This window comes from Methylomonas sp. ZR1, from assembly GCF_013141865.1.
Classification (GTDB): domain Bacteria; phylum Pseudomonadota; class Gammaproteobacteria; order Methylococcales; family Methylomonadaceae; genus Methylomonas.
This window is the reverse complement of the sequence record NZ_RCST01000001.1, coordinates 3,165,269-3,626,641: the sequence shown is the minus strand read 5'-3', so window position 1 is coordinate 3,626,641 and position 461,373 is coordinate 3,165,269. Positions and strand designations below refer to the sequence as shown.

The window sequence follows — 461,373 nt, the reverse complement described above, 5'->3', positions numbered from 1 at the left end:
ACTCTTGCGGCGGAAGCCGAACGTGAACGCGAGCAGGATCATCACGACCGCGATCACGACTAAAGCCAAGTTGCCGGGGGGTATTTGCCGCCCGGCAATTTCTCTGGTTAAGCCATTTAACTTCAAGCAAAATAAGGACTTTATTCATGTTGAAACCCACGTTATTGACTATGGCCATGCTGGCTGCAATCGGTACGCAAAACACTGCCCAGGCACTGCCGCACAGCGAACATCACGAACATGCTAGTGCCGGCCCGCTGGTTATTGGCCATCGCGGTGCGTCCGGCTATCGCCCGGAACATACATTGGCCGGCTACCAATTAGCTATCGAATTGGGTGCCGATTTCATCGAGCCCGATTTAGTGCTGACCAAAGACGGTCAGATGATCGCCCGTCACGAACCCATCATAGGCGGCACTACCGATGTAGCCAGCCACCCGGAATTTGCGGATCGCAAAACCACCCGGATGTTAGATGGCGTAGCGGTGACTGATTGGTTTGCCAGCGACTTTACTTTGAAAGAAATCAAAACCCTGCGCGCCATCCAAACCCGCGGCCGGGATAATTCTTATGACGGCGAGTTTGAAATCCCAACCTTGAACGAAGTGATTGCGCTGGCCAAGCAGCAAAGCGAAAAAACCGGCCGCCGCATTGGCATCTATCCTGAAATCAAGCATTCCACTTATCACGCCGAACTGAAGAACGCTAAGGGTAAGCCGTTATTTGGTAAGAATTTTTTCGAAGATAAACTGCTGAAAAAACTGCATAAGGCATACGGCAATAGCGCTTGCGCACCGGTGTTCATCCAGTCGTTTGAAGTCAGCAATCTGCAATATTTGAGCCGTAAGACCGACATCAAATTGGTGCAGCTGATCGATGCGGACGACGTCAACGCCGACGGCTCAATATCGCTGGTCACACCTTACAAGCAGCCTTATGACTTTGTAATAAAAGGCGATCAACGTACTTTCGCCGATTTGCTGAGCAGCGACGGCCTGGATTTTGTTAAATCCTATGCCGATGCTGTCGGTCCCTGGAAACCGTATCTGGTAAAAACCGTAGCCGTCGATTTTGACCGCAATGGCGACGGCAAAATAAACATTAACGACCGAATTGTCGAAGGCAGCACCGGCGTAGTGGAAATGGCCCACGACAAAGGCTTGCTGGTGCACACCTGGACGTTCCGCAACGACGCTAGCGGCTACGGTTTCGCCGATCCGCAACAGGAAATGACCTATTACTATGATTTAGGTGTGGATGGCTTGTTTACCGACTTTGCCGACACCGGAGTTGCGGCCCGTGATGCCTCGGTGCACGGGGATGGCACGCAGGCTGGAGAATGTTGCGGATTGGAGTGGAGTCACCTAGGGCGTCATCGTTAGCGCTAGTCGATGATTGTTATTATGTTCTGCAAGCTCCATGGCTTGCGGAGCATCGCCTTGGTGTTAGGCGAACAAGCGCCGGAACGAGTTGTACTTTAATTATTGATACGTCAGCGGCGAGCTTGTTCCGGTGGATGGTGGTAGTCATTAGTTGGCCTAGCGTGCCGTGCCCGGGCATAACCTCTTCCCCGAAAGGTTAACTACGCATGGCAAAGCGTATATGATTTGGATAGCTGGCAAGTTTGTCGGTGTCACGTGATGCCGGCTTGGAGTGGCTAAAATTCTTGACCAGCACGCAACGAATTTGGCTTTGTTTGGGTTGATTCATCGAATCCACCCAGAGAAGGCCAATGTCCAGCACCCATCATGCTACGACTGTGGTATTTTAGCCGCCCTCTATTTCGTCGCGGTTCGGCGGCTTTCAACACAGGATTACTCGCAAAACCATGGGTGTACAGGAAAACTTCGAACAACTCCCGCTAAAAGAATTCACCGAAAAAGCTTATCTGGATTATTCCATGTATGTAATTTTGGATCGGGCTTTACCGCACATCGGTGACGGTCTAAAGCCAGTACAGCGCCGTATTGTGTACGCGATGTCCGAGTTGGGCCTAACGGCGTTGGCCAAATACAAAAAATCGGCCCGTACCGTCGGTGACGTGCTGGGTAAATACCATCCGCATGGCGATTCGGCTTGTTACGAAGCCATGGTGTTGATGGCTCAGGACTTTTCTTACCGCTATCCTTTGATTGACGGCCAGGGCAACTGGGGTTCGCCGGATGATCCAAAATCTTTTGCCGCCATGCGGTACACCGAGTCACGGCTGACCGCTTACGCGCAAACCTTGCTTAGCGAATTGGGGCAGGGCACGGTAGATTGGACCGACAATTTCGACGGCACCTTAAAAGAGCCCAGCCTCATGCCGGCCCGCTTGCCGAATGTGCTGCTGAACGGCACGATGGGTATCGCCGTGGGGATGGCAACCGATATTCCGCCGCACAATCTTCGCGAAGTCGCCAATGCTTGTCTGCAATTACTGGACGATCCGGAAACGCCACTCGAAAACTTGCTGACGCATATCAAAGGACCGGATTATCCAACGGATGCCGAGATTGTGACGGCTAGCGCCGATATTCAAAAAATGTATGCGACCGGCAACGGTTCGATAAAAATGCGTGCCAAATACGAGCTGGAAGACGGCAATATCGTCATCACGGCTTTGCCGCATCAAGTCTCCGGCGCTAAGTTGCTGGAGCAGATTGCCGCGCAAATGCTGGCGAAAAAGTTACCAATGATCGAGGATTTGCGCGACGAATCCGATCATGAAAATCCGACACGGTTGTTAGTTATTCCCAAGACCAAGCGTATTGATGTCGATGCGGTGATGTCGCATTTATTCGCCACGACTGACCTGGAAAAAAATTATCGGGTCAATATGAATATGATCGGCTTGAACGGTAAGCCGCAGGTCAAAAATCTACGAATGATTTTGTCTGAATGGATCAGCTTTAGAACCGAAACTGTGCGTCGTCGTCTGCAATATCGTTTGGATAAAGTGCTGGCGCGTTTGCATATTCTGGAAGGTTTGCTAATTGCCTATCTGAATATCGACGAAGTGATTGCGATTATTAGAAGCGAAGATCATCCTAAGCCGGTTCTGATGGCGCGGTTTGGCCTCAGCGATCTGCAAGCGGAAGCGATCCTTGAGCTGAAATTGCGGCACTTGGCCAAGCTCGAGGAAATGAAGATTCGCGGTGAACAGGACGAACTTGAGCAGGAGAGACAGGCCTTGGAAAAAACCTTGGGCTCTGAACGCTTGTTGAATCGACTGATCCGCAGGGAAATCGAACGCGATGCGGAAAAATACGGCGATGATCGGCGTTCGCCCATCGTTGCGCGGGATGCGGCTCAGGCCCTGGATACCACTGAGCTGATTGCGAATGAACCGGTGACGATTATCTTGTCGCAAAAAGGTTGGATCAGGGCGGCCAAAGGCTATGATATAGAAGTCGAAAGTTTGAGCTATCGCGCCGGCGATGCGTATTTATCGTCAGCGAAAGGCCGGACCACTCAATCGGCGTATGTATTGGACTCCACCGGCCGAGTCTATACCATTACGACTCATGATTTGCCCTCTGCACGGAGTCAGGGTGAACCGCTGACCGGTCGGCTTAATCCGCCGCCAGGTAGTTTGTTTACCGATGTATTTACTGGGCAACCCGAAGATTGGTTATTGATTGCCAGTAATGCCGGTTACGGTTTTCGAGTGCAGTTAAAAGAGCTGCAAAGTAAAAATAAAGCTGGGAAGGCGTTGTTGAGCTTGCCAACTGGCGCCAAAGTTTTAACGCCGGCGCCGATTCCAACTGGTCACGACTTGCTGGCGGTTGCGACCTTCCAGGGTAGATTGTTGATATTTCCAGCGTTGGATCTGCCCGAGTTGGCGAAAGGCAAGGGTAATAAACTAATTCAGATTCCTGGCGGGGACTTGGTTTCCGGTAAGGATGCTGTGGTAGCGGTAACGGCGTTGTCGGCGAGCAGCGAATTGAAAATCGTCTCCGGCAAGCGGCATGTCACCCTGAAAGCCATGGATATTGCCCAATACACTGGCAATCGTGCGAATCGTGGCACAGCATTGCCGCGTGGTTTCCAAAAAGTGGATGGGTTGGAGTGTATTGTTGCTTAATACTTTGCGGTGCTGGACATATTATTGGGAGTTTAAAAGCTTTTTTTGGGATTTTTTGTGCCAACTATTTGAGGCTCAAAATCGGTTTATCAGATCAGTTTGAAAAAATCTGTTGACGTAAGCAATCAATGTCTTTATCATAGTCATCTTTCTGGAGCGCTTCTGCTCTTCGGGATAATAAGAAGGTCAATTCGGGGTATAGCGCAGTCTGGTAGCGCGTCTGCTTTGGGAGCAGAATGTCGGGAGTTCGAATCTCTCTACCCCGACCAAGATTTGCGCTTGTAGCTCAGCTGGATAGAGCATCGGCCTTCTAAGCCGAGGGTCGCAGGTTCGAGTCCTGCCAAGCGTGCCATCGCAAAAAATCATCATTATGGTGAGCGTAGCTCAGTTGGTAGAGTCCCGGATTGTGATTCCGGTTGTCGTGGGTTCGAGCCCCATCGTTCACCCCAATAAATTCAATAACTTATCATTCAAAGGCGGTTGCTATGAGTGATAAAGTGTCAAAAGAAAGTCATCATTTACAATGATTGCTCTCTATTTCTGTGTCGCGTGCTTCGGTGTCTAATGAAAAAGGACAACAAATGAGGACGGCTATTTCATGTGCTTATTAAGCGCGGTTGGAATTTTATGCTTTTAGGCGTTGGATGGCGCGGTTTCGAGTTGGCTACTGTTTTGCTGCATAAGTCTATTGATGAATATTTCCCGTTGAAGTCGTCTGGTTCTTAGTTTGAAATTAGCCTTCTTTTTCCGGGTTTTGAATTGGCGGGCGGCCAGTTCGAGCTAGACAAAGCCGAAGCTTGTTCTGTGGTCGAAAACTCCCAAGGGTAATACGCGCGCCGTTGACAGTCTCTGCGCAACATTACCCGGCATGCCATCAGTTCCGCCTCAGGAAAAAATACGCTGTTTGCGCTGGGGGCGGTGTTTAGTGCGGTGCTGGCGACCGGTAAGGCGCTGAAGGTTTTTGCAGTATATTTAAGGGTTTGCCTCTCTGTAAAAATCCCCGGCCTTCTAAAGGCGCGCGAATATCTGTAGGGATAGGGGGGCGGCCTCAGTAAGTGGTAGTGCAGGGGCTGTGCCGAGCACGATTGCCAACGAAACGGTCAGCAAGTGGCTCTGCGCCAATGCCGGGTTGGTGGAGGTTTTGGTGCGCGGCAGCAAGGTGGAAAGTCCAGCGTTCCGAATAGAAATAGTCGCCGAAGACTTTCGGCACCTCCCGCCCCGCCAATAACACCGATATGCTCAGCTATACCCAGACGATGTAAGCCGACGTCAGTCGTTGCGCAGAGGTGGGGCGGAGCGGGCCTACAGTGTCGTATTTAAGCTATGGCACGGAGCTGGGCGCTAGGCTTCGATCTTGCCGTCCGCCATCTTTGCCGTGCCGTCGATCAAACCGGCCCAGCTCTTCATGTTGGTGGCTGGCTGTCAGTATTGCCTTGCGCCTGTGCGGGGCGCGAGTCAGCGCCAGGCCCTGCGGCTCCCCGTCGGAAGGCTTGATGCCTCGTTCGCCAATGGAGGTATTCAGGTCAAGCGATAGCTTTTCGATAAGTCAGGACGAGGCGGATCGCTCGAGTATGCTCCAGATTTCATCGTCGGTCAGTGCAGTGTTGCTCTAGAGCAGATTGTCGCGGAAGGTGCTGGCCTGAATCAGTATTTCCTCTGGAATATAAGCAATGCTTTTTCGCCATCCCGGAAGTGCAGTCAGTGCGCCTAGTCAATCCAAATGGTGCTGCTATTCGGTGCTATCAGCCTGATGAGTGAGTTGATCCGGGTGGTTTTGCCGGTGCCGGAAACGCAGGTGATGGTTGTGGTCTATTTGGCAGGTATTGCCAAGTGCTTGGCCGTCAACGCGAAGTGCGACTGGGGGTGACTGAAAGTAGGATAATCAGGTCTTGTGGCTGTGCAGGCTCGTCGCGGGGAGGCGGAAAGTCTGGGTTTGCCATGCAATCGCCAATAGGTTATGCCGGGCCGAAAACGCTGGAAGCATGTGCGGCAATTGCTGTCGAGCGTCGGCGATTTCGGAAGAGTCGGGTAGCTTAGGGGGTATACGTCAATCATTACCAGCAAATGATCGGCGACGTGTAATTGCAGCGAGTGACTTTCCCGGTCTCGGAACGGCATGGGTCTGCACCGCGATCAGCCAACAAAAAACACTAGAGCGGTTTCGAAATCCCAGTTTGGCGTCAGGCTGGAAAGGAGGTTGTGAGTCGCTGTAAAATGCCTTCCGCGTCAAACACGCCCGATAAGGGGAGTGGTGGCAACGCAGCTTGCAATTCCGAGCCTGCCGACATAATGCTGAGCAATACAATGTGCCGGATTGTCGGCGGATCGAACGTAATAACTCTCGTGGATAGGCGAGAAAATGCCAGTTGTCCTGGTTGGGGGCTTGATTGTTCGATGCCATTGTCGGGCATGATGGTACGCTACGCCAATCGCTTACGTCATTCTGAAGCTAGGCACGATTTGCGTGCTATGCTCGATCTCGCGAGCACGAGGGCGTTTGGTTTTGGGGGTGTTGCGTCAGCAGGCTGTTTTCACTAGTGAGATCCTCAGGTTATTGATAGCCTGAGTAAGGCCTCGAACAATTCCGTTAGAATGGATTTTGATACGGTCATTTTTTCTGTTTTAATCGCCAGAAGCCTTCGAACTTAAAACTGTCTCTTGCCGGGGTGTAGGTGGAAGCGGGCGAGATTGAGTTCATATGGTCTAGGCTCGTTGTACAAATATGCTTGGTTAATTTTGACGATTCAAGGCTGATCGATCATGGTTGTATCTAGTGAAGTAAGTCATGGCTCTTATTAAATTGGTTGGCAACGTAGATTGCTTTTTTACAAAAAACATTTTAAGCTCTTAATAATGTGTGGAATAAATAAAATATTAAGAGATAAAGTATTTTGTATTTATTAGGCTTGGCTCATGGGGATTTTCTGGTCAAATACGTAACTTTTATCTTCATGATAATCGCCTTTTCAGCAGGCGGTTGAAATTATTTTCGACGTTGAGTATCCATAAGTATGGTTACTACAAAACATTGTCGACAAGTTATTGATTTTTTGTTGTCGATGAGTAAACTTTAATGATTAGGCTGTGTTTTGAGGGTGATTTTCTGACTGAATTGTGTTTTTAACGGGGTCTTAAATCAACTGGTGTCAGAAGCTAGTCAATGATGCTATTATTGGCTTGACGTCGATCCGAATAATTAAATAGATTGAGTTATCAACTTTAAAGAGAAGTGGGTGGATGTGCCGTAATACATAACATTACGACCGCTTCGGCAGGTAGTGGAAGGGTGTTTTATCGTGTACAAGTCGGTCTTTTCTGAAAAGGCTTTTTTACAACGTTTAACAATTGATGCCGTAGAAATTGAAGCGCAATTACATAAGCAGAATTGCTTTAGATTATGTTTTTTCGGTTACCTAAATGAGTCGCAACAGACCTTAGTCTCACATAATAATTAAATACTAGATGGATGTATTGTTCATAAACCCCGATTCGTCTACTAAGGCTTATCAGGATCTCGCTAAAACCTATTCAGCTATCGAGCCCCCTACATGGGCACTTTTACTGGCGGAGTCATGCCGAAGCAAGGGATTTGATGTAGCCTTAATGGATTGCGACGCTGAGCGTTTGACGCTTGAACAATCGGTTCAGCGCATTGATGAGCTCAACCCCCGTTTGGTAGTGTTTGTTGTTTACGGGCAAAACCCCAATTCCGGAACAACCAGTATGATCGGCGCATTGGCCTTGGCTAGCGCGTTTAAGGATGCTGCTGGTAATCAAACGCCGATTGCCTTTGTTGGGTCGCATACGAGCGCTTTGCCTCTAGACGTTCTGGCTCATGAGTGCGTCGATATTGTGTTGCTCAACGAAGGTGTTTACGCATTGCACAACCTGTTGAAAGGCAATCTCAAGAGCGACTTGGCGCATGTCAAGGGCATCGGCTATAAACAAAGCTCTTCGGCTTTGCCCGTGCTCAACCCACCTCAGTCCGTGGTGCCGCAGGAACGAATGGACGAAGACCTGCCGGGTTATGCCTGGGATTTGCTGCCTTACCGCGAAAAACCACTCGATCTTTATCGGGCGCATTTCTGGCATGCAGAGTTCAGCCACGACAAACGCACACCGTTCGCGGCTATTTACACCTCGCTAGGTTGCAATTTCGGTTGCGATTTCTGCATGATCAACATTGTCAATCGGTCCGATAACGGCGCCGGCATTGATGCCTCGCACTCCCGCGGCATGCGTTTCTGGTCGCCAGCCTGGGTAATTCGCGAAATGGAAAAACTGGCGACGCTTGGCGTTCGCACACTACGCATCAGCGACGAAATGTTCTTCCTCAATCGTAAGTACTACGAGCCGATACTGCAAAACGTGGTCGATAGAGGTTTCGACTTTAACATGTGGACTTATTCCCGCGTCGATACCGTCAGGCGCGATGCGCTCGATTTATTTAAACGCGCCGGCGTAAATTGGCTGGCATTGGGCATCGAGGCGGGTAATCAAATGGTGCGCCAAGAAGTTTCCAAGGGGTCGTTCAAGGAAGTCAATATCCGTGACGTGTGCGACACGATTGGCGATGCCGGCATCAGCATTATCAGCAACTATATCTTCGGCTTCCCGGATGATACGCTGGAAACGATGCAGCAAACGCTCGATCTTGCCATCGAGCTCAATACCGAGATGGCCAACATGTATCCTTGTCAGGCCTTGCCGGGCAGTCCTATGTACCATATTGCCAAACGCAACGGCTGGAAACTGCCCGAGACTTACGAAGGCTTTGCCTTCCTGTCGTATGAATGCGAACCGTTGCCGACTAAGTATTTGCGTTCGGAGGATGTGTTGCGTTTCCGTGATCAGGCATGGCAAACCTACTTTTCAAATCCCGCCTATCTCGGGCTTGCCGAGCGCCGTTTTGGCGTGCAGGAGCGCAAGAATATCGAGGACATGGCGAGCATCCGCCTTAAGCGAAAATTGTTGGGAGATTGAGCACTTGATTATCACCAGAACCCCGTTCAGGATTTCGTTTTTTGGGGGGGGCACCGATTACCCGGGTTGGTATCGCGAGCATGGCGGCGCCGTGCTGTCGACCTCCATCGATAAATATTGCTACATCAGTTGCCGTCGCCTGCCGCCGTTTTTCGACCATAAACACCGCATCGTCTATTCCTTGATCGAAAACGTCAAACATAACGACGAAATTCAACATCCCGCGGTGCGCGCGGTGCTTAACTGGGCAAATGTTGCAGAAGGCCTGGAAATTCATCACGATGGCGACCTGCCTGCTCGTTCCGGTTTGGGTTCCAGTTCGTCGTTTACCGTGGGCTTATTGAACGCCTTGCAAGCCTTGCAAGGGCGAATGACCAACAAGGATGAATTGGCTAGCGATGCGATTCACATCGAACAAAACTTGATTGGTGAGAATGTCGGCTCCCAGGATCAAGTGTCCGCCGCCTTCGGTGGCTTCAACCGGATTGAGTTTCATACCAATGATACCTTCGACGTTGCACCGTTGATTCTGCCGCAACAGCGCCAACAAGAGCTCCGTCAACATTTGATGCTGTGCTTTACCGGCTTCTCGCGTATCGCCTCCGAAGTCGCGAAGTCGAAAATCGACAATTTGAAAAATCGCGAAAAAGAGCTGAAGTTGATGCGGGCAATGGTTGACGAGGCTATTGCATTGCTGCAGGACGGCCGCGAACCCATCGAATCCTTTGGTAAGCTGTTGGATGCCAGTTGGCATTACAAACGTAGCTTGTCCGAGCGGGTGTCCACCCCAGAGATCGACGAAATATACAATGCGGCCATGGACGCTGGCGCCATCGGCGGCAAAATTTTGGGCGCGGGGGGCGGTGGTTTCTTATTGTTGTTTGCTAAACCGGAGAAACAGGCCGTGATTCGCGAACGGCTCAACAACTTGATTCACGTGCCGTTCAATTTCGAAGACTCCGGCAGCCGAGTGGTTCTCTACCAACCCAACGGACTTTAATTGTGATGCACCAGTTTTTATGTCTTGGCCTTTATGCCGGGGTGGCCAACGGTTCGCCCCGTTCTCGAACCAACGCCGAAACGGAGGCGCTGCTTTGAATTCCGAACCCCTTGATTTACGCGCCAAGGCCCATTGGGTCTGGAGAGAGACGCTAGCGATTCACCGTCGCGCGCCCGAGACTCGGTTGGCTTCGTCGCTATCAGCCGTTGAAATTTTCGTCGCCTTGTATTACGGAGGCGTCTTGCGTTTCGATGCCTCTCAGCCATTGGCGGCGCATCGTGACCGTTGCGTGATCAGTAAGGGCCACGGTTCAATTTGCATGTATCCGATTTTGGCCGATCTCGGTTTTTTTTCGAAAGATGAATTGTTGCGAGTTTGCCATAGCGGCGGTTTTTTGGGCGGTATTCCCGATCCGGTGATTCCCGGTTATGAGACCGTCAACGGTTCGCTCGGTCATGGTCTGGGCGTAGCCACCGGTATGGCTCTGGGCTTGAAGCGGCTCGACAGTGATCGACAAGTGTTCGTTGTGTCGGGCGACGGTGAATTGCACGAAGGCGCCAATTGGGAGGCAGCGATGTTTGCCTCTCAGCACAGGCTCGACAATCTGAATCTCGTCATCGACGACAACGGTATCAGCATGCTCGGCTATACCGATGACATCGTCAGCCACCATTCGCTAAGCGAGCGCTTAACCGCGTTTGGCTGGGATTGCCGCCGAGTCGATGGTCACGATGTGTTGGCTGTGCAGGCTGGCTTGTTGGAGATGAAGGCGACGACGGCTGGTAAACCGAAAGCACTGATCGCCAAAACCTTGAAAGGTCGCGGTGTGCCGGGTTTGGAGAATGCGCCTTTGTCCCACATTCTTAATCCCAAGCCGGAATTAATTGACAGTCTACTGGAGCAATTGCCATGACGACCAAGCCGCTACCGATGCGCGACGTTCTGCTTGATCGGATTTGGCAAGCGATGGGGCAGGATGCAAAAATATTTTTCGTCAGTGCGGATTTTGGTTCGCCGATACTGGATAAAATACGCGCCGATTTCCCCTCCCGGTTTGTCAACGTCGGCATCGCCGAGCAAAATTTGATCAACGTGTCTGCTGGTCTGGCGCTCGAAGGGTTTACCGTGTTTGCTTACGCGATCGCGCCGTTCATAACCATGCGCTGTTACGAACAGATTCGTGTCAGCTTGGCATTGCTGTCGGAGGTGCGGCCGATTAACGTTAATTTGATCGGCGTCGGCGCCGGGTATAGTTACGTGGTTTCCGGGCCGACGCACCAGTGCTACGAAGACTTGACCCTTATGCGCGCGATGCCGAATTTTCAGGTGTTTTCCCCCGCCGACCATGTAACCGCTGGAGCATTGTTCGAGCGCTGCGTATCGGCTACAGGCCCCAAATATTTGCGCTTTGACGCTCAGGTATTGCCGGTAATCTACGAACAAACGGCACCTGATTTGCGATTGGGTTTTCACGTTCACCGTCGAGGGCGGCGCATATGTTTGCTGGCGACCGGCTACATGTTACATACCGCGCTGAAGGTGGCGGCTCAGCAAGACCCCGAGCACGATGTCGGTGTCATCGATTTGGTGGACATTGCGCGTTTCGATGAGGATAGCTTAGCTGACGAACTCGCTGGCTATCAAGGCTTGGTCAGTTTGGAAGAAGGCTTCAGTGGCCGCGGTGGGGTTGATGCCATGCTATTCGATTTTCTGGCTCGACGGAACCTGCCTTTGACGCTGCTCAATCTGGGGGTCAATGGCGGCTACCGTTTTGAGCTGGGTACACGGGCCGAATTGCACGAACAAGTCGGCATAGGGCCGGAAGCCGTGCAACGGCGCGTTGCGGCCTTCATTCAATCACTTTCTCACTAACCGGGTATTCGACAACATGAAATTCCCCCTGATGCGTAACAACATTCTGCGCGAAGATCTCGACGCAGTGATCGAACATCTCAAACAAGACGATCCGATTTTGACTCATGGTGTGAACGTGCGCGCGTTCGAGGCCGAGTGGTCGGAGTGGCTGGGCGTGAAATACAGTGTTTTCCTGAATTCCGGTGCATCGGCCAACCTGCTGACCATGGCGGTGTTGAAAATACGCCACCCCGAAGGCGGCGAAGTCATCGTGCCGCCGCTGGCCTGGGTATCCGATGTCGCATCGGTGTTGCAGAACGGCTTTACCCCGATATTTGCCGACATCAATCCGGCGACGCTGGCGATGGATACGCAACAAATTCTGAGTAAGATTACCGATAAAACCCGCGCCGTATTTCTGACTCACGTCCAAGGTTTCGATGGCCTGACCGACGAACTGGTCGCGGAACTCGAACGCCGCCACATTCCGTTGATCGAAGATGTCTGCGAATCGCACGGAGCCCGGCATAACGGTAAATTGCTGGGTAGTATCGGCTGGATTTCCAATTTTTCCTATTACTACGCCCACCACATGAGCACCATTGAGGGCGGCATGGTTTGCACCAACGACCCCGAGGTCTACCAGCAAGTGCGCATGTTGCGTTCGCACGGCATGGTGCGCGAGGCGACCGACAATGATTTGAAGGCACGCTACATCGACGAAAATCCGCAGCTCAACCCGGATTTTATTTTTGCCTATCCGGCCTATAACACCCGTAATACCGAAATCGGCGGCATAATGGGCCGTAGCCAACTCAAACGCCTCGATATGATCGTACAACGGCGTACCGAAAATTTGCTGCGCTTTCTCGATAAAATTGATGCGTCCAAATACCGCACCGATTTCAAACTTGAGGGGTCGAGCAATTACGCTTTTAATCTGATCCTCAAAGAGGCCGACGATAATTTGGTTCAACGAGTGATGAAAAAAATGCGCGAATCCGGCATCGAATTCCGCCGAGGTAGCGCCGGCGGCGGCAACCAGATCCGTCAGCCGTATTTGCGCGGCATCGTGCCGGAAGGCCATCATCTGGAATATCCGAATACCGAACACGTTCATTTTTACGGTTTTTACATCGGCAATTTCCCCGACTTGAGCTCTGCCGAAGTCGACGAACTGTGCGCGTTGCTCAACGCGGTTTGACGGCGACATCGTGACCACGGCAATTGTTCTGGCAGGCGGCTTGGGCACTCGTTTGCGTGACGCGGTACCCGATTTGCCGAAACCGATGGCCCCAATTAATGGTCGGCCGTTTCTCGAATTTTTATTCGAGTATTGGCGTACCCAGGGTGTGGAGCGTTTCATTCTATCGGTTGGCTACCGTTCGGATGCAATCACTGATTACTTCGGTGAGAATTACCGTGGTGCGATGATCGAATACGTGCTCGAACAAACTCCTCTGGGTACCGGTGGGGGGGTGCTGTTAGCCGCACGCAACATCCCGGCCCGCGAACGTTTTCTGTTGCTCAACGGCGATACTTTCTTCGCTGTGGATTTGGAGCAGTTAATGTGTTTCGCACAACGTAACGACGCGGATTGCTGTTTTTCGTTGTTTCGTTCCAACGAAGAAGGCCGCTATATGGCGCTGGAAGTAGCGGACGACGGGCGCATCGAGTCCTTGCAGTCAGGTAAGGGCGGCATCGGCAGTTTGGCCAACGGCGGCGTGTATTGCCTGCGCCGTAGCGCATTGTTGGAAGAACAATTTACGCCAAACGCCAAATGGTCTCTCGAAGACGATATTTTTCCGGCGGCTTTGACGGCCGGTCGGCGTTTAACCGGTATAGAGTTTCCGGGCACTTTCATCGACATTGGCATTCCAGACGATTACGCACGCGCCGCGCAAGTGTTGAACCAGGAGGCAGCGTGGATATAGTTTCGCGCATCAGGATCAATGTTCAAGCCTCGATTGATGCCAAGATCAGTCTATTGGCGGATACCGAGGCTTTAACCGAATTCGGCGCAGCGGTGGAAGCCGTCATTGCCTGTTATCGCAACGGTGGCCGCATTTATATCGCCGGTAACGGCGGCTCGGCGGCCGATGCTCAGCATTTGGCGGCGGAGTTTGTCAGTAAACTAGCGCGGGAACGTGACGCTTTGCCCGCAGAAGCCCTGACTGTCGATAGTTCCATCCTGACCGCAATCGGCAACGACTACGGATTTGAACACGTATTTTCCAGGCAGCTGGCCGGTAAAGCCTGCGGCAACGACATCTTTTTAGGCATCAGCACGTCGGGCCAGTCGCCGAACATCTTGCAAGCGCTGGCGCAATGCCGCGCTATGTCGATACCCAGCATCGTATTTTGCGGCCGCGATGGCGGCAAAGCGCGCGAACTTGCGATGTATGCAGTAGTCGTTCCGGGAACTGCGACCAGCACTATTCAGGAATTACACATAGTCCTGGCGCATACGCTGTGCGAGTGCGTCGAAGCGGCAATCTTTGGCGAATGAATTTTTTCGAACCGAAAGGAGAGTTATGAGTTACAACATTTTAGTGACCGGCGGTGCCGGCTATCTGGGTTCTACCATGGTACCCGACTTGCTGGCGGCGGGACATAAAGTTACGGTGCTCGACAACTTCATGTTCAAGCAAAGCAGTTTGAACCACGTCTGCCACCACCCGAATTTCTCGGTCGTAAAGGGTGACATCCGCTTGGAAAAAAATGTCGCACCATTGCTTAAAAATGCCGATATTGTGATTCCGTTGGCTGCGCTGGTGGGGGCGCCGCTGTGCAATCTGGATCCAATCGGCGCAACCACTACCAACCACGACGCGATAACGCTGATGCTGAAGTTGTTGGCCAAGGATCAAATCGTGTTGATGCCGACCACGAACAGCGCTTACGGCACCGGCGATGAAAACAACTTTTGTACCGAGGAGTCACCGTTGCGTCCGATTTCGCAATATGCAATCGAAAAGGTCAAAATCGAACAGGAATTGATGCAGCGCGAAAACGCAATCAGCTTCCGTTTGGCGACCGTATTTGGCATGTCGCCAAGGATGCGCGTTGATTTGCTGGTTAACGACTTTACCTATCGCGCTGTCAACGACCGTTTTGTCGTGCTGTTCGAAGGTTATTTCAAACGCAATTACGTACACGTGCGTGACGTTTCAAGGGCTTTCCAGCATGCGATTGCCAATTATGACGCGATGAAGGGCCAGATTTACAATGTGGGGCTCTCCGAAGCCAATGTGTCTAAAAAGGAATTGTGCGAAACAATCAAAAAACAGATACCCGACTTCGTGTTTATCGACGCACCGGTCGGTAAAGATCCCGATCAGCGCAACTACATCGTCTCCAATGCAAAAATTGAGGCAACCGGCTATAAAACTTCTGTCAGCCTTGATGCTGGTATTGCTGAATTGATCAAAGGTTTCACGATGATCAAGAACTCGATGTACGGCAACGTTTGATCTAACACCAAACTAAACCTCAGCGCCGGCATGCAACACGAAAATAACGTAAAGGACGAAAACTTTCGGATCGAACTTTTGGGGCGGCAAGAGGTATTCGAAAATACGTTATTTCGGGTTTATGCCGATCACGTCGTCGATTCTCACGGCAACGAAGTGCCGCGCTATCTGAGCGTCGTACCTCGCTGCTTAGTCGAGGGCTCTGTCGCTGGCGTTGCTGTACTTCCGGTTGCAAGGCACTGTATTGGCTTGATCCGAGTGTTAAGACATCCCTTGCAGCGCTGGTCTTGGGAAGTGGTCAAGGGGCATGGGGAGCCCGGCGAAAGCCCCGCCGCCTCAGCGGAACGCGAGCTGATGGAAGAGACGGGGTTGGTGCTATTGGACGGTGGTTTGAGCGATATGGGGGCGCTGTCGCCGGAAGCAGGCGTTATCCAGGCTCGCTCTCGGCTGTTTGCCGCTTCGGTCGATGCCGGTGCAACCGCCAAGTTCGAACCGGAGTTCGGTCACGGCGAGCTTCAATTTTTCGACCGATCTAAGGTATTACAAATGATTGCCGAGGGTGAAATCGAAGACGCCAGTTCGTTGGTGCTGGTTTACAAATGGTTGATGACGCATGATTTCAATGTTTGAAGACATTTTTGATTTGTTGCTCCGCTACGGCTTTTTAAATGTGCTATCAGCTAGTTTGAGTTCAATTCGCCGCCCAAACTAATTTGCCCGGTAATCTAATCTCCGCCTTGATTCCATGTTGGATATTGTCAGTAATATTATGAAGTATCGTTCACTAATTGGCGCACTTGCCTTGCGTGATTTGCAAAGCAGATACGTTGGGACTATGGGTGGGGCATTATGGTCTATCATCCAGCCAGCCTCTACGGTGGCGGTGTTTTATTTTGTGTTCTCGGTAGGTTTTAAAGCGGCCGCGCCCGCCGGTTCGCCTTTCATTATGTGGTTTATCACCGGACTGATGGTTTGGTTTTATTTCAATGAAACTTTGATCACCATTACCGGATCGGTGACCGGTAACGCTCATCTGATTAAGAAAACCGTTTTTCCGACCGAAATACTCCCCTTCGTATTCATCACGGCAGGTATTGTGCCGCATATGATCTTCATGATCTTTGTGATAGGAATGCAAGTTTGGTATGACATTGCATTTTCGCCGGTGCGTTTGTTGGTGGTCTATTTCATGCTGTGCAACGCCACATTGCTACTCGGTCTGGGTTGGTTGTTTTCCGCGCTACAAGTGTTTTACCGGGACATAGCGCAAGCCCTATCCGTGATATTGAATGTTCTGTTTTGGTTAACGCCGATTGTGTGGTCAATGGAACTGCTGCCGGAAAATTATCGCCATTTATTATCTTATAATCCAATTTACTATATTGTTGAAGGGTATCGTGGCTTACTTATATTTCCGGAGCCGAAATTACCAAATTTAGCTGAGACTGCTTTTTTTTGGATTGTGACAATTTCGATTCTATTTTTCGGTGCTTATATTTTTCGGCGGCTTAAGCCTGAGTTTGCCGATATGCTTTGAAAATAATGGAGCATAATGTGATTAATAAGCGTTATTTAACTGAAATGGAGGGGGCTTAATGGAGTCGTTGCCCGCAATATCAGTTTGCAACGTTAGTAAGAAATTCAGATTGTTTTCTTCTCCGAAGCAACGGTTAATTGAGGCTATTCATCCATTCCGTAAGCAGTACCACAAAGAGTTTTGGGCGCTGAGGAATATTAGTTTCGATGTGCATCGCGGGGAAATCTTCGGTATTTTGGGGCGTAACGGTTCAGGCAAGTCGACGTTATTGCAAATCATCTGCGCAGTGATGCAGGCTACCGGAGGAGAGGTTAAGTCGAGCGGCAGAATTTCCGCATTACTGGAGTTGGGAGCTGGTTTCAATCCCGAATTCACCGGGCGTGAAAATGTCATTTTAAATGGTGCCATTCAAGGTTTTTCGAAACAGGAAATGCAAGAGCGTATCGACGATATCGAAGCATTTGCCGACATCGGCGAATTCTTTGATCAGCCGGTTAAGCTTTATTCTTCTGGAATGTTTGTCCGGGTTGCATTTGCGGCCGCGATTCATATAGACCCCGAAATCCTTGTCGTCGACGAGGCGCTGAGCGTTGGTGATTCCAAATTCCAACACCGTTGTTTCCAACGCATCCGAAACTTCATGGAGCAAGGCAAGACTATTTTGGTTGTCTCGCACAGTACGGACACCCTGTTAAGGATTTGCAACCGTGGCGTCGTTTTGGATCGGGGAGAGTTGGTACACATCGGCCCGATCGCTGGTGCTGTCAATCACTACCAAAAGTTGTTGTTCGGAGAGGCTCAAAACATATCGAAGAACAACGGTAAGCGAAAGAAGGAAATGGTCAAGGGAATGTCGGAGATGCCCAAAAAGGAAAGGGCGGACAAAACCGATAAAATCCCCTTAAAACCTACCTATAACCGCCACGAAACCCGAATGGGCTCGGGTAAGGCCCGGATTGTCGATTTCGATCTGGTGGTCGATGGTGAATTGAATCCTCCCGAGATTGCCTCGCATGCCAATTGCGAGTTGATTGTCAAATTAGTCGGCAACGAGTTCGTGCAACTCTCGGTTGGTTTTGCCATCGTCTCGCTAGAAGGCACTTATGTTTTTGGCACTAACCTGGCAATGATGGGACATCCTCCCGCTCAAATCGAAGCTGACGGCTATGCGGTGTTAAGATTCCATTGGCAAGCGCATCTTACCGGGGGCGAATATTTTCTCAATCTCGGTTGTAACGAATTTGTCGATGGGCAAGATAGTTTTGTCGATGTGCGACGCTCGGTGGCACGATTGAAATTTTCGGATACACCGCAGTCGGTCGGTTTTGTTGACCTTCAGGTCGTACCTGAATTAGTGGCTGTAGAGATTCCGGATGAGCAGGTAGTTTAATGACAGCTCCACGACCGTTGGTGGTAGGTTATCCCCGTAGCGGTTTCTCTTTACTCATCAGTGTGATTGCTGAACTTGTCGGTCCGGCACGGGATAGACGTACGCTTAGCATCAAAGCGCTGTGCGACACTGCCGGATTCCAGATTTTCCGGCGAATAGAAGATGTGTTCATGCGCCGCGGTCTGTCGCACGATCTCATTTACAATTACAACTTTCGACAATTGGCCGGAGGACCTAAATGGTTGGCCGGTTCCGAGTTTCGCGATGCTCGATTTCGAAAATATATCGGCCTGCGTGGTGGCGGGGATTTCACACTAATTACTTCTCATCCCCGAGAGATTCTCAATTATTACGAGGTTGTCCATTCGCATGTTGGGCCGGCGACTTGGTTGAGCGCGCTTGATGTCCCGAAGGGCTTGCGTTTTGCATCAATGCGTCATCCCGCGGGAACGCTAACATCTGCCTGTTTTTCGATCAATGCGCTGGCCAGTGAATATATCCAACGTTTTGTTCCCTGTCAGGAGGATAACGACTTTCTAAGACAACGCCTTGCTCTTTACAAGCTTAGCGATCTTAACTTTTTCGAAGCGCTACTGCCGCCTTTTAAGGCTTACCTTGAAGAATTCACTCAGCAAGATCACCACTACTATTTGATGCGCTGGGAAGACTTGATTGATAGTCCGGTCAAGACCATTCTCGGTATTGCGGATGAATTGGGTTGCGGCACAAGCGTACCTCAGGCGCAAGCCTTATGGGCAAAACTCGACCACGTGAATCTAACCGGCGCCCACAAGCACAATCTACGTCGGGGGCATGGCATCGTTGAGGGTTGGAAGGACTGGATAACCAATACCCATCTCGATATTTTGCGCGACCACGGGATCGAAACGTATGCGGTTCGCTACGGTTACGGCCCCATGTCGCCTTTAGACGAAAGTACGTATACGCCATTTCAGCAAATGCTCGAAGACTATATTCGACGGGGCGAGGTATTTCGTGATTACGGTGACGAAGATTTGTTTGGATTTGCTTTCAACAAGTCCAATATCGATTTTTCTCGTTTTGGTTTTCGCCAATATCCTTGGCGAACCCATACGGCCATTGAGCGGTCCTCGTGCCGCGACGAAAGCTTGGTCATGGAAGTGTCGGATGTGGCGGAGGAGGCGTGCGGCATTTTCAATGAAGCAGCCTCAATCTGGATCGACGCGGTGCATAATGACGATTTAGATTCGGCCATGATAGATTCGATAACGCCAGTCGTATCAAGACTTTACGATAATGATGCGGAGCTGGCCTCGTTTGTATCCGCTATGACCGCTGCGGTCAATGCTGGCCAGTGCTCCTACGCCGGTAAGAAGGAGAAATACTCTGAGCCTCTGTTGCTGGATAGCGTGGGAACGACAAATATCGTACTTTTTCAAGGCAAGTATTATGCGGTTCCACAGGCGTTGGGGCCTGTCGATTTTAGCCTGCCGAACCTCTCCGGCATTGCTTTTACGGGAATTGCAGATTCTTTTTCCGAACTCATTTTGATGGTGAATAAATGAAAGGAAACAGCAGCGAACTTAGATTTCTCGAGCCGACTGCGCGAGCCTTTGCAGAAGCCTTTCGCGACAATCCGCCATTAAACGGGCCTGTTTATCTTGTGGGTCACGGCGAGCTTGCGGATACCATCGTGCGGGATGCTGCTAACGAAGGCGTATCGGTTATTGCGCACGCGGATATTCCGCCAATGGAAGTTTTAAAACAAGCTCGCGTGTTGTTGTTTACGGAAACTCGCGGCGAGCAACTTGGGGATCTGTTGTTGGCATGTTTGGATCTGCAACAGGTACGGATTTTTGCGCCGAAAAGTGATTGGCACATGAGTCGCAAACCCTTGTTTATAGTTTCTATCCCCAAAGCCGGAACGCATTTGGCCTACGAGTTTGCTCGAGCGTTGGGATATGCTGCTGGTATTCAAATACCTGATTTTCCCAAGCCAGGCACTTGGTATTGTATCGAATACAGTAACTCACATACGGTTGCTCGCGATTTCTTTATCGACTCGGTGCGCCGAGCGCCATTTGGCAATCGGCACCATCCGGTTACTCAATCCCCTGTGCTCTTTGTTTACCGGCACCCGTTGGATATTCTGGTCTCTGAGGCGCATTACTACCATCGCGAAGGTAAAACGGTTTTCGCAGGCTATTTTTCCGGTGAGGATTTTGAACATCGGGTGCGCCAATTGGTAGACGACGAATGGTTGTTGGGTTCCTTACGGCAGCGTGTGGGAGGTTTTTTGCCATGGCTGAATTTTCCGAATGTCATCCCGGTCGCTTTCGAGGAACTGGTGGGGGGAGCCGGCGGCGGTTCGGCACGCGCTCAACTTAAATCGATTTGGGCCATACAATTAAAACTTCAGGCGGACGGTATTACCAAAGACATTGCTGCTCAGGTCTTCAATCAGAATTCGGCGACCTTTCGTGAAGGTCGTATAGGTGGCTATCTTTCGCAATTGCCTTCAAATCTGATCGACGAATTGGCCGATCGATGCGCTGATGTTCTTTCCGGCTTCGGCTACACGGTAAGGGGTGATTCGTTGATTCCTAGCCGGGTGGCTGAATTTCAGTCGCGTCCGTTGCGGTATTCGGCCAAAGACTTCAACGAGATGCCTTTGACCGTGGAACAAGACTTCATGGGCTGCAATCTTGTCCGCTATGCCCGCCGTTTTTATGCCGTCCCCCTTTCGGCGGGTGTTATTGCTCTGGATGAATGCGCGCCCCAGCAGCTTGCGCGCTTGCCTTCGGCAACGACGCTTGCCGAATTAAAGTCCGTATTGTTGATTGGCCGTAAGGCTTATGATCTGCAATTGGCGCAGCTTAACCATACGGGGCTTGAGTTGCATTCCAACACGGCGAACAACGTTTCCCTGGCCTACTGGATGGAATCCGAAGAGCCTTGTCTCTTTGATGCTTACAAAGGCTTCAATTTGGTGGCCTGGAAGGGACGTTATTTCGCTTTGCGTCAGTCTGTTGGCACGATCAATTTAGCGCAAAATTTACAGACTTTGCTGACCCTTTACACGCCGGACGCTATTCTAATGGCAAGGGATGTCGACACTCTGATGGATGATATAGATGGTATCTCGACGGCGGTTCGCCTGACGAATAATGTCAACGGAAATATTGCCGGTTTGCAAGCTCAGCTCGACGACTGTGCGCGTTCGATTCAAACGCAATCGGAACAGTTACAGTTACAGAATGTTTATGATATGGCCCGTTTATACGGGGAAAAAATCGAAGGTTCTCTACAGGCTTTGAGTCTGCAGATTGAAGACTCCGTGGTCAAAGGTTTGCAACATACGCTAACTAGCATCATTCAACAGCATGTTTATGATATGTCCCGTTTATACGGAGAAAAAATCGAAGGTTCTCTACAGGGATTGAGCCTGCAAATTGAGGACTCTGTGGTCAAAAGTTTGCAGAATACGTTAACTAGCATTATTCAACAGCACGCAGGCTTGCAAGGTGAAGTACACAAACAAGAAGAACGAATTATGGACTTGAATAATAAGCTCAACATTCGTAATGCGAGTTTCCTATCGCGTCTGTTTCGGAGAAAACCTTGATGAGCGAACAGATGCTGAATGTCGCAATTCCCTGGAGCCTGACACACTATATTCCGCTGAATGGCTTTCATCCCCTCTACCGGGCGTTGTTCGAAGAGAAGCCCGACTGGTTGAATATCGCGGCATGGGATAACATCGAGTTATCGCAATCTTTGCGCGGCGACGAGGCGTTCAGAGAATCCTTACTCGCCGAAGTTGCGAAAGAGGCCGTCAAGTTGGAAAACGTTTCCTTATCGCCTATCGAGAAGGATTACTTTGCACATTATTGGTCTGCCAATCAGGGATTAACCCGTTTATTGCCCGGTGAGATTGAAGTTCATCACACTGCACCGTTTCCGAGTCTGTGTCGCCCTTTTGTATTTCACTGCGAATCGTTCGCGCCGGTTTTTTTTCCATTCGCGCATCAAGGAACCGGTAGCATGGAATCGCAAGAACAGGTACGAGCGCATTACAAGCAAATATTCGAAAATCCGCTGTGTCTTGGAGTTTTTTCCCATTTACCTGAGACGATCACGGATTTGAGCCGTTTTTTTGCGTCGCCTATCATCGATGCCAAGCTTCATTTGTCGCGCATTGGTTTAATGGAGGGGGCGGAAGAAAATAAACAATTATCCAAAGGTCCTCTATCGTCAACCAGATTCCTGTTTGTCAATTCGGCCAATCAGAATCCCGCAAATTTTTTCTTGCGCGGCGGGCATATTGTCTTGCGTTTTTGGCAAGCCTTTTGTCGCGATCCGGAGAATAAACGATTGTTTATGCGTTGCGGACGCCCCTCGGATGCAATGTTGCGACAATATGGTGTTGATTTAGATTGGTTGGGCTGTCACGAAGGTCATAGCATTATATGGATTGAGGATTATCTGACAGCGCATGAACTGGAGAAGCTAATGTGCGCCGCGCATTTTCTGCTGCTTCCGAGCGCTTCCTTGCATTCGGTTTCGATCATGCAGGCTATGGACGCGGGCGCTGTGCCGGTTGTCTCCGATACCATTGGGACCAGCCTCTATGTCGTGGATGGGAAGGATGGAATAATCTTATCCGGAGTATATGCCAACAATTGGCGACGAGATCCTGAATGCGGAGTAATGATTGATCAATATGCTCGAAATCCAGATTTGGAAGACGCCCTTGTTGAACAACTCTTAAGGCGCATAACGGAACTGTTCCAAAATCCAAAAAAATACGCAGAATTGTCTGCCAACGTGTGCAGAAAAGCTCGTATGGAGTTTTCAGGGCGCCTATTCAGCGAAGCCTTTTGGTCTGACGTATATGGTTTATATCAGGATTTTCTTAAAGATAATCTTGTGTCGAATGGGGCAACAGATTTATCGCCAGCGAAGCATCATCTTTTAATTGACGACAGCGATTGGGGCAGGGTTTTCACGAGTCCGCCGCAACCGGTAGCCAGATTGCATACCGGTCAAGGATGCGTCACCGAAATGGGAGGGTGTTTTATTGCCTCTCCTGGCGATCAAGCGGTGGGGTTGCATGACTGGTCTCCAATCACTGAGTATGTCGAGCCGTCATTGCCCATCCCTCTCGCGTTTTCAACGGAAATAAAAGGGCTAGGCGGATGTTATCTCAGAGTCCCAATCACGGAGGCCGAGCGCCGCAATACAAAACGGTTTATTGAAGTCGTAGCCAACAAATTAATGCCTTTTCCCCTTGTTTACGCGCTCTCATCCAAATTTCTTAAGTTGTTAAGGCGTTTATATCGAGCATGGAGGCAATTCTTTGGCGAAATAGTTGCGGAGCAAAAAATAGCCCAGCCGGAAGCCAATATTGAACTTGTTGCACAAGATATGCATGGGCTGAATATTATACGTTGCAATCATCAGTTTTATGCCATCTCCAAGAATGGAGGAGAATTCAACAAGCAGCGCGCAGATGCTGGAGATTACGAAGTTTGCATTAAAGGAACAAGTCTTAAGGACATTCTGCGTAAAGTTGAAGAGTTATCGACTGTATCGCAAGAAAGCATTGAGTTAGTTGAAGAGGGGGTTTGCGGCTTCAATTTGATCCGTGTTGGAAATTCTTTTTTTGCAATCATGCAAGCCGAAGGGGCATTTGATATGAATCGTGTAAATACAAACGGCTATAGCCAGCTCTATACCGGCGACTCGCTTGAGGATGTAAGAATGGCTGTAGAGCGCAGTTTGTCATGACCGGGCATTCCAAGAGTCGGTCGATTCACCTTTGGTTATATAACCATCCTTTACAAGGCGTAACTGATCAGATCGAGTTCTTTTTTCTGATAATGCAGCAACATGGTTATTCCGTGACTATGGGGCGCACGCCAAAGGATAGTGCGCTAAATGTAGTCATCGAGAATTTTTCGGAAATGACCAGCAGGACACTCATTGATTATTGCGAACGCACTGGCAAGCGAGTGGCGGTTATTATGACCGAGCACCTTGATCTGGTTGGAAACGAATTGTTCATCCATGGCGACCGATTATGGAGCAATAATGACTACATGCATCCTGCAACTCAGGTGGCGAGAATCAAGAATCTCATGGATTGCGTACCTTATTTTCGGGCTATTTTTGTGTTGGGGGACCTGCCTGAGTTAGTAGGGTCTGAGAGAATGTTTCCCGGCCTTACAGTCAGAACGCTTCCGTTTCCCGAATTAGTGCGTGTTGAATTGACGGGTCAAAACCCGACGCATGAAGTCGTTTTTTCCGGCGCACTTACTGCGTTTCGGGATCAAACGCTACGGGCGATTGCCGAACGTTTTGTGTTAGCGCAAACCTCGAACTTTTTACCGAGAAAGGGGCGTGACCGACTTAATGAATCCGCGCGCATCGTGTTGAATATTCCCCAGCGACCCAATTGGCGTTGGCTTTCATTGATGCGTATCATTGCCGCGTTGCGTTGCGGCCGAGCAACGGTTTCGATTGGAACGCAAGACCGATCCTGCATTGCTGAATGCTGTATTCAATTGCATGAAACTGGCTGGGAAGATGAATTAAGGCGGGTGGTGAATAATTGGCCCCAGGCCTATGAAGATTGTTTGACGCAATATGAAGGCATGCGGCAATCTTTTCTCGCAAAGCATCGGTTTCCACATGATTTGTTAGAGTATTGGAGTTTATTGGAGCGCTTGGACACCTGATTAATGGGCATGAACTATTTATACAAAAGATAAATATTGATGGATTATAAGATGGCGCATCAGCTTCCTAAAAAGTGATATTTTTCTTGCCGGCAGAAGTTTCAAGGGAATTCTGAAATAACTAAAGTCTCGTGGTGCTATTTATTCCGTTAAGGAACCTCTGATTAATTGCACACCAGGGATATAATTTGGCATTCACCTGGTTTTCGCGACGACGCGCATGGACCCTTAACGATAACTCAGTTTTGCCGATGCCGAATACGCTAACAGAGGCAAAGTCACCCGGCACGAGAAGTTTCTCGGTTAGCTCGAAGCTTTATTGCCGTGGGCCGTCATGCCAGCGAAGATCGAACCGCATTACGCTTCAGGTAAAGGACGTGGGCGCAAACCGTTTCCGTTGAATGCCATGTTGCATGTTCACGTCGCACAGATTCTCTATAACTACTCCGATCCGGCATACCCATAGGGAACAAGTGGAAGAGGCGCTGTATGAGATTGAATCGCTGCGGCGTTTTTGCGGTATCTGCCTGGAAGCCGTGCTGGATGAAAGCACGATTTTGCAGTTCCGGCACCGACCTCGACTAGAAATCAGGACAAAGCGCACGATCCCGAGATGCATGCCTGCAAGAAAGGCATTCAATGGTTAAATTCCACATTGTTGTCGATAGCGAAACCGGCTTGGTGCATACCTTCAAAGTCACCTCGGGCAACGTCAGCGACATCGCGGAAGCAGCCTCGTTGTTGCACGGCGAGGAACAGTTTGTCCACGGCGATGCGGGTTATCAGGCCCGTTGGCCTTTCTGGTAGCGATTGCCAATGTCCTGCGCGGGGATGCCTACTAACGTCGTAGCCTGATTGCGTCTGCAATTGCCAAATAAGGCGCATTGCGAGCACAAAACGGACTGTTTTAGATCAATCATCAGTCAGTTTTTGAGTTTTGACCGGCTATTGAAACTGATGTATTTCAAAACAGCTATTATTCAGAGGTTCCATAACGAAAATGCAGAAGTGTGGAGCGTTAAAAAATTAAAACGCTAACATTGGTTCGGTATTTAAAGTTAGAAATTATTTTTAATTGCGGCAATGTTGATTTTTTGACTTTGCGAGGGCTTAAATTTGAATAGTTCGCTTTTGCACACTGCGGGCACGCAATATAGCACTTATTACAAAGAAATTGATGGTATCCGTGCCATCGCAGTCATATTAGTTGTTTTATTTCATCTTGAGATCGCTGGCTTTAAGGGCGGTTTTGTCGGTGTTGATATATTTTTTGTAATAAGTGGCTACCTAATAACCGGATTGTTGTTGGATGAGTTGTATCAGTCCCGTGTAAAAAATATTGACTATGGGTTGTTTTTGATTAGACGAGCTAAACGCATATTTCCGGCGTTGGCGTTTACTCTTTTTTTATCATTTTTTATAGCGGAGATATCGTTTAGACCGGACGATTTTGAACATCTTGGCGGTTCTATTTTTTATGCTTTGGTCGGATTGTCAAATATATTATTTTGGAGTCAATCTGGCTATTTCGACAAAGTGGCTTATCTAAAGCCCGCGTTGCATACTTGGTCTCTTAGCGTCGAGCTACAGTTTTACTTGATTTGGCCGATAATTGTTTTATTTTTGTTTCGCAGAGTCCCAAGAGCGCATTTAACTCAAGCATTTTTTTTGATTTCCGCTTTCAGTGTTTTATTAAATATCGCTTATGTCAATAATCTTTTTGAAATTCAAAATAAACTCGGATTATATTTGTCCGTATCGTTTTCCAACGTTGAATCCTCGGCATTTTTTCTTATGCCATTTCGTATATTTGAATTTTCACTAGGAGCTGCTTTATTGGGTGTTGAACACAGTCAAAATCGTTCTGATTGGGTAAAAGAGGCTGCTGTATTTATTGGATTTTTAACAATTATGTATGCGGCTACGCAGCATAAAGATGAGCATGCTTATACTTGCACTTTTGCGCTACTCCCGTGTTTTGGCGCCGCATTAATAATATATGGCGCAAAAACATCTAGACTTTTCGGTGCGCTTTTGAGGCATTCGTTAGTTTCTGGCTTGGGTCTAATCAGTTATTCAGTATACCTTATTCACTGGCCGACGATTGTATTTTATAAATATATAAAACCGGAGTCATGGAGCTTGCTTGATAAGGTCGCTGTATTGATTTTATCGATAGCTATCGCCGCTTTACTATACAAATTTATTGAAGCGCCTTTTAGAAGGATCGATTTTCAAAGCACTTCCTCCGGGCGACGTAAATTCTGGTCTGCTGTTTCATTGTCTTTAGTAATTGTTGGAGCTCCAGCATTGCATGTTTACTCTCATGATGGTTGGCGATGGCGTTTCCCTAAAAATGTCTCGTACTTATTATCAGGAACAAAAGATTCGTTAAGTACCTTGAAACCTCGGGCGCCAGGTTGCTCGTTCACAAATTTTAAAAACTTTGATCAAGCAGAATGTATTCAGCCTGTTAATGGTAAGGTCAATATATTGCTGATGGGAGATTCTGTGGCAAGTTATAGTTGGATGGGGTTGAATGAGAATTTGCCTAGAGAGCGATTTAATCTTCTTCAAGCAACACCGTCAAATTGTAGGCCTGGTGTTAATTGGGGAATGGATTACTGTCTTCAATCTAATCAATTTATGTTTGACTTTATTGAAAAAAACGCTATCGATTTGACGATATTTGCGTCGCTTGGCCCGGATTATAATAATTTCCGGGAAACTATTAGATACATGAAGGCAATTGGTAAGCCAGTTTTAGTGGTTGGGCAGCCATTTATATTTAAAGAGAAGCTAATTGATATAGTTGCTCGAGAGGCAAGTGAGAAATCCACCGAGTATGAGATTCAGTCTATTGCGCGAGACGGATTACTTTCTAATACTGTCGATTTGCGCCGGGCAATTCAGAAAATTGCAAATGAAGAAAATGTTGACTACTTCGACATTCAAGAACAGTTATGTGATGTTGTCGATGATTTATCTACTTGCAGCTTTATTATCGGAAATAGCTTGATTACAGCTGACAATAATCATTTAACGCCAGCTGCGTCAACTAAAATCTTTAAAAAGCTTGGAGGGATCATTCGTGCAAAATACCAAAATTTGAATGTGTTTTGAGTTTGACTGTAATAGAACGCTCATATGGTAATGAATTGAGTATGAATTCATTTAAGCCGCTAGTTTTAGGCGCTCCGCGTAGCGGTTTTGCCTTGCTTGCTAGCGTCGTTATTCATTTCTGCCGCTACTTGATTGCTATGCCTGCCAGCGCCAAAGAAGCGGGTGTGGACTTCGGTTATCCAGGCGTCGAGGTACCCGGGGTCGCGATTTACAAAGCCCGGCAAAAACGCGGCGTGGATACCCGACGACTCAAAGGTGCCCTGAAACGCCGCAACGCCATCGAACCGATCATCGGCCACCTACAGAACGACGGACTAATGGGGCGCAACTACCTGAAAGGCGAAATGGGCGATGCGTTGCGTGCCATCCTGTGCGGTGCAGGCCACAACATCCGTTTGATCCTCAGGCGGTTGAGGATTTTTTGGCGTCATTTTGGGCAGTCGCTGTTTCGGCTAAGGGGCACATTTTCATCAGAGCAATTTTTATCGTTCGTGTGAGGGCGGTCCTCCCTGAAAAATTTTGGCTTTTTCAGGGAGGGCTATTTAATTCGTAACATTGAATTCACTGTATATTAATCAATGGCTTACACATCGATTTTTCTTGATAAACTGCATTAATCAGAGGTTCCCTAGAGTGGCTATTAATATTCCGGTTAGTTATTGCTGGGCTTTTATGATGTAAGTCGATATTATATTGAGTTATAGATTTAAAAATAATTTGACGGCGTGTTGTTGCTTGATTTTTATTAAAGGCTAAGAAAAGAACAGCAAGCTGCATTTATAATGCGGCTGTTTATTTGAAGAATAAAATGGATAATTCGAAATTAAAATTTATAACAACGCTTTTTATTCCTGTAAAAAATGAAATAGATGCATTGAAAGTTATAATGCCGCGGATAGACAAAAGTTGGTGTGACGAGATATTGATTCTTGATGGTAGTTCTGATGATGGCTCAAAAGAATATCTTATTTCTAAAGGATATAATGTGGTTCGCCAAAAATCAAAAGGAGTTAAAGCGGCTTTTTGGGAAGCGTTTGAATTGGCTAGAGGTGATGTCATTATTCCGTTTTCGCCGGACGGTAACTCGATTCCAGAAGATATTCCAAGGCTAATTGAAAAGATAAACGCCGGTTATGATATAGTTGTAGCATCGAGATACAAAGGTGATGCAATTTCGGAAGATGATGATTTCGTATCGGGAATTGCTAATAAGTTTTTTACCGGTCTTATTAATATACTTTTCTCAACAAAATACACAGATGGGCTCGTGATGTATAAAGCATTCAAAAAGTCTCATCTATACACATTGGAAATAGATAAATTCAAGAGTGATTTTTCGGAAATAATGTTATTAACCCGTGGTGCTAGGTACGGCTTGAAGATAACGGAAATTTCTTCTTCTGAGCCCCCTAGAATAGGCGTGCAAGGAAGTCGGGCCCATCCTGGGGTGCTAGGAAAATATAAGAGCGCTCTTGTTTTATTAAAATCCATATTGCGAGATGCATTGTTTTATCATCCTAGTCTGAATAGATAACAAAACATACCGTAAAGAAACAGGTTGTATTATTCTAAGGAGCCTCTGATTAATTCAGTTTTTCAATAAAAATCAATGCGCAAGCCATTGGATTTAATTGGTACGGAAATTCATGTTAACGAATTAATCAGAGGCTCCCTAATGCAACAGGCTAACGAGTAAAATTCATCCGGTTTTGCATCTTTAGTTCATACATGATTTGAGTGTCGTATTCAATTTTCTTGTTTCTGGCGTACTTTTTTATATTGCCTGTCAGGGAAATCAAATAATAAAAAGGAAAAAGTTTGACGATCATCGCTTTGGTTGTCGTCATGCCGCGGGATTGGGGTGTTGATCAGTATCGATTCGTGGCATTTGGGTGAGGCGTCGAGCAATGGGATGGCGTTGTTCGCCAGTTTATCGGCCACTTTTACCAGCGTTTAAATGCCGTATCGGTCAGTGCCGCTAGTAGTTAAAATCTATGAGAAAATCCACTTATAAACGATCAGGTTACGTGCTTGAAAACTCGCGCCAAGAAGAGAATGCAGAAAAACCAACTGAACGCGGATTTGGAATAACTTTTTCTGTCGTATTTTTAATGATTGCCTTTATAAGGCTATATCGAGTCCGTGACTTTTATGATTATTGGTGGCTGACGGGGCTATCCCTTGCCGCCATTTTTCTGTTCCTGGCTTATTTTTGGATGGCGCCACTACGTCCTCTTAATAATCTTTGGTACCGTCTGGGTCTCATTTTATCTTATTTAATTAATCCCGTCATAATGGGAGCCGTTTTCTTATTGACTATTCTGCCTGTTGGGCTATTAATGCGCCTCCTCAAAAGAGATTTACTCAAGCTGAGATTTGATCGCAAAGCGCCAACATATTGGCAAAATCGACCGCTTATTGTGGTTAAACAACAAAATATGAACAATCAATTCTAATGTGGAATTAGTAATGCTGAATATCTTACGAGAACTTTGGGTCTTCCTCTCCATGCGAAAGAAATATTGGCTATTACCGATCATATTCGTACTAGCCTTGGTCGGCGGTCTGGTCGTTTTAAGCCAAGGCTCCGCGATCGCGCCATTTATCTACGCCATATTTTGAAGTTTGCCGAAGAAAGCGTGAATATATTAGGTATCTCGGCGTTTTATCACGATAGCGCGGCCTGTGTGATTGTAGACGGTCGGATAATCGCCGCGGCGCAAGAAGAGCGGTTTACCCGCAAAAAACATGATGCAGCTTTTCCTAAAAATGCAATTGAATATTGCCTGAACGCGGCTGGTAAAAATCTGGATCAAATTGAGTATGTTGTATTTTACGACAAGCCTTTTTTAAAATTCGAACGACTTCTTGAAACCTATATTGCTTTTGCTCCACGTGGTTTTCAATCATTTTTAACGGCAATGCCGATTTGGCTCAAAGAAAAGCTGTTTCAAAAGCTATTACTGCGGGATGAGTTGAAAAACCTGGGTGCGGATTCGAATATAGAAAGTCGTTTGCTATTCGCCGAACATCACCAAAGTCACGCGGCCTCCGCTTTTTTTGCCTCACCATACGAGGAAGCCGTTGTATTAACTATGGATGGCGTCGGCGAATGGACAACGACTTCAGTAGCAATCGGATGCGGCAACCGTTTGGAGGCAGTGAAGGAAATTCATTTCCCTCATTCGATTGGTCTTTTATATTCGGCATTTACCTATTATCTTGGCTTTAAAGTCAACTCTGGCGAATACAAGGTAATGGGACTGGCGCCCTACGGCGAAACAAAATATGTCGACGTTATCCTGAGTAAGCTCCTTGATCTAAAAGCCGATGGGAGTTTTCGGCTGGATATGCAATATTTTGATTATTGCACTGGCCTCAAGATGACTAACAAAAAGTTCGACGCGCTTTTTGGTGATCCGCCGCGAAAGCCCGAGCAGCCTTTGACCCAGAAGCACATGGATATTGCCGCATCTATTCAATGGGTTACGGAAGAAATAGTGCTTCGCTTGACGCGAGCCCTATTCAATGAAACCGGCCGTAAAAATCTTTGCCTTGCCGGCGGCGTCGCACTTAATTGTGTGGCTAACGGCAGAATCTTGCGCGATGGTAAATTCGAAAACATTTGGATTCAACCGGCCGCGGGTGACGCCGGAGGTGCGGTTGGCGCCGCTTTGGCCGCTTATTACACGCATTGCGACAAACCGCGCCGGACAAATGGAAAAGATGCAATGTCCGGCACGTACCTTGGGCCGAGTTACAATGATAGTGAGATTGAACAACAGCTCTCCAGCGCAGGCGCGCGCTTCGAAAGGCTAAGCGACGCCGATTTGATTACGGCCACCGTAGATGCGTTGGTAGCGGGAAAAGCCGTTGGATGGTTTCAGGGGTGCATGGAATTTGGCCCTCGAGCGCTGGGAGCTCGCTCCATCCTTGGCGATCCGCGTAATCCGGCGATGCAGAAAACATTAAACCTAAAAGTAAAGTATCGCGAAAGCTTTCGTCCTTTTGCGCCGGCTATATTGCGTGAGGATATGGCTGAGTGGTTTGAACTCGATTGCGACAGCCCATATATGCTTTTCGTCGCCAATGTAGCCAAAGACAAGCGAACGGAAGTAACGGAACAGGAGTCGGCGCTGTTCGGGATCGATAAACTTAATATACCGCGCTCCGAAATACCCGCAGTGACCCATGTAGACTATTCAGCAAGAATCCAATCCGTGGATCGCGAAACCAATCCGAGGTTTCATGAACTCCTCTCCGCATTCAAAGCCCGCACTGGATGCCCTGTACTCATTAACACCAGCTTCAACATTCGAGGGGAACCCATCGTTTGCAGCCCGGAGGATGCGTTTCGTTGTTTCATGGGCTCCGAGATCGAATTACTGGTCATTGAGAACTACATTCTCTACAAAGAAAAACAGGATAACCGTCTGAAAACAAATTACAGCACCACTCTTGAGCCGGATTAACCACGGCTTGATTATTAGAAAACCAACGCATTACTTGAATAGCAACTGATTTTTGAATTAAAAACTGCCAATGAAAACAAGTCTTTCCTCCCTGTCTTGTTTGAGAAATAGATTTTCCCAATACACACCAGTTGGCCAGCCGCCAAAAATAACGACGGCACTCCAAAGTCAAGTGATTGGAATTTCATAGATCAAACTTTCGCTAAGGTTGCCATGCCACAAACTAATAAAAAATTCCTATCGATAATTTTGCTCTGCCTGTCGTCGGCAATCGCTCTCGGTCTCGCAGAAGGTCTCCTGCGCATAAAAAACAGTTCAATGACCAACTACGATATCGAGATGTGGCGCTACGGCAAGGAACTAAAAACCCGCCGCCCTGAGCCTATGCTTGACTTCGATCATGTCAGGTCAAAATCGGCGATATTGCAGAATGTCGAAATTCGCCTCAACGAGCATGGGTTGCGCGGTGCCCCGCTTTCTGCTTTGCCGCCTGGCGGACGAAGAATTCTCTTTCTCGGTGCCTCCATCACATTTGGCTGGGGAGTTTCTGAACAGGACACCCTTGAAGCCAGACTTGAGACGGCGTTAAGCGCTATCGACAAACAGCCCGTACAGGTGCTTAACGCCGGCGTCGGCAACTACAACACAGAGCGCTACGTTTCCCGTTTTTTTGATGAGCTTACCGGCCTGCATCCGACCGATATCGTCGTGCATTATTGTCTGCGCGACGCTGAAGACCTGCCTGCTGGCGGAGATAATTTGTTGTTACGTCACAGTCAACTGGCGGTGATCTTATGGGGCGTCTATCACCGGTTCTTCGATAAGAACGGAGAACAATCAATGGTGCAGTACTATCGCGACGTCTATCAGCCAGAAGCGCCCGGCATGCTCAAAATGAAAGAAAAGCTCAGACAACTTTCGGAGTATGCCAAAGCGAATAATATTCGGATATATCTGGCTATGACGCCAGCCACATTCAATTTAGTTGACTATAAATTCGATTTTGCCCATGACATTATGAAACAGGTAGCCGCCGAGTACGGCTACATTTATTGCGACCAACTGCCCACAATGAAAGGTTTGCCTCCGAAAGACATTTGGGCAATGCCGACCGATCCGCACCCCAATGCACTAGGCCACCGGCTGATGGCCGAGGCAATCCTGCCAACGCTTTCGCAATCAGGCAGCTCCTCAGTGAACAAGTAAACAGGATGGGGAATGCTATTTAGTTCACCGATATTTTTTGTATTTTTTTCCGTTTACTTCCTGCTCCACTTCATCATTCCCAAGCAATTTAGAATTTACCTGATCATTCTTGGCAGTACGATTTTTTATGGATGGTGGCGAATCGAATACATATGGCTGCCTTACTTATTGACGGCAATCGCCTACCTCGGCGTCATTTGGATGAATGGCGCGGTCAATCCAGTCGCACGCAAACGCCGGGCGGTTGCGTGCGTCATCGGTTTATTTTTGCCGCTGGTTTTCTACAAGTACACGGATTTTTTCTTTAGGGAACTGATCGGACCGTTCGTTGGTATGCAAGACAATTTGCTCAATCTGCCGCTGCCGCTTGGTTTGTCTTTCGTCACCTTTACCCTCACGGCCTATGTCATCGATATCTACAAAGGCAAGTTTCCGGCAACGTCATCCGCATCGGCAGTGCTCGCCTATGTCTTATTCTTTCCGCATCTGATTGCCGGACCGATTCTTCGGCCCTACGAACTGCTGCCGCAACTCGAACGTCAGCGCATGGCGACCCTACGCCGGTTTGCCGTGCCGCTGGCGATTTTTTCGCTTGGTTTGGTCAAAAAGCTGGTATTTGCGGATCAGGTCGGTTTTGCGGTTAATGATGTTTATAACCAAAACGGGACGCTTGGGGCTCTGGACGCGCTGTTGGTGATTTACGGATTCTCGGTTCAAATTTATTGCGACTTCAGCGGATATACCGACATGGCGATTGGACTTGCGCTCGCCATCGGAATCCGTCTACCTAATAACTTCCGTCGGCCTTACGCCGCGCGTTCGCTTAGCGACTTATGGGGCCGGTGGCATATTACGCTGTCATTTTGGTTTCGTGACTATCTTTTCCAGCCGCTCGGCGGCTACCGGTACGGACGGTTCAAGGCTGTCCGAAATATATTGATCACCATGCTGTTAAGCGGTTTATGGCATGGTGCGAATTGGACCTTTTTGATTTGGGGCTTGCTGCACGGCATCGGTATATCGGTTAATTATTTGTTGCGGCCCGCCTTACGCAGATTGCCATCCGGCAAAATGCCCGATTGGATTGGGGTGTTGCTGACATTTCATTTTTTCGCTTTTGCAGCGGTCTTCTTTCGTAGCCCGACTATTGCAAAAGCGCTAGACATCTGGGCGGCCCCCTTTATCGGTGGTTGGGGCGGGATTGATTCGTTCGCCAACAATAATGTTTTTCCGTTGTTGTTGATCTTGGTGTTCTTCGCGCTACACCGGTTTGACGACATCAGGCGGATCAAAATTGCGGTTCATTACGCTCAGCCTGAATTTATATGGATTGCGCTGGCTTTCTGTTGGCTTGTGGCGATCACAATAAGTCAAGGAAATACTGCGGCTTTTATCTATTTCGATTTCTGACGAATTGCACGAAACAAGGCTTACCCATAAGCCGCCTACGACCCAAAACCGGGTATTAAGCACAGAGACTGGAAACTTCGAATCAACCGATAAGTTTGAGGATGTTGCTTATAGGTATGATTGGAGTCAAGCCCTTTAAAGAACAATAACAAACCTTACAAGAGGACGTGTTGATGGCGGTGAAATTCGACAGAATATCCAATTTGATCATTGTCCTTGTGACTCTTATAGTTACGAGTTATTTAATAGAAATATGTAGTCAGCTCATCATAAAAAAACTACCGGCATATGATTCCCGGTGGGTTTTCAGGGCAAAAAAACCACCGGCATATTCTGATTCGCCTTACTTTAGCGCGGAATTCATGCGTGAATCCTCTAACGGAGAAAAAGGAAAATTTGATGATAAAGTCCGTAGATTAGTAAATTTTGAAGGTAAGTATATCAATGTGATTGACGGGCATCGCCGGACGGCGTTTGTCCCGGAAGACGCGAAAAATACTGTATACATTTATGGCGCGTCCACAATATATTCTCAGGAAGTACCGGACGAATACACTATCCCGAGCATAGTGCAGCGCAAGATCAACGAAATTACGACTCAATATAAAGTCGTGAATTACGGTGTCTCATCCATGAACTCCGAGCAGCAACTTTTTTTCTTACACGAAACAACGCTAAAAGAAGGTGATATTGTAATATTTTTCGATGGTGGCTGCGATATTATATATAAAGTATACAGCGATTATAAATATGGTCTCAATATAAACACTCTACGGAATTCAGAAAAACCGGGTGTCCTTGAATCACGAATATTGCCGGTTTTAGAGAAATTAAAATTAATACACTTTGCCGAACTTCTCAAATATATCAAACAGCAGTCGCCCCCTCTACATACGCGCAATGCCGAAGAGGTAAACGCAAGGGCGATTAAGGCGAGCGAGAATTTTGCCAATAATATTCGCTTAGCGCATCAATACAGCAAAGCGTCTGGCGCTGATTTTTATCATTTTCTTCAACCGTCCATCTTTTCTCTTAAATCTCGCACTAAACACGAGCAATTTCTTATTGATAACTTCTTGTTGACCCCTCCAGGAATGGAGTTTGTATATACGCACAGCATTGACAAGTTTGCTAACCAGAGTGACGCATTGAATGCCGATGGAATTATATCGGTAGATTTGAGAAGTGTTCTTGATAATAGACAAGGTGAGGTATTTCTGGATTTCGCCCATACGACCGAACGCGCAAATGAAATTATTGCTACAGCTATTTTTTCAATGGTCAGGTGGAAACGGTAGTAAGGCATGACTGAAACTGCTCCTAAATATGTTACAGGCAACTACTTCCCTTCTGACCTAGTCATCATTCTGAGTCTGCATGCCTGTCTATTCTGGACTCTTGCAGCAGCCAATCTGCCATTGGCCCACGACACGATGATTAACTTCCAGATGTTTGGCACGGTCTATCGCGAATTTTTACTCTCGGATGAGTTTCCACTTTGGTTACCATTTACCAGTCAGGGTGTCACGGCGGATTTTGCCTATGCATTCACGTTCACGCCGGCCTTTTATGCTGCCGTTTTTTTGGGAAAACTCTTTTCCGTCACTGACACGCTATTACTGTTTCGGTTCGGACTTTATCTCGAAGAAACTTTGCTGATCTATGGCCTCTACCAGCTGTCCTCACTTTTCCATAGGCACCGCATCAGCCCTATCATCATTGGCATCACTGGTGTGCTGTCAGTTTCTTGGGGGACGCAGATTCATTGGAACTTCCACCTGATTTATCTGTATCCATTGTTGTTGTATCACACCGCCCGGTATCTACGTGGTGAAGGCTTGGAACATTTAGCGTTCGCGCTGATTGTGATGACTCTAGGCGGGCTTTTTTATACGCAGATATTCATTGCGGCCACGCTGGGCGCATTCGTCTGTATCTGGCTGCTTCTATTCCGGCCTCAAATGCCGTCACTTCTACGCTTCGCGATTCCGAATCCAGGAGGGCGGGTAATCGTCTGCGTAGCGCTGGTCATCGCTTTTATGAACGTTCAATTTGCCCGGCATGTAATCGACGGCATGCAAAGCTTCACTTCCCTGCGGCAGGCCAACGGGTCTGTCGGGCTGGATATCTTCTTGACTTATGGGGGATATGTATCACCCGTGAAATTTATGGAGTTCATCTATGCGGCACCGGTTCGTTTTGCTTTTGTTGCCTACAGCGGTCTCTTCACCATACTGTTCGTGACGTTTGCCCTGATACACGCAAGGACAAAGGCCTTTGGGGTGTTCGTGCTTTTAGTGGGGTTGGTGCTGCTATTTTCTCTGGGGGCTTCTGGGGGGGTGGCGGAAATTGCCTATAGGTTTTTCCCCACGATGGATAAATTTCGCCACATCGGATTTGTCACGCCGGTCGCGAAGATTCTGCTTATCGTTGCTTCGGGATTTGGTATTGATCATTATCTGGAAAATAGGTCCGCACGTGGCCGTAACACATTGTTCCTTACCTCGCTCACTATTGCATTGGGTGCGGTTTTTGTCATGGTCGATGCTGAGCATGGATGGCAGTATGCCTACGCGAGCGATTCCAGCCTGGATATACCTTTCGCCTTTCATTATTGGCAGTGGGCTATCGTTGTATTATTTGTCCTGGCATTTGGGCTTGGGACTAAGCGCGTTACGCGCGATATACTGGGCCCCGGTCTTCTGGTTTGCGTTTTGCTGGAAATGATGAGTTATAAGTTCATGCTGGAGTGGCGCGCCCCGGCCATGGCGCCAAATTGGTTCAGGCATTGGCAGTCTCTCCGTCACGCCTACGATGTGCGTCCCTTGCTTTATAGCTCGATGCGCCGAAGAGAAATCGAGCAGGACATCATTCATCAGTTATCCCTGATGGAGGTATGGGGGGCTCGCAACAGCTTGGGATACGGAAGCTTGTCGCTCGATCTGTGTTTTCCGGTTCACCGCGTGGATATGATAAGTACGCCATTTGATTCGCTTATTCGGACACGTCTTGCCGTAACGGACGGGCAGTCTCCGCAGGAATATTTCACACTTGGAAGCGTCGTTAACGATACTGCGCTAATGGCTGCAATTGGCTGTGAAACGCCAAAACTCTATTTAGCTCGTACGCCGGTTCTCACAGATAACGACGCCCAGGTGAGACATATCATCAATACTGCGGCGACTCTGTACGAAACGCCGGTCGTCCGGACTAGTCATCCAGGTTGGTCCGACGCGATGCCAACTTCATCATCGGCCATTTCTGCGGACGTAATTACAATTCGCCGTTTCAGTGCCAACCAACTGATAGCCAATACTGAGATACCTGTTGGTTCAAACAGATTCCTGATTTATTTGGATAGCCTGCATCCAGGCTGGCAAGCCCAGATCGATGGTCATCCCGCGCCAATTCTTCCGGCCAATATTGCCTTTAAGGCCTTAGAATTGACTCCCGGGTACCATGAGGTGACATTCCGCTTTACCGGAGGCTCCCGATGGACCGCTGCGACGATTTGGATCAATTATCTTTTAACGATTGTTCTACTCTTGACGATTGTAGGCGTCTACGGGAGGTATATGTTGTCAAGGATATCCTCGCTTTTCTTGCGGCCTGATTCAGTTTGTAGCCAAAATCCCGAAGATGCCTCGAAAAAGCCTTCGCAATAAGAGTATCGAAACGGTCGAAACCGATTGCAATCCAACAGGTTGCGCTCCATCAACGGCTTCGCAAAGGCAGGTAGAGTTTTTACAATCTCTCGGTTTTTGATTTGTCCATATTTGACGTTGGGGGATCGATCTGGTTGTTTTTATTGAGTATTGGCTATAAAAAGTGCGATCTGTCTTCAAGTCTGATTCCAGTTACAATTTGAAATTCCAACTCGTGTTGTCTAACTAAGGCTGTTATGATTCAGTTCATGTTGCCGAAGGGCAAATTTTTTTGGTGCCAATATTGTTGCGTGCTAAAACTACCTTAGTTTATGGAAAAACGGAATATCAAATCTCTAATTCGAGAGAGGGGAATATCTGATCGTCAACTTTAAATTTTGTTTAATGGCTTATTCAAGATCGGCTGGATTTCTTGGAAGTTTAGATGGTATCGAGGCGTTATGAAAAATGCGCTCATTTCCCTCCTATTACCTAGCCGCGGCCGCTTGCAACGCGCCAACGACTTTTTACAAAGCGTTCTCGAGAATAGCGAGTATCCGGAATATGTGGAAGTTATTGTTTACCTGGACGAGGATGATTTTGCTAGCCACTCGATGGAATGCCCCGGGTTAACCATTAAACGTATTATAGGACCTCGGGCAACCATGGGCGCCTACAATACCGCCTGTTATGAAATGGCGCGTGGAGATATTGTCGTTCTTGCCAACGACGATATGATTATTCGCACTCGTGGTTGGGACAGCATAATACGCCAATTACATGACAGTATTCCGGATCGTATCTATCTGGCCTATGGAAACGATTTATTTAAGAAAGGAAATCTTTGCACATTCCCTATCCTTTCCCGAAAAACTTGCGAGATTTTAAGAGAGCCTTTTCCAATGATTTATAAAGGTGCCTTCATCGATTATCACCTTATGGACATTTTTAAGCGTTTGGAGAAACTGGGCCTTAAACGTATTCGCTATTTACCTGAGCTTATATTCGAGCATATGCATTATCGGGCAGGAAAGGCGCCCATGGATGATACCTACCGGCAGCGAGGAAGGTTTGCAGATGATGGCGATTTCTTGTCGCTAATCACCATGCGGGCAAATGGTGCCAGGGCATTATCTGAAGTGAGTCAGAAGGAAACGGTGCCGGCCGCTTTGGATGATTGTGTTCCGAGTTCAGTGCCTCATGGAATGCTGGGTGTCGCAAGCTATATCACACGTTTTATTTTTTTGGATAAAGGTTTGCCGTTGCGCTGGCGCTTATCGTTATGGATATGGTTTTTGGGCAGGCAACTGGCCGCTCACGGTTTGCTGAAACCGTTTGTTTGACGGGTTAGTCGTTCTATGACGAAAACTTACGCAAAACCTGCATTGTTCCTGGATCGCGACGGCGTTATCAACGTCGAAAAGAATTACGTCCACCGTATCGAAGATTTTGAATTTGTTGACGGCATTTTCGACCTATGCCGTCTGGCAACCCGCTTGGGCTTGGTGTTGGTGGTGGTGACCAATCAGGCCGGCATCGGACGGGGCTTTTATACGGAAGCGCAATTTCACGCGCTTACGGCCTGGATGAGTGAGCGCTTCGCGGCGGAAGGTGCGCCGTTGGCAGCGGTGTATTTTTGTCCGTTTCATCCCGAGCACGGTGTTGGCGACTACAAACGTGAGTCTTTCGAACGCAAACCCAATCCGGGGATGATGTTGCGGGCTCGCGACGAACTTGGTTTGGATCTGTCCCGTTCCCTGCTTTTGGGCGACAAACATTCCGATATCGTTGCCGCAAAAGCGGCGGGGGTTGGCGTGACGCTGTTGCTGGGAGAGGATGCCAACGACGCCCGACCGACTGTGGCTATATATTCGCTTGCCGAGGCTTGCTCAGTTCTCGATCAGCATTATTTGAAGGGGCAACATGACGACGTTTTCTGATTTTTGCATTATCGGCGGGGGTATCGTCGGTTTCGCAACTGCACTGACGCTGCAGGAACGCCATCCCGACGCTCGCATTGTGTTGTTGGAAAAAGAGGAGATGCCCGGTCGACATCAGACCGGTCACAACAGCGGCGTCATACATGCAGGTATTTATTATGAGCCGGGGAGCCTGAAGGCGCGTCTGTGTAGGGAGGGGTTGGTGGCGACCAAGGATTTTTGCCGCACGCATGGGATTCCCTACGACGAATGCGGCAAGCTTATCGTAGCGACTGACAGCGTGGAGCACGAACGGATCAATACACTGTATGACCGCGCGATTGCTAACGGATTGCAATTAGAACGCCTCGACGGAGCTGAGCTTGCACGCAGTGAGCCAAATATTCGTGGGATTGCTGCCTTGTATAGCCGGGAAACGGCGATTGTCGATTACGGCTTGGTATGCCGTAAAATGGCCGAACAAGTGGTGCAAGGCGGTGTGGTGGTGCGTTACGGTTTGCAGGTGGATCGTATTGAGGAGAGTACCCACTACGTTGAGGTCGGGGGCGGCGGAGAGCTCTTTCGCGCAGGCCAATTGATCGTCTGCGGCGGTTTGCAAGCCGACCGGTTGGCCCGCTTGGCAGGCCTGGATGTTGATTTTCGTATCGTGCCCTTTCGCGGCGAATATTTTCAATTGCCTCAAGCCAAAAACGCGGTCGTCAACCACCTCATTTATCCGGCGCCCGACCCGGCGCTGCCGTTCCTGGGGATTCACTTGACCCGTATGATAGACGGGAGCGTGACTGTGGGGCCAAACGCGGTGATTGGTTTCGCCCGCGAAGGCTATCCCAAGTTATCGTTTTCCCGGCGAGATTGCGCAGATTTTTTAGGATTTCCTGGGTTCTGGAAATTGATTTATCGCTACCGCCACCACGCGCGGCAAGAGTTGGTGACGTCGTTGAGCAAACGGGCTTACCTTCGGAAATGCCGCAAATATTGCCCGTCGTTAAGCGTTGAAGATTTATTGCCGTTCCGGGCGGGTATCCGTGCTCAGGTTGTTACCAATGAAGGCCAGGCCGTCCACGATTTTCTGTTTAAGCAGACCGAGCGCATGCTGCACGTCTGCAATGCACCTTCGCCGGCCGCGACTTCAGCACTTCCCATCGGCAGAATGATTGCGGAACGTTGCCAAGCCATTTAGCGGGCCTTGAATAAATGGGTCTTCATCGGCGCGGGCTGCCAATTTGCGGATTATGGTTTTATCATCCGATTTCGATTAGTTGCTTTTTGTAAAGCAACTCCCGGCGTAATAACGCCGCTTTGCGTTCCAAACCCCAGCGATAACCCGATAATTTTCCGTCAATCCTTAATACCCGGTGGCATGGTATGGCTATGGCCAAAGGATTGGCGGGGCAAGCGCTTGCCACCGCACGCGCCGAATTCGGCGAACCTATGCGCCGAGCAATCTCGCTGTAACTAGCGGTGGCACCGACAGGGATTTCCCGTAATGCCTGCCAAACGCGCTGTTGGAACGGCGTTCCGCCTGTATCCAATGTCAGCGCCAGTCCTTGCTCCGGTATGTCGATAAATTGTCGCAATGCGGCGAAAATGCGTTCGAATTCGAGTGAGCCGTCTATAAACTCCGCTTCAGGATATTTATCCTGGAAGGCTGTGGTTAAATCCTCCGGAGCATCGCCCAAGGCTATTGCGCAAACGCCGGTTGGTTTAACCGCCACTAGCAGCCAGCCCAACGGACACATCCCGGTTGCAAATCGAATTTGGTTGCCGGGTTCACCGTTATGGTTCGGAGAAATAGTATTGTTCATATTTAGTCCCAATTTATGCTGGCCTACGGCAACAGTGTTTGGCAAAATTTGCTGTTAGCATGTTACTTAACAAAATAATGAAAAAATTACTGAATCAAAGCTTTTTAACCAACTTTATCTCCCTGCTGATTATCGCTGTCGGCTATGTCAGCCCGTTTTATCCGGAAACGCTGAAAGCAATTGGTTTTTTTGCATTTTCCGGGGCAATTACCAATTGGTTGGCTATTCATATGCTGTTCGAAAAGGTGCCGTTTTTGTATGGCTCGGGGATTATCCCGGCGCGTTTCGAAGAGTTTAAAGCATCGATCAAGGCCTTGATGATGCAGCAATTTTTCACGGTGGAAAATATCGAACAGTTCATCGAAACGGAAGAGCAGCAGGGCGGCAAGGTGTTGAATTTGCAACCTTTGCTAAATGCTGTCGATTACGACAAGGTTTACGAAGGCTTGGTATCTTCCATTATGGCTTCTTCGTTTGGTGGCATGTTGTTGATGATGGGCGGCGAAGAGGCGTTATTGCCGCTAAAACAACCTTTTACCGAAAAAATGCAGCATACCCTCTCGGAAATGGTGGAGTCAGAACGGTTTAAACACGCTTTACAGCAAGGATTGAATGCGCACAAGATTGGCGAGGATTTGACCGGCAAAATCGAAATGGTGATCGACAGGCGTTTGAGCGAATTAACGCCGCAATTGGTCAAGGAAATGGTGCAATCCATCATCAAGCAACATTTGGGTTGGCTGGTGGTGTGGGGCGGCGTATTCGGTGGGATATTGGGCGCAATCTTCGGTTTTGCTTGAGCGCAGTGACGATGACGACCATCGAACTGGCTTACGATAGTTTCGGCGAACCCGGCGACACGCCATTACTGATTGTGCATGGTTTTCTGGCCGCCTCGCGTAACTGGCGTTCGGTGGCCAAACGCCTAGCGGAGCAGCGGCATGTTTATGTGTTGGATATGCGCAACCACGGCAGTTCGCCGCATGCCGAGGTGCTGGATTATCCCAGTATGGCCGCCGACTTGTTGGCTTTTATGGATAGCCATGAGATTCCCTGTGCTCATTTACTCGGGCATAGCATGGGGGGCAAGGCGGTGATGTGGTTTGCCTTGCATCATCCGCAACGAGTCGCTGGTTTAATCGTTGCGGACATCGCTCCGGTCAGTTATCAGCATAGCTTCGACGATCTGGTCGACGCTCTGAGCCGTTTGCCAGTCAATAGCATCGGCAACCGAAAGCAGGCCGAAGAGGCGCTAGCCGAGGCGGTTCCGGATCTGGCCTACCGGCAGTTTTTGCTGCAAAATCTGCTGCTGAAAGACGGCAATTACTACTGGCGGATCAATCTGGATATTATTCAAAAAAATGCCCATCACATTGTCGGCTTTCCGGAAGTCGGCGAACGCCGGTTCGTCCGGTCGGTGTTATTCATCGGTGGCGGCAATTCCAAATATCTGGATGAAGAAGCGATTTATGCAGTGTTTCCGCAAGCAAAGATCGCGAAAATTCCAGATACCGGCCATTGGTTATACGTTGAGGCGCCGGATGCGTTTTGTCGCTTGGTGGAGGATTGGTTGCTGGCCGCTTAGCGCTTAAGTGCTTGATCTAGGCTGGTTTAGAACCTTGGTACACTGGCGATAAATCGCAAGGACGATAAGCTTGCTACCGCAATTTAGCTAGTTCAGTGCGGAGCGGTAACAGATGACAGATAGTTCATATCAACACATTCAAGGTATCAAACGAGGCAAACTTGCGGTGCCGCTTGAGGATTTGTTGCTCACACAGGCCGAACACGGGCTCAGCGATTATTTGTCGCTTTCGCTAAGCCATTGCGGTGAATTAACCAAAGTTAGTATCACTACGACCGATGTCGAGCCGCTAACCTACTCCGCTTTTATTCGAGCCTCTGCGCCACTGGATTTTGCTGCGGTAGTGTTTGTGGCGCAGCCGGTTAAGCTGGGTGAGCTGAGCGATCATCGAACGTTGCCTGATAAAAGAAAAGCTTGTGTTAGAATCGCGCGGCTTGCACCGTTTTGGCGAGTGTTGCGGCAAAAGGGATCGCAACGCCGGCGCTGAGACGCGGCGATAGCTGATGGTTGGTACGCCGAGCCATCACACTTTTTCTTAACTTTTTATTTGAAACGCCCATGAACAAACCCAAAAAAGTTGCAATCCTCACGGCCGGCGGTTTGGCGCCTTGCCTGAACTCCGCTATCGGCAGCCTGATTGAACGCTACACAGAAATTGATCCTAGCATCGAAATTATTTGCTACCGTGGCGGCTACAAAGGTCTGCTGCTGGGTGACTCCTATGTTGTGACCGATGAAGTCCGCAAAAAAGCCGGCTTGCTGCAACGTTTCGGCGGTTCAGTGATCGGCAACAGCCGCGTCAAGCTGACCAATATCAAAGACTGCGTGAAACGCGGTTTGGTGAAAGAAGGCGAAGACCCGCAAAAAGTCGCTGCCGACCAGTTAATTAAAGACGGCGTCGATATTCTGCACACTATCGGCGGTGACGATACCAATACTGCGGCGGCCGATTTGGCCGCATTTCTGGCGAAAAACAACTACGGTCTGACCGTGATCGGTTTGCCAAAAACCGTCGATAACGACGTATTCCCGATCAAACAATCCCTGGGTGCCTGGACTGCCGCCGAACAAGGCGCACGTTACTTCATGAACGTGGTGGCCGAGAACAATTCCAACCCACGCATGCTGATCGTCCACGAAGTCATGGGCCGTAACTGTGGTTGGTTGACCGCTGCGACTGCACAGGAATACCGTAAATTGTTGGACCGCGCCGAGTGGTTGCCCGAGTTGGGCTTGAGCCGCGAGTCGTATGAAGTACACGCGGTTTTCGTTCCCGAGATGGCGATTGATTTAGAAGCTGAAGCGACTCGGTTGCGTGCGGTGATGGACAAAGTCGATTGCGTGAATATCTTCGTGTCCGAAGGCGCCGGTGTGGAAGCTATCGTTGCCGAACTGCAAGCTAAAGGCCAAGAAGTGCCGCGTGATGCGTTCGGCCACATCAAGCTGGATGCAGTCAATCCGGGCAAATGGTTTGGCGAGCAATTCGCGCAAATGATCGGGGCGGAAAAAACCCTGGTGCAGAAATCCGGTTATTTCGCCCGCGCTGCTGCTGCTAATGTTGATGATATGCGTCTGATCAAATCTTGCGCTGACCTGGCCGTGGAATGTGCCTTCCGCCGCGAATCCGGCGTGATGGGCCACGACGAAGATAACGGCAACATATTGCGCGCTATCGAGTTTCCACGCATCAAAGGCGGCAAGCCGTTCAATATCGATACCGACTGGTTCACCCAAACGCTGGCGGAAATTGGTCAGAAAAAGGGCGGCAAAGTCGAAGTCAGCCATTAATAAAGTTTTGGCTTGATCATAGGGGCGGATTTATCCGCCCTTTTTTATTTACTGGAAGCGAATAAATTCGCCTCCACCGCCAAGTTTCACAAGCCCAATTCGCTTAAGCCGGCATGATCGTCGGGTCGCCGGCCCAGCGGCCAATGGAATAAACGATCATCGGCCTTAATCAGCAAATCGTTGATGCTGGCAAAGCGACGCTGCATTAATCCGTATTCGTTAAACTCCCAATTTTCGTTGCCGTAGCTGCGAAACCAGTTGCCGGCATCGTCATGCCACTCGTAAGCGAAGCGCACCGCGATACGGTTGTCGGCAAAAGCCCATAATTCTTTGATTAGTCGATAATCCAATTCCTTGGCCCATTTGCGCTGTAAAAACTCACGAATTTGCCCGCGACCTACCGGAAACTCGGCGCGATTGCGCCAGCGGCTGTCTTCGGTATACACCTGCACGACGCGATCCGGATCGCGGCTATTCCAGGCATCTTCTGCCATGCGGACTTTTTGCGTGGCAGTGTCGGCGGTAAAGGGCGGTAAAGGCGGTTTGCTGTCCATCGTTAAGCTCCTGACTAGGGTGAGAAAGTAAGTAGACAGGTTTGTCTACTTGTGGCGATGGTAGCAATTGTAGACAGACTTGTCTACAATCGAAACATGATCTCTGATTCCACCACCATTCTGTCGGACCGCCCGCCTCGCGAGCGGATATTACTGGCCGCGCATGATTTGTTTTATCGCGACGGCATCCGCGCCACCGGCATCGACAAAGTAATTGCCGAGTCCGGAGTGACGAAGGTGACGTTTTACCGGTATTTTCCCAGTAAGAATGATTTGATCCGGGCGTTTTTGGATTACCGGCACGACCTGTGGATGGCCTGGTTTAACGATGCCTTACAGCGTCACGGCGGGCAAGCGGGTGCGGGATTGATGCCGCTGGTGGCGACTATGGCAGAATGGTTTCGCAAGCCTATTTATCGCGGCTGCGCGTTTATCAATACCGTCGCCGAATTGGGCGGCGTGTTGCCCGATGTGCTGGAAATTTGCTACCAGCATAAACAAGATATGGTGCGGGTAATTGCCGAACTGTTGCCGGATGGCCCAAACCGGCAGCAGCTGGCGAATGCGGCTGCGGTGGCGATAGACGGCGCGATTGTTAAAGCGCAGCTGGAAGCGCCAGAGGTCGCGGAAAAGCAGTCCCTAAAAAGCTTGGAGACGCTATTAGTTGCACTGAATGCCTTCGCGCAATCAACGCCGGCGGTTAAAGCGCCGGACGACTAGTTTTTCCAGGCCTATCGCTACGTAAATAACCGAGCTAACCCCCAAAATCAACAGCCACTCCTCCCGACCGATTGCCTCGCTGCCGAATAAGGCCTGCATCGTTGGCCAATAGGTAAACAGCAGTTGCAGCAAAATCATGCTGACGACACCAAAAATCAGCCATAAATTGGAAAAAACGCCGACTCGGAACATCGAGTAATTTAGCGAGCGACAGTTGAATAGGTAAAACAATTCGCCAAACACAAACACATTGACGGCGACTGTGCGGGCCTTAGCTAGGGTTGCGTTTTGCGATAGTTCCCATTCAAACAAGCCGAATGCGCCGGCCAGCAACAACAGGCCGACCAGACAGATACGAAACATTAGACGTTTGGTCAGGATAGCTTGCTTGGGATTGCGTGGCTTATGGAGCATCAGACCCGGTTCCTTGGGTTCGAAAGCCAACATTAAACCCAGCAGTACTGCGGTGGTCATATTGATCCAGAGAATTTGCAGGGGTGTAATCGGCAACGCCACATTGGCGAACACCGCGGCGGTAATCACCAGGCCCTCACCGAGATTGGTCGGTAAGGTCCAGGCGATGAATTTCACCAGATTGTCGAACACGCCGCGGCCTTCTTCGACGGCGGCTTCGATGGTGGCGAAATGATCGTCAGTCAGCACCATGGCCGCCGCTTCTTTGGCGACTTCGGTGCCGCCCATGCCCATCGCCACGCCGATGTTGGCTTGCCGTAGTGCCGGGGCATCGTTGACGCCGTCGCCGGTCATGGCTACCACGTGACCGTTGGCCTGCAAGGCTTGCACCAATTGCAACTTTTGCTCCGGCGCGATGCGGGCAAAGACATCGCAGTCTTTGACGTGTTTGCGATAGTCGGCTTCGCTGTAGTGTTGCAAGTCGGCGCCGCTGATCACACGTTCGGTATGGCGCATGTTGAGCTGCTTAGCGATGGCCAGCGCGGTGACGGGATGGTCGCCAGTGATCATCTTCACCGAGATGCCGGCCTTATAACAGGCGGCAATGGCCCGGGCAGCTTCGGGGCGCGGTGGATCGATCATGGCTTGCAAGCCCAAAAAGGTCAGGCCACCACCCACTTCGCGATGTTCAACCGCATCGTCATCATGCTCAGCGCGCGCAAAAGCCAGGACTCTCAAGCCTTGTGCGGCAAACGCTTCAGCTTGCTGGTTCAGGCAGTCTCTATCCAGTGGTACGAGTTGCATGTCGGCGGCAAAGGCTTTGTCGCAGCGCTGTAGCAGGCTTTCCAGCGAGCCTTTTAAATAAATATGCCGGGCGTCTTCGGCCAGGTTGTGATGCAGAGTGGCCATGAATTGGTACGCGGATTCGAACGGAATGGCGTCCAGGCGCGGATGGTCGCCGCTGACGCTGGCTTGATGCAGACCGGCTTTGTGGGCGGCTACCAGCAAGGCGGCCTCGGTAGGGTCGCCTTCGATACGCCAGTTGTCGGTGTCGGCGATTAATCGGGCGTCGTTGCACAGCAGGCCGGCTTTTAAACATTCCAATAGTGCTGGTTTAAGGGACGGGTCGACCGCTTGGTTATGGCTGGTAAATTCACCGTCCGGCGTGTAGCCGCTGCCGCTGACCTCGAATATTTCACCGCCTGCCTGCACGAATTGCACGGTCATTTGGTTTTGCGTCAAGGTGCCGGTTTTGTCGGAGCAAATCACCGTGGTGCTGCCCAGGGTTTCCACCGCCGGCAGTTTGCGGATGATGGCGTTGCGTTTGGCCATACGCGAGACGCCGATAGCCAGCGTAATCGTCAGCGCCGCGGGCAGACCTTCCGGGATGGCGCCGACAGCCAACGCCACGGAGGCCATGAACATGTCCAACATGGTTTCGCCGCGCCAGACGCCGACCGCAAAGGTAATGGCCGCGCAGCCGACGATCACCCAGAGCAACAATTGACTGAATTGGCTCATTTTTAGCGTTAGCGGCGTTTCCAGCGGTTCGGCGCTGCCGATCAGCTTGTTGATGCGGCCAATCTCGGTGTTATCGCCGGTACTGACTACCACGGCCAGTGCACTGCCGTAACTGACCAGCGTCGAGGAATACGCCATATTGGCGCGATCAGCCAATAAGGTGGCCGAGGGTAGAGTCTGTGCCTGCTTTTCCACCGGTACCGATTCGCCGGTTAGCGCGGATTCGTCGATTTTCAGTTCGCGGCTTTGCAAGAGGCGCAGATCGGCAGGCACCTTGTCGCCGGATTGCAGGAATACCAAATCGCCGGGAACTAACTCGGCAGCAGCAATACTTCGGCGCTGGCCGTCACGCAGGACGTTGCTGCTGATATTCAAGGTCTGAGCCAGGGCGTTAATGGCTTTCAGCGCGTTCGCTTCCTGAACGAAGCCGATCACCGCATTGATAATGACCACACCGAAGATGACGCTACTGTCGGTCCATTCCTCTAAAAAAGCGGTGGTGGCCGCGGAAAACAGCAGGATGTAGATCAAGGGCTGATGAAATTGCGCCAATAGCAAAAGCAAAGGGCCTTTGCCGCGGCGAGCGGTCAGGCGGTTGGCGCCGCTAGTCGCTCGGCGTTTTTGCGCTTCCTCGCTGCTCAGGCCTTGACCCAGCTCTACGCCGAAATGCGTTAATACGGTTTCCGGCGTTTGGCTGTGCCAGTTGGCTTTAGGGTAATGGTCCATATGCTCAGATTGATAGTTGAAAATGGCGTTGGCGTAGTTGCCCCAAGGCTAAATTAGCCTGAGGTTAAAACCATAAGTTGACAAAGAATACTTTGTGCTTGTTCCCTAAAAGGGATGGGGTTATAGTCCATTCCCGAGGTCTATGGCCTCATTCTAAATTAAAATAAAAACAAATAGTTGGAGGTATATATGGGCGGAGTTATCGAATTAGTGGTGTTGATGTTGATTATTGCCATCTTCGCTTTCGCACCGTTGGGGTATTTCATTTACATGTACACCATGAAGAATGGCGAACCGTTCGGCGACATCGAGCCGCACGGCGATAGCGATTCGGCGCTATTGAGAAATGTCAGCAAAGCCATTCTGATGGTTAAAGGCAAACTGGGAAAAAATTAATTACGTCTTATTTGCCAGCAATAGAAAGCCGGGATTAGCCCGGCTTTTTTGTGCGGATTAGCTTATTTCGCGCCGCAGCTCGGGCAGTGTGGGTTTTTCTTCAAGCGCATGCTGTGCCATTCCATACTCAGGCCGTCCAGCAACAGCAAGCGGCCTGTTAATGTGCTGCCGGTGTTGACTATCAGCTTTATCGTTTCCAAGGCCTGTATGCTGCCGACGATGCCGGTGATCGGCGCAATCACGCCATTGTGGGCGCAATTTTGCAATTCCTCGCCATCGCTTTGATAAAGACAGTTATAGCACGGGCTATCGTTTAACCCAGGGGTAAATACGCTGACTTGACCCTCAAAGCGGATCGCCGCGCCGGATACCAATGGGGTTTTTTTCTCGACGCAAGCCTTATTGATGGCAAAGCGGGTGGTGAAGTTATCGCTGCAGTCCAGCACCACATCGGCCTCCGTCACTTCTTTAAGTAATTGCTCGTCAGCCAGGCGTTGCTTGTGAGCAAACACTTTTACGCCCGGATTAATTTTTTCCAAAGTCTGTTGGGTTGAAATAACTTTATCCAACCCTATATCGCTGGTGTAGTGAGCAATCTGGCGTTGCAAATTGGTCAAATCGACTTGGTCGTCGTCGTAGACGGTGATCTGGCCGACACCGGCCGCAGCCAGGTACATTGAGGCAGGCGAGCCCAAACCGCCGGCACCGACGATTAATACTTTGGCATCGAGCAATTTTTGCTGACCGGCAATATCGATTTGCGGCAGCATGATTTGCCGGCTGTAACGGAGTAATTGTTCGTCGTTCATAGTGTGTATGGCTTGGGTAAGGCGCAGATGATGCCAAAGAGCTTGACAGAGTGCAAAAGCCGGATATTATTAGCACTCGTTGCTAGAGAGTGCTAATAAAACTGAGGCCGCTTAAAAGCTCGCTTCCTCCGTAAGGGGTAGCTGTTTTTTAAATTGCTTTACACAGTTTTTAACCTTTAACTTTATCTACATTAAGGAGACATTGATGAAAATTCGTCCGTTACATGACCGTATCGTCGTAAAACGTGTTGAGGAAGAAACCAAAACCGCAGGCGGCATCGTGTTGCCGGGTTCAGCTGCTGAAAAACCTAGCGAAGGCGAAGTGTTGGCAGTAGGTTCAGGTAAACCGTTAGACAACGGCCAAGTACGTGCCCTGGAAGTTAAAGTTGGCGACCGCGTGTTGTTCGGCAAATATTCCGGCACCGAAGTTAAAGTCGATGGCGAGCAATACATCGTCATGCGCGAAGAAGACATCATGGGTGTTTTGGGTTAAGCCCAATTCGTTCGACACACTCTTTTTCAATTTAACCAATATCTCAGGAATAAGAAATGGCAGCAAAAGACGTAAAATTTGGTGGCGACGCGCGTGCACTGATGGTGGCAGGCGTTAACGTTCTGGCAAATGCAGTAAAAGTGACTTTGGGTCCTAAAGGCCGCAACGCTGTATTGGATAAAAGCTTCGGCGCACCAACCATCACCAAAGACGGTGTATCGGTCGCGAAAGAAATCGAATTGAAAGACAAATTCGAAAACATGGGCGCGCAAATGGTCAAAGAAGTGGCTTCAAAAACTTCTGACGTAGCCGGCGACGGTACTACGACTGCGACCGTTCTGGCGCAAGCCATCGTTAACGAAGGTTTGAAATCAGTCGCAGCGGGCATGAACCCAATGGACCTGAAACGCGGCATTGATTTGGCAGTCACCACAGCGGTTGCGGCGATCGAAAAAGCGGCTACGCCTTGCAGCGACAGCAAAGCGATCGCGCAAGTAGGTACCATCTCGGCTAACTCCGACGAATCAGTCGGTGCGATCATTGCTGAAGCGATGGAAAAAGTCGGTAAAGAAGGCGTCATCACCGTTGAAGAAGGCACCGGCCTGAACAACGAGCTGGACGTTGTAGAAGGTATGCAGTTCGACCGCGGCTACTTGTCTCCATACTTCATCAACAAACAAGAAAGCATGAGCGTCGAATTGGACGATCCTTTCGTGCTGTTGTACGACAAAAAAATCTCCAACATTCGCGAAATGTTGCCAATTTTGGAAGGCGTGGCTAAATCCGGCCGCTCTTTATTGATCATCGCGGAAGACGTAGAAGGCGAAGCCTTGGCAACGCTGGTTGTCAACAACATGCGCGGCATCGTTAAAGTGGCTGCGGTTAAAGCACCTGGTTTCGGCGATCGTCGTAAAGCCATGCTGGAAGACATCGCAGTTCTGACCGGCGGCGTGGTGATTTCTGAAGAAGTAGGTCTGTCTTTGGAAAAAGCCGACATCAGCCAATTGGGTACTGCAAAGCGCGTCCAAATCAACAAAGAAAACACCACCATCATCGACGGTGCTGGCGACGAAACCCAAATCAAAGGCCGCGTCGCACAAATCCGCGCTCAAGCTGATGATGCGACTTCCGATTACGACCGTGAGAAATTGCAAGAGCGTCTGGCCAAACTGGCTGGCGGTGTCGCGGTGATCAAAGTCGGCGCTGCGACCGAAGTGGAAATGAAAGAGAAGAAAGCTCGCGTTGAAGACGCGCTGCATTCAACTCGCGCCGCGGTTGAAGAAGGCGTAGTTGCCGGCGGTGGTACAGCTCTGATCCGCGCATTGTCTGCTCTGGACGGCCTGAAAGGCATCAACCACGACCAAGACGTAGGTATCAGCATCCTGCGTCGTGCGATGGAAGAGCCTTTGCGTCAAATCGTCAGCAACGCCGGAGACGAAGCGTCTGTGGTGCTGAACGAAGTTAAAAAAGGCACCGGTAACTTCGGTTACAACGCTGCTACCGGCGAATACGGCGACATGATCGCCATGGGTATTTTGGACCCTGCGAAAGTAACCCGTTCTGCCTTGCAAAACGCCGCATCGGTTGCTGGCTTGATGATCACCACCGAGGTGATGATTGCTGATGCACCATCCGACAGCAAAGCCCCTGCAATGCCTGATATGGGCGGCATGGGTGGTATGGGCGGCATGATGTAATCGCCTTCGGCCTCGGCCTGAAAACCCCGGTTGCCGCAAGGTGCCGGGGTTTTTTATTGCCTGGCGCTTTGGGTGTGGAACGGTTTACGATGGTTTGCCTCACTATAGATTGATTTTTGCCGCGAAACATTCGATAACGGCATCAGCAAATTATTCACAGCTCGAAGCTATTAACCATGACCAACGATTTTTCGATTCTGATTGCCGACGATAATGAAATCAATCTGTGGTTGTTGCGCGAACAGTTGGAATACTGGACGACCAATATCACCTCGGCAAAAGACGGGCGGGAGGCCTGGCAATTGTTGCAAGAACGCCGCTACGACTTCATCTTCCTGGATGTGAACATGCCGTTTTTGAGTGGTTTCGATGTCGCCGCCAATTTGCGCGGCACCGAAAACTACAATCGGCAAACGCCGGCAGTCGCCGTCACGGCTCACGCGCAAAATCAGCAGCAGGAACGGGCAATCGCCGCCGGGTTCAACGAATGTTTGGTCAAGCCGGTTCGCCTTTACCAGTTGGAGCAATTGCTGGTGCGTTGGCGGCAACATGAGCCGGTGAACGCCGAGTATTATGCAGTGCAACTTTTGCGCAAAGCCCAGCATAACCGGCAGTTGAGCCAAGTCTTGATGGGCAAATTATTTGAGCAGTTGCCGGGATTAATACTCGACATCGAGCGGGCCTTGGACAATGGATTGCTGCAACAGGCGTGGGATTTGAACCATAAACTGCATGGCACCTTTTGTTTTTACGATTTTGCCGATTGTCTGGCGGTCGTCGAGAACTTGCAAAAAGCGTTGGCACAAGCCGACGCAGAGTTGGCGCAACAGCGCTTTAATACAATGAAAATTAAGCTGATTCGGCTGTTGGATAACCAGGATCAAGTTCTGAAGTGTCTCGGTGACGATGACGCCATATTATGACCAAGGTGACACTCGCGTGGCTCTAATTTGGCCGCTTTTATCGGCTGCGGCGCTTTGGCGTTCGACGCGCCCGCGCAAATGATGCAAACTGCACCCTATATTGCAAAGTAAAGACAAGGTGGCTTTTATGAATACAGACCCCTGCACTTACGTCATTTTTGGTGCTACCGGCAATTTGGCGCGCTTGAAGCTCATGCCCGGCTTCTATCATCTGGAATTGGAAAAAAAACTGCCGGAAGGCACACGCATCCTGGCCGTGGGTCGCCGTCCCTGGGATAGAGCAACCTGGCTGGCGGAAGTGAAGGCCTTGCTACTTGAACAGGCCAATACGCCGCTGGACGAGGCCGTATTCAACCGGTTTAGCGAACGGCTGGATTATCATCGCGGCGATCTCGACCAGCCGGAATGCTATAAATCCCTGGCGGAAACGCTAAACACTCAGCCGCAATTTTCCCGCAATATGGCCTTCTATCTGGCCATCGGTCCCAGCGATTTCGGCAATGTCATCGAGTCCTTGAGCCAGGTGGAGTTGCTGAACGAAGAATACGGTTGGCGGCGAGTAGTGATCGAAAAGCCGTTTGGTTACGATCTGGAAAGCGCGCAGGCCTTGCAAAAACGCCTGAGCCGGTACTTGAGCGAAGACCAGATTTACCGGATCGACCATTACCTGGGCAAGGGCATGGTGCAGAACGTATTGGTGTTTCGTTTCGCCAATGTCATGCTGGAACCCTTGTGGAATCGCAATTACATCGACCATGTGCAGATCACCCACTCCGAAGAGCTGGGCATTGGCAGCCGCGGTGAGTATTACGATAGCGCCGGGGCGATGCGCGACATGTTGCAAAGCCACCTGTTACAGCTGTTAACCTTGGTGGCGATGGAGCCGCCGGTGTCCATGGACGCCGAATCGCTGCGCGACGAAAAAGTTAAAGTGCTGAAGTCCATTCGGCCGATCCCGAAATCGGCCGTACACGCGCATGCCTTTCGTGGCCAATATGCCCGAGGCAATATCGACGGTCATAAGGTGGTTGGCTACCTGGAGGAAGCCAATATTCCCGCTGACAGCAGTACCGAAACCTACGCGGCAATGAAATTGTTGATCGACAACTGGCGCTGGCGCGGCGTGCCATTTTATCTGCGCACCGGCAAGCGCATGGCCAAGGGCCAATCCTCGATTTCGATCTGCTTTCGCCATCCGCCGTTTCAGTTTTTCCGGGATACCCATGTGCAGTGCATGACGCCGAACTGGATATTGCTGGGGATTCAACCCGAAGAATGCATCCGCATCGAAATGACCGTCAAGGAGCCGGGCCTGGAAATGCGTACCCGTACTACCAGCCTGGACGCCAGCTTCCGCAATCCCGACGAACGCCGCGTGGATGCTTACGAAGATTTGTTATTGGATGTGATGAAAGGCGACCGTTCGCTATTTTTGCGTTTCGACGAAGTGGAATACGCCTGGCGCATCGTTGACCCGATTTTGCAAAATTGGGTCACCGAGCGGGACTACATTGCCACCTATCCGGCTGGCTCCTGGGGACCGGAAGAAAGCCGCCGCTTGTTCGAGAAGGAAGACCAGTACTGGCGCAGTTCCTTGATGCCGGAGTGTCAGCCGTAACAAAGGCTGCTGCGGTTTCTGTTAACCATTCTTACCATGATGCGGTAGCGCCCGGTTTCTTCCGCCTAGCGGATTATTCCTCGACCCTTAATTGCCGTTTGCCCTGTCGAAGGGCAAACCAGCTTGAGCTTCGACACGCTAGACTCGAACGGAATATCAAAGCTAAATAGGGCCGGGTTGATAAGCGTTTCGAGCCAACGAAAAATAAAAACTGCGTGAAATGCCGAGCGAGTGTGGCATTTCACGCGGTTTTATGAATACCGCCAAGCCTCAGATTTTTTCGAATCCGAAAAAAATCCATTATTATCAGTCACTTAAGTCTATGAATCCAGTCATGGCGTAAACTTTGCTGCGTCAAATGCCACGATTAACTCCAGCATGGCCTGGCTTCGCGCATGGCATTTTCAGACCACGATATTTACCGAATTTTTTTAAGTACCCGCCCGCAAATCCAGCGTTTTTTGCAGCAGCGCATTCGGTGCGACGACACTGCGGCTGATCTGATTCAAGACATTTTTTTGAGATTGACGCTGCTGAAGCCACCTCCCGCCAGTGAGATCGAAGTCCAGGCCTGGCTGTTTAAAGTGGCATCCAATCTATCTCTCGATCATCTGCGCACGCAAAAACGCCGTTGTGAATTGCTTGATCAATATCTGGGCGACGAAACCGACATCGACGCTTCGGCAGCGCCGGAACGAACGGCGGAAGCGCAAGATCAATTGCGGCACATTCAGCTGGCACTGGCCGATTTGCCTGATCAATGCGCCGAGATTTTATACTTAAGCCGTATCGAGGGCTTAAGCCATATTGAGATTGCCAAGCAACTGAAAATCTCGACCAGTTGGGTGGAAAAACAGCTGGCAAAAGCGTTGCTGCACTGCCGGCAGGCTGTTGATAGCCAATGCGCTTAGTGTGGATTTAAGCGCCGTGGATCGTTATAGTAAATATCCCGCTCCAAACAACACCGTAATGAACGAAACTTCTTCAACTCGCCGAGAAGCCCTGCAGCAACAAGCCGTTGCCTGGCATGTGCGCCTAAAGTCCGGTGCTGCCGATGACACGGTATTGGCTGAGTTCGAAAACTGGCGGTCGCAAACTCCCGAACACGAGCAAGCCTATCGTGATGTCGAGACCCTTTGGCAACAGCTACCGCAGCCGCTGCTCGCCGATCGGCAACGCCGCCGCGCGCTGGCGACAAGGCAGCGGCGAGGGCGCAGTCTAAAGCGCGGATTGGGCTTGGCTGCGGCCGCTTCGCTGCTGCTGAGCGTGATGAGTGGTTTTTATCCGGATTACTTGCGACATCCGCTGGCAGACTACCGTACCCGGATCGGCGAGCGGACCTCAATTACGCTGGCCGATGGTAGCATCGCCCATCTGAATACCGATACCGCTATCGATGTGTCAATCAATGCTAATGAGCGGCGCATTGAATTGCTGCGCGGCGAGGCTGAATTTGACGTGGCGCATGACGAGCACAAGCCGTTTCGGGTCGTATCCGGTGCTACGTCCACAGAAGCGTTGGGCACCCGCTTCATCGTCCGTTACGACGGCCAAGCCGGCGCGGTTACGCTATTGCAAGGCAAAGTGCGCAGCAGTCGGCCGTCCGCGCACGGCGCGCAAGCCGATAGCGCCACACTGCAACCCGGCCAACAACTCACCTTCAATGCCGAGATGCTGGGCGTGCCGCAAGCAGTCGAATTAAGCAACGCCGACGCCTGGCGCCGTGGCCGCTTGTTGATGAATTTCGTACCGTTAAAACAGGTTATCGCCGAAATCAACCGCTACCGGCGCAGCCAAATCCGTTTATTGGACGACAGGCTGGCGGAGCGGGAAGTCAACATCGCCGTCGACATCCAGCAAATCGATGCCTGGCTGGAAGCCCTGCAACAGACCTTGCCGGTTAAAGTCATCCATGCCGGGCCGCTGGTGTTTTTGCAGTCCTGATGGCCCGCTTTGCTGCCTGCGACAATTTGCCACACATCCTTTAGTACGGCTCAGCCAGCCGCCAATCGTTCTCAGCTAAAACCCACTCAAACTGAGGACACATCATGAGAAAAACCGGAAACCCAAGCCGGACGCGAACAGCCCAAACTAAAGGCTCATCGATCATCGGCGCATTGCCGCTTTGTCTGGGCTTGATAAGCGCTGCGACGCTGCCGACGGCTCAGGCCGAAAGCCCCAGCGCCACTAGCGAAAGTCGCACCTACAACATCGCTGCGCAGCCTTTGTATTCCGCACTCAGTGCGCTGGCCGAACAGTCCGGCGTGCAGTTTGTTTACAACTCGGAGTTGGTCAAGGGTATCGACTCGCAAGGCGTCAGCGGACAGTATTCGCTGGAAGGCGCGTTGAAACGCTTACTGTCCGGGTCTGGGATTAGTTATCGATTCAGTAGCGGTAACACCGTCACGCTGCAAAATACGGCCGAGTTGGAGCCGCAATCGGCTGCAACGATGCCGGCTGTGACGGTCGTTGGCAAAACCGATCTAAACTCCGATGATCCCTACAACTTGAGTTATACCCGCACCAACACGGCGCTGGCGACCAAAACCGACACACCCATCATGGAGACGCCTGCCTCCATTCAAGTCGTCAATAAGGCGGTGCTGCACGACCAACAATCCTACCGCTTACAGGATGCGATCAAGAACGTCAGCGGTGTGCAGTCCTATCACTCTTACGGCGGCGACCACGAACAATTCGTGATGCGCGGTTTTCTGCAAAGCACCGTCAACTATCGCAACGGCATCCGCATACCGTTCACCAAATTCGATCTGGCCAACGTCGAGCGCGTGGAAGTGATTAAAGGCGCATCGGCCATGCTGTTCGGCTTTGGCGATCCCGGCGGCTTGATCAGTACCGTGACCAAACAGCCCAGCTCGACGCCTTACTATTCGCTGGAACAACGCTTCGGCTCCTACGATTTCTACCGTACCGAAGCCAGCGCCACCGGACCGGTCAGCAAGGAAGCCGGCCTGAATTACCGGTTTGACATGTCGTACCTGGATACCGGTTCGTTCCGCCAAAACATGGGTAACGACCGGATCTTTTTCGCGCCCACCCTGAGTTGGGAGGCCACGGAAGATACCAAATTCACCTTGTCTTACGAGTATTTCGACGAGAACAACGCCTACGACTACGGCGTTCCGGCAGTCGGCAACCAATTGGCCAGAATTCCCATTTCCAGAACCTTCGTCGGCCGTTCGGATTTAAGAAATTCCACGACCAACAATTTGGTCGATTTCAGAATCGACCACCGCGTCAACGACAGGATTAAACTAAACGCCGGCGTGGTGTCGTCGCAGTATCAAAAGTATTGGCAGGGTTTCTATACCGGCCGTGTCAACGAAACCGCCGGCAACGCCTTCGGCAACGTGTCGCGCAATTACTGGTTTAGCCCGGAAAACGCTGAGTCACTGACCGCTTGGGTGAATGGCACGTTCGACTTCGAAACCTACGGCATCAAGCATAAACTGTTGCTCGGCGGCGAGTACTACAACAGTCAATTGAAATACGAGGTTGCCAGCGGCAGCGTGGATACGATCAACATCTTCAATCCGAATATTGCAGCCGTTTCCGATGCTCAGGTAAGCCGAATCCGGGGTGCGTCATACAACGACGTCATCGCTACCGAGAATACCTCCAAGGCCATCTACTTTCAGGATCAAATGACGCTCTGGGATAAGCTGCACATCATGGGCGGCTTTCGCTACGACTGGGTGGATAGGATGCAAGACCTGAGCTGGTGGGCGCCGGACGGCAAGGATGCTCGCAACGACGATGTGGTCAGCCCCAGGGTCGGCATCGTTTACCAGCCGGTCAACTGGCTGTCGTTGTTCGGCAGTTTCACCGAGTCGTTCGGTCCGGCCAACGATTACGACAACGGCGGCGCCAAGTTGTACGATCTATTCGATGCCACCCAGTTCGAGGGCGGGGTAAAAACCCAGTTTTTCGACGGCAAGTTCAACGCCAGCGTGGCTTACTTCGACCTGGAAAGAACCCAATTTTTCCAAGATCCCAACAGCGATGTGATCTATGCGCAAGTGCCGGTTAAGGGCAGCAGTAAAGGCGTCGAACTGGACGTACAAGGTCAGCTGTACGAGGGCTTGAGTGTCATCGGCACCTACGCTTACACCAACGCCAAGGTCATTGACGACACGGGGACACCAGCCAACATCGGCAACCGTATGCCTTTTGCGCCCAACCATCAAGGCAGCGCTTGGTTGAAGTATGACTTCGACGGCGACATGCTGAAAGGCTTTAGTGTCGGTGCCGGGGTCTACGTTTCCGGACGCCGTTACGGCGATGCCGCGAACAGCTATTTCGACCGGTCCTATGCTCGGCTGGATTTGATGGCGGCCTACAAGCGCAAACTGGGCGGCATGAATTTGACCACCCAAGTCAACATCAATAACGTCAACGATGCCGAGTATTATGTGCTGCGCTCACGGCGGACCAATCTGCCCGCCGAGCCGTTGGCGGTCATGGGCTCAATCAAGCTGGAGTATTAGACCGTTCTATGGGTCACGTTGGGGTGAGGTAACGAACCCCAACATTTTTGGCCTCTAAATTACCGGTATCGTTGATGTTCTGTTGCCGATAGCTGGAGGATGGTTTTGAGGTTGTTGTGTTGGGGTTCCTTTAATCACCCCAACCTACGCTGGCCTGGCAAAATGGGACTGGGATTTTCCGGGGCCTAAACGTCTTATTCAGGCATCGACGTTTTTTGTTTTCGCACCGTTTACCCGATCTTTTCGCTATCGCTATGACTGCCATCTCCCAACAACCGCGCTCGACCATTCCGGCGACTCCGCAAAACTCGGCCTTGTCCCGCCTGAAAACCCGCCGTAAACGCTGGCTGGACGTGCACTTGTGGCTGGGTTTGAGCTTGGGATTTTTGCTGTCGATTTACGGCATCACCGGCAGTTTTCTGGTGTTCTACGCCGAGATCGACGAATGGCTGCATCCCGACTTGCTGACGGTTGAACGTCCGCTGGACGGTCAATACAGGCCGCTGGCCGAAATCTTCGCCGCCGGTAAAACCGTCATGCCGCCGACGGCGAAACACGTGTTTTCAGTGTATCCGCGCAATGCGGAGGCCGCTTTCAAACTGCGTTACCAATTTCCAACCACCGATACCGAAAACGAGCGCTGGATCGTCGGCGTTAATCCCTATACCGCCCACGTCACCGGAAAAATGTTGCTGACCCGCTCCGGCGATTGGTTGCCGGCAACCTTCATCGATTGCGTGTTCGAGTTGCACTACGCCTTGTTGATTCCGTCCGAGGACATCAGCGCCGTCATCGTCGGTGTCTCGGCGGCGCTGCTGATTATCTCGACGCTGACCGGCCTGATCGTCTGGTGGCCGTTGACCGGACATTGGCGCAACGCATTAACCTTCAAGGCCAAGGCCGGCAAAGTACGCTTCAATTACGACCTGCATAAAACCAGCGGCTTTTACACTTTGTTGGTGATGCTGCCGGTACTGTTTTCGGGGATTTACATGGTGCTGCCGCACAACGTGGTGCCGGTGCTGGAACTGTTCTCACCGGTGACTTACCGCTACTGGTTTCAATCCCAACCGCCTTATCCAAATGCTCCGGCCATCGGTATGGATCAGGCGGTGGCGATTGCCTTTAAGCAGTATCCGCAAGGCCGGCCGCATTGGATTTACGGCGCCAGCGAACCCACTAAAACCTATACGGTGTGCCAGGACGGTGTCGATGCGCCGGACAGTATTTTGCAACGCCGTTGCACAGTGATCGACCGCTACACCGGCAAGATTCTGGATCTGGACGACCCCAGCCTGCCGACCGCCACAGCCGGCGAAATCTTTACTCATTGGCAGTGGCCGCTGCATTCCGGCCAGGCCTTCGGTATGACTGGGCGGATTTTGGTGTTTATCACCGGTCTGGCTTGTCCGGTGTTGTTTGTCACCGGCGTGATCCGCTGGCGGCAAAAAGCCGCAACCCGGCGCAAACGGAAGGGCTGAAACTGATCGGTGATCAGGTACTGCAACGATTGGGCAATAGGCAAAACTTCTGCCATTGTATTGCTGACAATGTTTTCCGAATGTTGCAATCTTGTCGCATCACTGTCTCAAAACAATACATACAAACTGTGACACATCCCTGAAAGTCCTTGTGTTTCCAGGCTTGCGGGCATTGCGTTCCATGGCATTGATATTGCTGCGGGTCAATTGAAAACCATTGGGATTTTCAAGAGGGCGTCAGGTGTGTGCCAAAGCCTGTCGCCGATTTTTTGGCAATGTCATTAAGGTGATGAGATGAGTGAAGTGATATGGGTCGGTTTGATTATGTTGATTGTGGCGGCCTGCGCATTCGCGCCCTTGGGTTGCATGCTGTCGGCTTATGCAAAGTCCGTTAAATCCAGCGGCGCTAGTAAAGCAGCAGGCGATGTCAGTGGTTCAGCGCCGGGACTGCCCGAGGATTCGGTCCTCAAGCGGCATTTTTTGACGCAATTGCAAAGCGAGATTGAGGCAACCTTGTTTCCGCGGCCAACCGATTCGATGCTGCAACGGCATTACGATGCCTTGGTGGCGGCCAAGCTGGAAAACCGTTTGCAGATTATTGGAAAGTAAGCCCTGGTTGTTAAGGTCGCTTTGATGTTCCTGAGGGTACTGAGTCTGTCGAAGGGCGAACCAGCCTGGGCTTCGACAAGCTCAGTCCAAACGATCATTAGGGCTTGATTGAGAATCAGGCCAGGCGCTGACCAAGCAGCGCCTATTTTGCCGATACCCGTCATACCAGCAGTTTTTCTAAAAGCCAATGCGTATTTTGCTGGCGTTCTACCCGTCCGATTAGCGAAAATAGACGGCAGATGTGTCGCCTAGTAGCGATTTTCCCGTCACTCAGACCAAGCCTGCATGCTAAACGCCGCCGATCTCGATACCTTGTTTTTGACTTTTCGCGTGGCCAGTCTGGCCACCCTGCTGTTGTTATTGCTGGGCACACCGCTGGCGTGGAAGTTGGCGCGCAGCCGTTCGCGCTGGAAAGGCGTCATCAATAGCGTGGTGGCATTGCCGCTGGTATTGCCGCCGACGGTATTGGGTTTTTACTTATTGGTGTTGATGGGGCCGGCCGGGCTGGTGGGAAAATTTACCCAATGGCTGGGTATCGGCACTTTACCGTTCAGCTTTGGTGGTTTGGTGGTGGCGTCGGTGTTGTATTCGTTGCCGTTTGTGGTGCAGCCTTTGCAGAACGCCTTCGTGGCAATGGGCGATGCGCCATTGGAAGCCGCCGCAACTTTGGGAGCCGGGCCGCTGGATCGATTTTTCAGCGTGGCGCTGCCTTTGGCGAAACCGGGGTTTTTAACCGCCGGGGTGCTGGGTTTTACCCATACCGTCGGCGAATTCGGCGTGGTATTGATGGTGGGCGGTAATATTCCCGACAAAACCCGCGTGGTATCCGTGCAAATTTACAATCATGTCGAAGCCTTGGAATACGGCCAGGCACATTGGCTGGCCGGCGGCTTGCTGATCTTTTCTTTCTTGGTGTTACTGCTGCTGTACAGCAGCCAACAAACCCAAACGCTGACGCAATCCTTGAAATGACTATGTCCCCAGCGCCCAGCATTCAGGCGCGCCTGCGCTTGGCGTACGACCAATTTGCTTTGGATGTCGATTTAAACCTGCCCGCCAGCGGCGTGACGGTGCTGTTCGGGCATTCCGGTTCCGGCAAGACCACATTGTTGCGGTGCATCGCCGGCTTGGAACGGCCGACGCAGGGCTTTTTGAAAATCGGCGCAACGCTTTGGCAAGACAGTGAACACGATTTTTTCCTGCCTACGCATCGGCGTAATTTGGCCTATGTGTTTCAAGAAGCCAATCTGTTTCCGCATCTTTCGGTGCGCGGCAATCTGGATTATGCCGTGCGGCGTTTGCGAACTAAAGATAGGCTGTTTTCCCTGGAGCAAGCGATTGAATTACTGGCGATAGGACCGTTGCTGGAGCGTTTGCCGGACCGCTTATCCGGCGGCGAACGGCAACGGGTAGCGATAGCCAGGGCCTTGGCCGCCAGTCCGGATGTGTTGTTGATGGATGAGCCACTGGCCGCGCTGGATGAGCAACGCAAGCAGGACATCCTGCCTTACCTGACCGGCTTGCATCAGAATCTGCAAATCCCGATTCTGTATGTCACCCACTCCTTGCAAGAGGTGAATCAACTCGCAGACCATCTATTGGTGATGGCTTCCGGTAAAGCCTTAGCCTGCGGGCCGCTGGCGGAAACCCTGACTCGGCTGGATGGGCCCATGGCCTTGGACCGGCAAGCGGCCAGCGTCTGGCAGGGCAAGTTGATCAGCCACGAAGCCGAGTATCATCTCAGCCATGCCGAATTCGCCGGCGGCAGTCTGAGTTTGCCGTATTTGGATATGCCGGTCGGCAGCCCGGTCCGGATCAGAATTTACGCCCGCGACGTCAGTATTACCCTGCAACCGCCGGAAGCCTCCAGCATCCTGAATATTCTGCCGGCCAGGGTGCTGGCGCTCAGCGAAATGGGGCAAGGCCAAACCGTCGTGCAGCTGGCGGTCGGCGACGAGGTTTTATTGGCGCATATCACCCAAAAATCGGCGATGTTATTAGATGTGCAGCCAGGTATGGCCGTCTACGTACAAATCAAGGGTACTTCCATAGTCCGGTAAGGATTACCACTCACTTTTACGGGTCGGCTGCAAATTGCGCTGCCTTAGCGCCGAGCCGATTACTTGTCGCTGGTGCGCAATTCTGCCGCATGAAATGTGATAGCCCTCAAAAAACGCAATGAATTTGTCGATGTTGGCGCGTTGCGGACGCCTTATCGGCATTTAGCGACTATCTTGATAAACGGTTTGCCGGAGAAGGTATCGCTGGATGGATAGCCGACGGCCCTCCGCGTCAAAATAGTTGTCACCTCAAAATAATAAAAAAAATGAAATCAACGATATGGCTGACTGGCCGGTATCAAACACAAGCGACGAATCGATTAAACCTGTTCCTGTTCGGTGTGGCGCTTAACGTCAATATCTTCGGTAGCGCGGTGGCCGATAACGCGCCGGATATCGAAGCTTTTTCCATCAACGAACTGATGCAAATGGAAGTGTCCTCGGCGTCCAGAAAGTCGCAGACCGTATCCGATACCGCGGCCGCGGCGTTCGTGATCAGTCAGGAAGATATTCGCCGTTCCGGTGCCACCAGTATCCCCGATGCACTGCGCCTGGCGCCCGGTCTTGAGGTAGCGCAAATCAACGCCAGTGTCTGGGCAGTTACCGCGCGCGGCTTCAATGGCCGTTACGCCAATAAATTGCTGGTACTGATGGACGGCCGCAGTGTTTATACTCCCTTATTTTCCGGGGTATTTTGGGATTTGCAGGATACCTTGATGGAAGACATCGAGCGTATCGAGGTGATACGCGGGCCGGGCGCGGTGATGTGGGGCGCGAACGCGGTAAACGGTGTCATCAATATCATTACCAAGAAAGCCAAGGACACCCAAGGCAATCTGTTGGTGGCCGGCGGCGGCAACCAGGAGCGCGGCTTCGCCGGTTACCGCCACGGTGGTCGTACTGGCGACGACGGCAGTTACCGGGTGTATGCCAAAACCTTCGAGCGCGATACTTTTGTTAATGCGGCCGGAGAAAGGCTGCACGACGACTGGCGCTCGGTGCAGGGCGGTTTTCGTATCGATGACCGGATCTCCAACGACAGCCGTTACACAGTACAAGGCGACGTTTACCGCAAGACCATAGGCAACACCGTGGTGCCGCAAACGGTTCTGCCGCCGTTCAACCGCGAATTCAATTTCGACGACCATGCCGACGGCGCTAACCTGCTGGCGCGTTGGGAAGGTAATTTCAGCGACGGTTCTGAATTCATGCTGCAAGGCTATTACGACCGGGTCGCTTTCAGTGCCGCAGCGTTGTCCGACAGTCAGGACATGGTGGACATCGATTTTCAGCATCGCCTGCATCCCAATGCCGACCACGATTTGATGTGGGGCGCCAGTTACCGATTCATTCACAGTACCACGGTCAACACTTCGGCTATCGCCTTCACACCCAACAGCTTGGGTTACCACAACGGCAGTGTGTTCGTACAAGACGACATCACGTTGATCGACAACACCTTGCGCCTGACGCTGGGTACCAAGTTGGAAGAAAGCCATTTCGGTAACACGCAAGTGCAGCCCAACGCCCGTTTAATGTGGACGCCGGACCAAGTGCATTCGGTATGGGCTTCGGTTTCCAGGGCGTCGCGCACCCCGGCGCGCGGCGAAGCGCAGGCCAATGTGGGGCTGGGTGGGGTCCCTACCGGTTTGCCGGCGCCTTTTGATCAGATCCAGGTCATCGCGCAGCCCGACCCCAAGCTACGCGCAGAAAAAATCTTTGCCGCCGAAATCGGTTACCGCACCCAGTGGACCGAAAAATTCTCCACCGACATTACCGCCTTCAGCAATCATTATTCCGACTTGGTGATGTTCCGCCGCGGCGAGTTGGTGGGGCTGACCCAGTCTTTGATTTGGAGTAACGCCCAGCAAGACTTCACCACACGCGGCATCGAGATTGCCAGCGAATGGCATGTGTTGGATTGGATGCGCTTCAGCGGCAATTACAGCCACCTGAAAATGGAAATCCCCCAGGACCCGCTCAATCCGGATATCGCCGGTCTGAGTCCTCGCCATCGCGGCTCTTTGCGCTGGCAGATGGATTTGCCGGAAAAAATCAAGTTGGACTTTACCCTAAGGCATGTCGGCCGCTTGCATTCCAACAGCCAGGCCGTACCGGCCTATACCACCTTCGACGCCAGACTGGCTTACGAACCCTATAACGGCGTGGAGTTTGCCGTTATCGCCCAAAACCTGTTCTCGCCCAGCCATCCGGAATATAAAGACTCATCCGCACTGTCCTTGCCGAGTAGCGCGGTGGAAGTCCCGCGCTCGATCTACGGCAAACTCAGCTGGCGCTTTTGATTTTTCAACCCGTAAAGAGTATCGACCATGCGTAAGCTCTGGAAAAAATTGCCCTGGATTATTGCCGGGATTGTGTTGATTGTCGGCCTCTTGAAGCCGCCTTTATTGCCTTGGCTGTTGTTAGTATTAACCGTGCTCGCGTGTTTGTTCCTGCCGCGCCGCGGGCTGATCGGCCCGGTCGAATTACCGGCCGACGATGCGTTTTTACCCAGCGAACAAGTGCAGTGGTGGTATTGGACCGGGCATTTATTCACCGACGACGGCCGCCGCTTCGGCTTTGAAATCGTGTTTTTCTCGTTCGACAGTTTGGTGATTTTTCGCGATCAGCTGGTGCAGGCGGCGGTGACCGATGTGAATGGTCAACGTTTCTCGTTTGAAGAGTTCGTCGAATTCCATTTGCCCAAGCGTATTCCCAACGGCTTTAACCTGACTTCCGGCACCGACAATAAAGTGACGGCGGTTGGCGGCGACGGCCATGACCGATTGCACGCGCAAGTCGGCGACTATGTGCTGGATCTGGAATTGAAAGCCACGCAGGCTCCGGCTTTGCATTACGGCGGCGATCCCCATCCTTACCGTTTCGGCGGCTACACTTATTATTACTCGCGGCCGAAAATGGCGACTACCGGCACTATCAGTATCGGCGGCCAGACTTTTCAAGTCACCGGCAACAGCTGGTTCGACAGACAATACGGCGAACTCTATCAAGCCATTCTGCAGGGTTGGCAATGGTTTGCGATCGAACTGGATGACAACCGGCAAATCATGTTGTTCGACTTCAAGGGCAGCGACACGTCGGTCGAAAAATCCGGCTCGATTACCGATGCCCAAGGGCAAACCGTCACGCTGGCGGCACACGAATTTGCGGTTACCGTGCTGGGCGAATGGGTCAGTCCGAATACCGGCTGTACCTATCCTTCCGGTTGGGAAGTCGAGGTGCGCGGCGAAAAATTTACCGTGCAACCCTTGGTGCTGGACCAGGAATTACACGCGCAGCATACTTTTTGGGTGGGGCCTACATACTGGGAAGGTGCGTGCAGCGTAGCCGGTGCCGCCGCCGGAAATGCCTACGTAGAATTGAACGGTTTTTGCCGTTGCCCCGGCAGAGGCGGTTAAACTATTAAATCATTCGACATCAAGCGTAGAAACGCTAGCCGGTCCCCGACAGGACTACTGGGGTTTGCGTTTCTACTTTCACAAACTTGATTGCCGGCTTCCGCCAAACCACATCGTCGTAAAGCTACCCGGACGGTTCTTAACCAAAGCCCGATGCAAAAAGGATCTCGCATACATTCCGAAATGGCCGGACAGAAACGTTTAGCTGACGCGATGGGCGTGATGCGGGGTATTGTCAAAAACTATCTGCGCCCGCGTTTTTTCGCGCCGCAATCCAGACGCTATCTGGCGCGCCAATGGGTTTTCGCCTGTCTTTGCCTAGTGGTGCCAGGCTGGCAGGTATTGCCGGCCGCCAGCCTGTCGGAGGCGCAGATCAAAGCCGCCTATCTCTACAATTTTGCCAAATTCGTGGAATGGCCCGCCGACGTATTGCCGCCTGGTGCGGACATTTTGTTGTGTGCGGTCGGCAATAGTGTGCTGGACAGCGAGTTGCAAGCCCTGGACGGGCGCAAGGCCGGCGAACGCATTTTGCGGTTTGTCCAACATAACAATACCGATCCCGACTTGACTACTTGCCATCTGTTGTTTCTCGGCAGCTCCGAGAAATCTCACTTTGTGGTGACCTTAAAAGCACTAGGCGATGCGCCGGTGCTGACCCTATCCGACATCGACGACTTTGCCGAAAAAGGCGGCGGTATCAGCTTGCTGTTTCGCGAAAACAAGGTGGTATTTGAAGTGAATCTGGAACCGATTCGTAACGCCCGGCTGCATTTGCCCGGCCAACTGTTGAATATTGCCGCCATTGTTTACGGGAGATAGTGTGATGCGTGTGTTGCCCAATTTTGCCGACTGGTCTCTACGGCGCAAACTGGTGTCCATCATCATGTTCAGTTGTGCGGTATGCCTGTTCGTCAGTCTATCGGTGATGGTGGTTAGCTCGGTGGTGAGCCGCTATCGCAGCGTATTGCACGAATTGTCCAGTTTGGCGGACGTGTTGGCCGAAAACGGCCAAGCCGCGTTGGTGTTTGCCGATAAATCCGAAGCCAGCCGTTTGCTGGAGTCGTTGAAAGACCGGCCGGAGCTGTATGCGGCCTGGATGGTGTCTGTCGATGGCAGCGTACTCGCTTCATGGAGCCGGGGAACGGCGAATATTGATGTACCCAGTGACTTTCGCCGGCCGTTCCGTGAACTGCGCACCAACTTCTGGAGCCGGCGCGCCGAGCTATTCACGCCGGTGATCAAAAATACCGAGTTGGTCGGTTATGTGTTGTTGCAAGCCGATTTCACCGCGCAATGGAACGATCAACTGGTCGATTTGGGCAAGAGTTTGGGGGCGGCGGGGCTGGCGCTGATATTGGTTTATCTGTTGGCAATCCGCTTGCAGCGCATCATTTCCAGACCGATAGAGGAGTTGGCGACGGCCGCGCGGCTTATCGCCGAGGATAAAAATTACACTTTGCGGGTGGCGCAGCGCGACCGAGACGAGATTGGCGATTTGGTGCAGGCGTTTAATGCCATGTTGGGCGAGATCCAATTGCGCGATGAAACCCTTACCGGGCATCGGGACCGCCTGGAAGCCGAAGTGGCGCAGCGTACCGAAGAATTATTGCAAGCCAAAGACGAAGCGGAAGCCGCCTCGCGCTCCAAAGGTATGTTCCTGGCAAATATGAGTCATGAAATCCGTACACCGATGAACGCGATCATCGGCTTGTCGGATTTGGCCTTGAACAGCGATCTGTCGCCCAAGCTGCGCGATTATCTGCGGAAAATTCACACCTCATCGCTGGCCTTGCTGGGGATTACCAACGACATTCTCGATTATTCCAAGGTCGAAGCCGGCCGCATGGAATTGCAGGCCGAAGCGTTTAGTTTGGAGGATGTGCTGGAGAATGTGCTGAATCTGTTCATCGTCCGCGCCGAGGAAAAAGGCCTGGAACTGGTGCTGGAACTGGATTCCGCTTTGCCGCCGCGCTTGATTGGCGATGCGTTGCGCTTGGGGCAGATATTGAACAATCTGGTGGGCAATGCGGTGAAATTTACCGAGGCCGGGGAAATTCATATCAAAGTTTCCCAGTTGGCAAAAACCCACGGCTACTCCACTTTGAGTTTTTCGGTACGTGATACCGGTATCGGCATGTCTGCGGAGCAGCTCGAGCATTTGTTTCATGCCTTTACCCAGGCCGACGGTTCGATTACCCGCCGCTTCGGCGGCACCGGGCTGGGATTGACCATCAGCAAGCGGTTGGTGGAAATGATGGGCGGTAATTTAGCCGTGCAGAGCCAGCTTGGCGAAGGCAGTCTATTCGAGTTTACGCTGCTGCTGCCGTTTCCGTCCGAGCAGAAAGCCCGACAAATTCCCGGCCATCTGCAAAGCATGCGGGTGTTGATCGTCGACGATTTGGACATTTCCCGGCAGATGTTGCGCGATATTTTGCTGGCCTGGGGCTTTCAGGTCGAGGAAGCGGCATCCGGCGCACAAGCCTTGGAAGCGCTGCGCGCGGCCAACGACGCTGATCGGGACTTCGAATTGGTGTTGCTGGATTGGAAAATGCCCGGTCTGGATGGTGTGCAGGTCACCCGGGAGATTCGGGAGATGGTGCGCCGCACCGAAATCCGCAGCGCCCCGGTGGTGATTATGGTGACTGCCTTCAGTCGTGAGAAATTATTGAGTGCGGCCGGCGATGCGGTACCCGATGATATTTTGGTCAAGCCGGTGATGCCATCCACCTTGCTGGAAGCCTTGACGCGCTTGCAGGGCGGCAACCCCGAGCAGGGCAATGAAAAAAGCCGGCCGCTGCTGGCGGGTATGGCCGCTTCGATACGCGGGGCGCGCATTTTGTTGGTGGAAGACAACGAGGTCAACCAAATGGTAGCCAGGGAATATCTGGAAAGCTCCGGCTTGCGCGTCACCGTGGTTAACAACGGCCGGGAAGGGGTGGAGGCGGTCAGGAAAAATCGTTACGACGCGGTGCTGATGGACTTACAAATGCCGGAGATGAGCGGTATCGAAGCGACCCGGCTGATCCGCCAGGATGCGCGCTTTGCCGATTTGCCCATCATTGCCATGACGGCAGCGGTGCAGGAGCGTGAGCGCAACGATTGTTACGCCGCCGGCATGAACGATCATATCGGCAAGCCGGTGTTGCCGCAGACTTTGATGGCGGCCCTGTTGCGCTGGATAAAGCCGTCCGAACGAAGTGTGGCGGTCGAGCCGGTGCTGCCGAAACCGGAGTCTATAGTCTCCGGCTTATCGAGGGAGCTGCCTGGATTCGATATGGGGTATATTCGGATTATGATTGGCGAGGACAGCCATAAATTGCAACTTTTGTTCGAGTGCTTTCGAGATAAATTTGCCGATACCATGCAACGCCTCAGAGCGTTGCATGGCGCCGGAAAAACCGAGCAGGCGGTTGATTTGCTGCACAATTTGAAGGGCGCAGCCGGCGTGCTTGGCGCTGTAGAACTGAGCCGGGCCGCGGCGAATCTGGAGGAAGCTTTGCATGTCGGTATGCCGTTTGACGCTTGCCTCCCCGCTTGCGAGGCCAGTCTGACGGCCACCCTGAACACGATTGCCGATTTCACCGCTATGGGCGCCGTTGCCGAGCTACAGAATCAAGCCGCCGATTGGTCGGCGGCAGACGAGTTGGCCGGCCAGTTGCGCGACTTGTTGGAAGGTAGCGATTTTGTCCCCAATGACTTGATCGAGCAATTGAAGGCCGCGCTACCTTGTCCGGAAACCCGGCTACTGATAAAAAAAATAGAAAAACAGGTTGGCAATATCGATTACGGTCAGGCTAGAGTGACCTTGGCGGAGTTGTTGGCCTTGATAGCGTCACAGCGACAAAACGGAGGATAGTCATGACTACCGAGATCTCCAAGCCCTTGATTTTGATCGTAGATGATACGCCGACCAACATTCAGGTGTTGGCGGAAAATTTGATCGACGAGTATCGCATCAAGGTGGCAGTCAGCGGCGAGGCGGCGCTGGAGGCCATCGACCGGCAAGGACCGCCCGATCTGATCCTGTTGGATGTAATGATACCGGGCATGGACGGTTATGAAGTCTGCCGGCGTCTGAAAAGCGACCCGCAAACTGCGGCAATCCCGGTGATATTTGTGACGGCTATGAACGCGGCGACCAACGAAGAATACGGGCTGAATTTGGGGGCGATGGACTACATTACCAAGCCGTTTTATTTGCCGGTGGTTAAGGCGCGGATCCGCAATCATATCCGCCTGAAACGGATGACGGACATGTTGGAAGCGATGGCCTGGATGGATGGCCTCACCGGTATACCCAATCGGCGGCGCTTCGATCAGGTCTTGGAAAACGAATGGAAGCGCGCGCAGCGCAATCAGTTGCCCTTGGCTTTAGTGATGGTGGATGTCGATTATTTTAAAGCCTATAACGATTGCCACGGCCACGGCGCGGGCGACATTTGTCTGCGGCAGGTGGCCACCATATTGGCGGCTTCGGTGAGTCGCTCCGGCGATTTGGTGGCGCGTTACGGCGGGGAGGAGTTTGTGATGCTGATGCCGGAAACCGACATTGAAGGCGCGCAGCGCGTATCCGAATTGCTGTGCCGACGTGTTGAAGCGCAGCACATTTCACATACCCGCTCCAGCGTTTCGCCTTGGGTGACGATTAGCGCCGGTTTTGCGGTGGTGGTGCCGGCGCTGCAACAATTGCCGTCCGAATTACTGGACGAGGCTGATCGGCAGTTGTATTTGGCTAAAGAAAACGGTCGAAACGGCGCCCGCGGAAGCTATTCGACCGTTTAGTCCGGCCGCGTGTCCTCACCGGCCGAGCTGCGGGATTTTTTAAGCAGCCACAGCCGAAGCTTGCACCGATTGCAGGAAGTCCTGGCAGTCGGCGTTAATCAGTTCAAAGCCCATTTTCGCACTAAAGCGTTTTTCCTTGTCGGTAGGGTTTTTTCTTAAAAACCAGCCTCTATGTTCGTCGGCGCCATAGGTGATGTCGCTCATCACCATCCGCTCGGAATCGCGATTGAGTGGCAAACCCAACAACAGGTATTTTTTGCCTTTGCGGTACTCCTTTAAAAAGTCCGGAATCGCGAAACCGCCCATCAGCTCAGTGATGTAATCCACATAGTCGGCATCGGAGGCGATGTAATTGGCTTCGGGTTTTGGCGTGCCCATCGGTTTAAACAAAATCGGCAGATTTCTATCGACTTGTTCCTGCGGAATCTCAAAATATTGGCTGCCGTCGTAATGATAAATTTTGAAGCGAAAGGCGGTAGCGACGATGCGGGCTACGCCGACAATCAAGGTGTGTTCTTCGTCGGCATAACTGTCTTGCAATTGGGTATCCCGATTAATGTCGATCACATACTTGGGCCGCCATTCTTTCAGCCAGTCGTGCATTGATGCGCGGGTGTATTGAATTTGTCCGTAGGTTTTGTCAAGAAACTGCGATACATAGTTGCGGCCGCGCTTCAGTTCCTGGTTCATTGCTGCGCGCGGAAACTCGTACATCAGTTTCGGCGCCATCGGTTTACCGCCGTTCATCGCCAAAATCAGGCTGTCGCTGTCGGCGGGCATCGGCTCTTGCGTCAGTTTGCTTTTGGCGTCGAACACCGCTCCCGGCCCCAGATAGGGAATGACTTGGTTATCGTACAAACCGCTTAGAATTTCGGAAAATACCGTATTTGACATGGTTGGCCCCAGCTAAATGAAAAGTAATGCTTAGCCGAAGCAAAATTCAATCCACTTTAGCAGGATGGGCCACCAAGCCCCAATGAACCTGAGATGTGGCCCGAGTGGTCAGTCGGAGATTAAGGTAACAACCGTACGAATTGGCGGTGATTTGTCGTAAGCCCGACAATTGCCACTGTTACCGGGGTAGTGCGTTAATGCCAGCCGCCATACTGAGTGGTAGGATCGCCGCGAAAACCGGCTGTGGTTTTGTTGGCATCCGGCACATGGGCGGTACTTTCCGCGGCTTGCACCATATTGTTATGGGTATAACCGCCCATGGCCTTGGCGTGTTTGGCAATGGCTGTGGTCGTGGGGTTGATGTCGTATTTGCTGGCGTCGGGATGGATCACCACGCTGATTAATTGCGCGTCTTTCGGCGCGTTGGGGGCGGGCGTGTAACTGAGAACGACCGGAAGCTCGGTGCCGGCGGGTACTTGAATTTCATAGCGCTGGCTATTGTTGAGCTCGGTACTGGCAAGCGTTTTTCCGGTTTCGGACAGTAAGCAGACGGTGCCGGTTTTGAGCGGTCCGGCGTTGTCGCTGACTGCACCGAGCAATGATGTGGTTCGCAGGGTTTGTTTGACCGCGGCTTTGCCTGAAGTGCTTGATTTTGCTTGGTCCTGGCCGCAACCGGACATTATCGGCAGGCTGAGGCAGGCGATCAGGGTAAGTGTGAATGTGGTCGGGTTTTTCATCGGTATCTCCGTCGGCGTTAGTTAAAGATACCCGCTAAACCGGCCACCGACAAGTGGGCTTTACGCGCCATCAATCGACATTGGGCGCTTATATAGCAGTTGAATAAAGCCGCTAAGGCCGTTATAGTTGCCCCACTTTTATACTTGTAAATCAATGCTATGCCATCATTCGACATCGTTTCAGAACTCGACAGCCACGAAGTAACCAACGCACTGGACCAAGCCAATAAAGAAGTCTCCACCCGGTTTGATTTTAAAGGCTCCAATGCCTGTTTCGAGCAGCAGGAAGACAGCATCCTGATGAAAGCCGAATCGACCTTTCAACTGCAACAAATGTTGCCGATTTTGTATGCCAAAATGGGTAAACGCGGCATCGATATTTCCAGTTTGGAAAGCGGCAAGATTCAGGATACCGGCAAAACCGCTCAGCAATCCATCACCTTGAAGCAGGGTGTGGGTAGCGATCTGGCGAAAAAAATCGTCAAGCTGATCAAGGATAAAAAGCTCAAAGTGCAGGCCGCGATCAATGGCGATAAGGTGCGCGTGACCGGTAAAAAGCGCGACGATTTGCAGGAAGTCATTCAAATGTTGCGCACGGAAGATTTGGAGCAGCCTTTGCAATTCAATAACTTTCGGGATTAGTCCTCACCATTACGCCGACGAGCTTATTCGGCGTTGCAGCTATGGTCTCGCGGGTGTGGATTCCTCAGGGAGTTTTCAGTTAAATTCTCTCGGTTGGCACAAGGCGTCCGGTAAGCTAATGATGTTGGTTGACGGACGCTGAGCAACATAAATTTGGTCGGGACTTGGTTAAAGCTATCGGGGGAGAGCGATATGAAAACGGTAATGATTGGTCAAAAAGTACCGCCCCTATCGGTTTCCGACTGGGTGCAGGGACAGTCTGTCAATTTCGAACAATTGCTTGGACAAGTCGTGTTGGTGGCGGTGTTTCAAGTCAACTGCCCAGGCTGTTTCTTGTCATGTCTGCCGCAGGTGTTGGCGTTAAAACAACGTTATGCCGAGCGCGGTTTGACCGTACTGGGGCTGGCCACCGCCTTTGAAGACTTCGATAAAAATAATCTGCAAAATCTAAAGCGTTTGGTTGAGACCGGTGAGGTGATCGGCGAAACCTTGAGGGTTTTAACGGAGCGAGGACTGCTACAGGACGGCAAGTTGCCGTATCGTATTGATTTTCCGGTAGCCATGGATAGATTGACCAAGCGCGAATTCGGCAGTATCGAAAGCGAAATTGACGCTTTTATCAGCCAACGCTTGAGCGATTTGGAACAAGACATCGGCTTACGCCAACCGCATGTGCGAGCGCAGGTAAAACAATATTTACAAACCCTGGATTATCATGCCGAAACCTTCGAGTTTTTCCAGTTACAGGGTACCCCATCTTATATTCTGGTTGATAGAGCAGGCTTGCTGGTCCAATGCAGGTTTGGCGCGTATCCCGATCTGGAAACCGATATTCTCAAGCTGTTGTAGTTCCCGTTCCGGCTTCGTAGGACCGTGCTAGCGGCGAATGCCGCACCCGCTTTCGCAAGGGGCTTTAGACGAAGCAGTTACAAGGCTGGCGACTGCTTGTGACGAAATCTTAAGGCGACATCCGTGTCTATTGTTAACGTTTTTTTAGCTGGCCCGACACGCCGTTTTAGGCAGCGTTAAGCCGGGGTGTAGCAATACCGTATTAAGCGATTGTTTTGCGACGCAAACCCATCAGGCCAGCCAATGCCGAGCCAAATAACCAAACCGCACCGGGAACAGGCACTGCGGTAGTTCCGCCTTCAATAAACGGTGTAAATACCAGACTTTGTGATGACTGTTTTTTCTCGATCAATGCAGAATCACCCACATTGAAAGCTTCGGCGGTCAAGTCGTTTTGAATCCTGACACGCACATCCGCGTTACCCCATGCGACAGGCGTATCCAGTGTTGCGGCAGCCGACCAAGTGCTTAGCGGGCAGCCGGACGATGTGGCGCATGAGTCTGTCAACGGACCGGCGGAAAAGTTGGTCGCGATATGATCCACGCCATTCCACAGATTGGTTAAACGCAATTGACCGGAAGCATCGACCGAAGGTGCCAGGGTGACGCTACCGGAGCGATTGACCAGGCGGTAATCACCGTTTTCCACCAGGCTTACGCTGCTTAAACTTAGATCCGCATCGGGTCTAATATCGAACTGCACATTGCTGTTGGCGAAGACCGTGCCCTGAGTACCGGTTGCTTGGGCTTTAAAATTTAACGGCGAGAATAAAACGCTCTTGCCGTCGCCCGATAAAGTCGGCGCGCCAAACAAGCCCAGATTCGTATCGTCATAGATGGCAGTAAAGCCGTTGCCGTCCAACGAAATTAATGCCGCCGAGGCATGCCCGCTTAACATTGAAATAACCCCGGCGCTTGCCAGGAACAAAGTCTTGATTTTCATAGGATCTCTAAATAATTCATGAATAGACAAGGTAACGAGCCGCCACAATAGCTTTACCTATCGGCTTATCGAAGCGGGTTAAAGTTTGCTGGCCGCATTATGTTTGGGGTTTGTCTAATGCGTTGCCGCGTCCATTGCCAGCTACCTGCTACCCGTCTTTGGTCGAGATAAGCTCGAATAAAAACAAAGTTATAGGCTTCTTCCTGTGAGTTCTGTCTCAGCGACCTGGCAGAGTTCCGGTCGGTGCGCAATCGTACGAATTGTCTAAGTCAAAACAGTTACCGGTCCGTGAAGGTTTGAAGAAATGTATTACAAAGGTATTCTGCCCATTGATGGATGGCGGTACTGAAAGCCTGAGGCTGGCCTTTGTTTCACTGATACAAAACCGCTTCAGCGACGGAACATAATGCCAACCTATACCTAACAATTCAGGTCATGGTATGGTTGCGCGACCTTTTTATCCTTGTCGCTTTTTCAGGAAACGCCCATGACCGAACCCTTGCTGATTGCCAAATCCCAGACTGCCGAACTTTGTCTGCTACCGAGCATGGCTAACCGCCACGGCTTGATCGCCGGCGCGACCGGCACCGGCAAAACCATCACCCTGCAAACCCTGGCCGAGGCGTTTTCGCAAATCGGCGTGCCGGTATTCATGGCGGATGTGAAGGGCGATTTATCCGGCATCAGCAGGACGGGGGGCGGCAATGCCAAAGTCGAGGCGCGGCTGGCCGAGCTGGGGTTAGCCGCTGACTATGCGGCGATGCCGACGCTGTTCTGGGACGTGTTGGGAAAAAAAGGCCATCCCTTGCGCTCGACGGTGTCGGAAATGGGACCGCTGTTGCTGGCGCGGATGCTGGATTTGAACGAGGTGCAAAGCGGCGTCCTCACCGCAGCCTTTAAAATTGCCGACGACAACGGTTGGCTGCTGCTGGATTTGAAAGACCTGCGGGCTTTGCTGCAATACGCCTCCGAGAATGCCTCCGAGTTGTCCGGCGAATACGGCAGTATCTCGGCGGCCAGCGTCGGCGCCATTCAGCGCGGCTTATTGCAACTGGAACACGAAGGCGGCGAGGATCTGTTTGGCGAGCCTGCGTTGGATTTTAACGACTTTCTGCAAACCGACGGCGGCCGGGGCGTGATCAATATTCTGGCGGCTGACACGCTCTATAACTCGCCGCGCGTCTACGCCACCTTGCTGTTGTGGTTGTTGTCCGAGTTATTCGAGAATCTGCCGGAAGCCGGCGATCTGGACAAGCCTAAATTGGTATTTTTCTTCGACGAAGCGCATTTGCTGTTCAACGACGCCCCGGCCGCGTTGCTGCAAAAAATCGAACAAGTGGTGCGTTTGATTCGTTCCAAGGGCGTGGGCGTGTATTTTGTCAGTCAAAACCCGCTGGATATTCCGGACGTGATTCTCGGTCAACTTGGCAACCGTGTGCAACACGCCTTGCGGGCGTTTACCCCGCGCGATCAAAAAGCCGTGAAAGCGGCGGCGGAAACCTTTAGAGCCAATCCGGACGTGGATGTCGAAACGGCTATCACCGAACTGGGTGTGGGCGAAGCCTTGGTATCCTTTCTGGATGAAAAAGGTACGCCTTTGCCGGTGCAGCGGGCGATGATCAAGCCGCCAAGCTCCCATGTCGGTGCGGTCAGCGAGGCCGAGCGGCAGGAATCGATCAATACTTCCGTCATCGCCGGCCATTACGAAAAACAGGTAGATCGCGAATCGGCCTACGAAATTCTGAAAGGCCGCGCGGAAAAAGTCGCGCCGCCCGAATCTGCCAGCGACAGCGGCGATTCCGGATCCGGTTTCAATTGGGGTGAAGTTTTATTGGGCGGCGTCGGTGCCGCCACCAAATCCCGGCGCGGCCGCAGCAGCGGGCAAAGCGTACTCGAAGCCGCCGCGAAAAGTGCCGCCCGCAGTATCGGTCAGGAAGTGGGTAAGCAAATCATTCGCGGCGTGTTGGGATCGTTATTGGGTGGTCGGCGCTAAGGCCCAAAACATTGCTGACATAACGCTGTCAGGAGGGCTGTTTTAGGATGACGGCTCTTTTAACCACAACGAGGACAACATCATGATCAACAACGTCGCAACCTGGTTTGAATTACCCGTCGTCGATATGCCGCGCGCGCAGGGTTTTTACCGCAGCATTTTGAATGCGTCTTTCAAGGAAGAAGAAATGAGCGGCTATGAAATGGCGATTTTCGACGCTGAAGAAGGCGCGGTTAGCGGTATGTTGATATTGGGTGAACACTATCAACCCAGCGCAACCGGCGCGGTGGTGTATTTCAACGGCGGTGCCGATTTGAACGAGCCGTTGGCCAAGGTGGAAGCAAACGGCGGCAGCGTGTTGATGCCGAAAACCCCCATCCACGACGGCGAATGTGGTTACTTTGCGATGCTACTCGACAGCGAAGGTAACCGGGTTGGCCTGTATTCCCAAGCTTAACGGCAATTAAAACAGCGGGCAGTCTCAATCCTAACTGCCCGTTCTGCCAATGCGCCGCGCTGATCGTCTATTTCAAATCGTCCAAATCCTGCGTAACCGAAGGCTGGTTACCGCCAAGGCGCTCGCCGAACGTCTGGAAGTATCCGAGCGCACCATCTATCGAGACATCCAGGTGTTAAGCCTGTCCGGCATTCCTATCGAAGGCGAGGCCGGCGTCGGCTATATGCTGCGTCATAGTCTGGATATACCGCCCATTATGTTCAGTGCCGCCGAACTGGAAGCCTTGGTTATCGGCGCACGGATGGTGAAAACCTGGGCCGGCAAGGAGCTGGGGCATTCCGCGCAGTCGGTGCTGGACAAGGTAACGGCAGTGGTGCCGGCCGAATTGCGCGAGCAACTGGAGCGCAGCAAATTATTCGCGCTACGTTTTTCGCCGCGCGAAGATTTGGATGTGACCATGGATATTTGCCGCAAGGCGCTGGACGGTAAGCGCTTGCTGTGCATGGATTACCGCCGTGCCGACGGCACATTCAGCCAGCGGCGTATCAGGCCGCTGGGCCTGTATTTTTGGGGCAACGTCTGGACCTTGGTGGGTTGGTGCGAACTGCGCGGCGACTTTCGTAATTTTCGGCTGGACCGTATCTCGCGGGCGCTGGTGCTGGACGAAGTGTTTACCGACGACGCCGGGCAAACCTTACAGGATTTTATTCGGCGGATGCAGTGTGTGCCACAGTGATGTTACTGGTCAGCATTACATGAGCAGTTGATGTTAATAACAGATTTTCTGCAGTTAAATCGATAAATGGCTATATTATTTAGCGAATAATGCTGTCTAATTGCGAGATTTCTGCATGTTAATTGAATTTTCCGTCAGTAACTTTCGATCCTTCCGTGAGAAGCAGACCTTTTCGATGGTTGCTGCGCCTAGATTGCGGAAACGTGAGAATCTGATCAAACCGGTAGTCAAAGGTGAGAAACTGCCGGACTTATTGAAGGTGGCGGCTATTTATGGACCCAATGCTTCAGGGAAAAGTAACTTAATTAAGGCGCTAGATCTTGTTCGTGATGTTTCTTCTCGCCAGCCAACTGCTCATCCGATGCCTCTTCCTGTTGTTCCTTTTCGGTTTGATCCCGCATTAATCGATAAACCAACAAAAATTGATTTGCACTTTATTTGTTTTGAGCGGCGCTATCAATTTGAGTTGGCATTAACTCAACAGCGCATTGTTGAAGAACGCCTGATTATGTTTCCCGAAGGCAAAGAAACCCTTTTATACGAAAGAAAGCATGAAGCTGGGGGTGATATTTATCGATTCGGCGCGGCGTTAGAAGGTGGAACGGATTTGCATGAGCTATGGAGGAAAGCTACTGGCCCCCAGACATTGTTTATTTCCCAAGCCGTTGCCAATAGTAGCGAAGAATTAAAGCAACTTAGAATGCCATTTTTATGGTTTCAGGGGGGATTGGCAGTCTTCTTTACCCACAGTTCAACGGCTTTGGCCCAAATTACACAACAACGAGCCGAAACAGATAGTGAATTCGCAACAGCTCTATCTTCATTTCTGCGAGAAGTCGATGTTCCAATCACGGCTATTCGTTTTGATGGGTTTGAATCGGATGTCGCTAATTTTCCGCGTACTTTGTTAAACCCACCGCAGGATGGAAACCAAACAAAAACGATATTAACTCACCGAACGGCATTAGGCGATGCTGAATTTGATTTTGAGGAAGAGTCCGACGGGACAAAAAATTTGATAGGTTTCTGGACGCCGTGGCAATTTCTCACCCGCTTTTCGAAACAGGGATTAGCGTTAATTGTTGATGAGCTTGATACGAGTTTGCACCCTGAGATTGTCGCATCTCTGGTAACGAGACATCTGCATGCCGAATCTCCAGGGCAACTGATATTTACCACTCATGACACTCACGTGATGGATGCCAAATTACTTCGTCGCGACCAATTCTGGCTAACCGAGCGAGATGCCAACGGCGCAACCCAACTCCGATCCATCCACGATTTTGAGGGTAGGGAAGGCGAGGATCTGGAAAAGCGCTATTACGAAGGCCGCTACCGTGCTCTGCCGATAATTCGCCGAAGTTAAAATGTCTCGTAACGCCGCGTCTTTTAATCGGAGCAAGCCGCGTTTCAAACCGCAACCGACTGTCTTGGTGATTTGCGAAGACAGCAAATCGGGCAAGTGCTATTTGGAAGATGCCAGTGGGTATTTTCGGGTAAAGGTACAAGTCGAAATCTGCCATTGCGGTAAAACCGACCCCTTGAGCATTGTCAATGAAGCGATTGGCAGAAAAGGCAAGTTCGACCGGGTGTTTTGCGTGATAGACCGCGATACCCACGCCAACTTCGAAAAAGCGTTGGACGCAGCGAAAAGCCAGGCAAAGATCGAGGCGATTGTTTCCTATCCCTGTTTTGAGTTTTGGTTGTTGCTGCATTTTGGATACAGCCGAAAGCCGCATTCGCCTGACTCTTTGCTCAAGGACTTGCGCGCTTGTCCCGATTTCTTGGATTATGACAAAGGCAGTGATCGAAATATTTTCCGGAGCCTGGAAAGCCGGCTTCCTGAAGCCAGACACTTCGCGCCAAAAGCCTTAACCGAGGCACTCGATAGTGGCGAAATGAATCCGAGCACTCGCCTGCATGAATTGCTGGCGTATTTCGAAGAATTATCTCAACCACAAAAAATTCGTTAAATTCAACTTATCTCAATATCCCATGACAACAATCAACATCCAACAAATGATGGCCGACAGCGGCGTGGCGTTCGGCACCAGTGGCGCGCGCGGTCTGGTTAGTCAGATGACCGGCGAAGTCTGCGCCGCTTATACACTGGCGTTTATCCAAGCTTTAAATTTGGCGCGGCCCGGCCAGAAAATTGCGTTGGGCATGGATCTCAGGCCATCCAGTCCGGACATCGCCCAGGCTTGCGTGGCCGGCATTCGCCAGGCGGGTTGCGAAGTGGAATTTTGCGGGGTGTTGCCGACGCCTGCGCTGGCCTTGTATGCGTTGGCGAACGGGCTGCCGGCGATCATGGTCACCGGTAGTCATATTCCGTTTGATCGTAATGGCATCAAGTTTTATCGGGCCGATGGCGAGATCAGCAAAGCCGACGAAGCGGCGATGACCGGTGCGACGGTGGATGTGCAAAACGTTTCCGCCGAATTGCCGGCCGTGAATCCAGCCGCGTTGACGCAATTTCAGCAACGTTACACTCGCTTGTTTGGAAAGGATTTGTTAAACGGCTGGCGAGTTGGCGTTTACGAGCATTCCAGCGCGGCTCGCGACCTGTTGAAGGAGATCTTGGCCGAATTGGGCGCCGAAGTCGTCGGATTGGAACGCACCGATACCTTCGTACCTATCGACACCGAAGCCGTCGGCGAGGCGGATCGGCAACGCGGCCGCAACTGGGCCGCCGAATACAAATTGGATGCTTTGATCTCCACCGACGGCGACGGCGACCGTCCCTTGATCGGCGACGAGACCGGCGAATGGCTGCGCGGCGACATTGTCGGTTTGCTGTGCGCCAAGTTTCTGGGCGCCGACACGGTGGTGACGCCGGTGAGCTGTAATACCGCCATCGAAGCGTCCGGTTGGTTCAAGCAGGTAATCCGCACCCGGATCGGTTCGCCTTATGTGATTGCCGGCATGGAAGAGGTGCAAAGCGGTGGCGTGGCAGGCTTCGAGGCCAACGGTGGCTTCCTGGCCGGTAAAGGCTTGTCCGTGAATGGTAAAGCCCTGGCGCCACTGCCGACTCGCGATTCGCTGCTGCCGGCGCTGGCTTTGTTAGCCATGGCGCGTTCCCAAGGTTTGAAACTGTCGGCGCTGTTGCAAGGCTTACCGCAACGCTACACCGCCAGTGACCGCATCCAGGCGTTTCCGGTCGCCAATAGTCGGGCCTTGCTGGACCGATTGCAAGCCGATGAGACCGCTTATCGCGGGCTATGGGGCGACACGCTTGGGGCTCCGGTTAATCGCGATACGACGGACGGCCTGCGCTTGACCTTCGCCAACGGCGAGATCGTGCATCTGCGTCCCTCCGGCAATGCGCCGGAATTGCGTTGCTACGCCGAGGCCGACGCTATGGCGCGCGCGGAAGAGTTGGTGGCTTCGACGTTAAAACGGATTGCCGGCTAGCGGTTAATCCGCCGTTAAGTTTCCTTGTAGTATTGTCTAATCTCGATAACAACGAAGTACGAGGGTAACACCATGCAACATAAAGCGATTTTATTCAGTTCTTTAGTCTTGGTTTCCGGCGCCGCGTTTGCGCAGTCGGCGGTATTGGAAGGCGTGGCCAAACAAGCGGCGAAAGATACCGCGACAGCCGTTGCCCCAGGCGCTGTGCAGCGTGCGGAGCAGGCCGACGAAGCATTGCAGCGTGCCCAGGAAGTCAAGCAAGGCGCGGAAAATGCACCGGGCCAGTTGAAAAGCCAGGCCCAAGAAGCCGTTAAAGACGCTGCCCAACAAAAACTGGAACAAGCTGTGCCGTCCGAGGTTAAGCAAGGCGCCGAAACCCTGAAGGCTGGTAAGGAAACGGCAAAACAGTTGAAAGGTAAGGTCGACGCGGCGCCCAAATCAACCGGCGAAGCGGTCAAAGCCGCGAAAGGCAAAGCCAAACAAAAAGCCGCGGCAAAAGCGCTGGATTTGTTGAACTAATCGACAGCAAAACGGGCGGCGGCTATTCGCCGCCCGTTCTAAATATCGCCAAGACCAGAGCTTGGCGAATACATCACTAGCGAATCACTTCCCGATTTTTCAACGCAACGTAGATGTCATCGACGCTGTATTGATCGCAATCGAAACTTAGATCGGCCACAGCCGGTTTTTCGTCCAGGCACAGGCATAATAAACCAGCGTTTTTGATCGCGGTAGCCAGCGCATCGTTCGCTTGTTCCAATACCGTGGTGGCGTGGCCGGTATCAAACAGTTTGCGTTCCAGCTGATAAGCTGCTTGTTGGGCATTGGCGCCGCTCAAGGCGATGATGCTGGCGGTTTGGCTGAAGCGTATCGCCCGCTCTGCCGCGGACACCGGCGACCAGTCTTCCGCGCTGGCGTCGCCGGTGATCATGCCGGCGCCGACCGTGACGTTGGTCAAGCGGTCTATGACGATGAAGGAGCCGGTAGTTTTGTTGCGTTTATACGGATCGAACACCACTGGCGCATTGACCGCAACGGTGCAGGAGCCGATTTCGTTGAGTTTCAACTCCATGGCATCGTGGTGTTCCAGCGTGTTAACGTCGATACGGTGGTGAATCATCGACACCGAGCCGGACACACTGCGCGTTGCCAGTTTGATGACGTACTGCCGGCCGGGTACCATGGCTTGCTCGGTCATCCAGACGATAGTGGCTTTGAATTTGTCGGCGATGCTGGGCGCGGCTTGTTGCTGGCCCAGGATGATGTCGCCGCGGCTAACGTCTATTTCATCTTCAAGTGTCAACGTGACCGCCATGGCCGCAAACGCTTCGTCCAACTCGCCATCGAAGGTGACGATGGATTTGATCTTGCTGGTTTTGCCGGACGGCAGCGCAGTAATGGCATCGCCTTTATGAAATACGCCGGATGCGACGGTGCCGCAAAAGCCGCGGAAATCCAGGTTGGGGCGGTTGACGTATTGCACCGGGAAACGGGCGTCGGCGAAGTTGTGGTCGCTGGCGATTTCTATGCTATTCAGCAACTCCATCATCGGCATGCCGGTGAACCAGGGCATGTTGGCGCTGGGGTTGACTACGTTATCGCCGTCCAATGCAGACATCGGAATGAAATGCACGTCGTGTAGATCCAGTGATTTGATGAACGCCAGATAATCGTCCTGAATCTTGCGGAAGGTTTCTTCGCTGTAACCGACCAGGTCCATCTTGTTGATAGCGACGATAATATGTTTCAAACCCAGTAAGGAGGCGATGAAGCTATGGCGCTTGGTTTGGGTTTGCACGCCGTAGCGGGCGTCGATCAAAATCACCGCCAAATCGCAAGTCGAAGCGCCGGTGGCCATGTTGCGGGTGTATTGCTCGTGGCCCGGGGTGTCGGCGATGATGAATTTGCGCGTCGAAGTGGAGAAATAACGATAGGCCACGTCGATGGTGATGCCTTGCTCGCGCTCGGCTTGCAAGCCGTCGACCAGCAAGGCCAAGTCAATCTTGCCGGCGCCGGTGGTGCCGGACTTGACGCTGTCGGCCTGCACGGCGGCCAACTGGTCTTCGTAAATCATTTTCGAGTCGTGCAACAAGCGGCCGATCAAGGTGCTTTTGCCGTCGTCGACGTTACCGCAGGTTAAAAACCGCAGTAATTCCTTGCGTTCGTGTTGCGCCAGATAGGCGTTGATGTCGGTGCTGATGAGGTCGGATTGGTGGGACATGGGGTTCCTAAATGCCTTATTTGTAATAAAAGGTGCCGCGCTGTTAAAGCGCTTACTTGCAATGTTGTTTTAATAATTCGGCTAGTTCGTCACGACTCAATTGCCGGGTTGCTACACTGATCACCCACTCGTAGAGCTGGGGATTGTCCATGGCCGGCTGCTTGCGATTGGCCGTCAGAAAAACCAGCATACAGGCCGCAGCGACTCGCTTGTTACCGTCCAGAAACGGATGGTTATTGGCCAGCGAATAGCAGTATTGAGCGGCGGTTTGAAAAATGTCGCCGCTGTAGTGCCAGGTTTGCCGGGCTGCGCCTAGCGCCGATTCCAGCAAGGCTTCATCTCTGATGCCCAGTGTGCCGCCGAAGTGTTCTATCTGTTGCCGATGTATCGTCAATGCCAAGGTTTTCGAGATAAAAAACAGTTCGGGCATTTTACTGCGCTAATTTGGCAAAGGCATCGGCATATTGATCCATCATTTGTTGATGAATCTTTAAGGCCTCTTCATCATTAATTACTGTATCGGGTAACGATTGCTGTTGTTTTTGTTCCAAAAACAAGACGAAATCCAATACCTCGGCTTGCAGACGGGGCTCCAGTCTCACAAGGTGTTCTTGTATTTCTTCATGTAATTGCATGAGTCACCTGTAAAAAGACTTATCGACACCACTGCTTTTCGCAGGGAACACCGTCATTGTTGCCATCCATTTTGGTGTCAGGGCAGTTATTGATGAAGTATGTCGCCTCTTCGCACGATCTCATTTGCGAACAATAGACGCGCCCATCGCAAACGAAGTTTTGGGCATTGCGTTCTGCGGAGCCGGCTGCTGGATTGTTAGGCTCTGGTTTCGGGGCACTTTCGGAAAGGCCTTTAACTTTGTCGGTTAGTTTTGAGGAAAGCGGCTGTTCTGCTTTCATTTCCGCAAGCGGTTTTAAATCCGGTGTCTTGCGATCCGCTTTGTGATCGCAAGCGGTATCGGAATAGACTACATGACCTTTAGCATCGGTACATTTATAAACACCGGCCAAGCTTTCCGCGGAGTTAAACAGGATAAACAAGCACAAGAATTTCTTCACTATTCGTGTTTCCTCATTCGCTAACCGTGCCAGCGTTTAGAAGTAACCTTCACGTTTCTTCTGTTCCATAGATCCAGCCTGGTCATGGTCGATCAAGCGCCCTTGGCGCTCGGAGGTAGTAGTCAACAACATTTCCTGGATGATTTCCGGCAAGGTGGTGGCGGTGGATTCAACCGCGCCGGTCAAGGGGTAGCAACCCAAGGTGCGGAAACGCACCATTTTCATTTCGACTTTGTCGTTGGGGCCAATCGGCATTCTGTCGTCGTCGACCATAATCAGCATGCCGTCTTTTTCGACCACTGGCCGTTCTTTGGCAAAATACAGCGGCACGATGGGGATGTTTTCCAAGTGAATGTATTGCCAGATGTCCAGCTCGGTCCAGTTGGATAGCGGGAACACGCGGATGGACTCGCCTTTATCGACTTTGCCGTTATAAATGTTCCAGAGTTCCGGGCGTTGGTTTTTCGGGTCCCAACGGTGGTTTTTATCGCGGAATGAATAGACACGTTCCTTGGCCCGGGATTTTTCCTCGTCGCGGCGCGCACCGCCGAAGGCCGCGTCGAACTGGTATTTGTTCAAGGCTTGTTTCAGCGCATCGGTTTTCATCACGTCGGTATGTTTTTTACTGCCGTGCGTGAACGGGCCTATGCCCTGGGCGACGCCTTCTTCGTTGATATGCACGATTAAATCCCAACCCAGATCTTTCGCCATGTTGTTACGAAACTCGATCATTTCCCGGAATTTCCAGGTGGTATCGACATGCAATAAGGGGAAGGGCGGTTTGCCGGGGAAGAATGCCTTGCGGGTCAGATGCAGCATGACCGCGGAGTCCTTGCCGATGGAATACAGCATGACCGGCTTTTCAAATTCCGCCGCCACTTCGCGAATGATATGGATGCTTTCTGCTTCGAGCTGTTTCAGATGGGTTAATTTATAATCGGTCATCAATTATCCGGGGCGCACGGCCATGTTTGCTGTGGAGTGTAAGCCCGCTATTTTAAAGGCAAACCCCCATCGACGCTATCGGCAAAGCTTATGAGACAGATACACGGACTGGAAAAACTGGCCGGGCAGCAGTCCGGTCGGCTCAATGCGCCAAAACTGGCCGACCTATTACTGATGGATTTGCGCCAGTGCCTTTGCAGTATTTACGGCACTATCGGCGATGACGACAAGGTGTTGTTGGCGGAGCTGGCGCTGTTGCCGGAAAGCCTTGAATACGAAATGTTCGATCAGCGCATTGATTTCATCGTCGCCGGGCCGATACTGCGCAACGACTGCGTACCGTTAATTTATCGCCTGCAGGGCGAGCAGTTTGCGCTCAGCGGCCGCTGCTCGATGATCGCTCGGGTGTGCGGTGTGGATTTGTATCTACAGCGCAGTTATACCGGCGTGATTGGCGATGTCGCCAGGCAAAAGTTCTCCATATCGTTACCGCCGCTACTGAAAATGCGGTAGTGCTTCCCCTTGGGCGTTGACTGCTGCGATAGCACATCCGAAAACCCTTATAGCCGGCTATTCGCCCAGCGCACGATGTCCGGTGCGCTCAAGGCGCCGGACTGTCTGGCCAACTCTTGGCCGCTCTTAAATAAAATCAGCGTCGGAATGCTGCGAATATTGTGTCGGGCGCTGAGCTGTTGCTCGGCTTCGGTGTCGACTTTGCCCAAACGCACGCGCGGTTCCAACGCTTGCGCTGCTTGGGCAAAAGCCGGCGCCATCATTTTGCAGGGGCCGCACCAATCCGCCCAGAAATCCACCAGCAGCGGAATGTCGTTTCGCACTAAATGAGTTTCAAAACTTTTCGCAGTCAGCGCCAACGGATGGCTGCTGAATAAGGCTTGATGGCATTGCCCGCATTTTGGATTTTGCGACAAACGGGTGGCCGGTAAGCGGTTGACAGCCAGGCAATCTGGGCAGACTAAATGTAGGGATTCACTCATATGGTGTTCTCGAAATATAGGTTTCGGCGAATCTATTCGCCCCTAAAAATTAACCAACTATCGCCACAAACCGCCGATGCGCCAACGAACTGGCCGAACAACCACCCGGTTACCGAAACTCGGAGCGATGAACGGTTCGTGCCAAAGCGTTTGCGGCCGGCTGGGGCTTAAGGCTTGCAGGCGGCGTACCCGTTCAGCGGTGGGCGGATGAGTGCGCAGCCAAGAAGGCTCCGGATTGCCCCAGCCCGGTAGCAGTATCGACTTCCAGCCGCCACTGACTCGTTCGATATGCGCCAAGGCTGTCGCCAAACCCAAGGGGTCGCCGGTCAGCGCCGCCGCATTCAGGTCGGCATCGTATTCGCGGATGCGTGATAAGCCCAGCTGCATCAATAAGGCCACATGCGGCGAAAACAACAGCAGCAACAAACCCGGCCAATTGATTTGAAAACTGATCTCACCGAACAGCAGCAAAGGGATGGACAGCAACAAAAACAACTGTCCGGTGGCGGCGAATAAAGCGGTAATCCGGCTAATCGCATCGGCCAAGCCCATCACCCGCAAATCGTTATTGGCAATATGCGCCATTTCGTGCGCCAACACGCCGGCCAGTTCCCGCGAGTTAAGTTGTTTGAATAAACCGTCGGTCAACGCAATGGCCGATTGTTGGCGGCTGCCGACCGCAAAGGCATTGATAAGCGGGCTGGGAATGTAATACGGCGCCGGAACGCTCGGCAGTTCGGCGCGTTCGGTCAGTACCTGCAGCATTTGCCACAGCGCCGGCGCTTCTTGCGGATGGATAGGCCTCGCCCGGTAAAGACTTAGCGTCAAGCGCCAGGCTGCCGCCGGTTCGAAGATCAGCGCAATCGCGCCGGTCGCCAACGCAATCCAGATACCTTCTTCGCCGAACAACAGGCTGCCGGCCAAGGTGCAGATTACCAGTAGCGCCAACATTAAAAGTAATGTCTGCAGGCGGTTGAGCCAACTGTGGCGATGCCATTCGATAGTTTGCATGGTTACTCCAGGCCTGCCCGGCGTAATCGGCGGCGTAAGTCGTCAATTTCTTCTTGCATGTCCGCGACCAGTGCCGCTAGCTCAGGCAAGGCTTCGAAATTGCGTTCCAGGCTAACGATACGCCGCACCCGCACCAAGTGGGCGCTGGAAAAACGCCATTCGCTTTGCTGTTGCGGCAGCGGATTGAGCCAGCCTTCTTCTATATGCCGGGTAATCCATTCCGGTTCTACTGCGCAGATGGCCGCCAGTTGCTGCAAAGTCAGGCCGCTGTCTTCCAGAACGGCGTCGATCAAGTTCTCGGCTGATGACATGCTTTAGCTCCTGTGGTTTGTGCGCGGGTCGAAAGCCAGTTCGCGCGCCATGGTTTCGTAAAGTGCTTTAGCTTTGGCCGTGTTGGCCGGCGGCAATACCACCTGAATATCCAACAGCAAATCGCCGGGTGTCGTGCTGGGTATGCCCTTGCCGCGCAGCCGCAGTTGCTGGCCGCTTTGCGTGCCTTCCGGGATACGCACTTTCAGGCCGGTATCGAATAAATTCACTGGCACCATCGCGCCAAGCGCCGCTTCCCAAGGTGTGACCGGCAAGCTCATATGCAGATTGCTGCCGTCCACCCGTAAACGCGGATGCGGATTGAAATGCACCTCCAGCAGTAAGTCGCCAGATTTGCCGTTGCCCATGCCCGGCGCGCCCTGGCCGGCTAAGCGGATAATCTGTCCCTCGTACACGCCCTTGGGGATTTTCACATTCAAGGTGCGGGTGTCCAACACTACATGGCCGCCGGCATCCATGCGCGGCACGCGCAAGCTGATTTGCCGGGCCGCGCCGTTAAAAGCGTCGGCTATATCCAGCAGCACTTTGGCGTGGTGATCTTCGCCTTGGGCATGAAAGCCGGCTTGGCCCTCAAAGGGTCCGCCGCGAGCTCGGCCGGCGCCCATCTTGCCGAATAATTCGCTGAAAAAGTCGCCGAAATCGGCAGTGTCGGTGCTGGAAAACTCGAAGCCGGCATCCCAATTGGGCGGGGGATGGAACTCCTGGCCGGGCCGATAACCGCGTCCGAGTTGGTCGTAAGCTGCGCGTTTTTCCGTATCAGAGAGCACCGCGTAGGCTTCGTTGATCTCTTTCATGTGCGACTCGGCATCCGCTTCCTTGGAAATGTCCGGATGATATTTGCGCGCCAGTTTGCGGTAGGCTTTTTTGATGTCCGCAAGCACCGCGTCGCGATTGACGCCGAGAATTTGATAATAGTCTTTGTATTGCACGTCATGCCTCCTGTGACCGACGTTGACCAAGCTAAATCTAACTGCCGCCCGGCTCTAATTTACCGCAGACATACTGTTCTGGCGGAACTTGTCGAAGCCCACGGTGGGCTGCCTTCCGACGAACTCTAGGCGAACGCTGCTTAAGGCCCGAGTTGATAACGGTTTTATAGCGGATTGCCTGGAGTGCGACAATCTTAAATAAAACCCGTCAAGTGAATATGCCTGAAAAATGGTGGTGCGCTCTTGCAAAAACAAGAGGCTTTGCCCTGCGGTTATTTTTTGGAATAACTTGAAATCGTTGATTTCAAACCCATCTTAATGACAATTATTTTATCGATTTGATAAGATATAACTTCTTGGGGGTGACATGGCTTCGACGTGGGTAGCAAAACCTCAGGTGCATGCCGAGCACAGTACAGCTCGTAAAACCTACTGAAAACAAGTATTCGCAAACGACGAAAACTACTCAGTGGCCTTAGCAGCTTAAAACCTGCACCACTTCTCTGACCAGATGTACTTATGCGTCTGGAGTCTCCTTCGGGGGGCGCTCAGGGATCATATTACATAAGATCGCGCCAGGGCTTAGTTCGGAGCCTAAAGCGCTAAATCCAATCGAAATCGCTGTTGATCCTCTTGGCCCGACGGGTAGTCAACAGTTAAATCAAAAGCGCGGGATAAGCATGTAGAGCTTGTGGCGGAGTGCTTGCGGACGGGGGTTCAATTCCCCCCACCTCCACCAAGAAAATCACGGTTTCCGGGGCCTAGCGTCCTTTTAGCTACCCTGGAAACCCTCTGAAATACCCATTAAAAGGACGTATTTGGGGTAGAAAAGGACGCATAAAAGGACGCATTTTTCTTACGTCCCTTTAAACAGATCGACACCTTTTTCACCGGCATCCGGATGAGTTCCCTCGATATACTTCGCATAAGCCTTTTCCGTTTGAGTGATCGTTGAGTGACCTAAGTGATGCGACAGCCATCTTAAAGACTCGCCGGCCGACAACATTCTTGATGCAAATGTGTGTCTGGTTTGATAGGGGCGCCGGTATCTCACCTCCGCATCTCGGCAGATTAAAATAAAGGCTCGTCTGATTGGTTGGTCACCTTTCCACGGACGATCATCATATGGGTTGAGAAATATGATGCCTTTTGGCCCAGAGAGCTTTCTTTGTTCCACCAACGCATCGTGAGCTGGCCCGAGTAGACGAACGATCCTTTTTCCGGAGTAGGTCTTGGTTGTTTCAGCGATGGTGGCTTTTTGAGTCTTGGCGCGCTTGATATGAATTCTCATACCCTTGAAATCAATATCCTCCCAAGTAAGTGCTACCATCTCTGACGTTCTCATCCCGGTCCAAAATGCAAACTGAATAAAGTTGTGAATATGGCCGCTACAGTTCGCTAGAATCAAACTCTCTTCTTCTACGGTAAAGGGGTCTAATTCTTTATCCTCACTTGGAGCCTCTGTTCGCTTGAATTTAAAATTAGCCAGAGGATTAATTGGGATTAAATCCAATTCGCAAGCAGATTGAAGTGCCGACCTGAGCGGCGAGATGATATTGGAGATGGTTTTGTTGCTGGCTTTTTTTGATTTACACCAATCGCGCACATGCTCTTTGCGAAGATCTGCCAATTTAATATGGCCGAACGCGGCAGTTAATTGTTTGGTGTATTTAACGTAGCTGTCGAAACTGGATGATTTTAAATGTGCCTCTTTTTCATCGAGACAGGTTTTTAACCACTGGTCTACCGTTAGATCGGATGAGGTTTCTATTTTTTGAAATTGCTTACTGCCGGGGAAGGTTACTGCGTAATCAAATGTGCCAGCGGCAATGGCGTGAGTAATCGCTACTCGGTGAAGCTCGGCCTTTTTTAACGCTACATCAATTGGAGTGGTGCTGGGGTTGAATCTGATTCTCTCCCGACACCTTTCGCCTCTGTAGAGGAATTCGATTTGAATGCTGGTGTTCGAGACTTGCCGGACACCATTACCTTCTCTACCCATAAGTTGTAACCGATAACACTAATTAATACACGACCATCGGGCGCCTTTACCCACAGCGAGCCCTCAAGCCAATCGCCGCGATCTATTTTATTGCGAATGGCTTTTGGAGTATAACCCGATTCATGAGCAAACCGCTCGATGGTCTTATATTGAAGCATTATGCAATCAGCGCCAGATATTCGTCTTCAGTTAATATCGTGGTGCCGAATTTGCCGGCCGCCTGTGTTTTATTCGCGCCGACGTTCGCACCCACCACCAAGTAATCGGTTTTAGCCGACACCGAGCTGCCGACTTTTGCGCCCAATGCCTTTGCTTGTTTCTCCATATCCTCGCGTTTGCTGCGCTGCATTGAGCCGGTGAACACAATAGTCTTGCTGGAAATAGCCGAATTACCGACGCTGGCCGCGCCTGTTGTCCGTTTGAGATTAAAGCGGGGCATGAGTGCAGTAACCTGTGACTTAACCTTAGCGAGCGAATTTACGAGACTCTTGGCGGTTTTCTCAGCAAAGCCATCGATCTGCACGATGTCATCCACCGTGAGGCCGAACACATCTTCAATCCGGTGATGCTTGAGTAGCTTTTCACAGCCACCTTTGCCGACGTTCGGGATTGAGAATGCGGCAAGGAATCGCCAGTCTTCGATCTGAACTCTTTCGCTATTCGTCAGTGCGTCACATAAATTGGAGGCGATACCTGCGCTAATACCGCATGCCTCAAAGTCGCGATGATCCATTCCGTAAATTCCCGACATTGGCCCATAGCCGACAACACCGCCATATCTTCCTCTTGGCCAATGGCTCTAACACCAACATAGATGTTTTTCGAGTTTTCGATAGAGTCATTGGTGCGGTGGTCAGGAGCCATCAAATCAAGATAGTCGACCACCAATAAATCAAAACGAATACCGTTGGTGTTACCGGTTGCGACAAAGCGGAAGTTGGGGTGAGGGCGAATGACGCGATTAGCGGCGTCTGCCTCTTTAATAACCAGTGACTTACCTTCCAGCACAGACTGATAGACCGCAAGCACACTTGGCATGCCGAAGTCGTATTCGTCGGCCATATAAATGTGACCTTCTTTCATCGCTACTGCTAACGGCCCCAGTTCAAATACTGTCGCGCCGTCACGCACCGTCCATTGACCCACGATGTGAGACTCTTCGGTGCCGATGGTATGCTGAACCCGAATAAGCGGGCGATTGGTTCTCGCGCAAACCTGCTCAAATAAGGATGACTTACCGGTGCCGGCGTGACCCCACAGCAGAATAGGGCGGTTGATGGCGAAACCCAGCAGGATGTTTTTCAGGATGTCGATGTCAAAAACGAAGTTTTCATCAATATCAGGAATCATGATTTCGTCACTGCCTTTTGACCGGGCGAAGACGGTGATCATAATGGGGTCGCCATTACCATTTAGCGCCGCTTTGGTGCTACCCAACTTAAATACGCTGCTGAGCGACTGCTGAGTTTCCAATCCGGAGTTGGCGGTCATCGGAATGACATTGGCCGAATTGATGTGGCCAATCTTGCTTTTCTCTTCGCGGTTTTGACGAACCTTCGCCTCCATCGCCTCACTCAGCAAAGGTGAGTCGGGGAAGTCTTCCTTGTATTGGTCGACCGTGTAATCTGGGTGCTCATCGCGAATATGAATTTGGACAGAGTGAATCAGCGCACCGCAGATTTGGCATGCGATTTTCTTATTGGCAACAGGTTGTTCTTTTTCGGCAGTTTGGGTCATATTAATCCTCTTAAGATCGTTGAATGGGTTTGCTCTGAATCTCTAAAAACATATGATACAAGAGATTCAGAGGGTATTATAGTCACCACTTAGTTACTTTGCACCCGCCAATAACATTTGCTTTAACTGCCTCGCGACGACGGTTGGTAATTGGCTGATGTCCTCTACAAGAATAAACTTGCTATAGAAGGACTCAACCGCTTTACTGTTGATGCCGATTCCCACAACATTAATACCTGAAGCCTCAATCTGCCTCACAGTCTCTCTGAGATGGTGATTTAGATCGGCATTACCGTAAGAGGCGGGCATGCCGTCGGATAACACGATCATAATCTTGCCTTTACCCTTTTGAGCCATTAATCGCTTTGCCGCGATCATGACCGACTCGCCATCAAGATTGTCGCCCATTTCGCCGTTGTCGCCGGCAACCGAGGCTAAGCGCTTCTTCACGGTCATTGTCATCTTCTCACCAAAGCGCTTGAATATAGGCATGACAATTTTGCGATACCTGGCGTATCTTACGCCCAGATTGCGCTCATCCTCTCGCATCTTTTCATAAACGCCATACGGCGATTCTGCGGTAGTGAAGCCAATAACCTCGTTATTTATGCCGAGCCTCTCCAACACTGTTGAAAGAGTGAATGCCGCTGTTGCTGCCAAAGCGATCTTGCCGTGACTCATTGAGCCACTACAGTCAATCACTAATTCCACATCCACATCTTTAGTGGTGTTGATTTGCTTGCGGCGAAACACTCTATCATCGCCAAACTTCAAGCGGGATAGGGCGGCCGCGTGTAATTTACCACTACGGAATCCGCCAGTATGTGTGGATGCTGATTTAGCGCAAACCGCGCGCTCGATGTCCTTTTCAATCGGCGCCATCATGTGCTGAACGGCATCCTCAAAGGTCGAGACTTCTCTGTCGTTCGCCAATCGCCCAAAATCAATATCCTCATACGGCCCAATTTTATCAAACTCGTCAGTGTAGATCAGGTAGTCTGATGACTTCGCCGTTTCAGCGACCGACTCAGCCAAACAAGTGCCGAGATTGCCATTGAGACCGCCGGCAACAATATCTGCCATTGATGTTCCGGATTCCTCCTCTTCCTCTTCCTCTTCCTCTTCCTCTTCTGGGTTTACTGAGCTCTCACCCTCCCCCTCATCAGCTTCACCCTGATTACCGGATTCGTCATCCTCACCGGATTCATCGTCACTCTGACCATCTTCATCATGGCCTTCAGATGAATCACCATCATCGTTGTCTCCTTCAGATGAATCAGATTCCCCCTCATTCTCATCCGATTCACTTTCTTCCTCGTCAGCGGAGTCGCCATCTTCCTCATTCTCCGCACCCTCAGATTCATCTTCGGGCTCCTCAGACTCAGCATTTTCGTCTTCATCCTCTTCTTCAGCGCTCTGTGGTTCATTTTCTTGCTCATCATTTTCGCTTTCATCCTCGGCATCGGGTTGACTAGAGGGTTGGGTTTCCGTGCCGGATTCATCCGGTTCGCCTTCGCCGTCATCACTTTCGTCATCGGGCTGTGGTGGGCCGGGCTGTGCCGGTGGTGTGTCGCCGTGCAGAATCTTTTTGATTTGCTTGGCCATCTCCAAACAATCTTTGGTGCTTTGTGTGGTTGACAGCTTGGCCGATAGCGGCTCGATCTTTTTCTTGAAGTCACCGAGGTGATGCCACTTGTCGTCCATGTAATCGATAAATGATTGCTGACCTGATAGTGCGCGGATACCGGCAACAGCTAATCCTCTTTTGATCATGTCGGAGTCGCCATCGGCAATCAATTTGTCGAGGTATTTTTCCCGGTAGAAAGCCGAAACATTGCCCAGGTTATAAGCGCAGCCTCTAAACTTCTCAGCCATCTTGCGCTCAACGAAGGCGTCTTCGACGATATTATGCAGACTTTTGGTTGAGTCATCGGTGACTGACTTTATAACGGAAAAATCAGTGAATAAGGCATGACCGACTTCGTGATCCAAATAGCCCTGAACGGCTTGAATCAACTGCTCACTGGCATCATCGGGCAGATAGGGGAGGTTTATCTCCTCTATCACACCGGTTCTGGCGTTACACTTGGTATAAGCGTCAACCCCTCTTTGTGTGACCTTTACGTTACTCTCGGTGAGAATTTGGGTTATCGCCCGAATGCTCTGGCGAAGGGTTTCGACATCGCGGTTTATCATAATTAGCTCCTCTTAAGTATCTCTCGATAAAACAAATTATACCCCGCCGGGGCAGGGTATCTTTCGGTTCATCACATAGCCAACAATGTCACCTGATCGCCCGTTCCTTGTATCGACACATTCAACCCACCATCGCCGGACTCCCAAATATTGATGACGTGATCGTCACCATCGATAGTTTTAACCAATTCGCAATTCGCAATAATATTTGAGATTTCGCCTATATTTGATTGCGAAACACTTACGTCCTTAATTTTCATTTCATTTTCCACTGTTAGCGTTAAAAGCATAATCTTACCGGCTCACTTTGTGGATAGCAAAGTAAGTCAGTGATTATTTTATGGTGATTATTTTAAAAAAGAATCGCTTGGATGGGCAATACATTATTTTTTTGTTGATGCTAGTGGCGCACCCGCGAATACCACACTTTTTACGCTGATTCTAAAAATATTACCACTTGTAAAGTAACTCATTCGTGAATTAGAATGCAGTCAGGTTTACCAGCATTAATAGACCACACATTCGGGCTGTAACCAAATGATTAATAGAGGATTATAAAAATGAACGATGTTAGCAAAGAGGCTAAAGCTAAGGTGGCTGCGTTTGTAGAAAAGCACGTCAACCGCAGCAAATACAGCCAAAAAGAAATTGCCGAAATATGCGGCTTTAATACCCCCAATATCATCACAATGATCAAACAGGGTATGACTAAGGTGCCCATAGAGAAGATTCCTAAGTTGGCCCAGGCTCTTGACATAGACAGAGTGGAGTTTTTTGACTTCGTAATGAGAAGTTACAAGCCAAAGGAATACGAGGCTATCTTGGAGATCATTGGTGAGCCCATCACCGAAGCCGAGCACAAGGTAATTAGACTTTTGAGAAGACACATTCCAGAAGGTGACCTAATCAACCGGACAGATCACTACCTTGACAAAATCAGAGAAGCAATCACCACATAAACGCAGTTTTGCACTAAACCCCATCATCGTGATAAGTTCTTCAATAAAGAGAATTGCTCACGATGACCCACACATCAAACATCTGGCTTCAGCCAATCACCGACATTGAGCTCTTAGAGGCTTTATCTAAATTCAACCTCCCGACACAGTCGGCGATCACGCTTACCGTGGTTACCGATATTAAGCCAAGTGAGATCATTGATCTAACCTGGTTCAAGCTAAAATCCAAACCCATAAATAAAAAAGCGATCAAGCTGCTATCGGCAATGCCTCGACACATTTTCTCAGACCTGGTGTTTTGGGAGACTGTCAATGGCGGTGTTGAGCCACTACGATCTTTCGAAAATAACTTGGCATTGTTTTTGAATGGTAAAACTTTAGCAGAGTTCAATTCCCTTTACCGGAACATGATTTACATTCAAGAATCCAGCACACAATTCATGAGGGATGTCAACGATAATATTTTCTTCACCCTTTTGTGAAAATTAAAAGGACGCATAAAAGGACGCATGGTGTCGAAGGCTACGGTATTCGTAACCAGGACGGGGGTTCAATTCCCCCCACCTCCACCACCTAAGATTAAGAACGGGGCTAAGGCCCCGTTTTTTATGGGTTAAAGAAAATTTTATATTGCTGGATTTTTCTAATCCAATATTGAGGTCACTAACAGGGCCACATGATCGGGCAAGCAAGCTTGGGACAATTAGCTTATTTATGGAAAAACAATCGTGCTTCCTAAATCTTGGTGCAATGCTTTAAAGCTAACGAGCAAACCATAGTAGTTATAAATACTCATCAATGGCCATCAAAAAATCCGATCTCTATTCCTCCCTTTGGGCCTCGTGCGACCAATTGCGTGGCGGCATGGACGCCAGTCAGTACAAGGACTATGTCCTGTTCATGCTGTTCATCAAATACATTACCGACAAATACGCCGACAGCGACGACTTTGCGCCGCCGGTGGTGATTCCGCCCGGCGCCAGTTTCAAGGACATGATTGCCCTCAAAGGCAAATCCGACATCGGTGACAAGATCAACACCCAGATCATCGGCCCCTTGGTCAATGCCAACGCCCGCTTATCGAAAAGTGACTTCCCGGACTTCAACGACCCCAACAAACTCGGTGAAGGCAAGGACATGGTGGAGAAGCTCTCCAACCTGATCGGTATCTTCCAAAAGCCCGAGCTGGATTTCTCCAAGAACCGCGCCGAGCACGACGACATTCTCGGCGACGCTTACGAATACCTGATGCGCCACTTCGCCACCGAAAGCGGCAAGAGCAAAGGCCAGTTTTATACGCCATCTGAAGTCAGCCGGGTCATCGCCAAAGTGGTCGGCATTTCTCCAGACAATACCAATGCCCGTACTACTGCTTACGATCCGACCTGCGGCTCCGGCTCGTTGCTGCTGAAAGTCGCCGCCGAAGCTGGGAAACCACCAATTAATCTGGAAGGCCAGGAAAAGGATGTCACCACCGCCGGTCTGGCGAGGATGAACATGATCTTGCACGACTTCCCGACCGCCACCATCCTGTCCGGCAACACGCTGGCCTCGCCCAAGTTCAAAGACGGCGAAAACCTGCGCACTTACGATTACGTGGTCGCCAATCCGCCGTTTTCCGACAAGACCTGGAGCACCGGCCTGACGCCGGGCGACGATGCTTACCAGCGCTTTGTTTGGGGCGAGCCGCCGGCCAAACAAGGCGACTACGCCTATCTGCTGCACATCATCCGCAGCCTGAAAGCCAACGGCAAAGCCGCCTGCATTCTGCCGCACGGCGTGCTGTTTCGCGGCAATGCCGAAGCGGTGATTCGCCAGCAACTGGTGCGCTCCGGCTATTTGAAAGGCATCATCGGCCTGCCGGCCAACCTGTTTTACGGTACCGGCATCCCGGCCTGTATTCTGGTCATCGACAAGGAAAACGCTCCCGCCCGCAAAGGCGTGTTCATGATCGACGCCAGCAAGGGCTACATCAAGGACAGCAACAAAAACCGCCTGCGCGAGCAGGACATCCACAAAATTGTCGACACCTTCAGCAAGCAAGCCGACGTGCCGCGCTACGCCCGCATGGTGGCGTTCGATGAAATCGCCGATCCGAAAAACGACTTCAACCTTAACCTGCCGCGCTACATCGACAGCAGTGAGCCGGAAGATATTCAGGACATCAACGGCCACCTCAACGGCGGCATCCCCGAACGCGACCTGGATGCGCTGGCCGACTACTGGCAAGTGCTGCCCGGCGTCCGCGCCAGCTTGTTTGCATCACTGCGCCCAGGTTATGCGCAACTGACGCTGCCGCTGGCCGAAGTCAAACCAGCCATATTCCGCCACGCTGAATTCACCGCCTTCAACACCCAAGCGACTGAACGCTTTCAAGGTTGGCGCGACGCTACCACGCCACAACTGACCGGCTTTGGTAAAGAAGGCCACCCCAAAGCCTTGATCGAAACCATCGCCGAAGACTTGCTGAACACATTCAAGCCCGCGCCGCTGCTGGACGCCTACGACATTTACCAGCATCTGATGGACTACTGGGCCGAAACCATGCAGGACGATTGCTACCTGATTTCCGCCGATGGCTGGGTCGCCCAACCCACACGTATCGTCGAAACCGACAAGAAAGGCAAAACCAAGGACAAGGGCTGGGTCTGCGATCTGATCCCCAAGCCCTACATCGTCGCCCGCTACTTTGCCGAGGAGCAGGCCGCGATAGAGGCCAAACAGGCCGAACTGGAAGCCGTCAGCGCCAGCCTCGCCGAACTGGAAGAAGAACATAGCAGCGAAGACGCCATCTTTTCCGGTTACGACAATATTAATGTCGCCGCCGTTAAAGATCGGATCAAAGAGCTAGGCAAAGACTCGGATGGCGCCGACGAATTAAAAGTATTGAAACAGTGGCTTGAACTGGGTAATCAGATCAGCATGCTGAAAAAGCAGATCAAGGAAGCCGAAACCGCGCTCGACCAACTGGCCTACGACAAATATCCAAAGCTGAGCGAAGCTGAAATCAAGACCCTAGTCATAGCCGACAAGTGGATGGCGCACCTGTCCGCAGCCGTGCAGGGCGAACTGGATAGAGTCTCGCAAACCTTGACCGGCCGCATCCGGCAATTGGCCGAACGCTACGCCACACCGCTGCCTCTACTGGAAGACGAGGCGGCGGCCCTGGCCGTTCGCGTGGCAGAACACCTCAAAAAAATGGGCGTGGTATGGCCATGAATGAGCATAACGTAGGGTGGATAAGCGCTAGCGCATCCGCCGATATTCCTACACCGGCAACATGAGCGATTACCAACGCATCCGGATTCCCGGCGCTTGTTATTTCTTTACCGTCGTCACTTGGCGGCGCAAGCCGGTTTTTATTGATGATGCGCGGGTTTCGCTGTTTCGAGAGGCCTTGCGTAAAGTCAAGGCAAGCCGCCCGTTTCAAATCGACGCAATGGTCATTTTACCGGATCACCTGCATTGTATTTGGCGGTTGCCGGAGGACGACGCGGATTATTCCGGTCGTTGGCGCGAAATCAAAAAAGCCTTTTCCCGCCAAATCGATACCACCACCAATGCCAGAAACGAGCGATTGGTCTGGCAACGGCGGTTTTGGGAGCATACGATTCGCGACGCGGACGATTGGCGGCGCCACGTGGATTACATTCATTACAACCCGGTCAAACACCGATTAGCGCAGCGCCCCAGCGATTGGCCGTGGTCGTCGTTTGCCGGCGCCGTCAAAAAAGGTTGGTACGATGCCGAATGGGGCGCCACACCGCCAAGCCACATCATCGACATGGAGCACGAATGACCGCAAAAATACCCAACGTAGGGTGGATAAGCGAATGCGCATCCACCATTATTTGCCGAGGTCCGGTGGATGCGCTGGCGCTTATCCACCCTACTACTATTTGCCCAAGGTTCAACGGTTCAACGATGCCGTGGAAAATGCAACCCAATGAGTAATCAACCAACAAACCATGCCGAGGCGGTCAACGAAGCTAGCGCGGCTTATGGCTTGCGGATCGACAAGGAAGCGCGGTATGACGAATCCTCCCGTAGGGCGGATAAGCAAAGCGCATCCACCGAGTCATTGAAGCCTCCGGTGGATGCGCGTTCGCTTATCCACCCTACTACTGGTAAGGCGGCTTTGCTTAGGCCGGGGTACAAGATGACGGAGGTGGGGGTCATTCCAGAGGATTGGAAAGTCTCTACCGTGAGCGACGAGTTTGAAGTCAAACTTGGAAAAATGCTTGATGCAGAGAAAAACACTGGCGTTCCTAAACCTTACCTCGGCAATAGAGCAATTCAGTGGGGAAGGATAGATATCTCAGAGTTGCCGACAGTCCCAATGTCTCGTGCAGACATTGAAAAGTACCGCCTTTACAAAGGTGATCTGCTCGTTTGTGAAGGGGGCGAAGTAGGTCGAGCCGCAATTTGGGATGCCCCTATATCAGAGTGCTACTATCAAAAAGCGCTTCATCGCTTGAGGCCACTGAACGGATTCAACGCTAAAGTCATGGTTGCATATTTGCAACTATGGTCTGATCGCGGCCTGCTCAAGAATTATGTGACGCAGACGAGTATTGCGCATCTGCCGCGTGAAAAGTTTATGGAAATCCCAATACCGGTGCCTCCAGTCGCTGAACAACGCGCCATCGCGGCGGCATTGAGCGATGTGGATGCGCTGCTGGACGGGTTGGAGCGGCTCATCGCCAAGAAGCGCGACCTCAAGCAGGCCGCCATGCAACAACTCCTCACCGGCCAAACCCGCTTGCCGGGATTCAGTGGGGATTGGGAGGTTAAGGGATTGGGAGAACTTGCGAAGATTCAGCGTGGCGCATCGCCTCGACCGATTGATAGCCCAATTTGGTTTGACGAAAACTCTTCAATTGGTTGGGTTAGAATTTCTGATGTGACAAGTTCGGGAATGTTCCTTCACGAGACGACTCAGCGACTTTCCGCTCTCGGCGTGAAAAACAGTCGCCCTGTTGCAGCAGGAAGTCTGATCATGAGCATCTGTGCGACGGTTGGCAGACCGATCATCACAAAAATTGATGTTTGTATTCACGACGGATTCGTCTTGTTCGACAATCTTGAAGCAGATCAGTTGTTTGTTTACTACGTTCTAAAATGGATCGAGCCTGATTGGTCGAAGCACGGGCAAACTGGCTCTCAGATGAATTTGAACACGGGACTTATCAACGGCACGCCAATCAAGCTTCCTCCGCATGACGAACAAACCGCAATCGCCACCATCCTTTCCGACATGGACGCCGAAATCGCCACGCTGGAAGCCCGCCGCGACAAAACCCGCGCCCTCAAACAGGGCATGATGCAGGAACTGCTCACCGGCAAGACCAGGCTGCTATGATCATGCCTGCTAAATCCTTTTTTACCCATGGAGCTCTCGATGAACGTACTTGACGAAGACAGCTTGCGGTTTCAGGAAGTCTTTATTCCGGAATTGGCCGAGGGCGCCATCAAACAGGCTTATTACCAGACACTGGCCGCCGGTTGTTCGGTGCTGGAAGCGGTGGATGGACAATTGATCGAATCCTCGCCGGATGGCTCGCGCCGGGTAGTGAAGTCATTGCCCAAGCCCATTCCCGTCAAGCCCGGCCAGCGCTTGCGGCGTCGGCAAAAATGACTTCGGCAACGCCGCGGCTAAGGATGTTCGCCGGGCCGAATGGGTCAGGTAGCCGCAGGCCGATATACTACCGTTAGTATGAGTAGCTATCAGCCTCCGTTCCAGCTCAGTCATACCATGCTTGCCAAAGTGGCGGAGATCGCCGAGTTACTGGGGCGCTGGAAACAGGCAGGCCAGGACACTCTGGCGCCGCAACTGCGGCGGGGGAACCGTATTCGCACCATTCAAGCATCGTTGGCTATCGAACAGAACACACTGTCGGTGGAACAGGTGACGGCCGTGCTGGCCGGTAAAACCGTGCTGGGATTGCCGCGAGAAATTCAGGAGGTGAAGAATGCCTTTGCCGCCTATGAGGCGCTTCCCGATTGGCGCCCGGATAGGCTGGATGATCTGTTAGCCGCCCATGGCTTGTTGTTGCGAGGCTTGGCCGACGACGCAGGCTGTTTGCGTGAAGGTGGAGTCGGCATTTATCAAGGTCAGCGACTGGTGCATATGGCGCCGCCACCCAGTCAGTTAACCCGCCTGATGAATGATCTACTGGATTGGCTGGCTCACAGCGATGCCCATCCGCTGATTGCTTCGTCCGCTTTGCATTATGAACTGGAATTTATTCATCCTTTTAGCGACGGTAATGGACGCATGGGCCGCTTGTGGCAAACGCTGATACTGAGCCGTTGGCAATCGATTTTGGCTTATTTGCCGGTCGAGACGGTGATTAAAAGCCGGCAGGATGATTACTACCGTGTGCTGGGCGAGGCCGATCAAGCCACCGATTGCAGTGATTTCATCCTGTTTATGCTTGATGCGATCGGCGAAGCTCTGCAACAAGCGATCACCAGCGAAACGCCGGTTAAAACGCTGGTTAAAACGCCGGTGAAAACTCCAGAACAGATTTTAGCCCTGCTGCGGGAGCAGCCGACTTTAACCCTGGCGGAGGTTGCTGTTCGTTTGGGTAAATCGACCAGCGCTGTGGAACGCGCCGCTCGCAAACTTCGAGAGCAAGAGCGTTTGCGCTATGTGGGCCCGCAAAAAGGTGGGCATTGGGAGATAAAGGAATAATGGATCAAAACACCCGCTCCGAACGTAACACTCAAAACCGAATCGTCAGTCTGTTCACCGATCCGTCACAGCTCAATTGCCTGGGTTACCGCTATCTTGGCGAATGGAGTAAACGCCAGAACAATCGCCCTATCGAAACCGCACTGCTTCGCGATAACCTGATGGCACGCGGCTATTCCGCCGCCCACATCAGTGCTGCTTTGCAAAAACTGGACACTGCTGCCGACGTCAGCGGCATCACGCTTTATCAAGCCAATCTTCGCACCTATCAGTTATTGCGCTACGGCATTCCGGTGCAAATCGCCGCCGGTCAGGCGCACGAGACGGTGCATTTGATCGATTGGGAACGTCCAGAGCTTAACGACTTTGCGCTGGCCGAGGAAGTGACTCTTAAGGGCGGCCACGAGCGGCGGCCGGACATTGTGCTGTATATCAACGGTATCGCCATCGCGGTGATCGAGTTAAAGCGCAGTTCGGTGGATGTGGCGGACGGCATACGCCAGCTCATCACCAATCAGGAAGCTATTTTCAACCAAGGCTTTTTCAGCACGGTGCAACTGGTGTTGGCGGGCAGCGATGCGCAAGGTCTGCGTTACGGCACCACCGGCACGCCCGAGCAGTTCTTCGTGGAGTGGAAAGATCAAACGCCTGCCGAAGCGGGCTCGGTGCCGAGTGCTGGCGCCTTGCTGGATAAGCAGTTGGGGCAGTTATGTAACAAGGCCACGCTGCTGGATTTGCTCCATAACTTCATCATCTTCGATGCCGGCCAGAAGAAAGTGCCGCGCCAACACCAGTTTTTCGGTGTAAAAGCCGCGCAGGAGCGCATGGCCAAGCGCGAGGGCGGGGTGATTTGGCATACCCAGGGTAGCGGCAAGAGCATCTTGATGGTGCTGATCGCCAAGTGGTTGCTGGAGCACGATCCCGAGGCGCGGATATTGGTGGTCACCGACCGCGACGAGCTGGACAAGCAGATTGTCGGCGTGATGCGCAATGCCGGGGTGATTGGCGAAAACTCAGCGTCGCCGCGCATCACCTCGCGGGCCGATTTCGTGAATAAACTGGCCGCGACTACGCCGCGTTTGCTGTGCGCGTTGATCCATAAGTTCGACGTGTCTGATCTGAAAGGCGCGCCGCCGAAGGTGGCAGGGCGCTTTTATGTGTTTGTGGACGAATGCCACCGCACTCAGGGCGGCGACATGAACAAGCAGATGAAGCGCTGGCTGGAGAGCGCGATCTTCATCGGTTTTACCGGCACGCCGCTACTGCGCAAGGACAAGCAAATGACGCGGGACGTGTTCGGCACCTATATCCATACCTACAAGTTTCATCAGGCGGTGGCCGATAAAGTGGTGCTGGATTTGAAATACGAGGCCCGCGACGTGCCCGAACGGCTGACCTCGCAGAAAAAAATCGACGAATGGTTCGAACAAAAAACCCAAAACCTCAACAACTTTCAGAAGGCGGCGTTGCGTAAACGCTGGGCGACGATGGAAGAGTTGATGAGCGCCGAAGGTCGTAAACGCGAGGTGGTCGCTGAAATCATCTCCGATTTCGCTCTTAAACCGAGACTGAATAACGACCGCGGCACCGCTATTCTGGTGGCCGCCTCCATCTACGATGCCTGTCATTATTTCAGGCTGTTCAGAAATACCCACTTTGGCCCCCACTGCGGCATCATTACCTCGTACGAACCGAATACCAATGCCATCTCGAAAGAACCCGCCAACAGCGATGAACGCTATAAGTTTGATACCTATAGTCAGTTGGTATTGAAGGATTTTCCGACCACCGAGAAATACGAAACGGAGATGAAGCGCCGCTTCATCGACGAGCCGGCCAATCTTAAATTGCTGATCGTGGTGAGCAAGCTGCTGACCGGCTTCGACGCGCCCAGCTGCACCTACATCTATCTCGACAACGAGCTGCGTGACCACAATCTGTTCCAGGCGATCTGCCGCACTAACCGGCTGGATGGCGACGACAAGGACTACGGCCATATCGTCGACTTCAAAAAGCTCTTTGGCGACGTGCAACAAGCCATCGCCGTGTACAGTTCCGACGAACTGGACATCGACCAGGGCAACGGCGGCGAAAACAACGTGCGCCTGAAAAACTGGCTGGAAGAAGGCAAGAGGCAACTGGACGATGCCCGTCAAGCACTGCACTACCTGTGCGAACCGGTACTGCCGCCGCGAGAAGTCGAACAGTACCTGCATTATTTCTGCGGCGATGCCGCCAACCCCGACGCGCTAACCGAAACCGAAGCATTGCGGGTGACGTTCTACAAGGCGGTGGCGATCTTTGCCCGTGCCTACGCCGACATTGCCCAGGAACTGACCGAGGCGGGTTATTCCGAGGCTGAGGTCGAGGCATTGAAAAAGGCAGTGGAATTCTACGCCGAGATTAGGGCCGCCATTAAGAAGCACTCGGGTGAAGAGCTGGACATCAAGCCTTACGAGGCTGACATGCGCCACCTGATCAATACTTACATCCAGGCCGACCCGGCGGAGGAATTAGGGGAACTGGGTGAAATGTCGCTGACCGAGCTGATCATCAAGACCGGTATCCACGATGCCATTGCCAAGAAACTGAACCAGAAAGGCAAGTTGTCGAAGAACGCTATCGCCGAGGGGATTATCAACAACGTCCGCAAGACCATCATCCGCGACCAGCTCACCGACCCCAGGTTCTACGCGCAAATGTCCAAGCTGCTCGACGATCTGATCAAGCAAAGCCGAGCGGATACCGCCGCTTATGAGGCGTTTTTGCGCAAGGCTGAAGAGCTGGTCAAACGCTTGGCGGCAAAACAACCCGAGGCCGGCATTCCCGCCATGTTGCATGGCAGGCACGAGGCCATCGTCATTTACAACAATCTGGCAGACCTGATGCCCGAAGCCACGCCGACGTCTCAGGTGCAGGAACCCACGACCGACTATAGCGATCAGCGTGCGCAACTGGCCCTAAAAATTGATCATGCCATGAGGGAGCAAGCGCCGGCGGGCTGGAAGGGTGATGAAACCAAAGAGCGCGTCGTTCAGAATTTCTTGTACCCAATGCTGAACAAGAACCCGAATGCCACGCTGGCCCTATTCGAGATCATCAAGAACCAGCCGGGATATTGATGTCGGAAACAATCGAGCTTGGCGACATAAGCATCGCTGTTACCCGCAAGGCCATCAAGAACGTGCATCTGTCGGTGCATCCGCCGGAAGGCCGCGTCACGTTGGCCGCGCCGCTGGAAACCCGTTTGGAAGTGGCCAGGGCTTACGCGATTTCAAAGTTGGGATGGATATGCGATCAGCAGGCCAAACTGCGTAATCAGGCCAGAGAGACCCCCAGGCAGTTTGTCGAGCGAGAGACCCACTATCTTTGGGGGCGACGGCATTTGCTGACCATCATCGAGCGCGGCGGCAAGCCGTTTGTGAAGGTCGATCATCGGCGTATTACGCTGTACCTACCGGCAGACAGTGCATTAGAAAATCGTGCAGAGCTGATTCACGAATGGCACAAGGTATTGTTGCATCAAGCCATCCCCCCATTGATTGCCAAATGGCAAGTAAAGCTGGGGGTCGAAGTGGCGCACTATTTTTTGCAACGTATGAAAACTAAATGGGGCAGTTGCAATCCGCGAGCGCGTAATATCCGTTTAAACACCGAATTGGTCAAAAAGCCTAAGCACTTGTTGGATTATGTCGTTTTGCACGAAATGGTGCATCTATTGGAGCCAACCCATAATGAGCGCTTTCTAAGCATTTTGAGTAAGCATTGTCCTAATTGGCAGGAAGTGCGAGCGGAGTTGAATGAATTACCGTTGTCTGCTGAAAATTGGAAAGAGTAATAGTAATCTTCAATATTGGGGCATGAAGAAATGCGGTTCTTATAATTTTTATGTAAAACAATGCCTGCAGAGCTTAATAAAATAGTCCCCACCCACCAAATTATCAAAGCCCAACTGGTCTCGGTTGGGCTTTTTTATTGCCTGTTGGTTTTGGCACCTGGCACTAATTAATTCGCTGTCGATTTTGAGTCAACTTGGTGCGTATTTTTGTGAACTCCAACGGGAAGTTCGTCCTTTTGGTGCGTCGCACCCTTATTTGGCTTAGGAAGTATCGGACAATTTTGCTGGCGAGAAAATTGCTGGTAGATCGGCATGTCTAAACTGAAGGCGCATCAAAATGTCCGTATTGCTGGTTAACTCGTTTCTCGGTCGCTTCAAGCTAAAAAATAAATTTGCTCTGATATTGACGCTAATTGTGTTGGCCAGTGTGCTGCCCTTGGCTATGTTCGTCGATGCGGGCGTGTCAATTTCCGGGCCGCAATGGTTGGTGATTGTATCCGCTAATCTGGCTTGGATACTGGTGTTGTCAGCATTATATTCGTCCCTATCGGGTGCGATTGCGGCATTGATCGGCGCACATAGGCAGTTAGAGCTTGGCAACTTTAATATGCGACTACAGCTTACCGGTCAGGACGAGCTGTCACAGTTATATAGCGGTTTTAACGAAGCCGCCAAAGCCTTGGGCCGGCGCATAGGCGATGTACATGCGTCTATTCAAGAAGTGACTTATGCCGCCGACCAACTCAACCAGGGTGCCGGTTTCGTCGCCGAAAAACTCGATAACCAACGCGAAAGAACCACGATGATGGCGGCGGCCATCGAACAAATGTCGGCCAGTATCATGGGCGTGGCGGGGCAATGCCGGGATGCCGAAAAAATATCGTCGACCACGCAGCAGCTTTCCCAGCAAGGCCATCGGGCCATCGAAAGCTTTATCGCCGATATGAACGCGCTGTTTGGCGAAATTCAGGACCTGGCTCAATTGATGCAGAATCTGGAATTGCATTCCCAACAGGTTGCCAGTATCTCGGAAGTAATTAAGGCCATTTCCGATCAGACCAACCTCCTGGCTCTGAATGCGGCGATAGAAGCGGCGCGAGCCGGAGAATACGGTCGCGGCTTTGCCGTGGTAGCCGACGAAGTACGCTCGCTGGCAAAACGGGTGCGACAGTCTGCCGAGGAAATAACCGGTACCACTGAAGCCGTCCGGGAAAAAATTCATCTAGCCGTTCAATCCATCGCTGCTACTCGCGATCAAACGGAACAAGGCATTAACAAAGCGTTTGAGGTAGAAAAATCGCTGGCCGGGATTAGACAGTATGCGGATCAAGCCTTAAATAACGTAACGATGATAGCAACCAGCGCTGAACAGCAAACCCAGGTAAGCCAGGAAATCGGCCGCAACATCGAGACGATTGCGCATAGCGTTGAACAAAACAGCAATGCGGCCCAGGAATCAGCTGAAATAGCCAGGCATCTGGCTAAATTGGCGCAAATCGTTGCTCATTAACCAATAAAAGGGGAATTAGACGTGCCCGATTATGTTTGTGTATTGTTTTTGTTGGCGGCGGTGATCGCCAGTGCTGCTGCATTTATGTGCTACAAAAATCGCCGGACGCGCCTTGAGCATCTACGTGGGCAACTGCATTACCTGGAAATGACCGGCGCTTTGAAAAACCTATTGACGCAGATACAACAACATCGCGGCATGGTGAGCGCTTATTTGAACGGCGATCTGAGCTTTAAATACAAAATCACGGTCTTGCAATCCGACATTGATCGGCAGCTCGAGCAACTCTCCGGGCAGTTTAAGCAGTCGCCGGAATCGTTGCAGTCGTTCGTTGGTATCCGCGAAGCCTGGAAACAACTACACCCTTCCGTACTGCATCTGACCAAGGAAGCAAGTTTTGAACGACACTGTTTATTGGCCGGCACTATTCTCAATTTGATTCGAGATATAGCGGAGCATAGCCAATTACACCAGGAAAGTATTTGTCCGTTCAGCTTTATAGAAATTCTGTGGCATCTCTTGCCGGATACCGCGGAGGCAATAGGTCAGGCGCGGGCTATCGGCACCGGTATCGCTGCGGCCGGCCGCTGCCGGATCACCGATAGGATTAAGCTGGGTTTTCTGATTACCCGCATCCGTCAGGCCATCGAACGGGTTGAAGCCGGCATGGGTAACGCTAACATGTCCATGGTTGCCGACAGCAGTTTCCAGCAGGCTTCGGCTGCGGTTCATGTGCACATCACCGGTTTTATTGGTCATATCGAGCAAAAATTGCTGACCGCGGATAAGCCGGCGATTGATCCGGCGGCTTTCTTTGACACCGCCACGGGGACATTGAACAGTATTTTTGCGCTTTACGATCAGGGCGAAGTGATTACAAATCATGCCCTGCAAAACCAGCTTGCAAGTGCCAGACGCAGTAGCAATCAGTCTTTCGCCATCGTGTTGGTGAGCTTGGTATTTTTGATGGCTTCCCTGGTGTTGCAGCACGGAGTCGTTTAACCGGCGAGACCAAGAGCCACGCTTTCGATGGCGGCAAACTACTTTTAGGGAGGCTGTAGTACAAAATAAGAGGTGTCATTTCGAATTTGTCTGGTTAAAGTAAGCCGTCTATACCTTCTTTATTGGGAAAAAATCCTGGAAAAGGCAGGATGTCAGTGCGCTTGGTCAAGCTAACCTAGGCAAGACCCGTTTGTTGCGCTATGGTTAAGCCCCATTTCCCCGGCCCCTGTAGCTTCGCGTATAGCGGGTCGGCCGAATAGCACAAAGCGTCGCTAACCTAAACATCCACGTTCATCCCCATTCCCCGACACAATGGCTCAACCATCCGATAGAATCCGAGCCAAGTGCCTGTGCATCGACATTGAAACCGCCCGGCAGGATAGCCTAAAGCTGCGGGAGATTGGCGCGTATCGACCGGACACCGATGCCCGTTTGCGTTTATCCGGCAAGGCTGCCGATCTGACACAAAAGCTGGATCACATCAGCGAAGGCGCGGCGTTTGTGTTGGGGCATAACGTGATTGCCTTCGATCAGCCAGCTTTATCCGTGTTGCATCCCGATCTTGCTTTGCACCGCTTGCCTTTGGTCGATACGCTGGAGCTGTCGCCGGTGGCCTTTCCGCAGAATCCTTATCACCGCCTGGTGAAGGACTACAAACTCTGCACCACTACCCGCAACGACCCGGTCCGCGACGCGGAACTGGCTTATGAGCTGTTTTTGGATCAGGCCGACGCCTTGCGCCAGCGGGTGGCTGAACATCCTGACGAGGCGTTGTGCCTGCATTTTTTATTGGCGCCGGAAAACGGCAAGGGCGTAGCGAATTTCTTCGCGACCTTGCGCGCGGCGCTAAGGCCGTCGTTAATCGATGCGCAAGCGGCTTGGCGGCGGGCTACCGACGGCAAGGTGTGCCGGGCCGGGCAGCAACACATCGTCAACGACTATTTGCCGGAGCCGGATTGGCACAAGCCGTTGGCTTACGTACTGGCCTGGTTGCGGGTTTCGGGCGGCAATTCCGTACTGCCGCCTTGGGTGAGTTTGGCCTTTCCAAAAACCAGAGAGTTGATCGCCTCCTTGCGCGATGTGCCGTGCGGTGACGCCGAATGTGATTGGTGCAGTGAACAACACGATCTGTCGCAACTGTTGCCGCGCTATTTTCCGGGCATCACGCAGTTTAGGCCGACGCCGACTACCGAGGATGGCAAGTCCCTGCAACAGACTATCGTCGAACACGGCTTTGCCGGCACGCCGACGCTGGCGATTTTACCGACCGGTGGCGGCAAATCGCTGTGTTACCAATTGCCGGCGCTGGCGCGGTTTTACCGCAACGGTAGTCTGACGGTGATCATCTCGCCGTTGTAATCCTTGATGAAGGATCAGGTCGATAACCTGGAAGCGCGCGGCATCACTTGCGCCGGTTACATCAACAGTTTGCTCAACCCCATGGAGCGGCAGGTGATGCTGGATAAGTTGCGGCTGGGCGATTTGGGTCTGATCTTTGTCGCGCCGGAACAATTTCGCAGTAGCGCATTTGCCAAGGCCTTGCTGCATCGGGAAGTCGGCGCCTGGGTGTTCGACGAGGCGCATTGCCTGTCCAAATGGGGCCACGATTTTCGTCCGGATTATTTGTACGTGTCGCGCTTTATCAAGGCCCGGCAAAAGGACAAGCCGTCGCCGGTGTTTTGTTTTACCGCTACCGCCAAACCGGATGTGGTGCAAGACATCGTTGAGCATTTTCGCAAGCGCCTCGGCATTTCGCTGGCCTGCTTGACCGGCGGTGTCAGTCGGGAAAACCTGTTGTACGAAGTGCATGCGGTGCCTGCCCAAGCCAAATATCCGGAAGTGCTGCGTTTGCTGGAGCAAAGCTTGCGCGATGAGGGCGGCGCCATCGTGTTTTGCGCCCGGCAGAAGACCGTGGAGGAAATGGCCGAATTTTTAAAACAGGCCGGCCTGGATTGCGGCTACTTTCACGGCGGCATGCAGCCCGAGCAAAAGCGCCAGGTGCAGGAAGCTTTTATCGCCGGCGAACTGCGCGTCATCGCCGCCACCAATGCCTTTGGTATGGGTGTGGATAAAGCCGATGTGCGGCTGGTGATCCATTTGGATACGCCGGGTTCCTTGGAAAATTATCTACAGGAAGCGGGCCGGGCGGGCCGCGATCAAGACTTGGCGCGCTGTGTGTTGCTGTACGACGATGCTGATCTGGATGTGCAGTTTCGGCTGTTGCGCAATTCCAGGCTGACGCAACATGACATTTCCGCCATTCTAAAAGCCTTGCGTGGGATCGAGCGCAAGGATCGCAGCGAAGGTTCGGTGGTGGTCACCAGCGGCGAAATTTTGTTGGAAATTCCGGACAAGCATGGCATCGATCCCGACGCCGCCGATGCCGACACCAAAGTCCGCATCGCCGTGGCCTGGCTGGAAGAGGCGCGTTTGCTGGAGCGCCAGGAAAATCATACCCGGGTATTTCCGGGCAGTTTGCAGGTGGTCAGCATCGATGAAGCCAGAGTGTTGCTGCAGAAAAAACTGGGGCCGAACACCGACATCGAGCCATACATCGCGCTGCTGTCGCAATTGTTTTATAGCGAAGACGACGAAGGCATCAGCACCGACGATTTGATGCTGGCTACTGGCCGTAATTCGCACGACGTGCAGAGCATGTTGCGGGACTTGGATCGTTTCAAACTGGTTTCCAACGATACCGAAATCGGCGTGACGCTGTACCGAGACCCCGATACCGCCGACAGGCTGGACGACTTGCGCAAACTGGAAGACGCTTTGATTGCCAGTCTGCGCGAGGCCGCGCCGGATGCTGATCGCGAGCAATGGCAGATTTTGAATGTGCGGTGGCTATGCGACAGCTTGCGCCGCGAGGCTGGCGTGGAATTGACGCCGGACAAATTGACCCGTTTGATGAAGTCGTTCGCCGAAGCCTTTGGCGATGGCACCGGCCTGCGCGGTTTTTTCGCGTTGCGTCCGGCCGGACAGGATAATCGCTATCTGAAATTGCTGCGCAGCTGGCAGGACATCGACACCATCCGCCACAAACGCATGCGGCTGGCTCAGGCGTTGCTGAATTACTTTCTAGCAAAGCGCCAGGGCAATAATCTGCTGGTCACTTGCAAGCAGGGCGATTTGGAAGCGGCTTTGCAAGCCGATCTGACTTTGCAGTATCTGGATGTGCGGGATTGGCAACTGGCCTTGGCGGCGGCGCTGATTTATCTGGACAGCAACGAAGTTTTGCATCTGGCGCGCGGCAAGGCGGTGTTCCGCGCGGCGATGAGCATTCAGCTGAATGCCGAAGCCCGGCGCCGGCAGTTTAAAAAGTCCGACTACGCCGAACTGGCTTTGCATTACAAGGACAAGATTATCCAGGTGCATGTGATGGCCGAATACGCCCGGCTGGCGCTGGGTAAGATTCAGGCGGCGATGGCGTTTATCGTCGATTACTTTGGCATGGATAGACACGAATTCGTGCGCCGCTATTTCGCCGGTCGCCAGGATATTCTGGAAATGGCGACCACCGAAGCCGCGCATAGGCGCATCCTCACCGACTTGCAAAACCCCGAGCAACAGGCCATCGTCGCCGCGCCGCCGGAAGGCAGTCAATTGGTATTGGCCGGCCCCGGCTCCGGCAAGACCAAGGTGATTGTGCATCGGGTGGCTTGGTTGCTGCGGGAATGCATGGTGTTGCCGGAAGACATTATGGTGTTGAGCTATAACCGCTCGGCTGCCGTCGAAATCCGTAAGCGTTTGTGGGCCCTAATCGGCGCCGATGCGGCCGGGGTGACCGTGCAAACCCTGCACAGCCTGGCGATGCGGCTGACCGGCACCAGTTACGCGGTAGCCGCCGAGCATGGCGAGACGGTCGATTTTTCTGCCGTTATCAAAAACGCCACCGCGCTTTTAAAACAAGCGGAGCAGGGCGACGAGCTGGGGCCGGGTATCCAACGCGACCGCTTGTTGTCCGGTTTGCGCTATTTGCTGGTGGATGAATATCAGGACATCAATGCCGACCATTACCAGCTGATTAGCGCGCTGGCCGGTCGGGCGATCAACAGCGAGGAAGACAAATTGTCGTTGTTGGCGGTGGGCGACGATGACCAAAATATTTATGCCTTTGACGGTGCCAATGTGCGCTTCATTAAACAGTTTGCCACGGACTATCAGGCCAAAACCTACTATTTGACTGAAAATTATCGGTCCACCGTGCAGATCATCCATTGTGCAAACCGGGTGATTGCGCCGGCTCGGGAGCGGATGAAAACGCAGCACGCTATCCAAATTAATTACGCGCGCCGGGATGCGGCGGACGGCGGCGAATTTGCCGAACTGGATAGTTTGACGCAAGGCCGGGTACATATCCTGGAAACGCCGGGGCTAATCAATGGGGAAGTCGAAGTGGCGTTGGCCGAGCTGGTGCGGCTGAATCATTTGGCAAACGCGGGCCAAGTCAGCCATTGGGGCCGGTTTGCGGTGATTGCCAGACATTGGGAAACATTGGAGCCTCTGGCCGAATTATGTCGTCTACAAGGGATCCCGGTGAGGCTGCTGCGTGACAGTGCTTTGCTGAATTTGCACGGCACAAGGGAAGGCCACAGCTTACTGGCTTTGTTGAACAAGCTGCGGAGCAAGTCCGGTAAATCCAGAGTATTGCTGCGCTACGGAACCTTGTCGCGCTGGTTTAAGCGCCGCTACCGGCAATCAGTCGATGAGCTGATCGAACATCCTTATCGAGCCATGCTGGCGCAATTCATCATTGCCTCCGAGGCGGTCGCTCCGGGTTGTCAGCATGTGGTTAGCAACGTTGTCGAAGCGCTTTACGAATTCGGTTCCGGTAGCCAGTCCGGGGCAAACGATAGCCGGCACGCCCCATTACTGTTATTGACAGCGCATCGAGCCAAGGGTTTGGAGTTTGACCATGTGCTGATTCTGGACGGCGGCGGCTGGCAGCACAGCAGCGATGACGAGCGACGGCTGTTTTACGTGGCGATGACCCGTGCTCGCAAAACCCTGACTTTGTGCGTCAAGCTGGGCGGGCGGCATGCTTTTATCCGGGACTGCGAGGCGCTTTGCGTTAAAACCCAACCGCAATTCGGTCGAGAATTTCCAGTGCTGGGTCAACGTACTTGGGTGGCTAACCTTGAACAAGTTTGGCTTGATTGGCCGGGATACTATGGGCCGGATAAGCCTATTCATCGGGCGATTGCGGCATTGGAGCTTGGTAGCGAGTTGATATTGCGAACCAGAAGCGATGGGCAAAGCGGCTGGGAACTTGCCGATTTAAACGGCATGGCCGTCACGCGGATGGCCAAGGCTTTTATGCCGCCAGCAGGTAGGATAGTGGCGGTGCGGGTTGCCGCCTTTTCGGTAAGGCATAAAACCGCCGGCGATACCGAAAGTCTGCGTTGCGAGCATTGGGAATTGGTATTGCCGGAAATTCTGTACGTACCGAGTTCAATCGACGGAACGGTCTAAGTTTTTCGGAGCCGCTCCCGTTGTTCCCGTGTAGGCGGGAACCCAGAAAAGTCAAAATTCCGAATCCCCGCCTGCACGGGGATGAAGATTAATTCAGCGATGCTCCGGGAGGCGCCGGCCTTAGCTTTTCAGCTTGGCAATCAACATCTTGTTCACTTCACCCGGGTTGGCCTTGCCTTGGGTTTCTTTCATGATCTGCCCGACCAAAGCCATCAACGCTTTGTCCTTGCCGGCCCGATATTGCTCGACTGGCACCGGGTTGGCGGCTATCACTTTATCGACGATGGCTTCTATCGCACCGCTGTCGGTGATCTGCTTCAAGCCTTCTTTTTCGATGATTTCGTCGGCGCTGTCGGTGCTGTTCCAGAGCTTATCGAATACCTGTTTGGCGGTTTTGCCGGAAATGGTGTTGTCGGCAATGCGTTTGAGCAGGCCGGCCAGGCGCTCGGCATTGACCGGGCAATCGCCGATTTCTAATCCGGCTTTGTTCAATGCGCCCAACACGTCGCCGGTCAGCCAGTTGCCGGCCAGCTTGGCTTCGTCGCCCGAGGCTTTGACGACTGTTTCGTAAAAGTCGGCCAATTCGCGCGACGACGTCAAGGTAGTAGCGCTTTCGTTATCCAGGGCGTATTGCTCGATGAAACGCTGTTTCTTGGCATCCGGCAGTTCTGGTAGCGAGGCGCGAATTTCGGTTTTCAACGCTTCTTCGATCAATACCGGCAGCAAGTCTGGATCGGGGAAGTAACGGTAATCGTTGGCTTCTTCCTTGCTGCGCATCGAGCGGGTTTCGTCCTTGTTGGCGTCGTAGAGGCGGGTTTCCTGAACCACTTTGCCGCCGCCTTCGATCACATCGATCTGCCGCTCGATTTCGTGATTGATGGCTTTTTCAACGAATTTGAAGGAGTTGATGTTCTTGATTTCTGCACGGGTGCCGAATTCGGCTTGGCCTTTCGGGCGCACCGAGACGTTGGCGTCGCAGCGAAACGAGCCTTCCTGCATGTTGCCATCGCAGATTTCCAGGTAGCGCACCAGTTCGTGTAGTTTGCGCATGTAGGCCACGGCTTCCTTGGCGGAGCGCATGTCCGGCTCGGAAACGATTTCCAGCAGGGGTGTGCCGGCGCGGTTCAAGTCGATGCCGGTCAGGCCGTGAAAATCTTCGTGGAGGGATTTGCCGGCGTCCTCTTCCAGATGGGCGCGGGTGATGCCGATGCGTTTGCTGACACCATCGACTTCGATGTCCAGATGGCCATTGCCGACGATAGGCAGTTCGAACTGGCTGATCTGGTAGCCTTTCGGTAAGTCCGGGTAAAAATAGTTTTTGCGGGCGAACACCGAATGCGGGGCAATCTCGGCATCAATCGCCAAGCCAAAGGTGACGGCTTTACGCACGGCGTCTTTATTCAATACGGGCAAAACCCCCGGCAAGCCCAAGTCGACCGCGCAGGCCTGGGTATTGGGTTCCGCGCCGTAAGCGGTGGCGGCACCGGAGAATATTTTCGATTTCGTGGAGAGTTGGGTGTGGATTTCCAGGCCAATGACGGCTTCCCATTGTGAGTTCATTTGTGGTTCCTTTAAAGCTTATTCGGCAAAAACGTCGTTCAAGTCGATTTGCAGGTCGGGGAATAAATGCGGAGCGGCGATTTCGTTGCCCGGATATAAGCCGCGCAATTGATATTTATCCTGCTCGTCCAGCACGAATTGCTGCACGATTTGTTCGTAGGGAAATACCAGCCAGTATTCTCTTACGCCGCTTTCTTCGTATAAGTCGTATTTCAGGCGCACTTCTTTTCGGCTGTTACCGGGCGACAAGACTTCAATGATCCAGTCCGGCGCGCCGTCGCAGCCTTGTTCGGTGAGTTTGTCCTGATCGCAAATCACGCATAAATCGGGTTGCACCACGCTATATGCGTCGCCGTTCGCAAGCAGCGATTTGCGGCGGTCGTAGAGTTTGACGTCGAAGGGTGCCACGTAAACGTTACAAGGTTTGTGTTTGAAGTGGCTGCCCAAACTCAAAAACAAGTTACCGGTGACAGTTTGATGTTTCCTGCTCGGCGCCGGCGACATCGCCACTATCTTGCCCTTGATCAACTCGACACTTTCCTCCAATCGCCAGGTCAGGTAATCGGCGTAACTGTAAGTGCCGTTCAAATCCAATTGCGAAAGTTGCGTAATAGGCGCCATGTGCCTCTCCCGTGTTATTCGAAACCCTTTGGTGCTTGCAAATGCCAGTCGGTGACTTGCTGGTAGCGGTGGCCGACATTCAGCAACTTGGCTTCGCTGAAATAATTGCCTATCACGTGTAAGCCCACAGGTTTGCCGTCCATGAATCCGGCCGGAATCGACATCGCCGGCAAACCCGCCAAGTTGATGGCAATGGTGTAAATATCTTCCAGATACATCTGAATCGGATCGCTGGTTTTTTCGCCGATTTTGAATGCCGTGCTTGGCGTGACCGGGCCCATTAGTACGTCGACTTCGCTCAAAGCGCGTTTGAAGTCGTCACTGATCAGGCGGCGCACTTGCTGGGCTTTTAAATAATAAGCGTCGTAATAGCCGGCAGACAGTGCGTAAGTGCCCATCAGTATCCGGCGTTTGACTTCCGCGCCGAAGGCTTCACCGCGCGAGCGAGTGTAGAGGTCGGTCAGATCGGCCGGGTTCTGGCAGCGGTAGCCGAAACGCACGCCATCGTAGCGCGACAGGTTGGACGAGCATTCGGCCGAGGCGATCACATAGTAGGCCGGGATTGCCAAGTTCAGATTGGGCATGTCCACTTCTTTGACCTCCACGCCCAGTTTTTGATATTCAGCAACGGCGGCGTGGATGGCGGCGGCCATTTGGCTGTCCAATTCGGCGCTGAAAAACTGTTTCGGCAGGCCGATTTTCATGCCTTGCAAACTATCGTTCAGGCTGGCGCTGTAGTCAGGTACGGGGTGATCGACGCTGGTCGAATCTTTGGGGTCGAAGCCCGCCATGACTTGCAGCAATAGGGCGGCATCCTCGGCGCTACGGGCCATCGGTCCGCCTTGGTCCAAGCTGGATGCATAAGCGATCATGCCGTAGCGCGATACCCGGCCGTAAGTCGGCTTTAATCCGGTGATGCCGCACAGCGCGGCTGGTTGGCGAATCGAGCCGCCGGTGTCTGTGCCGGTTACCGCAGGCGCCAGACGCGCCGCGACAGCCGCCGCCGAGCCGCCGGACGAGCCACCGGGGACGCAATCGGTCGCCCAAGGGTTGCGCACCGGGCCGTAGAAACTGTTTTCGTTGGACGAGCCCATCGCAAATTCGTCCATGTTCAATTTGCCCAGCATCACCGCGCCGGCACTATTGAAGTGTTCAACCACCGTGGCATCGTAAGGGGCTATGAAGTTATCCAGCATTTTCGAGCCGCAGCTGGTTTTAGTGCCTAGCGTGCAGAAAATATCTTTTTGGGCGATGGGGGTGCCGGCCAATGGCCCAGCGTTGCCGGCAGCAAGCAGTTGATCGGCGGCCTGGGCTTGTTGCAAGGCGCTGTCGGCGCTGACGGTAATAAATGCGTTCAAGTCCTGGTGCTGCTTGATGCGTTCCAGGAAATGTTGGGTCAGCTCGACACTGGAAAATTCTTTGCTGCGCAGCCCGGCTGCCAGTTCGCTAAGGGGTTTGGTATGCATAATCGTCCTTAATCGATGACTTTGGGAACCAGGTACAATCCGGCTTCGGTTTGCGGGGCGATGGTTTGGAAATGGTCGCGGTGATCGCTCTCGGTCACAGCATCTTCGCGCAGGCGCTGCATTTGATCCAGCGGGTGCGCCATGGGTGTCACGCCGGTCGTGTCTAATTGGCCCATTTGCGTCATTAATTCCAGTACGCCCGATAGGTCTTTTGCATAGTGTTCGACATCTTGTTCCGCAATGCCCAGCCTCGCCAGGTGAGCGATTTTTTTAACGTCATTCGCCGTTAACGACATTCTTGTAACTCCAGGTTTTCTTAGTAAAACTATGATACTTTATATCTTGCTCAAATACCTGCTTGATTGTTAAAGTAGCGGGATTTTCCGTGTGCGCTTAGGGTACTGCATAAAATGTTTAAAAGAATTCGTGGCCTGTTTTCCAATGATTTGTCGATCGATTTGGGTACGGCAAATACGCTGATTTATGTTCCGGGCCAGGGAATCGTACTCAACGAGCCTTCCGTGGTGGCGATTAAAGAAGACAAAATTCGCGGCCAAAAAACCATCGCGGCTATCGGTGCCGACGCCAAAAGCATGTTGGGCCGTACGCCCGGCAATATTACCGCTATTCGGCCGTTGAAAGACGGCGTGATTGCCGACTTTGCGGTCACCGAGCGCATGCTGCGGTTTTTTATCAAAAAAGTCCACGAAAACAAACTGTTGCGGCCCAGTCCGCGGATTCTGATCTGCGTGCCTTGCGGCTCTACGCAAGTGGAACGGCGGGCAATTCGTGAATCGGCGGCCATGGCGGGTGCTAGAGAAGTATATTTGATTGAAGAGCCGATGTCGGCTGCAGTCGGTGCCGGATTGCCGGTGGATACTGCACACGGTTCGATGGTGCTGGATATTGGCGGCGGCACTTCAGAGGTGGCGGTGATTTCCTTGAATGGTATCGTTTATTCGGCGTCGGTCCGAATCGGCGGCGACCGCTTCGACGACGCCATCATCAGCTATGTGCGCCGTAATTACGGCACTTTGATTGGCGAAGCGACTGCCGAAAAAATCAAACATCAAATCGGCGCGGCCTATCCTGGCAGCGAAGTGCGGGAGATGCAGGTCACCGGCCGCAATTTGGCCGAGGGCGTGCCGCGCAGCTTTTCATTGAACAGCAATGAAATTCTGGAAGCCTTGCAAGAACCCTTATCGGGCATCGTTAGCGCTGTTAAAGTGGCCTTGGAACAAACTCCGCCTGAACTGGGTGCGGATGTGGCCAGTCGCGGTATCGTGTTGACCGGAGGTGGCGCATTGTTGAAAGACATCGACCGCTTGATTTCCGAGGAAACCGGCCTGCCGGTGTATATCGCCGACGATCCTTTGACTTGCGTAGCCCGCGGCGGCGGCATGGTGTTGGAAATGTTGGACTCTAAAGGTGCTTCAGCGTTTTCTTTGGAATAAACGCTGTACCGAAATATCTCTGAAAGGCCGATGTGACCGCGTAAAGCGGCTACAGCGGCCTTTTCTACGAATTTATGCCGCTCGGCACATGAACTGCCCATGAGCGGAGCTTGATTGTTCTTGCTGTCGCGTCGATGGGTGCCGGTCTTGCCCGTCGCGTTTTGATTGTTAGAGGTTTGCCATAAAACTCTTATTTGCCAAAGGCCCTTCACTTAATACCCGCTTACTGGTGGCATTGCTGGTATCAATTTCGATGTTAGTGATTGATTATCGCAGTGAACGCCTGGACCGGTTGCGCTCCTTGTTATCGGTGTTCACCTATCCCTTACAATCGCTGGCCAGTCTACCTGTCGATTTTTATCAGACCGTGTCCGGAACGGTGATTTCTTTTGTGGAGCTGCAAAAGGAAAACCGCCGCTTGAAAGAGGCTCAGTTCGTCAACGATGCGAAATTGTTGAAATTCGCAGCCTTGGAAAAGGAAAACACCCGGCTGCGAATGTTGCTGGAAAACTCCTTTCAGCTGGGCGAACAGGTGCTGGTAGCGGAACTGGTGTCGGTAAAACTGGCGCCTTACGAACACACCGTGGTGGTCAACAAAGGCTCGCGTTTTGGCGTGCATCCGGAACAGCCTGTTTTGGATGCCAACGGCATCGTCGGCCAGGTGGTGCGGGCCTTGCCGTCCAGCTCGGAAGTGATGCTGATCACCGATCCCGACCATGCCGTCCCGGTACAGGTTAACCGCAACGGTTTGCGTACCATCGCTTTCGGTACCGGCCAGCCCAATCGTCTGCATTTGCCGTTTCTGGCTAATAACGCGGACATCGTGCCAGGGGATTTGCTGGTTACCTCCGGACTTGGCGGCGTATTTCCGGCCGGTTATCCGGTCGCGGTAGTGGATAAATTCGAAGCCAGGCCAGACAAATCCTTTGCCAATATTTACGCCACGCCCAAGGCGGAATTGGATAAAAGCCGCGAGTTTTTGATCGTCTGGAGTCATTCCACGCCGGTGGTGTTAGGCGAGCAGGGTAAAGCGCCAGCCGAGCCGGAAGCCAAGGAAGCCGAGCATGTCGCGCCTTGATTTTGCCGCTACCATTTACTTCATCGTTACCATAGGCGCGGCGATGGTGCTGCGGGTAATGTCACTGTTTCCCAGTATGGATGTATTCAATCCGGACTGGATTGTATTGGTGTTAATTTATTGGTCCATTGCCTTGCCGGAACGGTTTGGCGTATTCAGCGCTTGGTCGATAGGTTTGTTGACTGACGTATTAACCGGCCGTTTGCTGGGGCAGTACGCCTTGATTTATGCGCTGATTTGCTATTTCAGTATCAACGAGCATCGGCGTTTGCGGCAATTTCCGATGGTGCAGCAATGCTTGTTTGTGTTTTTGTGCTTGTTTGCATCGCAGAGCATTATTTTCGGCACCGAAAGCATGCAAGCCGGCAATCGCCTATCCCTGGCGTTTTGGTATCCGGTATTATCCGGCACCTTGGTGTGGCCGCTGGTGTTTGTGGTGCTGCGTTATATCCGGGTAATGGCACGCATCGTCTAACGGAGCATGGATAGAAAATTCGCCATTAAAGATCCGCTCGCCGAAAGTCGCTTATTTTTAAGCCGCATCGTCGCGGCGTTTATCTTGATCCTGTTTTTGATCGCCGGTTTGGTTACCCGTTTGGTGTATTTGCAGGTGGTCGGTCACGAGCACTATGCAACCTTGTCCAAGGACAACCGCATCAAAATTTCGCCCTTGCCACCCACCCGTGGCGTGATTTACGACCGCAAGGGCCGGATGCTAGCGGAAAATGTGCCGACCTACAGCTTGGAGTTGATTCCAGAGCAAATCGAAAATCTCGACGACACGCTAGTCAGATTGCAAAAGCTGCTGGATATTTCCGAGGAAAAAATCGATTTGTTTCAAAAGCAGCGTAAGCGCAACAAATCCTTCACCAGTACGCCGTTGCTGCAGAATCTCAGCGACGAGGAAGTCGCTAAATTTGCCGTGGTCAGGCCGTATTTCCCCGGTGTCGATGTCTACGCTCGCTTGGTGCGGCATTATCCTTACGGCGACTTGGCTTCTCATGTGGTCGGCTATGTCGGTCGGATCAACGAAAAGGAAATGCAAACTTTGCCGCTGGCCAAATATCGCGGCACCAACCACATCGGCAAAACCGGCATCGAAAAAACCTATGAAGAGCATTTGCTGGGCACCGCCGGCTACGAGGAAATAGAAACCAATGCGCAGGCCAGGGCCGTCAATACTGTAGCGACGGTGGAGCCGGTGGCCGGTTCCAATATCTACCTGACGCTGGACATCGATTTGCAAAAAATCGCCTACGATGCCTTGTCGGAATACAACGGCGCCGCGGTGGCGATAGAAATCAAAACCGGCGGGGTGCTGGTGTTCGCCAGCCGGCCCGGTTTCGATCCCAATCCGTTTGTTTCCGGGATTTCCGGCAAAGAATACAAAGCCTTGCAGGATTCGCCGGATCAGCCTTTATACAACCGGGCCTTGCGCGGCCAGTATCCGCCGGGTTCCACCGTCAAGCCGTTTCTAGGCTTGGCCGGTCTGGAATATGGCGTCACCGATTTTAACCACCGTTTGTTCTGTCCGGGTTATTACAAGCTGCCGAATGTCGATCACAAGTATCGCGACTGGAAAAAGTGGGGGCACGGTATGGTGGATATGAACGAGGCTATTACCCAGTCTTGCGACGTGTATTTTTATGACCTGGCCTTAGCATTGGGTATCGATAAGATGCACGACTTTATGGACAAATTCAGTTTCGGTCGAAAAACCGGTATCGATTTGGTCGGCGAGGTCGATGGATTGATGCCGTCTAAGGAATGGAAAAAACATTACCGTAGCCAGGCCTGGTTTCCGGGCGAAACGCTCATTACCGGCATCGGTCAGGGTTACACGCAGGCCACGCCGCTGCAGTTGGCTCACGCTACTGCTACGCTGGCTAACTACGGCAAAGTGATCACACCGCATTTGGTGCACAGTATTATCAGCGCTGATTACGCGGACATGATAGGCGGTAAAGCCGATGCACTAATTCCGCTGAAAACCCAAAATGTCGATAACATCATCAAAGGCATGACCAACGTGGTGCACGGAGCGCGGGGTACCGCCGGCCGTTTGGCTAAGGCCATCACCTATCAAATTGCCGGCAAGACCGGCACCGCGCAAGTGTTTACCATCAAGCAGGAAGAGAAATACAACGAGGACGCCATCGATTTTAAAATGCGCGACCATGCTTTGTTCATAGCCTTTGCGCCAGTCCACGACCCGCAAATTGCGGTGGCGATCATTGCCGAGCACGGCGGCCACGGCGGCTCGGTGGCGGCGCCGATTGCCGGCGAAATTATCGATGCCTATCTGAATCAAAAAAAGGAGCCGTAGCCATGAGAACCGAAATGCGCAATGAGCAGTTTCAGCCGCCGTCGCTGCTAGGCAATTTACTCAGAAAGCTGCATATCGACATCCCGCTGTTCATCGGCTTGTTGCTGATTTGCGCCACCAGTTTTGTGATTTTATACAGTGCCGGCGGCCAGGAAGTGCCGTTGCTGATTCGGCACGCCACCCGTATGGGTTTCGCCATTTTATTGATGATCGTGTTGGCGCACGTCAATCCGCGTCGTTTCCAGAGTTTTTCGGTGGCCTTGTTCTCGATTTGCGTGTTGTTGTTACTGGCAGTGGCGGTAATGGGGCAGATCAGTATGGGCGCTCAGCGTTGGCTGGATCTGGGTTTCTTTCGTTTTCAACCGTCCGAATTTACCAAAATCAGTGCGCCGATGATGGTGGCCTGGTATCTGTCGGAACGGGCCTTGCCGCCCAAGCCCAAGCATGTGTTGGGCGCGGCGACGTTGTTGATTGTGCCGGTTTTGCTGATTGCAAAACAGCCGGATTTGGGGACCTCCTTGCTGGTAGCCAGTTCCGGGGCCGCAGTGTTGTTCTTCGCTGGCTTGTCGTGGTGGTTCATGCTAGGCATTGTGGCTTTACTGGCGTCCTTGACCCCGGTGTTGTGGCATTTCATGCGCGACTATCAGCGCAACCGCGTATTGACGTTTATGAATCCGGAAGCGGACCCCATGGGCGCCGGTTACCATATCATTCAATCCAAGATTGCCATCGGTTCCGGCGGCATCAATGGCAAGGGCTGGTTGGGCAGTAGTCAAGCGGAACTGGATTTTTTACCGGAAAGCTCCACGGACTTTATCTTTGCGGTGTTTGCCGAGGAGTTTGGCTTGTTCGGCTGCGTCGGGCTGCTGGTTTTGTATCTGCTGGTCATCAGCCGGTGTTTCTACATTGCCGTGCAAGCCCAGGATACCTACTCGCGCTTGTTAGCCGGCAGTTTGGCCTTTACTTTTTTTGTCTACGTTTTTGTGAATATCGGCATGGTGATCGGCGTGCTGCCGGTGGTCGGCGTGCCGCTACCATTGATTAGCTACGGCGGCACCTCGATGGTGACGCTGATGGCCGGCTTCGGTATTCTGATGTCCATCCATACCCACCGTAAATTACTACCTGTTTAATTGGCTTATGAATATGCACACGAAACTATCCGCTTGGCTTTTAGCTGCTACGCTACTGGGTCCGGTTTCCGCCTCCGCTGAAGTTGCCGAAACAGACAGCTTCAAACAGTTTATCCACAACATGGTCAAACAGCAGCATTTCAACGAAGCTGAATTGCGGAATTTGTTCAAGGCCGTGCAAATCCAGCAGCCGATTTTGGATGCGATGTCCAAACCGGCGGAGGGCAAGCCCTGGTTTCAGTATCGCGAGATATTCATGACCGAGGCGCGTATTGCGGGCGGTGTGCAGTTTTGGAAAGACAACGAGGCAACCCTAAAAGCCGTGGAAAGCCAATACGGCGTGCCGGCGGAAATCATCATCGCCATCATCGGCGTGGAAACCAAATACGGCGCGCATACCGGTAAATATCGGGTGATTGACGCCCTGGCGACTTTGGGTTTTGCCTATCCGCCCCGCAGCGAATTCTTCCTGAAGGAACTGGAGCAATTTCTGGTGCTGGCCCGCGAAGAGCACATGGACCCGCTGCAGCCCATGGGGTCGTACGCGGGTGCCATGGGACTGCCGCAATTCATGCCCAGCAGTTTTCGGGGCTACGCCAAGGATTTTGATCTGGACGGCAAACGGAATATCTGGACTAACAGCGCCGATGCGATTGCCAGCGTGGCCAATTATTTCGTGCGCAACCAGTGGCAACCGGGCGGGGCTGTCGCTTACCCGGTTAGTGCCCGTGGCGAAGCCTATCGGCAAGCATTGAGCAAGGGCGTCAAGCCGGATACGAATGTCGGCGAATTGCGTCGTTTAGGAGTCGATGTGCCGACGCAGTTGGCCGCCAGTGAAACCGTCAAACTGCTGGCTTACCAGCAACAGGTGGGCGAAGATTTATGGGTGGGCCTGCATAACTTTTATGTCATCACACGCTATAACCACAGCCCGCTTTACGCTATGGCGGTGTATCAACTCAGCCAGGCTATTGCCGCCCGCAAGGCTTCGTAAGCGTGATTGCCATTGTTGGACTATTCTTGTCCGGCACTGGCAAATACAAGCTTGCCAGCGCGTCCATCTGACTTTACACGGCCGATTCTGTCGGCCCTGTTTCAACTGGCAGCCGGCCTATGCAATTTGATTCGTTTTTATTTCTGATTTTTTGGCTAATCGTTTTAGCCCTGCATTATTCGATACGCAATTGGCGAACGCAAAAAATCGTTCTGCTAATCGCCAGTTATTTGTTCTACGCCGCCTGGAATCCGCCATTCGTGGTGCTGTTATGGATTTCCACCACCGTAGACTTTTTTCTGGCCAAAACCATGGCGGCGGCAAAAAGCCAGGAACGCCGCAAAGGTTTGCTGACGATTAGTTTGTTGGTGAATCTTGGTTTTCTGGGTTTTTTCAAATACGCGGATTTCTTGAACCAAAGTTTTGCCGGTTTGCTCGGGTTGGCCGGAATAAACTATCAACCGCTGCCTTTGGGCATTGTGTTGCCGATCGGTATTTCCTTTTATACCTTCCAAACTTTGTCCTACACGCTGGACGTTTATCAACGCAAAACGCCAGCCGAAACCAGCTTTCTGGATTTTTCCTTGTTTGTGACCTTTTTTCCGCAACTGGTGGCCGGGCCAATTGTCCGCGCACCCCAGTTTCTGCCCCAGTGTAAAGCCCCGCAAAAAGCCACCAGTCAGCAATTCGTTTGGGGGCTGACGCTATTTTTATTCGGAATTTTCGCCAAAGCCATTTTGGCTGACACTGCCTTAGCGCCGGTAGTCGATCAGATTTACGCTACGCCCAGTGCGTTTGCCGCGCAGGATGTTTGGCTGGGTGTGTTGGCGTTTTCCGGGCAAATCTTTTTCGACTTTGCAGGCTACTCCTTATGCGCCATCGGTGCTGCGCTGACTTTGGGTTTTAGCCTGCCCGATAATTTTCATTGTCCTTATGGCGCGCTGGGCTTTTCGGATTTCTGGAAGCGCTGGCATATCTCGCTGTCCAGCTGGTTACGGGATTACCTGTATTTTAGTCTCGGCGGCAGCAGAGGTAAGCCCGTTAGGACCGTCTTCAATCTGGTATTGGTGATGATCTTGGGTGGGCTATGGCATGGTGCGGCCTGGACTTTTGCGGTATGGGGATGTTTGCACGGCTTGTTTTTAGTGGTCGAACACGGCATCAAGCAAGTCACGGCTTATCGTCCGCTTGGGCTTGCGCCAAAACTGGTGCTGATTGTGCTGACCTTTTTGCTGGTGTCGCTGACCTGGATTCCGTTTCGTGCGCAAGGCTTCGACAACTTAGCGGCAATATTAGGGGCACTGACCAATACCACGGGCAGTAGTGAATTGGGGATGCTCAGCCGGATTGTCGTCGTGACCGTCATGGCAACAACGTTGATTTGGCATATCGTCAGCCGGGACATCAGGCTTGAACAACGATTCGACAGTTTTTCGCCCATGGTCAAAACCAGCCTCGTCGCCTTGTTGATGGTTTGTGTGGGTATTTTTTCTACGGGTGATAGTCGTGCATTCATATACTTCCAATTCTAGTGATCGTTTGCCCCAGCAAGCCCTTAAACGCAGCGTTCTGGCGGGGATGGCGATTGCCGTGCTGCTGTTGACGGTTGTCGAGCTGAGGTTACGGCAAATCGGCTTTCAGCCCACTGTGCAGGACAGCAAGGAGTTGTGGGCCACCGAACGCACTAAAGCCGCGTTGCTGGGTAAGCAGGCCCTGATCCTGGTTGGCGACTCGCGCATGCAACTGGATGTGGATTTGGATGTATTGGCTGCCGCAACCGGCTTAACCCCAGTGCAACTGGCGATAGACGGTTCGGAGTTTTTGCCGGTGTTGGCTGATTTGGCCGCCGATGACAGTATTACCGGCACCGTACTGGTGTCCGGCGATGTCTGGAAATTGGTGGAAAAATCGCACACCGATCGCGCCAACGAATGGATCAGCTTTTACCACAAAGAATACAAAGACCTGGTGGCGCCCAAGCTGGAAACGCTACTGAAAAGTCGGGTGCAACAATGGTCTGCGTTATACGCCAGCGGCATGCCGGCCAGCGATTTGTTGATACGGTTGATTACGCCGGGCAAAGTCAGGCCGCTTTATCTCAGCACAAAGCCCAATCGGCAACGCGATGCAGATTATCAATTGGTCGACCAGCCGATGTTTTATATTCAGCGGGTGTTGCGTAACCTTGGGCAAACGGTCGATCTCGCTAAAGTAGCCTCGCAAGCCGATTTCGAACGTCTGGTGATTGACGCTTTGCAGCAATCGGCACCGACCCATTACGCGCCGGAGCAGTTTTTCTACGTCAATCGCCTGACAGACCGGATTTTGGAGCGGGGCGGCAAAATCGCCTTTATCAACTTCCCGATGGCAGGATTGATTTTCGCCATTGATGAGTATAGAAGCCCACGTGAATTTGGTTGGGATGTATTTGCCGCTCATAGCCGAGCAATAACTTTTAATTCTCAGGATTATCCGGCGTTAAACTTTGCATTGCCGGACGGCTCGCATTTGGATATGCGAGATAAACAGGCATTTACCACACAGCTGGTTTCGGGATTAAAAGCTAAAGCGGTTTTTTGAAATCGCCTATACATAAGAGCGATTATTAACCCCGTCCTTAAATTCTTTGCGGCTGGCATTCCCAAGGCGGGAAACCATTGTCGCAAGTCAAGCACACAGTCGCCCGCGGGAGTTAAGGGTGGGATAGCAAGATTCTGCGCAGGCAATGTAACGATGAGGCAAATTGATGGAAGACGATAAAACCGTTTTCATGGGTGTCGGTCCGTTTAACGTAGCGGAAGTAGATGCTGATCGCACCGTATTGGTCAAGCCGGAAACGCTACTGGTCGATTTGCTGAATATTAGCGGACAAGTGATAGCCAATTACGTCTTCGAGAACAGTTTCAGCGTGGGGCGTGCCCAAGAGAACTCGGTGGTCGTCAACGATCAATCCATCAGCCGGCATCATTTGCAAATCAAGCGCGAAGCGGACGGCTGGTGGCTTTATGATTTAAACAGTACGCACGGCGTGTATCTGGATAAGCAAAGACTGGCCGCCAAAACCAAGTTGCAGTTGCCGGTGTTGTTGGGTCTGGGCGTTTCACCGTTTGAACTAAAAATCGCCTCGGCAAATGCAAGACCCGTTTTGCCCACGCCTAAAGACGACGCCACTTTATTTGCCGCTGCGCAAACGCCGGTTTTAAATCAGCCCATAGCCCCACCACCCAAGCCGCAACGGAATTTATCTGCCGACGCCATCAAAAACCGCCTGTTGTCCGAAGAAGAATCGGCGGATATGGGCGATTACACGCGCATGGTGCGGCGGGTGATCCGCGAGGATAGAACCGTCAGAACCAAAAACTATAAAAAACTGATTTGGTCCTTGGGAATCTTGTTTGTGATAGCCGCCGGCTTGGTCACTTACCAATACCTGGCGCTGGACAATGCCCGTAAGCTGGCGATCAACATGTTTTACGACGTCAAAACCCTGGAAGTCAGTTTGTCGCAAGCCGATATTCGCTTGGCGGAAAATATCGAATCTCTGGGTAAGGCTCTGGAGGAGTTAAAGGACGAAAAACTAAAGGTCTCGCAGGAGCGCATCAAAGCCGAACAGGCGAAAATTCTGGAAGAAAAAAAACGCCTGGCCGAGGAGCGGCAAAAGCTGAAGCTAATGAAAGCCAAGTATCAGGAATACCTGAAAGAAATCGATTTTCTACGCCTGAGCTTCCCGACCGACGAACAATACGAACGCGAGTTAATCACGCGGGTGGTCAGAGGCTTTGGCGAAAGTGAGCTGGAACTGCCTGAAGAATTTGTCACGCAAGTGCGGCAATACATCAAAAATTGGCAAGATACCGGCAGATTGCGCCTGGCTATTAAAAACATGCAAGACAACCAATACGGCCCGATGGTGCTGGAAGCCTTGGATAAGGAAGGTCTGCCCGCTTATTTTATGTATTTGCCGCTGCAGGAAAGCAATTACGACACGAAAGCGATAGGGCCGGAAACGCGCTTTGGCATTGCCAAGGGGGCCTGGCAATTCTTAGCCACCACCGGCCAGGAATACGGTTTACTGCCCGGACCGCTAGCAAATGTCAGAGAATACGACGAGCAGGATGCGCGTTTTGATTTTGCGCAGGCCACCCAAGCTGGCGCCAAATACCTGAAATACATCTACAGCAAGCAGGCGCAGGCATCGGGCTTGTTGGTGATGGCCAGTTATAACTACGGCCACAATAAGGTACGCGGGATGGTGGAAAAAATGCCGGATAACCCGCGCGACCGCAACTTCTGGAAATTCATCCAGCAATACGAAATTCCAGTAGAAACCTATGATTACGTGTTTTACATCGTCTCGGCGGCGGTGATAGGCGAAGACCCTAAGCATTTCGGTTTCGACTTTAGCCCGCCACTTCTACAGCTAACTCAGGCCGTCAATTGAGTTTCTGTTTTTGTTCCAGCGCAACGCCCAATGATTTGCATCGGCTAATGAACGGGCACTAAAGCGGAAATTTTTGCCAAGCTGTTTTATCATGGTGTCGACAAGGATGTGTCTGCTCCCGGGCTGGGCTCGGGTGTTTATAACTGACAAGGATTTTCGATGCCTCCCCGCACTATATCCCTTCGGCTGTTTTCGGTTTCCGCGCGCTGCATTTTTACCTGTCTGCTGGCAATTGCCGCTCCTGGTGCGAGCCAGGCCGGATTAAATGACGCAACTCATAATCTTCCCATTAATCCGACGCCGCAGCACCCGGCCTTCTTGCTTGAGTTGGGCAGTGCGCCTTCTGCACTATCTCATACCCTGCCCGGTGTCCAGATCGTGCAAGGCCAAGCGCTGCCGGAACCGCAAGCCGGCGTCAGTTGGCAAGTCGAACCTGATGCTGTCAACGTGTTGCATGCCGGCTTTGGCGCATGGCCGGCGGCTTTTCGGTTCAACTTAACCCAGCCTGCGGCGGGTGATTTTAAATTTTGGGCGCGCTGGCGGCAGGGCGGCGATCCAAATGTTTGCGTACAGACTTTTGAAATCTGGGCGGGACCGGATACCGGTCAGTTGGCGTTGCGCGGCAGCTTTGCGCTGAAACCCAGCGGCTGGGAATACGCCTGGATGACCGGTGATAAGCCGGTGCCGCTGAAAGCCGGTGATACGGTGATCGAAATTCGCAACAGCGGCAATGGTCACGATGCCAAAGTGTTCGATGCGTTTTTGTTGGCTCCGCCGTGGGCGGCGTTGCCCTGGGAGGGTCGTGCGGATCAACCGGCAGTGCTCTTGGAATTAGGCAAGGCGCCAATCTTGGCGGCGTTGCCCAAGCCGCGCTATCTCGACGTTGTTACTGGTAGCGCCACGGCAGGCCACAATACCGGCGCACTGGCCATCGAGCAGGATGAAGCATTATTGTTTCATCAAGGGTTTGGCGATTGGGGCGGTAGTTTTCGTTTTGCATTGCCGACAGCCCTTAAGCCCGGGGAATATCGATTGCTGGCCCGCTATAAAAGCGGCGGCGAAGTGTCTCAGGTCAAACAACGCTTCATCGTCAAGGCCGGTGCAAAACCTGAAGAACTGGCGACTCGCACCGAGTTTGACCTGACTAACAACACCCCGTGGGAATACCAATGGTTGCCGGCATCCGCCGGTGTGACATTGTTGCCTGGCGACCGTTGGCTGGACATCGAAAATAGCGGCAAGGCCGACGGGGCCAAAGTTTTCGACGCATTTTTATTAATACTTGATAAGCCGGTCGGCGATTGGATGTCCGCCGAGCAAGCGCAGGCCAGAAATCGCTTTTTGGCGTTGACCAAACCTGCCGCCGCAGGCCCGCGACGCCTCTATCTGTTGGATGGCAAGGGCGAACATGCCGAGAGGTTATTTCGCGGTTTGGCTGCGGATGCGGCGCGACCGGTCTATGAAAATTTGCCGGTCACTTATTTGCTCGGCCCCGCAGCCGAAGCGATGGCCGGGCAGTTAAATATTAAGACTCTGCCCGCCGCAGTAATCGCCGACGACCATTTCACCGTGCTCGGCGTCTTGACTCAACCGGCCGCAGCAGCGGAGGTGCTCAAGTTTCTGACTGAACCCGGCAAATTCGGCACTATGCCGATACCCGCCCAAGTGAATCCACTGCCGCCGACACCGTTGCAAAACGGTGTGCCAATGGCTTGGCTGGTCGGCGGTTTGCAGGACGGCCAAGCCGGCGTATCGGTGTTTGGCCTGGATACGGAAACTATCTTACGGCCCAATCCTGAGCAAGCCTATCTGAGCCTGGAAATGATGGGCGGCAAAATGCGCGATTGGCGCATCGCGCCAACCCAAGCCAACGGTGACGCCGACATTGAAGCCAACACTGCACATGCCTACGGTTGGTCGCGCGGTACTGGCTATGCGCAGCTTTACATTCATGCCCAGCAAGCAAGGCCAACGCTGTTGCATCTAAGGCAATCCGGTATCAAATCAGCCGGCTGGCTGGATGGTCAATCTATTACGTTTACCGATGATCCAAGCCCACCCGCCGGCTTTGCGAAATCCATGGGTGCTCAAGCCAAAACGCTATTGCATGGCTTGACCACCGAAGGCTTGCTGGCCACCGCCAGCGCCGAGCGCATGCAATCGCCGCAAGTGGCGACGCTAAACCTGACTCCTGGCTGGCATAGCCTGCTGCTGAAACTGGTAATGCAACATGAGCAAGGACAGCGCTTTTATTTCTCCGGTGTATTCACCGATCCGGCCGGGCAGACATTGACAGGCTTGACAACCCAAGTTAGCGATCCCGATGCCGATCTGGCTTTACAACAGATTGCCACAAAGTTACGGCCCATCGTGTTCGTTGATGCACCTGCCAACCTGCTGCATCCGGGGGATGCACTGAAGTTAAAGGTGGATTTACGCTGGCAGCCGATTTTGGAAGAAACGACTTTAGCGGCGCCGCTACTGCGCTTCCCGGCAAAATGCCGTCTGCGCCTAGTGGATTACAGCGGCAAACAAATCGCCGAACGGGAAGTCAGCGATACTTTTCCCGGTCAGATTGAAGCCGATTTTGGCAAGCTTCTTGAGCCGGGTTATTACGCGGTCTATCCGTCCTTGTATACGACCGACGGCCGCTTGATCATGCATTATCCAGCCGACGGTTTTAGTGTGGTCGGCGGCAATGCCGCCCAAAAGCAAAGGCTGGCGCAAAAGAAACTCTGGAACAACGATTATTACGCGCTGGCCGACGGGGACAAAAGTTTCAAGCAGTCTGGCGGCTATTTTGCTTGGCTGGAACGGATGGGGATTTTCAGAAGCTACGGCAGCTATCCGGGTTTTGCTCCTGACTATAAGCCGCTGTGGGAACAAGCCAAACAGCGCGGTTTGCAGTTATTTGCCGATTCGTCAGGCGACAGCAATTGGTTGAACGACAAGCCTACTGACGGCCAAAGCTTTATCCAATCTGCGGCGGCTTACACCCGCTATTTTAAAGCCACAAACGAAATAGACATCCGCCATGAAGCCGATTGGCAAGTGCTGCGCGAGCCGGCGCATTGGGTCGAACGAGCGAAATGGGAATATCAACAAGCCCATCAAGCCCGCAGCGATGCGCATTATGTCGGCGGCAGCTTGGTCAGGCCGGGCGAGGGCGATTGGTTTAAACAGGTATTGCAATTGGGTTTGGATAACTACCACGACGCTTGGGACGTGCACGCCTATCCGCAGCAGCCACCGCGTTTTGGCGGGCCGATTGGTAATGGTTCCAACGAAGATGAGCGGGGCGTGTTGGCAAGCTATGCCAGCCTGGGCCGCAGCAACAAATTGCCGTTCTGGCTTGGCGAAACCGGTGCCAAGGCCATGCACGGTTTCAGCGGCCGGCGCTGGCAGGCCGAGCAGGTGGCGAAAATCATCGCCTGGGTCAACAGCCGTCAGGATTATCTGGGCTTAGCGTTTTGCATCGCCCACGAATATGACCTGGCGTACGGCCGAATCTGGGACTATTCCTTGGGCCATAAGCCCGGCGAAGCAGCGATGTATACTGCCGGGGCGCTGATCGACGGTTGGCCTTATCGAGCCGTCGATACCCACGACGATAAGGTCCAGGCTGCCTATTTCGGCGAGACTTTGATGATCTGGCGAACAGATGACGCCCGCAGTGACTGGCCAATACGGCTGGACCCGAGCAAAGCCTGGGTGGCGGTGGATGTCGTCGGGCATGCGCGGGAACTGGCCGTCGACAATGTAGGTCAGGCCATCGTCTCAATTTCCTCCAGCCCCTTGTATCTGTTATCGCGGGCGCATTATCTCCAGGCGATTGCCGATTGACGGACTGCGGAATGGCCGTGTTGGTGGAACGCAACACTGCTTTTTCGAAAATTGCCAAACGATATTGCGTGCGGCATTAATGCTAAATACCTTGGTTTGGCCGCACTACGCGGCTAGACTTGCACCATTACTAATCCACACGGGATGTCCAGGTGAATAGTTCAAAGCAAACTCCCTTATACGATTTACATCGGCAACTAGGTGCCAAGATGACCACGTTTGCCGGTTACCAGATGCCGGTGCAATACAAAAACGGCATCATTCACGAGCATTTGCACTGCCGCAGCCAGGCCGGTTTCTTCGATATTTCCCATATGGGCCAGTGCCGAATATTGGGCGAAGGCGCGGCAGAGGCCTTAGAAAAACTCACGCCCGGCGGCATCGTCGATTTAAAGTGCGGCGCGCAGAAATATACGGTGTTGACTAATGCCGACGGCGGCGTTATCGACGACATCATCGTCACCCGCATCGAATCCGGCTTATCCCTCATCGTCAATGCCGGTTGCAAGGACAAGGATTTTGCTTATCTGCGCAGCCAATTACCGGCCGATTGCGTATTCGAAGCGTTAGCTGAGCTAGCCTTGTTTGCCTTACAAGGGCCGGCTGCGGCAGCGGTGCTGGCCAAGTTTGCGCCGCAGACTGGCGAGCTGAAATTTATGCAAGCGTGCGCCACCGATATTGCCGGAACCCTATGCCACATCAGCCGTAGCGGCTACACTGGCGAAGACGGCTTTGAAATATCCTTGCCGCAAGCCGACGCCGAGCACATCGCCCGTTTGCTGTTGGCGGACGACTGTGTTGAACCGATTGGCTTGGGTGCTAGAGATACGCTGCGTTTGGAAGCCGGTTTGTGCCTGTATGGACACGAACTCAGCGAATCGATTACGCCTATCGAGGCGGGCTTGCAATGGATATTCAAAAAAGGCCACAGCGATTTTCCCGGCGCGGAAAAAATTCTGCCGCAACGGCAGGATGGCGCGGAGCGAGTGCGCGTCGGCTTACTGGTGGATGGCCGTATTCCAGTGCGGGACGGCTGTGAGATTGTGCATCAGGAACAGTCAATCGGCACGGTGACCAGCGGCAGTTTCTCGCCGAGTCTAAATCGGCCGGTGGCGATGGCGCTGTTGGATCGCCGATTTGCCGAGCCGAGTACCGGATTAACCGCGCTGGTGCGGAACTCTGCTATTTCGGTGACGGTCACTTCGCTACCTTTCGTTCCGCACCGTTACCGGAGAACATAAAGCCATGTCTGCAAAAAACGCCCGTCTCGATCAACTGGAAATGCGCGGTAACTTCATTCAACGCCACATCGGTCCCAATGCTCAACAGACTCAGGAGATGCTGGCCGAGCTGGGTTTGAGCGATCTGGAACAGATTGTCGGCCAAGTGATTCCGGCCAATATTTTGAATCACGAACCGCTGAAACTTACCAATACCATCAGCGAGCGGGCGGTGATCAAATACCTGCGCAAAATGCGCGAGCGCAACAAGGTGCTGGTATCGATGATAGGTATGGGTTACTACGACACCATCATGCCGGCGGTGATCAAGCGTAACGTGTTGGAAAACCCCGGCTGGTATACCGCCTACACCCCATATCAAGCCGAAGTCGGGCAGGGTAGGCTGGAGGCTTTGCTGAATTTTCAGCAAATGATCATCGATTTGACCGGCATGGACATCGCCAATGCATCCTTATTGGACGAAGCGACTGCGGCGGCGGAAGCAATGACCATGTCGCGGCGGCTAGCAAAAAGCCCGTCCAACACTGTGTTGATCGATAAAGATTGTCACCCGCAGACCATCGCGGTGGTGCAGACACGGGCCGGTTCCTTGGGCTACAACGTGGTGGTCGCCGATCCGTTCGACAATCTGGCCCAACACGATTTCTTTGCCTTGATTCTGCAATATCCGGGCTCCAGCGGCGAAATCCGCGATCTGACCGAGGCGACCGCGATTGCCCACGGCAAACAAGCATTGGTCACGGTAGCGGCTGATTTACTGAGTTTGGTTCTGCTTAAACCGCCCGCAGCCTTCGATGTGGACATTGCGGTAGGCAGCGCTCAGAGGTTTGGTGTGCCTATGGGTTACGGCGGTCCGCACGCGGCGTTTTTTGCCACCCGCGACGAATTCAAGCGCTCGATGCCCGGGCGCTTGATTGGTGTGTCCAAAGACAGTCACGGCCAGATCGCTTTGCGAATGGCCCTGCAAACCCGCGAGCAACACATTCGCCGCGATAAGGCCACCAGTAATATCTGTACATCCCAGGTGTTATTGGCGGTGATTGCCGGGTTTTACGCGGTCTATCACGGCGCTGAAGGTCTGCGGCTGATCGCCGGCCGGGTGCATCGCTATGCGCAGATTCTGGCTGCGGGCTTGGTGCAAAGCGGCCATCGCGTGCTGAGCCAGTGCTATTTCGATACCGTGCTGGTCAGTGTGCCGAATCGGGCCCGCCGCATCGCCGCGCAGGCGGCTGATGTGAATATCAATCTGCGGGTTATCGACGCCGATACGCTGGGAATTTCCCTGGACGAAACCACCAACCGCGAGCATTTACGCACCTTATGGCAGGTGTTCGCTTCGCCGATTGCCGAATTGCCGGACATCGCCGCGTTGGATGCGACGTTGGGCGAATGCATCCCGGATACGCTATTGCGTGACGACGCAATTCTGAGCCATCCAGTGTTCAGTCTGTACCATTCGGAAACCGAGATGATGCGTTACATGCGCCGGCTGGCGCGCCGCGATATTGCCTTGGACCGGGCGATGATCCCGCTAGGCTCGTGCACGATGAAACTGAACGCTGCCACCGAAATGCAAGCCATCTCGTTCTACGAATTCAATGCCATGCATCCGTTTGTGCCGCTGTATCAAGCCCAAGGCTATCAGCAGTTGTTCGCGGAACTGGAAGATATGCTCTGCGACCTGACCGGCTTCGATGCCTTCTCGTTGCAGCCCAATGCCGGTTCGCAAGGTGAGTACACCGGTTTGCTGGTGATACGTAAGTATCATCAAGTCAATGGTCAGGGCCAACGCACTGTCTGTCTGATCCCGGCGTCCGCGCATGGCACCAATCCGGCCAGCGCCAGTCTGGCCGGATTGACTGTGGTGGTGGTGGCTTGCGACGAGCAAGGCAATGTCAGTGTTGACGATTTGCGCGCCAAAGCCGAGCAGTTTAAGGATACGCTGGCGGCCTTGATGATTACCTACCCGTCCACCCACGGGGTCTACGAACAAGCGTTTCGGGAGATCTGCGACATCGTTCATCAACACGGCGGCCAGGTGTATATGGATGGCGCTAATTTCAACGCCCTGGTCGGCCTATGTCGGCCCGGCAAGATCGGCGCGGACGTGGCGCATTTGAATTTGCACAAGACGTTTTGCATTCCGCATGGCGGCGGCGGTCCTGGCGTAGGGCCTATCGGCGTGGGTGCGCATCTGGCGCCGTACTTGCCGGATCACCCACTCGTGGAAGGCGTCAATCCCGCCAAGGGCGAACACGGCACGGTCGGTACCGTATCGGCGGCGCCGTGGGGCTCGGCGAGTATTTTGACGATTTCCTGGGCCTACATCGCGATGATGGGCGCTACCGGCCTGCGCCGCGCCACGTTAACCGCGATCATGAACGCCAATTACATCGCTCGCCGCCTGGCTTCGCATTACCCGATTCTGTACACCGACGCCAACGGCTGGGTCGCGCACGAATGCATCATCGATTGCCACGCCTTTAAAAAAACCGCCAACGTCACGGTCGAAGACATCGCCAAACGCCTGATCGATTACGGTTTCCATGCCCCGACCGTATCATTTCCGGTGCCGGATACCTTGATGATCGAACCCACCGAAAGCGAGAACAAAACCGAAATCGACCGCTTTTGCGCGGCGATGATCGCGATCCGCGAGGAAATCCACGAGATCGAGACCGGCACAGCCGACCCGGAGCACAACGTGTTGCACAACGCGCCGCATACCCACCGCCTGTTGCTGGAGGACTGGCATTTGCCGTATTCCCGGCAAAAAGCCTTTTTCCCGGATAGCCACCAGCACGATGACAAGTACTGGCCGCCGGTCGGCCGCATCGACAGTGTCTACGGCGACCGCCATGTGTTTTGCAGTTGCCCGCTGGATTGGGCGCAAGCCGCGACGGAGTGCGATGCCGAAACTCGTTAACCAGCCGCTGGCCTTCGTCGACCTGGAAACTACCGGCGCGACTGCCACTAAGGATCGCATCACCGAAATCGGTATCGTGTTGGTCGATGCAGACGGCGTGCGGGAATGGAACCAACTGGTCAACCCGCAAACCCGTATTCCGTTGTTCATCGAACAAATGACCGGCATCAGCAACCAGATGGTCGCCGAGATGCCCAGCTTTGCCCAAGTGGCCGGTGAAGTGGCGGAATTACTGGAAGGCCGGCTGTTCATCGCTCACAACGCCCGCTTCGATTACGGCTTTTTGAAGAACGAATTTAGCCGGATCGGCCTGACCTTTCGGCCGCAAGTGTTATGTACCGTCAAACTGTCGCGGGCTTTGTATCCGCAGTACCACCGGCATAATCTGGATAGCCTGATCGAACGCCACGGTTTAAAAGCCAAAGACCGGCATCGGGCGTTAGCCGACGCCCAGTTGATCCACCAATTCTGGACTCAGGCTTGCGAACAGTTTTCCGAGGCGGTGGTCGATCAAGCCGCCCAGCGTCTGGTCGGCCGCTCCAGCCTACCGTCCAACATCGACCCAAACTTGATCCACGATTTGCCGGAAACCCCCGGCGTTTACCTGTTCTACGGCGAAAACGATCTGCCGCTGTACATCGGTAAAAGCGTGAATATTCGTAACCGGGTATTGGCGCATTTCGGCGCCGACCACAAGAACAGCAAGGAGATGAGTCTGGCTCAGCAATTACGCCGAATTGACTGGATCGAAACCGCCGGCGAGTTGGGCGCGCTACTGCTGGAAGCGCGCTTGATCAAGGAAAAAACGCCGGTGCATAACCAGCGCCTGCGCCGTAAAAACGCCTTGTGTGCCTGGCAGTTGCAACAACAGGGCGAACAGCTTAAGCCGGTATTGATCTGGGCCGGCGAGCTGGATTTTGGCGCTCAGGATAATCTGTACGGCCTGTACCACAACCTGCGAGACGCCCAGAAAGCCTTACGCGGCGTCGCCGAGCAGCACGGCCTGTGTTTAAGCGTACTGGGCCTGGAGAAAACCGCCGCCGGCCGGCCCTGCTTTGGCCACCAGATCAAAAAATGCCGCGGTGCCTGCGTCGGTTTGGAAGCGCCGCTGGCCCACGCGGCGCGGCTATTGATTGCAATGCAAAAACTCAAACTCGCCGTCTGGCCGTATCGGGGCGCGATTGGTGTGCGCGAAGGCGAAGAACTGCATGTGATAGATCGTTGGTGTTATCTAGGCACAGCCAAAAACGAAGCCGACATCGAGGAGCTTTTGCAGAACGGTCGCCCAGCATTTGATCGGGACACTTACATGCTGCTGAGTAAGTCGTTGAAAAAGGCGGAGGTTGTAGTGTTGTCGCGAATGTTGGAAATGGTAGGTAAATGACTATTTTCCGCCGTTAACACTTTCCCAATTGAAAGGCGCATTAAAAATAGGATTCTGTTGTGGCTATTGTTTTACTAATGGTGTTTATCGGAATTGGGCTTGCTGTTTTGGGGTGGCGCTCTTTACTGGTATCCATAATCGCTATGATTTTTATCGTTCAAATATTACATGTTGTGAACATAGGAAGCGGGGGGGCCGGAGGGGCAGCAGGAATCGGGGCAATTGTTATCGTTTTTGCCGTTGGTTTGGTTCTAGGTACAATCTTTCGCGTAGTAATATTTGGGCTGAATAAATTTAAAAAAAGCCGCAAGGCGCAATAACCAGCCCGTAGCCAGTAGCGTGTGGTGAGGCAACGAACCGCACAGAACGTATGTCAGTCAATTCGCGGTCGAGGGCGTGTGATAAACCACCCCAAAATGTTCGGCCTGTCTCGCCAATCGTTTTTCCAGCGTCCATAACTTTGCGCCAGACGTCATCAATACCGATGCCAACCGTTGCAAATCAATCAGAGCCATAGCGTGTGTTGAACAAAGTGACGCGCACAGATTTTCTCGTTCCCACGCGCTGCGTGGGGATGTCTGGCTTGGCCGCGCTGCGGAGTGCGTGACCGCAGTGCGGAACATTGTGGTTCCCACGCAGCGCGTGGGAACCAGATAACAATGAAAAACCAGATATTGACGGCATTGAGTAACTCAACAGGTGCGCCTTCTAACATCAGCACATCAGATTTAGCGCACCCTATCGCGTCAATGGGGAGCCAAGAAAAATTGACTAAGTTGCAACCGTTCATTGGGAGGCCGTTTGTCCGTTGAACGGAGGATAGGGCTTTGCGCATCCGCCCAATGATGCGTTCGATGCTTTCTTGAATTTCTTGTTCGGATCGTTGCGAGAGAAATTCCGGCTGGACCGTGCTTTGCCCGTTGGCGAACGGCCAAGCTTGGGCGCCATAGCATGCTTGCTAAGCATTCTTTCGCGTCAATGCCATGCCTGTAAAGCTTGCCGGGTATTTATCGCTAGCCAAAATCCAGTGTTTTTCAGTTCCGCTTCACGGGAATGCTGCTATTATCAAGCTCACACGACAGACTGTTAACTTCACTGCTCGATTCCACACCAGCTGATGTCCGAAAACACCATCAAATACGCCCAACTTGTCGATCTTGCCAGTCTGCAAACGCTGATGGACGATTTGTACCGGGTGATCGGCATACCTAACGCCATTATCGATACCGACGGCGTTGTTATCACCAACGCCGGCTGGCAAGAGGCCTGCGTAAAATTTCATCGGGTCAACCACAACACCTGCAGTAACTGCATAGAAAGCGATACGGCCTTGGTTGAAAGCATGTTGAAGGGGGAGCAGTTTGCAATCTACAAATGTCTGAACGGGTTGGTAGATTCGGCTATGCCGATTATCGTCGAGGGCCAGCACGTCGCCAATATTTTTACCGGTCAATGTTTTATTGATCCTCCGGATCTGGAATTCTTCCGCAGCCAGGCCAGGCGATATGGATTCGAGGAATCTAGTTATCTGCAAAGCATCAGCAAGGTGCCGGTCATTGCGAAGCAGCGGCTGGAAATCATCACGGAAATGTACGCGCAACTCGCGCAAGCCTTTGCCAAACACGGTGCGGACCGGTTGCAGCAAAAACTGGCGGCGACGGAACTGGCGGAGCTTAATAACGAACTGAATCGGCGCGTCGAGGAAAGAACCGAGCAACTGTTTCAAAACAATCAGCAGTTGCTGCTGGAAAAACGCGCCCTGGCCGCCAGCGAAGCACGCTTATCGGCATTATTCAAACACATGAGTAGCGGCGTGGCGGTATACCGGGCCAGTGAGGACGGCCGGGATTTCATTATCATCGGCTTTAACAAGGCTGCCGAGCAGATCGAAAAAATCACCCGCAAAGAATTGATCGGTAAAAAACTGACCGAGATGTTTCCGGGGGTATTCGAATTCGGGCTGTTGGATGTATTGCGGCGGGTCGCCAAAACCGGGACGCCGGAGGCTTTTCCGCCCTCATATTACCGTGATGAGCGGATTCAGGGTTGGCGGGAAAATTATGTGTATAAATTGCCCGGCGGCGAAATTGTCTCGATTTACAACGATGTTACCGAACGCAAGCTGGCGGAAAAGGCTTTGCATCTGACGCAGTTTTCGGTGGATAGAGCCACTGAATGTTTGTACTGGATAACCGCTGACGCCAGATTCCAATTTGTAAACAACACCGCCTGCCAAGTATTGGGCTATAGCCGCGAGGAGTTGCTGACATTTTCGGTAATGGATATAGACAAGGATTTAACGGCGGAAAATTGGCCCGCGCACTGGCAGGAAGTCAAACAAAAAGGCGCGTTAAAAATGGAAGCTATCCATCGCTGTAAAGACGGTCGGGAAATTCCGGTGGAAGTGGCCGCGAATTATCTGGTTTTCGAAGGTCTGGAATATAACTGTGCGTTCGTGCGCGACATCAGCGAGCGCAAAGCCCTGCAAGCGGAACTGGAGCGCCAGGCGCGTATCGATTATCTAACCGGCATCGCCAATCGCCGCTATTTCATGGAGCAGGGTGAAGCGGAGCTGGCGCGCAGTGATCGTTACGGCAACCCGTTGTCGGTACTGATGCTGGACATCGACTATTTTAAAGCCGTCAACGACAACTACGGCCATGCTGCCGGCGATCAGGCCTTGCAAAAACTGGGCTGCATTTTGGTGGAGGTTTTGCGGGAAATCGACATCCCCGGGCGCATGGGCGGCGAGGAATTTGCGATCTTATTACCGGAAACCGGCTTGCTTAAAGCCCTTGAGGTGGCGGAACGACTCCGAAGTGTAGTGGCGGATAGCGTGATTCCGGTTGAATCGGGGTTGGAATTGCAATTTACCGTATCAATTGGCGTGGCTACGCTGACGGATAAAAACAGCAGCATCGGCGATTTGCTGAATTTGGCCGATAAGGGTTTGTATCAAGCCAAACACAGCGGTCGGAATAAGGTCTGTCGTTTTTCGCCGCAAGATTAGGATTGCATCGGCTAGTCAAAATCCGCTCAACTCCGCGCTGCTTCGATAAACTGCGCCAAGGCCGCCACGGAACCGAAGATTTTCACCACATCGTCGCGTTCGGCATCAATTTTTACCTGATACTTTTTACGTATCGCCAATCCCAGTTCCAGTGCGTCTATAGAGTCCAGGCCCAGGCCGTCGTTGAACAGCGCGGCGTGGCTGTCGATGTCCGCCGCATCGACATCTTCCAGCGCCAGCGTGTCGATAATCAGGTGCTTTAATTCAGTTTCCATCTCGCTCATGGCGTTCTCGTTGTTGAGTAAAATAATCCTGTAAATACCGCGTTAAACGCCGCACCGCTATCGAGCGCGGTTGCAACTCCCGGAAAGGCTGCAATTCCACATCCTCGCCGACGATCATTTGCAAATGAAAACGCCGCTGCGGGATTTGGTACCAGGCTTGAGTTTTGGTGAGGGTGCTGGGTTTACACGTCAGCGTTACCGGCGTGATTATACTATCGGCTTGTAAAGCAATGGCTGCGGCGCCACGTTGAAAACGATAAGGCTGGCCTGGCACCGAGCGAGTGCCTTCCGGAAAAATAATCATGGTGCCGCCGTTTTGCAGCCAAGCGGCGCAGTCATTGACCATCGTTTCAGAATCGGCGTTGCTGATATAGCCGGCATTCAAGATTGGGCCGCGCATCGCCGGGTTGTGCCACAGGCTGGCCTTGACGATGCAGTTGGCTTGTTTGATTCGGCTGATTAAAAACACCACATCCACCAGCGTCGGGTGGTTGGCGACAATCAGCTGGCGGGGACGGTTGAGTTTTTCCAAGCCGATCACTTCATAGCTCATGACGCCCAATCTGTGCATCAAGCCTATAAACATATAAAAACTCAGATGCACCGTGTATTGGCCGCGGCCGGCTTTTTCGGCGCGGCTGCCCGGCCATATTGCCAAGAGCGGAAACACCAACAGCCACAGCATCACGCCGCCGATTCCGAAGCTGGTAAAGCTGATCGCAGTGGCCAGTAAACGCCAGCCGTAATCGATTTTTTGAATTAGAGTTTGTGCCATCGCCAGCTGCGGTTCTGATCGCCGAACTGCAACATGGTTGGGTCGGCGGGCAGGAATTGGATTAGGGTCGGCAATTGTAGCGGTTACTGGCTATTGTGACGAGTTATCGACGATAAACCTGAAATCAGTTGCGGCGGTTGTAAACCTTGCATGGATGCGATAGGTAGAGCACTCTGGGGTAGTTTCTGAGCAGAACCCCCACCCACCCTGCCTCAGGGCGAACGGGATTGGCTATGCCCAACATAAATGAAGCCGCTTGGAACTATGATCTGTGTGCCATAGCCCCAAGTTAGGATGAAGCGTGGACGTTATATGCAGCCCGGCAGCGGACGGGAATCCTCTTTGCTGAACTGCGGTAAGGTGGCGAAGGCTTCTTTCAGCTTTTCGTGCCACATCTTGCGGATTTTGCTTAAGTATTCGTTGTCTTCCTGGAAGCAATAGTACTCGTCCAGCGTCAGCGTATCCCGGTGATAAATCAACAGCTCCACCGGCGCGCCGACGCTGGCATTACTGCGCATCGTTGAGTCCATCGAAATTAAGCAGCAACGCCCGGCTTCGTGCAGTGCGGTATCGATTTTTAAAAACCGGTCCAGCACCGGTTTGCCGTATTTGTTTTCGCCGATTTGCAGATAAGGGGTCTGCCGCGAGGTAGTGATGCAATTGCCTTCCGGATAAATCAAATAAGCGCCGTGCGGCTCCTGGCCGATTTGCCCCGCCAAAATAAAAGTGGCGGACGGATTGAAGCTGCTTTGTCCGGCATCCACATGACGGCGCTGCTTTTCGACGCTGATCCGCCCCAGATAGGCGGCGGCTTCCGACAGATAGTTGACCGTATCCAGATTCACTTCGGTCTCTTCTTTCATATCGCGTTTTAACTGGTCGATCACGGCCTGCGTGGTAGCCAGATTGCCGGCACTGAGCAGCACGATTTTCCGATCAGATGCGGTACAAAATGGGTGCATTTTGCCGTAAATGCTGACATTGTCGATGCCGGCGTTGGTTCTGGAATCCGACGTTAATACCAGTCCGTCTTTTAGAGAGACAGCAATACAATAAGTCATACGCTCTGCGCCTGAAAAATAAGGTTGCCCGCAGTGTACTAAAGAAGCTGCGTAAAGGCCAAGGACAGTATCGATTAACTGGCGGGGTAAGTTGTTAGATGCATCTCAGGCTCGGCTTTCAGTATACTGAGCCGACACGTTTAAATCAGCGGCGGGTAATTCATAGATGATTAGTAAACCAGGCCTGTATCTCGTTGGGGGAGTAGCCGCCGTTGTGCTGGTCGCCAGCGGTTTTTATCTGAAGGAGGGAAATCGGCATACCGATGCCTTGATCCTATACGGCAACATAGATATTCGCCAAGTTGAACTGAGTTTTCACGATCCGGAGCGCGTCGAGCAGATCCTGGTTCAGGAAGGCGAGCGGGTCAAACGCGGTCAATTGTTGGCGACGCAAGCGTTGGAGCGCTTTGAATACAGCCGCGACCAGGCCGCAGCCAAAGTGGATGTGCAACAACATCAGCTGGATAAGCTGCTGCACGGTTCGCGGCCGCAGGAAATCGGCAAGGCCGGCAATGATGTCAAAGCGGCGGAAGCGGCGGTGGTGCTGGCTAAGAAAGAGTTGGCCCGTTTACAAGTGCTGGTTAAACGCAAACTAAGCTCCGCCGAGTCCCTGGATCGGGCGCAAGCCCAATACGACGCGGCCCAGCAGAGTTTGCAAGCCTTGAAACAGCAATATGCGCTGACTGAAATCGGCCCGCGCCGGGAAGATATTCAAGCGGCGCAAGCACAACTGAAAGCTGATCAGGCCGCGTTACAGCTGGCTGATAAAGTCTTAGCCGATGCGCGCTTGTATGCGCCGCAGGATGGTGTCGTCCAGAACCGCATCCTGGAGCCCGGCGACATGGCCAATGCGCAAAAGCCGGTATTGACGTTGGCCTTGCGCGAGCCGTTTTGGGCTAGAACCTATGTGGCGGAAGCTGATTTGGGACGACTGCGTTATGGTCTGCCGGCTAGTTTGGCCAGCGACAGCTTTCCGGATAAAAGCTATCGGGGTTGGGTAGGGTACATGTCGCCGACGGCCGAATTTACGCCGAAATCGGTGGAAACCACCGAGCTGCGCACCAGCCTGGTCTATCAGGTGCGGATCTACGCCTGCGACCCGGACGATCAATTGCGGCTGGGGATGCCGGTCACCGTGACGATAGACACCCGGCAAGCACCGATGGCACAACCGAGCTGCGAACCCGCGCCGTGATTGCCATCGCGGCCGATGCCGCACCGGCGCCGTTGATCTTCACGGCGGTAAACAAACGCTTTACCGCCGGTGAACGGGTCGTGCCGGCCTTGCGGGATGTTTCCTTGAGGCTGTCGCTCGGCCAAGTCACGGCCTTGGTTGGCCCGGACGGTGCCGGTAAAACTACCTTATTATGCTTGGCGGCCGGCTTGTTGTTGCCCAATAGCGGCAGCATAAGCAGTTTTGGTTTGGATACGGCCGTAGCCAGCGCCCAATTGCACCAAATAATCGGCTATATGCCCCAGCGTTTTGGTCTTTATGAGGACTTGAGCGTGCTGGAAAACCTCAATCTTTACGCCGACCTTTACGGCATATCGCCGCAGGACAGGCAGCAGCGCTTCGCTGAGTTGATGCGCATGACCAATCTGCAAAAATTCAATCAGCGTCTGGCCGGCCGGCTATCCGGCGGTATGAAACAAAAACTGGGTTTGGCCTGCACCTTGTTGAATCGGCCAAAATTATTGCTGCTGGACGAACCGTCGGTTGGTGTCGATCCCTTGTCGCGCCGCGAGTTGTGGCAAATTATCGAGTCCTTGGTAGCAGAATTCGGCACCACGGTCTTACTTAGCACGGCGTACATGGATGAAGCCGAGCGTTGCCAGCAGGTGGTATTGCTGGATAGTGGCGAAATTCTGCATCAGGATGCACCGGCCGGCTTTCATCGTCTGGCGGAGGCTTGCAGTTACCAGCTGTCCAGTCCGGTACTGGGTAAACGCATGCTGCAACAGCGTTTGCAGATGCATGCCGATCTAATCGACTCGGTGGTACAGGGGGACGCGGTGCGGGCCGTGGCGCGTCCTGCTTGCCAGCCGGATTGGAAGGCGATATTCGATACTGCCGAGCAAGTGCGAATTACCCCGGTGCCGCCGCGTTTGGAAGATGCTTTTATCATGCTGTTGCTGGCTCGGCACGAGGAAAAGTCGCCAGTGGAAACCGTCTGTTTTGTACCCGGCAATGGTTCGCGGTTTTTGGCGACAGAGCACGCAGCAGTGATTGAAGTCGAGCAAGTTGACCGTTGGTTCGGTAATTTTCAGGCGGTTAAGAAACTGTCTTTCGAGGTGAGGCACGGCGAGATTTTCGGCTTGCTTGGTGCCAACGGCGCCGGTAAGACCACGACATTCCGAATGTTATGCGGCTTGCTACCAGCCAGCAACGGCCGCTTGCGGGTGGCCGGCCTGGATTTGCGCAATGCGGCAGCCCAGGCCAGGGCCAGACTGGGCTATATGTCGCAGAAGTTTTCCTTATATGGACAATTGTCGGTCAAACAAAATCTACAGTTTTTCAGCCATGCCTACGGTTTACGCCATAAGCGGCGAACAGAGCGTATAGCCTGGGCGCTTCAAGAGTTTGATCTGACGGAATTTGCCGACACCAATAGCGTCGATCTGCCGCTGGGTTACAAACAACGGCTGGCGCTGGCTTGCGCGCTGATGCACGAGCCCGAGATTCTGTTTCTCGACGAACCGACTTCCGGCATCGATCCGCTGGCGCGCCGCGAGTTTTGGAATCGCATCAATAGCCTGGCGGCGCAAGGCGTGACGATATTGGTCACTACGCATTTCATGGAAGAAGCCGAATATTGCGACCGGCTGTTAATCATGCGCGAGGGCGACATCCTGGCCGCCGGCACGCCGGCCGAGATTCGTAGCCGCAGTCAGTCCGCCGAGCAAGCGCCGGCCGAGACGATGGAAGAAGCTTTCATTCGCTTGCTGGAACTTACAGGAGCGTCGGCCGGATGAGTGCCGCCAGCCAGCGCCTGTTGGGCTTGATTCGCAAGGAGTTTTTACAAGTGCTGCGCGACCCAAGCAGCCTGGCGATTGCGTTTGCGATGCCGGTGTTCTTGCTGTTGCTGTTCGGTTACGGGGTGTCGCTGGATGCCCGCCGCGTGCCAGTAGGCCTGGTCATCGAGCAGGTCTCGCCGGCGTCGCGCAGTTTTAGCGCCGGCTTCGATTATTCGGACTATTTTCAGGCGCATTACTTCCGCGACCTGCGCGAGGCTCGGCAGGCCTTACTGACCCGAAAAATCAACGCCATCGTGCATTTGCAGGCCGATTTCGAAAAGCGGCTGAGCGGCAACGAACCGGCGCCGATTCAGGTCATTGTCAATGGCGTGGACGCCAATACCGCCCGCCTGACCAGCGGTTATGTGCAGGGTGTCTGGGAAACCTGGATCAACGCTCGTGCCGCTTGGCAGGGGCAGGAAGTGCCGCAGCCAGTGCAATTGGCCGCCCGAGTTTGGTACAACAGCGCCTTGCGTAGCCGCAATTTTCTGGTGCCGGGCTTGATTGCGGTGATTATGACTTTGATCGGCGCCTTGCTGACCGCTTTGGTGATGGCCCGCGAATGGGAGCGCGGCACCATGGAGGCCCTGATTTCCACACCGGTCAGTGTCCGCGAAGTGCTGCTCGGCAAATTGATTCCGTATTACCTGCTGGGCATGGGCGGCATGTTGCTGTCGATAGGCATGGCGGTGTTTTTGTTTCAGGTGCCCTTGATCGGTTCTTTGTGGGTGTTGCTGGTGGCGGGCACATTATTTTTGCTGGCGGCGCTAGGCATGGGTTTGCTGATTTCGATTGCGGCGAAGAATCAGTTTGTCGCCGGGCAGATTGCGATTGTCGTCACCTTCCTGCCGGCCTTTATCCTGTCTGGATTCATTTTTAATATAGACAGTATGCCGTGGCCGGTGCAACTGTTTACCCATCTGGTGGCGGCGCGTTATTTTGTGGCAATTTTGCAGACCGTATTTCTGGCTGGCGATATTTGGGAAGTGATTTTGCCCAACGCATTGGCCTTATTTCTGATGGCGTCGGCGTTTTTGGCGTTGGCCTTGTGGCGGGCGCCGCGCCGCCTGGAGTGACGAGTATGTGGTGGCGCATCCAGGCCTTATTGATCAAGGAATTCCTCAGTCTGCTCAAGGATAAAAAAAGCCGCTTTGTATTGATCGTGCCGCCGCTGGTGCAGTTATTCGTACTTAGCTACGCCGCCACCTACGATCTAAACCAACTGCCGATCGCGATTTACAACGAAGACCGTGGCAGCGCCGCCCGCGATTTGATTGCCCGCTTCAACGGCGCGCCGGCGTTTCGGGAGGTGTTGCGCATCGAGCGCCAGGCGCAAATCGCCGCAGCACTGGACAGCAAGCAGGTGTTGATGGTGTTGCATATCGGCCAAACATTCAGCCGCGATTTGCTGGGTGGCCGGCAATCGGCACCGGTGCAGATATTACTGGACGGCCGCGATTCCAATACGGCCCAGATTGCCTTGGGCTATGCCCGTAACGTGATCAGCCAGTTCAACAGCGATTGGGCGCGCCAGCACAACCAAACCGGGCCGCCGGCGGAATTGCGCATCAGGGCCTGGTTTAATCCCAATCTGGAAAGCCGCTGGTTTATTGTGCCCGGTATCGTCGGCTTGCTGACTTTGGTGGTGACGATGACGGTGGCCGCATTGTCGGTGGCGCGCGAACGCGAACAGGGCACGTTCGACCAACTGCTGGTGACACCATTCACCCCGGCGGAAATTCTGATCGGCAAAGCCATTCCCGGCCTGATCATCGGCGTAGCCGAAGCGTCGTTCAGTATCTTCATGGTGGTCTTCTGGTTTCAGGTGCCGTTGTTGGGCAGCTTGGCCGCGTTGTATATCGGCATCGTGTTGTATGTGTTTTCGGTGATCGGCGCCGGTTTGATGATTTCCTCGCTATCAGTCACCCAACAACAGGGCTTGCTGGGCGGATTTCTGGTGATTGTGCCGGGCGTAATCTTGTCCGGCTACGCCACGCCCATCGAGAACATGCCGGAACTGGTGCAGCAGCTGACGCTGGTTAATCCGCTACGTTATTTTTTGATCATTATCCGCGGCGTATTTCTGGAAGGCTTGGGTATCGCCGATTTAATCGACCAATACTGGCCGCTGGCGCTGATCGGTCTGTGCTGTTTGAGTTGCGCCGGCTGGCTATTTCGCAAGCGTATGTACTGAACGATGCCTTGCGTCTGAGTTGCCTCTGAAATTGCCTGCTTTCAGGCCTTTGGCGCTTTGTCCAAATCCTGACAATCGGCCGGCGGGGATTGTGCCGTTACAAACATTAGGCGGCCGTATATTGGGGTGTTTGGTAGTTTATCTTAAAAAAGAATTTATATATCAGTAAGTTAAATTGATTTCATAACTGGCATGGCCTGTGCTTTCTCACTGCATAACCAATCAAGTGAGGTGAAGAATATGGAACTGCCAGTAATCAACGAAACTCCAGCAGCCAGCGCAGGCGGCTGCTCCTCCCATTCTTGCGGTACAAGTGACGATCAACTCGGGCATTTGTCCGACGAGATTCGCTCCAAGGTAGAAAATCATCCTTGTTACTCGGAAGACGCGCACCACTATTTTGCCCGCATGCACGTGGCAGTAGCGCCGGCTTGTAACATCCAATGCCACTATTGCAACCGCAAATACGATTGCTCCAACGAGTCGCGTCCCGGTGTGGTGTCCGAGTTGCTGACGCCTGATCAAGCCGTGAAAAAAACCATGGCGGTGGCGGCCAACATTCCGCAAATGACCGTGCTGGGTATCGCCGGCCCTGGTGATCCATTGGCCAATCCGGAGCGTACTTTCGAAACCTTCCGCCGTTTGAGCGCAGAAGCGCCGGACATCAAGCTCTGCGTTTCCACCAACGGTCTGGCTTTGCCGGAATCGGTCGAGGAACTGGCCAAGCACAACATCGATCACGTCACGATCACGATCAACTGTGTTGATCCGGAAATCGGTGCGCAAATTTATCCGTGGATTTTCTGGGAAAACAAACGCATCAAAGGCGTGAAAGGCGCGAAGATCCTGATCGAACAGCAACAAAAAGGCCTGGAAATGCTGACTGCCAGAGGCATTTTGGTCAAGGTCAACTCGGTGATGATTCCTGGCGTCAATGACAAACACTTGGCTGAAGTCAGCAAAATCGTCAAAGCCAAAGGCGCCTTCTTGCACAACGTCATGCCGTTGATCGCCGAAGCCGAGCACGGCACCTTCTACGGCGTGATGGGTCAACGCGGTCCGACTCAGGACGAGTTGATGGATCTGCAAGACTCGTGCTCCGGCGACATGAATATGATGCGTCACTGCCGGCAGTGCCGGGCCGACGCGGTTGGCCTATTGGGCGAAGACCGTGGCGACGAGTTCACCATGGACAAAATCGAGGCGATGGAAATCGATTACCAATCGGCGATGGAAAAACGCAAAGTGATCCACGAAGCGATTGCCGAGGAAATGCACAGCAAGCGCGCCGCGAAAGCCGAAAAAGCTGCCGGCCACGCCGACGAGCCCAAGCTGAATACCCGTCCCGTGTTGATGGCCATCGCCACCAGCGGTCAAGGTGTCATCAATATGCACTTCGGACATGCCAAAGAGTTTCTTATCTACGAAGCCTCCCCGAACGGCGTGCGTTTCATGAGTCATCGCAAGACAGACTTGTATTGCGGCGGCGACGATACCTGCGGCGACGGCGAGAGCGTGTTGCAACAAACCATTCGCTCTCTGGCCGGCTGTGAAGCGGTACTGTGCTCCAAAATCGGCTATGAGCCTTGGGACTTGCTGGAAAAAGCCGGCATCGTACCCAACGGCGAGCATGCGATGGAGCCTATCGAAGAAGCGGTGATGGCGGTTTACAAGGAAATGGCTGCAGCCGGCAAGTTGGATGAGGCTGCGCCGCAAGAAGAGCGGGCGACGGCATAGCCCAATATTTCCTCTCCGGCCGGAGAGGGTAGGGCGAGGTGAATCAAAAAGCTTTTGCTTATTCAATTCTCCTCACCCCAGCCCTCTCTATCAGGAGAGGGAGATTGTTAGAACTGATTAACCATCGAATACAAAGGTAACGTCATGGCCTTACAAATCATTGAATCCTGCGTCAACTGTTATGCCTGCGAGCCGTTGTGCCCCAGCAAAGCCATCTACATGTCGGAAAAAGCCGGGCATTTCAGGATCAACCCGAAAAAATGCACCGAATGCGAGGGCGATTATAAAGACACGCAATGCGCCAGCATTTGCCCGATTGAAGGCGCGATTCTCGACGCACTGGGTGTGCCTATCAACCCGCCCGGCTCGCTGACCGGTATCCCGCCCGAAAAAATGGCCGAGGCGATGGCGGAACTACAAGCCCATTAACGGCTATGGCCACCGTGCATTTCTATGAAAAGCCGGGCTGCTTGAACAATACCCGGCAAAAGCAATTGCTGAGTGCCGCCGGCCATTTGCTGGTGGTTTACGATCTATTGCAGCAGCCGTGGGGCAGGGAACCGGGCAAGTTGCGCTCGTTTTTCGGCGACATGCCGGTGGCGGATTGGTTTAACCGCAGCGCGCCGGCTGTCAAACAAGGGTTGGTCGATCCGAATGCCGTCAGTGCAGACGAAGCAATCGCGCTGATGGTGGCGCAGCCGTTGTTGATTCGGCGGCCTTTGATGGAGGTCAACGAACAGCGCGTCTGCGGGTTCGACCAACAACAGGTCGATGCCTGGTTGGGCTTGGCTGCCTTGGCTTCGCAAAAGGATTTGGAAACCTGTCCCAAGCAGTCACGCTCTGAGGCCTGCAAGCCATGAACAGCGTCAGATTGGAGAGCGAAGACGGCGTACCGCTGGCGGTGGCCTTGTCGGAGCGCGTGCATTGGGTCGGTGCGCTGGATCCGAATTTGCGCACTTTCGACATCATCCTGAAGACCGCCAACGGCACCAGCTATAACGCTTATGTGATTCGCGGCAGCGAAGGTGTGGCGGTGATCGATACCGTCAAGGAAGGCTTTGCCAACGCCTTTTTCGCCCGCCTGGAAAGCGTTGCAGACTATTCGGAAATCAAAGTCATCGTCCTCAATCATTTGGAACCCGATCATACCGGCGCCTTGCCGGAGTTGATGAAACGGGCGCCGCACGCGCAGCTGTTCATTTCCCAAAAAGCTCAGTCCATGCTCAAAGGCCTGCTAAAGCAGGACGAGTTGAGCTTTACCCCGGTGCTGACCGGCGACAAGGTCTCGCTGGGCGACCGAAGTCTGGAGTTTTTGCACACCCCGTATTTGCATTGGCCGGACACGCAATGCACCTACGCGCCGGAAGAAGCGATGCTGTTTTCCGGCGACGTGTTTGGCTGCCATTTTTGCGATAACCGTTTGTACAACGACAAGGTCGGCGATTTTCGGTTTTCCTTTGAATACTACTACGCCCACATCATGCGGCCGTTCAAGGAATACGTGGTCAGGGCTCTGGAGTTGATCGAACCCTTGCCGCTGAAACTGATTGCGCCCACCCACGGCCCGATTTTGCGTGACCGCCCGCAGCATTACATCCAGCGTTATCGGCAGTTATCCAGCCCTGCTTTGCATAACGAGCTGCGGCCCAATCAAAAAACCCTGCTGATTTTTTACATTAGCTCTTACGGCAATACCCGGCGCATGGCGGAAGCGATTTACCAAGGCGCGATGCAGGTCGAGGACGTGCGGGTGTCGCTTTACGACCTGGAAGGTGGCGAGGTGGCGCCGTTTGTCGATTTGATCGAGGAAGCCGACGGTTTGGTATTGGGCACGCCCACCATCAACGGCGATGCGGTCAAGCCGATTTGGGATCTGCTCTCGTCGCTCGCGGTGGTCAATCTGAAAAACAAACTCGGCGGCGTGTTCGGTTCTTACGGCTGGACCGGCGAAGGGGTGCGCCTGGTGGAAGACCGCTTGCGCGGCTTGAAACTGCGGGTACCGATTCAAGGCCTGCGCGTCAAGCTGATTCCTACCGACGACGAGATACTCGAGTGCAAGGCCTTTGGCTTGGAGCTGGCTCAGGAGCTCACCGGGGCCAGAGAATCACGGGTGATTAATTTTGCGGACCTGTAAACCGGATTAAACAGACGCTTGCTATTGAGTCTACAGCGGTATTCGTAGGCTAAACCGATTCATGGACGGATTGGTGACCTCATCGGCCGCAAGGCCGGTGAAAATCAGGAATCGTTGCGGTTCCAAACCGGTGGTCCTCAGATTAGAGGCTGCCGAGATGACTTTTAATACCTTATGGAGTTTTTACAATGGCCAAAGCGACCATTACATTTGAAGATATAAACGTGACGGTTACCGTCCCCGCCGGCACCCGGGTGATTGAGGTGTCCGAGAAAGTAGGTTCCGGCATTACTTACGGTTGCCGGGAAGGCGATTGCGGAACCTGCATCATGAAAGTGACTGCCGGTTGGAACAACTTGACCGAGCCGTCCGTACTGGAAGACAAAATTTTGCGGGAAAACATGGCCGGCAAACACAACCGTCTGGCTTGCCAAGCGCAAGTATTGGGCGGCGAAATTTCCCTTAAACCAGTTTAAAAAACGCAAAAGGAGTAACACATGGCATTAGTCACATTTACCAGTCCCGAATACCGGGATAAAACCGTTTACGCCGTTGCCGGCAGTCACACCCAGACTATTTTGAAGCTGGCTCTGGAAAACAAGATCCCCATCAATTTCGAATGCGAAGATGGCGAATGCGGCACTTGCGTGGTCCGCGTCACCAGCATCGATAAAAAGCTGGAGCGCATGGGTGGCACGATGACCGAGAAGGAAAAAGCCCTGCTGAAACAAATCGGTAAAGTCACTACCGAACAGTTGGAGCAAATGATCGTCGACGATCTGCCGCCGGAATGGCGTCTGGCTTGTCAGATGATCGTTAGGGATGAAGATATTCGCGTCGAATATTAATCGTCTGCGTCATCGTTAAATAGGCCGGAGAATCGAGTATGAGTTGCACACTTAGCATGGCATCGAATGACAGGGTAGAGCCCTTGGTTATGAAGTCGCGGCAACACATTTATGAGGATCTACTGGCCTGTGCCGACCAGTCGCCCAACAGCGTCTGGTTGGCGCAAATTATCGCCAGTTGGTGTGTCGGTGATGGTGTGCTTCCCGATAGATTGGGCTTGAGCCCAGTACAATTTGAACAGCTTATCGACCGCTACTTTCCCGGCTATTCCTTGGCGCCGAAAGCCTTTTCCGGTAGCAGTCTGGATTACAGCCGCATGTTGGAAAAACAGGATTTGGAAATCCTGCTGGGGCAATTCGCCGCCAATCCCGGCGCGGAAACCGAATGGCTAATCGCATTGATTGTGGCGGCCTGTTTGGGCAGCGATCATTTGTGGCAGGATTTGGGCTTATGGTCGCGCAGCGATTTGTCGGCCATGCTGGGCTACAACTTTCCGGAATTGCTGGTGAGCAACAGCAAAGATATGAAATGGAAAAAATTTTTGTACAAACAACTGTGCGAAGCGGAAGGCTTATACGTTTGCCGGGCGCCATCCTGCGAGGTTTGTAAGGATTATCCGCAGTGCTTTGGGCCGGAAGACTAAACGTTTTCGTTTGTTGGCATCCCCCGTTTTGATGTCAGTCAGCTTGGTTTCCTTGAGCCGATGGTTTTAGATCACATCAAGCCCAAAATCCGATAAGCCCCTTTCGTATTTAAAACCACAGTAACCGGCGCGTTGGATTTGTTTTCCCAATACCAGCCGTGCGAGCCTTCAAAGGGCGCGCTTAACGAGCCACTGGATTGGCTATCGGTCGTTTCTTTGTAACTTTTGAAATAGCCGGTTTTATCGCCTTGCGGCTCGCCGTGAAAATCAAAATATAGCGCCGCGCCGTTAGTGGACCACGAATATTCCAGGTTTGCGCCTTTGGCGAGATGAAATTTGTATTCCAGTCCTTCGCCAGCCGGCACCACGATTTTTACCGTATCCTGCCATTGCGAGGGCGCTGCTGGTTGCGCGGCGCTCACCGCCGGCTCCGCGCAAGCGCTGCCTGTTTCACTTGGCGACGCTAAGCTAGTTAAACCGGTCATTTGCCCAAACCCGGTCGGATCTATGCCGTATTCAGCGGGCAACACCGCAGTGATCAGCACAACGCCCGCCAATAGCGTTGCCGACAGGCTGGCGATGGTCAGCGATTTAGTTGATTGAACTGGCGGATTGCTGTCTTGCATCGAGTTATCCATGGATGATGTAGCCCGTGATTTGGTAACCGAACAGAATCAAGCCTCCGGACATTAACAGGGTGTTGGTGGTTGCTGAAAAGGCGTAATAACTGCGGTGGCGGCGCCAGAAGTCCAACGCGATCAGGATAAACAGCAGAGCCAGAAACTGGCCGATTTCCACGCCAACATTAAACGCCAATAAGTTCTTCCAAAGCCCGGTTTCTGGCAGCGAAAAATCCTGCAATTTGGTCGCCAGGCCAAAGCCGTGGAACAAGCCAAAAATCATCACTGCCCATTTGGTATTGGGTTGAAACCCCAATAGGCGCTGAAAACCGCCCAGGTTGTCGAAACCTTTATACACAATGGATAAGCCGATAATGGCGTCGATCAAAAACGGATTGACCGAGATGCTGCTTAACACGCCGAACAGCAGCGTCAAGCTATGTCCCAAGGTAAACAGGCTGACATAGACCAGCACGTCGCGAGTGCGGAATAAAAAGAAAATCACCCCCACCAAAAACAACAAATGATCGTAGCCGGTGACCATGTGCTTGGCGCCGATGTACAAAAACGGCCCGATGGCAACGCCTTGGTTAGCCAGCAAAAACCGTTCGGTATTGGCATCGACGCCGTGGGCGTAGACGGTGGAGTTGAGCAGCGTCAATAACGATAAAAAGCCGATAACACAGGCATTACGTGATATTGCGGAAAACATGTTTAAAGGGTTGGGTTTAATGTGGCAATGATTTCCGAGCTGATAGATACCAGCGCGAAGGCGGCAGAATACCCCGATTAAGCCGCTCGTGGAAAGGGGCGGCCTCTAAGATTAACTTTCGATACGGTTACTTCTTGGGTATGGCCGGATGCCGATTGCCCAAGTGATCAATGTCGTCCAAGCTCATAATCGGCGAATACATCAGATCTTTAATGTCGCTGGAGCGTTCCCAACCCAAAACCATTTGACCGATGGCGCGTTTGGTCATTTTCACGAAGCGCGATTCGAGATACTGGCGGCTACCAGGCGAATTTTCGGGTTCCGGATGCATGCGCGCAGCCGAAACCACTGAACAGCGGCAGACCTTGTCGTGGAAGGAGAACTGGAAACGAAAATTCCGGGCGCGGCTGTTGATGTCGCGGTTGGTCAGAAAAATAAAATAGGTGCTGCTGTCTGCTTCCGGCAAACGCTGCATCACGGTTTTAGCGTGTTCGAAGATGTCTTCCGCCGCGAATTGTTGTGTGCCCGGCATCGGCATCAGTCCTTGCGTGCCCATCGCCACCGTGCCCTTAACCCGCAGCCCGAATTCCTTACTAAAATTCATGCCGATTTGCGCCGCAATATCTTCCGAGAAATCATTCAACGGAATCAGATAAACATTCACGGGACCGGTTTTTTCAGTCGCTGTTGATGGGTAGAGCGAGGTGGTCGATAGGGGTTTTGGCGTTGGCGCCGGGTCGGCTACGGCTAATGGCTGGGTATATCGAGAGCTTGTTGTGCAGCCGCCCAAGTTGGTCAACAAAATAATCGTCATTGATAAATGTTTCATTCGGGTTGTCCTTAAGTTTACATATGCTGAATTGTCGGTGTTGAAGGGGGCGCTTGATTAGTGATGTTTGCAGCAATGTAAATACAGCTATTGGCATAAGGCAAATAGCAATGTTTCATTACAGGGGGCTTGCGTTCCTGGGGCACGGTATCTTCACGGCCATCATTCATAAAGTCGGAGGGTAATGAGGCCAACGTGTCGAATATTGTGGCGGCACTAGTGGTTTGCCTGCCTTGGCAATCAGGAACGGTTCGCCTTTCGCGGCTTGTTCGACCAACCGAGATAATTGAGTTTTTGCTTTACGTATATTCACTGTTTGCACGATGACTCCATGTAAACCAAGTTGATTTAGTAATCAGCGGTTATCAGCAAATTATTCAATTCGGTATAAGACGGAAATACCGAATCAAAGCTGATCAATTTACTTTGATTGACAATGCTGGTGGCAATGATGAGCCGGTCAGCCGGATCTTTGTGATGTTCGGGGAGGTTACCTGCCAAGTGGGCGATTTAGAGGGTAATCGGCAACACCTGGACATCCGAGCCAAGTAAAGCTGCGTCGAGCCATTGATCGAGCGGAACCGGCAATTCAATACGTTGGCGTTTTTGCAATAAGACGACTTCCCAAACAGAAATGGCCGAAACAGCTATAGCATCGTTGGTTTCAATCATTTCGATGATGCGTTCCGGTAGCGGATCGTTGCCAACGAGCCAGCGTACCCAAATATGCGTATCCAGCAGAATCAATTTAGAGCGTCCCATTCACTCTCAGGTACGGCGGATGAAATGATATCGCCAACGATTTTGCCTTTCCCGGCTATAAGCGCAGAAGGTTTGCGTCTTTTGGGTGGTGGTGGCAACTGATTCAATACCAGGAAGATGGCCTCCAATTGAGCATTGGGCGGCAATTTTGGTATTTGCAGCAAGTTGCCTTGTTGATCGGTTTCTAAAATGATTTTCTCGGCATGCATGGATTTAATTCCGGATTGCTAAAGCCTTAGCTTACGCCGAGCAGCCTTATTTTTCACCTTGTTCGCCGGAACTAAGGATACGCCGATTGTAGCTCAGCGCATCCATTCCCAAACAAACCTACTCGTCGTCCTGGCAGCCAAAATGGTATTGATAATCCGCGATTGCACGTTTGATGACTTCATGTGCTTCTTCGCGGCCGTAGACGTGGGTAATTTCGCAGACACTTTTTTCGCTGGGTAGGTGTTTGTAAGTCAGGAAGTAGTGCTTCAAACGGTTGATATACGATTCCGGGCAGTCGGAGACGTCGCGCCATTGCCGGTAGAATTCGTCGCCTTTCATCACCGCGATGATTTTGTCGTCCGCTTCGCCACCGTCCAGTAAACGAAAGCCGCCGATCGGGATGGCTTGTAATAGGATGTCGCCGTGAGTCACGCTACGTTCGCTTAATACACAAATATCCAATGGGTCGCCGTCGCCCTTGCTGACCGGTTTGCCGGATCGCGCGGCGGCATATTCGGCGATTTTTTCTGCGCAATAACTGCGCGGAATAAAGCCGTAAAGAGTAGGGATCATGTTGGAGAATTTTTGCGGCCGGTCGATTTTCAAATAGCCGCTGTCTTTGTCGATTTCGTATTTCACCGTGTCGGACGGCACGATTTCTATGAAGGCGGTGACGATGTCCGGGGTATTGTCGCCGGGCGAGATACCATGCCAGGGGTGGGCTTTGTGTTTTATATTCATCTAAGATTCAGTAGCTTTGGGGAATAAGGTTATAGGGATATTTACCAGGATGGGGGCAATCCGCAAGACAATCAAGCTTAATACTAGTATCTGATTGGGCTTGCGCTACACGCCGTTGCATGTGGTTATCGACATTATTCTTCGCTAGCCACTGCCGCAGGTTTGAGTTTCATGTCTTTATTTAGCCGTTGCAGGCGCTTGATCATTTCTTTTTTCATCTGTTCGCGGCCTATCGAATGCTTCAGGCTACTGCCCATGCCCGCAACTTGATCGGTGGAGCTGCGGATTGAGTAAAACACCAGCGTGCCGTCTTTATAAGGTAGGCCGCCGGCGACCACGTGGCTGGAGTTGTAGGAGTGGCCGACGTAAAATTGCCGGGAAACCACAATCCCGCCGCCCTCGCTGATGGCGATGACGCGATGATTAAGTATGGCGGTGGGGCGGTCTTCCACGCGCCGATTCAGCCACAAAAACTGTTCGCTGGCATTGGCCGGCAACGCGGCCGGGTAGTTCAACCAGGCTTGTTGCAATTCCGGAAAGTAACGCGCCCAGGCTTTGCTGTTCACGGCGTCGTTGCGCAGTTCCGCGGCCGGGTCGGCTGTGCCGCCATCTCGGCTGTAAGGGGCAATCCCGGCCAAGCCGCTTTTTTTATAGGCTTGCAGGCGTTGCAGTAAAAATTCGCGGTATTTTTGATTGGCGGTTTTCAGCAAGATTTTGTTGTCGGCATCTTCCAGCCCGGCTTGCAGGCTTTTCAAGCTGTCCAGTTCGGCTTTGGAGAGGTTGAATTCGTCGCCCGGTTCCGCTTCCAGAAAGGCCTTGGCTTCGTCCAGTTGCTTTTCGGTAAACGCAAACTTCTTAAAACTATCGACGCTGGCGTTATCGCCCAGCATGCCGGTGGCGACGATGTCGCTCTCGCCGGCATTGAGTTTGCCCTTTTTGATGTAGTCGGCCAGTTGCGGCAAGCCTACCGGTATGATCATCGCTACGCCAATGGCGAGTTCTTTTTGGCTGGTTTCGCTGACGTCGTAACCGACGATTTCGCCGCGTTCCAATGGCGGGATTTGCGCGGCGCTGATGCCGAAGTTCTGTAGCGCTTGCTGTGGGCTGGGCGCTTCTTGAGCGCATGCCGCTTGCTGAATTAGCGCAGCGGCGCTCAGTAAAATAATCGGAAAAGACAGTTTGTGGATCAGCATAAAAGCTCCGTTTCAAATAGGTATTCTGATAAAAGTATGAGGCTTTCGGCTGCAGATTGCCGAAAGCGTTCATTCTAAAAACGTGTGCGCATCGCCGCCTGCCGTTTATTTGTCCGAACCGAACAATTTAGAAATACTGGAATCGCCGCGTCCGGCTGGTTTTGTTGCCCTTGAGGCGGACGCCGGCTGCTGATTTTTCGTATCGAACAGCCGCACAAACTCAGCAGCAGGCAGTGGTTTGGAAAACAGATAGCCTTGGCCGTAGTCACAGCCGGCGGCAGTCAGCAATTCCAGTTGCTGCGCGGTTTCGATGCCTTCGGCTATCACTTTCAAGCCCAGTTTATGCGCCATCACAATAATCGCTTCGCACAGCGCCAGGTCGCTGGAATCGGCTTCCAGATTGCGTACGAAACTCTGGTCTATCTTCAGATAATCGATGTCGAATTTTTTTAGATAAGACAGTGACGAATAGCCGGTGCCGAAATCGTCAATAGCCACCTGGATGCCGGCATCTCGGTAAGCAAATAAATGGTCGCGGACAATATTGTCGACATCCAGCAAGAGGCTTTCAGTAATTTCGATGACGACACATTGGCCGGATAAGCCCAGCTCATGCAAATAGTCTATCCATTTGCTGTCGCCCAGATTGCTGCGGGTAAATTGCACCGGCGACTTGTTAATACCCAGTTGCAAATCCGGGAGAAATTGGGCACGCCATTCGGCAACCTGTTTTGCCGCCATCCTAAATACCCAATCGCCAATCTCCACTATCAGGCCGGTCTCTTCCGCCAACGGAATAAATTCCGCCGGGCTGATCATGCCGCGCGTGGGATGTTGCCAGCGGATCAGGGCTTCGGCTTTATGCATTTTGCGGCTGCTCAGTTCGATTATCGGTTGATAGAACAGGCAAAACTCTTGATTGGTCAGCGCTTGGCGCAGGTCGCTGGTCAGGCGCATCCGGTTTTGCGCGGTTTGCTCCATCTCGCTGGTGAAGAAATTGTAACGGTTGCGGCCTTGTTGCTTGGCGGAATACATGGCTTGATCGGCGTTTTTGATCAGTTGCTCGGCTTCCTGTGCGTCTTGCGGATAGAAGGTGATGCCGATGCTGACCGAAATGTAGGCTAATTCCTCGCCTAAACGAAATGGTTCGGCAAGCTGGTGCAGGATGGCTTGCGCGACCCGGTCTATATTGGTTTCCGAGTCCAATTCGCCCAGGATGATGGTGAACTCGTCGCCACCGAGCCGAGCCACCGTATCCACATTGCGTACGCAAGCCAAAATGCGCCGCGCCGTTTCCTGCAGCAAAATGTCGCCCATGCCGTGGCCCAGGGTGTCGTTAATTTCCTTGAAACGGTCCAGATCCAGCAGCATGACCGCCAGACTGTTTTTGTCGCGCTGGGCTTTTTTGATTTCCTGGTTCAAGCGATCCTGGAACATGCGCCGGTTGGCCAAATCGGTAAGCGGGTCGAAATTGGCTTGGCGCCAGATGGTTTGTTCGACATGTTTTTGCTCGGTAATTTCCGAGAACATCGCCACCCGGCGCTCTACTTCGCCGTGTTCGCCGTAGATGGTGTTGATCACCAGCCATTCTTGGTAAATATCGCCGTTTTTGCGTTTATTCCAAATTTCGCCTTGCCAGTGGCCGGTTTGTAACAGCGAGTGCCACATGGTTTGATAAAAATCCGGATCGTGGCGGCCCGATTTTAGAATGTCTGTGGACTTCCCTATCGCGTCTTCCGCGGTATAGCCGGTCAGGCGGGTAAACGCTTCGTTAATCGCGATGATGCGGTTGTCGGTGTCCGCGACCATCACCGCTTCGCCGATGGCTTGGTAAATCATCGCCATCAACTGCATTTCATGTTCTAGCCGCTTGCGTTCGCTGATGTCCAAAACGGATACGAGTATGTAACGCCGGTTGTCTATATCGATAGGTGTCAAACTGATTTCGACCGGAAATTCCGTGCCGTCGCCGCGTATTGCGGTTAGGGAGCGGCTGGCGCTCATCGGCCGGGCTTTATTCTCTTGTAAAAATCGCGCGCGCTGTTCCGGGTGTTTGGCGCGGGCCCGTTCCGGTACCAGCGCTTCGACACTCAGACCTATCAACTCATCCAGCGTGTAGATAAATGCTTTCGCGGCGGGCGGGTTGGCGAGTTTGATGAGGCCGTTTTCGCCAACTAAAAACGTGGCTTCCGGCGAACCATCGACAATCTTGGACAATTGCAGCCATTGCAGCTGTTTGCGTTCGGTAATGTCGGTTTGGGTGCCGATCATGCGCAAAGCCTTGCCCTGGGCATCGCGGCTGATCACCAGACCGCGCGTTAAAATCCAGCGCCATTGGTTGTCGCCGTGCTTTACGCGGTGTTCGTTGCTGAAGCGTGAGCTGCGATTTTCCAGATGCGTTTGCAAGTCGGCCATCATCCGGGCGCTGTCTTCCGGGTGTATCGTGGCTTCCCAATTACGGTAATCGTTGTCTCGGTCTTGTTCGCTGAAATTCAGAATCTCCATGCAGCGTGGCGACAGAAACACTTTACCGTTGGTCAAATCCCAATCCCAGACGCCATCACCGCCACTTTCCAGCGCAAATTTCCAGCGCAATTCGCTTTCCTGCAATAATTTTTCCGATAGCTTGCGCTCGCTGATGTCCGTGGAAATGCCGCACACCGCGTAGATTTCGCCTTGCCCATTACGTAGCGGAAACTTATGCGACAAATACGTATGAATATTACCGTCATGATGGGTGATCTTTTCTTCAAAAATCTGTGCCTGGCCGCTATTAGCGACCTCTAAATCGTTTTTCCACAGGAGTTCGGTGTCGTCGCCCGGAAATAAGTCGATATCCCGTTTGCCTCTGACAGTCTTATTGTCAACCGCGAACAGTTTTTCAAATTGGCGGTTGATCAGCAGGTATTGGCCTTGCAGATCTTTGCTGTAAATCACCGTGGGGGTATTGTCCAGGATGCTTTGAAACCGCAATTCGCTGACCGACAGGGATTTGCCGAACTCGACGTTTAAGGATTCGTCTTTGACCAGTTCGATAACGCCGACAATCCGTTCCTGGTCGTCGCGTATGGGCATTTGCATCGAACTGATCCAGCGGCCGTCGCCTGCGGTAAAGGGGGGTTGATAGACCGTTTCGCCTTGCAACGCCTTTTGAATGCCGTCAGGAATTGGCGTTTGCGCCAGCCAGGGAAATATTTCAACAGGGTATTTTCCCAGGCAAGCGGCTTGCGGCCATCCCGTCAGGGTTTCCATATAACGGTTCCAGAGTTCGATACGGCCCTGCAGATCGTAAACAATCACGCCTTCCTGAACTGAACGCAGTATGTGTTTGTTGAAATCGCCTAGGGCTTTGCTGAATTGTTCTGAGCGCTGGTAGCGCTCGATAGCCAGCGCCAGGGAAATGCCGACGCTGGACAGCACCAGCAAAAACGACCATTGCAGCAATAGCCCGGTCTCACTGCTGTCGGCTGCAAAAAAGCCTACCTGAAAAATCGCACCGAATATGCTTTGCAGCATGACCATGCTGATCAGTAACAAGGTGCCATGCAAGCCAAAGTAGAGTGCGCCGTAAACCAGAAAAGCGAACATATAAAATGCTTTGCCGTAGTGGCCAAGATGCCACGGCCACTCCAGGAAAATCATTTGTCCCGCCAGAAACGCCGTTGATACATAAAGTAACGCGCGCCAAACTTGATACGGGTTCCAGTCAAAACTTGGCGGCTGCCGCCAGACCAAAATAAGCGGCGTGACAATCGCAATACCCAAGACGTCGCCCATCCACCAATGCGCTAGACTGATCGGCCATTGCTGCGCCGTTATTGCGTTGAAATGTAACAGAATTAAGGAACCCGCTATGGCCTCAACGACCGAAGCCAAGGCGCTGGCAAACAGGATGCGTAAGTAGTCTTGCGGCTGTTGCAGTTTGCGAATCTCGCCCAGCAGATAGCAGCCGGCAAGTGCTTCCACGGTATTGCCGCAAGCGATAGGCAAGGCTTGCTCCAGCGGGTTGCCTGCCCACAAATTGCCAAGTAATGCGCCCAGGAACACGCCGGGCCACAGTTTTTTACCGCCGAGCAGCAAGGCTGCCAGTGCGATGCCGCTAGGCGGCCAGATGACGGATATTACGTGATTGGCGGCGAAAAACATCAACACCAGTTTGGCAACCAGCGCGTAGGCGACAGCCAAGCCGATAAGGTGGACTAGTGCTGAGGTGGAAAAGGTCGAAAAACGGCGCAAGAGATTACCTTGATGTATTGAAAGCAGGTGAAGGGACAAGCCCAATATCTTGGTTTATCTCACGAAATGCAAGGTTTTGTCACGGGCTAAGTACGGGGATTTTCGGGCATTCCTAACGGATGAAACGTGGTTTTATGCGGGTGATTTTCTTCGGTATCCGCTTAGGGTTACGCGCCCAGGTTTTCCACTTCCACCGCCACTTTCAATTCGTGGTTCTGGCCGCCGAAAATCACCCCTTTCAATGGCGTAACATCGCTATAGTCCCGACCCCAGGCGACGATGATGTGCCTGTCCCCCGGCAATTGGTTGTTGGTAGGGTCAAAGTCCATCCAGCCCAGTTCCGGTAAATACACCGAGAACCAGGCGTGCGAGGCGTCGGCGCCCACCAGTTTTTTCTTGCCGGGCGGCGGCAGGGTTTCGATATAACCGCTGACGTAGCGGGCCGCCAGGCCTTGCGAGCGGATGCAACCTATGGCCAGATGGGCGAAATCCTGGCAGACGCCGCGCCGATGTTCCAGTACGGTGGTCAGCGGGGTGGCCAGGTTGGTAAATTCCGGGTCGAAGGTAAAATCGCGGTGAATGCGTTGCATCAGATCGTGTATCGCTTCAATCAGCGCCTTGCCGGGTGTGAATGAGGCTTGAGCGTAAGCGGCCAGCTCGGCGTCGGCGGTGATGAACGGCGAATCTAAGGCAAATTGCCGTGCCTCCAGTAGTGGTTCGCTTCTGTCGTTCCAGAGCGCTTCCTTGACCAGTTCCCAGCTCATGCCGTGGCTGAAATCCAACTGCACCGGTTGCGGAAAAATCTGTACTTCGCTGCTGGCGGTGACCACAAACTCCCGATGCGGCTCCCTAATCGAAAACCAGGCCACTTGATTGCCGAAAAAATCGGTACGGGTCCGATAGTCGCAGGGCAAGGGGGTAATTTTCAGCTGCGAGCTGAGCAGTTGCTGATTCGGGCAGGGGCGCGGCTGCATCCGCACTTCGTTGTAAGACAATCCCACCGGTTGTTGGTAGCGGTAGGTAGTGGTATGGGTAACCCGATAACGCATGGTGACTCCCTTAGGACAGCGATTGCGGCGCGTCCCCGTGGCGGAAATAATTGGCGGTCAAAGTATCGGACAACGCGGCCAATAGGGCGTAAATCTTGCTGAGCTGTTGGTCCAGCGCTTCGCGAATCCCGGATTCCGAGACGCTCAATAAGTCGTCGATATTGGCGATATTCAGCAGACAACTAGCCTCTAATAGCAAGCGCTCTTCGGCGCTAATCCGGCGGGTACTGGGTTCGCGCGGCAGTTTGCCGACATGCTCCTGCAAACGGGCGATTTGATAAGCTAGTGAGCGGGGATTGTTGGGGTCCATCAGCAGCAGTTCCAAAAACGAGGCTAACTCCAGGTTGCTACGATAATGTTGGCGGTAGCAAATCAGGTTGTCGCTGGTATCCAGCAGGGATTCCAGCAAGCGGGTTTCCGCCGCTTCGCTTTGCGGCATCGCAAACGCGGTTCTCAATACCGATACCAACTGCAAGCCGCGCTCCAGGCGCCGGCCGATGTCCAGAAACAGCCAGCCGTTGCCGCGCGTCATGCTCTCCATCACCAGGCCGCTGAAGGCGGAGAGCGTGGTGATCAGCTGATCCATTTGCTCCTGCATCGACCACAAACCGACTTTGCCCAGGCGGCGCGCTTCGGAAACCTGTTCCTCGATTTCGTCAATGACCCGCCAGGTATCCGACGACCATAAATCGCGTACCGCATAACCGGATTGGGTCATCCTGTTTACCGTGTTGGCCAGGCTGCCTGCCCGGCTTTCGTCGGCGACCACTGCCAGTAATTCGGCTTCCGGCGACTGCAGCAAGCTTTCGTTATCCTCGGCAAAAAAACCGGGGTAGGTGCCGGTCATGCTGGTGACGCAACGCAGCAGGGTTTCCAGGCTGAGCTGATAGTCCGGGCTATCGAGGTCAGGGTTGCTGAACAGCTTCTTGATCGTGGCGCGCAACAAGCGTACGCCGCCTTCCGCGCGTTCAGCGTTGCGGCCCACCCAAAAAATATTGTCCGCCGCGCGGCTGGGAAGGGCATTGCCGTGGCCTGCCAAACTGGCGCTGCGCTTGGCCGGAATGGCCGGATGTTGGGGCTCGGTAGCGACCACCCAGGTATCTTTACTGATGCCGCCGGTTTGGTTGCTGATCATCATGTTGCCATATTGCGGTGCGCTGCGACTCAAACCGCCAGGCATCAGTGTATAACCGTCCGCCCGCGCCACCATGAAGCAGCGCAGCACGGTTTGCCGCGGTTCGTAGCCGCCCGCCACCAGCGCCGGCACGGTGGAAAAGCTCTCGTATTCCTGGCCGACGTAAAGCGCCGGGCGGGCCTTGATGCGCGCGCGCCAATCAGCGAGTTGTGCTCGGCTCAGCTGATGGCCGAACACCGAACGTTCGCCGGGTTTGCGGTAGATCGGTTTGATGACCAGGCGTTCCAGATTGGCGAGGACGTAACTTAACTCGCGGGCTTGGCCGCACCACCAGGTGGCGATCGAATTTAACTTTAGGGTTTGGCCCAGGAAGTATTTGGCGATGCCCGGCAGGAACGGCATGATGCCGGGATTTTCCAATATGCCGCTACCTAGCGGGTTGGCAATCGCCACATTGCCGCGCCTGACCACTTCCAACAGGCCGGGGACGCCTAGCCGCGAGTCTTCGCGCAGTTCCAGCGGGTCGCAGTAATTGTCGTCCACCCGACGCAAGATCACATCCACCCGCTGCAAGCCGACCAGCGATTTCAGCCAGACATAGCCGTCGCGAATCGTCAGGTCGTCACCCTGTACCAGGGGGTAACCCAGATAGGAGGCCAAATAGGCGTGTTCGAAGAAGGTTTCGTTCAGTGGGCCGGGGGTCAGGACCACTACACGCGGGGTGTCGGCGTCGCCGGGGGCGACGGCATTCAGGCCGGCGCGCAGGGATTGAAAGAAACGCGCCAAACGATGGACATGAGTGTCGCGGAACAAGCTGGGCAACACCCGTGACATGGCCAAGCGGTTTTCCAACGCATAACCGGCGCCGGATGGCGCTTGCGTACGATCACCGAGTACCCACATTTTTTTGTCCGGGCCGCGGGCCAGGTCGGCGGCGCACAATACCAACTGATGCTGGCCGGGCAAGCTAACTTGATCACAAACGCGCAGAAAGCCGCCGTGGTTGTAGATCAGTTCCAGCGGCAGCAGGTTTTTCTTGATGAGCTGGCGCGGGCCGTACAGGTCGGCCAAAATCAGATTCAACAGTTCGGCGCGTTGCAGCAGTCCTGCCTCAATGTCGAACCACTCGTCGCCGGAAAGCAATAGCGGTATCGGGTCGAGTTGCCAGGGGCGGTTGATACCATCCGGGTCGTCATAAACGTTGTAGGTGACGCCGTTTTCGCGCAGCAGTCTTAGCGCTTCCTGGTGGCGTTCGCCGACTTCGCGGGGGCCAAGCTGTTGCAACGCCTGCATCAGGTGGGCCCAATGCGGTCTAACCCGGCCCGTCTCGTCCAGCATTTCGTCGTGGGCCCCCTTATCGAGGCGGTATCCCGGCGCGAAAGCTTCTGGTGTGCTTAAGGTTTTCATAGGTTTAGTTTGCCGGTTTACCGGGTATAGCGCAATTGATCAAAGCTAATCTCGTTTTTTTTATGTTTTCTAAGCTGGTTTTTTAGTGCAGATGCCGATTCTGACGAGACTTTGGATGAATGCGTAGTCCAAGAGACTGGCAAAAAGTATGCCGTTACGATCAGAAAGAGCGGAGTGCGGCATAGATCTTTTGGATTCGGTAGCTCTGCCTAGAGTCGTCCAATGTAAAGCATTGGCTTGCTTCAAGCTTCTGAACTAAAGGGTATTTGCCAGTGCTAAGGCACGATAAGTCGGTCAGGGCCGAGCAAGTGATAGCCGTAGGCGCGCAACTTGGCATTGCTATTGCTTTATATCGGGTAAATCATTAGAACCGGTTTGCGTTGAAATGGTGCGGTCGTTTTTGCACCAATTCCGCGCGGACTTGCACCATAAAAGCAAATATCACGGATGCATACAGCATGGTTACTTCGACAATTTGGGCGGATTACAGCGCCGATAAGGCTTACGACGAGATGATTGCTGCGGGCGGCAAGCCGCGTGATACCTGCGCCAGTTTGAGTCAATACTTACAATCTTTGGGCATGGATGCAATTAAGGGCCGGTTGTCGGCGGCGGAGGCGGCCATCATGGAGATGGGCATCACCTTCACCGTCTATAGCGACGAGGGCAATATCGACCGGGCTTGGCCGTTCGACATCATCCCGCGGCTGATTGATTTTCAGGAATGGCAAGCCGTGGAAGCAGGCCTGAAACAGCGTCTGAAAGCCTTGAATTGTTTTATTAACGATGTTTATAACCAGCAGCAGATTATCAAAGATGGTTTGGTGCCGGCTGATCTGATCAACAGTTCCAGCAATTTTCGTAAGGAATGTTTGGGCATGCAGCCCAAATTCGGCACATGGGCCAATATCTGCGGCAGCGATCTGGTGCGGGCTGGCGACGGCAAGCTGTATGTACTGGAAGACAATTTGCGGGTGCCATCCGGCGTGTCGTACATGATCGAAAACCGGGTAATTACCAAACGGATCTTTCCGGAGTTGTTGGAAAATCTGAATATTCTGCCGGTGGACGATTATCCGACCCAGTTGTTCGAAATGCTGGCGTCACTGGCACCGGATACCGATGACACCCCGCAAATTGCCGTCTTGACGCCCGGTATCTACAACTCGGCCTATTTCGAACATGCGTTCCTGGCGCAGCAAATGGGTGCGGAATTGGTGGAAGGCGGCGACTTGCTGGTCAAGGACGACGATTGCGTTTATATGCGTACCATCAAGGGTTTGGAAAAAGTCGATGTGATTTATCGGCGCATCGACGATCTGTTTCTCGACCCTGAAGTCTTTCATAAGGATTCGGTATTGGGCGTGAAGGGCTTGATGCGGGCCTGGAAAGCCGGCAATGTGGCGCTGGCTAATGCGCCAGGCGCCGGGGTAGCGGACGACAAAGTGGTGTATGCCTATGTGCCTGAAATGATTCGCTATTATCTGAATGAAGAGCCGATTTTGCCGAACGTGCCGACTTATCTCTGTAGCGATCCAGAACAATGCGCCTACGTGCTGGCGCATTTGCCGGAGTTGGTAGTTAAGCCGGCCAACGAGTCCGGCGGCTATGGCATGTTGGTCGGCCCGCACGCCAGCCAAAAGGAAATCAAGCAATTTCATAAGCTGATTAAAAACAATCCGCGTAATTACATCGCCCAGCCAACTTTGGCTTTATCAACCTGCCCGACCTTGTGCGGTGATAGTCTGGAGCCCAGGCACATCGACTTGCGCCCCTTCATCCTGCAAGGTGAGAACAGCTTTGTCACCGCTGGCGGCTTGACCCGCGTGGCGCTCAGGGCCGGTTCGCTGGTGGTGAATTCATCGCAGGGCGGCGGCAGTAAAGACACTTGGATTATCAACAGGGAGCAATAAGATGTTATCGCGATCCGCCGAACGTTTGTACTGGATGGCCCGTTATCTGGAGCGCACCGAAAACACCGCCCGCCTGATCAGCGCCACGATGCATTTGATCTACGACTTGCCGTATGGTGTGGAATTAGGCTGGCGCAATTTATTAAATATTTGCGGCGTCGAAGAGGCGTTTTATCAACGCTTTAAAAATCCCAGCGAGCAGAACACCACCCGGTTTTTATTAGCCGATATGAGCAATCCCGGCTCCTTATTGGCGTCTTTGTCGTTTGCCCGTGAGAATATCCGCACCAGCCGCGAGCTGATGCCCGACGAAGCCTGGCAGCAGGTCAACGAAATGTATCTGTATGCTAATAACAATCTGGATAGCTTGTCCAATCGGCGGGGGCGTGCGCTGTTCTTGCAGGAAATCATGGCCGGCTGCCAGCGCTTTACCGGTTTTATGGCCGGGTCTATGAGCCGCAGCGACAGTGCCCGGTTTATCTGTATCGGCCGCAATTTGGAACGGGCCGATATGACCAGCCGGATCATGGATTTCGGCACCGTGCTGTTGGCGGAAAATCGCAGCACCAAAATGCGCGAGTACGAGACTATCCTGTGGATCAACGTTTTGAAGTCCTTGAGTGCGGTCTTGATGTATCGCAAACACGTCCGCAACCGAATTAAAGGTGAGGATGTTTTGAACTATCTGTTAAAAAACCCGGATTTTCCCAGGGCCGTGGTGCATTGCATCGAGGAGATTACGCATTGCATCAAACGCTTGCCGCATGCTGTCGAACTATTCCCGCAGCTGGAACAATTGGAACAGCAGGTGCTGGGCATTGAGATTAAGCAGACTACCCCGGAGCAATTGCATCAAGTGCTGGACGGCTTGCAAGCGAAGTTCGATGATTTACACCAGCAAATCGCGGCCATGTGGTTTTTGAACAATCTTGGCGAGGCCGAAGCCGAGAAAAATTGACACTATTGCCGACAGGAAGATTTTCACCAGCCAGGCCTCTGCAGCGCTGAGCACCCGCTTGGTTGAGCGCAATCGCTCTGGGTCGAGGGCGCGCTGCTTGGATTGCTACTGACCCAAACCCCCAAGTTTGCTATATCATGGAAGCATCGTTTTCTAAAACTAAAAGGGGGAGGATTATGGATAAGCTAAGGGCGCTGGGTCTGGGGTCGGTGGGGCAAGACGAGCAAGCTGTTAAACAACAGTTGCATCTTTATATCAATCTGAAACTGGCTTCATGCGGGCAGCCGACTTGTATCGATACCGAGTCAGCGCAGTTTATGGATACCGCTCAGGACTTGCTGAATAGCTATCTGGAAAAAAGCCGCTTGTTGGCCAGTTCCTCCCTTTATCCCGCCGATAGACGGATTCAAGATTTCTTGGAACGCTATTGCGCGGATCTGGGCTTTGCCAAAATCCCCAGTTTGCCGACGATGACTTTCGAGTTGGATAAGCACGGCGTGGCGCGTGAATTATCGTTGCCTTTGGGCGAAGATGAATTTCGTTCCGAAATCGTCTCCAGCTTTCGGGTGAAGCAAGGCATTTTGCACAATCCAGCCAGCGACCGGCGTACCACGCAAGGCTCGTTTCATGTGGCCGAGGGAGGCCTACCCGTCCCCGGCGATAAGAAGCAGGTCCCCAAGCTGACGTTTGCTTTGATGCTGGGTGAGGCTTTAAATCCACCTGACGATTTGATGGTGCTGCCGTTTACCGCTCATCAACCCAAGCCGGCACGCATGTTTGCATCATTATTGATGCGGCCGGTAGTCTGTCCGGAAATCCCGGGTGTTGCCGCCGAAAAATCCATGGAAATCCGCTTTTTTGCGCCGGGCAATCTGGTCAGTAATCTGGATTTCGTCGAAAGTATTTTTGGCAACGGCGGCAATCCCGCTTTGCCGGAATGCGATGCGGCCCTGGATGTCGAACATTGGTCAGGCCACAGCGGCTGCGTGATTCTGGCGCCGCATTTAACCAAGCTCACTAAAAAACAGTTGGGTCTGCCGCATTGGGATGAAGCCACCGAACGGCAACGCGCCGATGGCATGTGCTGGCAAAATCCCGAGGAACTTTATAACGACGGTCAGGCCTTTAAACTGACTGCGCGTGACCGCAGCGGTGTGATCGTCACTTTGCTGGCCGACAACTACTACGGTTATTGCAAGAAGGAAGTCAAAACCCAGATCAGCTATGCCGCCAATTTGTTCGGTTTGGCAGAAGAGGAGCATGCCGGCGGCGCGTTGGCATTTCGTCGTGTCAATCATGGTGATGAGTTTGGCATTGGCAGTCTGACCCGCGAGCCGGGCTACGATTTCGACGAGATGACCTATCACTACGGCGCGATCATGGATGTGCATCCGGAAGGTTATGCGGTGGACAGGCATTTTCCGGAAATTATTTATGTGCCGCAGGATTTGCGGATGAGTCTGGCGACGCAGAAAATTACCTGGATCAGAAACGGCCAAAGCCATAGCATTCGCTTGCAACCGGGCAAAATTTACGTGCAGCCCAACGGTTATAAAATCGAGATGTGCAAGCATCCCGGCGCGCCGTCCTGGCGTTTGATCGGCACCGTCGCGGAAGGTACCTTTTGCCACAAGCCCTGTACGGTGTCCGGCGGCGGCAAATCGGAAATTTCCAAATCCATCGAAGACGCGGCAATCTACGGCCCGTTGTTCGTGGACGATCTACAGCACGATCTGGATCGGGTGCAGGCGATTTTCGATAAAGACTATACCGGCCGCTTCTTGCCGGGCTTCGAGCGCGATGATCGCGGGCCTAGCCGGACCGTGCTCAGTTCGGAGCGCAGTCTGGGTTCCGTGATCAAGTTATTGACGCCTTCTCCCAACCATGTGCCGGAATTTAACGATTGGCTGCGGTCCATTCCGCCCAGTATTCTGGCTTTGGTATTTTTGATCAAGCGCTTTTACCGGCCGGAATGGGGCAACAATTGGCGCGACAATTTGTCGGTGGATATTATCGATGGCGCGCCCGGTCACGAGTTGAAACTGAACCAGCGCAAGATCGTCGCCACTTATTTACGGGTAGGTTTTGACCTAGACGGCGGCTGGCGCACTTTCAAAGTGCGGCAAGACTATATCGCTTGCGAGAAAGTGCAGATGGAAGACGACATCAGTGCCTCGGTGGTGGTGCCGACCGCGGCGGTACGCGCTTGGCTGCCGGACGATGGTTACGAAACGAGTCTGAAACTGGTCAGCAACTGCGAATACCGGCTGTTTCAACGCCCGGACGACGCGATTATTCCCGGTTACGACAAACAAACCGAGCTGAACATGTCCGGGCCGGGTAATTTCATGGCCAATTTCGAGCCTTTGGATCACGAACAGTTATCGGCGGTGGTCGAAGATGTGATGACTTTTTCCAAATTCACCGCGCCCATGCAAAAGCTATTGAGCGATGCTTACCAGGATGGGAAAGGCTATGTGGTGTGTTCCGCGCATCCGCGTTTGGTGAACGGCAAACCGTCGAAAAATCCGCGCTACCTGGAAACCCGTGTCGATGTGGTGAAACCCTTACGGAAATACGTGGCCGAAGTGGGCGCGCGTTTACATCGCAAGATTCCACTCAATCAACCGCTCTGTCATCCGGTGGACGCGGTATTGACCGGCCGCCGCAACAATCCTCCCGAACCGGGCATCCGCGCGCTGGCGGTTTACAATCCGATTCATTACCAAGAGTTGCCGGAACTGTTCATGGATTTTGTCTGTTCCTTGACCGGCAAATCGCCGTCTACTACCGGAGCGGGTAGTGAAGGTGCGCTGACTAAAGGGCCGTTCAATGCCTTGCGCGGTACCGCCGATTTGAACAATGCCCTGGTCTCGTTCATTTTGACCGGCTATCCCGGCTTTTCCAGTTCGGCCGGGTTTATCGGTCCGGATACTCGCGTCGATCACGACATCAGCTTGTTGATTCCGGAGATTTGGGCGCGGCTGTCGCGCGAAGAGCGCCACCCGGCATTTTTGTTGGAACATGGCTATCTGGAACTGTTAACCGATTTTGAACACAAGGGCCAAATCGTCTTGGCCAGCCGTTTGGGTTATCGCATCACCAGTCATTTCGTGCACGGCTTGATGGGTAAGATCTTCGATAACCCGTATGCGGTTTTTACCGACGAGATTTTGCAACCCGAGCGTCAGGACCTGGAGGTGTTTGTCGACGGCATCAACAATATCGTCGAAACCCAGCAGCGCGTGGCCCAGCAATATCTTGATGACGGCAGTATAGAAGACGCCTGTCCGCCGCTGTATGCTTTGCTGCATATCATGGCCGACGGTCATTATCAGGGTAAGGATGCGCATCATCCGGAGATACGGGCGATGTTTACCCGCGATTACTTGTTGGCTTCGGATTGGTATCAGGAACGGCTGCGGATCAAGCAGCAGCGCGACATCGCGTTATGGCAACGGCATGTCGATTATTTGGGCAGGTTCTTGCACGAAAGCAGTCACCAGACTTTGATCGACGAGCTGAAGTTGGTCGAACGGCATAGGCAGGCGCAACAGAAACTGGTGGAACTGGCCTCGCCGGAATATTTGCAGTCTTTGGTGGGTACTTTGGGTGCCGACCCTTTAGGGCCATACTCGGCGGGCGCGGTTTAGATTCGGCTATACCTAAAAAAACAGGGATACCGGTCTTGTGGCCGGTATCCCTGTTTTTATATGGGGCAAGCCCGCTTGATTTAACCTTTGCGTTTGGTTTTGGTCTTGCCTTTGGGATTTTCGTGGGCGATCAGCGAGCGGGCCAGTTTCCGCAAGCCGTTGGAGGATACTTCCAGCCCAAGTGGCGAGCCTATCGATTCCAACTCGTACATCAAGTCTGTCGCGGCAATCAACGTCACATAGCGTAGGCTGCTATTACCCGGTAACTGGGTTGAAGCGTCACGCAGTAGCGGGGCTAGCACGTCCCAGGAACTGTTGAAGAACTTACGCACCGGATCGTTTTCCGCCACATATTCCGCCGTCAGACCTTGTTCAAAGGCGACGCCGGCTTTTTGCAGGACATCGCGCAAGCTTGCCCGGCTGGCGTCAGCGTTGGTGGCGATAGGGGCTTTCTCAATATTCTTTTCCAAAGACATCTGCCAACCTTGCCAGAGCTTGCGCCATTGGTTCAATTCCGCTTCGTTCAATACCGGGGCCGCTTTTAAGCCGCCGGCATTTTGGTTGGTAGCGGTGTAGCCCACGTTGATTAAAATACCTTTCTCATCGGCTTTGACCTGATTGAAGCGCAGGCTGTTGATGGTGTCGTGCAACTCCTCGCTATCGTCGGCGGCGATGAAGGGGAGCAGGGTTTTCGTAATGTCCGGGCGGGATTGGTTTAAGTCGATTTTCAGGGCGGCCAGTTTGGGCTCGGCGGCTTTTTTGATCAGCGATTGCAATTGGGCAATGTTCAATGGTTGGCCGTTGCGATCAAACGCATTCAGTTGGGTGACCGGGAAGCTCAGCACATTACCGGAGGCGTCCAATGTCGGCTGTTGCAGGGTTTGCAAAATACCTGACCATTCGATCAAGGTCATGCATTTGCCGCCCAGCGCGGTACCCACGCGGGCTTGTACATTGTTCTGAATTTTGACCTGGCCTTGCTCGCCGCTGATTTGCGGATGGTCCAGATCCAAAAAGCTGCATTGCTTGCCGTCTTTCCAGGCTCTTACCGATTCATTCGGGCCGTCGTAGAGCTCGCTAACCAGCACACTTTTGATTAAACCGTACTCCATGGGCACCGGAATATTAATTTCGCGGGCCATACCGGTCTGTGCCGTCAGCAGCAAGCCGGTGGTAAGTAACAGGGTACGCATTTTTGACATGATTTACTCCTTAACGTTGTCGGGCGCTGGTTGATTAAGCGCGGCCGTGCCGCGATAAGCGGATGAAATAGGGTAGCGGCGGTCACGACCAAACGCTCTGGGTGTGATGCGAATGCCGGGCGGCGATTGCCGACGTTTATATTCGTTTCTATCCACCAGCGAAATCGCTCTGTGCACATCGGCAACCGTGAAGCCTTGTGCCACGATCTCGGCGGCGGATTTGTCCTGTTCCACATACAAAGTAAGTATAGGATCCAACACAGAATAAGGTGGCAGGGAATCTTCGTCCTTTTGGTCCGGCGCCAATTCCGCCGATGGTGCGCGGGTGATAACCCGTTGCGGAATGACCGGCGACAAGGTGTTGCGGTATTCGGCGAGTTGGTAGACCAATAATTTGGATACGTCTTTTAAAGGCGCAAAGCCGCCGGCCATGTCGCCATAAAGTGTGGCGTAGCCCACGCTCATTTCGCTTTTGTTGCCGGTTGTCAGAAGCAGTTTGCCTTGTTTATTGGAAATTGCCATCAGTAACACGCCACGGCAGCGGGCTTGGATGTTTTCTTCGGTCGTGTCTTTTTGACTGCCGGCAAACAGCGGGGCCAGCATGCAGTTGAAGGCAGTTACCGCCGGTTCGATGGGCAACACGTGATATTTGACACCCAGCGCCTCGGCTTCCAGGATCGCGTCCTGGTTGCTCATGTCTTGGGTATAGCGCGATGGCATCAACACGGCTTCGACATGATCGGCGCCCAGCGCATCCACCGCCAACGCCAATACCAGTGCGGAGTCGATACCGCCGGACAAGCCGAGAATCGCGCCTTGAAAGCCGTTTTTGCGCACGTAGTCTTGAATACCCAAGACCAGCGCTTTGTATTCGCTGACCACGGGTTGATACAAGTCGGCGATGGTGGAAATTTGCGGCTGATGGTCGACAAACTCGACGATGCTGAGTTGCTCAGCAAATTCGGCCGCACGAAATACAACGTCACCGTTATGATCGGCGACAAACGAAGCACCGTCGAACACTAACTCGTCCTGGCCACCGATTTGATTGACATAAACCAAGGGTATCTGCTCGGCTTTAATTTGCGAACAAATAATGTCCTCACGCTGCTGCATCTTGCCGGCATGAAATGGCGAGGCGTTCAGGGTCAGGATGATGTCTGCCCCGGCAGCGCAGTTTTTAGCGATGATGCCGGGTTGCCAGATGTCTTCGCAAATCGTCAATGCCAACTGACTGTCTTTAACCGTAAACAGACAGGTTTGGTTGCCCGCGCTGAAGTAACGTTGTTCATCGAATACACCGTAGTTGGGCAGGGCCTGTTTATAGTACTCGGCGAGCGTTTCGCCGTCGCGTAAGGCTATTGCGGTGTTGTAGAGGCTGTCGTCGCACTGTTCGGGGTAACCGATCACAACCGTTATGCCGGCAATCTTCTTGGCAATTTCGGCAACCGCTTGTTGCGCCTGGTGAATAAAATCCGGTCGAAACAGTAGGTCTTCAGGTGGGTAACCGGTGACACATAGCTCCGGAAACACCACCAAATCGGCCTGCCGCTGTTTGGCTTGTTCAGCGGCGGCCAGAATTTTGCCGGTGTTGGTTTGAATGTCGGCAACTGTTAAGTTCAGTTGGGCTAGCGCTATTTTTATCGACATTATGTTTTGGAAAAACAATCCCGCATCGCGACGCCTATATCCGAAGGCGAGCTGACCATACTGACGCCGGCCGCTTGCATCGCCGCAATTTTGCCTGCTGCTGTGCCGGCTCCACCGGTGACAATCGCACCCGCATGGCCCATGCGTTTACCGGGAGGCGCGGTTTGGCCGGCGATGTAGCCGACCACAGGTTTGCTGACATGGGCTTTGATAAAGTCCGCCGCTTGTTCTTCGTCGCTACCGCCGATTTCGCCGACCATGACGATACCATGGGTGTCCGGGTCGTCTTGGAAACGGCTCAGCACGTCGATGAAATTCATGCCATGGATCGGATCGCCGCCGATGCCGACACAGGTGCTTTGCCCCAAGCCTTCCCGGGTAGTTTGATGTACCGCTTCGTAAGTCAGGGTGCCGGACCGGGAAACGATGCCGATTTTGCCGGGTAGATGAATATGGCCGGGCATGATGCCGATCTTGCACTGCCCCGGCGTGATCACGCCGGGGCAGTTGGGGCCGACCAGTAATGAACTCGTGCCTTGCATTGCGGCTTTGACCTTTAACATTTGCAGCACCGGGATGCCTTCTGTGATGCAGACGATCAGCTCGATGCCGGCGTCGACCGCTTCCAAAATCGCGTCGGCGGCAAAAAACGGCGGTACGTAGATCATCGTTGCCGTGGCGCCGGTGGTTTTAACGGCTTGTTCGACGGTGTCGAATACCGGTAAATCCAGATGCTTGGAGCCGCCGCGTCCCGGCGTGACGCCGCCAACTAATTGCGTGCCGTAAGCGAGCGCTTGTTCGGAGTGAAATGTACCCTGTTTGCCGGTGAAGCCTTGGCAAATGACTTTAGTCTGTTTGTCGATCAAAATAGACATTAAGCTACCTCTTGCGCCAGTTTTACCGCCAATTCGGCAGCATGATTTAGATTATCCGCAGCTACCAGGCCCAGTCCCGATTGGCTTAGCATGGCTTTGCCCTGTTCGACGTTAGTCCCTTCCAGGCGCACCACGACCGGTATTGTTAAGTGCATTTCCTCGACTGCGGCCAGGATGCCGGCAGCAATCACATCGCATTTGACGATGCCGCCGAAAATATTCACCAGTACCGCTTTGGTGGTGCCGTCGGACAAAATCAATTTAAACGCGGCTTTAACTTTATCTTTATTGGTGCCGCCACCCACATCCAGGAAGTTGGCTGGCGCGCCGCCTTTCAGTTTGACCATGTCCATCGTTGCCATGGCCAAGCCGGCGCCGTTGACCATGCAGCCAATATTGCCGTCCAGCGTGATGTAGTTAAGATCGAACTGTTTGGCTTCCGCTTCCTTGGCGTCTTCTTGCGAGGCATCGCGCATCGCGGCTATGTCAGGATGTAAGGCGATGGCGTTGTCGTCGAAATTGATTTTGCCGTCCAGCGCTACGAGTTTGCCGTCATCGGTTTGGATCAGTGGATTGATTTCGATCTGGCTGGCGTCCTTGGCTAAAAACAGTTGATACAGGCCGGTCATAATGGTTTGTAGCTGACTTTGCTGTTCCTTGCCCAAGCCTAGTGCAGCGGCTACTTGGCGACATTGATAAGGTTGTAAACCTGCTGCGGGGTGCACTGGCACCTTGACTATTTTTTCAGGTGTTTCAGCGGCCACCGCTTCGATGTCCATGCCGCCTGAGGCCGAGGCAATAAATATCAGCCGTTCACTTTCCCGGTCCAGCAACAGGCTCAAATAATATTCTTGATTGATTGCCGAAGCCTCTTCCACCCAAACGCTATTGACCGGCAGGCCGGCGGCATCGGTTTGATGCGTCACTAAACGTGTACCCAGCATCGCCGCGCTGTAAGCCTTTACTTCCTCCAGGGTCCGGGCAACTTTTACGCCGCCGGCTTTACCTCGGGCGCCGGCATGAATTTGCGCCTTTACCACCCAGGCAGAGCTGCTTAAGGACTGTGCGGCTTGCTGCGCTTGTTCGGCTGTGGTCGCCACGGCGCCTTGTGGCGCGGGGATCGAAAACGCTTTAAAGAGTTGTTTCGCCTGGTATTCGTGAATATTCATTTAGTGCTCCATGGATGGCTTAAATCGCGTCTCAAGTTGGTGCTATGATTGAACTGACAAACATTCTAACTAACTCTGCATAAAAACTCGGGCAATGCTTTCTTCATCGGTCGATACTATTTATCCCTGCCCTTTTTCCAAGGGGTACGGCATTCCCGTTCGGCAAGCATGGTTGATGTTGAAGATTTTCGCCCTCTATCGGTTTGTTACCGCCTGCCTGTTTGTAATGCTGTTTTATTTGCGCTTTGGGCCGTCGTTATTGGGTTCCTACGACGCATCATTGTACCAGTTCACCAGTGTTGCCTATCTGGGGATTTCGCTGATTGCCGCGCCGGTCGCATTTAGACCGCGTTGGGCTTATGCCAGTCTGGCACAGTTATTTATTTTTACCGATATAGTCTTCATTACCTTGCTGATGCACGCCAGCGGCGGCATCGGCAGCGGCATTGGCATCTTGCTGGCTATCTCGATAGCGGCGGGTGGTTTGTTAATTGGCGGGCGCTGCGCGATGTTGTTTGCGGCCTTGGCTAGTCTGGCAATTCTTGCTGAAGAGGTGTATGCGATAGAAACGCATGCCTTCGAAAATACTACCTTGACTTATGCCGGCATGCTGGGAGTGGCGTTTTTTTCGATAGCGTTTTTATCGGTAATCCTGGCACAGCGTGCCGAACAATCAGCGGTGTTGGCCAGACGGCACGAGCATACTATCGCCAGGCTGGAGAGTCTTAACCGCTATATCATCCAGCATTTGCAATCGGGCATCATGATCGTCGATGAACGGCAGGTGACTCAACTGTCCAATCAATCGGCGTTGCGTTTGCTGGGTTTGGTCTTGCATCCGGAGGAACTGGCCGAGGTGGCGCCGGAACTGAAGCAGGCATTCGAGTTGTGGCGCGCCAATCGGGATCAGGATTTTGCCATTATCCAATTAGCCAATCGCAACGAAGTGCAAGTGCGATTTTCCGAATTAAGTATGGATGACGAAGCGTTGTACATGCTGATTTTCGAGGACATTGCCTTGTATAACCAACGCCTACAACAGAGCAAGTTGGCGTCTCTGGGCCGGTTGACCGCCAGTATTGCCCACGAAATTCGCAATCCGCTCAGCGCCATTAGCCATGCCGGACAATTGTTATCCGAAGCACCGGATTTGGATGTGCAAGAGCTGCGTTTGACGGAAATCATCCAGCACCATTGTCAGCGGGTAAACAGCATCATCGAGGACATTCTCAAGTTGTCGCGGCGCAACCCGTCGCAAAAACAAAAAATCGCTTTGGACCAGTGGTTGCCGGCCTACCTTGACGAGCAGAAATTGAATCTGGGCGAGCGGGCGGAGTGTTTTAAATTGATTTTTAAAGCGCAAGGCTTGAATGCCTGTATTGATAGTGGCCACTTGAAGCAAATTCTCGACAATCTCTGCGCCAATGCTTTGCAATACGGTAAGCCTGAGCTAGGGGCCATCGTGCTTGAAGTGTCGCAGATGCAGGAGGCGCCGTGCATTAAAATTATCGATAATGGCGCCGGAATTGCCGCAGAGTACCGGCAGCATTTGTTCGAACCGTTTTTTACCACTTCCCACCAAGGTACCGGGTTAGGGTTGTATATTTCCAGGGAATTGGCCGAACTGAATCAAGCGGAGTTAAGTTACGCCGCCCATTCCGGAAAACCTTGTTTCACTTTGTTGCTGGCTAATGCCGATCACGCCGTCATTGAAATATGAATATGCCTGTCACCCTGGTTGTCGACGACGAACCCGACATCCGAGAATTACTCGAAATAACCCTGAACCGCATGCACATTCAAACCCGTTGCGCGGCCAATTTGGCCGAGGCCAAACAGCTACTGGCCGTTGAGGTGTTTGATTTGTGTCTTACCGATATGAAGCTGCCGGACGGCGACGGGCTGGATTTGGTCGATCATATTCAATCGGCCGGTTTGCAATTGCCGGTGGCGGTGATTACTGCGCATGGCAGCATGGATATTGCGATCAAAGCCATGAAAAAAGGCGCCTTCGATTTCCTGTCTAAGCCGGTCGATTTGGGGGTATTGCGGCAACTAGTCAGTCATGCGCTGCAAGCCTCGCTGACCCGGGTTTCCGACAAGGAGCGCCGTACCCGCGACATCTTGCTAGGCGAATCGGCATTAATGTGCGCTATTCGCTCGAAGATCGACAAGGTGGCGCGCAACCAGGCGCCGGTTTATATCAGCGGAGAGTCCGGTTCGGGCAAGGAGTTGGTGGCCAGATTGATACACCAGCAAAGCCCGCGCGGCGAGAAACCGTTTATTGCGATTAACTGCGGAGCGATTCCGCCTGAATTGATGGAAAGCGAATTCTTCGGGCATAAAAAAGGCAGTTTCACCGGCGCGGTAGCCGACAAGCAAGGCTTGTTTCAGGCGGCCGATGGCGGTACCTTGTTTTTGGATGAAGTGGCTGATTTGCCTTTGCCCTTGCAAGTTAAATTGTTGCGGGCGATTCAGGAGAAAAAAGTCCGCCCGGTCGGCGAACAGCGGGAAGTGCCTGTCGATGTGCGCTTATTGAGCGCAACCCACAAGGATTTGACCAAGATGGTCCAAGAAGGCAGTTTTAGGCAGGATTTGTACTACCGGATCAATGTCATCGAGCTGAGTTTGCCACCCCTGCGCGCCCGGTCCGCCGATATTCCTCAGCTTACCGAGCACTTATTGGCGGGCTTGGCTAATGCCAACGGTATGGATTTGCCCAAACTCAGCGACTCTGCGCTAAATGCGTTAAAGCACTACTATTTTCCCGGCAATGTTCGGGAGCTGGAAAATATATTGGAGCGGGCGCTGGCCTTGCACGATGGCGGCGTGATTGAAGCCGACGATCTGAACTTGCCGTTGGGGATGGAATTGGCTGCGGTCGAAGATTTCGACGCCGAGAAAATGTCGCTGGAAGCCTATCTCGAAGACATAGAGAAAAAAGCCTTGAGTGCGGCGCTGGAGGAAAATCGTTGGAACAAAACCGCTACCGCTAAATACTTGGGCCTAAGCTTCCGTTCGCTGCGGTATCGCTTGAAAAAGTTGGGTCTTGAATAACAGAAAATAAACTGTAAGCGAGTAGGGGCGTGCTACTCGCCTAAATATCCACAGGCATGCTTATTGATACTTGCTCATGCCTTTCAATTGTTGCAGCGCGACTTGAATTTTGGCGTTTGCGGCATCGTCTAGTTCGTTGTTTTTATACACTTTGTCCAACAGGCCTTCTTCTACCAACGCATCTTTGATCCAGCGTTTGGCAAAGGCATAACTCGCTGGGATTTTGGCGACTTCACCTGTTTTTGGATTTTTCAGACTATCGACTGGCGCTGCTGGCGCAGGGGTGGCGGCTTTTTTGGCCGTGGCGGATTTACTGGCTTTGGGTGCGGCGGGTTTGGGTGTGGCGGCTTTGGCTGGAGCGGATTTTTCGGCGGTTTTTACAGCTGCGGGAGGAGGCGGTGTCAGTTCGGTTTGGATGGCCGGTTTAGTCGCTTCCGGCTTGGCGGGCTCGGGTTTACTAGTTTCCGGTTTTTCCTTTTTGCCACCCATGACTACAAATACTACATAAGCTACAAAAATAGTTGTCGCTATAAAAAGCAATTCAGCCATAACCCTTCCCCTTTTGTTTGTTTTATTTATTAAGATTCAGAACAATGTGATGACACGTTTTAAACACCGCGAGCGAATATACCAGAGCTAATCAAGTCGGTAAACTAATACCCCAATTGCTAAAAAGTTCGCGAATTACGTTTAATCCGTTTCAAGTGATTAGACTGGTCACCTGATTGCTGCCCAGCAAAAGGTTAAGCGAAACCTTCTGACCATCCAGTAGATTCTGCTCGGGTTTGCCGAATGCGTAGCCCTGGCCGAAGTTTACGCCGATTTCCTTCAGCTTTACCGCTGTACCTGCCGATTCGACGAATTCGGCGATGGTTTTCTTGCCGAGTTTTGAGGCAATTTCCACCATGGATTTGACAAGTATTTGATCGGTTTCGTTGTCGAGCAGGTTTCTGATGAATTGACCGTCGATTTTCACGTAATCGACCGGAAAGGTTTTGAGATAGTTGAACGAACAAAAGCCGGCGCCGAAATCGTCTAGCGCGAATTTGCAGCCTAAGGCTCTGATTTTGTTAATCATGTGCCGGGTTTTTTCAAAATTGTCCACGGCGGCTGTTTCGGTGATTTCGAAGGTCAAACGGTTGGCGTCTATCCAGGTCATTTCCAGTTTATCCTTAATAGTGGATAGTAAATCCGGATACTGAAACGCGGTACTTGAAAGGTTCACGGCCAGGGAAATATAAGACATGTAAGTGGGCAGTGCCGCCAGAAAGTCGATGGCATTTTCCACGACCCATAGGTCTATCGCGTGAATCAAGCCGGTTCTTTCAGCTACCGGAATAAACTGATCCGGCGTGATGACTTCATTGCCTTCGCCGCGCATGCGCAATAACACTTCATAGTGCGAAACATTGCCATCAGACAGCTGTACCACCGGCTGGAACACCAGAAATAGCTGATTATCCCGCAAGGCCTTACGAATCAGCGGCACCCAGTAAATGTCGCGGCGTCTTTCCTTGACGATGAGATCATCGCTGTTGTAAACGCAGATTTTGTCTCTGCCGGTGCTTTTGGCAAAGTTGCAGGCTTGGCGGGCATGTAAAATCATTTCGCCCGGATGAAACGCGGAAACGGTATTGTCCAGCGCGGCAATGCCGATGGAAACCGAGGCGCTGTAAGACACTTCGCCGGTGAAGAAACGGAAGTTATCCACGGTGGTTTTGATGGTTTCCGCGAGAATCTGTGCTTGCTTTTTGGTTTTGTTTTCCAGGAATAAACAAAACTCGTCAGCGCCGATACGAGCGAATAAACTGCCGGCCGGTAATAGTTTTCGGACCAGAATGGCCATTTCGACCAGTAAACGATCACCTACTTCAAAGCCTTCCAGTTCGTTAATCAGGCTGAAGCGGTCTACATCAATGAATAATAAAGACCCGTCTTTTTGCGTTTTATTGCTGTGATTTAATACCAATCTCAGCTGACGTTCGAAACTGCTGCGATTGAATAAGCCGGTTAATTCGTCGTGGGCGACCAGAAACTTGAGTTTGGCATCAATAACGTTTTTGGCGGCCAATTCATTGATCAATTGTTCTTCCTGACGGTGGCGCAGTTGGCGTTCCTGTTTCAGGCTCAGCAAAAATTTTACTGCCAGTATCAATTCCTGGGTATTGACGGGGGTGTTGATTTTGTAAGTTAGACAATTGTCCTGTTGCGGTTGACAACTGTCGAGCTCACAGGCAAAGCTGTCGTCGTTCAGAATTACTACCGGAATGACCGATACCGAATTGGCGCTGGATAAACTCTGGCACATTTCCCGAGCTTGGCAAAGCGGCAGCCTTGCGTTCAGCACGATCAGACCGATCCTGTCGGGTTGATCGGCGTAAGGCTTTAATATCTCGTAAATTTGTTCGCCATTTTCAGCTACACGAATATCGGTAAAACCCTTCGTTTTCAATGTGGAAACGATTTTTTGAGCGGAGACTTCATTATGCTCCGCAACGACAATCAGTTTTTCTTTGAGCGCGTCATTGGCAATCATCTAATACCATCCAGGTATTGGCATAAAATCGGGAGCAGTCGGCATAAGGTCAGGAGGAGGGCAGCATTTAATAAGCTTGTATTTTCATATAATTGGTCTAGGTTTAAGCGCAGCCTTTAATGCTATTTCTATGCTATTGGTTTTCAGTATAGGTGTAAATTTAATTTTTTAGAATTATTGATGATAGCTTACTCACCGTCCACATTAACTGTTGCCGATTTGCTGAGAGGTGATTTGCAACTCGCCTCGCCGCCGAATGCCTATTTTTTGTTGAAAAAAATAGTCGAAGACCCGAATAAGACCGCGAAAGACGCGGCTGTGGTGCTCGAAGCCGATGCGGCATTGGCGGTAAAGCTGCTGAAGATAGTGAATAGTGCTTTCTATGGTTTTCCGTCCCAAATCAGTTCGATTACCAAAGCCATCACCATGATTGGCACTCGTGAGTTACAGAACCTGGTGTTGGGTACCTTGATTGTCGAACGCTTTTCCGATTTACCCGGACAACATTTTTCCATTCACGATTTTTGGGCCAGAAATTTGCGTTGCGCGTTGATTGCACGCGAATTGGATATTCATTTCGGCAAGCACTATGCCGACACCGCATTTCTGTGCGGTTTGGTCCACAACATCGGACAATTGGTGTTTTATCGGCGGATTCCGGTATTGGCCCGGGAAGTCGACTTATTACTGCAATCGCAAATTCCGCTCGCGGTGGACGAAGAGGTCACGGTAGAGCAGAACGTGATCGGTTTCGACCACTTTCAGGCCGGGGCCGAGTTGTGCAAACAATGGATGTTACCCGACGTTATTGTGGAAAGTATTCGCTTGCATTGCTTTCCTGATTTGATCGGGCCTTACGCCGATTTGGCCGCCATGGTCAGACTGGCGAACTGCTTGAGCCGAATCGAAAACCCCTACGACGCTCATGCGGTAAGTGCATTGAATCTGACACCGGAGCAAATCAGTTTCATACTGGACAAAATCAGCGACGAGTTCGAAGTCATTTTTAAATTGTTCTATCCCACTGTCTAAGCCCGCTTGGGTTCTTATCATTATCGGAATATCTGTTGCTTAGAGGTGACAGGGGCCGAGCTCGACTATCCCATCATCAAGCTGCCGATACGCTAACGACTTGTATCGAATGCGGTTTTTGTCGCAAAAAAACAACGGATAGGCCAACTAAATTCGTTTTGTCATAAAGTTGTCATATTGCCTCCATACAATGCGCTCAAGCTTTTTGGTCATCGTGATCATTGAGTTAACGCATTGATTTATATAATTATTGGAGAAATTTGATGAGACTTTCTAAGCTGAGCCTGGCAGTGGTCGCCATTATTGGCTCGGGTATCTGCGCCGAGGCGATGGCGCTGGATTTGTATGTTGATGCCAAAACCAAGCAGATTTTCGCCGAGCCGGGTCCGGGGCGTGTCAAGTTGGGTTCTTTTGAAAAAGTCGAAGATACGGTTGCTAAAAAAGTTGAAGTCGACAATCAAACACAAAAAGCTGAGATCGACAAAATCAAGCAGGATCTTGAGCTGAAAACCAACGAATTGAAAGCGCTCGACGAGCATATCGTTGCGCAACGCGAAGACAAAGCCAAGAACGACGAAAAATGGTTTAATAAAATCAATGTTCGCGGCTATACCCAGTTGCGGTATAACCAAGCACTATCCGGCGATAGAACAGCGGGCGAGCCGGAGTTGAAGTCGGTGGGTGATGGCTCGATAGGTAACAATCAAGGTTTTTCTTTGCGTCGAGTGCGTTTGGTATTTTCCGGCGACATCAATGAGTATATCTCCTTGTATCTGCAACCGGATTTCGCAACCACCAACGGTGATTTGAACTTTGCGCAGTTGCGGGATGCCTATGCCGACTTGGCTTTTGATAAGGCTCACGAATATCGAATCCGTGCCGGTCAATCCAAAGTCCCGTTTGGTTGGGAAAACCTGCAATCCTCGCAAAACCGCCTGACGCTGGATCGTGACGACGCATTGAACAGCGCGGTGCCCAGCGAACGTGACCTGGGTTTGTTTGCCTATTGGTCGCCTAGCGATGTGCAAAAACTTTGGAAAGACCTAGCCAAGAAAAATCTGAAAACCTCCGGTGATTACGGCGTCTTGGGCTTGGGTGTTTATAACGGTCAGGGTATTAACAAAGCGGAAGCTAACGACAACTTATATTTGGTCGCTCATTCGACTTATCCGTTTGATTTAGGTTTCATGGGCTTGCGTGGGCAAGTCATCGAAGTGGGGGCGGATGCAATGTCGGGAAGATTCAACCGGTCCACCAGTGCCTATACCAGCAGATTTGGGTCAGGCACGCCGACCGCAAGAGATAATAGCGAAGATAGAGTTGGCGTTCACGCCGTGTTGTTCCCGCAACCGTTTGGTTTGCAGGCGGAATGGAATTGGGGTGCAGGCCCTACGCTAAATCCATCTGCCAATCGCATTGAGAGACAAAATCTGGAAGGTGGCTACGTACAAGCGATGTATAAAATCGATAACGTATTCGGTACTAAAGGTAGCATGATGCCTTATGTCAAATGGCAAACCTATGATGGTGCCTGGAAGGGTGTCGCCAACGCTCCAAGAGTCAATGTGGACGAGGTCGAAGCCGGTGTCGAGTATCAAATCAACAAGGCGCTGGAGTTAACCGTGGCTTATGCGACGATGAATCGTACTCAAATTCAGACGCAAACAACGGCAGCTGGATTCTTGCAGCAAGCCAGCGGCGATTTGATCCGTACCCAGTTGCAGTTCAACTATTAATCGATGGCGGAGCGCTGATTCTCGGCGCTCCAAAAGAATTTCTGGTTTAAAAATAAAAGCCCCGTTTCTTGCGAATCGGGGCTTTTTTGTTATCACTATATTTTCGAGTACTCACGTTGACCCTGATTATCACGCAGCGACGTGAATATATCCGCACAAGGTGAGTGCTGAGTCAGACAGTCTGCTAGACTGATCAGCCTATCAAAAAACTCCGAAAGTTATGAGTGAACACTCTCTAGCCCGTTACGGTTGGCTCTCTATTGCTGCCGCAATCAGTACTATCGCATTAAAAAGCTACGCCTATTGGCTGACTGGTTCCGTGGGCTTGCTGTCCGATGCGTTGGAGTCGCTGATCAATTTGGTGGCGGCGATCATCATGCTGGTGGTGCTGACTATTTCGGCGCGGCCGCCGGACGATACCCATGCCTACGGCCACGAAAAAGTCGAATATTTCTCCAGCGGTGCGGAAGGTATCATGATTCTGTTGGCGGCTTTTAGTATCGGCTATGCGGCCTGGGAACGGTTGTGGAACCCGCTGCTGCTGCAGCAACTTGATCTGGGTATTGCGGTTTCGGTGTTTGCTTCGTTGATCAATTTGGCGGTTGCCCGAGTTTTGATTGGTGTCGGCCGGCGCCGGCAGTCGATCACGTTGGAAGCCGACGGTAAGCACTTAATGACCGATGTCTGGACGACGGTCGGGATTTTGGTCGGTATCGCCATCATCTCTGTGGCAAACCGTTTCGAGCCGAGCCTGGCGTTTGCCAAGCAATTGGGCCTGAACGGCTGGGAAATACTCGACCCGATTATTGCCATCGGCGTGGCGTTCAATATCGTCTGGGCCGGCTTGCAATTGATTCGCCGGACAGTGTCCGGTTTATTGGATGCGGCCTTATCGCCGGAGGAAATTGCGGAAATCGTCGCTGTGTTGGATGAATATGTGGCCGGCCAACGTATTGCTTATCATGCGTTACGGACTCGTTACGCCGGCGCCAGACGTTTCATGTCAGTGCATGTGTTGGTACCTGGGAGTTGGACAGTGCAGCAGGGTCATGATTTGCTGGAAGCCATCGAGCAGCGAATCAAGGACAGGTTCGACAACATCGACATCGACACGCATCTAGAACCTATCGAAGATGCCGCGTCTTGGGAGCATTGAGCATGCGGTTTGGGCTGCAACGGCTTGGATTAAGCTTCAATCAGATTTAATTCCACTTCTTCCGCGCTGTCTCCGGCAATTTTAAAGCCACGCATTTCTAATACGCCCTTGGTATTTAAGGAAATAATCAAATGCAGTGCATCCGGATAGCTGGCTTCCTGGATGTCGATCACTGACGGTTGGGCCGGCGTGTGCGGGTGCGAGTGGTAGATGGCAAATAGCGTTTCGCCTTTTTCGCGGATTTGGCGCATAGCTTCGATTTGTTGACTGGCGTCCAATAAGAAGCGGGTCGCCGGCGTGGCGGCGCTGTTGTCCACCGGATAACAACACACCGGCATACCGGTACTGTCCGCGCCGATTAGGCCGCAAACCTCGGTATCCGGGGATAGTTGCGCCAAGTGCAGCAGCTGGTTGGTGAGCTTGCGCGGTAGAGAAATTTCTTTGTGGTTCATAGTGGTTTCCATATTCCCGATGTCACTCGTGGATTGCCGGATAAATCAGCATGGGTGTTGACCTGCTGGTAGCCAAATTCGTGAAAAATGGCTTGTACCTCGGATTGCTGATTGTAGCCGTGTTCGACCAATAATTGGCCATTGTCTTTTAAATGCAGACGCGCTTGCTCGGCAAGCTGACGAATGTCTTGCAGGCCGTTGTTGGGGCTGATCAACGCGCTGTCAGGCTCAAAGCGCACGTCGCCGATGGTTAGATGCGGGTCGTTATCGGCGATGTAGGGTGGATTACTAACGACCAAATCAAAGTCTGTTTCTTCGATGTTTTTGAACCAATTAGAATGCACAAAACACAGATTGCCAACCTTGAGTTGCTGCGCATTGCATTGGGCCAGCTCTAAAGCCGCCGAGCTTAGATCGCTGGCAAATACCTGGGCTAATGGTCGTTCGGCGGCCAGCGTGATGGCAATTATCCCGGAGCCGGTGCCGAGATCAATGATTTTACAGGGCTGGTCGGCAGGTAATAGCGACAGGCTGAGCTCTATCAGCAACTCGGTGTCGGGTCTGGGGATCAACACATCCGGGCTGACTTTGAAATTGCGCGACCAGAATTCGCGTTGGCCGGTTAAATAGGCAACAGGTGTGCCTTGCGCGCGCTGTTCTACCAGTGCTTGATACTGAGCGATCTGTTCAGCGCTGGGCCGGTGTTCCGGCCAAGCTCTTAGAAACGAGCGGTTTTTGTTCAGGCAGTGGCAAAGCAATACTTCGGCGTCAAGCATTGCGGTTTCGGATGTGGTGCTTAGCTTTGCGTTTGCAGAGGCTACCAGGCTATGAATCGTATTGCTGGTATCTGTCCATATAGGTTGCTTAGACATTACCCAGCTGAGTCAACAATTCTGCCTGATGTTCATGAATCAGCGGTTGAATCACATGCTCCAATCCGCCTTCCATGATTTCTTCCAGCTTATAAAGCGTCAGGTTGATGCGGTGGTCGGTGAGTCGGCCTTGCGGGTAGTTATAGGTGCGGATACGTTCGGATCGGTCGCCGCTGCCCACTTGTAATTTGCGGCTTTCCGATTGTTCCGCGTGTTGCTTTTCCTGGGCCGCCGACATCAAACGGGCCTGCAATACCGACATCGCGCGGGCGCGGTTCTTGTGTTGAGAGCGTTCGTCCTGGCATTCGACGACCACACCGGACGGGATGTGGGTAATACGGATCGCCGATTCGGTGCGGTTGACGTGTTGGCCGCCGGCGCCGGAGGCGCGGTAGGTATCGATGCGCAGATCGGCGGGATTAATGTCGATTTCGTCTACAGCATCGACTTCCGGCATGATCGCCACGGTGCAGGCCGAGGTATGCACACGGCCCTGCGATTCGGTTTCCGGTACGCGCTGCACGCGGTGGGTGCCCGATTCGAACTTTAATTGCGAATACACGTTTTGGCCGGCCACGCGCATGATGACTTCTTTAAAGCCGCCGTGTTCGCCGCGGTTCTCGTTGATAATCTCGGTGTTCCAGCCTTGTCGTTCTGCATAGCGTTGGTACATCCGTGCAAGGTCGCCGGAAAAGATCGCCGCTTCGTCGCCGCCGGTCCCTGCGCGTACTTCCAAAAACACATTGCGATTGTCATTCGGGTCTTTCGGTAGCAGCAGGATTTGCAGTTGTTGGGTCAATTCCTCGCGTTGGGCTTCGGCGGCCTGGATTTCTTCTTTGGCCATTTCCCGTAACTCCGGGTCGCTGTCTTTAGCCATTTCCTGGGCCGATTCCAGATTGGCTTCGTTTTCCTGATAGATTTTGTAACAGGCGACCAGCGGCTCGATTTGCGCGTATTCTTGGCTCAGGCTGCGGAATTGGTTTTGATTGCTTTGTACTTCCGGTTGCGACAATAAGGCGGTGATTTCTTCGAAGCGTTCGCCGAGGTTTTCCAGTTTGGTTTGTATCGAGGGTTTCATTCAGTGGCTTATCGTAATTTGAAAATTTCGCGGGAAGCCGCGATCAGGTCGTGGCGTTCGTTGGCGCCGGCTTCGCGTAGTTGTGCGCAGGGGGTGTGAATCAGTTTATTGGTCAAGCTGTACGCGAGGCGCTGCAATACTTCATCGGCCGCTGCGCCGCTGTTGAGTTGGGCTAAAGCTTTTTGCAAGGCTTCGTCGCGAGTTTGTTCGGCTTGGGTGCGGAAGTCGCGGATAGTTTCCTGGGCGCCTTGAGAGCGCAGCCAGGCCATAAAGTGTTCGACTTGAGTGTCGATGATTTCCTCAGCCTGTTCGGCGGCGCGGCGGCGCGAGTCCATGTTTTGATTGACGGTGTTTTGCAGGTCGTCGACGGTGTACAAATAAACATCGCGTAGCTGCGCAACTTCGGCCTCAATGTCGCGCGGCACGGCCAAATCGACCATGAACATCGGTTTGTGCTTGCGGATTTTGATCGCGCTTTCTACGCGGCCTTTACCAAGGATCGGCAATTGGCTAGCGGTGGACGACACCACAATGTCTGCTTCCGCCAAATGATTCGGCAGCTCGGCGAGGTTGATCGCGTAGCCGTTGAACTGCATCGCCAAGGCATGGGCTTTGTCGTAAGTGCGGTTGGCAATGATGATACGGCCGATGCCGTGTTGGTATAGATGGCGGGCGGTGAGTTCTATCGTTTCGCCGGCACCTATCAATAAAGCGGTTTGTTCGCTGAGTTTGTCGAAAATCTGTTGGGCCAGTTGCACGGCGGCAAATGCGACAGACACCGGGCTGGAGCCGATAGCGGTGTCGGTGCGGACTTTTTTGGCTGCGGAAAAGGTGTGTTGAAATAATTTGCTGAGATTTCTGCCCAGCGTGCCGGCTTGTGAAGCGGCATGGTAGGCGGTTTTCATTTGGCCGAGAATTTGCGGTTCGCCCAGGATCATCGAATCCAGTCCGCAGGCCACGCGGAACATATGTCTTATCGATTGGCTATCTTTGTAGCTGTAAAGATAAGGGGTGAAGTCGGCTGGTTTGATCTGTTTGGTGTCCGCTATCCAGTTTACCAACGAAGATTGGTTGTCGCTGTCCGCCTGGTAGTAAAACTCGGTGCGGTTGCAAGTCGATAGAATGGCCGCCTCGCTGATTTCGCGAAGATTCCACAAGTTTTTCAGCGTGTTATCGAGCATGTCCGTCGGGAACGCCAAGCGTTCGCGGATGGCGACCGGCGCTGTATTGTAATTTATCCCTACGGCAAGAAGAGTCATCAGTTGCGAACAATAGCACAAGAAAAGTGCACTATTTTAAGGAATGCGCTGTTTTTGTCCAAATACAATGAAACGACAGTCCGATTCAGGGGCTTTTTCTGGTAATCTATCGTCAATAGTTTTTCAAAAGTGGGTCAATTGATTGCATGAAAAAATGGATAGCCATCGCAATGTTTTTATCGATGTCAGGATGTGCGGTTTCTCCTGAGAAAGAGCCTGAGGCAGAAGGTTTGCCAGTCAAGCCTGAGGGTTTGGAAAGCAGAGTTAATCGCAACACGGTGATCGACGAAGAGGTGCTGTATTTGCTGATGGCCGCGGAATTGGCAGGGCAGCGTAATCAGTACCATTTGGCCATGGATGCTTATTTGCAGGCCGCTAAGCGAGTGGATGATCCGCGGATTGCGGAGCGGGCAGTCAAAATCGGTTTGTTTTTAAAAGACGAGCAGCGTACCCGTGAGGCCTTGACGGTTTGGTTGTCCAAGGACGGAAAGAATTTAGCGGCGAGAAAGTTTGCCGTGTTGCTGGCGATTAAAAACTCAGATCAAAAGGCGGCTGTCGAAAATCTCAATGCCATGCTGGCAGATGATCCGGCCGGTTTTGAGGCTGGTGTGCTGGAAATGACCAAGTTGATGGAAAAAGAAGGTCGCACACAATTTACCTACGACGTGTTGGAAGAGTTGGCTGTTGAGCATCCTAATCAAGCCAGTGTGTTTTTCTTGCAGGCAGTTTTGGCGTCGGTTCTGCAAAATAACGAGTTGGCCCAGCAGAAAGTTAATCAAGCATTGTTAATCCAGCCTGATTGGAATAAGGCTGTGATCTTGCAGGCACAGCTGGCCGGACGCTCCGGCGACTTGACCAAGGCGCGCGCCTCTTTGGAAAAAGCGCTTAAGGCTGCTCCAGAAGATAAAATGCTGAGAAAGATGTTGTTAGAGGTGTTGGTTAACGGTCACGACTATGACGATGCGATAAAGCTTTGCCAGAATGTGTTGGAAGACAAGCCGGATGATGCTGAAACGCTGTTTACCTTGGCTTTGGTGTATATGCAGCAAAGCCAGATCGATAAGGCTGAAAACGTACTTGAGAAGTTGCTGAATAATCCCGAGTGGGAAGGGCAGGCTAGTTTTTACTTGGGTAAGATTGAAGTTGATCAACAACATCCGGATAAGGCGTTAAATTGGTTTGATCGGGTGAGCGACGGCAATTACGCATTCGACGCGGATATGGCGGCGGTGTCTTTGTTGATGAATCAAAAACGCTTCGACGAGATTGAGGCGCGCATCAAACGCATGGATAACAAATATCCTGAGCAGCATTTGCGAGTCTTGATGGTTAAGGCAGAGCTTTATAATCAATTGGGTAAATACCAAGAAGCCTTCGATGTTCTGACACTGGCTTTAAAAGACATGCCCGATAATCGCGAAGTGCTATATGCCAGGGCATTGGTTGCCGAGCGCTTGGACAAGTTGGATGTGCTTGAGTCCGACCTTCAAAAAATTTTAGAGAAAAAGCCGGACGATGTGGGTGCGTTGAATGCATTGGGTTATACGTTGACCGATAGAACACAACGCTATGAGGAGGCGGCCAAATATTTGGAGCGCGCCCTCAGTTTGCAGCCTGATGAGGCAGTGGTGATAGACAGCTACGGATGGTTGCAGTTTAAGCTTGGAAAGCCCGAGCGAGCCCTGGAGTTTTTGCGTAGAGCCTACGAGAAGCAGCCGGAAAATGAAATTGCCGCGCATATTGCAGAAGTGCTTTGGTCTTTAGGTGAGAAAAAGGAAGCAAAAGAGCTTTTCGACAGTGTCTATAAAAAATCTCCTGATGACGAATATTTGTTGGAGTTTAAAAAGCGCTTTTTGCAAAACGGGCAATGATTTTTCAGGGTAGTGTATTTTTGTTGGTTGTGATGTTTTTGTCCGGCTGTTCTTTATTGTCAGAAAAGCCGGGCGATGCCTACCGTTTGCAAGATATGAGGGTGTTGCAGCGGCAACAGCAATGGTATTTTGAGGGGCGTTTGGCTCTCGCTGATGGGAAGGATTCGTTTTCTGCGTCGGTGAGTTGGCGGCATCGCACTGAAAGAGATGAGATTGAGCTTTCGGGGCCATTGGCTCAGGGTAAGCTGATGATCACTGTCGAAGCTGATTTCGTGAAGGTGGATGACGGCGACAATCACAAAGAGTTTCGCGGGCCCGCAGAAGAGGTGCTGGCGGAGCAGTTAGGTGTCGCGATTCCTGTGAGCGTTTTGAGGTATTGGGTGCTTGGTTTGCCTGACCCGGAGCAGTCGTTTGTCGAGCAGGTTGATGGATTTTTTCAGTCTGGGTGGCGGGTTGGTTTCAGAGAAATGCAGCATGTTAACGCCTTAGTACTGCCGAGAAAAATCAATGCGGAAAAAGATAAGACAAGAATCAAATTAATAGTGGACCAATGGGATTTGTCGTGACGGGAATGCAAGAACATGTGGTGGGTTGGGGTGAGAAATGGCCTGCGCCGGCTAAGTTGAATCTAATGCTGAGAATCACCGGGCGTCGCCCAGATGGCTATCATTTACTGCAAACAGTATTTCAGATTATTGATTTGTGTGACTGGATAACATTTTATCCTGCGGAAAATGGCAGGGTTTATTTGCGTCATCCGATTCCTGGTGTCCCGGAACACGAAGACTTAACCGTTCGCGCCGCCAACTTATTGAGACAATATACTGGGTGTGCATCCGGGGTGTGTATCGACGTCGAAAAGAATCTGCCTATGGGTGGTGGCTTGGGTGGTGGTAGTTCCGATGCCGCTACTACGCTGGTGGTGCTGAATAGGTTGTGGAATCTGCATTTACCATTAGAAGCGTTGATGGAGTTGGGCTTGCAGCTTGGTGCCGATGTGCCTGTTTTTGTCTATGGATACACCGCTTGGGGTGAGGGGGTTGGTGAGGAATTAAAGCCCATAACGATTCCGGAACAATGGGTCGTGGTAATCAAGCCGGATTGTCATGTGAACACGAAACAGATTTTTTTGACGGAAGAGTTGACAAGAGATAGCAAACCCATCACAATGCGCGACTTCATTGCAGGCGATTGGCGGAATGATTGCCTTCCGGTCGTTAGCAAGTTATATAAGCCGGTGAGTAATGCATTGGATGCATTATCTCAATATGCAGAAGCAAGATTGACGGGGACTGGGGGTTGTGTGTTTGCCCAGTTCGATTCGGAAGAGTCGGCGCGTGAGGCATTTTCTGTGTTGAGTCAGAGTTGGTTAGTTTATTTGGCTCGAGGACTTAATGTTTCGCCTCTGCATGAAAAATTAAGACAAGGATCTGTTTAATCAATTTAATGGGCTGTCGCCAAGCGGTAAGGCACGAGGTTTTGATCCTCGCATACCAAGGTTCGAATCCTTGCAGCCCAGCCATAATCTCCACACAATAGTTCCTTAGGAGTGCTTGAATGCGTGAGGCCTCGGTAATGGTATTTTCCGGGAATGCCAATAAGGCGTTGTCTGAAGGTATTGTGAAGAAGCTCAATATGCGCCTCGGCATGGCCACGGTTGGTCGTTTCAGTGATGGCGAGATTTTTGTTGAGATAGAAGAAAATGTTAGGGGTAGGGATGTATTTGTCATACAGCCTACCTGCGCGCCTACCAACGAAAATCTAATGGAATTGTTGGTAATGATCGATGCTATGAGGCGAGCGTCTGCGGCGAGAATAACAGCCGTTATGCCGTATTATGGTTACGCGCGGCAAGATAGGCGCTCGAGGTCGGCTAGGGTGCCCATTACTGCAAGATTGGTTGCGGATATGATAGGTAATGCTGGGGCTGACAGGGCGTTGACTGTTGACTTGCATGCAGATCAAATCATGGGATTCTTTGGGATTCCGGTTGATAATGTCTATGCTTCGCCAATTTTGCTAGGTGATATTTGGCGGCAAGAATACGAAGATTTGATTGTGGTTTCGCCGGATGTTGGTGGTGTTGTGAGGGCTAGAGCCATTGCAAAGCGTCTGGGTGATGCTGATTTGGCGATAATCGACAAGCGAAGGCCGCGTCCGAATGTGTCGGAGATAATGCATATCATCGGCGATGTAGAGGGTCGTACCTGTGTTATGGTGGATGACTTGGTTGATACGGCAGGTACTTTGTGTCACGCGGCAGGGGCGCTCAAGAAAAATGGTGCCAAAAAGGTTGTTGCATACTGTACTCACCCGGTGTTGTCTGGTGCAGCCGCGGAAAATGTTAAAAATTCCGTTCTTGATGAGTTGGTAGTTACGGATACGATACCGTTGACTACAGAATTGTCCGGGATTGATAAGATTAGGCAGCTAAGCGTTGCGGAAATGTTGGCGGAAACAATACGTCGGATAGCTGTGGGCGAGTCTGTAAGCTCGCTTTATGTTGACTGATAAGAATTAAAGTAGTGCTTGTGGAACAAGCTTTTGGAGAAAAAAATGGCTAACGTGTTTGAATTTGTTGCAGAAGCTCGCAGTGCCTCGGGCAGTAGCGCGGCCAAAGTTGTTCGTCGTCAGGGTAAGGTCCCGGCAGTAGTATATGGTGGTAGTGGTGCCCCTGAGATGTTATTGCTGGATCATAACGAAGTGGTTAAGCATTTGGTGCATGAGGCCGTTTATTCTCATGTGCTTGATCTTAAAATCGACGGCAAAACAGAAAAAGCTGTTCTTAAACATATACAAAGGCACCCTGCAAAGCCGATAGTGTTGCATATGGACTTTATGCGTGTTGATGATACGCATAAATTGAAGGTTCATGTTCCTTTGCATTTTATCAATGAAGCTATTTCGGTAGGCGTTAAAAAAGGTGGTTTGGTCAATCATGCAATGGTTGATGTGGAGGTGTTGTGTATGCCTTCTGCTTTGCCGGAATTCATTGAAGTAGATTTGGCTAGTGTAGATGTTGGTTCGACAATACATTTGTCTGATTTGATTTTGCCGGCTGGTGTTGAGATTGCAGCGTTGCAGCATGGTGCTGAGCATGATCATCCGGTTGCTCAAATAGTCAAGCCAAGATCTGTGGAATCTGCTGACTAATAGTGTTTGAAGTCTTGTTTGAATGATTAAGCTGATTGTTGGTCTGGGTAATCCTGGGCGGCAGTACGAAAAAACCCGGCACAATGCCGGGTTTTTGTTTGTGGAGTATCTGGCGGGGCTTGCTAGTGCTGGTTGGTCGAGCAGTAGTCAGTTTTCCGGTGAGGTGGCTGAATGCAATATTGGCGGATACGGGCTTGTATTGCTAAAGCCGATGACTTTTATGAATAAAAGTGGCCTGTCTGTCGGTAAGTTTTTGCGGTATTACAAGTTTAAGTCCGAAGAAATGCTTGTGGTTCATGATGAGCTTGAGCTTCCCGAGGGAGTCGTCAAGATAAAAAAAGACGGGGGGCACGGTGGGCATAACGGGTTGCGTGACATTATTGCTAATATCGACACCCGTGATTTCTACAGGTTGAGAATTGGTATAGGTCGTCCTGTCGCGGGGGGGGGTGTGGCGGACTATGTGTTGTCCAGTTTGTCTTGTGATGGTCAGGCTCGAATGCTGGGTTTGTTTGGCGAGTTAGCGAAAAGCATGGATGCGTTGGTTTTGGGTGATTTGAATTCAATTGGAGCTTGATTGTTACTTCAGTTGAATTAAAAAAACACTTGACTGGGGTTTTTGAAACAAGGATAATTGATCGAATAAGTAACGGAGGGGTTCCCGAGCGGCCAAAGGGATCAGACTGTAAATCTGCCGGTTCTACCTTCGGAGGTTCGAATCCTCCCCCCTCCACCACCAAATTTATGGGATCTGCGGGTGTAGTTCAATGGTAGAACTCCAGCCTTCCAAGCTGATTGCGTGGGTTCGATTCCCATCACCCGCTCCATTTCGGGGTAAATTACTCGCTCATATAGCTCAGTAGGTAGAGCACTTCCTTGGTAAGGAAGAGGTCACCGGTTCAAATCCGGTTATGAGCTCCAGATTTAGGTTTGTTTTTGTCGTAGTTAGGGTGTTCCAAAATGGCTAAAGAAAAATTTGAAAGAAAGAAACCGCACGTAAACGTAGGCACTATTGGTCACGTTGACCACGGTAAAACCACATTGACAGCGGCATTAACAAAAGTCATGGCGGAGCTGCAAGGCGGCGAAGTTAAGGCTTTTGATCAAATCGACAACGCCCCGGAAGAACGTGCGCGCGGTATAACCATTTCTACGTCACACGTAGAGTACGAATCAGCCAACCGCCACTATGCCCACGTTGACTGCCCTGGTCACGCTGACTACGTTAAAAACATGATTACCGGTGCTGCCCAAATGGATGGCGCGATTTTGGTTTGCTCTGCTGCGGACGGTCCTATGCCACAAACGCGCGAGCACATTCTGTTGTCACGTCAAGTCGGTGTGCCTTACATTGTTGTGTTCTTGAACAAGGCCGATATGGTAGATGACGCTGAGTTGATTGAGCTGGTTGAAATGGAAATTCGGGAGCTGTTGAATCAATACGAATTCCCAGGAGACGACACGCCCATTATCGTTGGTTCCGCATTGAAAGCTTTAGAAGGCGAGCAAAGTGAAATTGGTGTACAATCCGTAGTTCGCTTGGTTGAAGCGTTGGACAGTTACATTCCTGAGCCAGAGCGTGCGATCGACGGCAAATTCTTGATGCCTATCGAAGACGTGTTCTCAATTTCAGGTCGCGGTACCGTAGTAACCGGACGTGTTGAGCGGGGCATCATCAAAGTAGGCGAAGCCGTCGAGATCGTCGGCATCAAAGATACCGTTCAAACAACCTGCACAGGTGTAGAAATGTTCCGCAAACTGCTTGATCAAGGTCAAGCGGGCGATAACGTCGGTGTACTGTTGCGTGGTACTAAAAGAGAAGACGTGGAACGTGGTCAAGTATTGGCGCATGTGAATACCATCAAGCCACATGCTCACTTTAAAGCAGAAATATATGTGCTGTCTAAAGAAGAGGGTGGTCGTCATACTCCATTCTTTAATGGCTACCGTCCGCAGTTCTACTTCAGAACGACCGACGTAACCGGTGCGGTAGATTTGCCAGAAGGCGTGGAAATGGTTATGCCCGGCGATAACATCGCCGTTACCGTAAAACTTATCTCACCGATTGCGATGGAAGACGGCTTGCGTTTTGCGATTCGCGAAGGTGGTCGCACCGTGGGTGCGGGTGTTGTTGCTTCTATTATCGAGTAATAGCCGTTTTTGATTCAAAAAATATTTTCTGAATAGGTCAGTAGTTCAATTGGTAGAGCAGCGGTCTCCAAAACCGCAAGTTGGGGGTTCGAGTCCCTCCTGGCCTGCCATTCAGAAAATCTTCATAATTTAATTCAAGTTAACTAAATGAACGCACAGGCAGAAGAAGTCTCCTCAGTGGTGGACATCGTAAAGTTGGCTTTATCTTTGGTTTTTGTTGTTGTCGGCATATCAGCGTTCTATTATTTTTCTGATTTGCAGCTTCTTTACCGCGTTTTAGTTTTGGTGGCTGTTTTAGCGGCTGCTATAGCTGTTGCTTTTACTACTGCTAAGGGTCGCGGTCTATGGGGCTTTATGCTGGAGTCCAAGCAAGAATTCAAAAGGATAGTGTGGCCCACTAAAGACGAGGCGGTTCGTACTACGCTGATGGTTTTTTTGATGGTATTCATAGTCGGCTTAATACTGTGGTTGCTAGATATGTTTTTGTTTTGGGGTGTTCAGCTTTTGATGAGCCAGGGGATTAAATAATGTCGCTTCGCTGGTATGTCGTTCATGCGTATTCCAACTTTGAAAATAAAGTCAAGCAGGCTCTTGAAGAGCGTATAAAACGCGAAGGTCTGGAAGAGTTTTTTGGAAAAATTCTGGTACCTACTGAAGAGGTTGTTGAAATGCGCATGGGTCAGCAGCGTAAAAGTGAAAGGAAATTCTTTCCCGGATACGTACTTGTGCAAATGGAATTGAATGACGAAACATGGCATTTAGTAAGAAATGTTCCTAGGGTGTTGGGCTTTATAGGCGGAGCATCAGATAGGCCGTCACCAATCTCAGAAAAGGAAGCAATGGCAATATTAAACCGCGTTGAAGAGGGTGTGAATAAGCCGCGGCCCAAAGTACTGTTCGAAGTTGGGGAGGTTGTTCGGATTACCGATGGCCCATTTAAAGACTTTAATGGCAATATAGAAGAAGTCAATTACGAGAAAAGCCGGTTGCGCGTATCGGTTCTTATTTTTGGTCGATCTACACCGGTTGAATTAGAATTTGGACAGGTTGAAAAAGTCTAGCCTACAATTTGAGATTTTTACGAATCCCTGTCATTTGCATGGCCGGGATTTTTGTTTGTTGGGGAGCTGAAAAGCGTTCGCACCCGTTAGGAGTATAAAATGGCAAAAAAAATTGATTCGTACATCAAGCTGCAAGTTAAAGCAGGTGAGGCTAATCCTAGCCCACCAATTGGTCCTGCATTGGGTCAGCGTGGTGTCAATATTATGGAGTTCTGCAAGGCGTTTAATGCAAGAACTCAAGAAGTTGAGAAAGGCCTGCCTTTGCCTGTTGTTATCACCGTCTATAGTGATAAAAGCTTTACTTTTATCACCAAGACGCCACCTGCTTCGGTTTTGTTGAAAAAAGCAGTGGGTATTAAAAGCGGAAGTAGCAAGCCTAATTCTAATAAAGTGGGCACCGTTTCGCGTGCGCAGTTGGAAGAAATCGCTAAAACCAAAATGGAAGACTTGAACGCAGCTAATTTGGAAGCGGCGATAAGAATTATTGCGGGAAGCGCTCGCAGCATGGGTTTGAACGTGGAGGGCGTGTAAAATGGCAAAAGTAACTAAGAAAGCAAAGGCTATCAAAGAAAAGGTAGTTAGAAGTAAACAATATTCGGTTGCCGAAGCAGTGGCTCTTTTAAAAGAGTTTGCAAATAGCAAGTTTGATGAGTCTGTGGATGTCAGTGTTAACTTGGGCGTTGATCCACGTAAATCTGATCAAAACGTGCGTGGCGCTTCCGTGTTACCAAACGGCACCGGCAAAACAGTAAAAGTTGCTGTATTTACGCAAGGCCCAAATGCGGATGCGGCTCGCGAAGCAGGCGCGGACATCGTTGGTATGGACGATTTAGCTGAGCAAGTAAAACGCGGCGAAATGAACTTTGATGTGGTTATCGCTTCACCTGACGCAATGCGCGTGGTTGGTCAATTGGGTCAAATTTTGGGCCCAAGAGGCCTGATGCCTAACCCAAAAGTCGGTACCGTAACCCCAGACGTCGTTACCGCAGTGAAGAATGCTAAATCTGGGCAGGTCAGATATCGTACAGATAAATCAGGCATTATTCATTGCTCTATCGGTAAAGTGTCTTTTGATGAAACCTCGCTTAAGCAAAATCTGGAGTTTTTGATTTCAGATCTGAAAAAAGCCAAGCCTACGGCAGCGAAAGGTGTGTATCTAAAAAAGATTGCCCTGTCGTCGACTATGGGGCCAGGTTTGTGGATCGATCAAGGCAGTATCGATATTTAAGAAATTAACAGTTGTAAGGCTTTGGGTTGTTGAGTGATCGACAACCGTCAAAGACCGTAGGTGCGAAAGCTTAATTTTCCTACGCAGACGGGAGCTGGAGCCGCAAAGTTGGTGAAAGGGACCGTGAAAGGGGCATCGAAAGATGCGTTTCATAGATCCGATGGATAATCGGAAAGTACCGGAGGTAGATGTGGCACTCAATTTAGATAGCAAAAAAGTTGTCGTAGAGGAAGTTGCTGAATTCGCCGCTAAAGCCCATTCCGCGATCGCTGCGGAATATCGGGGTCTGACAGTTACCGAATTGACGGAACTGCGTAAAACCGCGAGAGAAACGGGCGTTTATTTGCGCGTAGTCAAAAATACACTGGCTAAACGTGCTGTCGCTGGGACTGAGTTTGAATGTATGCAGGAAGGGCTGGTCGGTCCTTTAATACTGGCATTTTCCATGGAAGATCCAGGCTGCGCTGCACGGCTCATCAGCGAATTCTCCAAGGGCCATAACAAACTGATCGCGAAAGTAGTGGCAATCGGTGGTCAGGCTTTTGACGGATCGGAGTTGGATAGATTGGCAAGATTGCCAACCCGTGACCAAGGTATCAGCATGCTGATGTCGGTCATGAAAGCACCGGTTGAGAAACTCGCACGTACTCTGGCTGCAATCAGAGACGAGAAAGAAGCGGCATAATCTCGCGTTAACCAGTTAAAACTCATTAATTTTAGAGGAATATACAATGGCAATTTCACAACAAGACATCTTGGAAGCAGTCTCTAACATGACTGTGATGGAAATCGTTGATCTGATTTCAGCGATGGAAGAAAAGTTTGGCGTTTCTGCTGCTGCGGCAGTAGCGGTTGCAGCTCCTGTAGCGGCGGCTGTTGTTGAAGAGCAAACCGAGTTCGATGTTATCTTGACCGGTTTCGGCGAAAACAAAGTAGCGGTTATTAAAGCTGTTCGCGGTTTGACAGGCTTGGGCTTGAAAGAAGCGAAAGACGCTGTTGAAGGCGCACCTACTACTGTTAAAGAAGGTGTCAACAAAGCCGAAGCCGAAGCGGCGAAAAAAGAGCTTGAAGAAGCTGGCGCAACTGCCGAAATCAAATAAGCATCTTGACTGCATACCAGGCATAAGCCTATCAAACCGGGCTGACGGCATTTTGCCGTCGGCCTTTTACTGTTTCTAAAACAGTAGTAAATAATCTCTGACGACGAAGGTATAGAAGCAATATGGCCTATTCTTTTACCGAAAAAAAGCGTATCCGTAATAATTTTGGGAAGGGTTCCGAAGTATTGGAAGTTCCCTATCTTTTGGCAACACAAATTGATTCGTATGCAAATTTTTTGCAGTCCGGCATAGATCCGGATAAACGGCGCAATCAAGGGCTGCATGCCGCATTCTCCAGTGTTTTTCCGGTAGTAAGTCATTCCGGCTATGCCGTATTGGAGTATGTTAAATATCGCTTGGGGGAACCCGCATTCGATGTAAGAGAGTGTCAACAGCGCGGCGCTACATTTTCAGCGCCGTTGCGTGTTTTAGTGCGTCTAGTTATTTATGATAAAGACGCGCCTGCTAATACCAAGGTCGTTAAGGATATTAGAGAGCAGGAAGTTTACATGGGTGAGCTGCCTCTGATGACCGACAACGGTACGTTCGTGATTAACGGCACTGAACGGGTCATTGTGTCGCAGTTGCACAGATCGCCCGGTGTATTTTACGACCATGACAAAGGTAAAACCCATTCGTCCGGTAAGTTGCTGTTCAACGCACGGGTAATTCCTTATCGTGGTTCATGGTTGGATTTCGAATTTGATCATAAAGACGCCGTTTACGTGCGTATAGACAGACGGAGAAAAATTCCGGCGACTATTTTGTTACGGGCTTTGGGATATGAAAACGAAGAAATGATCAAAATTTTCTTCGAAACCAATAAGTTCTCATTGAGCGCCGAAAAATTAATGTTTCACGTGATCCCGGATAGGTTGCGCGGTGAAATGGCTGTTTTCGATATTAAGCACGACGGTAGCGTCGTTATCGAAGAGGGGCGCAGAATTACTGCCAAACATGTTCGCCAACTGGAAAAATCCGGTGTCACTGAAATCGAAGTGCCTAGGGACTATTTGTACGGAAAAATTCTAGGCCACAATGTTGTCGATACATCCACCGGCGAGTTGTTGGCCAGCGTTAATGACGAGATCACCGACAATTTATTACAGAAGTTGATCGATGCGGGTGTTCGCGAGATCGATACACTGTATGTTAACGATTTGGATAGAGGACCTTACATTTCCAATTCGATGCGTTTGGATACCACCACAAATCGCTTGGAAGCATTGGTGGAAATCTACAGAATGATGCGTCCTGGCGAGCCGCCTACCGTAGAGTCTGCGGAAAACCTATTCGAAAACCTGTTCTTTACCGACGAACGTTACGACCTATCCGCCGTTGGCCGGATGAAATTCAATCGTCGATTGGGACGTGAAGAAACCGAAGGCCCTGGCACGCTAAGCAAAGAAGACATCATCGATGTTTTGAAAGAACTGATCAAAATCAGAAATGGTAACGGTACCGTGGACGATATCGACCATTTGGGTAACAGGCGTGTACGATCTGTTGGCGAAATGATCGAAAACCAGTTCCGCATCGGTTTGGTTCGAGTCGAACGGGCTGTCAGAGAGCGTTTGACCTTGGCGGATTCTGAGGGCTATATGCCGCAGGAAATCATCAACGCTAAACCTGTTTCTGCGGCAGTCAAGGAATTCTTTGGTTCCAGCCAGTTGTCGCAATTTATGGACCAAAACAATCCGTTATCGCAAGTTACCCACAAACGCCGAGTTTCGGCACTGGGTCCTGGCGGTTTAGCCAGAGAACGTGCCGGGTTCGAGGTTCGTGACGTTCATACCACTCACTATGGTCGAGTTTGCCCTATCGAAACGCCAGAGGGGCCGAACATTGGTTTGATTAACTCATTGTCTGTCTACGCCAGAACCAACGAATACGGCTTCTTGGAAACTCCGTACCGGAAAGTGGTCGACGGTAAAGTAACCGATCAGGTCGATTACATTTCCGCAATCGAAGAAGGCGAATACGTTATCGCGCAGTCCAGCGTGGCGGTTGACGAAAACGGTAAATTGGTTGAAGGCTTGGTGTCTTGCCGTTACAAAGACGAATTCACCTTGGCTTCGTCCGAAACCGTGCAATATATGGACGTATCGTCCAAGCAGATCGTATCCGTGGCAGCATCTATCATTCCGTTCTTGGAACACGACGACGCGAACCGGGCGTTGATGGGTTCGAACATGCAACGTCAAGCGGTTCCCACTTTACGTGCAGAGAAGCCTTTGGTTGGCACCGGTATGGAGCGTGTCGTCGCGAAAGACTCGGGTGTAACCGTGGTAGCAACTCGTGGCGGTCGTATCGAAGCGGTTGATGCGGGGCGTATCGTAGTACGTGCGAATGACGAAGAGACCGTTGCGGGTGTGCCAGGCGTGGATATTTACAACTTGATTAAATATACCCGTTCTAACCAAAACACCTGTATCAACCAAAAACCACTGGTTAAACTCGGCGACATCGTCAGAGCCGGTGATATTCTGGCGGACGGTCCCTCGACCGACATCGGCGAATTGGCCTTGGGTCAAAACATGCTGATAGCATTCATGCCCTGGAATGGCTATAACTTTGAAGACTCGATTTTGGTGTCCGAGCGTGTGGTAAAAGAAGATCGTTTTACCACTATTCATATCGAAGAAAAAACTTGCGTCGCTCGCGAAACCAAGCACAGTCCGGAAGAGATTACCGCGGACATTCCAAACGTTAGTGAAGAAGCCTTATCCAAATTGGATGAATCCGGGATTGTATACGTCGGTGCGGAAGTGAAAGGCGGCGACATTCTAGTGGGTAAAGTGACGCCGAAAGGTGAAACGCAATTAACGCCAGAAGAGAAATTGCTGAGAGCCATCTTCGGCGAAAAAGCAGCCGATGTGAAAGACACGTCGCTACGTGTGCCGGGCAACGTGCGCGGTACTGTGATCGATGTTCAGGTTTTCACTCGTGATGGTGTGAAAAAAGACAAGCGAGCCCTGGAAATCGAAGATGCGGAAATCAAGCGTTACCGGAAAGACTTGGATGACCAGCTGAAAATCGTCGAGCACGATATTTTCGCTCGGGTAAAAACCTTGTTAGCGGGTAAAAAAGCCGAAAAGGGTCCGAATGGTTTGAAAAAAGGCGAAGAAATTACCGCTGATTATCTGGATGGCTTGGTGCCTTCCGAGTTGTTGAAAATCCGCACACAAGACGAAGATGTCAACGTGCAATTGGAGACCGTTGCCGAGCATGTCGAGCAGCAACGTAAAGAGTTCGACGAGCGTTTCGAGCAGAAAAAGAAAAAAATCACCATGGGCGACGACTTGGCGCCGGGTGTGTTGAAGATGGTCAAAGTTTATTTGGCTGTTAAAAAACGTATTCAGCCGGGCGATAAGATGGCCGGTCGTCACGGTAACAAGGGTGTTATCTCCCAAATCGTGCCGATTGAAGACATGCCGTATACCGCTGACGGTAACCCCGTCGACATTTTGTTAAATCCTCTTGGCGTACCATCGCGGATGAACGTTGGTCAGGTGTTGGAAACGCATTTGGGTTGGGCATCTAAAGGCTTAGGTATCAAAATCGGTAAGATGCTGGAAGCTCAAGCAAAAGTCGCGGAAATACGTGGTTTCATGGAGAAAATTTACAATTGCAGCGGCCGAAAGGAAGATCTGAATTCGTTTACCGATAAAGAAATTCTAGAGATGGCGGTCAACTTGGTTGCCGGTGTACCGATGGCGACCCCAGTCTTCGACGGGGCTTCGGAAGAAGATATTCGTACCATGTTGCGTTTGGCCGATTTACCGGAGCACGGGCAAACCGTACTGTACGATGGCCTAACAGGCGAACCGTTTGAGCGTGAAGTTACTGTGGGTTACATGTATATGCTGAAACTGAATCACTTGGTGGACGACAAAATGCATGCGCGTTCGACCGGCCCTTACAGTTTGGTAACGCAGCAACCGTTGGGTGGTAAAGCGCAATTCGGTGGTCAGCGTTTTGGTGAGATGGAGGTCTGGGCCCTGGAAGCTTATGGCGCCGCGTACACATTGCAAGAAATGTTGACTGTCAAATCCGATGACGTGACAGGTAGAACCAGAATGTATAAAAACATTGTCGATGGCAACCATTCAATGGAAGCCGGCATGCCGGAATCATTCAATGTCTTAGTGAAAGAGATTCGTTCGCTGGCAGTGAATATCGAAATGGAACAAGACTAATTCTGTTCTTTGCGAGATAGATTCTGGACAGTATCGGATAACATTTAAAGAGGATAAGCTCTTGAAAGATTTAATGAATTTCTTAAAACGTCAAGGTCGTACAGACGATTTTGACAATATCCGGATTGGATTGGCTTCACCTGACATGATTCGTTCATGGTCTTATGGTGAAGTGAAAAAGCCTGAGACAATCAATTACCGTACCTTTAAACCGGAACGTGACGGTCTTTTTTGCGCCAAGATTTTTGGACCCATCAGCGATTACGAGTGCTTGTGCGGTAAATACAAGCGCCTAAAGCATCGCGGCGTCATCTGCGAAAAATGCGGCGTCGAAGTTACCTTGTCTAAAGTTCGCCGCGAACGAATGGGCCATATCGATTTGGCCAGCCCGGTGGCGCATATTTGGTTTCTGAAATCACTGCCTTCCCGGATTGCTTTGCTGTTGGATATGACATTGCGTTCGATAGAGCGGGTGTTGTATTTCGAAACATTCGTCGTGATCGATCCGGGCATGTCTCCGTTGGAGAAAGGCCAGCTTCTGACCGACGAAGAATATTTGAACGCCGTTGAAGAACACGGCGACGATTTCGTTGCAAAAATGGGTGCCGAGGCAATCTATGATTTGCTCAAATCAATTGATTTAAAAGAAGAAATCAACACGTTACGTGAAGAAATCAACGCGACGAATTCAGATACCAAAATCAAAAAATATTCGAAACGTCTGAAAGTTATTGATTCTTTGCTGGCTTCTAACAATCGTCCGGAATGGATGATTATGACGGTGTTGCCAGTGCTGCCGCCCGAGTTGCGCCCATTGGTGCCACTGGATGGCGGTCGTTTCGCGACGTCCGATTTGAACGATTTGTATCGCCGGGTGATTAACCGAAACAATCGTTTGACCCGTTTGTTGGATTTGAATGCGCCGGACATTATCGTCCGCAACGAAAAGCGTATGCTGCAAGAGGCCGTCGATGCATTGTTGGATAACGGTCGCCGCGGTCGTGCTATCACCGGTAGCAACAGACGTCCTTTGAAATCTTTGGCCGATATGATCAAAGGTAAGCAAGGTCGTTTCCGGCAAAACCTGCTGGGCAAGCGCGTCGATTATTCCGGTCGTTCGGTTATCGTGGTGGGGCCGACATTAAGGCTCCATCAGTGCGGTTTGCCGAAAAAAATGGCTTTGGAGTTGTTTAAACCTTTCATATTCAGCAAATTGCAATTGCGTGGCTTAGCGACGACGATCAAAGCAGCCAAGAAAATGGTGGAGCGTGAAGGTGCGGAAGTATGGGATATTCTTGAAGAAGTAATTCGTGAGCATCCGGTATTACTAAACCGTGCTCCGACGTTGCATAGATTAGGTATTCAAGCATTTGAGCCGATTTTGATCGAAGGTAAAGCCATTCAGTTGCATCCCTTGGTCTGTAGTGCGTTCAACGCCGACTTCGACGGCGACCAAATGGCCGTGCATATTCCGTTGTCTATCGAGGCGCAGTTGGAAGCGCGTACCTTGATGATGGCAACTAACAATATTTTATCTCCCGCCAACGGTGAGCCAGTAATCAATCCCTCCCAGGACGTGGTTTTGGGCTTGTATTACATTACACGTGAGAAAATTAATGCGGTAGGCGAGGGTAGTGTATTTGGCGATTTGTCAGAGGTAATGTTAGCGCTTGACGCTAAAGCTGTTGAATTGCAAAGTAAAATTGAAGTGCGCGTCACCGAGAAATTGAAAACTCCGGAAGGCGACTTCGAAACCATTGTCAGTAGAAAGAAAACTACGGTAGGGCGCGCAATCGTTTGGGGTATTGTGCCGGACGGTATGCCTTACGAATTGGTCAACGTCGACATGACCAAGAAGAATATTTCCCGGCTGATCAACTATAGCTACCGCTATCTCGGTATCAAAGAAACCGTGATGTTGGCAGATAAGATCATGTACCTCGGATTTAAATATGCCACGCGCTCCGGGGTGTCTTTCGGTATCGAAGACATGGAAATTCCCGTCAAGAAAGCCGACATCATTCGTTCCGCCGACGCCGAGGTTAATGAAATTCAAAACCAGTACGCCTCCGGTTTGGTTACGGACGGTGAGCGTTACAATAAGGTCGTTGATATTTGGTCTCGCGCCAATGATCAGGTCGCGAAAGTAATGATGGAAGGTTTGGGTGAAGACGAAGTTGTCAACTCAAAAGGCGAGAATGTAAAGCAAAAATCGTTCAACTCCATCTTTATGATGGCCGAGTCCGGTGCGCGGGGTTCCGCCGCACAGATTCGCCAGTTGGCGGGTATGCGGGGTTTGATGGCTAAACCGGATGGCTCCATTATTGAGACGCCGATTACTGCGAACTTCCGTGAAGGCTTGGACGTATTGCAGTACTTTATTTCAACCCACGGTGCTCGCAAAGGCTTGGCGGATACCGCGCTGAAAACCGCTAACTCGGGTTATTTGACTCGACGTTTGGTCGACGTCGCACAGGATTTGGTGATTGCTGAATCTGATTGTGGTACACAAAACGGTCTAACCATGATGCCGATTATTGAAGGCGGGGACGTGGTTGAGCCTTTGGCTGATCGCGTGTTGGGAAGAGTCGCGGCGATAGACGTAACCGATCCCGCCGGCAATAATATTTTGATTCCTGCCGGCACCATGATTGACGAAAATTTGGTCACGGTTCTGGAAGATAACGGCGTTGACAAGATGTTGGTGCGCTCTGTGATTACTTGCGAATCGCGGCAAGGTGTTTGTGCCAAATGTTACGGGCGTGATTTAGGGCGCGGTCATTTAGTTAACATCGGTGAAGCCGTGGGCGTTGTGGCGGCACAGTCAATTGGTGAACCTGGTACTCAGCTGACGATGCGGACCTTCCACATCGGTGGTGCTGCTTCGCGGTCTGCTGCGGTTAGCAACGTGCAAGTTAAATCCAGCGGTACCGCAAAGCTCAATAACCTAAAAACCGTCAAGAACAGAGAGAGCAATCTTGTTGCGGTATCTCGGTCTGGCGAGGTTGGGGTTATGGATGATTACGGTCGTGAGCGTGAGCGTTACAAAATTCCCTACGGTGCCGTATTGTCGGTGGGTGATGGTAGCCCGGTCAGTGCTGGGGATATTATCGTGAACTGGGATCCGCATACTCACCCGGTTATCACCGAGGTAGACGGTTTTATTCAGCTGATTGATTTCATGGACGGGATCACCGTTCAAGAGCAGTCAGATGATGTCACTGGCTTAACCTCGCGAGTGGTTACGGATCCTAAGCAAAGAAGCTCAGCCGGTAAAGAGTTGCGCCCTATGGTTCGTCTTCTTGATGAGCAAGGTGGGCAAATCAATTTGCCGGGTACTGATATTCCAGCTCAATACTTTTTACCTGCGGGCGCTATCGTTGGGGTTAAGGACGGAGGGGAAGTAAAGGTTGGTGACGTTTTAGCGAGAATTCCGCAAGAATCCAGTAAAACGAGGGATATTACCGGTGGTTTGCCACGGGTTGCTGATTTGTTTGAAGCGCGTAAAACCAAAGACCCTGCTATTTTGGCGGAGGCAACCGGTATGGTCTCCTTTGGTAAAGAAACTAAGGGTAAGCAGCGCGTCATCATCACGGATTCGGAAGGCGAGCAATACGAAACCTTAATTCCAAAGTGGCGGCATATCACCGTATTCGAGGGTGAGTTTGTTGATAAAGGCGAAACCATCGCTGAAGGTGAGCTGACCCCGCATGATATTTTAAGACTGCGCGGTATCGAAGAATTGGCCGACTATCTGGTAAAAGAAATTCAAGATGTATATCGTCTGCAAGGTGTAAAAATCAACGACAAGCATATTGAGGCAATCATTCGCCAAATGCTCCGAAAAGTCGAGATTACCGCCTCTGGAGACACGGATTTCGTCAAAGGAGAACAGGTCGAACGTACCATGATTAACTTAGTGAACGACCAAGTTGAACGTGAAGGTAAGATTCCGGCTAGTTACGATTCTTTGTTGCTGGGTATCACGAAAGCATCGTTGGCCACCGAGTCATTTATTTCGGCGGCGTCGTTCCAAGAGACGACTCGGGTGTTGACAGATGCGGCGGTAAGAGGTATCAGCGATAGCTTGAATGGCTTAAAAGAGAACGTCATTGTTGGTCGTCTCATACCCGCGGGTACTGGTTTGGCTTACCATGAACAACGACGTAAGAGAAGAGCGGCGGACTCTGGTTCCGGTTCAGAAGCTTCTACCCAGACCATTGAAGCGGTCGATGTGGAGGAAGCGTTGAAACAAGCTTTGAATGTAGAGTAGAGAACCTTAAAAACGCTTGACCTAGGTCTATTGTAAAGGTATTATGCTCTGCTCACATCAGCCAATAGGTTTGGGCGGAGCTGTATTGATCTGTGATCGCGCAGATTCCTTTATTGCTTATTAAACATTGCATATTTGGAGTAGTTAAGAATGGCCACGATCAATCAATTGGTCCGTAAGCCTCGTGCTAAAAAAATAGAAAAGACTAACGTTCCGGCGTTGGAGGCTTGTCCGCAAAGGCGCGGGGTTTGTACCAGGGTTTACACCACAACCCCGAAGAAGCCGAACTCGGCTTTGCGTAAGGTTGCGAGGGTGCGGCTGACCAATGGAGCCGAAGTAAGTAGCTATATCGGTGGTGAAGGGCACAATCTTCAGGAGCACTCTGTGGTGCTGATTCGAGGTGGTCGTGTGAAAGATTTGCCTGGTGTGCGTTATCACGTGGTTCGGGGGAGTCTCGATACTTCTGGTGTTAAGGATAGAAAATGTGGTCGCTCCAAGTATGGCGCGAAAAGACCTAAGAAATAAAGGTTGATAACAGATGTCAAGAAGAAGAGTTGCTGCAAAAAGAGTCATCAATCCAGATCCGCGTTTTGGTAGCGATATGCTGTCAAAATTCATGAACATGATTATGGAGGATGGTAAGAAGTCTGTCGCTGAGAAAATTGTTTACGGTGCATTGGACGTTATTGAAGGTAAGGGTCATAAAGAATCTTTAGATTTGGTTGCAAAAGCACTGGAAAACGTTCAGCCGCGTGTTGAGGTTAAGTCGCGCCGGGTTGGCGGTGCTACTTATCAGGTGCCTGTCGAAGTGCGTCCTGCCAGAAGGTTGGCGCTGTCGATGCGCTGGTTGATTGATGCGGCGCGTAAGCGTAACGAAAGAACCATGGCGGCTAAGTTGGCGGGTGAGTTGTTGGATGCCTCTGAGGGTCGAGGAGCGGCTGCAAAGAAACGCGAAGACACGCATAGAATGGCTGAAGCTAATAAAGCGTTTGCTCATTATCGCTGGTAAGAAAAGTTAAGCAGGGTAGTTGTTGTGGCTCGTAAGACGCCTATAGAGCGTTATCGTAATATAGGCATTATGGCGCATATAGATGCTGGAAAAACAACCACGACCGAGCGGATACTGTTTTACACCGGGGTTTCGCACAAGATGGGCGAGGTCCACGATGGTGCTGCGACAATGGATTGGATGGAGCAAGAGCAGGAGAGGGGTATAACAATTACTTCTGCTGCGACTACGTGTTTCTGGTTGGGGATGGAAAAACAATACCCGGAGCATCGAATCAATATTATAGATACGCCTGGGCATGTCGATTTCACTATAGAAGTGGAACGGTCTTTGCGTGTTTTGGATGGTGCGTGCGCTGTTTTTTGTGCTGTGGGCGGGGTGGAGCCTCAGTCGGAAACGGTCTGGCGCCAGGCAAACAAATACCATGTGCCAAGGCTGGCATTTGTAAACAAGATGGATCGTTCCGGCGCAAATTTTTTGCGCGTTGTTGAGCAAATTAAATCTCGGCTTGGTAGCAATGTAATCCCAATGCAGTTGCCGATCGGGGCGGAAGAGGGCTTTAAAGGCGTTGTAGATTTGCTGAAAATGAAGGCAATCTATTGGGAAGATGCCAACATGGGTGTGAGTTTTACGGAAACGGAAATTCCAGTAGAAATGGAAGAATCTGCTGTAAATTGGCGCGAGCGAATAATTGAAGCCGCTGCAGATGCGTCCGAAGAATTAATGGATAAATATCTTGAAAAAGGTGTTTTGACAAACGAAGAAATAAAACTGGGTATAAGGGCGCAGGTTCTGCAGAATAAGTTGGTTCCGGCTTATTGTGGGTCGGCCTTTAAGAACAAAGGTGTGCAGTGTGTTCTTGATGGTGTGATTGATTTTTTGCCATCCCCTCTCGATATAAAGCCCGTAGAAGGTCTGTCAGATGCTGGCATTAGTTCGACTCGTGGTGCTTCTGATGATGAGTCCTTCTCAGCGTTAGCATTTAAAATAGCCACTGACCCATTTGTTGGGACCTTGACATTTTTTAGGGTTTACTCCGGTTTGGTAAAGTCTGGAGATGCGGTTTTAAATGTCGGTAAAGGTAAAAAAGAAAGAATTGGACGCATTGTTCAGATGCACGCCAATAGTCGCGTCGAAATCAATGAGGTGAGGGCTGGCGAGATCGCTGCGCTGATCGGGCTGAAAGACGTCACCACTGGTGATACTCTTTGTGATATTGAAAAGCCAATTCTGCTTGAGAAAATGGAGTTTCCTGAGCCTGTAATTGCTGTTGCTGTTGAGCCTAGGACAAAAGCTGATCAAGATAAAATGGGCGCTGCGCTAGCTAAGCTTGCGCAAGAAGACCCGTCCTTTAGAGTGGGTAGCGACCCTGAGTCGGGTCAGACAATAATTTCAGGAATGGGCGAATTGCATCTTGAAATTATCGTTGACCGGATGAGAAGAGAGTTTAATGTTGCCGCAAATGTTGGGGCTCCCCAAGTTGCTTATAGGGAAACTATAAAGCGTGCTGTGGAATGCGAAGGAAAATTCATCAGGCAATCTGGAGGCAAGGGTCAATACGGGCATGTATGGCTCCGGTTGGAGCCAAAAGAGCCGGGCACGGGTTATGAATTTGTGAGTGAGTTGGTTGGCGGTGCTATTCCCAAGGAGTATATCCCGGCCATAGACAAGGGTGTGCAAGAGCAAATGGAAAATGGCGTTTTGGCAGGTTTTCCGGTTGTTGATGTAAAGGTTAGTTTATTCGATGGTTCATATCATGATGTCGATTCGAATGAAATGGCTTTCAAGATAGCAGGATCTATGTGTTTCAGGGATGGGGCTAAGACTGCAAATCCTGCGTTGCTTGAACCTATTATGAAAGTCGAGGTGGTAACGCCCGAGGATTATATGGGTGAGGTAGTGGGTGACATTAATCGACGGAGAGGTGTCATTCATGGAATGGAAGATGTTCCGGCCGGAAAGGTAATAGAGTGCGAAGTCCCTCTTGCCGAAATGTTCGGTTATGCCACGGATCTTAGGTCGGCGACTCAGGGCAGAGCAACGTACAGTATGCAGTTTGAAAGATATAACGAAGCACCTGCAAGCATTGCGGAAGCGATTATTAGAAAAGTATCTTAAATTTTTTACATATCAGGTATTGAATCATGGCTAAAGAAAAATTTGAAAGAAAGAAACCGCACGTAAACGTAGGCACTATTGGTCACGTTGACCACGGTAAAACCACATTGACAGCGGCATTAACAAAAGTCATGGCGGAGCTGCAAGGCGGCGAAGTTAAGGCTTTTGATCAAATCGACAACGCCCCGGAAGAACGTGCGCGCGGTATAACCATTTCTACGTCACACGTAGAGTACGAATCAGCCAACCGCCACTATGCCCACGTTGACTGCCCTGGTCACGCTGACTACGTTAAAAACATGATTACCGGTGCTGCCCAAATGGATGGCGCGATTTTGGTTTGCTCTGCTGCGGACGGTCCTATGCCACAAACGCGCGAGCACATTCTGTTGTCACGTCAAGTCGGTGTGCCTTACATTGTTGTGTTCTTGAACAAGGCCGATATGGTAGATGACGCTGAGTTGATTGAGCTGGTTGAAATGGAAATTCGGGAGCTGTTGAATCAATACGAATTCCCAGGAGACGACACGCCCATTATCGTTGGTTCCGCATTGAAAGCTTTAGAAGGCGAGCAAAGTGAAATTGGTGTACAATCCGTAGTTCGCTTGGTTGAAGCGTTGGACAGTTACATTCCTGAGCCAGAGCGTGCGATCGACGGCAAATTCTTGATGCCTATCGAAGACGTGTTCTCAATTTCAGGTCGCGGTACCGTAGTAACCGGACGTGTTGAGCGGGGCATCATCAAAGTAGGCGAAGCCGTCGAGATCGTCGGCATCAAAGATACCGTTCAAACAACCTGCACAGGTGTAGAAATGTTCCGCAAACTGCTTGATCAAGGTCAAGCGGGCGATAACGTCGGTGTACTGTTGCGTGGTACTAAAAGAGAAGACGTGGAACGTGGTCAAGTATTGGCGCATGTGAATACCATCAAGCCACATGCTCACTTTAAAGCAGAAATATATGTGCTGTCTAAAGAAGAGGGTGGTCGTCATACTCCATTCTTTAATGGCTACCGTCCGCAGTTCTACTTCAGAACGACCGACGTAACCGGTGCGGTAGATTTGCCAGAAGGCGTGGAAATGGTTATGCCCGGCGATAACATCGCCGTTACCGTAAAACTTATCTCACCGATTGCGATGGAAGACGGCTTGCGTTTTGCGATTCGCGAAGGTGGTCGCACCGTGGGTGCGGGTGTTGTTGCTTCTATTATCGAGTAATCAAGATGGCTAATCAAACTATCAGAATCCAATTAAAAGCCTTTGATCATAAATTGATTGATCAGTCGGCGGGTGAGATAGTAGAAACAGCAAAGAGAACTGGCGCCCAAGTAAAGGGCCCCATTCCTTTGCCTACTAGAAAAGAACGTTTTACTGTATTGATTTCACCGCATGTTAACAAAGATGCTCGTGATCAATATGAATTGAGAACTTACAAGAGGTTGCTTGATATAGTTGAGCCAACCGATAAGACCGTTGACGCCCTGATGAAGTTGGATCTGGCGGCTGGGGTTGATGTTCAAATTAAGCTTAAATAGCAGCAAGTAATAATTTAGAGGGATTGGCAGATGTCAATAGGTCTTATTGGTCGTAAATGTGGTATGACCAGAATATTTTGCGAAGATGGCTCTTCGGTACCAGTTACCGTACTTCATATAGACTCCAATAGAGTCATACAGGTGAAGAGCGTTGAAACTGATGGTTATCGCGCTATTCAGGTAGCGGCGGGTGATGTGAAGTCTTCAAAAGTCAACAAAGCAATGGCTGGGCATTACGCATCTGCCAATGTGACCGCTGGACGTGGTTTGTGGGAGTTTAGACTGAGCGAGAGCGAAGCCGCCGAGTTTTCGGCAGGTGCAGAGTTAAAAGTTAACGTGTTTGAGGCTGGGCAGGTAGTAGATGTGTCCGGTACAAGTATCGGTAAAGGCTTTGCAGGTACTGTCAAGCGCCATAACTTCAGAACGCAAGACGCGACGCACGGTAATTCACGCTCCCATCGGGTGCCTGGATCTAGTGGTATGAACCAAACTCCGGGCCGCGTGTTTAAGGGTAAAAAAATGTGCGGGCATATGGGAGCGGTTAAAACTACGATACAGAATTTGACTATCCATGCTGTAGATGCTGAGCGGAACCTGATTTTAGTCAGAGGCGCTGTGCCTGGTGCCAAGGGTGGTGATGTAGTGATCACGCCTGCAGTAAAAATGTTAAATAAAGGTTAATTTATGACTTTGCAAATACCTGCAATCAATAATCAAGAGTCTGTACAGGCGCTAGATGTCTCCGAATTAGTGTTCGGACAGGATTTTAACGAAACCCTGGTGCATCAACTGGTAACCAAATATCTTTCAGCAGCAAGAGCGGGTACTAAAGGCCAGAAGAATCGTGCTGCTGTGAGTGGCGGCGGCGCTAAGCCATTCCGCCAAAAAGGTACAGGTCGTGCGCGAGCTGGCACAACCAGAAGCCCGGTGTGGCGGACAGGTGGTGTTGCATTTGCTGCTCAACCAAGATCTTTTGATCAGAAATTGAACAAAAAAATGTACAAGGTTGGTATTAGATCTATTTTTTCTGAGTTGTTGAGGCAGGGTAGATTGGCTGTGTGCAACGACATAACGCCGGTAACACCAAAAACAAAAGACTTTTTAAGCAAGATAAAGGGTATCGATGCAAAAAGACTGCTGGTGGTTGCGGACGACCTAAATGAAAATTTGATTTTGGCGGCGAGAAATATTCCTTATATAGCGGTAGTCACTCCAAGTAGTGTGGATCCGGTGTCTTTGGTTTCAGCGGATAAGGTGATTGCTACGGCAACAGCGCTGAAACAGATTGAGGAGCGTTTGGCATGAGTATTGAGCAGATCAAATTAGCAAGTGTTTTGCATGCGCCAATTGTGTCGGAGAAAAGTTCCAACGCAGCGGACCAAAGTAATCAGTTTGTATTCAAAGTTAAAAAATCTGCAACAAAATTGCAGATTAAAAATGCTGTTGAACTGATGTTTGGTGTTGAAGTAGCTGCCGTTCGCGTTCTGAATGTTAAAGGAAAAGTAAAACGATTCGGACGAACATTGGGTAAGCGATCCGACTGGAAAAAAGCTTATGTTAAGCTTCAGCCCGGTCATAACATTGAATTAGCGACAGCATAATACTTTAAAGCAAATAAGGAGCGGTAGAAGAGCATGGCTATTCTAAAATCAAAACCGACATCTCCGGGTTCTCGGTTTGTAGTGCGTGTACAAAATAATGATTTGCATAAGGGTAAGCCATTTGCGCAACTACTTGAAAAAAAAAGCAACACTGGCGGTCGTAATAATCTCGGCAGGATAACCACTCGACATATTGGTGGTGGACACAAAAAATTCTACCGGATAGTAGACTTTAAGCGGGACAAAACTGATATCCCCGCATTGGTAGAGCGCATCGAGTACGATCCTAACCGAACTGCGAATATAGCGCTGATTCTTTTTAAAGATGGTGAGCGCAAATACATAATCGCCCCAAAAGGGATAGAGGTTGGTCAAGAGATATTGAGTGGGGAAACAACGCCGGTTAAACCTGGCAACTGTATGCCTCTGCGAAATATGCCTTTGGGTACCACAATTCATTGTATCGAGCTAAAGCCAGGAAAAGGCGCACAAATAGCTAGAAGCGCAGGAACCTCTGTTCAATTGGTTGCTAAAGACGGCGCATACGTCACTATCCGGCTACGCTCTGGAGAGATGAGAAAAGTTCCGTCAGATTGTAAAGGCGTAGTTGGTGAGGTCTCAAACTCTGAGCACAATCTTATTTCGTTAGGAAAAGCAGGTGCGAAAAGATGGCGCGGTGTTAGACCTACTGTTAGAGGTGTGGCGATGAACCCCGTAGATCATCCTCATGGTGGTGGTGAAGGCAGAACCTCGGGTGGAAGACACCCTGTTTCTCCTTGGGGAACGCCAACAAAAGGCTATAAAACTCGAAAAAACAAACGTACTGATAATATGATTGTCAGACGCCGTAAGCAAAAATAAGAGGTATTTGACGTGCCACGTTCAATTAAAAAAGGTCCATTTATAGATCATCACTTGCTTAAAAAAATCGAAGAAGCGGTGAGAGCGAATAATAGGAAACCGATTAAAACCTGGTCTAGAAGGTCAATGATCAGCCCTGATATGCTGGGATTGACTATTGCGGTACATAATGGGAAGCAGCATGTGCCGGTATTGATTTCAGAAAATATGGTCGGGCATAAGCTGGGTGAGTTTTCACCTACAAGGACTTATAAAGGCCATATAGCAGACAAGAAATCAAGATAAGGAGTGAATGTGGAAGTTTCGGCTAAATTAAGTAATGCTCCTCTTTCTGCGCAAAAAGCAAGGCTTGTGGGGGATCAAATACGCGGGTTACCTGTTGAAAAAGCATTGAATTTGCTTAGTTTCAGCTCTAAGAAAGCTGCTGCGATAATCAAAAAAGTTCTAGAGTCGGCAATAGCTAACGCGGAACATAACGAAAATGCGGACGTTGACGAATTAAAGGTTTCGACTGTATTCGTTAATGAAGGCAGAACGTTAAAGAGAGTTAGCGCAAGGGCGAAAGGACGTGCAAATCACATCCTAAAAAGAACTTGTCACATAACAATTAAAGTAGCAGAGAAATAGAGGTAGCAAATGGGACAAAAGGTACATCCCACTGGGATTCGTCTCGGGATAGTAAAAGATTGGACTTCGAGATGGTATGCAAATAGCCAGAATTACCCTGTATTTCTATTGCAGGATTTGAAGGTTAGAGAATATATCAAACAAAAGTTAGCTCACGCATCTGTTAGCAGGGTGCAAATAAATCGCCCTGCGAATAATGCCAATATTACTGTGCACACCGCTCGTCCTGGGATTGTGATAGGTAAAAAAGGCGAAGATATCGATGTGTTAAGGCAGAGCATATCCGCGATGATGGGGGTTCCTGTCCAATTAAACGTCGAAGAGATTCGTAAGCCAGAGCTTGATGCGTATTTAGTCGCAGAAAGCATAGCTCAACAGTTAGAAAAGCGGATCATGTACCGCCGAGCGATGAAGCGAGCTGTGACGAACACCATGCGTTTAGGCGCTGAAGGCATAAAAATCACTGTTGCTGGCAGGCTAAATGGAGCTGAAATTGCCAGAACGGAATGGTATCGCGAAGGTCGTGTGCCGCTTCATACGTTGCGGGCTGATATTGATTACGGAACAGCTGAAGCGAAAACCACTTACGGAATTATCGGTATTAAGGTTTGGATATTTAAGGGTGAGGTATTTGATATGGATGCTCATGCAGCATCATTAAACGCCGACTCAAAAAAATAGTTGAAGGGGTATATAAGAGATGCTTCAGCCAAAAAGAACAAAATTTCGCAAACAACATACCGGTAGAAATAACGGTACGGCATTGCGTGGTTCGTCAGTGAGCTTCGGGGAGTATGGTTTGAAGTCAGTTAGCCGTGGTAGAATGACCGCCCGGCAAATTGAGGCCGCGAGGAGAGCTATTAGTCGTCACGTGAAACGGGGTGGGAAAATTTGGATCAGAATTTTTCCAGATAAACCTATTACGAAAAAACCATTAGAAGTTCGTATGGGTAAAGGTAAAGGTAGTGTAGAATACTGGGTTGCTCAGATCAAACCCGGCACGATGCTGTTTGAAATTGAGGGTGTTTCCGAGGAATTAGCGCGAGAGGCCTTTGAACTGGCCGCTGCTAAGCTGCCGGTGAAAACTACGTTCTCTACACGGACAATAATGTAATGAAAGCGAAAGATTTAAGAAGCAAAACAAAAGAAGAGTTGAATTCCAATCTTTTGGAGTTGTCTCGCGAACAGTTCAATTTGAGAATGCAAAAGGGAACTGGACAGCTTAGCAAGTCGAGTCAAATTAAGCAGGTGAGGCGAGACATTGCCCGCATTAGTACTATTCTAAGTGAAATGGCAAGAGTATAGATATGAGCGAAAATCTAGATACTGTACGTAAAGTAACTGGTCGTGTTGTTAGTAATAAAATGGATAAGACTGCTTCGGTTTTGGTAGAGCGCCTGGTTAAGCACCCTGTGTACGGAAAGTATATAAAGCGATCCACTAAGCTTCTCGTTCACGACGAAAACAATATATGCCAAGAAGGCGATGTGGTTTCTATTACCTCGTGTCGTCCTATTTCTAAGAATAAGGCGTTCAAGCTGTTGGAAGTCTTAGAAGCTGCCAATAGATAATCAATAATTTTAGTTGGGATTTTAAAAATGATTCAGATGCAAACTAGCCTTGACGTCGCCGATAACAGTGGCGCAAAAAAGGTCATGTGTATCAAGGTCCTTGGAGGTTCGCACCGCCGCTACGCTGGTATTGGCGACATCATCAAGGTGAGCGTCAAAGACGCAATGCCGCGCACTAGGGTTAAAAAAGGCGATGTATATAATGCCTTGGTTGTAAGAACTCGTAAAGGTGTTCGTAGGGCCGATGGTTCGGTTATACGCTTTGACGGTAATGCCGCGGTAATTTTAAATAACCAACTACAACCAATTGGTACTCGTATCTTTGGGCCGGTTACTCGTGAATTAAGAGGCGATAAATTCATGAAGATTATCTCTCTAGCGCCAGAAGTATTGTAGAGGTCCAAAGATGCAAAAGATTAAGCAAGGCGATGAGGTCATCGTAATAGTCGGAAAAGATAAAGGCAAGCTAGGGAAAGTTAGTAAGGTGCTTGAAGGCCACAAGATATTAGTCGAAGGTATTAACTTAGTTAAGAAGCATCAGCGAGGTAACCCAAATCTCGGTGTTTCTGGCGGTATTGTTGATAAAAACATGCCAATTGACATTTCAAATGTTGCTTTATTTAATCCAAAAACAAAAAAAGGCGACAGAGTGGGTTTTAGAATTCTTGATGATGGGAAAAAAGTCAGATTTTTTAAATCTACGAACGAAAACGTTGGTCTCTAAGGTAATAAGGCTATGGCTAGACTACAAAATAAATATAAAACCGAAATTGTTCCTGCTCTGCAGGAGCAATTTGGCTACAAAACAATAATGCAAGTCCCGAAGCTCACCAAAATAACGCTTAATATGGGCGTTGGCGGGGCTATCGCAGACAAAAAAGTTCTGCAGTCCGCTGTTTCTGATATGGAAAAAATATCAGGACAAAAGGCAGTGATTACATTGGCTAGAAAATCTATTGCTGGGTTTAAGATTCGCGACGACATGCCAATCGGTTGTAAGGTTACGTTACGTGCCGATAAAATGTATGAATTTCTGGACAGGTTAATTACGATCTCAATACCTAGAATACGTGATTTTAGAGGCATGAGTTCTAAGAGCTTCGACGGTCGTGGTAACTATTCTATGGGAATAAAAGAACAAATTATTTTCCCGGAAATAGATTATGACAAGATTGATGCGCTTCGTGGTATGGATATTTGTATCACAACAACGGCTAAAACAGATGAAGAAGGTTTAGCGCTGTTGAAATTATTCAATTTTCCATTTAAAAACTAAGGCGTATCGGCATGGCTAAAAAATCAATGATTGCGCGCGAAGTAAAGCGTGAAGGCTTGATAAAAAAATATCAGGCAAAAAGAAGCGAATTAAAAGAAATAATTAGGTCTCCAAATAGCTCCTTTGAAGAGAAAGAGAGCGCTCAAGTTCAACTTCAAAAACTACCTAGAGACTCCAGTCAGTCCAGATTGCGTAATAGATGCAATCTGACAGGGCGTCCTCATGGATACTACAGAAAATTTGGTCTTAGTAGAAATAAATTGAGGGAGGCCACAATGCGTGGCGACGTGCCCGGTTTATCAAAGGCTAGCTGGTAGTTCTGTTTAAGTTTTGGAGAATTGAAAAATGAGTATGACAGATCCAATAGCAGATATGCTAACCAGAATTAGAAATGGTCAATCTGCTGGCAAAAAGAGTGTAAAAATCCCTTCATCGAAGTTAAAGCTGGCTATCGCTAAAGTATTGAAAGAAGAGGGATATATTACTGACTTTAAAACCGAAATTACCGGGTGCCATACAGAAATGACCGTTGAGCTAAAATATTACAACGGGGTTCCTGTTATAGAGAGCGTTAAACGAGTTAGCCGTCCCGGGCTTAGAATATACAAGTCTAAAGACGAGTTGCCGAAAGTGCTAGGTGGTCTAGGCATAGCCATAGTTTCAACCTCTAATGGTGTGATGACTGATCGCGCTGCGCGTGCTATAGGGCACGGCGGCGAAGTCATTTGCACTGTCTGTTAATTAAAGAGGTATATCATGTCTAGAGTAGCTAATGCGCCTATAACTTTGCCGTCAGGCGTTGATGTAAGAGTCGACGGCAAGCAAATGATAGTTAACGGTAAACTTGGTCGGCTTTCGTTTGATCTGTGTGACGCAGTTGATCTTGAAATCGAATCTAACGTAATCAGAATCAAATGGGACGATAGTGTAAAAGGAGCTAAGGCCCACGCAGGTACAGCTAGGGCGTCAATTAACAATATGGTAAAAGGCGTCTCCGAGGGATTCGTCAAAAAGATGTTGTTGGTTGGGGTCGGCTATAGGGCGCAAGTTAAAGACAATCTTTTAACTCTATCCTTGGGTTATTCAAACCCTGTCGAATATTTAATTCCCGAAGGCGTTACCGTTGAAGCACCAACGCAAACTGAGTTGCATGTGAAGAGCAGTGATAAGCAGAAAGTCGGCCAAGTCGCATCTGAAATCAGAGCTTTTCGCCCGCCCGAGCCTTACAAAGGGAAGGGTGTGAGGATAGCCGACGAATACGTGGCTAGAAAAGAAGCCAAAAAGAAATAGGTGAAGTGATGGATAAGAAGTCATCGAGATTAAAAAGAGCGTTGAGATTACGCTGCAAAATCAAAAAGTTAAATGTAAATAGACTTACCATACATAGAACTTCCCAGCATATTTACGCGCAGGTTCTCAGTGTTGATGGTACATCTACGCTCGCGGCAGCGTCTACATTACAACTTGATGTAAAGGCGGGTTTGAATAACACGAGTAATATTAAAGCCGCCACTGAGGTAGGGCGTATCGTTGCTGAAAGAGCGATTGCGGCTGGTGTAACTGAGGTCGCATTTGACCGCTCTGGTTTTAAATATCATGGCCGCGTAAAGGCGTTAGCCGACGCTGCGCGTGAAGCTGGCTTGAAGTTTTAGGGGAATAGCATGGCAACAGCACCATCTCAAGGTAGTACAGACGGATTACAGGAAAAATTGGTTTCGGTAAGACGTGTTGCAAAAGTAGTTAAAGGCGGTCGAGTTTTTGGTTTTGCTGCGCTTACGGTCGTCGGTGACGGCGACGGGCGTGTTGGTTATGGCGTTTCAAAAGCAAGAGAAGTGCCTGTAGCGATTCAAAAGTCGCTTGAGCAGGCAAGGAAGAACATGCGCAAAGTAGCGTTGAAAGAAGGTACGTTACAATATTCAATTATGTCTAACACTGGTGCGGCTAAGGTTTACATGCAACCGGCTTCAGAAGGTACCGGAATCATTGCCGGCGGTGCTATGCGCGCCGTATTCGAGGTCGTCGGTGTGCATAATGTATTGGCTAAATGTATCGGTACGAGTAACCCGATCAATGTTGTGCGCGCGACAATTAATGGTTTGACCGCAATGCATGACGCTAAGAAAATCGCAGCAAAGCGCGGTTTATCTGTTGATCAAATAACAGGGTAAAACGATATGAGTGGCAAAAAATTAAGCGTAATGATGACAAAAAGTAAAAATGGTCGCTTAAAGAGTCATCAGCAGTGTTTAAAAGGATTGGGTTTGAGCAGAATCCGGCAGGTGGTTGAGGTTATCGACACGCCTGAGAATCGCGGGATGATCAATAAAATCGCATATATGCTAAAGGTTGAGGAAGTTTAATGTATCTGAACACAATACAATCTGCATGCGGCGCCAGAAAAAAGGCAAAGCGCGTTGGGCGTGGTATAGGATCTACTGATGGTAAAACCTGCGGTAGAGGTCATAAAGGTCAAAAGGCCCGTTCCGGGGGGTTTCATAAAGTGGGCTTTGAGGGTGGTCAGATGCCTTTGCAGCGTAGACTTCCAAAGGTTGGCTTTACGTCCAGAACAAAGAAATTTACTGCCGAGGTTCGTTTGGCTGAAATTGATGCTCTTCAGGCTGATGTTGTAGATATTCAATTACTGATCAGTGAGAACATTATCCCGGTGTTTTCAAAACAAGTTAAAGTAGTGAATACTGGAACAGTTACTCGGCCTTTGGTTTTAAAAGGACTTGGCGTTACGGCTGGTGCAAAGTTAACTATTGAAGCTGCTGGTGGCAAAGTCGAGGCTTAAGTGAGTGCTAAAGGAGTTGATGTTGCTGCGGGCACATTTCGGTTTGGTGAGCTCAAGTCAAGACTATTGTTTGTTTTAGGCGCATTTGTCGTATACAGAATCGGCGCTCATATCCCTGTTCCGGGGATAGATCCAAAAGCATTGTCAATAATGTTTGAGCAGCAGTCGGGTTCTATATTAAACATGTTTAACATGTTTTCCGGTGGTGCGTTGATGCGTTTGAGTCTGTTTGCGCTGGGTATAATGCCATACATCTCAGCGTCTATCATTATGCAGCTTATGACTATTGTCATACCTGCTATGGAGCAGCTAAAAAAAGAAGGTGAGTCCGGGCGTAGAAAAATTTCTCAGTACACTCGCTATGGCACCGTCGTTTTGGCGATGTTTCAATCGATAGGCATCTCGGTAGCCTTGCAAAACCAAACTGCGGGTGGTCTAGCTGTTGTTATCCAGCCTGGTATCAGTTTCGTTCTTATAACAACGATTACTTTAGTCACCGGTACGATATTCTTAATGTGGCTTGGGGAGCAGGTTACGGAAAGGGGGATAGGCAATGGTATATCGCTAATTATATTTGCCGGTATCGTATCTGGATTGCCTTCCGCAATTGGCGGAACCCTAGAGCTTGCGCGTACTGGTGAAATGAATGGGGCGTTTATTGTTGTGTTGTTCGCTTTATCTGTAGTTGTAACGGGTGTTGTTGTTTTTGTTGAAAGAGGGCAAAGACGGATAACCATTAATTATCCAAAAAGGCAGCAAGGCAACAAGGTCTATTCAGGGCAGAGTTCCTTTTTGCCGCTTAAGTTGAATATGGCAGGCGTTATACCGCCCATTTTTGCATCAAGCATTATTTTATTTCCCGCGACAATAGCAGGATGGTTCGGGAATGTTGATGGCTTTTCTTGGCTTCAGGATATTTCGTCGGTGCTTTCTCCCGGTCAGCCTGTGTACGTTCTATGCTATGCGTTGGCTATTGTGTTCTTTTGTTTCTTTTATACCGCTCTGGTTTTCAATTCAAAGGAAACCGCGGAAAACCTTAAGAAATCAGGCGCTTATTTGCCTGGAATTAGGCCGGGGGCTCACACTACCAGTTATATCGATAAGGTAATGACGCGGCTCACTTTGATAGGCGCTGTTTACATCACATTGATATGTTTGTTGCCTGAGTTTCTGATCGTCTATTGGAATGTGCCCTTTTCTTTTGGTGGCACATCTTTGCTTATCATTGTGGTTGTTGTGATGGACTTTATTTCGCAAATGCAGACGCATTTAATGTCGCAGCAATACGAAGGCTTGATGAAAAAAGCCAATTTGAAAAAATCTTAAAATTTCCAGGAGTTTGCCGTGAAAGTACGAGCTTCAATAAAAGCCATATGCAAAAGTTGTAAAGTAATTAAAAGAAACGGCGTTGTGCGAGTTATCTGTAAAGATGGCAGACACAAACAGCGTCAAGGCTAACTTGTTTTTGTGATTTATTTTGCAGGGTGATATAATCCCCTGTTTAACCTTATAGTACTGTTTTTGGAGTATATGAATGGCTCGTATTGCCGGTATAAACGTGGCTGACCATAAGCATGCGGAGATAGCGTTGACTGCTATCTATGGAATTGGCAGACAAACTGCTAGAAATATCTGCGATGAAGTTGGGGTTCAGCCAACCGTCAAGATTCGAGACCTTTCTGAGGATCAAGTTGAATCTATACGTAAGGTTATTTCTGCGATGACTGTAGAAGGTGATCTTCGCAGAGAAGTCTCAATGAATATTAAAAGATTAATGGATCTGGGTTGTTATCGTGGTATCAGGCATCGCCGTGGTTTGCCATTGAGAGGACAAAGAACCAGAACAAATGCTCGGACTCGTAAAGGTCCGCGCAAGTCAGTTACTAAATAAATACATCTAGATAGGCATTTTTGATGGCAACCCAGAATCGAGTTAAAAAGCGTATTAAGAAAGAAGTAGCGGACGGTATCGTTCATGTCCACGCTTCCTTTAACAATACAATCGTTACTATTACAGACAGAAAAGGTAACGCGTTATCTTGGGCTACATCTGGTGGATCCGGTTTCCGTGGCTCACGCAAAAGCACACCTTTCGCAGCGCAGGTGGCTGCTGAGAAAGCAGGAGCGGTAGCTCAGGAATACGGGATGAAAAATCTGGATGTTATGATTAAGGGCCCCGGCCCTGGTAGGGAATCTGCTGTTCGCTCTTTGAACAGTATGGGGTTCAAAATTTCAAATATCGTGGACGTTACTCCCATACCTCATAATGGTTGTCGTCCACCCAAAAAACGTCGTGTTTAGGATAGTGGAGTAAATTTAATGGCAAGATATCTTGGTCCTGCTTGCAAGCTGAGTCGTAGGGAAGGTACTGATTTATTTTTGAAAAGCAGAGGTAAATCTCTAGAAAGCAAATGTAAATTAGAACAAAGACCTGGTCAACATGGCGCTAAGCGTACAAGGAATTCTGATTATGCTATGCAGCTCCGCGCTAAACAGCGCTTGCGCCGCATATACGGGGTTTTGGAAAAGCAATTCCGGAACTATTACAAAGCTGCTGACCTACAAAAAGGCGCTACTGGTCAAAATTTACTTGATTTTTTAGAGTCTCGATTGGATAACGTCGTTTACCGTATGGGGTACGCTGCTACCCGAGCGGAAGCAAGGCAGTTGGTATCTCACAAAGCGATTTTGGTAAACGATAGGTTAATTAATATACCTTCATACCAAGTCGCTGCCGGCGATGTAATTAAGGTTAGAGAAAAAGCTAAGAGCCAACAACGTATTAAAGACTCGCTGGTTGTTGCCGAGCAGTATGGCTTTCCAGTTTGGGTAGAAGTTAATTCCAAAGAGATGAGTGGAACATTCAAGTCTGTGCCTGATCGCGTGGATTTAGGCTCTGACATCAACGAGCAGCTGGTTGTTGAGCTTTATTCTAAGTAATAAATAAGTCCAGGATTTAAATTATGCAGAGTTCTATTGTTGGCCTACTTAAGCCTAGACTTGTCGAGGTGATTAACGAATCGGCCAACCACTCGAGAATCGTTATCGAGCCTCTGGAGCGCGGCTTCGGGCATTCTTTAGGCAATGCTTTGAGGCGGGTCATGCTGTCTTCAATTCCAGGTTGCGCAGTTACAGAAATTTCTATCGAAGGCGTGTTGCATGAATTCACCACGATAGAAGGTGTTCAAGAAGATGTCATAGACATCATACTGAACCTTAAGAAACTTGCTGTCGTTGTTCATTCTAAGGATGAAGTGACTCTCACGCTGGCTAAATCGGGTGTTGGTGTCGTAACTGCTCGGGATATTGAACTACCCCATAATGTGGAGTTAGTAAACCCGGATCTGATAATCGCAAATATCAACAATCAAGACTGCTCACTCAACATCAAGATTAAGGTCGAGAGAGGTCGGGGTTATGTTCCTGCCAGTCTGAGGAAAGAGATGAATGACGACGCGCCGGTCGGTGTGTTAATGGTTGATGCGGCATTTAGTCCTATAGTAAAGGTCGCTTATCATGTAGAAAGCACTCGTGTCGAACAACGCACTAATCTGGATAGGCTCGTTATAGAATTGGAGACAAATGGTACGGTTGATCCTGAGCAGGCGATCAAATTAGCCGCTTCGATTCTTCATGACCAGTTATCTGTGTTCGTAGATTTTGAAAAAGTTAACGAACAGATACATGAGGAGGTAGCAATTGAGGAAGAGTCGTTCGATCCAGTCCTGCTACGTCCTGTAGATGATTTGGAGTTGACGGTTCGTTCTGCCAACTGCCTAAAGGCGGAAAACATTTTCTATATCGGTGATCTGATTCAGCGGACCGAAGTGGAGTTGTTGAGGACACCTAATCTGGGTAAGAAGTCGTTAACGGAAATTAAAGATATTCTTGCAATTAAAGGTCTGTCATTGGGTATGCGCTTGGAAAACTGGCCACCTGAAAATCTGGCTGATCAATCGCAAGCTGGAATTTGAATATAAGGCATTTGAAAAATGAGACACCGTAAATCTGGAAGACAGTTAAATAAAAATAGTAGCCACAGAAAAGCGCTATTTAGCAACATGGCTTGCTCTTTGTTTAGACACGAGTTAATCAAGACTACGTTACCAAAAGCAAAAGAGTTGCGCGTGATCGCCGAGCCTTTGATTACATTATCTAAAAACGACTCTGTCGCGAAACGTCGCCAGGCGTTCTCTAAGTTGCGCGATAGAGATGTTGTGACGAAATTATTTAACGAGCTTGGTCCAAGGTATCAATCCAGAAACGGTGGGTATTTGAGGATTATAAAGTGCGGATTCCGGCCTGGTGATGACGCACCTATGGCTTACGTCGAGTTGGTAGATAGACCAGAGCCTGTACAAACTGAAGAATAAATGCCTTAATATTGGGCTTGTAGCGGCAGATTAGCTAGACGGCTTCTCTGCCGTTTTTGTTTGTGTACTGTTCAGCGTTAATTTATATTCCTAGAATATATTTCTTGGTCTGGTTGTTTGGTTTGTTTTTGAAGTCTCTATTGTTTCGCTGTAAGTGGCTTCTGCTATTGCTGTTGTTAATATGCGCCAACTTTCCAGCTTTTGTTGAAAAGCCATCGCTGCATGCGCCGGGCTTGTAGAGGGTAATCGGTGGTACGTAAACCGATCTGTGCATATATAAGGTTGAACATGCTTTTGAAAGGTTTTTTCTGCAGTTAAGCCATTAAAGAATATATGCGTAATATAGGGGTGGTTTAGGAAAAATCCTGGAAAATCATTTGTAACGATACTGTTTTTGTCTATTTTTGCATCGAGACTGCTGTTGTGCCGATGGCATGACTTAACTACATCCCATAGTGCAATGCCGGCTAATTTTAGTGATTCTATTCTCGCTAAGTATGAGCTACTAGGATTGAGTTCCAGAAGTTCGGTTATGATAGGCCAAAATTGATTCTGTGGATGCGCGTAATATCGATTAGCCTCCAGTGATGCTTTTCCAGGGATGCTGCCCAGAATCAAAACTGTTGCATCCGGTGAAGAGGCCGCTGAGAAGCTTGTTATTCGGTTCATTCTGCCAGAATGTGATCGGGTTTCATTGAGTGTTCGGTAAACTTGCTGGCACTAGTTTTATAAAATGCCCAATACGTCTAATACTCGGCAGCAATATGCGTGCTCATTGTCATGCATTAAAGATAGGCCGAGATGGTGGCCTTGGCTGACAGTCAGATGATGCATCAACAATATTGAGGAATATTGGGTTTCCATATAGTCGATGCTAGCCTTTTGATGGCCCCATGCGCCATAGTCACAATGAATAATTCCTGCTAATTGTTTGTTGGCGTAGTCTTCAAACAGTTCTACACATTCTTCTAGTGACGTTTTCCTAGAAAGAGTGGCTGTTAAATCAATAACTGAGACAATTGCAGTTGGCACTCTGTAGGACATAGCGTCCAATTTGCCTTCCAGTCTTGGTAATACCAATGTCGTGGATTTACCTACATTCGTGCTGGTTGGGATAATGGAAGACGCGCACCCACGGCCAAGTTGGGATGATGCGTGATAACCATCCAATACACGTTGATCTGAAAGTTGCGGATGGATAGTGATGGCTCGGGCGAAATTGATGCCAATGTGCTTATCAAGTACATGACAGATAGGAACCAGAGCGTTACCCGTGCAGGTACTGGCAGAGATGACGTCATGGTGTAATGGATCGTATGCCGAATGATTTACTCCGAACACCACACTAATATCGCAACCGCTGACATTCCAAGTGCAAAGGATTTTTTTAGCGACTTCCTGCGTTATCAATGAGCGGAAATCGTGGATCGTGGCGGTGCCCGTGGCGTCAAATAATACATCGAGATCAAATTGGCGCAATACTCCCCAGCTGCCGTCATCGGGCGAACTACGGCGCCGGTCTACCTTCTGATAGCGAACTCTTTTGCCGTCTATGATTAAATCGTCGCCATCGCAATCTACATTAAATGGGGGGCGGCCATAGGTGCTATCGTTTGCTAATAGGTAAGCAACGTGATCGATAGCCATTACGTCACAGACTACACGTATATCGAATCTGCCGCCTTTTTCTTGTGCGAAATTTCCTCTTAATACCCCGCGACCAATTCTGCCTAAACCCACGATCCCAATGTTAAGGCTCATTGTTGAAAATCCCCGCTTCGACAGTGCTTTGCATAGAAACGCCAATTTCTCCTGTGGTTTGGAGAGGTCGCTGGTGTAGGTTTGTGGTCATGGCGTTGGTTTCGTTATTATTTTCATGATAAGGAGCAGCAATGCTGAAAAACTAGAGCAACAAGCCGGACAAGTCAAGGCAAAGCAAAATATAACGAACGGGGTTGCGTTTGTTTGGGTAGAGGCGGGAGATTTTGGAGTAGCGCTAAAGGGGCGTTATTGAGGCTCGTCTTCGGATGTCACAAATTTTTCTGATAAGCGTAACAGTACGAACAAGGCACCGGTACCGCCAGCCTTGGGGGGAGCGGAGCAAAACGCCAGGACATCTTTATGTTGGCGTAGCCAGAGATTAATATCATTTTTTAAGACTGGCTGATTGTCCGTAGAGTTGTACCCCTTGCCGTGAATGATTTGTACGCAGCGATAACCGTCTTCAACGCAATAGTGTAAAAATCGTAATAGCTGCAGTTGTGCATCTCGGCTACTTAAGCCATGTAAATCTATATCGGCATCCAGGCCGTAATATCCCTTCCGAAGTTTTTTGATGACGCTTTTTTGCATGCCTGGCACCAGGAAGGCGATCTTGTCTTCTTGGAACAGGGTCTCCAAGCTACCCTCAACATCTTTTTGTAACGGATCAACCTGCTCGAGCGGCTTAAATGAAGGTATTGGCCGCGGTTTCTTATCAGGCTTAAGAATAACGGTATTGGTGTCTATGGTTTGGACTTTGCCGATCGAGTTTCGAAACAAGAGGACATCGTCTGCGGAAGTGGTTTTTTTTGTCACGTAAGCTGCTGGTTTTGCGCTTTTTTTGCTACTATGCGGGAATTTTAAAGCGTTTCACGGCAGTATGCACATACTAATCAGCAACGACGACGGTTATTTAGCGCAAGGCATCAACACATTGGCCGAAGCTCTGCGTCAACACGCCAACGTATCAGTAGTGGCGCCAGATAAAAACCGGAGTGCCGCAAGCAATTCTTTAACCCTGGATATGCCTTTGCGCGCCACTCAATGTGAAAACGGTTTTGTCAGGGTGGATGGTACGCCGACGGATTGCGTTCATCTGGCGATTACAGGATTATTAGCGAACGAACCGGATATGGTATTCGCCGGTATCAATCATGGCGCCAATCTTGGTGACGATGTGCTTTATTCTGGCACCGTGGCTGCGGCTACCGAAGGGCGTTTTCTTGGGCTGCCTGCGGTGGCTATCTCTTTAGCATCCAGCGACCCTAAACATTTCGATACGGCGGCACATGTGGCTGTGACATTAATGCAAAAAATCCTCGCTCATCCCTTGCCGGAAGACACTTTATTGAACGTCAACGTGCCTGATTTACCGATTGCTGAATTAAAAGGTTATCAATCTACCCGACTCGGGCAGCGGCACAAAGCGGAAGCAGTGATACGTTCCCATGATCCGCGGGGGCAGGATATTTACTGGGTGGGACCGCCCGGCAGCGAACAAGACGCCGGGCCAGGTACCGATTTTGATGCGATAAGAAACGGATACGTGTCCGTAACGCCGTTACAGTTGGATTTAACGCGATATGAACGATTAGAGGGATTGAGCGAATGGCTGGCAATGGAGGCGCTCGCATGAGTAGACGCATCCAGGGTATAGGCATGACTTCTCGGCGGACCAGGGAGCGGATGATTTCTCGGCTGCGCGAGCAAGGCATCTATAACAGTAAAGTCCTGGCGGTAATGTCTGACACACCTAGGCATATTTTTGTCGACGAAGCTTTGGAGAGTCGTGCTTATGAGGATACTGCCTTACCTATCGGCCACAATCAAACTATATCGCAGCCGTATATCGTCGCCAAAATGACGGAATTGCTATTGGAAAAAGGTCCGCTGCTCAAAGTACTGGAAATTGGTACGGGTTGCGGCTACCAAACCGCAATATTGTCGAAGCTGGTAGCGCAAGTTTATTCGGTGGAACGGATTGCGCCGTTGATGAAAAAAGCCCGAGATACCCTATGGGAGTTGGGTATCAAGACTGTGGGTTTTAAGCATAGCGATGGTGGCTGGGGCTGGCCGGAGCACGCGCCATATGATGGGATATTAGCTGCCGCCGCACCGGCGGAAATTCCGGAAGCCTTACTTGAGCAAATGGCTGTGGGGGGCGTGATGGTGATTCCGGTCGGGCTGGAAGGGATGCAGGAATTGCATCGGGTTACCCGGACAGAGCACGGTTTTGAAGATGAAGTAATAGAGCGGGTAAGTTTTGTGCCGTTTTTATCAGGTGTCAGTCAATAAGTTTTAATTGCTTTATCGCGCCGGTTTTGTTTGCGAATTGGCGTGTCCGGCGCGACGGCGATGATTTTGCTAGAAATTCAGAAGCTGCTTACGTTTGCTGGCAATAAAACCCAATAAAGCAGAGCCAAATAGCCAAACGGCGGAAGGAACCGGCACAGCGGTTACCGAAACTTGCCAGCCCACATCTTTCAGCGCGGCGAGGTCGAGTTGCGTAAATACTTTGCGCGTGCCGACGCGCAAAGTAGGGTCCATGGCGGCTTCTTGCTCAATCCCGTTTACCGTGCTTTTGGTGCCCTCTAACCAATGAACCTTATCGCCCTCCAGTGGTACATTGCCGCCATAAGCCGCTACCGCATTGGCACCGGTAAAGCCGGTGCCTGAGGCTTGATTATCCCACGAGTCCGAACTGCCTAGGCCTAATAAGTGGCCTAACTCATGCAGTGCCACCGAATAAAAATCATTACCGCTGAATGTCTCGGTGGTAGAAAGATCCGTGTCGAAATACCAGTTTGCCGAACTGCTGAAGGTCAATTGACCACCCCATGGCGCAAAATCAGTTGCTGACGGGCCGGTCGTATTTGACTGTCCTCGTTGTGCTGCATTGGTCAAAAAATCTTGGGTGCCGCTGACGCTGTAACCGCCATAGCCGCCATAGCCCAGGTTGCCTGCTCCCATGGCTTGTCCGCCAACAAACACTGTCAGTGTGTCGGCTGCCACGCTGAAATTGCTCAGAGTCGTGCTGGCGCCGGTATCAGGACGTTGAAATACCGCGCTGAAATTATTGATGCCGCCGGATGTAATCGCAGTCAAGCTGTCGGTTAAGATACCTCCCAAAAACCCGCCTGCGGCATCCAGGATGTCTCGTCTACTTGCGTTGCTGCCGGAGAAAAATCCGCCGTCGTAGGTGTAGTCGAAATTGATGACGACTGCCTCTGTTGATTGGCTGGCGGCCAGCAACACGACGCCGGCTAATGCGGATGGTTTAATAAGCATGAATTTAACTCGTTCAAGTTGGTTAATAATTGCTGCGGTGCCTGGTCTTGATTCAGACTCGACTACTTTACAGCGCTAGATCTTGTTCTCGGTGGGCGCATTCAGTAATGCAATGCACTGATGGTTGCCGTAGGCGGAAAGTAACATCGCAAACATTAGGCGCGCAAGCATTTTATTCGAAACACATCGAAAGATTGTTCTTTGTGGAAATTTATTTTACCTGGCAACCACGGTTTGGATAGTGCTATCTAGAAAAACGAGAGTGTTCGATCAGAAAGCCGACTAAAATAGGCGCTCGCGCGCCTGCTTGAATACTCGGCAGGCAGCCCTACATAATTAGAATAAACATACTAAGTCCTTTTGAAAAACTACACTGCTACTTATTCGGTCGGAATCGATCTAGGTACCACCCATACGGTGGTCGCGTACTCCGATATAGGCGATCCTGCTAAAGCTATTCACTTGTTCGAAATTCCTCAGTTGATCGCGCCAGGCGAAGTGAGCGCCAAGCCGCTATTACCGTCGGTGCGATACCATCCCGCGCCAGGCGAAATAACGGAAGAAGCCGGGTTTTTGACTCAGGAAAAAGGCGCTGTGCTTGGCGAAGCGGCGCGCTTGCTGGGTGCAAAGTCGCAAGGTCGATTGGTTACTAGCGCTAAAAGCTGGTTGTCGCACACCTCGGTCGATCACAGCGCGGCCATTTTGCCCTGGGGCAGTGACGAATCGGTATTTAAAGTCTCGCCGCTGGAAGCCAGTGCTAGTTATTTGCGACATGTCTGCGCCGTTTGGGAGCACCGTTTTCCCAAAGCACCACTTGCGCTTCAGGAAGTAGTGATTACGGTGCCAGCGTCCTTTGACGAGTCCGCGCGATCCTTAACATTGGAGGCGGCCAAAATGGCTGGCTTGAGTGCTGTCAGGTTGTTGGAGGAGCCTCAAGCGGTTTGTTACGACTGGCTGCGCCGGCATGCCGGTACCATCAAATCCAGTCTGGCCGATAGCCGGTTATTGCTGGTTTGCGATGTCGGTGGTGGTACTACCGATTTGACCTTGATCAAGATTGAGCAGGGGGCTGAGGAGCCTAAGCTGACGCGCATAGGTGTCGGCGACCACCTGATGTTGGGGGGCGACAATATTGACCTGACTCTGGCGCATCTAGCGGAAAGCCGCTTGCGAACCGGCGATAAAAAACTCTCGACAGCCGATTTATCGCAATTGCTGGAGCAATGTCGGGTCGCCAAGGAACAGCTATTAGCCGATGACGCGCCCGAGCAGGTTGCCATAACCTTGTTGGGTGGCGGCTCCAGGTTGATTGGCGGCACAAAAAGTACGTCGCTGAGCAAAGAAGAGGTTAAGCAAATTGCATTGGATGGCTTTTTACCTATGTCCGGCTTGCAAGACCTGCCGGATAGGAAGCGTAGCGGCGTAGTGGAGTTTGGCTTGCCCTATGCGGCGGAGCCGGCTATCAGTAAGCATATTGCCGCCTTTTTGCAAATGCATGCCCAGGCTGCGCAAATGGCGTTGCGAGGAACCGGAGCAGAGCATCAAATTGTCCCCGACGCCTTATTACTGAACGGCGGCGTGTTTCGCAGTTCGGCCATGGTGCAACGCTTAATCGATTTATTAGCCAATTGGCGCGGCGGGCAACCCCCCTTATTGCTGGATAACAGCCATCCGGAATTGGCGGTGGCTTACGGCGCGGTCAGTTATGCGGTTGCCCGCCGCGATAAGAAGTTGAAAATCGGCGGTGGCGCCGCCCGTAGTTATTTTCTGCTGGTTGATGCCGCGGCCAAAAGTGGTGATGGGAAGCTTGGCGGGCATGGCGTTTGTATCTTGCCGAAAGGTAGCGAGGAAGGTCATGAGATTCTGTTGAACGATCGGCAATTCGCTCTTAGGGTTGGGCAACCGGTACGTTTTCATTTGTTGTCCAGTAGCGGAGACAGTACTTATCAGCCAGGCGACATTGTCGAACTCGATGACGAACGTTTTCATAGCTTGCCTCCCCTAGCGGTGGCATTCGAAGGCCAACAAAAAACCGAAGTGGCGGTGCAATTACTGGCAACTTATACGGAAGTCGGTACCTTGCAAATACAGTGCGTGGCGGTGGACGATTCCAGCCAGCGATGGGACGTAGAGTTTCAGATTCGTAAAAAGGCCCAAATTATCGCCAACGCCGAACTGCCTGGCCAATTACCGCAAGCGCTGGAAAAAATTCAGGCCGTATTCGGCGCCAAATCCAAACAAGTCGATCCGCAGGCTGTAAAAATTTTGCGCGCCGAGCTGGAAAAAGTGCTCGCTGCACCGCGCGGCGACTGGCAAACCCCGTTGCTGCGCGAGTTGTTTACGGCCTTGTTGGAAGGCAGTAAATATCGGCGGAGGAGCGAACAGCACGAACGCCTCTGGTTAAGTCTGGCCGGTTTTTGCTTGCGGCCAGGTTTTGGCTACCCGCTTGACGATTGGCGGGTAGAGCAGCTTTGGAAGCTATATGCGGAAGGCTTGCAATTCGTCAACGAAAAGCAAAACTGGGCCGAATGGTGGACCTTATGGCGGCGCGTTGCCGGCGGCTTGAGTGCGGATGCCCAGCAACGCATCTTTAACGACATCGCTAAATACATTAACCCGGCTGCCGCGCGCCAGCCCGGCGTCTCTAAGCAACTGGCGACACGCGGTTACGAAGATATGGTGCGTTTGGCGGCGGCGCTGGAAAGACTGACAATTACCGATAAAATTCAACTGGGCGAATGGCTGCTAAAGCGTCTGGAAAAAGCCGGGGAACCCGAGCAAAGTTGGTGGGCGGTCGGCCGTATCGGCGGACGGATTTTGTTTCACGGCAGCAATCATCAGGTTATTCCAGCCGCCACGGTAGAGAGTTGGCTGCAACAGCTACTGAAAGCTGACTGGAAAAAGCTAACTCAGGCCGGCTTTGCTGCCACCTTGCTGGCCAGGCGATGCGATGATCGGGCCAGGGACATCGACGATCAGCTGCGCACGCAGGTTATCGACAAGCTCAAACAAACTAAATCCCCATCTTCCTGGATAGACATGGTCGCCGAATTCAAACAACTGGACGAACAACAGGAAAAACAAGTCTTCGGTGAGGCGTTACCTCCGGGCTTGAAACTAATCGTTTAATGCTAAGCTTTGTGATGCCGATATAACAATCAACAGCGGCAGGCTACCTGAACCGGAAACTGGCATAGAAATCGCATTATCCTGTTCTGTAGCGGTTTTTCACTCTGAAAGCATATTAAACGACAAAAACATGGCAGATAAATACGGCATAGACAGTCATAAACTGGTGTATCACCCGCAACGGGTGGCGCAATGGTTGGATGGCAAGCATGATTGGCAGCTCGCGAAAGCCGTATATCCCATCTACATGGAAGTCTCCCCGGTAGGGGCCTGCAACCATCGTTGCACCTTCTGTGCTGTCGATTACATCGGATATAAAGCGCAGCGCCTGGATGTCAAAATTCTGGCGGAGCGTTTGGCCGAGATGGGTAAGCTTGGTGTGAAAAGCATCATGTACGCCGGCGAAGGCGAGCCAATGTTGCACAAGGAGATTAACGACATCGTCAAATGGACTTTCGATGCCGGTATCGATGTGTCTTTCACCACCAACGGCACCTTGATGAATCAACGTTTTGTCGAGCAATCCTTGCCGCTGGTATCGTGGATCAAGGTGTCGCTAAATGCCGGCAGCGCCGAAAATTATGCAGCCATCCATCAATCCAAGGCATCCGATTTTGACTTGGTGCTGAACAATCTGCGTCGCGCGGTCGAACATAAAAAAGCCCAGCAATTATCCTGTGCTTTGGGCGCACAAATTCTATTGTTGCCGGAAAATCAGCACGAAGTAACCACGCTGGCAAAAATCTGCCGAGAAATCGGTTTGGATTATCTGGTCGTCAAGCCGTATTCCCAACATCTATTCAGCGAAACCCGCCGCTACGAAAGTTTGCGCTACGACAATCTGTTAGGCATGGCCGAAGAACTGGCCCAATTCAATGGCGACGGTTTTAACGTGGTCTTTCGCGAGCAGACCATGAAGAACTACAGCCAATCGGAAACCGAACGCTATAAAACTTGCCACGCCACGCCTTATTTTTGGGGCTATATCATGGCTGACGGCGAAGTCTACGGCTGCAGCGCTTATTTGACCGATCAACGCTTTGCCTACGGCAATATCCAGGAGCATTCTTTTCAGGACATCTGGGAAGGCGAGAAGCGCCGGCAGAACTGGCAGTACATCAGCCAGGAACTGGATATCAGCCAATGCCGCAAAAATTGCCGGATGGAAGCGGTCAACCAATATCTGGACAAACTCACGGCCAATCAGCCGGCCCATATCAATTTTATCTAGGACAGACGCATGAAAGTATTGGTTACCGGCGGCGCGGGATTTATTGGCAGTCATTTGAGTCGCGAGTTATGGCAACAAGGCCATCAGGTCAGCGTTATTGATAGTCTGGTTGGCGGCCGCAAAGAAACCATCGCCGATTTGCTCGGCCAGGAACGTTTCGAATTCCATCACGCCGATATTCGCGATGCTGACGCCATCGCACCTTTGTTCTCTGGGATCGACTGGGTATTCCACTTAGCCGGCCTAGCCGACATCGTTCCGTCCATCGAGCAGCCACGCGCGTATTACGAGACCAATGTCAGCGGTACATTTAACGTATTGGAAGGCGCGCGCGCCGCCGGTATCAAGCGATTTGTCTATGCGGCTTCGTCGTCCTGTTACGGCATTCCAGATCAATTTCCCACGCCGGAATCCACGCCCGTTCAGCCACAGTATCCTTATGCTTTAACCAAATACTTGGGTGAGGAGCTGGTGATGCACTGGGCACAGCTCTATGACTTGCCTGCTGTGTCGCTGCGTTTATTCAACGTTTATGGCCCGCATGCCCGGACTACCGGCGCTTACGGCGCGGTGTTCGGGGTATTTCTGGCGCAAAAGATTAACGGTAAACCCTTTACCGTGGTCGGCGACGGCACACAGACTCGGGACTTTACCTATGTCACCGATGTGGCCAACGCCTTTATTGCAGCCGCCGAATCGGCGCTTTGCGGAGAGATCATGAATGTCGGTAGCGGCGGTACTTATAGCGTCAACCAGTTGGTGGGATTGTTGGGCGGCCCTATCGAATACATCCCCAAGCGGCCGGGCGAGCCCGATTGCACCTTTGCCGATACCGGCAAAATCAAGGCAAAACTCGGTTGGCAGCCGCAAGTCAGTTTCGAGCAAGGCGTCGCCAACATGCTGGCGCATATCGATTACTGGCGAAACGCGCCGTTGTGGACTTCGACATCGATAGCCGCTGCTACTGCCGACTGGTTTAAATACCTGGACAAATAAGGAGAGGCTGATGGCTATCGGACTAGCGGCAGCGGATTTTGCAAACTTATTGAATAACAGCGTATTTACCGATGCGCAGGCTCAAACCCTGGACGGCGAATCGGTGATTCAGCAATTGCTTGCCGAATTTGCCAGAGTGCGCGAACAGCAGGCCAAAATCATGGTGCTGGGCAACGGCGGCAGCGCGGCGATTGCCAGTCACGTGATCACCGATTTGCGTAATGTCGGCGGTTTGTGCGCGTTGACCTTGCACGAAGCCGCGCCCTTGACCTGTTTTACCAACGATTTTGGTTATGAGCAGGCTTTTGCCAAACAAATCGCCGCATTTGCCAACCCCGACGATTTATTGATCGCGATCAGCAGTTCCGGGCAATCCTTGAATATCGTCAATGCGGTGCAGGCTGCTAATGCCAAAGGCTTGCCGGTCATGACCTTAAGTGGCTTCAAAGCCGACAATCCGCTCCGTAAACTGGGGCGCTGGAATTGCTGGCTGGACAGCAGTCATTACGGCATGGTCGAGTTGGGGCATCTGTTCGTGTTGCACCATATTACCGATCATCTGCTCAGGAAATAAGCTCATGTCCACGGAAAAAATCGTTTCTATCGAACAACTGGCGCAGCGTGCCGCCGAACTGAAAGCGCAAGGCAAAACCGTGGCTTTATGCCATGGAACTTTTGATTTACTGCATATCGGCCATATCCGTCATCTGCAAAGCGGAGCAAGGCAGGCAGATGCATTATTGGTTAGCGTCACCGCCGACGAATATGTCAATAAAGGCCCCGGTCGGCCGGTGTTCAACCAATATTTGCGTGCTGAAAACATTGCGGCACTGGCTTGCGTCGATAGTGTGGCGATCAACCATGCGATTACCGCCGTGGAAGTATTGGATCAGGTGAAGCCTGATTTATATGTGAAGGGTAGCGATTACAAAAGCACCAGCGACGATCTGACCGGCAATATCCAGCACGAAAAAGACGCCGTGGAACGGCACGGCGGCAGGATTTACTTTACCGACGAACTCACGTCTAGTTCGACGCGCTTATTAAACGAATATTTTGAGGTGTTCTCCCCGGAAATCTCAGCGTACCTGGATCAGTTCAAGGAAACGGTCGGCGCCAACGAGATTATCGACAAACTCAAGGCCTTAAGCGGTTTGAATGTACTGGTGGTCGGCGAAGCGATAGTCGACGAATACCATTACACCTCGCCCTTGGGGCAGACCGGCAAAGGCAATGTGTTTTCGGTGAAATACAACGACTACGAACGCTTTGCCGGCGGCGCTATCGCGGTGGCGAATCACGTTGCGGAATTTGCCCATAACGTGACTTTGCTGTCCGGTCTAGGCGCTACCAAAAGTCACGAAGATTTTATTCGTACCAATTTGAACCCGGCCATCGATCCAGTGTTTTTCTTTAGCCAGGATCGGCCGACGATTGTGAAGCGACGCTATGTCGATGCCGACATCGCCAAGTTATTTGAAGTGTATTTTTATAACGATGCGCCGTTGCCGGAGGACACCAATCGCAAGATCGTGGCTTGGCTGGACAAACATTTGCGCGATTACGATGTGGTGATCGTGCCGGATTTCGGTAACGGCTTTATCTCCAATCAAATGGTTGCGGCCTTGTCCAAAGGCGCTAAATATCTGGCGGTGAATGCGCAGGTTAACAGCGGCAATCGGGGGTATCACTTGATCACACGTTATCCGAACGCGGATTTCTTGTCATTGAACGAGCCGGAGTTACGGCTAGCGAGCCACGATAGAGGTGCTGCCATTGAGGAATTGGCCGGCCAGTTGGCCGACAAATTAAGTGCACAGCATATCGCCATCACCCGCGGTACTAAAGGTGCGTTGATGCTGGATCAAACCAAAACCGCATACAAGATTCCCGCCTTGTCCTCCAAAGTGGTGGATCGGATTGGGGCCGGCGACGCCTTCCTGTCCGTAGCTGGCTTGTGCTTGGGTGGCGGGCTGTCGCCGGAGCAAGCCTTGTTCGCCGGTAGCGCCGCGGCCGCGCTGGATGTGCAGATTGTCTGTAACCGCGAACCGGTGCGGGCAGTGGCTTTATTCAAATACATTACCACCTTGTTGAAATGACAGACATGAACTCCGCGCCTGCCGATTTGAAGCAGCTGTATTATCAAATGTTGCGCATCCGCCGTGCCGAGGAAGCGATTGCCCGGCGCTATGCCGAACAGCAAATGCGTTGTCCCACCCATCTTTGCATCGGTGAAGAAGCTATTGCAGTGGGGGTTAGCGCGCATTTGACCAACCAGGACAAGGTGTTCAGCAATCATCGCGGCCACGGCCATTATTTGGCTAAAGGCGGTGATTTGCCGCGCCTGCTGGCGGAGTTGTACGGCTATGCCGAAGGCTGCTGCGGCGGCCGGGGTGGGTCGATGCATTTGACCGACCTGAAAGCCGGGTTTGTTGCGTCCACGCCTATCGTCGGCGGCACCGTGCCATTAGCCGCCGGTTATGCCTGGGCCGAGCAGATGAAAAAATCCGGCGCCGCACTGGGATGTGCCAGTGTCGCGGGAGGCAGGATGCCGGAAGCGACCAACGTGGTGGTGATTTTCTTCGGGGACGGCTGCTTTGAAGAAGGCGTGATGCACGAAACGATGAATTTTGCGGTGTTGAAACAATTGCCGTTGCTGTTTATCTGCGAGAACAATCAATACTCGGTGATGACACCGTTGGCCGAACGCCAACCCAAACGCGATATTTATAAAATAGCCGCCGCCCACGGCTTGAACGCGGTTAGCGGCGACGGTAATCGGGTCGATGAAGTATATGAACTGGCGCGAATAGCGGTTGGCAACACCAGGAATGGCTTGGGCCCGCAGTTTTTGGAATTGCATACTCACCGCTGGCCGGAACACTGCGGGCCCAACGAAGACGACGATTTGGGCTATCGCAGCCCCGGTGAATTGGCCGAGTGGAAATTGCGCTGTCCCCTGCTGCAAACCCGGCAGACCTTGCTTGATGCGCAGTTGAGTGATGATGCCGAACTAGCGCAAATGGAAACCCGCTTGGCCGATGAAATCGAGCAAGCATTTTCCTGGGCCTTGCAAGGTACTCGCCCAACTATAGAAAGTATGAGGCAGCATCTGTATGCGTGATGTAAGGATGATGACGTACGGCGAGGCGATCCGCGAAGCCTTGGACGATGCCTTAGCCAAGCATCCGGAGATGTTGTTGATTGGTGAGGGCGTGCCGGACCCGAAGACCATCTTTGCTACAACTCAGGGTTTGCGCGAGAAGTACGGCGCCGAGCGGGTGTTTGACATGCCTTTGGCGGAAAACGGCATGACTGGTATTTGTATCGGCGCGGCCTTGGCCGGCATGCGGCCGGTGCTGGTACATCAGCGTATCGATTTTGCCTTGCTGTCGGTCGATCAGTTGATCAATAACGCCGCCAAGTGGCATTACATGTTTGACGGCCAACAAAAAGTGCCGTTGGTAATTCGCGTCATCATTGGTCGCGGTTGGGGGCAGGGGCCGCAACATTCGCAAAGTCTGCAAGCCATGTTTGCGCAAGTGCCGGGCTTGAAAGTGGTGATGCCGACCACGGCTGGCGATGCCTACCATTTTATGCTGGACGCGATTGCCGATAATAGTCCGGTGCTGTTTATCGAACACCGCTGGTTACACCATGTCCAAGGTGAGGTCGACAAACATCGTCCGGCGGCCGAGTTGTCCGGCGCGGCTTTGCTGCGGCAAGGCACCGATATTACCTTGGTAGCATTCTCGCACATGAGCATAGAAGCCTTGAAAGCCGCCACGGTATTGGCTAGGTATGGTGTCGACGCCGAAGTCTTGGATATGCGTTGCGTCAGCAGCTTGGATGTGGATAGCGTTGCCGGATCGCTGGCAAAAACCGGCGGCAAATTGCTAGTAGCGGATTGCGCGCCGGAAATGGCGTCAATTGGTCATCAGTTGCTATCCAAACTGGTGTTGGCCCATGGACATGGTTTACAACAAGCGCCGCGCTTGATTGCTTATCCCAACCATCCGGTGCCGACCTCGCATTTTGTCGCCAACGAGTACTATCCTGGCGCCGAGCAGATCGCCAGTGCCGTGTTGGACATGGTAGGTCGATCAGAATTAACAGCCTCGGTAATCGGTGCTTTGCAGTCCGATTTGCCCAAAGATCAACCCGACCGCAGTTTCGTCGGCCCGTTTTAACGCATAAAAAAGAGCATCAGACCATGGCTAAAATTGAACAAACCAATCGTTTCGGCAACAGCGCCGTGACCGATATACCCGACAATGTGCCGATGTTCAGTCAACCCGGGCATAAATTGCGTACCTCCAATAACATCGTGGACCGCAGCGCCTTGTCGAACGAATATCAGGTGATCGACACCAGCCAGTTGGCGAAATTGCCCGGACAAAAATTGCAGAGTATTTCGCACGACGACCAGGAGGGTATCATTCGCCTGGAAGCGGGTAATGAACATGAACAGCATGTCCCCAACCAGTTTACCGGCCCCAGTTTCCGCACTCAGCGCGAACGCTTCCGTTTCGACGGACACAAAATGATACATCATTTGGATAGGGTGCAGGCCTGGCAAAACGGCCAACGCTTTGCACCAGTGCATATCGATATGGGGCTGACCAAGTTTTGCAATACCGCCTGTCTGTATTGCTATGCGGTGGTACAGAACATGACCAAGGGCACCATGATTGGCCGCGAAGCGCTGCTCAATTTTGTCCGCGACTGCGGCAAATTGGGGGTGCGCTCCTTGGGATTTATCGGCGACGGCGAACCGACGCTGAACCCGACCCTCTACGATGCTACTGTGCTGGCCGGCGAACTGGGTATCGATACCGCGATGGCCACGAATGGTTTGTTGTTGGATATGGATCGGGCTCACGACTTACTGAAAAATATGAGTTACATCCGCTTTAATCTATCCGCCGGTACCCCGGAAGGCTTCAGGCGAGTGCATCAATCCAAGGAAGTCAATTTTCACTTGTTGATCGATAAGATCCGCGAATTGGTGAAAATCAAAAAAGAAAACAACTACAAATGCACACTGGGTTTGCAGATGGTGCTGATTCCGGAATGCTTCGATGAGGTGTTGGCTGAAGCCAAGCTGGGCGCCGAATTGGGCGTCGATTACTTTGTGATCAAGCATTGTTCCGACTCTGAATACAAAGAGATCGGCATCGACTATGACGCCTACCTAAAAATCGGCGATATCCTGAAACAAGCCGAGGCGCTGAGTAATGACACCTACGTGGTTCAAGCCAAATGGAACAAGATCAATGCGGCTGGCGAAACCAATCTTTACAAGGATGGCTACCGCAAATACGACCAATGTTTCGGCACACCGTTCTTATTGCAGATTTCCGGCAACGGCAAAATCTATCCTTGCGGACCGTTTTTTAACAAAGAGCGTTTTTACATAGGCGATTTGCACACCGATTCCTTTTACGACTTGGTTGCAACCAGCGAACGATATTGGCAGGTACATAGAGACGTGGCAGAGTCGGTGGATGTGCATAAAGACTGCGCCATCGGTTGCCGGCAGGATTATGTGAACAAGTTTTTGTGGGATTTGAAGAATCCGCCGGAACACATTAACTTCATTTGATTGCGCTGGAATGCACGATGAATTCGGCGGTTAAGGACATATTTTTTCTGAATATAGAGGACGCCTACGCGGAGGCGTCCAAGCAACAGAGCATCGTCGACGAATCCGGCAGTGTGCGCCGGCAATATTGCTATTACGACGGGCTGTTGACCGATATTGTGTTGCCGAATTTTATTCAGGTTCCCGCCGACAAGTTTGTCGAGTTTTTTTCGCACAACTCATTACCGATACCGCAACTGATCGCCATTTCTCAAGACGGCGCCGTACATTTCAACGACATGCCCCGCGATGTCATTGACGAAGTGATGCAGTACCGCAATCAATACCGCGTGCCGGACTATGTGCATTTCGATACCTATTTTATCGATCCGCTCCAGGCGTTAAACGTGGCAAAGCAGGCCAATCGAGTGTCTTGCGGCCATCCCACCATAGACGGTTTGCAGATTTGCTATTACCGGGGCGAGTTGCCCGAATCGGACTTACCGAACTTGATACATCTGGAATTGCCGGATTACGAGGAATTTTTCATCCGCTCCCGTTTGCGTATTCCGGAAAATATTGATATTCCCGACGGCTTGGAAGAGGTGGTTAAGGCCGCCATCCGGCAGGATATTGCCGCAGCCGGTGAATCGATCAAGCGCAGGCGACTGTGGTTGATCCAACAATTGCTGAACAAAGCCAAGGCCTTGCCACCGCGTTGGGTCGGCAATCGGCCGCCGCGGATATTTATCCCGACGAGTCGTTTGACCACCGTTATGCAATATAGCTCGCAAGGCTTGGCCAAGGCCTTTGCCGCTCTGGGTTGGGAGGTGCTGTTTTACATTCAGGATAACGACATGGAAGGCAGCAATATGGTCGATATGCTGGAAAAATATATCGATTTCGACCCGCATGCCTGCTTGTACGTCAATAGCTTGAACAACAGTTTCATGCACGACGATATTGTCAATATCGTCTGGTGGCAGGATTTGATGCCGCAATTGAAAGATTCCCAGCCGCTGAAATGGCGAGCCAGGGATTTCAATTTCTCGATTTCGCCGTTGTTTGATCGTTATCTGGAGCAACGCCAGGCCGCCTTGGTGCAACGCTTACATTTTGTGATAGACGATGTGGTGTTTCATGCCGGTAACAATCAGGCGCGAGCCGACAAGATTGTGTTCGTCGGCAGTTCCTATCTGCCGGTGATCAATATCGACAATAGCCAACATCGGCAGGCTTTGGATAGCTTGATTGCGGCGATGGAATCCGGCGCTTGCTTTGACGAAGCGAGCGTGCGGCAAATTGCCGAGACCAGCGGGCTAAGTTATGAATTTGTGTTCTGGAAATTACTGCATTATGTGATTCGCGATTATTCGGTGAAGTGGCTATGCGCCGATCCCGACCTGCCGGTGGATGTTTACGGACGCTACTGGGACCAGGATGCCGAAGTGGCACCGTTTTATCGAGGCGAATTGCCGCACGGCGAAGCAGTGGCAGAGGTTTACCGTTCTGCCCGCTATGCCTTGGTTTGCCATCCATTCGAAATCAATTCGCAAAGGTTGGCTGAAGCGGCCGCCTGCGGCTGCATCCCTGTGGTTTACGATTGCCGGGATGTAGCCGAACCGCCGTATTGGGACGACTATTGCTTGTTCTTCAAGACGGCCGATCAGTTGCGAAATATTCTGCATAGCCGCTTGCAACCGGCCAAGCCGCCGGAGGGCCTGGCCCGACAGTTTACGTACAAGGCCGCAGTCCGGCGTTTAATCGATTTAACCGATTTACGCGCGCTGAGTAATGCCGAGCATATCAGAGCACTGGAGTCGGTAGCCGTTTTGCCGGCACTCTGTGGCGAGAGCGTATTGCTAATCAGTAACTTGGAGTTTGGGCGGCAAACGTGTCTTGCCAATCTGCAAAACAATCTGTTGTGCCTGGCCGAATCTCGCCCCGAGTTAGGCCAAGCCCTATTGGCCGCCTGGCCGCACCAGCAAATAGCCATCACGGTCGATCAAGATATCGCCGGCGAATACTGGCGGATTTCGGTGGAGAGGGATGGCAAAGAAAGCTATCGGCTCGATAATATTGCACTGCTCGAGCATAAAGGCTTGATCGAGAACAACGTTGCCGAGATGACCCGTGAAAATACCTGCTGCTATGCTTTGGTTGGGTTAGGTTCTGGTTACGAGTTATTGGCAGCATTTGACGCGACTGCTCTACCGATCACTGAGATGGCAGAATTTGAAGTACCTGTTTATCTGATCGAATCCAAGCCGGAGATATGGCTATTGAATCTGCTATTGCATGATTTACGGCCTCTATTATTTGCCCCGCGAGTACGCATTTATCACGATGAACATGCCGAGGCCGATTTATTTGTCGAGTTTTCGAAATTCGAAGCCGCTGTACCGGACGTGTTGTTCAATCTTGATCCGCAAGCGCAGATTGCGGCAGAGCGAGTTTATCAATTATCCACGCTAGCCAAGCAAGATAAAGCCGAGCGGCACCTTGTAAATTTGCAACAAATTGCCGATTACTATCGCGGTATCACAGCAGATGAGTGGCGACGGAAATTTAATCCGGAACATGCCGGCCAATTGCGCGTACTGGGGTATATCTCGCGTTTCTCCAGTTTTCTCAAATACTGCATGCGCGACTGGCTGGACGGCTTCGAGCGCTTGGGCGCGACGATCCGCTTTTGTAGCGAAACTGAAAATTATTACTTAAGCAATATCGAGCATTTAATAGACGAGATCAATAGTTTCAAGCCGGACATTATCCTGACCATAGATCATTTTCGGCATGAATTTGCTGGCATTCCCGAGTCCGTGCCATTTGTAAACTGGATACAGGATATGTTGCCCAATATCACCGGTAACACATTGGGGATGACTAAAATGGATTTTACCTTCGTGTTTTCTCAACATTGGTTGGCAATGAACGGAGGGTCTTTGTACAAAGACTTCCCGGTCGAGTATCTGCCTGTGGGATTTAATGATCATTATTATCATCCGGAGCAGACCAAAGTTTTCGAATACGACTTTCTGGTGATCAGTCATTTGGTCGATGCGGAACGGACGTTTCTAGCGTTTGAAAATGTTCCCTTCGAAGATTGGCGTTTCGATCATCATGAAGTTGCGCTATTGGATCAGGGAAAATTCGAGCGTGCCGAGTTAGTCGACATCTACCGATGCGTAATGGCTTATTTGCAAGAATTGTCGGCCAACCAGTTTCATCAGCTCAGAGTAGATAGTCAAAGTAACGGCTTTTCCGCCATTGTGGCGTTTTTGAAAAGCCAAGGCGTTTTAGTGGACGCCGAGGCAGTCAATTTATTGTTGGCTGGAAGCGCTACCCGGTTTCATTTTGACTATTTGCTGAGAATGAAAACGGCACCGATTGCCGCCTTGATCGATGCGGACTTGAATATTAAATTGGCGCTCTATGGCAGAAATTGGGACAGATTTGACCGGTTTTCGCCTTATGCCAAAGGTATTGCCGACAACGGCGAATTTATTAACCGCCTAATGAATTGCTCGAAAATCTGTTTTAACGGCAGTCCGGGGACGACGCTACATATGCATGCTCTGGAAATAATGGCATCCGGAGCCTTCATGCTGTCCCGGGCCATCTACAAAGATGGCGCGCCACTAGCCGATTACTATGACGAGTATGAAGTGGCCTATTACAACGATGAAGCCGATCTCGTCGAGAAGGTTAAGTATTATCTAGCCAACGGCGAAATACGCGGGAAAATGGCCGAGCGAGCTTATCAAAAAACTATCGGGTTGTTTTCTTATCAGGCTATTTCCGGGCGGGTTTTGGATTCTATATGTAATAGATTCGGTGGTAATTAGCCGGTTAGTTTGTTTCAGGATAGCGGAGTAATGGTATGTTGATGAGTGGTCAAGAGTTTGGCGAGTTATTGGGGGTGAAACCCTTGCCAAACTTACATCTGGAAATATCGTTGGGCTGCAATATCAGTTGTGCCATGTGTACTTTTCACGATAATTTGAAAAAATTCCGAGTGATGTCCGCTGCTCAAGTTAAAAATTTGAAATCGGGTTTCGACTATTTCGGTCAAATTCATATTGGCGACGGTAGTGAACCGTATATCAATCCGGATTTATTCGAAATCGTCCGCTATTTAAGCGATATGGGTGCCAAAGTTTCGGTCCAGACTAATGCCAAGTTGATCAGGACCGCTGCCGATGCCGAGAAATTGGTTAAATCCGGATTGATGCTGTTGTCGCTTTCGGTCGACGGCGTCAACGACGCTACGGTGCGTAAAATCCGAGGCGGCCTGGGATTTAGTGAAATTTCCCGGGCTATAGATTTAATCAACGAGGCTAAATTGCGTTTGAATTCAAGTACTCCGCATTTGGCAAGTAACGCTGTTGCCATGCGCTGTAATTTGGATGAACTGCCAGACCTGGCGAGCTATCTGCTTGATAACGGTTTTTGCTCATTTCGCATTGGTTTTTTGGAGTTACGGAAACCCAATAACGACTTGGTCGGAGAACTGCTGATTTACGATATTCCGAAGGCGATAGAGACTGTGGCGCGGGTCAGAAAACTTGTGGAGTGCCATCCAAAAGCCATGCATTTTGATGACAGCATTTTTCAAGTCGGCGTCGGTTTGTTAAGGCGCGAACAATGCACCGGATATCAGGACAGATTATACGTCAATCATGCCGGCGATCTTTGGACCTGCTATGGCAAACAGAAATTAGGCAATATATTTGAAAACGGCCTGGAAGGGCTGATAGTTTCCGATACTTACGCTACTTATAAGCGACAAGTGACAGAGCCCGGGAATCCGATTTGTCAGGCCTGCACTTTTTGCCAGATTATGTCCTTAGATAAAGTAACCGATCATTTTGGAAAAAAAGCGCTGGAGTATTATTCTCTTGAGAAAATAGATGAATCCATTAGCTATGCTAACTCAGGCGGTGAAGTGAGAGATTTTTGGCGAGATGCGGCTTTAACCGCTTAAGCTATTTTACAAACATAATAAGAAGCAGACTGGATACTCGTTAAATAAGTCAGATATTACAGGAATGATTAAGCATATTTCTATTTTCATGCCCACCGAAAGTGCGTTTCATCGGCGGTTGTTCGGCTTTATAGGTTTAGCGTTTCAAAAGCAAGGCTTATTAGTCAGCGGAGCTTGCAAACTATTGAATGAGACGGAAATAAGGGACTGGGTCAGGGAGAAAAAGCCTTGTGCTATTTTTGAAATGAACCGGGTTAAGGATGAAATTCCGGTATTGCACGAGCTGAATATTTTACATATTTCCTGGGTGGTCGATATGCAAGGCCGTTGTGAAAGTGACATTACCGGTAGCGATATTACCTATGCCTTGGACCCTGGATGGCTGGCAAACTTTAAACCTGGCGGATATTTGGATTGGATGCCGCCCGGTACCTGTGTCGAGACCTATTTTCCTGAAAATATTGCGAGCGATAGCAATACTGAGTTCAGCTTTATTGGTCATATTCCTCAACCGTGGACGACACAAGAGTTATCGAGGGTTTTGCATCCGGATAATCCGCGCGTCACTTTTGAGATGTTGCTCAAACGATATAGCGAATATATGGATATCAATACTTATTGTGAGCAAACTCACGAGTCCTGTGTCGGTATAATTGATCGGATCGCAAGCGAATTGCTGGGGTATTCGTGCGCGCTGAGTGATGATATTTATTACGATCTACTAATTCGCATAAAACGCATGAGTAATCGTACCGAATTGATCGATTTTGCATTGCGATATTCCGAGTCAATTGCTATTTACGGTAGTCAGAACTGGCGTGTGTGGAGTAAGTACCGGCAGTATTATCGCCGTTTTATAGAGAATCCGTTGGAACTCAACAGAGTTCATCAAAAATCTAATATCAATTTGCACGATGGGATTTCCTTTCATTTTCGTGCTATCGATTGCATGGCTTCGGGCGGATTGTTGATGTGGTATGACTATCGCGATGGCGATAAGTACGATAGCTATAATCCCGGAAGAGCAATTTATACTCGCGGACTTTCGGATTTTTTTACACCGCAATTTCATTATTACGAGTTTAAATGGCTGGATTTTGACGATGTTTACCAGCAATTGAAAAGTATCCGCTATCAAGGCAGTCAGGCGCAAAAACAAACGCTGGAACTTATTAAAAACCATCATACTTGGGGCGTCCGCGCCGAGCAGATTCTCGAACATATTCAAGCGTTGTAGTACGTCCGGACTAGTTATTAATTTTTTAATTTGAATCGCCACCGCGTGTTAATAGATTATTCAAAAAACAATTTACAGGAATATCACGTTAGTGCTGTTCCCTTCGTCGGCCTACAGCAGGAGTTTGCCGAACGCCGACAATTGCTGACAGCCGCTTTCGAGTCGGTAGGGCATTCCGCAAACTATATTTTGCGAGATGACGTAAGAGCGTTCGAGACGGCCATCGCCGATAAACTGGCGGTGAAGTTTGCGATAGGCGTCAATAGTGGTACCGACGCATTGTTTTTGGCGTTGAAAGCCTTGGGTATTGGTGCCGGCGACGAAGTGATAACCGTTGCGCATACTTTTGTGGCAACACTGGCGGCTATCGTGCATTGCGGTGCCAAGCCGGTGCTTATCGATATCGGCCAGGACTTTAATCTCGCGCCCGACGTTTTACAGGCGGCAATTACGCCAGCTACCAAGGCGATCATTCCTGTGCACATGAATGGCCGTTGCTGCGATATGCCGGCTATATTGGCAATAGCCGAACAATATGGGGTGCCGGTGGTTGAAGACGCAGCCCAAGCGCTGGGAGCGCATATTGATGGTCGGTATGCCGGTAGTTTCGGCAAATTGGGCGCCTTTAGTTTGCATCCGATGAAAAACCTGCATTGTTACGGAGACGGAGGGTTGGTGATCACTAACGATCCGTTACTGGCGGAGAAAATCCGGATACTGCGCAACCACGGCCAGAATGAAAACAAGGATTTGATGACATTTGGTTTCAATTCCCGGTTGGATAATCTGCAAGCCGCCTTGTTGAATGTGAATTTGCGGTATTTTGCGGATGATATCGATAGACGTCGGCAGATAGCTGCTCGCTACCATGCCGGGCTTAGCGATTGCCGTGGTGTGGATTTGCCGGTTTCCTGTCAGTCCAGTGGGTATTTTGATGTGTTCAGCGCTTATCCGCTACTTTGCCGGGATCGGGCTGGATTGATCAGACATTTGCAATCACGGCACATAGAATGCTTCGTTCATTGGCCGCAGCCCTTACACCTAAATCCGCATTTGCGGCTGGCACCGGTTTCCCTGCCCATGACCGAGAGGGTGGCCCGCGAAGTGTTGTCATTGCCGATACATCCATTTCTGGACGATGCGCAATGCGATTATGTGATTGCGTCAGTCAGGGAGTTTGCCGGTGGCCGTTAATTATTTCATTACCGGAATCTGCGGCTTCGTCGGCAGTGAACTGGCTATCGCGTTGGCGAAAGCAGGCTATCGGGTTGCGGGCGTAGACAGAATGATGCCGCATGCTGACACGGCCGGCGAGTTTGCCACGCTAGGTATTCGGTATCATCATTTGGATTTACTGGACAGGAGTGGCTTAGCGCCGTTACTGACCGATATAGACATTGTGGTGCATGCTGCCGGCGTATCACGGGTTAGCGATGCACGAGCCAACCCAATGGAATGCGTCAACTCCACGGTTCTGGCGACTACTAACTTAATAGAATTACTCGCCGGAGCGGCTCACAAGCCTTTGATTATCTATCTTAGCACCCGCGAAGTTAGTTACTACGATACGTTGGACGACACTCAGGTCAATGTCGATCATATCTATGCAATATCCAAAAAATCTGCCGAGCAATTGCTGTTGGCGTTCGCCAATAGCTACGAGATGCCGTTAGCGATTTGCCGGCTGTCGGATGTTTACGGTGGAAAGCGCGATCACGTCAACAAGTTGTTGCCGACGTTTGTAAAGCGCGCCAAGCAAAATCAGGCGGTAAGAGTGTTGAATAACCAAACCCGCTTTCATTTCACTCACATCCAGGATGTCATCGATTCGATTTTGGATATTGTTATGTTGTTGCAAACATCAGGACATAGGCAGCGGTGTTTCGAATTGTGGTCGGATGAGTCATACACCGCCGAAGAGTTGGCGGCCTTGGTAGTATCTAGTTTTAAGTCCAACTCGCGTATCGATTACGCTGTGCACGGTGTGGTGCAGGATATCGGGCGAATTCGGCTTGAGTCTCGGACCTGGCAGTTCTCACCCAAATTCAGTCTGAAGGAAGAATTGAATCGCCTTTCGGAAAGTTATTAGCCGGGCGGCTCTAAAAGGTATTGTTTTAGCCGGTAAATTAGCCCTGAAAGCCCATCTACCTGAATGGATTTGTTGTTGCTGTAAGCTGCGAGCTCGGCAAATCTATCCAGCAAAGTATCAATATCGTGCAACGGATAGCGGAAAATGTTTTCCTCGGGGTAATCGCCTTGCAGCGCAGCAAAATTCAAGTCAACTTTTAAGACATCTGCCAGATCTATGGCGGTACGCATCTCAGCCAAGGTGCTGTTCATCACCACATAGTTCCAACGGACCAGTTTACGGCCGCTCCGATTAGTCGCTTGAGCCGATGCCAAAAAGTGCAATGTCGCCATCACTTGCCGGTAACTCAGCCCTAGCCGTATTTTTTCGAATGTCGATTGCTGAACGCCGTCTATCGACAGCAGAAAAAACACCGGATTGTCATGCTCGGTCAGCGCGGCAATTCGCTCCTCGGTCAGCAGGCTGCCGTTGGTGATCACATATTTGACGAGATCGGGATTGTCGGTCGTGTCGAATTGACGCAGATAATTGAAAAAGCTCTTGCTGCTGAATACCTCGCCACCTTGCCAGCGGAATACCTTGGCTGTTGGTCGCAGTATTTCCAGTTTTTGCAATATTTCCTCCGAATGCCGCATGTCGCTCATGTGTGGTTGCGGACACATGATGCAGTCGGCATTGCAGCGTAATACCGGCTGGGTGTCGACATAGATTGGCAAGCCGGACAGCACTTGCGCCTTGTTGCTGTATTCGCCGATGACCGCGGCGATATTTCGATTTAGGGCAGAGTCTGTGGCGGGCAGTTCAAAGTCCAAGTTAATCAATTCGTTAGCTGGCGGCGGCTTATCCGGTCCGTCTTTACGGCCACGCAAATAGGGACATTCTATTTCGCAGCCGGCGGCTATGTAATCCCCCTCCGCTATCAGCCGTCGAACAGTTTGTGCGGCGCCAGAATTCCAGAGTTGCGCAATACTGTGTTGATGAATATTTCCGAAGCGGCTACGGTTTTGCGGACAGCAGGTGACGTGCCCTGCGGCATTGATCCAGAGATCTGCCCAGGGGTGTATGCAATGATGATGCTCGGCCGTATTTTGCAAATCCGAGAATGTTGCCGGTTTGTTCATTTCATACTGTTTTAAGAGTGACTCAAAAACAGATTGGGTGGACTAAATACCCAATCAACGGCGCCATGTTCGAGCGCTTTGATGATGTCTTCGGCACTATTAACGATGGGGTCTTCGTGCATATTGAAAGACGTATTCAATAGGCATAATCCACCTGTTCTTTTGTGCCAGGCCATCAACAAATCATAAAAAAATGGGTTGGCTTTACGGGTCACGATTTGTGGTCTGACGGTTTGGTCTACATGAATTGCTGCGGGCGAATTTAATCTGAATTCATCTGTCACTGGAAAACTCAAAGTCATAAATTCAGCGGATAAACAGGTGTTCTGATAATTTTTTAGGCATCGGTCGGCTAAATCTTCCGCGATGCTGGGTGCAAAAGGCATGAAATCATCGCGTTGCAATTTAAGATTGATCTGGGCAGTGATATTTCTATCGCAGGCCGAAGCCAGAATACTCCTATGACCCAAAGCCCGCGGGCCGAATTCGCTGCGACCCGATACGATGCCGACGATAGCCTGTTTCTGCAAAATGCTTGTCAGTTTTTCGATTGCATTGACTTCTACCACGGCGCGAATGCCATGTTTGAGCCAGACATTGGAATCGGTCGACAATTCGCACTTGGGTCCCAGATAGACATGATCAAGCAAGGCCGGAGCTTCGGCCTTAGTTAACAAATAGTGATAAACGCTGCCGGCACAGATGCCGGCATCGCTCATGGCTGGGTAGACGAACAATTCGTCGACACAGTCGAGCTGGCGGATTTTCTGGTTCAACTTGACGTTGGCAAAGACGCCGCCTGCCAAGCAGATGTGCTTCAAACCGGTGGATTTGACATGTGTTTCAATCAAGTGGCAGACGATATTCTCTAGCTGTTGCTGCGCGGCGGCGGCCAGATCGTCGCGCTTAAAGCGCGAAGCTTGTTCGGTCAATGCCGCCGAATAATTACTGAAAAACGGCGTGTAGAGTTCGCCGAACGCCGGACAAATGACCTCATCCTCCAGACGAATGATCTGCCCGATAAAGTCTCGCGCGGCTTGTGGGTTGCCTAAAGCGGCCAAGCCGGTGACTTTGCCCTCATGGCGATTGGCGCTGAAGCCGCACAAATGGGTGATACGCCCGTAAAAATAACCCAGGCTGCGCCAACTGGGGCTGACATACAGCTCTTCGATACCGTTGCTGCGGTCGGCGCGGCTAATCGTCAGTGATTTGAAGTCGCCGCGGCCATCGGCAGTAACCACAAGGGCGTCAGCAAACGGAGAGGGGGCAAAAGCCGCTGCTTGGTGTGATTGATGGTGGCTACAGTTGTAAATCGGTGTATCCGGAAACAGGTCACGAATCTCGGTGAAAAATGCCTGGCGTTTGGTTTTATCGATTTGCCGCTCGGTGTTGATGCGTTGTTCGATGATGGCGCGGCTGGTTTCGTCCCCAAGCGTTTCCGTCGACAATAAGTTGTCGATGTAGGCTTGCTCGGCCTGAGCATCAGCAAATGTCAGGCTAAAGCCGTAACAGATCAAGTCAATGTCGGTATGCGATAAGCCACTCTCCTGAAGTATCCAGGTAATCGATAGGGCGGGAAAGTGATCGTCAAATTTCTTACGAGTCAAGCGTTCTTCACTCACCGCTAGCACCATACGGCCGTTTTGAAACAGGCAAGCACCGCTTTCGCTGCCGGAAGTAATACCCAGTATGTTCATCGGTTTAGCCAGTCTTGGAAGTGGGTGATGGATGCATGTAGTTGCGCGATACGCCAATCCTCCAGGTTGGGGTTGCTGGTGGCGGTGGCGATTTCGCCGCGAAATGCATCAGTACTGTTGTGATTTCTAACCAAAAAATACAAGGCTACGAGTACAGTCGCAGCGTCGCGCTTGGCGTAGTTACTGAGACTGTCCATAAAACTGGCCAATTTGTCGGCCAAATCTGCGATTTTGGATTCGCTAGTAACAGCCGCTTCTGAATGGGCGCGGCCTGTTTCGATCATCGTGTGATCAAGTTTGGTGGCGGCCGGATTCTCTAGATGCCATTTCACCCGAAAGTTTTCGTCCTGCTCCGAAAAATCGAAGTCGAACTCAGGCCCGAAACACTGGCTTGTTATCGCGAGTGTTAGGGCGTCGGCGTTAAACTGTTGTGGGCGGAATGCGAGCCATTCCGGGGTAAGGAGATCATCGATCAAGTCTCCAATAAATTGATTATCGTGTCCGAAAGGGTGCAAGAGCCCGTAAGCGCTCAGCAAATCTTCAGGCGCTAAACGGCCGACACTGGCCGTTCTTAAAATTGCTACTAGCCAGCGGCTCCAGGTACCGGCTCGATAAACTCGAAATAAAATGTCGCTGTTTTTTGCCATCTTGGGGAGAAGGTGGCGCAGAAACCCTTCGCGGTCCGCCAGGTGGTGGTACACCCCTGCCACGAAGGCCAAATCAATGTTTTGTGCGGAACCGAGTGAACGGCTGATGTCGGTTTGTTCACTGGTAACATTCCTTATGCCGTGTCTGGCTAGGTAACTATTTAAAAATTCGACATGTTTGGCATTGATGTCCAGGTGGTAAACCTGCCGGCAGCCCAACTCTTGGAATACGATGGCCTGCCAGCCCGAACCGATATCAAGGACGGTTTTGTCGCGGAGTTGTTCGATAGACATGCCGAATTTTGCAAGTTCGGAGTGAATCCTGCGCCGATACTTTTGCAAAGTCTGCTGCGGATCAGCGTGTATATGACTGTGCACATGTTCGGCGTAAAACTCGGCCATGTCCCATTGCCCGGTTAGTACGGAATTAGCGCACACGGTGATAATCCTTAATGATCTTACTGGCTCGGTGCGTCCAAGTGTGATGGGCCTGGATTTGTTTGGCGGCATTATTGACGATTCTTTGCCGCGCGGGAGCGTCATGCAGGTATTTGTCAGCGTGCTCGGTAAAATCGTGTTCCGAAAACGGTACGTAGTGTTCGAAGGGATCAAAGATTTCCAGGATGCCGCCTTCGGCTTTATCGTCGGGCGTTCGTTTAACGAACATCAAACCACCGGCCGACATCGCATCAAATACCCGAAAATGCGGGCCAACACCTTCGTGCAGATTCAATTTGGTGGACTGATAAATCTGCTTTAACTCATGACTGTGATCGACAAAGTGATGATAGTGCGGGCGGTATTGTGGCCAGTCCGTCCAATTTTCCGAGCCGTAAATTCTCACTGACGTTGAATTTTCCAGGACTAGCGACATCAACTGATGACGATTTCGTAGTCTGATCATGCGACAGCCCAGATCGTAACGCAGCCTTTGGTCGGCGATCTCAACCGCATGGCCGTAACGTTCTTCGATCAATTGGTAGGCAGAATTAAGATAGGTTACGTTTTCAAAGTTTTCGAAACTGATGTTTTGCCAATACTCGATCAGTTCGTCGTGCAGCCTGCCGAAATTGATGAGTTCTTGCTGATGTCGGCAAATTTCTCGCGACAACTCTTCTTCGGTCCAGGGTTTTGGAATATGGCCGACAAACGAAAAATCCGAGAGTGGTTGTTGTGGTTGAAAGTTATAACTAATTTCGCAAGTGCCCGGCGGCAACCAGTCAATCAGGCCACCGTCAGCAGTAAACGCCCGCTTCCAATTGCCGCCGAAAAAATAGGTTATGTCGCTGCCATGGTAGTAATCTACGGTATGACCCAGGGTGTCAACAATCCAGGCGATATGCTTAATGTGGGCCGGCAGATTGGGTAAGGCGCTGCGGGCACGATTCATTTCAAAAATCAGGTCGGGTTTGAATTGATGGCAAAATTCCAACAGGCAGGGTTCGTCATAATGACCGGCGGAGGCAAAGACCTCGACGTGGTGTTGTTCCAGTCCTCTTTTTAAACCGAATAGTAAAGATATGTAGAATGAATTGGCGCGGGGCATGAATATCGCCGCGCGTAAGGGTCGCGAAGTCATAACTGTGGTGTATCAAATCCAATTTTGATGGAGCCGGATGTGGCGCCGCAGGCTAAAGCAGATAAGTCTATCCTTGTAGGGAATTTTAGTTTTCCTGGACAAATTAAAACACGGCTATGCAAATTAACACACTCATCGTTATTCCTGCACGTAGTGGTTCTAAGGGAGTAACCGACAAAAATATCAAGTTGCTTGGCGGTAAGCCATTACTATCGTGGACTGCCACGGCACTATCGGAAGCGAATTTATCCGATTGCCTTGCCATTCTATCGACCGATTCCGCAAATTATGCAGACGTAGCCGAGCAAATAGGTTTGTCGGCGCCGTTCTTGCGACCGGCAGATTTTTCCACGGATACTGCTTCCGCCATTCAAGTGGCGGAGCACGCTCTTGATTGGTTTCTACACACCTACGGTTACCTACCCGATTGGCTGATGTGGTTGCAACCCACTTCGCCATTTCGTTCCCCGGCTATAATTCGTCAGGCTTGGTCGATTCTACAGTTAGGACAAGCGGAGGCCGTGGTGGGTTGTAAGGAAATCCACCGCGACTTGACTACATTGTTTCGCCTTGAGAGCGGCTTTATGCAGCCCTTGGATAAACAAAAACCCACCCAGACGTCGCGTCAACAAAGCCAGCCGCTGCTGACGCCGAATGGCGCAATGTACTTATGCAAGACCGATTACTTGCTGGAGCGCAAATCGTTTTACCCGCCAAAGACGGTGCCGCTGGTGATGAATGCGATCCAAAGTTTGGACATAGATACCGAAGAAGATTGGGCCATCGCTGAGGCGTACATTAAACAAGGATTGGTATGAACAAGGTTTTAGTCACCGGCGCCGACGGTTTTATCGGCTCGCATCTGGTGGAAATGCTTGCGGCGCGCGGCTTTCAGGTGCGTGCACTCACCCAATACAACTCTTTTAATAGTTGGGGTTGGCTGGAGGAGGCGGCCTGTAAAAATGAGATAGAGGTGATCTGCGGCGATGTCCGTGATCCGCAGTTTTGCCGGATTGCTTGTCGGGATATTGATGTTGTGTTTCATTTGGCGGCATTAATTGCCATCCCGTATTCCTATCAGGCGCCGGACAGCTATGTCGAGACCAACATTCGCGGCACGCTGAACATCTGTCAGGCCGCTCGGGATAATGGCGTTAAACGCCTAATTCATACCTCAACCAGTGAAGTGTACGGCACCGCGCAATACGTGCCTATTGACGAAAAGCACCCGCTGCAGCCGCAGTCTCCGTATAGTGCGTCGAAAATTGCCGCCGATGCGATGGCGATGAGTTTTTTCAATGCCTTCAATATGCCTGTCACCATTGCACGACCCTTCAATACCTATGGTCCCCGGCAATCGGCGCGCGCGGTGATTCCGACCATCATTACGCAAATTGCCGCCGGTAAAAAACAGATTCAACTGGGTGATGTCGCGCCGACGCGCGATTTTAATTATGTAGAAGACACTTGCCGGGGTTTTATCGCGTTGGCCGAGTCGGCGCAAGCCATCGGCGAGACCGTGAATATCGGCTCCAATTTCGAAATTTCTGTCGGCGAAACGCTGAATCTGATCAAAAGCATCATGGCCAGCGATGTCGAATTTTTGGTGGACGAGCAAAGGTTGCGGCCGGAGAAGTCCGAAGTGAACCGCTTGTGGTGCGACAACAGCAAGATCAAACAACTGACCGGTTTTGCCCCGCAAGTGACTTTAGAGGAAGGTCTGCAACGCACCGTGGCCTGGTTTACCAAGCCGGATAATCTGAAACGATACAAAGCGGATATTTACAATGTTTGACAGCTTTATCCGCTTGGTCCGGGAGATCTATCAAACCGAACAATTCATCCCCTTGCACGAACCGCGCTTCGCCGGTAACGAAAAACAGTATCTGTTGGATGTGATCGACAGTACCTTCGTGTCCAGCGTCGGGCCCTATGTCACCGAATTCGAAAGCAAAATTGCCGAATACACCGGTGCCAAGCATGCGATAGCCACCGTCAACGGCACCGCCGCGCTGCACGTTGCCCTGTTGCTGGCCGGCGTTCAGCCCGGCGAAGAAGTGATTACTCAAGCGGTGACTTTTGTCGCCACCTGCAATGCGATTCATTACTGCGGTGCCGAGCCGGTGTTTGTGGACGTTGATGCGGCAACGCTGGGTTTGTCGCCGCTGGCCTTGGCGGAGTTTTTGGATCGATTCGGCGAACGCCGCGATGATGGCGTTTACAACAAAACCAGCGGCAAGCGCATCGCCGCCTGTTTGCCGATGCATACCTTCGGCCATCCTTGCAATCTGGCTGGGTTGATTCGAGTATGCGACGACTTCGGCATGCCGTTGGTGGAAGATGCCGCGGAAGCGTTGGGTAGCCGACTCAATGGCCAGCATTGCGGCACTTTCGGCAAACTTGGGGTGCTTAGCTTCAACGGTAACAAGATCATCACCACGGGCGGCGGCGGCATGATTTTGACCGACAACGAGGAACTGGCGCGTCGGGCCAAACACCTGACGACCACGGCTAAATTACCGCATGCCTGGAAATTCGAACACGACCAAATCGGTTACAACTACCGGATGCCGAATTTGAATGCCGCCCTGGGGCTGGCGCAACTCGAGCAATTGCCGAGATTTGTCGAACTTAAACGTGGATTGGCACGACGCTATTTGGATTGGGCGCAAATCAGCGGCGCGCACTTCGTCGAAGAACCTGCCGGAACTGATGCCAATTACTGGCTCAACGCCTTGTTGCTTGATGACATTACGCAGCGCGACGCCTTTCTGGAATTTAGTAATGCTCGCGGGGTGATGACTCGGCCGCTGTGGGAGCTGATGTCTGATTTGCCGATGTACCAACATTGCCAGCGCGATAATCTGCTGCAATCGCGCCGGCTGGCCGAGCGGCTGGTCAATGTGCCCAGCAGTGTGGTTTCGTGATGGCTGGCGCGCCGCGCAAAATCTGTGTTGTCACCGGCTCACGCGCTGAGTACGGTTTGCTGTATTGGTTACTGAAGGAAATTCAAGCGGACCCGGACCTAGAATTACAGTTAGTCGTGACCGGCATGCATTTGTCGCCGGAGTTCGGTTTGACTTGGCAGCAAATTGCCGCCGACGGCTTCACGATCAACCGCAAGGTGGAGATGTTGTTGTCGTCGGATACGCCGGTGGGCATCAGCAAGGCCATGGGTTTGGGCTTGATCGGTTTCGCCGATGCCTTAGACGATTTACAACCGGATATCGTTGTGGTGCTCGGCGATCGATTCGAGATATTCGCGGCGGCGCAAGCGGCGATGAATTTACGCATCCCAATTGCCCATATTCATGGCGGCGAACTCACCGAAGGCGTGGTCGACGACGCGATTCGCCATGCTATCAGCAAGATGGCTCATCTGCATTTCACGTCAACCGAAATTTATCGGCAGCGGGTGATTCAACTCGGCGAACAACCGGACCGGGTGTTCAACGTTGGCGCACCGGGGTTGGATAGCGTTTATAAGTTGCCATTGCTGGACAAAGCTGAGCTGGAACAAGCGCTGGATTTCAAGTTTGGGACACGCAACCTGTTGGTCACCTTTCACCCGGTGACTTTGGAAGCGGCGACGGCGGCCGAGCAGTTTGCCCAGCTGCTGCAGGCTTTGGATGAGTTTGACGATGTGCATATCATATTTACTCATGCCAATGCCGATGCCGATGGCCGGGTTATCGCCAGCATGATAGAGGAGTATCGACGACGCCATTCCCGCCGAGTAAGTAGCTATGTTTCCCTGGGTTCTCTGCGTTATTTGTCGACCCTGAAGTTGGTCGATGCGGTAGTCGGCAATTCGTCCAGCGGTATCATAGAAGCGCCGGCTTTTCATGTGGCCACCGTGAATATCGGTGATCGCCAGCTGGGACGGATTTGTGCGGATAGCGTATTGCATTGCCAGCCGCAGGCCGATGCGATCCGGGCTGCTTTGCACACGGTATTTTCCGGGGCGTTTACTGATACCTTGGCGCAGGTTGAAAATCCCTACGGGCGAGGCGGTGCATCATTGAAGATCAAAGAGTTACTGAAACATACGTCGATGAATGGGCTGCTGAAGAAGCGTTTTTTCGATTTAGAGGTGCTTGAATGAGTGTGTTCATCATTGCCGAGGCGGGGGTTAACCATAACGGCAGCTTGCAAACCGCGATGCAACTGGTCGATGCCGCTGTGGCGGCGGGTGCCGATGCCGTGAAGTTCCAGACCTTTAAAGCCGAAAAACTGGTCACCCAGTCCGCGAGCAAGGCGGAATATCAAAAACACACGACAGGCGCGGCCGAGAGCCAGTTGGATATGCTGCGCAAGCTGGAGTTGAAATATGAATTTCATTTTCAGTTGCGTGATTATTGCCAAAGCCAAGGTATTGAGTTTTTGTCGACCGCATTTGATTTCGATAGTTTGGCGTTTTTGGTGGACGAGCTTGGTCTATGCAAACTGAAAATCCCGTCGGGTGAGATTACCAATGGTCCGTTTTTGCTGGCCCACGCCCAAACCGGCAAGGACATCATTGTCTCTACCGGCATGGCTACGCTAGGTGAGGTGGAAACCGCGCTGGGGGTTTTGGCGTTTGGCTTGTTGGGTGGGAAGCAACCGTCTTTGGCGGCATTTCAACAAGCCTACAGTTCGGAAGCGGGGCAAGCGGTTTTACATGAAAAAATCACCTTGCTGCATTGCACCAGCGAATATCCGACACCGATGAAGGATGTAAATTTGCGGGCGATGGACGTGTTGCAGCAGGCTTTTTGCCTGCCGGTCGGTTATTCGGATCACACCGAAGGGCTGGTCGTGCCGATTGCCGCCGTGGCGCGGGGCGCGGTATTAATAGAAAAACATTTCACCTTGGACCGAAATCAAAAAGGCCCTGATCACCAAGTGTCACTTGAGCCCGCTGAATTAAAGCAAATGGTGCATGATATTCGCGCGATCGAACAAGCGCTCGGCCGCCCAAACAAAATGCCGCAAGTCGTGGAGCTACAAAATCGCGCGATAGCTCGAAAGAGTTTAGTTGCAATGCAGCCGATTGCTGCAGGTGAAACATTTAGTGCCGAAAATTTGACGACCAAGCGGCCGGGAACAGGTCTAAGTCCGATGGAATATTGGCGATTGCTTGGCCAAACCAGTCGTCGTCATTATGACGTGGATGACTTGATCGAATGAGTACGCCGGTCATTTTGCTGGGAAGCGGCGGACATGCGCGGGTGCTGCTCGACATGTTACGGCGGTTGGAGATTGAGATATTGGGCATCACCGATCCTCACCGACTGCCCGGAAGCGAGCACTTCGGAGTCAGGGTATTGGGCGACGACTCGGCAATACGGGCTTATGCAGCGGATGGTATCGCGTTACTCAACGGCATTGGTTCTCTGCCGCGCGATGGCGGCTTGCGCGCGAACTTGTACCAGCGCTTTCTGGCGCAAGGTTACAGGTTTAAAACCGTGGTCGACCCTCGCGCGTTTACAGCAAGCGACGTACAACTGGCCGACGGCGTGCAGGTCATGGCGGGCGCCATTATTCAGACAGGCACGCAAATTGCTGAAAACTGCATAATTAATAGCGGAGCGATTGTCGAGCACGATTGCCGTATTGGTCGCGATGCGCATATTGCACCCGGTGCGGTGCTGAGTGGCGGGGTGGAATTGGGCGACAAGGTGCACATCGGCACCGGCGCTACCATCATTCAAGGCCTACGTATCGGTTCCGGCAGCGTGGTGGGCGCGGGCAGCGTGGTGACGCGCGATGTCGGTTGCAAGCAGATCGTCTATCCGCCGCGTTCGCACATACAGAATTTGCAACAGGATTGATAAATGAAACAGCATTGGCAGCAGGTATTGATTCGCCCGGAAGCGACGTTGCGAGCAACCATTGAGGTGATTGATCGCGCGGCCTTGCAGATTGCGTTGGTCGTGGACGACCAAGAAAAATTGCTGGGTGTGGTGACGGATGGTGATATTCGTCGCGCCTTGATTCGCGGCTTATCCCTGGAACATCCGGTTTTCGAGGTGATGAATAAGCGGCCGAAAGTTGCCGCTTTAAATGACAGTAAGACCCAGTTGATTGCCATGATGGAGGGGCATCATCTCTACCAATTGCCGGTTGTCGATGAACAAGGCCGGGTGGTGCGCCTGGAGTCGTTGCAGGCGCTGTATAAGCAGCCGGCATTCCCCAATCCGGTGTTTTTGATGGCGGGTGGCTTCGGTACTCGTTTGCGGCCCTATACGGACGAATGTCCCAAGCCGCTGTTAGAAATCGGCGGCAAGCCGATTTTGGAAACCATCATTGAGAATTTCGTTAAGTCAGGGTTTCGACAGTTTTATATAGCCGTGCATTACCGAGCGCAGCAAATCAAAGACTACTTTGGCGATGGCGGACGTTGGGGAATTAAGATCGACTATATTGATGAGACCGAACCGATGGGGACTGCCGGCGCAATCGGTTTAATGCCGGACAATTTGCCGGATGTGCCGTTGATTGTGATGAATGGCGATATTCTGACCCAGATCGACTTTTCCAGATTGTTGGCCTATCACAACGAACAGCAAGCGATCGCTACCTTGTGCGTACGCCAATACGAGTATCAAATTCCTTACGGTGTCGTGAGATTGGAGCAGCAAAGAGTGGTGGGGATTGAAGAAAAACCCTTGCAAAGCTGCTTGGCCAACGCGGGAATTTATGTGCTGGATCACAGTTTGATTAATAGCATCTCAGCCCAGAAAAAGCTGGATATGCCGACCTTATTAAACCAGCAAGTGGCTGCAGGCGAGATAGTCTCTATGTTTCCGGTCAATGACTATTGGTTGGACATAGGACGCGAAGCCGATTTTCTAAGGGCACAGGGCGAATTCGCCAAGTATTTCTGAATGAGAGGGTTAAAGTTCTCCAAATTCGGGCCGATACATCATTCGAGTTTGAAACAAATCTTTTTAATTCAACACAACACAAAATCTTCGAAGCGCTGAACGTTCTCGAAATTTGGAGGGTAACATCATGGCAATGGTAATCAACACAAACGTCAATTCGTTGAACAGTCAACGTTTTTTAAATAAAACCAACGATTCACTGGCGACATCAATGGAGCGTTTGTCTTCGGGTTTGCGGATTAACTCTGCAAAAGACGACGCAGCAGGTTTAGCCATCAGCGATAAAATGACATCGCAAATTCGCGGTATGACCGTAGCAGTGAGAAACGCCAACGACGGCATTTCGATGGCGCAAACAGCTGAATCCGGGATGGGAGCTATTACCGATACATTGCAACGTATGCGTGACCTTGCGGTTCAAGCGGCCAACAGGGCTGCGGTGAGTGGTTCCGACCGGGACAAACTTCAAACCGAATTTAAACAACTGGGCCTTGAGATTAAAAGGATTATTCAGAATACCGAATTTAACGGTAAAAAAATCTTGAACGGCTCATTGGCGGGTGCTAACTTCCAAGTGGGTGCCAATACCACGACAGACAACCAAGTCTCTGTTACTGTTTCTAACTTGGAAAAAGTTAACAGTCTTAGTGCCTTGTTTGGCGCTGCGGGATATTCGATCGGCTCGGGTGCGGCTTCCGCCAAAGTGAGATCGGCAATTTCAGCTATTGATAGTGCGATCAAAAAGATCGATACTTTCAGGTCAACTTTGGGTGCTATTCAAAACAGGTTCACTACTACTGTAGCCAATCTGCAGTCTTCGATAGAAAACCAAAGCGCCGCTAGATCCCGTATCTTGGATGCCGATTTTGCCACAGAGACATCCAATTTGAGCAAAACGCAAATATTGCAACAAGCCGGTACAGCGATGCTGGCTCAGGCTAATCAGTCCGGTCAATCCGTGTTGAGTTTGCTAAGGTAGTTTTGATTGGGGGGTTGCGGACCGTAACCTCCCGTTTAATACGAAAAGCATAAGGTGAATGTCATGAACAGTGAGATTTCAAATGTGTTAAAGCTATCTCCCGTGACTGTTGCTAAAGCTGATAAGCAAACGGATGAAAAATCATTTGCGGGAGCCAGGGTCGATGCTGACAAGCGTAACCCTGGTGTTTCCGCGTTGCAAAATGACTCGACTGTATCCTCTTCAGTTTCGAACCAAGATCAGGACAAACAGAATGAAGTTAAGCCTTCTTTCGATTCGGTAAAAAAAGCGGCGGATAAAGGAAATTCGTTGCTCCAATCGGTTAACCGTAATCTCCAATTCAAAGTAGATGATTCAACCAAGGAATTAGTGGTGAAAGTCGTTGATAGTGAAACGGGTGATGTCGTACGGCAAATTCCGTCCGAAGAAATGCTGGCGTTTATCAGAAGAATGCAGGAGTTAGATGGCCAACAAGGCTCTATGATTCAGGATCGTGCTTAGTAAGTTAGTCGGATGAGGAGAGTGTCATGAGCATAGTTTCGTCGACGGGTATTGGTAGCGGTATCGATATTGGCACCCTCGTGTCGCAATTGGTGACAGCTGAAGGTCAGCCGGCACTGAATGCGATACAGCGGCAACAAGACACAACGAATACGCGCTTGAGTGGGTTGGGGACCTTGAAAAGCGCGTTGTCCGATTTCCAGACGGTCGTAAGCAAACTTAAAGATGGGAATCTGTTTAAAACGCATAAAGCCGCGTCTGCCGACGAATCTATCCTAAAAGTCGCGGCGGGTGCAGGATCCGTGGCCGGGTCTTATGCCGTCGAAGTTACCCAGTTGGCGAAGGCGCAAAAATCTATTTCGGGGGAGTTTGCCAACTCGGCTGCCACCGTTGGAACTGGATCTTTGACTATCGCAACCACCGCCGGAGCTTCGTTCAATGTGACGGTTGCTTCGGGCAATAACACGTTGCTGGGAATCAGGGACGCTATCAACAACGCTTCCGGCAATACCTCCGTTACCGCAAGTATCGTTAACGTCGACAACTCGACCGGCACCGGCACGATTTCCAAGTTAGTCCTCACAGCCAAAAATTCAGGACTCGCCAACGCATTTACTGTGACGGGTACCGATGACGATGGTAACAACGCCGATACGTCAGGGTTGTCACAAATTTTTTCTTCTAACTTGAGCGCTCAGACAACGGCTACCGACGCTATTATCAAAGTCGATGGTCAAACCGCGACACGAAGCACCAATTCCATAACCGATGTCATCCAAGGTCTGACCTTAGATTTGAAATCTGCTCAAGTGGGTACCAAAGTAAACGTCGATGTTAGTTTGGACAATGAGGCTGTCAATAAAACGCTGACAAGTTTCGTCACTGCGTACAACAAGTTACATACCACTTCCAAAGATTTGGGCAAATACGGTGGAGGTACTGGCGGTAGTAGTTCCGGAAATGGTGCGTTAATCGGCGATGCTACCCTGCGTTACGTGACTTCTCAAGTCAGGCAGGATTCGGCAAATCCGGTTTCTTCAGCAACGGGCAGCTATAACTCGCTAGCCATGATCGGCATAAAAATAGATAAAGATGGCGTGATGTCATTGGATAGCACGCAGCTTAACACCGCATTGAGTGCCAGTTTACAATCTGTAAGTGACGTGTTTTCGTCGTCTGATGGCGTGGCGACCCGGCTTTATTCAAAATTGGATAACGTATTGCAATCGGGTGGGCCGTTGGATAGTCAGCAAACATCGCTGAAAAAACAATTGTCAGCCTTGGATAGCCGTAAAGCCGACGTGCAGGTTAGGCTGGATAATTTGCAAAAGACTTTGCAAAAACAATTCACAGCCATGGACGTCAATGTAGGTAAATTTAAATCAACCGGTTCTTTTCTAAGTAACTGGATCAGCAAATTGTAATGAAGAGGTTTTCCCATGTACGTTGATGCTCATAGAAAAGGCGCTAGACAATACGCAGAGGTCCATACCTCCAGCAATTTTGGCGAGGAATCTCCCCATCGGCTGATTCAAATGTTGATGGAAGGGTTCTTGGCTCGAATCAATTCTGCTAAAGGTGCAATTACTCACGGGGATATGGAAGCGAAAAGTATCTATATATCCAAGGCAATTGGCATAGTTGGTGGTCTGAATGAGGTGCTTGACCTAGAGCAGGGTGGCGAAATTGCCGTCAATCTTCGCCAATTGTACGATTACATCAACTTTCGGCTGTTACAGGCAAGCAGTGAAAACAGCGAGGACATATTAAACGAGGTAACTGTATTGATGAAAGACGTCAAAGAAGCCTGGGATGCGATTGCCTGATGTCTCTTGATTTCCCGGATCCTAAGTTCTTGGAGTGGCAGCAACAATTACAAGGTTTTGCCGACAATATCCAAGAGTGCATACTAAAGGCGGAATGGGAGGGTCTGGCTGATATTTTGGATAAAAGGCAAGTTTGTTTAGAACAGTTTTTTGCGGGCGTAGCGTCCTTACCCGAGCATAAAAAACTACTTGTCAAGCAAGCAGCTCAGTCGATGCTTGAGCAGGATGCGGTTTTTATTTCTTATATCGAAGAGCAAAAGTCGCTCTCGGCTGCTCAGCAATCAGTCTTGGATCGCGGCCGCAAGGCAATGCAGGCTTATAACAGTTACTAAGTCATCTGATTCAGACTTATCCCCGTTTTCCCCCGGGTCATCCCGTTCCAACACGCTGTTCAGCGTATCGATATACCCCTTAATTTCTTGATTGTTGTTCTGGCGGCAATGAAATGCCGCACCTCCGTGTGTTCTTCTAAGGTTCTCAATTGTTTGCCTGATTTCAGCTTGCAGCATTCTTCGACGTTTTTGTAATCCTGTCGTATATTGAAATAGCGATCCTTAAGTTATGTGTGTTTATGTATGTTGTTGATTTAATTTAATATTTTGTATTTTTATTGGCGGCGTTTGGTATGTGGTTCTTCTAGGTAAAGTATTTCGGAGGGGCGAGTCAAAAAAATGTCGTTCTAATTGGCTTAAGGCTGTTTAATTGGCGAAACGGCCTTTGATCGGGTGTGTTTTAGCCGTTCTTGATGATGCTAATAGCGTATTATTTTTTTAATTATTGAATTTAAAAGGGATTTTTATACATTGGCATGAAAAGTGATTGATGTTTAGTGGCGGCAATAATGCCTATTCCATTTAGTATCAACCGGGAGAACGATCATGCCATCATCAATGGTCATCAATACAAACATCGCGTCATTGAATAGTCAGAAGTTTCTGACGCGGACTAACGATAGCCTGCAAATGTCTATGGAGCGCTTATCATCAGGTCTCAGAGTCAACAGTGCTAAAGACGATGCCGCCGGTTTGGCGATTGCCGACCGGATGACATCGCAAATTCGCGGTATGACTGTTGCTATGCGCAATGCCAACGACGGTATCTCCATGGCGCAAACTGCGGAAGCTGGGATGGGTACAATCACTGAAACGTTGCAAAGGATGAGGGATTTAGCAATTCAGGCGGCCAACAGAGCGGCTGTTAGCGGTGAAGATAGGCAAAAGCTTCATACCGAATTTAAGCAATTGGGTGCAGAGGTTAAAAGGATTATTCAAAACACTGAATTCAACGGCAAAAAAATTCTAAACGGTTCTTTAAAGAATGCGAACTTTCAAATTGGCGCTAACACGGCGGCAGACAATCAAATATCGGTTACCGTATCCGATCTGCTGGCTGTGACAAGTTTAAGCGCGCTTTTTGGAAACAAGCATTCAATTGGATCAGCGGCTACCTCGGGAAATGTGCGCTCAGCAATCAACGCTATTGATACGGCAATCAGAAGAATCGATACATTTCGTTCGAATTTAGGTGCAATTCAAAATCGGTTTTCCACCACTATATCGAATCTGCAATCTTCTATTGAAAATCAAAGCTCTGCACGTTCGCGGATCATGGACGCCGATTTCGCTGCCGAAACTGCGAATTTAAGCCGCAGTCAGATTCTGCAGCAGGCCGGTACGGCAATGTTGGCTCAGGCTAATCAGGTAACCCAAGGCGTATTGCAGCTATTGAAATAAAAGTAGCCGCAGAATTTAGTCTGAATTCACGGTGTATTTGAATAAAGGAATGCTAAGCTGATACATCGCTAGTGAGATTCCGTAAACTTTAATCAAGAAGTAGCAAATGGATGATGAACTTGATCAGGTGAGACAATATGACTTAGGGCCAATAAGCGTAAATAATTTTGGTGAAAAATATTTTTTCAACCTGAATAGAAACAGCTTCGATAGAGTGAGTGCTGGAGTATTGTTTGACGCGAAGTTTGGTAAGGATCTGTTTGCAGAAGATACGCTTAATGTGGTTATCGGCACGGATTCAGGGTTATTGCCAAAATACTTGCAAAGCAAGTTTTTACCAAAGGGTACGCGCTACCTCTTCATTGAGCCGGAAGGTGTTTTGCAGGCTTTAAAACAAAACCAATTGCTTGATGGCTTGGATGAGAAGATTCTGTGTGTTGGTTTGGAGCAATGGCCGGAGGCTATTAAAAATTTCAAAATAAACGACTATTTGTATATCAACGCAGTACGCTCCTACAATGCAATTTGTGCGCAAGACGATTATATAGAGGAGTATGCAGAGCTAAGTTGGCATATCACGGAAGTTCTATCGCAACTGCATTGGCAAATTAGCGTCGAGCTGGGTAGCGAGGCGTTTATTGCTAGACAGATTATTAACCTAGCCGATAACCAACGGCCGGCAAAAGTGCTGGAAAAGGCCTTTGTCGATAAGACGGTATTAATTTTGGCGGGTGGTCCCTCGCTTGATGAGGTTTTACCATGGCTCAGATCGCATCGGAACGACGTTGTGGTTTTTGCGGTTTCCAGAATTTCTCGCCAGTTATTACAAGCCAATATCGAGCCGGATTTTGTGTTTTCGGTGGATCCGACTGATCTGAGCTTTGATATCAGCAAGGAAATGCTTGAGTTCAGCAGCAAGCCGATTTTTGTCTATTCCTACCACGCTGTCCCCACTTTAGTTAACCAATGGCATGGTCTTGGGTTCTATCTTGGTCCGCGACTGCCTTGGCCGTCGCCACTGAATGTAGCGAATATTGGCAGTGCGGGTCCGACCGTGACCAATACTGCGCTGAGTGTGGCGTATCATTTTGGCTTCAAAAGAATGGTGCTCGCCGGCGTAGACTTATGCTTCACCAGGGAAGGCTTCACTCACGCCACCGGTAGCGACGAGCAACTGGCCGGGCCACGCTTTAATTTGACATCGTTGCAAGTAGAGACAAATGCCGGATTTATGGCGCCTACTAGTTGCGACTTTTCACAGGCTATTCTCTCGCTGGGTTTTCAGGCGAAACAGTTGTCTGGCATGGGATGTCGGATTTTCAATATTTCCGGTGGTTCTGCCAAAGTCGAAAATATCGAGTATTTACCCATATCCGAAATTGAATTTGGGGGTGGCTCCATTAATGTGGCTGAAATCGTAGCCGAGCGCGTTAGCGAATCTGCTGAACATAGTAAATATCACAAACAAATTCTTGATGAGTTGGGGCGCGCCCAATTTCAGATCAAAGGAATTGCCCGTCTGGCGGAGAATGCGCGCCGTATCAACGACGAGATGTATAGTGCCGATGGGGTCATTGGAAACTATAAGGATAAAAAAAGACTGGATCAGATCGAGAAGAAGTTTAAGCGAGAACATAGGCATTACAGCAAGTTGGTAAAAAGCTTTGGTATCAGAAGTTTTATAAAGTTGACGAAGGCATTTAACGATGAGGCATGGAGTGCTGAAGAAGCCAAGCAACTTGGCAATGTTTTCTATGACGCCTATCGGGAAGGTGCAGCAAAATTGATGTGTTTGTTGGATGACGCTGTCGAAAGAGTTAAGGCCAGGCAACAGGAATATGCGGATGTGCCGGATTTTGGTTTGATAATGGAGCAATATCGAAAAGACAGAAGTTTTGGGCGCGTAAGATTGTGGAAAGTTACTGCTGCTGAGGTGCCGGTAGATGTTCGGGCTCAATTTTCCGATTTTGAAAAACGCTTCTTAGATATTGTTCATGATAAACATACTCGGCATTTTGCGAAGGCCAAAAGCCAGGGAAATCTTTCAAGTCTAAAGCAAAGGGCGGGCTTGTTATTCAAGCATAAAAAAATCGAAGAATTGAGTGATTTGCTGATTTGTCTGAGTAAGCATCAGGATCAGCAGGCGGTTGAGCCGTATCACCATTTGATTACTGGTTACTTGGCCGAATTGCAACACGCATCGGCCCAGGCGCTGGATGCATATCGACAAATTGTTGACGGTGGTGGTGTGTTGGTAGAGCAGGCTCTGATAAGAATTGCGGATATCGGTATCGATAGCGATGACGCTCATACCGCCAATTTAGCGTTACAGTGTTTGTCGCAATTGAATCCCGTCTACTTACCCTTATATGCGGAAATGCAAAGGCTGCATGGCGATGTGATGGTCGCTATAGACGCCTACAATAATTACATCGGTCAATTCCCCAGCGATACGTTGGCGCAAATAAAATTGGCTAACTTGTATACGGAGCAAGGAATCTATGATGCGGCTATCATGATGCTGGATTATATTTTGGCTCAAAAGCCTGATCTGGAAGTTGCTCTCACCATGAAGGCTGCGTTGGTTTCCGCTGGATTTTAACTGCGGATGTGGTGCTGCGTGGTCTCGGGCTATTTTTAAAGGGTCAAACTTTTTTCAATATCAATTCCAAAACCAATTTACTGCCGAAATAGGCTAATAATAATGAAGTAAAGCCTATGAGGGTCCACTGAATTGCGCTTTGCCCACGCCAGCCATAGCGAATCCTGCCGAACAGTAGTGCGGAAAAAATTATCCAGGCCAGTATCGATAGTACGGTTTTATGAACCAAATGCTGCGCAAATAAATCCTCTACGAAAAAGAAGCCGGTGACCAAGGACGCGGTCAAAAACAGTAATCCCGTTGCAATCATTTGAAACAACAGTGATTCCATGGCTTGCAAAGGTGGTAAAGCCAACATAAAGCGTTTGGGGTGGCGATGACGCAATTGTTGATCCTGAACGGCCAATAAAATGGCTTGTAAGGCAGCGATATTTAAAAGGCTGAATGCCAATATCGATGTCAGTATGTGAGTGCTCATCTGCCAGTTGTGGTTCACAAGCAGGCGTGGCGTAGCTGGATAATGAATATCTAAAGCCAGCATGGCTGCAGCGACTGGAAAAATCAACACGCCCAGTTTTGCCACAGGTTTGTCCAGCGAGGCAATTAACAGCAGAAGGCAAATAACCAAGCCTGCCAGCGATGCGGTACTGAAAAAACTGAAGTTGAATCCGTCATGGTTTTGTACGTTTAAGACGGTGTAGGCGCAATGCAAGCCTGCGCCAAGCCAAGCCAGTTGCATGGATAGCCGGTGCTGTTTGGCGCCAAAAATTTCTTTAACGATCAATGTTGCGGCAATCGCATAGCTTAATATCGAAAATAGGCCGACGGGTGTGGTGTACATGGCGATGGCAGGGGAATAATCAAAAGGTGTTGCGATTCGGTTATGTTAAACTAAGCAGACCAATTGTTGTAATCCGTTTGTGTTGGCAGACATCCGCCGGAACCCTAGAAAAATAAAGACGCAGCTATGTTTGATAATTTATCTGATCGCCTCAGTGGCACACTAAAAAAAATTAAAGGCCAAGGTCGTCTGACCGAGAGCAATATCCAGGACACCATGCGCGAAGTAAGAATGGCTTTGCTGGAAGCCGATGTTGCTTTGCCGGTGGTGACCGATTTTATCGATCAAGTTACTCAGCGCGCGTTGGGTCAGGAAGTGCAAACCAGTTTGACGCCTGGGCAGGCGATGATCAAAGTGGTGCAGTCCGAACTTGTCAAAGTGATGGGTTCGGCTAACGAAGAGCTGAATTTACGCATTAATCCGCCGGCAATCGTATTGATGGCAGGTCTTCAGGGCGCGGGTAAAACGACTACGGTGGCAAAATTAGGTCGCCATCTAAAAGAAAAGAAAAAGAAAAAGGTAGGCGTGGTGAGTGTTGACGTTTATCGTCCTGCCGCGATTAAGCAATTGGAGACGTTGGCCGCCGATGTTGGATTAAAATTTTTCGAAAGCGATGTCAGCGAAAATCCTGTCGATATTGTCAACAGGGCTATAGATGCAGCAAAGCGCCAATTTTTAGATGTGGTAATTGTCGACACCGCCGGACGTTTGCATGTCGATGACGAGATGATGGCAGAGATCAAAGCTTTGCACGCCGCAATCAAGCCGATTGAGACCTTATTTGTGGTTGATAGTATGACCGGTCAAGATGCTGCAAACACTGCCAAGGCTTTTCATGATGCCTTGCCATTGACCGGTGTCATTCTGACCAAGGCCGACGGCGACGCGCGAGGCGGAGCGGCGCTTTCCATTCGGCATATAACCGGCAAGCCGATTAAGTTTATCGGTGTCGGCGAAAAAACCGATGCCTTAGAGCCTTTCTATCCTGATCGGTTGGCTTCGCGTATTCTCGGTATGGGCGACATGTTGTCGCTGATTGAGAATATCGAGCAAAATGTCGACAAAAAAAAGGCCGAGCAATTAGCCAAAAAGCTGCAAAAAGGCAAAAGCTTCGATTTGAACGATCTGAAGGAGCAGCTTGAACAAATGCAGAATATGGGCGGGCTTGGCGCGATGATGGATAAGCTGCCGGGTATGGGCGGAGTGCCCAAAGATATTAAGGATAAAGTCAACGACAAAGATCTGGCGCATCAGATTGCCGTAATCAACTCAATGACCAAACAAGAGCGGCGTTTTCCCGATCTGATTAAAGGCGGTCGGAAGCAGCGTATCGCCGATGGTTGCGGCTTGGATTTGCAAGCTGTAAATCGTGTGTTGAAGCAGCATCAAATGATGGAAAAGATGATGAAAAAATTCAGCAAAGGGAATATCGCCAACATGATGCGCGGTTTGAAGAGCAATATGCGCGGCATGAGAATGTGATTGTCGTAATTTGTCCTTCACTTATTGTAAAAATCGCGTAGAATAGTTTGATTAAGTTTTTTGATTCAATGTTATTTAAGGTATCCAAATGGTAAGCATTCGTTTGTCCAGAGGCGGCGCTAAGAATCGTCCTTTCTATCATGTTGTTGTTACCGACAGCAGAAGCAGTCGCGATGGTCGTTACATTGAGCGCGTAGGTTTTTTCAATCCTTTAGCTCGCGGTGGTGAGCAAAGATTGGTATTGGATAGCGAACGAGTCCAATACTGGAAAGCCAATGGAGCGCAACCTACTGATCGCGTCGCTAGATTGATTAAAGACGCCGATAAAGCAGCCGCTTAATTTTAGCTTTGTCAGAAGGGGATTTTTTGAACGTCGGCCAAGTGTCCGGCGTTTTTGGTGTAAAAGGATGGGTAAAAGTCTATTCCTTCACAGATCCCCGTGAAAACATATTGCAGTATTCCCCATGGATTCTGCGAAAAAATAGCCACTTCCACGAAGTTAAATTGCTTGGAGGTCGGCGGCAAGGCAGTTTGGTCGTCGCAGAGTTGCAAGATATTACTGACAGAGATGTCGCAGCAGGGTTGATGGGCGCGGATATTTTGATTCGCAAGCAACAATTACCCAAAGCGAGCGATGGCGAATATTATTGGGCGGATCTGATTGGGTTGGAAGTACGCAATCTAGAGGGTTGCCAATTAGGTAAAGTTGATCATTTGTTGGAAACCGGTGCTAACGATGTTTTGGTCGTAGTTGACGGGGAGTTAGAGCGTCTGATTCCGTTTTTGCAGCAGAGTACTGTTTTAAAAATTGATCTTGACGAAGGCTTGATTCTCGTCGATTGGGATCCGGACTTTTAACTAAAGGCATGCGTTTTGATGTTATCAGTCTCTTCCCTGAGATGGTATCCGATGCCGCTAGTTACGGAGTAACCGGCAGGGCGATTGAACGAGGCTTGGTCGGTTTGTCGGTTTGGAATCCCCGCGATTACACGCTCGATAAACACCGGACCGTCGATGATAGACCTTATGGTGGCGGGCCGGGCATGGTGATGAAATGCCAACCTTTGCTCGACGCAGTGGATGCAGCCAAACAGCATAATGTCTTGGTTAACCGCAAAGTAATTTGCTTGAGTCCGCAGGGTCGTTTGCTTAGTCAAGAGTTGTTGCTGGATGCGAGTCGCTACGATCAATTGATCCTCGTATCCGGTCGTTATGAAGGTATAGACGAGCGTTTTATCCAGCATGCTTGCGACGAAGAATGGTCGCTGGGCGATTATGTCATCAGCGGTGGCGAGCTGGCAGCCTTGATAGTAATCGACGCGGTTACCAGGTTAATTCCTGGCGTACTTGGTGACGATGAATCTGCTAAACAAGATTCGCATTTTGATGGACTGTTGGATTGCCCGCATTACACGCGACCCGAGCATAGCGATATTGGCGACGTCCCTGATGTGTTGCTCGGCGGAAATCACGCCGACATCAAGCGGTGGAGGATGAAACAAGCGTTGGGGCGGACTTGGTCGAGGCGGCCGGATATGCTTGAAAAAGTAACGTTAAGCGCAGAGCAGGATGCTTTGTTGAAAGAATTTAGAACTGAAGTTGTTTAATAGGGTGTGGTTATGAGTAAAATTATTGAAGAATTGGAAGCTGAACAGCTGAAAAAAGATGTACCGGAATTCGGACCTGGCGACACTGTCGTGGTGCAAGTTAGAGTAACTGAAGGCACGCGGGAAAGGTTACAGGCTTTTGAAGGCATTGTGATTGCAAAACGTAATCGCGGTTTGAATTCAGCATTTACTGTCAGAAAAATTTCGCATGGCGTGGGTGTTGAGCGGGTTTTCCAAACTCACAGTCCATCAGTTGGCAGTATCGAAGTAAAACGTCGCGGTGACGTTCGTCGCGCTAAACTTTATTATCTGCGCGATTTGGCTGGTAAAGCCGCACGTATCAAAGAGAAACTTTCTTAATACGCTGCAATCTGGTTCGTTTATAGCGAATCAGGTAATGAGAAAAGGCGGCCTGCTCAGCTGCCTTTTTTTTTGCCGATAGCAAAAGAGAGATGTGATGCCTTTACATATCGTTTGGCAAAATGTTGCGGATGGTGAAGAGTCCCTGCTTGCCGTGCCACTACTCAATGCGGAATTGATATTAACCATGGCCGGTGAAATCATTACGGATGCATCTTGGCACGTTGGCGGAGACTTAACTAAGACTTTGTCACCACAGGCTGTTAGTGTGCAAAGTTATCTGTTAAACCCGATGCAAACCGAACTGCATGTTACCTTGCTAAGCCAGGGTAGCGTGTACGCTAATACGGTTTGGAGTGCGTTATTGGCTATTCCCGTCGGGCAAGTGGAAACATATTCGGGGTTGGCGGAAACGCTGGGTTCAGGACCTAGAGCAATAGCGGGGGCTTGCCGAAATAACCCTTATGCCGGGATTATCCCGTGTCATCGGGTGGTGGCAAAGCGTGGCATCGGCGGTTTTATGGGGCAGGGCGACGGCGAGTTTGTGGCGCTTAAACACCGTTTACTCGAGTACGAGCGTGGTTTGGGATTGGACAGGGAATGAATTCGGCGCAGACCATAGAGGCATTCTTAAACGCATTGTGGCTGGAATTCGGATTAAGCGACAATACGCTATCGGCTTACGGCAGCGATCTTAAATTGTTTGCGAAGTGGCTGAAGGATAAGGATATAACCGCTGTTGACGACACGACGATCAAGAGTTTTTTGGCTAACCGACAGCAACAAGGTATAACCAGCCGTTCGTCGGCCAGAATTGTCTCTTGTTTGCGGCGCTTTTACGGTTATTTGCTGCGCGAAGGTAAGATTAATATCGATCCTACCCAATTGATAGACTCGCCACAGCTTGGCCGCACGTTGCCGGATTCATTGTCAGAAACCGACGTCGAATTGTTGTTAAATGCTCCGGAAGTTACCGACAAGTTGGGTTTCAGGGATAGAACGATGCTTGAAATGCTTTACGCCACAGGGCTGAGGGTGTCCGAGTTAGTCGAACTGAAGTTTAGCCAAATTAATTTTCGGCAAGGTTGTGTGCGCATCGTCGGCAAAGGCGACAAGGAACGCCTGGTGCCGGTTGGTGAAGAAGCCATGGATTGGGCCGAACGTTATCTGAATACTGCCAGACAAGCAATCTTGGGAAATAGGCAAAGCGACTATTTGTTTGTTACCAGCCGGGGCACTTCTATGACCAGACAGGCTTTTTGGCACATTATCAAACGCTATGCCGCGCTAGCCGGTATCGACAAGCATTTGTCCCCGCATACGCTGCGTCATGCGTTTGCCACGCATTTGTTGAACCATGGTGCTGACCTTCGAGTCGTGCAGCTATTGCTCGGTCACTCCGATTTATCCACTACCCAAATTTATACGCATATTGCCCAACAGCGCTTGAAGGCGTTACACAACCAACATCATCCAAGAGGCTAACCATGACTACACCGATTCATCCCACCGCTTTTATCGAAACCGGCGCCATACTTGGAGAAAATGTCAGCGTTGGCCCGTTTGCGGTGATAGAGGCGGGCGCGGTAATTGGCGCGAATAGTCGAATAGGTGCGCATGCCGTAGTGCATGCGCATGTCAAAATGGGCGACGGTAATGTGTTACACCCGCACGCTGTACTAGGCGGCTTACCTCAAGATTTGGGGTTTGATGCGCAAACCGAGTCGTGGCTAGAGATTGGGGACAATAACGTGTTTCGAGAAGGATTTACCGCCCATAGGGCTACAGTAGCTGGCAGCGCTACCAGGATCGGTTCAGGTTGCTATTTCATGAACAACAGCCACGTTGCCCATGATTGCGCGGTTGGTGACAAAACGATTTTTGCCAATAATGTGGCGATTGGCGGTCATGTAGAGGTGGGGCATAACGTGTTTATGGGCGGGGCGGTAGTTGTGCATCAATTTTGCCGGATCGGCGCTTATGCCATTGTGCAAGGCACTACGGGGATTAACATGGACGTGATCCCGTTTATGCTGATAGGTGGCCGGCCCGCGAAACATTATCGGCTAAACATCGTGGGCTTACGGCGAGCCGGCATAGTAGGGGAGAATTACAAAGTGCTCTCAGCCGCGTTCAGATTGTTAAAAAATAAAAAAAGCCTTGAAGAATTGCAATCTACCGAAGAGCTGCAATACTTAAGGCGTTGGCTGGCGGTCGATTCCAAGCGTGGATTACACGGATTTATCGATGTTACCAACTGAATTCAATAGTCAGGGGCAATGCCGTAGGAATTTAACAAATTAGTTCCAGAGGTCAAAGTGGCAAGCCAGTCAGCTAACAGACAGCAAGATTTATCATGAAAATACAAGTAATCGATAACATCGACCAAATCCAGCCACTGATGTTGATGGCGGAAGCGGATGTTGCGTTTTATTCGGATGAGATCCAAGCTCTTAATGCTGCCGAACAGCTCCAACCCAACATCATTTTGCTGAATTTTGCGTTGCGCGGTAGCCAAACGCCCGACTATACCAACTTGTTATTGGCGGCCAGTCCTGCCAGTAATATCGTGATCATCGGCGATGACTTGCATGAAGAGCAAATTCTGCACTGCGTGTTGGCCGGCGCCAAGGGCTATCAGAATAGTCAGTCACTGGCGGCCTATATCAACAGAATGATCCACGCAGTCGCGGCTGGCGAAGCTTGGTTGAGCCGTAAGATCGTTGCTTATCTTCTGGATGCCATCCACCGGAATTATTCGCTGCAAGCAAGCAGCTAAAAGTGTAAACCAGCCTCGAAATAAAAAGTTTGTCCGGCGATGGGCAAATTATAAGGATAACTGGAGGTAGCCGGTTCCTTGCCGTGGCTATCGAACAGGTTCCGAGCCGATGCCGTCAGATCCAGATATCCCATCAGTTTTTTCGCATTTAAAGTTAGGTCGACCGTTTCATAATCTTTTAAAACTCGCGTATCTTCCGGGCTGCTAAGGCGGTGACCTATCCAGTTAATTTGGGTTTGAATCTGCCATTTCGGCATAAAATTCCAGGCGAGTGCGGTGTAAACATGATGCTCGGGGACATTGCTAACCCGGGTGTGCGTCGCTTCGCTACGGGCAAATTGCCAAGCGTAGTTACCGCGCAGATTCCAATCTGCGTGAAATTTCCAATCCCATTCAAACTCGCTGCCATAGCCGTCTTGACCTGACGTGTTACGCTCGGTTAGCGTGCCGGCGCCGGAAATCGGGCCGCTAATCAAATCGCGGATCTCATAATGGTACAAATTCAACGCGGTTCTCAGATTCTTCGTTGGACGATAATCGAATGCCAGCTCGGTAGTTGAGATGGTTTCCGGGCTCAAAGACGGGTTACCAAGGAAAAGCGGACTGTTTTGCTGATATTGTTCTACGAAGCTTGGCGCTCTGTAAGCTTGTCCATAGAGCAATTTAGCAGTCAATTCAGAATTGATGTTCCAGATCAACGCAGCGCGGGGGTTCAATGTGCCGCCAAAGTCGGAATAGTGGTCAAAGCGCAAACCGGTGGTCAGGTGCCAGTCCTTGGCAAATTGCCATTCGTCTTGTATCGCCGCGGACCAGATGTCGCGATGATGGTCGTCAATGAATGTGAGAGGGGTTCCAGTTAAGTCTTGTAAACCGCCAGCAACATTGATGGCGGGAAATGCCGATAGCCCGGACCCGTTGATAACACCTACGCCGTAATTGCGCGCTTCCTGGGTGTTCATCTCCTCATAGCGGAAGCCGGCGATCATGCGGATTAAATGATCGGAAAAGCCTTTGTAAATACTGGTTAACTCAAAACTGGGTACCGTGTTTTTAAAACCGGCGACAAAGCGCAGCCCCTCCGGAAATAGCACCAAGCCACGGGTCGCCGCCAGTTGATCGGTGACGTTGCTGTCCGCGCTAATCGGTAAAATTGAGCCGGCCGGAAATCCGTAAATATTGGCGGATACATCGCTATGTAAAAAGCTGGCGTGTGCTTGTAGTTCCCAGTTCTCCAAATCATCCTCAGTGGAATAACGCACATCCGCCAAGTAATTGCTGCCATTGCCCTTGCCCTTGTTATCCAGCGCGCCATAAGCGCCGGAACGAAACCCGTAGTCGCTTTCGTTAAAAGCCCAAAATCCCAAATCCCAATGTTTGCGCTGTAAACTGAGATGACCGTTCCAGCGTTCGTTTTGGGTTTGCATGGGGCCGGGAGCGAGCGATATATTCGTTCCCAACGCTTGGTCGACTTGGGTTTGCGCGTCGGCGGCGATGATTCGCTCGGGATCGACCCCGTTATGGCTATATTGCAGGCTACCCGCTACATCCCAGCCTTGCCATTTACCGCCGTATTGGCCCCAAGCGCTTTTCGTATCGGCATTGCCGCCGCGTGCGCCGACCGTGACGCCATCAATATCCGCGGCCTTTTTGGTGACAATATTAATCACCCCCGCGAAGGCGTCGGCACCGTAAAGCGCGGAGCCCGGCCCGCGAATCACCTCGACACGTTGAATATTTTCGACGGGAATAATCATTCCCGCCATATGCGTACCCTGATAGGGCACTGAGAAACGTGTGCCGTTGAGCATCAGCAAAACTTCGGCATTGGTTTCATTGCGCATGCCACGCATCGTGTAACTATAGTCGTTAGTCACCGGTTGGATCGTCACATGCATGCCAGGTACGGTTTCCAGCACCTCGTGCAGATCGGTAGCGCCCATCGTGGCAATTTGCTCAGCGGTGATAACGGTGGTCACCGCCGCTGATTGCGATACCGATTTAGCGGTACCCGAGGCAATACTGACTGAAATATTAGCTAATTCCGCTGGCGATAAATCCAGAAAATCGTTGACGGTTTGGTCGGCATAGGCCTGCTGACCAATGAGGCTAAGGACTAGAGAGTGTTTGAAAAGCCGTTTCTTCACTGTTTTCAGCATAGGATTTCTCATAATTCCCGCAGAGGTACCGGTTTGGCAATGCCGTAGCCTTGCGCGTAATTCACTCCCAAGGTTTGTAGTAGATCGAAAATACTCTGGTTTTCCACAAATTCGGCGATGGTTTTTTTGCCCATCACGTGGGCCACCTCATTGATCGCTTTAACCATAGTCAAATCCACCCGATCATCCAGTATGTCTTTTACAAACAGCCCGTCTATCTTTAAATAATCCACCGGTAGGTTCTTTAGGTAAGCAAAAGACGATAGGCCACTACCAAAATCATCCAGGGAGAACGAGCAGCCTTTTTGGCGCAGCGAATCGATAAATTGCCGGGCATAGGAAAGATTGCTAATGGCGGCTGTTTCGGTGATTTCGAAACAAATCTTGTGGGTGGGTATCTGCCATGTGCGGAATTGCTCATCGATAAAGCCCAGCATGGCTTGGTCCGACAGCGACAATCCTGACAGATTGACCGAGCACATTTCCAGTCGGTCCAGAAAGCCTGGCGTCGTTGCCAAGTGCTCGAACAATCGGGAGATTACCCAACGGTCTAACGGAGAAGCCATATTGTAGCGTTCCGCAGCAGGTAGAAAGGCGCCTGGCGGAATCACCTTATCTTGATCGTCTCGGTAGCGTATTAAGGTCTCGAAATGCAGGCCACCACGATTAGCGGCTATGGGTACGATCAATTGACCGAACAGCTGGAAGCGGTCTCGCTCGATTCCCAGGCGGATTTTTTCCACCCATTGCATTTCGCCTTGGCGCAGCGTGAGTTCTTCATCGTCCGGACTGAATATATGTACTCGGTTGCGGCCTTTTTCCTTGGCGGCATAACAGGCGGCATCGGCTTCCTTCAATACATCCACGGCATTGCCGCAGGCGCGATTGATGGGGGCGATACCAATACTTACGCCGATATTGAAACTGCGATTTTCCCAGGCAAATTGGAAGTCGCATACCGCATTACGTAACTTTTCGCCGGTGATGATGGCTTGTTCCAGAGAACAATACGACATCAGGATGCCAAACTCGTCGCCGCCAAGTCTAGCCAATATGTCCATTCTACGCACTTGTTGTCGCAGTACTTCGCCGAGCTGCCGCAGCAGTTCGTCGCCCGCCAGATGGCCGCAGGTATCATTGACGATTTTGAATTGATCCAGATCTAAATAACACAGAACGTGATGGCTATCGTTGGCTTGCGCCTCCAACACCAAATTCTGAATATGGATGTCGAATTGGCGGCGGTTGACTAGGCCGGTTAATTCGTCGTGGCTGGCCTGATAAGCGATTTTTTCCGAGAGGCGTCGGGTTTCGGTAATGTCTTCGCAAACCAGCAACAGGTGCGAACGATTGTTTTCGTCCTTCACCAGACGCGCGGTTTCCCTGGCCCAGATGATGTTGCCGTTGCGGCAGATGATGCGGCTTTCCAGCTTATGTACTTGCTCGGGATGATTACGGCAGATTTGGAAGAACTGGTTGCAGTTACCTATATCTTCGGGATGGGCGAAGTTGAAAATAGAGCAGCCTTGCAGTTCCTCAACGCTCAAACCCAGCTGGCGGGCGCCGAAGCGGTTTACCGAGATGATTTGCCCTTGCATATCCAGGTTAAACACCATGGTCGGGTTGTTGTCGTACAAGGCCTGGAAGTTATTTTTGACACTAATCAAGGCTTTGTTTTGAATCTCCACGGTATCCAGCATACCGTTGAACGCATCGACCAAAATGCCCATTTCATCATTGCTGTGCTTGGCTGCGCGCAAGGAATAGTCGTGTTCCTGGCTGACTTTCTGCGCGGTTTTAGCCAGTTGTGCGATGGGTTTCGCCACCCGGTTTAATAAGGGGGCAGTCAGCAAAAAGGTAATCGATAACGCCACAAACAATACAATCAGCACCACACCGATAAATTGCAGTTCTCGCCAGAAGGCCGCACTGAGGTCCGACGACAGAAAGATTCCGCCGACAATTTCGTCGTCCAGGCGCATGGGCTGATAAACATAAAGGTTGAGTTTATCGAAATAATTACGCAAGCCATGCGATACGATCGGGCAGGTGGCGGATTGCTTGTCCAGCGAGGTGAATAACTGACCTCTTTTGGTGTAGACGCAAGCGCTGCGCAAATCGGGGAGATTATTCAAGGACACCAAGTTTTCCTTGGCCAAATTGGCGTCGTCGAACATCACTGCGGCCACACTTCGGTTGGCGATCAGGCTGGCCACGGCGATTAAGTCGCTTTGGGCCTTGCGCTTTACTTCGGTGACGTTCACCGTTACCAAAATCACCAAGGCCAACAGCATGGAAAACAGGCTGGAGGTGATGGCGATGCTGAACAATTTGCCTTTGATGGATAGCCGCGAGAAGAATCTACTCATGCTCGCCCCCCTCCACCAGCGTGGCAACTTCGATGAGTTTGGCGCTGACGTTAAAACCGCTTTGTTTCAAAGCCTTGAGGTTGAGGTGCAGTTTGACTTTGCCGTCGTCGAGTGCAAAGCCGATCATGCCGCCGGATTCGGCAAAAAACGGCTCACTACTGACCGTCAGTGATTTTTTCAGCGATCCGACCAGTAATACACCCGATAAAGCAAGGTCCGCCCGCTGTTCGGGATTGTCGAAATAGACGATGTCGCAATCTTTCGCCTGTTTGGGCGTATCGAATTTGAACAACCGAATCGGTTTTTCCTGAACGGTCTTGCTCTCCAGCGGGCTCAGCAGACTGCCGAAAGGGTCGTGGCCGATGATACAGATATTAAAGGTGGGGCTGGCTTTTTCCGGCCAAGTGATGAATTTGGTGAAGTTATAGAGATAGGCAGCCTTGACCTTATATTCCAGGTTCAGTTCGTCTGCCGACGACGGCTGACTGACAAGGCAACATAGGATTACCCACTTTACGAGCTCGAAAGCGCGCCGCAACGACAATGCGTCATCAGTGGAAAAGACGGAAACCAAGGTTATTCCCTACCGGATAAAATCATCAGGCAAGGATAGTTGAAAAATTATCGGTTGCTGAAAAATCCCCGCAAGGCCCGAATCATATAGGCATGGTCGAGTACGCCGGCACTCTCGCGAATGCTGTGCATGGCCCACATAGGGGAGCCGACATCGACACTGCGGATGCCTAATTTCGCCGACGCTATCGGGCCTATCGTACTGCCGCAAGGTAGATCGCCGTGATGCGCGTATTTTTGATAAGGCACCCCGGCTTGCTGGCAAACGCGGATGAAAGTCGCCTCTGAAATGCATTCGGAGGCATAACGATGGTTAACATTTACCTTGATGACCGGCCCATGGTTGACGATAACTTTGTGGCCGGGTTCGTAGGCACCGGGAAAGTTGGGTTGATAGGCATGCGCCATATCCGCGCTAACCATAAAACTATTAGCTAGCGAACGCCGGTAGTCGTCCGGGTTACTGCCTACCGCATTGGCGATACGCTCAAGCACATCCGGCAGGAAACTGCCGGCCGCGCCTTTGCAGCTTTCGCTGCCGATTTCCTCGTGATCGAAAAACGCACAGATCAGCGTGCTGTCGGAATCCAGTGTCGGTGCATCCAGCAAAGCCGTCAGTCCGGCATGGCAAGACGCCAAATTATCCAATTGGCTATCGGCATAAAACAGTTGCCCGTCACCCCACAGATTGCCTTTCTGGGTGTCGTAGGCATTGAGCTCCCAACTTAAAATTCGCTCGGCGGCAATGTTGCCGGCTTGTTCCAGCAATTGCCGAAACCGGTCGGCGGGTAATTGTTGCTCGACACTGGCTGAGAAAATGAGTGGCAACTCACTTTGTTTTTTTAGCTTCAGGCCGTCTTCGTTGACGCCGCGGTTCATATGAATCGCAAGATTCGGCAGACGCAGCAACGGTTCTTCAAATCGCAGTAGCCGGCTGGCAATGTTGCCGTTTTTATCCAGGTAGGCAATACGGCCGGCCAGACTCAGATCCCGATCAGTAAACGTAGCGAGAATTGGCCCGCCGTATACTTCCACGGCCAGCCGCAGCAATTTGTCCGAGTCGATCAGCGGCTGCGGTTTGACGCGCAGCCCCGGCGAATCGGTATGGGCGCCGAGTATTTTGAAGCCGGTTTCTGCCAAGGCTTGTTTGCCGATAACAAATGCGGCGATGGAAGAATCGTCTCTGATCACATAATAGCGACCACCGCTAACCAATGACCATGTGTTGCTTTCTTGGATGCGTTGGAACTGATGCGCCTGCAAGCGTTCTTCTATGCTGGCAACCGCATGCCAAGGGCTGGGGCTGGCGTCGATGAAGTCCAGCAAATCTTGCACTTGTTGCTGAGCGGAGATCATGATTTTTCCAGTGTCAGCGCCACGGAATTAATGCAATAGCGCAGGCCTGTTGGTTGCGGTCCGTCTTCGAATACGTGGCCAAGGTGAGCGCCACAGGACTGGCAGGTCACTTCAGTCCGCCGCATGCCGTGGCTGTTATCGGGGTGCTGATCCAGGCTTTCCGAGCTCAGCGGATTCCAAAAACTGGGCCAGCCGCAGCCGGAATGGAATTTATGTTCAGAAGTAAACAGGGCGTGACCGCAGCAGACACAGCGGTACACGCCGGCTTCGTCGCAATCGGTATATTTGCCGGTAAAGGGCGGCTCGGTACCTTTTTCCCGGCAGACATGATATTGCTCGGGAGTTAGCTTCTCGCGCCAGGCTTGTTCAGTATCGTGTTTCTCGGTCATGGTAGTGTTCCGCATGCTGTAATTAGTGGGCATTGTACCCAGTCTACCTCGGCATCAAAAGCAATCAAAAGCTGGGAATATTTCAGTTCATTGCATCAGGAGGTCCTAATGTTCTTGAGCCGTAAGGTTTTGAAGCATATAACACCACTATAAAAATAATTAATATGCAGAGTGTGTTCATCTAAACAGCAGCGAGGAGAAGGTCATGGCAAGAATTGTAGTGTTGGGTGCGGGGATCGGCGGTGTGCCGATGGCTTACGAAATGAAGGAAACAGTGGGGAATGCGCATGAAGTCGTGGTGATTTCCGATTCGCCGACTTTCCACTTTGTGCCGTCCAATCCCTGGGTGCCGCCGAAATGGCGCAAACCGGAGGATTTGAAAATCGAGCTGGCGCCGGTGATGGCGAAAAAAGGCATCAACTTCATTCAAAAGGCCGCGACCAAAGTCGATCCGGCCAACAACAAAATTGATCTGGCGGATGGCTCTTCGGTTGAATACGACTATTTGATTATCGCCACTGGTCCACGCCTGGCCTTCGATGAAGTACCGGGTTTGGGGCCGCACGGTGGGCATACCTCGTCGGTCTGCCATGTCGATCATGCTGCATTGGCTGCCGAGGATTGGGACAAATTTATGGCCGATCCCGGTCCAATTGTCGTTGGCGCGGTGCAAGGAGCGTCCTGTTTCGGCCCGGCTTACGAATATCTGATGATTCTGGAAACCGAACTGCGTAAACGCAAAATCCGCGACAAAGTGCCGATGACTTTTGTCACCTCCGAGCCATATATCGGCCACCTGGGCCTCGGCGGGGTCGGCGACACCAAAGGCTTGCTGGAAAGCGCGCTGCGCGACAAGACCATTAGATGGATCGCCAACGCCAAAGTGGATCGCATCGAAGCCGGCATGATGTATGTCACCGAAGTGGATGAAGACGGTAACGACAAGAAAAAACATGAAGTGCCGTTCAAGCATTCGATGATGCTGCCGGCGTTTACCGGCGTAGATGCGGTGCGCCATTGCGGCGCGGAAGGTTTGACCAATCCCCGCGGTTTCGTGATTGTCGATCAATATCAACGTAATCCCACCTACAAAAACATTTACTCGGTCGGGGTCTGCATCGCCTTGCCGCCGGTGGAAAAAACTCCGGTGCCGACCGGTACCCCTAAAACCGGTTACATGATCGAATCCATGGTGACGGCTACCGCCCACAACATCCGCGACGAACTGGCCGGCAAACAGCCGTCGGACATGCCGAGTTTAAGCGCTTTGTGCCTGGCGGACTTGGGCGACACCGGCGTGGCGTTCTTGGCCGTGCCGCAAATCCCGCCCCGAAATACCACTTGGTCCAACCATGGCAAATGGGTGCATCTTGCCAAAATCGGTTTTGAGAAATACTTCATGCGCAAGATTAAAAACGGCATCAGCGAGCCGTTTTACGAACGCATGATCTTGAAATTCCTCGGCGTGGTGCGTTTGAAATAGCAGGCTATATGTCTATTGATCGTCTGGTAATGGCGTTTGCCGGCTCGTTCGTTCTGATCAGTCTGGCGCTGCGCTGGCGCACTGGCATTCGCCGAATGGGCTGTGGTTTACCGCGTTTGTGGGGGCTAATTTAGTGCAAGCGTCGTTCAGTGGTTTTTGACCGCTAGCGATTATTTTGAAGAAGCTTGGGTTTAAATCGGGCTGTGCATTCTGATAGCTTGGGTCAAAGTGCCGGATCGTTGCCAGACGGCGATTCGGCTGTTTTCTGTTCGGCCTAATCAAACTTAGTCCTCGCACAGAGCATAGCGGTCTACTTTAAATAGGCCGCTACTGTTCGCGACTCCCAACCCCCTTCCGGCAATTCACCCGGTGGATTGACCAGCCAATCCCAACAGGCCAATTGATCGGCATTTTGAAGATAGTCACTCAAAACGGGCCGGTAATCCGTTCGATCAAGCAAGCCGGCGCGGCTATGGCGTTGATCCGCAATTTCCGTGATCAGACAAACCGGCGTTTGCCAGCTATCCAGCCAATATAGGTGGGCAAGCATCAAGGCCTGGCCGAAAGCTTCCAATTGTCGTGGCTCGGCGGCGGTATTTGCCAACCAGTCCAGCGGAAGCAGAGGCAATTGTGTCAGGCAATTGACCGACGCGACCCAACGCGGTTTGACCGCTAACTTGGGCGCTATCGGATTCTGCACCAACGCTGCTGGCGGGATTTGCCGATGCTGAGCCAGCCAGTTCACGATGCCGGTGGCGTCATGCGGACAACAAAACACTCGGTTTGGCCAACATTTGGTAAGGCGTCGGCTTGGGTAACTAAAGGCGATGTCCAACAACACTATCTGATCGAAATGCTGCAATAACTCGGCGATGGGTAGATCGTGTGCGCTGCCACCGCCGATAATCAGGGCGCCACCACCCGTATCGCCTAGCAATTGTGCGGCACTCAGCAAAGCCTGCTGAGTGGCTTGGATATGCGGTCGCCAAGCTTGGCGACAGCGGCGGTGCCTGACTTGCAAAGCGGCCATTTCCCGAGCGTAACCCAATAAGCGCGCTTGGCGGCTGGCGGTGCGCACGCCCAAATAATGCCAAAACTCTTCCAGCATTAGCTGTGTTGCGTTACAAGTAGTTTAAGGGATAGCGCAGCCACTATTCGTCCAAGCGATGCCCGCAATACTTGCAATGCGCCGCGTCGAAATCGTGGCTGGCGGCGCCGCAATCCGGGCAGGCGCGGTTATCCAGATTCTGGTTTTTGCGGGTGTTGAGCAATTCGGCGCTATAAATGCCGGTCGGTACGGCGATAATGCCGTAGCCCATGATCATAATGGTAGAAGCGATCATCTGCCCGAACGGTGTTTTCGGCGCGATGTCACCATACCCGACCGTGGTGATGGTGACAATGGCCCAGTACACGGCTTTGGGAATACTGGTAAAGCCGGCCGCCGGGCCTTCCACCACATACATTAAAGTGCCGAATACCACCACCAAGGTCAGCACCGCGTATAAGAACACGGTGATTTTTCGTACGCTATTAACCAAAGCCACCACCAGAATGTCGGCTTCTTCCAGATATTCGGAAAGCTTTAGCACCCGGAAAATCCGTAATAGCCGCAAAATCCGCAAAGTTAGCATGTATTCCGCGCCGGGTAGCAGCAAACCCAGATAAGCCGGCAGTATCGATAACAAGTCAACAATCCCGAAAAAGCTGCGGGCATACAGCCAAGGGCGCCGTACGCATATCAAACGCAGCGCGTATTCCAACGTAAACAAACCGGTAAACAGCCATTCCGCCCAGAACAGCGCCGTCGCGTAACGTTGTTGAAAATCGGCCACGCTGTCCAGCATCACTACCACGATGCTCAGCAAAATCGCCACGATCAAGGCGATATCGAAGCGCCGCCCGGCGGCGGTTTCCGAACCAAACACGATTTGGTTCAGCGCCTCGCGCCACGCGGAAAGTGTCGTGCCTTGATTGTAGCGGTGCTGGCGTTTGGGCTTAGCGGTCATGGTTCTCGATGGTGAACGGTAGGGGGTGCTGCTTGGCGGGCAAAGTATAAATCCGGTCCCGGCGGTCGGGCTAACTCAGACAATATTTTGTTTGGCGCCCGCGGTCGATTGTCGGGTTTGCTACAAATGAGCTTGGCTCAAAGCATAGAAAATTCAAGCGTTTATAAGTTGGCACAACCGTTGCAAAAGCATTAATAAAAACGTGAGGTTGTGTTATGAAATCGACCAAAGATATTGCGGAACTGCTGGACGAACCGGCTTGCGAGCACAACAAGAAGGAAAAATCCGGCTGCGCCAAACCTAAACCCGGCTCGGCGGCGGGCGGTTGCGCTTTCGACGGCGCGCAGATTGCGTTGCTGCCGATCGCCGATGTGGCTCATATCGTCCACGGGCCCATCGCCTGCGCGGGTAGTTCTTGGGACAACCGCGGCACCCGCTCTTCCGGTTCGGAACTGTATCGGATTGGCATGACCACCGATCTGACCGAGCAAGACGTGGTGATGGGGCGTAGCGAAAAACGCCTGTTTCATGCGATTAAACAAGCCATCGAAACCTACAATCCGCCGGCGGTGTTTATCTACAACACTTGCGTACCGGCTCTGGTGGGCGACGACATCAACGCGACTTGCAAATCCGCCGCCGAACGCTGGGGCGTGCCGGTCGTACCTATTGATTGCGCCGGCTTCTACGGCACCAAAAACCTGGGTAACCGCATCGCCGGCGACGCAATGGTCAATCACGTGATCGGCACCCGCGATCCTGATCCGTTGCCGCCCGGCACCGAGCGCCCGGGTATCAAGGTACATGACGTGAATCTGGTGGGCGAATACAACATCGCCGGCGAGTTTTGGCACGTGCTACCGCTACTCGACGAAATGGGCTTGCGCGTATTGTGTACCTTGTCCGGCGACGCCCGCTTCCGCGAAGTACAAACCATGCATAAGGCCGAAGTCAATATGATGGTCTGCTCCAAAGCCATGGTCAATGTCGCTCGTAAACTACAACAAAGCTATGGCACGCCGTGGTTCGAAGGCAGTTTTTACGGCATTACCGATACCAGCCAGGCTTTGCGCGATTTCGCCAGGGTAATCAACGACCCCGATTTAATCGAACGCACCGAAGCCATCATCGCCCGCGAGGAGAACCGCATCCGCGAAGCCTTGGCGCCTTGGCGAGAGCGGCTAAAAGGCAAACGGGTATTGTTGTTTACCGGCGGCGTGAAAAGCTGGTCGGTGATCTCGGCACTGCAGGATTTGGGTATGGTCGTGGTGGCCACCGGTACCAAGAAATCTACCGAGGAAGACAAGGCCCGTATCCGCGAGCTGATGGGCGAGGACACGCTGATGATCGAAGACGGCAGCCCGAAAGCCTTGTTAAAAGTCGTTGCCGATTACAAAGCCGACATCCTGATCGCCGGCGGCCGGAACATGTACACCGCTTTGAAAGCGCGGATTCCGTTCCTGGACATCAACCAAGAGCGTGAATTCGGTTACGAAGGTTATCAAGGCATGCTGGAACTGGTCCGGCAATTGGCTTTGACTTTGGAAAGCCCGGTTTGGGAAGCTGTGCGGGCCACGCCGCCCTGGCGGACCGGAGGCCTGAAAAAATCGGCCACTATCGAGGCGCCAGCAGAGCCTTTAGCGGCTCAGGCGGCATAGCATGGCCGACATCGTCAAACGCAATAAAGCCCTGTCGGTTAATCCGCTAAAGGCCAGTCAACCTACCGGCGGTTCCTTGGCCTGCCTGGGTTTTGACCGGGCGATTCCGATGCTGCACGGCTCGCAAGGTTGCACGGCGTTTGCCAAGGTGTTCTTTGTCCGACATTTCCGCGAGCCGATTCCGCTGCAAACCACCGCGATGGATCAAGCCAGCTCCGTGTTGGGTGCCGACGAAAATGTCATCGAAGGCATCAAAGCGATTGCCGAAAAATCCAACCCAGCTTTGATCGCGGTGTTGACTACCGGATTGGCGGAAACCCAGGGCTGCGATGTGCATCGCAACGTCCGCGAATTTCGCGACCGTTACCCGGAATATGCCCACGTGGCGGTGGTCGCGGTGAACACGCCTGATTTCACCGGTTGTGTGGAAACCGGCTATGCGGCGACGATTTACGAAATCGTCAAAGCCTTGGTGCCGGACGCGGAAACGGCCGGGACCAAACCGGGCAATCGCCAACGTCAGCTCAATTGTTTGGTTAGCCCTATGTTGACGCCCGGCGATCTGGAAGCGCTGCGCGATTTGATTGAACAATTCAATCTTCGCCCTGTGCTGGTGCCGGACTTGTCCGATTCGCTGGACGGCAGCTTGACCGACGACGATTTCTCGCCGGTGACCATCGGCGGTACGCCAGTGTCCGAGTTGGCGACTTTGGGTGAAGCCAGAGCCAGCTTAATTATCGGCGCATCTCTGCGTAAATCCGGTGAACTGTTGCAGGAAAAAACCGGTGTGCCCAGTTTCTATTTCGATCATCTTTACGGTCTTCAGGCTAACGACGCCTTGATTACAACCTTGGCCGACATCAGCGAAATGCCGGTGCCGCAAAAGATTGAACGGCAGCGCGCGCAATTGCAAGACGCGATGTTGGATACTCATTTTATGCTCGGCCAACTGCGGGTGGCTATCGCTGCTGATCCAGATCAACTCAATGCCCTGATTCATCTGGTACAAGGCATGGGGGCGGAAGTGGTCACAGCCATCTGTGCCGGCAATACGCCAGTGTTGGCGACGGCACCGGTGGACAGCATCAAGATCGGCGACCTGGAAGATTTGGAAGTGATGGCTAAAGAGCGCAAGGCGCAACTGCTGATCGGTAACTCGCATGCCGTGGCTAGCGCCGAACGACTGGGCATACCGATTCTGCGTATCGGTTTTCCGTTGTACGACATCATCGGCGGTTATCAGAAAACCTGGATAGGCTATCGCGGCACTCGGCAAACCTTGTTTGATTTAGCCAATTTGGTAATCAACTTTGCCCACGAGGAGATCGAGCCGTACTACTCGCCGTATGCGCAAAAACCCGAATCCGAACGTCAAGCGTGCTCGCCGTCATGTCATTAGCCCGCCGCATGCACGTTTTGCATACCCACGAACAGAGGATGCCTATGGAAACCGCTATTAAAGTCGCTTTTGCCACTACCGACATGGTGCACGTTGATCAGCATTTTGGCTCAGCCAAATCGTTTGCTGTCTACGCAGTGGATCCGGAGCAGTCCGAATTCATGGAAGCCGCGCAATTTGGCGAACTCGCACAGGATGGTAACGAAGACAAGTTGTCGGTGAAGATTCAGTTGCTGGAAGGCTGCGCGGCCGTGTATTGCCTGGCGATTGGTGCCTCTGCAGTGAAACAAATCGTCGCGCAAGGCATTCAGCCGGTCAAAGTCCACGAAGGCAGCACCGTCAAGGATCTGATCGCGGATTTACAAGCCGAAATGAAAGCCGGCCCATCCAGTTGGCTGGCCAAAGCCATCAACCAACACAAAGGCCCCAATCCGGAGCGGTTTAACGCGATGGAAGAGGAGGGGTGGGATGAATGATTTTGTCGCGGCTACTTAACGGCCGGATTTTTGAGTTGCTGACGCAACGACTGATTTTAATGTCGGTTCGCGGACCGACGACCGCGATACTTTTCTTTGCTTGTCCAAAGAAAAGTATCCAAAAGAAACGACACCCGAAATGCCGCTTTGATCCTGCGCGCCGAAGCGTTTATCGAGGGTCGGCAGAAGGGGCTTCCCAGCCCCTCCGCCGACGTGCGGCATCCTTGCCGCACCCCTTCGGGCAATTCTCGATAAACGCTTCGGTGCTCGGCGCGGCATACGGGATTTAGCGCCTAGCGCGATTAAATGTATTCAAATTGATCAAACATTAAATTAGGAGAACCACCATGGCCCAACCCGCATTAGTCGTCGAAGCAGGCGACCCGTTCATGAACTCGGAAATCGTCGTCGAGATGGTCAAACAACTGCGCGCACTCGATACCTACGACACTTACGAAGGCTGGTCGGAAGAAAAGATCATCGATCCCTTGGTCATGACTAAAGAACGTAAGCGCGAGATTCCGATTATTGGCGATCCGGACGAAATTACTTTGGCGCGGGTCAAAGCCTATTACAACTCCATTGCCTCGCTGATTGAGAAGAAAGGCGGCTTGATGGCGGTACCGGTCATCAACATCACCCACGAAGGTTTCGGCCGGGCTTTGGTATTGGTCGGCAAATTGATCGTGGTGGATAAAGTCTTGCGCGACGTGCATCGTTTTGGTTTTCCCAGCCTGGAAGATTTGGCCGCCAAAACCGACGCCACGATTGAGAAAGCGCTGGGTTTGATCACCACGTATAGAGAAGTAGCCGAAGCTTGAGGTGTGCGATGAGCGACGAAGAACTGAAAGTATTGGAAAAAGACGTGAAGAAAGCCAAGCGTATTGCTAGCGAGGCGGCCTCGGTATTGCACGATTTGATCGAAGACAGATTGCCGGATGCCTATGGTGAGCTGATGGGTATTGCGCAAGCCACTTACGACGCCTGCAAAGCCTGGGATGATGCCAACAAGAAGTTCTTGGCTGCAAGCAAAGAAACGGCCTAGGAGACGATCATGAGCGAATTTGTAACCGGCGTGACCTTTGGCGGCACCGTCTGGACACCGTCTTACGTTACCGACATTAATCAGCGTACTTGTATCGGTTGCGGCCGTTGTTTCAAGGTTTGTCCGCGCGACGTATTTGATTTGGTCGAAAAAGACGAAGCCTTATCAGCCGAAGATTTTGGCGACGATTACGGCGACTTTGAGGACGATGACGATAACAGCATGGTGATGAGCTTGAAAAATGCTGCCGACTGCATTGGTTGCGAGGCGTGCTCCAAGGTTTGTCCTAAGGATTGTTTTACGCATCAGCATAAGGCGGCGGCTTAGTTTGTGTCGCTGGCGCGACGGCCTTTTTAATGTCGGTTCTCGGACCGACAGCCGAGTGACTTTTCTTTGCTTGGCCAAAGAAAAGTCACCAAAAGAAAGGCCACCCCGATGCCGCTTTGATCCTGCGCGCCGCAGCGTTTATCGAGGGTCGGCAGAAGGGGCTTCCCAGCCCCTCCGCCGACGTGCGGCATCCCTGCCGCACCCCTTCGGGCTAATCTCGATAAACGCTGCGGTGCTCGGCGCGGCATAGGGGATCTGGCTTGTCCCGGAATTGCTAAGTTATTGGAGTTAATTCGGGGGTGAGCTGTCGCCAGCTGTTTTAGGTTCACAATGCTTTGTAAAAGCCCTTTTTAGTTTTCTGGTGCTGGATGTAAATCTAGGAGCATCGAGAGTAGAACGGTCGTCTCCCGTATGCCGCGCCGAGCACCGGAGCTTTTGAACGGACAAATCGGCAGGATAGCCGATTTGCATGCGCAGCACCCGAAGGGCGAGGCACATGGATGTGCCGAGTGAGCAGCCCGCAGGGGCGCCGCAGGGATGCGGCGCGTTGCCGAAGGGGCGGGGAGCCCCTTTCGGCAACCCCGTTCAAAAGCGAGGAGCGCAGGGAACAAGTGGCATCCGGGCCGCCTTTTCTTTGGATACTTTCTTTTGGCGGAGCAAAAGAAAGTGTCTCGGTTGTCGGTCCGAGAACCGACATCAATGAATTCGTCGCGATAGCGACACCTTATTTTTAGTTAAACCATAAGGAATCCCACTATGCCTCGTCCCGATAAACACGTATTCGTCTGCACTCAAGCCCGTCCGCAAGGCCATCCGCGCGGCTCCTGTACCGCCAGTGGTTGTGCCGAGGTGATGAACGAGTTCATGAACCAAATTCAAGCTCGCAACCTGTTCGAGAAAATCGGCCTGACCAACACCGGTTGCATGGGCCCTTGCATGCTGGGACCCAGCGTGTTGGTCTATCCGGAAGGGGTGATGTACGGCAAAGTCACCAAGGATGATGTCAAAACCATCATCGATCAGCATTTGTTGGGTGGCGAGCCGGTCGCCGCGTTGGTTGCGCCCGCCGAGGTCTGGTAATCCATGAGTCAGCTCGGCTTTTTTGAAGAACGGGTGTTATTCAGTCCGGATGTGCCGGAAGAGGTGAATAAACTGTTGCAGATGGCGGTAGCGGCCAGTCATGCGGACAAGCCTTTGGCGGAAAAATATTTCAGACAGGCTCAGGCTTTGGACGCTACTTGCCTGCAAACCTATTTTGCCTTGTATAAGTTCTATTTTTACCAAGGCCGTTTGCTGGAAGCCGAGCTTGAAGTGATGGCGGCGCTAAACGAAGCGGCCCGGCAGGGTGGTTTTCCGGCCGACTATCGGCAATTGGGCCGCGAGTTGGCGCAGTGGGATATGTACGCCAGCGACGTCGCGCTGTTTTATCTCTACAGTTTAAAAGCGCTAGCCTTTATCAAACTGCGGCGGCAATTGGATGCGGAAGCCCAGTCCATACTGGTGTTGATGCGCGCGCTTGATCCGGAAGACCGTTCCGGCGCCTCGGTGATTATGGATTTGGCCGACGCCGTGCTGGAGGATGCCGCATGACCAGCGAACAGGTTGCCGAGCAGGTCTCGGCGCGGCGGGCTTTCGGCGAGACAGTCTGTCAACGCATTATAGAAAATATCGTCAAGCTGGGCTTTCCACTGCAAACCGAACTCAGTTTGCCGAAATTCGATAGCGCCGAGTTCAGTTTAGTCACCGACCCGTTTACCCAAACTCAGGATCTGGTGGGTTATTGGTACAATGCCGGTAAGCAGCGCATCGGTCAGATTAAATTTCATGGCGACGGCAGTTTTTATGCCGAATACGATGTTGTGCAGCCGCACCCGACCAAAAAACAATGGTTCGTCGAGGCCATTAATGCCTGGGGCCAGCAAGACAACATTAAAACCGAAGCAAAATTGCTAGACATCCCGCAATAAGGGGGGGCAATGGCTAACCCAAAACGCTTGTACGAACTGCTGCTGGACTATTGCAGCAGCGATGCCGTGGTGGACAACCTGATGATCGGTTTGGTTTGGACAGTGTGCCAAAGTCAGGGCCGGGCGACCGCCGGTTTGGCGATGAGTCCGGGGCAGAACACGCGCACCTTGCCGTGGTCCGGCACCTTGGTGGGCAAACCGGTGACGGATTTAGCCGCCTGGATTACCGAATGGGAACCGTATAAAGCCACGGTTGCCATGGCAGCCATCAACAGTTGCATCAACGCCCGGCCTTTGCCGGATTCGCTGGTGTTGGACAGTCACGACGAACATGCCAATCTGGCGGTGTTCGAGCATTTTTTGCCGCAGCTGCATGGCAAAAACGTGGTGGTGATCGGCCGTTATCCGGGCATCGAACGCTATCAAGACAAAATGCATTTAACCATTTTGGAGCGACAACCGTCTGCTGCCGATCTGCCGGATTCCGCGTGCGAGTTTTTATTGCCGCAAGCTGACTGGGTGTTTTTGACCGCCAGCAGTATTCCGAATAAAACCTTTCCGCGGCTGGTAGAGCTATCCAGTCACGCCAAAACCGTGTTGATGGGCCCCACCGTACCGTGGCTGCCGCAGTTGCATGAGTTTGGCATCGATTATCTGGCCGGGGTGGAAGTTGTCGATCAAGCGGCCTTGTATCACACCGCCGCGCAAGGCGGAGGCGTGCGGATCTTTAATAATGGCTTACGCTACCGCGTGGCGGAACTGGCCCCGCAAAGCAGTATTAGCTGGTTGAAGCAGCAAATCGCCGATTGTTTTAACGAAAGAACCCAGCTGACCGAAGCGATGGAGCAATGGTATCGCGACGGTAATAAGGCGCGCTTCCCGCAGTACTCATTGTTGGACCAAATCAACAGCCGGCTGTCGCGCTTGGATAGCAGCTTTAAATCGCTGTGGGACAATTGTGCGCCTGGCTAAGCAATGAACAACGCAGTACCGGAGGCATTTAATAGCCACCGATTATTATTGATGTACAAAGGCGATATCAGCGCTTTGACCTTGTTTGCCCAGCAGGCCGGCGGCAGCGTGTGCTTTCCGCAGTCCTTGCCGCCGCTGTCGGTTGCCTTCGATGAAGATGCGACGGTAAACGACGGAAAAATCACCGTGCATCCGGCAACGCTGGTTAACGCCATCAATCGTCTGCTGGGGTTTGATAACGACTTACTCTATGCCGAAGCCGGTTTTAAGGAATATGTCGATACCCCAAAAGGCACCGTCACGGTGTATATGGCGCGTTTCAAGCTGCTGGATCCGCCGCACCGCTTGATGCAGGCCTTGGGTTGCCAGATGCGCACTTTGCCGGAGTTACGCGGTCGGCCGCCAGCCGAAATGGAGTTGTTGCGCCGGGCTTACACCAAAATGATGGAGGGCTAACATGTTCGATATGATGGATTTTGGCATGGGCGAATTTACGGGCGATAACGGCTCACAGTCACCTGCGCCCAACGGTCCGTATATCCCGGAAGCCAGCGAATGCATGCGCTGCGGCATGTGTGTCAGCAGCTGCCCGACTTTTCGTTTGTTCGAAATCGACGCCGAAACGCCCCGGCAACGCATCCGCACCATCAGCAAAATTTTGGTTGAGGATGCGCCGATTAGCGCCGAAGAACGCGCCCATTTGGACAACTGTCTGCAATGTCGGGCCTGCGAAACTGCCTGTCCCAGCCGGATGAGTTACGGCGCCTTGTTCGATCAGGCCCGAGCCAAATTGCAGGAAGCGGCGGCTCACCCTTGGTTAGCCAAGTTGGCGATGTACTTTATCGAACACAAACGCCGGCGGCGGATGTTATTGCCCATGCTGTCTTTGTATTTACGTTCCGGTTTGCGAAAACCGCTGCGAGCCAGCGGTTTGTTACGTAAATTAAAGCTGGCTACCGCCGAAAGTCTGCTGAACGAGCCGGCCTTGGGCAGTTTGGCCGGGATTTATCCGGTCGGCAGGCGGCAGCGGCAGCGCGGGCGGGTGGCCTTGTTTACCGGCTGTCTCGCGGAACATTTCGACCGCGCCACGCAACGGGCCGCGATCAAATTGCTCAATACCATAGGCTACGAAGTGGTGGTGCCGGAAGGCCAGGGCTGTTGCGGGGCGATTCATCAGCACAACGGCTGCTCCGCGCAAACTCTGAAAGATAAAAATATCGAAGCGTTTTATGAGTTGGAAGTCGATGCGGTGATTTACGTCGCCAGCGGCTGCGGCGCAATGTTGAGCGAATACCAAGGCGATAATAGCGAAACCGCCGGTTGGTTTGCCAAACGCTTGCAGGACATCAACGAATTTTTATTGGAACATTGGCCGAAGAACTTGGAGCCTGCCGCGTCTAATATGAATGTGGCGGTGCACGAGCCGTGCAGCCAGCGCAATGTGTTGAAAAACGGCCGCGCCGTTCACGATCTGTTGCGGAAAATCCCCGGTTTAAATATCGAAGCCTTGCCGGACAATCAACTCTGTTGCGGTGCCGGTGGCAGTTACATGCTCAGCCACCCGGACAATGCCCAGCAACTGCGCAATGCCAAACGCCAGGCCATCGAAGGCTCCGGTGCGGATGTGGTGGTTAGCAGTAATTTCAGCTGTGCGTTTTACCTGAACGCCGAACGCGCCGAAACCGCGCGCAAGCTAGTGCATCCGATCCGCTTATTGGCGGACAGGCTGTAGGTTTACCACTTCATACCTTGGCTTCATAGCCAATCTTGGCACCGTAGAGTAGCCAACCGCTTAGCCGATACTGCTCAGGTTGCAGTTTGCTAGGCGGGCTGGATCACTGGTAAAGTGGCTGCGCAACCTCTTCAGCGCTCCCTATGACCTGTTTCGATGACCCAAGATGACCGGTAACTATCGATTCCACTTGTACGCGGTGGTTTTGGTCGGCCTGTTTGAGACGTTAGAGGCCTCGGCCGATGTCCTGATTCAGGGCATAGACGGTGAGTTATTAAGGAATGTTGAAATCAGCTTGTCTTTGCGTGAACAGGACTGCAAGGCGCCTGATTGGAAAATCAATAGTCTGTTCCTCAAGGCCGATCAGGAGATCGACGATGCGTTGCGCGCGTTAGGTTACTACCACGTCAGCTTAGAAAAAAATCTCGATATTAAGCCCGACTGCTGGAAGGCGCGCTTTGCCATTAAGCCCGGCGAGCCGATGCGCGTGACTGCGATTGACGTGCAATTTCTCGGTGAAGCGGTTGACGATCCGGCATTCGCGAGCTTACGGGAAAAGTTATCCGCCAAAGTAGGCAGCCCGCTGCATCACGGGCATTATGAAGCCTTGAAAAAACAAATCGAGGCATTGGCCTTAGAGCGTGGTTACTTGCAAGGGCGCTTTGCCACGAGTCAATTGCGCGTCGATCCTTCTCAAGATCGGGCCGATATTGTGCTGCATTACGATGCGGGACCGCGTCTTTATTTTGGCGAAGTCAAGATTGACCAGGCTGTTCTTGATCCCGCGTTTGTTGCCAAGTTGGTCAAAGTCAAAACCGGCGAGTATTACGATAGTCATAAGCTAGCCGATACGCACAATGCGCTGTCCAACAGCGGCTATTTCAAATCGGTGGATATTCATCCGGATTTAGCCGGCATAGCCGATAGGCAGGTGCCCGTCATGCTGAGTCTGTATCCGAACAAGCGCCATCATTACGGGATGGGTTTGGGCTACGACACCGATAAGGGTCCTTTGGTCAGTGGGACCTATCTCAATCGTCTAATCAATCCGCAGGGCCATTATTTCAACGCCGAACTCGATCTATCGCCGGTCTTGGCTACAGCCGGTGCTGAATACACCGTACCGCTGGATGATCCGCTCAACGATTCCTTGAGCTTTGGTGCGGGTGTGAAACGCGAAGACACGACCAGTTATACCTCGTGGGCAGGGAAATTATCGGCGCGCTTGAAGCACGCATTCACCAGTGGCTGGAAGCAGACATTGTTCATCGACTACAGTTACGAGAAGTATACGGCGGCGAATACGACCGACACGACGCTATTGCTGTTACCCGGCGGCAGTTGGTTGCGTTCGGTATCGGACAATCCGCTTCGACCGACACGTGGCTATCGGTTGGAGTTCTCAGTGGATGGCAGCTACAAAAGCCCGCTGTCCCATATCAGTATGCTGCAAGGGTTTGTGGCGGGCGTGTGGATGCACCCCGTTGGCGACGTGGGACGCATTGTGCTGCGTGGCGAGCAAGGCGCCACGCTGGTGGATAATTTCGACAAGCTACCCACTACTTATCGTTATTTTGCCGGCGGTATGAACAGCATACGTGGTTACAGTTACAAAGAACTGGGACCTAAGGACGCTACGGGCGCGGTAGTGGGCGGGCGTTTTTTGAGTGTGGTCAGCGTTGAATATGAACACTCGGTACTCGACAATTGGGGGGCGGCCGCCTTTATCGATGCCGGCAATGCCTATAATTTGGACGGCATTCAAGTGAAGACCGGTGTGGGTTTGGGGGTGCGTTGGTACTCGCCGATTGGTTTGGTACGCCTGGATTTTGCCGTGCCCCTGCAACCCGCCGACTCCTCGTTTCAAGTCCATTTTGCCGCAGGGACACGTTTATGAGCCTATGGCGCTGGCCTGGGAGGTATCTGCGGAGGCTACTACTGGTACTGCCTTTGCTGTTGCTGCTGTTGGCGGTCGTGCTGGCTATGGCCAACAGCCAGTCGGGAAGTCGCTGGCTGATTCAGCAAGTATTGCCGACCGAGACCAGCATTAACAACATCGACGGCACCCTGTTGCATCGTTTGCAGTTGGCAGGGGTGCAGTACCATGCCGATGGCACTCAACTCAAACTCCGCTACCTCTCGCTGGCTTGGTCTCCGCTTGCTTTGTTGAAAGGCGCATTGCAGATCGACGAGATCGCCACCGAGGGCCTGGAATTGACCCTGGAGCCGGGCACTCAGCAGGCGGATAGCAGCAGTCATTTTGACCCGGAAGCCTCGTTACCCGTGCCGCTGGCGCTGCGCTTGGATCGTTTGACGGTTAACGATGCTACATTCATCCAGTCCGGGCAACGTCACGATCTCCCAAATCTCACTTTGTCTGCCAACACCGAAGGCGGCCGCTTGCATTTAACCCATATGGTCGCTGAGGCTGCGGACTATCAGCTTGATCTAAATGGATGGTTGGGCTTAGGTGGCGGCTATCCACTGGCGCTGAACGCGAAGTGTCAGTTGCGTTCGGCCGAATATGGCAACTGGCAGGCAGCGAGCAAATTCAGCGGCGATCTGAAGCGCTTGGTACTGGACATCAACGCTTCAGGACCATTCGCTGCGACCTTGCACGGTCAGATTGATGAGCTGTTACAAGCCCCCGGCTTTACATTGCAAGGCGATTGGGTCGATGCGCGCTGGCCCTTGGTCGGCGATCTTCCGCATTTGACAAGTCCGCAGGGTTCGCTGGCGTTGCAGGGTAATTTCTCAGCCTATCAGGCCAAGCTGACCGCCGATGTGCGGCGAGCCGAGTTACCGGATGCACACGTGGAGCTGGCGATGGACGGTACGCCGACGTCTGCCAAACTCCAACGATTCCTGGTGGCGTCCAAGGCAGGCAGCTTGGCTGTCGACGGCGCGATTGCCTGGCAGGACGCCGTCGAATTTGCTTTGCACGCGCACGCCAGAGATTTTAACCCGGCGGTATTGGTGCCGGATTTGCCGGGGCGCTTATCGCTTGATGGGGATGTCGAGGGAAATTTGAACACGGGCGCGCCGCAGTTTAAGGCGCAACTGCATAGGCTGGATGGTCAATTGCTCGGCAAGCCGTTGAGCGGTGGGGGAAAATTTGCGCTGGACGGGCAGGTTGTGGCGGTCGATCAGTTACAACTGTCGTCAGGTGCCAATCGGTTACACGCTGATGGCCGTTTGGGTCCGGCTGAATCCGCGCTTCGCTTTGATTTGCATACGCCGGCTTTAGCCGGTTTGTGGCCCGGTCTGCGCGGCAAAGCGCATGTTAACGGTCTTCTGCGCGGCGATTGGCATTTGCCGGATATTGAGTTGACGGCGCAGGCTGCGGGGCTTGGCTATGCGCAACAGCAAGTCGGCGCATTTGATCTGACCTTGGATTTTCAGCCAAACGCCCAAATCCGGCTACAAATGCATGCCCAACATGTACTTAGCGGTCACGACACAATCGACAGCGTGGCGATAGCCGCCAGCGGCAGTTCAGCAAAACACAGCGTTAGCCTGGATGTCCGTGCGCCGCAGGGGCAATTGGCGCTGGCGCTGGCCGGCGGCTGGCAAGCACCGCGCTGGCAAGGGGCGTTGCAGGCTTTATCCTTGCAAGTCCCTCGACTCGGTGCCTGGGAATTGCGCCAAGCCGCTGCCCTGACGATAGAGCAGCGGCCTGCCGGTGCCGATGTGCGCTTGGCCGATACCTGTCTGACGCAAGCGAGTGCGTTAATCTGTTTGCAGGGCGATTATCTGGCAAATGGCGATCTGAGCGGTCAGGGGCGGGTCAGCGACTATCCGTTGGATTTGCTAAGCGCTTATCTGCCGGCGCATTGGCAACTTTTTGGCAGCTTAGCCGCGACTGCGGAGGTTCGCAAACGCGGGAGCGGTTTGCAGGGGGATTATCGATTGGCGCTGGCAGACGCCGGCGTGTCGCTGCCGGTTGGCCGGAATGGGTAGGTGGTGCCGTTTCGCAAGGCCGTTCTGTTCGGCAATCTCGCTGGCGAGCGTCTGACTGCCGATCTTGATTTGGCGACTGACGGTAGCGACTTTATCCGCGCTCAGTTGCAACTGGATCAAGGTCCCGGACAGAGCTTGGCCGGAAATCTGGCGGCAAAAATCAACGATCTTGGTTTGTTTCAGGATCTGGTGCCCAATATGTCCGGGCTTAAGGGGCGATTCGGTGCCGATCTGAAATTGGGGGGCACGCTGCCTCAGCCAGTTGCTCAGGGGCGTCTGAGTTTGGAGGATGGCCGCTTACAAATTGATGAACTGGGTATTGTTTTGTCCGATATTCAGTTGCATGCCGATGCCGTGAATGATGATCAGCAACTTCAAGTACACGGCAGCCTTCGTTCTGGCGGCGGTCGGCTTGCCATCGATGGTTTGTTGGGCCTGGATGGCATTGCCGATCTTGATGTGCTTGGCAATGACTTTGAGGTGGCTAAGTTGCCAGAAGCCGAAGTGACCATCGCACCGCATCTTAAGCTGGGCCGCTCGGCCCGTGGTGATACCAAAGTGACCGGAGCGTTGGGAATTGACAAAGCCATGGTTAAAATCAAAGAGCTGCCGGCCAGTGCGGTGGCGGTCAGTCGCGATGAGGTGATCGTCGGCAAAACGGACTCGGATCAGGCTATCGAAGCGCCACCGGGTATCGACGCTGACGTGGCGATTCAATTGGGGCGGCAAGTCACTTTTTCCGGGCTTGGTTTGGATACAAAACTGACCGGACAGCTGCAATTTCTGAAACTTGATAGACGTCTTGCCTTGCATGGCGCCATCGATATGGCCGACGGCCGTTACCGAAGTTATGGACAAGACTTGAAGTTGCGTAAGGGCCGGTTTTTATTTAATGGCCCGATCGATCGCCCATGGCTGGATGTCGAAGCCTATCGGGTTTCCAAGGATCAGAAAGTGACGGCCGTGTTGCAGGTCAGCGGTTCGGCCACTGCGCCGCAGACCAAGATTTATACCGAGCCCAGCCTGCCGGAGTCCGATGCGCTGGCGTATTTGATAACCGGGGCTTCGCTGAACCAAGCCGGTAAGGATGAAGGCAATATGATCGCGAGCGCCGCTTTATCCTATGGCGCGGGGCGGCTGTCGTGGCTGACCGAGAAACTGGGTATAGACGAGTTTGAAGTGCAGCAAGGCAAGTCGTTTGCCGATACGCTGGTCACGGCAGGACAGTATCTGACGGCTAATACCTATGTGGGCACCAAACTGGGCCTGTTCAGTAAGCAGGCGCTGCTGGTTTTGAAATACAAACTCACCGACAGCATCAATCTGGAAACCCAAACCGGCACATCGCAGCGCGTCAAAGTCAATTATGAGTTTGACACTGACTAAAGCTCGCTGCGTCATTGGCCATAATTCATTCGCTTAAAATCCCTTTCATCCAAAGTTAAGCCGTTTCTAATACATTCTTAATTAAACCCTCAGGCTTTCTCTCATCTTGTCTCGGTAATCTACTACCCAAGCGAATAGGGATTAACAACCCGTTCGCATCAGGTTGGGTTTCCAGGGACGGTGACCCTTAGTCATTGGATCAAGACGATTTAGGGGTTAAGCCATCATGCCACTCGGTTTGGGAAATATTTTCAACGGGCTTTTTAAACAGTACGGTCACACGGTGATTTTGTTGCTGCGCGTCATCGACGTCGCCATGTTGTTTGCTGCCGCTTGGGTGACTCACTATTTTTGGTTGCGCGAGTACGTTGTCGATCAGGATTACCGGATCGTCATCGCGCTGGGCATCCTGGGCGCCATCATCTTCTTCGAAATCGGCCAGGTCTATCGGCCCTGGCGTAACGATGCGATGCGCGGCGAAATTGCCCGTATCGTCAGAGCCTGGATTTCGGCGTTAGTGGCGGTGGTGTCCATCGTCGCCTTAATCAGATTACATTTTTGGTTTGGTTCCAGTTACCGCTGGATCGCATCCTGGGGCGTGCTGGGTTTGGCTTTTGTGTTGGTGGCGCGCGGGGTGTTGTCGCAAGTGCTGCGTTTCTTAAGGGCTCGTGGTTGGTCGCAGGGTCGTATCGTCATGGTCGGATTGAATCAAATGGCGGTTGCGGTGGCGCGGCAGTTGAATCATTCGTCCTGGGCTGGCCTGCAAGTGGTCGGTTATGTTGACGACAGGGGCGATGACAGAAATTCAATTAATGATTTCGCACTGCCGTGTCTCGGTAAGTTGGAAGACCTGCCGGGCATCATCTCGGCTCAAGCTATCGATGAAGTATGGGTAGCCTATCAAGGCGAATCGTTGACCGAACGTGCTCAATATCAACTGCGCCATCTGCCGGTCAGCATCCGCTTGGTGATCGACTGTTTCGCCTTCAAACAAAGCAAATTCCTGAGCTTGAACACTGTGGCTGGTATTCCGACCCTGGATTTCTCAGTATCGCCGTTGCATGGCATCAATCGTTATATCAAAGAAATCGAAGATCGACTTTTGGCTTTGATTTTGTTGCTGCTGATTAGCCCGCTGATGTTGGTTTTAGCGGTGGGTGTGAAGCTGAGTTCGCGTGGCCCGGTGTTTTATCGTCAGGAGCGCGTGGGTTGGAATAATCGTTCGTTCACGATGTTGAAGTTCCGCTCGATGCCGGTCGATGCCGAAGCCAAAACCGGCGCGGTGTGGGCCAAGCCCGGCGAAAATCGCGCCACCCCGTTCGGTGCTTTCCTGCGCAAAACCAGCCTGGACGAACTGCCGCAATTGATCAATGTGTTACGCGGCGATATGTCGCTGGTCGGTCCACGCCCCGAGCGTCCGGATTTCGTCGAAGTGTTCAAGGACCAAGTTCCCAACTACATGAAAAAACACATGGTCAAAGCCGGCATCACCGGTTGGGCGCAAGTCAACGGCTGGCGCGGCGACACCGACCTCAACCGTCGCATCGAACACGATTTGTATTACATCCAGCATTGGTCGCTGTGGTTTGATTTGGAGATCGCCTTCCGCACCGTGCTGACCGGTTTTATCAATAAAAACGCCTACTAAGGACACGCTTACATGTTTAGATTGATTCCCATCATGCTGATCTTAACCTTGCCCGGTTGTTTCCTGGCGCCAGGCATGGATATGAATACCGATAATGGTTTGACCGAAATCGAGATGCCGATGAAAAAAGACGGGCAATTGGTCAAGGAGAAAGTCCGCATTGTGCCGATTACCGCCGATTTGATTATCGAACGGGAGGCGAACCGTCGCCAGGCCATTAACAATTTGCCGCCGGTGGACCCCAACAAAACCAGCTACCGCATTGGCCCGCAGGATAGATTACAAATCACCGTTTGGGAGCATCCGGAACTGAACGATCCCGGCGGCGAGAAAATCATGCCGGAGCTAGCCGGTAAAGTGGTGGATGAGAATGGCGACTTGTATTACCCCTACGTCGGCAGTATCCACGTGGCCGGTAAAACCGTCAGCGAAGCCCGCGCGGATTTGACGCGCGAGCTGTCCAAATATTTCAAAAAGGTCAAACTCGACATTCGCGTGCTGTCCTTCCAGGCGCACCGCGTAGCGGTGGTCGGTGAAGTCGTGCGTCCCGGCGTGCAAACCATGAACGAAACGCCATTGACGGTCGCTGAAGCCATCACCCGCGCCGGCGGCTCGACCAAGGACTCCGATTTTGCCAACGTAGCGCTGGCCCGCGACGGCAAACTCTACAAGCTGGATGTGCAATCGATGTACGAAAAAGGTTTGACCACTCAAAACTTGCTATTGAAGGATGGCGACGTGCTGAATGTCGGCGATCAAAAAGACAGCAAAGTGTTCGTGATGGGCGAGGCCAACCGCCAGCAAGCCATCCAGATCAACAAAGGCCGGATGAGTTTGTCGCAAGCCTTGGCCGAAGCGTCCGGGGTTGATTTCAATACCTCGCGGCCCGGCGACATCTACGTGATCCGCGCCGGCGACATGCAGCCGGAAATTTTCCAACTGGATGCAGAATCGCCCGATGCGATGATTCTGGCCGACCAGTTTCCGCTGCAAGCCCACGACACGTTGTTCATCGGTACCGCCGGTGTCACGCAATGGTCTAGGGTCCTGAACCAAATTTTACCCGGCTCGTTTACCGCAATCATGTCGCAAGCCGCGATGATGGGGATGTAACTGATGATTTACACACAAAACGAAGCTACGCCGGTCGTGCAACCGCTGAATCAGGCGAGAATGCCAGAGCCTAGCGTCAGTATTCGCGACTACGTCGATTTGCTGATCGAAGGCCGCAAAACCATTTTTATCGCGCTGTGCTCGGTGTTGCTAGTCACCACCGTGTATCTGGTGTTGGCGCCGCGTACCTACAAAGCCGATGCTCTGCTGCGAATCGACAAAAACAAGGCCTTGCTGTCCGCCACGCTACGCAGCGAAAACAACCAAGCGCCGGCGGAAGCGGAAAGCCCCCGCGCGCAACGGGAAGTGGAGATTTTGCGTTCGCGTTCGGTGTTGGGCAAAGTCGTGGATAACCTGAATTTGACCATCGAAACCGAGCCGTACTTTTTTCCATTGATCGGCGAAACCCTGGCGCGCCGCCACGATGAGCATGACGGCATAGCGGATGCCTGGTGGGGCTTTAGCCGTTGGGCTTGGGGCGGCGAAAAGCTGAAAATCGCCGCGTTCAGTGTGCCGGATCGTTATCTGGAAAAAGAATTTACCTTGATCGCGTTGGAAGCCGGGCGTTTTCAACTGCTCGACCCGCGCGGCGACGAATTGCTGGCTGGCCAGGTCGGTGAAGTGTTGAGTGCCGAGATTGGCGAGAAAACCCCGGTGACGATTAAAGTTGAAACGCTGGAAGCGCATCCGGGTACGCATTTTGAATTAACCCGCCGCACCGCACTGTCAGCTATCGAAACTCTGCAAAAAGCTTTTGCGGTCAAAGAAGTATCCAAAGACACCGATATTCTGAGCGTGGAATTGAAAGGCAGCGACCCGGAGCAACTGGCTAAGTCGGTGAACGATATTGCGGCGATTTACGTCAACGCCACGGTGAATTGGGAATCGGCGGAAGCCTCGCAAAAACTGGGTTTTCTGGAAAGCCAGTTGCCTATCGTCAAGGAGCGTCTGGAAAAAGCCGAGCAAGGTTTGAGCGCGTATCGCCAGCAACACGGCGCGGTGGATATTTCCGCCGAAGCCGAGATTCTGTTGAAACAGGCCTCCGATATGGAAACCCTGGGCATTCAGCTCAAGCAAAAATACGACGAACAAAGCCAGCGTTTGGAATCCGAGCATCCGGACATGATCTCCACCAATGCCCAGATCAAGCGCGTGAACAATAAGCTGGCGGCTTTGGAAAAACGTATTAAGGATTTACCGAAAACCCAGCAAAACATGGTGAGTTTGTCGCGCGACGTGCAGGTCAACACCGAGTTGTACACTTCTTTGTTGAACAGCGCCCAGGAACAACGCATCGCCGCCGCAGGTTCTTTGGGCAACTCACGCATCGTCGACTTCGCGGTGACGCCGGAAAAACCTTACTGGCCTAAGCCTGGTTTGTTGTTGGCGATAGCCGGTTTGCTTGGCTTGAGCTTGGGTTCAGCGTTGATTTTCCTGAGACATTCGCTGCAACGCCACGACAACTACCCGGCCTTGCTGGAATATCAAGTGGGCTTGCCCTTGTTTGCGGCGATTCCGCATAGCAAAAAGCAGCATAAATTGGGGCGTTTGCTGGGTAAGGATAAAGACAACGGTATTCTGGTCTCTCAGGATCCATTGGATATTTCCGTCGAGTCGCTGCGCGGCCTGCGCACCACGCTGGAAGCCACGTTGGCTCAGCACGAAAGCAAGGTGATCATGGTCAGCAGCCCGGCGCCAGGCATGGGCAAGTCCTTTGTTAGCTCTAACTTGGCGGCCTTGTTGGCTAGCATCAAAAAACGGGTGCTGGTGATCGACGCCGACATGCGCAACGGCCGTTTGCACGATACCTTTTCGATAGGTAAGCAACCGGGTTTGTCCGATTTGTTGTCAGGCCGGGCAACGCTGGGCGAAGTGATCGTCAGCTTACCGGATGTGGGTATCGATTTGATTCCGCGCGGCAATATGGTGCTGAATCCGGCGGAATTGCTGGTGCTGGGCGAATTGTCGGAAACCCTGGAGCAGCTGAAAAGCTTTTACAACCACATCGTCATCGACTCGCCGCCGATTCTGGGTGCGACCGACGCGGCGATTCTGGGTAAGCATGCCGATGCTACTTTCCTGGTGGTGAAAGAAGGCCGCTATACCGCGCAAGAACTGGAAGTCAGTGCCCGCCGTTTCCAACAAGTCGGCATCAAACCTAACGGTTTCATCATCAATGATATGAAGGAAGGCTCGTCTTACTATCCGTATTACGGTTACGCCTACCAACGCGCGGATCAGGAACCGAAGGACGAATCCAGCTGGAGCGATAAATATCACGCAGTGGGTGACTGGTTAGGTAAACAGCTGGATAGGGAGCTGTTGCCGGTTCCTGCCGAAAGCGACGAGCGGGTTTAAACAATAACGATGAGAATCCGCCTGGAAAAAGACCTGCCGGTGCTGCTGATTGCGCTGGTTGGTGCGTCAATGGTGGCCTCGCTGCCGCAGGTCGAATCGGCTTGGGCAGGTATTAAGGAAGTCTACGGCGAGCAGGAAATGGGATTGCGGATTCTGCGCGAGGCTTTGTTGGGCGTGCTGATCGTTTACGCCTGGCTGGAGCCGCGTTTGCGTAACGGAATTTTTACCAGTTCGGTGCTGGCGTTTCTGGGGGTGATTTGTAGCTATGTCCTGTTTGAAGTGGGCTACGCCCTTTATCTGGATTTGCCGCTAGTCGTGCCGCTGACCGGCTTGCGGGTGTTTGAATATCTGCCGGTCGCCTTGATCGGTTTCGTCACCAGTCGTTTGGGTGCCGGCGATTACGTGTTGTACAAGTTCGCCAGCTATCTGCGCTATTACCTGGTGTTGCAAACCGGTTTGGCGCTAGCCCAGGCTTTGTGGGCGCCACCGCTGTTCGGTGTATCGATGTTGGGTGGCGGTCGGCCCTTCGGCACCTTCGTCAGTCCTAATTTATTCGGGGCGACGATGGCAACTTGCGCGTTGGTGTTTGCCTTGGTGCCAGGCATGCGCCGTTGGTTAGCGCTGAGCGTATTTTTAGCGTTGTTGAGCGGCTCGCGTACCGCCTTTATTAGTTCCTTGCTGGTGGTGTTTTTTCAGGTTTATGCCGCGCTGCGGCCGCGTGATCGCTGGGCTTTGGTGATGCCAGCGCCTATCCTGGCGGTGGGGGCGTTGATTTTGGCTTCCAGCCCCTTGTTGAGCGGCCGCGACGATGCCGACCCAACTCAAGACGGCCGGATTGACTTGTGGCAACGGGTGTTTACCAATCATGTGCACGATCCGATGGATGTGTTGTTCGGGTGGGGCTTGGGCCTGAGTTCCAATACTGTCAATCTGCTGTTCGGTGCCGAGTATTTTCCGGGGCAGTTCGATTCCGACAGCCTGTATTTGTTCTTGTTGAACGGCTACGGCGTGATCGGCTTACTGGCGTATCTGACGTTTTTATGGATCACGACACGGATGTCTGTCCACCCCAATAAGGGTCTGGTGACGATGTTTATCTTCGCGGCAGGGCTGACATTCAATATGTGGGAGTATTTTCCGCAGAACGCCTTGTTAATGATGCTGTGGGGCATGGTATTGGGCTGCACGGCTAAAGCCGGGGTAATGGTTCAGCCCATGCCGGCCAGAACCGATTACTCCCCGCGTTTACCTTAGGAAGTCTGCGATGTTCGGTGCATTGAAACAGAGCAAATTATTTGGCGATGCCTTCTGGGCCTTGTTCGGCCAGGCGGCCTCGGCCTTAGCCTTATTGCTGGGTACGCGCTTATTGACCGAACTGGTTAGCCCGGCGGTTTACGGCCAAGTGGCCTTATTGAACGGCTTTGTCGCGCTGGGTGTGGCGGTGTTTTCGTATCCGTTTATCTGCGCCGGCATGCGTATCGTCCCGGAATGCGAAACCGCTGGCCAGCGTAGTGGTTTGCATGCTGCCGTCGCCGGTTTGACGCTGCAAGCCACCATGTTAGCCATTGGCTTACTGGTGCTGGGTGGCTTTGCCTACGGCTATTTTGTCGAGGTCAGCAGCGTGTTGTTCTTGCTGACCGGCGTGTTGTTGGCTATTACGGTACAACGCGAACTGGGCATACAGTTGGCGATAGGCGAGCGCAAACAGCGCCTGGCTAGTCTTTGGCAAACCAGCGACAGCGTGTTGAGACCCGCTTTGGCGATAGCGCTGGTCTGGTGGCTGGGCGGCAATCCGGAATGGGTGTTGCTGGGTTATATCCTGGCCAGCTTGCTATCCAATCTGGTTTGGATCGTGGTTAAACGCCGTAATGCCGTGCGGATGCCAGCGACCGCTAGTCGGTCTTTTCGCCGCGAAGTCTGGGTTTATGCCTTGCCTTTAATTCCGATGGAATTGATTTTCTGGATCAACGGTCTGGGCGATCGTTATGTGATTGGTTATTTGCTGACCGCTGCGGACGTAGGCTTGTATGCCGCAACGTATATGATCGTCAACGAGGCCTTTAATCGCAGCGCGATGGTGCTGCTGCGTACGTTTCAGCCCGCCTATTTTCAAGCCTTCTCCGCACAGCACTTGCAAAAGGCCTTTTCGATTTTATGGGTCTGGATAACCAGTGTCGCTGCCTTGGGTGCCCTCGGTTTGTTGCTCTTACTGCTGACTAAGGATTGGGTGGCTTCTATGGTGTTGGCAAAATCTTATCACGCCGCGGTGGATTTAATGCCGGCGATGGCGCTGGGCTGTGCTTTGCATGCCTTGGGTACGGCGCTGGCGCAACCGCTGCTGGCGCATAAGCGTACCAAAACCTTGTTGAAAGGACGTCTGTGCGGTGCGGTAGCGGCGGCGATGACTATTCCCGTTCTGGTCAGCCAATACGGATTGCCCGGCGCGGCCTGGGCCAATCCGGTTTATTTCGGTATCGAAGCCGTGGTGTTGGCAATCTTGGCAAAACCTTGGCAAGCCGATAGCAGCGCCAAGCCTGGAACGATTCAAACATTGAGACAACAGCCGCTCGCGGCGGATGCTTAAAAGTGACAACGGTGAACACGATGACATACGCAACAATGACAACAGAAATATATGGCGAAGTGCTGCGCGCCTGCGTGGCTTGCGGCGCGGAAAAAATCGGTTTTTGGCGGGAAAAAGACTATCTGTATACCGATAGCGCCAGCAGAAAAGCCTTCCGGATTTACCGCTGTGCCTGCTGCGGCACCGGATTTTTGAATCAACCGCCGCATCGGCAATGGTTGCAAGTCATCTATCAATACTCCGGGCAGGCGTTGACGCAAGCGATTACGCTGGACGAAGTGCTGGATCGGGAGCTTGCATTTCCTAATTGCACCGTCGATGCCAAGCGCATGGCGCTGCAAGCCGATCAGTTGAACAAATCCGGCAATCACCGGGCTTTGGACATTGGTTCCGGGTTTGGTTTTTATACCCGCGCCTTGCGCTTGTTGGGTTATCGCACTGTCAGCATCAATCCCGGCCAGTATGAAAACCGGGTGTTCCAGGATTTAAACGGTGACGAGCCCTTGCCCATCATGTTCGAGCAGTATCAGCCCGAGCAGGCGTTTGGCGTGGTAGTGATGTCGCAAGTGCTGGAACACATACTCGAACCGGACCGCACTATTGCCAAAGTGGCCGATCTGCTGGAGAGCGGCGGCGTGCTGGCTTGCGCGGTGCCCAACTATGCGTCGTTTTTGGTAAAGCTATTGGGTACCAAGGAAAACGCCTGCCTGTGGGTGCCGGAACACGTCAATTACTTTACCGAAAAAGGTCTGAAAAGTTTGTTGGAGCGTCACGGCTTGCGCGTGGTTAAAACCGAGCAAGTCACCCGGATTCAGTACAACGCGCTATCCAGGCGTTTGGGTCTAACCGGCAGCTTGGCCAAGCTGGCCGACACCTTGGTTAAGTATGCGCAGATACCGTTTGCGGCGTTAATGGATACCTTGGGTTTGGGCATTTACCTGAACGTGTACGCGGTGAAGCAATAAGCCATGTTGACCGTCGTTATTCTGACCCAAAACGAGGAAGCCAATCTGCCGAGCTGTTTGGCCGGTATCCCCGAACGCTACCCCATCGCGATTGTCGACTCCGGCAGTACCGATAACACGCTGACCATTGCCCAAGAGCGGGGCTGCGCGATTCATCGTAACCCCTGGCCGGGTTTTGCAGAGCAACGCAATTTCGCGATTCGTCAATGCGGCATAGACACGCCGTGGATTTTGTTCGTCGATGCCGACGAAATTTATCCGCAGGCCTTTTACGACTGGTTTGAAGCCAAATTATCCGAAACTCACAGTATCGACGTGTTGATGGTGCCTTCGGTGTTGTATCTGCGTGGCAAACGCTTGAACCATGCGCCCGGTTATCCCATTTATCACCCCCGACTGGTGCGCCGCGAGACTACCCGGTTTGTACGCAACCACACCGGGCATGGCGAAGCGGTGTTGGATAGCTGCCGCATCGGCTATTCCGATATTCCTTACGAGCATTATTTTTACCACGGCGAAATTATCGAGTGGATGCACAAGCACGTCGGTAAGGCTGCGCAGGAAGTGCAATTGCAACCCACCGCCGGGGCGGTGATGACCACGCGCGGCCGCTTAAGCGTATTACTGGGACGTTCCTGGCTGCGAATACTGGCGAGGTTCTGTTATCACTATTTGTTACGTGGCGGCTTTTTGGACGGTGCGGCCGGGTTGGAGTTTGCGCTGATGTTCACCTGGTATGAAGCCTCGATTTATTTGCAAGCAAAAGCCGGTAACTGGGCAAGGAGTGCGGTATGAAAATTTCGTTGGTGTTGGCAACCTTGGGCAGGGACGCGGAAGTCTTGGATTTTTTGAAATCCCTGCTGTTTCAGACCTATAAAAACTTCGAGCTGATTGTTATCGATCAAAATCGTGACGGCAAGATCGACGCTATTTTGGACTCTTATCGAGCGTTGATGGACATCAAGCACGTCAAGGTGGATTTCACCGGCAACGCCCGGGCCAGGGATTACGGCATCGGTTTGGCGCAAGGCCGCATCGTCGCTTTTCCCGACGACGATTGTGCCTATGACCAGGATGTGTTGGAAAAAGTGGTCGCGGAATTTAAGCGGCGCGCAGATATGGCCATTCTGGTGGCCGGTTCCTACGACTTTTCCGCCACCCGGTTCAGCATCGGCGTGAATAGCCACAAAGCCGGCTATTTCAACCGCTTCCGGATGATGGGCGTGGAGTTTACCCAGTTTTTTGATCTGCAACGGGTCGACAGGCAGCAGTTTCATTTGGATCACGATTTTGGCATCGGTTCAAAATATTCGGGGGCGGAAGGTTTTGAGCTGCTGTACCGCTTGCTGCGCGCCGGCGGCAATGCGTTTTACACGCCCGAGATCAAGATTTTTCACGCTAACAAGGATCATTACAAACTCGGCACGGCCAGGATGTTGATGTATTCCACCGGCATCGGCGCTTATATTCGCAAGTTTACCAATCAGCATGATGTGTTTATTTGGTATTACATCGTCCGCAAGATGATGGTCGCGCCACTGTTAAAAATGGCCTTGGCGCTGGTCACCTTCAATCCGCAAAAACTGGCGTATTCGTTTTACAACTTGGTCGGGATCTGGCGCGGGTTTTTGACCTACGGCAAATCGGAAAAATGTATTTAAAGACTGTTTCAGGAGAAATGAAATGGATGTAGGTATTGTCACGACGCATGTGCCGCCGGCCAAAGGCTATGGCGGCGTATCGGTGACCTGCGGCGTATTGACCAAAGCCTGGTCGGAACGCGGCCACGGCATGGCGCTGGTCGCTGCTGATGAGTCGATAGACGGTCGCTTGCGCGCCGAGGATGTAAAGCTGGGCAAGCAAGTCGATGTCAGACTTTACCGCTGTTACGGGTTTCGGCGCTGGGGCTTTGGATTGGGCGCCATTCCAAAGATTTTCAAGCTCTGTTGGCAGGCACCCCGGATCTATATCCACGGCATTGCTACTTGGCCTTCCACGCTGGCGGCACTGTTTTGCGTATTGCTGCGCCGGCCATTCATGGTGGCTGTGCACGGTGGCTTGATGCCGGAACATGTGGCGCTGATTCGGCGGCAGAAGCCGCATAAATGGTTGTTTTACAAGTGGTTGACTTTTCCGACCTTGCGCCGGGCCATTGCGGTGCATTGCACCAGCGATACCGAAGCGGCGGGCGTCACCGACGTTTTGGGGCCGGACGCCAAGGTTTTATTGGTGCCGAACGGCATCGACAGTCGCGAGTTTCAAGTCGCCGGCTATCCGCAAGGCGAGGGCACCCAATTGTGTTTTCTGGGGCACGTGCAGCAAGAAAAAGGCATCAATGCGTTTATCCGGGCCTGGTTAAAAACGCGCCGGCCAAATGACCGTTTGGTGGTCGCCGGCCGCAGTGTCGATGGGGCTTATTTTGAAGAATTTCAGGCTTTGCTGGCGCAGGCTGGCGGTGCTATCAGTTATAAAGGCTATTTGCCGGTTGCCGAAGTGAAGCAGTTGTTGGCCGACAGTCATTTCCTGGTGTTGCCGTCCGGCCTGGAGGAAACGGGCGGTATGCGCGAAAATTTTGGCAATGTGGTTGCGGAGGCCATGGCAGCCGGTCGACCGGTGCTGGTCGCGAAAGGTTTGGCTTGGGATCATTTGGCAATGTATGGCGCCGGTTTGGTGTTCGAGCGCAATGAGGCTTCGGTTTGTGCGGTGTTGCGGCAAACGCAAGTGGTGACTCAAGCGACTTGGCAAGACATGGCGCTGCGTAGCCGTGAATATGTCGAACAGCAGCTGGACCCGGTTAAATTAGGCGATAAAGTCTGGAAAGTGATGACAAAAGCCGATCACGTTAAATTGCCGCAGTCCTTAATAGAAGGTTCGTCTTATGAATAAAAAAGTGGGTCTGATCGTGCCGACTCTGAATGCCGGCGAGCTTTGGGAATCGTGGTTACAAGCTTTTGCCGCACAAACCGTGAAGCCGGATTATCGGCTGTTGGTAGATTCCTCGTCTGATGACAATACGGTGGTTTTGGCCCGCGACGCAGGTTTTGACGTGCAAGTGATAGCCAAGTCCGAGTTTAATCATGGCGGCACCCGACAACTAGGCGTGAATTGGTTGGCGGATGCCGATATTCTGGTGTTTTTGACTCAGGATGCCTTGCTGGCGGCCCCCGATGCCATCGAAAAATTACTGGCAGCGTTTACAGACGACAGCGTCGGCGCTGCTTACGGCAGGCAATTGCCGCACCGCAATGCCGGGCCGATCGGCGCGCATGCCCGTTTATTCAATTATCCGCCGCAAAGTCAGGTGCGCAGTTTGCAAGATAAGGTGCAATTCGGCATCAAGACGGCGTTTATTTCCAATTCGTTTGCTGCGTATCGGCGTAGTGCATTAATGGGCGTTGGCGGGTTTCCGCTGAATACCATCATGAACGAAGATACTTTTGTGGTCGGCAAGATGTTGCTAAACGGCTGGAAAGTGGCTTATTGCGGCGATGCCGCTGTGTTTCATTCGCACGATTACGGATTTGTCGACGAATTTAAGCGCTATTTCGATATTGGCGTTTTTCACGCCCATACGCCTTGGTTGCAGCAGACCTTTGGCGGTGCTTCCGGCGAAGGCTGGCGTTTTGTCGTGTCGGAGCTGAAGTATCTATTGAAAAATGCGCCTTGGCTGCTGCCGTCGGCCTGTTTGCGCACCGGTCTGAAATGGCTGGGCTATAAAATGGGCGGGGGAATGCACGCTAGAATGCCGCAGAGCTTGAACAGACGCTTTAGTTTGCATAAAGCTTATTGGGCGGGCGCTATTTCTGAAAATAGCCTTAACGGCAGATCGTAATTCGATAATTTCCTGGCAGCGATTAAGCCAGTATTTTCGCGGAATAACGGCAAAACTGGTTCTAAAATTAATCCAATCTTCATCTTATCCTAATCTAAATTACAGTTTTTCTTCATCTTGACTCTGTAGATTCCTAACCAACATTGTGTTTTTCCGGTCAGAACCGGTTTTTTTGTTAATTGTACGTAGGCGTCGCGCCGGTATGGTTCAGCAAAAATTCGGAAAAAATACAAGGTTGGATTTGCAAAAGACCGACAGGGTCTTTCACCGATAGAGCGGGGATAACAGCAACAGTTGTTATCAATTCTTTGAGTTTGAAGAGTAGTGCCCGGATGTTTAGGGAATTTGATTAATTACGTTATGGAGTTTCATCTTGATTTCTGAAAAGCATTCATTTGATAGTTGTTTTGAGGTTTTTTTAGCTGACACGCCTGAAAGCAAACGCATTCATTACAATCTCAGATACCAAGTCTATTGCGACGAAATGGGTTATGAGGACAAAGAAAATTTTCCGGAACAAATGGAGTTTGACGAATGGGACCGCCATTCCGTGCATTTCATGGTTCGGCACCGATACACCGGGCAGTGGCTGGGCGCGTTACGCTTGGTTTATCAGAACCAAGCCGTTTTCCCTTTCGAAGCCAAGTGCGTTCCCGACCAGCCTATAACCCCTCAACAATACCAACAATCCATAGAAATATCCCGCCTCTGCGTATTGAGAGAAGCCAGACGCTTTGCCCCGAGGGCTTTCCCGCAACAGGAGCAAGACGCTGAACAAGTTGCCAAGGACAGCGGTAACATCCGTTATCTGCATACCATTAAAAATCAGACTCGCAGCATTATGTGGGGTTTGTATCGGGCGGCGGTTGTCTACTCGGCGCGGAACGATATTAAACAGTGGTACATATTGGTAACGCCGTCTTTGGCTTACGCGGTTAAGAAAGAGGGGTTTGAAATGCAACAGGTAGGCGGCGCCTGCGACCATCGCGGTCAGCGTATTCCTTATGCATTGGATGTTGAGCATATTCTTGCCAATCCTTTGTGGCAAAAAGACTATCAGTTGGATTACCGCAAATATTCAGAACTGCTAGAGCAATCGGTGGCTAAGCGGCAAAGAGCTTAAAGTATCGGCGCGCGATCATGCCCAGTTTCAGATACTAAGCGGTTTGCAGGGCAACTTTATCGCAAAAAAAAGCCCGGTTTGCGCTGGCGATCTATTAAATCTGGGCGGCGCGGCTGCCGGATTGGAGTAAACCGCTAGTGTCGTTACCGATGCCAGGCCACAGCGTGAAAACAGCCCTAAGTCATGCTGCAGTTGCCGTGCGGGCGTGTCGGCGGTGTTTAAACCCTGCTAGGTTATTCCCGGAAACTTCCCTCTTCTGAAAGTCATTACGTCGCGGCTCGTCGTTAAGCCTTTACTTTCCCCGTTCCTCTAAAGCCAGACCGAGCAGGCTTGAGCTGTTGAATTAGCGCCAGTCGAAAAGAACCACACACGTCAAACAGAAAACTTGATGCCTCAGGGCAAGCCGAACCGGGAATCTATATAAGATACAGCCCGCACGTAAACAATCCATTTTGAATTTGCCGAGGCTGCCGGCCACCGTTGCAGACGCTGTGCAGCCGTTTTTGGGTGGGCGTTTTTCTGTCCTATTCCAGCAGCTTACGGTAAAGTTGCGGAGTCAAACTGATATACTGGCTTTCGTCTGTCTCAGCTTAGCTATCTGCTGTTCCGGGTCGGAAACCTACGTCATTATTATAAAAACTATATTAGCCAGGATTATTTATGGAAGCTTATTTGCCCATGATTCAAAGCATACTGTCGGATTGGTATCGGATTACGCTGGAAAACCAGGAATATGCCGGTGCGTTAGCGCTTGCCGTGTGGTTGCTGACGGCGATGTTTTACAGCATCAGGATTTATTTTTTAAAGAAAACCAATGCCATCAATTTAAAAGCGCGCCTTGCCTTACAAACTGATTTCGAGGCGGCGCAACAGCAACAGCAAGCCTTGCAAGAGCAATTGACTGCCAATACCGAGCAGTTGGAGGCTGCCAAAACTGTTGCCGATAACGAAGCGCAACGGGCAGCCGGTCTGGAAGAAAAATTGGTACAGGCAAATCGGCAGGTGATCGACAGCATCAAAACCTTGGCTACCAGTTTCGAATTGACCGAGCCGGCCTTACCGGCGGCCAACGATCTGCAATCGACCGATCTGTGGCCCCGATATTTCGCGCTCACCGCGCAAATTACCGAGCGCTTTAAAGCCGAACAACAAGGCAAAACCGAGCTGCAACTGGCACTTTGGGCGGAAACTTCCAAAGTTGCTGAAAAAGATGCGCTATTGGGGCCATTGCAATTACGTTTGGAATCGCAAACCGAACAGTTGAATAAACTGGAATTGGCGGTGGAAGAGCAAAAAATTCTGCGCGAGCGCGAACAAGCCAACGCGGAAAAACTACTGGCGGAGGCCCAAGCCAAACATCAAGCCGAATTGGCGCGTTACACCGACTCAGCCAAACATTCGGCGACGCCAGCCCCTGCTTACTCGCAGCCGGCATCTCAACAGGAGACAAAAGTTGTTATCAACGAAGCGCCCGCCGTCATTCAACCCGCCCCGGCTGTTGTTGCTGAACCTGTTGTGATTCAGGCGCCTTTAGAGCCGCCAAAGCCAGTGGAGCGTGAAATTGCGCAGGTTGTAGATAATCCGAAACCTGTAGTTGCCGAGCCGGCACCGGCGAAACAGTCGTCCGTTGATAAATTGGCCGAAAAAAGCGGCGGTTTCGGCAAGTTCAAGCAAATGTTGAACAACACCATGCAGCAAATGGCCAAGTTGGATCAAAAGCTGGGAACACAGACAGAAGTTGCTGCCGAGGCTATCCGGGAAGAGTTGGAAGAGGTCGCCGCACCTGTCGTGGAGGCGGCCGCTGAACTTAAGGAAAATGTGGTGGAAATCGCGGAAACTGCCGCGGAAGCGATCAAAGAACCGGCCGCCGGCGTTGGCGGTAAGCTGAAAGGTTTATTCGGTAAAAAATCGGCAGAGCCTGCCGTTGCGCCTGAGCCGGTAGCATCGGAACCCGAGCCGATTCCCGAAGCAGTTGCCGCAGTCGAGCCCGCCAAGCCTGCCGGGTTAAAAGGGCTGCTTAAAAAGTGGAAATGATAGTTTCCGCTGTTTAAACATCAGCCGGGTGAGCGTTGTTTGTCCGGCTGATCAATCTGTCTGCGTATTCCAATAAATCCGCCAACGATTCCTGATTCTAAACTGCAGGTACTCCAAATCGAAGCCCACCGTTGGCAGTGATCGGCCAAAACTCACCGTGCCTCAAGGAACGAAACTTTCAATGGTAAATGTCCAGCAAAAGCGGGTGTAGGGTGAGTTACGAACCGCACTAATCGCGAACGATACGCTTCACACTGTTCAGCACATCCTATGACCCAGGTCTTGCGTAGCGTTGATGCAGCGTTAGCGGAATCGAGAGTGTTGACCATCCGTCATCAGACTAACCTCGCCAAATTTTAAGGGTGTTGGCCTTCGACTCCTCGATTCCATCGAGGCTACTTGCTGCGCCGCCATGCGTAAGCTCATTCACCTGGCTTTCGCTATCTTGAAATCCGGGAAACCTTTTGATCCTGATTTTTCGCTTGCATGAACGGGGTTAAAACGGTATCTATCTGGCTTCATTGAGAAACCCAAGCTTGATTAGCCGCAGCTTTACTACGGTTCGCGAAACCTGGAACATTTTCATCAGAGGAGCTGTTACTTTATGAAATGTATCGATATTGCATCGCTGGTCATCTAAATACAGCAACCCGAACCCGCGATCAGAGAGCTCATATCTCTGTGCTTGCCAAAATACCTCTTTCTCAAATTGTTCTTTTGGCAATAACAAGCATGAGGCAAAGTAATTTGCTTGCCACTCCAAACGGCGAATATCTTTTAAGTCGATGGCATCGAAATCATCAATGGCTATATCTTCTTCATGGCAACTTTCTCGCGCCATAAACTTGCCATGCTCCAACAGATAGTGACCTAGCTCATGAGCTAGTGTAAACCGAGTTCGTTCGTTTGTTGACGCCTGATCATTGTCGATGGAAATAATGTCTGGTCCAAACGCAATCTGGCCGAGGACTCCGCTGGGTAGGTTTGCGTTTGTCTTCACAACAAGCGTCGAATTTACTTTTAGGTAATCACAAATAGAGTTAATTGAGACAACGCCTGACACGTACTCTATTTCAGAAAGAATGGCAACAGCCCGACTTTCTACCTCTTCCCTCTCCAGATATGGCACGCACAAGCGAGATTCCTTCGTTGATTGCTCAACTGCTGCAAGCGCTTTGAGGAAATCTGGATCAGCGTCGGTTCGAGCTAAAGAGGAAAAAAATTGGTTTGATGAAACTGTATATGTATCGTTTACACAACCATAAAAATCAAAATACCTGCTACCGAAAGTCTCATCATGGAGAGCTTGATAACTATTGGACCGTTCCGATGAAGCAATCGAACTTGACGCCATACTTGACGGAGAACGGGTAAGCACCCATTCCAGCCGCTCTTTACTAAAATACCTAAGCAGGCCAATCCCTTTTGACCTAGAGAATTTGAAGGCTCCATCTTGAAAAGAATTTGTAGATACAATAATTCCTTTAGCACCCGCACCCGATATTTGTTGTATTTTAGTAAAAAACTCCTCTGCGTCGTCAACGGGTACGCTGTGACCATAGTTTTTACATTCGATAAGAAACAACAATGAATAACATTCTTGTCCCGGAAGTGTTACTTCGATAGAAACGTCAAAGATTATGTTCTTCTCTCGATCTTTCGAGTAATACCCTTTCTTCCGAAAAATCTTACAAAATTCGCGTTTCGAAAAAAAGCAGTCCTCGGCAATCTGGCTTTCAAATACTTCGAAAACCTGATCTTCGAGTTTATCGCCCTTCTTCGTTGTATCCATGAGTTCTCAGTTTCCCTTGCCAGCCCAACAAGGAATTAGATAGTTTCCGTATAGCTACCGAAAAACGCTCTCCGGCACGATAATTTATTGATCTGCATATGATCTTCCTTTTGTATATTACTCGACGGAGAAATGATAGGCCGCAACGGGTCGGCTGTGACAGTTCGTGACTTCCAAAAACCTAAATCACTACCCGCATAATCCTATCGAGTTTAGTGGCCGACCATTCATCGGAATAGATGGTGGTTTCCAGTCTGAATAGCCAATCCGCCTAAACTTCCGGCACAAAAAAGAACGGGCTGCCTTCGTGGCCTGCGTGCTGTAAGGGGGCGTATTGTGGCATTTGTTCGAAACCGCCGCGAGCCGCCGATGCACGTACTTGATTGGCGACATCCCGGAAGATGTCGTAATCTTCAATGATGCGTTTGTTGCCGCGCAATACTTTCAAAAACGCATTGGCGAACACCGAATGGTCACCGCCACCCTGGTCCATAACCGGTTTCACCCCGCCGGAAGTCAGCACGGTGCGGGCTTTGCGGCTGTTCATGGCTTTTAACCAGCGTTCGCGCTTGGCATCGTCCATACCTTCCGGCAATTTGGCCACCGCCGAGCCGGTCAATGCGCCGGAATAACAGGAGTCGGCTACCACCATAATGTGCTTGGCCGGCATGATGCTCAAAAATTCCGTGATGCTTTGGCTGGAAATCCAATTGGCGCTATTGCCGGTTTCCGAATCGACCGGTAGCCAATAAGCGGTCTGACTTTTCTTGTCGATCTCGCCGTGGCCGGCGTAATAAACCAGTAAATTATCTTGTTCGGTGAGTTTTTGATTCAGTTCGTTGAACGCCGACATGATCGTGTGGCGATTGGCATTGATCAGCAATTTGGTTTTGAAGCCATAGCGTTCGCGTAAAAGCAATTCCAGGCTTTTCGCGTCGGCGATGGGGGTTTTCAAAGACGGATAAGCGCCGTACTCGTTATTGCCGATGATGATTGCGTAGAATTTGCCGAATTGAATGTCACCCGAGCGCTTGATTTCACTGCTATTGCTGCTTGGGAATACCTCCTCTGCCGAATTTCCAGAAGCCAGCAGGCGCAAGCTCAAGTCACTGCTTTGATTGCGTTTGTCAGTAGCGACGATGCGCACCAAGGTTTCGTCGCCTTTCAAACTCACGTCGGTTTCAAAACGGCCGTTGGCATCGACTTTTATCGCTTTGTCGTTTAACAGCAAGCGGCTCAGGCCGGTGGCTGCGTCGATTTTGCCGACGATGCGTTTGCTGCTCTCACCCAAGCCAAATTGAATGCTGGGAATACCCCGGGTGACGGTGACGGCGGGTTCCAGCAATTCGATATTCGGACCGTTGCCCGAAGCCACCACGTTGGATGATTGTTGCTGTAATTTTTCTTTCAGCGCGGCAATCTCCTTGGCTTGCTGTTGCAAGGCCTGCTTGCGCAAATCTATTTGATTTCTGTCCAGTTTATCCTGTGAGGTCAGCCAGCCGGTCAGTTCTGCCGATTGTTTTTGGTAGGTTTCGATTTTTTCGTTGAGCTTGTTTTCGATGTCGTTGGTTTTACTTTCGACAGCTTTAGCGCTGGGGCTTTGCTGGCGCGCCGCTTCCACTTCGCGTTTCATGCGCTGCCTTTCCTGGCTGAGAGATTGCGTCAAGCTGCCCAATTTGGCTTGTTGGTCTTTTAATTGGCTTTCTTTTTCGCGCAATTGCTTTTCCAGCGATTCGATGTCGCTGGAGCCGCCGGGCGTGGTGGATTTTTGTTGTTGCAGTTTGTTACGCAAGGCTTCCAGCTCGTCTTGAGCCTTGCGCAAACTCTCTTGTTGGTCCAGGGTTTGCTGGCGGGTGCTTTGCAGTTGCTCGCGCAGTTGTTCCGCTTCACGGCGGGATTCGGCTACTTCGCTGCGCAAGGTGGCCAATTCTTCGCTATTGGCGATGGCTTGGGCATTGACGGCGGGAGCGAACTGGATGCCGGCGTCTTCCAGGCCGGCCGATTTGCGGTACCAGCGTAGCGCGGTTTCCTTGTCTTCGGTAACGCCCAGACCTTTTTCGTAAAGATGGCCCAAGTTTAATTGTGCTTGAGAGTTACCCTGATTGGCGGCTTTTTCGTACCACTGCGCGGCGGCTTTGTAGTCGGCTGGCGTACCCAAGCCTTTTTCGAAAATCTCGCCGACATACAGTTGGGCGGCGGCATCGCCCTCCTGAGCTTTGGGTAGCCAGATATTTAAGGCGCTGGCGTAGTTGGCGCGGTCGTAAGCGACATATTCGCCGCCGCGTACTTCGCAATCGGCGGCGGTCGTGCGGATGGGGCGGCGGGCGCTGAGATAAGTCATCTGCGAACCTAGCTTACGTACCTGACCGGGCAGCAGGCAATCGACGACAAACAGTTTGCTGGTGTCGGCCACGATATAGCCTTCGGTGGCTTTGGCCATTTCTTCCTGGCTGACGTCGCGGGCGCAGGCGGACATTAAAATACCGCTGATTGCCAATGCCAGCGTACGGTTCAATACTCTTTTTGTCGCCATGGTGTGCCGCCTCGAATGATTGATTTTATCCGGCAACCATAGCAGAAATCCGCTAGCCCGCAAATGGCTAGGGCAGGTGGTCGAGGCGTTTTAGTATGTGCGGCCAAATGGCTTGCCAGCCATTGGTGTGATCGGCATCAACGATTTGTACGTGGCTGTTGGGGCGTTGCTGTAAGGCTTGTTGGAATAATGCCGGGGGAATGTTGTTATCGCGCTGGCCCAGCAGATGCCATTCCGCGATGCCGGGTTTGCCGGCGCGCTTAGCCGGGTTTAGAGAGTCATGCAAATGCTGGTAGCCGTGATGATCGGCCCAAATATCGATGTCATAATTCCCCGCCAGCGTCACCAACGCGACGGTTTGCGGCAAGCGCTCGGCTATCAATAGAGCCAACGTGCCGCCGCCGCTGTGGCCGATCAATACCACTTCACTGTAACCGTTTAGGGTGCAGAATTCTGTTAATGCTTGGGTCATAGCCGTTACCACTCTTTCGCTATAGCGGGCGCCGGTCCACAAGCTTTGCGAGCAGCCGGGGTCGCCGGCGTGGCCGTTGTAGCATGGCCGTCCCAGGTACAAAGCCGGCTTCGGGTCGGAAGACATTAATGACAGAACGGTAGCTGTGCGGGTGGTCGGGTCAGAGGCTGGAAATAGTCCACGTTCCCAAGGGTAGCCGTCACCTTCGAGATAAACATGCAGGCGTTTACCGGCGGATGGTGGCAAATGGGTAAACGATGTGAGATTGAATCCGGCTACTTTGGATTCTAAGGCCTGAAAGCCGAATGCCGTGGCTTGCTCATGTAGGCGCATGGCCGGGGTACTGCAAGCTGCCAGGAAAAGCAGCAGACTCAGTTTAATCAGCAAATGTAGCCGCTTGACAGGCATGAGGTACAGGCGATTTAGAATAGGCCACGCTGCATGCGGGGCATGCAGCGTGGCCAGGAGGCTTGGTCGTCCGGCAATCGACCGTTTGCCAGGTTGTTTAAAACGACAGCCGCAAGCCGCTGGAAAAGGCGTGGTTTGACACGTTTGCCCGGTCGATGATGGTGTTGTAGGCCACGAAAGCGGACATGCCATCGGCAAATTGGCCGGCCACGTTAAATCCTAATTGCATGAAATCGCGGTCCGGATTGTCGGAGCGGATGTTAAAGCCGGCATTGTTTTGCACGAAGCGCACGACGCTGACTTGGGCGTTATAGCTGGATTCATGTACCCATTCAGCATTAACTTGCGGCACGATGACGCCCCAAGGCAAGCTCCATGCGTACGAAGCCCTGGCGCCGGCTTTGGTTAGCATGGATTCTATGTTTTGTTCGCCGTAGCTGGTGCCGAAGCTGGAGCCACCTGTTTCGCGGTAGCCGTCCACTTCGGTTTTGGCGTAGTCGAAACCGATATAAGGTCCGACCACTACCTTGTCGATGTGGTAGTTATAACCCGCGCCCAAGCTGGAGGCATACTGCATGCCCGAGGTGCTGCCTTTTGCCGAGGTGTTGAAAAAGCTCATTGCCCGCTCGGATTCGTAATCGATGCCGCCGACACTGGCCAGCGCGTCGATATAGAAATCCTGAATATTCAAAGTGCTGTATAGCGAGCCAGTATAGGCTGCGGTATAAAGCTGGCCGGCGCGGTTGCTGAAATCGGCTTTGTTGTGAGCGTTATTAAAGGCCACCCCCACAAAAAAATTATCGGTGAACGCATAATCCGCACCGACTGTGACACCTTGATTGTCGAAGCTGTAACCCTGTTCGTTGGCAGTGCGGTTCCGGCTACCGAAACTGCCGTCGATATTGCCGTATAGGCCCAGGCGTTGAAATATTTCCGGTAGTTCATCGCCGCTGCCGCCGCCGATTTTGGTGCCGCCCAGGTTGATGCCGCCCGCATTGCCGGCGCGCAAGGTGGCGATGCGATCCATTACGCTGCTGAAATTCGCTCGCGAAGTGGCAACCGTGGTGGCTGCAATCGTATTGATCTCTTCAGGGGTAATTTGATCGATAACATCGGCTTTGGCAGCCGCGCCCAGGCCGGCGATTCTGGCGCAGTCGCTGATAACAGCACTGCTGGTGGGCGATGCGCACAAGCTGTTGATTGCCAGAGAGGTAGCGCTGGCGTTGGACGTAGATTCGATAATTTGCGATTGGGAAATGACCGCGCCGCCGCTGCCGGCATAGCTAATCAATCTCGCACTGCCCGAGCCGGTGCCGGTGCCGGGAATGATCAGTCCCGAGTCGCCGACTATCAGTAACACATTGCCTGTGTCGCTGTTTATATTGGAACCCGCGATAGCGTCGGTTGATGCAAACGGGTAGTTTGCCAACGCGACAGTATAGCTGCCGGGGCTCAAGGGGTAGTCGTTAATCAGCGAGTTAAAATTCGGAGAAACGCCCGCCGCGCCGCAGTCTATCTGGTTGCAACCGTCGTCGTTCTGAGTGAGTACGGAGAGGCTGGTAAAATTGCCGGTGCCGCTCAGCAGGAAAATATAGGGGTCCGTTGTGGGGCCGCTGGTGGCAATATCGACCAGTGTGGTTTGTGATAGCGAGAAGGGCAGGTAGCCCACCGATCCCGCCCCGGAGCCGGTTAGATTGAATGTGCCGCTCGCGAATTCCACGCCTGCCGCGAGTGGCGACGCCAGCAGCAACGTCACTAACGAGCCTGCGGTTAGGGATTGCCGTTTGCTTAATCGCGCAACAGCGGTTTTAGAGCAGAATAGTTCAAAAAAAAACAGTGATTTCATGAGCATTTATTCCAAATAATTTTTGCAACTTATTATAGATGCATGTTGATGTTTTCAATAGTAATTAAATTTTTCTGGAGATTGGGTGCCGGCCACTCGCGCTTTTTCTTATTGAATCGTGGTCAGTAAATTTCTGATGACCGTCGGGCTTGGGAGAGCTCAAATGCAGCGGTGGCGAGAATTTGCCGGACCTGGACGGGATTTATCCCGGTCGATTTTGGGGCTTGGCGGTTTTTAGACCATCAAGGGCAATTGCAGCGACACGAACAAGCTCTTCGGCTAAAATCCTTACACTTTCCCTGACTGTCGTTTGCCATGTCCAGATTTGAGCTCGCATTGAAAGCCTTTCAGCAGGCTCAACTAGCCTATGAAGATTTATTGGCCGTAGCGGCCGCGTTAAGCGCGGAACCCGAACCGGTTTTAGATGCGGCTCGGCAATTTTTGGAAAACGAATATCGGAGCGGAAACATTGGCGCGGATGTTTATCGCGGTTTGCAATCGGTCATGCAAGACGAAACCCGGTTTGTCGACGACCAAACCCAAATGGCGCCTTCACGGGTCTCCGCTCCAGACGATGCAACCAGCATAGTTTCGGCGCCGACTACGGCGACGACGATACTGCCGGTTTCACCCGCTACGCAAACACCTACCCTGACCACCGAATCCTTGCTGCAAGGCTTGGATCCCTCGCAGCCGCGCGCCGAGCTGACAGTCGGTAGTACCTTGAAAGGTCGTTTTGTGCTCGAAGAGTTGCTCGGGGTGGGCGGCATGGGTATGGTGTTTAAAGCCACCGACTTGCGCAAAGTAGAAGCCTCGGATAAAGAGCCTTTTGTCGCTTTAAAGGTGTTAAATCAGGATTTTCAATTCAATCCGATGGCGCTGGTGGCTTTGCAGCGGGAGACCAAACGTGCGCAAACCCTGTCTCACCCCAATATTATTAAAGTCTACGATTTTGATCGGGACGGCACGCACGTGTTTATGTCGATGGAATACCTGCAGGGTAGGCCGCTCAGTCATCTGATCCGTGAGCATGTCGACAGCGGATTACCCTTCAAAAAAGCCTGGCCTATCATCAGTGCGATGGCTGAAGCCTTGGCGCATGCGCATAAGAAAAATATCGTGCATTCCGACTTTAAACCGGGGAATGTGTTTGTCGGCGACGACGGCGAAATCAGAGTGCTGGATTTCGGGATTGCTTGCGCCATTGGCCGCAGCGAAACAGACGGCCACGACGCGACGATTTTTAATGCGCGGTCGCTGGGCGCTATGACTCCGGCCTATGCCAGTTTGGAGCAACTGCAAAATAGCGATCCCGATCCGCGCGACGATATTTATGCCTTGGCTTGCATCACTTACGAACTGTTGAGCGGCAAGCATCCGTTTGGCCGGTTATCGGCGGAAAAGGCCACGGAAGTCAATCTACAGCCCAAACCCATTGCCCAGCTTAAACGCCGGCAATGGAAAGGATTGCAAAAGGCCCTGGCTTTTAGACAGGAGGATCGCTGTGCCACTATCGACGAATTTTTAGCGGCTATCGGACCGCATACGTCTGTCTATTACGGACTGTGGTCAACGGGTGTGTTGCTGGCTTGTTTGATCGGGTTGAACGTCTATTGGACTCTCAATGAAAAGCAAACCGCTACCGAAGTGGTAAAGGTCGCCGTTGAGCTCAATCCCGAGCAAAACCAAAAAATTAAGGATTTGCTGGAATTGGCGGATATTCATTTTGATGTCGGTTACCTAACCGCGCCGACCGGCAGCAATGCGTTCTGGGCTTATCAGGAAGTTTTGAAAATTGATCCATACAACAAAGCAGCAATAGACGGTATCAATAAAATTGCCGATACGCTGGAACAGCAGGCGTGGGAGTTTTACGAAAAGAACGACCGCTCGGAGGCTTTGAAAAAAGTACAGGAAGGTTTGGAAGTCAACCCTGTGCACAAGGGCTTACAGAGTTTGCGAGATAAGCTCAGGTTTAATTGATTTAGTTTTCCGATCTTTGCGGAGGGATTTTCAAAGAGCGGTGAATCTGGGGGAAGAGGTGTGTTTACGCAGATTATCAGCAGAAGTAATTCTGATTGGGCTATTTGTCGCGGCTAAGCCTGCTAAAGCCGGTCTGTGACCGAGTTTAGCAGGATGAAAGCCCAGCTTAGTGTTGATTATGCAGCTTTACGGCGGCGAGACATGGCGATGCCAAACAAGCCCAGCCCGGTCAAGGCCAAGCTTGCTGGTTCGGGTACAGTATTATTTGGTTGGGTCACAACGCGAATTTTGTTTTCAATCGCGGCTGCGTAAGCAGTCGCGTTAGCAACGCCAATGTAAAAGCCTTGAGTTGGGAAATTGTAAGGTGAGGTTGTGTCGCAAGGACCCGGGTAGCAAATGCTGTTTTGCAGATAGGCAGTATCCACCCCGCTACCAATGCCTTCGATACTGATGTTATCCACGCCGGCAGCAATCAAATTATTGCGCGCGGTAATTGCGGTTGCTTCGTTGCTTGTGACTCCGTCTGTTGCAAAATTTACGTAAGAAAAATCGATATTCAAAGTAGACGCCGCCAGAGTGGTTCGCATGGTGTCGAATGCCGCTGTAAAGTTTGTGCCGCCACCACTATAACCTAGGTTGGCGATACTCGTGGCCAGTGATGTGCGGCTGGCCGCGTCTGTGACGAGGAAGTTTTGAATGTCCGCGGTCGCAGAGCTGCTAAATGTCACGACAGAGATTTCATAGTTGCTGTTCAGCGGAATCAAATTATTAACAGCGTTGGATAATCCATTTTTGATGATATTCCAGTTAGATGAGCCAATGCTGCCTGATTCGTCGAGAATAAAGCCAAGTTGGATGGTGCCGGCATTGGCTGAGCTGGACGCAAATGCGCTTAGTGCGAAGGTGGCCGCCATTGACGCAGCCAAAGTGAGTTTGCGGATTTTTCTCATGTGATCTCCAAAAAGTGTTCCATTCAAGTTAACTCCCCAGCAGTTCGGAGCGTTTTTACCTGGCAAAGCGTTTTCGTTGGACGAGTCCCGATTGCTAGGTAGTGTCTCTTAGTTGGGGAAAGCAATTCATAAAAAGCAAGTATTGGGCCACCTTATTATTTTCAATAATTTGCACTTGAACGGATTGTTCGACGTATTTTTTTTGTAAAAAAAATCGACACTATTTTAGGCGGCGGACTATCGATTGGTTTTAGATTTCAAGACCGGAAGTTCGATGGTTTTCAATTTGTTGTTTTGAAATAAACAAAAGACTCGCCGTGCCGGTTACAAGGCAAATTGGTAAATTGGCAAACAGGTGGTTTTTTTGATGATCGGTGGCCTCCTGGTGCAGGTGGATATTTAAGGGGTTGGCGCGGATGACATGCTAAAATTCGGCGCATTATGACTTCCTATGCGCCGATTGCCAGTGGCTTCTCAATTATTCCCAGTATCCGATGATGCAACGCCCGCGCGACTGCGGGAAATTCCTTATAACTACACCTCGTTTTCTGATCGTGAAATCGTCATCCGTCTGCTCGGCGAAGACATGTGGTGGGTGCTTGAGTCGTTACGCGGTGAGAGAATTACCGGGCGCTCCGCGCGGATGTTGTATGAAGTATTGGGCGACATTTGGGCGGTACAGCGTAACCCTTATCTCGAAGACGATTTGCTCGATAATGCCAAGCGGCGGCGCGCCTTGCTGCAAGCCTTGCGGCATCGTTTGGGGCAGATGGAGGGTCGGCAAGCCGAACTGGAGAATCAGCATACCGGGCGGGCCGAGCGAGTGGGGCAATTGATTGCTGCTGCCCATCAGGCTGTAAATGAATTCGAAGCCCATTTCGAACGTACCGCGCAATTGCGACGTAGCGTGCTATCCCTGCTGTCGCAATTCACCCGCAAGGACAACATCAGCTTCGACGGTTTCGCCCGCGTCAGCCATGTCACCGATGCCACCGACTGGCGGGTGGAGTATCCGTTTGTGGTGCTGTACCCAACCGCGGAAGATGAAGTCGGGCATTTGGTGCGCGGCTGTATCGAGCTGGGCTTGACTATCATCCCTCGCGGCGGTGGCACGGGTTACACCGGTGGTGCGGTGCCGCTCAATGCTTATTCGGCGGTGATCAATACCGAAAAGCTGTTGGTGATGGGGGCGGTAGAGCGGCATACGCTATTACCGGGCGTGGAGTGTTCGTATGCGACGATTTACACCGGCGCCGGCGTAGTGACTCGACGGGTGATGGAAACCGCCGAACAGGCCGGTTTGGTGTTTGCCTGCGACCCGACTTCTGCGGACGCATCCTGCATCGGCGGCAATATTGCGATGAACGCCGGCGGCAAAAAGGCCGTGCTGTGGGGAACGGCGCTGGACAACTTGGCTTCCTGGCGGATGGTGACGCCCGATGGAAATTGGCTGGAAGTCGAGCGGCTGAATCACAATTTGGGCAAGATCCATGAGCAAGACAAAGCCGCATTTTTGCTGAAACGCTTCGATGCCGGCGGCAAGCAATTGCTGGGTGAAGAAACGCTGGAGATCTCCGGCAGTTTTTTCCGCAAGACCGGGCTGGGTAAGGACGTGACCGACAAGTTTCTCGGGGGGTTGCCCGGTATTCAAAAAGAGGGTTGTGACGGCATTATCACCTCCGCACGCTGGATTCTGCACGAAATGCCGCCGGTTAGCCGCACGTTTTGTCTGGAATTCTTCGGGCAGGTGCGCGAGGCGGTGCCTTCTATCGTCGAAATTCGCGATTACCTGGCGGATTTGCCGAAAGAGGGCGCTAGCCGCGTGATGCTGGCTGGTTTGGAGCATCTGGACGAACGCTACGTCAAAGCAGTCGGCTATGCCACCAAAGCCAAACGCCACGGCCGGCCGAAAATGGTGCTGATCGGCGACATTGTCGGTGACGATGAAAACCAAGTCGCGATGGCGGCGTCCGAAGTTGTGCGCATATGTAATGCGCGCGGCGCCGAGGGCTTTATCGCCGTGAACCCGGAAACCCGCAAGAAATTCTGGCTGGATCGCGGCCGCACCGCGGCGATTGCCCGGCATACCAATGCCTTCAAAATCAACGAAGACGTGGTGATTCCGCTGCCGAGGATGGGCGATTATTGCGACGGCATCGAGCGCATCAACATCGAATTGTCACTGAATAATAAATTGCGCTTATGCAGTGCCTTAATTGAACTGCTGGGCGGCGACTTGCCGCTTAGAGCCTACGAAGAAGGCGTGAATAAAGCCGAATTGTTGGACGAGCGGCGGGCCTTGGCGTTGGATGCGGTAGACACAGTAAAGCAGCGCTGGCAATGGATTTACGATAATTTGGATTTGCCGTTGGCCGAAGCCGAAAAAGCCTTCGCGTCACAAGGTATCCAGGCCGGCGAACTGAGCAATCGTGCCGTCGAGCCGATTTTGTTTCATCGCTTGCAGGATTATTCGTTACGGGTGTCGTGGAAGCAGGAATTGCTGCCCCGGTTGCGGGAAATTTTCGAAGGCGATAATTTCCGGCCCATCGTCGAGCGCATCGAGGCTTTGCATAAAGAGGTGCTGCGCGGTCGCGTATTCGTGGCTCTGCACATGCACGCCGGCGACGGCAACGTGCATACGAATTTGCCGATCAACTCCGATCATTACGAAATGCTGCAAGAAGCCAATGCCGCCGTAGCGCGGATTATGGCCCTGGCGCGTTCATTGGGCGGGGCGATTTCCGGCGAACATGGCATCGGCATCACCAAATACGAATTCTTGACCGAGGACGAGTTGGCGGATTTTCATGCCTATAAAAACCGTATCGATCCGGAAGGGCGTTTTAATCGCGGCAAGTTGATGCCGGGTGCCGATTTGCGTTCGGCTTATACCACGTCATTTAGTTTGATGGGTTTTGAGTCCTTAATCATGCAGCAAAGCGATATTGGCGCGATTTCCGATTCGGTGAAAGACTGTCTGCGTTGCGGCAAGTGTAAACCGGTCTGCGCCACGCATGTGCCGCCGGCCAATTTGTTGTATTCGCCGCGCAATAAGATTTTGGCGACTTCATTATTGATCGAAGCGTTTTTGTACGAAGAACAAACCCGGCGCGGGATTTCGATTACCCATTGGAAGGAGTTCGAAGACGTTGCCGACCATTGCACGGTCTGCCACAAATGCTTCAATCCATGTCCGGTGGACATCGATTTCGGCGATGTGTCGATGAATATGCGCAATTTGTTGCGCAAGATGGGCAAGCAAAGTTTCAATCCGGCCAAAACCATGGCGATTGCTTTTCTGACTGCGTCCAGTCCGAATACGGTCAAGGCGATGCGCACGGCGATGATCGATTGGACCTACAAGGCGCAACGCATCGGCAATACGCTGTTGAAGCCTTGGAGCAAAGCGCAGATCGCGCAGCCGCCGGCCACGGTCGGCAAGCCGCCGGTGCGCGAGCAGGTGATTCATTTCATGAATCGGAAAATGCCTGGCGATTTGCCGACCAAAACCGCGCGGGCGCTGCTGGACATCGAAGACGGCCAGATTGTGCCCATTATTCGCGACCATGCCAAAACCCGCACCGATTCCGAGGCGGTGTTTTATTTCCCCGGCTGCGGTTCCGAGCGCCTGTTCTCGCAGGTCGGATTGGCGACCCAGGCAATGCTGTACGAGATTGGCGTGCAAACTGTATTGCCTCCCGGTTATTTGTGCTGCGGCTATCCGCAGCGTGCCGGCGGGCAGTTTGATAAGGCGCAAAAAATTACCACTGACAACCGGGTGTTGTTCCACCGGGTAGCCAATACCTTGAATTATCTGGATATTAAGACCGTGGTGGTCAGCTGCGGTACTTGCCAGGACCAGTTGCAGGATTATGAATTCGAGAAAATATTTCCCGGTTGCCGCCTGATCGATATTCACGAATATCTGCTGGAAAAAGGCGTGCGGCTGGATGGCGTGAATGGCGCGCGTTATCTATATCATGACCCGTGTCATAGCCCGTTCAAGCAGCAAGATCCGATCAAAGTGGTCAATCAGTTGATCGGTGCGCCGGTTGCGAAATCAGAGCGCTGTTGCGGCGAGTCGGGCACTTTGGCGGTGGCGCGGCCGGATATTTCCACGCAGATTCGTTTTCGTAAGGCGGAAGAATTGCAGAAAGACACGGCTAAATTACGGTCAGACGGCTACGACGGCGCGGTGAAGATGTTGACCTCTTGTCCCTCGTGCATGCAAGGTTTACAGCGGTTCGAAGACGAAGTCGAGCAAATGGAAGTCGATTACATTGTCGTGGAAATCGCCAAGCATATATTGGGTGAAAACTGGATGACCGGGTATTTGGATCAGGTCACCAAAGGCGGTATTGAGCGGGTTTTGGTGTAGGGGAATATTGTTGAGGGCGGCCGACTGATATTTCAGTCGGCTTTGCTATAAAGACGAAAGCCCTCTTTTCCGCAAAGGCTGTGCTTGCCCAATCTTCGATGATGAGGGATGTACTTATCTTCGGACAACAAAAAGCCGCGATAAATCGCGGCTTTTTAAATTTGGAGCGGGAAACGAGACTCGAACTCGCGACCCCGACCTTGGCAAGGTCGTGCTCTACCAACTGAGCTATTCCCGCAAAATATCGTAATGGAGGCTGCGACCGGAATCGAACCGGTATATACGGCTTTGCAGGCCGCTGCATAACCATTTTGCTACGCAGCCTTTATAAGGACAATAAAAAAGCCGCGATTTGCCGCGGCTTTTCAAATTTGGAGCGGGAAACGAGACTCGAACTCGCGACCCCGACCTTGGCAAGGTCGTGCTCTACCAACTGAGCTATTCCCGCTTGGCTTACTATCCTGCGTATTATAAAAAGATATTTTTTTGTGTCAACAGTTATTGCAGGTTTATTGCCGAAGTCCAGGCTTTTCGGCCTTGGCATTCGCCGGATTCAGTGATCTCAACTTCCGCCCACAGAACATTTTTGTCGGTGGTGTCAGCTTGAGATTGAATCAGTTTTACAGGAGTGTTAAGCGGCATGTGTTTGCAAGCGCCGTCGCGGTCATTTTCTTCGGTATCATCGTAAGCGGCCATGGAGCCGGGAACGGAGACCAATCTTACAGTTGCATTTGGGTCATAGGTGTTGGGGCTTTTCAACACGTAGTTCTGACCGGGAACCATGGCTTTGGCTTGGTGAACAGGCAATTTGGCATCGGAGCCACCACCAAAAATCAAGGCGACCAAGACCAGCGCCGCAGCGCCCACGCCGCCAAAAAATACTTTAGGATTGGATTCTTTCAGTGCCAACAGGTTGGCGACAATATTGCCGGCCGCATCTTTTGCCGCTACGGCGGAATCAGCGGCTGAACTTGTTTCCGGTTGCTTAGGCTCTTCAGCTTGATTTTGGGCTTCAGTCTCGTTGTTGTTTTCGTCAAGGCTCATGCGATGTTTCCTCTTAAGCTAGTTATTATTATGGTTAAGTGGTTAAAGTTACCACGCCGTTCGAACATTTCAAGCATTCATTTTTTTAGTCATTTGGTCGTATCTTAAGGGGAACTGTAGCAAAAATGAACAGGCTGGGATAAAAAAGCTAATTGGATCGCTGGTTTGCTGTCTTTGCATGGGGTTAGTCGATGTGATTGTCCTGTTCGGAGTTGCCGGTTTATATCTGGATTCTTTGACAGTGCTTGTTGTGGTACTCGGGGCTGTGATGATAGGAGTCAGATCTTTTTTGGTCTGATCATGAATGCGATTTTTGCTTTGACTTGTTCTTTTTGGAGGCTATCTCTAGGGTGTGTTTTTGACTAATCGGGAGTTGGCTAAGGTTGTGGAGGCGGAAGATTACGATGGACTGGTTAATCCATCAATCTTGGAGGAAAACTGGCTTTCCTCCGAGCCAGTCTGCGGTCCTATTTCGATACCCAAGTTTCACCTTTTGCTTCTTCAATGTTTTTTCTAAAAAGGCTCAAAATATATTGTTTGTAAGTGTCATTTTTCCAATCCACATCCATCGTTGATACCGCGCTTATCCATACATCCTTATTTGGCCTGTTGTAAAACCAATGGAATTCATTATCAAAGATCATGTTTTGAATCTTCTTTGGATAGATTTTAATTCGCTGAAGAATTTTGGCATCCTGTTCCGGAGAGTTATAAAAATACAAGGATATAATGCCGCCATAGCAAGTAAAATTTGCCAGGTTTTCATCTTTGGAAAGACAGGCTTTTTCAATAATATTTAGTGTTGTTTCTAAGACATGAGAGGAGGAAATGGATTGGAGTGTTTTTTTTCCTTCCATAACCTCGTTATAAGCTTTCAAACATTGCGTGTCATTATATTGAATGCATCTATTTAAAATGTCTAATGTTTTAGGAAAGTCCAGGCCAAATTTGGCGAGATATATTTGCTCAAAGGATTTTGGTAAAAGAAGTTCAAGATTTTTTTGTTCGGTATTTACAGCATCGCAGCTGAAGCTAAGTATTAAAAGCAGCGCGAAAATGATGGTTTTCACAAGGACTGTTATATACATTATTTGTATTCCGTCCAGTCGGGATTACCGAGTGAAGTGGGTGTTTTTTCAATCCGTTCCATTATATTTGTTATGTTAGATGGAGTATCGACAACGCCAAAATCGATTTTATTTTTTGCCCCCGCGCTAGCTACGCCGAAAACTCCATTCCAGGTTTTTGCGAAGCCTTCGGTATAGCATCCATAAAATTTTGAAACCTGCTTGGGTTTTTTGATGAACTTCTTAACTAGGGCGCTATTTTTTAAAATATCTGCTTTATATATCATATCAGTAGCAAAGGCAGCCGCTTGACATGCCGAATTATGAGTAAGCGCTAGCATTAATCCATCCCCGCTAGCATGTCCGCTATACCAAACCCGGCTAATAGAGTTATCGCTCAGTGATAGCAGATAGCTCCAAAAGTCTTCTGGTTGATTAATTCCTTTGTATTGAATGCTGTAGGTTTTAGCAATAGTTTGAATTTTATTTATATAGCTGGTGCCGCCCGCTGCTATTAATTTATCTGTTGCCATTTTTCGGATACTGTGTAGGTTATATCCGTCATCTTCCTTTTCTTCGGCTTTGGTGATAACTGAGTCAGCATCCCATCTTTTTTTATAAGGCGGCTCGTATAATACCCAATGAATCAACTCCTTGGGTTGTTTATTGTATAAGTTCTTCATCGCAGCCAACTGCAATGGCACAATATAATTTGACCAACGCTGGTCATGAGCTTTATCACAACCCATAAATAAACCTGGGCCGCCAATCAATATAACAAAGTTTTCCATTTTAATTTTCCAATATTATTTGAGTGTTATTTTGTGAAGTGTATGTAGCAAGTAATGATGCGGTGTCTGTGCATCGCCCTAACCAGGGTGATATACAAGGCGGGTTCGAGTCGCCTGCTCAAATACGCTTTGTTATTGAAGCGCTTCCGGATGGAAGTAGAAATATTCAAAGCGGGGCGTTTTTTACCTTATTTAATTCGAATCTAAAAACCGGGTATTTCCCTTAAAGCCCCACAGAAACGCATTGAAAGTTTTTCTTGTCCTTGCTCTCGTCGCTTAGCAGTGCGATCTGGTTTTCATTATTCGGAAAAAAGAACGCGGCTTGGATATTCAGCTCCTCGAGATCGGCGGGATTTTGCGTCAGATGGTCGAGCACGCTTAGTTCGTTGTCTTCGTCGTCCGCAGTGATGGAGTAACGGTCATTTAGGGCTATTGCGCCGGATACATTCGATCAGCCCTGGTAGGTTTTTATATCCATATCAGAATCGCTGGCGAAATGTTGATTTCAAGATAGCTGGCCGGCTGGCGATGCCTGAATTAATCCGGCCCTAATATTGTCGCTGACGCGCAGCAGGTAGCCATGTTGCCAAAATGGATTCCCGCATTCGCGGGAATGACGAAGGCTTGCTGAACCGCGCTGAAGTAAGCTCGGGGGTTACTCGTCCGGGCTGCCGATAAAGCGATAAATCAATGCGCCCAAAACCGCGCCAATAATCGGCGCCAGCCAGAACAGCCAAAGTTGTGCCAAGGCCCAATCGCCGACATAAACCGCTACACCCAGGCTGCGAGCCGGATTTACCGAGGTGTTGGTGACCGGGATGCTGATCAAGTGAATCAAGGTTAATCCCAAGCCAATCGCGATAGGCGCCAGGCCGGCAGGGGCGCGGGCGTCGGTGGCGCCGAGGATGATCAGTAAAAACATCATGGTCATCACCACTTCTGTAACTAATGCGGACAATAGGGAGTAGCCGCCCGGCGAATGTTCTCCGTAACCGTTGGAGGCGAAGCCGGCGGCTACGTCGAATCCGGCTTTGCCGCTGGCGATCAGATACAACACGCCGCCGGCCGCAATCGCGCCGACCACTTGAGAGACGATGTAAGGCAACAATTGGTTGGCCGGAAAGCGGCCGCCCATCCACAAGCCAACCGATACAGCCGGATTGAGGTGGCAGCCGGAAATATGGCCGATGGCATAGGCCATGGTCAGTACTGTCAAACCGAACGCCAGCGAAACGCCGAGCAAGCCGATGCCCACATTCGGAAATGCGGCGGCTAATACCGCACTACCGCAGCCACCAAGAACCAACCAAAATGTCCCGAAGGACTCGGCTACATACTTTTTCATATGACTCTCCTGTGTGTTGTTATTGTTTTGCCTGTTATTGATCGCTTGTTTTTTGTTTAATAATCAATTGGCTAGCGCACTGTATTCTCTGTCTTTGTGTGATGTCAATCACAAAAAACGGCTAGGTTCTTGCTTGGTGCTTGCTATTTCCAGCTAGCTAGCCGGTTGCGCGGAATCGAGAGTGTTTTGTGGTACCGGGAATTCCGGAAGAATAGTTCGGGAAAGTTTATTTCGTATGGCTAATTTCCCTATTCGATGTGAGAATTAGGGCTAATCAGTGTCCGACATTCTTCTCAGTTAGCCCCCATGCCCGATATTTCCCAGCACGGCCACAGTACCAATTTGATCGGCATGGCGACGGCGTGTTTGGCCAGTCACCTATTTAACGAATACCCCAAGCCCTTGCATATCGCCGGAACCCGGGAGTCCGCGCCCGGACTGTTTGAGCAGTTGGCCGGACAAGCCTCGTTGGCGGATTGCGGGCGGATATTTCAAGACTACATGTGCGTGGTATTCGGCTTCGAAACCGAGCAGCGTTTACGCGACGATGCCGACGGCCGGCGGCGTTACCGCAACAGCTATCTGCGCCTGATTCAAGATTGGGGTCTGGATTCCAATAACGCTCAAGGTGCGGTACTGAAGGGTTGGGTGGAAAGCCGCTTTGGCCTGTTCCCCAATTACCATAAACAACAAATCAGCAGTTTCATGAGTAAGGACTGGGTAACTTACATCGAAGAAAAGATGAACAGCCGCTACCACAATAATTGCATCTACATGCAGTTGGATTTGTTATATGAGTTTTGCCAGTGGGTGATCGAGCGCTTTCAGGTGCCGGCTGCAACCCACAAAACCCTTTATCGAGGGGTCAATGCCTTGGGCGATTGGAGCCGCGAGCACAAGATTGTGCATTTCAACAGCATTGTGTCGTTTACCGACCGCTACAGTATCGCCAGCGAATTTGGCAGCTATGTTTTGGAGGTTGAGGTGCCGATGGTGAAGCTGGTGTTTTTTAACGATTTGTTGCCGCATCACGCCTTGCGCGGCGAGGCCGAATATTTGGTGATTGGCGGCGATTATCGAGTGAAGGTGTTGCGATGAATGAGCAATTAATGGATCGGGCCCTGGGTGCTTACCTGGGTTTTGCTTGTGGTGACGCGCTGGGGGCGACGGTGGAATTCATGTCGCCGAAGCAAATTCAGAGTCGTTACGGCGTGCATACCGAAATGATAGGCGGCGGCTGGCTGGGTTTGGAGCCGGGGCAGGTGACAGACGATACGCAAATGTCGCAGGCCTTGGGGCGAGCCATCATTGAGCATCAAGGTTGGAATTTGAAGTCTGTGGCCGACAATTTTCTCGCCTGGTTGGAAAGCGATCCGCCGGATGTGGGCAATACGTGCCGACGCGGCCTCGTGCGGTATCGTGATGAAGGTGTATTGATGGGGTTGCCGCGTGAAGATGACGCCGGTAACGGCGCCTGTATGCGTAATTTGCCGGTGGTGTTGGCGACGCTAAATCGGCCGGATGATTTCGAATTATGGAGTCTGGAGCAGAGCCACATCACCCACCATAATCCATTCTCCGACGCTGCTACGCTGGCATTGGGTCGAATGACTAACCGGTTGATTCATGGACAACCTGTTGAAGCCTGTTTACTGGAGGCCAAACGCTTGATCAACCAATACAGCGAATTTGCCTACCACCCTTATCCGAGTAAAGCCTCGGCCTACATCGTCGATACCACACAGACGGTGCTGCATTATTTCTTCGATACCGATAATTTCGAATCCTGCCTGATTGCTACCGTGAATCAGGGCGGCGATGCGGATACGACGGGGGCCTTGGCCGGGATGTTGGCAGGGGCCAAATATGGATTGGCGCAGATTCCGGGACGGTGGTTGGGTCAATTGGATAGTCGGGTGGGTGCAGAAATACGCGGGCAGGTAGCGGCACTTATCAATATGAATAACTGATAAGCACACCGGCGGTTTTTGTGTCATTAAATATGCAGATGGCTTGTCGTTAATCAAGTTAGTAAGGCTATGTCGATAGTAAGCTGATTTCCGGTCCAGGCCGGGGATTGTTGTCGGCTCAGAACAAGCTGGTTGGGTGCGTTATTTCCTGATTTACCGCAATCAGCCTAGAATAGCCGGCTCATATCTACTGTCATTGGTCATCGATGAAAGATAAATCGTTTACTTTCGAACAAATTCATATCGAAGTCGCCCGCAACGCATCTGACGATTTCAACTTGTTTCACGACAAGCATAAATGGCTGCAGGTCACGCACAACCCGTTTAAAGGCCCGATCGTGTTGGGCTTTCAGTTAAATACTTTGATCGAATATCAGATGCGCTTATACCGGGAGGCGCATCACGAAGACCAGATTATCGCCGACAATCAGCTGCGTTTTAGTAATTATCAGATCATCTTTGTTAATGCCTTGCGGCCGCGGCAAGAGATGACGCTGGATATTAAAAAGACCTTGATTGCGACAATACCCGAGCTGACTTTGACCAATCGCATCGCGATCAAGTCGCAAGGCAAAACCATTTTGCTGGGGTATAAAAAAGAAACCAAACAGCCTTTGTTTTTAGCGGATACTGATTTAAGCGGCCTGCCGGATTTGAATGCGTTACCCGATAAAACTGTGGTGCCCGGCACCGAGTTTTTTTTAAAGCGCAAGTGGATGAATAACGGCAACGTCAAGAACTTTCTGTCGGGTTCGTTTGCGGAACAGTCGGATTATTTCGACGAGTTGTTGCAGGTGGCGCAGTATCCGGAAGTGTTTCCCTGCAGTTTGACGTCCGGCGCGTTGTTGGAGAAGGCGCAGTTGGAAAACCACGACTTCAAACGCAATCCGATGGTATACACCTCGCACGACATTTCAGTGGATCGCGTACATCTGGCGACGTTGAAAAACAACGATAAGTTGCATATTCTGGTCAAACAACTGCCGGAGTCCCCGGATAAAACCCTGAATCACACCAGTATCATGCTGCGTACCTACGAATGTTTTGGCGTGTTGGAGAACCAGGCGGTTTTGTTCCGGATCAAACTGAATTTGGTGCCGTTGGAAGAAATTATTAAAAATTTGAGCGGGAAAACATAGCCTCAGGCCGCGAATCGCCTAGTCGCGGGCGAATGTTGTGAATTTTTTGGAACATAAAGTATAATCCGCGCTGTCGTTAGGCAAGGCCAGTGACGAGATTGCAAATTCAATTAATACAACACTAAAGATAAGGTAAGTGCTCGCAGTCAGGCATTTGCATTGTTCGAGGAAAAAAATATGAGTAATATCGAAGAACGAGTAAAAAAGATTGTCGCAGAACAATTAGGCGTAAAAGAAGAAATCGCGAACGATGCGTCTTTTGTTGACGATCTTGGTGCTGATTCTTTAGACACAGTTGAACTCGTCATGGCTCTGGAAGAAGAATTCGAATGCGAAATTCCAGACGAAGAAGCTGAAAAAATCACCACAGTCCAATTGGCTATCGATTACATCAACGCCAATCTGCAGTAAGTTGTTTCCAAAAGTTAGTGGGTGCTTGCCATCCACTAGCCGGTTTATCTCCCTTCTCTGGTTGTCTTCTTTTTTTACCGGTAGTTTACTGTGAGCACACGTCGAGTTGTTATAACGGGCTTAGGCGCCATTACGCCGTTAGCCAATAATGTTGCCGATACCTGGGATGGCATTGTCAACGGGAAGAGCGGCATTAGTCCGATCGATTCATTTGACATATCCCCTTTTGCAACGACGTTCGGCGGTGTCATCAGAAATTTCAATATCGGCGACTATATTGCCGAGAAGGATGCCAAACGCATGGACGGTTTCGTGCATTACGGCATTGCAGCGGGTTGCCAGGCGATTGAGGATTCCGGTTTTGAAGTCACCGAAGAAAATGCCGAGCGGATCGGTGTGGCTATCGGCGCCGGCATCGGCGGCATTACCGGTATTGAAGAATGCTATGCCACCTACGTGGCCGGCGGACCAAGACGGATTTCGCCTTTCTTTGTGCCGGGCAACATCATTAATATGATTTCCGGTAATCTGTCGATCAAATATGGTTTGAAAGGCCCCAACTTTGCCATCGTCACCGCCTGTTCGACGGGTACGCATAATATTGGCGACGCTGCGCGACTGATCAAATACGGCGATGCCGATGTGATGGTGGCCGGTGGTGCAGAGCGCTGCACGACTTCGCCGACCGCGATGGGTGGATTTGCTTCGGCAAAAGCCTTGTCGCGCCGTAATGACAGCCCTACCACCGCTAGCCGCCCCTGGGACCGCGACCGCGACGGTTTCGTACTCAGCGACGGCGCCGGCGTAGTAGTCCTGGAAGAACTGGAACATGCCAAGGCGCGCGGGGCGAAAATCTACGCGGAACTGGTCGGTTACGGCATGAGCGGCGATGCTTATCACATCACCTCGCCATCCGAGGGAGGCGAAGGCGCGGCACGCTGCATGCGTAATGCGATGCGTGACGCTAAAGTTAATCCGCAAGACGTGCAATATATCAACGCCCACGGTACTTCAACACCGGCCGGCGATATTGGCGAAACGCATGCGATGAAATTGGCGCTGGGCGATCACGCTTATAAATTGGCCGTTAGTTCCACCAAGTCGATGATCGGTCATTTGTTGGGTGCTGCCGGGGGTATCGAAGCAGTATTGACGGCCCTGGCTATTCAGCATCAAATCGCGCCACCCACCATCAATTTGGAAAATCCGGATCCCGAGTGCGATCTGGATTACGTCCCGAATATCGCCAGAAACATGCACATCGACGTCGCTATTTCCAACTCGTTTGGCTTTGGCGGTACCAATGGCTCTCTGGTTTTCAAACGTTACCAATAAGCGCTTCCGCTTCCGCAGTGTCTGGCTATGTTTTTATTAAACGGCGAGCACAGACACTGTGTCGATGTTTCTGACCGAGGTTTTCAATACGGCGACGGTCTGTTTGAGACCATCGAAGTCTTGCAGGGCAAGCCGCTGTTTTTTGACCGGCACCTAAAACGCTTGGCCGAAGGTTGTCGGCGATTGCTGATCCCGATGCCGGATAGCGCCTTGCTCGATGCTGAAGCCCGACAATTGAGCAAATCCAGCGAGCGGGCCGTGCTGAAGTTGATAGTGACGCGCGGCAGCGGTGGCCGAGGTTACCGGCAGCCAGAGCAAGTTATCCCTACCAGGCTGTTCAGCCTGCATCCTTACCCCGATTATCCCCTGCAACTTCAAACAGACGGCATCGCCGCGCGTTTTTGCGAACAGCGTTTGTCTTTGAATCCGAGCTTGGCCGGTATCAAACACATGAATCGACTCGAGCAGATTTTAGCCAGAGCGGAATGGCAAGATGATTCGATTCAAGAGGGTTTGATGTTGGATACTCAAGACCAGGTCGTGGAAGGCACGATGAGTAATCTATTCATCGTCAAGTCAGGCAGTTTATACACGCCGCCGCTAGGGCAATGTGGCGTTGCGGGTATTGTGCGGCAGTTGATTACGGAGTTCGCGCAGCACAGCAAGCTACCGTTATTTGAGCAAGCAATCGATCAAACTGCCGTTTTGCGCGCTGACGAGCTATTTGTCAGCAACTCGGTAATCGGTATCTGGCCGATTAAACGGCTGGAAGCGCAGGTTTTTAATGTCGGTGCCATCACTCGGCGTTTGCAAGACCTGCTCAACACAGCCCGCATGGCAGAGGTATAGCAGTGTTTAGAAGCATCATCGCATTTACATTACTGATGGTATTGGGCTTGGTGTCGATTTGGGCCGGCATGCACTATCAACTGATTCTCAAGAAGCCGGTCGTCATGACCGAGACCGTGATTGAAATTAAAAAAGGCGATACGCTGGAATCGGTGGTGAAAAATCTGCGTGCCCAGCAGGTGACGGTGAATCGCTTGTGGTTTCGGTTGTTTGCCTATCGGAAAAATCTCGATCATTTGTTGAAGGTGGGCGAGTATGTGTTGGCTAAAGGTTCTACCGCCGCCGACATTCTGCAACAATTGACCGATGGTAAAACCCGCAAGTATTCGATTACGTTTCCGGAGGGTTGGTCCTTCAAGCAAATGTTCAATACCATCAAAAACAACCCCAACCTGCAACACACGCTGACCGATAATCAATTGGAAGATCTGATGGCGCAAATCGGCTCGGATAAGAATCATCCGGAGGGCTTGTTTTTTCCCGATACCTATTTCTTTGAAAAAAACACCTCGGATGTCGATTTGCTCAAGCGCGCGCATGATCGCATGCAGGCGGTGTTGAACGAAGAATGGCAAAAACGCGACGACGGTGTGCCCTTGGAAAACCCTTACGAGGCGCTGATTTTGGCGTCTATCGTCGAAAAAGAGACCGGCGCCGGCGAAGAGCGCAGAAAGATCGCCGGGGTATTTGCGCGGCGTTTAAAGAAAGGCATGTTGTTGCAAACCGATCCTACCGTCATTTATGGCATGGGCGACGATTACCATGGCGATATCCGGCATAAAGATTTGCGCGAACCCACACCCTACAACACCTATATCATCGAAGGCCTGCCGCCCACACCGATTGCAATGCCGGGCAAGCAGGCGATTGTAGCCGCTTTGCATCCGGATAATAGTGATGCCTTGTTTTTTGTCGCCCGCGGCAATGGCCGCCATGCGTTTTCTTCGACCTTGGCGGAACACGAAAAATACGTCGATCAATATCAACGATGACACACGGACGATTTATTACGCTGGAAGGTGGTGAAGGCGTTGGCAAGTCCACCAATCTGCAATTTATCAAACAGCTGCTGGAAGAACGAGGCATCCCGTTGGTACTGACCCGCGAGCCGGGTGGTACCGGCATTGCCGAAAAGATTCGCGGGATTTTGTTGGAACGGCAAGCGGAAAGTTTGACCGAGCAAGCCGAGTTGTTGTTGGTGTTTGCCGCTCGCGCTCAACATGTTCAACAAGTGATCTTGCCGGCGTTGCAGCAAGGCCAGTGGGTGGTGTGCGACCGTTTCACTGACGCTACTTATGCGTACCAGGGCGGTGGCCGCAATATGGATTTACAGACCATAGCCTGGCTGGAAAACACGGTGCAGGGCACGCTTCGGCCGGATTTGACCTTTGTCTTCGATGCGCCGATAGAAATCGGCATGCAGCGCGCCAAGCATCGGGGTGAACTGGACCGCTTTGAAACCGAACAGTTGGCGTTTTTCGACCGAGTCCGGCAAGCATATTTGCAACGTGCCGCGACGGATATGCGCCGCTACAAGATTATTGATGCCAGCTTGCCTTTAAACGAGGTGCAACAACAGTTGCGCTTTGAGTTGGCCGGCTTGTGGGCGGACTGATGCCTACCCAAATGCAGGTTTATCCTTGGCAACAGGATAATTGGCGGCAGTTGCGCGGTTATATCGAGCAGCAGCGCATCCCGCAAGCCTTGCTGTTTTCCGGGGCCGCCGGTCAAGGCAAGCGGCATTTGGCCGGATACTACGCTCGAACCCTGTTGTGCCATACACCGCGAACCGATGCGAGTGCATGTGGTCATTGCGTGGCTTGTAAATTATTCGATGCGCAAACCCATCCCGATTTTCTGACGATAGAACCCGACGAACCGGGCAAGGCCATTGGTATTGACAAAATCAGACAGTTAATCGTCAAGCTGGCTTTGAAGCCGCAGTACGACCATGCCTACCGCGTGGTGATTATTCAGCCGGCAGACGCCTTGAACACGGCTTCGGCGAATGCGTTTTTGAAATGTCTGGAAGAGCCGACCGAACGCACGTGCTTATTGTTGATCAGCGAGCAACCGAGCCGTTTGCCGGCGACGATTCGCAGTCGTTGTCAGAAAATCGATTGCGTAACCCCCGCTCACGAACTGGCAATGACTTGGTTGCGGCAGCAGCGCAGTGTCGGAGAGCAGGCCGATCTGCTCTTAACGCTGGCCCAAGGCTCGCCGCTATTGGCCCAGCAATACGCCGAGCTTAATATGATTCAGCTCCGGCAGCAGTATTTCGACGCCTGGTTGCAAGTGGCACAAGGCAAAGAGAATCTGTTAACCGTCGCCGAACTCTGGCAAAAGCAGGAAAAGATTGATTTGGCCGTGGTGTTACGCTGGATGGCAAGCTGGATTGCTGACATTGTTAAATGTGCTTACCGGGCGGAATCGCCGGCGCTTAGCAATCCGGATCTGAAAAATGCCTTGCAAGCCCTCGCCGAGCGGCTAGAATTGAAAAGCCTCTATCGGTTTTACGATAATGTGCTTACCACCAAGTCGCAATTGAACACGCAACTTAATAAACAATTGATGGTCGAGCAGCTATTGATTAGCTGGTCGCAACTGAACAGACACTGAGCGTATGGCAGAATCAGCAGCACCCAGACAAGGTATCCTGTCCTTATCGATCAAGGATAAAAACGCGCTGTATGCGGCGTACATGCCCTTCGTGAAAAATGGCGGCTTGTTCATCCCGACCAAACGCGAATACGAGATGGGTGAGGAAGTGTTCATGTTGCTGAATTTAATGGACGAAACTGAACGCTTGCCGATTGCCGGTAAAATTATCTGGAAAACGCCGTCCGGCGCGGAAGGCTACCGCGCCGCAGGTATTGGCGTGCAATTCAGTGATCAGGATGGTGGTGCGGCGCGCAATAAAATCGAAACCTATCTGGCCGGCGCATTAGAATCTGATCGCTCCACGCACACCATGTAAACACTTTTGCGGGCGGACTTTGCCGCTTGTCTTTACTTTTCTAAACTCATGTTTATCGACTCACACTGCCATCTTGATCGTATCGACTTGGCGCCTTACGCTAATGATTTCAATACCTTTGTGCAAGCGGCACGCGCGGCCCAGATCAGGCATATGCTGTGTATTGCTATCGATATGGAAGCCTATCCGGCTATGCTGGAGCAAGTCATGCCGTATTCGGACATCTCCTTGTCGGTGGGCGTGCATCCCAATGTTAACGACGGACGCGAGCCCACGCTGGATGACTTGCTGCAGTTGGCCGATAACGAAAAAGTGATCGCCATTGGTGAGACGGGCTTAGACTATTTTCGTAGCGAGGGCGATTTGGAATGGCAGTTTCAACGGTTTCGCACCCATATCGCCGCCGCCAAGACACTCAACAAGCCTTTAATTATCCATACTCGCGAGGCTGGGCAGGATTCCTTGGATGTGTTGCGGCAAGAAGGCGCGGACCAAGTGGGCGGGATTATCCACTGTTTTACCGAGGATTGGGCTTATGCGGAAAAGGCGTTGGATTTGAATTTCTATATCTCTTTTTCCGGCATCGTGACCTTCAAAAACGCGGAAGCCATCAAGGATGTGGCGCGTAAAATACCAGCCGACCGTTTTCTGATTGAAACCGACTCACCGTATCTGGCGCCGGTTCCGTATCGCGGTAAACCGAATTATCCGACCTATGTCCGCTATGTTGCGGAACATATTGCGGATTTGCGCGGGACCTCTGTCGAAGCCATTGCCGAGCAATCGACCGAGAACTTTTATCGCCTGTTTTCCGGCTCTTCGGCCGATAAGCTACGCCGGGCCAGCTAAAAAAAACGACCGGGTCCATGTTGCGATGGACCGGCCGTTCGGAGAGGTGGGGTATAACTCTCATTCCCCATAGGGGCGCATACAAGAGTTGCTTGCAGTTTACTGAAGCGGCACTGTCCTGAAAATGTGGCATTTTGCCGCGTGGCAAATTGTCGCTGCCCTGGTGGTTAACCTAATTCCTTGAAATGCCGTCATGACATCAATCTACCTTTTATGCCCTGGGGTATAGCAACTTTATTTTTCTCGGAATATGGATCTGGAATTAGCTAGTCCGCTAGGAGTTTTTCAACTCCAGCGCTTACCCTTTCGCAAAAATGAACTGCTACGGGCTTGGGATGCTGCTGACGAATATCTGTTAAATCACCTGGCTGCCGCAGGCATTGCCGAGCATGGCAGTATCGTTATCCTCAATGACAGCTTCGGTGCGTTGGCAGTTTCGCTCAGCGCTTACCGGCCAACCGCTATGTCCGATTCCTGGCTTTCGCAGCAGGCGACACGTATTAATCTGGCATTGAATCGCATAGACCACGAGCGAGTGCGCTTGTTGGATAGCTTGTCGCTACCGGAAGCGGACATTGATTACCTACTGATTAAAATCCCCAAGACCATGGCTTTGCTGGAATATCAATTGCATAGGCTTAAACCGTTGTTGAAGGCTGATTGTCGGGTAATCGCTGCCGGTATGGTAAAGACCTTGCCGCCAAACGCCTGGAAATTGCTGGAGCGCTTGGTCGGGCCCACGCAGCCTTCCTTGGCGGTAAAAAAAGCCCGGCTGATTTTTGCCCAGGTGGACCCAAATCTGCAACTGCCGGAAAACCCTTATCCCACGCGCTATCAGTTGGAGAATAGCGATCTTTCGGTCTGCAATCACGCCAACGTATTTTCTCGCGATAGCCTAGACATAGGCACTCGTTTTTTATTGGAGCATCTGCCGCAAAATCCCGAATATTATGATTTTATCGATTTGGGTTGTGGTAACGGCATCGTCGGCGTGATGTTGGCAAAACAAAACCCAAATGCGCGAATAGGGTTTATCGACGAATCGTTTATGGCTATCGCCTCGGCCAAAGAAAATTTTGCGGCGGCTTTTGCCGATAGTCGGCAGGCCAATTTTTTAGTTGCCGACTGTTTGAGCGATTACCCGGAGAACAGTGCAGACTGCATAGTCTGTAACCCGCCGTTCCATCAACAGCACACCATAGGCGATCATATTGCCTGGCAGATGTTCCGGCAGTCACATAAGGTCTTGCGTAAGGGCGGTGAGTTACGGGTAATCGGTAATCGCCATTTGAACTATCATCTGGCGCTGAAGAAATTATTCGGCAATTGCCGACAAGTGGCGGCTAATGCCAAGTTCGTGATTTTCAGCAGCGAGAAGGTTTGAGCTATTCGATATTTTTATAATGTAAGGATGAAATCTGTTCGGAAACGATGCCGATCAGAAAGATAAACAAGGACGACAAAAACAGTACCGCGCTCATATTGGTAAATCGGTTTTCGGTAAAATAAGTGTAGCCGTAATAGCCGGCGCCCAAGCTAAATACTATGCTGCTGATGGGTAAAAACAGCCGCATGGGTGAGAACAGCACCCCAATCCGTAAGATAATAATAAAAAATCGAAAACCGTCATGCATCAGCCGGATATGGCTTTTGCCGCTGCGTTTGCCGGCGTGGATAGGAATGTAGGCTACCGGGAAGCCGGAACGAAAAAACGCCATTGTGCTGGTGGTCGGATAAGAAAAACCGTTGGGTAAGAGGTAAAGAAATTTGCGGAATTTGTTGGCTCGGGCCGCACGAAATCCGGACGTAAGATCTTCTATTTTGTGCCCAGTCATCACTGATGCCAGCTTATTGTAGAACTTATTCGCCAGACGTCGGAATAATGAGGCATGGCTACCGGCGTTTCGGGCACCGACCACCATATCGTAGCCGTCGTTCAGTTTGTTAAGCAACGCCGGAATGTCGCCGGGGTCGTGTTGGCCGTCGGCATCCATAAACACCAAAATATCGTTTTTTGCATGTCTGGCGCCGGTCTTGATAGCCGCACCGTTGCCCATGCTGTAAGGATGATCAATCACCGTGACGCCGGCCGCGCGAGCGATGGCGGCAGTATCGTCCGTCGAGCCATCGTTTATCAGCAGAATCTCCGCATCAGGGTACAGCAGATGTAACATCGGTAAAAAGGACGGCAGATTTCTAGACTCGTTTTTCGCGGGGATGACGATGCTGATCGAGGGGATGTTATTCATGAAAATCCAAAGGTTGGCAAGGAAACATGCCGAAATGTGAACAACAGTCTAGCAGAATTAAAGGGTATCGACAGCTGGGGTCGATTTATCGAAACTGGTCTTTCAATAGGCGTAATTGCCTGAAAACCGCCAAGTCGGATTGGTCTGTCATGCCGATAGTGCTGCGAATACCGAGGTCGTGCGCCCTAAAAAAGGGGTTGGTTGCCAGTTCCAGGCCGATAGTCGAGGGAAGGGTGGGGCGGTTTTGTTGGCGAAGTTCGGCGACTTGATCGATCCGCTGCAGCAGCTGCGGATTGTCCGGATCAACCGACAACGCAAAGCGGCCATTCGCGGCGGTATATTCGTGGGCGCAGTAGATGCGGGTTTCGGCCGGCAAGGCTTTCAGTTTTCCCAACGAATGCCACATCTGTTCGGCGCTGCCTTCGAACAACCGACCGCAGCCTAGCGAAAACAAAGTGTCGCCGCAAAACAAAGCCTGGCTATCGGCGCTGTAATAAACGATATGCCCTACGGTATGGCCGGGTGTGTCGATGACCTGAAAGCACTGATTGCCGAGTTTAACTACATCCCCGTCGCCGAGCAGTATGTCAATGCCGGGGATACGCGCCTGGTCGGCTGCCGAGCCAACGATCTTGCAGCCGGTTTGCTGCTTGAGTTGTAAATTGGCGCCTATATGGTCGCTGTGATGATGGGTATTAAAAATGTAATCAAGTTGCCAGGATTTTTCGACTAAAACATCGATAACCGGATCGGCAACGGCGGGGTCAATCACGGCGGTCAATCCGGAATACGTGTCTTGTAATAGATAAATGTAATTGTCTTGTAGAACCGGTATTTGCAGGATTTCTAACATTTATCTATGTGCAATAGTTAATCAATACTTATTTTCTGGCAATGAAGACCATTTGGTGACAATGGTAAGGATCGATTTTTTCAAAAACAGGCTGAATGAAGTTTGGCAGCGGATATAAGCCAAAGCCATACCCCGTGACTTGTGAGAAACCAATAGTGTTTAGATATTTTTTCAGCGTCAAGTAACTGAATACCACTAAATGGCGGTGAACAGGTGTATCGGACTCGGTATCCCAGTGAAGTTCATCTGTGCTGACCTTAAAAACTTCCTCTGATTTCATCAAGATATCCGAGTCGGGGTGAGGGCCGCTAGAGGGCATTTTTCCGGCAAGAATCAGTGCGGCGGTGAAATAAGTGCTGATGTTTGGGGTTAAAAGCACCAGTTTGCCCCCAGGCTTTAATGTTCTGTGCGTCTCCTTCAGAAAATGACAGCCATTTAGTAAATGTTCCAAAACAGACAGCGCAAACACACAACTGAACTGATCGTTTTCAAAAGGCAGCTTTTTATTCAAATCGCCCTGCTGAACATTAAGCTGCTTTAACCGGGCCGCATTGACGCTGTCACTATCCCACTCGATGCCGTGATATTGAGCGTGGGTTAAACCTATTTCGGTAGCAAGGCGATCAAACCAATAGCCGCTGTTGGCACCACAGTCAAGACATGCTCCGCCATTCTCTTTTAGTGCCGATACTATTTCCCTGGCCGCCAACGCATACGCTTCCGACATCGTGCGTTGGTACAAGGACTTGAAATAGCTCTGTAACATCGGGCTGTTTACGCACAAACCGCCTGAATCTTAGCCAAGATACCCTTAGTATCCAGGCCGCATAATGCCAGCAACTCCTCGCGACTACCTTGCTCGACGAAGCGATCCGGCAGGCCGATGTTCAACACCGGCATCAGAATGTTTTGCGCCTGCAAGAACTCGTTCACCGCACTGCCGGCACCGCCGGCAATCACGTTCTCTTCAACCGTGACGATCACATCGTGACTTTTCGCCAACTCCAAAATCAAGGCTTCATCCAGCGGTTTCACAAAGCGCATATTCGCCACCGTGGCGCCCAGTTGTTTGCCGGCTTCCACCGACGGTGTCACCATACTGCCCCAGGCCAGAATCGCAATCCGGCTGCCTTGATGGCGGATTTCGCCCTTGCCGATGGGGAGTTCGGTCAAGGCCTTATCGACCGTGGCCCCCGGCCCCTTGCCGCGCGGATAGCGCACCGAGGCCGGGCCATGGTGTTTGAAACCGGTGGTCAGCATCTGCCGGCACTCGTTCTCGTCGGCGGGAGCCATCACCAGCATATTCGGAATACAGCGCATATAACTGTAATCAAACGCACCGGCATGGGTGGGACCGTCCGGCCCCACGAGACCCGCTCGATCCAGGGCAAACAACACATCCAGATTCTGCAAAGCGACATCGTGGATTAACTGATCGTAAGCGCGTTGCAAGAAGGTCGAATAAATCGCCACCACCGGCTTGGCCCCCTGACAAGCTTGACCAGCCGCCAAGGTCACCGCGTGCTGCTCGGCAATCGCTACATCGAAATAGCGTTTCGGAAACTGCTGGGAAAACGCCACCAAGCCCGACCCTTCGCGCATCGCCGGGGTAATCCCCAGCAGCCGCTCATCCTGTTTGGCCATATCGCACAGCCAAGTCCCGAATACTTCTGTATAGGTCGGATGCGGCGACGGTGCGGCTTTGGGTAAATAATCCTTGCTCGGATCGAAAGCCGGCACCCCGTGATAGGCCAAGGGATCTTTCTCCGCCGGTGCATAGCCTTTGCCTTTCTTGGTGACCACATGCAAAAACACCGGCCCGGATAAATCCTTCAACTTTTCTAAAGTCGAAACCAGCATCGCCACATCGTGGCCGTCGATCGGCCCGAAATAATTAAAGCCCAACTCCTCGAACAGCGTGCCCGGCACAATCATGCCCTTCACATGCTCTTCCGTCTTCCGGGCCAGTTCCCACACCGACGGCATACTGGCTAAAGCCTTCTTACTTTCTTCCCGTACCGACGAATAAAACTTGCTCGACAACACCTTGGTCAGATAATTATTCATCGCCCCGACCGGCGGCGAAATCGACATATCGTTATCGTTCAAAATCACCAACAGATTCGCGTTCACATCGCCGGCATGATTCATCGCCTCATAAGCCATGCCGCCGGTAATCGAACCGTCACCGATGATCGCCACCATCTTCTTATCTTCCCCGCGCAACTGCGAAGCAATCGCCATGCCCAGGGCCGCGCTGATCGACGTCGACGAATGACCGACCCCAAAGGCATCGTACTCGCTCTCCGTCCGGCACGGAAACGCCGACACCCCGCCCAAGGTGCGAATCGTCGGCATCCTATCTTTCCGCCCCGTCAAAATCTTATGCGGATAAGCCTGATGGCCCACATCCCACACCAACTGATCCGAAGGCGTATCGAACACATAATGCAGCGCCACCGTCAGTTCCACCGTGCCCAGGCCAGCCGAGAAATGGCCGCCGGAGATACTGACGGTATGGGTCAGATAGCGACGCAACTCATCGGCCAGCGGTTCGAGTTGTTCAGGCTTCAGGGCCCGAACGTCGGCGGGGGTCTGGATGGTGTCTAGTAACGGAAATTCGTTAGTCTGTTTCATGATCAGTACAGGGGTTCACGATAGAACATCAGGATGACGCCTATCTGGAATAAAGCGAACACTGAAATAAATCCGGCTACGTTTTTACCGGGCGAATCTAGTTTGAGTTCCAGCCAGCGGCCGCAAGCCAGGATCAGCGAGAATACGCCCATCATGGTATGACCGACCTGAATCAGGAAGGCAGTTTTTGCCTCGAAACCGACATGCGAATGCGCCAACAGCATCATGCCGCCAAATGCCGCCAGCAACGGAAACATGTAGGGCATAAAGCCACTGTTGTTGTTCAGCCGTGCTCGCACTTCGATCAAACCCAGTACAAACACCAATAGCGTGGCGATCCGATGTTGCAGAATTTCGCCATTGTTAAAGGTACTTTCCCAGAAACCGATAGGACCCAGCGGCCAGCTTTCGGCGTCGCTACGGAAAAACAGGAACACGCCCAATGCCATGAAACCAACCGGCCAGAAGCGCGCCCAACGATGGAAGCGGTTGGAGAACGACAACATCGCGAAGAAGCTCATGGTCGCCAGGAAGATGCCGGAAATGTTGTGGTTGTAATCGGACCAGGCAGTAGCAGCTTCCGACGGAATCTGACCGACGATGGCTACCCGTCCGGCTTCGCCGGCGATCAAGGCTTCGTGAGTCGGCGATTCCCAGCGCGGTACGCGCGGATGGAACATGTTCAAGACTTCTTCGAAACTCGCAGTCAAATGCGGAATGTCGACAGCTGGCGGTTGCGAGGCCAAACTGGCGGCAGTGAACAGGATAGTCAGCAGTATCAGGGTTTCCGCTTCGATATAGTAGGGCACGCGCGCGGTCAGGGCATACAGGCTGCGGCTGGTGAAATAGGCATTCACGGCTTGCCTATTCAACCAGGCAAAGCCTAATGCCAGACCCAGCATGATAATTTTTACCAACAACAGATTGCCGTAACCGGCGCCGATGAAGCCTTGGAAAGTGCGGATGTAATACCAGGCTAGCGGCGTGCCGGTGACCAGCAATATGACGACTGAGCCGATGCCCACTGCCGAGAAGCGTTTTAATAACAAAGGCCAAACTTCAACGGCTATGGCATTACGTTTTTTCAAGCCCCATAACGTCAGAATTTGAAATATGCCGCCCACCCAAGTGGCCGCAGCGATCTGATGCGTGACAGTTAACGTCATTAACAGGCCGCGATCCTCCAAACGACTCGCGCCGTGTACCAGCCAAGCTGCGGAAATGACCAGCGGCACAATAATCGCCGTGGACAGCACCCAGAATTGTTTGGAGCGTGGATTGCTTTTTAACGCTTGCCGGATGAACACCGCCAAAATAAAAGCGCAGGTAGCGCGCGCTAAACCGGCCTGGAATTGCACGGTTTGGAAAAACGCCGGGAACGGCGATTTGCCTAAGGTCACGGCCATCAGCCATATTTTCAGGCCAATTTTCGACAATTGGGTGATGACCAGGGCTTTGCTGCCGAAATGAATCAGGTTGACGGTTTTGCTCAGTAAGGCCGAGTTATACAGCGCTTCTTCATGCCAGGGGCGCAGGACTAACAGGCCCCACAGTAAGCCACCGATGGTGATTGAATAAAACGTGAGATCGACGCCGCCTATCAATGAGTCTAAATAATTTGCAATGCCTTCCATGCGGATCACTTAGCCTGTTTGACAAAAAAACGCAGCAGGTCTTCGCTGAGATGACCGTCGGCGGCGAATATTTTTAATTTGATGGCATATTCGCCGGGTTCCAAAGCTGGTAGATGCAGCAAGACTTGGCCGGGTTTTTCGCCCGGCGTGGCCGTAATGGTTTGCATTTTATCCCCGGCACTGACCAGGAATACTTCCGATAAATCCAATTCCACTTTGGAATTGAACGATAGCTCCACGTCACTGGCCAAATTGACCGGTACCGGTTTGAGTTTTAAAGAATTATGCGTGACAACGGCGTGGCCGAAAGCGCTGTTACTGGCGACCAGTGCCAAGGCTAACAAAGCAGGTTTGAAAAAATTCATGTAGGGCACCTTATTTTTTGTTTTTCAGAGCATGGCCGGCCAGGTTTTTACCCAGCGTCCAGATCGAACCGGTGACGTTGTGCGTATCGGCAATGGTTTTTTCCACGGAATTGACAATCCAATCGCGGTCTTTTTGAGTCAGCGTTAGCGGCGGTAAAAATTTCACCACGTTCATGCCGTGGCCGGCCACCTGCGCTAGTACCCGATGTTCCTTGAACAGCGGGATCAGGATCATCTGGCAGAACAGGCCTTTGTTGGCTGCTTCCAGCATGGCCCAAGCGGCTTTCAATCCCAAGCTTTTCGGGGCATGGAATTCGATGGCAATCATTGAACCTTTGCCGCGCGCTTCTTTCAGGAATTCGTATTTCGGCGCCATCGCATTGATAGTGGCGATGATGTCTTCACCGACTTTAGCGCTGTTTTCAACCAGTTTTTCTTCGTGGACGACATGCAATGCGGACAGACCGGCGGCCATGGCCATATTGTTTTTCGAGAAGGTTGAACCATGCACGACGGCTCGGTCCATGCGGTTGAACACGGTGTCCATGATGTGAGTGGTCATTGCGACGCCGCCGACGGGTATGAAGCCGCCGGACAAGGCTTTTGCCATCAAAATCATGTCCGGTTTAACACCCCAGTGCTCGATAGCCCAGAACTTGCCGGTACGGCCTATGCCGGTCTGAATTTCGTCGGCAACGAACAGGGTGCCGTATTTTTTGCACAAGCGTTCCACTTCCGGCAGGTAGTTATCGTCCGGAATGTTGACGCCTTTGCCTTGGATGGGCTCGACGATGAAGGCCGCCACATCTTTGCTGCTCAAGGCTTGTTCCAGTGCGGCCAAGTCATTGAACGGCACCGAAGTGCATTCCGGTAACAGCGGGCCGAAGCCCTCGCGGAAGATGTGTTCGCCGGTCAGTGACAATGAGCCCATCGTCAGGCCGTGATAGCCGTGGTCGCAATGGACGATGCGCGAACGCTTGGTGGTGTAGCGGGCGAATTTGATCGCCGCTTCGACGGCTTCGGTGCCGGAATTGCAGAAAAACATTTTTTCCAGATTGTCCGGGCAGGTCGCCAGAATTTCCTTCGCCAACAGACCGCTGAGCAAGGACACATCCATCTGTACCAGGCTGGGTAATTCCAGCGTTAGGGTTTCTTGTAGGGCTTTGATGATGGTCGGATGGTTGCGTCCCATCGCAAACACGCCGAAACCACTTAGCAAGTCCAGGTATTCGTTACCGTCTTCGTCGTAAAGATATTGGCCGATCGCTTTTTTATAGTTTCTGTCGTAACCAATGGTACGTAAGACGCGCACCATCTGGTTGTTAAGATAATGCTCATGCAGGTCGAATTTCTCGTCGAAATGCTGAGTAAAAAGATCGGCAATGCTAAAAGACATGTAATACCTCGTAAGTGCTTGGTTTATTTCCGGATTACGCTATGTTCCCGCTGCTTAACCCTTCAATAATTCACGGTTTTCTGCTAAAAAACGATGATTTCGTTTAGTTGTTTGGCAATGATTTTCAAGGTTTTTTGCGCGGCATGAAAATGTAAGCCCAACTTGATGAGGCTGGGCGCTTCCCATGGGTGGGTTGCCAAAAAACGCAAGAGTTTGCTGGTTTCTACCTGCCCCTGGCCATTTAAGGCTTGAGTAACCGCTTGGGGTAGGCTCATGCTTACCGGATCGGCAATCGTACGAATTGCTAAGCAAGGTAAGTTTGATTGCTCGGCAATTTTGGCCATGGCGCAGCTTTCCATGTCCAAGGCAATCGCACCGGTTTGTCGGTATAGTTTGTGCTTATCGCTACTGTTGCTGACGATATGGCTGCTTTCAGCCAACTTACCATTGGAAATCGGAAACTGCTTATCCAGCAACTCATGCAGACGCTTACGCCAGCGCGGATCGGTATCGAACACCTGTTGTTGCTCCGATAACAACTGCTCGGCCAGCATCAGATCGCCCGGTTTCAATTGTGGCGACAATGCGGCTGCGCAGCCCCAACTGATCAGTTTTTTAGCGCCTTTGGCGATTAACAGGCGCGTGGCCCGCTCCGCATTGACCGGTCCGGCGCCGGCAAATGCCAGGAGAATGTTGTCGGCGATTCTGACGCAATCACCCTGAACCAACTTTAGGCGGGTCAGGGTGGAGAGCTCTTCCGGTAAGGCAACAAGAATTCCTATGGTCACTGTTTGGCTAATTCGTTACGGTATCTAGCCAATGCCCATAATGGGAAGAACTTGTCATAGCCGTGATACTTCAAATAAAACACCTTTGGAAAGCCCGGTGCGGTAAAGCAGGGGTCATTCCAAACCCCGTCCGCCTGCTGGCTGCGCAGCAAGAAGTCGATGCCGGCTTTGACTTCCTGGCTGTGGACTTCGCCGGCAGCGATCAAGCCCAACACGGCCCAAGCGGTTTGGAAGGCGGTGCTGAAATGGTAGCGGCCGCGAAATTTCTTATCGTCGTGATAACTCAAGTTGTCTTCACCCCAGCCGCCGTCTTCGCGTTGGACGCTTTTCAGCCACGCCGCAGCTTTGGTGTACATCGGGTCGGTTTTCGGTACATCGGTTTGTTCCAGGCCCAGCAAGGCCGACCAGGTGCCGTAAATATAATTGGTGCCCCAGCGGCCGAACCACGAACCGTCGGCTTCTTGATCGCCGCGGATGTATTCGATAGTGCGTTTCAGGGCTGGTAAATATTCGTCGTGATCCTTCGCCACTCGGGCCATCAGCATCGCGCAGCGGGCGCTGACGTCGACAGTCGGTGGGTCGAGCAGGGCGCCGTGGTCGGCGAATGGAATTTCGTTCAGATAGTAATAGGTGTTGTCGACATCGAACGCGCCGTAGCCGCCGTTTTGCGATTGCATACCGACAATCCAGCGTGTCGCTCTGTGAATGGACTCGTCCAATTCAGGCAGATTGGAGTCTGCCATCGCAAAGCCCACTACTGCTGTGTCGTCGACATCCGGGTAATGCGGGTTGGCGAATTGAAACGCCCAGCCGCCACCAGCCAGATTAGGGCGGCGAACGCGCCAATCGCCCGGTTCGTCAGACAGTTGTACGCTCTTGAGCCATTCGTAAGCTTTGCTTAGCTGCGGCGCGTTAGCGGTTTTGTCGGATTCCTGCAGAGCCAATGCCGCCAATGCCGTATCCCAAACTGGCGATAAGCAGGGTTGGCAATAGGCGTAGTCATCTTTGATAACCAGCAGTTTATCGATTGATTGGCGAGCGATCACCACGTTGGGGTGGTCGGCTGGAAAGCCTAGTAACAACATGGCTTGGTAGGCGTTAACCATGGCGGGGAATATGCCGCCCAAACCATCCTCGCCATTCAGGCGTTCGGTAAACCAATCAACGGCTTTTTGAATGGCGTGTTCGCGCATGCGTTGTGGAATCAACGGCTCGGTGACGCGGCCCAGTTTATCCAGGCCTAGGAAGAACTTATTCAGTAAAGTCCGTTCTGGAAAGTAATGTTTTTCCTCGTCCGGATGAACGACAAACAATTCCAAGACGTTGACCTTGTGCGGATTTTTGGCTTTAGCCTTTAGGGTGCACATGATGAACAGCGGTACCATCACGGTGCGCGACCAATAGGATACTTTGTCCAGATGAAACGGAAACCAGCTGGGTAGCAGCATAATTTCCACAGGAATATACGGCACCCCGCGCCAGGGTAATTGTTCGAATATCGCCAGTGCGATTCGGGTGAAGACGTTGGCGCGCGCCGCACCGCCTTGGCTGAGTATCCAGTCGCGTAATTTGACCATATGCGTCGCATCGATGGCGTCGCCGGCCATTTTTAAGGCGTAATAAGCTTTGACGCTACCGCTGATGTCGCCGGGGCCGCCGGTAAATAGCGGATAGCTGCCGTCTTCGGCCTGGCGGCTGCGCAGGTAAACGGCCATTTTGCGCTGCAATTCTTCATCGATGTCGTCCAGGTAGTGCATCATCATGATGTATTCGGACGGGATAGTGCAGTCGGCTTCCAGCTCAAATACCCAATAACCTTCCGGGCTTTGCAGGCTAAGTAATTTTTCCTGGGCGCGTGCGATAGCGGCATTCAGTAAGCCAAGGCCGCTTTTACTGCTGCTGGTATTGTTCGTGTCGTGGCTGCTGGTATCTATATGGGCTTCAGTAAACATAGTGATTCCTTATTGTCCAGTGTGCGATATAGGTGAATAGTGCCAATCCGGCGATTTCAAATTACGGCTGGTCAGGTTAAACAGTAGGGATAGCAGCAAATTGCTGCGCACGGTCAATTTGGTCGCGACAATAGTGGCTTTCACACTATTACGGCTGATTTTGACCTGATTCGATTCGTTGAAATTAAGGTTTGCCTTGATTTTCTTCAAGGTCAGTACGGCCATGCCCAGCGCCCAAAGGCAAAAGTTGCGGATGCCGGTTTCGTGGCTGGGCAGGAGCTGGGTGTAAGTTAATGCATTTTGCAAGTGCCCGTGAGCGATAGCCACCAGATGGCTCAGGCCGAGGCGGAAACGCTCGTCGTCGGTTTCCGGCGTCAGCTCGGCCAGATTGAAGCCGGTTTCGGTGAAAATGTCTTGCGGTAACCAGCATACGCCGCGTTTGGCGTCGTCCCAAATATCTTTCAGGATATTGGTCATTTGCAGACCTTGACCAAAGGAGACTGAGAGTCTTAATAGTTCTTCGCGATGTGCGGCGATTTCCGGGGAATAATGGCAGAACAATTTTGCCAGCATCTCACCGACGCAGCCGGCTACGTAGTAGCAGTAGTCGTCCATGTCTTTCAGGGTTTTCAAGCCGGCATGTAAATCCAACGCCTGATAGACCAGCATGCCGTTCGCCATGGTTTCCACGCAACACGCCAGGGCTTCTATTTGCGGAGCGTCCAGTGAGCGGGTTATGGCAATCACGCGAGGCACCAGCTGGATCAGGCTATGTTCGGCCGGAATGGTTTGCTCCGAGAGCAGTGGAGCCAGCTCGGCGCTGAATACATCTGCGTTATTGCCGGTCTTGACTATGTCTATAAAAGCGCTGCAAAAGTATTTCTTTTGTTCGGCGCTAAGGGATATTTCGTCTTCTATGGTGTCGACAATCCGGCATAGCAAATAAGCATTCGCCACAGCCGGATACAGTTCATCCGGGAGTTGCGGGATAGTTAGCGCAAACGTGCGCGACACGCCTTCAAGCAAGGTGGCTTGCAGTTCGGCGTCGGTTAGTTGTCTGAGCAACTCCGGATTATTGATTAGTGTTTGAGATCCGTTCATCTGTATCAAGGCTAACTATTAGTTGCCCAAATGATAGACTGTTTGTTGGTGTTTTGCAAAGTGATGTTGCTTTATGGCAAATTTGTCGAAATGGTGCTGGCAAAAGCAATATATGAGTTCATGTTTCTGATCTTTGTTGTTGTTTTAGAAAAATAATTATGGTTTTTTAGGGGTTAGGCTTTTTTGTGGTTGCTAAGCGGCTTTGTGTGGCTTTCAGGAAATGTGCGCATGTTCTTGTTGTTTTTTGCGTATTTTATCTGGAGTATGTTGTTGGAAAGTGGTATTCTGACCACATCTAATTGTGCGCCTCGAGCCTAATTGATGGTCTAAATTGGCCGCAGCAGGTGTCACTTCTAAGATGGTTATCGGTTTGCGGCTGTTGTTTTTTTGTAACAGCTGTGGTCGCTGGATGTCGTGATAGTTTTTGGAGAATAATGCTGTGAGTGTTCCTTTACGTCAGCAATTGGCTGTAGGTAGTTATCTGATCAAGCAAAAGATCAAAGGTGTAAAAAAGTATCCTTTGGTTTTGATGCTGGAGCCCCTGTTCAGATGCAATTTAGCATGCGCGGGCTGCGGTAAAATCGATTATCCCGATGATATTCTCGACAAGCGGCTTTCTGTTGAGGAGTGTTTGGCTGCGGTTGATGAATGCGGCGCACCGATGGTGTCCATTCCAGGCGGCGAACCCTTGATTCATAAAGAAATGCCGCAGATTGTGGCCGGTATCGTTGCTAGAAAGAAGTTTGTTTATCTTTGCACCAATGCCTTGCTGTTAAGAAAACGAATTAACGATTACACGCCATCGCCTTATTTGACCTTTTCCGTGCATCTGGATGGTTTAAAAGAGCGGCATGATACTTCCGTTTGCCAGGAAGGCGTTTTCGACATCGCTGTCGAAGCGATCAAATTAGCCTTGAGTAAAGGTTTCAGGGTTACCGTCAACTGCACCCTGTTCCAAGGTGAAACCCCGGAAGAAGTGGCGGAGTTTTTGGATTACGCGATGGAGTTGGGTGTAGAGGGCGTCACTATTGCGCCTGGATTCAGCTACGAGCGCGCGCCTAAGCAGGACGTGTTTATTAAAGGCCTTGACGTTAAAAACCTGTTTCGCGGTATTTTCAAAATCGGCAAGAACCGTAAGTGGAAATTGAACCATTCGTCGCTGTATTTGGATTATCTGGCCGGCAATCAGAATTACGACTGTACGCCATGGGGTAATCCAACGCGCAACGTATTCGGCTGGCAAAAACCTTGCTATTTGTTGGCTGACGAAGGTAATGCCAATTCTTTTCAAGAGTTGCTGAATGACACGCCTTGGGACAAATACGGTACAGTGAAAAATCCTAAATGCGCTAATTGCATGGCGCATTGCGGCTACGAAGCAACAGCGGTTGAGGATACCTTGGCGCATCCATTGAAAGCATTGTGGGCGGCGGTGCGCGGTCCCAAAACTTCAGGTGAAATGGTTGCCGAAAAGCAGCCTGAGTTTGTTGCTTCTTTCAAAAAATCGGCAATTTCCGAGATTCCGGTAAAAGTAGAGTCTTAAGACTAACCCAGGAAGTCATCCTCATTAACAGGTTTTTATAACGATTATGTTTAAAAAATTGTATTTCGGTCTTAGTTTGCTAGTGCTTGTCTGCCTGTCGTCCTTGGCTAATGCTGAAGAGATTTCTGCTCGTCAGGTTGTCGAAGAGTTTCAAAATCAGCTGCTGAGCGTAATGAAGGCGGGCAAAGAGCTTGGCTTTCAAGGGCGCTACGACAAGCTGGATGTGGCGGTAAAAAAGAGCCATGATTTGCCTAAAATCGCCAGAATCGTGGTGGGCAAGCAATGGGAAGAGTTGACAACGGAGCAGCAGAATAAACTGGAAAGCGTATTCAGCAAGCTTAGTGTGTCGGCATATGCTCATAACTTTAAAGACTATTCGGGCGAATCGTTTACCTTTGCTTCTGAAGAGGAGACCGGTAGGGGGGGCGTGGTGATTCATACCAACTTGCATATTCCCGGCGAAAAGGATGTCAAGTTCGATTATATGATGAAGAAAAAAGACGATGGCTGGCAAATTATCAATATAATAGCCGATGGCGTCAGTGATTTGGCATTGAAAAGATCGGATTACACTAGTGTATTAAGCCGTGATGGCTTTGATGCCTTGATCGTTAAAATCACTGAGAAAATTGAAAGTTACGCAAAGCAATAAGTTTGTTAGGAATCGTCAGTAATGTATAGCCCTCGTTATCAAGGCAGCAGCCAGGCATCCCTGTTTTGGGTGGTGTTATTTTCAAGCGCATTATCGGTAACCGGGTGTGCTACCACGGATAAGCATCCGGTCGATGCTAACAGAGCGTCTAAAGCTAAGTCAGACGCAGCGGATCCTTACGAGGGTTTCAATCGCTCCATGTACGGTTTTAACATGGGCTTGGATAAGCATTTGCTGAAGCCCATCGCTAATGGGTATAAGACTGTAACGCCCAATTTCATGCAAACTGGAGTTAGCAATTTTTTTACCAATCTTAAAGGTATCAATGTTGTTTTGAACGATGTTCTGCAAGGTAAGTTTGAACAAGGGGCTTCCGATACTGGGCGGTTCCTGACCAATTCCACGGTGGGTCTGCTCGGCTTGTTTGATGTGGCCAGCGATCTAGGCTTGCAAAATAATGTTGAGGATTTTGGGCAAACGCTCGCGGTCTGGGGAGTCGATCAGGGCCCTTATTTGGTGCTGCCGGTTTTGGGGCCGACTACTGTGCGTGACGGCGCGGCAATTGTGGTGGATAAAGCCGCCAATCCAGGAACTTACGTGCCGGGTACCGGCATTGTAGAAGGGATTAACGATAGGGCGAATGCCGAAGGCGCGTTGAATTTTATCGACGAAGCAGCCTTGGATCCTTATGTGTTTACCCGTGAGTCATTTTTGCAATATCGCAAGAACTTGATTAATGACGGCAAGAGTAATTCGACTGACTATGATCTCGATATAGATGCGGATGTTGATGTTGGCGAAATTTCTTCAGCAAAGCCTAAAGAAACTAGTGCGACGCAAAAACCAAAAGCCGATACAGCCAAAAAACTACCCGGTCACGTGCAAAATGGCATTGAGGTAGTTCCTGGCAACATAAAGCCCAGTGGTGCGGCGTTCGATAGCATGTCCAAATCGTTCGATAATGCTGCTTTGGAATTTGAAAAAGCCTCGGACAAAATGGACCAAATGAGTAAAAAAAAAAGACCGCTTAATCGCCGTTAAATTTGTTTGAAGAGACGCAGGGAGGCGTCTCTGTAGTATTTCTCAGTAATGTAGCAAGGCATGCACTTCGTAGTTACCCAGTTTTTCCCGCCCTTGTAAGAAGTCCAGTTCCACCACAAAAGCACAGGCTACCACGGTAGCGCCCAGCTTTTCGATCAGTTCGCAACTAGCCTTGGCGGTCCCGCCAGTGGCCAATAGATCGTCGATCAACAACACTTTGTCGTTACTGTCCACTGCATCGATATGCACTTCCAGTTCAGCCGAGCCGTATTCCAGGTCGTAAGAAACGCTTTGTACACCATAAGGTAGTTTGCCGGGTTTGCGGAGTGGGATAAACGGAATGCCCAGTTCCCATGCCACCAGCGAACCGAAAATAAAGCCGCGTGCTTCCATGCCGGCCACTGCGGTGATGTCGCGGCCTAAGAAAGGATGTAGCAGTTGATGGACCGCTAGACGTAATGTGGCGGGGTCTTTGACCAGCGGTGTTATATCTTTGAAGATAATGCCGGGTTTTGGAAAATCCGGAATATCCCGAATCTTGTTTCTCAATCTATCCATTTCTGTCCTCCAGATTTACGCACACACCGCCTGAATCTTAGCCAAGATACCCTTAGTATCCAGGCCGCATAATGCCAGCAACTCCTCGCGACTACCTTGCTCGACGAAGCGATCCGGCAGGCCGATGTTCAACACCGGCATCAGAATGTTTTGCGCCTGCAAGAACTCGTTCACCGCACTGCCGGCACCGCCGGCAATCACGTTCTCTTCAACCGTGACGATCACATCGTGACTTTTCGCCAACTCCAAAATCAAGGCTTCATCCAGCGGTTTCACAAAGCGCATATTCGCCACCGTGGCGCCCAGTTGTTTGCCGGCTTCCACCGACGGTGTCACCATACTGCCCCAGGCCAGAATCGCAATCCGGCTGCCTTGATGGCGGATTTCGCCTTTGCCAATGGGGAGTTCGGTCAAGGCCTTGTCAACCGTGGCCCCCGGCCCCTTGCCGCGCGGATAGCGCACCGAGGCCGGACCATGGTGTTTGAAACCGGTGGTCAGCATCTGCCGGCACTCGTTCTCGTCGGCGGGTGCCATCACCAGCATATTCGGAATACAGCGCATATAACTGTAATCAAACGCCCCCGCGTGGGTTGGGCCGTCCGGTCCCACCAAGCCCGCTCGATCTAGAGCAAACAACACATCCAGATTCTGCAAAGCCACATCATGAATCAACTGATCGTAAGCCCGTTGCAAAAAGGTCGAATAAATCGCCACCACCGGCTTGGCCCCCTGACAAGCTTGACCAGCCGCCAAGGTCACCGCGTGCTGCTCGGCAATCGCTACATCGAAATAGCGTTTCGGAAACTGCTGGGAAAACGCCACCAAGCCCGACCCTTCGCGCATCGCCGGGGTAATCCCCAGCAGCCGCTCATCCTGTTTGGCCATATCGCACAGCCAAGTCCCGAATACTTCTGTATAGGTCGGATGCGGCGACGGTGCGGCTTTGGGTAAATAATCCTTGCTCGGATCGAAAGCCGGCACCCCGTGATAGGCCAAGGGATCTTTCTCCGCCGGTGCATAGCCTTTGCCTTTCTTGGTGACCACATGCAAAAACACCGGCCCGGATAAATCCTTCAACTTTTCTAAAGTCGAAACCAGCATCTCCACATCGTGGCCGTCGATCGGCCCGAAATAATTAAAGCCCAACTCCTCGAACAGCGTGCCCGGCACAATCATGCCCTTCACATGCTCTTCCGTCTTCCGGGCCAGTTCCCACACCGACGGCATACTGGCTAAAGCCTTCTTACTTTCTTCCCGTACCGACGAATAAAACTTGCTCGACAACACCTTGGTCAGATAATTATTCATCGCGCCTACTGGGGGCGAAATCGACATATCGTTATCGTTCAGAATCACCAACAGATTGGCATTGACATCGCCGGCATGATTCATCGCTTCATAGGCCATGCCGCCGGTGATCGAACCGTCACCGATGATCGCCACCATCTTCTTATCTTCCCCGCGCAACTGCGAGGCAATCGCCATGCCCAGCGCCGCGCTGATCGACGTTGACGAATGACCGACCCCAAACGCATCGTACTCGCTCTCCGTCCGGCACGGAAACGCCGACACCCCGCCCAAGGTGCGAATCGTCGGCATCCGCTCTTTCCGCCCCGTCAAAATCTTATGCGGATAAGCCTGATGTCCCACATCCCACACCAACTGATCCGAAGGCGTATCGAACACATAATGCAGCGCCACCGTCAGCTCCACCGTGCCCAGGCCTGCCGAGAAATGGCCGCCGGAGATACTGACGGTATGGGTCAGATAGCGACGCAACTCATCGGCCAGCGGCTCCAGTTGTTCAGGCTTCAGGGCCCGAACGTCGGCGGGGGTCTGGATGGTATTGAGGAGCGGGAAATCAGAGGCTGTCATGGGTTAAAAAATTCCTTTATATGTTTGCGCCACAATATTCCGCGCCAGCCCAGTAGACGCAAGCGGAAAACCGGAAGGATTTTGGCGCAAGAAGTATAAATCGTGCAGTTCGCTACGCTTAGTGCGTACGTTCGATGATATACAGCGACAAATCGCGTAACAAATCCGCTTCGCTGCCAAAGCCGGCTAGGCTGGCGACGGCTTGTTCATGCAGCTCCTGAGCTTTTTCCTTGGCGCCGGCCATTCCCAGTAGTGCCGGGTAAGTCGGTTTGTCGTTATCGACATCTTTCCCTTGGGTTTTACCCAGTGTAGCGGTATCGCTTTCTACATCCAGAATGTCGTCTTTGACTTGGAAGGACAGGCCTATGCATTTGGCGTAGTGATCCAGTTTTTTAGCGACTTCGGCATCGAGATCCGGTTTGGATAGCGAAGCCAGATTGACGCTGGCGCGAATCAACGCGCCGGTCTTGTGGATGTGCATGTTTTCCAGTTCCGGCAGAGTCAGCTTGCGGCCGACAGAGCCCAAGTCGATGGCTTGGCCGCCAACCATGCCTTGCGAGCCGCTGGCGCGGGTCAATGCCGCGATCATTTTGACTCGGGCTTCCGCGCCGGCTTGAATGGCTGGGTCGTTGGCTAATATGTCAAAAGCCAGTGCTTGCAATGCATCGCCTGCCAAAATCGCCGTCGCTTCGTCGTAAGCCTTATGGCAGGTCGGTTTGCCGCGGCGTAAGTCGTCGTTGTCCATCGCCGGCAAATCGTCATGAATTAAGGAGTAAACATGGATAAATTCCACCGCACAAGCCTGAGCGTCCAGCAGGTCTTCACTCAAGCCCAAGGCTTGGCCGGTGGCATAAGTCAGTAATGGGCGAGTGCGTTTGCCGCCGTCCAGTACGCTGTAACGCATGGCTTGATGCAAGGTTTGCGGCAGAATGTTCTCGCCGGGTAGCCGGGCGTCCAACGCCCGTTCGACGCGGTTCTGGCAGGCGGAAAGGTAGGCTTTTAAGTTACTCATCGGTGAATGGCTCCAAAGTTTGCTGGCCGTTTTTTTCTAATAAAATTTGGACTTTCTGCTCGGCGTCTTGCAGTGCTTGCTGGCAGGTACGAGTTAGTCTGATGCCGCGTTCGAAGGATTTTAAGGATTCTTCCAGGGAAATATCGCCGCGTTCCATCAGCTCGACCAATTTCTCCAGTTCTTCCATCGCTTCCTCAAATTGGGATGCGCTTTTACGTCTCGACATATTATAAAGTGGCTTGCGGTGCTCAAAAAATGACCAAGCATTATAGTATGAATTGCTCTGCCATTGAGTTTGGATTGCATCTGTTGTTTTCGATTTAGTGGCAGCAATTCGGTTCGTTCAGTTGTTCGCTAACACTGAGGCGTCAGCGGCTGCAGTTACAGTGACATTTTTGAGGTTGCCCAGGTTTGCCTGGATTCCAAGGCTCCAGCTTCCCGAGCCATTCACGTGCTCCGAACCTAAACACTCAGCGGGGGGCATCCGAAATGTCACGTTGCAATTATCCCTATCCCGTTTCCGCCGGAACCGCTCTCCGCTTACGCCATTATGCGATAGCTATTACGCCGCTCGGTACGAACCGTTCGCAAGCCAGACCAATTAACCTTTCGAAGTTTTACGATATTTCGTGCAAAAAACGATATGCCGTGGGCGATAGGCTGTATTAGCGGTCCTGTTTGTCGATGGCGGTTTAAAAATAATTGTTTTTATTCAATGATTTATTTTGTTGTTACTTGGGTTTTTGGAAAGTGGCATTCCATTTGCCATTACAAGTCGAAGTTCATCGATTTTTACGACAGATTGTTTAAACATCGGATCGGTGGCTTTCTTCTAAACCAAATTATCGAACCGTTCGGCCGCCGTTTAGGCGCACCGAATCAAACTTTTTGAGGATATATCATGAAAACAACCAGCCGTTTTATCAGCGTTTTATTCGGTGCAGTCGTGGTCTCGTCAGCCAGCGGCGGAGCCGTTGAGAATGTCATAGACAATTCCGCCCCGTTGGTCTATTACGAATTCAGCGCCGGAGGAGTCACCACTTATTTCACCGATTGCAAAGGCATGGGTTCGCAGAACGAAGTGGAGCAAACCAGGGTTAGTGCGCGGGGAGAGAACCTTACAGTTAAGATACCCGGACGCTTATCGGCTAAAAATATTACCTGCAGTAAAGGTTTGACCAAGTCGATGGATCTCTGGACTTGGCGACAACAGTTTGTCAGCGGTAGGTCAGGCCGGTCGCGGGTCGATGCGACGCTGATAGCCTATGACCAGGCGATGACGCCCATCGCGGAGTGGAGCTTCAATGGCTTGTGGCCTGCTGCTATCGATTTCAACGAAACAACGCCCGGCAAAGAAACCATTGTGTTCGCCGTCGACCAAGTTCTACGTATGCGCTGATCGAAACCGGGGCTGGCGCCAAACAGTTGGCTTGTCGTCAAAAATCGGTGGCGGCGCCCTGGAAAACGCCGTGGGTCCGGCTTTTCCTGCACTTAGATAATTTCAGATGGCGCTTGCGGAAGTTGGGACATGGTGAGCCCGGGGATGAAGACCGGCTTTCCGGAGCCTCCCTGGCGCGCGTTGCTGACATATAATGGTCAGCCGACACTCTGTTATTACCTATTACGAGACATCATGACCCAAGAATATAACGCGGCCGCTATAGAAGTACTGAGCGGCCTGGACCCGGTGCGCAAGCGCCCCGGTATGTATACCGATACCACCCGCCCCAACCATTTGGTGCAGGAAGTGGTGGACAACAGCGTGGACGAAGCCTTGGCCGGCCACGCCGATACCATCAATGTTGTACTGTATAAAGACGGCTCGGTGCGGGTGGATGATAACGGCCGGGGCATGCCGGTGGACATACATCCCGAGCAGGGCATCCCTGGTGTGGAAGTGATCCTGACGCAGTTGCATGCCGGCGGTAAATTCTCCAACAAAAACTATCAATTTTCCGGTGGTCTGCACGGTGTCGGCGTGTCGGTAGTGAATGCCCTGTCGGAAAAACTGCTGGTGGAGATTAAGCGTGGCGGCGGTGTCTATCAAATGGAATTTGCCGGCGGCGACAAGGTTGGCGAATTACAGCAGAGCGGTACGGTCGGTAAAAACAACACCGGTACTAGCGTGCATTTTTGGCCGGATGGCAAATATTTCGATTCCAATCGGGTATCTGTCAGCAAGCTCAAACATGTGTTGCGAGCCAAGGCGGTACTGTGTCCGGGCTTGAAAATTACTTTAAACTCCGAACTCAGCGATGAGCAGTTCGAATGGTGTTATCAAAACGGCTTGCAGGAATATCTGCTGGATAGGGTGGGCGATGCCGAAATTTTTCCGCAGCCGCCGTTCATGGCCAACATGGCGGCCAGCAACGAAGCGGTGGAATGGGGCATAGTCTGGACGCCGGACAGTTTGCCGGAAACCATCGCCGAAAGTTATGTGAATCTGGTGCCGACTGCCCAAGGCGGTACTCATGTCAACGGCTTACGCGCCGGCTTGACCGAAGCGATGCGCGAATTTCTGGATTTTCGCAATCTATTGCCGCGCGGCGTGAAAATCGCCCCGGAAGATGTCTGGGAAAGCTGCCATTTTGTATTGTCGGTAAAACTGGAAGATCCTCAATTTTCCGGGCAAACCAAGGAAAGGCTAAGCTCGCGCGAATGCGTGACCTTTGTATCCGGCGTCGCCAAAGATACGTTCAGCCTGTGGCTGAATCAGCATCCGCAGGAAGGCGAAAAGATCGCTGAAATCATCCTGGCCAGTGCCCAAAAACGGCTGCGCGCCGGCAAGAAAATCGTCCGCAAAAAAATCACCAGCGGCCCGGCTTTGCCCGGCAAGTTGGCGGATTGTTCCGGTCAGGATCTGAGCCGGACAGAGCTGTTCCTGGTCGAGGGCGATTCGGCCGGTGGCTCGGCCAAGCAGGCGCGGGACCGCGAATTCCAGGCCATCATGCCGTTGCGCGGTAAAATTCTGAATACTTGGGAAGTTGATTCCGGCGAGGTGATGGCTTCGCAGGAGGTACACGACATCGCGGTGGCGCTGGGTATAGAGCCGGACAGCAACGACCTGCAAAATCTGCGTTACGGCAAAATCTGCATCCTGGCCGATGCCGATTCCGACGGCAACCACATCGCGACTTTGATTTGCGCGTTGTTTTACCAGCATTTCAATGCCTTGGTCAGGGCAGGGCATGTGTTCGTGGCGATGCCGCCGTTGTACCGAATCGACGTCGGCAAGAAGGTGTTTTATGCACTGGACGAGTCGGAACGCTTGGGCGTGTTGGCGCGCATCGAAGCCGAAAAACTCACCGGCAAGATCAACATCCAGCGCTTTAAAGGTTTGGGAGAGATGAATCCCTCGCAATTGCGGGAAACAACGATGAATCCGGACACGCGCCGTTTGGTGCAATTGACCATCGCGGAAAATGACGATACCCGCGAACAGATGGATCTATTATTGGCGAAGAAGCGTGCCGGCGATAGGAAAAGCTGGCTGGAAGATCGGGGCAACTTAGCGCAAATATAAGCGACACTCTGGCCGGGGTTAGAGGGCTCCGGCTGGCTTGACCGTCAAATATCCATCAACAGCATTGGGATGCCGTAGGTCAGTATGAAGTAACTAAATGCGTAAACTACGCTGACGCTGGTTGGGTAACTGAAGAAAGCCCGAAAGATATAGCTGACGATGGAGATATACCAAATCACCAGAAACACCGCGATGCCGATGCCAATTTCTTCGCGGTAGATATGGTGTTGCAATACCAGCCAATAGTCGAGCGCTTCGGCTGCGACAGCCAAAGTCATGATGAAATTCTCGCAGACGAAAATCGAGGTATACAGCTGATTAAAACAGCCCCATTTTTTTTCTATTAGCAATAAGATCGCCACCGAGCCGAAAGCCATTGTGGTGCGACCTAAAACTTCCAAGGTGCCGTCCGCCGGATCGGAGATCAAGCCTTCAACGATCATCCCGGAAATCAGATAGAACGCCACGTTTTTCCACATAAACGAGTTGGGCGGGACTAACTCGGACGGGTTGTTCAGAAACCAGCAAGAGGATAGATACTTCAGGAGTAAATTCATAATCGACACTTATATTCGATAAAAGCAGGTTTTATCGAATTGAAAAAACCGTCCATTATAGACGGGTGGCAGCATAACGGGGTTTTGACTTCGTTTTAGGTGCGTATTTGGAGTATATGGTGCCGCCGTTTAAGGCGATGCAGCCTGCGGTTTTACCGATTCGTTTGTATAATAGCCCTTCATTTCTCCGCGTGTGGCTAGCAAGTGCCAACGCTCACACCCAATCAAACTCCGGAATCTTCATGATCGAACTAGGCAAATTCAACATTTTAACCGTCGTCAGCCAGCGTGATAATCAGTATGGTCTGGATGGTGGGGAGCTTGGCGAGATTGGCTTGGCGGACAAAGATGCCGCGGATAATCTAAAGGTTGGCGATACCGTAAACGCCTTTGTCTACATTGACGGCAAGAATCAAACCATCGCTACCTTGCAAACTCCGCTTGCGCAAGTCGATCAGGTGGTCTGGTTGAAATGCGTGTCTCTCAGCCATGCCGGTGCGTTTTTGGGGTGGGGATTGCCAAAGGATTTGTTGCTGCCGTTCAGCGAACAGAAGGGGAAAGTCGTCGAAGGCCGTTCTTATCTGGTGCGTCTGTTTTTAGACGAAAACAACCGCATCGCCGCCACGATGATGCTGGATGATTTTATTCAGGATCAGGCGTTTTATTACAAAGACGGCCAGGCGGTGCAACTCATTATCGCCGACGAAACCGACTTGGGCTTTAAAGCGGTGGTGGATAATCAATATTGGGGCGTGTTGTATAAATGCGAGACTTTTCAGCCCTTGCAAAAAGGCCAGTCATTGACCGGCTATATCAAAAAAGTCCGCCCCGACAATAAGCTGGATTTGGTCCTGAGCCAGGAAAAATACGGCCAGAAAGTCGATGGCACGTCTGAGAAGATTTTGACGATACTGGCAAAGCGCGGCGGTTATGTGGCGCTAACCGACAAAAGTGCGCCTGAGATTATTTACGATACCTTCGGCGTCAGCAAAAAAGTCTTCAAGCAGGCGATTGGCGGCTTGTATAAGCAGCGGCGGATCGTCATCGAAGAAACCGGTATCCGTTTGGTCGAACAAGCTTAAAGCAAATGGAGAGACGCAATAGTTTGCGTCTCTCCCGAGGATCAGCTTTAGAGACTAAGGCCGATATTGCGAGAACACGTAATCGGTTTTTTGCTCGGAGGCATGGCAGGCAAAGCACGAAGTGCCGCCGTCTTTCACTAGCCGCTCGGTTTTACTGTTGCCGGCAAAGCCTTCAAAGCCCCAGCCGCCGGTTGCAGCAAATTTTTTCGCGTCTTTTAACATCACGCCCACCAGCTTGCGTTCGCCTTCCTGAATGGTTTTATCCTTTTCCTGATATTGCAGTAAGTCGAACACCAGCACCGAGCCGTCTGCGTATTTACCGGTTTTCAAACCCGCTTCCGCTTGTTTATTGGCGTAGACATGATGCAGGCCTTGAAACGGATTTTCCAGGGCGTGGCCGGGTTGAATCAGCATGCTTTTGGCGTGCAGCCAATTGCGATAGCCCTCCGGAAACGGTACGGCCTGATCTGCGGCGAACGCGGTAACGGCAACTGTGCTTAGCAGGCCCGCCATCAGTAACGAAATGCTTTTTTTCATGATCGTATCCCCCATAAAAGTAAATGCATACATAATTTCGAATCGAAACTACATGGCCTTTTTAAGTGGATTTGCGGATTTTGTCAAACAAATAGTGATGCGCTATTAGTTTGTGTGGCGCGGCTGGACATTAGGTCCGGTGTTAAGCGGTAATGGCGGTTAAGACGACAGCAGGGGCGGGAAAGACGGCGTGGTGTTGGGCTGCAAAAGGCTCGCAGCCCAAGCGACTCGATAATTAAATCTTGCCGTCCAATCCCATCTGAAAATACTTGTGGGTGATTTTTTCCTGATTTTCCAGCAACCAATCAATGTCCGGCGTGTTGGTCATGGCTTTATGAATAGCTTTGGCCATGGCCTCGCGGTGGATGTTGAACAAAATTTGATGATCCAAATTATCGTCCTTAATCACGCTGGGGTTCAGCCACACCGAGCAAATAATGCCCAGATCGTTGGCTTTTTCTTTGGGAATATCACCCGCGCGCACCGCATCCAATACGCCATTGGCAATCGCCGCCTGCACGGTGCCCATCAAAATATTGGTGTAACGGCTATTTTTAACTGTCACCTTGCTGACCATCAGCGTGACCGGGCGCACCTGAATATCGGTATTTAAAATCGCGAATACTCGGGTGTGGCCTTGCACTTGATCGCCGGTTAAAGTGGCAATCGCGGTGCCGACCGGTCCGTCCAGTTCGCCGATGATGATTTCCGGTTCTGCCGCCGTACCGGCCGGGCCGCCCGCTACCAAGGCTTCGCCGGTGCGCATAATGATTCTTTCGCTCATGTGGGTCTCCAAATGTATGTTGAGGTTAGTAATTTTCCTGGGAGGGGGCTAAGCGTCACCGCTGAACACCATCGCCCCATATTCTTCCGGCGTAATGATCCCGCCCAAACTTGCGGCAACGTGACTATCGCCAGCCGGCAACACATCCTGCACCGCATCAATACGCTTCCATTGCGGTAACGGCGTGTCTTGATGGGCTTGCGGCACGTATTTCGAGCTGGCAAGCCGGCTCATGCGGTGGATATAACGCGGACAGTTGATGAATATCTCGCTAATCGCCACCCGCACGATCAACTCCGCGCCCGGATATTCGGTCAGCAACGGATCGTTGGCTTCAATGCGGGCATCGCCATGTACCCGAATTCGATGCGGTGTTTCAAAATCGATGAACAACATGCCGATTTTCGAGTTGCCGGTGATATTGCCCATCGACAAAAACATGCCGTTGCCGTCGTAACTGGGGAAGGCCAGTTCTCGTGGATTAACCACTTTCACCAAGCCGGGATTGCCGCCCTTGTAAGAGCAAGTCGGATAACCGCGTTGGTCGATAGTCGTCAGAAAGAAAAAATCCCGGCTCTCGATAAATGGTTGATGCTGCTCACCAATTTGCTGTTCCACGATCATTTGTTCCAGACGGTCCGCGAGCTTGACGGTGTCGTGTTGAGATTGCAATTGGCGGTGCTGCGGGCTGTAAAAGTCGCTCATGGGCGATGCTCCTTGATGGGGTGTGCGGCGATTCTAACAGGAATGCTGGCTAGTCAGGTTTTACGGTTGCATGAAACAGAACGCCGGGTTGGATTGCTAAGAGGAGCGTGGGAACGATAAAAAACGCCTTATTTTCTCAGCCAGTTGAACGCCGCGCTTAATTGGCGCTTGGCGTCGTTTTCGATGATTCGGTCGTGAGCCAGCACAATCCGCTCAACATCCAGTGCCAGCAGCGCATCCACCGTGCGTGCCAAAGCAGCTTTATCTTTAACCAGCAGTTTCATGGTTCGCGACATTGCCAGTTGATCGTAGACGCCGAGCAGCCTCGCTACCACGCGCGCCAATCCGAAGTGTTCAGCGCCGAAGCAAAATAGCAGGTCGGTAAGAATCAAAGTACCGGTTGCGCTGTGAAACCAAGCCGTCTCGTTAATGATGGGCAGGCCTTCCACAAATACGGGGATTAACTCGGTCGTCCAGGCCGGCTTTTCCAATGGTGGCAGCACCGGGTAAGCGCTGAGGTCCGGCCGCTTTTCTGCTAACCCTGGCGCGATATAGCCTTCGGCATTCGGGAACGCCTTTATGAATGGCGTAAAAAACAGGTGGTGGCTCTTGTTCGGTGCAAGCACATAACGCACCGGGCCGATTTCGGCAATTTCAGCGACCAGTTGGGCCGACGGTTCGATCGGCGAATGTACCCAAACCAAGCCGTCCCGCAGTTTGATGAAAGTGGCTCTGGTGCTTAGATTTAACGGACCGAATTTAATGGCTTGCTGTGCATACCAGATTTGGCCGGAAACGAGAGTTTTTAGGAGCACTTGGTCTTGGGGCTAAGTAAAACTGGATATGCTAAAAGACGAAAAGTACGGTGTCAAAGCCTTGAATGGACAAGAAGATTAAGTCCGCGTGGGCACAAAAACCGTGCCCACCCAGCTGGTTTTACAGTTGGATGACGCAGAGCGTATGAACGATAAATTAAAGTTAAGTTAGTCTATTCAAGAAAGTAGCTTCAAAAGCATGACCACGGTGAATACCAAATTAACCCCGATTGTCCACTTGAGCGTCTTAAACTCCTGTTCCATGTACATTTGATATTTCAGCATCTGTTTCTGTACAAAATGAAGACGATTTTCCTGGCTGTGCTGTTGGATGGCTTCCACAGCTTTGATTGCTTTACACTCGCTGACGCCAGCATTTTTAAGCAGTTCGTAGACTTCTGTGGCGATCTTTGACATGTTTTAACTCCGAAATCGTGCAGGGTTTTCTCCCGTATGCCGCGCCGAGTACCGGAGCTTTCGCCGGGGGCAGCCCGAAGGGGCGATGCAGGGATGCATCGCGTTGCCGAAAGGGGCAGGAAGCCCCTTTCGGCAACCCCCGGCGAAAGCGAGGAACGCAGGGGATAAGCGGCATCCGGGCCGCCTTTTCTTTGGATACTTTCTTTTGGCGGAGCAAAAGAAAGTATCTCGGTTGTCGGTCCGAGAACCGACATTAAAATATCCGTCGCGATAGCGACACAAATCCCAATCCTCTGCGTGGGCACAAAAAGCCGTGCCCACTCTACGAAACTATTCTCTCGCAAAACTATCGGGTTCAAGATAGTTTTAAGTGGTGGTTCAGCCACCGTGTTTTTCTTCTAACGCAGACATAAAGTTAAAAAACCGTTCGATTAACCAAGTAACGTCCTCACGGAGTTCTTCCCATATATCGTCTGGAATATTGAGGTCAGAGGGGCTCTTCGGATGCATAAGAAGATGTCGCTTTTCAAGTATGCGTTGAGCGCGAGGCCATTCAGGTCCGCCAAAGTTTGGCGTGGACTGCAATTCAAAGAGTTTGTATGCTGCGCGAAGAGTGAGTCTTATTCGATCATTTGCATCGAAGATACGCTCAGAGCGAATGACTTTCTCTTCTTTTTGACTGATGTCAGGTGCAATGCATTCGAAACTAATTGAGCACATTTCGCGAAGACAATGTGCGTAGCCCTCAATGAGCGATGCACTGACGCGAATGTAGTTGCGGCGCCAATGCTGAGCGTCAGATTCGCTATTACCTAAGGCCAGTAGATCTTCATTCAAAATAGCAGTCAACGCGAGGTAGTTTTCGAACGCAGCGTCCATCCGTTCCTGAGGGGAGAGTTGTATTTCCATGACCTACTTCTTAACATTCCCCCCATGCAACCCACATTCCTTCTTGGCCGCATCCTCCCACCACCAACGCCCGGCGCGCTCGTGCTGGTTCGGCAGCACCGGCCGGGTGCACGGCTCGCAGCCGATGCTGATATAGCCGTGCTGGTGTAGTTCATTAAACGGCACCTGATAGGCTTCAATGTAATCCCAAACTTGCGCGGATGACCAGTTCAGTAGCGGGTTGAATTTGACTAAATGCTTGCCGGAGCCGGAGAAGCCGGCGTCCAGTTGCACTTCCGGGATGTCGCCGCGGGTGTCCAGGCTTTGGTCTTTGCGTTGGCCGGTGATCCAGGCGTCCAGCGTCGCCAGCTTGCGTTTTAAAGGCTCAACCTTGCGGATGCCGCAGCATTGTTGGTGACCGTCTTCGTAGAAACTGAACAGGCCTTTTTCTTTGACAAAGGCGTCCAACTGTTCTCGATCAGGGCTCAAAATCTCGATGCTAATCCCGTAATGCTTACGCACTTGTTCGATAAAGCGGTAGGTTTCCGGATGCAGGCGGCCGGTGTCCAGCGAGAATACTTGAATGTCTTTTCTGATTTGCAAGGCCATGTCGATCAGCACCACGTCTTCCGCACCACTGAAGGAGATGGCAATGTTATCGAAATGGGCTAGCGCGGCTTTTAAGATGGTGCGCGGATTTTTGCCTTGCAACTCGGTTTGGGCGGTGATTAAGTCGAATTCAGTCATGGATTTAGCTCTGGGCAAAGTAACGGGATAAATACTCGTCAAAGTCCAACTTGTCGTTGGCTTCGATGTCGGCTTGTTTTTGTAACGATGCGGCAGCCATGTCTTCGAACTGCCGTTGCGTTTCATCGTCCAGCGGTTCGGCGTTGAAATAATGTTTATGCAAGGCCGAGGTGTTGCTGGCGAAGCAGCCAAACTCCTGGCCGTTTTCGCGCATGCAAGCCAGGATGCGGGCAGACGGGGTCAAGGCCGGGTTGTCCACGACCGCCAACTGGTGTTGCAAAGCCAATTGATACGGGCGATCCAAACTGCCTCTGTCCAGCACCGCGCAGATCGGTTGCATGGCATACAAGATGCTGTGCGCCCATTGCTGTAAGGTGACGGTGTCGCCGCCTCGATTTAACTGCAAACCGGGGCGCCGGCCTTGATTGGCGACTAGCAATTGGTTGCTGTTGTTAACCTGGAATTCGTCCGGGCCTTGCGGGGGGCTGTCCTGCAATAAACAATACAGTAAGAAGGCCTCGATAAAGCGGGCGGTACTCTCGTCTATGCCGATAGGATTCAGCAGATTCAAATCCAGCGAGCGCATTTCTACATACAGCACGCCGCGCCGTTTAAGGGCCAGCGTCGGTTTTTCGCCAGATTTGGCGATTTGTTTGGGGCGCATGGTGCTGTAAAACTCGTTTTCGATTTGCAGGATGTTGGCGTTCAGCTGTTGATACTCGCCGTCCACTTTCACGCCAATGGCTTCGTAGTCTGGATAAGGGGTGTTGATGGCTGCGCTCAGGCTGTCCACGTAGCCGTCCAGCGAGTTGTAATCGATCTTCAAACCCGCCTGGTTCTTACTCTTGTAACCGATGTCGCTCATGCGCAGCGAGGTCGCATAGGGGTGGAACACGGTGTGCTCGTCAAACTCCTTGAATTGCTCCATCAATTGCGGGCGGCTTTTGAAAAAAGTTTTGCAAATCGCCGGCGAGGCGCCGAACAGATACAAAATCAACCAGCCTTGGCGGTGGAAGTTACGGATCAAACCGAAATAAGCGTTGGAGATAAAGTCTTCCAGGCCTACCGTGCAGCCGCTTTGCTGGTACAGCGCCGGCCACAACGCTTCCGGCACCGAATAATTGAAATGGATGCCGGCGATGGCTTGCATGGTGCGGCCGTAACGGTGCCACAAACCTTTACGGTAAACGTGCTTCATCTTGCCAATGTTGGACGTGCCATATTCGGCGATGGGTATGCTCAAGTCGCCGTCGATACCGCAGGGCATGCTGGTGGCCAGCAGCATTTCCTCGCCTAGATGCGGATAGACAAACTGGTGGAGCTGGTGCATGTAATCAAGGGTTTGGCGGATGTCGGCAAACGGCGGGGTGATAAATTCCAGTAGCGCTTCCGAATAATCGGTGGTGATGTAAGGGTGGGTCAATGCCGAACCCAGCGCCGTGGGGTGAGGCGTTTGCGCTATCTCGCCATGCTCGGTGATGCGCAGGCTTTCTTTCTCGATGCCTTTCAGGCCTTGCTTTAACAGGTATTGTTGATCGTTATCGATCAGATATTTAAGACGGTCGGGTAAACGGCAGTAAGTAATGAGCATAGAAAATTAGGCGCCTTCCGCGGCTTGGTTAAGCGCGGCATTATATAGGGTGGATTTTGAATTGTTGAAATCGGCGTGCTGTAAAGTGAATCAAGGAGATTGGGGATGTGCGTGACTATTTCAAGGCGTAGAAGGCCGTAGCGGATTTCGCATGGATCGGGCGGTTGCGGATGATGGCCTGATCTATGGTCTAATACCTCGACAACTTTTTTGCCGGTTTAGATTTAGCAAGTAATGATTTATGACCAATAACCCCGCCCTGCAAACCCTGCGTAGCGTGTTCGGCTACGACAGTTTTCGCGGCCAGCAGCAACAGATTATCGAACAATTGATCGGCGGCCGGGATGTGTTGGTATTGATGCCGACCGGCGGCGGCAAGTCCTTGTGCTATCAGATTCCGGCCCTGGTGATGGACGGCGTCGGCATCGTCATTTCGCCGCTGATTGCGCTGATGCAAGATCAGGTCAGCGCCTTGCATCAAGTGGGCGTGCGAGCGGCCTATTTAAATTCGACGCTGGCGCTGGAGCAGGTGCGCGAGATCGAACAGAAGTTGCAGAACGGCGAGTTGGATTTGCTGTACATTGCCCCTGAGCGCTTATCCAACGCCAGAACCCAGGCCTTGTTCGCCCGCTGCAAGATCGCTTTGTTTGCCATCGACGAGGCGCATTGCGTATCGCAATGGGGCCACGATTTTCGCGCCGATTATTTGTTGTTGTCGGTGTTGCACGAACAGTTTCCGCAAGTACCGCGCATCGCTTTAACCGCCACAGCGGACGAGCGTACCCGCCAGGAAATCATTACCCGGCTGGCGCTGGAACAGGCTCAGGTGTTCGTCAGCGGTTTCGACCGGCCGAATATTCGCTATCGGATCATTCAAAAAGACAATGCCCGTCAGCAATTATTGACCTTTATCCGCAGCGAACACCCCGGCGACACCGGCATCGTTTATTGCTTGTCGCGTAAAAAAGTCGAGGAAACCGCCGAGTGGCTGAACGGTAAGGGCTTGAAAGCCCTGCCGTATCATGCCGGCATGGAGCATAGAGAGCGGCAGAAGAATCAACATCAGTTTTTGATGGAAGACGGTTTGATCATCGTCGCCACCATTGCTTTTGGCATGGGCATAGACAAGCCTAACGTGCGCTTCGTGGCGCATCTGGACTTGCCGAAAAGCGTGGAAGCCTATTATCAAGAGACGGGCCGGGCCGGCCGCGACGGCCTGCCGGCCAACGCCTGGATGGCTTACGGCTTGCAGGACGTATTGACGCTAAGGCAAATGCTCGGTTCATCCAATGCCGACGAGGCGCACAAGCGGATTGAATTGCACAAACTGGATGCGATGCTGGCCTTGTGCGAAATGGTCAGTTGCCGGCGGCAGGCGCTGCTTGGCTACTTTGGTGACGTTCTGGAGCAGGGCTGCGGCAATTGCGATACTTGCCTGGAGCCGGTGGAAACCTGGGATGGCAGCGTTGCCGCGCAGCAAGCCTTGTCGTGCATCTATCGCACCGGCCAGCGTTTTGGCGTGACCTATTTGATTGATGTGTTGCTGGGCAAAAGCGACGACCGGATGCGCCAGTTCGGCCATGACAAGCAGTCCACCTTCGGGATCGGTAAAGCGCTGGACGAAAAACAATGGCGCTCGGTGTTTCGGCAATTGGTCGCCAAGTCTTTGGTGGAAATCGATTTCGAAGGTCACGGTAGTTTGAAATTGACCGACGCCTGCCGGCCGGTGTTGCGGGGTGAGCAAACTTTGATGTTGCGCAAGGATGCGCAGATCGCCAAGACCCGCCGCGAAAAACCCGAAAAACGCCAACCGGGTGGCGCGGCGGACAGCGCCTTGTGGAATGCTTTGCGAGCCAAACGCAAAGAATTGGCCGACGAGCAGGACGTGCCGCCCTATGTGATTTTTCACGATGCGACTTTGATGGCGATGGTCGATGCCCGGCCGCGCGATCATCAGCAACTGAGCATGTTGTCCGGCATCGGCCAGCGCAAGCTGGAGCTATACGGCGATGAGTTTTTGGCGGTGTTAGCCCAATTCGACGACGAGCCGCCGGTGTCAGCCACCGACACGGTTGCGGAAAGTCTGGATTTATTCAGATTGGGCTATAGCGTCGAGCAAGTGGCGAAACAGCGTGGCCTGAGCGAGGACACGATTTACAATCACATGGCCAAAAGTCTGGAACTGGGGCTGGTGGCGCTGGGCGATGTGTTGAGCTTGTCGCCGGCGGAAGTCAGTGAAATCGAAGCGGTGTTGTTAAGCTTGCCGGAAGAACAACGCAATGCCTTGAAGCCGGTCTACGAGCAACTGGGCGGCGCTTACAGTTACGGCGTGTTGCGTTGTGTCAGAGCGGCTTTACAGCAGCAGCTTGGTTGAGTTTGTCGTGCGTGAAGCGGTAATCAGTCTTAAGGCAATGATCCAGCCACTTTTGCAGGAAATAGTTTAAGCGCCATTTGTAGTTTCTGATTTCCACTAGACTGCCGGGATCTTGGTAAACCTTATCGACTGTCGGCCGGTCAATGTCGCGCAGCACTTCCGCCAATTGCGCATCCAGATAAATCCGAATTTTCACCGCCGGCACGATGTGCTCTGACAGTTGTTGGTCGAAGCAATGGCTAAGTTCTATCGTCAAGGTGTAGGGGTTACGCTCCAGCACTCGCAGATACAGCGCCGGTTTGTTTTGAGTCAGGCCGACGGCGGTTTTATCAAAAGAGCGCAGATTCGGAATCAGCCTGAACAACTTCTGATAATTGGATTCGCAGATCTTTTCCAGGCAGAGTGCGGTGTTGACCGGTTGCACCAAGCTCATGCTTAGTCTTCCCGATAGCAAGCATTGGCGCTGGCGGTTTCCCACAACACCACTTGATCGACATTAAAGCCTTGTTGTTTGACGTGCTGGTAAATCATCTTACTCAGTACTTCGGCGGTGGGATGTTCGTCGATTGCCAAAAACTGTTCGTGGTTGGCGACCAGGGCCGGGATGATAGGGTCGTCTTTATGCAGTAAAAAGTTGTGATCCAGCACTTTATTGATAAAGCCATCCACGCAGTCTTTCACGTCGGAAAAATCGCAGACCATGCCTTGGTCGTTTAGGCTGTTTTGTTTGATGGAGATGCTGGCTTTGACGCTGTGGCCGTGCAAGTTGCGGCACTTGCCCGGATGGTTCATCAGGCGGTGGCCGTAGCAAAAATAAACTTCTTTGGTGATGATATACATAGCGTGCTACGTCCTTGTCAGGAGCGGGTGTTGTCCTTAATTGCCTTTAATGCTTTTGATTGATGCGGCTATTTCAAAGCTGCCGTCGCCTTGTTTGACGCTACGCACCACTTCGATGAAGGCCGTCATCGGTGGGGTGATTTGGGTTTTCGGCATGATGCTGACTTCCATGGCTAAACCGACATCGAACGGCCGGTTGGCAATAAACGATACGCCGGCGCCGCTCAGCGTTGTGCATTTACCGGTACTGACCTCGCTGGAATCGGCCAGCTTATAGGTAATGTCACAGTCCACATCCATACGGATGTAATCGCGTTTTTCATCATGATTCAGCATTGGCTTCCCCCGATTCGGATTGGCAGTGGTTGGGTAAAAAATCAGTCGCAGGGAGTTTACTATAAAAATCCGTGGCTCTGGTTAGGAAATAGTGGCTCATATCGCCCGAATCAGCGGATTTTTTGGGCGGGCTGTGACGCAGTTGGCATCCAGGCAATTGCCAGGTTCGGCGGTTTTATTGCCTGACTATCCCAGGCTATTTGTGTAAAATTCCGCCACTTTTTCATTACAGACAGCGCAGGCAGCAGCATGAGTAAATCCATTGTCCTTACCGGTATCACCACCACCGGCACGCCGCATCTTGGCAATTACGCCGGGGCGATCCGGCCGGCGATCAATGCCAGCAAAGACGAGCAGGTCAGACCGTTTTATTTTCTGGCCGACTACCATGCGCTGATCAAATGCAACGAGCCTGCCAGGGTCAAGCAATCCAGCCTGGAAATCGCCGCGACCTGGCTGGCGCTGGGATTGGATACCTCCAACGCGGTGTTTTACCGCCAGTCCGATGTGCCGGAAATTCTGGAACTGACCTGGATGCTGACTTGCGTGACCGCCAAGGGCTTGATGAATCGCGCCCATGCTTATAAAGCCGCCGTCGCCGAAAACGAAGAAACCGAAGGCAACGATCCGGACAAAGGCATCACGATGGGCTTGTTCAGTTACCCCATCCTGATGGCCGCCGATATTTTGATGTTCAACGCCAACAAGGTGCCGGTGGGCAAGGATCAAATCCAGCATATCGAAATGGCCCGCGACATCGCCAGCCGCTTTAACCATATTTACGGTGAACATTTTGTCTTGCCGGAAGCGGTGCTGGACGACAACGCCGCTACCTTGCTAGGCCTGGATGGCCGCAAGATGAGCAAAAGCTACAACAACACCATCCCGTTGTTCGAGCCGGAAAAGAAACTGCGGAAACTGATCAACAAGATCAAAACCAACTCGCTGGAACCGGGCGAACCCAAGGATACGGAAGGTTGCACCTTGTTTGGTATCTATCAGGCCTTTGCCAATCACCACGAAGTCGAAGCGATCCGCCAACGCTACGCCGAAGGCATAGGCTGGGGCGAGATGAAGCAGGTGTTGTTCGAGAAAATCAACGATGAAATCGCCCCGGCTCGCGAGCGTTACGAAGCCTTAATGGAAGCGCCGGAGCATATCGAGCAGCAATTGCAGGAAGGCGCCGAGAAAGCCCGTGCCATCACCCGGCCGTTTATCAATACCTTGCGGGAAGCGGTGGGGATTTCCAGATTGGCGATATAACCGCGCTAAGCCTTTAGAGACGCAAAAACCTTGCGTCTCTAGTTCACTCCCAATGTGGTTTGTCTATAGCCATATTGACTAATACTTGCTCAAGGATGATCGTGTCCCATGTCCATCATCGCTATCTACGTTATCAAGCTGCTGTTGTTGCCGCCAACCTCTTTGGCGATGCTGGCGCTGGTTGGCTTGCTTTTGCGCAAGCGTAAATGGGGAAAGAACATGGCGATAGTCTGTCTGGCACTGTTGTGGTTATTGAGTTTGCCGATTGTGGTTAAGCACTGGGCCATGCTCTGGGAAAGGGTTCCGCCTCTTTCTACCGAAGCCGTGCAGCAATTTAAACCGCAGGTCTTGGTGGTGATAGGAGGCGGCATCGAAACGTCAGCGCCGGAATATCCTGGGCAGGTTACTTTACATGTCAGAACCTTGCTGCGTGTGCGCTATGCTGCCAAGTTGGCCGGGGAGCTGGGTTTGCCGATTTTGGCTTCCGGGGGCGGTATGCTGGAGCCGGATGAAATTCCCGAAGCGGATTTGATGGCGCAAACCTTGGAGAGCGAGTTTAAAACTCCAGTGGCCTGGCGGGAGCCGCGCAGCAGCAATACTGCCGAAAATGCCCGTTTCAGTCGCGAGCTGTTGAATGAGTTAGGTATTAATAAGATTGTCCTGGTCACCCAGGCCTACCACATGCCGCGCGCTGCCTTGGAGTTTCGCAAAGCCGGTTTTGAGGTATTGCCGGCGCCGACGGCCTTTATCGGCCATGCAGGCAAATCCCGCTGGCCGGATTGGTTGCCGTCGCCGACCGCATGGTCCAACAGCTTCTTGCTGGCCCACGAGATGGTTGGTATGTGGTGGTATCGAATTCGTTACTGATATAACTCCGCTTCACTTGGCCCGTTCCGCAACGACGCGGCCGCCGGGCTATTGGCTATAATGGCCGTCCGCTTTCTTACCTGATGCCGTCATGCCCAAATCCTCCACCAAGGAAGGTCTCCGCCGCGCCGCGGACGCACCGCCATTACCCGCCAACCCCTGGCGTTTCATCCTGTTTTGCTTAAAGCCGTTCCGCTGGCTGTTGCTGTTGATGCTGATACTGGAAACCGGCCAAGCCGCCGGCAGCATTTTGGTGCCGTACGCGGTTAAGGCGCTGATGGACGCGGTTGCTAGTCAGCCCGTGCCGGTTGTTGATTGGCTGGAGACTTTCAAGCAACCCTTGCTATTGCTCGCCGGCCTGAATCTGGCTGAAATCATTTTCAGCCGTAGTAGCGGCGCGGTGCTGATCATCATGGGTCCGCGCTTGCGGCAAGGCACGGCGCGGTCTTTGTTTGCTTATCTGCAAAACCACGCGCCGCGCTATTTTGGTAATCATTTCGCCGGCGCGCTGGCGCATCGCATCAGCGAAACGGCGATGAGCGTCAATCACACCACTTGGTCCATCATCTGCGATTTTTGGCCGATAGCCGTGACCTTTTCAGTGTCGGTGACGCTATTGCTGGGCGTGCATCAGGGCTTGGGCTTGTTCGTGGCGTCCTGGGTGTTGATGTACGTGTTGATCTCCTATTGGCTGGCGACTCGCTGCCAACCCTACGCGCAGGATTTTGCCGCGACCCGCAGCATGGTCAATGGCAAGATCGTCGATGCGGTCACTAATATTCTCAATGCCAAGCTGTTTGCCCGCTTGCCGCACGAACGTGAGTATCTCGACGGGTTTTTGGCTACCGAATTAAAAAGCGCCCGCCGCACCTTTTGGTATATGGAGCGGGTACGCTGGTTTCAATTTACCGCAGCGGCCATATTAAAAATTGGCACTATCGGCTACGCCTTGCAACTGTGGCAGGCCGGGGAAATCAGCGTCGGTGCGTTTGCGATGAGTACCGGCTTAGCGATTTTGGTGATCGGCGACGCCCGCAATTTGAGCCGGCGCTTTCTGGAGTTTTTCGAGTATGTCGGCAACGTTGCTAACGGCGTGGATACCATCATCCAAAGCCACGAAATCATCGACGTACCGGACGCCAAACCCCTGCAAATCAGCCAGGGCCGGATCGAGTTTAAGGATGTGTGCTTCAGCTACGAACCGGGGCGACAAGTGTTCGACCGTCTGAATGTGGTGATCGAGCCGGGGCAGCGGGTGGGCTTGGTTGGCTTCTCCGGTTCCGGCAAATCCACCTTTGTGAACTTGATCCTGCGCAACTTCGAGGCGCAAGCCGGTCAGATTCTGGTCGACGGCCAGGATATTTTATTGGCGACCCAGGATTCCCTGCATGCGCAAATCAGCCTGATACCGCAAGATCCCAGTCTGTTCCACCGTAGCCTGAAGGAAAATATCGGTTACGGCAAACTGGATGCCGACGACGCGCAGATCAGCTTCGCCGCCAAACTGGCGCACGCCGAGGAGTTCATAGAGGCGATGCCGGAAGGCTACGAGTCGCTGGTCGGCGAGCGCGGTGTGAAACTGTCCGGCGGCCAGCGCCAGCGCATCGCCATCGCCCGGGTGATGCTGAAAGACGCCCCCATCCTGATCCTGGACGAAGCCACCTCCAGCCTGGACTCGGTCACCGAAAAAACCATCCAGGAAAACCTGGAGCGGGTCATGGGCCGCAAAACCGTCATCGCCATCGCCCACCGTCTCTCTACCATCGCGCATTTGGATAGGGTGTTAGTGTTCGATCAAGGCCGGATTGTCGAGGATGGCAGTCATCAGGAATTGCTGGATAAGCAGGGCTTTTACTATCGACTATGGACCATGCAGGCTGGCGGGTTTTTGCCGGATGAGGTGGTTTAGTTGATTGAAATTGGAAATCAAAAGGGTGGGCTATGCTGTTCTGTCCACCGTTTCATCGGTGTGAGGTTAGTTCCGCGTGGGCACAGAAGGCGTGCCCAACCTACAAGGCTTTAGCGCCTAGAAGCCAAGTGTCAGGGATGGTATAGTTTTCTCTAAGTTTATGGGGGTCGTATTTTTCACCGCCACTTGGAATGTTAAATTTCCACTCACACTAAAAAATCAATCATTTGAGCGCAAACAGTAAGAGTTATACGATACATGCGCCCGTTTATTTGACAACTGATGTCATAGGCTACGTTAGGGATCACGTTCATACATCATGACAACTGCCACAACAGCACTGGACGAATTGATTAGCTTCTTGAATGAGCATGTTGCGCGACTCATTGCTGCATCTGAAATTGATGCTGCGGGGCAATTGGACCTGAGGGATGAAATTGCCCGCCAGCAACTAAGCCGCACAGCAGAACTAGTGCGCGGAGCGGCTGCATTGGGTGCTACCCATAATGCTGCTTGCTTAGGCATTATGGGGCGCTGTCTACTTGAGCAACTGATCACAGTCCTGTGGGCTATCCGTTCGATTGAAAATGCTCAAGAACATCAGAGCTCGGCAACTGCAGAACTCGCCAAAGCGCTCAAGATCAACCTGAAGGCCGGAACGGCAAAAATCAAGAACAGGCATACAGGAGAAGACGCTACCGCAGAGTTTCTAGAAACCGAGCAAATGAAAAACATTCCCAAACGGAGGAGCGTAAAAGAGTTAGCCAGGGAAGCTGAGGTTTCGGATTTGTACACAGTCTTCTATCGGTTCATGTCACTAGAGACGCATGGCCATCATGACGTGTCTACGGAAGCCTCAGATCCAATCTCTCTATGCGAAATGCATCTCCAAAGCATTGGTGCTATCAGCCGAGCAATTGGGCAGGCCTGCGTTTGGTGGCTTTTGCATCGGAGCGGGCCAGACAATGAATCCATACGTGATGTTTTGGGGCTCAATAGCAAGTAGCCTCGATGGAATCGAGGTTTCGAAGGCCAATATCCTGCAATTGCCAATATGTGTTTGGTGGTCGGTAAGCCGACGCCCTCGATTCCGCTGACGCTGCATCGAGGCTACAATGGCTCATCGCTACGAAAAGCTAATCTAACAAACAACAAAAACCTTATCCGTGATTCCGCACATATCGATACGTCTTGCTATTCCGGCCGATGCAAAAGCCATTGGTCAAATTCGTGTGGCGGCTTGGCGCGCTGCTTACCAGCCATTCATGCCGCCGGACTTCTTGGCGTCATTAGATCCTTACGCAAACCTGGGCGCACTAACAGAACGGTTAACTAATCCAACAAGAGAGTTCATGGTGTTCGTCGCCGAGGACGAAGGCAATACGGTTGGCTTTTCAATTATCGGCGCACCTCGTTATCCGACACAGGAACTGACTGTTGAACTTTGGGCGCTCAATGTGTCGCCTGCCCATTGGCGCCAAGGATTAGGGAGAAAACTCGTTGATCATTCAGTGGCGGAATCATTCAATTTAGGTTTTGCCGGCATCGAGCTGTGGTGCATCAAAGGCAATTCCCCAGCCGAAGCTGCGTATGCGGGTTGTGGTTTTACACTCACCGATAAAGAGCGCACATCGTCGGCGTTGACGGGACATCCATTGCACGAAGTTCTTTACTCAAAGATACTCTAAGATCACTTCGAAATGGATGTGACAGTAAAGTAACCGTCCAGGCTGCTATCTAAAACAAGTAGCCTCAATGAAATCCAGGTTTCGAAGGTTATTTCCTCCCAATTGCGAACAAGAGTTTGGCGGTCGGTAAGCCGACGCCCTCTTTCAGGGCTGTGGATGTGTTGAACAGCGTGCAGCGCATCGTTCGTGATTGCTCAGGGTTGGAAATTCGGTATGAGCTAAGCGATATTTCTGGTCGTCTTGGCTGGTAGGATTCATTCCGGTAGGTCGGGATAGGCATAAGCCGCAACCCGACCTAGTCATCTTTTATGCCTCAGCCGGCGCGTTCAGTCCTTTGATAATATCTAACACCGCCTGTGCATGCCCTTCATGGTTGACGCCATACATGGCTTCGATCAGTTTGCCGTCTTTGCCGATGATGAAGGTCGAGCGGACGATTTTCCATTTTTTCACCCCGTCTTTTTCCACTTCCTGCCAGACGCCGTAAGCTTCGCACAGGTCGCCGGAGGTGTCGGCCAGCAGTTGTACGTTCAGGCCGTATTTGGCGATGAAGTCGCGGTGGCTTTGGCAATCGTCTTTACTGACGCCGATGATCACGGTGTCCTGGGCGTCGAATTCGCCGGCCAGCGCGGTAAAGTCGTTGGCTTCAATGGTGCAGCCGGGGGTGTCGTCTTTGGGATAGAAGTACAACACCACATTTTTGTCCTCTTGGTAATCGGACAGGTAAATGAGTTTGTTGTCTTGATTGGCGGATCTAAAAAAGGGCGCTTCCTGGTTTTTTTGTAATTGTGACATGCGATTCTCCTCTTGATTTCGGCCGAATAAGCTCCGGCACTTGGGCTGTCGGCGGCGTTTTGCGGCGCCAGGTTTTCACGACGCTGGGTCGTTGAAACTGAAAGGCTTTCTCAGAAAAGGCTACTTGAACGGATTATGACCCAGGATCACGGCGGCATCTACCACAAAAGTGTTGGGATAAAGCTTAATCCTTGCAGTTAAGCCATTCGCGTTGAGCACTGCCCAACCGCGAGCTGCTTTTTCCGATATGGCGCTAAACTGCGTTGATTGTAGAATTTGATGCGAGCGCTCTGCCAGTGTTCATTAACCGATCAAGCTAGGAAAAAAACATGCGAATTTTATTAGTCGAAGATGACGCCGCATTGGGGGACGGCTTGTCGCGAACCCTGAGCGATTGGGGCTTCGACACCACGCTGGCCAAGACGGGGAGTTACGCAGGTAGCGCGCTGATGACGCAACCCTACGATCTGGTGATTCTGGATTTGGGCCTGCCTGACATCGACGGACGGGAGGTATTGCGGCAGTTACGGGCGCGCAAATCGGTGATCCCGGTGTTGATATTGACCGCCCGCGATGCGCTGAACGATAGGGTTAGCGGTCTGGAACTGGGCGCCGACGATTACATGACCAAACCCTTCGAACTGCGGGAGTTGGAAGCCAGGGTCAGGGCGTTGTTGCGCCGCAGTCACGGCGGCTTTAATCATGACATTCGTTTCGGGGCATTGACTTTGGATACCCGCAATCAGCAGATCAGCGCCAACGACATGCCGATGGCGCTGCCGCCGCGGGAATATGGCGTATTGGAGGCCTTGCTGTTGAGCAGCGGCCGGGTGGTCAGCAAGGACAATATTGCGCAACGGCTGGCGGCCCATGCCGAGGAACTGGCCGACAATGCCATCGAAGTGTATGTGCATAGGCTGCGCAAGCGTCTGGAACCCTTGGGGATCAATATCAGAACCCTACGCGGGCTGGGTTATCTGCTGGAGAAAAGTCAGGATGAATAAACCGCAAAGTCTTAGGGCCCAGCTGCTTTCCAAGCTGACTTTGCCCCTGCTTTTCGTGGTATTGCTGGATGCCGCTGCTTCTTATTTCGTGGCGATGCACTATACCGATCTGGCCTACGACCGCTGGTTGCTGGATTCGGTGAAGTCGTTGACGCAAGAGGTGCATGCCCAACAAAACCACGTCACTTTCGAATTGCCGCCCATCGCTGTCGAAGTATTTCGTTGGGACGACGTCGATAAAACCTTTTTTAAAGTGGAGTCGCAAGCAGAGGGCTTCATGGCCGGCGACGCCGACTTGCCCAGTCCAGCGATTAACACGTTAACCAGTAATGAACCGTTTTTTTCGAACGGCGAGATAGCCGGCCACGAAGTGCGGATTGTTTCGGTGCTGACCACGCCGACGCCAAGCTCGGAGCACGTGTTGGTGTCGGTGGCGGAAACTCTGAACAAGCGCCGCAGCATGATGACCGAGATTTTGCTGGCCGTGGTTTTGCCGCAATTTCTGCTGCTGTTCATCACTGGCTTTCATGTCTGGACCGGCGTCAATCGCGGACTTAAGTCCTTGAACGATCTTGCCGCGCACCTTTCCGAGCGTTCGGCAAGAGACTTCAACCCCATTCTGGATGCCGACGTGCCCTTGGAAGTACGCTCGCTGACGCATACCATCAACGATTTATTGCAACGGCTGGGTTCGACCTTAATCACCCAACAGCGTTTCATCGAAAATGCCGCGCATCAATTACGTACACCGCTGGCCGGTCTAAAATTACAGGCCGAGCGTGCTCTCGGTGCCGACAACCCGGAAGCGATGAAAGCGGCGCTTGGACATATCAAAAATGCCGCCGACCGCGTTGCTCATCTCAGTACGCAATTGCTGGTTCTCGCCCGGTCGGAATCGGTGTCGCACAGTGCTCCGGAATTCAAACCGGTCGATTTGGTCAAGCTGGCGCGGGAATCGTGTATGGATTGGGTGACCAGGGCTTTGGATCGGAATATTGAACTGGGATTCGACGCGCCGGATGCCGCCGTGATGGTCGCCGGTGACGCGGTCTTGTTGCGCGAATTGCTCAGCAATCTGTTGGACAATGCGATTTGCTACGGCAACAGCGGCGGGCATATCAATGTTGGCGTTCGGGCCTTGCCGCATGTGGCGCTGATTGTCGAGGACGACGGTCCCGGCATTTCGATTATCGAGCAGGAGAAGATTTTCGAACGCTTTTATCGAATCCAGGGCAGCCAAGGGGAGGGGTGCGGTTTGGGTCTGGCCATCGTCAAAGAAATTGCCGATTTGCATGCGGCACGGGTCACGGTAGTCAGTGGCGGCCAGGGTAGGCAGGGTACTCGCTTCGAGATTGTTTTTAATGCTGACGAAAGTGTATTAAATAGTTAGCAGATGCTTTTGGGATAGCCAGCCGTTCTTTGAAAGGTTGATGAAAGGTTAAGCCTTTAATTTAGCCTCACCATCAACTCAATAAGGAATGTGCGTGCCATGCCCAACAAACTGCTTTTAGAAAACAAAGCTTGGTCTCAACAACTGGTAAGCAGAAATCCGGACTATTTCCTCAATTTGGCCAAGGAGCAACGTCCCGAGTTTTTATGGATAGGTTGCGCCGACAGCCGGGTGCCGGCGGAGACCGTGGTCAACGCCCAGCCGGGAGAAATTTTTGTGCACCGCAACATCGCCAACCAAGTCGTTACCACCGACTTTAATTGCCTCAGCGTGTTGCAGTACGCGATTGAAGTGCTGAAGGTCAAACATGTGATTGTCTGCGGCCATTACGGTTGCGGCGGCGTTAAAGCGGCATTGCAAGCGCAAAATGTCGATTTGGCGATCACCAATAAGTGGCTGATGCACATCAAGGATGTCTATCGTCTGCATATGGACGAGTTGGATCATATCAATCCGGAGAAGCAGCTCGACCGGATGGTTGAGTTGAACATTATCGAACAGGTGTATCGCCTGGCGCATACCTCCATCATCCAATCGGCCTGGAAACAGGGCCATAAACCAACCTTGCGCGGCTGGGTGTATGGGCTTGACGATGGCTTGATTGAAGAGCTGATCAAGCTCGACCATAACACCCCAATCAACCCCATTTACCGTTACGCGGCTTGATTACGGCTGCTTTTTAAACAAAAAACCAGCGTTTGCAATGGCTAACTGATAGGAAGAATGGCAACGGTGTTGCTATTAAGATAGCGATTCGCTATCTTAATGACGTGTGAAGGGGCATTTTCAAAAATCAAAACTGGGTCAGGCCAGATAACAACAGGAGCCGCAATTCATGTTTATTCCATTAGCTTCGGGAAAAAGCGCTGCACGGATAAGTGCCGCGTATTTAATCAGCGTTAGTTTGCTGATGTCCGCTTGTGCAACTAGGGAAGATGCCGAGTATCCCCATGCTGTTGGTGTGAAGACTGTCTTATCCACTGTGGCGTCATCCACAACGGCCGCTGACAGCACATCTTCGACGCCGCAAGTTAACGCACTTGCCGCAACGCTTACTCCGCATTCCGACGATATGCTGCAATCCTTTGAGCGAGCGTCGATGAAGATGGATCAATTGCATCGGCAAAAGGGCGAATGGAGTTTCTAACTTTTTTACTCCCTCGTACCTTTGCCGAATCAGGGAGTTGGTGAAGAGTGATTGTAAAAACAGCACATTGCATTAGAAAACATTGTGATCACAAATAATAAGAAAGGAGACCATCAATGAAAACTAAACACTTAGCATCGCTACTGATTGCCGCTGGATTGCTGTCTGCCTGTGCGACAGAGTCTGGCCCTAAACCGCAAAGTTGGGCAAAAGCGGTACAGACCGCTGATACCCGAGATGCGCATATACGTCTTGCGGATCATTACGAAGATGTGGCTAAAACGCTGGATGCGGATGCCCAGGAAGAGCGGGAAATGCTGGATCAATATATAGCCAAACCCTGGAAGTATGGAAAACGCATTCAGGATTTGAAGGCGCGTGCTGACGCGATGGTCAGAGATTTGGAGATGGCAGCTAAAGAAAGCCGGCAAATGGCGGAATACCACAGGCAGATGGCCATGGAAGAGCGCTAACCAGCCTGTTTTCACGTGTCTTCGAATCTAAATCCTGGAGAATTGAGATGATTAAAGAGCATCTTGACTTGGTTATCGTGGGGCTGATCGCGCTATCTATCGCCATGTATGACATGGTGATTGATTTGTTTCTGAATGTGCTGCATCTGTGTTTCGAGCTACTGCATTTTCTGTACGAATGGTTCGAGCTAGGCATAGAGCACACGGTTGAACACCTATTTCATACCTCCCGGCACGGTAGCCAGATCGTCACGTTCTATATTCTGTTATTGATCGCCGGTTTGTTGTTGTACGGCTTATGGCGGCTTATGCCGCGCCTGTGCCGGAAGTGTGTCGAGTGTTTGCGGTTGACTTGGGAACGCCGAAAAACCGAATGCCATTATTACTGGCTGTCGCTGCCTTTGCTGAATAAAGTGCGGCTGATTTCCACGGCAACCGGGGTTTTTAGTTTGACGTTTTATTTCGTAACGTGAGGGTAAACCGCCGAATGGGTGAGAATTTACCTATTCGGCGGGATTGCTTGGGGTGGCTGTTGTCAGCTCGCAGGCACTAAGCCCACTGCTCTTCAATCAGGCCGTCTTGACCGCAAAATACTGCGTGGGTCAGGCCGCAGAAAATGCCGTGTTCGATTATGCCCGGAATCGCATTCAGTTGCTCGTTCAGGGTTTTACCGTCCGGATTGGGTTCGAACGCCACGTCCAATACCAGGCTGCCGTGCGAGGTAACTACCAGGCCATCCTGATTGGCGGTTTGCCGCAACGAACCGTGGCCGCCAATCGCCGCAACACTGTGTTGCACCAGTCGCCAGGCAAATGGGCTGACTTCGATAGGAATCGGAAAATTCTCGCCGATGCGTTTGACTTTCTTGCTGGCATCAATCAACACCAGAAACTGGTCGGCAGCCTTGGCCAACAATTTTTCTCGCACCAGGTCGTAACCGCGGCCTTTCAGCAAAGTCAGGTCTGGGCTTACTTCGTCAGCGCCATCCACATATAAATCCAAGCCGTCGATATGTTCGATGCCGAGTAAGGACAAGCCCAGTTGTTTGGCTTTATTGGCGCTGACTACCGAGCTGGAAACCACCTTGAACTGCAGGCCTTCCTCATTTTGCCGACGCGCCAGCGCTTCGATGAAAAAATTGGCGGTGGAACCGGTGCCCAGTCCCACTATCATGCCCGGTTTGACATGTTGTACCGCGTGTTCCGCGACCCGCTGTTTGTCGTTCATGATTCTGTCCTGTTGAGTGGTATAGAAATATGCCAAGTTGTAGGGGCGAATTGATGCGCTTTGGGCGATTTAAAGCGCGCCTACAAACCTGCTTACTCTTCCAGTTTGAGCACCCGAGCTTCCAGCGCCTTAAATTTTTGCAGCAACTCCGGCAATTTGGCCAAAGCGGCCAATTCTTTCCAGGCCACCTTACGATCCTTGGCCGGGCTGCCGAACACCTGCGCGCCGGGGTCGATGTCGCCGGAGATGCCGCTGCGGGCCATCACGACTGCCCGCGCACCGATCTTCACGTGGTCCGCCACGCCGGTGCTGCCGGCTAGAATCGCGCCGTCTTCGATGGTGCAAGAGCCGGAGATGCCGGACTGGCCGCAGATAATCACGTTGCGGCCGACGATATTGTTATGCCCCAGTTGCACCAGATTGTCGATTTTGCTACCCCAGCCGATTTTGGTAGCGCCCAGCGCGCCGCGGTCGATGCAGGTGTTGGCGCCGATTTCGACGTTATCGGCAATTTCCACATGACCGACATGCGGCACTTTCACATGCTGATTGTCTCGGAATTTATAGCCAAAGCCGTCGGCACCGATTACCGCGCCGGCGTGAATAATCACGTTGTTACCGATGATGCTGTGATCGTAGATCACCGCGTTGGGGTGGATATGGCAGTGCTTGCCTATCATCACATGATTGCCGATGCGGGCGCCGGCCTCGATAGTGCTGCTGTCGCCGATGCTGCTTTGTTGGCCCACGGTAGCGAACGGCCCGACATGTACGTCAAAACCCAAAGTCGATGTTTCAGCCAATACCGCGTGCTCAGACACCTGGCGTTTAAAAACCGGTTCCGGATGCAGCAGTTTTACCGCATTTAAAAAGCTGATTTCCGGGTCTTTGCAGACCAACAAGGTCAGATTTTCCGGAATCTCGCCATCAAGCAATTGCTCGGCGATAAAGCAGGCCGAAGCCTTGGAGTCTTTCAAATATTTTTTGTATTTACCGTCGCTAAGCACGGTGACTTGATGAGGGGTGGCTGACATGATGTCGGCCGCAGAATTAATAAAAGTGGTCGAGTCGCCGCCCTGGGCGGTGGCGCCGCAACGTTGGGCAAGATCCGTAATGAGCATGTCCTATCCTATTTCCAAATGCCAATAATATGAGTGAAGTCGTCGGTCCAAGGCTGCAGACCGAACGTCAGCGGCAGTTTCTGCCAATGCCCGAGCCGGCTTTGCTGCAAGCGTTGCAGGCGCTCGGGCTGTTTCGCAATCACTACCCAGTCGGTAGCGATGACCAGAGGGACATCGGTTTCCGGTTTAAATTCCTGCAACAGGGCCGCCAAATGCAATTGGTTGACATGGTCGGCCATGACTTTTTTCAAGGCCAGATGGCGGTTGGTGATATGAAAAGCCAGTAAACCGTTGTCTTTCAGCTTGCTAAAGTATAGCTGCAAAGCCTCGCGCGTCAGCAGATGCGTGGGTACGGCATCCGAGCTGAAGGCGTCCATGATCAATAAATCGAAGCTGCCATCGGCTTCCTTCAGCAAGGATTGCCGGGCATCGCCGACGATCATTTCCGCCTGCTTGTTGCAGCGGCTTAGGTAGGTAAACCAGGCCGGGTTTTGCGCGACTTCCACCACCAGTGGATCGATTTCATAGAATTTCCACAATTGGCCTTCCTTGGTGTAACACGCCAGCGCGCCGGCGCCTAAACCTACCGCGCCGATGTGCCAGTGTTGGTTTTCGCCGTCAAATTCCGCAAACAGCTGGCCGATGGGGCCGGGACGGCTGTAGTAGGTTAATGGCGTAGTGACGTTGGCGGCGGTCAGCCGTTGCGCGCCGTGTTTGGTGGTGCCGTGATAAAGCTCGCGGACGGTTTCCGGCCGTTGGTTTTCATCGGGGATGACGGTGTCGCGCACCGACATCACGCCGAAGAAGCTGCGCTCCTGGTAAATGGTGTTGGAGGCCATGCTGTGCAAGCCCAGCGTGAACAACAAAATCACCCCGGTCAATGCGCCCAAACCGATGGGGCTATGCCGTAGCGAATAGCTCAAGCCGGCCAACAGAATCAGCGCGCCGCCGATCAAGTCCAGATAATCGAACAACTGCTGGGTAGTGAAATAAATCGTCAGGCCTGTAATCAGTACCAACACTGGAAAAATCGGTTGCAAAAACCAACGGCCGTTGAAAAAACCCGGACGGAGCAGCAAGGCGGCGGCGATCATGATCGGATATTCGTACACCGCATTAAAGATAAACGGCGCGACGAAGGTATTGAACAAACCGCCCAGCATGCCGGCAAACGACATCACCAGATAAAAGCGAGTCAGATATTGCGGGTGCGGCCGGCTTTTGGCCAATTCGCCGTGGCACACCATCACCGCCAGAAAGAATGCGACCAAGTGCAGGATCAAATCCAGCCAATAAGGCAAGGTGGCCGGGTTGATGAAGGAATAAGCGATAAACACCGTCAATACCGCCGGCTGCGCGGCCAACATCCAGGGGCGGATACGCTCGGCCCAGGTGCTGAACACCAGGATGAAGGTCAGCAAATACAGGGTCAGCGGCACGATCCACAACAAGGGCACGGCGGCGATGTCGGTGCTGATGAATTGGGTCAAGCCCAGCAACAAGCTGGACGGTACGAAAGCCAGTGCCAGCCAGCGCAATTGTTGCAACGTCGATGGCGGCTCGATGCCGGCATCGCTTAACACTTCGTCGTCTTCCTTATCGGCTTGGCTGCGCCAGAAACTAACCCCGCATACCAAAATCAACGCACACAAACCAATATATCCCCCGCTCCAGATCAGTCTTTGATTAGCTAAACCCAGATTCGGCTCGATCAAAAACGGATAGCTCAACAAAGCCAGCAAACTGCCGGCGTTGCTGGCGGCATATAAATAATAAGGATCGTCGCTGCTGTGGTGGCCGCTATGCGAAAACCATTTTTGCAGCAGCGGCGCGGTAGTGGAGACCACGAAGAACGGTAAGCCGATCGCCAGAAATAGCGTCCAGACCAGCCATAAAGTCGGATCGCCATCGGTGGGCGGTGCGGCATTTTCCGGCAGCGCCACCGGCAATGCAATCACGCTGAACACCAGCAAAGCGGTATGAATCTGAATCTGCCGTTGGCTGCCCAGCCGCGAACTCAGCCAATGCGCGTACAAATAGCCTAGAAACAATAGCGTTTGGTAAAACACCATGCAGGTATTCCACACCGCCGGAGTACCGCCCAGCAGCGGCAGCAGCAGCTTGCCGAACATCGGTTGCAGCACGAACATCAGCGTGGCGCTGATAAACAGGGTGGCGGCGAATAAAATAACGGGAGAAATCAAAGATTTGGCGGTGGGTTGCGGAGTGTTATTCATTGTAATTATGCGGGTTCCGTACGTGTCCTGGCCCAATGATAAAGCATTTGGCTTTTAAAGTGGTTTTGGATGAGGTTGGGCTAGTGTTTTGCAGTTGACGTTGCAGTCGACCCGAACCGGAGTTTTGCGATTCTTATATAATCGACAATCCGGCTTATTCGGCAGAGACGATAATCAAAAAGCGGGCTATCGAGCTTATTCCCAAATCTGATGAATCCAGTCAATATCGAGTATTTCAAAATCCATCATTCCGAAACTATATGTTTAATTGCTCCATCCAAACCATCGCCCAACAAAGCCGCGTCGCATCGCGCCAATTAGCATCAGCCTCGGAATCGGCGCGCAATCTGGCACTGGCGAAAATGGCCGAAGCGCTGGACTCGGTCAGGCAGAAGGTGCTGGAGGTCAACGCCCAGGAAATCGTCAAAGCCCGCGACGAAGGGCAGTCGGAGGCGATGGTCAAGCGCCTGACGATAGACGACAAAACCTTTGATTACATGCTGTCGCGCCTGAAAAAAGTGGCGCAATTGCCGGACCCGTTAAACCGGATACTGACCGGGCATACCAATCCGGCCGGGCTGCGGGTTTACAAAAAATCGGTGCCGCTCGGCGTGATCGGCATCATTTACGAATCGCGCCCCAACGTCACCACCGATGCCGCCGGGGTGTGCATCAAAAGCGGTAATGCGGTGATTTTGCGCGGTGGTTCGGAAGCCTTGCAAACCAACGCGATACTCACCGATGCGATGATAGCCGGCGCGGTCGCGGCTGGTCTGCCGGAACATGCGATACAGATCATCCGCACCCCCGGCCACGAAGCGGTGGGCGAGTTGCTGAAAATGGACGAATATATCGACGTGCTGATTCCGCGCGGCGGCAAAGGCTTGATCAAGCGCATCGCCGAAGGCACGCGGATTCCGGTCATCAAGCATTACGACGGCATTTGCCACCTGTATCTCGCCGCCGATGCCGATCCGGAGCAAGCCGTCGCGCTGGCGGTCAATTCCAAATGCCAAAGTGTGCAAGTCTGTAACGCACTGGAAACCTTGCTGGTGGACAGTGCATGCGCCGCACAACTGTTGCCGTTGCTGCACACCGCATTTGCCGAAAACCGCATCGAACTGCGCGGCTGCGAACAAACCCAAAAGCTGTTGCCCGGTGTTGTTCCAGCGATGGAAGAAGACTGGCATAGCGAATACCTGGCGCCGATACTGTCGGTGAAGGTCGTGGACGGCATTCAACAAGCCATAGACCATATCAACCGCTACGGTTCCGGCCATACCGACGGCATCGTCACGCAAAGCCTAAGCCTGGCTCGGCAGTTTGAGGAACAGGTGGATTCGGCGTCGGTGATGATTAACGCCTCGACCAGATTATCGGGCGGTGGCGATTACGGCTTGGGTTCGGTGGTCGGTATCAGCACCGATAAACTCCACGTCCGCGGCCCGGTTGGACCAGATGAACTCACCACCTACAAGTGGGTGGCGTATGGGGATGGACATTTGCGCGGCTAGGTAGCAACGCTAGAGACCTGTCCGCGATGTAACTATAGGAAATGCCGATTATTTTTCTATCCTTAAACCGATACCCATGTGATCGGTAACAGCCGCTGTATATCTGCCGCCGCCGCTCACCGGCGTCGATTGTGAGAGGTAGACGACTTCCGCCAGTTTCAGGCTAGTGGTGTTAAAAACGGCTACATCGTATTTTTTAGTGGCCGTGCTGTTAGTGCCTTCAAAGCTGCGTTGATGCGAGTCGAAGGGATTTATGCTGTCACCGGGGTGGGCGTCGCTAAATTTGATGCCCAACGCTCGACTAAGCACTCTGGCGGTAAAATCGTTGGTCGGCTGATTCGTATCGCCCATTACCACGTCAATCGGCCCCAGTCCGGCTTGAATCACCACGCTGTTAATTTTTTGGTAATAGCTCATCAGGCTATTTTCATCTTTGGCGATGGAATTTGGCACGTGTACGAATACCACGATGATGTTGTAACACGCTATCGCCAGCCAACCGTCGCCTTCGCCCAGAAACTTGTTGGCCGCATCTTTAGTGGAATGGACGCTAAAGCAATTACAAGCCTTGGCAGGCGAGGATGTATGAATCAATTGCCCGGCGTTACTATGCAGGGATGTCCAGTCCGAATGGCTGCTGTCCAGTTCGCCGCATACCAGTAAATCGGCGCCGCCGAAAGCGCGTATCAGGTTTTGGTAAATTTGCCGGACCTTATTGGCAACCATACTCGAAAAACTGTCGTTGCTGTGTTGGCCTTTATCCATGTATCCGGACGACGCTGTCGAACGCAGTTCGGCCGGACCTTGTACCGGAATGTCCGGCGAAATATCGGGCGCGGTCGGCAGAACCAGATTCCAGGGGGCCGAATTTTGCGCCATATGCTCATGTGTCATTCTCGTGAAGTACTGAGAATTGGAGGCGCTGATACCGTGCTCGGAACTGGAGTTAGAGTTAAGGGATTGATACGCAATAATCGGCATGTTTAGGTCCTTAAATCCGCTGAGATTTTGTTTGGAAGCAAAGAGAATATCGCGCTGAGATAGATCAATGAGGATATTGTCCGCCGATGGTAGCAGTTTGTCAGGCGGCTCTCAACAGCCTGTTTGGCGGCTTGGATAACCGGTCTTTGCGCAAATGGATTAACCAGGACTTTGCAGTCCGGAGCCTTTGGACCACGCCGCGATCCGGTATAGTCACTGTGCTCCCGCCTGCGCGGGAGCGACGATACTGGCCTGGGCCGGATTAATAATCAGTTTTCGCCTCTACTAATATTATGCTGATGCTCAATAGATTCGGTTAAGTTATAGCCGTTGTCATTAAATAAATCGCCGGTAAAAAATAAGCGCATATCGATAATCCAGCCTATTTTTCTTTGCTTATTATTTTCGACAATAATAGTCGCCAGCTTTTGGTTGTTATCAATAACCTGCGTCACAATGGTCTTTGGATAATCAGGATCTTCTTTTAAAGCTCCGGATACTATGCGCTGAGCCGATTCTATGGTTAGTATCTGGGTGATATTAGGGGTTGCCGAGTTTTTATCGTTTATTAACGATTGCGCTTTAAAATAACCAATATCGTAAGCCAGTTTGGCAATCAGGCTAATGACAATAGCCACGCCCCAAACGGACAGGCCAATTTTTAATCGTCTTCTAACGCGAGGATGAGATAGTCTTTGCAGAAAAACTCTAAATTTCATTTTGATGTGATTATCCGGCCTTATCGGCCACTATTGAATATTAATGGTTGCAGTTTTTGCCCAATAACGCCCGAGCAACTGATATAACGCCAGTGCAAGGCGGGGTATTGGAATCTTGGTTTAGTTCGGCAGTTGCACAAAACCGTGTTGGTCGATTGGAAAAAAAGGATTGAAACAAACTTCCCAAAGAAAGCCGTCAGGGTCGGAAAAATAACCTCTGAAGCCGCCCCAAGCCGCTTTTTCGCCAGGACGAACCAGCTTACCTCCCGCCGAAACCGCTTCAAGCAAGGTCGCGTCAACTTCTTTTGCCGATGCGACGTTGTGAGCCAGCGAAAATCCGGCAAAGCCTGAGCCATCGGCCGATACCATTGCGTCGTCTGCTAATGCTTCGCGGCCATACAACGCAAATGCCAGGCTCCCCACCTGAAAGAATGCCACTTCCTGCTGGCTGCCGGACGATTCTTGCCAACCCAGCGCCTTATAAAAACGCCGGCTTCTAGCCAAATCGGCTACGCCTAGTGTGACAAAACTAATGGTCTGTTTCATGACGCTCCCTGTTACGTAAAAAGGCCGTCTAGTCGGCCAGTGCGGCGCCGACTAGCTATAACCGTCAGCGCAGACCGTAAGCTTAACCAATTGGTTCCACTCTGCCAACAACCGGACGGTCCGGTTTCAACGTAACGCTGAATGCTTCTTTGACGGAAATGTCGGTTTCGAACGTAAATGCCTTGAAAAAACTGGCTATGACCAACAGCATTTCCAGCTCGGCAAAATGACGCCCTATGCAATTATGCAAACCGCCGCCGAACGGAAAAAAGGCGTATTTGTGTCCGCCGGGCGTCGCAGTTTCCAGAAATCTGTCGGGATTAAAAGCGTCCGGGCTGTCCCAAAGCCGGGCGCTATGGTGAGTGGCGTGCATGCTCAATAACACGATGGTGCCGGCGGGAATCGCGTAATCGCCCAGCTCTATGTCCTGAACGGTTTGCGTGGACAGCGCCGATGTGGGCGGATACAGGCGCAGGGTTTCGTACAACGCGGCTTTGGTATAACTCAGCTGGCCTAAGTGCGCGGAGCTTAAGGTTTCGTTCGGCAAGCTGCGGATTTCGGCGGCGATCTTGTCGCGTACATCCGGGCGCCTGCCGGTTAAATAAAAAAACCACACCAAGGTATTGATGGTGGTTTCCTGGCCGGCGAAGAACAGATTGACGGCTTCGTCTTGCAGCAAATTGTCGGGCATTGTGTAACCGGTACTGCGGTCGCTGGCTTGCATTAACTGCGATATCAGACTTTGTCCCGGATTCGTCCGCGTCTGCGCAATTTCCGCACCGATAAAGGTTTGCAGATAGTTCACGGCGGCGAGATAACGCTTGGATTTTAGCGGGATGAAACGTTTCAAACGGCGGCCAAGCACAATTTCGCTGCCCAACTGTACAGGCAACTCCTGACAGATGATTTCAATCACCTTGATCAGCTCCGCGCCGTTGCTCAGCTGATCCACGGACTTGCCCAGCAGGATGCGGATAAAAATCCGCTGAATCAGCCGCTTTATCTCCGTGCTTAAATCAACTTGGCCGGACGCCGCCTTTTTCAACTCTTCCGCCATCGCCGCCGCTTCTTCGACCATGATCAACTCATAGTTTTTTACCGTGTCCTTGGTAAACAACGGTTGCATCAAGCGGCGCTGTTTACTCCAAACCTGGCTTTCGCTATTGACCAGGCCGTTACCGAACAGCGATTTCTTGGCGCCATAAAGAAAACTTCGGTTCAACTGGCCCTTGCCCTCCAGATTGAAAATCTGCTCTATATATTCCGGGTCGCAGACGAACAGAATATTTCTGCCCAACAGCCGTCCCAACACCAGCTCGCCGTATTGCTTATGAATTCCGGCCAGCGTCGCCAACGGCCGCCAGATCAACTGCATCATCGGTAAAAGCACCGAATGTTCCGGCAGTGAGGTTTTTTTCGAACGGTTCAATAAAGTCGAGTTTTCCATGGTTTCAATCGATCATAGACTGCAGTTTTAACGAGCATTCAGCCCGCGGCCCGCATGTTAAGCGGACGCCGTTGAATTGCCTTCCTCATATGCAAGCGGGCTGGAGTCAGGCACGTAAAGTAAGGTTAAAGCTTTGTTGAGCCCATTATCACCAGCTTCTCCCAAAGGGCAATGGCAGTTTTTGCCTGTCTTAAGCAAGGCTGGTAAGACAAGGCATCACTTTGCCAAGTGTAGCGGGTAAAAGTGTCATCATGCGGCTGGGTTTATAGGTTTTGGCAAACTCAGTCCGGCCCGTAAAGGTCAGCCCGGTCACGCTTGAAAAACTGGTCTAAGCTGTTAGCGACAAATCATCAGGGATAGAGATTTCCGCCATGCATCACCTCGACAAAATCGTCAAACTCCACGGCTTGCTGAAAAACCGCCGCACGCCCATTTCCGGACCGCAAATAGACAAAGAACTGGGTTGCTCCAAAGCCACCCGCCAGCGCTTGGTGGACGACTTACGCGACCGTTTGAACGCGCCGCTGGTCTGCGACCGCAGCGCCGGCGGTTACTACTACGACCGCGACGACCCGCGCCATCCTTTCGAACTGCCCGGCATCTGGCTCACCGCCGAAGAACTGCAAGCCCTGATCGCTTGCCAACACCTGCTCGGCAACCTGGCGCCGGGCTTATTGCAAAATGAAATCGGCCAACTCCGCGACCATTTGCAAAAACTGCTGGACCGCTCGCCGGGCGTCAAAACTCCGCAATTGGGCCGCATCAAAATCCTCAGCCAAGCCTACCGCAGCCGCAACGACGCCTTGTTTCTGATCTTGGTCCAAGCCCTGTTCAATCAACACCGGCTAATTATTCAGTATCACGCCCGCAGCGACGACCAAACCAGCGAAAGACAGGTATCGCCGCAAAACCTGGTCTTGTACAAAGACAACTGGTACCTCGACGCCTACTGCCACCAGCGCAACGAACCGCGTACCTTCGCGCTGGACCGCATCAGATCGGCAACCACCAGCGGCGAACCGGCGCAACTGCTGGACCCGGCCACGCTGCAACAACATTTTGGCTCCTCCTACGGCATCTTCGCCGGCACGCCCAAACACACCGCCATCCTCAATTTCTCCGCCAAAGCCGGCCGCTGGGTCGCCGACGAAACCTGGCACAGCCAACAAGAATCCGAGTGGCTAACCGACGGCCGCTACCAACTACGCATCCCCTTCAACCGCCACGAAGAGCTACTGATGGATATTTTGAAATACGGTGCGGAGGTGGAGGTAGTGGAGCCGGGGTTTTTGCGGGAGTTGGTCAGGCAGAAAGCGGAGAAGTTGCTGGCAGTTTACAGATGAATTGAAAAATATTTGAACGAAAAAAATCTCGGCCTCAGGTTCTGAGACCGAGCCATGTTAGAAAACGTTTACCCTGATTCAAAAGGTTTGCCATGAGCGACTACAGCGCATTTTTCAGACACGCAACATTGTTAGCGGAGCCGTTTCCGTATCAACAAACCCTGGCCCAAGCTGCTTGGCCGGATTTCCTGGAAATTCCAACCGGCCTCGGCAAAACCGCCGCAATCATATTGGCGTGGCTTTATAAACGCCAAGTCGCGCATGATGCCGACACGCCGCGCCGACTGGTGTACTGCTTACCGATGCGGGTTTTGGTCGAGCAAACCCAAGCCAACATCGATTGCTGGCTGGAACGCTTGAATCTGCAAGATCAAGTCAATGTTCACATTTTGATGGGCGGCGAAGACGGCCAATCCTGGGTTATGCAACCGGAAAAAGACGCCATTCTGATCGGCACGCAAGACATGCTATTGTCCCGCGCCTTGATGCGCGGTTACGGCGTTAGTCGTTACCAATGGCCGGTGCATTTTGCCTTAATGCATAACGATGCGCTGTGGGTGTACGACGAAGTGCAGTTGATGGGTGCGGGCTTATCGACCAGCGCGCAAGTGGAAGCCTTCCGGCGTACGCTGACAACCAGTGTCGTCACAAAAAGCCTTTGGGTTTCCGCCACCTTAAATCGCGATTCGTTGAATACAGTAGACTTTGCCGATTATTTGCCAAAGACAATCAGCTTGCCATTGAGCAGCGCCGAACAAGCCCTGCCAGAGTTACAACGACGCATTAAGGCGACAAAGCGCCTTTCCAAAGCGGCATGCCTGCTAAGCACCGAAACCAAAAAAAACTACGTCGCGCAACTCGCCGAACTGGTTAGCCAACAGCATCAACTAGGGACGAACAGTTTGGTGATCGTCAATCGGGTCGAACGCGCGCAGCAGATATATGCTCAACTGAAAAAGCAAAAGCCGGCGGCGGAATTATTGTTGGTTCATGCCCGATTCCGGCTGCAAGAGCGGCGGCAACTCAACCAGCGTTTACAGCAAGTGGCACCGGAAGCGGGCCGCATCATCATCGCCACCCAAGCCATCGAAGCCGGGGTGGATATTTCCAGCAAGACCTTGTTTACCGAGATTGCGCCGTGGTCGTCGTTGGTCCAACGCTTCGGGCGCTGCAACCGTTACGGCGAATATAACCAAACCGGCGGTGCTGATATTTTCTGGATCGACATCGAAGACGATACCTTGCCCTACGCGCCGGAGGATTTTGCAGTTAGCCGCAGACATTTGCTGAGTCTGGAGAGCGCCGCGCCGTCCGAACTGCCGAAAGTGACCACCGAACAGGCAATTCATCCCGTCCTGCGCAAAAAGGATTTTCTGGATTTGTTCAACACCGACGCCGACCTGAGCGGCTTCGACACCGACATTTCCCAATTCATCCGTGACCAAGGCATGCCGCAACTGCGAGTGTTTTGGCGCGACATCGAAAAGCCGCAGACTGATGAACCGCAACCTTTGCATAGCGAGCTTTGCCCGGTGTCGATAGGACAAATCAAAGACTATTTCAAGGACAAGGAGCGAGCCGCTTTCGTCTGGGACGGCTTGGCAAAAACCTGGAAAAAGATCGATCAGCCATTTCCCGGCATGACCTTGCTCTTGCTGGCCCGACACGGCGGTTACGATCTGGAATCAGGCTTCGATCCCATCAAAAAACCAGCGGTACCGGTCGTGTTGTCGGAAACGGCGCAAACCGACGATAGCTATACCGGCGACCAAGATAGCCGTAAAACCAAGGCGATAGAACTGCCTGCTCATTTGCGGCATGTTTTCGAACATGCCCAACACTTGGTAGATCAGGTGCAGGCCCAAGCAATTGGAAAACACGCGGTAGTTACAGCCGCTGCTTGGCATGACGTGGGTAAATCGCACAAAGTATTTCAACACACCATGCTGCAAGATGAACGGCTGAGCGATGAAAAGCATTGGGCCAAATCCGCGGCAAACGCCAGTCACCAACGCCGATATTTCCGCCACGAACTGGCCTCCATGCTGGCGTGGCTAATCAACAACGTCGATCACCCGCAACGCGACCTGATTGCTTATTTGATCGTCGCCCACCACGGCAAAGTGCGCTTAAGCCTCAGAGCCATGCCGGACGAAAAGCCGCCCAAGGACAAGCCGCATATTCTCTATGCCCGTGGTATTTACCAAGGCGACTGTTTGCCGGAAGTTGCCGTCCTAGACCAAGTCATGCCGGCTACCGAATTGCGGCTGGAATTGATGCAGCTGGGCGAAACCGAAGTGATGGGGCCGTCGTGGACCACGCGCGTGCAAACCCTATTGCGCGAACACGGCCCATTCGAACTGGCCTGGTACGAAATCCTGGTCCGCATCGCCGACTGGCGCGCCTCGGAAGCCGAACAACAAGAGGGTACGGAGAATCCGCTATGAGCCACGAAATCGAGTTAAAAGGCTGCGCACCTACGCCGCTGGCCCATTACCTGAAGGCGCTGGGCATATTACGTTTGGTCGCGGAGCAGAAAGACCCGAATGCCAAAGGTTGCTGGCGGGATGAGGCCTTTGTGTTGCAAAGCAGTTTGGATAAAGAAAGTCTGTTGCGGTTTTTTCTGGAGGAGTATCAACCTACACCGATTACCGCGCCTTGGAATGCTGGAAGCGGATTTTATTTTGAAGAAGGTAAAGCTGCAGCTATTGATCCTGAGACGGGAAAGTCGTTTAAAACAGGGAAAAAACTTAAAACTGGTATACGAGATAAAGACACTGAGGCCACACGCACTTTAGACAAGCTCTTGCAAAGCCAATGTGACCGTTTCAAAGGTTACAGGGAGTTGCTGGGAAAAACTCGTCAAATATTGGATGAAAAGGGACTCCAAGAGGCTCCAAAAGAGAACCAAAAATCCCTGTTAATACAAACCATTAGAAATGCTTATCCAGATAAATTTTTAAAATGGCTTGATGCTGTTTTACTAATTGGTTCGGACAAAGTTTCTTATCCTCCGTTACTTGGTACAGGAGGGAATGATGGGCGCTTGGATTTTACGAATAATTACATGCAACGCTTGTTGCGATTATTTGACGCGCTTACCGGGGAGCCAAATTCTTTCGTATCAAATTGGTTGGAAGATTCACTTTTTCTTCAGCCTACCCCACAAATGTTAAAAGAGGCTGCTATAGGACAATTTTTACCAGGAAATGCTGGTAGTCCAAATGGAATATCTGGGTTTGAATCAAAATCCTTGGTTAATCCTTGGGATTTTATTTTGATGTTAGAGGGGGGATTGTTTTTTTCAACTAATGCTGTCAGGCGATTAAGTTCCGATACTGGGAGTGGGACACTTGGTTTTCCATTCACAGTCAGAATGATTGGCGCCGGAAGCGGTGCAGGTAATCAGAAAGATGAATCTAACTCGCGTAATGAAATATGGCTGCCGATATGGAATAAAATCACCTCCTTCGAGGAGGTTTGCTGCTTATTTCAAGAGGGTCGGGCAACTGTTGACAGGCGTTTCGCCAAAGATGGATTAGATTTTGCGAGAGCAATTTCTGCATTCGGCGTTGATCGCGGGATCAGTGAGTTTCAAAGATATAGTTTTGTTAAACGTAACGGTGATGCTTATTTAGCGACACCAGTTAATCGTATTGCAGTTCGCAATAATCCCACAGTCGAAATCATCAATGAATTAGAGCGTAGTCGTTTTTTAGATCAGATTCGCCGCTTTGCCCGCAGTGACAAAGCGGCGGCGCGATTGGCCGCATTGGCGCATCAACTGGAAAACCGTTTGTTCGACCTCACGCGCGGCGCAGATCGTCGGGTTTGCCAAGACATTTTGATTTTACTCGGCAAAATTCAACGCGCTGTCGGCATCAGTTCGAAAGCGAAAGAAGATATTCACCAACCGATACCTTTACTAAGCTCGCAATGGCTGGTCGCCAGCGACGATGCCAGCTCGGAATTTCGTTTGGCCTGCGCTTTGGCCGGCTTAAAAGCCGTTGGCGGCGGATCAACAAAATCCTCAGAGCAAGAAAGCCCTATCGCATCGGTTTTCGAGACATATGCCGGTTTGCCTATGCGCTTACATTTTGCCGGTATCAAACTCGACAAGAAACGCTATGTTTGGGACAACGAATCGCGGCTGGCCGTTTGGGGCGAAGGGTCTCTCACGCAAAATCTTAACGAAACCCTGCGTTGCCGCTGGCTGGCGGCGCAGAGGTTCTCGCATAACGACAAACCCTTTGCCTATGGTGTCGGCGCCAATCAAGCCGATATAGCCGCATTTTTGGCTGGCTCAGTGGATGAACGGCGGATCAGCGATTTGGCGCAAGGCTTGGCATTGCTCAAGGAATTCAACTCAAGCGAACTTCAAACGCCAACAACGCGGCATGCCGCATTGCCCGCCGCCTATGCCTTGCTTAAGCCGTTTTTCGTGCCGGATCGCGAATTGGTCAGAATCGGTTTTTTGGCGGCGGATGCCAAGCTACCGCTACGCGGCGAATTGCTGTCCTGGCTGGCCGCCAATCAAACGCAAAAAGCCGTCGATTGGGCTTGGGCCAAGCTGCGGCAGGTCGGCGTCGGTTTGCCGCATTTCCCGCAGCAAGCGCCAAGCGCAGTTGGAATCGATGGGCCTCGCCTGTTGGCGGCGTTGGCATTTCCGCTCGCATACGGCCAAATGAAAAATCTGTTGCTGACGCTGGGCGCCGGTGAAAAAGCAACAGAACAGCAAGCCGAATCGGCCCAATGACATTTACCTCACATGTTCCTCGTTCCAACGCGCCGCGTTGGAATACCGGGCTTGACCGCGCGGCGGTCAGCCTAGGCACCGCAGCGCGGTGCATTCGGATTACCACGCAGCGCATGGTAACCAGGGAATTGCATATTTTAATTTTGTTACCAGGAGATAAACCATGAGTATCGACTTTTCCGCTCTACACGCCGCCCCAAGACTGTTGATCGATGCCGAATTACAACCCCTGCAAGGCGCGCGTTTTCAGCCCACCGGTTTTCCCGACTTGGGCGCCGCCGTTTACGATGGGCCTAACGGTAATCGACTGCTGCTGGTGGAATCGGCGCAGAGTATGGCTAACCGGATGGAGACCGTTTGCTGGGATGCGCCGAACGATGATTGGGTTGATGCGTTAAAGGGCTTACCATTGATTAAGGTGATTGATAATCAAGGGAAACCTTTAACCAACACAGTACAGGAAGCCCACCGCCTAAACTCGGCATACGTCCTTGAGGGTAAAGACCAAACAGTTTTCGATAAATTGAAAGCCGAATTGGCGGACATGGACGAGGGAGCAGTAGATCTCAAAAAACTCGCTGCGGTCGTTCTGAGATACGACGCAAACGCCTTACTCCACGGTTTGTTTCTTGCGAAAAAAGAATTGGCCGGCGGCCGCTTACGCTTGCCGCGTGTCGTGTCTTCGTTCATCGAAGCGGAAGATGTAAATTTGGCGCAAAGCGGCGGCGTCAAAAACGACCACGTTAATCCGTCCGGTGATACCGCGAAAGGTTTCGGGAACGTTCCGTATTCGCGCAGCGACTACACCGCCCCCAAAATCACCGCTTACTTCAACATCGACCTCGCCCAAATACGCGGTTTCGGCCTGGGCAATGCAGTCGAGCAATTGCTGATCGCCTTGGCGCTTTACAAAATCCGCGCGGTTTTGGACTTCGGTTTGCGCTTGCGCACCGCCTGCGATTTGGATGTGAAAAAACTGACCGTTACCCGTCCGACCGGCTGGGAACTGCCCGAACGTAATACCCTGGAAGCCGCGATACCGGGTTTGATTGCTGCGGTTGCCGCCGAAGGCCGTTTCGCCGAACCTCGTGTGACCCAAGTATCTTGGGGTAAAAAGTAATCCCACCCGCGAGGACTAACCCATGCTTACGCTATCACTCAGCTTTCCCGGCGGGCGTTATCACGCCACACCGTGGGGTCGGCACGTCAACGAGGCCGACGTGGCTTGGCCGCCCGACCCATGGCGCTTGACCCGCGCCTTGATTGCCACCTGGTATCGCAAACTCGACCATCAGCTTTACCCTGAGACCTTGCTGACAAGCTTGCTCGGATTGCTGGCAGCCGAACCGCCGCATTACCGGCTGCCGACGGCGGTACACAGCCATACCCGGCACTACATGCCCAATCGCCAAAAATCCACGTTGATTTTCGACGCCTTTGCCCGCATCGATCCAACTGAAGCGCTGATCGTGCACTGGCCCGGATGCCAACTGAACGACGCACAAACCGCATTGCTGGACGAGCTTTTAAACTGCATCGGCTATGTCGGACGCGCCGAATCCTGGGTAGAGGCAAAACGCCTAGGCGATTGGAGCGGAGAACCAAACTGTTTTCCGGGAAGCACCCAAATCGATCAGGAAACCGGCGAGATACAGACCGAACCGGTGCATTTATACGCACCGCTTACTCCCGATGCCTACGCCAATTTCCAGCAGCAAATGCAATCCGGTTTGGCCTTACGCAAGTTGAAAACCTCCGAATTGAAAAGCATCAAGAAAACCCTGCCGATCAGTTGGTTGGCGGCGGTCGGCCTGGACACCGCCGACTTGCAAAACGCCGGCTGGAGCGCGCCGCCGGCCGCGCAAAAAATTCTTTATCAGCGCCCGATTCAGGCATTGAAAAGCAGCGTTGCCAGCCGCGCCAAACCTAAACCAAGCCCGTCCGCCGACACGGTGCGTTACGCCGTTTACGGCAAGCCGCTGATGCGCGAATTGGATACCATCAGATTTGCCGAGCACGTGCGCCGAGCGGTGATGGGTAAAGCCAAATGGACATTGGGCGAAACCGCGATTCCGCCGTTGCTGTCCGGGCATGGCTTGAATACCGATAACCGCCACTGCCACGCCTTTTTCCTGCCGCAAGCCGACTCCAACGGCCGGCTCGATCACGTGCTGATTCACGTCCCGGCCGGTATCGACGGCGACATGCGCCGGGTTTTCGGCGCTTTAAAATTGGTCAAAGGCTTTGACGGCCAGGAATGGCGCTTAATGCTGGAGCATATCGGCCAGCGTGAAGATTTTGAAAACGTCTCGCCTATCGTTCAGTCCGCCAGTGTTTGGCAATCGCGAACACCGTATCTACATCCGTGGCACTGCAAAAAAGATTTCGACATACCGGCACAGATTCGGCGGGAATTCCGAGAACGCCAGTTGGCCGAACCGACGGAAATCCGGCTGTTGCCGACCATTAAGCCTCATGGCCGCGAACTTCGGCCGATTGACTTTCAGCGCTTTCGAAGCAAAAGGGGGCTAGCGCAGCCCGATACCCGAGGCTCATTCTGGCAACTGATTTTCGCCGAACCGGTTACCGGCCCGCTGGCATTGGGCTTTGGTTGCCATTTTGGCTTGGGTTTGTTTACTCCGGTAAAAGCAAATGAATAATGGCTCACCACAACCCCATCACCCCCCGCAAACTCTTCTCCACCGCCGCCAGTTCCTCGGCGGTGACGGTGGTGAGGGGGCCTTCGCCGAAGCGGGAGCGGTCGATGGCACGCAGTTGTTCTGCCATGACGTAACTGGCGGCTTTCAACCGGCCTTGCGGTGCAATCGGTATCCGCAACGGGGCCAGGTTTGGCCGAAACTGGCTGGTCAGCGGCACCACCACGATGGTGGGCAGGCCGCCGGTATTCAGCGTATCGCCCTGCAACACCAACACCGGCCTGATTTTGCCGATTTCGGCGCCCTTGTCGGGGTTCAGATTGGCGGTCCACACCTCACCGCGTTTCATCATTCCCACCATTTTTCGTCGGGGTCGATACCGGCGGCGCGTTCATCAGCAATTATTCGGTCGAGACCATCGTCCACCGTGTCGAAATCCGCGGCAATTTGCAGCGCTTCCGCCCTGGCTTGCGGATCGTTAGCCAAAGCGCGTGCCGCCGCCACCATTTCCGCCATAAACCGCTCGCGTTTGCGGCGGGCCAGGTATTCGGTGATCGCCAGGCGGGCGATTTCCGACTGGCTTTTGCCTTCCAATTGGGCTTCGGCTTTTAGGTTGGCTTCCACATCGTCGGGTAACCGCAGGCTGATGGCAGGCATGATGGACTCCTTCAAAAGACAAAATGACAGACAAATTGTATGACAAAACGTATAACAAACCTGGTTTTTTAACATGTGCGATGTAACGACAAGCGATTGGCCCGAAGAAGCGCCTGTGCCTTTAGATCATCCGGAGATTCCGCCGTTAATCCTCGAAGCCGTTTTACAGTATTGGCAACCGGGGTATGCTTTGCATCGAATGGTCACCAAGCAAGGCTTGGAGTGGTGGCTGCTAGATACCGAAGGCGGATTGATCGAAGCGTTTTGGCTTGACTAAATTTTAAGAGCAATCGAGCGAATCATGTCCGACGACCAAGTCCCCATCCAGCTAGAACTACCGCTACCGTTCCCGGAGCTATCCGGCGACATGCCTTTATTGCCGGCGCGGATGATTAACGAATACCAGTACTGCCCGCGCTTGGCTTATCTGGAATGGGTGCAGGGCGAATGGGCGGCGTCGGCCGATACCGTGGAAGGCGATCACGCCCATCGCCGGGTGGATAAGCCGTCCAAAAGCTTTCCGGAAGCCGACGAGTTGGACGACGCCGAGAAATTGCATGGCCGCTCGATTACCCTGTCTTCCAACCGTTTAGGCTTAATCGCCAAGCTGGATTTGATCGAAGCCGAGGACGGCGTGGTCACGCCCATCGATTACAAGCGCGGCAAGCGTCCGCACGTGGCGCGCGGTGCTTACGATCCGGAGCGGGTGCAGCTTTGCGTGCAGGGCATGGTGTTGCAGGAACACGGTTATGTCTGCGAAGAAGGCGCGTTGTATTTCGTGCAAAGCCGCGAGCGGGTGCGGGTGGCTTTCGACGACGAATTAAAACAACTCACCGCCAATGCCATCAACGGTCTGCGCTTGATCGCCGCCGGCGGCCATATTCCGGAACCCTTGCAGGACAGCCCTAAGTGTTCGGGCTGCTCTTTGGTCGGCATCTGCCTGCCGGACGAAGTCAATTACCTGCGCCACGCCGACCTCGAACCCCGGCCGCTGGCGGTGATGCGCGACGAAGCCTTGCCGGTTTACGTGCAGGCCTGGAAGGCCAAGATCGGCAAGAAGGGGGAGGAGCTGGAAATCAGCATCGACGACGAAAAAGTGCAAACCGCGCGGCTGGTGGACACTTCGCAAGTGGTGGTGATGGGCAACGTCTACATCACCACGCCGTGTTTGCAGGACTTGATGAAGCGCGAAATTCCGGTCAGTTGGCACAGTCACGGCGGCTGGTTTGTCGGCCACACCATCGGCACCGGCCATAAGAACGTCGAGTTGCGCACCGCCCAGTACAAAGCCAGTTTCGACGACAAAACCTGTCTGGCAATTGCCCGCAATCTGGTGCGCGCCAAAATCCAGAATTGCCGGACCCAGGCCCGGCGCAATTGGCGCGCCGACGAGCCGGTGGAACTGTTGCTGGAACCGCTGAAGTCCCTGGCTGACAAGTCCCAGCGCGCCGCCGATTTGCCGCAATTGTTGGGTATCGAAGGCGCGGCGGCGGCCCTGTATTTCGGCGCGTTCGATAAATTGATCAAAAAACCGGACGACAGCAAGCAGATGAGCTTCGACTTCAACACCCGCAACCGGCGGCCGCCCACCGATCCGGTCAACGCCTTGCTGTCGTTTGCTTATGCCATGCTGGTACGCACTTGGACCATGAATCTGAGCGCGGTCGGTTTGGACCCGTATCGCGGCTTTTACCACCAGCCGCGTTACGGCCGGCCGGCGCTGGCGCTGGATTTGATGGAACCGTTTCGGCCCATCATCGCCGACTCCACCGTGCTGCAAGTCATCAATAATGGTGAAGTGCGGCCCACCGACTTTATCTGTGCCGCCGGCAGCGTGGCCTTGAACGAAGACGGTCGCAAGCGCTTCATCACCGCCTTCGAACGGCGCTTAAGCCAGGAAGTAACGCATCCCATCTTCGGCTACAAGGCCAATTATCGGCAGGTGTTCGAGATTCAGGCGCGCTTGTTCGGCCGCTATTTGCTCGGTGAATTGCCGGAATATCCCAACTTCACCACCCGCTGATGGCTGCCCTCGAACATTTATATATCGTGACTTACGACATCAGCGATGCCAAACGCTGGCGGCGGGTGTTTCGGCTGATGAAAGGCTATGGCGACTGGCTGCAACTGTCGGTTTTTCAATGCCGGCTCAGCCGCAAACGCCATGCGGAATTAATCGCGCTGTTGGATGGCATCATCCATCATAGCGACGACCATGTCCTGATCATCAACGTCGGGCCCGCCGAAACGGTGAAACCCTCGGTGGTCAGTTTGGGCAAGGATTTCGATGTGGTGGAACGGCAGCCGGTCATCGTCTGATGCGGATTTTCCGCCGCCGCTTTGCGAGCGCTGCGGTGCCGCGAAAAACCCCGTCAGCTCTCGCAAGCCGGCTGCTCTTTAACAATCAGGTACTTAGCAAGTTGGATTAGCGCGATGCAGACTTTTCCGCTAAAGTTGAACGGCCGTTTTCCGCAGTCCTCGCAAACGGCCCGCGCAGGCCGCGCCAACCATGGCCTCCAGCCCGCGCTGCATTCCCCGGCCTCCCGCCGGGGCCTCATTGAAGCTCAACCCTGTGCGACTAATCTAAATGTGGCTTGCACGGCATTCCCCGGCCTCCCGCCGGGGCCTCATTGAAGCATGACCTTAACTGACGTATATAACGCCTTGGCGTTGGCATTCCCCGGCCTCCCGCCGGGGCCTCATTGAAGCGATTATTCGGCGACTTGGAAAAATACAAAGCCGTCTGGGCATTCCCCGGCCTCCCGCCGGGGCCTCATTGAAGCCCGGTGATGCGGCCGGAATAAGTTTGTCCGGCGGGTGCATTCCCCGGCCTCCCGCCGGGGCCTCATTGAAGCATCCCGATACGTCACCTAGCCGATTTGCCTGTATTGCGCATTCCCCGGCCTCCCGCCGGGGCCTCATTGAAGCCTGCCGTCCTTAGTATTGAATTGTTGTTTTCACTCGAGCATTCCCCGGCCTCCCGCCGGGGCCTCATTGAAGCTTAGGCATTAAAGACATGCCGACAACGTACCACCCAGCATTCCCCGGCCTCCCGCCGGGGCCTCATTGAAGCAATGGTGCGAGAAAGCAAGAAAACCGGAGAGCATTGGCATTCCCCGGCCTCCCGCCGGGGCCTCATTGAAGCAACGGAAATTAATCCGGTTTGGCAATATCTCCGCGAGCATTCCCCGGCCTCCCGCCGGGGCCTCATTGAAGCCCGTTGCTGCCGTTCGGCCTCACGTCTACTAACCAATGCATTCCCCGGCCTCCCGCCGGGGCCTCATTGAAGCAATGGGTTTTCGCCTTCCCATAACTCAAGCCTCGCCAGGCATTCCCCGGCCTCCCGCCGGGGCCTCATTGAAGCCGGCATACTGCCCTAACGATAGTTTGAACCAGACGAGCATTCCCCGGCCTCCCGCCGGGGCCTCATTGAAGCTGTCCTTGGGCCATTGCCAAGTAATTTTACTGATTGCATTCCCCGGCCTCCCGCCGGGGCCTCATTGAAGCGTAACCTTGCTCCAAAGCTTCGATTAAACCCAGCCTGGCATTCCCCGGCCTCCCGCCGGGGCCTCATTGAAGCTTTCCGGCTTTCGCAGCCGCGAAATATTTCACCATTAGCATTCCCCGGCCTCCCGCCGGGGCCTCATTGAAGCCTCCCCGCATTGTTGACAGCCGTGTTCCCACGGATCGCATTCCCCGGCCTCCCGCCGGGGCCTCATTGAAGCAATCTAGCAAGTTATATACTCCAAAATCCTCAGTCGCATTCCCCGGCCTCCCGCCGGGGCCTCATTGAAGCTGGTCTTGCTGTTGATTCTCCTGCTGCTGTTCCTGTGCATTCCCCGGCCTCCCGCCGGGGCCTCATTGAAGCTCCATACCAACTGTCGTCTTTAGAGATTGGCAAGCCTCGCATTCCCCGGCCTCCCGCCGGGGCCTCATTGAAGCCTTAGTGCGAACATCGGCCGCGCGGGCCATTGTTTGCATTCCCCGGCCTCCCGCCGGGGCCTCATTGAAGCAATTTCTTCAGTACCAGGTTGAATATCATCGAGCAGCATTCCCCGGCCTCCCGCCGGGGCCTCATTGAAGCCCGGGTACTCGCAGCGGGCGATCAGGTCGTATTCCAAGCATTCCCCGGCCTCCCGCCGGGGCCTCATTGAAGCTAACCAAATCGCCAAAAGTAATGCCGTCGAAACTGCGGCATTCCCCGGCCTCCCGCCGGGGCCTCATTGAAGCGAGGTGTGCGATAAATGATGACGGGCTTGCAAAGTAAGCATTCCCCGGCCTCCCGCCGGGGCCTCATTGAAGCATTGACTGCGAATTGATGGCCTCATCAAACATCTTCCGCATTCCCCGGCCTCCCGCCGGGGCCTCATTGAAGCGTGGCGGGTGAAGTGCTGTCGCTGATTAGCCCGATTGGCATTCCCCGGCCTCCCGCCGGGGCCTCATTGAAGCGGTATTGCCGTGAGCGCCGAAACCGATATCGGCGGGCGCATTCCCCGGCCTCCCGCCGGGGCCTCATTGAAGCATTGCTCATATTAAAAGACGATAGCCAAAACAGCATCGCATTCCCCGGCCTCCCGCCGGGGCCTCATTGAAGCAAGCGCATTTGCTATGTGACCGGCCAAAAATGGAGCGCATTCCCCGGCCTCCCGCCGGGGCCTCATTGAAGCTATCCGCCCAATTCACCAAACAACCCCGTGCCTGGTGCATTCCCCGGCCTCCCGCCGGGGCCTCATTGAAGCACGCTCGGTTGCGAACTATCGATGCGGCGCTGGGTTGCATTCCCCGGCCTCCCGCCGGGGCCTCATTGAAGCCCCAAAACCGCGACCTATCGGACGTGGGAAGCCTTGCATTCCCCGGCCTCCCGCCGGGGCCTCATTGAAGCAGCAGCTCCGAACGCTTTTCCGATTATCGAGTGCTGGCATTCCCCGGCCTCCCGCCGGGGCCTCATTGAAGCCTGGCCGGCACTGGCTATGGCCTGGGGTTTTTCTCCTGCATTCCCCGGCCTCCCGCCGGGGCCTCATTGAAGCAAGGAACAGGGGGAAAGCTAAGTATGCGAAGCGCTGCATTCCCCGGCCTCCCGCCGGGGCCTCATTGAAGCACTTATGATTCCCAACTAATTTTTGCCATCGTTACCCTGCATTCCCCGGCCTCCCGCCGGGGCCTCATTGAAGCAGGTAAGCCGCCGTGCCATCGCTGAAAAATAGCCGGGCATTCCCCGGCCTCCCGCCGGGGCCTCATTGAAGCGTCCGGCTAATCGGTCGCCAACCGGCTGGCCGAAGGCATTCCCCGGCCTCCCGCCGGGGCCTCATTGAAGCATAAGCATCGGCGTTTCCGATTGGGTTGCTACCGGCAGCATTCCCCGGCCTCCCGCCGGGGCCTCATTGAAGCACCAAGGCCACGGCCTCGTCGCTGCCAAAGGCTTTTTGCATTCCCCGGCCTCCCGCCGGGGCCTCATTGAAGCAGTAGTGCGGTTGACGCGGGTTTTGCTGGCCACTTTGCATTCCCCGGCCTCCCGCCGGGGCCTCATTGAAGCGTCGCGGCGTTCACCGGGTCCGACGGCGGCCAACGGCATTCCCCGGCCTCCCGCCGGGGCCTCATTGAAGCGAACGCGGCAACACTACGAGGAACGCCTGCGGTTGAGCATTCCCCGGCCTCCCGCCGGGGCCTCATTGAAGCGCCTTTTGCTTTTCGTTGCTAATCTCGCGCAAGCTTTGCATTCCCCGGCCTCCCGCCGGGGCCTCATTGAAGCAGTCTGAGCCGCCGATTCGCTTTTACCTTCGATCAGGCATTCCCCGTCTTCCCGCCGGAGCACTCAGCCCGAACGGCATATCCGTGATAAATAAGGCCGGGTCAATAATCCAAGCGTGTTCCCCCCAACCATCTACCTGCTGCCAGCGTTTAATTCCACATAAAAAGTGGCTAAACCTTACGCTGTTTGGGCTAGCTGCTATGTTTAGTTGTATCGGATTTAGAGAATCCAAATGCGGGTTATGCGTTAGCTAACGGATACGGGGCGACGGTATGTCGTTCAAGTTCCCTAAATCGTGCAAATCACTATTACCGATCTTTCTGCCATGAATGACATTCTAAAGTTCCTGACCGACAATAATTTTATGCCGCATGGCTATTGCCTGAGCTGGTCGCCGGGTTTGTTGTGGACCTTTGTGATCAGCGATGGCCTGATATTTCTGTCTTACTTTTTGCTGCCGGTTGCCTTGGGTTATTTCGCGCGGCATCGGCAGGATTTTCCGTATGTCCGGGTGTTGTGGCTGTTTGTGGTGTTCATTCTGGCCTGCGGTACGACGCATCTGATGGATGTGGTGGTGATTTGGGAACCACTTTACGGACTGGATGCGTTTGCCAAAGTGGTGACGGCGATAGTTTCGGTGATAACGGTGGCGGTGCTGATACCGCTGATTCCCAAAGCGCTGCAATTGCCCAGCCCGGCGCAGTTACGCGAGGCCAACGCCCAGTTGCAGCAGGAAGTGGCCGAACGTGAGCGGGTCGAGCAGGCCCTGAAAGCGGCGAACGTATTGCTTGAGCAGGGTTTGGTGGCGGAACGTACCCAGTTGGCGGCGCTGGTCAATTCTTCCGACGATGCGATTATCGGCAAAAATTTGGACGGAATCGTTACCAGTTGGAACCCCGCGGCCGAACGTATCTTCGGTTACAGCGCCGCTGAAATTATTGGTCAGCCGATTACGCTGCTGTTTCCCGCCGAACTGGTGATCACGGAAGCCGAATTGCTCCAGCGGATTTTAAACGGCGAGCGGATCAGCAATTACGAAACCCAGCGGGTGCGTAAAGACGGCAGCCGGATCGAGGTCGCCTCGACGATTTCGGCGATCAAAGATGGCGACGGCAAGGTCATCGGCGCGTCGAAGATCGTCCGCGACATCACTGAGCGTAAGCGTATCAAGGCGGCGCTGCGGGAAAGCGAAGCTAACTTCCGTAAATTGTTCGATGTGGCGCCGGTGCCGATGGCGCTGGTCGCCGCCGACGGTACGATGCTGGCTTTGAACCAGTCTATTGCCCGGACTTTTGGTTATACCTTGTCCGACATCCCAACCGTCGAGGATTGGTGGCAACATGCGTATCCCGATCCGGTTTACCGGCAAACGGTTTTCGACACTTGGCAGAATTTGCAGCAGCGCGCGGCCGAGCAGCAGGCACCGATAGAATCTCACGAATATCAAGTGACTTGTAAAAACGGCGACGTGCGCACCGCTATCATCTCCGGGGTGACGATAGGCGACAATTTACTGGCAACGTTGATGGACATCACCGAGCGTAAGCGTGCGGAGGAGACGCTGCGCAAATTATCCCTGGTAGTCGAGCAAAGCCCGGAGAGCATCGTCATCACCGACCTGGATGCGCGCATCGAATACGTCAACGAAGCCGTGATCCAGACCACCGGCTACACGCGCTCCGAGCTGTTGGGCCAAAAAGCCAGTCTGTTTAAATCGGGCAAGACCAAGCCGGAGTATTTTGCGGTGCTTTGGGATAATTTGACGCACGGCCGGTCCTGGCAGGGCGAGTTTATCAATAAGCGCAAGGATGGCCGCGAGTTTGTGGAATCGGCTATCGTGGCGCCGATTCGCCAGCAAGACGGGCGGATTAGCCATTACATGGCGATCAAGGACGACATCAGCGAGAAGAAACAGATGCTTCAAGAGTTGGAGAGCTATCGCGAGCATCTGGAAGAATTGGTGGTTGAACGCACCGAACAATTGGCCGATGCGATGCAAGCGGCGGAAGTGGCCAATGTGTCAAAAAGTGCATTTTTGGCGAATATGAGCCACGAAATCCGCACGCCGATGAACGCGATTATTGGTTTGACGCATTTGCTGCAAAACACCACGCTGGATGCCAAGCAACGTGAACAGCTGGCGAAAATTTCGGTCGCTGCCCAGCATTTGCTGGGCATCATCAACGACATTCTGGATTTCTCCAAGATCGAAGCCGGCAAATTGGTGTTGGACATCGGCGATTTCGATCTTGACCAGGTTTTCAAAAGTTTGAACGACCTGATTTGCGACCGCGCCGCCGAGAAAGGTTTGGAAGTGATTAACCGTATCGACCCGGCGCTACCGGCGGTGTTAAGGGGCGATGCGCTGCGGCTGGGACAAATTTTGCTCAATTTTGCCAGTAATGCCGTCAAGTTTACCGACGCCGGACACATCGTGTTTCGGGCTAAATTGCTAGCCAAAAATCCGGTGGGGATTGTGGCTCGCTTCGAAATCAGCGACACCGGCATCGGCATGAATGCCGAGCAATGCAGCCGTTTGTTTCAAGCCTTCGAACAGGCCGATTCCACCACGTCGCGGCGTTTCGGCGGCACAGGTTTAGGCCTAGCCATCAGTAAGCGTCTGATCGAAATGATGGGCGGCACGGTGGGTGTGCAGAGCAACTTGGGGCAGGGCAGTACGTTTTGGCTGGAATTGCCGTTCGAGTATGCGGTGGGTTCTGCGCTGCAATTGCCTAAGCCGGATATTCGTAAAGGTTTAAAAGTATTGGTGGTAGACGATGTGGCCGAGGCCCGCGAAGCCATCGCCCACATGCTGACGCGGTTCGAGGCGCGGGTGAGCGTCGCCGATTCCGGTTTGGCGGCCGTGCAACAGGTTGCCGATGCCCGGCAAGCCGATGCACCGTTCGATCTGGTGCTGATGGACTGGATGATGCCGGGGGTGGACGGCATTCAAACCGCGCGCCGGATGGGCGAAATCCTCGGCGAGGCCTTACCGAAAATTGTCTTGGTGACCGCCTATAGTTACGACGGCAGCGCCGAGGACTTGCACAGCGTCGGGATTGTGGGGCATCTTGCCAAACCAGTGACGCTGTCGGCCTTACACGATACGATTGCCGGCGTGCTGTCGGGATGGCGGCAAAAAGCGCCCGCGGATGCGCGGCATCCGGATTTATCCCGCCTAAAAGGCCGACGGGTGTTATTGGCCGAAGACAATCTGATCAATCAGGAAGTGGCGTTGGAGTTGTTGCAAGACGCCGGTTTGCTAGTCGATTTGGCCGAAAACGGCCGGATCGCTTGCGATATGGCCGCCAAACAGTTGTACGACCTGATTCTGCTGGACGTGCAAATGCCGGAGATGGATGGTATGGCCGCCAGTCTGGCGATCAGGCGTATGCCGGGGCGGGAAAAGACGCCGATATTGGCCATGACCGCCAATGCCTTCGACGAAGATCGGCGCGCCTGTCTGAGCGCCGGGATGAATGACCATATTCCCAAACCGGTGAATCCGGAGGTGCTGTACGACGTGATGTTACGCTGGATGCCGCCTTTGCCGCCCAGCCCGCCCGCCCGCGTTCATAAAACCCCGGATGAGCAAAACGAGGGCAACGCGGCGCTGCTCGAGCGTTTGGCGAACATTCCGGGCCTGGATTTGCAGGCCGGTTTACACAATCTGCAACACAAGCTGCCGTTTTATTTGCGCCAGTTACGCCATTTCGCGCAGCGGCATGCGGCCGAAGCCGACAATATCCGGCATTTGTTGGCAGTGGGCGATTGGGAGTCCGCACAAAGAGCCGCGCATTCCTTAAAAAGCAGTGCCGCAACCTTGGGAATAACCCACATCCGGGAGACCGCCGAGGGTATTGAGATCACGTTAAAACAGCGCGCGGCCGCAGCGGCCGAGTCCTTGCAATTTCCGCTCAAACAATTGACGGAGCAACTCGCCTGGTTTATTGCGCAGATTCTCGATGTGTTGCCGGCTGAACCTGCGCTTCAAGACATTTCGCCGCCCACCTATTCCGAGGAAGCGCTACGTGCGGTGGTCGAAGGCCTGCGGATATTACTGGAGGAGGGCAATATTCAATCGCAAGTTTATGTACAAAACCATCGGGAGCAATTACGGCAAGCTTTTGGCGGCGAGGGTGTCGCATCGTTGCTGCGGCATGTCGAGGTGTTTGCTTTCGACCAAGCCTTGGATGTTTTGCAGCGCGATCCGCACCTTTAGCCGGCTCAGACGGGTTTACCCATTTTTACAATTTACCTGCGCCGCTTGATACCGCTGTCGGCGATAATGCCGCTCTCGAACCTGTCGCCGATTTTTTGCCGGAGTTGCAAAGTCATGTCCCACGCTAATAAATTTTTTATGAATCCGGCCCTGTTTATCATGGGTATGCCGTTCCGGCTGGGTGCCTCCACGCCCAGGCGGTGGTGTCCTTCGATAAACTCCGTACCTTCAAGGGCGGGATTTGAGGGCTGGGTTAGCCATAAAGCGTGCCGATTGCTGTTGGCCTTTACGCTCATGCTGTTAGCGGCTTGTTCCTCCAGGCCGCCGCTGACCAGCCAGGAAGATCAGCAAGAAAAATTGAGTGAAATATTGAGCAACGGCGGCTACAAAACCGCGCGGAATTTTCCGGTGGATGTTACGCACGATGTCTGGATTTATCAGCAAACGGAACTGGAAGTAGAGCTGGTCGGGCCGAGTGCGCCGGGAAGCTATCCGTTGATTATTTATCTGCCCAGTTTGGGCGAAGATGCTAAAGCCGGGCGTTTATGGCGGGAAACCTGGGCCAAGGCGGGCTACCTGGTGTTTAGCATGCAGCCGGTGCCGGTCAGCCAAGCCTTGAAGGCCTTGGAGGCGGAGCGGCGCTTCGATGACCCGGAGGAGATTCCGGACGACGAAAATGCGGAGCTGGCTGATGAAAATATGGCGTTGCGACCGGAGCCGACTAGCGGCGGTTGGTTTGGTGACAAGCCGCGTCGGCAATCGCGGACGGCTAGGGAAAGCGAATTGCGTTATGTCGGTCATCAATACTTTGGCATGGAGAATCTGAAAACCCGCTTGGCTCAACTATTTTGGGCCTATGCGCAACTGCAAACGCGCGCCGGCTTACGGCAACCTTTGTATGCGTCTGCCGATTTCAGCAAGGTGATACTGGCGGGCTACGACCTGGGTGCGCAAACCGTGACGGCAGCCTTGGGCGAGAATTTTGGTAGCGGTTTGCCGCGCGGGGACCAGCTTAGGCCGGTGGCGGCGATGGTGTTAAGTCCGTCGGTGGATTTGGCGGAAGGCAATGTGCGCAGCCGGTTTCAAGCTTTGCGTCTGCCGATGCTGACGATTACCGGCAGCGAAGATAACGATCCTTACGCGATTAGTTCCGCCGCCGTGCGTACGGCGGTTTGGGAACAGGCTCCGGCCGGCGGCAAATATCTATTGTTATTGCGCGGCGCCGGGCATCGTTTGCTGTCAGGCAATGAGTTGGGTGGGCGGTTTGGCTTGAGCGGGGAGCGGCGCGGCGACTTCGGCATGGATTCCGGCGGCGGTCCGGGCGGACATAGTGGCGGCGGGCGGCGCGGCATGAGCGCTGGCGGTGCAGGCGGCGGCTTATTTGGCAAAACAGAGCGCCGCGATCCGAACTTGGGTTATAAACAAGTGGCAGCCATCGCCAGTGTGTCCAGCGCATTTTTGGATATGCTGATTAAAAAAGACGAGTTTGCCCAAGCCTGGCTGAATGAAAAAGCCGGCAAATGGCTGGATAGGGCGGGTACATTACAAACGCGATAGCCTGCAAAACCTGGGCGTATCGCCTGTTAGCCTTGCCAGTGGACGCGGGCGAAAGCTTGCCCGACCGCTGTGTTTTGCGGGCTAGAGTCCGGTTCACTGTGGCAGTTACCGCGGGCGAATTAAGTCAGGCCAACCAGCGGGCACGTAATTGCTCACGATGGATATACAGCCATTGGATGGCGAGGATGGGGATGCCGGATTCGATTTTGCCGTCTTCCAGCATTTGAAATGCCTCGTCGAATTTGACGGTTGTGACGCGAATGTCTTCATCTTCCTCGTCCAGACCGTGAATGCCGCCGACCCGGCTGCTATCGACCCGGCCGCAGAACAGGGTAATCCACTCCGATGAGCCGCCTGGGGTGGTGAAGAACTGTCTGATTTCTAAGAGTTCTGCAATCTCGCAGCCGGCTTCCTCGCGGGCTTCGCGATAAGCGACTTCTTCAGCGGTTTCACCTACTTCAATCGCACCGGCTACAATTTCCAGCTGCCAAGCCCGTTCGGGTTGCAGGACCGCGCCGACGCGAAATTGTTCTATCAATACCACTTCGTCGCGGTCCGGATCGTACAGCAGCACGGCCACGCAATTGCCGCGGCGGAACAATTCGCGCTTTAAAGGGGGGCTCCAACCGCCGTTGAACAGCGTGTGTTTCAGGGTGTATTGCTCCAGCCGGAAAAAGCCTTCATACACTAACTGCGTATCCAGTATTTGAAATTGTTTGTCGCTCATCGGCCGTAGCTTACCCGGTAGATGACGCCCAAACTGTCGTCGCTGATCAATAAGCTGCCGTCCGGCATTTGCAGAATGTCGTTCGGCCGTCCCAGTACTTGGCCGTCCGCTGTCAGCCAACCGCTGATGAAGGGTAGTTCGTTATAGGCTTGGCCTTCGCGGAATTTGACCACATTGACCTGGTAACCTTGCGGCACAGTGCGGTTCCAAGAGCCATGTTGGGCGACGAATAGCTGCCGGAAATAAGTGTCCGGAAATTGTTTGCCGGTATAAAAACGCATACCGAGCGGGGCGATGTGGGCTTTATATTTCCAGGCAGGCGCTTTAAATTTGTAGCATTGTTTATCGCCGATATACTCCGGGTCGGCAAGGGTCCCGGCATGGCAATACGGGAAGCCGAAATGCTCGCCTTTTTGGTTCCATTCGTTCAGTTCGTCCGGCGGCATGTCATCGCCCAGATAATCGCGGCCGTTGTCATTGAAAAACAGATGGCCGCTGCGGGTTTCCCAATCGAACCCCACCGTGTTACGGATGCCGCGCGCCAGGATTTCCATATCGCTACCATCCGGATCCAGGCGAATTAGCGAGCCGTAAATCGGTTTGTCCGGGTCGCAGACGTTACAAGGCGCGCCGACGGCGGTGTATAACTTGCCGTCGGGTCCGAAGCGCAAATATTTCCAGCCATGGTGGCGGTCGGAGGGAAACTGGTCGAATACTGTGACCGCTTTGGGCGGGCTGGCCAAGCGCTGACCAACCTCGTCGAAACGAATGATGCGGTGAATTTCAGCGACATATAACGTGCCGTCTTTGTAAGCCACGCCATTGGGTAGATTGAGCTGTTGAATGATCAGATATTTTTGTTCGGCAACACCGTCGCCATCCTTATCCTGTACCGCATAGACGCTGCCTTGGCGGGAACCGACATAGACCACGCCATTGTCGCCCAGCGCCATTTGCCGGGCATTGGGCACGTCGTCGGCGAATATTCTGATATTAAAACCCGGCGGCACACGTAATTGTTTTAGCACGGCCTCTTGTTCGGGGGTGGCTGCCAGGCATAGCGGTGTAGCGGCAAACAGCATCAATAGCGACTTTATAATTCTCATTTTTATGTCCCTCAAGTAAACTTTGGCAGATGTTAACACTCTATAGCCTTGAATTTAATCTTTGGGCTCCCCAGATTAAACCCACTTTATAACAACATAGGAAAGTTACGCCATGATGAGAATATTGCTGTTTTTGGCCACCAACGTGGCCATTATGATCGCGATCAGCATCATATTTAGTATATTTGGCTTGCAAGGCGCGCTGGATGCTCAAGGAGTCAACTTGAACATCGAAGGCCTGCTGGCGATGTCAGCGGTTATCGGTATGACCGGTTCGGTGATTTCATTGTTCATGTCCAAATGGTCGGCTAAAAGCTCGATGGGGGTGCATGTCATCGAACGGCCGCAAAACCAAACCGAACAATGGTTGGTCAGCGTGGTCGAGCGCCAAGCTCGTCAAGCAGGTATCGGCATGCCGGAAGTGGGTATTTTCGATGCGCCGGAAGCCAACGCCTTTGCCACCGGCGCTAACCGTAACAATGCTTTGGTGGCGGTCAGTACCGGTTTGCTGCGCAGCATGAATGCCGATGAAGTGGAAGCGGTGGTCGGCCACGAGATTAGCCACGTCGCCAATGGCGATATGGTGACGATGGCCTTGATGCAAGGCGTGGTAAATACCTTCGTGTATTTCTTTGCCACCATCATCGGCTATGTGGTTGACCGGGTCGTATTTAAAACCGAACGCGGTTACGGTCCGGCGTATTATGTGACGCAAATGGTCGCGCAAATCGCCTTGTCGATTTTGGCGTCGATGCTGGTGATGTGGTTCTCGCGTTATCGCGAATTTCGCGCCGACGCGGGCGGTGCTAACTTGGCCGGCCGGCAAAAAATGATAGGTGCGTTGCGCGCCTTGCAGCGTGCGCATGAACCCGCCGAATTGCCTGGCGAATTGGCGGCGTTTGGCATCAATGGCGGTGGCGTGCAACGCTTGTTTATGAGCCATCCGCCTTTGGAAGAGCGCATCGCCGCTTTGCAAAACATGCGTTAGAACGCTCCCTTGCCGCGCCGGGTCAACCGGCGCGGCTTTTTTATGGCTAATCAATTCATTCGCTTCAAACTTGATTTAAGTTACGACCAATATCTGGCTGTTTATCAAGGCGTCGCCAAAACCGTGGTGACGATTGCCGATGACGGCCGGCGCATCGTCTTTCCCGCTGGCAATATTCAGCGGTATCTAAGCAAAACCGGCATTCATGGCCATTTTGAAATGGAACTGGGGGCAGGGAATAAGTTTGTCGGCATCAAAAAGCTGGCGTGACGGCTTAAATCTTAGCCATGTTCGCGTTAATCGTTGATGTCGTCCCGGCGGACTGGCGGGACCCGGAAACCCCGAGTGCACTGGATTTCGGCAATCCACGCCAATGATGGCGTTGACGATCCTTCAATGGCTAACGCAAACATTGCTTAAATCTTTCCGCTATCCCCTCAAGTTAACCATCATCCAAGTTCGCGCCGGCCAACATGCGTCCGGTTTGGTACAGCACCCGCTCGACTTGGCGCTCCGAGATCTGTAATTCGGCGGCAATGTGCTGATGGCGCTTGCCGTCTAGCCGACGCAAGCACCAGATTTGCCGATTGAGCGCGGGTAAGCCGCGCAGCCAGCTTTCGGCCGCCAACCATTGCTGCTCGCCTTGCACCAACCGCTCAGGTAAAGGACAGGGACATTGCCAGTCCTGGTCCAGCGCCCCGCCGTCCCGCGCCTGTTGCCGGGCTTTGCTGCGCAAATAATCCAAAGCCAGGTTGCCGGCCACCCGGTACAGAAATGCCCGGCAATTGGTGATGGCATCCTGCCCTGCATAGTCGGCAATATGCAAAAAGGTATCTTGCAGTAAGTCGGCTGCCGCCTCCCGGCAATTGACCTGGCGCAGCAGAAATTGCTGTAGCTCGGCTTGGTGGCGTAAATACGCGGCGGTTAAGGGTGGATAATGATCGTTCAACATTGGGCACGCCTAATTTTGCCGCATTTATAGCTGTACGTTGACGCTCGTGAGCACCGAGCAACGCTATTCGCTTGGTGAGCAAGCCACCGGCAACCTAACAGTGATTTAAAAACGATCACTTCCTGATGGGCAATCAGTAGGGTGGATAAGCCGTGCGCATCCACCAAACTTTCCGGATGCGCTTCGCTTATCCAGGGCGTAAGTTGGGGTGAGGTAACGAACCCCAACACGACAACCGTTAAACCACCAGCCAAACATCAAAGCGAGACATCGCGACCCAAAAAATTATCAGCAAGGGGCAACGGGCCAACCGGTCAAAAATGTTGGGGTTCGTTACCTCACCCCAACGGTCCTAATACTCGATCCGGACCGATCCTAAAAACGACCGCGGCGCCCCAATTGAAACATCGGTTCCGGTATTGCTGCCGGCAAAGTAATAGTTGTCCGTCAGGTTATCGATATTCAGTTGCGTGGTTAGTTTTGCCTTGCCCAGCTTCATCGAATAACTAGTCATTAGATTGACCAGCACATAACCCGGTATTTGGTAGCTGTTGGCCCAATTGCCCTGGCGCTCGCTCAAAGCGGTAATGCCGCCGCCAAATTTAAAGCCTTTCAAATCGCCATCGAGAAACTCGTAAGAACTGAACAAACTGCCCATGTTGTGCGGCGCGTTAGGCATGCGATTGCCTTGAAAACCTGTGCCGCCGTCCCACCCGACATCGTGCGTGGTATTGGCGAAAAACAAGTGGCTGTAGCCGCCAATCACCCTCCAACCCGGCAATAATTCGCCGGAAATATCCAGTTCCACACCACGGCTTTGTGCTTCGCCGACTGATCGCATCAATAATGAGTTATTGGGGTCCGGTGTAGCCATGTTTTGCTTGGTTAAATCGAAATACGCTACCGTGGCGCTAAATTTTCCGTCCAACAGCTCTGTTTTCGTTCCTAGTTCCCACTGCTGCGCGGTTTGCGCCGGCAGAATGCCGCCCATGCCGTTAATCCCGTTTTGAGCGCCGAAGTTTTCGGTGTAACTGCCGTAAAACGATAATTCTGGAATCGGTCGCCAGAGCAGGCCACCGCGCGGACTCACCCGATTTTCGTTGCCGGCTTTGGCATGGGTCAGATGATCGAACTGGTCGGCTTGGTCGTAACGAAACCCGCCCAAGGCAAACACGTTAAATGGCAATTCGATTTGGTCCTGAAAATACAATCCGTGCCAGGATGTGGTGTTATCGACTCCAAAGCTGACGCGATTATTCACATCGATACCGTCAAAACCGACCGTGTTATAAGCCGGATTAAATAAGTTAAAGGTGCCCGGAATGAAGCGTACGTCGAAAGGATCCTTGGCGTCAGACCGGTAATAATCGCCGCCCAGGAGCAGGGTGTTTTTTAAACCCCAAATATCGAACTTACCGCTTAAATTCATTGAGGTAAAGTAGTTGTCGGTCGAGGCCTGCTGGCGTTCGTAACCGCGCGATACATTGCCGTCGGCGTCGGCCAAACCCATCAACCAAGCGTCTCGAATATCAGCGTTAATGCCGGTGTAATAAAAGCGGTGAGATAGCGTCCAGTTGTCGTTAAAACCGTGCGACCAGTTGAATCCAGCCAGAATGCGGTCACCTTTATTCGAATTCCAACCCGGCTCCCTGGCCGTCAAATTGCGGGAAAACTTTGGGAGATAAGCGGACGTGCCGTTGGAAAGCGCAGTGACGATGGCGCCAGGCGTTTCATCGAAACGTTGGTATTCCATTTCCGCGGTCAGTTGTGTGCGCGGGCCGATAAGCCACTTTACGGTGGGCGCGACGAAGAAGCGGTCGCTGTCGACAAAATCGGCAAAGGAGCCTGCTCCTTCGTAGGCGGCGTTCAGGCGATACAACACCTCGCCGCCTTTGCTAATAGGGCCCGTAGCGTCGATCGTGGTCCGGTAAAAGTCGAACGAGCCGAATTGTTGCTGCAAGGAATAATACGGGGTTGCCAAGGGTTGTTTCGTAACTAAATTAACGATACCGCCCGGTTCGACCCGGCCGAACAACAGCGAACCCGGCCCCTTCAACACTTCTATACGTTCCAGATTGGCGGTATCGCGCTTACTGGAAAATGCATTGCCGCCGTTTTGCGGAACCGGATTGCCGTCGCGGTAAAACAGAATGTCGTTGCCGGTCGAGAAACCCCGGATACTAAAACTATCGCGCAAACCCGCACTCGATGATTCTTGCACTACCCCCGCGACGTTTTGTAGGGCTTTTTCGATCCGAACGACTTGCTGGTCTTCCATGACCTGCTTCGGCACCGCCTTGACCGAATACGGCGTTTCCATAATCGGCGTATCGGTTTTGGTGGCGGTGGATGCATTCGGTAAGTTGTAGTCAGGGTTGTAGGGATCAGTCGAATCATAAACCGCCTTCCCAGTAACCGTCACCGCCGGCAAAGTCGATGCCGCATTGCTTCCCGTTTCTGCAGCCTTAACTGCCACCGCATCCTCCGCCGTAAAGATATAGGTCAAGCCCGTGCCGGTCAGTAATTTCTGCAAGGCTTCCCGCGCGGTAAAGTCACCTTGAATGCCGCTGGTTTGCTTGCCTTTCAGCGCGTCACCATCACTAAAGATTTGGATGTGGGTTTCCGCTGCCAGTGCTTTCAAGGCATCACTCATGCTTTGTGGGGCAATGCTCAGGTGATGGGTCTGCGATTCGGCAAGCGCTGCGCCTGTTGCCGTCAAGATTGCCAGTGCCAGCAGGCTGCGACGCGGTTTCCATGTGAATTTTTTCATTCTTGATCCTCTGATTGCTGAAAGGTCTGTGCCGTTTATTCCGGCTCATAAAGTAAGACAGCTCAGCGTCGAAAATCTGGTCAGCTTGGGAGAAGGTTTTTGCAAATTTTTTTCGATAGATGCTCTCTAAGGCCTGTGTTAAGATAATTTTGTGTGCATATGTGATGGCAATTTAACGAATCATGAGAGTCGTAATCGATACCAATGTATTGGTAGCAGGGCTGATAGGAAAGACAGGGCCGAATCGGGAAATCTTGCGGCGCTGTCTTGAAGGGGATTTACAGCCCTTTGTTGGCAACGCGCTTTATCTTGAATACCAAGATTTACTCAATCGTGAACATATCCAAGCATTATGCAATCAAACATCGGTTTCTTTGATGGCGTTTCTTGATGGCTTTGCGAGTGTCTGTACCTCTGTGGACGCGCGTTATCTTTGGCGGCCGAATTTGCAGGATGAAGCGGATAATCACCTTATTGAATTGGCTATTGCCGCACGTGCTTCTTACATTATTACCAACAATTTATCTGACTTCGCCAATGCGGAACTTAGGCACATCGGTTTTGAAGTCGTTACACCGCAACAGCTATTGAGGTTATTAGAATCATGACTACCTTATCCATTCGTTTACCTGAAGACATGGCGGAAAGACTGAAAGATATTGCCAAAGCCAGAGGCATTAGCCTTAACAAATTGATGTTTGAGTTTTCCGCACAAGCATTGGCGGAAGATGAAGCCAGGCAAAGGTTTATGGCGGCACAGGTGCGCGGCAATGCGAAACAGGCTTTGAAAATGCTCGATGAATTGGATGCGTTGGGGCTTTGATTGATCTTATGCGTACGCATGTTTTGATGGCTGTTTAGTGTTTTGACACACCCTTTTATAAAGCTCACACTAACAACTGGTCAGATTGGACAGGAGAGATAGATGCATACTTGGCAATTACAAGAGGCGAAGAGCCGATTCAGCGAGGTGGTGGAGCTCTGCCTGAAAGAAGGTCCACAACTGGTGACTCGACGCGGTGAAGAGGCTGTTGTCATCTTGGCCGTTGACGATTATCGGCGCTTAAGCGGTCAATTGCCGCGTTTGAAGGACTGCCTGCTCAATGCGCCACGCGGTGAGGCCTTAGTGTTGGAACGATCCACAGAAGTGATTCGGGATCTGGCTTTGTGAAATATATGTTGGATACTTGTGCGCTCTCTGAGCTAGTCAAGAGTAAGCCCGATGCCAAAGTCCTACAGTGGTTTGAAGCTAGCAAAGCGCACGAGCTTTGCATCAGTGCGATGACTTTGGCTGAATTGCAGCGTGGTGTGAACCGGTTGCCAGAATCAAAGCGCCGATCTGAGCTTACGCTATGGCTACAAGAGTTGGAGATCGGTTTTGAAGATCGAATTCTGGTATTTGACACTAGGGTTGCAAAGGTGTGGGCGCAAATGACGGTTGAGGCAGAGGCACAAGGGAAATCTCTAGCTGCCTTTGACTCGATCATTGCCGCGACTGCCCGAACGCATGGCTGTCGATTGGTTACTCGTAATGTTCGAGACTTCAGCAACGCAGGTATTGAAGCGCTTAATCCTTGGCTGTAAACATGATGGGCTAATCAGCCTCTTGGGACAAAGGGCTGGTTTGTATGCCTGTCAACCTTGGTTCGCAGAAACCATAATCTTGCCATCTTGAAATTGCTCGGTTTTGATCGGTAATGCCGCCTGCAGAGTATTCAGTATTTTGGGCAGGTTGTCGATTTCGAAGCTGGCCGATACCCGAATTTGTTTAAGTGCTTCGCCTCTGTATTGGAAGCTTACTTTGTGATAACGCTGTACTTGGCTTAACACGGTTTCCAAAGGCGCCATCTCAAATACCAGCCGGCCACTTCGCCAGGCAATGATGTTGGCAGCATTGGTGGCAATCGGTGCATCAACTTGGCCTAGTTCGTCGTAGCTAATTTGCTCGCCTACTGCCAATGCAGGGTTTTCGTCGTTAGTCGGCGCGCTGCTCAGGTGCAGCCAAAATGCTGATCGGCTGATGACATGATCCAGCCAACGCGCTCCGGTTATTTTGCTGTCCGGAATGATCTGTACTTGACCTTCAGCGACGGTGACTTGCGTTGTGTTGTTTGCAGAATAAACATTAAAGCGCGTGCCAATATCATGAATGCGGCCATTGCCGGCTATCACATCGAAAGGCCGGTCTATTTCATGGGCCACACTCACGTAAACTTCGCCTTTTTCCAGACCAATCACCCGGCGGTTGCCGGTCATTTTCACCGACAGTTGGGTATCGGTATTCAGGGTGATTTGCGAGCCGTCGGCCAAATCAATCGACTTGCGTTCGCCGACTGCGGTGGCATAGTAATCGGTTAGCCGATACTCATTTAAACCAAAAGTCGTGGTCAAAACCAGCAAGCCCATCAATCCGGTTGTTTGCGCTTTGCGGATGCGTTGTTTACGCTGGATGCGCTTTGCTCGAATTTCCTGTGCCGCTTCCCGAGCCGGAAAGCGGGTGGGTTTTAGTTGATCCAGCTGTTGCCAAAGCTGGAGCGCGCGCTCGTATTCAAAGCGGTTGCTGTCATTTTCTGCCAGCCAATCCTGTAGCTGCTGTTCTGCAGCAGCCGTCCACTCGTCCGAATGTTGAGTAAACACCCAAAATCCGGCTTGTTCCTGGGGCGTACCGCTGAGTTTGTAAGTTTTGGATTTCATCTGGCCAGTCTTGTTTGCGCTTTACCTAATAAGACAGTTGAGCCCTGCTTATCGGGTCAGATTATCGCCCAAAAAATCATGCCCCAGATGCTGAATAAGGTGTTGCCAGGCTTTGAACACATAGCGTTGCGCCGATTTGCTGGAAATGCCCAGTGCTTCGGCAACCTCTGGGTAACTTAAACCATCCAGTTTGCTTAAGATAAAGGCATGCTGCACGACTTCAGGCAGTTGCAGCAAAACCGATAGAAAACGCTCCAGTTGCTGCTGGATTGCGACCGTCGTTTCCGGCGCAGGCAGTGGGCAAACCAGTTGCTCCAGCTCTACCGGTTCGTCTGGCGTATACCGCAACCTGACCTGTTCGTGATCGTAGGCGTTTTTGCTGAGATTGGCGGCGGTTTTGAACAAATAGGCCCGGTGGTTTTCGATGGCCGGCAGATTGGGATGCTGCATTAATCGCAAAAAAGCTTCCTGGGTAATATCTTCCGCGATTGTGACATTGCTTTGGCGTTCAGCAAATGCCAGAAGCTCCTTGCCGTGTCTGCGGAATAGTTTGTCCAGTAATGTATTCATGCGTTTTTGATCGAGGCAGGCTTGATGCGGTCAATCGGGTTGGTTTTTTGGGTAGAAAACCTTGTCGGGCAGCAAAAAATATTCCATTTAACTGGCTTCGGGTTTTTTCATGGCAGGTGTTATTCGTAAAATCCCAATGTATTCATGCGGTTAGCTTATGACTAAAACGCTAATCTAGCCGATGTTTTGACAACGCACCCAGTGCTGGCATGCAATTTTTAAGAAAAATCGTGGCATATGACTTATTTTCTTGTCGGAGTAAGTGAAATCTCATACCCGATAGATATCAATAATCGTCCAGGCGGGCTCCTGCCAGCAATTTTCCGGTTCGGTACAAGATGTGTTCGACTTGACGTTCCGAAACGCAAAGTTCCGCTGCGATTTGCCGCTGGTGTTTGCCGTCCAAACGGCGCAGCCACAAAATCTGTCGGTTGAGTAACGGTATGCTATGGAGCCAATTTTCTATTGCCAACCATTGTTGCTCGCTCTGCACAAACCGCTCAGGTTGGGGAGAAGGGCAGAGCCAGTCCTCGTCCAAAGTACCGCCGTCCCGCGCTTGTTGCCGGGCTCGGCTGCGCAAATAATCCAAGGCCAGATTACCGGCCACCCGGTATAAAAATGCCCTTTGGTTGGTGATTTGTTTTTGCTCTGGATATTCAGCGATATGCAGATAGGTATCTTGTAGCAAGTCCGCCGCCGCTTCCCGGCAATTGACCTGGCGCCACAGAAATTGTTGTAGCTCGGTTTGGTAGCGGATGTAGGCGGCAGTTAAGGGCGGGTAATGGTTGTTCATCGACTTGTATCAAAAAATTTACCGCTTTTAAAACTGTGCCTCAGCACTTGTGCGCGCCGAACAAATCCATTCGGCTGGAGCGCAAGTCATCGGCAACGCGGCAATGATTTAAAAATAATCCCTTTTGGACGAACCCCAACACGACAAGCGCCCAGCCGCCAACCGACCATGGAAGAGAGATATTAGGGTCAATGGTAGTCAGGGGGCTAACAGGTCAAAAATGTTGGGGTTCGTTATTTCAAGCCAACCTACGGCCCTAGCCAGCGCGAGTGGTAAACGAGCAAACAGATGATTTTGAAGCTAGTAATCCAATCGTAATGATCCGATAAATGAGATAGGTTCTCCCGGCAAGGCTCCAGTGCTATCCTGCACCCGTGAACCCCGGAAATAATCCTTATCCAATAAATTGTTGACATTGAATTGAGTGGTCAACTTCGAACCGCCGATTTTCCAGTTATAAGACACCATGGCATCCACGCGCACAAAGCCGGGCAATTCATAGGTATTATCATTGTTGCCGGCGCGCTGGCCTTGGGCAAACATACCGGCACCGATTTTAAAGCGCTCGTCAGGATGAAAGGTCAGCCACAAGCTGCCTGAGTGTTCTGGGACATTGGGTAAACGATTCCCTTGTTTGGATGTCACCCCCCAGGGTGCAAAGTCATTGTCTTTAGTAAAGATCGCATCGGTATAGGCATAAGTGCCGAGCAGGCTCAAGTAATCGGTGAGCTCGCCGGTCAGGTCAAGCTCTATCCCCTGGCTTCTTGCCTCGCCAACAGGAATTCTATAGGGCAGGCCCGGCACGCCGGTCAACATGTTTTCCTTGGTTAAATGGTAGTAGGCGAGATTGGACGACAAACGGCCGTCGAAAAACTCGGTCTTAAATCCAATTTCATATTGAATGCCAACTTCCGGCTTATTGACCGTTTTGGTGGGGGTTAAGCCGTTATTGGTACCGATGGATTCCACGTAATTGCCGAACACGGATAGCCATTCCCACGGTTGATAAACGATACCGAATCGGGGATTCAATCGGTTGTCTTCTCTATCATCAATACTGATTGGCTCCGAGCAACAACCGGTACCATAGTCCAGGATGTCGTAACGCGCGCCGACCAAGAAATGCAATTTATCCCATAGGGTGATTTGGTCCTGTGCGTAAACACCATACCATTGATCTTTTTCCTGCCACCAGAAGTCGTTTGGTACGACGTTGATCGCATTGGCATCCAGCATGTGATTATTAGGATTAAAAATATCCAGCGCCGGTATCACACCATAGGTCCAATGGTTGTCATAGGTATCGGTGGTAAGCTTAAAGTAATCGCCCCCTATCAAGAGCTTATGCTTTAGGCCGAAGGTGTCGAATTCGCCTGAAATATCCAGATTGGTGGCAAAACTTTCCCTGTCTGTTGGCCCCGTCATCAAGGCTCGATTGATCGTTTGCTTGTCGGCATTGATGCTGCCCGCCGGGAAAATCGAGTTGAATTCGTGTGTCCATTCATGCCAATTGAATTTGTGTTCTATCTTCCAGTGGTCATTGAAGCGATGCGAAATGATGGTGGCGATTTGATTGCTATCCATGGAGCTATTGTTAACCGCCGCATCGCCGACAAAAAAACTTTTGGGAACCTGCGCAGGACGGTTACCGACGGCAGGAATACCAAAATCCATCACATAGTCGTCATGTTGGTGTTCGAGCTGCACCGTCATCTCGGTTTGATCGGAAAGGCGCCAAGTCAAAGATGGGGCGACATAAATCCGCTCGTTCTCGTTGTAATTGCGGAATGAGTTGTTGCTCGAATAGGCAATATTTAAACGGTATAGCAATGATTTACCGTCGTCAATTGGGCCTGTCGCGTCCGCCGTTGTGCGATATAAGTCGTAAGAACCGAACTGTTGTTGCAGAGAGTAATGCGCTTTATCCAGTGGTTTCTTGGTAACGTAATTAACCAAACCTCCGGGCTGGGTACGACCATAAAGCATGGCCGCTGCTCCTTTTAGAACCTCAACCCGCTCCATGCCAGCAGGCTCGAAGTAGCCCGTGTTTTGCCTGAGACCATCCCGGTAAATGTTCGCTCCTAAACTAAAGCCACGAACAATAAAGCCTTGGTACAAATCGCCGAAGTCGAAATTGCGCTGTACGCCGCTTACATTCCGGATAACTGCGTCGTCAAATACGACAATTTGCTGATCATCCATCACAGCTCTAGGTACAACCTTGATAGACATCGGCGTTTCCATGATCGGCGTATCTGTCTTGGTTGCCGTGGATGCGTGAGATCGGTTGTAATCAGGGTTGTAGGGATCGGTCGAGTCATAAACCGCCTTCCCCAAAACCGTCACCGCCGGCAAAGTCGATGCCGCATTACTCCCCGAATCCACCACCTTGATAGCCACCGAGTCCTCACCGGTAAAGCTGTACGTCAAACCGCTACCCGCCAGCAGTTTTCTAAAGCCTTCTTCGATGGTGTACTCGCCATCCAGCCCGCTAGTGGTTTTGCCGTCGGTCAACGTGGCTTCCGCTGAAAATAGTAAGCCGGAGCTAGTCGCAAACTGCCTTAAGGCCTGACTCAACGAGCCGCCGCCAATATGGTAGCTGCGCTTAATGCTGGCGTGGCCGTTACTGCTTTCCGCATGGACGGGAGCGGATAGGGTTAATGCGGAGGCCAGTAGAATGCCTTGTATGGCTAAGTGCAATCGCGAGGGTGCCAAGCTCGATTTGCTGGTGTGTAGCGTCGATGACATCGGTTTTATCTCCTGTAAAAAATGCGGTTCTCATCACCTATGTCAATCGAGACTGAAAAAGCGGAACTGGAAATTGAAAAAATTTGAAATATTTTTTAAGTATTTGTTTTTTTGTAAAAAAATTGAGTTTTTGGTGTAAATGCGTAGGGTGGAGTGCGCCTCGAACCCCAACACGACAACCGTTGAGCCACCCGCTAACCATGAAAGCGAGACACCGCGACCCATAAAGCCATCAGCAACCGATAAAAGCTAAACTGATCGAAAGTGTTGGGGTTCGTGCCTCACCCCAACATGCCCTTGAGCCACGCTACGTAAGCTTGATTTGCAGGAGGTGGGGCGATGCTGGGAGCGATTACCGAGACGATAGGATCATTTCGAAATGCGTGACAGGATGATGTAGCTGGCTTATCAGGGAACGGCCAAGTCGATTGAGGAGATGGGAAGTAACTCACTCATGAAACATCAAGATGGATTTTGTTAGACGTATATTGGTGCACCAAAATTTGAATAATATTTTGATACGGCACGCCATTTTCCAGTCCCTTTTTCTTTAACGCATAAAGATCGTTTTCAGAAAGTCTGATGGAAACTGATTTTTTCTTTTCGTGTTTCAAAAAATCTTGCAGTTCTACCAGGCGCTCCTGAATATTGCCTTTACTGCGCCATTCATCGTTTTCAACACTATCGAGAATGTCTTGTTCAAAAGCATCTAAATTTAGCTTAGTCATCATTTGCCGCCTTGTTGTAACGTTTATTCATTTTTCGGGAAGGGATAATCGTCTTTAAAAAAATGCTGTTCTCTTCTTCAACGTAAGGCACGATGTAAACATAATTTTTTATGGCGATTAAGATGATAAAAACCGATTGATTGGGATATTTTTCAGAATTTGGATGCGCCAAATCATCGAGTACATGTCCCATTTCAATGGCTAATAAGACATCCTCAAAACCAATCCCTCTTTCCGCTTTTAGCAAAGCGTTTTTTTCAGGAGAGAAATATACTTGTTTTTGCCTGTATGCCATACGATGTATGGTATTTTCTCAAGCAAGGTGCAGTCAACTAATACTCGGTGTATAGCGATGTTAAGTTGTCTGGCGCGCTTAGCGCGGCAGGACTTTAACCCAGAGCGGCAATGGGTTTGTTATCTTGACCGGCAAGTTGGTAGCCAACGAAGCCAGGATTTTGTCGGTATCCTTGAGCGGGAAGGAGCCGATGATGCGCATGTCGGCAATTTCCGGGGCGCAGGTGACGTAACCTTGCCGGTAACGATTCAGTTGTAGCAGAAACTCGCTGAGCGGGATGTCGTCAGCGACGATGACGCCCTGGGTCCAGGCGGGTTTGTCGAGTTTGTTTGGCTGTATGGGTTCGATGCGATCAGCTGCAAACCGGGTATTTTGTCCGGCATGTAGCTGCTGTTTAGGGCTGATAGGATGGGCTGGCTGGATTTCCACGCTGTCGGCAAATACCGTGACCTCGCTGCGGTCGGCTTGTTGGCTGACACTAAAACGGGTGCCCAGCGCCCGAATCCGGCCATCCTGGGTATCGACCACAAAGGGGCGCTGCCAACCTGCGTTATCCTTGGCGGTCTCGATATAAATTTCCCCGGAGACCAGTTGCAAGCGCCGCAAATCAGCGCCGAATGCCACGTTCAAGGCGCTGCCGCTGTCCAGCACCACTGTCGAGCCGTCCGCCAAAGTGATCGTTTGGATTTGGCCTTGGGCGACATGGTAATCCGCCGTCCAGGCTTGCCAATAGCCGGCACGTGAAAACTGCCAGCTCGCCAAGCCGACGCCGCCGAGCAATACCAAATGTTTGATAGCGCGTCTGCGCTGCAAATCCGGCGCCGTCAAGGCGGCTAAAGCGGCTTTGGGTGGCAGCGCTTTAAAGCGCTCGATATGAAATTCTACTCTGGACCAAGCGGTTTGATGGTCGGGATGTGCGGCTAACCAGGCTTGCCATTGCGCGGATTCATTGGCTTGCACTCGTCCGGATCGGAATAACGCAAACCACTCGGCTGCTTCAGCCAGAATGCGCGGGTCGATTTCCAGGGGGCGTTTTTGTTGCATCTGGGATTAAAAGCCTGCACTTAAGCACTGAAACATGGCTTGTGCCACGTATTTTCTGACCATGCGGTCACTGACGCCTAATTGCCGACCGATTTCGGCATAGGAGAGGTCGTCGAGTTGCGCCAACAAAAAGGCCTTACGCACTTTTGCCGGTAGTTGATTGAGTAATTCGTCGATTTCCCGCAAGACTTCGAGCACGATGGCGCTATCCTCCGCCGAAATGACCCGCTCCTCGGGATAGGCCGCGAGTCTCGCCAGGTAAGCCTGTTCAATGCTGTTGCGCCGCCAGTGATTGATCAGCAGGCGTTTGGCGATGGTGGTCAGGTAGGCACGGGGTTCGTTGAGACTTGGTGTGTCTTTTGCGGCGATGACGCGCAGAAATGTATCTTGGGCATGATCTTCCGCCTGCAGGCGGTCCTGCACCCGTTTTTCCAACCATTGCAGCAGCCAGGGGTGGTGGTCCTGATACAGGCGGGTGAGGTCTTGTTGGCCGTCGTCAATACACTCTGTGCTCATCGATTTAGTTTTACATGCCCAGTTTACAAAAGGTCTTACGCTTTGCCGTTAATGCCTTCGGCCTAGCGGCCCGGCTTTTTTTGCAAACTCAAAACTAAGCAAGAACTGCTCCGAAGTCGTTAATTTAGGCGGCTTGTCTGTTTGGGGTTTTGAAAAAATAAATAAAATCATTTTCTTACAGTTGCTCACGCTCATGCGCATGGTCGAGCCGAGGAGTGCGCCGCTTCGAAACCGGATGTCTAAAATGCGTGATTTGGCGTATTTTGTTTGAGAATGCGTGAAATCATCTAAATCCCATTGGCCCCGCCGTTGAGGTATGGATCGGCCCTGTTACACGCCATCGAAATGGGTGTGGTTCAACGGGGGGCGTAAGTTAAGATGTGCAAAAACTCATCGGCTTAAACGACATGTCTCATTCCAATGACCCTTACTCGGAAACAAGGCGGCTGTTCAATATTTTCAGCGGCTCGGTTGGCAATCTGGTGGAATATTTTGATTGGGCCATTTACGCGGCGTTTGCCTTGTACTTTGCCCCGGCTTTTTTTCCGGAAGCCGACCAAACTGCCCAGTTGTTGAATAATGCGGCGATATTTGCGGTGGGCTTTATTTTTCGGCCTTTGGGCGGATGGTTGCTCGGCAGTCTGGCAGACCGCAAAGGCCGCAAAAGCGCTTTGCTGCTTTCGGTCAGCTTGATGTGTTTAGGATCCTTAATCATCGCTTGCACGCCGGGCTATGCGGTAATTGGTATGTGGGCGCCGGCCTTGTTATTGTTCGCCCGCATGTTGCAGGGCTTTAGTATCGGCGGCGAATACGGCAGCTCCGCCACTTATCTAAGCGAAATGGCCGCACCCGAGCGGCGCGGCTATTACTCCAGTTTTCAATACGTCACCATCGTCTTGGGGCAAATTCTGGCCCTGGGTTTATTGATGCTCTTGCAAAAATGCCTGTTGAGCAGCGCAGAGCTGCATGATTGGGGTTGGCGTATCGGCTTTATCGTTGGCGGCTTGCTGGCGGTGGTGGCGATGGGCTTACGCGGCAACATGGCCGAGACCACGGCTTTTGTTGAACAACAGACTTTTCCCGGCCAACGCGCCCAGCTACGGGAACTGCTAAACTATCCCAAACCGGTAATGACGGTGGTGGCTTTGACCGCCGGCGGGACCTTGTCGTATTACACCTTTACTGTCTACATGCAAAAGTATCTGGTCAACACCACCGGCTTTAGCAAGGACGATGCCACCACAATCTGCACGCTGGCCTTGATCGTGTTCATGTTGCTGCAGCCGTTGTTCGGATTAATTTCGGATTACCTCGGCCGCCGTACGATGCTGATTGCCTTTGGCGCCGGTGCAACCCTGTTTACGGCGCCATTGCTTGATCTATTGGGCCACGCGCAAACCATGGCTTCGGCGTTGGGTTGGTATGTTTGTGCATTGCTGATTGTCTCGGGCTATTCGTCAGTTAACGCCATCGTCAAAGCCGAGCTGTTTCCGGTGCATATTCGGGCCTTGGGGGTGGGGTTTCCCTATGCCTTGACCGTAGCGATATTCGGCGGCACCGCCGAGTATCTGGCTCTTTGGCTGAAAAGCCTGGGACACGCGGAATGGTTTGCATACTACGTTAGCGCATGCGCGGCCGTATCGATGCTGGTGGCCTTTACGATGAAAGAACCTATGCGGCTGTCTCGCTTGGACGGATAGTTGGGCTAGTTCTTGCCCATTATGACCACGAATCAGCTAATCAACACCTAAGCACATGCGGAACTTTAGGTGGATAAGCCTCGTGTATCCAGCATACTTGCCGGATACGCTTCACCTAAAAAAGCGCGGAATTTATTAAAAAGTGCGCAGCCACGCTGCCCAAATACCCTAGGGCAATCACCGGCGTCCATTTCAGATGAGTCATGAAGGTGTAAATGCCCTTGGCTTGGCCCATAAGCGCCACGCCTGCTGCCGAGCCGACCGACAACAAACTGCCGCCAACACCCGCCGTCAGCGTGACCAGCAGCCATTGACCTTCCGACATCTCGGGGCGCATGGCTAAGATTGCAAACATTACCGGAATGTTGTCGATCAAGGCCGAGATCAGGCCAACTAAGACATTGGCAGGCGTTGCGCCGAGTTCGCCGTACAGAAACTCTGATAAATGGCGTAAATAGCCGAGAAACTTCATACCACCCACACACAGCACCACGCCGTAGAAAAACAGCAAGGTATCCCATTCCATGCGCGCCAAATGATGAAAGACGTCGAAGCGCATACTGTCCTCGTCGTCGGCAGCGGGGTTTTCCTCGCCGGACATCGGGTCAAGGCCCAGTTCCGGTTCGTCGCGGTGGGTAATATGCAGAAAATAGCCGAACAATTGCAGATAGGTCAGACCAGCCATCATGCCCACCGCAGCCGGCATGTGCAGGCTATTCTGAAAGCCAACTGCCGTGAGCACCGTGAGCAGGAATAACACCACGATACGTTTGGCGCCGCGACGTGTGACAACCTGGGCATGAAGAGGGCTTGGCTGAGTTTTCGGAATGGCAAAATGCATGATGGCAGCGGGAATCAGGAAGTTAAGCACCGATGGCACAAACAACGTGAAGAATGCCCAGAACTCGATGATGCCTTTTTGCCAGACCATCAAAGTGGTGATGTCGCCAAAGGGGCAAAACGCGCCGCCGGCATTGGCGGCTACCACAGTATTGACACAGGCAATGCCAACAAATTTGGGATTATCCTTGCCGACCGCCATGACCACTGCGCACATCAACATTGCAGTAGTCATATTATTGGATACCGAGGAGATCAGAAAAGCTAGGACTCCCGTTACCCAAAACAGTTGGCGATAACTCAAACCTTTGTTAACCAGCCAAGCCCGCAGGCTATCAAAAACCCGTCTCTCCTCCATGGCATTGATGTAAGCAATCGAGACGATCAGGAATAGCAACAACTCGCCATAATCCAACACATCGTGCCGAATCGCCGTTTCCGCGACCGACGACAAGCCTTGATCCTTATAAACCAGAGCAATTGCCACCCAAATCAATGCCGCCGCCAACATCATCGGCTTGGATTTGCGTAATTCCAAGACTTCTTCCAGCACTACAAGTAGATAAGCGACTGCAAACAGGCCCACACACAAATATCCGACCCAATGCCCGCTCAAATCCAGCGCTTGGGATAAGGTCTCAGCGATTGCCGGCGTGGGCAGGAAAAACAATGCGCTGCCAATCAAACCGAACAAACCCTTGTTTAACTCTTTCATATGATTATCCATCTGCATGGTTCCGATTTCACGGGTGATGTTTCTACATCACCGTTAGCCAAATGTACCAGGCGATTGGCGGATGTCAGCGGCGTCCCTGCTGTTGTGCTAAGCCGGGCGCGGGTGACGGTTTTTCAATCGCACGGGAGATAAAAGACTCAGCGGCAACTGCCAGAAAAACCGATGAACCGCTTATGCTTCCGCGGCCTTAAAATCCGTTACAGCTGTTGCCGGCTGTCGATCATCTTGTCGGTGGCGGTTTCTGGTAACAACGCCCCCACAGGCTGTAAAGCCTCGGTATCGGTTTCGTGTACTTGAACGACTAGGTCGGGTGTGACCTCTTCGCCGACATGTTGTGGATTGGTCAACACCGCAGGCAGCGCGGCCAAGCCGATCAAACAGGGCAGTGCCAATACTTGGTTGCTCAAGCGATAATCGGGAGTCAATAGTGCGGAATAGCGATTGCTATCGTTTTGCGCCAATCTTTCCGGGGAAGGCTTCCAGGGTTTGGTGTCCAGCCAAGCCATGAGTTGACCGGCCAGCAACATTAGCCCGATGCCGCTTAGATTGACTAAGGCTGCTGCCGACCATTCGTCGCGGCCAAGTTGGTCCAGCCAGATGCCGCCGGCATAAGAAAGCACCATGGAACAAAGGAAAATCGGTAACGATTGCTGGCCCATGATGACAACGGCGCGCGGCAGCGTCCAATTTAGCCACTGAGATCGCCAGTCGCACAAGCGATACATGACATAAGCCAATGCCAGTAAATGCAGCCAACGCAACACTCCCAAGTGACTTTTGTCGAGCCAGGGCGCCAAGGTTGCGCGAAGATTGCCCCAGAACTCAATTCGGGTATACGTCGCTGCATGCTCCAAAGGAATCGAAACCAGGATGAACGCCAGACAAACCAACAACAGCCAACTGTATTTTAGGTTCACTCTGGCCCAGCCTGCGCCAAATGCGTAACCGGTAAAAAACATCAATTGCCAGTTGTAGGGGTTGAAATACCAGGCGCGACCGCTCGCCGGATCTGCGCTCAATTCCCAGCCGAAGTGAAAACTTGCCCAATACAGCGCTACCGAACTCGCTAGTGCCACGCCGACATGTAAACGAGACAGCGCCCAGAATATCGGCAGCCATAACATCATCACCAGATACATGGGCAGGATGTCGAAATAATTGGGTACATATGCCAAGGTGAACAAGTCATACAGCGCTTGTTGGGTGGCGTCGAAAAAATAGGCAATACTCAGGCGTTGAATATCATCCATTTCCGGCACCCAGCGATTACCAACGACGCAAACCACAGCCAGCAGTACAAAAGAAGCCAGATGCGCGCTGTATATTTGCGAGCAGCGATGCAAGATTCGAATCACTCCCAGCCACAACCCTGCACGCTGGAAACAGCGGCCATAGGCTAGTGCGGAGGCAAAGCCGGATGAAAACACGAAAACCTCCGCCGCATCGCTGAGGCCGAATCGAGAAGGGGTATACCAAAACCAGGGGTTATCCGGCATGTGGTTAATAAAAATCACCATCAACGCCAAACCTCTAAAAAAATCCAAAGGCAAATTCCTGCTTTGCAGTGACGGGTCCGGCAATGCCATATAGGTCCTTTTATCCAATAACATCGGTTGTGTGAATGACGCATTTCAGCTAAATCTTCCTGATTATAAGAATATTTCAAGTATGCCGTCATTCCAGAGAATGCTGGAGTCCCAAACCGGGAAGTCAATCCAGACTATTGGGATGTGCCTGACACTGGATTTTTTGAAGCTTTCGGATCTAGACAACCCTTGGCGAGGTGATAATTTCTCATTTCAATGACAATACCCGTTTGGTCAGTTCGCAGATCGATAAATGCGCAGTTATCACACCCTGGACGTGGCCTCGCATTCGGACCATTTGGCTTGAATCGCTAATATCTCGGGTAGAACGGCAATAAAGACCTCGATCATCGCTGGTTGAAAATGGCTGCCGCTTTCTGCTTGAATGGTGGCTATTGCTTGCTCGTTAGGCCAAGCTTCTTTGTATGGACGTTTCATCGTCAGCGCGTCGAACACATCGACTAAGGCTGCGATACGCGCCGATTCGGGAATTAACTCGCCAGCCAGTCCATCGGGATAACCACTGCCATCCCAATGCTCATGATGGTGTAAGGCAATCTCCGCTGCCATCTTAAAGACCGGTGCATCGCTTTTGCTAAGGATGTCGTAGCCGATTCTGGGGTGGGTTTTCATGATGATCCATTCACTGGCATCCAATGCGCCGGATTTCTTCAGAATCGCATCCGGGATGCCTATTTTGCCGGTGTCGTGCATCGGGGCCGCCAATTCGATGAGCCGGCATTGTTCTTCTCCCCAGCCTAGGGCACGTGCCAAGGCGCCCGCATAATCCGCCATGCGCCAGATATGCACCCCGGTATCGTTGTCATTGTAATGGCCGGCTTCACCGAGCATGTAGATGGCGTCGCGATGACTTTTTTCCAGATGGATCGCGCGTACCAAGGACAGGTGGGTTTGTACGCGCGCCCTTACTGTCGGTGATGAAACCGGTTTAACGATGTAGTCCACCGCGCCGGCCTCAAAACCAGTGACTTCATCATCGGCATCCGCCAAACTCGTGATAAAGATCACCGGAATGCTTTCGGTAAGCGGATCAGCTTTTAACTGCCGACACACCGTATAACCGTCCATATCCGGCAGTTGAATATCCAATAAAATCAGAGACGGTCGAAATTTACGTGTAGCCGCCAGCGCCTCATGGCCGTTGCGAGCAAACACCAACTTATATTTGCCTGCTAAGATTTGCTCCAGCACCCGCAGATTCTGCGGCTCGTCGTCAATAATTAAGATAGGACCGTTAGGCATGGCAATGCTCACAGAGTAATAGAATGTTCAGCTGCAAGTGTCCTGACTTCAGCTTCCGCAGTTCGAAAATCGTAGTTCTCGATGGCTCGGTTTAACGGTTCAAAGCTAGTAGGTCCGACCGTCTTATCAAGTTCAAGCAGCAGCGGCCTAAATTCCACCATGTCATCGTTTGCCAATATAGCTAGCATCTGCGCAAGGAGTGCTGTCAGTTGTTGCCGGTCTATCGTTTTTGCTTGGGTGTTGTCTACAACGTGTTTGTCGGGGGCATATTCAGCAATCGAATCCAGTGCTTTGTCTAAAGCAGACTTTAAAATTCGCAAGGGTCCAGTCATTTCCGCGCCCCTGACTAGCTGCTGTTCGACTTCTGCCGCTTGTTTGCCAAGTTCTAGTAGGGCCAGGGTGGTCGCAACACCCTTCAGCTTATGAAGAAACGCCCGTGCTTCAGCGGTGTCCGCGAATTTGATAGTGTGTATGCTGTCGGCGTAATCCCGGGCAAACTTACGTAAATATTGTTGGTAAGTACTTACATCCGGGAAAAGTTTTAGGCCGCGTTCGACGTCCAAACTCGGTAGCTCGAGATCTGAAGTATTGGGCTGTATGGCAAGATGGGGTTTATACATCGGCGCAATTTGACGAGTTCCGCCGGTCAACTTGATAATCAAGGCGATGGCGGCATCCACATCAAACGGTTTGGCAATAAAGCCGGTCATGCCTGCTGCTTGTGCCAACTCTTGTTGTTCCATAAACGCGCCGGCGGTCAGTGCCACGATGGGCAGATCGGCCAAGGCCGGCATACGGCGGATGCGCTGGGTGGCTTCGTAACCGTTCATGATCGGCATCTGCACATCCATCAGTACAATATCGATCCCGTTCTCATGCGCTTCCAGCCATTCAAGGGCCTGGCGACCGTGATGGGCCAGTTCGACATGCGCGCCTTCGCCTTCCAGAATACGTTGTGCTACCTCACGATTGATGTCGCTGTCATCCACCACCAAGATGCGTAAGCCGGCAAGGCGCTGCTGGGCATGTTTAGGTCTAAGCGGCTCGCCGCCTTGGCGCACCCGTAATGCGCGTGCCACCGTGTTATACAGTGCCGAAGCGGTGACCGGCTTGGTCAGTAAGGCGTCTACGTGGCGCATGTCGCTGTGAGTCTGCAGGGCGTTACTAGCGTGAGCGGTGACCATAATGATAATTGGGTCGTGATGGTCCTTGAGTTCGTTGCGGATTTTATTGGCGACGGTGAAGCCGTCCATGCCCGGGGTTTTGTAGTCCAATAGCAGAACTTGATTGGGCTCTCGCGCCAGCAAGCGGCTTTGGATATGTTGAAGGGCGGCCGAGCCCGAACCGACCGCTGTTGCGTTCCAGCCCAATCCGGCCACAATATCTGCCAACACTTCGCGGGCGATTGGATTACCGTGCGCCACCAATACCGGGAGATTCGCCATGTCCGGTGCGGCCAGCCAAACGTCTTGGCCGCGTTTAAACGTCAAGTTAAACCAAAACTCGCTGCCGCTGCCCGGGATGCTGGTGACCTGCAATTCGCCGCCCATAGCCGCAATTAAACGTCGGCATATACTCAAGCCCAAGCCGGTGCCACCAAATCGACGGCTCGTCGAACTGTCGGCTTGAGAAAATGGCGAAAAAATGTCCTGCTGTATGTCCGCCGGAATGCCGATGCCGGTGTCGCGAACTGCAAATCTCAAGGTTATCTGCTGGTCGTCTTCGGCGGTCACTGCGATCGCTAGTTCCACATGACCTTGCTCGGTGAATTTAATCGCATTGCTGGTCAGGTTAATCAACACCTGTTCTAGCCGCAGCGCGTCACCATAAAGTTGTTTGGTTTTGCTGGGTGGCTGGGCGATGATCAGTTCCAGTTCTTTTTCGCCGGCGTTCGTGGACATAATGGTCGATAAATTATCCAGCACATCTCCCAGGCGAAACGGTGCGTGTTCGATTTCCAGCTTGTCCGATTCAATTTTGGAAAAGTCCAGAATATCGTTGATGATGCCCAACAGCGAACGTCCGGCCATGCGAATCTTGCTGACCAAATGGTTAGCATCGCCCGGCAATTCGCTTTTTTCCAGCAGATATGCCAAGCCCAGTATGGCGTTCATCGGGGTGCGAATCTCGTGGCTCATGTTGGCCAGGAATGCACTTTTGGCGCGGGTGGCGGCCTCGGCTGCGCCGCGAGCGGTTTCCAGCGATTGTTCGGCTAAGCGGTGCGGGGTGATGTCCGTGTAAGTCAGTAAGGTCCAGCCATTACTGATGGGTTGGCCGCAAATCTCCAAATAAATGCCATTGGCTTGCTGGCGTTCAAAACACACGGTTTCGCGCGCTGCCATCATATCGATGAAGCCGTTTAGGACGTCATCAAAAGTTCGATTCGGATAGTCGCCCCGGTCAAAATTGAAGCGAATGGCATCGGCAAAATACAGAGGTTCTTTTTTGCACAGCTCGGAGGGATAACTTAAAAGTTTGCCAAACAAGCTGTTACGGAAAACGGCTTTATACGACTCGTCGTAGACCACCACACCGAAGGGCAGCACTTCTAATACTTCGTTGAGAAATTTGTTCAGGTCCTGGAGCTTTTGTTCGCGGGCTTTACGTTCGCGGTCATCCACCAAGGTGCTGGTCGAGTACTGGGCCTCGCCTTGAGCATTCCGGATCAAATCGGCGTTAACCAGAAATGGCCGGATACTACCGTCCTTGCAAAAAAAATCGAACTCCAGATCACGCACGTGACCGGTACGCATAAACTCCGGAAAGTGACTTTCGAATAGCTTTCGGCTGTCGGGTGTCATGAACTCGGTGATCGGGTGGCCTAAATACTCATCGCTGGTATAGCCCAAAAGATCCAGCTCGGTTTGATTGACCCGTAAAATCGTTCCCTCGGGCGACAACGAGTGGTAACCGCAGGGCGCTTGGTTGTATAGATCGAAAAATTCTTTGGTCCTTGCTTCGACTTTATCTTCGAGTTCTTGCGTGAGTTGCTGTAGTACGTGTTCCGATTGTTTGCGGTCAGTGATGTCGATCACCACGCCGCGATAAAGCAGGAGTTCTCCGTGCTCGTCCAACAGCGGCTGGCCGCGCGACAGCAAATAGTGGGTGTGGCCGTCCAGCTTGGAATGCACTCGCCACTCTAACAGGACGTCGGCTTTTTGTTTGAGTGCTTGGTCCATTGCTTCGTGTGTTGTCGCTCTGTCTTCTTCGGCGATGGTGCTTAGCCAGTTGTCGTAGGAGGCCTGGCAACTATTTTTTTTAAGACCGTAGAGCCGCCATAAGCTCTCGCTCCAAAACACTTCGCCGCTGGGGACGTGCCATTCCCAGATGCCAGCGTCGGCAACACTGAGCGCTTGGTCCAGCCGCTGTGAATAGCTATTGACTTCAAAACTTGACAAACGTTTGACTGCTAGCAGAGAGAGATGCAGTTGCTCGAAGACAATGCTGAACAGTATGCCCATCGAGAAAAATATACACATCGAATAGATGCTGCGAGTTTCTGCAATGTAAAAGGTAAAGCTTGGCGGGATAAACAGAAAATCGGCTAATGCCACCGCTATCAGCGTAGCCAGCAAGCCGCCGACCAGACCACCCACGGCGGCGCTTAAAAATACAGAAGGGTACAGAAAAATCCAGATGGTCGGTTTTAGGATGTCCCACAGATGATATTGGAAGACTGCACCGCAAATCGGAATGACCATCGACAGCAGAATTCTGAGTGTGCGATGTTGGACGAACGGCGGCATGGGATAGCTCCTGATGCTAATGCAAAAGGGGCATCAGCGGTTTGGCTACGTTTATTGTTATTCCCATTTTAACCAGGCGATTCGAATAATTTCTATACGCAGAATAAGGGAAGGGCTTGTTTATTCTTGGCCGGTCGAAGTTTATGTAGCCAGACTAAATTTTAGTGCATCACTGGAATTTTTGAATCGATGCTTAACCCATTCGCCCTGAGTCTGCCGAGGTGGCTCAATTTAAGGGCACGCGAATAGTGTGGCGATAGGTTTGGTAGGTAGTCGGGCTAATAAAATTGGACAAGCTTGAATTGCAAGGTAAATTCTTTAACTTGAATCAGCTTATCCGCCTAAAGAGCTGACAATTAAGCAAAAATAGGGGAGAAATTATGGGTCCGTATTACAGAGGTACATCGCAAAGCACCGGTGCATTTTTTGACATGTTTTATCAGCATCCGATCTTAATGGTGGTTTTAGTGGTAGCCACTATTGGCGCAGGTTTTTTACTGATGCGCGGAAAAAAGTCTGAATAAAACCGCTGTTTTGGGCAATTGACACGAAGATTACTGGAGCTGATTAAGCTCCAGCCTGCGTAGTTTAGGCGCGCATTTAGCCGTAACCGCCACTACCAACAGCGTCATGCCTCCGCCAAACACTACTGACGGCACCAAGCCCAGCAGCCGAGCGGCAACCCCGGATTCGAACGCGCCGAGTTCGTTAGACGAGCCGATGAATATGCCGTTGATCGCCGCGACTCTGCCGCGCATGGTATCCGGCGTGGCCAATTGCATGATGGTGGTACGCATCACCACCGATACTCCGTCGCAAATTCCGGACAATAGTAAAGCCAGGCCTGCTACCCAAAAACTGGTCGAAAGCGCAAAGCCGATCATGCACAAGCCAAAGCCGGCTACGGCGATCAGCAACCAGCGTCCGGCGTGCTTGTTAAGTGGATACCGGGCCAGAAACAAGCCGGTCATCACCGCGCCGACGGCGGGTGCCGCACGTAAAATCCCCAGGCCTTCCGGGCCGTAATGAAATATGTCGTGAATGAAGGCCGGCAGCATGGCTACCGCGCCGCCAAACAATACCGCGAACATATCCAGCGACTGCGCGCCCAAAATAATCTGATTGCCGAATACAAAGCGCAGGCCTTCGGCGATGCTGGTAAAAATGGGCGCGCTTTCCGCGGCCGGCGGTTCCTTGATGCGTATGGACAGCAAAGCCAGCGCGGCCAGCACGCATAAACCACCGGAAATGCCGTAAGCCACAGTCTTGCCGGCCCAGCCGACCAGAATTCCACCCAGTGCCGGGCCGGCGACTAAAGCAAACTGAAACACCGAGCTTCCTAGGCCGGCAGCGCGCGCATACTGTTCGCGTTGCAAAACCAGGGCGAACAGTGCGCTATAAGACGGGCCGATAAAGGCCCGCGCCAAGCCGGTGACGGCTATGGAGCCGTACATCAATACCAGCGGATTATCGGGAATCCATTGCGCCGCGATGGCGGTCAAGGTCAGGGCGTTGAGGCACAACAGCAAACACGCTGAAATTGCAAACCAGCGCCGTGAGTAATGATCGACAGCGTAACCGGCGAACAGCGCGCTGCAAAAATACGGGATCACTTCGGCCAGGCCTATCAGGCCCAAGGCCAGCGGGTCGTGCGTCAGTTCGTAGATATGCCAACCCACCACAATCGCCACGATTTGATAGGCCAGCACGATCAGTACGCGAAACGTTAACAGTTTTAGAAAAGCGGGGTTTGAAGTGCCTAAAAAACGCATGAATCTCCAATGTTGAAATACAGCCGGCTACAGCTGCATGGGTGACTTTATTATGTGACTGATTGACTTGGTTAAGCCAGTCAAAGTCTTAGCGCTGCCGAAAGCGAATGTCGCCAAATAAAGCCTTTTGCTCGCGCGGCTGACAACGCCAGTATTGCGGTGGCGCTGCGACTTGGGCCCCCAGTTTGGCGGCGGCATGCCAGGGCCAGCGCGGATCGTAAAGTATGCCGCGCGCCAAACCCACCATATCAGCCTGGCCGTTGGCGACGATGGCTTCGGCGTCTTCCGCTTCCGTGATCAGGCCGACGGCGATGGTGGGCAGGCCGGTTGCTGCGCGGATGCTTGCTGCCAATGGCACTTGGTAATTTGGGCCGACTGGGATTTTTTGCAAAGGCGACAGGCCGCCGCTGGAGACGTGGATAAACGCGCAGCCGCGTGCTTGCAAGGCTTTGGCAAAGATCACGCTTTGCGCCAAGTCCCAGCCGCCGTCCACCCAATCGGTTGCGGAAATCCGTACGCCGATGGGCATTTGCACAGGTACGGCAGCCCGCATCGCGTCGAATACCGCCAACGGGAAACGCATCCGTTTTTCCAGCGAGCCGCCGTATTCGTCGTCACGCTGATTGGATAAGGGCGAGAGGAATTCGTGCAGCAAATAGCCGTGGGCGGCGTGTATCTCGATGGCGTCAAGCCCCAGTTTATGCGCGCGCTTGGCCGCCGATACAAAGGCCTGCACGATGCGTTGCAAACCGCTGGCATCGAGCGCGGTCGGCGCGGGGTCGTCCGGCATAAAAGGCAGTGCCGACGGTGCCACGGTTTGCCAACCGCCCTGTTCGATATTGACCAGGCCGCCACCGTCCCAGGGTGCGGCGGTGGAAGCCTTGCGGCCGGCGTGCGCCAGCTGAATCGCTATGGGTATCTGCGAATATTTTCGCACCGCAGTTAACACCCTGGCCAAAGCGGCTTCGGTTGCGTCCGACCAGAGGCCGAGATCGGCGGGCGAGATGCGGCCTTCCGGTTCTACGGCGGTGGCTTCGATAATCAACAAGCCGGCGCCGGACATCGCCAAATTGCCCAGGTGCATTAAATGCCAATCGCTGGCTTCGCCGTTGGTCGCCGAGTACTGGCACATCGGCGCGATGACGATACGGTTGGGCAGCGTAACCGTGCCGAGGGAATACGGCGAAAAAAGCTGACTCATTTCAGGGTACCTTTGAATAAAGTGGGTGTTAATCCAATGTTGCAGTCTACGAGCTCGGTTCTGGCTTGGCAATGGGAAGGGCTCTGTCGTGCAGTGCCGAATTTACGGCGGGAAAGGGCGTTGAATTTGCCGCATTCGTTGTAACTTGGCCCGGCTTGCTATAATGCCGGCTTTTCCAATTCATCGGGTCGATAATTGTGGACGTTAAACAGTACATGCAGCAATTGGGGCAACAGGCCAGAGTGGCCGGCCGCGAGATCAGCAAGGCCGAGAGCGGGCGGAAAAATAGCGCGTTATTGAAAATTGCCGAGGCTATCGCCGCCGGTAGCGCCGAAATAGCCAGCGAAAACCGCAAAGACTTGGAAGCCGGCAAACAGAACGGTATGGATCCGGCGTCGCTGGATCGTCTGGAACTGACACCAGCCCGTATCCAAGCGATGATAGACGGCCTGAAGCAGGTTGCCGCGCTGCCCGATCCGGTCGGAGAAATTACCAATCTTAACTATCAGCCCAGCGGGATTCAGGTCGGACAGATGCGCGTGCCCTTGGGCGTGATCGGCATTATTTACGAATCGCGGCCTAACGTTACTGTCGATGCGGCGGCCTTGTGCTTGAAGTCGGGCAACGCCTGTATTTTGCGTGGTGGTTCAGAGTCGATTCATTCCAATCGGGCGATTGCGGTGTGCATCGCCAGCGGTTTGGCCGCAGCCGGTTTGCCGCAGCAGGCAGTGCAAGTGGTGGAAACCACCGATAGAGCGGCGGTAGGAGAATTGATCACGATGAAGGATTATGTCGATGTGATCGTGCCGCGCGGCGGCAAAAGTTTGATCGAACGGATCAGCGCCGAAGCGACCATTCCGGTCATCAAACATCTGGACGGCATTTGCCATGTGTATATCGACGGCAAAGCTGACTTGGATAAAGCGGTGGCGATTGCAATGAACGCGAAAACCCATCGCTACGGCGTCTGTAACGCGATGGAAACTTTGTTGGTCGCGGAAAGTATCGCTGCGACGGTGTTGCCGATTCTGGCCGAACAATACACAGCAAAAAATGTGGAACTGCGCGGTTGCTTGAAAACCTGTTCCTTGATCAAAAACGCTGTACGGGCGACTGAAGACGACTGGCATACCGAATATCTGGCGCCGATTTTATCCATTAAGATTGTCGGGGACATCGACGAGGCGATAGCGCATATCAATACCTATAGCTCCGCGCATACCGAGGCCATCGTCACCGAGGATTACACCTTGGCGCGGCGCTTTTTGCGCGAGGTGGATTCCAGCTCGGTGATGGTCAATGCTTCTACCCGTTTTGCCGACGGCTTTGAATATGGTTTGGGTGCGGAGATTGGCATCAGTACCGATAAATTGCACGCCCGCGGTCCGGTTGGCTTGCATGGTCTGACCTCGTTGAAATTCATCGTGCTGGGCGACGGGCATATCCGCCAATAATGATCGGAGTTTACGGCGGCACGTTCAATCCGGTCCATTACGGCCATTTGCGCACCGCGCTGGAAGTGAAAGAGCTGTTTGAATTGGAGCAGCTGCGCTTGATTCCTTGCCGGGTGCCGGCACACCGAGACGAACCCGACGTGCCGGCGCACCTGCGTTTGCAAATGCTGGAAGCCGCCGTCGCCGATACTCGCGGCTTTAGCGTTGATCGGCGCGAGTTGGATAGGGCGGGGCCATCGTATATGGTCGATACCCTGCATTCCTTACGCAACGAAATGGGCGATACGCCTTTGCTGTTGTTTATCGGCGCCGATGCCTTTGCCGGTTTGGAGCGTTGGCATCAATGGCAAGGCTTATTCGATTATGCGCACATCGTGGTGATGACTCGACCGGGCTATGCCGGATCGGCGCTATCGGCGTTTTTGCAGCAGCGAATCGCCGAAGACAGAGCCCAATTAAGCCGGCAGAATGCAGGACTGTTAACCTTCCAGGAAGTCACCGCGCTGGCGATTTCCGCTACCGCCATCCGCGAACTGGTGGCTGTCGGGCGCGATCCACAATTTTTACTGCCCGACCGGGTCATCGAATTGATTCGCAGGCATCATTTATATCAACCCCTCATTCATCACACAGGAAATTGAATGCAAACAGAAGCATTACTTAAGCTGGTCGAAACCGAGCTCGACGACCGCAAAGGCCTTAACATCAAGACTATCGATGTGCGTGGCAAAACCAGTATTACCGATTATATGGTCATCGCCACCGGTACTTCGTCCCGCCACGCCAAATCGCTGTGCGATTATGTGATGGAAAAGGTCAAGGAGCAGGGCCAGCAGCCGCTGGGTATGGAAGGCGATCAAAGTTCCGATTGGATTTTGTTGGATTTGGGTGACGTGATTGTGCATGTGATGACCGGTCAGGCCCGCGAACTGTATCAGCTGGAAAAACTCTGGTCAGTGGCCGGCGACAAGACGCACGGTTAGTTTTTGCCGCGATTTGCTGAAAGCAATTTCAACTGGCTCAAGGGCATAATTTGTCATCCGCCCTCAAGAAAAAGCCCAAGTAGTCGATGACTTAGGCGAGTAGGAGGAGGGGTTATGAAAGCGTTTAAGACAATCTGTTTGCTGTTGATCATGGCAGTCGCGACGGGGTGCGCGTCCGTGGGCGGTAAAAGTGCCGAGGCGCCGTCGCCGTCAGTTGGCAAAACTCTGCGTGCTACCGGTTATAGCCGTTTTGACGATAGCGGTAAGTTGGCGGTTAATCAACGCTGGTTACAAGCGCAACAAGCTGCCAAACTGGATGCCTATCGCGGCTTGGCGGATTTGCTGTATCAAGAAAAATTGGGCAATCAAACCACGGTCGGCGCTCAAGTGATGCGCGACGAGGTGTATCGGGTTTACCTGGATAGTTACTTACGCGAAGCGCGTGCCGCCGATTACCGGACTGTCAGAGACAATTTAAAAACGACGCTGGAATTGCGTCTTAGTCCGCGTTTTTACCAATGCATGTCCGGCGATACCTATGTCGCCGGCCAGTGTCTGCAGGAAGATAACAAGCTGGCGTTTACCCGGCTGGGCTATAAAACGGCAACGGTGACTTCCGCCAACCTGGCCTGCGGCGCACGCGATTGTAGCGATCAATATTATGTGTCTGGCTTTTCCAAAAAGCCCAATGTCGTGGACGATACTTTACTGGAAGCCGGTCTTTACGATGTGGAATGGATAGCCAATACCGGCTTGCGGACGATATTTCAGTATTTGTTGATCAACGGATTTTATAGTGCCTTATAAAAACTTGCTAACAGTGTTACTGATCGCTTTGCTGGCTGCATGCAGCAGCGGTAATAGTAAGCGGGGCGGCGATGAGAATGGCGTTGCCGTGTCTGGTCAGCAGGTCAGCGTGCAAGGCAGTGCGCCAATCGTTGGCGGCGGTATCGAAGCAGCCCGCCGTGCGGCTATCGACGATGCGGTGCATCAGGCATCTATGCAGCTTAAACGCAACAATAACTCGGCGATGCTGGTTAGTGATATTAAGGTGGTCGACGAATGGCAGGATGCCGATCTTTATCATGTGCAGGTGCTGGCCGTGTTGTCCGATAAGCAGCGCTGCGGCTCGCCGTATCGGAAAAAAATAGTCGCCACCGGTTTTCCGGTCATGAATGCCGATCAAATCAGCGGCACCGAAAGCCAGGATTTATACAGCGGCATCCCCAGGGAAATTAACAATCAGCTGATGGAAACCGGCGATTTTATCGGCCGCAATCTGACTAACACCTCTTTATATAGCCGCCCCGATATGGCGCCGGAGATTCGTTTTGCCGAGGGTACGCCCGAATCGGTTATTGTGAATATCGCCAAACAGCAGAACGCGCAATTTGTGTTGTCCGGCGTGATTCGCGATTTTCGGGTGGAATCCACAGAATATGTGCGCGGCAGCGGCGCGCTGGCGGATTTAAAATCGATGGTCAGGGATTTCGTCGCCCGCCGCAGCGTCGGGATTGACGTATTTGTTTACGACGGTTTTAGCGGTGCCTTGCTGTTTCAACATCGTTATACCGATTCTATCCTGGGCGACGTCTCGCTGCCGAGCGGCTACACGGTGGGTAGCGACCGCTTCAACTCGACATCGGCCGGTCACGCCATCAGCGAGATTATTCAACAGGCCAGCGAAGATATTCACAAATTATTCGGCTGCTATCCCTTTACCACCCGGGTGATACAAGCCGGCAACAACCGGATCGTGATTGCCGCCGGCGCCCAGGATAAAATCAGAGTCGGTGATAAGCTGATGATTTATTCGGCGTCCGCCGGCGGTACGGCGGGAGCGGGTTTGGGTGAGTCGCAAGGTATCTTGACGATAACCGACGTTAGTGCTGCTACGGCGGCGGGTACCCTGGATTCAACGGCGGTTGCAGGTGCAGTAAGGCCGGGCGACTGGGTGAAAAGTTTTGCTACGCCTTAACGGGGGCGTCGCTCAAACTCAGTAAGCGTTCTATGTCTTTACTGATACCTGCCGGCGTGTCTATCGGCGCATAGCGTTTAAAAACCTTGCCATCTCGGCCGACCAGAAATTTGCTGAAATTCCATTTAATGGCATTTAAACCCAGGATGCCCGGGGCTGAGGTTTTCAAATACTCGAACAGCGGATGTGCGTGGTTACCGTTAACGTCGATTTTTTCGAACATGGGGAAGCTAACGCCATAGTTCAGTTCGCAAAAACTGGCAATTTCTTGGCTATCGCCGGGTTCCTGCTGGCCGAATTGATTACACGGAAACCCCAGGATCACTAAGCCGCGGCTTTTATAGGTCTGGTACAGCGCTTCCAAGCCACGGAACTGCGGGGTAAAGCCACATCGACTGGCGGTGTTGACGATTAGCAGCACTTTTCCGCGGTAATCTGCCAAAGCGACAGTTTCGCCGTTAATGTTAGTCGCCGAGAATTGGTATATGTCATTCATGCTGATGCCGGTCAGTTATCGAATTACTTGTGCTTGTCGTAAACGTTGGGATGGCGCTTCTTAAAGCCTATGTATCCCCATCAAGATGCATAGACAAACATTTACCCAGCATACCGTTATTCATCGGATTGTCAAAAATCTGTAGTGCCAACATACCCATATTTGCATGGGGGCTTACCAGGAATTTTAATGGGCTTTGAAGGTATACCGCCTAGGCCATTCTTTCGCGGGACGACCGCCCATAGCGTCCTGGCGTATGGGCGGCTGTTGAAACCTGCCGAGATTTCTCGGTGCCTATTGTGAGGCTAGCCGTTGTTGCAGTTTGGTTTGCAGTAAGCTGTCATAGTGACGTTTCAACACCGAGTCGGTAGGCGGTGTTGGCAATTCGGCTGCAATTTCGCGGCGTAATTGCTCAAGGTCCTGCGTCTGCACTGACGAATCTTCAGGCAGAACCGCTTCTACAGGGCTGGCTGGCTGCGCCGCAGCTTCCGGCTGGGAGGGCGCCGATTCGTCCACCGCTTGTGAATGCTGAGGCGATGCGATTTTGTGCAGCGTTTCGTAGTGGCGGCGCAGCACGGAGTCGGTGGGATAGGGATTGCTGAGGGCCTCTTTCTCCGCTTGCAATGCTGCCAGATGATGGCGTTTTAATACTGAATCTTCCGGTATTGTGATTGCCGGCTCTTCTTTCGTCGGTGTTCTCGGCTCTTCGGTAACTGCTGTGACGATTGGCGCCTGTGGCGCGGGTTCGGCAAT

General features: G+C 51.8%; 411 protein-coding genes, 11 tRNA genes, 1 other RNA gene, 4 pseudogenes and 1 CRISPR repeat array (2 of these 428 only partly in view). Of the genes and pseudogenes, 291 read left to right on the top strand and 136 right to left on the bottom strand.

The genetic code is table 11. The features are described 5' to 3' along the window. Together DDY07_RS16395 and DDY07_RS16390 are read left to right on the top strand one after the other, a co-directional pair. Positions 1–63, top strand: the 3' portion of a protein-coding gene (locus tag DDY07_RS16395; protein WP_171696638.1) for an alkaline phosphatase. 1,533 nt of this gene lie to the left of the window's left edge; 63 of the gene's 1,596 nt are visible here — the last part of the coding sequence; its start codon lies off the left edge, out of view; it ends in the stop codon at positions 61–63. 83 nt (positions 64–146) lie between these two features. Beyond that, entirely contained in the window at positions 147–1,382 is a 1,236-nt protein-coding gene (locus DDY07_RS16390; protein ID WP_253734517.1) for a glycerophosphodiester phosphodiesterase, read from the top strand. A gap of 196 nt (positions 1,383–1,578) precedes the next feature. Here DDY07_RS16390 and DDY07_RS24325 read toward each other — a convergent pair whose 3' ends face one another. Continuing rightward, on the bottom strand, positions 1,579–1,710 hold the full coding sequence (locus tag DDY07_RS24325; RefSeq protein WP_301539352.1) for a hypothetical protein: 132 nt from the start codon (positions 1,708–1,710) through the stop codon (positions 1,579–1,581). A 118-nt stretch (positions 1,711–1,828) separates the two neighbouring features. Here DDY07_RS24325 and parC point away from each other — a divergent pair, with 118 nt between their 5' ends. The 24 genes and pseudogenes from parC to DDY07_RS16275 all read left to right on the top strand — a co-directional run bounded on the left by parC (position 1,829) and on the right by DDY07_RS16275 (position 29,682). Next, positions 1,829–4,066, top strand: coding sequence for a DNA topoisomerase IV subunit A (gene parC, locus DDY07_RS16385; RefSeq protein ID WP_171696637.1), 2,238 nt, complete (start codon positions 1,829–1,831; stop codon positions 4,064–4,066). A gap of 192 nt (positions 4,067–4,258) precedes the next feature. Further along, positions 4,259–4,335, top strand: a tRNA-Pro gene (locus tag DDY07_RS16380). Positions 4,336–4,341: 6 nt separating this feature from the next. Beyond that, positions 4,342–4,418: transfer RNA gene (locus DDY07_RS16375), tRNA-Arg, on the top strand. A 21-nt stretch (positions 4,419–4,439) separates the two neighbouring features. Next, positions 4,440–4,515: transfer RNA gene (locus DDY07_RS16370), tRNA-His, on the top strand. A gap of 3,013 nt (positions 4,516–7,528) precedes the next feature. Further along, positions 7,529–9,049, top strand: a complete 1,521-nt coding sequence (locus DDY07_RS16365) for a radical SAM protein (RefSeq protein ID WP_101052016.1) — start codon at positions 7,529–7,531, stop codon at positions 9,047–9,049. Positions 9,050–9,053: 4 nt separating this feature from the next. Then, complete coding sequence (locus DDY07_RS16360) at positions 9,054–10,049, top strand: kinase (RefSeq protein WP_033155979.1); 996 nt, start codon at positions 9,054–9,056, stop codon at positions 10,047–10,049. A 94-nt stretch (positions 10,050–10,143) separates the two neighbouring features. Then, entirely contained in the window at positions 10,144–10,962 is an 819-nt protein-coding gene (locus DDY07_RS16355) for a transketolase (protein ID WP_033155980.1), read from the top strand. After that, a complete protein-coding gene (locus DDY07_RS16350; RefSeq protein WP_171696636.1) occupies positions 10,959–11,921 on the top strand; it encodes a transketolase family protein in 963 nt (320 codons plus the stop codon). Before DDY07_RS16355 ends, DDY07_RS16350 begins: the two co-directional genes overlap by 4 nt. Positions 11,922–11,937: 16 nt before the next feature. Continuing rightward, entirely contained in the window at positions 11,938–13,107 is a 1,170-nt protein-coding gene (locus DDY07_RS16345) for a DegT/DnrJ/EryC1/StrS aminotransferase family protein (RefSeq protein ID WP_216614768.1), read from the top strand. Between the two features lie 10 nt (positions 13,108–13,117). Then, on the top strand, positions 13,118–13,837 hold the full coding sequence (locus DDY07_RS16340) for a nucleotidyltransferase family protein (RefSeq protein ID WP_216614767.1): 720 nt from the start codon (positions 13,118–13,120) through the stop codon (positions 13,835–13,837). Beyond that, positions 13,828–14,412 carry an SIS domain-containing protein gene (locus tag DDY07_RS16335; RefSeq protein WP_171696635.1) on the top strand — a complete coding sequence of 195 codons (585 nt, stop codon included), beginning with the start codon at positions 13,828–13,830 and terminating at the stop codon, positions 14,410–14,412. The genes DDY07_RS16340 and DDY07_RS16335 overlap by 10 nt, the downstream gene beginning before the upstream one ends. A gap of 25 nt (positions 14,413–14,437) precedes the next feature. Beyond that, positions 14,438–15,376: an NAD(P)-dependent oxidoreductase gene (locus DDY07_RS16330; protein WP_033155985.1), complete on the top strand. Its 939-nt coding sequence runs from the start codon at positions 14,438–14,440 to the stop codon at positions 15,374–15,376. Positions 15,377–15,406: 30 nt separating this feature from the next. Beyond that, positions 15,407–16,006, top strand: coding sequence for an NUDIX hydrolase (locus tag DDY07_RS16325; protein ID WP_171696634.1), 600 nt, complete (start codon positions 15,407–15,409; stop codon positions 16,004–16,006). Positions 16,007–16,121: 115 nt separating this feature from the next. After that, on the top strand, positions 16,122–16,913 hold the full coding sequence (locus DDY07_RS16320; RefSeq protein WP_171696633.1) for an ABC transporter permease: 792 nt from the start codon (positions 16,122–16,124) through the stop codon (positions 16,911–16,913). Positions 16,914–16,971: 58 nt separating this feature from the next. Further along, complete coding sequence (locus DDY07_RS16315; RefSeq protein WP_033155987.1) at positions 16,972–18,303, top strand: ABC transporter ATP-binding protein; 1,332 nt, start codon at positions 16,972–16,974, stop codon at positions 18,301–18,303. Beyond that, positions 18,303–19,850 (top strand): hypothetical protein, encoded by a 1,548-nt coding sequence (locus DDY07_RS16310; protein WP_171696632.1) that lies wholly within the window; start codon positions 18,303–18,305, stop codon positions 19,848–19,850. Before DDY07_RS16315 ends, DDY07_RS16310 begins: the two co-directional genes overlap by 1 nt. Then, complete coding sequence (locus DDY07_RS16305) at positions 19,847–21,910, top strand: hypothetical protein (protein ID WP_171696631.1); 2,064 nt, start codon at positions 19,847–19,849, stop codon at positions 21,908–21,910. Before DDY07_RS16310 ends, DDY07_RS16305 begins: the two co-directional genes overlap by 4 nt. Beyond that, entirely contained in the window at positions 21,910–24,075 is a 2,166-nt protein-coding gene (locus tag DDY07_RS16300; RefSeq protein WP_171696630.1) for a glycosyltransferase, read from the top strand. Before DDY07_RS16305 ends, DDY07_RS16300 begins: the two co-directional genes overlap by 1 nt. Beyond that, the gene (locus DDY07_RS16295) at positions 24,072–25,025 is read left to right on the top strand and encodes a hypothetical protein (protein WP_171696629.1); all 954 of its coding nucleotides are present in this window, start codon (positions 24,072–24,074) and stop codon (positions 25,023–25,025) included. Before DDY07_RS16300 ends, DDY07_RS16295 begins: the two co-directional genes overlap by 4 nt. A gap of 401 nt (positions 25,026–25,426) precedes the next feature. Next, the gene (locus DDY07_RS24170) at positions 25,427–25,672 is read left to right on the top strand and encodes a transposase (protein WP_367650887.1); all 246 of its coding nucleotides are present in this window, start codon (positions 25,427–25,429) and stop codon (positions 25,670–25,672) included. Then, the gene (locus DDY07_RS24165; protein ID WP_240617973.1) at positions 25,665–25,832 is read left to right on the top strand and encodes a transposase; all 168 of its coding nucleotides are present in this window, start codon (positions 25,665–25,667) and stop codon (positions 25,830–25,832) included. Before DDY07_RS24170 ends, DDY07_RS24165 begins: the two co-directional genes overlap by 8 nt. A 309-nt stretch (positions 25,833–26,141) precedes the next feature. Continuing rightward, the gene (locus DDY07_RS16285) at positions 26,142–28,148 is read left to right on the top strand and encodes an acyltransferase family protein (protein WP_171696628.1); all 2,007 of its coding nucleotides are present in this window, start codon (positions 26,142–26,144) and stop codon (positions 28,146–28,148) included. A 164-nt stretch (positions 28,149–28,312) separates the two neighbouring features. Further along, a pseudogene (locus DDY07_RS16280) lies at positions 28,313–28,645 on the top strand (hypothetical protein); the annotation flags it as partial. A gap of 311 nt (positions 28,646–28,956) precedes the next feature. Further along, positions 28,957–29,682, top strand: coding sequence for a glycosyltransferase family 2 protein (locus DDY07_RS16275; protein WP_171696627.1), 726 nt, complete (start codon positions 28,957–28,959; stop codon positions 29,680–29,682). 212 nt (positions 29,683–29,894) lie between these two features. Here the strand turns inward: DDY07_RS16275 and DDY07_RS16270 are convergent, their stop codons facing one another. Further along, the gene (locus DDY07_RS16270) at positions 29,895–30,089 is read right to left on the bottom strand and encodes a hypothetical protein (RefSeq protein WP_171696626.1); all 195 of its coding nucleotides are present in this window, start codon (positions 30,087–30,089) and stop codon (positions 29,895–29,897) included. A gap of 53 nt (positions 30,090–30,142) precedes the next feature. On the opposite strand from DDY07_RS16270, the gene DDY07_RS16265 reads away from it, so the two are divergent. The 10 genes from DDY07_RS16265 (at position 30,143) to lhgO (ending at position 42,000) form a co-directional block, all read left to right on the top strand. After that, complete coding sequence (locus tag DDY07_RS16265) at positions 30,143–30,604, top strand: hypothetical protein (protein ID WP_171696625.1); 462 nt, start codon at positions 30,143–30,145, stop codon at positions 30,602–30,604. A gap of 13 nt (positions 30,605–30,617) precedes the next feature. Further along, the gene (locus DDY07_RS24160; protein WP_225893004.1) at positions 30,618–30,770 is read left to right on the top strand and encodes a DUF5989 family protein; all 153 of its coding nucleotides are present in this window, start codon (positions 30,618–30,620) and stop codon (positions 30,768–30,770) included. Between the two features lie 17 nt (positions 30,771–30,787). After that, entirely contained in the window at positions 30,788–32,620 is a 1,833-nt protein-coding gene (locus DDY07_RS16260; RefSeq protein ID WP_171697819.1) for a carbamoyltransferase, read from the top strand. Positions 32,621–32,833: 213 nt separating this feature from the next. Next, entirely contained in the window at positions 32,834–33,826 is a 993-nt protein-coding gene (locus DDY07_RS16255; protein WP_171696624.1) for a GDSL-type esterase/lipase family protein, read from the top strand. Positions 33,827–33,994: 168 nt separating this feature from the next. Beyond that, positions 33,995–35,236, top strand: a complete 1,242-nt coding sequence (locus DDY07_RS16250) for an MBOAT family protein (RefSeq protein WP_171696623.1) — start codon at positions 33,995–33,997, stop codon at positions 35,234–35,236. 173 nt (positions 35,237–35,409) lie between these two features. Continuing rightward, positions 35,410–36,534 (top strand): hypothetical protein, encoded by a 1,125-nt coding sequence (locus DDY07_RS16245; RefSeq protein WP_171696622.1) that lies wholly within the window; start codon positions 35,410–35,412, stop codon positions 36,532–36,534. 6 nt (positions 36,535–36,540) lie between these two features. After that, positions 36,541–38,901: a hypothetical protein gene (locus tag DDY07_RS16240; RefSeq protein ID WP_171696621.1), complete on the top strand. Its 2,361-nt coding sequence runs from the start codon at positions 36,541–36,543 to the stop codon at positions 38,899–38,901. Between the two features lie 440 nt (positions 38,902–39,341). Continuing rightward, entirely contained in the window at positions 39,342–40,223 is an 882-nt protein-coding gene (locus DDY07_RS16235; protein WP_171696620.1) for a glycosyltransferase family 2 protein, read from the top strand. Between the two features lie 15 nt (positions 40,224–40,238). Beyond that, positions 40,239–40,820: a D-glycero-beta-D-manno-heptose 1,7-bisphosphate 7-phosphatase gene (locus DDY07_RS16230; protein ID WP_101052035.1), complete on the top strand. Its 582-nt coding sequence runs from the start codon at positions 40,239–40,241 to the stop codon at positions 40,818–40,820. Beyond that, on the top strand, positions 40,804–42,000 hold the full coding sequence (lhgO, locus tag DDY07_RS16225) for an L-2-hydroxyglutarate oxidase (RefSeq protein WP_171696619.1): 1,197 nt from the start codon (positions 40,804–40,806) through the stop codon (positions 41,998–42,000). The genes DDY07_RS16230 and lhgO overlap by 17 nt, the downstream gene beginning before the upstream one ends. Positions 42,001–42,061: 61 nt before the next feature. Here lhgO and DDY07_RS16220 read toward each other — a convergent pair whose 3' ends face one another. Then, on the bottom strand, positions 42,062–42,625 hold the full coding sequence (locus DDY07_RS16220) for a methylated-DNA--[protein]-cysteine S-methyltransferase (protein WP_171696618.1): 564 nt from the start codon (positions 42,623–42,625) through the stop codon (positions 42,062–42,064). A gap of 77 nt (positions 42,626–42,702) precedes the next feature. Between DDY07_RS16220 and DDY07_RS16215 the strand changes: the two genes are divergently transcribed. The 4 genes from DDY07_RS16215 to DDY07_RS16200 all read left to right on the top strand — a co-directional run bounded on the left by DDY07_RS16215 (position 42,703) and on the right by DDY07_RS16200 (position 45,998). Then, positions 42,703–43,425, top strand: coding sequence for a DUF445 domain-containing protein (locus DDY07_RS16215; RefSeq protein ID WP_171696617.1), 723 nt, complete (start codon positions 42,703–42,705; stop codon positions 43,423–43,425). Positions 43,426–43,436: 11 nt separating this feature from the next. Then, positions 43,437–44,210 carry an alpha/beta fold hydrolase gene (locus DDY07_RS16210; protein WP_171696616.1) on the top strand — a complete coding sequence of 258 codons (774 nt, stop codon included), beginning with the start codon at positions 43,437–43,439 and terminating at the stop codon, positions 44,208–44,210. A 112-nt stretch (positions 44,211–44,322) separates the two neighbouring features. After that, on the top strand, positions 44,323–44,697 hold the full coding sequence (locus tag DDY07_RS16205) for a hypothetical protein (RefSeq protein ID WP_171696615.1): 375 nt from the start codon (positions 44,323–44,325) through the stop codon (positions 44,695–44,697). A 71-nt stretch (positions 44,698–44,768) separates the two neighbouring features. Next, positions 44,769–45,998 (top strand): pyrophosphate--fructose-6-phosphate 1-phosphotransferase, encoded by a 1,230-nt coding sequence (locus DDY07_RS16200; protein ID WP_171696614.1) that lies wholly within the window; start codon positions 44,769–44,771, stop codon positions 45,996–45,998. A gap of 86 nt (positions 45,999–46,084) precedes the next feature. On the opposite strand, the gene DDY07_RS16195 is transcribed toward DDY07_RS16200, so the two are convergent. Then, the gene (locus DDY07_RS16195) at positions 46,085–46,552 is read right to left on the bottom strand and encodes a nuclear transport factor 2 family protein (protein ID WP_171696613.1); all 468 of its coding nucleotides are present in this window, start codon (positions 46,550–46,552) and stop codon (positions 46,085–46,087) included. Between the two features lie 96 nt (positions 46,553–46,648). On the opposite strand from DDY07_RS16195, the gene DDY07_RS16190 reads away from it, so the two are divergent. Beyond that, positions 46,649–47,272 carry a TetR/AcrR family transcriptional regulator gene (locus DDY07_RS16190; RefSeq protein ID WP_171696612.1) on the top strand — a complete coding sequence of 208 codons (624 nt, stop codon included), beginning with the start codon at positions 46,649–46,651 and terminating at the stop codon, positions 47,270–47,272. On the opposite strand, the gene DDY07_RS16185 is transcribed toward DDY07_RS16190, so the two are convergent. Then, complete coding sequence (locus DDY07_RS16185) at positions 47,240–49,933, bottom strand: cation-transporting P-type ATPase (RefSeq protein ID WP_171696611.1); 2,694 nt, start codon at positions 49,931–49,933, stop codon at positions 47,240–47,242. The genes DDY07_RS16190 and DDY07_RS16185 overlap by 33 nt on opposite strands. 189 nt (positions 49,934–50,122) lie before the next feature. On the opposite strand from DDY07_RS16185, the gene DDY07_RS16180 reads away from it, so the two are divergent. Further along, the gene (locus DDY07_RS16180; RefSeq protein ID WP_033156006.1) at positions 50,123–50,329 is read left to right on the top strand and encodes a hypothetical protein; all 207 of its coding nucleotides are present in this window, start codon (positions 50,123–50,125) and stop codon (positions 50,327–50,329) included. Positions 50,330–50,391: 62 nt separating this feature from the next. On the opposite strand, the gene DDY07_RS16175 is transcribed toward DDY07_RS16180, so the two are convergent. Next, the gene (locus DDY07_RS16175; RefSeq protein ID WP_171696610.1) at positions 50,392–51,138 is read right to left on the bottom strand and encodes a molybdopterin-synthase adenylyltransferase MoeB; all 747 of its coding nucleotides are present in this window, start codon (positions 51,136–51,138) and stop codon (positions 50,392–50,394) included. A 205-nt stretch (positions 51,139–51,343) separates the two neighbouring features. Here DDY07_RS16175 and groES point away from each other — a divergent pair, with 205 nt between their 5' ends. The 16 genes from groES to DDY07_RS16095 all read left to right on the top strand — a co-directional run bounded on the left by groES (position 51,344) and on the right by DDY07_RS16095 (position 72,728). Next, positions 51,344–51,631, top strand: a complete 288-nt coding sequence (gene groES / locus DDY07_RS16170) for a co-chaperone GroES (protein WP_020484651.1) — start codon at positions 51,344–51,346, stop codon at positions 51,629–51,631. Between the two features lie 56 nt (positions 51,632–51,687). Then, the gene (gene groL, locus DDY07_RS16165; protein WP_171696609.1) at positions 51,688–53,328 is read left to right on the top strand and encodes a chaperonin GroEL; all 1,641 of its coding nucleotides are present in this window, start codon (positions 51,688–51,690) and stop codon (positions 53,326–53,328) included. A gap of 176 nt (positions 53,329–53,504) precedes the next feature. Continuing rightward, on the top strand, positions 53,505–54,251 hold the full coding sequence (locus DDY07_RS16160; protein ID WP_171696608.1) for a hybrid sensor histidine kinase/response regulator: 747 nt from the start codon (positions 53,505–53,507) through the stop codon (positions 54,249–54,251). A 127-nt stretch (positions 54,252–54,378) separates the two neighbouring features. Beyond that, the gene (gene zwf / locus DDY07_RS16155; RefSeq protein ID WP_171696607.1) at positions 54,379–55,869 is read left to right on the top strand and encodes a glucose-6-phosphate dehydrogenase; all 1,491 of its coding nucleotides are present in this window, start codon (positions 54,379–54,381) and stop codon (positions 55,867–55,869) included. Positions 55,870–56,264: 395 nt separating this feature from the next. Continuing rightward, positions 56,265–56,780, top strand: coding sequence for an RNA polymerase sigma factor (locus DDY07_RS16150; RefSeq protein ID WP_171696606.1), 516 nt, complete (start codon positions 56,265–56,267; stop codon positions 56,778–56,780). 58 nt (positions 56,781–56,838) lie between these two features. After that, complete coding sequence (locus DDY07_RS16145) at positions 56,839–57,813, top strand: FecR family protein (protein WP_253734510.1); 975 nt, start codon at positions 56,839–56,841, stop codon at positions 57,811–57,813. Positions 57,814–57,917: 104 nt separating this feature from the next. Then, entirely contained in the window at positions 57,918–60,377 is a 2,460-nt protein-coding gene (locus DDY07_RS16140) for a TonB-dependent receptor (RefSeq protein WP_171696604.1), read from the top strand. A gap of 254 nt (positions 60,378–60,631) precedes the next feature. Further along, positions 60,632–61,858: a PepSY domain-containing protein gene (locus tag DDY07_RS16135; protein WP_171696603.1), complete on the top strand. Its 1,227-nt coding sequence runs from the start codon at positions 60,632–60,634 to the stop codon at positions 61,856–61,858. Positions 61,859–62,152: 294 nt separating this feature from the next. Next, entirely contained in the window at positions 62,153–62,467 is a 315-nt protein-coding gene (locus tag DDY07_RS16130) for a hypothetical protein (RefSeq protein ID WP_033156012.1), read from the top strand. A gap of 285 nt (positions 62,468–62,752) precedes the next feature. Beyond that, a complete protein-coding gene (gene modB, locus DDY07_RS16125) occupies positions 62,753–63,439 on the top strand; it encodes a molybdate ABC transporter permease subunit (protein ID WP_101052047.1) in 687 nt (228 codons plus the stop codon). After that, positions 63,436–64,527 carry a molybdenum ABC transporter ATP-binding protein gene (gene modC, locus DDY07_RS16120; RefSeq protein ID WP_171696602.1) on the top strand — a complete coding sequence of 364 codons (1,092 nt, stop codon included), beginning with the start codon at positions 63,436–63,438 and terminating at the stop codon, positions 64,525–64,527. The genes modB and modC overlap by 4 nt, the downstream gene beginning before the upstream one ends. A 266-nt stretch (positions 64,528–64,793) precedes the next feature. Next, positions 64,794–66,830: a TonB-dependent siderophore receptor gene (locus DDY07_RS16115; protein WP_253734509.1), complete on the top strand. Its 2,037-nt coding sequence runs from the start codon at positions 64,794–64,796 to the stop codon at positions 66,828–66,830. A gap of 27 nt (positions 66,831–66,857) precedes the next feature. Next, positions 66,858–67,946, top strand: a complete 1,089-nt coding sequence (locus DDY07_RS16110) for a lipocalin family protein (RefSeq protein WP_171696601.1) — start codon at positions 66,858–66,860, stop codon at positions 67,944–67,946. Positions 67,947–68,099: 153 nt separating this feature from the next. After that, complete coding sequence (locus tag DDY07_RS16105) at positions 68,100–68,765, top strand: YfiR family protein (protein ID WP_253734507.1); 666 nt, start codon at positions 68,100–68,102, stop codon at positions 68,763–68,765. Between the two features lie 4 nt (positions 68,766–68,769). After that, positions 68,770–71,802 carry a response regulator gene (locus tag DDY07_RS16100; protein WP_171696600.1) on the top strand — a complete coding sequence of 1,011 codons (3,033 nt, stop codon included), beginning with the start codon at positions 68,770–68,772 and terminating at the stop codon, positions 71,800–71,802. 2 nt (positions 71,803–71,804) lie between these two features. Beyond that, complete coding sequence (locus DDY07_RS16095; RefSeq protein WP_171696599.1) at positions 71,805–72,728, top strand: diguanylate cyclase; 924 nt, start codon at positions 71,805–71,807, stop codon at positions 72,726–72,728. A gap of 39 nt (positions 72,729–72,767) precedes the next feature. Here the strand turns inward: DDY07_RS16095 and DDY07_RS16090 are convergent, their stop codons facing one another. Then, the gene (locus DDY07_RS16090) at positions 72,768–73,622 is read right to left on the bottom strand and encodes an SIR2 family protein (protein ID WP_033156019.1); all 855 of its coding nucleotides are present in this window, start codon (positions 73,620–73,622) and stop codon (positions 72,768–72,770) included. A gap of 194 nt (positions 73,623–73,816) precedes the next feature. After that, positions 73,817–74,359, bottom strand: a complete 543-nt coding sequence (locus DDY07_RS16085; protein WP_171696598.1) for a hypothetical protein — start codon at positions 74,357–74,359, stop codon at positions 73,817–73,819. A 159-nt stretch (positions 74,360–74,518) separates the two neighbouring features. Here DDY07_RS16085 and DDY07_RS16080 point away from each other — a divergent pair, with 159 nt between their 5' ends. Beyond that, positions 74,519–75,001, top strand: coding sequence for a YajQ family cyclic di-GMP-binding protein (locus DDY07_RS16080; RefSeq protein WP_171696597.1), 483 nt, complete (start codon positions 74,519–74,521; stop codon positions 74,999–75,001). A 192-nt stretch (positions 75,002–75,193) separates the two neighbouring features. Further along, positions 75,194–75,850, top strand: a complete 657-nt coding sequence (locus tag DDY07_RS16075; RefSeq protein WP_171696596.1) for a redoxin domain-containing protein — start codon at positions 75,194–75,196, stop codon at positions 75,848–75,850. Positions 75,851–76,052: 202 nt separating this feature from the next. On the opposite strand, the gene DDY07_RS23890 is transcribed toward DDY07_RS16075, so the two are convergent. After that, entirely contained in the window at positions 76,053–76,793 is a 741-nt protein-coding gene (locus DDY07_RS23890; protein WP_033156025.1) for a hypothetical protein, read from the bottom strand. Positions 76,794–77,280: 487 nt separating this feature from the next. On the opposite strand from DDY07_RS23890, the gene DDY07_RS16065 reads away from it, so the two are divergent. The 7 genes from DDY07_RS16065 (at position 77,281) to DDY07_RS16035 (ending at position 83,912) form a co-directional block, all read left to right on the top strand. Continuing rightward, positions 77,281–78,786: a helicase HerA-like domain-containing protein gene (locus tag DDY07_RS16065; RefSeq protein ID WP_171696595.1), complete on the top strand. Its 1,506-nt coding sequence runs from the start codon at positions 77,281–77,283 to the stop codon at positions 78,784–78,786. Between the two features lie 82 nt (positions 78,787–78,868). Then, the gene (locus DDY07_RS16060; protein ID WP_171696594.1) at positions 78,869–79,243 is read left to right on the top strand and encodes a VOC family protein; all 375 of its coding nucleotides are present in this window, start codon (positions 78,869–78,871) and stop codon (positions 79,241–79,243) included. A 49-nt stretch (positions 79,244–79,292) separates the two neighbouring features. Next, the gene (locus tag DDY07_RS16055; protein WP_171696593.1) at positions 79,293–79,979 is read left to right on the top strand and encodes a YafY family protein; all 687 of its coding nucleotides are present in this window, start codon (positions 79,293–79,295) and stop codon (positions 79,977–79,979) included. 115 nt (positions 79,980–80,094) lie between these two features. Then, complete coding sequence (locus DDY07_RS16050; protein ID WP_171696592.1) at positions 80,095–81,345, top strand: ATP/GTP-binding protein; 1,251 nt, start codon at positions 80,095–80,097, stop codon at positions 81,343–81,345. Between the two features lies 1 nt (position 81,346). Beyond that, a complete protein-coding gene (locus DDY07_RS16045; protein WP_171696591.1) occupies positions 81,347–81,952 on the top strand; it encodes an RloB family protein in 606 nt (201 codons plus the stop codon). A 22-nt stretch (positions 81,953–81,974) separates the two neighbouring features. Continuing rightward, the gene (locus tag DDY07_RS16040; protein ID WP_171696590.1) at positions 81,975–83,393 is read left to right on the top strand and encodes a phosphomannomutase; all 1,419 of its coding nucleotides are present in this window, start codon (positions 81,975–81,977) and stop codon (positions 83,391–83,393) included. A 72-nt stretch (positions 83,394–83,465) separates the two neighbouring features. Then, on the top strand, positions 83,466–83,912 hold the full coding sequence (locus DDY07_RS16035) for a hypothetical protein (RefSeq protein WP_171696589.1): 447 nt from the start codon (positions 83,466–83,468) through the stop codon (positions 83,910–83,912). A 76-nt stretch (positions 83,913–83,988) separates the two neighbouring features. On the opposite strand, the gene cysN is transcribed toward DDY07_RS16035, so the two are convergent. The 5 genes from cysN to cysD are packed head-to-tail and all read right to left on the bottom strand — an operon-like array spanning position 83,989 to position 87,633. After that, positions 83,989–85,614: a sulfate adenylyltransferase subunit CysN gene (cysN, locus tag DDY07_RS16030; protein ID WP_171696588.1), complete on the bottom strand. Its 1,626-nt coding sequence runs from the start codon at positions 85,612–85,614 to the stop codon at positions 83,989–83,991. A gap of 52 nt (positions 85,615–85,666) precedes the next feature. After that, on the bottom strand, positions 85,667–86,044 hold the full coding sequence (locus DDY07_RS16025; RefSeq protein WP_171696587.1) for a type II toxin-antitoxin system death-on-curing family toxin: 378 nt from the start codon (positions 86,042–86,044) through the stop codon (positions 85,667–85,669). A gap of 1 nt (position 86,045) precedes the next feature. Further along, a complete protein-coding gene (locus DDY07_RS16020) occupies positions 86,046–86,249 on the bottom strand; it encodes a hypothetical protein (RefSeq protein WP_171696586.1) in 204 nt (67 codons plus the stop codon). Between the two features lie 19 nt (positions 86,250–86,268). Next, positions 86,269–86,688, bottom strand: a complete 420-nt coding sequence (locus tag DDY07_RS16015) for a DUF4124 domain-containing protein (protein WP_171696585.1) — start codon at positions 86,686–86,688, stop codon at positions 86,269–86,271. Positions 86,689–86,724: 36 nt separating this feature from the next. Continuing rightward, positions 86,725–87,633: a sulfate adenylyltransferase subunit CysD gene (cysD, locus tag DDY07_RS16010; RefSeq protein WP_171696584.1), complete on the bottom strand. Its 909-nt coding sequence runs from the start codon at positions 87,631–87,633 to the stop codon at positions 86,725–86,727. A 90-nt stretch (positions 87,634–87,723) separates the two neighbouring features. On the opposite strand from cysD, the gene DDY07_RS16005 reads away from it, so the two are divergent. After that, positions 87,724–88,146 carry a hypothetical protein gene (locus DDY07_RS16005; RefSeq protein WP_171696583.1) on the top strand — a complete coding sequence of 141 codons (423 nt, stop codon included), beginning with the start codon at positions 87,724–87,726 and terminating at the stop codon, positions 88,144–88,146. Between the two features lie 47 nt (positions 88,147–88,193). On the opposite strand, the gene trxC is transcribed toward DDY07_RS16005, so the two are convergent. Genes trxC through DDY07_RS15985 form a run of 4 tightly spaced genes read right to left on the bottom strand, consistent with a single transcriptional unit; the run spans position 88,194 to position 90,898 of the window. Continuing rightward, on the bottom strand, positions 88,194–88,628 hold the full coding sequence (gene trxC / locus DDY07_RS16000; protein ID WP_171696582.1) for a thioredoxin TrxC: 435 nt from the start codon (positions 88,626–88,628) through the stop codon (positions 88,194–88,196). A 57-nt stretch (positions 88,629–88,685) separates the two neighbouring features. After that, on the bottom strand, positions 88,686–89,639 hold the full coding sequence (locus tag DDY07_RS15995; protein ID WP_171696581.1) for a zinc metalloprotease HtpX: 954 nt from the start codon (positions 89,637–89,639) through the stop codon (positions 88,686–88,688). A 2-nt stretch (positions 89,640–89,641) separates the two neighbouring features. Continuing rightward, on the bottom strand, positions 89,642–89,950 hold the full coding sequence (locus tag DDY07_RS15990) for a chaperone modulator CbpM (RefSeq protein ID WP_171696580.1): 309 nt from the start codon (positions 89,948–89,950) through the stop codon (positions 89,642–89,644). A gap of 3 nt (positions 89,951–89,953) precedes the next feature. After that, positions 89,954–90,898: a DnaJ C-terminal domain-containing protein gene (locus DDY07_RS15985; protein WP_171696579.1), complete on the bottom strand. Its 945-nt coding sequence runs from the start codon at positions 90,896–90,898 to the stop codon at positions 89,954–89,956. Positions 90,899–91,256: 358 nt separating this feature from the next. Between DDY07_RS15985 and ssrA the strand changes: the two genes are divergently transcribed. Continuing rightward, positions 91,257–91,637, top strand: a transfer-messenger RNA (tmRNA) gene (ssrA, locus tag DDY07_RS15980). A gap of 117 nt (positions 91,638–91,754) precedes the next feature. On the opposite strand, the gene DDY07_RS15975 is transcribed toward ssrA, so the two are convergent. From DDY07_RS15975 to DDY07_RS15955, 5 genes are all read right to left on the bottom strand, one after another. After that, positions 91,755–92,900 (bottom strand): site-specific integrase, encoded by a 1,146-nt coding sequence (locus DDY07_RS15975; RefSeq protein WP_171696578.1) that lies wholly within the window; start codon positions 92,898–92,900, stop codon positions 91,755–91,757. A 157-nt stretch (positions 92,901–93,057) separates the two neighbouring features. Then, positions 93,058–93,633: a BRCT domain-containing protein gene (locus DDY07_RS15970; protein ID WP_171696577.1), complete on the bottom strand. Its 576-nt coding sequence runs from the start codon at positions 93,631–93,633 to the stop codon at positions 93,058–93,060. Further along, entirely contained in the window at positions 93,564–94,637 is a 1,074-nt protein-coding gene (locus DDY07_RS15965) for an AAA family ATPase (RefSeq protein ID WP_171696576.1), read from the bottom strand. Before DDY07_RS15965 ends, DDY07_RS15970 begins: the two co-directional genes overlap by 70 nt. Positions 94,638–94,730: 93 nt before the next feature. Continuing rightward, entirely contained in the window at positions 94,731–96,833 is a 2,103-nt protein-coding gene (locus DDY07_RS15960) for a VWA domain-containing protein (RefSeq protein ID WP_171696575.1), read from the bottom strand. Positions 96,834–96,904: 71 nt separating this feature from the next. Next, the gene (locus DDY07_RS15955) at positions 96,905–97,093 is read right to left on the bottom strand and encodes a hypothetical protein (protein ID WP_171696574.1); all 189 of its coding nucleotides are present in this window, start codon (positions 97,091–97,093) and stop codon (positions 96,905–96,907) included. Positions 97,094–97,393: 300 nt separating this feature from the next. Between DDY07_RS15955 and DDY07_RS15950 the strand changes: the two genes are divergently transcribed. From DDY07_RS15950 to DDY07_RS15895, 13 genes and pseudogenes are all read left to right on the top strand, one after another. Beyond that, entirely contained in the window at positions 97,394–97,792 is a 399-nt protein-coding gene (locus DDY07_RS15950) for a helix-turn-helix domain-containing protein (RefSeq protein WP_171696573.1), read from the top strand. 62 nt (positions 97,793–97,854) lie between these two features. Beyond that, positions 97,855–98,274, top strand: coding sequence for a hypothetical protein (locus tag DDY07_RS15945; RefSeq protein WP_171696572.1), 420 nt, complete (start codon positions 97,855–97,857; stop codon positions 98,272–98,274). A gap of 316 nt (positions 98,275–98,590) precedes the next feature. Further along, on the top strand, positions 98,591–101,011 hold the full coding sequence (locus DDY07_RS15940) for a class I SAM-dependent DNA methyltransferase (protein ID WP_171696571.1): 2,421 nt from the start codon (positions 98,591–98,593) through the stop codon (positions 101,009–101,011). 61 nt (positions 101,012–101,072) lie between these two features. After that, positions 101,073–101,591 carry a transposase gene (locus DDY07_RS15935; RefSeq protein WP_171696570.1) on the top strand — a complete coding sequence of 173 codons (519 nt, stop codon included), beginning with the start codon at positions 101,073–101,075 and terminating at the stop codon, positions 101,589–101,591. Between the two features lie 147 nt (positions 101,592–101,738). Further along, complete coding sequence (locus tag DDY07_RS15930; RefSeq protein WP_171696569.1) at positions 101,739–103,154, top strand: restriction endonuclease subunit S; 1,416 nt, start codon at positions 101,739–101,741, stop codon at positions 103,152–103,154. Between the two features lie 39 nt (positions 103,155–103,193). After that, complete coding sequence (locus tag DDY07_RS15925) at positions 103,194–103,430, top strand: hypothetical protein (protein ID WP_171696568.1); 237 nt, start codon at positions 103,194–103,196, stop codon at positions 103,428–103,430. A gap of 78 nt (positions 103,431–103,508) precedes the next feature. Further along, positions 103,509–104,489 carry a Fic family protein gene (locus tag DDY07_RS15920; RefSeq protein ID WP_171696567.1) on the top strand — a complete coding sequence of 327 codons (981 nt, stop codon included), beginning with the start codon at positions 103,509–103,511 and terminating at the stop codon, positions 104,487–104,489. Beyond that, positions 104,489–107,611 carry a type I restriction endonuclease subunit R gene (locus tag DDY07_RS15915; protein ID WP_171696566.1) on the top strand — a complete coding sequence of 1,041 codons (3,123 nt, stop codon included), beginning with the start codon at positions 104,489–104,491 and terminating at the stop codon, positions 107,609–107,611. Before DDY07_RS15920 ends, DDY07_RS15915 begins: the two co-directional genes overlap by 1 nt. Further along, positions 107,611–108,327, top strand: coding sequence for a M48 family metallopeptidase (locus tag DDY07_RS15910; RefSeq protein WP_171696565.1), 717 nt, complete (start codon positions 107,611–107,613; stop codon positions 108,325–108,327). The genes DDY07_RS15915 and DDY07_RS15910 overlap by 1 nt, the downstream gene beginning before the upstream one ends. Before the next feature lie 337 nt (positions 108,328–108,664). Continuing rightward, positions 108,665–109,837, top strand: a complete 1,173-nt coding sequence (locus DDY07_RS15905; protein WP_171696564.1) for a methyl-accepting chemotaxis protein — start codon at positions 108,665–108,667, stop codon at positions 109,835–109,837. A gap of 21 nt (positions 109,838–109,858) precedes the next feature. Beyond that, entirely contained in the window at positions 109,859–110,839 is a 981-nt protein-coding gene (locus tag DDY07_RS15900) for a nitrate- and nitrite sensing domain-containing protein (protein WP_033156049.1), read from the top strand. A 312-nt stretch (positions 110,840–111,151) separates the two neighbouring features. Beyond that, positions 111,152–113,071, top strand: a pseudogene (locus DDY07_RS24485) (RecQ family ATP-dependent DNA helicase); the annotation flags it as partial. Between the two features lie 384 nt (positions 113,072–113,455). Further along, the gene (locus DDY07_RS15895) at positions 113,456–116,314 is read left to right on the top strand and encodes a UvrD-helicase domain-containing protein (protein ID WP_367650920.1); all 2,859 of its coding nucleotides are present in this window, start codon (positions 113,456–113,458) and stop codon (positions 116,312–116,314) included. 120 nt (positions 116,315–116,434) lie between these two features. Here the strand turns inward: DDY07_RS15895 and gatB are convergent, their stop codons facing one another. Genes gatB through gatC form a run of 4 tightly spaced genes read right to left on the bottom strand, consistent with a single transcriptional unit; the run spans position 116,435 to position 120,257 of the window. Beyond that, positions 116,435–117,874: an Asp-tRNA(Asn)/Glu-tRNA(Gln) amidotransferase subunit GatB gene (gene gatB, locus DDY07_RS15890; RefSeq protein WP_171696563.1), complete on the bottom strand. Its 1,440-nt coding sequence runs from the start codon at positions 117,872–117,874 to the stop codon at positions 116,435–116,437. Positions 117,875–117,892: 18 nt separating this feature from the next. Further along, positions 117,893–118,495 (bottom strand): Uma2 family endonuclease, encoded by a 603-nt coding sequence (locus DDY07_RS15885; protein ID WP_171696562.1) that lies wholly within the window; start codon positions 118,493–118,495, stop codon positions 117,893–117,895. Between the two features lie 14 nt (positions 118,496–118,509). After that, positions 118,510–119,961 carry an Asp-tRNA(Asn)/Glu-tRNA(Gln) amidotransferase subunit GatA gene (gene gatA / locus DDY07_RS15880; RefSeq protein ID WP_171696561.1) on the bottom strand — a complete coding sequence of 484 codons (1,452 nt, stop codon included), beginning with the start codon at positions 119,959–119,961 and terminating at the stop codon, positions 118,510–118,512. Positions 119,962–119,969: 8 nt separating this feature from the next. Next, positions 119,970–120,257, bottom strand: coding sequence for an Asp-tRNA(Asn)/Glu-tRNA(Gln) amidotransferase subunit GatC (gene gatC / locus DDY07_RS15875; RefSeq protein WP_101052070.1), 288 nt, complete (start codon positions 120,255–120,257; stop codon positions 119,970–119,972). A 114-nt stretch (positions 120,258–120,371) separates the two neighbouring features. Between gatC and DDY07_RS15870 the strand changes: the two genes are divergently transcribed. The 15 genes from DDY07_RS15870 (at position 120,372) to DDY07_RS15800 (ending at position 143,791) form a co-directional block, all read left to right on the top strand. Further along, positions 120,372–121,415 carry a rod shape-determining protein gene (locus tag DDY07_RS15870; protein ID WP_020484718.1) on the top strand — a complete coding sequence of 348 codons (1,044 nt, stop codon included), beginning with the start codon at positions 120,372–120,374 and terminating at the stop codon, positions 121,413–121,415. A 181-nt stretch (positions 121,416–121,596) separates the two neighbouring features. Continuing rightward, positions 121,597–122,493 carry a rod shape-determining protein MreC gene (gene mreC / locus DDY07_RS15865; RefSeq protein WP_101052071.1) on the top strand — a complete coding sequence of 299 codons (897 nt, stop codon included), beginning with the start codon at positions 121,597–121,599 and terminating at the stop codon, positions 122,491–122,493. Then, a complete protein-coding gene (mreD, locus tag DDY07_RS15860; protein WP_101052072.1) occupies positions 122,480–122,968 on the top strand; it encodes a rod shape-determining protein MreD in 489 nt (162 codons plus the stop codon). Before mreC ends, mreD begins: the two co-directional genes overlap by 14 nt. 6 nt (positions 122,969–122,974) lie before the next feature. Then, positions 122,975–124,819, top strand: coding sequence for a penicillin-binding protein 2 (gene mrdA, locus DDY07_RS15855; RefSeq protein ID WP_171696560.1), 1,845 nt, complete (start codon positions 122,975–122,977; stop codon positions 124,817–124,819). A 2-nt stretch (positions 124,820–124,821) separates the two neighbouring features. Further along, complete coding sequence (rodA, locus tag DDY07_RS15850) at positions 124,822–125,952, top strand: rod shape-determining protein RodA (protein WP_171696559.1); 1,131 nt, start codon at positions 124,822–124,824, stop codon at positions 125,950–125,952. A 13-nt stretch (positions 125,953–125,965) separates the two neighbouring features. Continuing rightward, positions 125,966–126,946, top strand: a complete 981-nt coding sequence (gene mltB / locus DDY07_RS15845) for a lytic murein transglycosylase B (RefSeq protein WP_367650886.1) — start codon at positions 125,966–125,968, stop codon at positions 126,944–126,946. Between the two features lie 119 nt (positions 126,947–127,065). Further along, positions 127,066–128,478: an MBOAT family protein gene (locus DDY07_RS15840; RefSeq protein WP_171696557.1), complete on the top strand. Its 1,413-nt coding sequence runs from the start codon at positions 127,066–127,068 to the stop codon at positions 128,476–128,478. Further along, positions 128,453–129,526, top strand: coding sequence for a hypothetical protein (locus tag DDY07_RS15835; protein WP_171696556.1), 1,074 nt, complete (start codon positions 128,453–128,455; stop codon positions 129,524–129,526). The genes DDY07_RS15840 and DDY07_RS15835 overlap by 26 nt, the downstream gene beginning before the upstream one ends. Before the next feature lie 166 nt (positions 129,527–129,692). Beyond that, positions 129,693–131,387, top strand: coding sequence for an FHA domain-containing protein (locus tag DDY07_RS15830; RefSeq protein WP_171696555.1), 1,695 nt, complete (start codon positions 129,693–129,695; stop codon positions 131,385–131,387). Between the two features lie 159 nt (positions 131,388–131,546). After that, positions 131,547–135,230 (top strand): hypothetical protein, encoded by a 3,684-nt coding sequence (locus DDY07_RS15825; RefSeq protein ID WP_171696554.1) that lies wholly within the window; start codon positions 131,547–131,549, stop codon positions 135,228–135,230. Between the two features lie 152 nt (positions 135,231–135,382). Next, positions 135,383–136,471, top strand: coding sequence for a glycine cleavage system aminomethyltransferase GcvT (gene gcvT, locus DDY07_RS15820; RefSeq protein WP_171696553.1), 1,089 nt, complete (start codon positions 135,383–135,385; stop codon positions 136,469–136,471). A gap of 4 nt (positions 136,472–136,475) precedes the next feature. Further along, positions 136,476–139,397, top strand: a complete 2,922-nt coding sequence (gene gcvP, locus DDY07_RS15815) for an aminomethyl-transferring glycine dehydrogenase (RefSeq protein ID WP_171696552.1) — start codon at positions 136,476–136,478, stop codon at positions 139,395–139,397. Continuing rightward, positions 139,381–140,781 carry a 3'-5' exonuclease family protein gene (locus DDY07_RS15810; protein WP_171696551.1) on the top strand — a complete coding sequence of 467 codons (1,401 nt, stop codon included), beginning with the start codon at positions 139,381–139,383 and terminating at the stop codon, positions 140,779–140,781. Before gcvP ends, DDY07_RS15810 begins: the two co-directional genes overlap by 17 nt. A gap of 59 nt (positions 140,782–140,840) precedes the next feature. Next, complete coding sequence (locus DDY07_RS15805; RefSeq protein WP_171696550.1) at positions 140,841–141,101, top strand: hypothetical protein; 261 nt, start codon at positions 140,841–140,843, stop codon at positions 141,099–141,101. 797 nt (positions 141,102–141,898) lie between these two features. Next, positions 141,899–143,791, top strand: a complete 1,893-nt coding sequence (locus DDY07_RS15800) for a diguanylate cyclase (RefSeq protein WP_171696549.1) — start codon at positions 141,899–141,901, stop codon at positions 143,789–143,791. 26 nt (positions 143,792–143,817) lie between these two features. Here the strand turns inward: DDY07_RS15800 and DDY07_RS15795 are convergent, their stop codons facing one another. The 3 genes from DDY07_RS15795 to DDY07_RS15785 all read right to left on the bottom strand — a co-directional run bounded on the left by DDY07_RS15795 (position 143,818) and on the right by DDY07_RS15785 (position 145,911). Then, entirely contained in the window at positions 143,818–144,075 is a 258-nt protein-coding gene (locus DDY07_RS15795) for a phosphopantetheine-binding protein (RefSeq protein WP_033156072.1), read from the bottom strand. Then, positions 144,056–144,850, bottom strand: a complete 795-nt coding sequence (locus DDY07_RS15790; protein WP_171696548.1) for a 1-acyl-sn-glycerol-3-phosphate acyltransferase — start codon at positions 144,848–144,850, stop codon at positions 144,056–144,058. Before DDY07_RS15790 ends, DDY07_RS15795 begins: the two co-directional genes overlap by 20 nt. A 308-nt stretch (positions 144,851–145,158) precedes the next feature. After that, positions 145,159–145,911, bottom strand: a complete 753-nt coding sequence (locus DDY07_RS15785) for a peptidase (protein ID WP_033156074.1) — start codon at positions 145,909–145,911, stop codon at positions 145,159–145,161. A gap of 166 nt (positions 145,912–146,077) precedes the next feature. On the opposite strand from DDY07_RS15785, the gene DDY07_RS15780 reads away from it, so the two are divergent. The 11 genes from DDY07_RS15780 (at position 146,078) to DDY07_RS15730 (ending at position 156,483) form a co-directional block, all read left to right on the top strand. After that, entirely contained in the window at positions 146,078–147,106 is a 1,029-nt protein-coding gene (locus tag DDY07_RS15780; protein WP_171696547.1) for an efflux RND transporter periplasmic adaptor subunit, read from the top strand. Next, positions 147,103–148,884: an ATP-binding cassette domain-containing protein gene (locus DDY07_RS15775; protein WP_367650885.1), complete on the top strand. Its 1,782-nt coding sequence runs from the start codon at positions 147,103–147,105 to the stop codon at positions 148,882–148,884. The genes DDY07_RS15780 and DDY07_RS15775 overlap by 4 nt, the downstream gene beginning before the upstream one ends. Continuing rightward, a complete protein-coding gene (locus DDY07_RS15770) occupies positions 148,881–150,002 on the top strand; it encodes an ABC transporter permease (RefSeq protein ID WP_171696546.1) in 1,122 nt (373 codons plus the stop codon). The genes DDY07_RS15775 and DDY07_RS15770 overlap by 4 nt, the downstream gene beginning before the upstream one ends. Before the next feature lie 5 nt (positions 150,003–150,007). Next, the gene (locus DDY07_RS15765) at positions 150,008–151,120 is read left to right on the top strand and encodes an ABC transporter permease (protein ID WP_171696545.1); all 1,113 of its coding nucleotides are present in this window, start codon (positions 150,008–150,010) and stop codon (positions 151,118–151,120) included. A 240-nt stretch (positions 151,121–151,360) separates the two neighbouring features. Then, positions 151,361–152,857, top strand: a complete 1,497-nt coding sequence (gene nifB, locus DDY07_RS15760; RefSeq protein ID WP_171696544.1) for a nitrogenase cofactor biosynthesis protein NifB — start codon at positions 151,361–151,363, stop codon at positions 152,855–152,857. Positions 152,858–153,001: 144 nt separating this feature from the next. Next, positions 153,002–153,286 (top strand): 4Fe-4S dicluster domain-containing protein, encoded by a 285-nt coding sequence (locus DDY07_RS15755; protein ID WP_020484742.1) that lies wholly within the window; start codon positions 153,002–153,004, stop codon positions 153,284–153,286. Positions 153,287–153,291: 5 nt separating this feature from the next. Next, positions 153,292–153,717, top strand: coding sequence for an ArsC/Spx/MgsR family protein (locus DDY07_RS15750; protein WP_033156078.1), 426 nt, complete (start codon positions 153,292–153,294; stop codon positions 153,715–153,717). Further along, a complete protein-coding gene (locus DDY07_RS15745; protein ID WP_101052085.1) occupies positions 153,714–154,991 on the top strand; it encodes an FprA family A-type flavoprotein in 1,278 nt (425 codons plus the stop codon). Before DDY07_RS15750 ends, DDY07_RS15745 begins: the two co-directional genes overlap by 4 nt. A 188-nt stretch (positions 154,992–155,179) precedes the next feature. Then, positions 155,180–155,467: a 2Fe-2S iron-sulfur cluster binding domain-containing protein gene (locus DDY07_RS15740; RefSeq protein ID WP_020484745.1), complete on the top strand. Its 288-nt coding sequence runs from the start codon at positions 155,180–155,182 to the stop codon at positions 155,465–155,467. A 21-nt stretch (positions 155,468–155,488) separates the two neighbouring features. Then, a complete protein-coding gene (locus tag DDY07_RS15735) occupies positions 155,489–155,839 on the top strand; it encodes a 2Fe-2S iron-sulfur cluster binding domain-containing protein (protein WP_033156080.1) in 351 nt (116 codons plus the stop codon). A 38-nt stretch (positions 155,840–155,877) separates the two neighbouring features. Next, positions 155,878–156,483, top strand: coding sequence for a nitrogen fixation protein NifQ (locus tag DDY07_RS15730; RefSeq protein ID WP_171696543.1), 606 nt, complete (start codon positions 155,878–155,880; stop codon positions 156,481–156,483). A 71-nt stretch (positions 156,484–156,554) separates the two neighbouring features. Here the strand turns inward: DDY07_RS15730 and DDY07_RS15725 are convergent, their stop codons facing one another. From DDY07_RS15725 to DDY07_RS15675, 11 genes and pseudogenes are all read right to left on the bottom strand, one after another. After that, positions 156,555–157,121, bottom strand: a complete 567-nt coding sequence (locus DDY07_RS15725) for a hypothetical protein (RefSeq protein WP_253734502.1) — start codon at positions 157,119–157,121, stop codon at positions 156,555–156,557. After that, entirely contained in the window at positions 157,114–157,815 is a 702-nt protein-coding gene (locus DDY07_RS15720) for a HupE/UreJ family protein (protein ID WP_171696542.1), read from the bottom strand. Before DDY07_RS15720 ends, DDY07_RS15725 begins: the two co-directional genes overlap by 8 nt. A gap of 127 nt (positions 157,816–157,942) precedes the next feature. Then, entirely contained in the window at positions 157,943–158,644 is a 702-nt protein-coding gene (locus tag DDY07_RS15715; RefSeq protein ID WP_171696541.1) for a hypothetical protein, read from the bottom strand. 166 nt (positions 158,645–158,810) lie between these two features. Then, on the bottom strand, positions 158,811–158,957 hold the full coding sequence (locus DDY07_RS15710; protein WP_367650919.1) for a type II toxin-antitoxin system Phd/YefM family antitoxin: 147 nt from the start codon (positions 158,955–158,957) through the stop codon (positions 158,811–158,813). 35 nt (positions 158,958–158,992) lie between these two features. Beyond that, a pseudogene (locus tag DDY07_RS24480) lies at positions 158,993–159,406 on the bottom strand (type II toxin-antitoxin system VapC family toxin). After that, positions 159,388–159,615 carry a hypothetical protein gene (locus DDY07_RS15700; RefSeq protein ID WP_171696539.1) on the bottom strand — a complete coding sequence of 76 codons (228 nt, stop codon included), beginning with the start codon at positions 159,613–159,615 and terminating at the stop codon, positions 159,388–159,390. Before DDY07_RS15700 ends, DDY07_RS24480 begins: the two are co-directional and overlap by 19 nt. Before the next feature lie 118 nt (positions 159,616–159,733). Then, positions 159,734–160,357 (bottom strand): inorganic pyrophosphatase, encoded by a 624-nt coding sequence (locus DDY07_RS15695; protein WP_033156087.1) that lies wholly within the window; start codon positions 160,355–160,357, stop codon positions 159,734–159,736. A gap of 134 nt (positions 160,358–160,491) precedes the next feature. Further along, the gene (locus DDY07_RS15690) at positions 160,492–161,550 is read right to left on the bottom strand and encodes a hypothetical protein (protein WP_171696538.1); all 1,059 of its coding nucleotides are present in this window, start codon (positions 161,548–161,550) and stop codon (positions 160,492–160,494) included. A gap of 105 nt (positions 161,551–161,655) precedes the next feature. Continuing rightward, positions 161,656–165,786, bottom strand: a complete 4,131-nt coding sequence (locus DDY07_RS15685) for an EAL domain-containing protein (protein WP_171696537.1) — start codon at positions 165,784–165,786, stop codon at positions 161,656–161,658. 167 nt (positions 165,787–165,953) lie between these two features. Continuing rightward, positions 165,954–166,835, bottom strand: coding sequence for a transglutaminase family protein (locus DDY07_RS15680; protein WP_171696536.1), 882 nt, complete (start codon positions 166,833–166,835; stop codon positions 165,954–165,956). Positions 166,836–166,845: 10 nt separating this feature from the next. Continuing rightward, a complete protein-coding gene (locus DDY07_RS15675; protein ID WP_171696535.1) occupies positions 166,846–169,377 on the bottom strand; it encodes a circularly permuted type 2 ATP-grasp protein in 2,532 nt (843 codons plus the stop codon). Between the two features lie 458 nt (positions 169,378–169,835). On the opposite strand from DDY07_RS15675, the gene DDY07_RS15670 reads away from it, so the two are divergent. The 3 genes from DDY07_RS15670 to DDY07_RS15660 all read left to right on the top strand — a co-directional run bounded on the left by DDY07_RS15670 (position 169,836) and on the right by DDY07_RS15660 (position 175,901). Continuing rightward, a complete protein-coding gene (locus DDY07_RS15670) occupies positions 169,836–171,290 on the top strand; it encodes a circularly permuted type 2 ATP-grasp protein (RefSeq protein WP_171696534.1) in 1,455 nt (484 codons plus the stop codon). Position 171,291: 1 nt separating this feature from the next. Beyond that, on the top strand, positions 171,292–172,248 hold the full coding sequence (locus DDY07_RS15665; RefSeq protein ID WP_171696533.1) for an alpha-E domain-containing protein: 957 nt from the start codon (positions 171,292–171,294) through the stop codon (positions 172,246–172,248). A 176-nt stretch (positions 172,249–172,424) separates the two neighbouring features. Further along, on the top strand, positions 172,425–175,901 hold the full coding sequence (locus tag DDY07_RS15660) for a hypothetical protein (protein WP_171696532.1): 3,477 nt from the start codon (positions 172,425–172,427) through the stop codon (positions 175,899–175,901). An 80-nt stretch (positions 175,902–175,981) separates the two neighbouring features. Here the strand turns inward: DDY07_RS15660 and DDY07_RS15655 are convergent, their stop codons facing one another. From DDY07_RS15655 to sucC, 4 genes are read right to left on the bottom strand one after another with little or no spacing between them, the layout of a single operon-like run. Next, positions 175,982–177,103: a hypothetical protein gene (locus DDY07_RS15655; protein WP_033156093.1), complete on the bottom strand. Its 1,122-nt coding sequence runs from the start codon at positions 177,101–177,103 to the stop codon at positions 175,982–175,984. A gap of 3 nt (positions 177,104–177,106) precedes the next feature. After that, positions 177,107–178,753 carry an NAD+ synthase gene (locus DDY07_RS15650; protein ID WP_171696531.1) on the bottom strand — a complete coding sequence of 549 codons (1,647 nt, stop codon included), beginning with the start codon at positions 178,751–178,753 and terminating at the stop codon, positions 177,107–177,109. Continuing rightward, on the bottom strand, positions 178,753–179,628 hold the full coding sequence (gene sucD / locus DDY07_RS15645) for a succinate--CoA ligase subunit alpha (RefSeq protein WP_171696530.1): 876 nt from the start codon (positions 179,626–179,628) through the stop codon (positions 178,753–178,755). Before sucD ends, DDY07_RS15650 begins: the two co-directional genes overlap by 1 nt. After that, the gene (gene sucC, locus DDY07_RS15640; protein WP_171696529.1) at positions 179,628–180,797 is read right to left on the bottom strand and encodes an ADP-forming succinate--CoA ligase subunit beta; all 1,170 of its coding nucleotides are present in this window, start codon (positions 180,795–180,797) and stop codon (positions 179,628–179,630) included. Before sucC ends, sucD begins: the two co-directional genes overlap by 1 nt. Before the next feature lie 175 nt (positions 180,798–180,972). Here sucC and DDY07_RS15635 point away from each other — a divergent pair, with 175 nt between their 5' ends. Both DDY07_RS15635 and DDY07_RS15630 read left to right on the top strand, forming a co-directional pair. Next, on the top strand, positions 180,973–182,517 hold the full coding sequence (locus DDY07_RS15635; RefSeq protein WP_253734501.1) for a PAS domain-containing sensor histidine kinase: 1,545 nt from the start codon (positions 180,973–180,975) through the stop codon (positions 182,515–182,517). Continuing rightward, the gene (locus DDY07_RS15630) at positions 182,514–183,854 is read left to right on the top strand and encodes a sigma-54 dependent transcriptional regulator (RefSeq protein WP_171696527.1); all 1,341 of its coding nucleotides are present in this window, start codon (positions 182,514–182,516) and stop codon (positions 183,852–183,854) included. The genes DDY07_RS15635 and DDY07_RS15630 overlap by 4 nt, the downstream gene beginning before the upstream one ends. A 60-nt stretch (positions 183,855–183,914) precedes the next feature. Here DDY07_RS15630 and DDY07_RS15625 read toward each other — a convergent pair whose 3' ends face one another. Together DDY07_RS15625 and DDY07_RS15620 are read right to left on the bottom strand one after the other, a co-directional pair. After that, the gene (locus tag DDY07_RS15625; protein WP_171696526.1) at positions 183,915–184,403 is read right to left on the bottom strand and encodes a hypothetical protein; all 489 of its coding nucleotides are present in this window, start codon (positions 184,401–184,403) and stop codon (positions 183,915–183,917) included. 151 nt (positions 184,404–184,554) lie between these two features. Beyond that, complete coding sequence (locus DDY07_RS15620) at positions 184,555–186,390, bottom strand: GGDEF and EAL domain-containing protein (RefSeq protein WP_171696525.1); 1,836 nt, start codon at positions 186,388–186,390, stop codon at positions 184,555–184,557. 180 nt (positions 186,391–186,570) lie between these two features. On the opposite strand from DDY07_RS15620, the gene DDY07_RS15615 reads away from it, so the two are divergent. The 3 genes from DDY07_RS15615 to DDY07_RS15605 all read left to right on the top strand — a co-directional run bounded on the left by DDY07_RS15615 (position 186,571) and on the right by DDY07_RS15605 (position 190,314). Then, positions 186,571–187,422: an HDOD domain-containing protein gene (locus tag DDY07_RS15615; RefSeq protein WP_171696524.1), complete on the top strand. Its 852-nt coding sequence runs from the start codon at positions 186,571–186,573 to the stop codon at positions 187,420–187,422. 263 nt (positions 187,423–187,685) lie between these two features. Then, positions 187,686–189,158, top strand: a complete 1,473-nt coding sequence (locus DDY07_RS15610; protein ID WP_171696523.1) for a porin — start codon at positions 187,686–187,688, stop codon at positions 189,156–189,158. Positions 189,159–189,378: 220 nt separating this feature from the next. Then, complete coding sequence (locus DDY07_RS15605) at positions 189,379–190,314, top strand: cation diffusion facilitator family transporter (RefSeq protein WP_171696522.1); 936 nt, start codon at positions 189,379–189,381, stop codon at positions 190,312–190,314. Positions 190,315–190,343: 29 nt separating this feature from the next. Here the strand turns inward: DDY07_RS15605 and DDY07_RS15600 are convergent, their stop codons facing one another. The 4 genes from DDY07_RS15600 to hemA are packed head-to-tail and all read right to left on the bottom strand — an operon-like array spanning position 190,344 to position 193,975. Beyond that, positions 190,344–190,766, bottom strand: a complete 423-nt coding sequence (locus tag DDY07_RS15600) for a M67 family metallopeptidase (RefSeq protein ID WP_171696521.1) — start codon at positions 190,764–190,766, stop codon at positions 190,344–190,346. Then, positions 190,763–191,638 carry a peptide chain release factor N(5)-glutamine methyltransferase gene (prmC, locus tag DDY07_RS15595; protein ID WP_171696520.1) on the bottom strand — a complete coding sequence of 292 codons (876 nt, stop codon included), beginning with the start codon at positions 191,636–191,638 and terminating at the stop codon, positions 190,763–190,765. Before prmC ends, DDY07_RS15600 begins: the two co-directional genes overlap by 4 nt. Further along, complete coding sequence (gene prfA, locus DDY07_RS15590) at positions 191,631–192,716, bottom strand: peptide chain release factor 1 (RefSeq protein ID WP_171696519.1); 1,086 nt, start codon at positions 192,714–192,716, stop codon at positions 191,631–191,633. The genes prmC and prfA overlap by 8 nt, the downstream gene beginning before the upstream one ends. A gap of 8 nt (positions 192,717–192,724) precedes the next feature. Then, positions 192,725–193,975: a glutamyl-tRNA reductase gene (hemA, locus tag DDY07_RS15585; protein ID WP_171696518.1), complete on the bottom strand. Its 1,251-nt coding sequence runs from the start codon at positions 193,973–193,975 to the stop codon at positions 192,725–192,727. Positions 193,976–194,121: 146 nt separating this feature from the next. On the opposite strand from hemA, the gene DDY07_RS15580 reads away from it, so the two are divergent. From DDY07_RS15580 to rplQ, 52 genes are all read left to right on the top strand, one after another. Next, positions 194,122–195,846 (top strand): tetratricopeptide repeat protein, encoded by a 1,725-nt coding sequence (locus tag DDY07_RS15580; RefSeq protein WP_253734498.1) that lies wholly within the window; start codon positions 194,122–194,124, stop codon positions 195,844–195,846. Further along, positions 195,843–196,412, top strand: a complete 570-nt coding sequence (gene lolB / locus DDY07_RS15575; protein ID WP_171696517.1) for a lipoprotein insertase outer membrane protein LolB — start codon at positions 195,843–195,845, stop codon at positions 196,410–196,412. Before DDY07_RS15580 ends, lolB begins: the two co-directional genes overlap by 4 nt. Before the next feature lie 5 nt (positions 196,413–196,417). Next, positions 196,418–197,284 (top strand): 4-(cytidine 5'-diphospho)-2-C-methyl-D-erythritol kinase, encoded by an 867-nt coding sequence (gene ispE, locus DDY07_RS15570; RefSeq protein WP_216614763.1) that lies wholly within the window; start codon positions 196,418–196,420, stop codon positions 197,282–197,284. Between the two features lie 9 nt (positions 197,285–197,293). Beyond that, a tRNA-Gln gene (locus tag DDY07_RS15565) sits at positions 197,294–197,368 on the top strand. A gap of 35 nt (positions 197,369–197,403) precedes the next feature. Then, positions 197,404–198,357, top strand: coding sequence for a ribose-phosphate diphosphokinase (locus DDY07_RS15560; protein ID WP_033156109.1), 954 nt, complete (start codon positions 197,404–197,406; stop codon positions 198,355–198,357). Between the two features lie 45 nt (positions 198,358–198,402). Next, the gene (locus DDY07_RS15555) at positions 198,403–198,999 is read left to right on the top strand and encodes a 50S ribosomal protein L25/general stress protein Ctc (RefSeq protein ID WP_033156110.1); all 597 of its coding nucleotides are present in this window, start codon (positions 198,403–198,405) and stop codon (positions 198,997–198,999) included. 22 nt (positions 199,000–199,021) lie between these two features. Further along, positions 199,022–199,576, top strand: a complete 555-nt coding sequence (gene pth / locus DDY07_RS15550; RefSeq protein WP_171696515.1) for an aminoacyl-tRNA hydrolase — start codon at positions 199,022–199,024, stop codon at positions 199,574–199,576. Between the two features lie 74 nt (positions 199,577–199,650). Then, positions 199,651–199,735 (top strand) — tRNA-Tyr (locus tag DDY07_RS15545). 17 nt (positions 199,736–199,752) lie between these two features. After that, positions 199,753–199,826 (top strand) — tRNA-Gly (locus DDY07_RS15540). A gap of 18 nt (positions 199,827–199,844) precedes the next feature. Beyond that, positions 199,845–199,920: transfer RNA gene (locus tag DDY07_RS15535), tRNA-Thr, on the top strand. Between the two features lie 39 nt (positions 199,921–199,959). Then, positions 199,960–201,150: an elongation factor Tu gene (gene tuf, locus DDY07_RS15530; RefSeq protein ID WP_033156112.1), complete on the top strand. Its 1,191-nt coding sequence runs from the start codon at positions 199,960–199,962 to the stop codon at positions 201,148–201,150. Positions 201,151–201,184: 34 nt separating this feature from the next. After that, positions 201,185–201,260, top strand: a tRNA-Trp gene (locus DDY07_RS15525). A 37-nt stretch (positions 201,261–201,297) separates the two neighbouring features. Next, entirely contained in the window at positions 201,298–201,678 is a 381-nt protein-coding gene (gene secE / locus DDY07_RS15520; RefSeq protein ID WP_033159600.1) for a preprotein translocase subunit SecE, read from the top strand. After that, positions 201,678–202,211 carry a transcription termination/antitermination protein NusG gene (gene nusG, locus DDY07_RS15515; protein ID WP_033159599.1) on the top strand — a complete coding sequence of 178 codons (534 nt, stop codon included), beginning with the start codon at positions 201,678–201,680 and terminating at the stop codon, positions 202,209–202,211. The genes secE and nusG overlap by 1 nt, the downstream gene beginning before the upstream one ends. Positions 202,212–202,310: 99 nt before the next feature. Next, positions 202,311–202,742, top strand: coding sequence for a 50S ribosomal protein L11 (gene rplK / locus DDY07_RS15510; protein WP_020484793.1), 432 nt, complete (start codon positions 202,311–202,313; stop codon positions 202,740–202,742). A 1-nt stretch (position 202,743) separates the two neighbouring features. Beyond that, complete coding sequence (rplA, locus tag DDY07_RS15505) at positions 202,744–203,439, top strand: 50S ribosomal protein L1 (RefSeq protein ID WP_171696514.1); 696 nt, start codon at positions 202,744–202,746, stop codon at positions 203,437–203,439. A gap of 190 nt (positions 203,440–203,629) precedes the next feature. Then, complete coding sequence (rplJ, locus tag DDY07_RS15500; protein WP_026147170.1) at positions 203,630–204,124, top strand: 50S ribosomal protein L10; 495 nt, start codon at positions 203,630–203,632, stop codon at positions 204,122–204,124. Positions 204,125–204,170: 46 nt separating this feature from the next. After that, a complete protein-coding gene (rplL, locus tag DDY07_RS15495) occupies positions 204,171–204,539 on the top strand; it encodes a 50S ribosomal protein L7/L12 (RefSeq protein WP_020484796.1) in 369 nt (122 codons plus the stop codon). Between the two features lie 122 nt (positions 204,540–204,661). Further along, positions 204,662–208,738 (top strand): DNA-directed RNA polymerase subunit beta, encoded by a 4,077-nt coding sequence (gene rpoB, locus DDY07_RS15490; RefSeq protein WP_171696513.1) that lies wholly within the window; start codon positions 204,662–204,664, stop codon positions 208,736–208,738. 61 nt (positions 208,739–208,799) lie between these two features. Further along, on the top strand, positions 208,800–213,011 hold the full coding sequence (gene rpoC, locus DDY07_RS15485) for a DNA-directed RNA polymerase subunit beta' (protein WP_301539351.1): 4,212 nt from the start codon (positions 208,800–208,802) through the stop codon (positions 213,009–213,011). Between the two features lie 150 nt (positions 213,012–213,161). Then, a complete protein-coding gene (gene rpsL / locus DDY07_RS15480) occupies positions 213,162–213,536 on the top strand; it encodes a 30S ribosomal protein S12 (RefSeq protein WP_013820393.1) in 375 nt (124 codons plus the stop codon). Between the two features lie 13 nt (positions 213,537–213,549). Continuing rightward, positions 213,550–214,020, top strand: coding sequence for a 30S ribosomal protein S7 (gene rpsG / locus DDY07_RS15475; protein ID WP_020484799.1), 471 nt, complete (start codon positions 213,550–213,552; stop codon positions 214,018–214,020). A 24-nt stretch (positions 214,021–214,044) separates the two neighbouring features. Next, a complete protein-coding gene (gene fusA / locus DDY07_RS15470; RefSeq protein ID WP_171696512.1) occupies positions 214,045–216,138 on the top strand; it encodes an elongation factor G in 2,094 nt (697 codons plus the stop codon). A gap of 26 nt (positions 216,139–216,164) precedes the next feature. Next, positions 216,165–217,355, top strand: a complete 1,191-nt coding sequence (gene tuf, locus DDY07_RS15465; protein WP_033156112.1) for an elongation factor Tu — start codon at positions 216,165–216,167, stop codon at positions 217,353–217,355. Between the two features lie 5 nt (positions 217,356–217,360). Next, positions 217,361–217,672, top strand: coding sequence for a 30S ribosomal protein S10 (rpsJ, locus tag DDY07_RS15460; RefSeq protein ID WP_020484801.1), 312 nt, complete (start codon positions 217,361–217,363; stop codon positions 217,670–217,672). A 30-nt stretch (positions 217,673–217,702) separates the two neighbouring features. Further along, positions 217,703–218,353 (top strand): 50S ribosomal protein L3, encoded by a 651-nt coding sequence (gene rplC, locus DDY07_RS15455; RefSeq protein WP_064008006.1) that lies wholly within the window; start codon positions 217,703–217,705, stop codon positions 218,351–218,353. 3 nt (positions 218,354–218,356) lie between these two features. Continuing rightward, a complete protein-coding gene (gene rplD, locus DDY07_RS15450; protein WP_171696511.1) occupies positions 218,357–218,977 on the top strand; it encodes a 50S ribosomal protein L4 in 621 nt (206 codons plus the stop codon). Between the two features lie 2 nt (positions 218,978–218,979). Then, complete coding sequence (gene rplW, locus DDY07_RS15445) at positions 218,980–219,273, top strand: 50S ribosomal protein L23 (RefSeq protein WP_171697812.1); 294 nt, start codon at positions 218,980–218,982, stop codon at positions 219,271–219,273. Positions 219,274–219,306: 33 nt separating this feature from the next. Beyond that, on the top strand, positions 219,307–220,134 hold the full coding sequence (gene rplB / locus DDY07_RS15440) for a 50S ribosomal protein L2 (RefSeq protein ID WP_171696510.1): 828 nt from the start codon (positions 219,307–219,309) through the stop codon (positions 220,132–220,134). A gap of 12 nt (positions 220,135–220,146) precedes the next feature. After that, on the top strand, positions 220,147–220,419 hold the full coding sequence (rpsS, locus tag DDY07_RS15435; RefSeq protein WP_084153316.1) for a 30S ribosomal protein S19: 273 nt from the start codon (positions 220,147–220,149) through the stop codon (positions 220,417–220,419). Between the two features lie 9 nt (positions 220,420–220,428). After that, on the top strand, positions 220,429–220,761 hold the full coding sequence (rplV, locus tag DDY07_RS15430) for a 50S ribosomal protein L22 (protein WP_171696509.1): 333 nt from the start codon (positions 220,429–220,431) through the stop codon (positions 220,759–220,761). Between the two features lie 9 nt (positions 220,762–220,770). Next, positions 220,771–221,442, top strand: a complete 672-nt coding sequence (rpsC, locus tag DDY07_RS15425) for a 30S ribosomal protein S3 (RefSeq protein WP_033157219.1) — start codon at positions 220,771–220,773, stop codon at positions 221,440–221,442. A gap of 19 nt (positions 221,443–221,461) precedes the next feature. Beyond that, positions 221,462–221,875, top strand: coding sequence for a 50S ribosomal protein L16 (gene rplP / locus DDY07_RS15420; protein ID WP_033157218.1), 414 nt, complete (start codon positions 221,462–221,464; stop codon positions 221,873–221,875). Beyond that, complete coding sequence (gene rpmC / locus DDY07_RS15415; RefSeq protein ID WP_033157217.1) at positions 221,875–222,066, top strand: 50S ribosomal protein L29; 192 nt, start codon at positions 221,875–221,877, stop codon at positions 222,064–222,066. The genes rplP and rpmC overlap by 1 nt, the downstream gene beginning before the upstream one ends. Positions 222,067–222,068: 2 nt before the next feature. Then, a complete protein-coding gene (gene rpsQ / locus DDY07_RS15410; protein ID WP_171696508.1) occupies positions 222,069–222,332 on the top strand; it encodes a 30S ribosomal protein S17 in 264 nt (87 codons plus the stop codon). A 27-nt stretch (positions 222,333–222,359) separates the two neighbouring features. Then, positions 222,360–222,728: a 50S ribosomal protein L14 gene (rplN, locus tag DDY07_RS15405; RefSeq protein ID WP_013820378.1), complete on the top strand. Its 369-nt coding sequence runs from the start codon at positions 222,360–222,362 to the stop codon at positions 222,726–222,728. A gap of 10 nt (positions 222,729–222,738) precedes the next feature. Then, positions 222,739–223,056, top strand: coding sequence for a 50S ribosomal protein L24 (gene rplX, locus DDY07_RS15400; protein ID WP_171696507.1), 318 nt, complete (start codon positions 222,739–222,741; stop codon positions 223,054–223,056). 12 nt (positions 223,057–223,068) lie between these two features. Beyond that, positions 223,069–223,608, top strand: a complete 540-nt coding sequence (gene rplE, locus DDY07_RS15395; protein ID WP_171696506.1) for a 50S ribosomal protein L5 — start codon at positions 223,069–223,071, stop codon at positions 223,606–223,608. Between the two features lie 11 nt (positions 223,609–223,619). Beyond that, the gene (gene rpsN / locus DDY07_RS15390; protein ID WP_033157213.1) at positions 223,620–223,925 is read left to right on the top strand and encodes a 30S ribosomal protein S14; all 306 of its coding nucleotides are present in this window, start codon (positions 223,620–223,622) and stop codon (positions 223,923–223,925) included. Between the two features lie 28 nt (positions 223,926–223,953). After that, positions 223,954–224,349: a 30S ribosomal protein S8 gene (gene rpsH / locus DDY07_RS15385; protein WP_033157212.1), complete on the top strand. Its 396-nt coding sequence runs from the start codon at positions 223,954–223,956 to the stop codon at positions 224,347–224,349. A gap of 15 nt (positions 224,350–224,364) precedes the next feature. Continuing rightward, the gene (rplF, locus tag DDY07_RS15380) at positions 224,365–224,898 is read left to right on the top strand and encodes a 50S ribosomal protein L6 (RefSeq protein WP_171696505.1); all 534 of its coding nucleotides are present in this window, start codon (positions 224,365–224,367) and stop codon (positions 224,896–224,898) included. A gap of 5 nt (positions 224,899–224,903) precedes the next feature. Beyond that, the gene (rplR, locus tag DDY07_RS15375; protein ID WP_367650884.1) at positions 224,904–225,260 is read left to right on the top strand and encodes a 50S ribosomal protein L18; all 357 of its coding nucleotides are present in this window, start codon (positions 224,904–224,906) and stop codon (positions 225,258–225,260) included. Between the two features lie 9 nt (positions 225,261–225,269). Further along, positions 225,270–225,776 carry a 30S ribosomal protein S5 gene (rpsE, locus tag DDY07_RS15370; RefSeq protein WP_020484817.1) on the top strand — a complete coding sequence of 169 codons (507 nt, stop codon included), beginning with the start codon at positions 225,270–225,272 and terminating at the stop codon, positions 225,774–225,776. Positions 225,777–225,782: 6 nt separating this feature from the next. Next, the gene (gene rpmD, locus DDY07_RS15365; protein WP_020484818.1) at positions 225,783–225,968 is read left to right on the top strand and encodes a 50S ribosomal protein L30; all 186 of its coding nucleotides are present in this window, start codon (positions 225,783–225,785) and stop codon (positions 225,966–225,968) included. After that, positions 225,968–226,402, top strand: a complete 435-nt coding sequence (rplO, locus tag DDY07_RS15360; RefSeq protein ID WP_171696503.1) for a 50S ribosomal protein L15 — start codon at positions 225,968–225,970, stop codon at positions 226,400–226,402. Before rpmD ends, rplO begins: the two co-directional genes overlap by 1 nt. Further along, positions 226,403–227,728 (top strand): preprotein translocase subunit SecY, encoded by a 1,326-nt coding sequence (secY, locus tag DDY07_RS15355; RefSeq protein ID WP_171696502.1) that lies wholly within the window; start codon positions 226,403–226,405, stop codon positions 227,726–227,728. An 18-nt stretch (positions 227,729–227,746) separates the two neighbouring features. After that, positions 227,747–227,860: a 50S ribosomal protein L36 gene (gene rpmJ / locus DDY07_RS15350; protein WP_081607976.1), complete on the top strand. Its 114-nt coding sequence runs from the start codon at positions 227,747–227,749 to the stop codon at positions 227,858–227,860. Positions 227,861–227,936: 76 nt separating this feature from the next. Further along, positions 227,937–228,293, top strand: a complete 357-nt coding sequence (gene rpsM / locus DDY07_RS15345; protein ID WP_020484821.1) for a 30S ribosomal protein S13 — start codon at positions 227,937–227,939, stop codon at positions 228,291–228,293. Between the two features lie 23 nt (positions 228,294–228,316). Next, on the top strand, positions 228,317–228,703 hold the full coding sequence (rpsK, locus tag DDY07_RS15340; protein WP_020484822.1) for a 30S ribosomal protein S11: 387 nt from the start codon (positions 228,317–228,319) through the stop codon (positions 228,701–228,703). An 18-nt stretch (positions 228,704–228,721) separates the two neighbouring features. After that, the gene (gene rpsD / locus DDY07_RS15335) at positions 228,722–229,342 is read left to right on the top strand and encodes a 30S ribosomal protein S4 (RefSeq protein WP_033157207.1); all 621 of its coding nucleotides are present in this window, start codon (positions 228,722–228,724) and stop codon (positions 229,340–229,342) included. A gap of 23 nt (positions 229,343–229,365) precedes the next feature. Beyond that, on the top strand, positions 229,366–230,376 hold the full coding sequence (gene rpoA / locus DDY07_RS15330) for a DNA-directed RNA polymerase subunit alpha (RefSeq protein ID WP_033157206.1): 1,011 nt from the start codon (positions 229,366–229,368) through the stop codon (positions 230,374–230,376). Between the two features lie 18 nt (positions 230,377–230,394). Next, a complete protein-coding gene (rplQ, locus tag DDY07_RS15325) occupies positions 230,395–230,775 on the top strand; it encodes a 50S ribosomal protein L17 (protein WP_033157205.1) in 381 nt (126 codons plus the stop codon). A gap of 90 nt (positions 230,776–230,865) precedes the next feature. Here rplQ and DDY07_RS15320 read toward each other — a convergent pair whose 3' ends face one another. From DDY07_RS15320 to DDY07_RS15310, 3 genes are all read right to left on the bottom strand, one after another. Beyond that, positions 230,866–231,444 (bottom strand): DNA-deoxyinosine glycosylase, encoded by a 579-nt coding sequence (locus DDY07_RS15320; RefSeq protein ID WP_171696501.1) that lies wholly within the window; start codon positions 231,442–231,444, stop codon positions 230,866–230,868. Positions 231,445–231,501: 57 nt separating this feature from the next. Further along, the gene (locus DDY07_RS15315) at positions 231,502–232,536 is read right to left on the bottom strand and encodes a type I glyceraldehyde-3-phosphate dehydrogenase (protein WP_171696500.1); all 1,035 of its coding nucleotides are present in this window, start codon (positions 232,534–232,536) and stop codon (positions 231,502–231,504) included. 246 nt (positions 232,537–232,782) lie between these two features. Further along, a complete protein-coding gene (locus DDY07_RS15310; protein ID WP_171696499.1) occupies positions 232,783–233,352 on the bottom strand; it encodes a Smr/MutS family protein in 570 nt (189 codons plus the stop codon). A gap of 64 nt (positions 233,353–233,416) precedes the next feature. On the opposite strand from DDY07_RS15310, the gene surE reads away from it, so the two are divergent. Together surE and DDY07_RS15300 are read left to right on the top strand one after the other, a co-directional pair. After that, positions 233,417–234,172 (top strand): 5'/3'-nucleotidase SurE, encoded by a 756-nt coding sequence (gene surE / locus DDY07_RS15305; RefSeq protein WP_171696498.1) that lies wholly within the window; start codon positions 233,417–233,419, stop codon positions 234,170–234,172. Further along, positions 234,169–234,831: a protein-L-isoaspartate(D-aspartate) O-methyltransferase gene (locus DDY07_RS15300; protein WP_101051802.1), complete on the top strand. Its 663-nt coding sequence runs from the start codon at positions 234,169–234,171 to the stop codon at positions 234,829–234,831. The genes surE and DDY07_RS15300 overlap by 4 nt, the downstream gene beginning before the upstream one ends. A 69-nt stretch (positions 234,832–234,900) precedes the next feature. On the opposite strand, the gene DDY07_RS15295 is transcribed toward DDY07_RS15300, so the two are convergent. After that, complete coding sequence (locus tag DDY07_RS15295; protein WP_171696497.1) at positions 234,901–235,824, bottom strand: matrixin family metalloprotease; 924 nt, start codon at positions 235,822–235,824, stop codon at positions 234,901–234,903. A gap of 360 nt (positions 235,825–236,184) precedes the next feature. On the opposite strand from DDY07_RS15295, the gene DDY07_RS15290 reads away from it, so the two are divergent. The 13 genes from DDY07_RS15290 (at position 236,185) to DDY07_RS15230 (ending at position 255,077) form a co-directional block, all read left to right on the top strand. After that, on the top strand, positions 236,185–238,953 hold the full coding sequence (locus DDY07_RS15290) for an Hsp70 family protein (protein ID WP_171696496.1): 2,769 nt from the start codon (positions 236,185–236,187) through the stop codon (positions 238,951–238,953). Positions 238,954–239,083: 130 nt separating this feature from the next. Continuing rightward, entirely contained in the window at positions 239,084–240,184 is a 1,101-nt protein-coding gene (locus tag DDY07_RS15285; protein WP_171696495.1) for a radical SAM protein, read from the top strand. 9 nt (positions 240,185–240,193) lie between these two features. Further along, positions 240,194–241,180, top strand: a complete 987-nt coding sequence (locus DDY07_RS15280; protein ID WP_171696494.1) for an SDR family oxidoreductase — start codon at positions 240,194–240,196, stop codon at positions 241,178–241,180. 10 nt (positions 241,181–241,190) lie between these two features. Then, on the top strand, positions 241,191–241,754 hold the full coding sequence (locus DDY07_RS15275; RefSeq protein ID WP_171696493.1) for an SIS domain-containing protein: 564 nt from the start codon (positions 241,191–241,193) through the stop codon (positions 241,752–241,754). A 4-nt stretch (positions 241,755–241,758) separates the two neighbouring features. Further along, positions 241,759–243,279: a PfkB family carbohydrate kinase gene (locus DDY07_RS15270; protein ID WP_033157196.1), complete on the top strand. Its 1,521-nt coding sequence runs from the start codon at positions 241,759–241,761 to the stop codon at positions 243,277–243,279. Beyond that, entirely contained in the window at positions 243,276–244,304 is a 1,029-nt protein-coding gene (locus DDY07_RS15265; RefSeq protein WP_171696492.1) for a thiamine pyrophosphate-dependent dehydrogenase E1 component subunit alpha, read from the top strand. Before DDY07_RS15270 ends, DDY07_RS15265 begins: the two co-directional genes overlap by 4 nt. Beyond that, positions 244,297–245,370: an alpha-ketoacid dehydrogenase subunit beta gene (locus DDY07_RS15260; protein WP_171696491.1), complete on the top strand. Its 1,074-nt coding sequence runs from the start codon at positions 244,297–244,299 to the stop codon at positions 245,368–245,370. Before DDY07_RS15265 ends, DDY07_RS15260 begins: the two co-directional genes overlap by 8 nt. Before the next feature lie 23 nt (positions 245,371–245,393). Next, positions 245,394–246,785, top strand: a complete 1,392-nt coding sequence (locus tag DDY07_RS15255; RefSeq protein WP_171696490.1) for a radical SAM protein — start codon at positions 245,394–245,396, stop codon at positions 246,783–246,785. 17 nt (positions 246,786–246,802) lie between these two features. Continuing rightward, positions 246,803–250,612 (top strand): glycosyltransferase, encoded by a 3,810-nt coding sequence (locus tag DDY07_RS15250; protein ID WP_171696489.1) that lies wholly within the window; start codon positions 246,803–246,805, stop codon positions 250,610–250,612. Positions 250,613–250,647: 35 nt separating this feature from the next. Then, positions 250,648–251,751 carry a radical SAM protein gene (locus DDY07_RS15245; RefSeq protein WP_171696488.1) on the top strand — a complete coding sequence of 368 codons (1,104 nt, stop codon included), beginning with the start codon at positions 250,648–250,650 and terminating at the stop codon, positions 251,749–251,751. A gap of 64 nt (positions 251,752–251,815) precedes the next feature. Beyond that, on the top strand, positions 251,816–252,988 hold the full coding sequence (locus tag DDY07_RS15240) for a glycosyltransferase (protein WP_171696487.1): 1,173 nt from the start codon (positions 251,816–251,818) through the stop codon (positions 252,986–252,988). 45 nt (positions 252,989–253,033) lie between these two features. Then, positions 253,034–254,182 (top strand): DegT/DnrJ/EryC1/StrS family aminotransferase, encoded by a 1,149-nt coding sequence (locus DDY07_RS15235; protein WP_171696486.1) that lies wholly within the window; start codon positions 253,034–253,036, stop codon positions 254,180–254,182. Next, positions 254,172–255,077 (top strand): NAD(P)-dependent oxidoreductase, encoded by a 906-nt coding sequence (locus DDY07_RS15230; RefSeq protein ID WP_171696485.1) that lies wholly within the window; start codon positions 254,172–254,174, stop codon positions 255,075–255,077. The genes DDY07_RS15235 and DDY07_RS15230 overlap by 11 nt, the downstream gene beginning before the upstream one ends. Here DDY07_RS15230 and DDY07_RS15225 read toward each other — a convergent pair. The 4 genes from DDY07_RS15225 to DDY07_RS15210 are packed head-to-tail and all read right to left on the bottom strand — an operon-like array spanning position 255,074 to position 260,121. Then, on the bottom strand, positions 255,074–256,198 hold the full coding sequence (locus DDY07_RS15225; protein WP_171696484.1) for a radical SAM protein: 1,125 nt from the start codon (positions 256,196–256,198) through the stop codon (positions 255,074–255,076). The two genes, DDY07_RS15230 and DDY07_RS15225, sit on opposite strands and share 4 nt — an antisense overlap. Positions 256,199–256,209: 11 nt before the next feature. Further along, on the bottom strand, positions 256,210–257,895 hold the full coding sequence (locus tag DDY07_RS15220) for a carbamoyltransferase C-terminal domain-containing protein (protein WP_171696483.1): 1,686 nt from the start codon (positions 257,893–257,895) through the stop codon (positions 256,210–256,212). Further along, a complete protein-coding gene (locus tag DDY07_RS15215) occupies positions 257,892–258,980 on the bottom strand; it encodes a class I SAM-dependent methyltransferase (RefSeq protein ID WP_171696482.1) in 1,089 nt (362 codons plus the stop codon). The genes DDY07_RS15220 and DDY07_RS15215 overlap by 4 nt, the downstream gene beginning before the upstream one ends. Continuing rightward, complete coding sequence (locus tag DDY07_RS15210; RefSeq protein ID WP_171696481.1) at positions 258,970–260,121, bottom strand: glycosyltransferase; 1,152 nt, start codon at positions 260,119–260,121, stop codon at positions 258,970–258,972. Before DDY07_RS15210 ends, DDY07_RS15215 begins: the two co-directional genes overlap by 11 nt. A gap of 116 nt (positions 260,122–260,237) precedes the next feature. Between DDY07_RS15210 and DDY07_RS15205 the strand changes: the two genes are divergently transcribed. The 14 genes from DDY07_RS15205 to DDY07_RS15140 all read left to right on the top strand — a co-directional run bounded on the left by DDY07_RS15205 (position 260,238) and on the right by DDY07_RS15140 (position 274,631). Beyond that, positions 260,238–260,939 carry an acylneuraminate cytidylyltransferase family protein gene (locus DDY07_RS15205; RefSeq protein WP_171696480.1) on the top strand — a complete coding sequence of 234 codons (702 nt, stop codon included), beginning with the start codon at positions 260,238–260,240 and terminating at the stop codon, positions 260,937–260,939. Next, complete coding sequence (locus DDY07_RS15200; RefSeq protein ID WP_171696479.1) at positions 260,936–261,916, top strand: NAD-dependent 4,6-dehydratase LegB; 981 nt, start codon at positions 260,936–260,938, stop codon at positions 261,914–261,916. The genes DDY07_RS15205 and DDY07_RS15200 overlap by 4 nt, the downstream gene beginning before the upstream one ends. Then, complete coding sequence (locus DDY07_RS15195) at positions 261,909–263,048, top strand: LegC family aminotransferase (protein ID WP_171696478.1); 1,140 nt, start codon at positions 261,909–261,911, stop codon at positions 263,046–263,048. Before DDY07_RS15200 ends, DDY07_RS15195 begins: the two co-directional genes overlap by 8 nt. Continuing rightward, the gene (neuC, locus tag DDY07_RS15190; protein WP_171696477.1) at positions 263,048–264,226 is read left to right on the top strand and encodes a UDP-N-acetylglucosamine 2-epimerase; all 1,179 of its coding nucleotides are present in this window, start codon (positions 263,048–263,050) and stop codon (positions 264,224–264,226) included. The genes DDY07_RS15195 and neuC overlap by 1 nt, the downstream gene beginning before the upstream one ends. Beyond that, on the top strand, positions 264,223–265,290 hold the full coding sequence (neuB, locus tag DDY07_RS15185; protein WP_171696476.1) for an N-acetylneuraminate synthase: 1,068 nt from the start codon (positions 264,223–264,225) through the stop codon (positions 265,288–265,290). Before neuC ends, neuB begins: the two co-directional genes overlap by 4 nt. Beyond that, positions 265,287–265,934: an acetyltransferase gene (locus DDY07_RS15180; protein WP_171696475.1), complete on the top strand. Its 648-nt coding sequence runs from the start codon at positions 265,287–265,289 to the stop codon at positions 265,932–265,934. The genes neuB and DDY07_RS15180 overlap by 4 nt, the downstream gene beginning before the upstream one ends. Positions 265,935–265,937: 3 nt before the next feature. Beyond that, positions 265,938–266,990, top strand: a complete 1,053-nt coding sequence (locus DDY07_RS15175) for a nucleotidyltransferase family protein (RefSeq protein WP_033157181.1) — start codon at positions 265,938–265,940, stop codon at positions 266,988–266,990. A 127-nt stretch (positions 266,991–267,117) separates the two neighbouring features. Beyond that, the gene (locus DDY07_RS15170; RefSeq protein ID WP_020484854.1) at positions 267,118–267,969 is read left to right on the top strand and encodes a flagellin domain-containing protein; all 852 of its coding nucleotides are present in this window, start codon (positions 267,118–267,120) and stop codon (positions 267,967–267,969) included. A gap of 63 nt (positions 267,970–268,032) precedes the next feature. Further along, complete coding sequence (locus tag DDY07_RS15165) at positions 268,033–268,470, top strand: flagellar protein FlaG (protein ID WP_020484855.1); 438 nt, start codon at positions 268,033–268,035, stop codon at positions 268,468–268,470. 26 nt (positions 268,471–268,496) lie between these two features. Then, positions 268,497–269,894 (top strand): flagellar filament capping protein FliD, encoded by a 1,398-nt coding sequence (gene fliD / locus DDY07_RS15160; protein WP_171696474.1) that lies wholly within the window; start codon positions 268,497–268,499, stop codon positions 269,892–269,894. Between the two features lie 15 nt (positions 269,895–269,909). After that, entirely contained in the window at positions 269,910–270,296 is a 387-nt protein-coding gene (gene fliS, locus DDY07_RS15155) for a flagellar export chaperone FliS (protein ID WP_026602079.1), read from the top strand. Continuing rightward, positions 270,296–270,628 carry a hypothetical protein gene (locus tag DDY07_RS15150; protein ID WP_171696473.1) on the top strand — a complete coding sequence of 111 codons (333 nt, stop codon included), beginning with the start codon at positions 270,296–270,298 and terminating at the stop codon, positions 270,626–270,628. The genes fliS and DDY07_RS15150 overlap by 1 nt, the downstream gene beginning before the upstream one ends. Before the next feature lie 546 nt (positions 270,629–271,174). After that, on the top strand, positions 271,175–272,029 hold the full coding sequence (locus tag DDY07_RS15145) for a flagellin (protein ID WP_033157177.1): 855 nt from the start codon (positions 271,175–271,177) through the stop codon (positions 272,027–272,029). 106 nt (positions 272,030–272,135) lie between these two features. Next, entirely contained in the window at positions 272,136–274,631 is a 2,496-nt protein-coding gene (locus DDY07_RS15140; RefSeq protein ID WP_171696472.1) for a 6-hydroxymethylpterin diphosphokinase MptE-like protein, read from the top strand. A 43-nt stretch (positions 274,632–274,674) separates the two neighbouring features. Here DDY07_RS15140 and ccsA read toward each other — a convergent pair whose 3' ends face one another. Next, on the bottom strand, positions 274,675–275,472 hold the full coding sequence (gene ccsA, locus DDY07_RS15135; RefSeq protein WP_171696471.1) for an inner membrane protein YpjD: 798 nt from the start codon (positions 275,470–275,472) through the stop codon (positions 274,675–274,677). Between the two features lie 126 nt (positions 275,473–275,598). Between ccsA and ffh the strand changes: the two genes are divergently transcribed. From ffh to DDY07_RS15090, 9 genes are all read left to right on the top strand, one after another. Continuing rightward, complete coding sequence (gene ffh / locus DDY07_RS15130) at positions 275,599–276,954, top strand: signal recognition particle protein (RefSeq protein WP_033157174.1); 1,356 nt, start codon at positions 275,599–275,601, stop codon at positions 276,952–276,954. 88 nt (positions 276,955–277,042) lie between these two features. Further along, positions 277,043–277,294 carry a 30S ribosomal protein S16 gene (rpsP, locus tag DDY07_RS15125; RefSeq protein WP_033157173.1) on the top strand — a complete coding sequence of 84 codons (252 nt, stop codon included), beginning with the start codon at positions 277,043–277,045 and terminating at the stop codon, positions 277,292–277,294. Between the two features lie 26 nt (positions 277,295–277,320). Next, entirely contained in the window at positions 277,321–277,812 is a 492-nt protein-coding gene (rimM, locus tag DDY07_RS15120) for a ribosome maturation factor RimM (RefSeq protein WP_253734497.1), read from the top strand. Between the two features lie 8 nt (positions 277,813–277,820). Continuing rightward, positions 277,821–278,561 carry a tRNA (guanosine(37)-N1)-methyltransferase TrmD gene (trmD, locus tag DDY07_RS15115; protein ID WP_171696469.1) on the top strand — a complete coding sequence of 247 codons (741 nt, stop codon included), beginning with the start codon at positions 277,821–277,823 and terminating at the stop codon, positions 278,559–278,561. Between the two features lie 12 nt (positions 278,562–278,573). Continuing rightward, on the top strand, positions 278,574–278,921 hold the full coding sequence (rplS, locus tag DDY07_RS15110; RefSeq protein ID WP_020484866.1) for a 50S ribosomal protein L19: 348 nt from the start codon (positions 278,574–278,576) through the stop codon (positions 278,919–278,921). 97 nt (positions 278,922–279,018) lie between these two features. Next, complete coding sequence (locus DDY07_RS15105) at positions 279,019–279,525, top strand: methylated-DNA--[protein]-cysteine S-methyltransferase (RefSeq protein ID WP_171696468.1); 507 nt, start codon at positions 279,019–279,021, stop codon at positions 279,523–279,525. Next, complete coding sequence (gene xerD / locus DDY07_RS15100; RefSeq protein WP_171696467.1) at positions 279,522–280,406, top strand: site-specific tyrosine recombinase XerD; 885 nt, start codon at positions 279,522–279,524, stop codon at positions 280,404–280,406. Before DDY07_RS15105 ends, xerD begins: the two co-directional genes overlap by 4 nt. 2 nt (positions 280,407–280,408) lie before the next feature. Continuing rightward, positions 280,409–281,182 carry an acyl-ACP--UDP-N-acetylglucosamine O-acyltransferase gene (gene lpxA / locus DDY07_RS15095; protein ID WP_171696466.1) on the top strand — a complete coding sequence of 258 codons (774 nt, stop codon included), beginning with the start codon at positions 280,409–280,411 and terminating at the stop codon, positions 281,180–281,182. Between the two features lie 95 nt (positions 281,183–281,277). Then, on the top strand, positions 281,278–281,700 hold the full coding sequence (locus DDY07_RS15090; protein ID WP_171696465.1) for a response regulator transcription factor: 423 nt from the start codon (positions 281,278–281,280) through the stop codon (positions 281,698–281,700). Here DDY07_RS15090 and DDY07_RS15085 read toward each other — a convergent pair. From DDY07_RS15085 to msrB, 5 genes are read right to left on the bottom strand one after another with little or no spacing between them, the layout of a single operon-like run. Next, the gene (locus DDY07_RS15085; RefSeq protein WP_171696464.1) at positions 281,697–283,856 is read right to left on the bottom strand and encodes a TonB-dependent siderophore receptor; all 2,160 of its coding nucleotides are present in this window, start codon (positions 283,854–283,856) and stop codon (positions 281,697–281,699) included. The two genes, DDY07_RS15090 and DDY07_RS15085, sit on opposite strands and share 4 nt — an antisense overlap. Before the next feature lie 8 nt (positions 283,857–283,864). Then, positions 283,865–286,225, bottom strand: coding sequence for an EAL domain-containing protein (locus tag DDY07_RS15080; protein ID WP_171696463.1), 2,361 nt, complete (start codon positions 286,223–286,225; stop codon positions 283,865–283,867). Beyond that, positions 286,218–286,799: a YfiR family protein gene (locus tag DDY07_RS15075; protein ID WP_171696462.1), complete on the bottom strand. Its 582-nt coding sequence runs from the start codon at positions 286,797–286,799 to the stop codon at positions 286,218–286,220. Before DDY07_RS15075 ends, DDY07_RS15080 begins: the two co-directional genes overlap by 8 nt. 47 nt (positions 286,800–286,846) lie before the next feature. Then, complete coding sequence (locus tag DDY07_RS15070; protein ID WP_216614760.1) at positions 286,847–288,154, bottom strand: M18 family aminopeptidase; 1,308 nt, start codon at positions 288,152–288,154, stop codon at positions 286,847–286,849. After that, positions 288,151–288,543, bottom strand: coding sequence for a peptide-methionine (R)-S-oxide reductase MsrB (msrB, locus tag DDY07_RS15065; protein ID WP_171696461.1), 393 nt, complete (start codon positions 288,541–288,543; stop codon positions 288,151–288,153). The genes DDY07_RS15070 and msrB overlap by 4 nt, the downstream gene beginning before the upstream one ends. Before the next feature lie 205 nt (positions 288,544–288,748). On the opposite strand from msrB, the gene DDY07_RS15060 reads away from it, so the two are divergent. Both DDY07_RS15060 and DDY07_RS15055 read left to right on the top strand, forming a co-directional pair. Beyond that, positions 288,749–290,026: an NAD(P)/FAD-dependent oxidoreductase gene (locus tag DDY07_RS15060; protein WP_171696460.1), complete on the top strand. Its 1,278-nt coding sequence runs from the start codon at positions 288,749–288,751 to the stop codon at positions 290,024–290,026. Between the two features lie 8 nt (positions 290,027–290,034). Next, positions 290,035–290,186, top strand: a pseudogene (locus tag DDY07_RS15055) (DUF2892 domain-containing protein). A gap of 150 nt (positions 290,187–290,336) precedes the next feature. On the opposite strand, the gene DDY07_RS15050 reads toward DDY07_RS15055, so the two are convergent. Continuing rightward, positions 290,337–291,134: a hypothetical protein gene (locus tag DDY07_RS15050; RefSeq protein ID WP_171696459.1), complete on the bottom strand. Its 798-nt coding sequence runs from the start codon at positions 291,132–291,134 to the stop codon at positions 290,337–290,339. A 43-nt stretch (positions 291,135–291,177) separates the two neighbouring features. Then, complete coding sequence (locus DDY07_RS15045; protein ID WP_171696458.1) at positions 291,178–292,035, bottom strand: ion transporter; 858 nt, start codon at positions 292,033–292,035, stop codon at positions 291,178–291,180. Positions 292,036–292,250: 215 nt separating this feature from the next. Between DDY07_RS15045 and nifE the strand changes: the two genes are divergently transcribed. The 27 genes from nifE (at position 292,251) to DDY07_RS14910 (ending at position 322,614) form a co-directional block, all read left to right on the top strand. Further along, positions 292,251–293,693, top strand: coding sequence for a nitrogenase iron-molybdenum cofactor biosynthesis protein NifE (gene nifE / locus DDY07_RS15040; protein ID WP_033157159.1), 1,443 nt, complete (start codon positions 292,251–292,253; stop codon positions 293,691–293,693). Position 293,694: 1 nt separating this feature from the next. Then, positions 293,695–295,092, top strand: a complete 1,398-nt coding sequence (nifN, locus tag DDY07_RS15035) for a nitrogenase iron-molybdenum cofactor biosynthesis protein NifN (protein ID WP_171696457.1) — start codon at positions 293,695–293,697, stop codon at positions 295,090–295,092. A gap of 44 nt (positions 295,093–295,136) precedes the next feature. Continuing rightward, positions 295,137–295,568 carry a nitrogen fixation protein NifX gene (nifX, locus tag DDY07_RS15030; RefSeq protein WP_171696456.1) on the top strand — a complete coding sequence of 144 codons (432 nt, stop codon included), beginning with the start codon at positions 295,137–295,139 and terminating at the stop codon, positions 295,566–295,568. 347 nt (positions 295,569–295,915) lie between these two features. Then, on the top strand, positions 295,916–296,389 hold the full coding sequence (locus tag DDY07_RS15025) for a NifX-associated nitrogen fixation protein (RefSeq protein ID WP_033157156.1): 474 nt from the start codon (positions 295,916–295,918) through the stop codon (positions 296,387–296,389). Positions 296,390–296,397: 8 nt separating this feature from the next. After that, complete coding sequence (locus tag DDY07_RS15020; protein ID WP_020484884.1) at positions 296,398–296,613, top strand: CCE_0567 family metalloprotein; 216 nt, start codon at positions 296,398–296,400, stop codon at positions 296,611–296,613. 9 nt (positions 296,614–296,622) lie between these two features. Then, on the top strand, positions 296,623–296,940 hold the full coding sequence (gene fdxB, locus DDY07_RS15015; RefSeq protein WP_171696455.1) for a ferredoxin III, nif-specific: 318 nt from the start codon (positions 296,623–296,625) through the stop codon (positions 296,938–296,940). Between the two features lie 756 nt (positions 296,941–297,696). Then, positions 297,697–298,020, top strand: a complete 324-nt coding sequence (locus tag DDY07_RS15010; protein ID WP_020484886.1) for a ferredoxin — start codon at positions 297,697–297,699, stop codon at positions 298,018–298,020. A gap of 3 nt (positions 298,021–298,023) precedes the next feature. Further along, positions 298,024–298,530, top strand: coding sequence for a hypothetical protein (locus tag DDY07_RS15005; RefSeq protein WP_171696454.1), 507 nt, complete (start codon positions 298,024–298,026; stop codon positions 298,528–298,530). Continuing rightward, positions 298,527–298,907, top strand: a complete 381-nt coding sequence (locus DDY07_RS15000; protein WP_171696453.1) for a hypothetical protein — start codon at positions 298,527–298,529, stop codon at positions 298,905–298,907. Before DDY07_RS15005 ends, DDY07_RS15000 begins: the two co-directional genes overlap by 4 nt. A 9-nt stretch (positions 298,908–298,916) precedes the next feature. Next, complete coding sequence (locus DDY07_RS14995; protein ID WP_033157152.1) at positions 298,917–299,879, top strand: DUF364 domain-containing protein; 963 nt, start codon at positions 298,917–298,919, stop codon at positions 299,877–299,879. Between the two features lie 3 nt (positions 299,880–299,882). Next, entirely contained in the window at positions 299,883–300,335 is a 453-nt protein-coding gene (locus DDY07_RS14990; protein WP_101051777.1) for a hypothetical protein, read from the top strand. Position 300,336: 1 nt separating this feature from the next. After that, on the top strand, positions 300,337–301,611 hold the full coding sequence (locus DDY07_RS14985; protein WP_171696452.1) for a (Fe-S)-binding protein: 1,275 nt from the start codon (positions 300,337–300,339) through the stop codon (positions 301,609–301,611). Between the two features lie 166 nt (positions 301,612–301,777). Next, a complete protein-coding gene (locus DDY07_RS14980) occupies positions 301,778–303,508 on the top strand; it encodes an autotransporter assembly complex family protein (RefSeq protein ID WP_171696451.1) in 1,731 nt (576 codons plus the stop codon). Then, entirely contained in the window at positions 303,505–305,571 is a 2,067-nt protein-coding gene (locus tag DDY07_RS14975; RefSeq protein WP_171696450.1) for a hypothetical protein, read from the top strand. The genes DDY07_RS14980 and DDY07_RS14975 overlap by 4 nt, the downstream gene beginning before the upstream one ends. After that, the gene (locus DDY07_RS14970) at positions 305,572–306,957 is read left to right on the top strand and encodes a translocation/assembly module TamB domain-containing protein (protein WP_171696449.1); all 1,386 of its coding nucleotides are present in this window, start codon (positions 305,572–305,574) and stop codon (positions 306,955–306,957) included. Positions 306,958–307,183: 226 nt separating this feature from the next. Further along, on the top strand, positions 307,184–308,605 hold the full coding sequence (locus DDY07_RS14965) for an undecaprenyl-phosphate glucose phosphotransferase (protein WP_171696448.1): 1,422 nt from the start codon (positions 307,184–307,186) through the stop codon (positions 308,603–308,605). Between the two features lie 12 nt (positions 308,606–308,617). Further along, positions 308,618–309,718: a polysaccharide biosynthesis/export family protein gene (locus DDY07_RS14960; protein WP_101051772.1), complete on the top strand. Its 1,101-nt coding sequence runs from the start codon at positions 308,618–308,620 to the stop codon at positions 309,716–309,718. Positions 309,719–309,721: 3 nt separating this feature from the next. After that, positions 309,722–312,076, top strand: coding sequence for a polysaccharide biosynthesis tyrosine autokinase (locus DDY07_RS14955; protein ID WP_171696447.1), 2,355 nt, complete (start codon positions 309,722–309,724; stop codon positions 312,074–312,076). Between the two features lie 9 nt (positions 312,077–312,085). After that, positions 312,086–313,330, top strand: coding sequence for an O-antigen ligase family protein (locus DDY07_RS14950; RefSeq protein WP_171696446.1), 1,245 nt, complete (start codon positions 312,086–312,088; stop codon positions 313,328–313,330). A 10-nt stretch (positions 313,331–313,340) separates the two neighbouring features. Then, positions 313,341–314,660 (top strand): lipopolysaccharide biosynthesis protein, encoded by a 1,320-nt coding sequence (locus tag DDY07_RS14945; protein ID WP_171696445.1) that lies wholly within the window; start codon positions 313,341–313,343, stop codon positions 314,658–314,660. A 20-nt stretch (positions 314,661–314,680) separates the two neighbouring features. Continuing rightward, positions 314,681–315,625, top strand: a complete 945-nt coding sequence (locus DDY07_RS14940) for a class I SAM-dependent methyltransferase (protein WP_171696444.1) — start codon at positions 314,681–314,683, stop codon at positions 315,623–315,625. Between the two features lie 3 nt (positions 315,626–315,628). Next, the gene (locus DDY07_RS14935; protein WP_101051769.1) at positions 315,629–316,420 is read left to right on the top strand and encodes a glycosyltransferase family 2 protein; all 792 of its coding nucleotides are present in this window, start codon (positions 315,629–315,631) and stop codon (positions 316,418–316,420) included. Beyond that, the gene (locus DDY07_RS14930; RefSeq protein WP_171696443.1) at positions 316,417–317,286 is read left to right on the top strand and encodes a glycosyltransferase family A protein; all 870 of its coding nucleotides are present in this window, start codon (positions 316,417–316,419) and stop codon (positions 317,284–317,286) included. The genes DDY07_RS14935 and DDY07_RS14930 overlap by 4 nt, the downstream gene beginning before the upstream one ends. A gap of 22 nt (positions 317,287–317,308) precedes the next feature. After that, positions 317,309–318,511, top strand: coding sequence for a glycosyltransferase family 4 protein (locus DDY07_RS14925; RefSeq protein ID WP_171696442.1), 1,203 nt, complete (start codon positions 317,309–317,311; stop codon positions 318,509–318,511). Beyond that, positions 318,504–319,457 carry a glycosyltransferase family 2 protein gene (locus tag DDY07_RS14920; protein ID WP_171696441.1) on the top strand — a complete coding sequence of 318 codons (954 nt, stop codon included), beginning with the start codon at positions 318,504–318,506 and terminating at the stop codon, positions 319,455–319,457. Before DDY07_RS14925 ends, DDY07_RS14920 begins: the two co-directional genes overlap by 8 nt. Positions 319,458–319,830: 373 nt before the next feature. After that, positions 319,831–320,580, top strand: a complete 750-nt coding sequence (locus DDY07_RS14915) for a PEP-CTERM/exosortase system-associated acyltransferase (RefSeq protein WP_033157138.1) — start codon at positions 319,831–319,833, stop codon at positions 320,578–320,580. A 660-nt stretch (positions 320,581–321,240) separates the two neighbouring features. Next, on the top strand, positions 321,241–322,614 hold the full coding sequence (locus tag DDY07_RS14910) for a hypothetical protein (RefSeq protein WP_171696440.1): 1,374 nt from the start codon (positions 321,241–321,243) through the stop codon (positions 322,612–322,614). Between the two features lie 508 nt (positions 322,615–323,122). On the opposite strand, the gene DDY07_RS14905 is transcribed toward DDY07_RS14910, so the two are convergent. From DDY07_RS14905 to DDY07_RS14890, 4 genes are all read right to left on the bottom strand, one after another. Then, a complete protein-coding gene (locus tag DDY07_RS14905; RefSeq protein WP_171696439.1) occupies positions 323,123–324,406 on the bottom strand; it encodes an ImmA/IrrE family metallo-endopeptidase in 1,284 nt (427 codons plus the stop codon). A gap of 271 nt (positions 324,407–324,677) precedes the next feature. Then, positions 324,678–326,939 carry a caspase family protein gene (locus tag DDY07_RS14900; protein ID WP_171696438.1) on the bottom strand — a complete coding sequence of 754 codons (2,262 nt, stop codon included), beginning with the start codon at positions 326,937–326,939 and terminating at the stop codon, positions 324,678–324,680. Between the two features lie 67 nt (positions 326,940–327,006). Beyond that, positions 327,007–327,819: an alpha/beta fold hydrolase gene (locus tag DDY07_RS14895; RefSeq protein ID WP_171696437.1), complete on the bottom strand. Its 813-nt coding sequence runs from the start codon at positions 327,817–327,819 to the stop codon at positions 327,007–327,009. A gap of 97 nt (positions 327,820–327,916) precedes the next feature. Further along, positions 327,917–329,665, bottom strand: coding sequence for a DVUA0089 family protein (locus DDY07_RS14890; RefSeq protein WP_171696436.1), 1,749 nt, complete (start codon positions 329,663–329,665; stop codon positions 327,917–327,919). Positions 329,666–329,980: 315 nt separating this feature from the next. Here DDY07_RS14890 and DDY07_RS14885 point away from each other — a divergent pair, with 315 nt between their 5' ends. Further along, positions 329,981–331,648 carry a serine/threonine-protein kinase gene (locus DDY07_RS14885; RefSeq protein WP_101051763.1) on the top strand — a complete coding sequence of 556 codons (1,668 nt, stop codon included), beginning with the start codon at positions 329,981–329,983 and terminating at the stop codon, positions 331,646–331,648. A 176-nt stretch (positions 331,649–331,824) separates the two neighbouring features. Here DDY07_RS14885 and DDY07_RS14880 read toward each other — a convergent pair whose 3' ends face one another. After that, positions 331,825–332,598, bottom strand: a complete 774-nt coding sequence (locus DDY07_RS14880) for a VWA domain-containing protein (protein ID WP_101051762.1) — start codon at positions 332,596–332,598, stop codon at positions 331,825–331,827. A gap of 466 nt (positions 332,599–333,064) precedes the next feature. Here DDY07_RS14880 and DDY07_RS14875 point away from each other — a divergent pair, with 466 nt between their 5' ends. Beyond that, the gene (locus tag DDY07_RS14875) at positions 333,065–336,976 is read left to right on the top strand and encodes a DUF3683 domain-containing protein (protein WP_367650883.1); all 3,912 of its coding nucleotides are present in this window, start codon (positions 333,065–333,067) and stop codon (positions 336,974–336,976) included. Positions 336,977–337,138: 162 nt separating this feature from the next. Here the strand turns inward: DDY07_RS14875 and DDY07_RS14870 are convergent. The 8 genes from DDY07_RS14870 to aqpZ all read right to left on the bottom strand — a co-directional run bounded on the left by DDY07_RS14870 (position 337,139) and on the right by aqpZ (position 341,223). After that, positions 337,139–337,214, bottom strand: a tRNA-Gly gene (locus DDY07_RS14870). 12 nt (positions 337,215–337,226) lie between these two features. Beyond that, positions 337,227–337,300: transfer RNA gene (locus DDY07_RS14865), tRNA-Cys, on the bottom strand. A gap of 48 nt (positions 337,301–337,348) precedes the next feature. Further along, positions 337,349–337,424, bottom strand: a tRNA-Gly gene (locus DDY07_RS14860). Positions 337,425–337,474: 50 nt separating this feature from the next. Beyond that, entirely contained in the window at positions 337,475–338,020 is a 546-nt protein-coding gene (locus DDY07_RS14855) for a hypothetical protein (protein ID WP_033157127.1), read from the bottom strand. Between the two features lie 467 nt (positions 338,021–338,487). Then, the gene (locus tag DDY07_RS14850) at positions 338,488–339,090 is read right to left on the bottom strand and encodes a hypothetical protein (RefSeq protein WP_171696434.1); all 603 of its coding nucleotides are present in this window, start codon (positions 339,088–339,090) and stop codon (positions 338,488–338,490) included. A gap of 17 nt (positions 339,091–339,107) precedes the next feature. After that, positions 339,108–339,878, bottom strand: a complete 771-nt coding sequence (locus tag DDY07_RS14845; RefSeq protein ID WP_171696433.1) for a hypothetical protein — start codon at positions 339,876–339,878, stop codon at positions 339,108–339,110. Positions 339,879–340,101: 223 nt separating this feature from the next. Further along, entirely contained in the window at positions 340,102–340,254 is a 153-nt protein-coding gene (locus DDY07_RS14840; protein ID WP_171696432.1) for a hypothetical protein, read from the bottom strand. Between the two features lie 279 nt (positions 340,255–340,533). Further along, the gene (gene aqpZ / locus DDY07_RS14835) at positions 340,534–341,223 is read right to left on the bottom strand and encodes an aquaporin Z (RefSeq protein WP_171696431.1); all 690 of its coding nucleotides are present in this window, start codon (positions 341,221–341,223) and stop codon (positions 340,534–340,536) included. A gap of 306 nt (positions 341,224–341,529) precedes the next feature. Between aqpZ and DDY07_RS14830 the strand changes: the two genes are divergently transcribed. The 12 genes from DDY07_RS14830 to DDY07_RS14775 all read left to right on the top strand — a co-directional run bounded on the left by DDY07_RS14830 (position 341,530) and on the right by DDY07_RS14775 (position 352,137). After that, the gene (locus DDY07_RS14830; RefSeq protein WP_171696430.1) at positions 341,530–342,321 is read left to right on the top strand and encodes an NAD(+)--dinitrogen-reductase ADP-D-ribosyltransferase; all 792 of its coding nucleotides are present in this window, start codon (positions 341,530–341,532) and stop codon (positions 342,319–342,321) included. Next, positions 342,318–343,193, top strand: a complete 876-nt coding sequence (draG, locus tag DDY07_RS14825) for an ADP-ribosyl-[dinitrogen reductase] hydrolase (RefSeq protein ID WP_171696429.1) — start codon at positions 342,318–342,320, stop codon at positions 343,191–343,193. Before DDY07_RS14830 ends, draG begins: the two co-directional genes overlap by 4 nt. 206 nt (positions 343,194–343,399) lie before the next feature. Further along, on the top strand, positions 343,400–344,332 hold the full coding sequence (locus DDY07_RS14820; protein ID WP_171696428.1) for a hypothetical protein: 933 nt from the start codon (positions 343,400–343,402) through the stop codon (positions 344,330–344,332). Between the two features lie 177 nt (positions 344,333–344,509). After that, positions 344,510–344,743: an acyl carrier protein gene (gene acpP, locus DDY07_RS14815; protein WP_013820083.1), complete on the top strand. Its 234-nt coding sequence runs from the start codon at positions 344,510–344,512 to the stop codon at positions 344,741–344,743. A gap of 90 nt (positions 344,744–344,833) precedes the next feature. Continuing rightward, positions 344,834–346,078 carry a beta-ketoacyl-ACP synthase II gene (gene fabF / locus DDY07_RS14810; protein ID WP_171696427.1) on the top strand — a complete coding sequence of 415 codons (1,245 nt, stop codon included), beginning with the start codon at positions 344,834–344,836 and terminating at the stop codon, positions 346,076–346,078. Between the two features lie 27 nt (positions 346,079–346,105). Next, positions 346,106–346,927 (top strand): aminodeoxychorismate lyase, encoded by an 822-nt coding sequence (gene pabC / locus DDY07_RS14805; protein WP_171696426.1) that lies wholly within the window; start codon positions 346,106–346,108, stop codon positions 346,925–346,927. Positions 346,928–346,929: 2 nt separating this feature from the next. Continuing rightward, positions 346,930–347,919, top strand: a complete 990-nt coding sequence (mltG, locus tag DDY07_RS14800; RefSeq protein WP_308441626.1) for an endolytic transglycosylase MltG — start codon at positions 346,930–346,932, stop codon at positions 347,917–347,919. Beyond that, positions 347,916–348,542 (top strand): dTMP kinase, encoded by a 627-nt coding sequence (tmk, locus tag DDY07_RS14795; RefSeq protein WP_171696425.1) that lies wholly within the window; start codon positions 347,916–347,918, stop codon positions 348,540–348,542. Before mltG ends, tmk begins: the two co-directional genes overlap by 4 nt. Then, positions 348,542–349,546, top strand: coding sequence for a DNA polymerase III subunit delta' (locus DDY07_RS14790; protein WP_253734496.1), 1,005 nt, complete (start codon positions 348,542–348,544; stop codon positions 349,544–349,546). The genes tmk and DDY07_RS14790 overlap by 1 nt, the downstream gene beginning before the upstream one ends. 4 nt (positions 349,547–349,550) lie before the next feature. Beyond that, a complete protein-coding gene (locus DDY07_RS14785) occupies positions 349,551–349,904 on the top strand; it encodes a PilZ domain-containing protein (protein WP_033157114.1) in 354 nt (117 codons plus the stop codon). 48 nt (positions 349,905–349,952) lie between these two features. Beyond that, entirely contained in the window at positions 349,953–350,753 is an 801-nt protein-coding gene (locus DDY07_RS14780) for a TatD family hydrolase (RefSeq protein ID WP_171696424.1), read from the top strand. Positions 350,754–351,003: 250 nt separating this feature from the next. After that, positions 351,004–352,137: a methyltransferase gene (locus DDY07_RS14775; protein ID WP_171696423.1), complete on the top strand. Its 1,134-nt coding sequence runs from the start codon at positions 351,004–351,006 to the stop codon at positions 352,135–352,137. 1 nt (position 352,138) lies between these two features. Here DDY07_RS14775 and DDY07_RS14770 read toward each other — a convergent pair whose 3' ends face one another. The 10 genes from DDY07_RS14770 to DDY07_RS14725 all read right to left on the bottom strand — a co-directional run bounded on the left by DDY07_RS14770 (position 352,139) and on the right by DDY07_RS14725 (position 363,728). Continuing rightward, the gene (locus DDY07_RS14770; protein ID WP_171696422.1) at positions 352,139–353,002 is read right to left on the bottom strand and encodes a glycosyltransferase family 2 protein; all 864 of its coding nucleotides are present in this window, start codon (positions 353,000–353,002) and stop codon (positions 352,139–352,141) included. A gap of 85 nt (positions 353,003–353,087) precedes the next feature. After that, entirely contained in the window at positions 353,088–353,855 is a 768-nt protein-coding gene (gene gloB, locus DDY07_RS14765; RefSeq protein WP_171696421.1) for a hydroxyacylglutathione hydrolase, read from the bottom strand. A 28-nt stretch (positions 353,856–353,883) separates the two neighbouring features. Then, entirely contained in the window at positions 353,884–354,582 is a 699-nt protein-coding gene (locus DDY07_RS14760; RefSeq protein ID WP_171696420.1) for a bifunctional 2-polyprenyl-6-hydroxyphenol methylase/3-demethylubiquinol 3-O-methyltransferase UbiG, read from the bottom strand. Between the two features lie 47 nt (positions 354,583–354,629). Then, on the bottom strand, positions 354,630–356,492 hold the full coding sequence (gene dxs / locus DDY07_RS14755) for a 1-deoxy-D-xylulose-5-phosphate synthase (RefSeq protein WP_171696419.1): 1,863 nt from the start codon (positions 356,490–356,492) through the stop codon (positions 354,630–354,632). A 2-nt stretch (positions 356,493–356,494) separates the two neighbouring features. Next, positions 356,495–358,126, bottom strand: coding sequence for a copper resistance D family protein (locus DDY07_RS14750; protein WP_171696418.1), 1,632 nt, complete (start codon positions 358,124–358,126; stop codon positions 356,495–356,497). Between the two features lie 5 nt (positions 358,127–358,131). After that, positions 358,132–358,491 (bottom strand): copper resistance protein CopC, encoded by a 360-nt coding sequence (locus tag DDY07_RS14745; protein WP_171696417.1) that lies wholly within the window; start codon positions 358,489–358,491, stop codon positions 358,132–358,134. Positions 358,492–358,501: 10 nt separating this feature from the next. Next, positions 358,502–359,887 carry an aspartate aminotransferase family protein gene (locus DDY07_RS14740; protein WP_064036956.1) on the bottom strand — a complete coding sequence of 462 codons (1,386 nt, stop codon included), beginning with the start codon at positions 359,885–359,887 and terminating at the stop codon, positions 358,502–358,504. Positions 359,888–359,970: 83 nt separating this feature from the next. Next, the gene (locus DDY07_RS14735; protein ID WP_033159607.1) at positions 359,971–360,675 is read right to left on the bottom strand and encodes a phosphorylase; all 705 of its coding nucleotides are present in this window, start codon (positions 360,673–360,675) and stop codon (positions 359,971–359,973) included. Continuing rightward, positions 360,672–362,627 carry a squalene--hopene cyclase gene (gene shc, locus DDY07_RS14730; protein WP_171696416.1) on the bottom strand — a complete coding sequence of 652 codons (1,956 nt, stop codon included), beginning with the start codon at positions 362,625–362,627 and terminating at the stop codon, positions 360,672–360,674. Before shc ends, DDY07_RS14735 begins: the two co-directional genes overlap by 4 nt. Before the next feature lie 9 nt (positions 362,628–362,636). Further along, the gene (locus DDY07_RS14725; RefSeq protein ID WP_171696415.1) at positions 362,637–363,728 is read right to left on the bottom strand and encodes a phytoene/squalene synthase family protein; all 1,092 of its coding nucleotides are present in this window, start codon (positions 363,726–363,728) and stop codon (positions 362,637–362,639) included. A gap of 439 nt (positions 363,729–364,167) precedes the next feature. Here DDY07_RS14725 and hpnH point away from each other — a divergent pair, with 439 nt between their 5' ends. Genes hpnH through DDY07_RS14710 form a run of 3 tightly spaced genes read left to right on the top strand, consistent with a single transcriptional unit; the run spans position 364,168 to position 366,964 of the window. Then, complete coding sequence (gene hpnH / locus DDY07_RS14720) at positions 364,168–365,271, top strand: adenosyl-hopene transferase HpnH (RefSeq protein WP_171696414.1); 1,104 nt, start codon at positions 364,168–364,170, stop codon at positions 365,269–365,271. Between the two features lie 46 nt (positions 365,272–365,317). Continuing rightward, positions 365,318–365,923, top strand: coding sequence for an ABC transporter substrate-binding protein (locus DDY07_RS14715; protein ID WP_171696413.1), 606 nt, complete (start codon positions 365,318–365,320; stop codon positions 365,921–365,923). A 21-nt stretch (positions 365,924–365,944) separates the two neighbouring features. Further along, positions 365,945–366,964, top strand: a complete 1,020-nt coding sequence (locus tag DDY07_RS14710) for a VacJ family lipoprotein (RefSeq protein ID WP_171696412.1) — start codon at positions 365,945–365,947, stop codon at positions 366,962–366,964. A gap of 42 nt (positions 366,965–367,006) precedes the next feature. Here the strand turns inward: DDY07_RS14710 and DDY07_RS14705 are convergent, their stop codons facing one another. The 4 genes from DDY07_RS14705 to DDY07_RS14690 all read right to left on the bottom strand — a co-directional run bounded on the left by DDY07_RS14705 (position 367,007) and on the right by DDY07_RS14690 (position 370,635). Further along, positions 367,007–367,522, bottom strand: a complete 516-nt coding sequence (locus DDY07_RS14705) for an adenine phosphoribosyltransferase (protein WP_171696411.1) — start codon at positions 367,520–367,522, stop codon at positions 367,007–367,009. A gap of 15 nt (positions 367,523–367,537) precedes the next feature. Beyond that, positions 367,538–369,397, bottom strand: a complete 1,860-nt coding sequence (gene dxs / locus DDY07_RS14700; protein ID WP_171696410.1) for a 1-deoxy-D-xylulose-5-phosphate synthase — start codon at positions 369,395–369,397, stop codon at positions 367,538–367,540. 118 nt (positions 369,398–369,515) lie between these two features. Further along, positions 369,516–370,409 (bottom strand): (2E,6E)-farnesyl diphosphate synthase, encoded by an 894-nt coding sequence (gene ispA, locus DDY07_RS14695; protein ID WP_171696409.1) that lies wholly within the window; start codon positions 370,407–370,409, stop codon positions 369,516–369,518. Further along, positions 370,402–370,635 (bottom strand): exodeoxyribonuclease VII small subunit, encoded by a 234-nt coding sequence (locus DDY07_RS14690; RefSeq protein WP_171696408.1) that lies wholly within the window; start codon positions 370,633–370,635, stop codon positions 370,402–370,404. The genes ispA and DDY07_RS14690 overlap by 8 nt, the downstream gene beginning before the upstream one ends. Positions 370,636–371,310: 675 nt before the next feature. On the opposite strand from DDY07_RS14690, the gene DDY07_RS14685 reads away from it, so the two are divergent. Both DDY07_RS14685 and parE read left to right on the top strand, forming a co-directional pair. Then, positions 371,311–371,808 (top strand): phage tail protein, encoded by a 498-nt coding sequence (locus tag DDY07_RS14685; protein ID WP_171696407.1) that lies wholly within the window; start codon positions 371,311–371,313, stop codon positions 371,806–371,808. A 234-nt stretch (positions 371,809–372,042) separates the two neighbouring features. Next, positions 372,043–373,932, top strand: a complete 1,890-nt coding sequence (gene parE / locus DDY07_RS14680) for a DNA topoisomerase IV subunit B (protein WP_171696406.1) — start codon at positions 372,043–372,045, stop codon at positions 373,930–373,932. Positions 373,933–373,976: 44 nt separating this feature from the next. Here the strand turns inward: parE and DDY07_RS14675 are convergent, their stop codons facing one another. Then, a complete protein-coding gene (locus tag DDY07_RS14675) occupies positions 373,977–374,489 on the bottom strand; it encodes a hypothetical protein (RefSeq protein ID WP_253734495.1) in 513 nt (170 codons plus the stop codon). A gap of 242 nt (positions 374,490–374,731) precedes the next feature. On the opposite strand from DDY07_RS14675, the gene DDY07_RS14670 reads away from it, so the two are divergent. After that, the gene (locus DDY07_RS14670; RefSeq protein WP_171696405.1) at positions 374,732–375,571 is read left to right on the top strand and encodes a S1 RNA-binding domain-containing protein; all 840 of its coding nucleotides are present in this window, start codon (positions 374,732–374,734) and stop codon (positions 375,569–375,571) included. Between the two features lie 54 nt (positions 375,572–375,625). Here DDY07_RS14670 and DDY07_RS14665 read toward each other — a convergent pair whose 3' ends face one another. From DDY07_RS14665 to gshA, 8 genes are all read right to left on the bottom strand, one after another. Continuing rightward, a complete protein-coding gene (locus DDY07_RS14665; RefSeq protein WP_171696404.1) occupies positions 375,626–376,108 on the bottom strand; it encodes a cytochrome P460 family protein in 483 nt (160 codons plus the stop codon). Between the two features lie 235 nt (positions 376,109–376,343). After that, positions 376,344–376,892 carry a formaldehyde-activating enzyme gene (gene fae / locus DDY07_RS14660; protein WP_020484951.1) on the bottom strand — a complete coding sequence of 183 codons (549 nt, stop codon included), beginning with the start codon at positions 376,890–376,892 and terminating at the stop codon, positions 376,344–376,346. 48 nt (positions 376,893–376,940) lie between these two features. Continuing rightward, positions 376,941–377,597 carry a pyridoxamine 5'-phosphate oxidase family protein gene (locus DDY07_RS14655; RefSeq protein WP_171696403.1) on the bottom strand — a complete coding sequence of 219 codons (657 nt, stop codon included), beginning with the start codon at positions 377,595–377,597 and terminating at the stop codon, positions 376,941–376,943. A 128-nt stretch (positions 377,598–377,725) separates the two neighbouring features. Further along, positions 377,726–378,412 carry a DUF4336 domain-containing protein gene (locus tag DDY07_RS14650; protein WP_171696402.1) on the bottom strand — a complete coding sequence of 229 codons (687 nt, stop codon included), beginning with the start codon at positions 378,410–378,412 and terminating at the stop codon, positions 377,726–377,728. A 177-nt stretch (positions 378,413–378,589) separates the two neighbouring features. Then, the gene (locus DDY07_RS14645) at positions 378,590–378,829 is read right to left on the bottom strand and encodes a hypothetical protein (RefSeq protein WP_171696401.1); all 240 of its coding nucleotides are present in this window, start codon (positions 378,827–378,829) and stop codon (positions 378,590–378,592) included. A gap of 378 nt (positions 378,830–379,207) precedes the next feature. Next, positions 379,208–379,738: a hypothetical protein gene (locus tag DDY07_RS14640; RefSeq protein WP_171696400.1), complete on the bottom strand. Its 531-nt coding sequence runs from the start codon at positions 379,736–379,738 to the stop codon at positions 379,208–379,210. A 3-nt stretch (positions 379,739–379,741) separates the two neighbouring features. Further along, a complete protein-coding gene (locus tag DDY07_RS14635; protein WP_171696399.1) occupies positions 379,742–380,464 on the bottom strand; it encodes a phosphoadenylyl-sulfate reductase in 723 nt (240 codons plus the stop codon). Between the two features lie 4 nt (positions 380,465–380,468). Then, positions 380,469–382,055: a glutamate--cysteine ligase gene (gene gshA, locus DDY07_RS14630; RefSeq protein WP_171696398.1), complete on the bottom strand. Its 1,587-nt coding sequence runs from the start codon at positions 382,053–382,055 to the stop codon at positions 380,469–380,471. 241 nt (positions 382,056–382,296) lie between these two features. Between gshA and recQ the strand changes: the two genes are divergently transcribed. Next, positions 382,297–384,429 carry a DNA helicase RecQ gene (gene recQ / locus DDY07_RS14625; protein WP_171696397.1) on the top strand — a complete coding sequence of 711 codons (2,133 nt, stop codon included), beginning with the start codon at positions 382,297–382,299 and terminating at the stop codon, positions 384,427–384,429. Here the strand turns inward: recQ and DDY07_RS14620 are convergent. Genes DDY07_RS14620 through DDY07_RS14610 form a run of 3 tightly spaced genes read right to left on the bottom strand, consistent with a single transcriptional unit; the run spans position 384,398 to position 385,605 of the window. Beyond that, positions 384,398–384,862, bottom strand: a complete 465-nt coding sequence (locus DDY07_RS14620; protein ID WP_171696396.1) for a DUF1249 domain-containing protein — start codon at positions 384,860–384,862, stop codon at positions 384,398–384,400. The two genes, recQ and DDY07_RS14620, sit on opposite strands and share 32 nt — an antisense overlap. A 2-nt stretch (positions 384,863–384,864) precedes the next feature. After that, the gene (locus DDY07_RS14615) at positions 384,865–385,269 is read right to left on the bottom strand and encodes a 6-carboxytetrahydropterin synthase (protein WP_033157091.1); all 405 of its coding nucleotides are present in this window, start codon (positions 385,267–385,269) and stop codon (positions 384,865–384,867) included. A 36-nt stretch (positions 385,270–385,305) separates the two neighbouring features. Continuing rightward, positions 385,306–385,605 (bottom strand): PilZ domain-containing protein, encoded by a 300-nt coding sequence (locus DDY07_RS14610; protein ID WP_033157090.1) that lies wholly within the window; start codon positions 385,603–385,605, stop codon positions 385,306–385,308. Between the two features lie 249 nt (positions 385,606–385,854). Between DDY07_RS14610 and DDY07_RS14605 the strand changes: the two genes are divergently transcribed. From DDY07_RS14605 to DDY07_RS24150, 5 genes are all read left to right on the top strand, one after another. Further along, positions 385,855–386,868: a tryptophan--tRNA ligase gene (locus DDY07_RS14605; RefSeq protein WP_033157089.1), complete on the top strand. Its 1,014-nt coding sequence runs from the start codon at positions 385,855–385,857 to the stop codon at positions 386,866–386,868. 108 nt (positions 386,869–386,976) lie between these two features. Beyond that, on the top strand, positions 386,977–387,735 hold the full coding sequence (locus tag DDY07_RS14600; protein ID WP_171696395.1) for a YdcF family protein: 759 nt from the start codon (positions 386,977–386,979) through the stop codon (positions 387,733–387,735). A gap of 91 nt (positions 387,736–387,826) precedes the next feature. After that, positions 387,827–389,644, top strand: coding sequence for an ABC transporter ATP-binding protein (locus DDY07_RS14595; protein WP_171696394.1), 1,818 nt, complete (start codon positions 387,827–387,829; stop codon positions 389,642–389,644). 319 nt (positions 389,645–389,963) lie between these two features. Then, positions 389,964–390,650, top strand: a complete 687-nt coding sequence (locus DDY07_RS14590; protein WP_216614758.1) for a DUF5677 domain-containing protein — start codon at positions 389,964–389,966, stop codon at positions 390,648–390,650. A 160-nt stretch (positions 390,651–390,810) separates the two neighbouring features. Further along, a complete protein-coding gene (locus DDY07_RS24150) occupies positions 390,811–391,332 on the top strand; it encodes a GNAT family N-acetyltransferase (protein WP_171696393.1) in 522 nt (173 codons plus the stop codon). 306 nt (positions 391,333–391,638) lie between these two features. On the opposite strand, the gene DDY07_RS14580 is transcribed toward DDY07_RS24150, so the two are convergent. Next, complete coding sequence (locus tag DDY07_RS14580; RefSeq protein WP_033157086.1) at positions 391,639–392,127, bottom strand: peroxiredoxin; 489 nt, start codon at positions 392,125–392,127, stop codon at positions 391,639–391,641. Between the two features lie 329 nt (positions 392,128–392,456). On the opposite strand from DDY07_RS14580, the gene DDY07_RS14575 reads away from it, so the two are divergent. The 6 genes from DDY07_RS14575 (at position 392,457) to DDY07_RS14550 (ending at position 396,674) form a co-directional block, all read left to right on the top strand. Continuing rightward, positions 392,457–393,131: a response regulator transcription factor gene (locus DDY07_RS14575; RefSeq protein ID WP_171696392.1), complete on the top strand. Its 675-nt coding sequence runs from the start codon at positions 392,457–392,459 to the stop codon at positions 393,129–393,131. After that, the gene (locus DDY07_RS14570; protein WP_171696391.1) at positions 393,124–394,521 is read left to right on the top strand and encodes a sensor histidine kinase; all 1,398 of its coding nucleotides are present in this window, start codon (positions 393,124–393,126) and stop codon (positions 394,519–394,521) included. The genes DDY07_RS14575 and DDY07_RS14570 overlap by 8 nt, the downstream gene beginning before the upstream one ends. Before the next feature lie 99 nt (positions 394,522–394,620). Then, positions 394,621–395,247: a carbonate dehydratase gene (gene can, locus DDY07_RS14565; protein ID WP_171696390.1), complete on the top strand. Its 627-nt coding sequence runs from the start codon at positions 394,621–394,623 to the stop codon at positions 395,245–395,247. A 169-nt stretch (positions 395,248–395,416) separates the two neighbouring features. Beyond that, on the top strand, positions 395,417–395,728 hold the full coding sequence (locus DDY07_RS14560; RefSeq protein ID WP_033157079.1) for a hypothetical protein: 312 nt from the start codon (positions 395,417–395,419) through the stop codon (positions 395,726–395,728). 116 nt (positions 395,729–395,844) lie between these two features. Then, positions 395,845–396,201: a hypothetical protein gene (locus DDY07_RS14555; protein WP_171696389.1), complete on the top strand. Its 357-nt coding sequence runs from the start codon at positions 395,845–395,847 to the stop codon at positions 396,199–396,201. Positions 396,202–396,248: 47 nt separating this feature from the next. Beyond that, complete coding sequence (locus DDY07_RS14550; protein ID WP_171696388.1) at positions 396,249–396,674, top strand: hypothetical protein; 426 nt, start codon at positions 396,249–396,251, stop codon at positions 396,672–396,674. A gap of 76 nt (positions 396,675–396,750) precedes the next feature. Here the strand turns inward: DDY07_RS14550 and rpiA are convergent, their stop codons facing one another. From rpiA to DDY07_RS14535, 3 genes are all read right to left on the bottom strand, one after another. Continuing rightward, positions 396,751–397,428 (bottom strand): ribose-5-phosphate isomerase RpiA, encoded by a 678-nt coding sequence (rpiA, locus tag DDY07_RS14545; protein ID WP_171696387.1) that lies wholly within the window; start codon positions 397,426–397,428, stop codon positions 396,751–396,753. A gap of 92 nt (positions 397,429–397,520) precedes the next feature. Beyond that, on the bottom strand, positions 397,521–398,549 hold the full coding sequence (lpxD, locus tag DDY07_RS14540) for a UDP-3-O-(3-hydroxymyristoyl)glucosamine N-acyltransferase (protein ID WP_033157076.1): 1,029 nt from the start codon (positions 398,547–398,549) through the stop codon (positions 397,521–397,523). Between the two features lie 8 nt (positions 398,550–398,557). After that, on the bottom strand, positions 398,558–400,786 hold the full coding sequence (locus DDY07_RS14535; RefSeq protein WP_171696386.1) for a spermidine synthase: 2,229 nt from the start codon (positions 400,784–400,786) through the stop codon (positions 398,558–398,560). A 260-nt stretch (positions 400,787–401,046) separates the two neighbouring features. Here DDY07_RS14535 and DDY07_RS14530 point away from each other — a divergent pair, with 260 nt between their 5' ends. Beyond that, a complete protein-coding gene (locus DDY07_RS14530; RefSeq protein ID WP_171696385.1) occupies positions 401,047–402,300 on the top strand; it encodes a glutamate-5-semialdehyde dehydrogenase in 1,254 nt (417 codons plus the stop codon). Positions 402,301–402,348: 48 nt separating this feature from the next. On the opposite strand, the gene DDY07_RS14525 is transcribed toward DDY07_RS14530, so the two are convergent. The 4 genes from DDY07_RS14525 to DDY07_RS14510 form a co-directional block, all read right to left on the bottom strand. After that, positions 402,349–403,194 carry a hypothetical protein gene (locus DDY07_RS14525; protein ID WP_101052177.1) on the bottom strand — a complete coding sequence of 282 codons (846 nt, stop codon included), beginning with the start codon at positions 403,192–403,194 and terminating at the stop codon, positions 402,349–402,351. Between the two features lie 356 nt (positions 403,195–403,550). After that, positions 403,551–404,000: a hypothetical protein gene (locus DDY07_RS14520; RefSeq protein ID WP_165786281.1), complete on the bottom strand. Its 450-nt coding sequence runs from the start codon at positions 403,998–404,000 to the stop codon at positions 403,551–403,553. A 120-nt stretch (positions 404,001–404,120) separates the two neighbouring features. Next, positions 404,121–404,546: a VOC family protein gene (locus DDY07_RS14515; protein ID WP_171696384.1), complete on the bottom strand. Its 426-nt coding sequence runs from the start codon at positions 404,544–404,546 to the stop codon at positions 404,121–404,123. An 82-nt stretch (positions 404,547–404,628) separates the two neighbouring features. Continuing rightward, the gene (locus tag DDY07_RS14510) at positions 404,629–405,993 is read right to left on the bottom strand and encodes a cytochrome P450 (RefSeq protein WP_171696383.1); all 1,365 of its coding nucleotides are present in this window, start codon (positions 405,991–405,993) and stop codon (positions 404,629–404,631) included. Between the two features lie 371 nt (positions 405,994–406,364). On the opposite strand from DDY07_RS14510, the gene DDY07_RS14505 reads away from it, so the two are divergent. From DDY07_RS14505 to csb2, 5 genes are all read left to right on the top strand, one after another. Then, positions 406,365–407,336 (top strand): YafY family protein, encoded by a 972-nt coding sequence (locus DDY07_RS14505; protein ID WP_171696382.1) that lies wholly within the window; start codon positions 406,365–406,367, stop codon positions 407,334–407,336. A 92-nt stretch (positions 407,337–407,428) separates the two neighbouring features. Then, on the top strand, positions 407,429–409,783 hold the full coding sequence (gene cas3, locus DDY07_RS14500; protein WP_171696381.1) for a CRISPR-associated helicase Cas3': 2,355 nt from the start codon (positions 407,429–407,431) through the stop codon (positions 409,781–409,783). Beyond that, positions 409,780–412,092, top strand: coding sequence for a type I-U CRISPR-associated protein Csx17 (csx17, locus tag DDY07_RS14495; protein ID WP_171696380.1), 2,313 nt, complete (start codon positions 409,780–409,782; stop codon positions 412,090–412,092). Before cas3 ends, csx17 begins: the two co-directional genes overlap by 4 nt. A gap of 163 nt (positions 412,093–412,255) precedes the next feature. Beyond that, positions 412,256–413,212, top strand: coding sequence for a type I-U CRISPR-associated RAMP protein Csb1/Cas7u (gene cas7u, locus DDY07_RS14490; RefSeq protein WP_171696379.1), 957 nt, complete (start codon positions 412,256–412,258; stop codon positions 413,210–413,212). Positions 413,213–413,234: 22 nt separating this feature from the next. After that, on the top strand, positions 413,235–414,752 hold the full coding sequence (gene csb2, locus DDY07_RS14485; RefSeq protein WP_171696378.1) for a type I-U CRISPR-associated protein Csb2: 1,518 nt from the start codon (positions 413,235–413,237) through the stop codon (positions 414,750–414,752). A 4-nt stretch (positions 414,753–414,756) separates the two neighbouring features. On the opposite strand, the gene DDY07_RS14480 is transcribed toward csb2, so the two are convergent. After that, entirely contained in the window at positions 414,757–415,098 is a 342-nt protein-coding gene (locus DDY07_RS14480) for a type II toxin-antitoxin system PemK/MazF family toxin (protein ID WP_253734493.1), read from the bottom strand. Continuing rightward, positions 415,098–415,406 (bottom strand): ribbon-helix-helix protein, CopG family, encoded by a 309-nt coding sequence (locus DDY07_RS14475; protein ID WP_171696376.1) that lies wholly within the window; start codon positions 415,404–415,406, stop codon positions 415,098–415,100. Before DDY07_RS14475 ends, DDY07_RS14480 begins: the two co-directional genes overlap by 1 nt. A gap of 73 nt (positions 415,407–415,479) precedes the next feature. Here DDY07_RS14475 and DDY07_RS14470 point away from each other — a divergent pair, with 73 nt between their 5' ends. The 5 genes from DDY07_RS14470 (at position 415,480) to DDY07_RS14450 (ending at position 426,934) form a co-directional block, all read left to right on the top strand. After that, entirely contained in the window at positions 415,480–415,683 is a 204-nt protein-coding gene (locus DDY07_RS14470; RefSeq protein WP_171696375.1) for a hypothetical protein, read from the top strand. Positions 415,684–415,707: 24 nt separating this feature from the next. Next, positions 415,708–417,429, top strand: a complete 1,722-nt coding sequence (cas1, locus tag DDY07_RS14465) for a CRISPR-associated endonuclease Cas1 (RefSeq protein ID WP_171696374.1) — start codon at positions 415,708–415,710, stop codon at positions 417,427–417,429. Beyond that, positions 417,429–417,725, top strand: a complete 297-nt coding sequence (cas2, locus tag DDY07_RS14460) for a CRISPR-associated endonuclease Cas2 (protein WP_171696373.1) — start codon at positions 417,429–417,431, stop codon at positions 417,723–417,725. The genes cas1 and cas2 overlap by 1 nt, the downstream gene beginning before the upstream one ends. 209 nt (positions 417,726–417,934) lie before the next feature. After that, positions 417,935–421,227: a CRISPR direct-repeat array (repeat unit 36 nt; unit sequence GCATTCCCCGGCCTCCCGCCGGGGCCTCATTGAAGC). 253 nt (positions 421,228–421,480) lie between these two features. Continuing rightward, positions 421,481–425,377, top strand: coding sequence for a PAS domain S-box protein (locus tag DDY07_RS14455; protein ID WP_171696372.1), 3,897 nt, complete (start codon positions 421,481–421,483; stop codon positions 425,375–425,377). Positions 425,378–425,491: 114 nt separating this feature from the next. Continuing rightward, on the top strand, positions 425,492–426,934 hold the full coding sequence (locus tag DDY07_RS14450) for a hypothetical protein (protein ID WP_171696371.1): 1,443 nt from the start codon (positions 425,492–425,494) through the stop codon (positions 426,932–426,934). Between the two features lie 124 nt (positions 426,935–427,058). Here the strand turns inward: DDY07_RS14450 and DDY07_RS14445 are convergent, their stop codons facing one another. Both DDY07_RS14445 and DDY07_RS14440 read right to left on the bottom strand, forming a co-directional pair. After that, entirely contained in the window at positions 427,059–427,661 is a 603-nt protein-coding gene (locus DDY07_RS14445) for an NUDIX domain-containing protein (RefSeq protein ID WP_171696370.1), read from the bottom strand. Continuing rightward, positions 427,658–428,767 carry a sorbosone dehydrogenase family protein gene (locus DDY07_RS14440; RefSeq protein WP_171696369.1) on the bottom strand — a complete coding sequence of 370 codons (1,110 nt, stop codon included), beginning with the start codon at positions 428,765–428,767 and terminating at the stop codon, positions 427,658–427,660. Before DDY07_RS14440 ends, DDY07_RS14445 begins: the two co-directional genes overlap by 4 nt. Positions 428,768–428,879: 112 nt before the next feature. On the opposite strand from DDY07_RS14440, the gene htpX reads away from it, so the two are divergent. Both htpX and DDY07_RS14430 read left to right on the top strand, forming a co-directional pair. Beyond that, positions 428,880–429,755 carry a protease HtpX gene (gene htpX, locus DDY07_RS14435; protein WP_171696368.1) on the top strand — a complete coding sequence of 292 codons (876 nt, stop codon included), beginning with the start codon at positions 428,880–428,882 and terminating at the stop codon, positions 429,753–429,755. 42 nt (positions 429,756–429,797) lie between these two features. Further along, a complete protein-coding gene (locus DDY07_RS14430) occupies positions 429,798–430,025 on the top strand; it encodes a DUF2835 domain-containing protein (protein ID WP_171696367.1) in 228 nt (75 codons plus the stop codon). A 172-nt stretch (positions 430,026–430,197) separates the two neighbouring features. On the opposite strand, the gene DDY07_RS14425 is transcribed toward DDY07_RS14430, so the two are convergent. Both DDY07_RS14425 and DDY07_RS14420 read right to left on the bottom strand, forming a co-directional pair. Beyond that, positions 430,198–430,707, bottom strand: a complete 510-nt coding sequence (locus DDY07_RS14425; RefSeq protein WP_101052162.1) for an RNA polymerase sigma factor — start codon at positions 430,705–430,707, stop codon at positions 430,198–430,200. 352 nt (positions 430,708–431,059) lie between these two features. Beyond that, positions 431,060–433,477, bottom strand: coding sequence for a TonB-dependent receptor (locus tag DDY07_RS14420; protein ID WP_171696366.1), 2,418 nt, complete (start codon positions 433,475–433,477; stop codon positions 431,060–431,062). Between the two features lie 182 nt (positions 433,478–433,659). Here DDY07_RS14420 and DDY07_RS14415 point away from each other — a divergent pair, with 182 nt between their 5' ends. From DDY07_RS14415 to DDY07_RS14400, 4 genes are all read left to right on the top strand, one after another. Beyond that, the gene (locus tag DDY07_RS14415; RefSeq protein WP_129871352.1) at positions 433,660–434,085 is read left to right on the top strand and encodes a putative toxin-antitoxin system toxin component, PIN family; all 426 of its coding nucleotides are present in this window, start codon (positions 433,660–433,662) and stop codon (positions 434,083–434,085) included. Beyond that, a complete protein-coding gene (locus DDY07_RS14410; protein ID WP_171696365.1) occupies positions 434,082–434,300 on the top strand; it encodes a ribbon-helix-helix protein, CopG family in 219 nt (72 codons plus the stop codon). The genes DDY07_RS14415 and DDY07_RS14410 overlap by 4 nt, the downstream gene beginning before the upstream one ends. 102 nt (positions 434,301–434,402) lie before the next feature. Next, the gene (locus tag DDY07_RS14405) at positions 434,403–434,648 is read left to right on the top strand and encodes a type II toxin-antitoxin system Phd/YefM family antitoxin (RefSeq protein WP_171696364.1); all 246 of its coding nucleotides are present in this window, start codon (positions 434,403–434,405) and stop codon (positions 434,646–434,648) included. A 5-nt stretch (positions 434,649–434,653) separates the two neighbouring features. Continuing rightward, positions 434,654–435,061: a type II toxin-antitoxin system VapC family toxin gene (locus DDY07_RS14400; protein WP_253734735.1), complete on the top strand. Its 408-nt coding sequence runs from the start codon at positions 434,654–434,656 to the stop codon at positions 435,059–435,061. A 51-nt stretch (positions 435,062–435,112) separates the two neighbouring features. On the opposite strand, the gene DDY07_RS14395 is transcribed toward DDY07_RS14400, so the two are convergent. The 8 genes from DDY07_RS14395 to DDY07_RS14360 all read right to left on the bottom strand — a co-directional run bounded on the left by DDY07_RS14395 (position 435,113) and on the right by DDY07_RS14360 (position 442,865). After that, a complete protein-coding gene (locus DDY07_RS14395; protein WP_171696362.1) occupies positions 435,113–436,171 on the bottom strand; it encodes a FecR domain-containing protein in 1,059 nt (352 codons plus the stop codon). A 48-nt stretch (positions 436,172–436,219) separates the two neighbouring features. Beyond that, positions 436,220–436,741 (bottom strand): RNA polymerase sigma factor, encoded by a 522-nt coding sequence (locus DDY07_RS14390; protein WP_171696361.1) that lies wholly within the window; start codon positions 436,739–436,741, stop codon positions 436,220–436,222. Between the two features lie 286 nt (positions 436,742–437,027). Next, on the bottom strand, positions 437,028–437,534 hold the full coding sequence (locus DDY07_RS14385) for an RNA polymerase sigma factor (protein WP_171696360.1): 507 nt from the start codon (positions 437,532–437,534) through the stop codon (positions 437,028–437,030). Between the two features lie 300 nt (positions 437,535–437,834). Beyond that, entirely contained in the window at positions 437,835–440,282 is a 2,448-nt protein-coding gene (locus DDY07_RS14380) for a TonB-dependent receptor (protein ID WP_171696359.1), read from the bottom strand. Positions 440,283–440,734: 452 nt separating this feature from the next. After that, positions 440,735–441,010, bottom strand: coding sequence for an antitoxin (locus tag DDY07_RS14375; RefSeq protein ID WP_171696358.1), 276 nt, complete (start codon positions 441,008–441,010; stop codon positions 440,735–440,737). Next, positions 441,003–441,305 (bottom strand): BrnT family toxin, encoded by a 303-nt coding sequence (locus DDY07_RS14370; protein ID WP_101052155.1) that lies wholly within the window; start codon positions 441,303–441,305, stop codon positions 441,003–441,005. Before DDY07_RS14370 ends, DDY07_RS14375 begins: the two co-directional genes overlap by 8 nt. A gap of 78 nt (positions 441,306–441,383) precedes the next feature. Continuing rightward, on the bottom strand, positions 441,384–442,349 hold the full coding sequence (locus tag DDY07_RS14365; RefSeq protein WP_171696357.1) for a FecR domain-containing protein: 966 nt from the start codon (positions 442,347–442,349) through the stop codon (positions 441,384–441,386). Positions 442,350–442,355: 6 nt separating this feature from the next. Next, a complete protein-coding gene (locus DDY07_RS14360; RefSeq protein WP_171696356.1) occupies positions 442,356–442,865 on the bottom strand; it encodes a sigma-70 family RNA polymerase sigma factor in 510 nt (169 codons plus the stop codon). A 407-nt stretch (positions 442,866–443,272) separates the two neighbouring features. Between DDY07_RS14360 and DDY07_RS14355 the strand changes: the two genes are divergently transcribed. Then, the gene (locus DDY07_RS14355; RefSeq protein WP_171696355.1) at positions 443,273–444,565 is read left to right on the top strand and encodes an MFS transporter; all 1,293 of its coding nucleotides are present in this window, start codon (positions 443,273–443,275) and stop codon (positions 444,563–444,565) included. Between the two features lie 115 nt (positions 444,566–444,680). Here DDY07_RS14355 and nhaD read toward each other — a convergent pair whose 3' ends face one another. The 4 genes from nhaD to DDY07_RS14335 all read right to left on the bottom strand — a co-directional run bounded on the left by nhaD (position 444,681) and on the right by DDY07_RS14335 (position 452,736). Further along, positions 444,681–446,120, bottom strand: coding sequence for a sodium:proton antiporter NhaD (gene nhaD, locus DDY07_RS14350; protein ID WP_171696354.1), 1,440 nt, complete (start codon positions 446,118–446,120; stop codon positions 444,681–444,683). Between the two features lie 218 nt (positions 446,121–446,338). Further along, positions 446,339–447,685 (bottom strand): OpgC family protein, encoded by a 1,347-nt coding sequence (locus DDY07_RS14345; RefSeq protein WP_253734491.1) that lies wholly within the window; start codon positions 447,683–447,685, stop codon positions 446,339–446,341. Between the two features lie 306 nt (positions 447,686–447,991). Then, positions 447,992–448,990, bottom strand: coding sequence for an HD-GYP domain-containing protein (locus DDY07_RS14340; protein ID WP_171696353.1), 999 nt, complete (start codon positions 448,988–448,990; stop codon positions 447,992–447,994). Positions 448,991–448,998: 8 nt separating this feature from the next. After that, positions 448,999–452,736 (bottom strand): response regulator, encoded by a 3,738-nt coding sequence (locus tag DDY07_RS14335; RefSeq protein WP_171696352.1) that lies wholly within the window; start codon positions 452,734–452,736, stop codon positions 448,999–449,001. A gap of 380 nt (positions 452,737–453,116) precedes the next feature. Between DDY07_RS14335 and DDY07_RS14330 the strand changes: the two genes are divergently transcribed. Beyond that, entirely contained in the window at positions 453,117–453,260 is a 144-nt protein-coding gene (locus DDY07_RS14330) for a hypothetical protein (protein WP_165786265.1), read from the top strand. 30 nt (positions 453,261–453,290) lie between these two features. Here DDY07_RS14330 and DDY07_RS14325 read toward each other — a convergent pair whose 3' ends face one another. Both DDY07_RS14325 and DDY07_RS14320 read right to left on the bottom strand, forming a co-directional pair. Further along, positions 453,291–454,508 (bottom strand): MFS transporter, encoded by a 1,218-nt coding sequence (locus DDY07_RS14325; RefSeq protein WP_171696351.1) that lies wholly within the window; start codon positions 454,506–454,508, stop codon positions 453,291–453,293. Between the two features lie 88 nt (positions 454,509–454,596). Further along, the gene (locus DDY07_RS14320; RefSeq protein ID WP_171696350.1) at positions 454,597–455,709 is read right to left on the bottom strand and encodes an NADH:flavin oxidoreductase/NADH oxidase; all 1,113 of its coding nucleotides are present in this window, start codon (positions 455,707–455,709) and stop codon (positions 454,597–454,599) included. Between the two features lie 215 nt (positions 455,710–455,924). On the opposite strand from DDY07_RS14320, the gene DDY07_RS14315 reads away from it, so the two are divergent. The 5 genes from DDY07_RS14315 (at position 455,925) to DDY07_RS14295 (ending at position 460,124) form a co-directional block, all read left to right on the top strand. Further along, positions 455,925–457,163: a glutamate-5-semialdehyde dehydrogenase gene (locus DDY07_RS14315; RefSeq protein ID WP_216614887.1), complete on the top strand. Its 1,239-nt coding sequence runs from the start codon at positions 455,925–455,927 to the stop codon at positions 457,161–457,163. Continuing rightward, complete coding sequence (gene nadD / locus DDY07_RS14310) at positions 457,163–457,804, top strand: nicotinate-nucleotide adenylyltransferase (RefSeq protein WP_171696349.1); 642 nt, start codon at positions 457,163–457,165, stop codon at positions 457,802–457,804. The genes DDY07_RS14315 and nadD overlap by 1 nt, the downstream gene beginning before the upstream one ends. Continuing rightward, on the top strand, positions 457,805–458,146 hold the full coding sequence (gene rsfS / locus DDY07_RS14305; RefSeq protein WP_171696348.1) for a ribosome silencing factor: 342 nt from the start codon (positions 457,805–457,807) through the stop codon (positions 458,144–458,146). 114 nt (positions 458,147–458,260) lie between these two features. Continuing rightward, positions 458,261–458,953 (top strand): hypothetical protein, encoded by a 693-nt coding sequence (locus tag DDY07_RS14300; RefSeq protein ID WP_171696347.1) that lies wholly within the window; start codon positions 458,261–458,263, stop codon positions 458,951–458,953. Next, complete coding sequence (locus DDY07_RS14295; RefSeq protein ID WP_171696346.1) at positions 458,943–460,124, top strand: flagella assembly protein FlgT middle domain-containing protein; 1,182 nt, start codon at positions 458,943–458,945, stop codon at positions 460,122–460,124. Before DDY07_RS14300 ends, DDY07_RS14295 begins: the two co-directional genes overlap by 11 nt. Here DDY07_RS14295 and DDY07_RS14290 read toward each other — a convergent pair. Next, positions 460,114–460,620 (bottom strand): glutathione peroxidase, encoded by a 507-nt coding sequence (locus tag DDY07_RS14290; protein ID WP_033157028.1) that lies wholly within the window; start codon positions 460,618–460,620, stop codon positions 460,114–460,116. The genes DDY07_RS14295 and DDY07_RS14290 overlap by 11 nt on opposite strands. Positions 460,621–460,914: 294 nt before the next feature. Next, positions 460,915–461,373, bottom strand: the 3' portion of a protein-coding gene (locus tag DDY07_RS14285) for a hypothetical protein (RefSeq protein ID WP_171696345.1). The gene runs 237 nt beyond the window's last position; 459 of the gene's 696 nt are visible here — the last part of the coding sequence; its start codon lies beyond the right edge, outside the window — the gene reads right to left on this strand; the stop codon is at positions 460,915–460,917.

Coding starts and splice junctions, on each gene's coding strand:
- DDY07_RS14725 (WP_171696415.1), bottom strand. CDS start 363,728: ATGAACGGATCTCAAACACTAATCAATAATCCGGAGTTGCTCAGACAA.
- DDY07_RS16205 (WP_171696615.1), top strand. CDS start 44,323: ATGACAGATAGTTCATATCAACACATTCAAGGTATCAAACGAGGCAAA.
- DDY07_RS14555 (WP_171696389.1), top strand. CDS start 395,845: ATGAAAACTAAACACTTAGCATCGCTACTGATTGCCGCTGGATTGCTG.
- DDY07_RS16320 (WP_171696633.1), top strand. CDS start 16,122: ATGTTGGATATTGTCAGTAATATTATGAAGTATCGTTCACTAATTGGC.
- rpoB (WP_171696513.1), top strand. CDS start 204,662: ATGGCCTATTCTTTTACCGAAAAAAAGCGTATCCGTAATAATTTTGGG.
- DDY07_RS16035 (WP_171696589.1), top strand. CDS start 83,466: ATGCAACATAAAGCGATTTTATTCAGTTCTTTAGTCTTGGTTTCCGGC.
- DDY07_RS15965 (WP_171696576.1), bottom strand. CDS start 94,637: ATGACCCAAACTGCCGAAAAAGAACAACCTGTTGCCAATAAGAAAATC.
- DDY07_RS14785 (WP_033157114.1), top strand. CDS start 349,551: ATGGCAGAATCAGCAGCACCCAGACAAGGTATCCTGTCCTTATCGATC.
- DDY07_RS15280 (WP_171696494.1), top strand. CDS start 240,194: ATGAAAGTATTGGTTACCGGCGGCGCGGGATTTATTGGCAGTCATTTG.
- rplK (WP_020484793.1), top strand. CDS start 202,311: ATGGCAAAAAAAATTGATTCGTACATCAAGCTGCAAGTTAAAGCAGGT.
- parE (WP_171696406.1), top strand. CDS start 372,043: ATGACCCAAGAATATAACGCGGCCGCTATAGAAGTACTGAGCGGCCTG.
- DDY07_RS16330 (WP_033155985.1), top strand. CDS start 14,438: ATGAGTTACAACATTTTAGTGACCGGCGGTGCCGGCTATCTGGGTTCT.
- DDY07_RS14340 (WP_171696353.1), bottom strand. CDS start 448,990: ATGCCTAACGGTCCTATCTTAATTATTGACGACGAGCCGCAGAATCTG.
- DDY07_RS16130 (WP_033156012.1), top strand. CDS start 62,153: ATGAGTGAAGTGATATGGGTCGGTTTGATTATGTTGATTGTGGCGGCC.
- DDY07_RS16310 (WP_171696632.1), top strand. CDS start 18,303: ATGACAGCTCCACGACCGTTGGTGGTAGGTTATCCCCGTAGCGGTTTC.
- DDY07_RS15670 (WP_171696534.1), top strand. CDS start 169,836: ATGGTTACTTCGACAATTTGGGCGGATTACAGCGCCGATAAGGCTTAC.
- DDY07_RS16240 (WP_171696621.1), top strand. CDS start 36,541: ATGACTGAAACTGCTCCTAAATATGTTACAGGCAACTACTTCCCTTCT.
- DDY07_RS14395 (WP_171696362.1), bottom strand. CDS start 436,171: ATGAAATCCAAAACTTACAAACTCAGCGGTACGCCCCAGGAACAAGCC.
- prmC (WP_171696520.1), bottom strand. CDS start 191,638: ATGTCTAAGCAACCTATATGGACAGATACCAGCAATACGATTCATAGC.
- rpiA (WP_171696387.1), bottom strand. CDS start 397,428: ATGAACGACAAACAGCGGGTCGCGGAACACGCGGTACAACATGTCAAA.
- zwf (WP_171696607.1), top strand. CDS start 54,379: ATGAATACAGACCCCTGCACTTACGTCATTTTTGGTGCTACCGGCAAT.
- DDY07_RS14620 (WP_171696396.1), bottom strand. CDS start 384,862: ATGAGCTTGGTGCAACCGGTCAACACCGCACTCTGCCTGGAAAAGATC.
- gatC (WP_101052070.1), bottom strand. CDS start 120,257: ATGTCGTTAACGGCGAATGACGTTAAAAAAATCGCTCACCTGGCGAGG.
- DDY07_RS16245 (WP_171696622.1), top strand. CDS start 35,410: ATGGCGGTGAAATTCGACAGAATATCCAATTTGATCATTGTCCTTGTG.
- DDY07_RS16025 (WP_171696587.1), bottom strand. CDS start 86,044: ATGCCCGAACTGTTTTTTATCTCGAAAACCTTGGCATTGACGATACAT.
- DDY07_RS14560 (WP_033157079.1), top strand. CDS start 395,417: ATGTTTATTCCATTAGCTTCGGGAAAAAGCGCTGCACGGATAAGTGCC.
- DDY07_RS14955 (WP_171696447.1), top strand. CDS start 309,722: ATGATTTACACACAAAACGAAGCTACGCCGGTCGTGCAACCGCTGAAT.
- DDY07_RS16150 (WP_171696606.1), top strand. CDS start 56,265: ATGGCATTTTCAGACCACGATATTTACCGAATTTTTTTAAGTACCCGC.
- rpsQ (WP_171696508.1), top strand. CDS start 222,069: ATGAGCGAAAATCTAGATACTGTACGTAAAGTAACTGGTCGTGTTGTT.
- DDY07_RS16350 (WP_171696636.1), top strand. CDS start 10,959: ATGACGACCAAGCCGCTACCGATGCGCGACGTTCTGCTTGATCGGATT.
- DDY07_RS14290 (WP_033157028.1), bottom strand. CDS start 460,620: ATGAATGACATATACCAATTCTCGGCGACTAACATTAACGGCGAAACT.
- DDY07_RS16040 (WP_171696590.1), top strand. CDS start 81,975: ATGACAACAATCAACATCCAACAAATGATGGCCGACAGCGGCGTGGCG.
- nhaD (WP_171696354.1), bottom strand. CDS start 446,120: ATGAAAGAGTTAAACAAGGGTTTGTTCGGTTTGATTGGCAGCGCATTG.
- DDY07_RS14320 (WP_171696350.1), bottom strand. CDS start 455,709: ATGAGTCAGCTTTTTTCGCCGTATTCCCTCGGCACGGTTACGCTGCCC.
- DDY07_RS14390 (WP_171696361.1), bottom strand. CDS start 436,741: ATGAATACATTACTGGACAAACTATTCCGCAGACACGGCAAGGAGCTT.
- DDY07_RS14920 (WP_171696441.1), top strand. CDS start 318,504: ATGAATAAAAAAGTGGGTCTGATCGTGCCGACTCTGAATGCCGGCGAG.
- DDY07_RS15045 (WP_171696458.1), bottom strand. CDS start 292,035: ATGACCGCTAAGCCCAAACGCCAGCACCGCTACAATCAAGGCACGACA.
- DDY07_RS14655 (WP_171696403.1), bottom strand. CDS start 377,597: ATGAGCGACTTTTACAGCCCGCAGCACCGCCAATTGCAATCTCAACAC.
- rplL (WP_020484796.1), top strand. CDS start 204,171: ATGGCAATTTCACAACAAGACATCTTGGAAGCAGTCTCTAACATGACT.
- DDY07_RS15735 (WP_033156080.1), top strand. CDS start 155,489: ATGGCATTAGTCACATTTACCAGTCCCGAATACCGGGATAAAACCGTT.
- DDY07_RS15955 (WP_171696574.1), bottom strand. CDS start 97,093: ATGAAAATTAAGGACGTAAGTGTTTCGCAATCAAATATAGGCGAAATC.
- acpP (WP_013820083.1), top strand. CDS start 344,510: ATGAGTAATATCGAAGAACGAGTAAAAAAGATTGTCGCAGAACAATTA.
- DDY07_RS15250 (WP_171696489.1), top strand. CDS start 246,803: ATGAATTCGGCGGTTAAGGACATATTTTTTCTGAATATAGAGGACGCC.
- DDY07_RS16075 (WP_171696596.1), top strand. CDS start 75,194: ATGAAAACGGTAATGATTGGTCAAAAAGTACCGCCCCTATCGGTTTCC.
- DDY07_RS15320 (WP_171696501.1), bottom strand. CDS start 231,444: ATGAACCGAATAACAAGCTTCTCAGCGGCCTCTTCACCGGATGCAACA.
- DDY07_RS15690 (WP_171696538.1), bottom strand. CDS start 161,550: ATGCTGATCCACAAACTGTCTTTTCCGATTATTTTACTGAGCGCCGCT.
- DDY07_RS14715 (WP_171696413.1), top strand. CDS start 365,318: ATGTTTAAAAAATTGTATTTCGGTCTTAGTTTGCTAGTGCTTGTCTGC.
- DDY07_RS23890 (WP_033156025.1), bottom strand. CDS start 76,793: ATGAAAATCAAGACTTTGTTCCTGGCAAGCGCCGGGGTTATTTCAATG.
- DDY07_RS16160 (WP_171696608.1), top strand. CDS start 53,505: ATGACCAACGATTTTTCGATTCTGATTGCCGACGATAATGAAATCAAT.
- DDY07_RS15025 (WP_033157156.1), top strand. CDS start 295,916: ATGGCCCAACCCGCATTAGTCGTCGAAGCAGGCGACCCGTTCATGAAC.
- DDY07_RS16235 (WP_171696620.1), top strand. CDS start 39,342: ATGAAAAATGCGCTCATTTCCCTCCTATTACCTAGCCGCGGCCGCTTG.
- rodA (WP_171696559.1), top strand. CDS start 124,822: ATGAGAACCGAAATGCGCAATGAGCAGTTTCAGCCGCCGTCGCTGCTA.
- DDY07_RS15935 (WP_171696570.1), top strand. CDS start 101,073: ATGAGCGATTACCAACGCATCCGGATTCCCGGCGCTTGTTATTTCTTT.
- DDY07_RS15920 (WP_171696567.1), top strand. CDS start 103,509: ATGAGTAGCTATCAGCCTCCGTTCCAGCTCAGTCATACCATGCTTGCC.
- DDY07_RS14505 (WP_171696382.1), top strand. CDS start 406,365: ATGCATCACCTCGACAAAATCGTCAAACTCCACGGCTTGCTGAAAAAC.
- DDY07_RS15260 (WP_171696491.1), top strand. CDS start 244,297: ATGCGTGATGTAAGGATGATGACGTACGGCGAGGCGATCCGCGAAGCC.
- surE (WP_171696498.1), top strand. CDS start 233,417: ATGCACATACTAATCAGCAACGACGACGGTTATTTAGCGCAAGGCATC.
- DDY07_RS15020 (WP_020484884.1), top strand. CDS start 296,398: ATGAGCGACGAAGAACTGAAAGTATTGGAAAAAGACGTGAAGAAAGCC.
- DDY07_RS15770 (WP_171696546.1), top strand. CDS start 148,881: ATGAGTGCCGCCAGCCAGCGCCTGTTGGGCTTGATTCGCAAGGAGTTT.
- DDY07_RS14995 (WP_033157152.1), top strand. CDS start 298,917: ATGGCTAACCCAAAACGCTTGTACGAACTGCTGCTGGACTATTGCAGC.
- DDY07_RS15285 (WP_171696495.1), top strand. CDS start 239,084: ATGGCAGATAAATACGGCATAGACAGTCATAAACTGGTGTATCACCCG.
- DDY07_RS14530 (WP_171696385.1), top strand. CDS start 401,047: ATGTTTAATTGCTCCATCCAAACCATCGCCCAACAAAGCCGCGTCGCA.
- DDY07_RS15715 (WP_171696541.1), bottom strand. CDS start 158,644: ATGAAACATTTATCAATGACGATTATTTTGTTGACCAACTTGGGCGGC.
- DDY07_RS14385 (WP_171696360.1), bottom strand. CDS start 437,534: ATGAACAACCATTACCCGCCCTTAACTGCCGCCTACATCCGCTACCAA.
- cas2 (WP_171696373.1), top strand. CDS start 417,429: ATGGCTGCCCTCGAACATTTATATATCGTGACTTACGACATCAGCGAT.
- DDY07_RS15170 (WP_020484854.1), top strand. CDS start 267,118: ATGGCAATGGTAATCAACACAAACGTCAATTCGTTGAACAGTCAACGT.
- DDY07_RS14445 (WP_171696370.1), bottom strand. CDS start 427,661: ATGAGCGACAAACAATTTCAAATACTGGATACGCAGTTAGTGTATGAA.
- rplQ (WP_033157205.1), top strand. CDS start 230,395: ATGAGACACCGTAAATCTGGAAGACAGTTAAATAAAAATAGTAGCCAC.
- DDY07_RS14410 (WP_171696365.1), top strand. CDS start 434,082: ATGACTACCTTATCCATTCGTTTACCTGAAGACATGGCGGAAAGACTG.
- DDY07_RS15925 (WP_171696568.1), top strand. CDS start 103,194: ATGAACGTACTTGACGAAGACAGCTTGCGGTTTCAGGAAGTCTTTATT.
- DDY07_RS15930 (WP_171696569.1), top strand. CDS start 101,739: ATGAGTAATCAACCAACAAACCATGCCGAGGCGGTCAACGAAGCTAGC.
- DDY07_RS15750 (WP_033156078.1), top strand. CDS start 153,292: ATGGCCACCGTGCATTTCTATGAAAAGCCGGGCTGCTTGAACAATACC.
- DDY07_RS15825 (WP_171696554.1), top strand. CDS start 131,547: ATGCCTCCCCGCACTATATCCCTTCGGCTGTTTTCGGTTTCCGCGCGC.
- DDY07_RS16390 (WP_253734517.1), top strand. CDS start 147: ATGTTGAAACCCACGTTATTGACTATGGCCATGCTGGCTGCAATCGGT.
- DDY07_RS16045 (WP_171696591.1), top strand. CDS start 81,347: ATGTCTCGTAACGCCGCGTCTTTTAATCGGAGCAAGCCGCGTTTCAAA.
- shc (WP_171696416.1), bottom strand. CDS start 362,627: ATGTTTACTGAAGCCCATATAGATACCAGCAGCCACGACACGAACAAT.
- DDY07_RS14990 (WP_101051777.1), top strand. CDS start 299,883: ATGAACAACGCAGTACCGGAGGCATTTAATAGCCACCGATTATTATTG.
- gloB (WP_171696421.1), bottom strand. CDS start 353,855: ATGTTAGAAATCCTGCAAATACCGGTTCTACAAGACAATTACATTTAT.
- tuf (WP_033156112.1), top strand. CDS start 199,960: ATGGCTAAAGAAAAATTTGAAAGAAAGAAACCGCACGTAAACGTAGGC.
- DDY07_RS14905 (WP_171696439.1), bottom strand. CDS start 324,406: ATGGATACAACGAAGAAGGGCGATAAACTCGAAGATCAGGTTTTCGAA.
- DDY07_RS14775 (WP_171696423.1), top strand. CDS start 351,004: ATGGATCTGGAATTAGCTAGTCCGCTAGGAGTTTTTCAACTCCAGCGC.
- DDY07_RS14315 (WP_216614887.1), top strand. CDS start 455,925: ATGCAGCAATTGGGGCAACAGGCCAGAGTGGCCGGCCGCGAGATCAGC.
- DDY07_RS15745 (WP_101052085.1), top strand. CDS start 153,714: ATGAACAGCGTCAGATTGGAGAGCGAAGACGGCGTACCGCTGGCGGTG.
- DDY07_RS15265 (WP_171696492.1), top strand. CDS start 243,276: ATGACAGACATGAACTCCGCGCCTGCCGATTTGAAGCAGCTGTATTAT.
- DDY07_RS14535 (WP_171696386.1), bottom strand. CDS start 400,786: ATGAATAACACTCCGCAACCCACCGCCAAATCTTTGATTTCTCCCGTT.
- csx17 (WP_171696380.1), top strand. CDS start 409,780: ATGAGCCACGAAATCGAGTTAAAAGGCTGCGCACCTACGCCGCTGGCC.
- DDY07_RS14645 (WP_171696401.1), bottom strand. CDS start 378,829: ATGTCAAAGATCGCCACAGAAGTCTACGAACTGCTTAAAAATGCTGGC.
- DDY07_RS15050 (WP_171696459.1), bottom strand. CDS start 291,134: ATGCTGGAAGAGTTTTGGCATTATTTGGGCGTGCGCACCGCCAGCCGC.
- DDY07_RS14325 (WP_171696351.1), bottom strand. CDS start 454,508: ATGCGTTTTTTAGGCACTTCAAACCCCGCTTTTCTAAAACTGTTAACG.
- DDY07_RS15945 (WP_171696572.1), top strand. CDS start 97,855: ATGACCCACACATCAAACATCTGGCTTCAGCCAATCACCGACATTGAG.
- ccsA (WP_171696471.1), bottom strand. CDS start 275,472: ATGTACACCACACCCGTCGGCCTATTTTCGATATTAAGCTATGCGATT.
- DDY07_RS15970 (WP_171696577.1), bottom strand. CDS start 93,633: ATGGATCATCGCGACTTTGAGGCATGCGGTATTAGCGCAGGTATCGCC.
- DDY07_RS14925 (WP_171696442.1), top strand. CDS start 317,309: ATGGATGTAGGTATTGTCACGACGCATGTGCCGCCGGCCAAAGGCTAT.
- DDY07_RS14420 (WP_171696366.1), bottom strand. CDS start 433,477: ATGAAAAAATTCACATGGAAACCGCGTCGCAGCCTGCTGGCACTGGCA.
- DDY07_RS14885 (WP_101051763.1), top strand. CDS start 329,981: ATGTCCAGATTTGAGCTCGCATTGAAAGCCTTTCAGCAGGCTCAACTA.
- DDY07_RS15830 (WP_171696555.1), top strand. CDS start 129,693: ATGGAAGACGATAAAACCGTTTTCATGGGTGTCGGTCCGTTTAACGTA.
- DDY07_RS14690 (WP_171696408.1), bottom strand. CDS start 370,635: ATGTCGAGACGTAAAAGCGCATCCCAATTTGAGGAAGCGATGGAAGAA.
- DDY07_RS14980 (WP_171696451.1), top strand. CDS start 301,778: ATGACCGGTAACTATCGATTCCACTTGTACGCGGTGGTTTTGGTCGGC.
- DDY07_RS14300 (WP_171696347.1), top strand. CDS start 458,261: ATGAAAGCGTTTAAGACAATCTGTTTGCTGTTGATCATGGCAGTCGCG.
- DDY07_RS16195 (WP_171696613.1), bottom strand. CDS start 46,552: ATGGACAGCAAACCGCCTTTACCGCCCTTTACCGCCGACACTGCCACG.
- nifN (WP_171696457.1), top strand. CDS start 293,695: ATGGCCGACATCGTCAAACGCAATAAAGCCCTGTCGGTTAATCCGCTA.
- DDY07_RS16220 (WP_171696618.1), bottom strand. CDS start 42,625: ATGAACAATACTATTTCTCCGAACCATAACGGTGAACCCGGCAACCAA.
- DDY07_RS16115 (WP_253734509.1), top strand. CDS start 64,794: ATGAAATCAACGATATGGCTGACTGGCCGGTATCAAACACAAGCGACG.
- rplP (WP_033157218.1), top strand. CDS start 221,462: ATGCTTCAGCCAAAAAGAACAAAATTTCGCAAACAACATACCGGTAGA.
- ispE (WP_216614763.1), top strand. CDS start 196,418: ATGCAAGAACATGTGGTGGGTTGGGGTGAGAAATGGCCTGCGCCGGCT.
- DDY07_RS24160 (WP_225893004.1), top strand. CDS start 30,618: ATGCTGAATATCTTACGAGAACTTTGGGTCTTCCTCTCCATGCGAAAG.
- DDY07_RS16080 (WP_171696597.1), top strand. CDS start 74,519: ATGCCATCATTCGACATCGTTTCAGAACTCGACAGCCACGAAGTAACC.
- rpsE (WP_020484817.1), top strand. CDS start 225,270: ATGGCAACAGCACCATCTCAAGGTAGTACAGACGGATTACAGGAAAAA.
- DDY07_RS16090 (WP_033156019.1), bottom strand. CDS start 73,622: ATGTCAAATACGGTATTTTCCGAAATTCTAAGCGGTTTGTACGATAAC.
- DDY07_RS14820 (WP_171696428.1), top strand. CDS start 343,400: ATGAAAGATAAATCGTTTACTTTCGAACAAATTCATATCGAAGTCGCC.
- DDY07_RS15070 (WP_216614760.1), bottom strand. CDS start 288,154: ATGATCTCCGCTCAGCAACAAGTGCAAGATTTGCTGGACTTCATCGAC.
- DDY07_RS16110 (WP_171696601.1), top strand. CDS start 66,858: ATGCGTAAGCTCTGGAAAAAATTGCCCTGGATTATTGCCGGGATTGTG.
- DDY07_RS14910 (WP_171696440.1), top strand. CDS start 321,241: ATGGAAGCTTATTTGCCCATGATTCAAAGCATACTGTCGGATTGGTAT.
- DDY07_RS15940 (WP_171696571.1), top strand. CDS start 98,591: ATGGCCATCAAAAAATCCGATCTCTATTCCTCCCTTTGGGCCTCGTGC.
- DDY07_RS16140 (WP_171696604.1), top strand. CDS start 57,918: ATGAGAAAAACCGGAAACCCAAGCCGGACGCGAACAGCCCAAACTAAA.
- DDY07_RS15795 (WP_033156072.1), bottom strand. CDS start 144,075: ATGAGCGAGATGGAAACTGAATTAAAGCACCTGATTATCGACACGCTG.
- DDY07_RS15630 (WP_171696527.1), top strand. CDS start 182,514: ATGAATATGCCTGTCACCCTGGTTGTCGACGACGAACCCGACATCCGA.
- DDY07_RS15990 (WP_171696580.1), bottom strand. CDS start 89,950: ATGTCATCAGCCGAGAACTTGATCGACGCCGTTCTGGAAGACAGCGGC.
- DDY07_RS14640 (WP_171696400.1), bottom strand. CDS start 379,738: ATGGAAATACAACTCTCCCCTCAGGAACGGATGGACGCTGCGTTCGAA.
- DDY07_RS14365 (WP_171696357.1), bottom strand. CDS start 442,349: ATGCAACAAAAACGCCCCCTGGAAATCGACCCGCGCATTCTGGCTGAA.
- DDY07_RS15560 (WP_033156109.1), top strand. CDS start 197,404: ATGCGTGAGGCCTCGGTAATGGTATTTTCCGGGAATGCCAATAAGGCG.
- DDY07_RS14525 (WP_101052177.1), bottom strand. CDS start 403,194: ATGACACATGAGCATATGGCGCAAAATTCGGCCCCCTGGAATCTGGTT.
- cas1 (WP_171696374.1), top strand. CDS start 415,708: ATGTCCGACGACCAAGTCCCCATCCAGCTAGAACTACCGCTACCGTTC.
- ispA (WP_171696409.1), bottom strand. CDS start 370,409: ATGAGTAACTTAAAAGCCTACCTTTCCGCCTGCCAGAACCGCGTCGAA.
- rplS (WP_020484866.1), top strand. CDS start 278,574: ATGAGTAAAATTATTGAAGAATTGGAAGCTGAACAGCTGAAAAAAGAT.
- rpmC (WP_033157217.1), top strand. CDS start 221,875: ATGAAAGCGAAAGATTTAAGAAGCAAAACAAAAGAAGAGTTGAATTCC.
- DDY07_RS15205 (WP_171696480.1), top strand. CDS start 260,238: ATGCAAATTAACACACTCATCGTTATTCCTGCACGTAGTGGTTCTAAG.
- DDY07_RS24165 (WP_240617973.1), top strand. CDS start 25,665: ATGGTTAAATTCCACATTGTTGTCGATAGCGAAACCGGCTTGGTGCAT.
- fliS (WP_026602079.1), top strand. CDS start 269,910: ATGTACGTTGATGCTCATAGAAAAGGCGCTAGACAATACGCAGAGGTC.
- DDY07_RS15910 (WP_171696565.1), top strand. CDS start 107,611: ATGTCGGAAACAATCGAGCTTGGCGACATAAGCATCGCTGTTACCCGC.
- trmD (WP_171696469.1), top strand. CDS start 277,821: ATGCGTTTTGATGTTATCAGTCTCTTCCCTGAGATGGTATCCGATGCC.
- mreD (WP_101052072.1), top strand. CDS start 122,480: ATGTCGCGCCTTGATTTTGCCGCTACCATTTACTTCATCGTTACCATA.
- DDY07_RS16050 (WP_171696592.1), top strand. CDS start 80,095: ATGTTAATTGAATTTTCCGTCAGTAACTTTCGATCCTTCCGTGAGAAG.
- trxC (WP_171696582.1), bottom strand. CDS start 88,628: ATGAGTGAATCCCTACATTTAGTCTGCCCAGATTGCCTGGCTGTCAAC.
- DDY07_RS14480 (WP_253734493.1), bottom strand. CDS start 415,098: ATGAAACGCGGTGAGGTGTGGACCGCCAATCTGAACCCCGACAAGGGC.
- DDY07_RS14895 (WP_171696437.1), bottom strand. CDS start 327,819: ATGCCTGTCAAGCGGCTACATTTGCTGATTAAACTGAGTCTGCTGCTT.
- DDY07_RS15255 (WP_171696490.1), top strand. CDS start 245,394: ATGGCTAAAATTGAACAAACCAATCGTTTCGGCAACAGCGCCGTGACC.
- DDY07_RS15180 (WP_171696475.1), top strand. CDS start 265,287: ATGAGTACGCCGGTCATTTTGCTGGGAAGCGGCGGACATGCGCGGGTG.
- DDY07_RS15225 (WP_171696484.1), bottom strand. CDS start 256,198: ATGAACAAACCGGCAACATTCTCGGATTTGCAAAATACGGCCGAGCAT.
- DDY07_RS16275 (WP_171696627.1), top strand. CDS start 28,957: ATGGATAATTCGAAATTAAAATTTATAACAACGCTTTTTATTCCTGTA.
- gshA (WP_171696398.1), bottom strand. CDS start 382,055: ATGCTCATTACTTACTGCCGTTTACCCGACCGTCTTAAATATCTGATC.
- lolB (WP_171696517.1), top strand. CDS start 195,843: ATGATTTTTCAGGGTAGTGTATTTTTGTTGGTTGTGATGTTTTTGTCC.
- DDY07_RS15275 (WP_171696493.1), top strand. CDS start 241,191: ATGGCTATCGGACTAGCGGCAGCGGATTTTGCAAACTTATTGAATAAC.
- DDY07_RS15195 (WP_171696478.1), top strand. CDS start 261,909: ATGTTTGACAGCTTTATCCGCTTGGTCCGGGAGATCTATCAAACCGAA.
- DDY07_RS16345 (WP_216614768.1), top strand. CDS start 11,938: ATGAAATTCCCCCTGATGCGTAACAACATTCTGCGCGAAGATCTCGAC.
- ffh (WP_033157174.1), top strand. CDS start 275,599: ATGTTTGATAATTTATCTGATCGCCTCAGTGGCACACTAAAAAAAATT.
- pth (WP_171696515.1), top strand. CDS start 199,022: ATGATTAAGCTGATTGTTGGTCTGGGTAATCCTGGGCGGCAGTACGAA.
- DDY07_RS15960 (WP_171696575.1), bottom strand. CDS start 96,833: ATGATAAACCGCGATGTCGAAACCCTTCGCCAGAGCATTCGGGCGATA.
- rplF (WP_171696505.1), top strand. CDS start 224,365: ATGTCTAGAGTAGCTAATGCGCCTATAACTTTGCCGTCAGGCGTTGAT.
- DDY07_RS15625 (WP_171696526.1), bottom strand. CDS start 184,403: ATGGCTGAATTGCTTTTTATAGCGACAACTATTTTTGTAGCTTATGTA.
- DDY07_RS15220 (WP_171696483.1), bottom strand. CDS start 257,895: ATGAACATACTGGGTATTACTTCCGGCAGCGAAAGCGGTGCTTGCCTG.
- DDY07_RS15615 (WP_171696524.1), top strand. CDS start 186,571: ATGATAGCTTACTCACCGTCCACATTAACTGTTGCCGATTTGCTGAGA.
- secE (WP_033159600.1), top strand. CDS start 201,298: ATGAACGCACAGGCAGAAGAAGTCTCCTCAGTGGTGGACATCGTAAAG.
- DDY07_RS14415 (WP_129871352.1), top strand. CDS start 433,660: ATGAGAGTCGTAATCGATACCAATGTATTGGTAGCAGGGCTGATAGGA.
- DDY07_RS14615 (WP_033157091.1), bottom strand. CDS start 385,269: ATGTATATCATCACCAAAGAAGTTTATTTTTGCTACGGCCACCGCCTG.
- DDY07_RS14575 (WP_171696392.1), top strand. CDS start 392,457: ATGCGAATTTTATTAGTCGAAGATGACGCCGCATTGGGGGACGGCTTG.
- rpsN (WP_033157213.1), top strand. CDS start 223,620: ATGGCTAAAAAATCAATGATTGCGCGCGAAGTAAAGCGTGAAGGCTTG.
- DDY07_RS15800 (WP_171696549.1), top strand. CDS start 141,899: ATGTCCGAAAACACCATCAAATACGCCCAACTTGTCGATCTTGCCAGT.
- nifE (WP_033157159.1), top strand. CDS start 292,251: ATGAAATCGACCAAAGATATTGCGGAACTGCTGGACGAACCGGCTTGC.
- groL (WP_171696609.1), top strand. CDS start 51,688: ATGGCAGCAAAAGACGTAAAATTTGGTGGCGACGCGCGTGCACTGATG.
- DDY07_RS16230 (WP_101052035.1), top strand. CDS start 40,239: ATGACGAAAACTTACGCAAAACCTGCATTGTTCCTGGATCGCGACGGC.
- DDY07_RS15725 (WP_253734502.1), bottom strand. CDS start 157,121: ATGGATAACTCGATGCAAGACAGCAATCCGCCAGTTCAATCAACTAAA.
- DDY07_RS15975 (WP_171696578.1), bottom strand. CDS start 92,900: ATGGGTAGAGAAGGTAATGGTGTCCGGCAAGTCTCGAACACCAGCATT.
- recQ (WP_171696397.1), top strand. CDS start 382,297: ATGACCAATAACCCCGCCCTGCAAACCCTGCGTAGCGTGTTCGGCTAC.
- rpsJ (WP_020484801.1), top strand. CDS start 217,361: ATGGCTAATCAAACTATCAGAATCCAATTAAAAGCCTTTGATCATAAA.
- DDY07_RS24325 (WP_301539352.1), bottom strand. CDS start 1,710: ATGAATCAACCCAAACAAAGCCAAATTCGTTGCGTGCTGGTCAAGAAT.
- DDY07_RS16145 (WP_253734510.1), top strand. CDS start 56,839: ATGAACGAAACTTCTTCAACTCGCCGAGAAGCCCTGCAGCAACAAGCC.
- DDY07_RS15720 (WP_171696542.1), bottom strand. CDS start 157,815: ATGTTTTCCGCAATATCACGTAATGCCTGTGTTATCGGCTTTTTATCG.
- DDY07_RS14590 (WP_216614758.1), top strand. CDS start 389,964: ATGACAACTGCCACAACAGCACTGGACGAATTGATTAGCTTCTTGAAT.
- DDY07_RS15665 (WP_171696533.1), top strand. CDS start 171,292: ATGTTATCGCGATCCGCCGAACGTTTGTACTGGATGGCCCGTTATCTG.
- DDY07_RS15660 (WP_171696532.1), top strand. CDS start 172,425: ATGGATAAGCTAAGGGCGCTGGGTCTGGGGTCGGTGGGGCAAGACGAG.
- DDY07_RS14605 (WP_033157089.1), top strand. CDS start 385,855: ATGAGTAAATCCATTGTCCTTACCGGTATCACCACCACCGGCACGCCG.
- DDY07_RS16005 (WP_171696583.1), top strand. CDS start 87,724: ATGAGACAGATACACGGACTGGAAAAACTGGCCGGGCAGCAGTCCGGT.
- DDY07_RS15695 (WP_033156087.1), bottom strand. CDS start 160,357: ATGAATATAAAACACAAAGCCCACCCCTGGCATGGTATCTCGCCCGGC.
- DDY07_RS15895 (WP_367650920.1), top strand. CDS start 113,456: ATGCTGGCTACTGGCCGTAATTCGCACGACGTGCAGAGCATGTTGCGG.
- DDY07_RS14940 (WP_171696444.1), top strand. CDS start 314,681: ATGACATACGCAACAATGACAACAGAAATATATGGCGAAGTGCTGCGC.
- DDY07_RS14985 (WP_171696452.1), top strand. CDS start 300,337: ATGTTCGATATGATGGATTTTGGCATGGGCGAATTTACGGGCGATAAC.
- DDY07_RS15610 (WP_171696523.1), top strand. CDS start 187,686: ATGAGACTTTCTAAGCTGAGCCTGGCAGTGGTCGCCATTATTGGCTCG.
- DDY07_RS15150 (WP_171696473.1), top strand. CDS start 270,296: ATGTCTCTTGATTTCCCGGATCCTAAGTTCTTGGAGTGGCAGCAACAA.
- DDY07_RS14855 (WP_033157127.1), bottom strand. CDS start 338,020: ATGAGCCTTGACGAAAACAACAACGAGACTGAAGCCCAAAATCAAGCT.
- rpsC (WP_033157219.1), top strand. CDS start 220,771: ATGGGACAAAAGGTACATCCCACTGGGATTCGTCTCGGGATAGTAAAA.
- neuC (WP_171696477.1), top strand. CDS start 263,048: ATGGCTGGCGCGCCGCGCAAAATCTGTGTTGTCACCGGCTCACGCGCT.
- cysN (WP_171696588.1), bottom strand. CDS start 85,614: ATGTCCCACCAATCCGACCTCATCAGCACCGACATCAACGCCTATCTG.
- DDY07_RS14570 (WP_171696391.1), top strand. CDS start 393,124: ATGAATAAACCGCAAAGTCTTAGGGCCCAGCTGCTTTCCAAGCTGACT.
- cas3 (WP_171696381.1), top strand. CDS start 407,429: ATGAGCGACTACAGCGCATTTTTCAGACACGCAACATTGTTAGCGGAG.
- rpmD (WP_020484818.1), top strand. CDS start 225,783: ATGAGTGGCAAAAAATTAAGCGTAATGATGACAAAAAGTAAAAATGGT.
- DDY07_RS15555 (WP_033156110.1), top strand. CDS start 198,403: ATGGCTAACGTGTTTGAATTTGTTGCAGAAGCTCGCAGTGCCTCGGGC.
- DDY07_RS14710 (WP_171696412.1), top strand. CDS start 365,945: ATGTATAGCCCTCGTTATCAAGGCAGCAGCCAGGCATCCCTGTTTTGG.
- DDY07_RS16305 (WP_171696631.1), top strand. CDS start 19,847: ATGAAAGGAAACAGCAGCGAACTTAGATTTCTCGAGCCGACTGCGCGA.
- parC (WP_171696637.1), top strand. CDS start 1,829: ATGGGTGTACAGGAAAACTTCGAACAACTCCCGCTAAAAGAATTCACC.
- DDY07_RS15240 (WP_171696487.1), top strand. CDS start 251,816: ATGATTAAGCATATTTCTATTTTCATGCCCACCGAAAGTGCGTTTCAT.
- DDY07_RS16065 (WP_171696595.1), top strand. CDS start 77,281: ATGACCGAACCCTTGCTGATTGCCAAATCCCAGACTGCCGAACTTTGT.
- DDY07_RS14510 (WP_171696383.1), bottom strand. CDS start 405,993: ATGGAAAACTCGACTTTATTGAACCGTTCGAAAAAAACCTCACTGCCG.
- DDY07_RS14790 (WP_253734496.1), top strand. CDS start 348,542: ATGCCTACCCAAATGCAGGTTTATCCTTGGCAACAGGATAATTGGCGG.
- DDY07_RS14965 (WP_171696448.1), top strand. CDS start 307,184: ATGCCACTCGGTTTGGGAAATATTTTCAACGGGCTTTTTAAACAGTAC.
- DDY07_RS15085 (WP_171696464.1), bottom strand. CDS start 283,856: ATGCTGAAAACAGTGAAGAAACGGCTTTTCAAACACTCTCTAGTCCTT.
- rplX (WP_171696507.1), top strand. CDS start 222,739: ATGCAAAAGATTAAGCAAGGCGATGAGGTCATCGTAATAGTCGGAAAA.
- DDY07_RS16255 (WP_171696624.1), top strand. CDS start 32,834: ATGCCACAAACTAATAAAAAATTCCTATCGATAATTTTGCTCTGCCTG.
- DDY07_RS14580 (WP_033157086.1), bottom strand. CDS start 392,127: ATGTCACAATTACAAAAAAACCAGGAAGCGCCCTTTTTTAGATCCGCC.
- DDY07_RS14745 (WP_171696417.1), bottom strand. CDS start 358,491: ATGAATTTTTTCAAACCTGCTTTGTTAGCCTTGGCACTGGTCGCCAGT.
- groES (WP_020484651.1), top strand. CDS start 51,344: ATGAAAATTCGTCCGTTACATGACCGTATCGTCGTAAAACGTGTTGAG.
- nifX (WP_171696456.1), top strand. CDS start 295,137: ATGGAAACCGCTATTAAAGTCGCTTTTGCCACTACCGACATGGTGCAC.
- DDY07_RS15270 (WP_033157196.1), top strand. CDS start 241,759: ATGTCCACGGAAAAAATCGTTTCTATCGAACAACTGGCGCAGCGTGCC.
- DDY07_RS16180 (WP_033156006.1), top strand. CDS start 50,123: ATGGGCGGAGTTATCGAATTAGTGGTGTTGATGTTGATTATTGCCATC.
- DDY07_RS16200 (WP_171696614.1), top strand. CDS start 44,769: ATGAACAAACCCAAAAAAGTTGCAATCCTCACGGCCGGCGGTTTGGCG.
- DDY07_RS15000 (WP_171696453.1), top strand. CDS start 298,527: ATGACCAGCGAACAGGTTGCCGAGCAGGTCTCGGCGCGGCGGGCTTTC.
- DDY07_RS16215 (WP_171696617.1), top strand. CDS start 42,703: ATGAAAAAATTACTGAATCAAAGCTTTTTAACCAACTTTATCTCCCTG.
- DDY07_RS14705 (WP_171696411.1), bottom strand. CDS start 367,522: ATGGATAGATTGAGAAACAAGATTCGGGATATTCCGGATTTTCCAAAA.
- DDY07_RS16020 (WP_171696586.1), bottom strand. CDS start 86,249: ATGCAATTACATGAAGAAATACAAGAACACCTTGTGAGACTGGAGCCC.
- lpxD (WP_033157076.1), bottom strand. CDS start 398,549: ATGCTCATTACGGATCTTGCCCAACGTTGCGGCGCCACCGCCCAGGGC.
- neuB (WP_171696476.1), top strand. CDS start 264,223: ATGAGTGTGTTCATCATTGCCGAGGCGGGGGTTAACCATAACGGCAGC.
- DDY07_RS14375 (WP_171696358.1), bottom strand. CDS start 441,010: ATGACTAAGCTAAATTTAGATGCTTTTGAACAAGACATTCTCGATAGT.
- draG (WP_171696429.1), top strand. CDS start 342,318: ATGAATGAGCAATTAATGGATCGGGCCCTGGGTGCTTACCTGGGTTTT.
- fliD (WP_171696474.1), top strand. CDS start 268,497: ATGAGCATAGTTTCGTCGACGGGTATTGGTAGCGGTATCGATATTGGC.
- DDY07_RS14685 (WP_171696407.1), top strand. CDS start 371,311: ATGAAAACAACCAGCCGTTTTATCAGCGTTTTATTCGGTGCAGTCGTG.
- DDY07_RS15915 (WP_171696566.1), top strand. CDS start 104,489: ATGGATCAAAACACCCGCTCCGAACGTAACACTCAAAACCGAATCGTC.
- DDY07_RS14950 (WP_171696446.1), top strand. CDS start 312,086: ATGAGAATCCGCCTGGAAAAAGACCTGCCGGTGCTGCTGATTGCGCTG.
- DDY07_RS14470 (WP_171696375.1), top strand. CDS start 415,480: ATGTGCGATGTAACGACAAGCGATTGGCCCGAAGAAGCGCCTGTGCCT.
- DDY07_RS14780 (WP_171696424.1), top strand. CDS start 349,953: ATGTTTATCGACTCACACTGCCATCTTGATCGTATCGACTTGGCGCCT.
- rpsK (WP_020484822.1), top strand. CDS start 228,317: ATGGCAACCCAGAATCGAGTTAAAAAGCGTATTAAGAAAGAAGTAGCG.
- lpxA (WP_171696466.1), top strand. CDS start 280,409: ATGACTACACCGATTCATCCCACCGCTTTTATCGAAACCGGCGCCATA.
- DDY07_RS15755 (WP_020484742.1), top strand. CDS start 153,002: ATGGCCTTACAAATCATTGAATCCTGCGTCAACTGTTATGCCTGCGAG.
- DDY07_RS16190 (WP_171696612.1), top strand. CDS start 46,649: ATGATCTCTGATTCCACCACCATTCTGTCGGACCGCCCGCCTCGCGAG.
- DDY07_RS15790 (WP_171696548.1), bottom strand. CDS start 144,850: ATGGCACAAACTCTAATTCAAAAAATCGATTACGGCTGGCGTTTACTG.
- DDY07_RS15810 (WP_171696551.1), top strand. CDS start 139,381: ATGCCGAAACTCGTTAACCAGCCGCTGGCCTTCGTCGACCTGGAAACT.
- can (WP_171696390.1), top strand. CDS start 394,621: ATGCCCAACAAACTGCTTTTAGAAAACAAAGCTTGGTCTCAACAACTG.
- DDY07_RS16060 (WP_171696594.1), top strand. CDS start 78,869: ATGATCAACAACGTCGCAACCTGGTTTGAATTACCCGTCGTCGATATG.
- DDY07_RS14380 (WP_171696359.1), bottom strand. CDS start 440,282: ATGTCATCGACGCTACACACCAGCAAATCGAGCTTGGCACCCTCGCGA.
- DDY07_RS15145 (WP_033157177.1), top strand. CDS start 271,175: ATGCCATCATCAATGGTCATCAATACAAACATCGCGTCATTGAATAGT.
- DDY07_RS14635 (WP_171696399.1), bottom strand. CDS start 380,464: ATGACTGAATTCGACTTAATCACCGCCCAAACCGAGTTGCAAGGCAAA.
- htpX (WP_171696368.1), top strand. CDS start 428,880: ATGATGAGAATATTGCTGTTTTTGGCCACCAACGTGGCCATTATGATC.
- DDY07_RS15080 (WP_171696463.1), bottom strand. CDS start 286,225: ATGAGTAGATTCTTCTCGCGGCTATCCATCAAAGGCAAATTGTTCAGC.
- DDY07_RS16300 (WP_171696630.1), top strand. CDS start 21,910: ATGAGCGAACAGATGCTGAATGTCGCAATTCCCTGGAGCCTGACACAC.
- mrdA (WP_171696560.1), top strand. CDS start 122,975: ATGGATAGAAAATTCGCCATTAAAGATCCGCTCGCCGAAAGTCGCTTA.
- pabC (WP_171696426.1), top strand. CDS start 346,106: ATGTTTTTATTAAACGGCGAGCACAGACACTGTGTCGATGTTTCTGAC.
- DDY07_RS15005 (WP_171696454.1), top strand. CDS start 298,024: ATGAGTCAGCTCGGCTTTTTTGAAGAACGGGTGTTATTCAGTCCGGAT.
- DDY07_RS15700 (WP_171696539.1), bottom strand. CDS start 159,615: ATGCATGCCGAGAAAATCATTTTAGAAACCGATCAACAAGGCAACTTG.
- DDY07_RS14610 (WP_033157090.1), bottom strand. CDS start 385,605: ATGCTGAATCATGATGAAAAACGCGATTACATCCGTATGGATGTGGAC.
- DDY07_RS14750 (WP_171696418.1), bottom strand. CDS start 358,126: ATGGAAGGCATTGCAAATTATTTAGACTCATTGATAGGCGGCGTCGAT.
- DDY07_RS14600 (WP_171696395.1), top strand. CDS start 386,977: ATGTCCATCATCGCTATCTACGTTATCAAGCTGCTGTTGTTGCCGCCA.
- DDY07_RS15905 (WP_171696564.1), top strand. CDS start 108,665: ATGTCCGTATTGCTGGTTAACTCGTTTCTCGGTCGCTTCAAGCTAAAA.
- rpoA (WP_033157206.1), top strand. CDS start 229,366: ATGCAGAGTTCTATTGTTGGCCTACTTAAGCCTAGACTTGTCGAGGTG.
- DDY07_RS14930 (WP_171696443.1), top strand. CDS start 316,417: ATGAAAATTTCGTTGGTGTTGGCAACCTTGGGCAGGGACGCGGAAGTC.
- DDY07_RS14770 (WP_171696422.1), bottom strand. CDS start 353,002: ATGAATAACATCCCCTCGATCAGCATCGTCATCCCCGCGAAAAACGAG.
- DDY07_RS14880 (WP_101051762.1), bottom strand. CDS start 332,598: ATGAGAAAAATCCGCAAACTCACTTTGGCTGCGTCAATGGCGGCCACC.
- DDY07_RS15995 (WP_171696581.1), bottom strand. CDS start 89,639: ATGCAAACTATCGAATGGCATCGCCACAGTTGGCTCAACCGCCTGCAG.
- DDY07_RS24170 (WP_367650887.1), top strand. CDS start 25,427: ATGCCATGTTGCATGTTCACGTCGCACAGATTCTCTATAACTACTCCG.
- rplD (WP_171696511.1), top strand. CDS start 218,357: ATGACTTTGCAAATACCTGCAATCAATAATCAAGAGTCTGTACAGGCG.
- DDY07_RS15780 (WP_171696547.1), top strand. CDS start 146,078: ATGATTAGTAAACCAGGCCTGTATCTCGTTGGGGGAGTAGCCGCCGTT.
- DDY07_RS14355 (WP_171696355.1), top strand. CDS start 443,273: ATGTCTCATTCCAATGACCCTTACTCGGAAACAAGGCGGCTGTTCAAT.
- DDY07_RS15950 (WP_171696573.1), top strand. CDS start 97,394: ATGAACGATGTTAGCAAAGAGGCTAAAGCTAAGGTGGCTGCGTTTGTA.
- rsfS (WP_171696348.1), top strand. CDS start 457,805: ATGCAAACAGAAGCATTACTTAAGCTGGTCGAAACCGAGCTCGACGAC.
- prfA (WP_171696519.1), bottom strand. CDS start 192,716: ATGAAACCCTCGATACAAACCAAACTGGAAAACCTCGGCGAACGCTTC.
- rplB (WP_171696510.1), top strand. CDS start 219,307: ATGGCTATTCTAAAATCAAAACCGACATCTCCGGGTTCTCGGTTTGTA.
- nifB (WP_171696544.1), top strand. CDS start 151,361: ATGGAACTGCCAGTAATCAACGAAACTCCAGCAGCCAGCGCAGGCGGC.
- DDY07_RS16185 (WP_171696611.1), bottom strand. CDS start 49,933: ATGGACCATTACCCTAAAGCCAACTGGCACAGCCAAACGCCGGAAACC.
- DDY07_RS15620 (WP_171696525.1), bottom strand. CDS start 186,390: ATGATTGCCAATGACGCGCTCAAAGAAAAACTGATTGTCGTTGCGGAG.
- msrB (WP_171696461.1), bottom strand. CDS start 288,543: ATGACCGAGAAACACGATACTGAACAAGCCTGGCGCGAGAAGCTAACT.
- nadD (WP_171696349.1), top strand. CDS start 457,163: ATGATCGGAGTTTACGGCGGCACGTTCAATCCGGTCCATTACGGCCAT.
- DDY07_RS15060 (WP_171696460.1), top strand. CDS start 288,749: ATGGCAAGAATTGTAGTGTTGGGTGCGGGGATCGGCGGTGTGCCGATG.
- DDY07_RS14450 (WP_171696371.1), top strand. CDS start 425,492: ATGTCCCACGCTAATAAATTTTTTATGAATCCGGCCCTGTTTATCATG.
- DDY07_RS15165 (WP_020484855.1), top strand. CDS start 268,033: ATGAACAGTGAGATTTCAAATGTGTTAAAGCTATCTCCCGTGACTGTT.
- DDY07_RS15740 (WP_020484745.1), top strand. CDS start 155,180: ATGGCCAAAGCGACCATTACATTTGAAGATATAAACGTGACGGTTACC.
- DDY07_RS15175 (WP_033157181.1), top strand. CDS start 265,938: ATGAAACAGCATTGGCAGCAGGTATTGATTCGCCCGGAAGCGACGTTG.
- rplA (WP_171696514.1), top strand. CDS start 202,744: ATGGCAAAAGTAACTAAGAAAGCAAAGGCTATCAAAGAAAAGGTAGTT.
- DDY07_RS16210 (WP_171696616.1), top strand. CDS start 43,437: ATGACGACCATCGAACTGGCTTACGATAGTTTCGGCGAACCCGGCGAC.
- DDY07_RS15605 (WP_171696522.1), top strand. CDS start 189,379: ATGAGTGAACACTCTCTAGCCCGTTACGGTTGGCTCTCTATTGCTGCC.
- DDY07_RS16105 (WP_253734507.1), top strand. CDS start 68,100: ATGCAAAAAGGATCTCGCATACATTCCGAAATGGCCGGACAGAAACGT.
- DDY07_RS14330 (WP_165786265.1), top strand. CDS start 453,117: ATGGGTCCGTATTACAGAGGTACATCGCAAAGCACCGGTGCATTTTTT.
- DDY07_RS15300 (WP_101051802.1), top strand. CDS start 234,169: ATGAGTAGACGCATCCAGGGTATAGGCATGACTTCTCGGCGGACCAGG.
- rplC (WP_064008006.1), top strand. CDS start 217,703: ATGTCAATAGGTCTTATTGGTCGTAAATGTGGTATGACCAGAATATTT.
- DDY07_RS15765 (WP_171696545.1), top strand. CDS start 150,008: ATGTGGTGGCGCATCCAGGCCTTATTGATCAAGGAATTCCTCAGTCTG.
- fdxB (WP_171696455.1), top strand. CDS start 296,623: ATGAGCGAATTTGTAACCGGCGTGACCTTTGGCGGCACCGTCTGGACA.
- DDY07_RS15785 (WP_033156074.1), bottom strand. CDS start 145,911: ATGACTTATTGTATTGCTGTCTCTCTAAAAGACGGACTGGTATTAACG.
- DDY07_RS15295 (WP_171696497.1), bottom strand. CDS start 235,824: ATGCTTATTAAACCATCCGCATTAGCCGGCGTCGTGTTGCTGGCCGCC.
- DDY07_RS15870 (WP_020484718.1), top strand. CDS start 120,372: ATGTTTAAAAGAATTCGTGGCCTGTTTTCCAATGATTTGTCGATCGAT.
- DDY07_RS16315 (WP_033155987.1), top strand. CDS start 16,972: ATGGAGTCGTTGCCCGCAATATCAGTTTGCAACGTTAGTAAGAAATTC.
- DDY07_RS14900 (WP_171696438.1), bottom strand. CDS start 326,939: ATGGCGACAAAAAGAGTATTGAACCGTACGCTGGCATTGGCAATCAGC.
- DDY07_RS15210 (WP_171696481.1), bottom strand. CDS start 260,121: ATGACTTCGCGACCCTTACGCGCGGCGATATTCATGCCCCGCGCCAAT.
- DDY07_RS16295 (WP_171696629.1), top strand. CDS start 24,072: ATGACCGGGCATTCCAAGAGTCGGTCGATTCACCTTTGGTTATATAAC.
- rpsG (WP_020484799.1), top strand. CDS start 213,550: ATGTCAAGAAGAAGAGTTGCTGCAAAAAGAGTCATCAATCCAGATCCG.
- DDY07_RS14830 (WP_171696430.1), top strand. CDS start 341,530: ATGCCCGATATTTCCCAGCACGGCCACAGTACCAATTTGATCGGCATG.
- DDY07_RS15885 (WP_171696562.1), bottom strand. CDS start 118,495: ATGGCGCCTATTACGCAACTTTCGCAATTGGATTTGAACGGCACTTAC.
- DDY07_RS14360 (WP_171696356.1), bottom strand. CDS start 442,865: ATGAGCACAGAGTGTATTGACGACGGCCAACAAGACCTCACCCGCCTG.
- DDY07_RS14370 (WP_101052155.1), bottom strand. CDS start 441,305: ATGGCATACAGGCAAAAACAAGTATATTTCTCTCCTGAAAAAAACGCT.
- DDY07_RS14335 (WP_171696352.1), bottom strand. CDS start 452,736: ATGCCGCCGTTCGTCCAACATCGCACACTCAGAATTCTGCTGTCGATG.
- DDY07_RS14670 (WP_171696405.1), top strand. CDS start 374,732: ATGATCGAACTAGGCAAATTCAACATTTTAACCGTCGTCAGCCAGCGT.
- cas7u (WP_171696379.1), top strand. CDS start 412,256: ATGAGTATCGACTTTTCCGCTCTACACGCCGCCCCAAGACTGTTGATC.
- rpsL (WP_013820393.1), top strand. CDS start 213,162: ATGGCCACGATCAATCAATTGGTCCGTAAGCCTCGTGCTAAAAAAATA.
- DDY07_RS14455 (WP_171696372.1), top strand. CDS start 421,481: ATGAATGACATTCTAAAGTTCCTGACCGACAATAATTTTATGCCGCAT.
- DDY07_RS14440 (WP_171696369.1), bottom strand. CDS start 428,767: ATGAGAATTATAAAGTCGCTATTGATGCTGTTTGCCGCTACACCGCTA.
- DDY07_RS16135 (WP_171696603.1), top strand. CDS start 60,632: ATGACTGCCATCTCCCAACAACCGCGCTCGACCATTCCGGCGACTCCG.
- DDY07_RS14945 (WP_171696445.1), top strand. CDS start 313,341: ATGTTCGGTGCATTGAAACAGAGCAAATTATTTGGCGATGCCTTCTGG.
- tmk (WP_171696425.1), top strand. CDS start 347,916: ATGACACACGGACGATTTATTACGCTGGAAGGTGGTGAAGGCGTTGGC.
- DDY07_RS15655 (WP_033156093.1), bottom strand. CDS start 177,103: ATGTCAAAAATGCGTACCCTGTTACTTACCACCGGCTTGCTGCTGACG.
- DDY07_RS14760 (WP_171696420.1), bottom strand. CDS start 354,582: ATGTCGGAAGCGTATGCGTTGGCGGCCAGGGAAATAGTATCGGCACTA.
- gatB (WP_171696563.1), bottom strand. CDS start 117,874: ATGAACTCACAATGGGAAGCCGTCATTGGCCTGGAAATCCACACCCAA.
- DDY07_RS15090 (WP_171696465.1), top strand. CDS start 281,278: ATGAAAATACAAGTAATCGATAACATCGACCAAATCCAGCCACTGATG.
- gatA (WP_171696561.1), bottom strand. CDS start 119,961: ATGCATACCAAACCCCTTAGCGAACTGGCAGCCGGGCTGCGCAGCAAA.
- DDY07_RS15245 (WP_171696488.1), top strand. CDS start 250,648: ATGTTGATGAGTGGTCAAGAGTTTGGCGAGTTATTGGGGGTGAAACCC.
- mltB (WP_367650886.1), top strand. CDS start 125,966: ATGCACACGAAACTATCCGCTTGGCTTTTAGCTGCTACGCTACTGGGT.
- DDY07_RS16325 (WP_171696634.1), top strand. CDS start 15,407: ATGCAACACGAAAATAACGTAAAGGACGAAAACTTTCGGATCGAACTT.
- sucD (WP_171696530.1), bottom strand. CDS start 179,628: ATGTCTATTTTGATCGACAAACAGACTAAAGTCATTTGCCAAGGCTTC.
- DDY07_RS15675 (WP_171696535.1), bottom strand. CDS start 169,377: ATGAAAACCTTAAGCACACCAGAAGCTTTCGCGCCGGGATACCGCCTC.
- DDY07_RS14975 (WP_171696450.1), top strand. CDS start 303,505: ATGAGCCTATGGCGCTGGCCTGGGAGGTATCTGCGGAGGCTACTACTG.
- DDY07_RS14935 (WP_101051769.1), top strand. CDS start 315,629: ATGTTGACCGTCGTTATTCTGACCCAAAACGAGGAAGCCAATCTGCCG.
- nusG (WP_033159599.1), top strand. CDS start 201,678: ATGTCGCTTCGCTGGTATGTCGTTCATGCGTATTCCAACTTTGAAAAT.
- rplO (WP_171696503.1), top strand. CDS start 225,968: ATGTATCTGAACACAATACAATCTGCATGCGGCGCCAGAAAAAAGGCA.
- rpsD (WP_033157207.1), top strand. CDS start 228,722: ATGGCAAGATATCTTGGTCCTGCTTGCAAGCTGAGTCGTAGGGAAGGT.
- DDY07_RS14425 (WP_101052162.1), bottom strand. CDS start 430,707: ATGTTGAACGATCATTATCCACCCTTAACCGCCGCGTATTTACGCCAC.
- DDY07_RS15200 (WP_171696479.1), top strand. CDS start 260,936: ATGAACAAGGTTTTAGTCACCGGCGCCGACGGTTTTATCGGCTCGCAT.
- DDY07_RS14475 (WP_171696376.1), bottom strand. CDS start 415,406: ATGCCTGCCATCAGCCTGCGGTTACCCGACGATGTGGAAGCCAACCTA.
- DDY07_RS15840 (WP_171696557.1), top strand. CDS start 127,066: ATGCAATTTGATTCGTTTTTATTTCTGATTTTTTGGCTAATCGTTTTA.
- DDY07_RS15650 (WP_171696531.1), bottom strand. CDS start 178,753: ATGTCGATAAAAATAGCGCTAGCCCAACTGAACTTAACAGTTGCCGAC.
- DDY07_RS15580 (WP_253734498.1), top strand. CDS start 194,122: ATGAAAAAATGGATAGCCATCGCAATGTTTTTATCGATGTCAGGATGT.
- DDY07_RS16175 (WP_171696610.1), bottom strand. CDS start 51,138: ATGAACGACGAACAATTACTCCGTTACAGCCGGCAAATCATGCTGCCG.
- rplE (WP_171696506.1), top strand. CDS start 223,069: ATGGCTAGACTACAAAATAAATATAAAACCGAAATTGTTCCTGCTCTG.
- DDY07_RS15315 (WP_171696500.1), bottom strand. CDS start 232,536: ATGAGCCTTAACATTGGGATCGTGGGTTTAGGCAGAATTGGTCGCGGG.
- cysD (WP_171696584.1), bottom strand. CDS start 87,633: ATGACCGATTATAAATTAACCCATCTGAAACAGCTCGAAGCAGAAAGC.
- DDY07_RS15140 (WP_171696472.1), top strand. CDS start 272,136: ATGGATGATGAACTTGATCAGGTGAGACAATATGACTTAGGGCCAATA.
- DDY07_RS14845 (WP_171696433.1), bottom strand. CDS start 339,878: ATGGAAAACTTTGTTATATTGATTGGCGGCCCAGGTTTATTTATGGGT.
- DDY07_RS16365 (WP_101052016.1), top strand. CDS start 7,529: ATGGATGTATTGTTCATAAACCCCGATTCGTCTACTAAGGCTTATCAG.
- rpsM (WP_020484821.1), top strand. CDS start 227,937: ATGGCTCGTATTGCCGGTATAAACGTGGCTGACCATAAGCATGCGGAG.
- gcvP (WP_171696552.1), top strand. CDS start 136,476: ATGTCTGCAAAAAACGCCCGTCTCGATCAACTGGAAATGCGCGGTAAC.
- DDY07_RS15730 (WP_171696543.1), top strand. CDS start 155,878: ATGAGTTGCACACTTAGCATGGCATCGAATGACAGGGTAGAGCCCTTG.
- DDY07_RS14960 (WP_101051772.1), top strand. CDS start 308,618: ATGTTTAGATTGATTCCCATCATGCTGATCTTAACCTTGCCCGGTTGT.
- rpsP (WP_033157173.1), top strand. CDS start 277,043: ATGGTAAGCATTCGTTTGTCCAGAGGCGGCGCTAAGAATCGTCCTTTC.
- modC (WP_171696602.1), top strand. CDS start 63,436: ATGACTATGTCCCCAGCGCCCAGCATTCAGGCGCGCCTGCGCTTGGCG.
- dxs (WP_171696419.1), bottom strand. CDS start 356,492: ATGAAACAGACTAACGAATTTCCGTTACTAGACACCATCCAGACCCCC.
- DDY07_RS16100 (WP_171696600.1), top strand. CDS start 68,770: ATGCGTGTGTTGCCCAATTTTGCCGACTGGTCTCTACGGCGCAAACTG.
- hemA (WP_171696518.1), bottom strand. CDS start 193,975: ATGACTCTTCTTGCCGTAGGGATAAATTACAATACAGCGCCGGTCGCC.
- DDY07_RS14550 (WP_171696388.1), top strand. CDS start 396,249: ATGATTAAAGAGCATCTTGACTTGGTTATCGTGGGGCTGATCGCGCTA.
- DDY07_RS14890 (WP_171696436.1), bottom strand. CDS start 329,665: ATGAAATCACTGTTTTTTTTTGAACTATTCTGCTCTAAAACCGCTGTT.
- DDY07_RS14400 (WP_253734735.1), top strand. CDS start 434,654: ATGTTGGATACTTGTGCGCTCTCTGAGCTAGTCAAGAGTAAGCCCGAT.
- DDY07_RS14675 (WP_253734495.1), bottom strand. CDS start 374,489: ATGAATTTACTCCTGAAGTATCTATCCTCTTGCTGGTTTCTGAACAAC.
- DDY07_RS16095 (WP_171696599.1), top strand. CDS start 71,805: ATGACTACCGAGATCTCCAAGCCCTTGATTTTGATCGTAGATGATACG.
- DDY07_RS15680 (WP_171696536.1), bottom strand. CDS start 166,835: ATGCGTTATCGGGTTACCCATACCACTACCTACCGCTACCAACAACCG.
- csb2 (WP_171696378.1), top strand. CDS start 413,235: ATGCTTACGCTATCACTCAGCTTTCCCGGCGGGCGTTATCACGCCACA.
- DDY07_RS15105 (WP_171696468.1), top strand. CDS start 279,019: ATGCCTTTACATATCGTTTGGCAAAATGTTGCGGATGGTGAAGAGTCC.
- rpsH (WP_033157212.1), top strand. CDS start 223,954: ATGAGTATGACAGATCCAATAGCAGATATGCTAACCAGAATTAGAAAT.
- modB (WP_101052047.1), top strand. CDS start 62,753: ATGCTAAACGCCGCCGATCTCGATACCTTGTTTTTGACTTTTCGCGTG.
- sucC (WP_171696529.1), bottom strand. CDS start 180,797: ATGAATATTCACGAATACCAGGCGAAACAACTCTTTAAAGCGTTTTCG.
- DDY07_RS15635 (WP_253734501.1), top strand. CDS start 180,973: ATGTTGAAGATTTTCGCCCTCTATCGGTTTGTTACCGCCTGCCTGTTT.
- aqpZ (WP_171696431.1), bottom strand. CDS start 341,223: ATGAAAAAGTATGTAGCCGAGTCCTTCGGGACATTTTGGTTGGTTCTT.
- DDY07_RS14520 (WP_165786281.1), bottom strand. CDS start 404,000: ATGAAATTTAGAGTTTTTCTGCAAAGACTATCTCATCCTCGCGTTAGA.
- DDY07_RS16265 (WP_171696625.1), top strand. CDS start 30,143: ATGAGAAAATCCACTTATAAACGATCAGGTTACGTGCTTGAAAACTCG.
- xerD (WP_171696467.1), top strand. CDS start 279,522: ATGAATTCGGCGCAGACCATAGAGGCATTCTTAAACGCATTGTGGCTG.
- DDY07_RS14405 (WP_171696364.1), top strand. CDS start 434,403: ATGCATACTTGGCAATTACAAGAGGCGAAGAGCCGATTCAGCGAGGTG.
- rplN (WP_013820378.1), top strand. CDS start 222,360: ATGATTCAGATGCAAACTAGCCTTGACGTCGCCGATAACAGTGGCGCA.
- dxs (WP_171696410.1), bottom strand. CDS start 369,397: ATGACAGCCTCTGATTTCCCGCTCCTCAATACCATCCAGACCCCCGCC.
- DDY07_RS14740 (WP_064036956.1), bottom strand. CDS start 359,887: ATGTCTTTTAGCATTGCCGATCTTTTTACTCAGCATTTCGACGAGAAA.
- fae (WP_020484951.1), bottom strand. CDS start 376,892: ATGAGCGAAAGAATCATTATGCGCACCGGCGAAGCCTTGGTAGCGGGC.
- lhgO (WP_171696619.1), top strand. CDS start 40,804: ATGACGACGTTTTCTGATTTTTGCATTATCGGCGGGGGTATCGTCGGT.
- DDY07_RS16085 (WP_171696598.1), bottom strand. CDS start 74,359: ATGAAAAACCCGACCACATTCACACTTACCCTGATCGCCTGCCTCAGC.
- DDY07_RS15600 (WP_171696521.1), bottom strand. CDS start 190,766: ATGAACCACAAAGAAATTTCTCTACCGCGCAAGCTCACCAACCAGCTG.
- DDY07_RS14430 (WP_171696367.1), top strand. CDS start 429,798: ATGGCTAATCAATTCATTCGCTTCAAACTTGATTTAAGTTACGACCAA.
- tuf (WP_033156112.1), top strand. CDS start 216,165: ATGGCTAAAGAAAAATTTGAAAGAAAGAAACCGCACGTAAACGTAGGC.
- DDY07_RS15010 (WP_020484886.1), top strand. CDS start 297,697: ATGCCTCGTCCCGATAAACACGTATTCGTCTGCACTCAAGCCCGTCCG.
- DDY07_RS14665 (WP_171696404.1), bottom strand. CDS start 376,108: ATGAAAAAAAGCATTTCGTTACTGATGGCGGGCCTGCTAAGCACAGTT.
- DDY07_RS16055 (WP_171696593.1), top strand. CDS start 79,293: ATGCGCCGCGCTGATCGTCTATTTCAAATCGTCCAAATCCTGCGTAAC.
- DDY07_RS14595 (WP_171696394.1), top strand. CDS start 387,827: ATGCCCAAATCCTCCACCAAGGAAGGTCTCCGCCGCGCCGCGGACGCA.
- DDY07_RS14515 (WP_171696384.1), bottom strand. CDS start 404,546: ATGAAACAGACCATTAGTTTTGTCACACTAGGCGTAGCCGATTTGGCT.